Origin of the sequence: Paenibacillus sp. FSL W7-1088, from assembly GCF_037969855.1 — a bacterium.
In the GTDB taxonomy this organism is placed as follows: Bacteria; Bacillota; Bacilli; order Paenibacillales; family Paenibacillaceae; genus Paenibacillus.
The window spans coordinates 4898620-5359992 of the sequence record NZ_CP150216.1; the positions used below are offsets into that span (position 1 = coordinate 4898620).

Annotated in this window: 410 protein-coding genes, 4 tRNA genes, 1 other RNA gene, 6 pseudogenes, 1 riboswitch and 2 other annotated features (2 of these 424 cut by a window edge); of the genes and pseudogenes, 70 read left to right on the forward strand and 351 right to left on the reverse strand. The window is 46.8% G+C overall.

Annotation, left to right across the window (positions count from 1 at the left end; translation table 11 throughout):
* From MKY42_RS22100 to MKY42_RS22120, 5 genes are all read right to left on the reverse strand, one after another.
* Positions 1-1029: the 5' portion of an ABC transporter substrate-binding protein gene (locus tag MKY42_RS22100; protein ID WP_339844695.1), read on the reverse strand. The gene continues 24 nt to the left of window position 1, outside the view; only the first 1029 of its 1053 coding nucleotides appear in the window; it begins with the start codon at positions 1027-1029; its stop codon lies off the left edge, out of view.
* Between the two features lie 98 nt (positions 1030-1127).
* Positions 1128-2102 (reverse strand): galactofuranose ABC transporter, permease protein YjfF, encoded by a 975-nt coding sequence (gene yjfF, locus MKY42_RS22105; RefSeq protein WP_339844697.1) that lies wholly within the window; start codon positions 2100-2102, stop codon positions 1128-1130.
* Positions 2092-3135, reverse strand: coding sequence for an ABC transporter permease (locus MKY42_RS22110; RefSeq protein ID WP_339844700.1), 1044 nt, complete (start codon positions 3133-3135; stop codon positions 2092-2094). Before MKY42_RS22110 ends, yjfF begins: the two co-directional genes overlap by 11 nt.
* A gap of 4 nt (positions 3136-3139) precedes the next feature.
* On the reverse strand, positions 3140-4651 hold the full coding sequence (locus tag MKY42_RS22115) for a sugar ABC transporter ATP-binding protein (RefSeq protein WP_339844702.1): 1512 nt from the start codon (positions 4649-4651) through the stop codon (positions 3140-3142).
* Positions 4652-4736: 85 nt separating this feature from the next.
* Positions 4737-5759: an ABC transporter substrate-binding protein gene (locus MKY42_RS22120; protein ID WP_339844705.1), complete on the reverse strand. Its 1023-nt coding sequence runs from the start codon at positions 5757-5759 to the stop codon at positions 4737-4739.
* A 242-nt stretch (positions 5760-6001) separates the two neighbouring features.
* Here MKY42_RS22120 and MKY42_RS22125 point away from each other — a divergent pair, with 242 nt between their 5' ends.
* The 3 genes from MKY42_RS22125 to MKY42_RS22135 are packed head-to-tail and all read left to right on the forward strand — an operon-like array spanning position 6002 to position 10431.
* Positions 6002-7837 (forward strand): sensor histidine kinase, encoded by a 1836-nt coding sequence (locus MKY42_RS22125; RefSeq protein WP_339844708.1) that lies wholly within the window; start codon positions 6002-6004, stop codon positions 7835-7837.
* The gene (locus MKY42_RS22130; RefSeq protein ID WP_339853030.1) at positions 7821-9410 is read left to right on the forward strand and encodes a response regulator; all 1590 of its coding nucleotides are present in this window, start codon (positions 7821-7823) and stop codon (positions 9408-9410) included. Before MKY42_RS22125 ends, MKY42_RS22130 begins: the two co-directional genes overlap by 17 nt.
* On the forward strand, positions 9403-10431 hold the full coding sequence (locus MKY42_RS22135; protein WP_109998600.1) for a substrate-binding domain-containing protein: 1029 nt from the start codon (positions 9403-9405) through the stop codon (positions 10429-10431). The genes MKY42_RS22130 and MKY42_RS22135 overlap by 8 nt, the downstream gene beginning before the upstream one ends.
* Positions 10432-10585: 154 nt before the next feature.
* Here the strand turns inward: MKY42_RS22135 and MKY42_RS22140 are convergent, their stop codons facing one another.
* The 6 genes from MKY42_RS22140 to MKY42_RS22165 all read right to left on the reverse strand — a co-directional run bounded on the left by MKY42_RS22140 (position 10586) and on the right by MKY42_RS22165 (position 17865).
* Positions 10586-11638: a cell wall hydrolase gene (locus tag MKY42_RS22140; RefSeq protein ID WP_339844712.1), complete on the reverse strand. Its 1053-nt coding sequence runs from the start codon at positions 11636-11638 to the stop codon at positions 10586-10588.
* Positions 11639-11916: 278 nt separating this feature from the next.
* Entirely contained in the window at positions 11917-13134 is a 1218-nt protein-coding gene (locus tag MKY42_RS22145) for an MFS transporter (RefSeq protein ID WP_076288250.1), read from the reverse strand.
* A gap of 114 nt (positions 13135-13248) precedes the next feature.
* A complete protein-coding gene (locus tag MKY42_RS22150; protein ID WP_063565626.1) occupies positions 13249-14064 on the reverse strand; it encodes a carbohydrate ABC transporter permease in 816 nt (271 codons plus the stop codon).
* A gap of 178 nt (positions 14065-14242) precedes the next feature.
* A complete protein-coding gene (locus tag MKY42_RS22155) occupies positions 14243-15115 on the reverse strand; it encodes a sugar ABC transporter permease (RefSeq protein ID WP_175383100.1) in 873 nt (290 codons plus the stop codon).
* Positions 15116-15118: 3 nt separating this feature from the next.
* Complete coding sequence (locus MKY42_RS22160; RefSeq protein WP_090900979.1) at positions 15119-16393, reverse strand: extracellular solute-binding protein; 1275 nt, start codon at positions 16391-16393, stop codon at positions 15119-15121.
* 290 nt (positions 16394-16683) lie between these two features.
* Positions 16684-17865, reverse strand: coding sequence for an LLM class flavin-dependent oxidoreductase (locus MKY42_RS22165; RefSeq protein WP_179265836.1), 1182 nt, complete (start codon positions 17863-17865; stop codon positions 16684-16686).
* A 515-nt stretch (positions 17866-18380) separates the two neighbouring features.
* On the opposite strand from MKY42_RS22165, the gene MKY42_RS22170 reads away from it, so the two are divergent.
* On the forward strand, positions 18381-19253 hold the full coding sequence (locus tag MKY42_RS22170; protein WP_090900982.1) for an AraC family transcriptional regulator: 873 nt from the start codon (positions 18381-18383) through the stop codon (positions 19251-19253).
* Positions 19254-19388: 135 nt separating this feature from the next.
* Here MKY42_RS22170 and MKY42_RS22175 read toward each other — a convergent pair whose 3' ends face one another.
* The 6 genes from MKY42_RS22175 to MKY42_RS22200 form a co-directional block, all read right to left on the reverse strand.
* Complete coding sequence (locus tag MKY42_RS22175) at positions 19389-20288, reverse strand: hypothetical protein (RefSeq protein WP_339844723.1); 900 nt, start codon at positions 20286-20288, stop codon at positions 19389-19391.
* 32 nt (positions 20289-20320) lie between these two features.
* The gene (locus MKY42_RS22180) at positions 20321-21688 is read right to left on the reverse strand and encodes a nucleotide sugar dehydrogenase (RefSeq protein ID WP_090900989.1); all 1368 of its coding nucleotides are present in this window, start codon (positions 21686-21688) and stop codon (positions 20321-20323) included.
* Positions 21689-21826: 138 nt separating this feature from the next.
* Complete coding sequence (locus MKY42_RS22185; protein WP_090900992.1) at positions 21827-22630, reverse strand: response regulator; 804 nt, start codon at positions 22628-22630, stop codon at positions 21827-21829.
* Positions 22631-22916: 286 nt separating this feature from the next.
* Complete coding sequence (locus tag MKY42_RS22190; protein ID WP_177185755.1) at positions 22917-24314, reverse strand: glycosyltransferase; 1398 nt, start codon at positions 24312-24314, stop codon at positions 22917-22919.
* A gap of 22 nt (positions 24315-24336) precedes the next feature.
* The gene (locus MKY42_RS22195) at positions 24337-25548 is read right to left on the reverse strand and encodes a HEAT repeat domain-containing protein (protein ID WP_339844728.1); all 1212 of its coding nucleotides are present in this window, start codon (positions 25546-25548) and stop codon (positions 24337-24339) included.
* Between the two features lie 26 nt (positions 25549-25574).
* Positions 25575-27800, reverse strand: a complete 2226-nt coding sequence (locus MKY42_RS22200) for a hypothetical protein (protein ID WP_339844731.1) — start codon at positions 27798-27800, stop codon at positions 25575-25577.
* Between the two features lie 257 nt (positions 27801-28057).
* Here MKY42_RS22200 and MKY42_RS22205 point away from each other — a divergent pair, with 257 nt between their 5' ends.
* The 3 genes from MKY42_RS22205 (at position 28058) to MKY42_RS22215 (ending at position 30244) form a co-directional block, all read left to right on the forward strand.
* Positions 28058-28186, forward strand: a complete 129-nt coding sequence (locus MKY42_RS22205; protein ID WP_339844734.1) for a hypothetical protein — start codon at positions 28058-28060, stop codon at positions 28184-28186.
* Positions 28187-28661: 475 nt separating this feature from the next.
* Positions 28662-29906, forward strand: a complete 1245-nt coding sequence (locus MKY42_RS22210; protein WP_109998609.1) for a DNA polymerase IV — start codon at positions 28662-28664, stop codon at positions 29904-29906.
* Positions 29903-30244: a YolD-like family protein gene (locus MKY42_RS22215; protein WP_111618793.1), complete on the forward strand. Its 342-nt coding sequence runs from the start codon at positions 29903-29905 to the stop codon at positions 30242-30244. The genes MKY42_RS22210 and MKY42_RS22215 overlap by 4 nt, the downstream gene beginning before the upstream one ends.
* Before the next feature lie 247 nt (positions 30245-30491).
* On the opposite strand, the gene glsA is transcribed toward MKY42_RS22215, so the two are convergent.
* The 9 genes from glsA to MKY42_RS22260 all read right to left on the reverse strand — a co-directional run bounded on the left by glsA (position 30492) and on the right by MKY42_RS22260 (position 42576).
* The gene (glsA, locus tag MKY42_RS22220) at positions 30492-31433 is read right to left on the reverse strand and encodes a glutaminase A (protein ID WP_090901009.1); all 942 of its coding nucleotides are present in this window, start codon (positions 31431-31433) and stop codon (positions 30492-30494) included.
* Positions 31434-31547: 114 nt separating this feature from the next.
* Positions 31548-32030 (reverse strand): GNAT family N-acetyltransferase, encoded by a 483-nt coding sequence (locus tag MKY42_RS22225; protein ID WP_177185756.1) that lies wholly within the window; start codon positions 32028-32030, stop codon positions 31548-31550.
* A 204-nt stretch (positions 32031-32234) separates the two neighbouring features.
* Positions 32235-33527 (reverse strand): OFA family MFS transporter, encoded by a 1293-nt coding sequence (locus MKY42_RS22230; RefSeq protein ID WP_179263923.1) that lies wholly within the window; start codon positions 33525-33527, stop codon positions 32235-32237.
* Between the two features lie 120 nt (positions 33528-33647).
* Positions 33648-34460, reverse strand: coding sequence for a LytTR family DNA-binding domain-containing protein (locus MKY42_RS22235; RefSeq protein WP_339844750.1), 813 nt, complete (start codon positions 34458-34460; stop codon positions 33648-33650).
* Between the two features lie 10 nt (positions 34461-34470).
* Positions 34471-36123, reverse strand: coding sequence for a sensor histidine kinase (locus MKY42_RS22240; RefSeq protein WP_306459246.1), 1653 nt, complete (start codon positions 36121-36123; stop codon positions 34471-34473).
* Positions 36124-37369: 1246 nt separating this feature from the next.
* Positions 37370-37657 carry a stage VI sporulation protein F gene (locus MKY42_RS22245; protein WP_090901017.1) on the reverse strand — a complete coding sequence of 96 codons (288 nt, stop codon included), beginning with the start codon at positions 37655-37657 and terminating at the stop codon, positions 37370-37372.
* Positions 37658-37771: 114 nt separating this feature from the next.
* Positions 37772-39817 carry an ATP-dependent DNA helicase RecG gene (gene recG, locus MKY42_RS22250; RefSeq protein ID WP_090901020.1) on the reverse strand — a complete coding sequence of 682 codons (2046 nt, stop codon included), beginning with the start codon at positions 39815-39817 and terminating at the stop codon, positions 37772-37774.
* 10 nt (positions 39818-39827) lie between these two features.
* The gene (locus MKY42_RS22255) at positions 39828-40691 is read right to left on the reverse strand and encodes a DegV family protein (protein WP_339844758.1); all 864 of its coding nucleotides are present in this window, start codon (positions 40689-40691) and stop codon (positions 39828-39830) included.
* Positions 40692-40767: 76 nt separating this feature from the next.
* Positions 40768-42576 (reverse strand): DAK2 domain-containing protein, encoded by a 1809-nt coding sequence (locus MKY42_RS22260; protein WP_339844761.1) that lies wholly within the window; start codon positions 42574-42576, stop codon positions 40768-40770.
* 643 nt (positions 42577-43219) lie between these two features.
* On the opposite strand from MKY42_RS22260, the gene rpmB reads away from it, so the two are divergent.
* Complete coding sequence (gene rpmB, locus MKY42_RS22265; protein ID WP_024631107.1) at positions 43220-43408, forward strand: 50S ribosomal protein L28; 189 nt, start codon at positions 43220-43222, stop codon at positions 43406-43408.
* Here rpmB and MKY42_RS22270 read toward each other — a convergent pair whose 3' ends face one another.
* The 20 genes from MKY42_RS22270 to MKY42_RS22365 form a co-directional block, all read right to left on the reverse strand.
* Positions 43409-43603: a hypothetical protein gene (locus MKY42_RS22270; RefSeq protein ID WP_064636619.1), complete on the reverse strand. Its 195-nt coding sequence runs from the start codon at positions 43601-43603 to the stop codon at positions 43409-43411.
* 1 nt (position 43604) lies between these two features.
* The gene (gene spoVM / locus MKY42_RS22275) at positions 43605-43685 is read right to left on the reverse strand and encodes a stage V sporulation protein SpoVM (RefSeq protein ID WP_019424875.1); all 81 of its coding nucleotides are present in this window, start codon (positions 43683-43685) and stop codon (positions 43605-43607) included.
* A gap of 167 nt (positions 43686-43852) precedes the next feature.
* Positions 43853-44104 (reverse strand): hypothetical protein, encoded by a 252-nt coding sequence (locus MKY42_RS22280; protein WP_090901029.1) that lies wholly within the window; start codon positions 44102-44104, stop codon positions 43853-43855.
* A gap of 2 nt (positions 44105-44106) precedes the next feature.
* Positions 44107-44766 (reverse strand): ribulose-phosphate 3-epimerase, encoded by a 660-nt coding sequence (rpe, locus tag MKY42_RS22285; protein ID WP_053784310.1) that lies wholly within the window; start codon positions 44764-44766, stop codon positions 44107-44109.
* Between the two features lies 1 nt (position 44767).
* Positions 44768-45685 carry a ribosome small subunit-dependent GTPase A gene (rsgA, locus tag MKY42_RS22290; protein WP_090901032.1) on the reverse strand — a complete coding sequence of 306 codons (918 nt, stop codon included), beginning with the start codon at positions 45683-45685 and terminating at the stop codon, positions 44768-44770.
* Between the two features lie 63 nt (positions 45686-45748).
* Positions 45749-47959, reverse strand: coding sequence for a Stk1 family PASTA domain-containing Ser/Thr kinase (gene pknB, locus MKY42_RS22295; protein ID WP_090901035.1), 2211 nt, complete (start codon positions 47957-47959; stop codon positions 45749-45751).
* Positions 47956-48732 (reverse strand): Stp1/IreP family PP2C-type Ser/Thr phosphatase, encoded by a 777-nt coding sequence (locus MKY42_RS22300; protein ID WP_090901037.1) that lies wholly within the window; start codon positions 48730-48732, stop codon positions 47956-47958. The genes pknB and MKY42_RS22300 overlap by 4 nt, the downstream gene beginning before the upstream one ends.
* 7 nt (positions 48733-48739) lie before the next feature.
* Positions 48740-49780 carry a 23S rRNA (adenine(2503)-C(2))-methyltransferase RlmN gene (gene rlmN / locus MKY42_RS22305; RefSeq protein ID WP_090901040.1) on the reverse strand — a complete coding sequence of 347 codons (1041 nt, stop codon included), beginning with the start codon at positions 49778-49780 and terminating at the stop codon, positions 48740-48742.
* A gap of 252 nt (positions 49781-50032) precedes the next feature.
* A complete protein-coding gene (gene rsmB, locus MKY42_RS22310) occupies positions 50033-51553 on the reverse strand; it encodes a 16S rRNA (cytosine(967)-C(5))-methyltransferase RsmB (protein WP_339844772.1) in 1521 nt (506 codons plus the stop codon).
* Entirely contained in the window at positions 51550-52503 is a 954-nt protein-coding gene (gene fmt / locus MKY42_RS22315) for a methionyl-tRNA formyltransferase (RefSeq protein WP_090901046.1), read from the reverse strand. Before fmt ends, rsmB begins: the two co-directional genes overlap by 4 nt.
* A gap of 12 nt (positions 52504-52515) precedes the next feature.
* Complete coding sequence (gene def / locus MKY42_RS22320; protein ID WP_090901049.1) at positions 52516-53004, reverse strand: peptide deformylase; 489 nt, start codon at positions 53002-53004, stop codon at positions 52516-52518.
* A 180-nt stretch (positions 53005-53184) separates the two neighbouring features.
* On the reverse strand, positions 53185-55734 hold the full coding sequence (priA, locus tag MKY42_RS22325; protein ID WP_339844779.1) for a primosomal protein N': 2550 nt from the start codon (positions 55732-55734) through the stop codon (positions 53185-53187).
* A 1-nt stretch (position 55735) separates the two neighbouring features.
* A complete protein-coding gene (coaBC, locus tag MKY42_RS22330; protein ID WP_339844782.1) occupies positions 55736-56971 on the reverse strand; it encodes a bifunctional phosphopantothenoylcysteine decarboxylase/phosphopantothenate--cysteine ligase CoaBC in 1236 nt (411 codons plus the stop codon).
* Positions 56972-57089: 118 nt separating this feature from the next.
* On the reverse strand, positions 57090-57305 hold the full coding sequence (gene rpoZ, locus MKY42_RS22335; protein ID WP_024631120.1) for a DNA-directed RNA polymerase subunit omega: 216 nt from the start codon (positions 57303-57305) through the stop codon (positions 57090-57092).
* Between the two features lie 154 nt (positions 57306-57459).
* Positions 57460-58032, reverse strand: coding sequence for a guanylate kinase (gene gmk / locus MKY42_RS22340; protein WP_090901057.1), 573 nt, complete (start codon positions 58030-58032; stop codon positions 57460-57462).
* Positions 58033-58045: 13 nt separating this feature from the next.
* Positions 58046-58306: a DUF370 domain-containing protein gene (locus MKY42_RS22345; protein WP_006209218.1), complete on the reverse strand. Its 261-nt coding sequence runs from the start codon at positions 58304-58306 to the stop codon at positions 58046-58048.
* 51 nt (positions 58307-58357) lie between these two features.
* Entirely contained in the window at positions 58358-59257 is a 900-nt protein-coding gene (locus tag MKY42_RS22350; protein ID WP_076288229.1) for a YicC/YloC family endoribonuclease, read from the reverse strand.
* Between the two features lie 19 nt (positions 59258-59276).
* On the reverse strand, positions 59277-61166 hold the full coding sequence (locus tag MKY42_RS22355) for a bifunctional homocysteine S-methyltransferase/methylenetetrahydrofolate reductase (RefSeq protein ID WP_090901060.1): 1890 nt from the start codon (positions 61164-61166) through the stop codon (positions 59277-59279).
* A 176-nt stretch (positions 61167-61342) separates the two neighbouring features.
* Positions 61343-62176 (reverse strand): diaminopimelate epimerase, encoded by an 834-nt coding sequence (gene dapF / locus MKY42_RS22360; protein WP_090901063.1) that lies wholly within the window; start codon positions 62174-62176, stop codon positions 61343-61345.
* 184 nt (positions 62177-62360) lie between these two features.
* Positions 62361-65225, reverse strand: coding sequence for a calcium-translocating P-type ATPase, SERCA-type (locus tag MKY42_RS22365; protein ID WP_090901066.1), 2865 nt, complete (start codon positions 65223-65225; stop codon positions 62361-62363).
* Between the two features lie 314 nt (positions 65226-65539).
* On the opposite strand from MKY42_RS22365, the gene MKY42_RS22370 reads away from it, so the two are divergent.
* Positions 65540-67309 (forward strand): NFACT RNA binding domain-containing protein, encoded by a 1770-nt coding sequence (locus MKY42_RS22370; RefSeq protein ID WP_339853034.1) that lies wholly within the window; start codon positions 65540-65542, stop codon positions 67307-67309.
* Positions 67310-67503: 194 nt separating this feature from the next.
* The gene (locus MKY42_RS22375; protein WP_090901072.1) at positions 67504-67950 is read left to right on the forward strand and encodes a GNAT family N-acetyltransferase; all 447 of its coding nucleotides are present in this window, start codon (positions 67504-67506) and stop codon (positions 67948-67950) included.
* A gap of 158 nt (positions 67951-68108) precedes the next feature.
* Here MKY42_RS22375 and MKY42_RS22380 read toward each other — a convergent pair whose 3' ends face one another.
* The 8 genes from MKY42_RS22380 to MKY42_RS22415 all read right to left on the reverse strand — a co-directional run bounded on the left by MKY42_RS22380 (position 68109) and on the right by MKY42_RS22415 (position 76669).
* Positions 68109-68969 (reverse strand): PHP domain-containing protein, encoded by an 861-nt coding sequence (locus MKY42_RS22380; RefSeq protein ID WP_339844789.1) that lies wholly within the window; start codon positions 68967-68969, stop codon positions 68109-68111.
* An 81-nt stretch (positions 68970-69050) separates the two neighbouring features.
* The gene (locus MKY42_RS22385; protein WP_090901078.1) at positions 69051-69950 is read right to left on the reverse strand and encodes a selenium metabolism-associated LysR family transcriptional regulator; all 900 of its coding nucleotides are present in this window, start codon (positions 69948-69950) and stop codon (positions 69051-69053) included.
* A gap of 131 nt (positions 69951-70081) precedes the next feature.
* A complete protein-coding gene (locus MKY42_RS22390; RefSeq protein ID WP_063565592.1) occupies positions 70082-70519 on the reverse strand; it encodes a hypothetical protein in 438 nt (145 codons plus the stop codon).
* A 216-nt stretch (positions 70520-70735) separates the two neighbouring features.
* Entirely contained in the window at positions 70736-70999 is a 264-nt protein-coding gene (locus tag MKY42_RS22395) for a YlbG family protein (protein WP_063565591.1), read from the reverse strand.
* Between the two features lie 80 nt (positions 71000-71079).
* Positions 71080-71517: a YlbF family regulator gene (locus tag MKY42_RS22400; RefSeq protein WP_090901080.1), complete on the reverse strand. Its 438-nt coding sequence runs from the start codon at positions 71515-71517 to the stop codon at positions 71080-71082.
* Positions 71518-71658: 141 nt separating this feature from the next.
* Entirely contained in the window at positions 71659-73461 is a 1803-nt protein-coding gene (locus MKY42_RS22405) for a helicase-associated domain-containing protein (RefSeq protein ID WP_339844795.1), read from the reverse strand.
* 161 nt (positions 73462-73622) lie between these two features.
* Positions 73623-75299, reverse strand: coding sequence for a DNA repair helicase XPB (locus tag MKY42_RS22410; protein ID WP_339844798.1), 1677 nt, complete (start codon positions 75297-75299; stop codon positions 73623-73625).
* A gap of 200 nt (positions 75300-75499) precedes the next feature.
* Positions 75500-76669: a M20 family metallopeptidase gene (locus MKY42_RS22415; RefSeq protein WP_090901087.1), complete on the reverse strand. Its 1170-nt coding sequence runs from the start codon at positions 76667-76669 to the stop codon at positions 75500-75502.
* Between the two features lie 212 nt (positions 76670-76881).
* On the opposite strand from MKY42_RS22415, the gene MKY42_RS22420 reads away from it, so the two are divergent.
* Positions 76882-77229 (forward strand): YugN family protein, encoded by a 348-nt coding sequence (locus tag MKY42_RS22420; RefSeq protein WP_053784292.1) that lies wholly within the window; start codon positions 76882-76884, stop codon positions 77227-77229.
* Positions 77230-77242: 13 nt separating this feature from the next.
* Complete coding sequence (gene ftsW / locus MKY42_RS22425; RefSeq protein WP_179263899.1) at positions 77243-78532, forward strand: putative lipid II flippase FtsW; 1290 nt, start codon at positions 77243-77245, stop codon at positions 78530-78532.
* A gap of 193 nt (positions 78533-78725) precedes the next feature.
* Here the strand turns inward: ftsW and MKY42_RS22430 are convergent, their stop codons facing one another.
* Positions 78726-79088: an Asp23/Gls24 family envelope stress response protein gene (locus MKY42_RS22430; RefSeq protein ID WP_024631137.1), complete on the reverse strand. Its 363-nt coding sequence runs from the start codon at positions 79086-79088 to the stop codon at positions 78726-78728.
* Between the two features lie 183 nt (positions 79089-79271).
* On the opposite strand from MKY42_RS22430, the gene cax reads away from it, so the two are divergent.
* The gene (gene cax, locus MKY42_RS22435) at positions 79272-80342 is read left to right on the forward strand and encodes a calcium/proton exchanger (protein WP_090901092.1); all 1071 of its coding nucleotides are present in this window, start codon (positions 79272-79274) and stop codon (positions 80340-80342) included.
* Positions 80343-80460: 118 nt separating this feature from the next.
* Positions 80461-81821 (forward strand): IS3 family transposase gene (locus MKY42_RS22440; RefSeq protein ID WP_339843497.1). Its coding sequence is split into 2 segments (ribosomal slippage): positions 80461-80917 and positions 80917-81821, totalling 1362 coding nucleotides; the frame shifts between segments, so codons are not numbered across the junction.
* A 161-nt stretch (positions 81822-81982) separates the two neighbouring features.
* On the opposite strand, the gene MKY42_RS22445 is transcribed toward MKY42_RS22440, so the two are convergent.
* From MKY42_RS22445 to MKY42_RS22465, 5 genes are all read right to left on the reverse strand, one after another.
* Positions 81983-82276, reverse strand: coding sequence for a YlaN family protein (locus MKY42_RS22445; protein WP_024631139.1), 294 nt, complete (start codon positions 82274-82276; stop codon positions 81983-81985).
* Between the two features lie 224 nt (positions 82277-82500).
* On the reverse strand, positions 82501-82746 hold the full coding sequence (locus MKY42_RS22450; protein ID WP_024631140.1) for an HPr family phosphocarrier protein: 246 nt from the start codon (positions 82744-82746) through the stop codon (positions 82501-82503).
* A 96-nt stretch (positions 82747-82842) separates the two neighbouring features.
* Complete coding sequence (locus tag MKY42_RS22455) at positions 82843-83958, reverse strand: aminopeptidase (RefSeq protein WP_179263897.1); 1116 nt, start codon at positions 83956-83958, stop codon at positions 82843-82845.
* Between the two features lie 110 nt (positions 83959-84068).
* A complete protein-coding gene (locus tag MKY42_RS22460) occupies positions 84069-84935 on the reverse strand; it encodes a hypothetical protein (RefSeq protein ID WP_339844811.1) in 867 nt (288 codons plus the stop codon).
* Positions 84936-85067: 132 nt separating this feature from the next.
* Positions 85068-87047 (reverse strand): diguanylate cyclase, encoded by a 1980-nt coding sequence (locus MKY42_RS22465; protein WP_339844814.1) that lies wholly within the window; start codon positions 87045-87047, stop codon positions 85068-85070.
* A 463-nt stretch (positions 87048-87510) separates the two neighbouring features.
* Between MKY42_RS22465 and rpsD the strand changes: the two genes are divergently transcribed.
* The 3 genes from rpsD (at position 87511) to MKY42_RS22480 (ending at position 93834) form a co-directional block, all read left to right on the forward strand.
* The gene (gene rpsD, locus MKY42_RS22470) at positions 87511-88110 is read left to right on the forward strand and encodes a 30S ribosomal protein S4 (protein ID WP_076288214.1); all 600 of its coding nucleotides are present in this window, start codon (positions 87511-87513) and stop codon (positions 88108-88110) included.
* 185 nt (positions 88111-88295) lie between these two features.
* Positions 88296-90401 (forward strand): methyl-accepting chemotaxis protein, encoded by a 2106-nt coding sequence (locus tag MKY42_RS22475; RefSeq protein ID WP_339844818.1) that lies wholly within the window; start codon positions 88296-88298, stop codon positions 90399-90401.
* A gap of 313 nt (positions 90402-90714) precedes the next feature.
* Positions 90715-93834, forward strand: a complete 3120-nt coding sequence (locus tag MKY42_RS22480; protein WP_339844821.1) for a transglycosylase domain-containing protein — start codon at positions 90715-90717, stop codon at positions 93832-93834.
* 162 nt (positions 93835-93996) lie between these two features.
* On the opposite strand, the gene acsA is transcribed toward MKY42_RS22480, so the two are convergent.
* Entirely contained in the window at positions 93997-95721 is a 1725-nt protein-coding gene (acsA, locus tag MKY42_RS22485; protein WP_090901109.1) for an acetate--CoA ligase, read from the reverse strand.
* A 455-nt stretch (positions 95722-96176) separates the two neighbouring features.
* Between acsA and MKY42_RS22490 the strand changes: the two genes are divergently transcribed.
* Positions 96177-96809 carry a GNAT family N-acetyltransferase gene (locus tag MKY42_RS22490; protein WP_090901113.1) on the forward strand — a complete coding sequence of 211 codons (633 nt, stop codon included), beginning with the start codon at positions 96177-96179 and terminating at the stop codon, positions 96807-96809.
* Positions 96810-96960: 151 nt separating this feature from the next.
* Here the strand turns inward: MKY42_RS22490 and MKY42_RS22495 are convergent, their stop codons facing one another.
* From MKY42_RS22495 to MKY42_RS22510, 4 genes are all read right to left on the reverse strand, one after another.
* The gene (locus MKY42_RS22495) at positions 96961-97656 is read right to left on the reverse strand and encodes a 5'-methylthioadenosine/adenosylhomocysteine nucleosidase (RefSeq protein WP_090901116.1); all 696 of its coding nucleotides are present in this window, start codon (positions 97654-97656) and stop codon (positions 96961-96963) included.
* Between the two features lie 159 nt (positions 97657-97815).
* Positions 97816-98829 carry a catabolite control protein A gene (gene ccpA / locus MKY42_RS22500; protein WP_024631149.1) on the reverse strand — a complete coding sequence of 338 codons (1014 nt, stop codon included), beginning with the start codon at positions 98827-98829 and terminating at the stop codon, positions 97816-97818.
* A 92-nt stretch (positions 98830-98921) separates the two neighbouring features.
* Complete coding sequence (gene ytxJ / locus MKY42_RS22505; RefSeq protein WP_024631150.1) at positions 98922-99269, reverse strand: bacillithiol system redox-active protein YtxJ; 348 nt, start codon at positions 99267-99269, stop codon at positions 98922-98924.
* A gap of 122 nt (positions 99270-99391) precedes the next feature.
* A complete protein-coding gene (locus MKY42_RS22510) occupies positions 99392-99805 on the reverse strand; it encodes a hypothetical protein (protein ID WP_111618772.1) in 414 nt (137 codons plus the stop codon).
* Positions 99806-100076: 271 nt separating this feature from the next.
* Between MKY42_RS22510 and MKY42_RS22515 the strand changes: the two genes are divergently transcribed.
* A complete protein-coding gene (locus tag MKY42_RS22515; RefSeq protein WP_064636568.1) occupies positions 100077-100604 on the forward strand; it encodes a type 1 glutamine amidotransferase domain-containing protein in 528 nt (175 codons plus the stop codon).
* A 115-nt stretch (positions 100605-100719) separates the two neighbouring features.
* Here MKY42_RS22515 and ptsP read toward each other — a convergent pair whose 3' ends face one another.
* From ptsP to aroA, 4 genes are all read right to left on the reverse strand, one after another.
* Positions 100720-102480, reverse strand: a complete 1761-nt coding sequence (gene ptsP / locus MKY42_RS22520) for a phosphoenolpyruvate--protein phosphotransferase (RefSeq protein WP_090901128.1) — start codon at positions 102478-102480, stop codon at positions 100720-100722.
* On the reverse strand, positions 102477-104357 hold the full coding sequence (locus MKY42_RS22525; protein WP_063565571.1) for a glucose PTS transporter subunit IIA: 1881 nt from the start codon (positions 104355-104357) through the stop codon (positions 102477-102479). The genes ptsP and MKY42_RS22525 overlap by 4 nt, the downstream gene beginning before the upstream one ends.
* 150 nt (positions 104358-104507) lie before the next feature.
* Positions 104508-104942: a CoA-binding protein gene (locus MKY42_RS22530; protein WP_024631155.1), complete on the reverse strand. Its 435-nt coding sequence runs from the start codon at positions 104940-104942 to the stop codon at positions 104508-104510.
* A gap of 110 nt (positions 104943-105052) precedes the next feature.
* The gene (aroA, locus tag MKY42_RS22535) at positions 105053-106348 is read right to left on the reverse strand and encodes a 3-phosphoshikimate 1-carboxyvinyltransferase (RefSeq protein WP_090901131.1); all 1296 of its coding nucleotides are present in this window, start codon (positions 106346-106348) and stop codon (positions 105053-105055) included.
* A gap of 164 nt (positions 106349-106512) precedes the next feature.
* On the opposite strand from aroA, the gene MKY42_RS22540 reads away from it, so the two are divergent.
* The gene (locus MKY42_RS22540; protein WP_090901134.1) at positions 106513-106818 is read left to right on the forward strand and encodes a rhodanese-like domain-containing protein; all 306 of its coding nucleotides are present in this window, start codon (positions 106513-106515) and stop codon (positions 106816-106818) included.
* 197 nt (positions 106819-107015) lie between these two features.
* On the opposite strand, the gene MKY42_RS22545 is transcribed toward MKY42_RS22540, so the two are convergent.
* The 4 genes from MKY42_RS22545 to MKY42_RS22560 form a co-directional block, all read right to left on the reverse strand.
* Positions 107016-107525 (reverse strand): shikimate kinase, encoded by a 510-nt coding sequence (locus MKY42_RS22545; protein WP_256222175.1) that lies wholly within the window; start codon positions 107523-107525, stop codon positions 107016-107018.
* 327 nt (positions 107526-107852) lie between these two features.
* Complete coding sequence (gene gndA, locus MKY42_RS22550; RefSeq protein WP_090901137.1) at positions 107853-109262, reverse strand: NADP-dependent phosphogluconate dehydrogenase; 1410 nt, start codon at positions 109260-109262, stop codon at positions 107853-107855.
* Between the two features lie 171 nt (positions 109263-109433).
* Positions 109434-110033 carry a hypothetical protein gene (locus MKY42_RS22555; RefSeq protein ID WP_090901140.1) on the reverse strand — a complete coding sequence of 200 codons (600 nt, stop codon included), beginning with the start codon at positions 110031-110033 and terminating at the stop codon, positions 109434-109436.
* A 301-nt stretch (positions 110034-110334) separates the two neighbouring features.
* Positions 110335-111627, reverse strand: a complete 1293-nt coding sequence (locus MKY42_RS22560) for an MFS transporter (protein ID WP_090901144.1) — start codon at positions 111625-111627, stop codon at positions 110335-110337.
* 295 nt (positions 111628-111922) lie between these two features.
* On the opposite strand from MKY42_RS22560, the gene MKY42_RS22565 reads away from it, so the two are divergent.
* Positions 111923-113398 carry an aminotransferase class I/II-fold pyridoxal phosphate-dependent enzyme gene (locus MKY42_RS22565; protein WP_090902557.1) on the forward strand — a complete coding sequence of 492 codons (1476 nt, stop codon included), beginning with the start codon at positions 111923-111925 and terminating at the stop codon, positions 113396-113398.
* 238 nt (positions 113399-113636) lie between these two features.
* Here MKY42_RS22565 and MKY42_RS22570 read toward each other — a convergent pair whose 3' ends face one another.
* From MKY42_RS22570 to MKY42_RS22610, 9 genes are all read right to left on the reverse strand, one after another.
* Positions 113637-113954 carry a DUF1292 domain-containing protein gene (locus MKY42_RS22570; RefSeq protein ID WP_063565566.1) on the reverse strand — a complete coding sequence of 106 codons (318 nt, stop codon included), beginning with the start codon at positions 113952-113954 and terminating at the stop codon, positions 113637-113639.
* Positions 113955-114051: 97 nt separating this feature from the next.
* The gene (locus MKY42_RS22575; protein WP_090901148.1) at positions 114052-114606 is read right to left on the reverse strand and encodes a copper amine oxidase; all 555 of its coding nucleotides are present in this window, start codon (positions 114604-114606) and stop codon (positions 114052-114054) included.
* Between the two features lie 228 nt (positions 114607-114834).
* On the reverse strand, positions 114835-115032 hold the full coding sequence (locus MKY42_RS22580; RefSeq protein ID WP_090901151.1) for a hypothetical protein: 198 nt from the start codon (positions 115030-115032) through the stop codon (positions 114835-114837).
* 100 nt (positions 115033-115132) lie between these two features.
* Positions 115133-115873, reverse strand: coding sequence for an SDR family oxidoreductase (locus MKY42_RS22585; RefSeq protein WP_339844834.1), 741 nt, complete (start codon positions 115871-115873; stop codon positions 115133-115135).
* Positions 115874-116365 carry a TetR/AcrR family transcriptional regulator gene (locus MKY42_RS22590; RefSeq protein ID WP_143067040.1) on the reverse strand — a complete coding sequence of 164 codons (492 nt, stop codon included), beginning with the start codon at positions 116363-116365 and terminating at the stop codon, positions 115874-115876. It lies immediately after the preceding gene.
* 92 nt (positions 116366-116457) lie between these two features.
* Positions 116458-116637 carry a hypothetical protein gene (locus MKY42_RS22595; RefSeq protein ID WP_064636548.1) on the reverse strand — a complete coding sequence of 60 codons (180 nt, stop codon included), beginning with the start codon at positions 116635-116637 and terminating at the stop codon, positions 116458-116460.
* A gap of 86 nt (positions 116638-116723) precedes the next feature.
* Positions 116724-117284 carry a YdhK family protein gene (locus MKY42_RS22600; RefSeq protein ID WP_090901160.1) on the reverse strand — a complete coding sequence of 187 codons (561 nt, stop codon included), beginning with the start codon at positions 117282-117284 and terminating at the stop codon, positions 116724-116726.
* 244 nt (positions 117285-117528) lie between these two features.
* Complete coding sequence (locus tag MKY42_RS22605; protein WP_064636540.1) at positions 117529-117948, reverse strand: organic hydroperoxide resistance protein; 420 nt, start codon at positions 117946-117948, stop codon at positions 117529-117531.
* A 218-nt stretch (positions 117949-118166) separates the two neighbouring features.
* Positions 118167-119363 (reverse strand): NADH-dependent flavin oxidoreductase, encoded by a 1197-nt coding sequence (locus MKY42_RS22610; RefSeq protein WP_339844841.1) that lies wholly within the window; start codon positions 119361-119363, stop codon positions 118167-118169.
* 126 nt (positions 119364-119489) lie between these two features.
* Here MKY42_RS22610 and MKY42_RS22615 point away from each other — a divergent pair, with 126 nt between their 5' ends.
* The gene (locus tag MKY42_RS22615; protein ID WP_179263883.1) at positions 119490-119825 is read left to right on the forward strand and encodes a helix-turn-helix domain-containing protein; all 336 of its coding nucleotides are present in this window, start codon (positions 119490-119492) and stop codon (positions 119823-119825) included.
* A gap of 332 nt (positions 119826-120157) precedes the next feature.
* Here the strand turns inward: MKY42_RS22615 and MKY42_RS22620 are convergent, their stop codons facing one another.
* Together MKY42_RS22620 and MKY42_RS22625 are read right to left on the reverse strand one after the other, a co-directional pair.
* Entirely contained in the window at positions 120158-120568 is a 411-nt protein-coding gene (locus tag MKY42_RS22620) for a hypothetical protein (protein WP_179263881.1), read from the reverse strand.
* A 269-nt stretch (positions 120569-120837) separates the two neighbouring features.
* A tRNA-Val gene (locus MKY42_RS22625) sits at positions 120838-120910 on the reverse strand.
* Between the two features lie 144 nt (positions 120911-121054).
* Here MKY42_RS22625 and MKY42_RS22630 point away from each other — a divergent pair.
* The 3 genes from MKY42_RS22630 (at position 121055) to MKY42_RS22640 (ending at position 122336) form a co-directional block, all read left to right on the forward strand.
* Complete coding sequence (locus tag MKY42_RS22630; protein ID WP_090901166.1) at positions 121055-121309, forward strand: hypothetical protein; 255 nt, start codon at positions 121055-121057, stop codon at positions 121307-121309.
* Positions 121310-121545: 236 nt separating this feature from the next.
* Positions 121546-121989 carry a GNAT family N-acetyltransferase gene (locus MKY42_RS22635; RefSeq protein WP_339844847.1) on the forward strand — a complete coding sequence of 148 codons (444 nt, stop codon included), beginning with the start codon at positions 121546-121548 and terminating at the stop codon, positions 121987-121989.
* 110 nt (positions 121990-122099) lie between these two features.
* Positions 122100-122336 carry a DUF3892 domain-containing protein gene (locus MKY42_RS22640; protein ID WP_076288193.1) on the forward strand — a complete coding sequence of 79 codons (237 nt, stop codon included), beginning with the start codon at positions 122100-122102 and terminating at the stop codon, positions 122334-122336.
* 60 nt (positions 122337-122396) lie between these two features.
* Here MKY42_RS22640 and MKY42_RS22645 read toward each other — a convergent pair whose 3' ends face one another.
* The 4 genes from MKY42_RS22645 to MKY42_RS22660 all read right to left on the reverse strand — a co-directional run bounded on the left by MKY42_RS22645 (position 122397) and on the right by MKY42_RS22660 (position 123723).
* Positions 122397-122678: a hypothetical protein gene (locus MKY42_RS22645; protein WP_179263879.1), complete on the reverse strand. Its 282-nt coding sequence runs from the start codon at positions 122676-122678 to the stop codon at positions 122397-122399.
* On the reverse strand, positions 122672-122884 hold the full coding sequence (locus tag MKY42_RS22650) for a hypothetical protein (protein ID WP_064636528.1): 213 nt from the start codon (positions 122882-122884) through the stop codon (positions 122672-122674). Before MKY42_RS22650 ends, MKY42_RS22645 begins: the two co-directional genes overlap by 7 nt.
* 168 nt (positions 122885-123052) lie before the next feature.
* Positions 123053-123373 carry a DUF3889 domain-containing protein gene (locus MKY42_RS22655; protein ID WP_064636525.1) on the reverse strand — a complete coding sequence of 107 codons (321 nt, stop codon included), beginning with the start codon at positions 123371-123373 and terminating at the stop codon, positions 123053-123055.
* Between the two features lie 53 nt (positions 123374-123426).
* Positions 123427-123723, reverse strand: coding sequence for a hypothetical protein (locus tag MKY42_RS22660; RefSeq protein WP_339844854.1), 297 nt, complete (start codon positions 123721-123723; stop codon positions 123427-123429).
* A gap of 229 nt (positions 123724-123952) precedes the next feature.
* On the opposite strand from MKY42_RS22660, the gene MKY42_RS22665 reads away from it, so the two are divergent.
* Positions 123953-124855: a manganese catalase family protein gene (locus MKY42_RS22665; RefSeq protein ID WP_339844857.1), complete on the forward strand. Its 903-nt coding sequence runs from the start codon at positions 123953-123955 to the stop codon at positions 124853-124855.
* Positions 124856-124968: 113 nt separating this feature from the next.
* Here MKY42_RS22665 and MKY42_RS22670 read toward each other — a convergent pair whose 3' ends face one another.
* The 4 genes from MKY42_RS22670 to MKY42_RS22685 form a co-directional block, all read right to left on the reverse strand.
* The gene (locus MKY42_RS22670; protein WP_339844859.1) at positions 124969-125982 is read right to left on the reverse strand and encodes a VanZ family protein; all 1014 of its coding nucleotides are present in this window, start codon (positions 125980-125982) and stop codon (positions 124969-124971) included.
* A gap of 14 nt (positions 125983-125996) precedes the next feature.
* The gene (locus tag MKY42_RS22675) at positions 125997-126314 is read right to left on the reverse strand and encodes a DUF6809 family protein (protein ID WP_339844862.1); all 318 of its coding nucleotides are present in this window, start codon (positions 126312-126314) and stop codon (positions 125997-125999) included.
* A gap of 145 nt (positions 126315-126459) precedes the next feature.
* Positions 126460-126639 (reverse strand): ribbon-helix-helix protein, CopG family, encoded by a 180-nt coding sequence (locus MKY42_RS22680; RefSeq protein ID WP_179263875.1) that lies wholly within the window; start codon positions 126637-126639, stop codon positions 126460-126462.
* 541 nt (positions 126640-127180) lie between these two features.
* Entirely contained in the window at positions 127181-127672 is a 492-nt protein-coding gene (locus tag MKY42_RS22685) for a DUF3221 domain-containing protein (RefSeq protein ID WP_339844870.1), read from the reverse strand.
* A gap of 668 nt (positions 127673-128340) precedes the next feature.
* Between MKY42_RS22685 and MKY42_RS22690 the strand changes: the two genes are divergently transcribed.
* Entirely contained in the window at positions 128341-128490 is a 150-nt protein-coding gene (locus MKY42_RS22690; protein WP_179263870.1) for a hypothetical protein, read from the forward strand.
* A 129-nt stretch (positions 128491-128619) separates the two neighbouring features.
* Here the strand turns inward: MKY42_RS22690 and MKY42_RS22695 are convergent, their stop codons facing one another.
* From MKY42_RS22695 to MKY42_RS22710, 4 genes are all read right to left on the reverse strand, one after another.
* Positions 128620-130335 carry an ABC transporter ATP-binding protein gene (locus tag MKY42_RS22695; protein ID WP_339844875.1) on the reverse strand — a complete coding sequence of 572 codons (1716 nt, stop codon included), beginning with the start codon at positions 130333-130335 and terminating at the stop codon, positions 128620-128622.
* Between the two features lie 44 nt (positions 130336-130379).
* A complete protein-coding gene (locus MKY42_RS22700; protein ID WP_339844878.1) occupies positions 130380-131411 on the reverse strand; it encodes an iron ABC transporter permease in 1032 nt (343 codons plus the stop codon).
* 2 nt (positions 131412-131413) lie between these two features.
* On the reverse strand, positions 131414-132469 hold the full coding sequence (locus MKY42_RS22705) for an iron ABC transporter permease (protein WP_090901198.1): 1056 nt from the start codon (positions 132467-132469) through the stop codon (positions 131414-131416).
* Between the two features lie 233 nt (positions 132470-132702).
* On the reverse strand, positions 132703-133440 hold the full coding sequence (locus MKY42_RS22710) for a glycerophosphodiester phosphodiesterase (protein ID WP_179263866.1): 738 nt from the start codon (positions 133438-133440) through the stop codon (positions 132703-132705).
* Positions 133441-133660: 220 nt separating this feature from the next.
* Between MKY42_RS22710 and MKY42_RS22715 the strand changes: the two genes are divergently transcribed.
* Positions 133661-133996: a hypothetical protein gene (locus MKY42_RS22715; protein WP_090901204.1), complete on the forward strand. Its 336-nt coding sequence runs from the start codon at positions 133661-133663 to the stop codon at positions 133994-133996.
* A gap of 174 nt (positions 133997-134170) precedes the next feature.
* Here the strand turns inward: MKY42_RS22715 and MKY42_RS22720 are convergent, their stop codons facing one another.
* The 5 genes from MKY42_RS22720 to MKY42_RS22740 all read right to left on the reverse strand — a co-directional run bounded on the left by MKY42_RS22720 (position 134171) and on the right by MKY42_RS22740 (position 137823).
* Positions 134171-134302: a YjcZ family sporulation protein gene (locus tag MKY42_RS22720; protein WP_208642734.1), complete on the reverse strand. Its 132-nt coding sequence runs from the start codon at positions 134300-134302 to the stop codon at positions 134171-134173.
* A gap of 98 nt (positions 134303-134400) precedes the next feature.
* Positions 134401-134985, reverse strand: coding sequence for a TIGR00730 family Rossman fold protein (locus MKY42_RS22725; RefSeq protein ID WP_090901207.1), 585 nt, complete (start codon positions 134983-134985; stop codon positions 134401-134403).
* A gap of 234 nt (positions 134986-135219) precedes the next feature.
* On the reverse strand, positions 135220-135645 hold the full coding sequence (locus tag MKY42_RS22730) for a hypothetical protein (protein WP_143067041.1): 426 nt from the start codon (positions 135643-135645) through the stop codon (positions 135220-135222).
* Positions 135646-135660: 15 nt separating this feature from the next.
* Entirely contained in the window at positions 135661-136329 is a 669-nt protein-coding gene (gene ung / locus MKY42_RS22735) for a uracil-DNA glycosylase (protein ID WP_339844886.1), read from the reverse strand.
* Positions 136330-136602: 273 nt separating this feature from the next.
* On the reverse strand, positions 136603-137823 hold the full coding sequence (locus tag MKY42_RS22740; RefSeq protein ID WP_339853037.1) for a MalY/PatB family protein: 1221 nt from the start codon (positions 137821-137823) through the stop codon (positions 136603-136605).
* A 247-nt stretch (positions 137824-138070) separates the two neighbouring features.
* On the opposite strand from MKY42_RS22740, the gene MKY42_RS22745 reads away from it, so the two are divergent.
* A complete protein-coding gene (locus tag MKY42_RS22745; protein WP_090901216.1) occupies positions 138071-138778 on the forward strand; it encodes a helix-turn-helix transcriptional regulator in 708 nt (235 codons plus the stop codon).
* Between the two features lie 171 nt (positions 138779-138949).
* On the opposite strand, the gene MKY42_RS22750 is transcribed toward MKY42_RS22745, so the two are convergent.
* On the reverse strand, positions 138950-141871 hold the full coding sequence (locus tag MKY42_RS22750) for an insulinase family protein (RefSeq protein ID WP_090901219.1): 2922 nt from the start codon (positions 141869-141871) through the stop codon (positions 138950-138952).
* Between the two features lie 494 nt (positions 141872-142365).
* On the opposite strand from MKY42_RS22750, the gene MKY42_RS22755 reads away from it, so the two are divergent.
* Entirely contained in the window at positions 142366-142710 is a 345-nt protein-coding gene (locus MKY42_RS22755; protein ID WP_090901222.1) for a hypothetical protein, read from the forward strand.
* Between the two features lie 574 nt (positions 142711-143284).
* Here MKY42_RS22755 and MKY42_RS22760 read toward each other — a convergent pair.
* Both MKY42_RS22760 and MKY42_RS22765 read right to left on the reverse strand, forming a co-directional pair.
* Positions 143285-143370: transfer RNA gene (locus tag MKY42_RS22760), tRNA-Leu, on the reverse strand.
* A 238-nt stretch (positions 143371-143608) separates the two neighbouring features.
* Complete coding sequence (locus tag MKY42_RS22765; RefSeq protein WP_090901387.1) at positions 143609-144058, reverse strand: general stress protein; 450 nt, start codon at positions 144056-144058, stop codon at positions 143609-143611.
* 207 nt (positions 144059-144265) lie between these two features.
* Here MKY42_RS22765 and MKY42_RS22770 point away from each other — a divergent pair, with 207 nt between their 5' ends.
* Entirely contained in the window at positions 144266-144502 is a 237-nt protein-coding gene (locus MKY42_RS22770; protein WP_099858489.1) for a hypothetical protein, read from the forward strand.
* Between the two features lie 178 nt (positions 144503-144680).
* Here MKY42_RS22770 and MKY42_RS22775 read toward each other — a convergent pair whose 3' ends face one another.
* Together MKY42_RS22775 and MKY42_RS22780 are read right to left on the reverse strand one after the other, a co-directional pair.
* Positions 144681-145163 carry a NucA/NucB deoxyribonuclease domain-containing protein gene (locus MKY42_RS22775; protein ID WP_244192757.1) on the reverse strand — a complete coding sequence of 161 codons (483 nt, stop codon included), beginning with the start codon at positions 145161-145163 and terminating at the stop codon, positions 144681-144683.
* 107 nt (positions 145164-145270) lie between these two features.
* Complete coding sequence (locus tag MKY42_RS22780; RefSeq protein ID WP_179263777.1) at positions 145271-146419, reverse strand: ATP-binding protein; 1149 nt, start codon at positions 146417-146419, stop codon at positions 145271-145273.
* A 298-nt stretch (positions 146420-146717) separates the two neighbouring features.
* On the opposite strand from MKY42_RS22780, the gene MKY42_RS22785 reads away from it, so the two are divergent.
* Positions 146718-146906, forward strand: coding sequence for a DUF6199 family natural product biosynthesis protein (locus MKY42_RS22785; protein ID WP_090901397.1), 189 nt, complete (start codon positions 146718-146720; stop codon positions 146904-146906).
* Positions 146907-147050: 144 nt separating this feature from the next.
* Entirely contained in the window at positions 147051-148244 is a 1194-nt protein-coding gene (locus MKY42_RS22790) for an MFS transporter (RefSeq protein WP_090901400.1), read from the forward strand.
* Positions 148245-148325: 81 nt separating this feature from the next.
* On the opposite strand, the gene MKY42_RS22795 is transcribed toward MKY42_RS22790, so the two are convergent.
* The 21 genes from MKY42_RS22795 to pyrR form a co-directional block, all read right to left on the reverse strand.
* Positions 148326-148655: a DUF1904 family protein gene (locus tag MKY42_RS22795; RefSeq protein WP_053784203.1), complete on the reverse strand. Its 330-nt coding sequence runs from the start codon at positions 148653-148655 to the stop codon at positions 148326-148328.
* Positions 148656-148826: 171 nt separating this feature from the next.
* On the reverse strand, positions 148827-148949 hold the full coding sequence (locus tag MKY42_RS22800) for a hypothetical protein (protein WP_256222178.1): 123 nt from the start codon (positions 148947-148949) through the stop codon (positions 148827-148829).
* A 117-nt stretch (positions 148950-149066) separates the two neighbouring features.
* Positions 149067-149741 (reverse strand): hypothetical protein, encoded by a 675-nt coding sequence (locus MKY42_RS22805; protein WP_256222179.1) that lies wholly within the window; start codon positions 149739-149741, stop codon positions 149067-149069.
* A gap of 171 nt (positions 149742-149912) precedes the next feature.
* The gene (locus MKY42_RS22810) at positions 149913-150176 is read right to left on the reverse strand and encodes a hypothetical protein (protein WP_339844904.1); all 264 of its coding nucleotides are present in this window, start codon (positions 150174-150176) and stop codon (positions 149913-149915) included.
* Complete coding sequence (locus MKY42_RS22815) at positions 150167-151723, reverse strand: tetratricopeptide repeat protein (RefSeq protein WP_179263771.1); 1557 nt, start codon at positions 151721-151723, stop codon at positions 150167-150169. Before MKY42_RS22815 ends, MKY42_RS22810 begins: the two co-directional genes overlap by 10 nt.
* A 205-nt stretch (positions 151724-151928) precedes the next feature.
* Positions 151929-152351, reverse strand: a complete 423-nt coding sequence (locus MKY42_RS22820; protein WP_090901409.1) for a hypothetical protein — start codon at positions 152349-152351, stop codon at positions 151929-151931.
* Positions 152352-152576: 225 nt separating this feature from the next.
* On the reverse strand, positions 152577-152774 hold the full coding sequence (locus tag MKY42_RS22825) for a hypothetical protein (RefSeq protein WP_090901412.1): 198 nt from the start codon (positions 152772-152774) through the stop codon (positions 152577-152579).
* 86 nt (positions 152775-152860) lie between these two features.
* Positions 152861-152934: transfer RNA gene (locus MKY42_RS22830), tRNA-Ile, on the reverse strand.
* Between the two features lie 56 nt (positions 152935-152990).
* Positions 152991-153064: transfer RNA gene (locus MKY42_RS22835), tRNA-Met, on the reverse strand.
* Positions 153065-153433: 369 nt separating this feature from the next.
* Positions 153434-154888, reverse strand: coding sequence for an extracellular solute-binding protein (locus MKY42_RS22840; protein WP_090901415.1), 1455 nt, complete (start codon positions 154886-154888; stop codon positions 153434-153436).
* Positions 154889-154909: 21 nt separating this feature from the next.
* Positions 154910-155773: an ABC transporter ATP-binding protein gene (locus MKY42_RS22845; protein WP_063567873.1), complete on the reverse strand. Its 864-nt coding sequence runs from the start codon at positions 155771-155773 to the stop codon at positions 154910-154912.
* A gap of 2 nt (positions 155774-155775) precedes the next feature.
* Entirely contained in the window at positions 155776-158685 is a 2910-nt protein-coding gene (locus MKY42_RS22850; protein ID WP_179263769.1) for an FtsX-like permease family protein, read from the reverse strand.
* On the reverse strand, positions 158685-159806 hold the full coding sequence (locus MKY42_RS22855) for an efflux RND transporter periplasmic adaptor subunit (RefSeq protein ID WP_090998248.1): 1122 nt from the start codon (positions 159804-159806) through the stop codon (positions 158685-158687). Before MKY42_RS22855 ends, MKY42_RS22850 begins: the two co-directional genes overlap by 1 nt.
* Complete coding sequence (locus tag MKY42_RS22860; RefSeq protein ID WP_339844915.1) at positions 159769-160725, reverse strand: ABC transporter ATP-binding protein; 957 nt, start codon at positions 160723-160725, stop codon at positions 159769-159771. The genes MKY42_RS22855 and MKY42_RS22860 overlap by 38 nt, the downstream gene beginning before the upstream one ends.
* Before the next feature lie 252 nt (positions 160726-160977).
* Positions 160978-161619 (reverse strand): orotate phosphoribosyltransferase, encoded by a 642-nt coding sequence (pyrE, locus tag MKY42_RS22865; RefSeq protein WP_090901429.1) that lies wholly within the window; start codon positions 161617-161619, stop codon positions 160978-160980.
* Positions 161616-162356, reverse strand: coding sequence for an orotidine-5'-phosphate decarboxylase (pyrF, locus tag MKY42_RS22870; RefSeq protein ID WP_090901433.1), 741 nt, complete (start codon positions 162354-162356; stop codon positions 161616-161618). The genes pyrE and pyrF overlap by 4 nt, the downstream gene beginning before the upstream one ends.
* A 111-nt stretch (positions 162357-162467) precedes the next feature.
* The gene (gene carB / locus MKY42_RS22875; RefSeq protein ID WP_090901436.1) at positions 162468-165686 is read right to left on the reverse strand and encodes a carbamoyl-phosphate synthase large subunit; all 3219 of its coding nucleotides are present in this window, start codon (positions 165684-165686) and stop codon (positions 162468-162470) included.
* Position 165687: 1 nt separating this feature from the next.
* Positions 165688-166830 (reverse strand): glutamine-hydrolyzing carbamoyl-phosphate synthase small subunit, encoded by a 1143-nt coding sequence (carA, locus tag MKY42_RS22880; RefSeq protein WP_090901439.1) that lies wholly within the window; start codon positions 166828-166830, stop codon positions 165688-165690.
* A 401-nt stretch (positions 166831-167231) separates the two neighbouring features.
* Positions 167232-168536 (reverse strand): dihydroorotase, encoded by a 1305-nt coding sequence (locus MKY42_RS22885; RefSeq protein ID WP_090901442.1) that lies wholly within the window; start codon positions 168534-168536, stop codon positions 167232-167234.
* A gap of 126 nt (positions 168537-168662) precedes the next feature.
* Positions 168663-169574 carry an aspartate carbamoyltransferase catalytic subunit gene (locus MKY42_RS22890; RefSeq protein ID WP_090902574.1) on the reverse strand — a complete coding sequence of 304 codons (912 nt, stop codon included), beginning with the start codon at positions 169572-169574 and terminating at the stop codon, positions 168663-168665.
* On the reverse strand, positions 169574-170137 hold the full coding sequence (gene pyrR / locus MKY42_RS22895; protein ID WP_090901445.1) for a bifunctional pyr operon transcriptional regulator/uracil phosphoribosyltransferase PyrR: 564 nt from the start codon (positions 170135-170137) through the stop codon (positions 169574-169576). Before pyrR ends, MKY42_RS22890 begins: the two co-directional genes overlap by 1 nt.
* Before the next feature lie 705 nt (positions 170138-170842).
* Here pyrR and MKY42_RS22900 point away from each other — a divergent pair.
* The gene (locus tag MKY42_RS22900; protein ID WP_179263765.1) at positions 170843-173518 is read left to right on the forward strand and encodes a YhgE/Pip domain-containing protein; all 2676 of its coding nucleotides are present in this window, start codon (positions 170843-170845) and stop codon (positions 173516-173518) included.
* A gap of 154 nt (positions 173519-173672) precedes the next feature.
* On the opposite strand, the gene MKY42_RS22905 is transcribed toward MKY42_RS22900, so the two are convergent.
* From MKY42_RS22905 to lspA, 8 genes are all read right to left on the reverse strand, one after another.
* Complete coding sequence (locus tag MKY42_RS22905; RefSeq protein ID WP_179263763.1) at positions 173673-174974, reverse strand: DUF6080 domain-containing protein; 1302 nt, start codon at positions 174972-174974, stop codon at positions 173673-173675.
* 25 nt (positions 174975-174999) lie between these two features.
* Positions 175000-175320 (reverse strand): permease, encoded by a 321-nt coding sequence (locus MKY42_RS22910; RefSeq protein ID WP_257031937.1) that lies wholly within the window; start codon positions 175318-175320, stop codon positions 175000-175002.
* On the reverse strand, positions 175307-175597 hold the full coding sequence (locus MKY42_RS22915; protein WP_090810048.1) for an EamA family transporter: 291 nt from the start codon (positions 175595-175597) through the stop codon (positions 175307-175309). Before MKY42_RS22915 ends, MKY42_RS22910 begins: the two co-directional genes overlap by 14 nt.
* A gap of 26 nt (positions 175598-175623) precedes the next feature.
* A complete protein-coding gene (locus tag MKY42_RS22920) occupies positions 175624-176256 on the reverse strand; it encodes an HAD family hydrolase (RefSeq protein WP_179263761.1) in 633 nt (210 codons plus the stop codon).
* 33 nt (positions 176257-176289) lie between these two features.
* Positions 176290-177180: a decaprenyl-phosphate phosphoribosyltransferase gene (locus tag MKY42_RS22925; RefSeq protein WP_090902579.1), complete on the reverse strand. Its 891-nt coding sequence runs from the start codon at positions 177178-177180 to the stop codon at positions 176290-176292.
* Positions 177181-177390: 210 nt separating this feature from the next.
* Entirely contained in the window at positions 177391-178644 is a 1254-nt protein-coding gene (locus tag MKY42_RS22930) for an LL-diaminopimelate aminotransferase (RefSeq protein ID WP_090901458.1), read from the reverse strand.
* Positions 178645-178753: 109 nt separating this feature from the next.
* Positions 178754-179737, reverse strand: coding sequence for an RluA family pseudouridine synthase (locus MKY42_RS22935; RefSeq protein ID WP_339844931.1), 984 nt, complete (start codon positions 179735-179737; stop codon positions 178754-178756).
* Positions 179730-180224 carry a signal peptidase II gene (lspA, locus tag MKY42_RS22940; protein ID WP_090901464.1) on the reverse strand — a complete coding sequence of 165 codons (495 nt, stop codon included), beginning with the start codon at positions 180222-180224 and terminating at the stop codon, positions 179730-179732. The genes MKY42_RS22935 and lspA overlap by 8 nt, the downstream gene beginning before the upstream one ends.
* A 220-nt stretch (positions 180225-180444) precedes the next feature.
* Here lspA and MKY42_RS22945 point away from each other — a divergent pair, with 220 nt between their 5' ends.
* Positions 180445-181182 carry a TraR/DksA C4-type zinc finger protein gene (locus MKY42_RS22945; RefSeq protein WP_179265828.1) on the forward strand — a complete coding sequence of 246 codons (738 nt, stop codon included), beginning with the start codon at positions 180445-180447 and terminating at the stop codon, positions 181180-181182.
* A gap of 13 nt (positions 181183-181195) precedes the next feature.
* Here MKY42_RS22945 and MKY42_RS22950 read toward each other — a convergent pair whose 3' ends face one another.
* The 37 genes from MKY42_RS22950 to MKY42_RS23130 all read right to left on the reverse strand — a co-directional run bounded on the left by MKY42_RS22950 (position 181196) and on the right by MKY42_RS23130 (position 224346).
* Positions 181196-181552, reverse strand: coding sequence for a DUF5665 domain-containing protein (locus tag MKY42_RS22950; RefSeq protein WP_063567857.1), 357 nt, complete (start codon positions 181550-181552; stop codon positions 181196-181198).
* 237 nt (positions 181553-181789) lie between these two features.
* Complete coding sequence (gene ileS, locus MKY42_RS22955) at positions 181790-184888, reverse strand: isoleucine--tRNA ligase (RefSeq protein WP_090901471.1); 3099 nt, start codon at positions 184886-184888, stop codon at positions 181790-181792.
* Between the two features lie 513 nt (positions 184889-185401).
* Positions 185402-185693, reverse strand: a binding site (T-box leader).
* A gap of 58 nt (positions 185694-185751) precedes the next feature.
* Positions 185752-186261 carry a DivIVA domain-containing protein gene (locus MKY42_RS22960; protein WP_063566974.1) on the reverse strand — a complete coding sequence of 170 codons (510 nt, stop codon included), beginning with the start codon at positions 186259-186261 and terminating at the stop codon, positions 185752-185754.
* Between the two features lie 241 nt (positions 186262-186502).
* A complete protein-coding gene (locus tag MKY42_RS22965; protein ID WP_090901477.1) occupies positions 186503-187285 on the reverse strand; it encodes a YlmH/Sll1252 family protein in 783 nt (260 codons plus the stop codon).
* A 16-nt stretch (positions 187286-187301) separates the two neighbouring features.
* Positions 187302-187562 (reverse strand): YggT family protein, encoded by a 261-nt coding sequence (locus tag MKY42_RS22970; protein ID WP_090810047.1) that lies wholly within the window; start codon positions 187560-187562, stop codon positions 187302-187304.
* A 16-nt stretch (positions 187563-187578) separates the two neighbouring features.
* Entirely contained in the window at positions 187579-188046 is a 468-nt protein-coding gene (locus tag MKY42_RS22975) for a cell division protein SepF (protein WP_063566976.1), read from the reverse strand.
* Positions 188037-188738 carry a YggS family pyridoxal phosphate-dependent enzyme gene (locus MKY42_RS22980; protein WP_179263759.1) on the reverse strand — a complete coding sequence of 234 codons (702 nt, stop codon included), beginning with the start codon at positions 188736-188738 and terminating at the stop codon, positions 188037-188039. Before MKY42_RS22980 ends, MKY42_RS22975 begins: the two co-directional genes overlap by 10 nt.
* A 6-nt stretch (positions 188739-188744) precedes the next feature.
* Positions 188745-189638 (reverse strand): peptidoglycan editing factor PgeF, encoded by an 894-nt coding sequence (pgeF, locus tag MKY42_RS22985; RefSeq protein ID WP_090901483.1) that lies wholly within the window; start codon positions 189636-189638, stop codon positions 188745-188747.
* A gap of 51 nt (positions 189639-189689) precedes the next feature.
* Positions 189690-190043: a YlmC/YmxH family sporulation protein gene (locus MKY42_RS22990; RefSeq protein ID WP_090902583.1), complete on the reverse strand. Its 354-nt coding sequence runs from the start codon at positions 190041-190043 to the stop codon at positions 189690-189692.
* A 236-nt stretch (positions 190044-190279) separates the two neighbouring features.
* The gene (sigG, locus tag MKY42_RS22995) at positions 190280-191062 is read right to left on the reverse strand and encodes an RNA polymerase sporulation sigma factor SigG (RefSeq protein WP_063566979.1); all 783 of its coding nucleotides are present in this window, start codon (positions 191060-191062) and stop codon (positions 190280-190282) included.
* A gap of 111 nt (positions 191063-191173) precedes the next feature.
* Positions 191174-191896 (reverse strand): RNA polymerase sporulation sigma factor SigE, encoded by a 723-nt coding sequence (gene sigE, locus MKY42_RS23000; RefSeq protein WP_017687308.1) that lies wholly within the window; start codon positions 191894-191896, stop codon positions 191174-191176.
* 11 nt (positions 191897-191907) lie between these two features.
* Positions 191908-192888 (reverse strand): sigma-E processing peptidase SpoIIGA, encoded by a 981-nt coding sequence (gene spoIIGA / locus MKY42_RS23005; RefSeq protein WP_179265826.1) that lies wholly within the window; start codon positions 192886-192888, stop codon positions 191908-191910.
* 253 nt (positions 192889-193141) lie between these two features.
* Complete coding sequence (ftsZ, locus tag MKY42_RS23010; RefSeq protein ID WP_063566980.1) at positions 193142-194254, reverse strand: cell division protein FtsZ; 1113 nt, start codon at positions 194252-194254, stop codon at positions 193142-193144.
* A 149-nt stretch (positions 194255-194403) separates the two neighbouring features.
* On the reverse strand, positions 194404-195687 hold the full coding sequence (ftsA, locus tag MKY42_RS23015; RefSeq protein ID WP_090901486.1) for a cell division protein FtsA: 1284 nt from the start codon (positions 195685-195687) through the stop codon (positions 194404-194406).
* A 293-nt stretch (positions 195688-195980) separates the two neighbouring features.
* Complete coding sequence (locus MKY42_RS23020; RefSeq protein WP_090901489.1) at positions 195981-196748, reverse strand: FtsQ-type POTRA domain-containing protein; 768 nt, start codon at positions 196746-196748, stop codon at positions 195981-195983.
* 58 nt (positions 196749-196806) lie between these two features.
* Positions 196807-198090, reverse strand: coding sequence for a UDP-N-acetylglucosamine 1-carboxyvinyltransferase (gene murA, locus MKY42_RS23025; RefSeq protein WP_090901491.1), 1284 nt, complete (start codon positions 198088-198090; stop codon positions 196807-196809).
* A 17-nt stretch (positions 198091-198107) separates the two neighbouring features.
* Positions 198108-199013 carry a UDP-N-acetylmuramate dehydrogenase gene (murB, locus tag MKY42_RS23030; protein ID WP_090901494.1) on the reverse strand — a complete coding sequence of 302 codons (906 nt, stop codon included), beginning with the start codon at positions 199011-199013 and terminating at the stop codon, positions 198108-198110.
* A 148-nt stretch (positions 199014-199161) separates the two neighbouring features.
* The gene (murG, locus tag MKY42_RS23035) at positions 199162-200271 is read right to left on the reverse strand and encodes an undecaprenyldiphospho-muramoylpentapeptide beta-N-acetylglucosaminyltransferase (RefSeq protein ID WP_090901497.1); all 1110 of its coding nucleotides are present in this window, start codon (positions 200269-200271) and stop codon (positions 199162-199164) included.
* A gap of 7 nt (positions 200272-200278) precedes the next feature.
* The gene (spoVE, locus tag MKY42_RS23040; protein WP_090901499.1) at positions 200279-201376 is read right to left on the reverse strand and encodes a stage V sporulation protein E; all 1098 of its coding nucleotides are present in this window, start codon (positions 201374-201376) and stop codon (positions 200279-200281) included.
* A 48-nt stretch (positions 201377-201424) separates the two neighbouring features.
* On the reverse strand, positions 201425-202846 hold the full coding sequence (gene murD / locus MKY42_RS23045; RefSeq protein WP_090901502.1) for a UDP-N-acetylmuramoyl-L-alanine--D-glutamate ligase: 1422 nt from the start codon (positions 202844-202846) through the stop codon (positions 201425-201427).
* Positions 202847-202849: 3 nt separating this feature from the next.
* Positions 202850-203818, reverse strand: coding sequence for a phospho-N-acetylmuramoyl-pentapeptide-transferase (gene mraY / locus MKY42_RS23050; protein ID WP_063566988.1), 969 nt, complete (start codon positions 203816-203818; stop codon positions 202850-202852).
* Between the two features lie 12 nt (positions 203819-203830).
* Positions 203831-205243, reverse strand: a complete 1413-nt coding sequence (gene murF / locus MKY42_RS23055) for a UDP-N-acetylmuramoyl-tripeptide--D-alanyl-D-alanine ligase (protein ID WP_339853046.1) — start codon at positions 205241-205243, stop codon at positions 203831-203833.
* The gene (locus MKY42_RS23060) at positions 205243-206730 is read right to left on the reverse strand and encodes a UDP-N-acetylmuramoyl-L-alanyl-D-glutamate--2,6-diaminopimelate ligase (RefSeq protein ID WP_090901505.1); all 1488 of its coding nucleotides are present in this window, start codon (positions 206728-206730) and stop codon (positions 205243-205245) included. Before MKY42_RS23060 ends, murF begins: the two co-directional genes overlap by 1 nt.
* 130 nt (positions 206731-206860) lie before the next feature.
* Positions 206861-208825: a stage V sporulation protein D gene (locus tag MKY42_RS23065; protein ID WP_090901508.1), complete on the reverse strand. Its 1965-nt coding sequence runs from the start codon at positions 208823-208825 to the stop codon at positions 206861-206863.
* Positions 208826-208918: 93 nt separating this feature from the next.
* Entirely contained in the window at positions 208919-211249 is a 2331-nt protein-coding gene (locus tag MKY42_RS23070) for a penicillin-binding transpeptidase domain-containing protein (protein ID WP_339844960.1), read from the reverse strand.
* A gap of 50 nt (positions 211250-211299) precedes the next feature.
* On the reverse strand, positions 211300-211728 hold the full coding sequence (locus MKY42_RS23075; protein ID WP_090901513.1) for a hypothetical protein: 429 nt from the start codon (positions 211726-211728) through the stop codon (positions 211300-211302).
* A gap of 27 nt (positions 211729-211755) precedes the next feature.
* Entirely contained in the window at positions 211756-212706 is a 951-nt protein-coding gene (gene rsmH / locus MKY42_RS23080) for a 16S rRNA (cytosine(1402)-N(4))-methyltransferase RsmH (protein ID WP_090901516.1), read from the reverse strand.
* Positions 212707-212724: 18 nt separating this feature from the next.
* Complete coding sequence (gene mraZ / locus MKY42_RS23085) at positions 212725-213162, reverse strand: division/cell wall cluster transcriptional repressor MraZ (protein WP_017687291.1); 438 nt, start codon at positions 213160-213162, stop codon at positions 212725-212727.
* Positions 213163-213438: 276 nt separating this feature from the next.
* Positions 213439-214704 (reverse strand): adenosylhomocysteinase, encoded by a 1266-nt coding sequence (locus MKY42_RS23090; RefSeq protein WP_076288121.1) that lies wholly within the window; start codon positions 214702-214704, stop codon positions 213439-213441.
* 45 nt (positions 214705-214749) lie between these two features.
* Positions 214750-216381, reverse strand: a complete 1632-nt coding sequence (gene bshC, locus MKY42_RS23095; RefSeq protein WP_090901519.1) for a bacillithiol biosynthesis cysteine-adding enzyme BshC — start codon at positions 216379-216381, stop codon at positions 214750-214752.
* 155 nt (positions 216382-216536) lie between these two features.
* Complete coding sequence (locus MKY42_RS23100) at positions 216537-218300, reverse strand: ABC transporter ATP-binding protein (protein ID WP_090901523.1); 1764 nt, start codon at positions 218298-218300, stop codon at positions 216537-216539.
* Positions 218301-218317: 17 nt separating this feature from the next.
* Positions 218318-219244 carry an ABC transporter permease gene (locus tag MKY42_RS23105; protein ID WP_082704287.1) on the reverse strand — a complete coding sequence of 309 codons (927 nt, stop codon included), beginning with the start codon at positions 219242-219244 and terminating at the stop codon, positions 218318-218320.
* Positions 219245-219246: 2 nt separating this feature from the next.
* Entirely contained in the window at positions 219247-220179 is a 933-nt protein-coding gene (locus tag MKY42_RS23110) for an ABC transporter permease (RefSeq protein ID WP_090901526.1), read from the reverse strand.
* A 189-nt stretch (positions 220180-220368) separates the two neighbouring features.
* Positions 220369-222066: a peptide ABC transporter substrate-binding protein gene (locus MKY42_RS23115; protein ID WP_090901528.1), complete on the reverse strand. Its 1698-nt coding sequence runs from the start codon at positions 222064-222066 to the stop codon at positions 220369-220371.
* 151 nt (positions 222067-222217) lie between these two features.
* Positions 222218-222592, reverse strand: coding sequence for a DUF3397 domain-containing protein (locus MKY42_RS23120; protein WP_090901531.1), 375 nt, complete (start codon positions 222590-222592; stop codon positions 222218-222220).
* Positions 222592-223554, reverse strand: coding sequence for a 2-dehydropantoate 2-reductase (locus tag MKY42_RS23125; protein ID WP_090901535.1), 963 nt, complete (start codon positions 223552-223554; stop codon positions 222592-222594). The genes MKY42_RS23120 and MKY42_RS23125 overlap by 1 nt, the downstream gene beginning before the upstream one ends.
* A 141-nt stretch (positions 223555-223695) precedes the next feature.
* Entirely contained in the window at positions 223696-224346 is a 651-nt protein-coding gene (locus MKY42_RS23130) for an RsfA family transcriptional regulator (RefSeq protein ID WP_063567002.1), read from the reverse strand.
* A gap of 317 nt (positions 224347-224663) precedes the next feature.
* On the opposite strand from MKY42_RS23130, the gene MKY42_RS23135 reads away from it, so the two are divergent.
* Both MKY42_RS23135 and MKY42_RS23140 read left to right on the forward strand, forming a co-directional pair.
* Positions 224664-224900, forward strand: coding sequence for a DUF2626 domain-containing protein (locus MKY42_RS23135; RefSeq protein ID WP_053781237.1), 237 nt, complete (start codon positions 224664-224666; stop codon positions 224898-224900).
* Between the two features lie 188 nt (positions 224901-225088).
* Positions 225089-226168 (forward strand): hypothetical protein, encoded by a 1080-nt coding sequence (locus tag MKY42_RS23140; protein WP_090901538.1) that lies wholly within the window; start codon positions 225089-225091, stop codon positions 226166-226168.
* On the opposite strand, the gene MKY42_RS23145 is transcribed toward MKY42_RS23140, so the two are convergent.
* Together MKY42_RS23145 and MKY42_RS23150 are read right to left on the reverse strand one after the other, a co-directional pair.
* A complete protein-coding gene (locus MKY42_RS23145) occupies positions 226160-227440 on the reverse strand; it encodes an ABC transporter substrate-binding protein (protein ID WP_090901541.1) in 1281 nt (426 codons plus the stop codon). The genes MKY42_RS23140 and MKY42_RS23145 overlap by 9 nt on opposite strands.
* A gap of 223 nt (positions 227441-227663) precedes the next feature.
* Entirely contained in the window at positions 227664-228998 is a 1335-nt protein-coding gene (locus tag MKY42_RS23150; RefSeq protein ID WP_024628438.1) for a PhoH family protein, read from the reverse strand.
* A 153-nt stretch (positions 228999-229151) separates the two neighbouring features.
* Between MKY42_RS23150 and MKY42_RS23155 the strand changes: the two genes are divergently transcribed.
* A complete protein-coding gene (locus tag MKY42_RS23155; RefSeq protein WP_090901544.1) occupies positions 229152-229847 on the forward strand; it encodes a YhcN/YlaJ family sporulation lipoprotein in 696 nt (231 codons plus the stop codon).
* Between the two features lie 7 nt (positions 229848-229854).
* On the opposite strand, the gene MKY42_RS23160 is transcribed toward MKY42_RS23155, so the two are convergent.
* The 6 genes from MKY42_RS23160 to MKY42_RS23185 form a co-directional block, all read right to left on the reverse strand.
* Positions 229855-230307 (reverse strand): pyridoxamine 5'-phosphate oxidase family protein, encoded by a 453-nt coding sequence (locus MKY42_RS23160; RefSeq protein ID WP_339844983.1) that lies wholly within the window; start codon positions 230305-230307, stop codon positions 229855-229857.
* Between the two features lie 98 nt (positions 230308-230405).
* Complete coding sequence (locus MKY42_RS23165) at positions 230406-231467, reverse strand: LCP family protein (protein WP_339844985.1); 1062 nt, start codon at positions 231465-231467, stop codon at positions 230406-230408.
* A gap of 90 nt (positions 231468-231557) precedes the next feature.
* Positions 231558-231854, reverse strand: coding sequence for a YlaH-like family protein (locus tag MKY42_RS23170; RefSeq protein WP_053781242.1), 297 nt, complete (start codon positions 231852-231854; stop codon positions 231558-231560).
* 307 nt (positions 231855-232161) lie between these two features.
* The gene (typA, locus tag MKY42_RS23175) at positions 232162-234006 is read right to left on the reverse strand and encodes a translational GTPase TypA (RefSeq protein ID WP_090901554.1); all 1845 of its coding nucleotides are present in this window, start codon (positions 234004-234006) and stop codon (positions 232162-232164) included.
* Positions 234007-234182: 176 nt separating this feature from the next.
* On the reverse strand, positions 234183-234677 hold the full coding sequence (locus tag MKY42_RS23180; RefSeq protein WP_090901557.1) for a hypothetical protein: 495 nt from the start codon (positions 234675-234677) through the stop codon (positions 234183-234185).
* Positions 234678-234968: 291 nt separating this feature from the next.
* Positions 234969-235628: a TerC family protein gene (locus MKY42_RS23185; RefSeq protein WP_090901560.1), complete on the reverse strand. Its 660-nt coding sequence runs from the start codon at positions 235626-235628 to the stop codon at positions 234969-234971.
* Positions 235629-235733: 105 nt separating this feature from the next.
* Between MKY42_RS23185 and MKY42_RS23190 the strand changes: the two genes are divergently transcribed.
* Entirely contained in the window at positions 235734-236435 is a 702-nt protein-coding gene (locus MKY42_RS23190) for a TerC family protein (RefSeq protein WP_339844989.1), read from the forward strand.
* A 132-nt stretch (positions 236436-236567) separates the two neighbouring features.
* Here the strand turns inward: MKY42_RS23190 and thiI are convergent, their stop codons facing one another.
* The 6 genes from thiI to MKY42_RS23220 all read right to left on the reverse strand — a co-directional run bounded on the left by thiI (position 236568) and on the right by MKY42_RS23220 (position 241492).
* A complete protein-coding gene (gene thiI / locus MKY42_RS23195) occupies positions 236568-237812 on the reverse strand; it encodes a tRNA uracil 4-sulfurtransferase ThiI (RefSeq protein WP_090901565.1) in 1245 nt (414 codons plus the stop codon).
* Positions 237813-237818: 6 nt separating this feature from the next.
* On the reverse strand, positions 237819-238967 hold the full coding sequence (locus tag MKY42_RS23200) for a cysteine desulfurase family protein (RefSeq protein WP_090902592.1): 1149 nt from the start codon (positions 238965-238967) through the stop codon (positions 237819-237821).
* 174 nt (positions 238968-239141) lie between these two features.
* A complete protein-coding gene (locus MKY42_RS23205; protein ID WP_090901568.1) occupies positions 239142-239903 on the reverse strand; it encodes a lytic transglycosylase domain-containing protein in 762 nt (253 codons plus the stop codon).
* 248 nt (positions 239904-240151) lie between these two features.
* Positions 240152-240568, reverse strand: coding sequence for a hypothetical protein (locus tag MKY42_RS23210; protein WP_179263746.1), 417 nt, complete (start codon positions 240566-240568; stop codon positions 240152-240154).
* A 34-nt stretch (positions 240569-240602) separates the two neighbouring features.
* Entirely contained in the window at positions 240603-240821 is a 219-nt protein-coding gene (locus MKY42_RS23215; RefSeq protein WP_339853050.1) for a DUF1540 domain-containing protein, read from the reverse strand.
* Positions 240822-240985: 164 nt separating this feature from the next.
* Positions 240986-241492, reverse strand: a complete 507-nt coding sequence (locus MKY42_RS23220; protein WP_063567014.1) for a YpuI family protein — start codon at positions 241490-241492, stop codon at positions 240986-240988.
* Positions 241493-241780: 288 nt separating this feature from the next.
* On the opposite strand from MKY42_RS23220, the gene MKY42_RS23225 reads away from it, so the two are divergent.
* Positions 241781-243658: a S8 family peptidase gene (locus tag MKY42_RS23225; protein WP_179263744.1), complete on the forward strand. Its 1878-nt coding sequence runs from the start codon at positions 241781-241783 to the stop codon at positions 243656-243658.
* Positions 243659-243755: 97 nt separating this feature from the next.
* Here MKY42_RS23225 and MKY42_RS23230 read toward each other — a convergent pair whose 3' ends face one another.
* Positions 243756-244013 (reverse strand): hypothetical protein, encoded by a 258-nt coding sequence (locus tag MKY42_RS23230; RefSeq protein ID WP_090998137.1) that lies wholly within the window; start codon positions 244011-244013, stop codon positions 243756-243758.
* A gap of 85 nt (positions 244014-244098) precedes the next feature.
* The gene (locus tag MKY42_RS23235) at positions 244099-245625 is read right to left on the reverse strand and encodes a PLP-dependent aminotransferase family protein (protein WP_179263742.1); all 1527 of its coding nucleotides are present in this window, start codon (positions 245623-245625) and stop codon (positions 244099-244101) included.
* A gap of 109 nt (positions 245626-245734) precedes the next feature.
* Between MKY42_RS23235 and MKY42_RS23240 the strand changes: the two genes are divergently transcribed.
* Positions 245735-246964 carry a PLP-dependent aminotransferase family protein gene (locus tag MKY42_RS23240; protein WP_179263740.1) on the forward strand — a complete coding sequence of 410 codons (1230 nt, stop codon included), beginning with the start codon at positions 245735-245737 and terminating at the stop codon, positions 246962-246964.
* A gap of 238 nt (positions 246965-247202) precedes the next feature.
* Here the strand turns inward: MKY42_RS23240 and rnpB are convergent.
* The 30 genes and pseudogenes from rnpB to MKY42_RS23390 all read right to left on the reverse strand — a co-directional run bounded on the left by rnpB (position 247203) and on the right by MKY42_RS23390 (position 285288).
* Positions 247203-247612: RNase P RNA component class A (gene rnpB / locus MKY42_RS23245), an RNA gene on the reverse strand.
* 81 nt (positions 247613-247693) lie between these two features.
* Positions 247694-248809: a Nif3-like dinuclear metal center hexameric protein gene (locus tag MKY42_RS23250; protein WP_179263738.1), complete on the reverse strand. Its 1116-nt coding sequence runs from the start codon at positions 248807-248809 to the stop codon at positions 247694-247696.
* Positions 248785-249543 carry a class I SAM-dependent methyltransferase gene (locus MKY42_RS23255; RefSeq protein ID WP_090901590.1) on the reverse strand — a complete coding sequence of 253 codons (759 nt, stop codon included), beginning with the start codon at positions 249541-249543 and terminating at the stop codon, positions 248785-248787. The genes MKY42_RS23250 and MKY42_RS23255 overlap by 25 nt, the downstream gene beginning before the upstream one ends.
* A gap of 183 nt (positions 249544-249726) precedes the next feature.
* Positions 249727-250866, reverse strand: coding sequence for an RNA polymerase sigma factor RpoD (rpoD, locus tag MKY42_RS23260; protein ID WP_024628459.1), 1140 nt, complete (start codon positions 250864-250866; stop codon positions 249727-249729).
* 43 nt (positions 250867-250909) lie between these two features.
* Complete coding sequence (dnaG, locus tag MKY42_RS23265) at positions 250910-252730, reverse strand: DNA primase (protein ID WP_339844998.1); 1821 nt, start codon at positions 252728-252730, stop codon at positions 250910-250912.
* A 47-nt stretch (positions 252731-252777) separates the two neighbouring features.
* The gene (locus MKY42_RS23270) at positions 252778-253266 is read right to left on the reverse strand and encodes a YaiI/YqxD family protein (protein ID WP_339845001.1); all 489 of its coding nucleotides are present in this window, start codon (positions 253264-253266) and stop codon (positions 252778-252780) included.
* 207 nt (positions 253267-253473) lie between these two features.
* Positions 253474-255549: a glycine--tRNA ligase subunit beta gene (gene glyS, locus MKY42_RS23275; protein ID WP_339845004.1), complete on the reverse strand. Its 2076-nt coding sequence runs from the start codon at positions 255547-255549 to the stop codon at positions 253474-253476.
* Entirely contained in the window at positions 255542-256429 is an 888-nt protein-coding gene (gene glyQ, locus MKY42_RS23280; RefSeq protein WP_024628463.1) for a glycine--tRNA ligase subunit alpha, read from the reverse strand. Before glyQ ends, glyS begins: the two co-directional genes overlap by 8 nt.
* A 408-nt stretch (positions 256430-256837) precedes the next feature.
* A complete protein-coding gene (recO, locus tag MKY42_RS23285) occupies positions 256838-257590 on the reverse strand; it encodes a DNA repair protein RecO (RefSeq protein ID WP_339845009.1) in 753 nt (250 codons plus the stop codon).
* A 33-nt stretch (positions 257591-257623) separates the two neighbouring features.
* Complete coding sequence (locus MKY42_RS23290) at positions 257624-257764, reverse strand: YqzL family protein (RefSeq protein ID WP_090901604.1); 141 nt, start codon at positions 257762-257764, stop codon at positions 257624-257626.
* 101 nt (positions 257765-257865) lie between these two features.
* On the reverse strand, positions 257866-258765 hold the full coding sequence (era, locus tag MKY42_RS23295; RefSeq protein ID WP_090901607.1) for a GTPase Era: 900 nt from the start codon (positions 258763-258765) through the stop codon (positions 257866-257868).
* A gap of 41 nt (positions 258766-258806) precedes the next feature.
* Positions 258807-259220, reverse strand: coding sequence for a cytidine deaminase (locus MKY42_RS23300; RefSeq protein ID WP_339845012.1), 414 nt, complete (start codon positions 259218-259220; stop codon positions 258807-258809).
* Positions 259221-259509: 289 nt separating this feature from the next.
* Positions 259510-259881, reverse strand: a complete 372-nt coding sequence (locus MKY42_RS23305; RefSeq protein WP_163755376.1) for a diacylglycerol kinase family protein — start codon at positions 259879-259881, stop codon at positions 259510-259512.
* Positions 259881-260378 (reverse strand): rRNA maturation RNase YbeY, encoded by a 498-nt coding sequence (gene ybeY / locus MKY42_RS23310; RefSeq protein ID WP_063567028.1) that lies wholly within the window; start codon positions 260376-260378, stop codon positions 259881-259883. The genes MKY42_RS23305 and ybeY overlap by 1 nt, the downstream gene beginning before the upstream one ends.
* Positions 260379-260411: 33 nt before the next feature.
* On the reverse strand, positions 260412-262661 hold the full coding sequence (locus MKY42_RS23315; RefSeq protein ID WP_090901618.1) for an HDIG domain-containing metalloprotein: 2250 nt from the start codon (positions 262659-262661) through the stop codon (positions 260412-260414).
* A 15-nt stretch (positions 262662-262676) separates the two neighbouring features.
* A complete protein-coding gene (locus tag MKY42_RS23320) occupies positions 262677-263648 on the reverse strand; it encodes a PhoH family protein (RefSeq protein ID WP_090901621.1) in 972 nt (323 codons plus the stop codon).
* 6 nt (positions 263649-263654) lie between these two features.
* Positions 263655-264848 carry a sporulation protein YqfD gene (gene yqfD / locus MKY42_RS23325; RefSeq protein WP_090901624.1) on the reverse strand — a complete coding sequence of 398 codons (1194 nt, stop codon included), beginning with the start codon at positions 264846-264848 and terminating at the stop codon, positions 263655-263657.
* Positions 264845-265138, reverse strand: coding sequence for a sporulation protein YqfC (gene yqfC, locus MKY42_RS23330; protein ID WP_024628472.1), 294 nt, complete (start codon positions 265136-265138; stop codon positions 264845-264847). Before yqfC ends, yqfD begins: the two co-directional genes overlap by 4 nt.
* Before the next feature lie 172 nt (positions 265139-265310).
* Entirely contained in the window at positions 265311-265943 is a 633-nt protein-coding gene (locus tag MKY42_RS23335; RefSeq protein WP_179263725.1) for a hypothetical protein, read from the reverse strand.
* 13 nt (positions 265944-265956) lie between these two features.
* On the reverse strand, positions 265957-266967 hold the full coding sequence (gene floA / locus MKY42_RS23340) for a flotillin-like protein FloA (RefSeq protein WP_076288088.1): 1011 nt from the start codon (positions 266965-266967) through the stop codon (positions 265957-265959).
* A 162-nt stretch (positions 266968-267129) separates the two neighbouring features.
* The gene (locus tag MKY42_RS23345) at positions 267130-268452 is read right to left on the reverse strand and encodes an NfeD family protein (RefSeq protein ID WP_090902595.1); all 1323 of its coding nucleotides are present in this window, start codon (positions 268450-268452) and stop codon (positions 267130-267132) included.
* A gap of 335 nt (positions 268453-268787) precedes the next feature.
* Positions 268788-269231, reverse strand: a complete 444-nt coding sequence (locus MKY42_RS23350) for a GatB/YqeY domain-containing protein (protein WP_062835503.1) — start codon at positions 269229-269231, stop codon at positions 268788-268790.
* Between the two features lie 15 nt (positions 269232-269246).
* Positions 269247-269420 carry a 30S ribosomal protein S21 gene (gene rpsU / locus MKY42_RS23355; RefSeq protein ID WP_005547957.1) on the reverse strand — a complete coding sequence of 58 codons (174 nt, stop codon included), beginning with the start codon at positions 269418-269420 and terminating at the stop codon, positions 269247-269249.
* Positions 269421-269609: 189 nt separating this feature from the next.
* Complete coding sequence (locus MKY42_RS23360) at positions 269610-269969, reverse strand: histidine triad nucleotide-binding protein (RefSeq protein WP_090901630.1); 360 nt, start codon at positions 269967-269969, stop codon at positions 269610-269612.
* A gap of 213 nt (positions 269970-270182) precedes the next feature.
* Entirely contained in the window at positions 270183-270488 is a 306-nt protein-coding gene (locus MKY42_RS23365) for a hypothetical protein (protein ID WP_257032016.1), read from the reverse strand.
* 469 nt (positions 270489-270957) lie between these two features.
* Positions 270958-274376: pseudogene (locus MKY42_RS23370) on the reverse strand (SbcC/MukB-like Walker B domain-containing protein).
* Positions 274373-275557 carry an exonuclease SbcCD subunit D gene (locus MKY42_RS23375; RefSeq protein ID WP_339845028.1) on the reverse strand — a complete coding sequence of 395 codons (1185 nt, stop codon included), beginning with the start codon at positions 275555-275557 and terminating at the stop codon, positions 274373-274375. The pseudogene MKY42_RS23370 and the gene MKY42_RS23375 overlap by 4 nt, the downstream one beginning before the upstream one ends.
* 71 nt (positions 275558-275628) lie before the next feature.
* Positions 275629-279948: a helicase-exonuclease AddAB subunit AddA gene (addA, locus tag MKY42_RS23380; protein ID WP_339845031.1), complete on the reverse strand. Its 4320-nt coding sequence runs from the start codon at positions 279946-279948 to the stop codon at positions 275629-275631.
* The gene (gene addB / locus MKY42_RS23385; RefSeq protein WP_339845034.1) at positions 279945-283448 is read right to left on the reverse strand and encodes a helicase-exonuclease AddAB subunit AddB; all 3504 of its coding nucleotides are present in this window, start codon (positions 283446-283448) and stop codon (positions 279945-279947) included. The genes addA and addB overlap by 4 nt, the downstream gene beginning before the upstream one ends.
* 463 nt (positions 283449-283911) lie before the next feature.
* The gene (locus MKY42_RS23390; protein ID WP_090901649.1) at positions 283912-285288 is read right to left on the reverse strand and encodes a class I SAM-dependent rRNA methyltransferase; all 1377 of its coding nucleotides are present in this window, start codon (positions 285286-285288) and stop codon (positions 283912-283914) included.
* 1232 nt (positions 285289-286520) lie between these two features.
* Positions 286521-286604, reverse strand: a riboswitch (Fluoride riboswitch).
* Between MKY42_RS23390 and MKY42_RS23395 the strand changes: the two genes are divergently transcribed.
* On the forward strand, positions 286578-286910 hold the full coding sequence (locus MKY42_RS23395) for a Na/Pi symporter (RefSeq protein ID WP_256222181.1): 333 nt from the start codon (positions 286578-286580) through the stop codon (positions 286908-286910). Its footprint overlaps the riboswitch before it by 27 nt.
* Positions 286911-286969: 59 nt before the next feature.
* Here the strand turns inward: MKY42_RS23395 and MKY42_RS23400 are convergent, their stop codons facing one another.
* The 18 genes from MKY42_RS23400 to gpr form a co-directional block, all read right to left on the reverse strand.
* The gene (locus MKY42_RS23400; RefSeq protein WP_090901655.1) at positions 286970-287404 is read right to left on the reverse strand and encodes an NUDIX domain-containing protein; all 435 of its coding nucleotides are present in this window, start codon (positions 287402-287404) and stop codon (positions 286970-286972) included.
* A gap of 110 nt (positions 287405-287514) precedes the next feature.
* The gene (gene mtaB, locus MKY42_RS23405) at positions 287515-288861 is read right to left on the reverse strand and encodes a tRNA (N(6)-L-threonylcarbamoyladenosine(37)-C(2))-methylthiotransferase MtaB (protein WP_090901658.1); all 1347 of its coding nucleotides are present in this window, start codon (positions 288859-288861) and stop codon (positions 287515-287517) included.
* 2 nt (positions 288862-288863) lie between these two features.
* Entirely contained in the window at positions 288864-289628 is a 765-nt protein-coding gene (locus MKY42_RS23410) for a 16S rRNA (uracil(1498)-N(3))-methyltransferase (protein ID WP_063567294.1), read from the reverse strand.
* Positions 289629-289766: 138 nt separating this feature from the next.
* Positions 289767-290444 carry a site-2 protease family protein gene (locus MKY42_RS23415; protein ID WP_090901661.1) on the reverse strand — a complete coding sequence of 226 codons (678 nt, stop codon included), beginning with the start codon at positions 290442-290444 and terminating at the stop codon, positions 289767-289769.
* Positions 290445-290447: 3 nt separating this feature from the next.
* Entirely contained in the window at positions 290448-291413 is a 966-nt protein-coding gene (gene prmA / locus MKY42_RS23420; RefSeq protein ID WP_339845044.1) for a 50S ribosomal protein L11 methyltransferase, read from the reverse strand.
* Between the two features lie 162 nt (positions 291414-291575).
* Positions 291576-291968 (reverse strand): hypothetical protein, encoded by a 393-nt coding sequence (locus tag MKY42_RS23425; RefSeq protein ID WP_090901667.1) that lies wholly within the window; start codon positions 291966-291968, stop codon positions 291576-291578.
* Complete coding sequence (locus MKY42_RS23430) at positions 291961-292140, reverse strand: YfhD family protein (protein WP_024628492.1); 180 nt, start codon at positions 292138-292140, stop codon at positions 291961-291963. Before MKY42_RS23430 ends, MKY42_RS23425 begins: the two co-directional genes overlap by 8 nt.
* 271 nt (positions 292141-292411) lie before the next feature.
* A complete protein-coding gene (locus MKY42_RS23435; RefSeq protein WP_063567301.1) occupies positions 292412-292780 on the reverse strand; it encodes a hypothetical protein in 369 nt (122 codons plus the stop codon).
* A gap of 150 nt (positions 292781-292930) precedes the next feature.
* Positions 292931-294052: a molecular chaperone DnaJ gene (dnaJ, locus tag MKY42_RS23440; protein ID WP_090901669.1), complete on the reverse strand. Its 1122-nt coding sequence runs from the start codon at positions 294050-294052 to the stop codon at positions 292931-292933.
* Between the two features lie 129 nt (positions 294053-294181).
* Positions 294182-296026, reverse strand: coding sequence for a molecular chaperone DnaK (gene dnaK, locus MKY42_RS23445; protein WP_179263715.1), 1845 nt, complete (start codon positions 296024-296026; stop codon positions 294182-294184).
* A 156-nt stretch (positions 296027-296182) separates the two neighbouring features.
* Positions 296183-296758, reverse strand: coding sequence for a nucleotide exchange factor GrpE (gene grpE / locus MKY42_RS23450; RefSeq protein ID WP_090901672.1), 576 nt, complete (start codon positions 296756-296758; stop codon positions 296183-296185).
* Positions 296759-296797: 39 nt separating this feature from the next.
* Positions 296798-297829: a heat-inducible transcriptional repressor HrcA gene (gene hrcA, locus MKY42_RS23455; protein WP_090901675.1), complete on the reverse strand. Its 1032-nt coding sequence runs from the start codon at positions 297827-297829 to the stop codon at positions 296798-296800.
* A gap of 253 nt (positions 297830-298082) precedes the next feature.
* Positions 298083-298553, reverse strand: coding sequence for an N-acetyltransferase (locus MKY42_RS23460; protein WP_063567287.1), 471 nt, complete (start codon positions 298551-298553; stop codon positions 298083-298085).
* A 117-nt stretch (positions 298554-298670) separates the two neighbouring features.
* Entirely contained in the window at positions 298671-299855 is a 1185-nt protein-coding gene (hemW, locus tag MKY42_RS23465; protein WP_024628499.1) for a radical SAM family heme chaperone HemW, read from the reverse strand.
* Between the two features lie 272 nt (positions 299856-300127).
* A complete protein-coding gene (lepA, locus tag MKY42_RS23470) occupies positions 300128-301942 on the reverse strand; it encodes a translation elongation factor 4 (RefSeq protein WP_339845053.1) in 1815 nt (604 codons plus the stop codon).
* A gap of 146 nt (positions 301943-302088) precedes the next feature.
* A complete protein-coding gene (locus MKY42_RS23475) occupies positions 302089-302448 on the reverse strand; it encodes a hypothetical protein (RefSeq protein ID WP_179263710.1) in 360 nt (119 codons plus the stop codon).
* A gap of 63 nt (positions 302449-302511) precedes the next feature.
* Positions 302512-303807, reverse strand: coding sequence for a stage II sporulation protein P (locus tag MKY42_RS23480; RefSeq protein WP_109998774.1), 1296 nt, complete (start codon positions 303805-303807; stop codon positions 302512-302514).
* Between the two features lie 160 nt (positions 303808-303967).
* Positions 303968-304969 carry a GPR endopeptidase gene (gpr, locus tag MKY42_RS23485; protein ID WP_090901691.1) on the reverse strand — a complete coding sequence of 334 codons (1002 nt, stop codon included), beginning with the start codon at positions 304967-304969 and terminating at the stop codon, positions 303968-303970.
* Positions 304970-305144: 175 nt separating this feature from the next.
* On the opposite strand from gpr, the gene rpsT reads away from it, so the two are divergent.
* Complete coding sequence (gene rpsT / locus MKY42_RS23490) at positions 305145-305417, forward strand: 30S ribosomal protein S20 (RefSeq protein WP_024628504.1); 273 nt, start codon at positions 305145-305147, stop codon at positions 305415-305417.
* A 162-nt stretch (positions 305418-305579) separates the two neighbouring features.
* Here rpsT and holA read toward each other — a convergent pair whose 3' ends face one another.
* The 3 genes from holA to MKY42_RS23505 form a co-directional block, all read right to left on the reverse strand.
* Positions 305580-306596 (reverse strand): DNA polymerase III subunit delta, encoded by a 1017-nt coding sequence (holA, locus tag MKY42_RS23495; protein ID WP_090901694.1) that lies wholly within the window; start codon positions 306594-306596, stop codon positions 305580-305582.
* A gap of 257 nt (positions 306597-306853) precedes the next feature.
* On the reverse strand, positions 306854-308125 hold the full coding sequence (locus MKY42_RS23500) for a zf-HC2 domain-containing protein (RefSeq protein ID WP_339845062.1): 1272 nt from the start codon (positions 308123-308125) through the stop codon (positions 306854-306856).
* Positions 308122-308670, reverse strand: coding sequence for a sigma-70 family RNA polymerase sigma factor (locus MKY42_RS23505; protein WP_024628507.1), 549 nt, complete (start codon positions 308668-308670; stop codon positions 308122-308124). The genes MKY42_RS23500 and MKY42_RS23505 overlap by 4 nt, the downstream gene beginning before the upstream one ends.
* Positions 308671-309020: 350 nt before the next feature.
* Between MKY42_RS23505 and MKY42_RS23510 the strand changes: the two genes are divergently transcribed.
* Complete coding sequence (locus MKY42_RS23510) at positions 309021-309323, forward strand: hypothetical protein (protein WP_053781298.1); 303 nt, start codon at positions 309021-309023, stop codon at positions 309321-309323.
* 298 nt (positions 309324-309621) lie between these two features.
* Here the strand turns inward: MKY42_RS23510 and MKY42_RS23515 are convergent, their stop codons facing one another.
* The 6 genes from MKY42_RS23515 to MKY42_RS23540 form a co-directional block, all read right to left on the reverse strand.
* Positions 309622-310530 carry a helix-turn-helix domain-containing protein gene (locus tag MKY42_RS23515; protein ID WP_339845068.1) on the reverse strand — a complete coding sequence of 303 codons (909 nt, stop codon included), beginning with the start codon at positions 310528-310530 and terminating at the stop codon, positions 309622-309624.
* A 699-nt stretch (positions 310531-311229) separates the two neighbouring features.
* Positions 311230-311898, reverse strand: a complete 669-nt coding sequence (locus MKY42_RS23520; RefSeq protein WP_339845071.1) for a Type 1 glutamine amidotransferase-like domain-containing protein — start codon at positions 311896-311898, stop codon at positions 311230-311232.
* 251 nt (positions 311899-312149) lie between these two features.
* A complete protein-coding gene (locus MKY42_RS23525) occupies positions 312150-312344 on the reverse strand; it encodes a hypothetical protein (protein ID WP_339845074.1) in 195 nt (64 codons plus the stop codon).
* Between the two features lie 746 nt (positions 312345-313090).
* The gene (locus MKY42_RS23530) at positions 313091-315952 is read right to left on the reverse strand and encodes a ComEC/Rec2 family competence protein (protein ID WP_339845076.1); all 2862 of its coding nucleotides are present in this window, start codon (positions 315950-315952) and stop codon (positions 313091-313093) included.
* Between the two features lie 104 nt (positions 315953-316056).
* Positions 316057-316578 carry a cytidine/deoxycytidylate deaminase family protein gene (locus MKY42_RS23535; protein WP_076288061.1) on the reverse strand — a complete coding sequence of 174 codons (522 nt, stop codon included), beginning with the start codon at positions 316576-316578 and terminating at the stop codon, positions 316057-316059.
* Between the two features lie 95 nt (positions 316579-316673).
* Positions 316674-317261, reverse strand: coding sequence for a helix-hairpin-helix domain-containing protein (locus tag MKY42_RS23540; RefSeq protein ID WP_339845081.1), 588 nt, complete (start codon positions 317259-317261; stop codon positions 316674-316676).
* Positions 317262-317447: 186 nt separating this feature from the next.
* Here MKY42_RS23540 and comER point away from each other — a divergent pair, with 186 nt between their 5' ends.
* Complete coding sequence (gene comER / locus MKY42_RS23545) at positions 317448-318293, forward strand: late competence protein ComER (RefSeq protein WP_090901707.1); 846 nt, start codon at positions 317448-317450, stop codon at positions 318291-318293.
* Here comER and leuS read toward each other — a convergent pair.
* The 17 genes from leuS to spoVAC form a co-directional block, all read right to left on the reverse strand.
* Positions 318274-320718 carry a leucine--tRNA ligase gene (leuS, locus tag MKY42_RS23550; protein ID WP_339845083.1) on the reverse strand — a complete coding sequence of 815 codons (2445 nt, stop codon included), beginning with the start codon at positions 320716-320718 and terminating at the stop codon, positions 318274-318276. The genes comER and leuS overlap by 20 nt on opposite strands.
* A gap of 71 nt (positions 320719-320789) precedes the next feature.
* Positions 320790-321057: a binding site (T-box leader), on the reverse strand.
* A gap of 98 nt (positions 321058-321155) precedes the next feature.
* Positions 321156-322112: an aminoglycoside phosphotransferase family protein gene (locus tag MKY42_RS23555; RefSeq protein WP_339845086.1), complete on the reverse strand. Its 957-nt coding sequence runs from the start codon at positions 322110-322112 to the stop codon at positions 321156-321158.
* Positions 322113-322289: 177 nt separating this feature from the next.
* Positions 322290-323060, reverse strand: a complete 771-nt coding sequence (locus MKY42_RS23560; RefSeq protein WP_090901717.1) for a class I SAM-dependent methyltransferase — start codon at positions 323058-323060, stop codon at positions 322290-322292.
* 140 nt (positions 323061-323200) lie between these two features.
* Positions 323201-324106: a S1-like domain-containing RNA-binding protein gene (locus MKY42_RS23565; RefSeq protein ID WP_090901720.1), complete on the reverse strand. Its 906-nt coding sequence runs from the start codon at positions 324104-324106 to the stop codon at positions 323201-323203.
* Positions 324103-324450: a ribosome silencing factor gene (gene rsfS, locus MKY42_RS23570; protein WP_072734522.1), complete on the reverse strand. Its 348-nt coding sequence runs from the start codon at positions 324448-324450 to the stop codon at positions 324103-324105. Before rsfS ends, MKY42_RS23565 begins: the two co-directional genes overlap by 4 nt.
* Positions 324451-324472: 22 nt before the next feature.
* Positions 324473-325039: a bis(5'-nucleosyl)-tetraphosphatase (symmetrical) YqeK gene (gene yqeK / locus MKY42_RS23575; RefSeq protein WP_179263702.1), complete on the reverse strand. Its 567-nt coding sequence runs from the start codon at positions 325037-325039 to the stop codon at positions 324473-324475.
* On the reverse strand, positions 325023-325613 hold the full coding sequence (locus MKY42_RS23580; RefSeq protein ID WP_090901726.1) for a nicotinate-nucleotide adenylyltransferase: 591 nt from the start codon (positions 325611-325613) through the stop codon (positions 325023-325025). Before MKY42_RS23580 ends, yqeK begins: the two co-directional genes overlap by 17 nt.
* A 15-nt stretch (positions 325614-325628) precedes the next feature.
* The gene (yhbY, locus tag MKY42_RS23585; protein ID WP_063567269.1) at positions 325629-325922 is read right to left on the reverse strand and encodes a ribosome assembly RNA-binding protein YhbY; all 294 of its coding nucleotides are present in this window, start codon (positions 325920-325922) and stop codon (positions 325629-325631) included.
* A gap of 317 nt (positions 325923-326239) precedes the next feature.
* Positions 326240-327103, reverse strand: a complete 864-nt coding sequence (gene aroE, locus MKY42_RS23590; RefSeq protein WP_179263701.1) for a shikimate dehydrogenase — start codon at positions 327101-327103, stop codon at positions 326240-326242.
* Between the two features lie 40 nt (positions 327104-327143).
* Positions 327144-328271: a ribosome biogenesis GTPase YqeH gene (gene yqeH, locus MKY42_RS23595; RefSeq protein WP_090901729.1), complete on the reverse strand. Its 1128-nt coding sequence runs from the start codon at positions 328269-328271 to the stop codon at positions 327144-327146.
* A complete protein-coding gene (locus MKY42_RS23600; RefSeq protein WP_076288052.1) occupies positions 328268-328795 on the reverse strand; it encodes a YqeG family HAD IIIA-type phosphatase in 528 nt (175 codons plus the stop codon). Before MKY42_RS23600 ends, yqeH begins: the two co-directional genes overlap by 4 nt.
* 109 nt (positions 328796-328904) lie before the next feature.
* On the reverse strand, positions 328905-331118 hold the full coding sequence (locus tag MKY42_RS23605) for a transglutaminase domain-containing protein (RefSeq protein WP_090901732.1): 2214 nt from the start codon (positions 331116-331118) through the stop codon (positions 328905-328907).
* Positions 331115-332362 carry a DUF58 domain-containing protein gene (locus MKY42_RS23610; protein ID WP_090901735.1) on the reverse strand — a complete coding sequence of 416 codons (1248 nt, stop codon included), beginning with the start codon at positions 332360-332362 and terminating at the stop codon, positions 331115-331117. The genes MKY42_RS23605 and MKY42_RS23610 overlap by 4 nt, the downstream gene beginning before the upstream one ends.
* 3 nt (positions 332363-332365) lie before the next feature.
* Positions 332366-333322: a MoxR family ATPase gene (locus tag MKY42_RS23615; protein WP_090901738.1), complete on the reverse strand. Its 957-nt coding sequence runs from the start codon at positions 333320-333322 to the stop codon at positions 332366-332368.
* Positions 333323-333528: 206 nt separating this feature from the next.
* Positions 333529-333879, reverse strand: a complete 351-nt coding sequence (gene spoVAE / locus MKY42_RS23620) for a stage V sporulation protein AE (protein WP_053781314.1) — start codon at positions 333877-333879, stop codon at positions 333529-333531.
* A 3-nt stretch (positions 333880-333882) separates the two neighbouring features.
* On the reverse strand, positions 333883-334899 hold the full coding sequence (gene spoVAD / locus MKY42_RS23625; protein ID WP_090901741.1) for a stage V sporulation protein AD: 1017 nt from the start codon (positions 334897-334899) through the stop codon (positions 333883-333885).
* A complete protein-coding gene (spoVAC, locus tag MKY42_RS23630; RefSeq protein ID WP_244192762.1) occupies positions 334896-335399 on the reverse strand; it encodes a stage V sporulation protein AC in 504 nt (167 codons plus the stop codon). The genes spoVAD and spoVAC overlap by 4 nt, the downstream gene beginning before the upstream one ends.
* A 626-nt stretch (positions 335400-336025) precedes the next feature.
* Between spoVAC and MKY42_RS23635 the strand changes: the two genes are divergently transcribed.
* From MKY42_RS23635 to MKY42_RS23645, 3 genes are all read left to right on the forward strand, one after another.
* Positions 336026-337099: a M42 family metallopeptidase gene (locus MKY42_RS23635; RefSeq protein ID WP_090901744.1), complete on the forward strand. Its 1074-nt coding sequence runs from the start codon at positions 336026-336028 to the stop codon at positions 337097-337099.
* 206 nt (positions 337100-337305) lie between these two features.
* Positions 337306-337623: a hypothetical protein gene (locus MKY42_RS23640; protein ID WP_090901747.1), complete on the forward strand. Its 318-nt coding sequence runs from the start codon at positions 337306-337308 to the stop codon at positions 337621-337623.
* A 21-nt stretch (positions 337624-337644) separates the two neighbouring features.
* On the forward strand, positions 337645-337767 hold the full coding sequence (locus tag MKY42_RS23645; RefSeq protein WP_256222184.1) for a hypothetical protein: 123 nt from the start codon (positions 337645-337647) through the stop codon (positions 337765-337767).
* An 86-nt stretch (positions 337768-337853) separates the two neighbouring features.
* On the opposite strand, the gene MKY42_RS23650 is transcribed toward MKY42_RS23645, so the two are convergent.
* Positions 337854-338561 (reverse strand): metal-dependent hydrolase, encoded by a 708-nt coding sequence (locus MKY42_RS23650; RefSeq protein WP_090902606.1) that lies wholly within the window; start codon positions 338559-338561, stop codon positions 337854-337856.
* A gap of 251 nt (positions 338562-338812) precedes the next feature.
* Here MKY42_RS23650 and MKY42_RS23655 point away from each other — a divergent pair, with 251 nt between their 5' ends.
* Positions 338813-339442 carry a YfbR-like 5'-deoxynucleotidase gene (locus MKY42_RS23655; protein ID WP_090901751.1) on the forward strand — a complete coding sequence of 210 codons (630 nt, stop codon included), beginning with the start codon at positions 338813-338815 and terminating at the stop codon, positions 339440-339442.
* Positions 339443-339494: 52 nt separating this feature from the next.
* Here the strand turns inward: MKY42_RS23655 and MKY42_RS23660 are convergent, their stop codons facing one another.
* Together MKY42_RS23660 and MKY42_RS23665 are read right to left on the reverse strand one after the other, a co-directional pair.
* Positions 339495-340247, reverse strand: a complete 753-nt coding sequence (locus MKY42_RS23660; RefSeq protein ID WP_339845113.1) for a response regulator — start codon at positions 340245-340247, stop codon at positions 339495-339497.
* Positions 340247-342139 (reverse strand): histidine kinase, encoded by a 1893-nt coding sequence (locus MKY42_RS23665; RefSeq protein ID WP_339845116.1) that lies wholly within the window; start codon positions 342137-342139, stop codon positions 340247-340249. The genes MKY42_RS23660 and MKY42_RS23665 overlap by 1 nt, the downstream gene beginning before the upstream one ends.
* 175 nt (positions 342140-342314) lie before the next feature.
* Here MKY42_RS23665 and MKY42_RS23670 point away from each other — a divergent pair, with 175 nt between their 5' ends.
* The 5 genes from MKY42_RS23670 to MKY42_RS23690 all read left to right on the forward strand — a co-directional run bounded on the left by MKY42_RS23670 (position 342315) and on the right by MKY42_RS23690 (position 346941).
* A complete protein-coding gene (locus MKY42_RS23670) occupies positions 342315-343616 on the forward strand; it encodes an ABC transporter substrate-binding protein (RefSeq protein WP_109998794.1) in 1302 nt (433 codons plus the stop codon).
* A 105-nt stretch (positions 343617-343721) separates the two neighbouring features.
* Entirely contained in the window at positions 343722-344594 is an 873-nt protein-coding gene (locus MKY42_RS23675; RefSeq protein WP_072734531.1) for a sugar ABC transporter permease, read from the forward strand.
* Positions 344595-345419, forward strand: coding sequence for a carbohydrate ABC transporter permease (locus MKY42_RS23680; RefSeq protein ID WP_179263691.1), 825 nt, complete (start codon positions 344595-344597; stop codon positions 345417-345419).
* Positions 345420-345521: 102 nt separating this feature from the next.
* Positions 345522-345947, forward strand: coding sequence for an Rrf2 family transcriptional regulator (locus MKY42_RS23685; protein WP_090901761.1), 426 nt, complete (start codon positions 345522-345524; stop codon positions 345945-345947).
* Between the two features lie 136 nt (positions 345948-346083).
* A complete protein-coding gene (locus MKY42_RS23690; protein WP_090901764.1) occupies positions 346084-346941 on the forward strand; it encodes an SDR family oxidoreductase in 858 nt (285 codons plus the stop codon).
* Between the two features lie 166 nt (positions 346942-347107).
* Here MKY42_RS23690 and MKY42_RS23695 read toward each other — a convergent pair whose 3' ends face one another.
* From MKY42_RS23695 to MKY42_RS23900, 42 genes and pseudogenes are all read right to left on the reverse strand, one after another.
* Complete coding sequence (locus MKY42_RS23695; RefSeq protein WP_090901767.1) at positions 347108-347644, reverse strand: RNA 2'-phosphotransferase; 537 nt, start codon at positions 347642-347644, stop codon at positions 347108-347110.
* Positions 347645-347657: 13 nt separating this feature from the next.
* Positions 347658-348101, reverse strand: a complete 444-nt coding sequence (gene imm48 / locus MKY42_RS23700; RefSeq protein WP_179263689.1) for an Imm48 family immunity protein — start codon at positions 348099-348101, stop codon at positions 347658-347660.
* Between the two features lie 132 nt (positions 348102-348233).
* On the reverse strand, positions 348234-349475 hold the full coding sequence (locus MKY42_RS23705) for a transcriptional regulator (protein ID WP_179263687.1): 1242 nt from the start codon (positions 349473-349475) through the stop codon (positions 348234-348236).
* 183 nt (positions 349476-349658) lie between these two features.
* A complete protein-coding gene (locus tag MKY42_RS23710; protein WP_179263684.1) occupies positions 349659-355328 on the reverse strand; it encodes a S8 family serine peptidase in 5670 nt (1889 codons plus the stop codon).
* A gap of 767 nt (positions 355329-356095) precedes the next feature.
* Positions 356096-356698 carry a pentapeptide repeat-containing protein gene (locus MKY42_RS23715; RefSeq protein WP_179263682.1) on the reverse strand — a complete coding sequence of 201 codons (603 nt, stop codon included), beginning with the start codon at positions 356696-356698 and terminating at the stop codon, positions 356096-356098.
* Positions 356699-356710: 12 nt separating this feature from the next.
* A complete protein-coding gene (locus tag MKY42_RS23720; protein WP_179263680.1) occupies positions 356711-357811 on the reverse strand; it encodes a hypothetical protein in 1101 nt (366 codons plus the stop codon).
* Positions 357812-358469: 658 nt separating this feature from the next.
* The gene (locus tag MKY42_RS23725) at positions 358470-358925 is read right to left on the reverse strand and encodes a hypothetical protein (protein ID WP_179263678.1); all 456 of its coding nucleotides are present in this window, start codon (positions 358923-358925) and stop codon (positions 358470-358472) included.
* A 17-nt stretch (positions 358926-358942) separates the two neighbouring features.
* Positions 358943-359898 (reverse strand): annotated as a pseudogene (locus tag MKY42_RS23730) (hypothetical protein).
* A gap of 559 nt (positions 359899-360457) precedes the next feature.
* On the reverse strand, positions 360458-360961 hold the full coding sequence (locus MKY42_RS23735) for a hypothetical protein (protein WP_179263676.1): 504 nt from the start codon (positions 360959-360961) through the stop codon (positions 360458-360460).
* Between the two features lie 18 nt (positions 360962-360979).
* Positions 360980-361786, reverse strand: a complete 807-nt coding sequence (locus MKY42_RS23740) for a hypothetical protein (RefSeq protein WP_179263674.1) — start codon at positions 361784-361786, stop codon at positions 360980-360982.
* Positions 361722-362381, reverse strand: a complete 660-nt coding sequence (locus MKY42_RS23745; protein WP_179263672.1) for a hypothetical protein — start codon at positions 362379-362381, stop codon at positions 361722-361724. The genes MKY42_RS23740 and MKY42_RS23745 overlap by 65 nt, the downstream gene beginning before the upstream one ends.
* Complete coding sequence (locus MKY42_RS23750) at positions 362363-362791, reverse strand: hypothetical protein (protein ID WP_179263670.1); 429 nt, start codon at positions 362789-362791, stop codon at positions 362363-362365. Before MKY42_RS23750 ends, MKY42_RS23745 begins: the two co-directional genes overlap by 19 nt.
* Before the next feature lie 190 nt (positions 362792-362981).
* Positions 362982-363448 (reverse strand): annotated as a pseudogene (locus MKY42_RS23755) (DUF2004 domain-containing protein).
* Between the two features lie 75 nt (positions 363449-363523).
* Positions 363524-363826 (reverse strand): annotated as a pseudogene (locus MKY42_RS23760) (HNH endonuclease); the annotation flags it as partial.
* Between the two features lie 77 nt (positions 363827-363903).
* The gene (locus tag MKY42_RS23765; RefSeq protein WP_179263665.1) at positions 363904-364344 is read right to left on the reverse strand and encodes an SMI1/KNR4 family protein; all 441 of its coding nucleotides are present in this window, start codon (positions 364342-364344) and stop codon (positions 363904-363906) included.
* Positions 364305-364712 (reverse strand): HNH endonuclease, encoded by a 408-nt coding sequence (locus MKY42_RS23770; RefSeq protein ID WP_339853055.1) that lies wholly within the window; start codon positions 364710-364712, stop codon positions 364305-364307. Before MKY42_RS23770 ends, MKY42_RS23765 begins: the two co-directional genes overlap by 40 nt.
* 904 nt (positions 364713-365616) lie before the next feature.
* On the reverse strand, positions 365617-366045 hold the full coding sequence (locus MKY42_RS23775) for an SMI1/KNR4 family protein (RefSeq protein ID WP_179263663.1): 429 nt from the start codon (positions 366043-366045) through the stop codon (positions 365617-365619).
* Between the two features lie 2 nt (positions 366046-366047).
* Positions 366048-366467, reverse strand: a complete 420-nt coding sequence (locus MKY42_RS23780) for an HNH endonuclease (protein ID WP_179263661.1) — start codon at positions 366465-366467, stop codon at positions 366048-366050.
* Between the two features lie 26 nt (positions 366468-366493).
* Entirely contained in the window at positions 366494-366964 is a 471-nt protein-coding gene (locus MKY42_RS23785) for a hypothetical protein (protein ID WP_339845138.1), read from the reverse strand.
* A 354-nt stretch (positions 366965-367318) separates the two neighbouring features.
* Positions 367319-367624 (reverse strand): hypothetical protein, encoded by a 306-nt coding sequence (locus MKY42_RS23790; RefSeq protein ID WP_179263657.1) that lies wholly within the window; start codon positions 367622-367624, stop codon positions 367319-367321.
* 533 nt (positions 367625-368157) lie between these two features.
* Positions 368158-368595 carry an SMI1/KNR4 family protein gene (locus MKY42_RS23795; protein ID WP_179263655.1) on the reverse strand — a complete coding sequence of 146 codons (438 nt, stop codon included), beginning with the start codon at positions 368593-368595 and terminating at the stop codon, positions 368158-368160.
* A 2-nt stretch (positions 368596-368597) separates the two neighbouring features.
* Positions 368598-368870 (reverse strand): HNH endonuclease, encoded by a 273-nt coding sequence (locus MKY42_RS23800; protein ID WP_257031919.1) that lies wholly within the window; start codon positions 368868-368870, stop codon positions 368598-368600.
* A gap of 339 nt (positions 368871-369209) precedes the next feature.
* Positions 369210-369981, reverse strand: a pseudogene (locus MKY42_RS23805) (recombinase family protein).
* Positions 369982-370017: 36 nt separating this feature from the next.
* Positions 370018-370791: a replication initiation factor family protein gene (locus MKY42_RS23810; RefSeq protein WP_179263653.1), complete on the reverse strand. Its 774-nt coding sequence runs from the start codon at positions 370789-370791 to the stop codon at positions 370018-370020.
* A 561-nt stretch (positions 370792-371352) separates the two neighbouring features.
* Positions 371353-371733 carry a hypothetical protein gene (locus MKY42_RS23815; protein ID WP_179263651.1) on the reverse strand — a complete coding sequence of 127 codons (381 nt, stop codon included), beginning with the start codon at positions 371731-371733 and terminating at the stop codon, positions 371353-371355.
* A gap of 35 nt (positions 371734-371768) precedes the next feature.
* The gene (locus MKY42_RS23820) at positions 371769-374921 is read right to left on the reverse strand and encodes a hypothetical protein (protein ID WP_179263648.1); all 3153 of its coding nucleotides are present in this window, start codon (positions 374919-374921) and stop codon (positions 371769-371771) included.
* A gap of 2 nt (positions 374922-374923) precedes the next feature.
* A complete protein-coding gene (locus tag MKY42_RS23825) occupies positions 374924-375358 on the reverse strand; it encodes a DUF4280 domain-containing protein (protein WP_179263646.1) in 435 nt (144 codons plus the stop codon).
* Between the two features lie 15 nt (positions 375359-375373).
* Positions 375374-375889, reverse strand: a complete 516-nt coding sequence (locus MKY42_RS23830) for a hypothetical protein (RefSeq protein WP_179263644.1) — start codon at positions 375887-375889, stop codon at positions 375374-375376.
* Positions 375889-376995 carry a pentapeptide repeat-containing protein gene (locus MKY42_RS23835; protein WP_179263642.1) on the reverse strand — a complete coding sequence of 369 codons (1107 nt, stop codon included), beginning with the start codon at positions 376993-376995 and terminating at the stop codon, positions 375889-375891. Before MKY42_RS23835 ends, MKY42_RS23830 begins: the two co-directional genes overlap by 1 nt.
* Before the next feature lie 36 nt (positions 376996-377031).
* Positions 377032-378447, reverse strand: a complete 1416-nt coding sequence (locus MKY42_RS23840) for a phage baseplate assembly protein V (RefSeq protein WP_179263640.1) — start codon at positions 378445-378447, stop codon at positions 377032-377034.
* 21 nt (positions 378448-378468) lie between these two features.
* A complete protein-coding gene (locus MKY42_RS23845; protein WP_179263638.1) occupies positions 378469-379104 on the reverse strand; it encodes a hypothetical protein in 636 nt (211 codons plus the stop codon).
* A gap of 31 nt (positions 379105-379135) precedes the next feature.
* Entirely contained in the window at positions 379136-379906 is a 771-nt protein-coding gene (locus MKY42_RS23850; protein ID WP_090903656.1) for a DNA and RNA helicase, read from the reverse strand.
* A gap of 31 nt (positions 379907-379937) precedes the next feature.
* A complete protein-coding gene (locus tag MKY42_RS23855; protein WP_339845150.1) occupies positions 379938-382589 on the reverse strand; it encodes a molecular chaperone in 2652 nt (883 codons plus the stop codon).
* Between the two features lie 32 nt (positions 382590-382621).
* Positions 382622-383311 (reverse strand): hypothetical protein, encoded by a 690-nt coding sequence (locus tag MKY42_RS23860; protein ID WP_064636273.1) that lies wholly within the window; start codon positions 383309-383311, stop codon positions 382622-382624.
* Between the two features lie 7 nt (positions 383312-383318).
* Positions 383319-384611 carry a normocyte-binding protein gene (locus MKY42_RS23865; RefSeq protein WP_339845155.1) on the reverse strand — a complete coding sequence of 431 codons (1293 nt, stop codon included), beginning with the start codon at positions 384609-384611 and terminating at the stop codon, positions 383319-383321.
* The gene (locus tag MKY42_RS23870) at positions 384611-386530 is read right to left on the reverse strand and encodes a serine/threonine protein phosphatase (RefSeq protein WP_339845158.1); all 1920 of its coding nucleotides are present in this window, start codon (positions 386528-386530) and stop codon (positions 384611-384613) included. The genes MKY42_RS23865 and MKY42_RS23870 overlap by 1 nt, the downstream gene beginning before the upstream one ends.
* Positions 386496-387377, reverse strand: coding sequence for a protein phosphatase 2C domain-containing protein (locus MKY42_RS23875; RefSeq protein WP_244192764.1), 882 nt, complete (start codon positions 387375-387377; stop codon positions 386496-386498). The genes MKY42_RS23870 and MKY42_RS23875 overlap by 35 nt, the downstream gene beginning before the upstream one ends.
* A complete protein-coding gene (locus tag MKY42_RS23880) occupies positions 387362-387895 on the reverse strand; it encodes an FHA domain-containing protein (protein ID WP_072734549.1) in 534 nt (177 codons plus the stop codon). Before MKY42_RS23880 ends, MKY42_RS23875 begins: the two co-directional genes overlap by 16 nt.
* 42 nt (positions 387896-387937) lie before the next feature.
* Complete coding sequence (locus MKY42_RS23885) at positions 387938-388489, reverse strand: FHA domain-containing protein (RefSeq protein WP_109999025.1); 552 nt, start codon at positions 388487-388489, stop codon at positions 387938-387940.
* Between the two features lie 42 nt (positions 388490-388531).
* On the reverse strand, positions 388532-388993 hold the full coding sequence (locus tag MKY42_RS23890; RefSeq protein WP_339845163.1) for a DnaJ domain-containing protein: 462 nt from the start codon (positions 388991-388993) through the stop codon (positions 388532-388534).
* Between the two features lie 126 nt (positions 388994-389119).
* On the reverse strand, positions 389120-389545 hold the full coding sequence (locus MKY42_RS23895) for a hypothetical protein (protein WP_053781361.1): 426 nt from the start codon (positions 389543-389545) through the stop codon (positions 389120-389122).
* Positions 389546-389727: 182 nt separating this feature from the next.
* On the reverse strand, positions 389728-391896 hold the full coding sequence (locus MKY42_RS23900) for a transcriptional regulator (RefSeq protein ID WP_090903662.1): 2169 nt from the start codon (positions 391894-391896) through the stop codon (positions 389728-389730).
* A 621-nt stretch (positions 391897-392517) separates the two neighbouring features.
* Between MKY42_RS23900 and MKY42_RS23905 the strand changes: the two genes are divergently transcribed.
* On the forward strand, positions 392518-394542 hold the full coding sequence (locus MKY42_RS23905) for a vWA domain-containing protein (RefSeq protein ID WP_339845168.1): 2025 nt from the start codon (positions 392518-392520) through the stop codon (positions 394540-394542).
* Positions 394543-394724: 182 nt separating this feature from the next.
* Here the strand turns inward: MKY42_RS23905 and MKY42_RS23910 are convergent, their stop codons facing one another.
* The 13 genes from MKY42_RS23910 to ssuD all read right to left on the reverse strand — a co-directional run bounded on the left by MKY42_RS23910 (position 394725) and on the right by ssuD (position 408698).
* Positions 394725-396317, reverse strand: coding sequence for an FAD-dependent oxidoreductase (locus MKY42_RS23910; protein WP_339845171.1), 1593 nt, complete (start codon positions 396315-396317; stop codon positions 394725-394727).
* Positions 396307-397263, reverse strand: a complete 957-nt coding sequence (locus tag MKY42_RS23915; protein WP_090903664.1) for an ROK family protein — start codon at positions 397261-397263, stop codon at positions 396307-396309. The genes MKY42_RS23910 and MKY42_RS23915 overlap by 11 nt, the downstream gene beginning before the upstream one ends.
* A 28-nt stretch (positions 397264-397291) precedes the next feature.
* A complete protein-coding gene (locus tag MKY42_RS23920; RefSeq protein ID WP_090903665.1) occupies positions 397292-398119 on the reverse strand; it encodes a MurR/RpiR family transcriptional regulator in 828 nt (275 codons plus the stop codon).
* Positions 398106-398813 (reverse strand): N-acetylmannosamine-6-phosphate 2-epimerase, encoded by a 708-nt coding sequence (locus MKY42_RS23925; protein WP_256222385.1) that lies wholly within the window; start codon positions 398811-398813, stop codon positions 398106-398108. The genes MKY42_RS23920 and MKY42_RS23925 overlap by 14 nt, the downstream gene beginning before the upstream one ends.
* Before the next feature lie 17 nt (positions 398814-398830).
* The gene (locus MKY42_RS23930; protein WP_090903666.1) at positions 398831-400384 is read right to left on the reverse strand and encodes a DUF4127 family protein; all 1554 of its coding nucleotides are present in this window, start codon (positions 400382-400384) and stop codon (positions 398831-398833) included.
* 26 nt (positions 400385-400410) lie between these two features.
* A complete protein-coding gene (locus tag MKY42_RS23935) occupies positions 400411-401229 on the reverse strand; it encodes a carbohydrate ABC transporter permease (RefSeq protein WP_090903988.1) in 819 nt (272 codons plus the stop codon).
* A gap of 26 nt (positions 401230-401255) precedes the next feature.
* Positions 401256-402137 (reverse strand): sugar ABC transporter permease, encoded by an 882-nt coding sequence (locus MKY42_RS23940; RefSeq protein ID WP_090903667.1) that lies wholly within the window; start codon positions 402135-402137, stop codon positions 401256-401258.
* Between the two features lie 68 nt (positions 402138-402205).
* The gene (locus tag MKY42_RS23945; RefSeq protein WP_257031916.1) at positions 402206-403519 is read right to left on the reverse strand and encodes a sugar ABC transporter substrate-binding protein; all 1314 of its coding nucleotides are present in this window, start codon (positions 403517-403519) and stop codon (positions 402206-402208) included.
* 252 nt (positions 403520-403771) lie between these two features.
* Positions 403772-404761: a serine/threonine-protein kinase gene (locus tag MKY42_RS23950; RefSeq protein ID WP_339845175.1), complete on the reverse strand. Its 990-nt coding sequence runs from the start codon at positions 404759-404761 to the stop codon at positions 403772-403774.
* 154 nt (positions 404762-404915) lie between these two features.
* A complete protein-coding gene (locus tag MKY42_RS23955; RefSeq protein ID WP_090903669.1) occupies positions 404916-405785 on the reverse strand; it encodes an alpha/beta hydrolase in 870 nt (289 codons plus the stop codon).
* A gap of 195 nt (positions 405786-405980) precedes the next feature.
* The gene (locus tag MKY42_RS23960; protein WP_090903670.1) at positions 405981-406643 is read right to left on the reverse strand and encodes a ribonuclease H family protein; all 663 of its coding nucleotides are present in this window, start codon (positions 406641-406643) and stop codon (positions 405981-405983) included.
* A gap of 87 nt (positions 406644-406730) precedes the next feature.
* On the reverse strand, positions 406731-407228 hold the full coding sequence (locus MKY42_RS23965; RefSeq protein ID WP_090903671.1) for a HEAT repeat domain-containing protein: 498 nt from the start codon (positions 407226-407228) through the stop codon (positions 406731-406733).
* Between the two features lie 309 nt (positions 407229-407537).
* A complete protein-coding gene (gene ssuD / locus MKY42_RS23970; protein WP_339845179.1) occupies positions 407538-408698 on the reverse strand; it encodes an FMNH2-dependent alkanesulfonate monooxygenase in 1161 nt (386 codons plus the stop codon).
* 279 nt (positions 408699-408977) lie between these two features.
* On the opposite strand from ssuD, the gene MKY42_RS23975 reads away from it, so the two are divergent.
* Positions 408978-409532 (forward strand): TetR/AcrR family transcriptional regulator, encoded by a 555-nt coding sequence (locus tag MKY42_RS23975; protein WP_339853060.1) that lies wholly within the window; start codon positions 408978-408980, stop codon positions 409530-409532.
* 223 nt (positions 409533-409755) lie between these two features.
* On the opposite strand, the gene MKY42_RS23980 is transcribed toward MKY42_RS23975, so the two are convergent.
* Together MKY42_RS23980 and MKY42_RS23985 are read right to left on the reverse strand one after the other, a co-directional pair.
* Positions 409756-410523 carry an ABC transporter ATP-binding protein gene (locus MKY42_RS23980; RefSeq protein ID WP_090903674.1) on the reverse strand — a complete coding sequence of 256 codons (768 nt, stop codon included), beginning with the start codon at positions 410521-410523 and terminating at the stop codon, positions 409756-409758.
* 2 nt (positions 410524-410525) lie between these two features.
* Positions 410526-411602 carry an iron ABC transporter permease gene (locus tag MKY42_RS23985; protein WP_177031237.1) on the reverse strand — a complete coding sequence of 359 codons (1077 nt, stop codon included), beginning with the start codon at positions 411600-411602 and terminating at the stop codon, positions 410526-410528.
* Positions 411603-411768: 166 nt separating this feature from the next.
* Between MKY42_RS23985 and MKY42_RS23990 the strand changes: the two genes are divergently transcribed.
* The 3 genes from MKY42_RS23990 to MKY42_RS24000 all read left to right on the forward strand — a co-directional run bounded on the left by MKY42_RS23990 (position 411769) and on the right by MKY42_RS24000 (position 414289).
* Positions 411769-412833, forward strand: coding sequence for an ABC transporter substrate-binding protein (locus MKY42_RS23990; RefSeq protein ID WP_339845183.1), 1065 nt, complete (start codon positions 411769-411771; stop codon positions 412831-412833).
* A gap of 146 nt (positions 412834-412979) precedes the next feature.
* Positions 412980-413402 (forward strand): MarR family transcriptional regulator, encoded by a 423-nt coding sequence (locus MKY42_RS23995; RefSeq protein ID WP_339845186.1) that lies wholly within the window; start codon positions 412980-412982, stop codon positions 413400-413402.
* 53 nt (positions 413403-413455) lie between these two features.
* Positions 413456-414289, forward strand: coding sequence for an alpha/beta hydrolase family protein (locus MKY42_RS24000; RefSeq protein WP_339845189.1), 834 nt, complete (start codon positions 413456-413458; stop codon positions 414287-414289).
* 25 nt (positions 414290-414314) lie between these two features.
* Here MKY42_RS24000 and MKY42_RS24005 read toward each other — a convergent pair.
* The 10 genes and pseudogenes from MKY42_RS24005 to MKY42_RS24050 all read right to left on the reverse strand — a co-directional run.
* Positions 414315-414498 (reverse strand): annotated as a pseudogene (locus MKY42_RS24005) (RNA polymerase subunit sigma-70); the annotation flags it as partial.
* Positions 414499-414620: 122 nt separating this feature from the next.
* Entirely contained in the window at positions 414621-415322 is a 702-nt protein-coding gene (gene sigK / locus MKY42_RS24010; RefSeq protein WP_064636235.1) for an RNA polymerase sporulation sigma factor SigK, read from the reverse strand.
* Positions 415323-415451: 129 nt separating this feature from the next.
* Positions 415452-415631, reverse strand: a complete 180-nt coding sequence (locus MKY42_RS24015) for a hypothetical protein (RefSeq protein ID WP_090903677.1) — start codon at positions 415629-415631, stop codon at positions 415452-415454.
* 476 nt (positions 415632-416107) lie between these two features.
* Entirely contained in the window at positions 416108-417055 is a 948-nt protein-coding gene (locus MKY42_RS24020; protein WP_339845194.1) for an alpha/beta hydrolase-fold protein, read from the reverse strand.
* A gap of 410 nt (positions 417056-417465) precedes the next feature.
* Positions 417466-418716 (reverse strand): MFS transporter, encoded by a 1251-nt coding sequence (locus tag MKY42_RS24025; protein WP_339845197.1) that lies wholly within the window; start codon positions 418714-418716, stop codon positions 417466-417468.
* 25 nt (positions 418717-418741) lie between these two features.
* Positions 418742-419665, reverse strand: a complete 924-nt coding sequence (locus tag MKY42_RS24030; RefSeq protein ID WP_090903680.1) for an ADP-ribosylglycohydrolase family protein — start codon at positions 419663-419665, stop codon at positions 418742-418744.
* Positions 419666-419858: 193 nt separating this feature from the next.
* Positions 419859-420305: a GNAT family N-acetyltransferase gene (locus MKY42_RS24035; RefSeq protein ID WP_090903681.1), complete on the reverse strand. Its 447-nt coding sequence runs from the start codon at positions 420303-420305 to the stop codon at positions 419859-419861.
* Between the two features lie 89 nt (positions 420306-420394).
* On the reverse strand, positions 420395-421282 hold the full coding sequence (locus MKY42_RS24040) for a hypothetical protein (RefSeq protein WP_339845201.1): 888 nt from the start codon (positions 421280-421282) through the stop codon (positions 420395-420397).
* Between the two features lie 142 nt (positions 421283-421424).
* Complete coding sequence (locus tag MKY42_RS24045; protein ID WP_177185844.1) at positions 421425-422078, reverse strand: YkyA family protein; 654 nt, start codon at positions 422076-422078, stop codon at positions 421425-421427.
* 41 nt (positions 422079-422119) lie between these two features.
* Positions 422120-423022 (reverse strand): polysaccharide deacetylase family protein, encoded by a 903-nt coding sequence (locus MKY42_RS24050; RefSeq protein ID WP_244192768.1) that lies wholly within the window; start codon positions 423020-423022, stop codon positions 422120-422122.
* Positions 423023-423250: 228 nt separating this feature from the next.
* Between MKY42_RS24050 and MKY42_RS24055 the strand changes: the two genes are divergently transcribed.
* Both MKY42_RS24055 and MKY42_RS24060 read left to right on the forward strand, forming a co-directional pair.
* On the forward strand, positions 423251-424195 hold the full coding sequence (locus MKY42_RS24055) for a DMT family transporter (protein WP_339845206.1): 945 nt from the start codon (positions 423251-423253) through the stop codon (positions 424193-424195).
* Between the two features lie 108 nt (positions 424196-424303).
* The gene (locus MKY42_RS24060) at positions 424304-425158 is read left to right on the forward strand and encodes a sulfurtransferase (protein WP_339845208.1); all 855 of its coding nucleotides are present in this window, start codon (positions 424304-424306) and stop codon (positions 425156-425158) included.
* Positions 425159-425367: 209 nt separating this feature from the next.
* Here MKY42_RS24060 and MKY42_RS24065 read toward each other — a convergent pair whose 3' ends face one another.
* Positions 425368-426927 (reverse strand): acetamidase/formamidase family protein, encoded by a 1560-nt coding sequence (locus tag MKY42_RS24065; RefSeq protein ID WP_339845211.1) that lies wholly within the window; start codon positions 426925-426927, stop codon positions 425368-425370.
* Positions 426928-427488: 561 nt separating this feature from the next.
* Positions 427489-428397, reverse strand: coding sequence for a type II CAAX endopeptidase family protein (locus tag MKY42_RS24070; protein WP_339845214.1), 909 nt, complete (start codon positions 428395-428397; stop codon positions 427489-427491).
* A gap of 160 nt (positions 428398-428557) precedes the next feature.
* On the opposite strand from MKY42_RS24070, the gene MKY42_RS24075 reads away from it, so the two are divergent.
* Positions 428558-429109, forward strand: coding sequence for a TetR/AcrR family transcriptional regulator (locus MKY42_RS24075; protein WP_339845217.1), 552 nt, complete (start codon positions 428558-428560; stop codon positions 429107-429109).
* A gap of 188 nt (positions 429110-429297) precedes the next feature.
* Here the strand turns inward: MKY42_RS24075 and MKY42_RS24080 are convergent, their stop codons facing one another.
* Positions 429298-429885 carry a DUF1629 domain-containing protein gene (locus tag MKY42_RS24080; RefSeq protein WP_339845220.1) on the reverse strand — a complete coding sequence of 196 codons (588 nt, stop codon included), beginning with the start codon at positions 429883-429885 and terminating at the stop codon, positions 429298-429300.
* 318 nt (positions 429886-430203) lie between these two features.
* Between MKY42_RS24080 and MKY42_RS24085 the strand changes: the two genes are divergently transcribed.
* Both MKY42_RS24085 and MKY42_RS24090 read left to right on the forward strand, forming a co-directional pair.
* Positions 430204-431178: a phosphotransferase gene (locus MKY42_RS24085; protein WP_179263604.1), complete on the forward strand. Its 975-nt coding sequence runs from the start codon at positions 430204-430206 to the stop codon at positions 431176-431178.
* Between the two features lie 38 nt (positions 431179-431216).
* Positions 431217-432011, forward strand: a complete 795-nt coding sequence (locus tag MKY42_RS24090; protein ID WP_339845226.1) for an ankyrin repeat domain-containing protein — start codon at positions 431217-431219, stop codon at positions 432009-432011.
* A gap of 223 nt (positions 432012-432234) precedes the next feature.
* Here MKY42_RS24090 and MKY42_RS24095 read toward each other — a convergent pair whose 3' ends face one another.
* Positions 432235-432609, reverse strand: a complete 375-nt coding sequence (locus MKY42_RS24095) for a helix-turn-helix domain-containing protein (RefSeq protein ID WP_339845229.1) — start codon at positions 432607-432609, stop codon at positions 432235-432237.
* A gap of 38 nt (positions 432610-432647) precedes the next feature.
* Here MKY42_RS24095 and MKY42_RS24100 point away from each other — a divergent pair, with 38 nt between their 5' ends.
* The gene (locus MKY42_RS24100; RefSeq protein ID WP_256222317.1) at positions 432648-433103 is read left to right on the forward strand and encodes a DoxX family protein; all 456 of its coding nucleotides are present in this window, start codon (positions 432648-432650) and stop codon (positions 433101-433103) included.
* 230 nt (positions 433104-433333) lie between these two features.
* On the opposite strand, the gene MKY42_RS24105 is transcribed toward MKY42_RS24100, so the two are convergent.
* The 3 genes from MKY42_RS24105 to MKY42_RS24115 all read right to left on the reverse strand — a co-directional run bounded on the left by MKY42_RS24105 (position 433334) and on the right by MKY42_RS24115 (position 436340).
* Complete coding sequence (locus MKY42_RS24105; protein WP_339845233.1) at positions 433334-434902, reverse strand: exosporium glycoprotein BclB-related protein; 1569 nt, start codon at positions 434900-434902, stop codon at positions 433334-433336.
* Between the two features lie 40 nt (positions 434903-434942).
* Entirely contained in the window at positions 434943-435302 is a 360-nt protein-coding gene (locus tag MKY42_RS24110) for a hypothetical protein (protein ID WP_339845236.1), read from the reverse strand.
* Positions 435303-435785: 483 nt separating this feature from the next.
* The gene (locus MKY42_RS24115) at positions 435786-436340 is read right to left on the reverse strand and encodes an NAD(P)H-dependent oxidoreductase (protein WP_339845239.1); all 555 of its coding nucleotides are present in this window, start codon (positions 436338-436340) and stop codon (positions 435786-435788) included.
* Between the two features lie 196 nt (positions 436341-436536).
* On the opposite strand from MKY42_RS24115, the gene MKY42_RS24120 reads away from it, so the two are divergent.
* The 3 genes from MKY42_RS24120 to MKY42_RS24130 all read left to right on the forward strand — a co-directional run bounded on the left by MKY42_RS24120 (position 436537) and on the right by MKY42_RS24130 (position 438821).
* Entirely contained in the window at positions 436537-436884 is a 348-nt protein-coding gene (locus MKY42_RS24120; RefSeq protein WP_090903698.1) for a helix-turn-helix domain-containing protein, read from the forward strand.
* Positions 436885-436945: 61 nt separating this feature from the next.
* On the forward strand, positions 436946-437665 hold the full coding sequence (locus tag MKY42_RS24125; protein WP_339845244.1) for an SDR family oxidoreductase: 720 nt from the start codon (positions 436946-436948) through the stop codon (positions 437663-437665).
* A 292-nt stretch (positions 437666-437957) separates the two neighbouring features.
* On the forward strand, positions 437958-438821 hold the full coding sequence (locus tag MKY42_RS24130) for a type II CAAX endopeptidase family protein (RefSeq protein WP_090903700.1): 864 nt from the start codon (positions 437958-437960) through the stop codon (positions 438819-438821).
* A gap of 281 nt (positions 438822-439102) precedes the next feature.
* Here MKY42_RS24130 and MKY42_RS24135 read toward each other — a convergent pair whose 3' ends face one another.
* Genes MKY42_RS24135 through MKY42_RS24165 form a run of 7 tightly spaced genes read right to left on the reverse strand, consistent with a single transcriptional unit; the run spans position 439103 to position 450426 of the window.
* Positions 439103-442645 (reverse strand): DUF4838 domain-containing protein, encoded by a 3543-nt coding sequence (locus MKY42_RS24135; RefSeq protein WP_339845247.1) that lies wholly within the window; start codon positions 442643-442645, stop codon positions 439103-439105.
* A gap of 16 nt (positions 442646-442661) precedes the next feature.
* The gene (locus MKY42_RS24140; RefSeq protein WP_339845250.1) at positions 442662-443819 is read right to left on the reverse strand and encodes an amidohydrolase family protein; all 1158 of its coding nucleotides are present in this window, start codon (positions 443817-443819) and stop codon (positions 442662-442664) included.
* Positions 443816-444598 (reverse strand): glucosamine-6-phosphate deaminase, encoded by a 783-nt coding sequence (locus MKY42_RS24145; RefSeq protein WP_339845253.1) that lies wholly within the window; start codon positions 444596-444598, stop codon positions 443816-443818. The genes MKY42_RS24140 and MKY42_RS24145 overlap by 4 nt, the downstream gene beginning before the upstream one ends.
* Positions 444599-444637: 39 nt before the next feature.
* Positions 444638-446914: an Ig-like domain-containing protein gene (locus MKY42_RS24150; RefSeq protein WP_339845256.1), complete on the reverse strand. Its 2277-nt coding sequence runs from the start codon at positions 446912-446914 to the stop codon at positions 444638-444640.
* A 59-nt stretch (positions 446915-446973) separates the two neighbouring features.
* Positions 446974-448527: an extracellular solute-binding protein gene (locus tag MKY42_RS24155; protein ID WP_090903703.1), complete on the reverse strand. Its 1554-nt coding sequence runs from the start codon at positions 448525-448527 to the stop codon at positions 446974-446976.
* 47 nt (positions 448528-448574) lie between these two features.
* Positions 448575-449444 (reverse strand): carbohydrate ABC transporter permease, encoded by an 870-nt coding sequence (locus tag MKY42_RS24160; RefSeq protein WP_072734581.1) that lies wholly within the window; start codon positions 449442-449444, stop codon positions 448575-448577.
* Between the two features lie 13 nt (positions 449445-449457).
* A complete protein-coding gene (locus MKY42_RS24165; RefSeq protein ID WP_339845260.1) occupies positions 449458-450426 on the reverse strand; it encodes an ABC transporter permease subunit in 969 nt (322 codons plus the stop codon).
* Between the two features lie 265 nt (positions 450427-450691).
* On the opposite strand from MKY42_RS24165, the gene MKY42_RS24170 reads away from it, so the two are divergent.
* Positions 450692-452977 (forward strand): AraC family transcriptional regulator, encoded by a 2286-nt coding sequence (locus tag MKY42_RS24170; protein ID WP_339845262.1) that lies wholly within the window; start codon positions 450692-450694, stop codon positions 452975-452977.
* 79 nt (positions 452978-453056) lie between these two features.
* Here MKY42_RS24170 and MKY42_RS24175 read toward each other — a convergent pair whose 3' ends face one another.
* The 4 genes from MKY42_RS24175 to MKY42_RS24190 form a co-directional block, all read right to left on the reverse strand.
* A complete protein-coding gene (locus MKY42_RS24175; RefSeq protein ID WP_179263584.1) occupies positions 453057-454082 on the reverse strand; it encodes a hypothetical protein in 1026 nt (341 codons plus the stop codon).
* A gap of 18 nt (positions 454083-454100) precedes the next feature.
* A complete protein-coding gene (locus MKY42_RS24180; RefSeq protein WP_090903707.1) occupies positions 454101-454775 on the reverse strand; it encodes a hypothetical protein in 675 nt (224 codons plus the stop codon).
* Between the two features lie 251 nt (positions 454776-455026).
* Positions 455027-457096: a family 43 glycosylhydrolase gene (locus MKY42_RS24185; protein WP_339845265.1), complete on the reverse strand. Its 2070-nt coding sequence runs from the start codon at positions 457094-457096 to the stop codon at positions 455027-455029.
* 78 nt (positions 457097-457174) lie between these two features.
* A complete protein-coding gene (locus tag MKY42_RS24190) occupies positions 457175-459082 on the reverse strand; it encodes a carbohydrate-binding protein (RefSeq protein ID WP_090903709.1) in 1908 nt (635 codons plus the stop codon).
* Positions 459083-459622: 540 nt separating this feature from the next.
* On the opposite strand from MKY42_RS24190, the gene MKY42_RS24195 reads away from it, so the two are divergent.
* The gene (locus MKY42_RS24195) at positions 459623-460810 is read left to right on the forward strand and encodes an aminotransferase class I/II-fold pyridoxal phosphate-dependent enzyme (RefSeq protein ID WP_090903710.1); all 1188 of its coding nucleotides are present in this window, start codon (positions 459623-459625) and stop codon (positions 460808-460810) included.
* Positions 460811-460975: 165 nt separating this feature from the next.
* Here the strand turns inward: MKY42_RS24195 and MKY42_RS24200 are convergent, their stop codons facing one another.
* Positions 460976-461373, reverse strand: partial view of an iron ABC transporter permease gene (locus MKY42_RS24200; RefSeq protein WP_090903711.1) — the 3' end only. It continues 1651 nt past the right edge of the window; the window shows 398 of its 2049 coding nt (coding positions 1652-2049); the start codon falls outside the window, past its right edge; the stop codon is at positions 460976-460978.

Genomic DNA, 461373 nt, shown 5'->3' on the forward strand with positions numbered 1-461373 from the left:
TCGTTCAGCACTCTCCTGTGTAAAGATGTCTTCCCTTGGTACCATTCGCTTCGGAAGTGTACGACCTGCGATAATCTCTTTCGTAGCCTGCATGAGCTGAGGACCAAGCAATGGGTTACACTCCACCACGGCGTTGATTTTCCCACTTGCCAGAATTTCAAGTGCTTTGCGAGAGCCGTCTACCGAGACAATAATGATGTCCTTTCCTGGTTTCAAACCAACCTCTTCTATCGCTTTTATGGCGCCAAAAGCCATTTCATCGTTATGGGCAAAAAGAACCTGCGGCCTTTCATCTTCTGGAACCTGAAGGAAACCTTTCATAACTTCCTTCCCTTTGCTCTCCGTAAAATCGGCAGGAGCACTTTGTGAGAAGATGATATCTGCTCTGGTGTCGAAAATGCTTCTAAATCCCTCGCCACGCTGGATGGAAGGCGTAGAACCACTCGTGCCTTGCAGTTCGGCAATTCGTATCGAACCCGGATGATTTCGCATCCGATCCTGAATGTACTTCCCCGCCTTCACACCTTCCTCATAAAAGTCCGATCCAATCGTTGTCACAAAAAGTGAAGTGTCCTTGACATCGACTGACCGGTCTACGATGATCACAGGTATGCCTGCATCCTTGGCCTCCTGAAGAATACCATCCCATCCCGATTCCACGACAGGTGCAATGGCAATGACATCCACCTTTTGCCTGATGAACGACCGAACAGCCTCGAACTGTTTCGTCTGAGACTGTTCCGCATTTTTGATAATAACTGAAATTCCTGATTCAGCAGCAGCATCCCGAATAGACGTGGAGTTCGCCAGACGCCATGCACTCTCTCTGCCCAGTTGGGAAAACCCCAAGATAACGGGTTTCGCAGAGGTATCCCTGGTTACCGACGATTCCATCCATTCATCAACGGACGGCAGAGATTCCATGTTGTTAGATGAGACAGGAAGAGGAGCAGAATCAGACTCATGCGTTGTGCAACCGACAAGCAACAGCAGGATGAACAAGCACAACCGGTTAACATGTCTCTTCACTAACGCATCCCCCTCCCCATGTTACTTCTACACCCAACGATGCAGATTATATCGTTATTCATAATTATTTTATGTTCATGTTCATATTCAGCTTCAACTTAATGCAGTGATTTCGAGGACACTCGCCGGCCGCTAAGAAGTCGTTGGAACAAAATAAAGACAAACAACATCAAGCCAATCACAATCTTGGTCCACCATGAGCTGAGTGTGCCTTCGAAGCTAATTATAGTTTGGATAGCCCCCTGGATCAATACGCCTATAAAGGTTCCGGCAACATAGCCGACACCACCTGTTAGCAATGTTCCTCCAATCACGACGGCCGCGATGGTATCGAGTTCGAGGCCCATGGCGTGCAATCCATAACCGGATAACATATAGAACGTAAAGACGACACCTGCGAGCGAGGAGCAAAAACCACTGAACGTGTACACCAGGATTTTGGTACGTGCTACCGGCAGTCCCATGAGCATGGCGGATTGCTCGCTTCCGCCAATGGCGTAAACGTTGCGCCCGAAACGGGTGTAGTGTGCAAGATAGATCGCGATCAGTACAATGAACAGAGCAATGATAACATTAATCGAAACGAAGCTGCCTCCTGGCAGCGGAATCTTCGCTTGTGCAACCTTCGTGTAAAATGTGTTTGTAATCGTAATGGTATCGATACTGATGACATAACATAGCCCCCGTGCCAAAAACATGCCTGCCAGCGTCACGATAAAGGGCTGGATTCTAAAATAATGGATAACAGCGCCCATGAATGTTCCAAACAATGCTCCCATGATTAGCACCATCGGTATGACGATTGCAGGCGACCAGCCTTGCTTTTCTACCAGGCTAGCGCTGATTATTGTCGTCAGAGCAATGACAGAACCAACCGACAGGTCAATTCCTCCCGATACAATAACGAAGGTCATCCCAATCGCCGTAATAATTAAGAAGGCGTTGTCAATGAAGAGATTAAGCAACACCTGCAAGGAAAAGAATCCGGTGTAACGAAAAGAGCCTATAGCAAACATAACGGCCAACAAACCGAATGTGACAAAGACCGGGAGATACTTTCGATTAAGAAACATGGCGGTTAACCCCCTGTTCAGCTGGAAATTTCCGCTTTTTCCAACGGATCATAATCGACTTGCGGAAGGAGTCAGATTGAATCAAACACACGGCCAAAACGACAAAGGCTTTGACAACCAGTGTAATTTCTGGCGGTACCCCGATCATATAAATCGTCGTTGTTAAGGTTTGGATAATAAGTGCTCCAACGACGGTACCCATCAAATAGAAACGGCCACCATTGAGAGAAGTTCCACCGATAACTACAGCAAGAATGGCATCAAGTTCATACCACAGACCTGCGTTATTTCCATCCGCACTGGATACATTCGAGCTGAGAATAAGTCCAGCAATGCCAGCACAGAGACCACAGAAGACATAAACCGTGAGAATAACCGTTTTTGAACGAATGCCTGCCAATTGGCTCGCGCTCGCGTTGCTTCCGACCGATTCGATAAACAGTCCCAGTGCCGTTTTTCTCGTCAACAGAGAGGCAACAAGCAGGACAGTCAATACGATGAAGATGGAAAAAGGCAATGCTGCAAGCGAACCGGCACCGATATAGGCGTAGTTCGCATTGGATACCGTAATAATCTGTCCGCTCGTAATCAATTGCGCAATCCCACGTCCGGCTACCATCAGAATCAGCGTCGCAATGATGGGCTGGATTCGGGCAACCGAAACAAGCGCGCCGTTCCATATGCCCAAGATCAGGGAGAGACCCATCGATAATCCGAGTGCACCCAACACAAGCCCGAGCGAACTCTGGTCAATTCCTCTGCTGATGCTCATACAAGCCACGGCACCGGAGATCGCTACAATCGAGCCCACGGACAAATCGATACCTCCGGTCGCAATGACCAGCGTCATGCCGATCGATACCAGAATTAAAGGCGCTCCGAAATTGAGAATATCAATCAAGCTGCCATACAGATTTCCTTCACGCATGACGAGAGAGAAGAAATCCGGAGAGTACAGCAAATTAAAGATTAAAAGTAAACCAAGCATACATAACGGCCAAAACAAATGATGTTTACGCATCTTGCCCGCCATCTCTTTAACCTCCTGCCATTGCTTTCATGATTTGCTGTTGATGGATCTGATCCCCGCTGAGTTCTTTCACTTTTTTGCGGTCCCGGAGTACGGCGATCCGGTTGCTGACCCGAATCACTTCTTCCAACTCGGATGAAATGAACAGCACAGCCGTGCCCTGCTTCGACAGAGACAGCACGAGCTTCTGTATTTCGGCCTTTGCACCAATATCAATTCCACGCGTAGGTTCATCGAGAATCAACAGATCCGGGTTCATCAGCAGCCACCGGGCAAGTAATACCTTTTGCTGATTGCCGCCGCTCAGATTTTTAATTAAATGCTCCGGGTTATTAGGATGGATATTTAACAGGTTGATGTACTTTTCGGCAATCTCATCCTGCTTCTTGCGTGAAATCGGTTTGGACCAGCCTCGTGTCGCCTGTAAAGCCAGAATAATGTTCTCTCTGATGGTCAAATCATCGATGATGCCTTCGGTTTTACGGTTCTCGGAGCAAAAAGCAATATTCTGATCAATTGCATGACGCGGCGACTTGACTGTACTTCCTGTATCCGCAACGATTAGCTTCCCTTCGTCCGAACGATCCGCTCCAAAGAGAAGACGAGCGATCTCGGTGCGACCAGATCCCAATAGTCCAGCCAAGCCGACGACCTCTCCCTTGCGAATGTCCAGATCGAACGGCTCAATGGCTCCTTTGCGTCCAAGTGCTTTAGCGGTAATTAACAGTTCTCCCGACTCCGCCTGGGCAGCTTCCGCTTCCTTCGGAAGCTCCTCAAGCATCTCAAGCTCCTTGCCGATCATCTTGAGCACCAGCTCCATACGTGGAAGTTCTGCGGCTATGTACTCTCCTTCCAACTCACCATTACGGAGCACCGTTAGACGATCCGACATTTCGTATACCTGATCAAGAAAATGAGTAACAAAAAGAATGGCGAGACCTTCACTCTTCAATTTGTGCATAATTCGAAACAGCTGCTGAACCTCGTTTTTGTCGAGACTAGACGTTGGTTCATCCAAAATGAGTACTTTCGCTGAGATACTAAGTGTTCTTGCAATCGCGATTAGTTGCTGTATCGCGACCGAATACGTCTGTAGAGGAACCTTAACGTCGATGGCAAGATTTAATCTTTCTCGCAGAAGGCTCTCCGCATCTTTGTTCATTTGCTTCCAATTGATTTTGCCAAATTTCATCGGCTCCCGTCCGATGAAAATGTTCTCAGCCACCGTTAAGTTAGGGCAAAGGTTAACCTCTTGATACACGGTGCTGATACCGGCCTTCTGTGCTTCCAGCGGACCGGAAATCGAAAGAACACGGTTATCCATGGTCACCGTTCCTTCGTCAATCGAATAAACGCCCGTCAGGACTTTAATCAGTGTTGACTTTCCCGCTCCGTTCTCTCCCATCAAGGCATGAATCTCTCCCGGAAACAAGCGGAAACTAACGTTGGATAGCGCTTTAACCCCGGGAAATTGTTTGGTGATCTCCGTCATTTGCAAAATGGGTGCTTGCTCGGCCATATGACCCTCTCCTTTGTTATAGAAAAAAGTCATTTAGCGACAGTCAGGTCGAAAAATGACTTTTCGGTGTTATACAGATCTGCTTTTAATATTCGCGTGTCGGTAGTGCTTCTTTGGCTTGCTCCGATGTAAAGGTCGTTTCGTCGGTTACGATCCGAGGTTCGATATCTTTTCCGTCCACTACGGATTGAACCGCTTCCATTAATTGAGGTCCTAACAACGGATTACATTCGACAATAAAGTTGATTTTGCCATCAGCGGCAGCTTGCATACCATCCTTCACGGCATCAACAGAGATAATGGTGATATCTACGCCTGGTTTCAGTCCTGCCGCTTCAATCGCCTGAATTGCACCAAGCGCCATATCGTCATTATGTGCATAGAGAACATCTATTTCTTTATGTGCTTTGAGAAAAGCCTGCATGACTTCTTTACCTTTAGCGCGGGTAAAGTCGCCAGATTGCGAAGCAATCACTTTAAGCTTTGCATTAGAACCGATCAATTCCATAAAACCCTCTTGACGATCGTTAGCTGGTGCAGAGCCAGTCGTGCCTTGCAATTCAACGATATTGACTTCCTCTTGCGTATCCTTGTATTTGTCATTAAGCCATTGACCTGCTTTGCGTCCTTCTTCTACGAAGTCGGAGCCAATAAATGTCTTGTAAAGGGTTTTATCCTGGGAATCCACAGCACGGTCCGTCAAAATCACGGGAATGCCAGCATCCTTCGCTTCCTTCAATACGGTATCCCAACCGGATTCCACCACTGGAGAAAATGCGATAACAGTCACCTTCTGCTGAATGAAGGAGCGCAATGCTTTAATTTGGTTCTCCTGTTTCTGCTGCGCATCCGAGAATTTCAAATCATAGCCTGCTTCTTTGGCTGAATCCTGAATCGACTTGGTATTCGCTGAACGCCAGCCACTCTCTGCTCCAACCTGGGAAAAACCGAGCGTGATCGTTTTTGCACTGGCAGGTGCACTGCCATTTCCACTCGTTGAAGTTGCTTCATTGGAGCTTGCCCCTCCATTGGTGCTGTTACATGCCGTGCTGACAAGCATCACCATAGCCAGTATTATGGCAAGTCCCCACTTTTTTTTGATTTGCATGTTGTGATCCTCCCTTTTTATTGTCACCTTGTGGTGTGATCACAGTATAGACCGCTCCCATCCTGCTCTAATATGGAATCTCATTTGTTTTTTATGTAATCATTTAGCAATTTTTAAAAAGGCGTTTTAAAAAGTGTGTTTTCTTTGTTTAATTGTGTAATATTTAGCGATTCTCTTAAATATTTGAAAATCATGTTATACTAATGGTACATTTTTGATCCCTTCAGATGGAGTGGAATACGTTGAAACTTATTCAATGGATTGCTTCAAGCCTCAGACTTAAATTACTCAGCATGTTCATCATCCTCAGTTCTGTGCCACTGATCGTGGTTGGATTGATTTCTTACCACAAATCCTATACGGTCGTTTCCAATCATAACAAGGCCTCTACGCAACTGGTCGCTGACCAGCTCGCCAGAAACATCGACATCATGTTTGAAGATACGGAACGGCTGTTAGAGCTGGGCAAGAATCCGCAAGTGCTTCAGTATTTGTACTCTCAATCGGAGTCCTATCCAGAAGCCAAAGCGATCCTTCAGACGTACAATCTCTATCGGGAAACATACAAATACGACAAGGTACTCAATATCTCGTTCGTTAATTTCTATGGGAAAGGCATAAGTGAACGAAAAGGGGTTTTTAAGCTGGAACGAAATCCGCTTCGTAATCCTTATTTTCAGTATCTGGTGCAGTACCCGGATGCCATTCTGCGAATTCCTCATTCTGCACCATCCGCAGAAAATAACAGACTTGATGGGTTTGCTTACCCTAAACAGAATGCGCTTTCAATTATTGCCACAGTCAAAGAGCGAATTACCCATGAGGTCATCGGGTTTATTGTGATTGATTTGAATGATTCGTTCATTGATGACTTTTTGACGAATACCATCATTAAGAATTCCGGCTTTTTCTATATCAATGATCAACACGGAACCACTCTTTTCAGGCCGGCCGCTAACCCGACATCCAGTACAATTATAGATCAGATCAGATCGGTACCCTTACATTTACAGCACGGCAGCTTCATTCTGTCCGCAAAATCGAAGCCTCAGTTTGTCGTATACAGCACCTCGAACCAGACCGGATGGAAAATTATCGGGGTTGCTCCTTTTCATGAGATCATTGCGGAGGCTAATGGCATTCGGCAATTGATCATCATCAGTGTTTTATTAAGCGCATTCTTTGCGATATCTTTATATTTTTTCCTTAATAATCGACTTATTCTTCCCATCCAGGTTCTTATGAACAAGATGCGTAAAGCTGCAAACGGTTACCTGGAAGCCAAGGTCACACCAACCGGCTCGGACGAAATCGCTGATTTGGGCAAGAGTTTCAATATTATGCTGGAGAAGATCAAGACGCTGATCGAAAAGAGTATTAGAGAAAATGAACAGGTAAAAATAGCCGAATTACGTACGCTACAAGCTCAGATCAACCCGCATTTTCTATACAACACGTTGGAATCCATTATATGGATGGCCGAAGCAGAGAAAAAAGCAAGTGTAATCAAGCTTGTACAGGCACTTTCGAAGTTTTTTCGTTTGAGTCTGAACAAAGGTTTTGACTGGGTATCCATCAAAACCGAGCTTGAACATGCACAGAATTATCTGGTCATTCAACAAATGAGGTACCACGATATTCTGAACTACGAAATTAGGGTAGACGGCGAGCTTCAGGATTATCCCATCTTGAAAATGACACTGCAGCCCCTAGTTGAAAACGCCATTTACCATGGCATCAAGAACAAACGTGGCCAAGGACTAATTTCAATACAGGGATATCTGGAGGGTACAGACATCATTCTAACCGTGCAAGACAACGGAATTGGTATGCCTGCTGGTCGATTGGCACAATTACGTGAAGAGCTGGAAAAGCCGGTAGGCTGCCGTTCAACCAAGGATGGCGAGCAAGAAGGCGGATTTGGTCTGCTCAATGTGCATCACCGGATTCGGCTCTATTTCGGACAATCTTATGGCGTTGAAATGGAAAGTACATATATGGAGGGTAGCAAGTTTATGATTCGTATCCCAAAAAGAAAGGGGGAGCTAACCGTTGAAAAAGGTGATGATCGTAGATGACGAAATCGGGATCAGAGAAAATATACGCAACTGCGTTGATTGGGAAAAGGAAGGTTTTCATTATTGCGGGGATGCACCCGATGGAGAGCTTGCTTTACCCTTAATTGATGAATGGGCTCCGGATATTCTGATTACTGACATCAAAATGCCATTCATGAATGGTTTAGAACTTACCTCCATCGTACGCACACAAAAGCCAGATATCAAAATCATTATCATGAGCGGTCATGATGAATTCAGCTATGCCCAGGAGGCGATCAGGCTCGGTGTTACCGATTACTGTCTGAAGCCAATTAGCGCTGCAGAACTCATTCAGATCCTTCATAAGGTCAGCCAGAAAATAGATGAAGAACAACAACGAATGACAAGCCAAACGATAACCAAAGAAAAACTGCTTGCCGATTTGTGTGGAGGACTCATCTGTACGACCGATGCGATTGAATCAGCCAAACGACTCTCTCTATCTCTCTCTGCCAGGTTCTACACGATTGCCATTCTTGATGTGCAGCCAAGAGAAGCTTCTCAAGATTCGGAATCACGAATGAACAAGATACTTCACATACTGGAGGAAGCGCGTGACCCCCACGTAGAACTTCTCCCCTATATTCGAAGCCGGACAGAATTGGTTCTTCTTCTCAAATGCAGTTCTGACGACAGCATATCCATTTATTTGGAGCAGCTCAGAGGTCAGGTTCGATTGGAACTTGAACATGAGTTCAAATGCAACATCATCCTGGGCATTGGCAGCACTCAGGAGCGTCTGCAGGGTATCCATATCTCGTATTTGGAAGCGGACGAAGACAAATATATTACCCGTCTCACCCATCAGAACAAAGCCTCACTCCGTGAGATAAACCTTGATGAGAAAATGAACCTTTTTCTGGACAGGAATCGCTTTCTTGAATTTCTGAAAATCGGCAGTCCTAGCGAGCGTGACCATTTTGTGCGAGAGTTTGCTGCTCCATTGCAGTCCATCGACTGGAAGTCCTCCTTATATGGCTTTTATTTGTTGAATGATCTTACCTTGGAGTCGTTTCGCATGGCCAGTCAACTATTCCGAATGGGTGCCCATTCAGATGAGAACATTACATGCCTGCAGCAGACGATCCAACAAATTACGTGCTGGGAAGAATGTGTCCAATACCTGTGTTCTCTACTCAACCAATTATGGCAGAGAAGAGCAGAGTCCTCTGGAAAATACAGTGACGTCATTGATCAGGTTAAAGCATATGTATCACACCAATATAATAACGATCAGGTTTCGTTAAAGACGATTTCTGCGCATGTTAGAATCAGCCCAAGTCATCTAAGCAAAATTTTCAGCCAGGAAACCGGTCAAACCATAACAGAGTATCTAACCCAAATCAGAATCGGGAAAGCCAAGGAACTGCTGAAAACAACCAGCAACAAGACCTTTGAGATTGCTTATAAAGTTGGTTACAACGATTCTCACTATTTTTCTAATATATTCAAGAAAACAACAGGTTTTACGCCAAGAGAATACCGGGCTCAAGGATCTGAGGAACTCCAGGTCAGACCATTAAACAAGCAAAAAGAGCCCATATATGAATAAAGTCAAATCTGTACTCTTACTCAAACTCATGCTTCTCCTTCCAATGGTTATTACATCCGATTATTCAGTCCATATGAAGCTGAAGCAGCAGGCTGTAATAATTAATGTAACTACCTCCGTTGAGAAATCTACAAATGATAAAACATTCGGTATTATTTATCCGATGACGTATCCAACGTATGAAATGATTACTATGGATGCAACGAAGTCTGCTGGCAAACACAATATCACGTTAATGGTAAATGCCCCGGATGAAGCAAATACAGAACAACAAATTCGTATCATGGAGAACATGATCAAACAAAATGTGGATGGAATTGCCATTTCGCCTGTAGACGCTACTGCACTAACGCCGGTAATTAATAAAGCACAAGCTGCAGGTATTCCTGTAATCACATTTGAATCGGATGCCCCATCCAGCAATCGAACAGCTTATGTGGGTGCCGATAACTATCGTACTGGCCGTCAGTTCGCGATGACGACAACGAGGCTGCTAAATAATCAAGGCATGATTCTTGTCGAGAATGGCTTAGAGGAGATGCATGGCTTGCAGCAGCGGCTAAACGGGTTTGTTGACTATATCCGTAATGAAACAGCCATTGAAATATTGGAGGTTCATTATAATCAAGGGAACGAAGATCAAGCCATGACTGATATGGAGAACATGATTGATGCTCACCCTCACTTTAACGCGATCATAGGACTAGATTTCGTTTCTGTTTCTGCCTCTACATTGATCTGGAAAGCAAAAGGCCTAAAGCGGCATTTGATCGCTCTCGGTGACAGCCCAACCAGTGAAAATGGGCTGCTTAATGGTCAACTGTCGGCCGTTATTTCGCAGAATGAGGGCGTATGGGGAGCCAAGATGATTGAAACCTTGTTACTTGCAAGCGAAGGCCTGTCTGTGGAGGAATTAATAGATACGGGAATAACTGAATTAAATCAGCAAGTGATATCTCCCAGTAAAAGGGATGAGAATGAATCCGATGGTGATTTTTTGTCCATTTTCAATTTCAAATAATCAAGCATTTCGTTTATGTACATCAAACCCACCCATTGCTAATAATCTTTATTAATGTTATACGAATTAACCCCGGTATTGAGTCAGCGTTCAACGGCCACTCACTACCGGGGTTTTAAAAATTATATTCTATAAAACGACTCCTCTACCTAACTCACCGCGTAAAATCATGCTGCCCAATCGTAAGCAACGTTGGTCTGCTTTTACTCCACAATGACGTCGCTATCTTCGGATTGTAATAATAAAGTGCTCCGTGTGTCGGATCAGTACCATTCAAGGCTTTACGAGCTGCCTGGTAGGAAGTCTGGGTTGGCTTGGTATTAAACTGTCCATCGTCTATGGCTGTGAACTGCCCTTTTTGGAAAATTACTTTCGGGATTGAAGAAGGGAATGCATTGGAATGCACTCGGTTCAAGACAACCGCGCCTACAGCGACCTGTCCTTCAAAGGATTCTCCGCGCGCTTCCCCGTGAATCAGCTTCGCGAGCTGGCGCAGTGTATTACCTTGGGCTGCAACTTTCTTGTTCAGTCTGTTCAGTGTTGCTGGACCTGCAATCCCATCCGCACTCAGCCCCTGAGCCTGTTGGAACTTACGGACGGCGCCTTTGGTAATAGAACCGTAATATCCGGTCAATCCAGCTTTAAAATACCCCAGTTCGCTTAATTGCTCCTGCAATTGAAGCACATGTTCACCGCGAACGCCCTGCTCCAGTTTCTGTGCTCCGGCAGACGGAGCTGCCATCGTAAGTCCGAGAGCCATCGCGAAGGCACCGAGAAGCACGCTGACTCGTCCTGCTCTTTTGCCAGCCTTTCTCCCCCTGCGATGGGTGACTTTCCGGCTGACGGTAATAGGTTCCATGTGGTCAGTGCTTGCATGCAGATCAAGCCTCTCATTCCCGCGATCTAATCTAAACTCTTCATCATGGCTGTAGAGATAGCTCGTCATCTTCATCTCTTTCATCTCTTTCATCTCGTTAACAGGAGTAAGATCAATGACATCAAATCTCCCGTTTATCTCATTCATCCTATCGCTGCCATTATAGCTGTACATCACATTTATTCCGACATTCTCAATCACACGTATCCGTTCACACACGCTATTCTGTCCACTCTTCATTTGCTTTTCATTCATTTTATTCTTCTCATTCATCATATTCTTTGCATTCATTTCACACGTTTGATCCATTTCAAGTTTGTTCTTCATCATTCCATTAACCTCCACTTTTCTGAATCCAGATCCCACTTCTTCCCCCTGAATCCTCACGGCCCTACATCCCGAGTGTCATTATAGGATATAGAAAAAGTGACGTCTATCGGACCGATGGCGCAGGCGAAAATCCACTCTAAACACAGCAAAAAGAGACATGAGCCCATGGTCACGCCATAGTCATGCCTCTTCTTGTATCAACCTTCTGCCGCTTATCCACCCCGTTATAGTCGTAGGCAGGCAGACCCGCACAAAAGTTGCGTTGTATTTATTGACATTTATTCGGCCAGTTCCAGACCCTTGGTTTCCCGGCCCAGGAACAGCACAGCCGCAGCGCCAATGAGGATGGTCACGAAGAATATCGTGAAAATTAGGCTGATTGCGACTTCACGCTGAACCAGCATACCAACCATTAATGGAGCAAGCACGCCCCCAATCCGGCCTACCGATGTAGCAAGACCCACACCTGTTGAACGAACGGAAGTGGGGTACAATTCCGGACTGTATGCGTACAGACCGCCCCAAGCTCCCAGATTGAAGAAGGAAAGACAGATACCTGCGGTCAGGATCGTCGCTTCCGTTGTTGCCAGTCCAAAAGCAATCGCACTTACTGCTGTCAATGTAAGATAAACGACAAGTACAAATTTGCGGCCAAACCGCTCAATGAAGTACGCCGCTGTGAAGTAACCTGGCAGCTGTGCGATCGTCATAATCAGCACGTACTGGAAGCTTTTGACCAGCGTAAAGCCTTTTGCCATAACAACCGACGGCAACCACAGGAACATGCCATAATAAGAGAAAATGACGGTAAACCACAAGATCCAGAGCATCAACGTTGTGCGGCGATGAGGTGCCGACCAGACCGTGGCTACCTTTTCGCGGAACGTGATTTTCTTAATCTTGGTATTGTTCTTGTAACGAGGCGGGTCCTGAATGGCACGGCGCAGATACAGCGCATAGAACGCTGGAACGGCACCAATGGCAAAAGCAATTCTCCAGCCATATTCCGGGATAACAAAGTTGGCAATGAGTGCCGATACAATCCAGCCACCTGCCCAGAAACTCTCCAGCAGTACAACTGCACGTCCACGTTCTGCTGTAGGCATCGACTCCGATACCAATGTAGATGCAACGGGCAGCTCCCCGCCGAGGCCGATACCGGCAATCAGACGCAGTACACACAATACGGCGAATCCGGTCGCCAATGCTGACAGGCCACTAGCAATCGTAAATACCAGTAGGGTCCACATCAAAATGGCCTTTCGGCCGAAACGGTCCGCAAGTGCCCCCGCAAGCAATGCACCGAGCGCCATACCGATGGAGTTGATACTCGTAAGCACCCCGACTTGTCCCGGACTGAGACTCCATTCCTTGGCGAGTGCAGCCACGATGAAGGAAATCATGCCGACTTCCATGGCATCAAACAGCCAGCTCATGCCGGCACTGAACAGCAGCTTGCGCTGCTTGGGATTCCGCAATACTTCCAGTTTGCTCATGTCCTATAGCTCCCTTGATCTCTATGTAGTCATTCTGACACTAAACCATTATTATGCAGAATGATCCAGAAATCAATGTAAAATACGCATATCCGTTGATCTTCTACCTATTCCTTACCCCTTGAGTGAACCCGCTGTCAAACCTGCTACAAAATAACGCTGGAGCAGAATGAACAGCACGATCATCGGAATGGCTGTAACCAGCACACCGGTGAGCATCATCGGATAGTTCGTCACGTATTCCCCACGGAACTGCATGAGTGCGAGTGGTAACGTTAGCTTGGATTTACTGCTGAGCATCAGCATCGGAATAAGCAGATCATTCCACACCATAACGAGCAGGAACGTGGCTGTAGCTGCCAGAGAAGGTGCGGCGAGTGGTAGGGCAATCCGTGTATAGAGCCTCCACTCGCTTGCTCCATCCATACTGCCCGCTTCCAGTATTTCCGCATTCAGCATACGCATGAAGCCCGTAAGCATAAATACGGAGACCGGCATTAGCATCGCTGCTGATACTACTATGAGTCCTGTCAGACTGTCCGACCATCCGAGCGTACGTGTCAGAGAATAGATCGGCAGCATGCTCACTTGGGAAGGAACGATCAGACCTGCAACGAACAAAGCAAACACAATTTTGCCCACACTGCCACCCCAGCGAACAATGGCATAAGCAATCATGCTGCTGAGCAACAACTCAATCGCAACGGTACCCAGCGTTACGACCAGACTGTTCCCGAAATACTGCCACATCGGCTGGTTGCGGAACATGCCAGTGAGATTGTCCCATGTAAACGGGTCCGGCCAGCTAAATGGACTGATGAAGAAGTTGCTGCTCGTTTTGAACGATGACACAAATACAAAGTACAGCGGCACAAGAATTAACAGGGCGTACACCAATAGGATCAGTCGATTGAACCATTTTAAAACCATAGGAACCCCCTCCCTTCTTCTTTAAGTCTTTTAGGTCTGCTCAGGCATCGTTCTCATTCAAGTTTTCTGCCCTAAAGTCATTTCAACGTAATGAAATCCAGAACTCGTTCAATAATTCGTTTAACAATTAGAATACTCACGACTCACCTATTCACGAACATATCAATCCGTCCAATCGTTAATAGCTTACCCGGTCGGCACGCAGCGCCTTGAACTGCAATAACGTCAACAAAGCGAGCAGAACCAGGAAAATCATCGAACCCGCAGAGGCGAGGCCAAATGAGTAGCTGCCAAAGGCGGTATGATAGATATATGTCGTCAAAATTTCAGTAGCGTAGTTCGGGCCTCCGTCCGTCATGGTGAAAATGAGGTCAAACGCCTTAAACGATTGAATCGTCGTATAGGCAACAACAATCGTTGCCGAAGGTGCAAGCAGCGGCCAGGTCACGGTACGGAATACCTGCCATTTGCTGCCGCCATCCATACGTGCTGCTTCATACAGCTCTGCCGGAATGCCTTGCAGACCTGCGATAAACACGATCATCATTTGCCCGGCATGTGCCCAGACCTGTACCGCGGCAATCGAGTAGATGGCGATCTTCGGATCACCAATCCAGTTGTGGGCCATGCTCCCCATACCTGCCTCGTTCAATCCATAGTTAATCAGCCCGATCGAAGGATCATACATAAATGCCCAGATCAGACCCACCGATACGGAGGACAGAATCGCAGGCAGAAAATAGAGCGCCCGGAGTGCAATGCGTGTCTTGGTGTTGCGTACCAGGAGCAGCGCCAGAACAAGTGAAATAAACGTTTGCGCAATGACAACCGTTAACATGAACTCCACGTTGTTGCCAAAGGCTTTGCGGAATACGATGCTGCTGAGACTGTCCTTGTAATTATCCAGCCCTACAAATGCATACGACGGGGATACCCCGTCCCAATCCGTAAAGGAGTAGAACAGCCCCGTCAATGTAGGAAATACGAACAGTGCAACGTACAGCAGCAACCCGGGTAACAGAAACAGGGATAGCTGAATACGGTTCTTCATCGTTTATTTCCCGATATGCTGATCAATGATCGCCTGTGCCTGCTGCGCTGCTTCTTCAGGAGAAGTGCCGCTCAGCACAGCCTGAATGGAGTTCGTCACTGCTTTCTGATTATCTCCATTCAGGATGGTAAACCGTGGCTGGAACACGGTCTTTTTGCTCGCCCAATCTCCCGCAACCTGAAGCTCAGGTGTATCGTACTTCACATCATTTACCGTTACATTCTGTCCCGTCTGGTTGGCATATTCACCAGCCACCTCCGGATTGCTCAGGAATTCAATGAACTTCTTCGCTTCTTCCGGGTGTTTGGACTTACTGTTCACCGCGAGCATAAATGTCGTGGTATGAACACCTTCATACTTCGCCTGATCTGCACTTACGGTAATCGGTGCAAGCAGCTTTTGCTCCAGATTCGGATTTTGCTGTTTGTTCTGAGCGAGTTGATACGATCCACTTGCGAGCATCGCTGCTTTTTCCTGAATAAACAGCGCTCCCGCTGCCGGGTCTTTCGTGCCCAGTGCGTCCTGCTGGAAGTATCCTTTGTCGTTCAGTTCTTTGATCTGAGTTAATGTTTTCACCCAGAACTCATCCGTCAGTTTGGCTTCGCCAGCTTCCACTTTGGTAAAAATGTCGTCACTCGGCGCATTGTTCATCACCATCGTATTCATGAATTGGCCCGGACCAATGTCCGCTCCAGCAAAGGCAATCGGAATAATGCCATTGTCTTTCAGCGTCTGGCAGAGTGCCAGGAAGCCTTCCCAATCCGTCGGTGGTGTCAATCCATATTTTTCGAACAGCTTCACATTATAGATTGGATCGTTGTATACGAGTTGATAAGGGATTGCATATTGCTTCCCATCGTGCTGGCCTGCTTCAATTAACTTAGGATTGTATGCAGACAGAAACGACGATCCAGTCAGATCGGTGAACAATCCGGCTTTGGTGAAGGCTTCGAACTGTGCACCAGGGAAGGAAGCAAATACATCCCCAACTGAACCATCACTGATTTTGGATTGTACAGTGGATTGATATTGGTCCGAAGGAAGAGTCTGCATTTCCACATGGATGTTCGGATTTTCCTTTTCAAACGCATCAATCGTCTTGTTCAGTGCTTCCACATCCTCTCCACGCCAGTGCATGAAGCTGATTGTTACTTTGCCCGAACCGGAGGAATCGCTCCCTCCTGATGCCGCGTTATCCCCGCCGCCGCAGGCAGACAGCAGGATGGACATCACCAGCATACTGACTAGGGGCAGGATATATTTTTGTTTTTTTCTCATGAAAGAAGACCTCCTGAAGGATGTTATATAAGTTAAACAATGATTTTACACTGAACCACTACGCGGTCAGAACCATCTTCCAATCGCTGCTATCCCCAGATTTTTTTTAAATCACTTAATTAAAGTGGAAATCCGGGGATAGCGTGTGCTTCCGATGCAGCTTTCTTCCAGAAAGCTTTCAGGCGAGATGATGCTTACGAAGTAGCTTTCTTTCAGAAAGCTTTTAGCTTCGCTTCTTCACGTTATTTCTGTCCTCTCCGTTTTCGTATAAAAAGATTAGTTGAACTTATTTAGTTGGTAGTAACTGAATGCTTCTTCTGTCTTGTTTTCCACTTCTCACGAATAATGGGCATAACCGTACGGCCGAAAATTTCGGCTTCTTCCAGATGCGGATAACCGGACAGAATGAAAGTCGTCACGCCCAGATCTCCATATTCCATCAATCGTTCTGCGACCTGTTCTGCTGTACCCACAATGAGGATGGCACCGCCAGAACGTACAACGGACAAACCTGTCCACAGGTTTGGACCTACGACGAACTGCTGCTTCTCGGACAGTTCCCGCAGCTCATTCTGCCTGCGTTGGTTGGTTGCATCCGTCTCTGCGAAGGCTGCTTTGGCTTTTTCGATGGCCTCTGGTGGTACTTTGCTAATAATCTCCCAAGCCGCCGCCCATGCTTCTTCTTCCGTATCCCGGATGAGTACCTGTGCCCGCATGCCGTAACGCAACTGGCGATCTTGTCCGGTTTCCTCTTTGATCTGTTCGCGAATGACTTCAATTTCTTCGATCTGCTCCTGAATCCAGTCATGCGGCTCGCCCCACATGAGGAATGTATCTGCGTGTTCAACAGCGACCCGTTTCGCAATCGGTGAACTTCCACCCAGGTAAAACGGCGGATACGGTTTTTGCACCGTTTCAGGCATGCCTACCGGACCTTTAAAATTGTAATACTTACCGTTAAACTCCGAATTATCTTCGGATGCTTCCTCATTCGATTGAGCACCACTTCCGGCAAACTCGGTCAGATTGAGCCCGGCCGATTGTGTCCATGAACGCTTCATCACTTCCATGTACTCGCTCGCCCGTTCATAACGTTCATCGTGAGCATGAGCCAGTGGATCTCCCAGTTCCTCCAAATCCCGAACCGAACTGCCTGTCACCACATTGATCATGGCACGACCACCAGACAGTTGATCCAGTGCAGCTCCCATACGCGCCGCCAATACAGGGGTGACCAGACCTGGACGAATGGCGACAAGCGGACGCAGTGTTTTCGTGTGACTCATAACAGCCGAACCCACAACCCACGCATCCAGACAGGCTCCCCCTGTCGGAATCAATACAAATTCAAAACCTGCCGTCTCCGCTGTCTGCGCCACTTGAATCAAATAATCCAGGCTCGGCTCCCGCTCCGGGGCAACCCCCACATACTTTCCGTCTCCTGCTGTAGGCAAAAACCAACCAAACTTCATCTCTTCCTGTTCGCTCACGCAAGTCAATCCCTTCTATGAATAAATAAAGTCTCATGTTAAAAATAAGATCGGTGTTGTGCAACATGGCCGTTCCGGGTACGAATCGTTCTTTCGATCGCTGTTATCTCCAGATTTTTTTGATTCACTTTTCCAAGGGGAAAATCCGGAGATAAAGGCGAACACTGCGTTTCTTCCAGAATCGATTTCGTCCCCTCCACTACGTTCGCACTCGTTAAACCTTATTTTTAAAGTGCGCCTAATTTCTAATCAATTTATAAGTACGTACACTCCCAAATGCCGATAAAATAACTTGGTTTAATAGGTATGGACATCATAACAATTGATTTGTCTGTGATCAATGTCATTTCGCGGTAATTTCATTTTGTCATTTTGTGGTGAATTCACAGGAATAGGTCTTCTCGATCTTGAATATTTACAAAACCCACCTGTATAATAGGTTATAAGAGAAACTTTCAGAGATTACAAACTATACTTATATTAAAGAGGTGTTCCTGATGATCGAGAGCATGAAGGAGGACCACCACGAGTTTTTGGATATTATTTTTTTTACTCCGTCTGAATTCGAGAAAGCCGGTGGAGCATGGCCGATTCGAATCGGTCGTAATATAGCCAAGAGCAACTATCATATCGGCCCGCGAACGACGCCTTTTCATTATTTAATTTTTGTTCTGGAGGGCGAGGGTACTTTCATACAGAACGGACATCGGTACTCCCTCCGTGCCCGTGATGCTTTCTGCCTGTATCCACAGGTTACCCATGAATATTGGTCCGACCCGAAGGAATCTTTGCACAAAATTTTCATTGCCTTTGATGGAAAACATGCAGCTGAACTTCTGACACGAATCGGGCTTACCCCGGACACGCCGCATCGCTCAGGTGTACTTACCCCAGAGACGGCAAGTGGCATGCGTGCTTTTATGGAAGAGGTTCGCAAACCTCAGGGAGGCGCAAGCGACCTGGGACGACTTACTCGTTTTCTCGGATTGTTTGACCGAATTGCCAAATCTCCCGCTACCCGAGTGCTTCAACCAGACTCTGCCACACCATGGCTGCAAAAGGGGAAGGAGTACATGGATATTCACTTTGCTGGCGGCATTACTGTGGAAGGTGTATCTTCACACGCAGGCGTGGATCGGACCCATTTTACCAAACAATTCCGCAAAGCCTACGGCCTGTCTCCTGTCCAGTACATTCAACGTCTCAAAATGAATCAGGCCAAACGGCTGCTTGTTCAGACCCCGTTAACGTTAACTGAAGTTGCGCACTCGGTGGGTTACCCCGACCTGTTCTCCTTCTCCAAAGCGTTCAAAAAGCAGGTCGGTCTGCCACCCAACCGCTATCGAACGGCCGAGAACAACAAAAGCTGATTTGCCCGCAAACCATGCGTACCCTAAGCAAACCCAAACAAAAAGGCAAGCCTCCTTGACCGGAGACTTGCCTTTTCCTCATGACATATGACAGTGCTCTTTCTGTAAACGGCATACACCTATTATAAACACCCGCTACTTCTTCTCCTCGCTCTTTCGAGCCAGCGGAATTCCGTTTTCCTTTGCATACCATGCTTCATAATGATGCACTGCGACACCTGCAAAGGAGGAATGAGAAGCGCCGAGATCAAACACTTTCTTCATTTCTTCGTCCATATTGGTGATGGATTTGCTGAAAAAAGTTAGATGATCGCCCTCATGCGTGTCTGCCAGTTCGGCTCCAACCCATACTTTCTTGCCAAGCTCATCCGCTTCGTCCAGCTCTTCCTTGGACAGATCATACATCTGCTGACCACGATCCCGATAAGCCATGATGGCTACCGCATCAAAGTGATCAATCACCCAACGGCTGAATGTACCTCCGCCTTCTGCCGACTCGCGTGCATCCAGCCAGAAAGGGATTGCGGCGCTCATGTAAAGTCCGGCATCTTTACCAGCTTGAGTCCATGCCTTCATGTTGTCGCTCCACTCCGCAATAACGCTATTCTGCTCGTTCTCCCAGCGTTTTAGCTGATAAGGCTCCACATCCAGCTGAATTCCCTCAAAGCGTTCATTTTTGGCCGAAGCTGCATTATATGCCCGTACTTTTTCAATAAACGCAAGTCCCTCTTCCCGCTTCTCCGTATAGGCCCAGTCTGCATGACCGTTAAGGGCATGTACGTCAATCTCAGCCTGTCGTGCAGCCGCGATGAATTTGCGGTAAGTCGCATCGGGTACCTCATCCTGAATTTGCAGGAAAATGGTATCCACACCCTGCGCTTTGGAGAAGGATATAATCTCAGGCGTCTGCTCTGCAATAATGGAAGCGTCCCACAGCCAGGTCGCTTTGTGTTCCTCATGTGAAAACCATTTAAGTAGCCAGGGCAGAAGAAGCAGGCAGAACAGCAGGGCCAAGATGGCCCATTTTGCCTTCACCGTCAGTTTGCCCCACTTGTTCGTTAGATTCCTCAGACGAGCAACGCTTCACTTGGCTCCAGCACAGGGTGCTGTACCGAGTGACCAATCTTGTAAATGTGCGGATGTGTATACGTTTTGAACGCATTACGTGTATCCAGAATCGGCACACCCATCTCGGCAATATCAAAGTAAGGCAAATCGCTGTGGTTGGTGATCAGCACGATGCAATCGTACTTCTTGAACTGCTCCAGATTGAACGTTTCGCTATATACTGTCTCGCCATGTTTGTCCCGGAACGATTCAGCATGTGGATCATAATAGCTGACATTGGCTCCACCTTCCTTGAACAGTTCATAGACTTCCAGTCCTGGAGATTCACGCAGATCGGCAATATTCGGTTTGTACGACATACCAAGCAACAGAATGTTGGATTTACGTACCGATTTCGCATACTCATTCAGAATGGTTGATGTTTTGTTCAGTACATAATATGGCATATTGTCATTGGTGGATTGCGCCAGCTCAATAAATTTGCTGTAGAAACGGAATCCTTTGGCCTTCCAGGACAGGTACATCGGATCAAGCGGAATGCAGTGACCGCCGATGCCAGGGCCCGGATAGAAAGGCATGAAGCCAAACGGCTTCGTCGCAGCTGCATCGATAACTTCCCAGATATCAATGCCCATACGGTCACACATCATGGCCATTTCATTAACAAAGGCAATGTTTACGCTGCGGAACGTATTTTCAAGCAGTTTGGACATTTCAGCCACTTTGGGTGAAGATACAGGTACAACTGTTTCAACATATTTGCTGTACAACGCTGTTCCCAGCTTGAGGCAAGCTTCCGTTGTGCCCCCGATGACTTTTGGTGTATTAAAAGTAGTGAATCGCCCGTTGGACGGGTCCACACGTTCAGGCGAGAAGCACAGGAAGTAGTCTTTGCCTGCTTCATGTCCGATTTTGTCCAGCTCATCCTGGATCAGCTCTTCGGTTGTACCCGGATAAGTGGTGCTCTCCAGTGTAATCAGCATGCCTGGTTTCATGTGCAGTTTAATCTGATCCACAACCGTCTCGATATAAGACGTATCCGGGTCCTGATTTTCACTGAGCGGTGTAGGTACGCAGATGCTCAACGCGTCAATCACGCGAAGCATGCTGTAATCCGTTGTAGGCTGAAAGCGGCCGCTTTGCATTACTTTTTTCAATTCATCGGACGAAATATCGTGAATATAGGAATCTCCCTGATAAATGCTCTCCACTTTCGATGCATCCAGATCAATCCCGATTACCGTGAAACCCTGATTGACCATTTCCACCGCAAGTGGTAATCCTACGTAACCGAGCCCGACCACGCCGAGCACCGCTTCTTTATTTTCGATCGCATTCAGTAATGTGTGGAATTGTTGATTCTCCATGATATTCCCTCCGGGCAGTGTATTTTTTTGGTTGATTGACGAATCCATTTGATAGATGTTTGTCTGTAGATGTACTTATTTGGCTGATAAAAATGAATGAAGGCTATCTACTTCTCTTGGCTTTGCTATTGGTTGCGTTTAGTGCAGGCAGCGCCTGATTCGGGCATCCAGCTCCACAGGTGAGAACGGTTTGGTCATATAATCATCGACTCCGCTGCGGAAGCATTGGCTGATCGTTTGTTCCACACGTTGTTCGGTCAATACGACGATTTTGGGCGGCTGCTCCACATCCAGGTTCTGAATATGTTGAATGAACGGCAGGCCATCAATGCCATACAGGTTCAATTCGGTCAGCACCAGGTCAGGCGTGAGTTTCTCAATCAGTTCCAGTGCAGCCAGTCCATCCACCGCTTCATAAGTTTCATACCCCTGCATCTTCAGACGCAATTGCAGAAACTCGCGTACCGTCGGATCGTTATCCACAATCAAAATTCGTTCCGGCTCGTCTGCCGTCTTGTCCAGCGTGTAGATATGAATCTCCGACGGGTCTACCAGCTTGGCGGACTCAGCCATATGTTGAATGGTTGCCTTTGAAGGACGCTCACCTGCCGGGAAACTTGCCAGCGTAATTTGCGGATCGGCACCAGGTACCGTCTCCTGCAATTCATGCTTGATGCGAAGCCCCTCATAATGAACCTCATCCAGTGTCAACCCTGGCAGCAGGACAGCAATCGCCTGTGTGGCTCCATCCTGCCAGACCTGGAAGGCAGACTCACTGGTCTGCTCCAGATATGTCCTGACCTGCTGCTCCGGCTGAGACTGCCCTGCACAATGGATGAACATTAAGCCGCATGTTTCGGCACCCGTTTCTTTCAATCCCTGTTCTACACTGCGGTACACATTAACGGCAGCCTCACGCTGCAATGTCGCCGTATTTGGCATGTTCTTTTCCACCCTTCTCCCTCGGTTATCTATACAAGTCCAACTAATGGGTATTTACACTGACACTTCGATGACAGAACAACCTTCCGATCGCTGTTATCCCCAGATTTTTTTGATTCCTTTTGAAAAGGTTAAATCCGGGGATAGCGTATGCTTCCGATGTAGCTTTCTTGTAGAAAGCATGTAGCTTCGCTTCTTCAGGTTATTTCTGTCCTCTCCGTTCTCGTGTAAATGTTTAGTTGAACATCTATATTGTTTCTGCTGTATTACTTTAATTACGCTGTGCTTAAGCCGCCTCGCTTGTCTTCTCTTCCTCGGACCAGCTTTGGCGTGTCATGGTACCCCATGAGTTGTTGTTTTGCATGAACTGGATATGCCCCTGCAATCTCCACAGTACGCCGAGCTGATGATAGCCGACGAATTTCAGAGCGGAGTAGAACAGCATTTTGACCAGATCCGATAGCTTGTTATACCGCTTGAATGCAATTTCCTCGAGCACAAGTGCTCCCACACTCAGCAGATAACCACTCACCACGTTGAGCAATCCAAACAGAAGAAGTATCGGCCACTGGGTCATATCCATCAGTACATATCCCGTGAGAGCGAGAAGTCCGGTAATGCGGAAATACGGGTTCAACGCTTCAAAAAGGATGTTGTACGGCATGGTCAGCATGCCCATGACTTTATATTTCGGGTTGAACAACATGCCGCGATTCTCGATCATGTTCTTCAGATTTCCACGTCCCCAGCGCTTGCGCTGACTGGACAAGATCCGGTAGGAATCCGGCGCCTGCGTCCAGCACACGGCTTCAGGGCAGAAAGCTACGCGGTATTTCAATTTGTTCTCCAGCATATAACGGTGAAGCTTGATGATAATGTTCATGTCTTCACCCGGATAACCGTCCCGGTATCCCCCAACCGCAATAACCGCATCCTTGCGGAACATGCCGAAGGCACCCGAGACGATGATCAGACCATTCATGTGACTCCAACCGATCCGTCCGCCGAGAAAGGCTTTGAGATACTCGATGGACTGGAACATTGGCCAAATCTTGCGAGGCAGTGAAACGTCCTGCACTGCTCCATTCTCGATTTTGCAGCCGTTGGCTATCCGTACATCCCCGCCAATAGCAACCGTCTCTTCCGGATTCTCCATATACATGCGAGCCATACGAATCAGGGCATCCTTCTCCAGCAAAGAGTCGGCATCGATGGAAGAAATCAACGGATAATGAGACAGGTTGATCCCGGCATTGAGGGAATCGGCCTTCCCGCCGTTTTCCTTGTCAATGACATACAGGTCGGGGAATTCCGGATTGTGGTAGATCCCGCGAATTTTCTGACAGGAAATCTTGCCCCGAATCTTCGTGTTGGGTACCGGCTTCAGACGGTATTCTTCCAACAACACCTTTAAGGTGGTATCGCTGGAACCATCATTCACCACGATGACTTCATACGTTGGATAATTCAGCGTCATCAGGCAGTTCACATTTTCAATAATCGTCAGTTCCTCGTTGTATGCAGGCACCAGCAAGGAAACCGATGGTACCAGCTCCGAGCCTGACAACGTATTGTATTTGGAATAATGCGAACGCCTGAAGATTGTCCAAATGTTACGGAATGATAAGGCCAGAATCGAAAAGTAAAGCGTATTTACGGCAACGACATAATAGATTGCAACCATGCCGTAGATTAATAGTAGATCTCTAAGCAGTGTAATCCCCTCCTACCGCAGCCACACCTGTACGTTTCTTGCTTGTTGTCCGGTTCCCACGTACGGGACCGAAGTACCGATCATACAGCAGCCTTTTTTTGTTATGTGCAATCATCTGGTCAACGGCTTTGTGGTCTGTTCCTGAGTGCTGCATCGTACTCTCAATCTGCTGCATTGCAATTTCCCGTTCAGCACCTGTGCCCTCCACAGCGGCTTGACACAAGGCTTCAAATCCCGGTTCGCCCAGCTTGCCCAGGCTCTCCGCACTGTTATAGCGTACGCCCCAATCTTCATCACGCAGCGCTTTGCGCAGCAGTGGAATGCTGCCTGACGCATGTTTCGAACCGAGCGCCTGCACCACTTCGGCACGCACCTCCGGGTCCGAATCCTGCATGAGCTTCAGAATGGTTTCGTCCTGAAGTGCCGGACTTGCGCTAAGGTACAGCTTCACCGCTTCTGCCCGTACATCCTGATGTTCTGCACCAACGAGTCTGTCGAGTGCAGGCATCACTTCCGGCACAGCTTGTCCCCACATCGCAACCAGTCCCACTTTGACAAAGTCAGGATTGCGATCTTCCAGCAACTCAATCAGAATTCTGCTTGGTTCCAGACTGGTTTCGAGCAAAATATCTGCTGCCAGATGATGAATCGATTTTCCTTTGGTCAGCAGCAGCGCGAGCATGTCTTTCAGTTCACCCTGACGGATCGTACATCTTGCGATCGAACGACCAATCATAATCGCCATCGGACCAGGCTTCTCATCCTTAAGCAATTCCATCAAGCCTGGAACGGCCTCCGGACAACGCATGCCGCCCAATCGATAAGCTGCATCAATCTGGCGTCCATAACGAATACGACTCAGTTCCTTCAGATCATGCTCTACAAATCCGGCTTCACGGCAGAGTACAATCAATTTGTTGCGATACTCGCCCTTGAACTGATCAATCCATTCAATAAGCTTGCTCTGGATGACCCGACGCTCCAGCGGGGCCAGCTTCCCAGGTGGCAATTTCAATGGACTGTCCTCTGTCAACGCCGTTTGCAGATACGTAAAGTAGTCACGCTGCTTTAATTTATAAAACTCAATCTTGCGCCGTTTGCCGTTGTGGGACATTTTCATGGCAAACAGCAGGATTACACCTACAACGACGAGCGCCGTACAGATGTATAGAAATAGATAAGCCAAAGCCAAATTCGGAAACATGTGAAAAGGTCCTCCTTTATACTCATTTATTCGGTCTGAAAACTTGGAATTTGTTCATACCGTTTCTTCATTTCCTCGTAGCTCAGTTTCAGTCGTTCACTGTACTGTACCTGCTCCCAGGGCTGCCAGCTGTATATAGGCAATGTCTTCACATCCAGTGTCTTCTGTTCACCGCCAGGCCAAGAGATATTTCCGGTAGAACGATCCTTTAGCCACGGAACCAGGGTGACGCCCTTAACTGCGACCGTTTCGAATTCCCGTCCACCTTTCAGCGCTCCGTACTTGATCGCTTGCAGTGAACTTGGGTCACCGAATCCAAGCAGCATCCATGGAATACGCATCTCAACCTGATTACCGTTATATTGCCAGGCGGTTAACGAATCGGTATCGGATTGATCTGGAGCTGTCGTTCCGCGTTTCAATGTACCGACCTGCTCATTCATGAACGGTTGGGCGGACCGGGTATCCGGTGGGGTCATCCGCAGGCTGACTGCCAGGTTCCATGGATGGAATGGATCTGCCGCATTCTCTTGCTCCTCGGTCAGCATCCCGTAACCGTCCTTGCCATAGAGGCGCTGGTTAAAGTCATAGTCCTTGGCGATCTCCACTTGTGATTCATCATCCTGCCCCAATGTAATCACCGTTTCGAGTCCATCACTCAGCGTTCGATCCGGAAGTCTCGTACCCGGCTGATTCCCACCATCCAGCGTATCCGTTCCGATGCGCAGCAAGGTCTGGTCCGGGTCAAAAGGTTGATCCAGCGTCATGCCAATGTACAGGTAGGCTTCATCATGGGTGATTTTCATTTCCTTGATGCCGTCTACCTTACCTTGCCAGATGGTGACCTCTTCCTTCTTCAGCGCATTCCAGTCATCCAGTTTCCCGTCGATGGTCAGCTGTTCCTGCTTACCGGGGTCCATGGCGAGCAGACCGAACATCTTCTCATTCGTCAGCACGTTCAGCCAGTAGGCCCGCCGATCAGCTGGAATTTCCAGCGGCATCGTGTTCCAGGTTTTTTTGAACCACTCATCCTGCCACATGAACAAAATCGCTCCCGCATACCCCTCATCATAAATATCCTGAGTCAGCGATGCGTCGATCTCGCCCTGCTCGGCCTCGTTATGTCCGCCCTGATCCCGACCCCCCATACCCAGATGGGAGATCCCAAGCGAAGACGGTACACCATACTCTGTAATCATTACAGGCATATCGGAAAACTCGGCTTTGAGCTTGCGCAGATAACTTTTGTACGTGTTGTACTCGCCGTTCTCATCCTTGATGGTCTGGAGTGTCTGGTCCGTATGGAACAAGTCCGGGTAATAAGGGTACACATGGTATGCGGCAAAATATCCGCCCTGCCACTCTTCCGGTTGAATATGTCGCGCATCCACACTCACCAAATCCTCTTCGAACAGCGGCTCGCCCGGATGATCCAGCACATCGGTGGTTACCCAATTGGTGAAGGTCATCGGATGCTCCCATCCGTATTTCTTCTCCAACACGGCTGTGTAGTCCAGCAGCTCTGCCAGCCAATTTTCGAACGGTGATGCATCCTGCGTCCCGGAAAAATGAACGCCTTTGTACTGCGGCACGTCGGGGTGACTCTCATTCGTGTTGTTCACCATCGAAGGGTCCCATTCGGTCCCCACATGCCAAGCCATTAGATATTTCCCGGCATTCGTCTTGTATTTGCCGCTTGACTCTCCCGGTTTATCGGGAATGTCCGCATCCCCATATACAGCCGATACCGCCTTTTCAATCTCCTGCTTGAACGTCTGCTCAATATGGTCAGCATAGGCATCCTGCTTCTCGATCAACTCTTCTTCCGGCGACCATATGCCCTGTATAAAATATAACGGTTGCTCCCGGCCACGGTTATACTCAACCAATGCGTTGTAAAAAACCGGCTCATGTACCGTGTACACCCGGATGACATTGGCCCCCAGATCCTCAATCTGCTGGAACCACTTCAAGTAATCCTCTTTGGTCAACGGAAACTCGCCCGGGTAATGTCCTGGTGATGTCGCGCCCAGGTTCACACCTTTCACGAACATCTCCCGCCATGCGCCATCGGGTCCATATTCCATGAACCGGTCTCCATCGGTCTTGAACTTCATCTCCGTGCCATTGTCCGCTGTGTACGTAACGAGCTGGGGCTGCATATAGTGCCATCCGGCAAATATTCCGCCTGTCACTATGGCCGCTCCTGCAAACATCGTTAGCAACCAGCGTCTACGTCTTCGTCTGCTCATGGCTCTTAATTGCTCACCTCTCTAGTATGCATCCTGCTTCATCTGCGGATCTTAAATGACATGAAGGTCTGCGGGTAATCCCGCATCGGATGTCCGCTTTGGGTAGAGATGTCAGCGGTGTAGTTCTCACTATAGCTCTAAGACTCTGCATTTGTAACTAGGCTGATGGAAGCAAACGTGAACTGCAACATTCTGCCCATAATTCGTAAAATGCGCCATCAACTAGCATCCAGGAGTCCTTCTTGCTCTTATGTTCCATGGACACGAATATATGCCACTTTAACCGTCCGTTTGAGGTTCTTCCAGGCTTGCACATCTCTACCCGTTATTGTTATATGCAACGCGGATTGCGAGATCTGTTTCCGCTTGAACGCTTACCCCATTAAACGCTAATGATATTTTAAAGTTGCGGACATTTTTACAGTATTAACCATAAAGATTACAAAATTGATACTATAGTCCGATAACGTATCCTTGAAAACCCGCGCCCTATCAAGGTTTTCTGAAAAGTGCAGAAAATGAAAAAAGGACATCAGTCCCCCCCTATAGGACTGTGCCCATCTATATTACTTTTACACAAAGCCCAATGAACACCCGGTCATCACCCGGAAGTCACGGATCTCTTACATGAAATGTAAAAAAATACATCTTATTTCCTAAATTTTGACTCTATTAGGTCCATCCAATATTTGTGTCCAAATTGCAAAATAATTCCGGTTGCCGCATCTGACATTGTCGGATATGCTTATAAAACAAGAACACTTGTTCCATACTGTAAATAAACTGTAAAATAACGTTGGCTGAATGAACCCTATCACTGCACAGAAGCAGCCGAATCATGAATAAAAGGAGAGAAGTACTATGCCCCGCAAAGACGGACGTGTCATTATGCTGGCCGATTGCCAGTCATTTTATGCCAGTGTGGAGAAGTCTGCACATCCTGAATACAGAGACCGTCCGCTTGTTGTTGCGGGAGATCCTGCACGCCGTTCAGGCATTATTCTGGCCGCCTGCCCACTCGCCAAGTCCTATGGAATTACTACTGCAGAACGACTGGGTGAAGCTCTTGCCAAATGTCCTGATGTGGTCGTCATTCGTCCCCGGATGGCCGAATATATTCGTGTTTCCCTACACATTACCCGTATCCTTCAGTCCTATACCGATCTGGTTGAACCATATAGCATTGACGAACAGTTTCTGGATGTCACCGGAAGTTTGGATCTGTTTGGCAGTCCCGAAACAATTGCCCGCAGCATTCAGGACAGGGTCATGGAAGAGACCGGCGTCTATATCCGCGTCGGCATCAGCGACACCAAAGTTGTCAGCAAAATGGCCTGTGACCTGTATGCCAAAAAAGTCCCAGGAGGCATCTATACACTGCCTCGCAAGGACATGCAGACAACGTTGTGGAATAAACCTGTTCGAGACATGTTTATGGTCGGTTCCCGGATGGGGCAGCATCTCTACAAGATGGGGATTCATACGATCGGTGATCTGGCGCAGACTCCCTTGTCCCGGCTGAGAGAGCGTTGGGGTGTCAATGGTGAGGTACTGTGGCGTATTGCCCGCGGAATCGATGATTCTCCGGTAAAACCCGGGACATATGCCCACCAGCAGCAGGGCATTGGACATCAGATGACATTGCCTCGGGACTATGAATCGTGGGAAGACATCAAAGTGGTACTGCTTGAACTGGCGGAGCTGGTCAGCCGGCGTTCCCGGGACAAATCGCTCATGGGCCATGTCGTCTCTGTAGGATGTCGGGGGCAGGATTACGATCGTCCAACCGGCTTCTCCCGCCAGATGAAGGTGAATGAACCTACCAACATCACGGATGAAGTATACGATGCGGCAGCAGCTCTGTTTCTGCGCCATTGGGACGGATTACCCATTCGCCGCATCAGCGTGTCATTGACCGGACTCGTGCCCGATTCCGAAGTACAACTGTCCTGGTTCGATGACCGTGAACGCAAAAGAGAACTGGAACGCGCCACAGATGACATCAAGCGCAAGTTCGGAGAAACCGCGATCATGCGGGCCTCCTCGCTCTGCTCGTCCGCACAGGCACAGGACCGTTCTCATAAAATTGGAGGTCACTATAAATGAGTAAAAAATTGCAGCAAAACGGGATTTTTGAGTCGTCACGCATGATGCTTCCCGAACACCGGGAAGCCTACATCATTCATCAGGAGCAACTCGCTCCCCGTAGCCGTCCATCCCTGGATGCCCAGGCAGCGGAAGAAATGTCCCGTTTACTTAGCAACTCCATGCTGCTTGGGGACGCAGTCACCATCACCCTGTTCCATGAACATGATGATATCCGTTTTACCGGACAGGTGCTTCGACTGGACTCCCCTGCCCGCACTCTCAGACTGTTAACGGAGACCGGGACCCGGGACATTCAGATGAATCTGATTACGGATGTGGTGCTCGCAAATGAATGATGCGAGCCAAAGCCTCAGGCGAATGCACGTGATATAAAGGGAGCATCCCGAATTCACCCCAGCGTGCGGGTATACCGGAATAGAAGCAGCATGGCTGTTGCCATGCAGGACCGTTTTCCTACATGTTTTGAACCAAGACTGAAGCAGCCGACAAGCTGTATTCCTATCAGACCATTTCGTTCCAAAGAAGCAAAAGGACGAAATGGCGATTCATCGGCCACTCAGGAGGGTAAAGGGATTTCTTAGTTTAGAACAAACTCCAGTCAAATTCATTGGAAAGACGCTCAAGCAGATGCACGCCTGCAATGCTGTTTCCTTTCCGATTCAGAGCCGGACCTACAAGCCCGATGCCAAACTGGCCTGGAACCAGAGTCAGAATTCCACCCGACACTCCACTCTTGGCAGGCAACCCGACCTGAATCGCAAATTCGCCTGATGCATTATACATACCGCAGGTAGTCATGAACGTTTTGGCGATCTGCACATAACGACGAGGAATAAGCTCATTCCCGGTGATCGGATCTGTCCCGTCATAAGCAAGCACCAGTGCCATACGGGCCAGGTCCGCACAAGTCACCTCGATGGAGCAATGGCGGAAATAGACGGCAAGCACATCTTCGACATCATCCTTGAGCACACCATTGTGCTTCAGAAAATAACCAAGCGAGCGGTTCAGATGGCCTGTCTCCGATTCGGACCGATACACCGCCTCGTTATAGCCCAGCCGATCATTATTGGCCAGCTTGCGGAAAAATTCCAAAATGCGCCGTGACTTCTCCTCTTTGCAATCCCCGGCAATCAGGGACGATACCGTAATCGCACCCGCATTGATCAATGGATTAAACGGAATACCCGGTTCGACCAGTTCGAGCTTGATCATGGAATCATAATCATCCCCAGTAGGTTCTTTTCCTACATTAAAGAAGACCGCTTCCTCCCCATGATCCATCAGGGCCAGAATAAGTGTAAATACCTTGGAGATACTTTGCATCGTAAACGGGACACCACAATCTCCGGCTGATACATGATTGCCTTCGGCGTTCATGATATGTATACCCAGTTCGTCCTGTGAGGCCTTGAACAATTCGGGAATATAAGAAGCCACTTTCCCCTGTCCAGTGTGCAGACGGCTGGTCTCCAGCCATTCCGGCAGCAACTGGTTCAGACGCTCCATTGCAGCATTGCTCATCTCCATCTCCTCCAAATCTCTGTATGAGCATTTCACACGCCTCCGAATGACAAAATCCCATTGAAGTGATGCAAAATGCCCGGTATGGTATGTATTACCCGCAAGCCTGATCCCTTACCGCTTCACCTGAAGATTCAGCTCCAGAATCTCGCCAGGTAACCCATGATAATCCCCAACCCATGTGGATACAAAGTTCTGTCTGAGCAATATTCGACGTGATGCCGCATTGGATGGATCGATAACCGCATAGAGTACACCAATTCCCGCCGCCTGTGCCTGAATAATCAGCCGAGCTGCGATGGAAGTCCCGTGTCCTTTCCCCCAATACTCCGGCAGAATCATGTAACCCATTTCCGCCCGGGACGGATCGGCTTCATCCGGGATCAGTTTGGCGTAGGCCATGCCTACCCCATCTTCACCAGATATTCGATAATAGCCACAATTGTTGCCGAGATTATAATTCAGCATGGATTCAAATTCCGCCGTAGCTTCATGCTCAGGCAAAGCCCGTTCGGTAATCTGCTGCATGACTTCAATATTGGACACAAGAGCATAATAATCAGCAAAATCAGATGGTGCATATTTCAAGAAATTCATGACGAACATCCCTCCTCCAAATGGCTAACAAGGACTTGCTCTTTTTATTTCACCTAGAGTATACCAGAAGCCAAGTACGCATTGCACACAACCGCTTCATGTACAGAAGTTTCATTCCTATCAGGTTGAGCCGATACCAAAAAGCGGCCTCCGTAAAGACCGCCAGCTTGCTTTTTATAAAATAGAACGTCATCCCCACTACGATCAGCTTGCCCGGGATGAAGGGTTAAGATTCATCTGCTGTTCACGTTGACGTGTACGACGTCCTTGACCTGGAGGAGTAATAATCAACGCCAGCAAAAGCGAGATGGCACACAGTACAGCGATCACAATAAAGGTAAGATGGAATCCGCCCAGCAGGGCGCTGATAAACGATCCAGCCAAGGCACCCAATCCAAATCCCTGATAGATCACGCCGTAGTTTTTGCTCTGATTTTTCAGTCCAAAGTAATCTGCCACAATCGCCGGGAAGACCGTGATATTGCCACCAAAGCAGAATGCGATAGCGGCCACACAGGCGAAGAAGATGCCAAAGCTCAGCGGTACCAGACTCAGCGTCATTACGGCAACAGCCGTAACCAGCAGTGCTCCGGCAATAACTTTCATCCGTCCTACTTTATCCGACAGCGCGCCCAGAATGATACGTCCAGCGGTGTTAAAGATGGCAACCATCGCCACCGCATTGGCAGCTGTAGCCACATTAAGACCTGCCAGCTGCACACCGATGTCTTTCACAATACCGATCAGGTACAGTCCACTCATACAAGCCGTGAAGAAAATAACGAACAGCATATAAGCTTCTTTTGTACGCAGCATTTCTTTGACCGTATAATCATGACGTGTTACTTGTTGCTTCCCACCGTCTGTGCTGCTTGCTGCCGGAGCTTGTTCACGAACAACCGCTTCACGGATCAGGAACGAGCCGCCTACAATCAATACCAATACAATAATGCCCCAGTACATAAAAGCTTGAGCAGGACCAACAGCACCGATTAATGCCGAGTTCACATATTTGAACAACAGACTGCCCGTACCAAAGGCCCCGACCGAAATACCTGAGATCAGACCTTTTCGCTCAGGGAACCATTTGATCAGGTTGGACAAGGAAGTGATGTACGCCGTACCATCCGCGAATCCAACCACAAATCCGGCCAGAATATAGAGCAGTGTCAACGAACTCACTTGAGAACTGAGCACGAGTCCCAGACCAAGCACCACACCCGCTACCCGAATCAGACGACGAAGTCCCCATCGTTCTTGCAGTCGGCCGGCAAACAGTGTGGCAAATGCCAAAGCAAAGCTGGTAATCGAAAAAGTTATCGCGACCGAGCTGACGTCCCATCCGAAACGATCAGACAACGGTTGATTAAATAAACTCCAGGTGTAGATGGTTCCGAGACCCATTTGTACAATAATAGTTCCCAGTACAATAAGCCAGCGGTTCATTTTTATAGTTGTAGATGCTGAATTAGGTGCGGATGAAATAGCTGCTTTCATCGTGATCTCCCCTTTGCCGATGTCATATATATGAATGCGTTCACAAGCTAATCATACATGAAAGGGGATTCATTACACCGATTTGAGCATGAGTTGCATCAGATGCGGAATGAAATGCCTCTAGATGCGCATGAGCTGCCTGAATTCTTTGACTTTGCCCCGGCTAACGGGCACTTCAGCCTCCAGATCACGCAAACGAAGCAGGTACGTATTGTTAAACCAAGGCACAATTTCACGAATTTGAGACAAATTCACCACGTAAGAGCGATGGCAGCGGAAAAAGGTTTCCTGCGGCAATCGGCCGTGAAAATCCGAAATACTGACCGGCATCGTAAACTCACCGTTTTTGGTATACACCTTCGTTACTTTTTCTTGTGCTTCTGCATAATAAATATCGGCGGTATCTGTCACAATAATATTGTCATTGCGCAGCAGGTTAATGCGTCGTTCCGTCTGGGTATTGGATTCCCGCGCCTGCATATGTGATGCAGACCATTCATCGTTGGCTTGAGCCGTATTGTGAGCCTGTCCATCGTCGCTGCCACGTTCACGTTCCTCCTGCTCATGATCCCGTTTGAATGCCGTTTCGAGTTTATGCAGCATCGCGGCAATTCGTTTCTCATCATAGGGCTTCAGAATATAGTCAAACGCCTCCAGCTCAAACGCTTCAGCCGCATGTTCCTTGTACGCCGTTGTAAATACGATATAGGGCTTGCTCGCAAACTTCCCAATATGATGTGCCAGCATCATGCCATCCAGCGAAGGGATATTAATATCGAGAAAAATAACGTCGACTTCCTGCTCCTGCAAAAACTTCAGCACATCCAGTCCATCTTCCAGACAATCTACCACTTCAATCTGGCTATGTTCCTGTATCAAGTAATTCAGTTCCTCACTTGCCGGAATTTCATCTTCAACAATAAGGGCTCTCATCGACCGTTCATCACCTTGTTACTACATCTCCTTTGGGTACATCAAATAAAATATCGGTTCCTTGCTCCAGCCGTGTAATCGTTAATCCTTTTCCATAAATGAGCTTCACCCGTCGATGCACGTTGTACAATCCGATCTGGTTGACAGGCATCCGGTCATGATATACACGCTCAATAATGTCAGCTCCAATGCCTGCTCCTGTATCACTCACCCCAATTCGCACAAAGTCAGGATAATCCTGTACCCGAATCCGTACGGTCCCGGGTCCTTTCACCTTGAGAATACCGTGTATAATGGCATTTTCCACAAGCGGCTGGATGACCAGACTTGGAATATGCACAGCCACCTCATCAATATCATAGATGACGTTAAGCCTGCTGCCGAAGCGCGCCTTCTCGATCTCCACATAATTGCGAACCTGCTCCAACTCCTTATGAATATCAATAAGCTCATCCGACAGCTCCAGATTATAACGCATATATCCAGACAGATTCACAATCAGCTCACGCGCCCGATCCGGCTTGGTGCGAATGGACGAAGCAATGGCGTTCAGGGCATTGAATAAAAAATGAGGATGGATCGTGGTCTGCAATGCACGCAGCTCCGCTTTATTGGCGGCAGCCTTAATCTCCTCCACACGTGATACTTCCATCTGGGTGGAAATAATCTGGGACAGGCCCACTGCCATCGTTTGCAACGGATACGTAATCTTGTACGCTTTACGGTAATAAATTTTCAGAGCACCCGTCACTTCGCCTCGCTCTTTGAGCGGAATAATGAGCAGGGAGTGAATATCCGGCGTTTTTTCGTCAATGACATCATTGCTGATCGTAATCTCTCCGCTGGAGATTGTCTTCTTCGTCATCTCACTAATAATTTCATTACCGATGTGATATCGTTCCTCACCAAATCCCACATAAGCCAGTACATTTCGCGTATCCGTAATGGCAACCGCATCCGCCTGAATATCCTCTTGAATAATCCGGCAGATCGTACGCAGAGAGTCTTCATCAATGGAACGGAAGTACGGCAAGGTCTTGTTCGCAATCTCTAGCGCCAGCTTGGCCTGACGAGCTGCAATCATTTCCTTTTCCCCTTCCACACTCTGCACCAGCAGCACGATCAGTCCAATATTCACCTCACCCAATATCATCGGCAGCGCAATCTTCGAGACAATATCGGCACCCAGAGGATCGGGATAGGAATACAGCAGGATAAGCAGCATCGTAAGCGCCTCACAGATCATTCCCGCCGCAATACCGATCATCCAGCGCTTCGACTTAGGCGTATACTTATGTATATACCCGGAGACCAGACCTGCCAGAATACTCGTGATCAGGCACGGGATCGCCGTAACTCCATCCATATCGATTAAATACCGATGCACCCCGGACACAATCCCGGTAATGATGCCCACAGGCCCCCCGAACAGAATACCGCCAGACATGACAGCAATAATGCGCACATTCACCAGCGAGCCTTCCACATTAATACCGGTATAGGTACCGAAGATGGCAAATCCACAGAATAACAACGTAACAGCAATGTACTCCTGCCATCTCAATTTTCCCTTTTGCAAAATCTGTCTAAACCGCGGTATCCTCGACAGAAAGAATAAAAATATAATCAGCAGTGCCGCCCGTTCAAACAACCCCAGCAGCATCGTAAACATCTCTGTCAATCTGACTTCCTCCACATCCGTCAAAAATAAACGCCCCTTATCGCAGCAGCGTTTTCCTCACTTTGAAATCCATGTATGCTCGTATGCAACAGTTTACCGCTCCAATAGGAGGAAAGCAAAGTCAATCCTGTGAAAATAAGATACATATGTACGTTCATTAGTCCAGCTTACGGATAAATTATTCCAACAAATTTATAGCTTAAAAATATAATGTGGTATAATCAGGAAATTATTGTTGCATTGTCTTATCTCCATATTATTATCTAGATTCCAATTGCTCTGTTCATTTTCCTCACAGAAAGGTGTATTTACATGTTTACCATCCTGATCCTTGGTTCACTTCTACTTTTTAGTCTCATATGGTTCACCCTATCCCAAATTTCCAAACGCTCCAAAGATTTCGAACGCTCATCAGGACGAATGCTCCACATCATTTTATGTATTTCGACTCTGATCCTGATTGTACAGGACTACATATTCAAAGAAATACCGTATAACGGCAGCATTATTGCAACATTCATCGCAGTATTCATAATGACCACAATCCCCGACCCTCCTGCGCACATGAAAAAGAAATAAGAGCATATCCGGCAGTGTCATTCCAAATTCTAACGAACCTCAGAAGCCTTATTAAGGTGATTTTGGGGAGCGAGAAAATGTAACGAACCTCAGTGACCTTATTTCATCCGCAAACAGCAATAAATAACGTATGCATGCCGGAATTGAGAAAATAGCGCCTCTCAGGTTCGTTACAATTTCTATCAGGCAGAAATGCTCCAAATAGCGTCACCTCAGTTCGTTAGCCACAGTTAATACGTCTCCCCATAGGTCACGCTCTTCATCTCACCGTTACAACCTCAGCTTCAACAACGATAAAAAACGCATAGCATAAATCATTTCAGGACCAAGGACACGTCTACATTTAAATCAAAAAGGCGATCCATAAGTCAACTTCCTGACTTATGAACCGCCCATCCACTATAATTACTTCATACACATTCGATGTAATTTGGTTTTTATAAAATGAACTCCCAGTTACACAGTAACGGAGAGTGCAGAACCAATCTGGAGAAGCGAAGCGCTCGCCTTTATCACCGGATTTTACCCTTTCAAAGGGTAATTCAAAAAAATCCGGGGATAACAGCGATCGGAAGATGGTACTGCACTCGGAGTGGCCACGTGTAACACCCTTAGTTCATTTTATACCACCCAACATTCCATCGAATCCCTACCTGAACATGCCCCACAGCTTAATCAAATGAAACGTATTGTTCGGATCGATCTTCTGCGCGAGAACAAAAGCAACAAATTGTTCCTCCTGAGCCGCAGAAAAATTCTCGTTCAAAATGACCGCTGACGACTTGACCAGTCTTCTTACTTTTGCCTTATCCTGCAAATCAGACTTGGTGACCCCATCTATCAACTTTTTGATACGCTCTTTGACAGCGGGATTTTTCATTTTCGTTTTGATCCGCTCCACCAGCTGCGGACTGATTCCATATTGTTGGTAACCCAAAACGTACAGCACCTCCTGAATAATGAACTCACTTCTTATTCATATGACAGGAGGGCTTGTACACTTGACATTTTCCCACGGAAAATGTGGAAAACTACATATCCACAGCCCCGATTAATCGATCAGATCACCCTGGAATACTTGCTGCTGCTGTAAAAAGTCACGTAAAGGAGCGTAGTCAACAGACGTCCAGAAGCTCGCATCCGCAATCAGGCTGGACACATCATCTCGCGCCTGCTCCAATACGGCAAAATCCGCAACCATGTCGGCAAGACGGAACTCCGGTAATCCACTTTGCTTGGTGCCAAAGAAATCGCCCGGTCCCCGCAGATCCAGATCTCGACGGGATACTTCGAATCCATCTTCGGTTTCCGTCATGACCTTCATGCGCTCCTGCCCAACCTCTGTCTTGGGATCAGCAATGAGCACACAATAAGATGCATGAGCACCCCGCCCGACCCGACCACGAAGCTGATGCAGCTGTGACAAACCGAAGCGATCCGCATCCATAATAACCATCAATGTAGCGTTGGGTACATCGACACCGACCTCCACAACCGTTGTGGAGACCAGAAGCTGAATTTCGTTGCTGTAGAATTCACGCATCATCTCTTCCTTCTCGCCAGCCGTCATCCGTCCATGCAGCAGACCTACACGGTACTTCGGAAAGTTCTGCTGCATCTGGATATGCAGGTCAATCGCATTCTGCACATCCAGCTTCTCTGACTCTTCAATGAGCGGGCAGATCAGATAGGCCTGACGTCCCTGGTCCACTTCTCGCGAAATAAAACCAAGAACCCGGTCCATCATGTCATGCTTGACCCAGTACGTCGAGATTGGAATCCGTCCCTTTGGACGTTCCGAGATGGTGGATACCTCAATATCACCAAAAGCCGTAATCGCCAGTGTTCGCGGTATCGGCGTCGCCGTCATCGTTAACACATCCGGGTTATACCCTTTACGCCGCAAAATGCTGCGCTGGTTTACACCGAAGCGATGCTGTTCATCCGTAACGACAAGACCCAGATCGCGGAAAAATACATCCTCCTGGATCAGAGCGTGTGTACCCACAACGATATCGATCATGCCCATCTGCAAGGATGCAATCAGATCTTTGCGCTTGCGTCCATTCACACTGCCCGTTAACAGCCCCACAGTTACGCCAAAAGGTTCAAACAGCTTTTGCAGTGAGCGCATATGCTGTTCTGCCAGAATCTCCGTAGGCACCATCAGTGCCCCCTGAAAACCGGAACGAACGGTTGTATACAGCGCAATCGCTGCAATAACCGTTTTACCTGAGCCTACATCTCCCTGCAGCAATCGATTCATCGAATACGGTGAACGCATATCATGCAGAATTTCAAGCTCTACCTTCTTCTGCGCATCCGTGAGTTCAAATGGCAAACTGCGAACAAACTCGCGAATCGTCGTATTATCCGTTGTGTGCACTACACCATCCATACGATCCCGGTTCAATGCACGATATGCCTGCATCTTGAGTTGAAACAAAAATAACTCCTCATACACCATCCGCTGTCTGGCCTGCTGGCCTTCCCGGTTATCCTGCGGACGGTGAATCCCGGCAATCGCCTGTTTGCGAGGCATGAATCCATATTTCTTCATGAGGGAGTGAGGCAGAATTTCAGGGATCATTTCCCCGAATTGGACTAACCCCTGATTAATCGTTTTACGCATCCAGGACTGCGTAATCTTGCCGGTTACGGAATACACAGGCTGCAGCGTTCCCGATCGTCCTTCCCCTTTATCCGGAAATTCCGAGTCCGTTACGGTCATCTGCATACGTTTTTGTTCCCATTTCCCCGTAATAACAATCTCTCGATTGGGCGTAAGCTGCTCCTTCAGAAAATGCCGATTGAACCAGGTGGCTGAGATCATCCATTCTTCCGTCATCACCTTACAGGTAAGGCGTGACTTTTTGCCATAACGCTGCAACACCGGGATGCCCATCACTTTACCCTGTACCGTAATTTTATCCCCGTCCTTCACTTCACTGAGCGAACGCAGTCGATAATCCTCATAACGGAACGGATAATATTCAAGCAGGTCTTTTACAGTAGAGATGCCAAAGGCGTGAAGCTCTCCCTCTTTGAGAGCACTCACGCCGCTAATTTGTTTTACCGATATTTCTTCCCATTTCATGTCTAATCCCTCATTCCGGAACAGGCCACATAAAGATGGCAATTACGCCTGGCCCAACATGGCTGCCAATGACGGCCCCAATATTGGTATATACCACTTCATTCAGTGTAAAATGCCCGCGTAATTGCTCTGCACAAGCGATCGCTGATCCGGGGTCTGCGGTATGACCTACCGCCAGATTAACACGTTGACCCGCCAGATCCTGCTGAAACAGCTCAATAATGCGTGCCATGGCTTTTTTGTGACCTCTGACTTTCTCCACTGCGTAAATAACGCCTTCCTCATCAATCGACAAGATCGGTTTAATATTCAGCAGTGTTCCCAAGATGGCCGCAGCTTTGCCAATCCGACCGCCTTTCTGTAAATACTCCAATGTATCTACGAGAAAGAACAGCTTGCGGCTCTGCTGCATGGCGGCTACAGCCGCAGCGATCTCCGCAGCGGACTTGCCTTGTTCAGCAAGCTCGGCAGCCTGTACGACCAATAAACCATATCCATAGGATGCAGACTTCGAATCCAGTACCGTTATATCTTCTTCACGTTCCAGCAACGATTTGCCAAGCAGAGCCGATTGATAGGTACCGCTCATGCCGGAAGACAAATGAATCGATACAATGGGCCGCTCCGGGTCCTCATCCAACAATGTGTTATAGATATTCATAAAATCAGTGGGAGAAGGCTGTGAGGTTGTAGGCAGCACAGATACCTTCTCCAATTTTGCATAGAACTGTTCCGAAGTCAGATCAACGCCATCTGCATAAGCTTCTTCCCCGAACAAAACACGCAGCGGAACAACATGAATCCCGTATTTACGGATCAGTTCTTCCGGTATATCTGCCGTGCTATCGGTTACGATCGCAACCTTGTGGCTCATCAGATCCCTCCTCTTTGCTTTAGTGCTATTAGTGCATGTTCAAAAAGTTAACTGGGGACATTTTGAACAACCTCTATTAGGACTCTACAGAGAACAAATAATAATAAACCGGCTGTCCTCCAAGATGCACCTCTACCTCAGCATCAGGATATTGTTCTTCAAGCCATGCGACAAGCGCAGCGGTAATCTCAGGGGTAGCCTCGTCCCCTTCAAGGATCGTCACCACTTCATCTCCGCTTTCCATCATCTGTTGCAGCAGGCCTTCACATGCATGCAGCATGCTCTCGTCCGTTGCCACGATCTTGGAATTGTGGATACCGATGTAGTGTCCCGCTTTGATATCAAGCTCGTCATATTGTGTATCTCTGACCGCATGAGTCACTTGACCGGACTGTACCCGGCTAATTGCCTCAAGCATATGGTCACGATTGGTTTCCGCAGATTCATCCTCCTGGAAAGCAAAAGCCGCTGCCATGCCCTGAGGGATCGTCTTGCTCGGAATCACAATAATTCGACGTTCATCTTCCAGCAGCTCCCGGGCCTGCTCGGCAGCAAGCACAATATTGGAGTTGTTCGGCAAAATAAAAACCTGTTCTGCCGCGATCGAACGCACCGCTTTCACAAAATCCTCGGTGCTCGGATTCATCGTTTGTCCACCAGACAGAACGACATCCACGCCAAGACTTTGGAAAATCTCCGCAATGCCTTCACCGGAAGATACCGCGATGAAACCATATGGTGCCATCTCGTCTGCTGGGAGCACGGCTTTTTCCACACTGCGCGCCGCTTCAGGTGGAATCTCTGCGAACAGCTCAGGCGAAGGCGCAATGTCCATGCCTGCAGTCAGCAGATCACGATGCTGCTCACGCATATTGAGAATGTGAATTTGTGTGATTTCTCCATAACGGAGAGCCAGGTTTAATACATCCCCAGGTGTCTTGGAATGCACGTGAACCTTAATCACTTCATCGTCAGCAATAATAATGATGGAATCCCCGTTAACTGACAACGCTTTCCGGAATGCTTCGTCATCAAATGTAACACCTGCGTTCTCTCCAAGCTCGCGGTTAATAAAGAACTCCATGTCATACAGGAACTCAATATCTTCCGTTTCCAGTCGCGCCTGGGCAGACATTGGCATCTCCGGGACAATTACCTGCTGTGCAGGCTTCGCAGAAACCACTTCTGACGGTGCAGCCGGTTTCAATGCAGATGCCGCTACGGTTGGTTGTACGTCTCTCTGGAAGGATGTACGACTTGCCCCGTCCGTTTGCAACAGAACGTCCATGAAGCCTTCGTAAATATATACAAGCCCCTGACCGCCTGAATCCACAACACCAACCTGTTTCAATACAGGCAGCAATTCCGGAGTCATTGCCAGTGCTTCTTTTGCTTTTAACAATACTTCATTCATTAATTCAGTTATATCATTCGTCCGTCTTGCGTAGTAGTTGGCATGTTTCGCCGCTTCCTTGGCTACGGTAAGAATGGTCCCTTCAACGGGTTTCACTACGGCTTTATAAGCAGCGTCCACACCGTTCTGCAGGGCTGCGGCAAACTGGAGTGTATTCAGTTCCTCGTAAGGAGCAGCTGAACGACTGAATCCACGGAACAATTGTGATAATATTACTCCGGAATTCCCCCGTGCGCCCATAAGCAGGCCTTTTGATAAAATACCGGCAGCTTCTCCGATGGAGGCAGAACTCTTGCGTTTAATCTCTGCGACTCCTGCACTCATTGTCAAATTCATGTTCGTTCCCGTGTCGCCATCCGGCACAGGGAAAACATTCAGGGAATTGACGTGCTCTGCATGCTGTCCAAGTTGTTCCGCTCCGGCAAGTACCATTGCGGTAAAATCTGTTCCATTTAAAGAACGTATACTCAAGTGAGAATTCCCCTTCCTAGCTTGATACACGAACATCTTGCACCAAGATGTTATCTGGTCTGTTCATGCGCAAACGCTTATCGCGTTATTCTTCGTCCATACCTTGTCCGGCAAAGGCATATAATACAACATGTCAGCCGGATTAACGGTCTGGGCGGCCGGGCAACCGATATCCTGCAATTACTCTGTAACCCCTAATTCGGGGCATACGGATATGCACCGGTATCAAGAGCCGGCATGAATGCCGCATGGAGACTGGTGCCAATGATGGAATGCCGCAGCTCACAGCGTTGCCAAAAAAGCAGACCACCGACCCTTTAAGGCCGGTTTTTTCTCCGGCTTCCCCGAGGCAACAGCCTGTTCACCGCTGTATTATGGACTATTCAACATTGTACTATATTAGACAGGAGAAATAAATAAAGTTTTTGGATCAGTTGACGAAGCTTTTTTCAATATGATATTATATTCAAGTATTGTTTTATGCAGGTTTAGTAATGGAAATGATCCGGCTATGCCGGCTTGAACAACGCCATTAGCTACTGGAACCTGACCATTGCGGTCAGGAAGAACAATTTAGCCCGTCTGGAATGGCATTCGTGTCTCCTTAGGGCAACTGGTTATTTTAGGATAGGAGGTGTAATCTATGTCTCGCAAATGTTATGTGACAGGTAAGAAACCGGGCACCGGTAACCACGTATCCCACGCTAACAACCGTAACCGTCGTTCTTGGGGCGTAAACGTTCAGAAGGTCCGCATTCTCGTGAACGGTAAACCAAAACGTGTATACGTAAGCACCCGTGCACTGAAAGCCGGTAAAGTGACTCGCGTATAATCACGCAAAGCTACTATAAATCGGGTAAGCAAAAAGCACCTTGTTCCTTGCAGGTGCTTTTTTGGTATTCAGAAATAAAATCATGAATACACACATCAGCATGTGAATAGCCGCCGCATGGCGCTTCGCAGGTCCGAATTCCAGATGATCCTGAAGCCATAGCGGCGGTATTCGCCAATGGAACCTTTTAATCATGTCAGTTCTTTTGAAACGTATTAAGAATCGCCTTTACAAAGCCTCCCAAAAACTTCGGCAGTTTGAATGTGTAAAATTTCATACTTCACCCTCCCCATCATGCTCATGCATCCGCCGTATCCTATGCTCCAGGCCTTCCTTGCCTTAAACACGACAAAAAAGGCTACATGAGAAACCTGCTCATGTAACCATATTTATGCGGAACCCTTTGTCCCTATTCCACAATGACGAGCCTGGTTATCAGGTCATTTAGGTTTGGGTAGGGATATATTGATAGACAGCGATCATGAATACACTCAATAAGTAATACAGTATGCTGAATATCACAAAAGTAACCCGAAGTCCTGTACGGTCAAATTTGCGGAAGTACATAATGACAACACCAACCCCGATCAATGACGTAATCGCATTGTAAGGGGATTGAATGACCGCAAACATAGCAAGCACCAGTCCCGTAACGAGACTTGCACCCATTGTCCACAGCGTCTCCTTGAGGTTCATGCTCAGCCTCCGTAGCTACTGCGAATTTCGGCAATCGCCGCTGCGCGATCTTCACGTCCAAATACAGCACTTCCTGCAACGAGCACATCCGCTCCAGCTTCAACCACAAGCGGAGCTGTGTCGGCAGCAATACCGCCATCCACTTCAATATGCACGTCATGGCGTCCTTTTTCGTTCAGCCAGCTACGAATTTGCTTGATTTTATTCATGGTGCCTGAGATGAAGGCCTGTCCACCAAAACCGGGATTTACGGTCATGACAAGCACCATATCCACATCGTCCAGCACTTCCTGAATTGCACTTGCCGGAGTTCCCGGATTAAGAGCAACCCCTGCCTTCACTCCCTGTTCCTTGATCAGATGAATAACCCGGTGCAGATGCACACAAGCCTCGGCATGAACCGTAATAACAGCTGCGCCAGCTTTCGCAAATTCCTCCACATAACGCTCTGGGTTCTCAATCATCAAATGCACGTCAAGCGGCAAGCTTGTATGTGGAGCGATCGCTTTTACAATCGCAGGTCCAAGCGTAATATTAGGGACGAAATGACCGTCCATGACATCAACATGAATCCAGTCTCCGCCAGCAGCTTGGGCTTCCGCCACTTCCGCGCCGAGACGGGCAAAATCCGCAGATAAAATAGATGGGGCAATTTTAATCATATTAATACCTCCGCTTTTTGTCTTTCATTTCTGTAAGGAATTGTTCGTAATGCTGATAACGGCTTTCGGAGATCATTCCCTCCGCCTTGGCTGCAAGCACCCGGCAACCTGGTTCGTGCGTATGGGTACAGCCTCGGAACTTACACTGATCCGCATATTGAGCGAACTCCCGGAAACAAGTAGATAACTCCTCCACACCAATCTCCAGGAAGTCCAGTTGGCTGAATCCCGGCGTATCGGCGACAAAGCCACCATTATCCAGCGGTATGAGCTCCACGTGCCTGGTGGTGTGTTTCCCTCGGCCCAGGCGCATGCTGATTGCACTGGTCTCCAGGGTTAGACCTGGCATCAATGCATTCAGCATCGAAGATTTACCTACACCGGATTGCCCGGAGAATACGCTAATCTTGCCGGCAAGACGCTCCTTGAGCAGTTCATTACCTTCACCAGTTCGTGAACTCGTAGAGATAACTTCATATCCAATTTGCTCGTACAAAGCCTTTACTTCAGCCACTGTATCACGGGCATCGTTTTCTGGATCAGCCAGGTCCTGCTTCGTGAGCACAATTAGTGCATCCAGTCCGGCTTGTTCGATATGTACCAGGAATTTATCCAGCAGATTGAGATTCATATCCGGTTCCTTAACGGAAAATAACAGAACAGCCAGACTTACATTGGCTACAGGTGGACGAATTAACTCCGTCTCACGTTTGCGAATTTCATCTACTGTTCCTTCCCCGTTCTCTGTCAGCATATAGCTGACACGGTCACCCACAAGCGGTGAGGTACCCCGTTTTCTGAAGATGCCTCTGGCCCGGCATTGAACGGCGGAGCCTTCAACCGAAGGCACCCCGCTGTCTTCCAGTGGCATGACATAATAGTAACCGCTTAGCGCTTTAACGATGATACCTTCTGGCATAGCTCCGTCGCCCTCCTTTTAATTTACAGTACATTTACCCTAAACGTCGGCAATAAGCCGTCCTTATGGACGGCTTGATGCGTTAACGACTTCCTTTTTCTTGTTATCTTTGCCTTTGGAGGGACCCTTATCCTTATTCATCGCAGAAGTATCTCCCTCTTCGTTGTCCACTTCACCATCCACAGGTGTATCAGGCTCACCTTCCTGTTGTGTATCTACAGTGCCCTCATCACCACCACCGCCTTGATCAGGCTCCTCCGTTGTTGGAGGCGGCTCTGCACCCTTCTCGGGCTCAATGGTAGGCACAACTACCGTTCCATTTTTGGCATCAATATAGGACACCAGGTACGTATCCAGGAATTGGCCATCCCGATAGACAGAGACAACACCATCGACGTTTGGAGCCAGAACAAGCGGAATTGTCAGCGTTTGGGCAGACTTGATGCTCCGGGTTCCCCATTCCTGACTTTTGCCACGAGCATCCTCGAAAGTAATTCGAATTTTGCTGCTCTTTCCTACTTCTTTTGGCGAAACGTTAATGTTATAGGGGTAGTTCAATGCCTCAGGCGGATATCCAGTACTAATGAAAATGGTGATTTTATCACCAGGATTCACCTCTGCACCAGCTTCCACAGGCCATTGCTGTGTCACTTTGCCTTCATCTACGGTGTAGCTCGACTCTTCCTGAACCTGAGCAAGAATTAAGCCGGCGGTTTGGAGCTTTTTCTCAGCCTCGCTTCGCGTGAGATTTTTCAAGTCCGGCATTTTTATCGTTTCGGATCCTTTGCTCACGGTCAGAACAATCTGAACCTCTGCCGGATCGTATTCTACATTCACCCCAGGAGTTTGGGATAGAACCGTCCCCGCAGATTTATCATTTGAATATTCATCCTTACGCTGAATCTGATCCTCTTTGATATCCAGGCTGGTAAGTTGTTTGACCGCTTCATCATATGAAAGGTCTTTGAGATCAATCATCTTCAACAACTCTTTTTCCGCGCCAACACTCAGCTGGACCTCAGAGCCTTCTTTGACCACGTCGCCTTCATTTCGGGTCTGGTCAAATACAATACCTGGTTCCACATCCTCCTTGTACTCCCGGATGACAGTATCACTGACCACAAGCCCTTGATCCTGCAACATTTGACGAGCCTTCTCCTCGGTTTGGCCAATGACATTGGGTACAGTCACATCTGGCACAACAAGCATGCCTTTCACGTACCACACAACTCCAACCATCGCGATAAGAATAAGCACGGTCAACGAGATCAACAACGCTGGCTTTTTCCAGTTCTTTGTTTTGGGTTTGCCCTTGTTGTTATCTTGGTCAGACTCCATCACGGGTATAGCACCTGTGGATGTAACTCCACGCGGCTCCGGCTTGATCGCCGGCATAACACGGGTCTGATCGATATCATCCTCATCCGGAAAATCAATCTTCGTTTCATTACGTCTTTCCGGCATCAGGCAGGTTTCCAGATCCGTCTGCATTTCTTTAGCGGATTGGTAACGCTCCTGCGGATTTTTGCGCATGGATTTCAGAATAACGTTCTCTACGCTTTGCGGGATAAGCGGATTGAATTTGCGAGGTTCATCAAACTCTTCCTGCAAATGCTTCAAAGCAACGCTAATCGGACTCTCTCCCAGGAACGGAAGCTGCCCAGTCAGCATTTGATAGAGTACAATACCAAGGGAATATAAGTCCGACTTCTCGCCAGTCACGATGCCTTTGGCATGCTCAGGTGAGAAGTAATGTACGGAACCAACTACGGAGCCGGTCTGTGTAATCGTTGTGGACGTAACCGCACGGGCAATCCCGAAATCCGTTACTTTCACACGGCCATTACGACCAATCAATATATTATGTGGTTTGATATCCCGATGAATGATCTGATTATGATGTGCATGATCGAGGGCATCTGCAATCTGGGAGGCGATCCGAACCGCTTCGTCCACCTGCAGAGGCGCCCGCTCTTTAATAATTTCATTCAGGTTTTTACCTTCGACATATTCCATGACAATATAATGAACGTCATCTTCCTGCCCCACATCGTAGATACTGACCACGTTAGGATGGGAGAGAGATGCTGCAGACTGTGCTTCCCTGCGGAAACGGCGAATAAACTCTTCGTCATGCACAAATTGCTGCCTTAACACTTTGATGGCAACGTTCCGGTTGAGCAACAGATCCTGGGCCTTGTACACAAGAGCCATGCCGCCACCGCCGACACGCTCGATCACTTCATAGCGTCCGCCTAGCTGGTGCCCAATCATGACTCACACCCCGTTTCCGATGTCACGGAACCTTCCTTTTGCAGTTCGAATAATGCCACCGTGATATTGTCATCTCCTCCAGCAAGCAAAGCCAGCTGAAGCAAGCGATCCGCCCGATCTTCCAATGCCAGTTCCAGATTACCTGCGACCTGAATGATCTGCTCATTGCTGACCAGATTACTAAGCCCGTCACTGCACAGGAGAAGAACTTCGCCTTCTTCCAGCTTGACGGTATCCAGATCCACCTTCACTTCAGCGTCTGTCCCAAGTGCACGTGTCAGCACATTGCGTCGCGGATGATGAGAGACATCTTCTTTGCTGATCTGACCATTTTTGAACAATTCATTGACCAGCGTATGGTCCTCGGTCAACTGGATCACATGTTTGTTTGCAATCTTGTATGCTCTGCTGTCACCGATGTGACCAATAACGCCTTCCGTATCATTCAATAAGGCCGCAACCACGGTGGTTCCCATGTTGTGGTAATTATCATCCGAGGATGCAGTGCGGAAGATCACTTCGTTGGCATGCAAAATAGCATCGCTGAGTGCGGCTGACAAAGACGCATGTGAAAGACCCGGCTCAAGCGTTCCCAGATCCTGCACCAACGTCTCTACCGCCAGGCGGCTCGCTGTATCTCCTGCAAGATGTCCGCCCATACCATCGGCAACAATACCCAGAATATAACCTGTATCAAGATTTCGAATCCAGGCTGAATCTTCATTCACCGAACGCACCCGTCCGATATGGCTCACATGAACTGTTTTGATCAAAACGTTCTCACCTCAACTCCATATGCTTTGCACGAAGCTGACCGCAAGCGGCAGCAATATCATGTCCCTGTTCACGACGAATGGTTACATTAACACCCTGCTCCGAGAGGATCTTCTGAAAATTGAAAATGTCGCTTCTGGATGTTCTTACGTACTTACGCTCAGGTACATGGTTGACCGGAATCAGGTTCACGTGGCACAGCATGTTCTTAAGCACACTTGCCAGTTCTGCCGCATGTTCCGGCTGATCATTCACACCACCGATAAGTGCGTACTCAAACGTAATTCTGCGGCCCGTTTTCGCCAAGTAATAACGCAATGACTCCATTACATCGTCAAAAGGAAAACGGCGGTTTACCGGCATCAATTTGGAACGCAATGCATCATTTGGCGCATGGATGGAGATCGCCAGGTTAATCTGTGTATCTTCATCTGCAAACTTGTAAATGTTCGGTACGATTCCACTTGTGGACACCGTAATATGGCGCTGACCGATATTCAGCCCTTTTTCGTGAATCATTATACGCAGGAACGTCATTGTTGCTTCATAGTTCTCAAAAGGCTCACCTGAACCCATGATTACGATGCTGCTGACCCGCTCACCGCGTTCATCCAGAATTTTCTGGGCCTGCACAACCTGAGCGACAATTTCGCCAGCTGTAAGGTTACGTTTGAGTCCACCCAGCGTGGATGCACAGAACGTGCAGCCAATCCGGCAGCCAACCTGTGTTGTTACACAGATGCTGTTACCATAGTTGTGCTTCATAATAACTGTTTCGATCGCATGATCATCATGCAGACCGAACAGGAATTTAACCGTTCCATCCTTGGATTCAAATTTCGTAATTTCAGTTAGTGTAACGAATTCAAATTGTTCAGTCAGCTTTTCACGCAGCGCTTTCGACAGGTTCGTCATTTCACTGAAATCATTCACACGTTTCACATAAATCCAGTCGAAGATCTGACCACCGCGAAAAGCCGGCTCCCCGTTCTCAACAGCCCACTGTTGCAGCTCCTCCAGGGAATAATCATATATAAAAGGTTTCATTTTGTTGTCAACACCTATTCCTTCTTTTCTTTTGATCGTCTTCCTTCTTTTCTTTCCATTCGTTCTATTCTATCACAAAGACCACGTTACATCCATGTATACCCTTGATGCCTTTACTTCATGCATTATAACACCTCAATGCCTGCATCGCACCCTATCATGACATTTTCTGATGTTAAACCTTGAGGCTAATCACAAAGAAATCCGCCGAAGTTCCCCTCGGCGGCTATCCTTCAGTGCTCTATTAAACTGTTAATCCGCTATCCTTGTCAACCTGGCAATGAAAAACCCGTCACTGTGAGCGTACTGTGGCAGAATCTGCACACCACCGTTAACAACCTTCAAATCCGCTGTTTCCATACCAGACCAGGCAGAGTCTTTAGACGCCTTGTATTCGGGATGCCGAGCCAAAAAGTCAGCGATCCTATGCTCATTCTCCGCTGGCTCGATTGTACACGTACTATACACCAGAACACCACCCGGCTTTAATAGCGGTGCAACCCGATCCAGCAGTTCACGTTGCAGATTGGAGATATCCTGGATGTCTTCCGCAGTTTTGGTCCATTTGACATCTGGCTTGCGGCGAATAACACCCAGACCTGAACATGGCGCATCCAGCAGAATGCGGTCAAAGGATTCCTCTGGATAACGCTTATCCAGATCAAGGGCATCACCTGTCACAGCATCAATGCAGCTAAGTCCCAGACGATCTGCCTGATCCATGATCAACTGACGTTTGTGAGCATGTACATCATTGGCCACAATCCGTCCACGGTCCTGCATTTTCTCCGCCATATGGGCTGTCTTTCCGCCGGGAGCTGCACAGCAGTCCAGTACAGTCTGACCATCTTCAGGCCCAACGGCCTCAGCTACAAGCATGGAACTTTCATCCTGAACGGACAGCAAGCCATCCCGATACCAGGACGTATGTGCCATGTTACCACCACTGCGAACGAGAATACCGTCCGGACTAAGTCGAGAAGGTTCCACGATCGCTCCCGTACTCTCCATCTCTTGCATCAGTTTCTCACGTGTAGTCATTGTCGTGTTCACACGAACACTAACCGCAGGCGGCTCGTTATTCGCACGACAGATCGCTTCCGCTGTCTCTTCGCCATATTGGCTGATCCAGCGTTCGACCATCCACAGCGGATGAGAATGCTCCAGTGAGATACGTTCAGCTGCAGGCAGATGTTCGGGAATACGCAGTTCATCACGATTGCGAATCATGTTCCGCAATACTCCATTCACCATACCGGAGATGCCCTGATGACCCAATTTCTTAGCCAAATTGACAGCTTCACTCACCACCGCGTGTTCCGGAATACGGTCCAGATATAACATCTGGTACACGCTGATGCGCAGCAGGCTGCGAACCCAAGGTTGCAGCTTGGATACACCTTTGGCTACATATCGTTCCAGAAAATAATCAAGGGTATTCCGTCTTGCGATCGTACCATAGACCAACTCTGTAGCCAGCCCAGCATCTGCCGGACTTAGCTCGGCTTCTTTCAGACGCCGGTTCAGCTCAAGGTTGCTGTACGCTCCTTCTTGCTCAACAGCGCTGAGTACCTTTACAGCAAGTGCACGAGCAGATGTTTTAGGCCGCTCCGAGCGTGATGCACCATTGGCAGAAGCTGGGGATGCAGATGAATGTCCTGCACGACCCGATTTTCCTGTGTTCGGACGACGCTGGTTTCCTCCGCCCCGAGAGGCGTTTCCTGCGACTTTATGACCATTTCCTGACGGACGGCCCGGTGTATTTCCGCTCATTGCAGCACCGTTCCTGGTTTCAGGGTACCACCACGGGCAAAGTCAGCAGCTTGCATTACTTTTTTGCCTGCGGGCTGAACCTCAGTAAGCCAGAGAGAACCGTCACCTGTGCGAACTTCAATGCCGTTTTTGCCCAATTGTAACACCGTTCCCGGCTCAGCTTGTCCAGCATCGGAAGACGAGAGTACATCCATCTGCTTCGGATTCGTTGCTGCCCATACCTTGAAGACCTGCTCATCCCACATCGTGAATGCACCCGAGAACGGCACAAGACCGCGAATCTGATTGAACAATTCACGCGACGTCCGATTCCAGTCCATCTTCTCGTCATCCCGAGTCAGATTACGTGCATAGGAAGCCTCGGCTTCATCCTGTGGGACAGCCGTTGTTTCACCTGCAATCAGCCGCGGCATTTCTTCCTGAAGCAGTTTGGAGCCCGCTTCGCTGAGCTTTACAAACATGGACCCTGATGTATCTTCATCCGTAATCGCTACTTCTACACGTGAGATCATATCTCCCGTATCCAAGCCTTCCGCCATAAACATCAGTGTAACACCCGTCACCGGCTCTCCATTAATAATGGAACGTTGAATCGGGGCACCACCGCGATATTTTGGCAAAAGAGAGCCATGCACGTTCACACAACCGCGAACGGGCATATCCAGCACAGCTTTGGGCAGAATCTGCCCAAAAGCCGCAGTCACAATCAGATCCGGTTTCCATTCAGCCAACTGGGCTACAGCTTCCGGCGCACGCAGTTTCACTGGTTGAAATACAGGCAGGTCGTGGCGTTCTGCCGCAGCCTTGACCGGTGTTGGTGTTAGTACCTTTTTGCGGCCCTGTGGTTTATCCGGCTGTGTGACTACCCCAACCACGTTATATCCCTCGGCAATAAGCATATCGAGAGACGGAACTGCAAATTCAGGCGTTCCCATAAAAACAATATTCAAATCGATCACTCCTTAGTTACGACGCGGCCCGGTTTGATCGGCTGCAATTTCGTACACCTTTTCAGCAATATCCGTAAATAGCACGCCATCCAAATGGTCAATCTCATGTTGGAATGCGCGAGACAACAGTCCGCTGCCCGTAATAATCAGTTCCTTGCCTTCGCGGTCCAACCCTTTGACAGTAACTGTCTCAAAACGACGCACATCACCGTTAATACCAGGAATACTCAAGCATCCTTCGGGTCCAAATTGCTCTCCCTCACTCGCAATAATCTCCGGATTGATCATCTTGATCAGGCCCTGCTCATCTCCGCAATCGATCACAATAAGCCGTTTCAAAATACCAACCTGTGGTGCAGCCAGACCTACGCCTTCTGCGTCATACATCGTATCTGCCATATCATCCAGCAGTTTCTGTACATTGGGTGTAACTTTCGTTACTTCTTTAGCTCTTTTGTGTAGTACCTCATCCGGTTCTTTCACGATAATACGAATCGACATGTTGTAAGCACCTTCCTAATCCTCATCATAATTTCAGGACATCAGGCTCATTTCAAAAATAGTACTGATTTTCTGCTATGTAGCAGGTATCAAAAACTGATTTTAAGTTCGAGCCATCATTCATGTTGTTTTAATCTATGTTTATACCGCTTGTTTACATCCGCATTTTACTACAAATGCTCACATTAACATTTGCGGGTCTACATCCAGACTAATTTGCAGCTTCTGCGCCTGAACGTCGTCGTCCATGCGCCGGGCCGTCGCGAGCGCCAGGCCAATGGCGTCGACATCCCCCCGCCATTTTATCATACATTGGAATCTGTATCTATTCTTGATCCGGGGAATCGGTGATGCTACCGGGCCAAGCACGTCAAAGGCATCATTGCTGAAACGATCCAAACTGCCTAACCAGCCAGCAGCATTTGCCTTTTCTTTCAGTATTCGTGTGTAGTTCTCAGCCAGTCGGATCAGTACCGGAAGCTGCTCATGTGAGAAGGTCACCAAAATCAGGCGACAGTAAGGCGGATACTGCAAATTGCGCCGATGCAATAATTCCTCACGGACAAACGAAACATAGTCATGCTGGCTCGCATGCCCAATCGAATAGTGCTCTGGTGTATAGGACTGAACGAATACCTCGCCCGGCAGTTGATGTCGACCTGCACGACCCGCCACCTGGGTGAGCAGTTGAAATGTTTTTTCGGCAGCCCTGAAATCAGGCAAATTGAGTGCGGAGTCTGCGGTAATGACACCAACCAGAGTGACATCAGGAAAATCAAGCCCTTTAGCCACCATCTGGGTACCGAGCAATACGTCTGCCTTTTTCTCGCGAAACTGCTTCAATAACTTCTCATGCGAACCTTTTTCGCTCGTTGTATCCACGTCCATCCGAATGACGCGAATACCCGGGAACAACTTCGCCAATTCTTCCTCTACCCGCTGCGTACCTGTACCGAAATATCGAATATGCTCGCTGCCACAATCCGGGCACACTTCTGGTGCTGCTTCCGCATATCCACAATAGTGACAACGAAGATTGTTGGAACGCTGATGATAGGTTAACGAAATATCACACTCGGGACAGCCTGCGACGTATCCACAACTGCGACACATCACAAAGGTGGAATAGCCACGTCGATTCAGCAGAAGCACAGTCTGTTCCCCACGTTCCAACCGCTCTTCCAATCCTTTGTGCAAGGCGCGGCTGAACATCGAGCGATTACCGTCCTTCAATTCTTCACGCATATCAACAATCCGTACCTCCGGCAGCTTATTACCAAGTGCGCGGGTAGGCATCTCCAACAAAAGTGGTGCAAAATCATCATTGCTCTGCGAACGAGCAGCATAGTAACTTTCCAGTGAAGGTGTCGCTGAACCCAGGACAACGACAGCCTGGTGCTGCTGTGCTCTTTTTACCGCTACATCACGGGCATGATATTTCGGGGTTTCTTCCTGTTTATATGAAGTCTCGTGCTCCTCGTCCATAATGATCAGACCAAGACGACTGAACGGAGCAAAGACTGCTGAACGGGCGCCAATGGCAACTTTCACCTGGCCTTCCCGAATTTTGCGCCACTCATCATAACGCTCTCCACCAGACAAACGACTGTGCATCACGGCAACCTGATCACCAAAACGTCCTTTAAAACGCTCAACCATCTGCGGTGTCAATGCAATCTCGGGTACAAGCACAATCGCCTGCCGATCCTGTTCAATACAGCGCTGAATGGTCTGGAGGTATACTTCCGTCTTGCCGCTGCCTGTTACACCATGAAGCAAAAAGACGCCATGGCGCCTTTCCTGCAATCGACCATTAATATTGTTATAGACAAGCTGCTGCTCATCGGTCAGATTCAGTGGCTCGGTCGCACGAAACTTACGTCCCTGATAAGGATCACGAAAGACTTCGACGTCCTCCGTTACAACCAGCCCTTTCTCCTCCAGACCTTTGACTGTAGCCGCTGATACCTGAAGTGTGGACAGCAATTCTTTCATCGCCATCGGCAACAGTTCTTTCATTTCCAGCAAGAAAGCCAAAACTTCTTTCTGCCGTTGCGCCTTTGCCGGGAATGAAGTCAATGCCTCTTCCGCAGCCGCTGCATCCACAGCTAGATTAATGGATTTCATCGTTTTTTTATTCAGCTTGTCCTTAATCGCCTGACTTTCAAGCAGGACACCACTGAGCAACAACTTCTTGATCAGCGCAGCATGATTGGGGTATTTACGACTTAATTGCTGAAGGGGAACCTGCCCACGACTCTTCACAAAACGAATAATATCTTGCTGCACTTTTTCTGAAGTCGATTCTTCTCCCCACACAAAAAGAACTTCTTCACCTGATGTTGAACCTGCCATTTGTCCATCCAGGGCATCTCCAAGTGAGATGTACCGTTCTGCTTTCCCTTTCAACGCAGTCGGTACCATCACCTGCAAAGACAAAATGCGGTTGCTGGCATAACGTTCACTCATCCATTCGGCTAATTCAACCAAATCTTCTGATAACGGTGGAACGATATCCAGCAATTCCTGAATCGGTTTGAGTTTGAAAGTCTCCGTACCCGTGCGAGGCACCAGATCAATCACGAAACCCTGCACCGTCCGATGACCAAAAGGTACACCTACCCTGCTGCCTATTTCAATCCATTCACGCATGGATTCCGGCACCAGATAATCAAACGGCCGGTCCGTTTCCTTCACCGGAACATCGACAATAACCTTGGCGATCTCCATATTAATTCCTCCCGGCAATGCGCTCCGCCGCAATCGAAAGCAACCGGCGAGCTACCTCTTCCTTGGCAACCACCTGAAGCTCTTCCACCAAACCTTCACGGTCATAGATGTGCACCGCGTTGGTATCTGTTCCAAATCCGGCACCCGCCTGGGTGACATCATTGGCTACGATCAGATCACAGTTTTTCCGTTCCAGTTTCTCACGTGCATACATTTCTAATGAATTGGTCTCCGCAGCAAAACCAATCAAAAATTGATGGCTCTTCTGCTTACCCAGCGTTTCAAGAATATCTATATTTTTAATAAGTTCAAGCGATAATGTATCGCCTTTCTTCTTGATTTTCTCTGTGTACACTTCCTTGGGACGATAATCCGCAACAGCTGCGGCCTTAACCACGATATCTGCATCATCCCACTCACCTGCTACCGCATCATACATATCCTGCGCAGACTGCACCGGGATCACATGTACATTGGCTGGCGGCTGAACCTGGGTATTCCCCATAACCAAAGTTACATCTGCCCCCAGATCACGTGCTGTCGCTGCAATGGAAAAACCCATTTTTCCAGAGGAATCATTGGTAATATATCTCACCGGATCAATTCGTTCTATGGTACCTCCTGCAGTGACCACAACCTTCTTCCCACTCAACAAAGAAAACTGTTCATTACGTTCCCGTTTGGCAGACTCCTGCTGTTCAAAAAAACGTTCCACCACATCGACAATCGTCTCTGGCTCTTCCAAACGACCTTTGCCCACATAGCCGCAGGCCAGTTGACCTTCACCTGGTTCAATCATCATCGTTCCGCGCTCGGTTAACAGGCACATATTATGCTGCACAGCCGGATGATCATACATATGTACATTCATCGCTGGCGCAATCATCACCGGAGCAGTGGTTGCAAGCAAGGTTGTAGAGAGCATATCATCAGCCATCCCATGTGCCATTTTGGCAATTACATTGGCTGTTGCCGGAGCAACCAGAACAAGATCGGCCATATCAGCCAGATGGATATGCGAGACGACCGAAGGCTCCCGCTCATCAAATGTATCACTATATACCACATTTCGGGTCAAGGTTTGCAGCGTTAATTCGGTAATAAACTGTTTCGCGGAATCCGTCATAATGACATGAACGTCCGCTCCTTTTTGCACCAGTCTACTGCATAATGTAGCCGCTTTGTATGCGGCTATGCCGCCAGTCACACCAAGCACGATTTTTTTACCGTTCAACATGGTTATCCCCCCGATATACGACGTTTATAATGATGAATAGAGAAAAAAATAACAACCTCGCGGTTGTCAAATAAATCCGGCTTGCGCCGTATGCAGTTGAAGAGCAGCCGCAGGCGGCTTACTCTTCTTCCTCTTCGTCCTGTCCTTTGATGACAACGAGCAGATCACCATAAATTTCTTCAAGTGCAACGCCAACCTGTTTATGGGATCTGGCATTTCTCAAATCCGTTTTCTCACCTTCACGAAGCTGTCTTGCCCGGCGGGAAGCGGCAACAACAAGGGAATACTTGCTGTCGACTTTGTTCATCATTTCATCAATAGAAGGATACAGCATATTTACAAAACACCTCTTTGCATTAGTATAATCACAATTCGCCGCCTGACGGAATCATGGTGCACCGCTGGATACGTTAACCAGACTGGAGCTACTCTCATATATCCTATGACAGCAACTCCACTGATTATCGCATTTTGCGGCGGCAAATGGATTATTTATTGATCTTACAATGTTCGGCGATAATGATGCTTTCTATTCGTTTACACGCCAAATCAATTTCATCATTAACGACAGCATAATCGTACTGCTCCAGCAGACTGATCTCATCTACCGCGACGGACATCCGGTGATCAATCGTCGCCTGACTTTCCGTACCACGGCCCTGAATGCGATCTTTAAGCTCGTCCAATGAAGGAGGCAACAGAAATACAAAGATCCCTTCCGGGAACTTTTCTTTCACTTTCAACGCGCCTTGAACTTCAATCTCAAGAATGATGTCCCGGCCTTCGTTAATCGTTTTCTCCACAAAATCACGCGGTGTTCCGTAATAATTCCCTACATATTCTGCGTGTTCCAACAATTGATCTTCAGCAATCATGTTCAGGAATTCTTCATGGCTTCTGAAGAAATAATTGACGCCATGTTCCTCACCCAGACGTGGCTGACGAGTCGTTGCCGAGACAGAATAAATCAATTCCGGCACCCGTTTGCGCAAAGCGCTGCATACTGTACCCTTCCCGACCCCAGATGGGCCGGACAACACTATCAGTAATCCCTTAGACATATTACACTCCATTTTATTCGTCGTTGTCATCATCTTTCGAAGAAAGACGATGGGCGACCGTTTCTGGCTGAACCGCAGACAGAATGACATGATCGCTATCCGTAATAATCACGGCACGAGTACGTCTTCCGTACGTTGCGTCTATCAGCATATGACGGTCTCTTGCCTCTTGTATAATCCTCTTGATCGGCGCCGATTCCGGACTCACGATGGATATAATCCGGTTCGCCGATACGATGTTACCGAATCCAATGTTAATGAGTTTGATTGCCATAATCAGGTTCTTCCCCCTATACATGCGACTCTTTTGCCGAAATATGACCGTTCATTCGATATTCGCCGCTTGCTCACGAATTTTCTCCAGTTCCGCCTTCATCTCGACAACACGGTTCACCAGAGCCAAATGGTTGGCTTTTGATCCAATCGTATTGACTTCCCTATTCATCTCCTGAATAAGAAAGTCCAACTTGCGGCCTACTGGCTCATCACTTTTCAGCAGCTCCCTGCTCTGTCCAAAGTGACTGAGTAGACGCGTAAGCTCTTCCTCTATGTTAGAACGATCGGCAAACATAGCAATTTCCATACCCAATTTATGCTCGTCAAAAGGGAAAGAGCCTTCTTCCTGCATTTCCGTAAGCCTTTGTCTTAACTTGTTGCGATGATCACTCACCACAGTCGGCGCAAGAGCAAGCATCTCGGTATGCAGTGATTCCAGACGACTGACACGTCGTTCCAGATCACTGGCCAGATGAAGACCCTCGCGGGCGCGCATCTGCTCCAGACCGGATAAAGCCTCTTCCAACCCCTGCTGCAGGACACGCTCCCATTCGTCCTTCTGCTCTTCCGGAAGCGAACTCGTCCCATCCGAATGAACCATGACATCTGGAAGTGCCAGCATATCCATAATACTCGGTTTGCCCTGCATACCATAGCGGCTCTCCAATTGCTCTGCGGCCTGAAGATAGGCCCTGACCGCCTGCTCATTCAGAACAGCGGGAAGAGCCTGGTCTTCATCTTTTTCTTTCATTACATAAACATCAATCCGCCCACGTTTTAAGCGGCTTTGTACCTTTTTCCTCAATCCGTCTTCATAACACGTCCACTCTCTTGGGAGACGCATCATCACTTCGCAATAACGATGATTGACAGACTTGATTTCCAATTGTACCTTATAGCCTCCAAAATGAAAGGCGGATTGACCGTATCCGGTCATACTGAATGACATCGGCATCACATCCGTTACACTATTGTAATTGATTATTAGGGTTGAAACAAGTAGGACATTGATGCTCCGACTTCTCCCACACATATTGGGTCAATTCGGCCGTCATACTATAGAACATAAATGGAGTCATTAGATAGATTCCTTTGAAATGTTTTGTTGCTACATCCAGAAGCTCCTTGGCGATCTTCACACCCATTGCTCGACCTTCTTCGCCTTCGAGACCAGCCATCCGGGAGCGAACTTCATCCGACAATTGAATACCCGGAACCTCATTATGCAGGTATTCTGCATTTCGGCCGCTGGCTAGCGGCATTACCCCTACGAAGATCGGCACATCCAGATGCTTGGTCGCTTCATGCATGGCTACGATTAGTTCAGGATCGTATACCGGCTGTGTCATAATATAATCGGCTCCGGAAGCAATCTTTTTCTCAAGACGCTGTACAGCCTTATCCAGATGTTTCACATTCGGGTTAAATGCGGCACCGATAACAAAGCCTGCCTTCTGCTTAAGCGGTTTACCGGAGAAGGACACGCCGTCGTTCAACTGTTTGATCATACGTATAATTTCAAATGAAGTCAGATCGTATACCGAGCTTGATCCGGGCAAATCACCAAATCGTGCAGGATCACCTGTTACAGCGAGTACATGATTAATGCCCAGAGCATCAAATCCCATCATGTGCGATTGTGTCCCGATCAGATTCCGGTCACGACATGCAATATGCACCAGTGGGCGCAATCCAGTACGATCCTGAACAAGATGACCTAGAGCCATGTTGCTCATCCGGGTAACCGCCAGGGAATTATCAGCCAATGTTAATGCATCTGCACCAGCCGCTTTCAGTGTCTCGGCACCTTTCATAAACTTCGCAATGTCGAGATCACGCGGTGGGTCAAGTTCGACGATGACGGTATGACGTTGTTTGACCAGATCCACAATCGTAGGCTGCCCACCCCGTCCAGACCGTTCATCTACATTCTCATGCAAGATGATACGCGGTTTCGACTCGGACGGATCAGGTTCCAGTATCGGAGCAGGTGTGTACTCAACAAGAGCCTGGGCAATTGCCGCGATATGATCAGGTGTCGTACCACAGCAGCCTCCGATAATACGTGCGCCCAGATCAGCAAATTGCACTGCGGTCTGTCCGAAGTATTCCGGAGACGCTCCATAACGGAACTGACCATCGACGTAATCCGCGGCACCCGCATTCGGGTAAACAGACATGGGAACACCGATACGGCCTGATACAGTTTCCATCGCCCGCATAATTCCGTTTGGACCGGAACGGCAGTTGAAACCAATGACGTCAGCCCCTTGCTCACGCATGATTCGGAAAGCTTCAGGCATCGTGTATCCATCCAGTGTATGCCCTACATCCTCAACAGCGAACTGTCCAATTACCGGGAGATCACTCAGCTTGCGCGCCTGCAGAAGGGCGATATCCATCTCCTCGATATCATAAAAGGTTTCGAGCAGAATGCCGTCCACTCCTTCTTCGAGCAGTGCAAAAATCTGCTGCTGGTAGAAGCGCTTCAATTCACTTGTTGATACGTTCGTCCGCTTTCCTCCACGAATGGAGCCAACCGCGCCCAGAACATAACCGTTTGGCCCAGCTACTTCTTTGGCAATGCGCACACCGGCACGATTTACATCCTCCACCTTGGATTCCAGACCAAACTTGGACAACTTATCGTAATTGGCAGAGTACGTATTGGTTTCATGAATTTCTGTACCCGCATCGCGATAACGACGATGCACATCTGCCACCACTTCAGGTGAAATCAAGTTCAACTCTTCATAAGAAATCCCTACCGGGAATCCCATCTGATACAGGAAAGTTCCCATCGCCCCATCCCCTATGAGGACCCGTTCCTGCATTACACTGCGTAAATCCGCCTTCATCCCTTTTCCCCCCGCCTGACTGATCATTTCATACTAATGTAACACAAAAAACATCTGAAAACGAAGAAAAACACAGGTTTTTCGTGAAATTCAGTTTCTATAACCATCTGGACTAGTAGGAATTCATATAACTGCAAAAAAAGAGGCCCTAAGGCCTCCTCATTTAAACGTATCCTTTACGAAGTGACTCCCTTGAAAACAACTTCGGCAGGCCCAGTCATGTATACGTGATTGTCTGCTTCGTTCCACTCAATATGAAGATCGCCGCCCTTGAGGCTGATCACCGCTGTGCGATCCGTATGTCCGTTCAGAACGGATGATACCAGTGTTGCGCAAGCTCCAGTTCCACAGGCAAGTGTTGGGCCAGCACCGCGTTCCCACACACGCATGTCCACATATCCGCGATCGCGAACCGTCGCGAACTCTACATTGATTTTTTTCGGGAACATAGGATGAACTTCAAGAAGTGGCCCCCATGTCGAGAGATCGAAATTGACAGCATCATCGACATAGATGACTGCATGAGGATTACCCATAGAGACTGCCGTAAATTTGAACTCCTGTCCGCTCACTTCAATGGAGTGATCTACCACCGGGTTGGCATCGACGGTGGTGGGAACCTGAAGTCCATTCAGGATAGGTTCTCCCATATCCACACGAACCGTTTCCACTTTACCATCACGAATGTTCAAGCTTACGGGTTGTACACCCGCACCGATGGTTTCAATCGTAATCTGTTCTTGGGTCACATGACCATGATCATATACATATTTGGATACACAGCGGATGGCATTGCCGCATTGCTCTGCCTCCGAACCGTCCGAGTTCATGATGCGCATCTGAAAATCCGCCTTCTCTGAAGGTAGTATATAAACCAGGCCATCCGCGCCGATGCCGAAGAAACGGTTGCACCATTTTACAGCTAATTCTGCTGCATCAGCCGGAAGCTGTTGTTCTCCAAACACAACAATAAAATCGTTGCCGAGTCCATGCATTTTTGTAAATTCCATACCTTGCCCACTCCTTTTGGCAGTCTGCTGCCAAAGCGTTATTCTTGCTCCTCTACAGGATAACCCGGAAAATTCATATCCAACATTCCAAATAAAAAAAGCTATCCTGCAAAATGCCGAGGAATCTCGCCTCGAATCATTTTGAGGATAGCATAACGAAAACGATAAGCAATTGCTATTGATTTTATGCCGAAAACTTTGTACTTTTCGGTACGAAGCGCTCAGGGCCCATGCGGCGACGGTTGCGACGACCTCCCCACACGCTGCCCACTCCCATAAGGAAGGTTGGAATACCTGCGGCAACGATGGAAATCGCCCATTCACGCATACCCAGCGGTACGGTTTTGAAGATAGGCTGCAGCGGCTCTACATACATGACCGCCAGCATCAGCACGATGGATGAAATAACTGCAAACACCAGATACTTGTTCTGCAATGGATTCCGATGAAAGATGGAGCGTGAACTACGGCAGTCGAATACATGAATGAGCTGTGCCAAAACGAGCGTAGCAAAGGCTACAGATTGAGCTTTAATGAGCTGACCCGGTTGATCCGGCGCGGCCTGTAGGGTAAGCCAGAATGCCCCGAGTGTGCAAAGTCCGATCAATACACCCCGACTGACAATTTTCCAGCCCAGTCGTCTGGCAAAAATATTTTCCTTGGAGCCACGTGGCTTGTGCTCCATCAGATCTTTTTCCGGCTGATCCACACCGAGTGCCATTGCTGGCAAGCCATCCGTCACCAGGTTGACCCACAGAATCTGGATCGGCACGAGTGGCAACGGCAATCCCATCATCATCGCGAAAAACATCGTTAAAATCTCGCCAACGTTGGATGCCAGCAAATACCGGATAAACTTGCGGATGTTCTCATAAATATTACGTCCTTCTTCAATTGCAGCTACTATAGTAGAAAAATTATCATCACTCAGGATTAACGCCGATGCTTCCTTCGTCACATCCGTGCCGGTAATTCCCATCGCAATACCGATGTCTGCTGCTTTAATGGCTGGTGCGTCATTCACGCCATCTCCAGTCATCGCTACGACATGCCCTTTACGCTGTAATGATTTTACAATCCGCAGTTTGTGCTCAGGCGATACTCGTGAGAATACGTAAATCCCCTCTACCTGTTTATCCAATTGCTCGTCCGTCATGCCCGCCAATTGTTGGCCGCTAAGTGAAGACCCACCCCGCTGAAGAATACCCAACTGCTGGGCGATAGCCTCTGCCGTCGTGCCATGATCGCCCGTAATCATAACGGTGCGTATGCCTGCTCTGCGACAAGTCGCAATTGCATCCCGTGCCTCACGCCGCGGTGGATCAATCATGCCTGCAAGCCCGACAAAGACGAGTTGGCTCTCGGCAGCATGTTCATTCTCTACTTTTTCATTCGGCCGTACATCGCGGTAAGCCATCCCGAGAACCCGCAGTGCAGAACCCGCCATATTCTCGTTCGCCGCCATGACTTTCTGCCGCAGCGTTCCTGTGAAAGGTACAACATTGCCTTCCCACAAAATGTAGCTGCATTGCCCAATCAGCACATCCGGTGCACCCTTGGTGTAGATCATGCGCCCACCCTGATGATGAACCAGGACGGACATCCGCTTCCGATCAGAGTCAAACGGGAATTCCTGCTCACGTGCATATAGCTCTTTGAGGCCAGCGGGGGTAAGCCCCATTTTGGAAGCCAGTGTTATGAGCGCCCCTTCCGTAGGGTCGCCTTTCAGCTCCCATACCACGCTCTCTTCCTTGACCGATTCATTAACTTGATCTTTTTTTGTACCTTTCTTCGCCTCTTTCTTACTATCCTTATTTGTCTCTTTGCCTTTCTTTTTATTCCGCATCTCATCTGCAACACTCTCGATAATACTGGCATTGTTACAAAGTGCGCTGATCTGAAGCATTCTCCGCAATGTCTGGTCACTCTTCAGTTCCAAGGTACGACCATTCTCCAGCATCTGCCCTTCTGGTGCATATCCATCCCCCGTGACCTTGATGCTGCGTCCCTCCAGCCACACGTCCGTAACCGTCATCTTGTTCTGGGTCAACGTACCCGTTTTATCCGAACAGATGACCGAGGCACAACCAAGGGTTTCCACAGAGGGAAGCTTGCGCACAATCGCTTTTCGCTTGATCATACGCTGTACGCCCAGGGCTAGCGCAATCGTTACAATCGCTGGCAACCCTTCTGGTATGGCGGCCACTGCGAGGCTGACCCCTGCCAGAAACATGCCTACTGCCGGCTGTCCATGCAGAATACCTGCAACAACAACCATAACGGTTAATCCAAGCGCCACAAAAATCAAAATTTTACCCAGCTGTTCCAGCCTGTGTTGCAGTGGTGTTTCCTGTTCCTCCGTATTCTGGATCAGATCGGCGATTTTGCCCATCTCGGTATCCATGCCCGTCCGGATCACAACGCCCTTGGCGGTACCGCGAGTAACCATGGTTCCCATGAATCCAATGTTCTTCTGATCTCCGAGCGGCACGTCATCCGCAGCTATGGGATGGAAATGTTTGCTTACAGGAACTGATTCCCCAGTAAGTGCAGATTCCTCCACATCGAGGCTGTTCGTGGACAGCCAGCGCACATCGGCAGGTATGCGATCACCGCTTTCCACAAGCACAATATCCCCTGGCACCAGAAGTTTGGCTGCAAGATGAACTTCCTGACCCGACCTTAGCACTTTGGCCAATGGGGCTGACAATTGTTTCAACGCACGAAGGGAACGCTCCGCCCGGAATTCCTGTACAAAACCAAGAATGGCATTAAGGACGATGATGGCAACAATCGTTACAGCATCCAGGTATTCTCCAAGCAATCCGGACACCAGTGTGGCCCCCATCAAGACCAGAACCATGAAATCCTTAAATTGATTAAGCAATAATGTGATTGGAGATATGCGCTTTCCTTCGCTCAGCTCATTCGAACCGGCAGTCTTCCTCTTTTCTGCTGCAGTCTCTTCCGTTAATCCTTCCTCAAGACTGACGCCAAGAGTGTTACGAAGCTCTTCAACGCTTAGTTGGTGCCACTTGGTATGTTCCATGCTTCAAAATTCCCTCCCAGTCTGTATTTCCTCTGTAAAACGTCACACATACTACACCGGCTATGCTAATCAACAGGTTGTACGCGATGCCGGACAAACTACCTGCTCTATATGTATTCGGACAGGACCCTAATTAGCACCCGATGGCGAATCCTTTCCCTGATGGGCAGAATAAGCTAAAATAAAGGTCTGTGGTTACGTACACAGTGGCAATCCGATTTTTTGCTATACAAACGAATACGAATCTGCAACGGGTTCTTTTTTACATATCCCGGTGTTCATTTCAGTTATAGATAGAGAGGACGTTGAAAAAAATGGCATTGGACGGCATCGTAACACGAGCTATCGTGCATGAACTGCAAGGCTGCAAGGGCGGACGAATCAGCAAAATACATCAACCTAACGGCCATGATGTTGTACTGACCCTCCGTGCTCAGCGCGGAAATAGCAAATTGCTTATTTCGGCCAGCCCGACATATCCGCGTGTGCATTTTACCGAAAAAACGTTTGTTAACCCCACTGAAGCTCCGATGTTCTGCATGCTGCTGCGCAAGCACTGCGAGGGCGCGATCATTGAGGAGATCCGTCAGATTGGCATGGAGCGGATTATTCATATCGACGTGCGGCAGCGCGATGAACTGGGGGATGTGTCGGTCAAGCGGATCATCATTGAACTGATGGGGCGTCACAGTAATATTGTTTTGGTCGATCCGATAACAGGAACGATTCTGGATGGAATTCATCATGTAACCCCGTCCATTAGCAGTTACCGGGTCATTATGCCTGGATTTTCGTACACCGAACCACCAGAGCAGCATAAAAGCAATCCACTGGAAGTTAGCAGCACTGAATTCCGAAATAGCTATACTGCTACTGAAGAAGAAGCCTCTCGCTGGTTGGTGAATTCATTCAGTGGTCTTAGTCCGCTGATTGCAGGAGAGATTACTTCTCGGGTATCTGCCGATCAAGGTGACGATCACGCTCTAAGCGAAGGTGAAGATGCTAGAATCGAAGCCGATGCGCTGTGGACTGCTTTTGAGTCCGTCATGGGGCCAGTAAGAGATAATAGTTATACGCCTGTAACCGGGCTAAATGCCAAAGGCAAAATGATTTTCTCAGCCGTTCAGCTTCAGAGCATTCAGGACGCAGAGAAAACCTATGACACGATGAGCAAGTGTATGGAGGATTATTACGGAGACAAGGCTGAGCGGGATACGGTTAAGCAAAGAGTGAGCGATCTTCTACGTTTTCTGCAAAATGAGCGCAGCAAAAACATCAAAAAGCTGGACAACCTGAACAAGGATCTGTTGGAAGCCGACGATGCGGATAAATTCAGATTATGGGGTGAGCTGCTGTTTGCCTCCCTGCACCAGGTTAGTAAAGGGGACAAAAGTGTGGAGCTTGTGAACTTCTATGATGAAGATCAAGCCAACATTACCATTCAGCTTGACCCATTACTAACACCGTCTGACAACGCTCAACGTTATTTCAAACGATATAACAAATACAAGAACAGTCTGGCAGTTATTCATGAGCAGCTTGGAAAAACGAAAGACGAGATCGACTATCTCGACAATTTGCTCCAGCAACTGTCTATCGCATCCATGAACGACATCGAAGAAATTCGCGAAGAGCTTGTGCAACAGGGTTATCTTCGTGACCGTAACAAAAAAGGCAAAAAGAAAAAGAAAAACGACCGCCCAACCGTGCATCAGTTTACTTCTTCCGAAGGCATTGAACTTCTCGTAGGTAAAAATAACCTGCAAAATGAGTATGTCACCAACCGTCTGGCTTCTGCCAATGATACCTGGTTGCATACCAAAGACATCCCCGGTTCACATGTCGTCATTCGCAGCACAGACTTTGGCGAAGCAACCCTGGAGGAAGCTGCTCAACTCGCGGCTTACTTCAGTCAGGCCAAAGAATCCAGCAGCGTGCCGGTGGATTACACCTTTATCCGACATGTACGCAAACCAAGTGGCTCCAAACCAGGCTTTGTCATTTATGATCACCAGAAGACCCTGTTTGTGACGCCGAACGAAGAACTGGTTAAAAGTTTGCCATCCACGATCAAAAATGGATAAGATGTTTGCTTTCAATCCTGTTAGGCAACATAAAATCCTCCGGAACAAAAGACGGTCCGGAGGATTTTCTTTGTTCTCAAATAAATATGGAAGTCATGCAGTTGATCCATTTTATTTTTTTTGAATATAAATTCATTATAATGTATAATAATTCAATTGTGAAATCTATACATTAACTTCTAAGGATGTGTCCCATGACGCTAAATATCAGACCAACTCAGCCTAATGATATACTGCCGCTGAGTGCATTAATGCAAGAGTATGTCGTCGGCTTTTATAACAACCCCTGGCCTGGTGATCAGGCAATCGAGCTTTTGTTCAAAAACCTGCTTGATCAGCAGATCGGTGTTCAATTCGTTGCAGAGCAGGATGGTGAACTCATCGGGTTCGCTACACTCTATTTTACCTACAGCACGATGAAGGCAAACCGCGTGGCCATTATGAATGACTTGTTTGTGACGGAAGCTTGGAGAGAAGGAGAAGCCGAGGCCAGATTGTTTGAACATTGTCAGCGATATACACGTGAACACGGATGTGCTTACATGTCTTGGATCACAGCAGCAACCAACGAGCGGGCACAGCAGTTATTTGAACGCCTTGGGGCTGCTCGCGGCACATGGGTGAATTATTCCATCACCTAGCCCATTATAGGCGCAATCCAAAAGGACATAGAGACATGGCTAGCGACTAACGCTCACCCATCTCTATGTCCTTTCTTTTTTTCATATTCAATTTTAGCACGATGACATCCGATCCCTTATACCCCAGTCTCATACAACAACTGAAGAGAGTTTCCGAATCAAGACTTTGCGGCGGCAGCCCGGAGTTTATCGAGCACATCAATGGTTACGGTTTTGCTACCCAGATCCCCGTGGAATACTACCCCTTGCCTTACACCATGGTAATCCGAACCGCCTGTTTGAATGAGCCCAAATTCCTGTGCCAACTCCGCATATCTGCGCTCTTCTTCTGGTCCATGATCCGAATGAACCACTTCAATACCGTCAGGGCGGGAGTCCTCCAGAATACGACGAACCAATTCATCGTCTCCGTATAAACCAGGATGAGCAATAACAGCAGCACCACCCGCATCTTTAATCCACTGGCATGCGTCTTCTGGTGCAACTCGGGGAACCGACACAAAGCCCGGTTGACCTTCAGCCAGATAACGATTGAACGCATCCCTCATATCAGCGGCATATCCTTTCCGTACCAACACATCGGCCATATGAGGTCTACCGATGCTTTCATCCGGCTCCAGCGGTCGGCCAAGGCCATCAATGACCTCCTGCCAGCTAATTTCGAGTCCAAGCTCCTGCAGCTTGGCAATGATCAGATGATTGCGTTCCTCTCTCGCTTCACGCAGCCCGCGCAGTCGATCCAGAAATTTCTCATCTTCTGTATTCACATAATACCCCAGCACATGAATATCCTTACCGCCTGCGCGGGTGCTGATCTCTACTCCTGCCACAACGTCAATCCCATATTCACGGCCAGCCTGCTGTGCCTCGGCTACACCCGCTACGGTATCGTGATCCGTCAGCGCAACCGCAGACAGACCCCTTTGTTTGGCAAGCTTCACATTCTCGGCAGGTGGCTGCATTCCGTCCGACGCTTGGCTATGCGTATGAAGATCACAACGTCCGTTAGATTGATGCATGAACAACAGCTCCTTCTTATATCAAGTGATTAGCTGGACGAATTTCTAAATGATATTATCCTCTTATTCCGCTCTTCCTTCTCATAATGTCTGCTCCTGCTGACGTAAATAATTCAGGAAAGCTACTGCTGACAAGGGAAGTAATGAAGATTTCAGATGTATAGCGTAGAATTGTCTTTTGAACTCAAGCCCACGAATATCCACGATATGAACCAGTCCAAGAGCCAGCTCATGCTGAACCGACGACGGGGATAACATGGTGATGCCCACACCCGCTTCTACGGCAGATTTCACAGCACCTGTACTGCCAAGTTCCATCACTACATTCATGTCCTGTGGGTCTATATTTCTCTTCTGCAGCTGATCCTCCATCACCTGACGGGTGCCTGAGCCTTTCTCCCGCAGTACAAATGCGTAGCTCAGCACATCTTCCAGCTCTACTTCACCACGATCTGCCAGTGCATGTCCTGCCGGAACAACCAGCTTCAATTCATCCTGCATGACCGGCTCTACAATCATATCCGGGTGATGAACCGGGGCTTCAATCAGTCCAAAGTTAAGCTGATGTTTCAAGATATCGTCCATAATTTGCGTCGTATTCATCACTTTCATAACGATCGAGATATCCGGGTATTGACGGGCAAAAGGACCCAGCATGCGTGGCAGCACATACTCACCAATCGTCAAACTTGCACCAAGCTGCAATCGGCCTTGCAGCATTTGTGTAAACGCAGACATCGCCTCATCTGTCTGTCTGACCAACTCTACACTGCGTTTGGCATGAGGCAGTAATGTCCGCCCCGCCTCGGATAATTCTATTTTCTTGGTAGAACGATGCAGCAGCTTGGTCCCAAAATAATCCTCAAGCGATTGAATCTGCATCGTCACCGCAGGTTGTGTCATATGTAGTGCTTGCGCAGCCGCTGAAAAACTTCCCTTCTCTGCTACGGTATAAAAAATATGCAATTGATGAAAATTCATATCTTCGCCCCTCTTCTGTACGCTTTCCCCATTGTAGCCGATTTCGTGAATTCCAACAAAAAAAGCATGCAGCTTGTCTGCATGCGATGTAACCTGAATCTATCAATTCGAAAATATGGATTATTCCAAACTTACTTATGCTTGCGACTGTTCTTGACAAGAGTCATTCGTCTTGAATGTCTTAGCCAAGAATAATACGATTTTAAATCCCGCAGTTCAATTGTCTCGGACATTTTCCCCAGAAACGTAACAACAATCATCTTATGAAGCGGATTGCCAGCAATATCATATTCCCCTTCAAGTTCGGAAAATTCAGCAACCACAACCAGATCTTCGTCGATCAGGTAAACATCCTGCTCATTACGGTAGTATGGTGTAATACGGTCCTGCTTCAGACACTCCCATAACCATGCCGCAATATGGTCATCATCATTACGTGCCGGCTCAATACGGTCTGCATACCGCATCTTGGCATGATTGGTAATGACGATGTCGGCCACTTTTTTGTCTCCAAGAGCCACGAAAAAAGGCTCATACGTGCTCCAACGTTGCATCACCTTATCACGCATGGGAATCACTCTCCACCAGATAGGACTTTCTATCTATTTATTTACCCAATATATTACAACATAAGTCCCGCAACCTCAAGGCGTAACTTCAGTTTTTTTCACAAAATCCAGTTTATGCCTAATTCAATAAAAGAGCGGCCCCGAAGGACCCCTCTGGTGAATCGTTTCGGAATGTACTGTGGCAACAAGTTCACTGTACATTCCCAAACCATTTTGTTATATCCCGTAAAAACTCGTTTTGTCCATTGTTTTGCTAGCATACTCTGTTTTGATCTCATTCCGGTAGGAACGTTCAACCTTGCGCACATAGGAAAGTCTGTTCACATTTTTCATCGTATCTTCTGCCCGCTCTGCATTAACATACATGACGACATAATGCATACGGCGGGAGATGTAATGAACGGTACCATACTTTTCGAGATTACGAGCCGCTTTCAAATCACTGACCCAAATAATGAATCCTGTCCTTTCCGCAAACATCATTTTCCCCGCCTTTCTATAATGGAGACCGGAGCCTCGGAAAGGTCCGGTCTGTCATGAATTTATTTTCTGATCACATCTTAGCTACAACCGCACTTGCCTCCGCTACCGCAGCCGCCCTTCGGATTCGGATCATTGCTCGGTACCTTAATGGTCGTTGACACGGCGAATGCAATCGTCTCCGACATCTGGAACAACATATCGTCCAATGCCTTCTCCGCCTGTTTGAAGCGGGCTACCGCCTCGAAACGTTCCAACTCCAGCTCCAAAGCCTGGACCTGATCTTTTGCGGCGTGATAGTCCGGGTGAAAATGCCCAAAACGCTGGGTTTCTTCGAATAGTTCCTTTTTGGCGTCCAGCTTGCGTATTCCCGCCTGAATTTCAGGGTTCGTCTCCACTTGCTGCTTCCAATATAAATAATCCGATACTTCGGCTGATTGGTTAATCATGTCGCCCAGTTCATATGCGCCCGTTAACACTTGGGCCATATCGACCGTGTTCATTTCCGCTACGCTCATGAAATTCATCCTATCTATATATAAAGTTCTACTTAACGTAGACTACTTCATCATATCATATCCCCGAAAAGTTAAGAAGAGTTTTTCCTGCAAATAGAAATATGGGGAACATGGGATCTGCTTTGGCAAAGATAATCAAACTTATGCATGGTCCGGAATAATCAGGCGGATCTGGTTCCATTCGTTAGGTGAAAAAGTACGGCGTTCTACGGGATCTGTATCACCATCCGCTATGGACCATCCGGTTAGTGTCCAATCTTCATGACCGTGAATCTGATCGGGAATCACGTATACGATATTGTTGTCCAGCTTCAGACCCAGTTTTGTCTGCCATTCAATAGCTTTTGCAGCAATCTGACGGGCAGTGGACACATGATATCCCCGCCACTCGTTATGCCACATCTCCGGGATCTCTCCGTATCCGGGAAACAGCCCCGACTGTTCCGTGATGGAATGATCCTGTTCATACGTGTGCAAATTGGTTTCACCTTGAATGAGCCCTACCCTCCCACGAATATAAAAGAGTTCCTTCTGCACCTCAAGTCCGACATTGAACTCATTTGCCCCGACAATGGACTCATCTGCAATGGCGTCCGACTCTGTCCGGGTCAACTCCTCAGGTAGTTCACTTCTTGATTCATATATCCATGTATCCCTTTTCTTGAATGTATCCGTTGCTTCGTCCTCATCAACGTTCTTCCCAGCATCGATGTGAAGTCGTTCTGCCTCCTGTCCCCACTGCTGGATTGCCAGCTCCACATGCTCAGGCAATCCCGAGGCAGCATACCGCCTAAGGAAGTTTATCATTGCATCCGCTGTAAGACCGATCTCTGAGGCTGCGACGATTCGTTCCTTTGTTATCCGGTATATGGACATTCGATCACGACTTATAAGCTCTGCACCAATATCCAAATTCCAGCGAACCGAAGGAATTACGTCTGGGGGAACCATAATTTCAAAGTCAGGCTGAACAAAAATGGTATTCCCCCCCTCATGTTCCGCCTCATCATTTGCCAAGTTCAGTAAGAGTTTAGGATCAATCTGCCAGCGATAAAAAAGCTCTCCCGCAGTTGACTCACCAACCTCACCATATCCCAAACCTGCCAGAACATTGAGCCACCCTCGAATATGTGTTGAGAAAGATGGTCTCAAAGAATCTCCACTCTCACTATTTACAATTGCTTCTTCCGGATTGTTGTCGCCGTATATAGTTCCTGCTGCAATACTCAACCATTCATTTTCCCGTGAAGCAAACATCAGCAATTGCTGACGAAAATGTTGAAGTTTGGGCTGCGCTATACCATATCGGTCCAGACATATGCTATAAATTTCTCGGTGCATTGAAGACCACGGCATTGATAACCAGTGATAAAGACGATCAGATGACACATGCATTCGATTATGCGCCTTTTCAATCAAACCCAGACTAAGCAGTACATCAATCACAAGGGCCACATGGACTGGATATACATCCGCATGATCGTAACGAATACCTAGTTCGGCGAAGTCTTCAGGGTCCAGAACCGTCATTCGACTTAATCGCTGCACCATTTTCTTGTGGATCGTTCCCTTACTTGTTAATGGAAGTCCGCCTTGAGCTTGACCTTCCCTTACCATCCAAGCCAATACATGCAGAAGCTCCGCAGCAATATCCGGCTTCCCCTCTCGAACAATGTTCACTTTCTGGACTTCATTATTGGAGATGGACTTAGCTTGTGTCATATCATTCTGTAATACGTTCACCTTCTGCTGAACGAAATGTCCGACCCGTGCTGCATAGGCAATAGTTAACAACGAAAGTAATGATTCTGGTATGTAATACAGGCGTTCGCCCCAAGACTTGCGCACAGCTTTAATCCACCCTTTATGCCGAAGCGCTATAAACGCGGTTACTGCTTCAGCTCTGCTAAGACCATTCACAGCCCACTCTGCTGATGTCAACATGTTGGAAAAGGGCTGTCCAGCATATTTGCAGAAAAACACACCAAGTACCATTCTTTCAACGCATGAAAGCTCTTTTAATGAATTCACATCCAGATTACCTTGTGTATGCATTGCTTATCATGCCTTTCCCATAATTTTAAGTAGAGATGTACAGCATTTTTTCATTGCAATTCATGAACGATTTTGTACTCATATCCTTGTTCGACCAGAAACATCTGACGACGTAATGCAAACTCCTGTTCCTTACTGTCCTCGGACACAAGGGCATAGAAATAAGCTTTATTTTTTCCGGACTTCGGCCTTAAGATCCGACCCAATCGCTGGGCTTCTTCCTGCCTTGAACCGAAACTTCCGGATATTTCAAGTGCAACAGCAGCATCCGGCAAGTCTACGGCAAAATTGGCAACCTTGGATACTACAATCGTTTTGATCTCACCACGCCGGAACGCTGCAAACCATTTCACTCGCTCTTGCTGCGACATCGTACCCGATATGAGCGGCGCTTCAATTTCCCGGGCAATGCTCTCAAGCTGATCCAAATACTGTCCGATGACAAGCGCTGGCATCCCCTCATGATGGTCCAATATCCGTTTGATCACAGCTAATTTGGCCGGATTTTCCGCTGCAAGGCGAAATTGATGTTTCACCTCTGCTTCCAAATAGTTTGATCGTAGTTCAGGAGTAAACGGGATGCGTATTTCCTGACATTCTACATTAGCAATCCAGCCTTGCTGTTCCAATTCTTTCCATGGCATGTCATATAGTTTCGGACCAATTAGTGAAAACACATCCTGTTCACAGCCATCCTCACGCACCAATGTTGCTGTCAATCCCAGTCTTCTCGTAGCCTGAATATCTGCAGTAGCCCGAAATACAGGTGCTGGCAGCAGATGGACCTCATCATAAATGATAAGTCCCCACTGACGTTCACTAAGCAATTTGATATGAGTAAAATCAGCATCTTTCGATTTTCGATGTGTAAGAATCTGATAAGTAGCCACGGTCACAGGTTTCACCTGTTTTTTCTGACCGGAATACTCACCAATCTGTTCACTCGTTATCGTTGTTTTATCCTGCAATTCCTGAATCCATTGACGCACGGATGTGGTATTCGAGGTCAAGATAAGGCATTCACATTGTAAACGCTCTAATACAGCCATCCCAATAACCGTTTTGCCTGCACCGCAGGGAAGAACAAGCAGACCACTTCCTCCCATGCCTTCGCTACCTTCAAAAGCATCCACAGCATCTCGTTGGTACGGGCGCAACCGGAAGCCATCAGAACTGTCGCCTAGCGTATTAGCTCGCCATTCGAACGGCAGACTTGTTCCTTCTCGATATCCCGCATAATCCAGCACCGGATAACCCAAACGGGTCAATTCCCGCTTCAACAATCCGCGTTGCTCACCGCCAAGCATAAGCTCATGGGGATCGACACGTTCCATTCGAAAAGCCGAGATGGTCTTCATACTGCTTAATTCATCCAGCAATCGTTCGTCTTCACTCACGAGACGCATTCTCCCATGATCTGCCTCTGGCCTCAGTTGAAGCTTCCCATATTGATGGATAATTCTCTGGATATCCTGAATCAGGGCGGCAGGAACATTCCAACGAGACACGGATTCCAGACTTGCTATCACTTGATCAGCACTCCATCCGAGTGCAGCCGCATTCCACAACGATAATGCAGTGATACGATATGTATGAAAAGCCGCAGGTGTCTTCACCAGTTCGGCATACATCCCTAATTGAGCTCGGGCTTGGTCAAATCCAGGATGGCCCACTTCAAGCAATACTGTAAAATCACGCTGGACAATGCAGGCGTCCGTTTTCTCCATTCCGCTTCCTCCCTAATTTGAAATTGATCTATCTATGTTTTTCCGAATAACAGGCATCACAAAAAGTCCAGTTCCGGTGTCTTCCGAAATTGAACCTGTATCGTACAACAGTTCGACCTTACCTTAACCTGTAAAAGACCCTACAAAAAAAGCACCCTGCTCATACCTTCGTATGAATAGGATGCCCAACTATATTCAAATCATTCGGCTGTATATCCTTTAGCCATTGCTATAAATAGTTTTACAGCATTTTGCATGGCATCCTCATCAAAATCAAACTTGGGATGATGATGCGGATAGATGGCATTCTTCTCCGGGTTGCCTGCTCCGACAAACATAAAGCAGCCAGGAATCTGCTGCAGGTAATAAGCGAAATCTTCAGCCGGCATCAGCATCGGTGATTTCTGTACATGGTCTGCGCCAAATACATCTACCGCTTCCTTGAAGAATCGTGCCGTTTCCTGCTCATCATTCACGACAGGAGGATATCCCATAATATAGTTCAACTTCGTCTCGGCACCGTAGATCTCTCCGGTCTGAGCCACGATCGTATGCACACGTTCCTTCATGATACTGCGCGTCTCTTCATCAAAGGTTCTCACTGTACCCGTCATTTTGCATAACTCAGCGATGATATTCTGTGCTGACCCCGCCTGCATTGTGCCAATCGTCAATACTGCGGGACGCAAAGGGTCCACTGAACGACTGACAACCGTCTGCAATTGCATTACAAGGGCGGAGCCAGCCACCAGGCTGTCCACTGTGGATTGCGGCATGCCGCCATGTCCACCTTTTCCTTTAATCTCAATATAAAAGTCATCTGCCGCTGCCATCATCGGCCCCGGAGTACTTGCTGCCACGCCTACAGGAAGCGGGGTCCACAGATGAATACCATAGATGACATCTACCCCTTCCAGTCCGCCGTCTGCAATGACCTTGAGCGCCCCACCTGGAAGTAATTCTTCTGCAGGTTGGAACAAAAAGCGAATCTCACCCTTGATCTCATGTTTATGACGACTGAAGTACAATGCCGTGCCCAGCAAAATGGATATGTGACCATCATGGCCGCAGGCATGCATGGCTCCTGCTTGTTGTGATGCATATTCAACGTCCTTCTCGTCCTGGATCGGAAGTGCATCCATATCTGCACGAAGCATTACGACAGGCCCTGGCTTGTCCCCACGAAGGGTACCTATAACCCCGTGTCCGCCAACGTGCCGTCTCACTTCAACACCAAAGCTCTCCAGCATACCCGCTACAAAAGAGGATGTCTTCTCCTCATGAAAGGAAACCTCAGGATTCCGATGAAGATGACGACGCCATTCTACCATGTGGATTTGCAGGTCATTCCACCATATATTATTTGTCATGTCTCTCCATCCTTTCGCTCTCTATACGGGACTTTCATCAAGCCCGAACCTTCCTCTTGAAACCTATTGCTGTATATTGTAGCAGAATTGGAAGAAAACCGATACGAATGACCGCTTGAAAGCTTGCACGGGAAGGGGAAACATACTATCATAAACTAGAGAAAAGAACGAGATTTATACTCTCGGAAGCTTATGAGGAGGATCAGACGCTTATGATTTTTGAGAATACAGGCTTGGATGGCTTGAAGAGCGACTTGGCATACCTGGATGAGAGCGCCGAGAAAGTCGGATTTGTCCGGTGGCAATGGGAATATTATCGTGCTACATATGACTACAAAATTGAAGATGAACAAACCAAATCTGAATACTTTGTACGTATTAATACCCGTGCGATCGATGGCAAACTCGAAAAACCGGATACGGTTCTCGCAGTTGAAGCTGTTTATCTTGGAAAAGCAACCTTTCCGCATGGTCTGGATTATGACTCTACCGTACCGCAGCCAGTCGTGAAGCTGGCGGCCCAAAAATTACAGCAGCTTAAAGAACTGCTGGAAGCTTAGGCTGGGCCAAACCATGAAACAACAAACGGCCCAAACGAAAACGAAGAGAGGCACGCCGGATTTTCAACTGCTAATCCTCACTTTATTGTTGGTGGGCTTTGGACTGGTGATGGTGTTCAGCTCCAGTTCCAGCATTGCAATTGCAAATAAAAGTTTTAACAATGATGCCCTGTTCTTCACGAAAAAACAACTTATGTGGGCGGTTATCGGTTTAGTGGGCATGTTTTTTGCCATGAATATCCGATTTAACAAATACAAAAAACTTTATGCACCCTTTTTCTTACTTACCACGGTATTGCTACTAATTGTATTAGTTGCAGGCAAGAAGGTAAACGGTGCCCGAAGCTGGATTGAAATTATCGGCTTCAGTGTCCAACCTGCGGAATTTGCCAAAATCGCCATTATTTTGTACCTCGCTGCACTGATTACCAAAAAAGGGGAACGGTTCAGGGATCTTAGGACAGGATATATTCCCGTGCTGGTCATTGTCGGATTCATTGCAGGACTGATTATGCTGCAACCGGATTTCGGTACCTGCTTCATTCTGGTTTCGACGTGCGGTCTGGTCATTTATGCGGGTGGAGCAAGTATGAAACACATTATGGGTTCCATTTTGCTCGTAGTGTTGGGAGCAGCATTAGCACTTGGAGCGAATGCTTTGTTTTCTTCCATGTCTTCTTCAGATACTGCAGATAGCACCACAACTACGGAAGCTACACAGAACTACAAAATTGGGCGCATTCAGGCATTTCTTGATCCTTTATCCGACAAAACAGGCGGAAGTCTTAATCTCTATCGTTCCCTTGTTGCAATCGGGGATGGAGGCATCACTGGCTCCGGGATCGGACAAGGTACGATGAAGCTGCATTATTTGCCCAATGCCTATAACGACTTCATTTTCTCCGTCATTGGGGAAGAGCTTGGCTTTGTTGGAACTGCCTTGTTCCTGTTGGTCTACCTTTACTTCATCTGGCGAGGCATTATCGTCTCCCTTCGCTGTCCCGATCCATTTGGGACGCTGGTTGGTATTGGTATTATGGGATTAATTGCAATCCAGGCCTTTATCAACATTGGGGGCGTCACCCAGACCATTCCGGTGACAGGGGTTACCCTTCCGTTCATCAGTTATGGCGGTACCTCACTCTTTGTGATGATGGTGGCCATGGGTATCTTGCTCAGCATCTCGCGTACCAATAATTTGGACGTTATCAAGGAAGAGAAAACGAAGTCGGTGACAGTTCAGACACAGACTCGTACCTCTCCCGCACTTCGTTCACGTGAATCCATCCGTCGAATTCGGTAAATGGGACTGTTCCTACCGGAACAAATCATGTACCCCTTCAATAGAAAAAAGCAACACCAAAAAGGCTGTGCATCCGGTGGGGTGCGCAGCCTTTTTGTGTGAGCTCGGTTTCGTATACTCGGTACACTCTGTCTATCAAGATGGAAGAACCAAGCCATTATAAAGCTGCTCTTCCATCACGGATTGCTAAAGTTTACAGATCGTCGCCTCTGAAAGATACGCCTTCTACCTTTACATTGACTTCAACAACACGTAACCCGGTCATGGTCTCTACCGCTTCTCTTACGTTCTGCTGGAGCATGCGGGAAACTTCATGAATCGGTGTCTCGTAAAGGACGATGATGCGCAGGTCAATGGCTGCTTCCAGCTGGCCGACCTCCACGCCTACGCCTTTCTGTACGTTTTTACCGCTCAGGCGCTTCGCCCAGCCCTCTGACAATCCTCCAGACATTGCGGCAATTCCGGGTGTCTCCATCGCAGCCATTCCGGCAATTTTCGCCACTACGTCATCGGCAATCCGGATATTTCCGCCCTCTAGTTGAAGTTGTTCTGCCATGCCACATCCTCCTTCACTTCGTTACTCGTATTTTAAATCCTTTCGACCCCAAAAAGCAAATTAAACTCAAAAAGATGCGTTTACAACCTACCACGATTTGGTTATATTGAAATATGAAAATAATCTCATAAGTGTTTAGTACTATCGTTTAAAACAAAATAATACGTTACCGAGGTGTTTGTTGTGAGAAACCGAATTTCATCCATTTTGCTGATTGCCACCTTTGCACTCAGCGCCGTCGCCCACTACTTGAAATGGGATTCGATTCTGCAATTCGTCATTTCAGCCATTTCGGTTATTTTTGTGGCCGGTTTTTTAGGCAAAGCCACTGAAAATGTAGCCCATTATGCCGGACAACGGTTAGGCGGATTTTTGAATGCTACATTCGGCAATGCCGCCGAATTGATCATTGCCATTTTCCTCGTCAAAGAAGGATTGTTCGACATGGTTAAGGCGAGTTTGACAGGCTCCATTATCGGTAACCTGCTGCTGGTGCTTGGTCTAAGTATCTTTGCCGGAGGACTCAAGTTCAAAATTCAGAATTATAACGTATCGCTTGCCGGCCTAAACGGCTCCCTGATGATTGTAGCCATCATTGCCCTGTTTATTCCAGCCGTCTTCCTGAATACCCATTCCATCACACAGAAGGACACGAATACACTCAGTCTTATTGTCGCAGGCTTACTAATCCTTGCCTACATAGCGTGGTTAGTATTTTCCATGGTCACACACAAGAACTATCTTGCAGATGTCACGGTAGATGAAGATGAAGAGCTGCCGCATGAACATGCACCCGAGTGGTCCAAGAAAAAATCGATTCTCTATCTCGTTCTTGCAACCGTCATGGTTGCCTTCGTCAGTGAATGGCTCGTTGGCACCCTTGAGGTGTTTACTGAACAATTCGGACTCAGCGAACTGTTCGTCGGTGCGTTCCTCGTTGCCATTATCGGTAACGCCGCCGAGCATAGTGCAGCCATCATGCTTGCCATGAAAAACAAAATCGGTGCCGCCGTGGAGATCGCAGTCGGCAGCAGTTTGCAAATCGCACTCTTTGTTGCCCCTGTACTCGTTTTTGTCAGCTTCTTCACAGGCAGAACGATGGACATCGTATTTACAACGATTGAGCTGGTTGCCATAGGCGTAGCCGTATTTATTGCCAAGTCCATCACACAGGACGGTTCAACGAACTGGTACGAAGGTCTGCTCCTCATGGTCGTGTATATTATTTTGGGTGTATCGTTCTTCCTGGTATAACAGTACTCCCATCACCCTAAATGATTGACTAAACAATCAGCGCGTAAAAGGCAGCCTGGAAATCGTGAACTGCACCCCAATTGTTAGACACCATCTAACAATTGGAGGTGCAGTTTTTTTGTCAAAATTTAATTTAGACTTGAAAATAGAAGCTATTCATCAATATTTATCAGGAAATGAAGGGATTAAAAGCATTGCGAAATCCTTAGGAATTAATCATGAAATCCTGCGTATGTGGATCAAGCAATACGAATATCACGGTTTAGAAGCTTTTGAAAAAACCTATACAGCTTACTCTCTAACCTATAAACTAGACGTACTCAACTATATGAACGAAAATGGGACGTCTCCAAATGAAGCTGCGGTCATTTTCAATATCTCTTCTCCAGGGGTTATTCGAAGGTGGCGCAGTCAGTTCAATGAAAATGGGATCGACGCCCTAAAACCAAAGATAAAGGGGCGTCATTGTATGACGGATAAGAATAAAAAAGGACTTCAAAAGCAAGAACCTGCTGAGGGATCGACTGAAGCTCTACAAGCTGAATTAGAACGTTTGCGTATGGAAAACGCCTACTTAAAAAAGTTGAATGCCTTAGTTCAAAACAAGGAAAAATCACCAAACAAGACAAAGCGCAAGTCGTCTATGAATTAAGGCTTGAATTCCCGGTGGTTGCATTATTAGCGTTCGCTGAAGTCCCACGTAGTACCTTCTATTACTGGGTGAAGCAGTTTGACAAGCCCGATCTAGACGCAGACCTGAAACTCCTTATTCAATCCATTTATGAGGAACATCACGGGCGTTATGGATATCGTCGTATCTGTGATGAACTAGTTAATCGTGGACATCGAGTTAACCATAAAAAAGTACTGCGTATCATGAAAGAATTAGGCTTGAAATCAGTGGTGCGTATGAAGAAATATCGTTCCTATAAAGGAACTGTAGGTAAAATTGCACCCAACGTACTGGATCGTAATTTTCTAGCAAAAAAACCAAATGAGAAATGGGTTACGGATATTACAGAGTTCAAGTTGTTTGGAGAAAAGATGTATTTATCACCTGTTCTGGACTTGTATAACGGTGAGATTATTACGTACACAGTAGGGTCTCGCCCTACGTATTCCTTAGTCTCCGAGATGCTAAATAAAGCCTTTAAACGCTTGTCCAACGAGGATAAACTCCTCCTGCACTCGGATCAAGGCTGGCACTACCAGATGAAACAGTATCGACAGGCTTTAAAGGGACAAGCGATTACCCAGAGCATGTCACGCAAAGGGAATTGTTATGATAACGCAGTAATGGAGAACTTCTTTGGCATTATGAAGTCAGAGTTTTTTTATCTTCATGAATTTGAAAGTGTAGATCACTTCAAACAAGAGCTAGCACGATACATGGATTACTACAATCACAAACGCATCAAGTCAAAATTAAAAGGCATGAGTCCGGTACAATACCGGGCTCATGCCCAACAAATTGCATAAAAATATTTGTCTAACTTTAAGGGGTCACTTCATCGCATTTCCAGACTGCCTTTTATGATTCCCTTTGCCTGAATCACATCAGAGGAACTGTCCGATCCAGGCGCACAAAAAAAGCATGCAAACACCTGCATGCCTTCTATTCTGACCCGCGCTATTGCAGGCTATTGCTCATTCTTCTTGTTCAAAGCTTCATATAGAATTGCCAGATTCCGCTCAAGCGCGCTTACCAGCTGCTTACCTGCACCTTCTGGAAGAAGCCCTGCACGAACAGCAAAATCGACTTCCTTGGAGAACCCATACATCTGTGTATCCAATACTTCCTCATAGAGAGGGCAGTAGCGGGTAGCCAGATTCTCCATCTGTACTTCAATAAGCTTCTGTATTTTATCTGCATCTTCTTGAAGAAGACTGATCGCTTTCAAGTGCAACTGGTCCTGCAGATCAGATGAAGTCATGCATTTTTCCCCCCTATGTCCCAAAAATCGCGTAAAGACGTTCTACCTCTAATATTAGACGAAATCAGGAGCTAATACAAGAACCTGACCAAAATAACCATAGATCATGAACAGCTTTATTCTTGCCTAATCTCCCTATTTTAGAGAGGTTTTGCCGTACAACTGAATGATCTCATGCAAAAAAACATCTCTGCCATAACAGGCAGAGATGCTTCTTAGTGCCATTACTCGGATGCGATACTCACATTCAGTCCATGTTTGGCAAATACTTCAGACATAGCTGCTTTGGCCTCAGCTGCATCCGGGCCATGAACGTGCAGTTCATAGCTGTGCGTGCTGATCAGCGTTGTAAACAGCCCGAGAATACTTTTTACATCGATATACTTGTTCTCTGAATGAAGTACGATTGAAGAAGTAAATTTGCTCGCTGTTTGAGCAATTTCAACTACCGCTGCGTTATTACTCGACATAGGAATCCCTCCGTCTTTTCACTTTTGATATCATCTATTAATTACCACTACATGATACCGTGAATCCGCTTTCCTAGCAACAGCAAAATACGGTTCCTACTTCAGGTTATCCGGATTGAGGCATTCCAGCTCAGGAATAACGAAAATACCGTCTTTACGGATCAGTACATCATCAAAATAAATTTCGCCACCACCGTAGTCTGGACGCTGGATCAACACCAGATCCCAGTGAATGGAGGAACGGTTTCCGTTATCTGTTTCTTCATATGCCTGGCCTGGCGTAAAGTGCAAGCTGCCTGCAATTTTTTCATCAAACAGAATGTCCTTCATCGGGTGCAGGATATGCGGATTGAATCCGATGGCGAATTCACCGATATAACGAGCGCCATCATCTGAATTCAGAATTTCATTGATGCGGTCTGTATCGTTGCTTGTTGCTTCAACAATTTTACCGTCTTTGAAGGTGAACTTGATATTCTCAAAAGTAATGCCGTTATACAACGTTGGCGCGTTATAACTAATCGTTCCGTTCACGGAATCACGTACAGGGGCACTGTACACTTCGCCATCCGGAATATTTTTTTGCCCGGAACATTTCTCTGCGCCGATATCTTTAATGGAGAAGCTCAGATCTGTCCCTGGTCCAGTAATACGGACTTTATCCGTGCGTTTCATCAGGTTAGCCAGTGAATCCTGTGCTTTGTCCATTTTAGCGTAATCCAGGTTACATACGTCGAAGTAGAAATCTTCAAACGCTTCTGTACTTGTATTCGCCAGCTGTGCCATACTTGCATTCGGGTAACGAAGCACAACCCATTTTGTATGTTTTACCCGCTGCTCGCTATGTACCGGATGGGAATACAGTGAATTGTACATTTTCATTTTCTCTTCCGGTACATCGGACAGATCATTCACATTCTCCCCTGCACGGATACCGATGTAACAATCCATTTGTTTCATCCGGTTCAGATCGATCTCTGCCCAGGTTTTCATCATTTCTTCTGTTGCATTTTTGAGCATGGCACGCTGTACTGTTTTGTCAGTCAGCTGTACAAAGACGTTACCGCCCTTTTTGCCTACTTCTTCAATGATTGCGTTCATCAGATCACGTTCCGTGCCGATCATCTCAACCAGCACATTCTCGCCGGGCTGTACATCTACAGAGTAGCCCACCAAATTAGCTGCGAGCTTCTGAATTCTTGGGTCCTTCATCGTGTAAACTCCTCCTGTCATCCGCCATCCCTTGAATTGAACAACGGTAAATTACGATACTATTGTAGCACGCTACAACGATCCCGTCAGCAGGCAGTCCCGCAACTCATCTACTCATAAGCCCTGAAGTTTACATCTGTGACAAGAGCTTCTTTATTCAATTTCCTGTTCATGTCCTTATAGCTCACCTGGCTTTCGGAGGAAAGTCGCAAGGGCAAGCTGCTTTTCCGATCTATGGTAAGATGATACACCGTCTGTACCTCGGCCTGTTTCATCATCTCTTGCATCGATGCTTCCCCTTGCTCCCACACTTTGTTCAAATCCTTCTCCAGTTTCGCCTGTTTGTCTCCCTTAACCGCAGCTGCCTTATGCATATATTCTGCCCGGATTGCATCCATCTCGTCGTTAAGCTGTGCGAGTGCTAAGGTTTTAGCGTCTTTCGGCGCGAGTTCAATTCGCAGTATTTTCGTTCGACGACCTGAACCGTACTCGGACGTAATCGTTTTGTTCAACCGATCGATACTTTCCATTTGCGCGATGGGATTAAAACGGGACAGCGATCCGCGCAGGGGCTCATGTTGGGCAGTTAGAGCCATCCATTGTCCTCGTTTTCGTTCAAAAGATGCACTGAATCCGCTTGGTTGCCCATTATTGTTAACAGCAGCAGCATTTACTCCCTTTACTCCCGTTCCGGCAGCAGTTACAGCTCCAGGCAACCTCGTTTGCAAGGTCAAGCGATCATGATCCTCCAGTTTGCCCTCAAATTTGAACTGATTTTCGAACAGCCCGCTGCTTTCACGTCGCAATCCCGCTTCCCCATCAAAACTCAGCTTTTCTTTACCTGCAATTCCTGATAAAGCCAGTGAAAATAATTCCTCGGGAGTTCGATCCCGCTCTAACAATCCACAACCAGGAGCACACAACACAACCATGCTCAGAGTTAACAATAGTCCACGCATATACCGACGGTTCAACATATTCTATTCCACCTTTCCATCAAACTTTCTCCATAGCCTGCCCCTCCCTTATTTGCTTATACTTCCTTCCTTTGGCATCGCCTCTTCAAAAAAATAAAGAGAGGACGACTCCGAAATCGGAATAGTCCTCTCTTAACGTGTAACTTCCTGTTTTTCCATGACGATTCGGTTACGACCACCATGCTTCGCATCGTACAGAGCCATATCAGCCCGGTAAAATAACGATTCCACACTAACCTTCTCATCCATCCAGTTCCATTCGGCAATACCGCTGGATACGGTCACGGAAGGCCTTGTCTCTTCAGCAACCCGGGTGCGAATGATTTCAGCATATTCCATTGCCTGACGAGCACCAATCTGAGGCATATAGATGGCCAGCTCTTCCCCGCCCCATCTGGCACAGATGTCCTCGGGCCGGACGGAACTCGTTACAATGTCGCTCACCTGTTTCAATACCTGATCACCGGTTTGGTGTCCAAACGTGTCATTTACCTGCTTAAACTGGTCGATGTCCACAACAACCAGTGAACCACAAAATTCATGAGCCTGACGTTCATGGATCACAGTATCCAGGTAATGCCTCACATATAGTCCTGTCAGCATATCCAGGTTTGCCAAACGTCGTACCTCGGCGTGGAGGGTAGCATTGGAGAGAGCAAGTCCAATATGAATGGACAGCATCTGCAGCAGACGGTAATTATCGTACGAAAAATACTGCTTTTTCGGATGTCCCAGCAAAATGGCACCCTTCACTTCCCCATTTACCCGAACGGGTGAAGCGATCAATGACATGGAGCCGGTAAGATCCATGAAAACCGATGACACTTTATCGTATTTTGCATAATTGGATAGGATGAGCGGTTCTTCGGTTTGATAGAGCAAACCTGCGATTCCATAGTCCATAGGAAACGTTTTGCGACATAACTCATTTATATTCGATGACATCACTTCGAAGTGATTCGTACTGTCATTCAATTGCAGAATACAACAAGATTCAGCCTGGAAGATGTCCTTTAACTCCTGCTCGGAGATTTGGTAGATCTCCATTAGCTGCAGGCTTTTGTTCAAACGTTGTGTCAGATCGTTGATTAGACGAAGTTCCTGGATCAACATATTCGATTGTTCGTGCAGCTTGGCATTTTCAAAAGCAGTTCCTGCTGTATCCGCCATCATCGTAATGAGCTGCAGATCGGTATCTTCCATTAGCTCCTCATTCATCTTAATATGAAATACACCATAGATCCCTTGTTTGCCTTTTAGAGGAAGGCCTACCTCCAGAATGCGATGTTCACCTTCGTCCGATCGAACAACAATGAGCTTGCCTTCCATGAACGATTGTACACAGATGTCTTCTCCACGTTCATGAACCAGCAGCGGTTTGATGCGCGGGTTGAGACTGCTCTGATCCTGAGACATATACAATGTCATGCGGGTCGCTGGATATAAGTAGTCTATGCTGTCAAACACTTCATCCAATATGGCGTCCACATCCATTTTGTCATGCATCCGTTGAACGATTTGGAACAGAATCGACCTTCGATGATCTTCACGAGCTGTTTGTTCATGAGCTTGTAATAGATCCGTCATAAATATGTATTCAAATCTTCGGTAAAAGCAGGTACGATAATGCAATGCCTCCGATCGAACAACGGCTTCAGACGTGTCATCTCGATTTTGCTCGTAGGTTACAGCAGTGAAGACAGCAAACATATCCCTGTTTGTTCTGGAGAACAACGGTTCAGCCATTAGATGGTACTCTCCATTTTCAGTAGTTCCACGTAATGACTGGGCCTGTCCCGATTCAAGGCATTGCATCACAGTCGAATGTACATCAAGCCGTGGAAGCCCTTCATTCCCTTGCCCCATACAGATCCCTTCTGTATTCCATACGTTGTATATTATCGATGATCTGTCTGAGTGCGGCTGCCGCTGGGCATGCCAATCGTTGTATGCTTGCTGCAGCAGGCTCCCCAAATATGAAAAATCAAAAGGTGTGATGTCCATTTTTTGCATCCAAAATACATGCGCTTCGTGAGGAGCGGCAGAAGATGCGGAATCGCCCGAACTTCGCGAATTCAAGCTGGCTGGTTTACTTCTTAGATGTTCTAACATGTCAGGCGCTCCTTTGCACCGTTTTTGCATCCACTCGGATGCATTAATCTGCAGACGTTATCGCAAATCTGCAAATCCTATGCGATAACCTTAATGTACAAGATCATTTAAAGTTAAGATACAATCTATTTTACTCTCTTTAAAGCTTTTTTGCATCCATATTTCAGAAAATTGTCCCATTATTTTGGGCCTAAGGACCTATCGACAAATTTAGACGTTTTTTTGCTTTTATCACAAGCTTGACTTTGGTTCTAGTAAACTGTAAAATAAATTGTTGATGAAGACTACTAATGGGTCTTTAAATTTGGGCATTACCGGTTGTGTCACCCTCATTCTTTTTGTTGCTTTCAGGACAGCGGCTGAACTTTTCTGATCGTCTTATGCGTGGCTTAGCCCGCATCAACAAATTGGAGCGCAAACAGAGCCCTATATGAACTTTAACTAAAAAGGAGCTACTTTAAACATGGCACGTTACACTGGTCCTAAATTTAAATTGAGCCGTCGCCTCGGCATTTCCCTGAGCGGAACAGGCAAAGAATTGAAACGTCCTTTCCCTCCAGGTCAGCACGGAGCAAACCAACGGAGAAAAATGAGCAACTACGGTATGCAATTGCAAGAAAAACAAAAACTGCGTCACATGTACGGTTTGGGCGAGAAGCAATTCCGCACTCTCTTTGCTAAAGCGCAAAAAATGCAAGGTATCGCGGGTGAAAACTTCATGTTCTTGCTTGAGAGCCGCCTTGATAACCTCGTATACCGCCTTGGATTTGCTAACTCCCGCGCTGGTTCGCGTCAGTTGGTATCCCACGGTCACGTAACTGTAAACGGCAAAAAAGTTGACATCGCTTCTTACCAAGTAAGCACTGGCGACGTTATCAGCCTGCGTGAAAGAAGCCGCGGTCTTTCTTCCGTTAAGGAAGCTTTGGAAAACCGTTCGCATCTTCCGGCATACGTAGAATTCAACGATACTGCTCTGGAAGGTAAATTTATTCGTTTGCCTGAGCGTTCGGAATTGTCCCAAGACATCGACGAAAAACAAATCGTCGAGTTCTACAACCGTTAATCGTTGCAATTTCATTAAGCTTCACACCAAACAGCTGTCCGAGATTTTCTCGGCAGCTGTTTTTTTACGTGTTTTTTTACCTGAATATACATTATGCCCCCCCAAGTAACGATATAAAATATACACTCCCTTTCGGAGAACTGAATAACACATCGTACACCTAAAGAGAAACCTGGGGGGATCACATGATAAAGTTTCTGAGCGATCGCAAACTGGCTGTCAAACTCGGACTGTTACTGGGAGTCGTATTATTGTGCTGTATTGGAACACTCATTGCATTTAATACCAAAATGATCTACGACAAGAGCGTTCAGTACGGTGAAACTGTTGCTGCACAAGCATCAGACCGAGCCCAAAATGAATTCATGGTTGAAATGAACCAAGTGAAAAACACCCTTGATACCATAAGTACCACATTAGTGGATTCGGCTCGTACAGGGTCGCTTGACCGCAAAGAGATCGTCCACCTTCTGGAACAATACTTAAAAAAAGATGATAAGGTTTTCGGATTTTATACCGGTTGGGAACCTGATGCTTTCGACGGAAAAGATACAGAGAATAAGAATAAGACCGTTTATGACGATGACACCGGCCGCTTCGTTCCTTACGTGATACGTGATGGGAATACCCTGCACGTGGAACCTCTGACGACCTATGAGGGAGAAGGTAAAACCAGCAGATACTATCAGGAGCCCAAAAAGAGTAAATCCGCCTACTGGTCTGAGCCAACCACCTACACCGTATCTGGAAAGGAAACTTTGCTTGTCTCCATCGTCCTGCCTTTACTGGATGAGAATAATACGTTTCTTGGCATTGTCGGAGCCGACTTCTCCATTGAACGCTTTCAACAGAATATATCTTCACTAAATCCGGATAACGGCTACGCGATGCTGGTTACAAGTGATGGAAAAATAGCTGCGCATGGAACCCATCCGGAATTGGCGAAGGAAGACGCAGTAATCCCGACAGAGATTCAAAACGTCATTAAACGGATTCAAACAGGCGAGCGTCAGTTTTACGTCACGGATGGATCAGAGCAAGAACTGTTTATTGCGGAGCCTGCTCAGTTGCAAGGAACGGATTCGAACTGGTATCTCGTGTCAGCCCTGCCCAAACGTCATATTTTGCAACCCTTCTACGATAGCCTGACCTGGTCCGTTATCATTGCGTTTCTCGCTTTGCTGTTGCTTGGTGGTGTTGTGACTTACACAATCCTGTACATTGTAAGGCAAGTGAATCGGGTCAATACGGTTGCCGGGCAACTCGCAGATGGAGATCTTACACAGAAGCTTCCTGTCTATTCCAAAGATGAGTTCGGCGTGATGTCAGGCCATTTGAATCAGATGATGGATACGCTCCGCCATACCATTTCCGTGATATCGGAACATGCTTTGTCTGTGGGTTCCACTTCCCAACAGCTGACAGCCAGTGCAGAAGAAACAGGTAAGGCCGCTGAGGTCATTGCTTCAACAGGTCAGGACGTTGCCCAAAAGGCCGGCACGCAAATGCATGAACTTCAAGAAACTTCACGTGCCATGAATGAGATTACGACAGGTATTGGCCGCATTGCACAAGCCGCAGCAGATGTAGCTGAATCTTCGCGAAGCGTGGCTGACCAAACTGCGGCAGGATCGGACAAGATTCAGTCTGCTATGCGAATGGTGGACTCCGCGACTTCTTCTGCACAGGGGTCCATGTCTGCACTGGAGAACTTTCGTCAGCGTTCGGCGCAGATTGGGAACATAACAGACATGATCAGTGAAGTAAGTCGCCAAACCAATCTTCTTGCCCTTAACGCATCAATTGAAGCTTCGCGAGCAGGCGAGCACGGACGTGGATTCGGTGTGGTAGCATCTGAAATTCGCAATTTGGCCGAACAGTCACGCACGTCCGCCGAACAGATCGCAGTATTGATTCATACCGTTCAACAAGAAGTACTCTCCCTTGTCGCAAATATGGAAAAAGGAAATTCCGAAGTCCTTCATATTGCCGATGTAATTAACGAAAGTGGAGAACTGTTCCTCTCTATTTCTTCACAGATTTCCGATGTGAATATCCAGATTGAGGATGTCTCCGCCATCGCTGAGCAAATGTCTGCTGGATCACAACAGGTGGACGCCACATTGGAACAGCTCAAAACCATAGGCCACGAGACGGCAGATCACGCCTCAAGTGTGGCAGCTGCCTCCGAGGAGCAGCTTGCAGCGATGGAAGAAGTTACAGCCGCCTCTGCTGCGCTTGCTAAGCTTACACAGGAACTGCTAGAGCTGATTCAGCGTTTCAGGACCTAATTTGCAAAGCTTTTCTATATTCTAAAAAAACGTCATTTTCAAAAGGAAATCATGAGGCCGTACTGTGCGAAATGTACAGTTACGGCCTTTTTCCCTCAACTCATCTTTCCGCCATAGCAACGGTGTAGACATGCTGCCTCCACGTTTTACTGAAATTCTCCACGACTTCTCATGATATGCAACTCAATTCCGCATGATATATATTATAATCCAAGAAAGAATGGCAATTTTCGACCATTGCTTGTATTTCTCAGGCATGCAAACCAGCCTTTTTATGCTATAATAAGTGCTGTTAAAAGGAGGAAGACACTGAATGGTTGATGTTAATAAGAAAAAGCCCGATGAACAGCCTGTCCGCAAGCGCAGCTTTGCCCGCAGACTGGGTAGTTTCGTCAAATGGATGGTTGTCCTGGGATTCATGGGGGTACTATTCGTAGGCGGTGCTCTGATGGGATACGTCAGTTCCATTGTAAAAGACGAACCCGTCCGTTCAAGGGCGCTGATTGAACAAAAAGTCAGCGAAAACTCCATCACAGGCTTTGCTTACTTTGCCGACGGCAGTCCGATCGGTCAATTACGAACAGAAGAAGACAGGCGTCCGGTCACCTCTGACCAGATCCCGCAGAACGTTATTGATGCAGTCATTTCGATTGAAGACAATCATTTTTACGAACATAAAGGTGTAGACATGAGCGGAACGCTCCGTGCCGTGAAACAGAAAGTGCTAAAAGAATCTGTTCAGACCGGCGGCAGCACACTGACTCAGCAATTGGCCCGGCGTGTATTCCTCAATTTGGATCGAACCGAGGACCGGAAAGTGAAAGAAATCTTACTTTCGCTCCGACTCGAACGTTTCCTGACCAAAGATGAAATTATGACAGCCTATTTGAACAAGGTTCCTTTTGGTAACGGCTCCAGTGGATATAACGTATATGGAGTCAAGGCAGCTGCCAAAGGACTGTTCAATATTAATGATTTGAGCACATTAAACACGGCTCAGGCTGCCTATCTGGCAGGATTGCCTCAGCTCCCCTCCTCTTATTCTGCCTTTAATGGAAAAGGCGACTTTGTTGAGGACAATTTTGAGCGTGCAATTAATCGTCAGCATCTGGTCTTGCGCCGTATGCTGGAATTGGGCAAAATTAATCAATCCGAGTATGACGAAGCTCTTGCTTTTGACATCAAGAGTTCACTCGCACCCAAAACCATCAAAGCTTACAATACTTATCCATACCTTATGATGGAAACAGAGCGTCAAGCTGCACAGATTTTGATGCAACTCAATTCGGATAAAGCTGAAGGCACGGATGCCAAATCGGATTCAGCCAAGGATACGGGTACAGATACACCGCAAAAAGAAAGCAGTGCCCTGCTGGAAGAAGCTCAGCAGCAATTGCGTACAGGTGGATATCGTATCTACACGACCATCAACAAGAGTATCTACAAAACGATGCGTACCATTGCCGAAGATGACAGTAATTTCGCTTCTGACGATCCCGTGAAGGGAAAAGAACAGACTGCTGCCATGTTGATCAATCACAAAACAGGCGCCATTCTCGGCATGATTGAAGGCCGTGATTTCCAGGATGAGCAGATGAACTATGCAACCCAGATGGTGCGTCAGCCAGGTTCAACTATGAAACCTATTGCCGCTTATCTGCCTGCACTGGATGAAGGACTTGTTCAACCGGCCTCCATTATTGATGATTCACCGATAATTCTGAAGGACGGCCAGACCGGATTCCATATTCCGAAAAATGCCAACAATCGCTACCAGGGACTTGTGACTGCCCGTAGAGCACTCAACTACTCGCTGAATGTGCCTGCGCTGAAGCTATTCAACGAAGAAGTTGGTATCGACAAATCATGGGCTTTTGCCAAGAAGCTGGGGATTACCACCATCCAGCCGGCAGATTATCAAGCCCAGACTGGTGTTCTCGGAGGACTTCAGTACGGTGTTACCGTTGAAGAGCTCACTAATGCCTATGGAGCTATTGCCAACAAGGGTGTGTACAATGATTCCTATATGATCAGCAAAATTGTAGACTCAAAAGGGAATATCGTATATAAACACGATGCAGAACCTGTTCAAGCTTTCTCAGAACAGACGGCATACCTGATGACAGATATGCTTCGCACCGTTATTACGGAAGGTACAGCCGATAAAGTTCGTGAAAATTACAAGTACTCCAAGAGTGTGCCTATCGTAGGCAAAACGGGTTCAACTCAAAACTACGCCGATGTCTGGTTTGAAGGCTATACGCCGGATGTCACATTGGGTGTATGGGTTGGATACAAACAGCCGGTAAACACACTGGAGACCAAATCACAGAAGAAACGTGCACAACAGCTGTGGACGCAAATCATGAATCAAGTTATCGCTACAGACAAAGAAATGTTCGTAACCGATTCGTTCAAGAAACCATCCGGAATCGAGACACGAACCGTATCGGCTTATAGTGGCAAATTGCCAACCTCTCTGACCGACCGATTTGTCACTGATATTTTCAATAGCAAATTTGTGCCGAAGGACAGCGATGATGGCGTCGCCAAAGCCAAATATATCACTTACAATGGTGTCAACTACATTCCGCGTGATGAAACACCTGGAGATATGACGAAAGAGAAAACCGTTGTCAAACGTAAGAAACCGATCTCTGATCTCATCAAGGAACTGCAAAGTGCATTCTCACGCATGAGTCGTCACGAATCACTTGCATATTACCTGCCGGAAGATGCCGATGCAGACATGCCGACACAGATCGATCCAAGAACGGATAACGGCAAAGCACCGGATGCACCAGGCAATGTGAGAATTTCCGTTGCCAACGGGAACGCCGTGATTACGTTTAATGCAACACCGGAAAGTGACGTGGTTGGTTATCGCCTGTATCGCTCAGTAAATGGCGCCGGATTCCAGAATCAGGGGCAGGTTGTCCTGACAGGTGAGTCCAGATCATTTACCGCATATGCACAAGGTGGAAACTTTGCGTTCTACGTGACAGCAGTGGATGTAGCGGGTCGTGAGTCTGCTCCTAGCGCAGCAGTTAGCAGTGCAGGAATGGTAGAGCCTCCTGCAGATGAAGAAATAAATGAACCGATTAATGTTCCGGGAACAGTTGTTACACCGGAAGACTCTCAGAATGAGAACGCCGCAACTACGGCTCCAGCTACACCAGGCCAAGTGAGCGTGTCGGCGCTCTCCCAAGGACTGCGCATTCAATGGGCCTCCAATCCGGAAGCAGATGGTGTTCAAAGTTATGCTGTATATTTTAGTGAGACAGGGGCAGCCCCTTACACCAAAATTGGCACAACTTCAGGGACCTCCATGGACTACGGAGTGCCTGCATCCACCAGTGGATGGTTCAAGGTATCCGCCAGCAACAGCATAGGCGAATCTGAGCCGTCTGGAGCCGTGCATTTCCAACCGTAATACAGAGTTATCCTAACTCCACTCTTGACCCCATTCTCGCATCATGAGGATGGGGTTTTGTTATTCAATGAAACTCCAAAGCAAAAAGCCTGATCCGATTGAGATACGGATCAGGCTTTGGATTTTGGACAGGCAGACGTGTTAAATCTGCTGGTCTATGCTTTAATCTTCAATGGTCGATAGATCGCCTGTTGGCAGATCCAGCTCCCAAGCTTTCAACACCCGACGCATAATCTTGCCGGAGCGGGTCTTGGGCAGTTTATCCTTGAACTCAATCTCACGCGGAGCGGCGTGAGCAGACAAGCCCTCTTTTACAAATCGATAGATCTCTTCCTTCAGCTCCGGTGTCGGCTCATACCCCTCACGCAGTGCCACAAAGGCCTTGATGATCTCCCCACGAGTTACATCCGGTTTGCCGATAACGCCTGCCTCTGCTACCGCAGGGTGCTCTACGAGCTTGCTCTCCACCTCAAAGGGGCCAATGCGTTCACCTGAAGAGTTAATGACATCATCAATTCTACCCTGGAACCAAAAGTAGCCATCTTCGTCCATATAAGCGGAATCACCGGATACATACCAGCCAGAAAGTCGGAAGTACTCCTCGTATTTGGCCGGATTATTCCAGATCTTTGCCATCATAGAAGGCCAGGAAGTACGAATAGCCAGGTTCCCCATACTGTATGGCGGCAGTTCCTGTCCTCGATCATCGATAATGGCTGCTTCAATCCCCGGTAAAGGACGTCCCATGGAACCTGGTTTGATTGGCATGCCCGGGTAGTTACAGATTAACTGTCCCCCCGTCTCCGTCATCCACCAGGTATCATGAATTCGCTGTCCATAGGCTTTCCAGCCCCAACGGACCACTTCTGGATTAAGCGGCTCACCGACAGACATGACATGACGAAGACTGCTCAGATCATGCTGTGCAATGGTCTCCTCGCCCGCTCCCATCAACATGCGGAAAGCCGTCGGCGCACTGTACCATACGCTGACTTTGTTTTTCTCAATGGTGCTGTACCAATCTTGCGGACTGAAACGTCCCCCGCGAATAACGTTGGTCACACCATTCAACCACGGTGCAAAAATCCCGTAGGAGGTACCTGTTACCCAGCCTGGATCGGCTGTGCACCAGTATACGTCATCCTCACGCAAATCAAGTACAACCTTGCCGGTATAATAATGCTGAATCATCGCATTCTGCACATGATAAACACCTTTCGGTTTGCCAGTAGAACCGGAAGTATAGTGAATGAGCAGACCGTCTTCACGAGTCAGCCACTCCACTTCCATATCATCCGACGCCGCAGACATCTCTGCATCAAAGTCGATAAGACCTTCTTCCGTCTGCGGACCTCCACCTACAACAAAAATATGCTTCAGTTCAGGCAATTCCGAACGTTTGATTCGTCCAAGTAATTGAGGGGTCGTTACCAGTGCCACGGCTCCGCTATCCTCCAGCCGGTCCTTCACCGCAGTTTCCATGAAGGCTTCAAATAGCGGACCTGCAATAGCCCCAACCTTCAATATGCCTAACAGACTAAAATAGAGCTCAGGACTCCGTGGCATAAAAATAAATACCCGATCTCCCTTGGCTATGCCATATTTGCGCAGAACGTTACCGAAGCGACTCGACTGCTCGCTCAAATCAGCAAACGTGTATGCCTCTTCACGCGAAGCATCGCTGTATAATAATGCCGTTCTTCCGCCTCTTCCTTCCAGCACATGACGATCTATCGCTTCATGCGCCATGTTGACTTTCCCGCTGGCGTGCCACGTAAAGTGCCTTTCAACCGATTCCCAATCAAACCGGCTTCGGGCCTCTGTGTAATCGCCCAGATTAGATTCAGACACAACCGTTTGCAGCATCTCACCATGTGCTTGACTCATGCTTGCCAGCCTCCTTCAACTCGACATTTCGATTCCCATTATGGGTCACTTCTGATTGCCTTTGTGTTGACTGAACTTCCAGTTAGCGCTTACATTAGTAGAGAGAACTTCTCATCATGTACTTGCCAGGCCAAACCGATGAACCCAAACTGCAGTTGATTTGTGAACATTTTTTGTCTACGCAATTATAGCAAATCTTTTCAATCATCGTCTATGGCTTTTCAAATTTTTGGTTTTTTGCTATAAATATGTGTTTAAAAAGGTCGGTTTTCAGTACCAAGAAGATGGGATGAAGCTAGAAATGGAGTAGCGGAGCGTAGGGAAAACTACGTGAGCAACGGACATTTCGGCTGAATTCCATATTCGATGCTGATGATGCCACTAGGCATCCTTCGTAATCAAAAGCGGACTTTTTGAACAACCTCTATAAGTAGGGGGAGAGAGGAGCATGAACTATGGAGCATATTAAGGAGCATCATATGCGTTCCATCTTCAAGTCCGGCCACCGAATCATCATTGAGGGGCCCGTTCTGGCTGAGACGATTAAGCAGCTTGAATTTCATACCGATCTGGATGCCTTCAGGCGCCCTTCGGAACAGCAGGAGGCATTGTCCGAAATTGCCGCATTGCCTGAAGGTCGAATCATCATTGCACGGGAGAATGAGACCATTGTTGGTTATGTGACTTTCCATTATGCTGATGAATGCGAGCGTTGGTCGGAAGGCAATATGACTGATTTGATTGAACTTGGCGCCATTGAGGTTGCAGATGCCTATCGATCGCTGGGGATTGGACGGGAAATGCTGCTCACTGCGTTTGAAAATAAACAGATGGAGAAATATATCGTATTTACGACAGAATATTACTGGCATTGGGATCTGAAGGGCAGCGCCCTTTCCGTGTGGGACTACCGCAAGATGATGGAAAAATTGATGCAAACTGTAGACATGACCTGGTACGCCACCGACGATCCCGAGATTTGTTCACATCCGGCAAACTGTCTCATGGTCCGTATTGGCAGCCAAGTGCCCATCGAATCGGAAGAACAGTTCGACCGCGTGCGATTCCGCCATCGTTTTATGTACTAATCACGAATTCACATGGATGATTTCTCAATACGTATACATAGAAAAACCGCTCTTCGTAAACAGGTTCATCATGGATGATCTGCTACGAAATAAGCGGTTTTTTGTTGCTTATAAGCCTTTATGATGTTCAACATGCGTAAACCTTAACGGTTTACATATGTTCCAGCATATGTTCCACAATACGGTGAGAGCGCTGGGAAGACTCCACCGTAAACTCGGCAAAGTTCACATGTGCTGATCCATCCGCCTTGTCAGACATTGCGCGAAGTATAACGAACGGAACACGATTCATGTAGCTCACTTGCGCTACGGCAGCTCCCTCCATCTCCGCACATGCCCCATTCATTTCGGTATACAGCATTTTCACCGTATCCTTGCTTGCAATGAATTGATCTCCTGACAGCACTTTGCCGATCAGATAGTTCGCTCCCTGCGCTTTGCAGGCTTCTTCAGCTAATGCGATAAGGGATGCTTCCGCCGGGAAGGCGGACGTCTCCTGGTAAGGAATAACCCCGCGCTCAAATCCAAGTGGAGTCACATCCATATCATGCTGTACACATTCGGACGAGATGACCATATCTCCAATATTCAACTTTGGATGAACTGCACCTGCAACACCTGTGAAAATAATACGGTTGACCTGAAAACGATCAATCAAAATCTGTGTCGTCACAGCCGCATTTACTTTCCCCACGCCTGATTTGCAGACTACAATCTGTTTACCCAGCCATTCGCCTGCAACATAGGTAATCCCGGTTTGTTTTACAGTCTCTAGTTGTTTCATACCAGCCAAGAGAAGTTCGACTTCCTCATTCATTGCACCAATGATACCGATTGTTTCACGCATGTTCTGACCTCCTATATAGCATTCTACATTCTGCCCATTCAGCACAAAAGCTCCGTTTCCGGAGCTTTCGTCATTCCACTATGTAGAGAGAATGCCTTCTCCCTTTCTTCAATCATCTTCCATTTCAATTAGAAATGACGATGAACCTCAACGCCTGATTTAAACGACGTCTGCGTGGCTTACAGACAGACGAAGAATCGTTTCATGCGGCAAGATAACCCGTGGGTTCTCCACGTTTTCTTTCTTCATGAGCTTGGTCAGCAAACGCATGGCTACAGCGCCCAGGTCATACATCGGTTGAGCTACAGTAGTCAACTGAGGACGAACCATGGAAGCCATACGAATGTTATCCACACTAATGATAGAGAAGTCATCTGGAACTTTCAGACCTTCATCCTGAATGCTGTGAATCGCACCAATTGCCATCTCATCTGTTGCAGCGAAGATTGCCGATGGTTTTTTCTTCAAGCCGAGGAAATACTTCATCGCTTCCACACCGGATTCATAACGATAGTTACCAATGCGTACGAGATCCTCCTGATACTCCATACCTGCTGCTTCAAGCGCTTTCTTGTACCCTTGGAAACGAGCATAACCGTTGGCAGGATCTTGTAGTGTACCACTGATCATTGCGATTTCCTTGTGTCCATGACGGATCAACGTATTCACAGCGTCAAATGCCGCTGCTTCATGATCGATATCTACAGAAGGGTATGTGCCCTTCTCGTCACTTGTTGCACAGAGAACGATAGGCACAGCCGCTGATTGGAACGCCTGAATATGCTCGTCCGTCACAGTTCCACCCATGAAGAGCAGACCGTCTACTTGTTTCTCGAGCAACGTGTTAATTACACGAATTTCTTTTTCTTTCTTCTTATCTGCGTTACACAAAATAATGTTGTAGTGATACATATTCGCAATATCTTCAATTCCGCGAGCAATCTCTGCAAAGGTTGAGTTCGAAATGTCCGGAATAACGACCCCGACCGTGGTTGTCTTCTTGCTCGCCAGACCTCTGGCTACCGCATTCGGACGATATCCCAACCGATCGATGGCTTCATATACTTTTTTGCGTGTCTGTGGCTTAACATTAGGGTTATTATTAACAACCCGTGATACCGTTGCCATAGAGACACCGGCTTCACGTGCCACATCATAAATGGTTACCGTCACAGTACTTCTCTCCATTACCAGTAAATTTTCATACCATTTTCATTAAGATTTATATTACGACAAATTTATGCATTAATCAATTAAAATAGGCTTTAGGACTCACGCAGTGCTTTCGTGATTGTGGTTGAAGTAATATCCGAGTGGGAAGTATGCCATACAGGAATTCCCTTTTTGACTAGAATCGCCTGCGGAGATTCGTGCTTAACACCCAGCTTGTCCGCTGCTTCGTTGGATACAGGGCGGTCTTCCACTACATAGATGATACCGTATTTCACTTGTTCATTTGGACTATTTTGCAAATAATCGTTCATCTCCTGATAGGCGTTCGCACTGATCGGGCAGCGTGTACTGTGCTTAAACAGAAGCAAAGGTTGATCCTCGGTAGCCTCCACTGCGGAGTTTAGCTGTTCAATACTTGTCATTTTAGTCATGTCAGCCATTTGATATACATCCCCCTTTACCAGGATTACCGCTATGTTGAGCGTTTTCACTCTACGATATCTTAACAAAAAGCGGGCGAAAAAGCCAATTTTCATGAAAACAAGCATTTTGCACGTCAAAATTAGACAGCATTCGAGAAGTGCGCCTGCCATACAAAGCCGGATAATTGACCTAATCTGCGCTGTGTTGTCTCAATCCATTCTTCATCATTAGACTTTTGAGCGTAACCCATAATATCCAGCAGCAGGTTAATTCTTTCCTCCACAGCGCGCTGCATCCGATGCTCCATCTCACGATCCGTGGCGTCCGGCCAGGCCAGCAGCTGTTCATGAAAGAGATCCGCAAGTTCATTTCGCTCTCCAAATGATAGATCCTGTTTCGCAGGCTGTTCACCAAGTGTACTGATGCACTCTTTCAAATCCGGCTTGACCGGCTGTAGCACTTCATAGGAAACGCAATCTGTACAAGCAAATACAGGTACGTTACGAATCTCCACCTTTTTGGCATATACCACCGTTCTTAATTCCAGTTCCATTACATGTCCACATCTGCACGTCTTACGCACAGTCATCACCCCATTCGTTCCATACTCTTATACAGATACCATTCGACCTATTTCCGCTCAAATCCTGCTATAAACCATAGGTTGCACAAATTACCACCGTCTCCAGAAGAAGGTTGTCGAATGTAGGCGTTCATTGCGTTGTAATCGCTTCCCCGATCGCTAGATTGCATGACGATGAAGTCATCTTGATAATCTGTTACAATAAAGACGCTATGTGCTAATTACCGCAAAAGGAGAGATGATGATGAGATTAACAGGCAAAAAAGTCATCGCCCTGGTCGATGAGGAATTCGAAGATCTGGAACTGTGGTATCCGGTGCATCGTGTCCGTGAAGAAGGCGCTGAGGTGCATCTCGCCGGAGAGAAGAAAGGCAAAACCTACATTGGTAAATATGGTGTTCCCGCCGAGGCGGAATACAGTTTTGATGAACTCGATAGTTCACAATATGATGGTATTCTTGTACCCGGCGGCTGGGCACCGGACAAGCTTCGTCGCTATCCTAAAGTACTTGAACTCGTCAAGGAAATGCATGCGGATCGTAAGCCGATTGGACAGATCTGTCATGCAGGCTGGGTACTGATATCCGCCAAAATACTGGACGGGGTTACGGTGACTTCTACACCAGGCATCCGGGATGACATGGAAAACGCGGGAGCCATCTGGAAAGATGAAGCCGTTGTTGTGGATGGACACATCATTTCAGCTCGTCGTCCACCTGACCTTCCGCCGTATGGCAAAGCATTTTGCGATGCCCTTGCTGAAAAATAAAACAAAGCCCCTCGCCAATATGGCGTGGGGCTTTATCGTTGAAATAAGACTATTTTCCAAAACTATACAAAAGTTAATATTTTCACTTAAAGGTATTTATTTGAAAATATCCTATTCAAGATGCGTTCGATCCACTCTGTTCATCCGGACTGCCCATCGAATCATTGAAGACCTGCAAACGCTGTTCGATATCTGCACTTGTCCGCAAAGTGAAGCAATCATGAGCTGCCTCTTTGGCAGCAGCAGCCGTCGTATTCAATACCCTGTGCTTCACACGCAGCAAAGATTGTGGAGACATGCTCAGATTGCTGATCCCCAGCTCCAGCCATAGGGGAATCGAGCGCTCGTCTCCTGCCATCTCTCCGCATACACTGACATCAATGCCTGCCGTGTGAGCCGCCTCCACTGTTGCACGAAGCATGCGCAGTACAGCCGGGTGATACGGATGATACATATGTGCAATCTGCTCATTCATTCGGTCCACAGCCAGTACATATTGCACTAGATCATTGGTACCAATACTGAAGAAATCAGCTTCCTCGGCAAGCAGATCGGCTATCATCACCGCTGCGGGAACCTCAATCATGATGCCCACCTGAATATGCGGATCGTACGGCAATTCTCGCTCGTCCAGATCAGACATCGCTTCACGCAGGATTTCATTGGCCTCCTGAAGTTCTTCTACCGAAGAAATCATCGGGTACATAATTTTGACATTGCCCGCAGCACTGGCACGCAGAATGGCTGTGAGCTGCGTTTTGAAAAGATCTTTGCGGTCCAGACTGATCCGAATCGCACGATATCCGAGAAATGGATTATCTTCTTCTGGCAGTTCAAAGTAATCTAGCTGCTTGTCACCACCAATATCTAGCGTACGAATAACGACAGACTGACCTGCAGTTTTCTCAGCGACAAGACGATAGACCTCATACTGTTCCTGCTCACCAGGGAACGTAGCACGGTCCATGTATAGGAACTCTGTCCGGAACAACCCCACGCCCTTCGCCCCATGTTTCAGTGCCATATCCAGTTCCTTGACGGAACTGATGTTAGAAGCCAGATGCAGAACGGAACCGTCTTTAGTTACGGCATCCACTGTTGCAAGTACCTGCAGCTGTTCTTTTTTCTTCAGTTGTTTGCTGCGAATCATCGTGTAACGTTCAATCGTCTTGCGGTCCGGCTCCGTAAAGACGAGGCCGTTATCTCCATCGACAACCAACATATCTCCGGTCTCTACCGGCATGCCAAGACTCGCCTCCAGACCGGAAACGAGAGGAATGCCAAGGGCACGAGCCATAATTGCCGAATGTGACGTTTTGCCTCCGATAAGTGTCACAATGCCCAGCACGTGGCTTGGATTCAAATGCGCCAATTGAGAGGGCGACAGCTCTTTGGCCACGAGTATATAAGGCTGGGTATCCGATGGGAGCGTAATTTCCGGTGCGCCCAGCAGATGTTTTAACAGACGGTTACCCACATCCTTAATGTCGATCGCCCGCTCCTTCATATACTCGTCGTCAAGCAGATCGAACATGGTGACAAAATGATCAATGGCTTCTTTGACGGCTACTTCTGCTGCTTTGTACTGCCGTTCAATAATGCCGCGAATTTCGTTCATGAACACCGGATCTTCCAGAATAGCCAGATGCGCATCAAAGATGCTGGACTCTTCAGGACCGACCACTTCCTTGAACTCGTTCTTGATATATTCAATCTCATCCTTCGATGTCCGTATGCCCTCGTACAGCCGTTCGAACTCTTGGGCGAGATCCACTGAATCCATCTTCTGATCCGGCAGATCCCATTCCCAACTGGGCAGGACAAATGCTTTGCCGATGGCTATGCCTGCAGCGCCGTTGATGCCTTGTATCTTCATTCTACCCCTCCAACGTTCCTGTCATAGAGCACCACGGACATAACGGATGCCTGACCTTTCTTAACTTGCTTAAATGGAGCAAAGCTCCATGATTTGACACGATCGGGATTCGTGATCACCATTGGTGTCGTCAGCGATGCCGCCTCGGCTCGCAGTACAGCTAGGTCAAACTTGATTAACAACTGCCCCGGCTCCACCGTGTCCCCTTCCTGAACAAAGGCTTCAAAGTGGCCTTTCAGTTGGGAAGTGTCGATACCGATATGCAGCAGCACCTCAAGCCCTTCCCGAGTCGAAATGCCCAAGGCATGCATTGTCGGATACATGTGCATAATCGTTCCGTACACAGGCGAGACCAGCTCTCCCTTTTCCGGGACAAAGGCTACACCATCGCCCACAAGCTTGGCTGCAAATATCTGATCCGGCACCTCTTCAATCGGCAGCATTTTACCCTGCACAGGCGCACAGAACAGAACTTGTTGCAGATCCCGTTCAAGCAGCTTCGCAATCTCTTCCCGGATTAATTCCGAATAGGTGCCAAATACCACTTGTACGTTACCGCCACCCAGCTTGATCAGCCCTGCAGACCCCATACTCTTCATTGCACCTGTATCGATTAATCGATCATTATGCACGGTGAGTCGAAGTCGTGTAATGCAGGCCTCTACCTGCACAATGTTTTCTTTCCCGCCCAATGCTTCCAAAATGAGAGGAGCTTGATAAGGAATGTTACCTACCCAATCTTCCAGCATGGACCCCTCTTCGCGTCCTGGAGTTGGAATCTTGAACGTGCGAATCGCCCACCTAAACAGGAAATAATAGACCAACCCATATAGTATGCCAATCGGTATGAGCTTCCAAGCATTCTCCGATAGATGGAAATTGAGTATGTAGTCAATAATGCCAGCCGAGTAGGAGAACCCATGGCGTATATCAAGCCAGTAACTGATCCACATCGCAAGTCCCGACATGACTGCATGCACGATGAACAGATAGGGTGCCGCAAACAAAAAGGCAAACTCAATCTGCTCCGATACCCCTGTCAGAAAACAAACAAGTGCGGAAGTAAGAAATGTTTTTTTGATTTTCGGCTTCAGGTCTTCCCTTGCCTCCTGAATAATCGCAAAGGCAATCGCTGGAATCGCAAACATCATGATCGGGAATAACCCGGCCATAAAATACCCTGCTGTTGGATCACCCGCAAAAAATCGCGGCAAATCCCCTTGCACAATATTGCCGTCTGCTGTTTCATACGTCCCCAGTTGGAACCAGAACACATTGTTCAGCAGATGATGCAGTCCGAAGGCCACCAACACCCTGTACAGGACCCCATATATAAACAGCCCAAAACCGCCGAGACTGTATTCCCAGGTGGCGATGGCGTTCAATGCATGTTGCAAAATGGGTGCGATCCATAACATAAAGAAGGAGAACAGTGCCGAGCACAGCCCTACGATGAGCAAAACAAACCTGGAACCACCGAAAAACTGTAAGATTTCGGGCAGTTTAATACTTTTGAACCGATTATGCGTCACCCCGGCAAGTGCACCGAGAATAATTCCGATTAAGGAAGCAGGTTGAACGGTGCCATCCCCGAAATTGCGAGTCACCTGATCATATATCACAATACCAGCCAGAGCAGCGAGTCCCGCTTGTCCGGCCTGGTTGGAGAGTCCCAGCGCTACACCGACAGCGAACAAATACGGCAAAAAATAAAAAATACCGTGTCCGGCCACGGTAGACACTTCACCAACAACTTTCAATCCCCAGGCGTCCCAGGGCAAACTGCCAACACTCAGCAAAATTGCGGCGGCGGGAAGGACCATTGTAGGCAGCATTACCGCTCGTCCGAGCTGCTGCAAGGATCCGAGCCAATTCATGGCGACCTCTCCTTTCTATCCTAGATGGTAAGCTTTACGCAACGTTTTGTCAAAGCAAAACAGTAACCTGTTGGTCATTTATTCAATATTCCAAGTATACAACAGAAAAATCCCGTCAACTCGAGGTTAACGGGATTAAGTGATCGAGATTTAACCGCGTCCAGCACCGCGCAGAACGATGGAATCCTCTACCTTGATACAACGATTCGTTACCGCTGTCATGCCGTTCTCAGCAGCAATCTGTACGGCTTCATCGCTGTGGATACCAAGCTGAAGCCACAGTACATTTGCTTTGATCGCCGCAGCTTCACGAGCGACATCTGCGCAATATTCATCGCGGCGGAATACGTTCACGATATCTACCGGCTCAGGGATATCCGCGAGGGTTGCATATACTGTCTCACCGAGAATCTCACCTTGTACCTGTGGATTTACCGGGATGATGCGATAACCTCTGCTTTGCATCGCTTCCGCTACCATATAGGAAGTGCGATCTGATTTGTCCGATAAGCCGACGACTGCAATGTTGCCTGCCTTGCGCAAAATTTGTCCAATTTCTTCACGAGTAGGATTGTTAAATTCCATGTTCAAGCACCATCCTTTTCTGCTTAAAGTGCGTGTTCAAAAAGACCGGTTTTCAGTACCGAGAAGATGGGATGAAGCGGTTTTTTGAACAACTTCTTAAACGTGTTATTTTACTCTTTTACCCATTGAACCGAGGCGCCAAGCGCCTGCAAATGATCGAAATATTGGGGATAAGACTTGGCTACATGGTGTGCATCCCGAATACGAAGCGGTTCTTTGGAACGCAGACCAACAACGGTCAGTGCCATAATTACGCGATGATCGTAGTGAGCGTTAATCTCAACGCCGCCTTCGACGCCTTCCGGACGACCGTGTACGATAATCTCGGCCTGACGTTCCTCTACATTGGCTCCTGCCTTCCGCAGTTCGTTCAAATAATCCGTAATTCGGTCACATTCCTTGTAACGTAAGTTCTCTACATTATAGAACCGTGAGGTGCCTTCCGCAAACACAGCAGCCGCTACCATCGCCAAAACCGCGTCTGTGGCGGCATCTCCGTCGAATTCCACGGCTTTCAATCTCCCGTTTCCTTGAACATGTACCACATCGTTCTCATGCGTCAACGGCACTTCCATCATGCGCAGAACGTCAACAATGGCACGCTCACCCTGTTTGCTCTGTTCCATCAATCGCAAAATTTTAACATCCGATTGAGTAACAGCCGCTGCTGCGAGGACTGCAGCTGAACCCGGATAGTCTCCTTGAACGGTATATGTTTGCGGTTTATAGGCTTGACCGCCAGGTACGCGGAAGGACATGTAATCATCACTCGCATGAATGACGATGCCCGCCTGTTCCAATACTTCCAGCGTCTGACCGATGACCACTTTGGATTTCAAGTCGTTTAATACTTCAATCGTGCTGTCTTCGGCCAAAAGAGGAGTTACAAACAGCAACGCGCTCAAATACTGGGAGCTGACCGAACCGGATACACGGATATGTCCACCCTTGGCCTGACCCCCTTTGATTGTAATTGGCAAGCGTCCTTGTTCATGCTGCACCTCAACGCCGAGCTGACCAAGTGCATCGATCAGGTCATCATGTGGGCGTTTGCCAAGAGAATCCGGGTACGTATTTACAAACGTAACCTCTGGACAAAGTGCCGTTATCCCCATCAGGAAACGCAGTACTGCACCCGCATTACCTACATTTAATTCACGCACATCACGCGGATGGCTGCCGAAGCCTTGGATAACGATTTTGCTATCATCTTCTTCAAGAACCGCTCCAAGATCACGAATACATCTGCGCATAGCGTCACTATCTTCACTATGAGCCGGGTAATGGATCGTACTTGTGCCATCTGCCAGCGCAGCAGCAAGCAAGTAGCGTGTGGTGTAGTTTTTGGAAGACAAAGCTCCAATTTCCCCGTTCAGAGATGGGGTTGGTTTAACGATAACGTCCATGGATGAAATTCTCCTTCATTGATCATAATGTGCTTCGTTAGATGATCCTGTTACCTATTTGGTTCAGGATACATGCGGTGATGTTAAACTGCCAAATTGACATTCCATACATCGCTTGGGTATCATTATAGGCGTTAAGTCCATACAGAAAAGAGGACCTGAATATGACACAAATTGCTGAAATTGAACCTTCTGAGCTGCGCCGCCGTTTGCAGGCGGGAGAGAAGCTGCAGATGATAGACGTCCGTGAGGACGATGAAGTCGCACAAGGCATGATCGAGGGCGCCAAGCACATCCCGCTTGGACAGATTCCGGACAGACTGTCCGAAATTCAAAAGTCCGGTGAGATTGTTCTAATCTGCCGCAGTGGATACCGTAGCGAGCGTGCCTGTGAGTACTTGCAGCAGCTCGGATATGATGGCTGCACCAATATGGTTGGCGGCATGCTGCAATGGCAAGAGGAAGAATAAAGAGCATCAGGATCGGGGTTAAAGGTTAGGATAAAATAGCTGTATTCAGCATTTTTCTATAACCACTGTGCATTCTGATCCTTACCGTCAGTCAAACGGGCCAATCGGCCCGTTTTTCACTTCAATCTACTGCGGTAACACGTCCCCATTCACCACTTTAAATCCGTCGGCATATCTTCCTCCACATAATTACAAGCTTAGACGCGGTAATGCGCTAAAATTAAACGAGTCACTTCAGAAGCGGATAACTCAGTTGTATCCACTGTGTAATGTGCAAACCGATATGCGTCCTTCCGTTCCTGCATAATCGTCTGAATACGTTCCTCGGCATTGCCTGCCAAGAGCGGACGGTTATCACAGCCGCTGACGCGTTCTACGATCACTGCCGGATCCGCAGTCAGGGCAACCACCCAGCCGTTCTTCGACATAACATCACAGTTGTCCGAACGCAGAACCACACCGCCTCCGGTTGCAATCACCTGCGCCTTTTTCTCTAACACCGAGCACAACATGCGACTCTCGGCATCGCGAAAATACGTCTCTCCCTTGCCTGTGAACAATTCAGGAATCGTACAGCCTTCCTCTTTTTCCACCGCGGCGTCCACATCAATCAGTCGGTAACCCAGCTCGCGTGCGAGCATGTCAGCAACGGTTGATTTGCCAGTTCCCATCATGCCGATGAGAATAATATTGTTAGACTTGCTCAAGGTGTACACTCCTTTAATTCAAGCAATTCGTGAGCACTTTTGTCCTATCATAACACAGCCCTGCGGACGGGGGAAGGCCATAGTGACCGACTTCCTTATAAGCATCCGCAAGCAATTCCAGAGCATATCGAAGCATGTCCATGTACTCCAAACGATTTCAACGAACTCAGATCAGCTTACACATACGATAAAAAAGAGACCTGGAGCTCATCGGTATGAACCGACTCTCCAAGTCCCCTTTCCAAGCTTCTGTCCATGCCTAGCTTCAAGCCAAGGCCCCTCATTCAGGACACTTTAGCCAGATTTCACGGACTTGCGTATACGCTACTATTCCATCCAGTTGTGGTGGAAGCTGCCTTCTTTGTCCAGACGTTTGAACGTATGAGCGCCAAAGTAGTCACGTTGTGCTTGCAGCAGGTTTGCAGGCAAACGCTCTGTACGGTAGCTATCGTAGTAGGACAATGCGCTGGAGAACCCAGGAACCGGAACGCCTTGAGTTACCGCAGCAGCTACAACTTCACGCCATGCACCTTGGTAGGATTCAACAATGTTTTGGAAGTATGGATCCAGAAGCAGGTTTTTCAGTGCTGCATCTTTGTCATACGCTTCTTTAATGTTTTGCAGGAACTGGGAACGGATGATGCAGCCACCACGGAAGATCATGGCGATGTTGCCGTATTTCAGATCCCAGCCATACTCGTCGGAAGCTGCGCGCATTTGGGCAAAGCCTTGTGCGTAGGATACGATTTTACTTGCAAACAGGGCTTTGCGAACATTCTCGATGAACGCTTTTTTGTCGCCAGAGAACGCTTCAGTTGCTGGTCCATTCAGAATTTTGCTAGCTGCTACACGCTCGTCCTTCATAGCAGACAGGAAACGGGAGAATACGGATTCCGTAATCATGGACAATGGAACGCCGAGATCCAACGCGCTTTGGCTTGTCCATTTACCTGTTCCTTTTTGTCCAGCCGCGTCCAGAATGACGTCAACCATTGGTTTGCCTGTTTCTGGATCATATTTGGAGAAGATATCTGCAGTGATTTCGATCAGGTAGCTGTCCAGCTCCCCTTGATTCCACTCGGTGAAGATCTCATGCAACTCTTCAACGGATACGTTCAATACAGATTTGAGCAAGTGGTAAGCTTCACCAATCAACTGCATATCTCCGTACTCGATACCGTTATGCACCATTTTCACATAGTGTCCGGCACCGTCCGGTCCGATGTATGTACAACAAGGATCGTCCCCGACTTTGGCCGAAATGGCTGTCAGGATCGGTTCAACCAGCTTGTACGCACTCTCTTGTCCACCTGGCATAATTGCCGGGCCTTTCAACGCGCCTTCTTCCCCACCGGATACACCTGTACCGATGAAGCGAATGCCTTTGTCTTCCAGCTCTTTGCTGCGACGTTGGGTGTCAGGGAAGTATGCGTTACCGCCATCAATAATGATGTCGCCCTCATCCAAATGAGGAAGCAGTTGTTCAATGGTAGCGTCGGTTGCATAACCAGCTTGTACCATAATCAGGATTTTGCGCGGGGATTCCAGGGATGCCACAAACTCTTCAATAGAGAATGTGCCTGTCAGGTTTTTACCTTCGGCTTCTTTCAGAAGATCGTTGGTTTTCTCCGGGGAACGGTTAAATACCGATACCGTGAAACCCCTGCTTTCAATGTTAAGGGCCAAATTTTTGCCCATTACTGCAAGTCCAATGACACCGATCTGTTGTTTCGCCATCTGGTCCTCCATCCTTTGCTCCAATTAATTTTATTGAAATGAATTCTCAACAATACCCCCATTTTAACGGTTTTACGCATAGAAGTGAACCCCGGACCATGGTCGCACAGCGATAAAACACCCCAATTACCTGAGGTGTTCATCGTATTTTCATAAATACAGCGTTATATGTCAGCCTTCCAGCATCAACAGGTGCCCTGACAATTGCTTTAAGACTTTCCGACAGGCATTTGCTTTTTCGATATTATCCATCTGAATGGCGGCATACAGACGCTCCAGTTCATCATCCACTTCCATGCGCAGCAGCATGAGTCGCTCCTCACCTTCGCGCGAGAGGAACATTTCTTCCATCTCTTCCGCCGTCGGCGCAGGTTCCTTTTGAAAAATAACACGCTGTTTGAACCCGGATACTTCAACGAGACGAATGACTTCACCGAACAAAATATTCTCCACGGTCATCTGTTGATCCTTAAACCGTTTCACAACGGCATGCCCGCGTGTATCCCCAATCAGCTTCTCTAACCATTCCGCAAGCTTTGCGTCCTTGATAATATAATCTCCCGTCATCTTGTAATTCCCGCTGCGCGTCTGTTGAAAACGGAGCTTTACCAGTTTGCGTCCGGTGCGGACTGACAGAATAAAAAAGGATTCGTCCTCGCTCCAATATAGTGAATACCCCTCACGAATAAGGTCTTTGATCAAATTTTGGATATGCCGACGGTTGAACCGCAGCTCCAGATTGCAATATTCAACTTCATAACTCTTATTCACGGCACTCCCTCCATCTGTACCGGAGATGCTCCGGCCATCTTCTTCAATCGCTTCTACTCAATCGGCTTACCCTATTTTATACTTCATTTTATGTAAGGGTACTTGGTTATTTGACTATTTTTCACCGATTGATCCGAAGGATCGCAGCTTTCCGCAGATGCACAGGGGCAAGCTCCCGTTTTTCATGATATAATGGCCGCGAAATGTATGCATTTTAGCAATCAAAAAGGGAGTTCCACAACCTGTACGGTTGTTGGAACTCCCTTTTTTAATAGATCAACCTTACCAGACTTCAATCGCATCATTTGGCAGGAGCTGTACGATACGGTTTACGGGATAACACATAATGCACAACAGCAAGTCCAGCCATAACGACAGCACTTCCGATAAATGGCGCAGGATGACTAATGTGATCCCACAGCAGACCGGATACAATCGGCCCTACGACCATGCCTGATCCCTGAAGGGTCAAGAAGAAACCCCAGATCGCTCCGCGTTCTCCTTTGGGAATCAATGTGGCTACAAACGCATTCCAGGCTGGGAGAATCATCGCATAGCTAACGCCAACCAGCATGACGATGCCGAACACAACAGGAATGGACGTAATGGAAGAAAAAGCAAACAGACTTGCTGCTGCCATCAAAAAACCGATGTTAAGGAACGGTGCCGTTCCAAACCGATCTACCATTTTCCCTACAGGTAGCAGTGCAATGACCGTGATGCCACCACCGGCTATCAGCAACAAGCTGTACAGGTTGGGCGAGATGTGCAGGTCTGTGCGAGTGTATAGCGTAAGCACGGGACTGAGCAGGCCAATAACAAAAGACTGCATAAACAGTGCAGGATATACGAGCGGATTCACATTAAGGGTGCTGCGTACCCGCTGCAATGTGCCCTGGACACTGTTTTTGAGTCGGATGAAAGGCGTAAGAATATTCGGTTTAGCCGGATATTTCATATCTGCCCGGCTGGTCTCACTTTGCGCATGCTCTCCCTCAACAACGACACGTCCGGGTAGAACTAAGGCGACCAGAATAACCAGGATTGCAACACCCATCAACACCAGGAAAATGGTGCGGTAATCGTGATGCGTCCGCTCCAGCAGCCAGTTCATGCCGATCGGCCCAAGTCCAGTGCCCCCAAGAGCCGCCATCTCCAGCGCGCCCATGGCTGTACCGTTTTTGTTCTGCGGCCCCGACATCGCGGTCACGCCTGTCATGGCGCAAGGCCAAAGGGGTGACGTACCAATTCCAAGAATGAGACAAGCCATGGCAAGTCCAAATGCACTTTTGAAGAATATAATCATGATTACAGCAACTAATGTACAAATTAGGGCCGTCACCATTGTCGCGCGGAACCCAATCCGTTCTGCAGCCCAGCCAGAGGGAGCCCGGAACAGATTATCTCCCAAATATTGAAGGGCAAAGGCCACACCAATCACGCCAGCGGACAAGCCCAGAATATTGTCCATATACACGGGCAAAATAGCGACCAGCAGGGCACCCTTAATGATTTCAACTAGAAAAAGCGTTAGCCACATGGCGATAAAAAAAGGTGATCGCAAGATTTTGGCTGGTTTTGTATTGGTTTGCATTCTTTTTCCCCTTTCGATGCTCGCTTGCCCATCTCCTATCCTTACTGTAACCCTCGGGGATGTGTCCAAATCTCAGCAATTCGAAAAATTGTCAAGCAATACTGCTTGCATTCGGTTCTTAATTTGCTATACTCAAATTTGTTTGAGATTACAATATGATAAGTTTTCAGCGAAGCTGAACTTAAATCCGTGATCGCAAGAATAACATCCGCTATATGCGGTCTGTCTTCATAGAATTTACGTCGAAAGACGTTTTTCTTACAAATTATAATTAGGAAAGGTTGTGACAGCACTGATGGATCACCGCCGTACGCCGCTGTTTACCGCTTTAAAAAATCACGCGGCACTCAATCCGGTGCAATTTCATATTCCGGGACATAAAAAAGGATTGGGAACGGATACCGAATTTCGTGAATTTATCGGCGATAATGCCCTCTCCATAGATTTGATTAACATCGCACCGCTAGATGATTTGCATCAGCCAACCGGTGTCATTGAGGAAGCGCAGATTCTGGCAGCCGATGCCTTCGGAGCCGATTATACCTATTTTAGTGTGCAAGGCACAAGCAGTGCCATCATGACCATGATTTTGTCCGTATGTGAGCCGGGTGACAAGATTATTGTGCCCCGTAATGTGCATAAGTCGGTCATGTCTGCCATCATTTTCTCAGGAGCGAAACCTGTGTTCGTCTCTCCTGCGCAGGATGCCAATCTAGGGATCGATCACGGTGTCACTACGGGCGCGATCCGACGTGCTCTTGAGCGTCATCCTGATGCCAAGGCACTGCTCGTCATTAACCCAACGTACTTCGGCGTATGTACCGATCTGAAAGAAATTGTTGAACTGGCGCATAGCTATCAAGTCCCAGTACTTGTGGATGAAGCGCATGGCGTACTCATTCATTTCCATGAAGATCTGCCACTCTCAGCTATGGCCGCCGGGGCTGATATGGCTGCAACAAGTGTACACAAGCTGGGTGGATCCATGACTCAGAGTTCTGTACTTAACCTGAACACGAAGAATGGATATGTCAATCCGCAACGTGTACAAACCATTTTGAGTATGTTGACTTCGACGTCGACTTCTTACATCCTGCTGGCTTCGCTCGACACGTCGAGACGTAATCTGGCTCTGAATGGCCATCAGATGGCACAGAAAGCTATTGATCTGGCTGAGTTTGCAAGACGCTCCATTAATGATATGGACGGTCTGTATTGCTTCGGCAGAGAGCTCCTGGGCACAGAGGCTACCTTTAATTACGACCCAACCAAAGTAACTGTTCATGTTCGCCACCTTGGAATTACAGGCTACGAAACAGAGAACTGGCTACGTGAGCATTACAAAATCGAGGTGGAGCTCAGTGATATGTATAATATTCTTTGCCTCATCACGCCGGGAGATACGGATGATTCGGTAGAAATCTTGCTGAGCGCCCTGCAAGATCTATCCCGTACGTATTATCAAGTGAATCCAGCTCATGAGTTGGTGGTCAAGGTTCCAGATGTGCCACAGCTGATGCTGACTCCACGTGATGCGTTCTATGGTGATACCGAAGTCATTCCTTTCAAGGAATCCGCGGGCCGGATTATTTCGGAATTCATCTACGTTTATCCGCCAGGAATTCCGATTCTGCTTCCAGGTGAGGTTATCACTCAGGAAAACATCGACTACATCATTGATCATGTTGAAGTTGGTTTGCCTGTAAAAGGACCTGAAGACCGTAGCGTAACTAACGTAAAAGTCATCGTAGAAGCAGATGCAATTTTCTAGAACAGCCACCTCTAAATGAGGTTGATCGATCTCTAAGGCCAAGCGGGATGCTTGGCCTTTTTATTTTTTCTCCACCCATACTTGTCCTGCCTTGGGCTTATGATCGCTGTATCGTTTGCATTTTCCCACCTATTTCACTGTCCCTATGACAAGAAAAAACAGCAGATACACCTAATAAAAAGCAAACAAAAGGCCCCCTGTGATCAAGGAGCCTTCTTGCTTTATTCCAAAAGGATGACTATTCTTGGCTTGCAACGAGTTCGTTGTACGCCGCTTCAACACGGGTCCACTCTTCTTCGTCTTCAATATTGTAGAGCACCATTTCCTCGTCTTCTTCTTCCATACGCAGAATGATGCCGTCAGCTTCAGGATTGTTACGTTCCAGCAGGAGCGCATAAACATGCTTCTCCACGTCAAACGTCTCCACCAAAACCATTTCCACGTCATTTCCGTTCTCGTCTGTCAGTGTCAGAAGAACTTCTTCATGCTCGTGGTCGTGGTCGTGGTCTTGACCGCATCCGCAGGCATCGCCGTGTTCATGTGTGTGATCGCTCATTGATATACCTCGCTTTATAAATAGAAATTGTGTAACCTTGCATATCGTAACATGTTCAATGGTTCAGGTCAATTTAACCGACAAGGTTATTTTTGCTTCAATCGTTCAGCGCGGTAATGATTTTCTCGGCTGCCAGCACATAACCACTGTTTGCATTTTCTTTAATATAAAAACCGATTTGGTACTTACCAGCCCGGCTAAAATCATACGTAAAATCGTACGTTCGGAACCAGAAGTTATCCTTCTGTGTCTTAAGCTCCTGGGATTGAATATCCTTAACCTCACCACTTGGGTTGGTAATCGTCACCTTTACAGCAGCTATATCCGTTGTCAAACTATCGACTTGTGAGAACACATTAAATTTCAACTTACCCACGTTCACGTTGCCAAACACGGTATCTCCCTTGAAGAGAAAAATATGTACATTCGGTTTGATAACCGTTACTCTCTTGTTTGTGCTATCCCATCTGGCGATTCCGCCCGCTTCCCTTACAGGTACATAGGTCGTTCCGTCAATCAGATAACCACCGTCAGCTGCTTCCTTGCCGTTTATGAGAACCCGAATCTTCTCGTTCACTGAATCTGCAAACAATAAAGACCCGCCGAGCAAGGAGAATACCGTGACACACAGCAAAATTCTTTTCCATTTCATTCTGTCAATATTCCCTCCCCTGCTGCTAGCTGTTGTACATTTATACTGCAGACTCATCCACAAAGTTGCGCTGTTTTTCATCATTTTTCATTTTTTATCCAGAATATTTTCCACCCCTTGGAACGATCAAAAAGAGGCGTACCCTGTTAAAGGACGCCCCTATAGTATAGTTATTGGCAATGCGTAATTATGCGAATTTCTTGTGGATCAATTTTATTATGCTGCTGACTACGAGGTATGACGAGTCAATATACAAGGTACGCCCTTGCCTACAGCTCCATCGGTTCGCATCCGTGCTGCATAATCCATTCCTCGTGTACAGGGGGTCTTGCAGCGCTCACATACATCCGAAGTAACCAACTTCATGGATACACGAAGTTTGTCACTCTTTAACACGGGAGCCTTTTTTCCCTTTGCTTTTGCCATCCCGGATTCCCCATTTCCCCAATTACTTGCTGATGTAATGCATCATATGGGGATTCGCCCGGTTGTGTGTCAAAAAGAGTAAACTTCGTGCATGATATAATTAAATGAAGCCACCGTTTGCACGCAGCGTCTGTCCTGTGACCCATTGCGACTCTGCACTGACAAGGAAAGAGATCACATTGGCAATGTCCTCTGGCTCACCCAGACGACCAAATGCATTCATTTTACGCAGCCCTTCGAGCTGTTGCTCCGTCTTTCCGACTGAAAACAATTCGGTATTCACCGGACCTGGTGCAACGGCATTAATGGTGATTTGTTTGGAGCCAAATTCCTTCGCGAGCTGACGAGTAATCTGTTCAACTGCACCTTTGGTACCTGCGTACACGCTGTATCCCGGAAACATCTGTCCGTTTACGGAAGTGGAGAAGTTAACGATTCGGCCCTGATCCTCCATGTGTTTCAATGCTTGCTGACAAGCAAAAAATGTACCTTTAACATTGATGGCAAACTGCTGATCGAATTCTTCCTCAGTCACATCTGCCAGAGGCGTCGTTTTCATGATGCCTGCATTGTTGATCAGAATATCAACTTTTCCAAGCTGGCTAATCGTCTCGGAAAATAAACGCTCCACATCTTCCTTCCGAGCAAGGTCAGCCTGAACGGTAATGGCACGCACTCCTTTTTGACGAGCAATATCTGCCACCTGTTCTGCTTTATCGGGACTGCTCGCATAGTTAATGACGACATCTGCGCCCAATTCAGCGAGTTGCTCTGCAATAGCACGTCCAATCCCCCGGGATGAGCCAGTTACAATGGCCACTTTACCTGTTAGCTTTTTCATTTACGATGACTCCCTCTCTTGTTCCAAATGTAATAATCCCTTTTCGATCAACAACCACACCTGCTCAAATTCCGCATCAATTGCAGGGCTTTGCCATTCGTAGACGTGTGCCGGATGATGAAAACGAGCGGTAGCTTGAAGAATCGCCGCAGCAAGCACATCTGGGTTGTTGAATTGGAATGGGTTTTCCTGCTGGATGATCTCACTCAAATGACGCACCAGATGCTGCACATGTTTATTGATAATATCTGCTGATTCCTGGGTTACCCGTGCGTACATCTCAAACAACTCTGCATCGGATTCGGCATAATGACGTTTACGAGCGATTAATGCTTCTATATATACTTTTAGATGACGTGTGCCCTCTCTGTTATAACTCTGATCCTTAGTTATTGCCGTCCAAGGCGCGATAATCTCATCTTCAAGCCATTGTGCAGTCACGCCTTCAAGTAATTCTTTCTTGCTTTCGTGACAAATATTTATTTTTGTCATTTGTTATTCGGTTGATGATTTATATGTACGAGCGTAAAAAAAAGAGCCCATGTAATATGGCCCTTATCCAAAGTTTTAATGTTTAATCTTTTCTAGAAAACGAACTTAAACAATACGAAGATCACCGCAAGTATCCCAGCGAGAATGAGCCAGTTGCTGATTTCCCACCAAATGCTTTTTCCTCCGGCTAAAAGCTGTTGTTCATTTTCTTCATGGCGCTGTTTGTGTGTATGTGATTCCGAAGCATGGGGCGGCTTGCTAAAGTCCATCATATACATTCCCCTTTCCAGCAACTTTAATCTTATAGTTCCAGTATAACCCATAATTGAGTGAAAATTTGTTTATTCATTAAAATATATTATTGAATAGACAATTCTTCTTCCGTGACCCATTTATGATTCTTCACCGGATCTCCGCCTGTGGTCGGGTTATAATCAACCATGTATACCGTCGTTTGCTCAGCAGAGTCAATCGTTGCCTTGGCACCTTTCATTCCAGACATGTGATCAGCATTCAGCACAACCTCTGCTCCTGCTGCATACGGTTGATCCGTATGGTCCTGAATTTCCTCTTGGATCACCCATTTATGATTTTTCACAATGTCTCCCCCTGTGGTGGGTGTGTACGAGACTGCATACGCTGTCGTCTCATAGGCCCCCACAATGGTCGCTTCTGCACCCTTCATTCCAGCCATATGGTCCGTACTCATCACGGCCTGGCTGCCCACTGGATATGTAGGATTTTTCTTTTCCTGCAGCCCTTCCGGTAATTCTCCCGAATCCGAGTGGTGCATCATTCCTGTACTCATTGCATGACTGTCACTACTGCTATTATCCTGCCCAGCATTCTTGCCACATCCACTTAACATCAGACTGCCCGTGATCACCGTAGTCAGCAATATCATTGCATACTTTTTCATGAGTTGCACTCCTTTGAACTTTCGATTTCTACTCTTATAATATACCCCATATGGGTATATTTCAATCGTAATTGATTTCATTACCTATTTATTGGTTGTCGCTGCAAAGTTAAAGAGCATATCAAAAAAACCTCCGATTTCTCGGAGGCCTTCAGGTAGTTTAGACCGTATTTTAGATACGTGCTTCAGACTTCAACAATGAAGTTCAAACTAACGGTTGAATTGACTTGGCTTGGCTTAATGATTAAGCTAGCCCAACGGTAACATTGACGTTCCCTTTGATGCCTTTGGAATATGGGCAGTAGTCATGAGCAAGTTTGACAAATTTCTGTGCTGTCTCCTCATCCAGACCTTCAATTTTAACTTCAAGTTCCACTTCCAGTTTCACACCATTATCCGTAGGGTCTGTCACAAGCATAACCGTAGCCGATACCGTGCTTCTCTCAATTTCGACTTTGTGTTTCTTCAACTGAAACTCCAGCGCCGAATTAAAGCAAGCACTGTAGCCTGCTGCAAACAATTGCTCTGGATTCGTAGCTGTCGTCACTTTGCCTCCCAGTTCAGGCGGGGCAGCGACATCAAGCATAAATACGTTATCTGGCGATTGCACAATCCCTTGACGTCCACCTGTATTAATAACTGTAGTTTCATATAATGTTTTCATGAGTATTGGCTCCTCTGTATGTTTAGATTTTATTTTGTAAAGGTACATCTCTTTTGTATTGCTAACAATTACATTGTACACAATTAAATTGTGTTTGTAAATCATTATTATAAAAAAACAACCACTTCCTCATGTAATACAAGGAAATGGTTGCTCCGTAATTGATACATATTTATTAATGATCCAAAAGTTGAATCCACCTTAATATATATTAACTTTTACATCTTCTTCTCAAAGCCCTCCATCGGTGCAAGCGAATTCTGGTAATCAGTCCCTTCCTGACTGTCGGTAGTAAAGTGCATAACCTCCCGAAACGAACCTTCTAGATAAGTCTGCATTGCCAATGGAATGCGCAGTTCATCCATATCAGACGGAGATATTTGGTAACGAATGCTGCCAAGGTCGCCTGCTTTTACCTTCTGTACCCATTTCGGCTCGCGAATCAATTCCCGTCCGAGTGCAGCCAAAGTTGCCCCCGCGTTGACAACTTCTTCTGCGTCTTCCGGCCGCTCAATCGATCCAATACCGATCAGAGGTTTTTTTTGATCCAGAACCCGAACGAATTTAGTTAAGATCGGCTCCTTGTCATCGGGTTGGTTTAAAGAGGTTCGTTTGTAACTTCCCATCGACAAATGAATGTAATCAACCCGAGTGTTCGTCAGAGCCTGGGCAAAAGCCAGGGAGTCTTCGAGCTGGATGCCCGGCATATGAATTTCTTCGGGTGAAATCCGATAACCGAGGATGAAGGGTTTATCCACATGGGCATCGATAACCGATGCAACCTCCTGAATGACTGCCAGCGGAAATCGCATACGATTTTCAAAGCTGCCACCCCACTGATCGGACCGTTGATTGGAATTGACGGAGAAAAATTGCTGCAACAGATACGTGTTGGCCCCGTGAAGCTCTACTCCGTCAAAACCAGCTTGTATGGCCCGCAAGGTTGCCCTGCCGAAGTCCTTAATAATGCTTTCGATTTCCTCAGGTGTTAATTCACGCGGCGTCTCCGAGTCGATTGGATGTGCGGCAGCGATTGCACTCGCACTGGTGGGTTGTACACCTCTTAGCGTTTTGGAGTTTGTTTTGCGCCCTGCATGAAAGATTTGTACAACGGCTTTCGTTCCGTCTTTCTGAATGGCTCTTGCAATTTTGGACAGTCCTTTGACTGTAGAATCACTTGCAATGGAAAGCTCACCTTCGAAGCCTTTTCCTCCATCGGTTACATACGCAACACCTGTAATGATCATCCCAGGGCCACCCGCCCGTTCGGCATAATAATCGACTTCATCATTGGTGATGGAACCATCGAAGAAACTGGACATCGTTGTCATTGGCGCCATGACCACTCTATTTTTCAGCGTAAAACCATTCGCAAATGTATAAGGCTGCAAGAAATTACGATTATTATTTTCCATACATATCTCTCCTTTTATTAGGCTTGTTCAGCCTTGTCTCTGTTTCATGAGTTATTGTATAGTAGGGTGAAATGAGAGTATAGTATGCACTTAAAAGGTAGATACTATCTAAAAGGAGAGTGGAATATGGAAACTGCTGAGGAAGTAAACGTTAGACCATTCACACATGCCATGTCGTTGATCGGTGGAAAATGGAAAATGCATATTTTGTTTTGGTTATGGAAAAAAGAAACATTGCGATATGGAGAATTGAAAAGAGCCTTGGATGGAATTACACATAAAATGTTAAGCTCTCAACTGAAGGAATTAGAGGCCGATCAATTAATTATTCGTACAGAGTACCCACAATTACCGCCAAAAGTAGAATACTCTTTGTCTCGTGAAGGATTAACGCTGATGCCTGTGCTGGAGATTCTCTGCGATTGGGGTAGACAGAATCTTGCTGATTTGCAGAAGAATTAGTGAAAGGGTTGACGCGAAGGATGTTTTCCCTCTCTACTTCAGTGGTATGACTACTACGTAAGGCTCTGTCGTTTTAATCCGTAGTGATCGAACGACTGCCCCTACCATTTAAGGTAATCTAGTAGGAGCAATGAGAAGCTATGACTAATATTGGTGACAAAACGCAAATTAAGGTTACTATATTAGTGGAGTAAGGGAAGATTTTGAACCTTACAAGACTCCAAGACTGGTGGATTCAGTCTTACTGTTATCAGTAATATAGTCATTCAGCTATTTTGGCTCGAACATACAAAAAACTACCTTTTCTAGTTCTGGTGGTTAAGTTCACCTTATTATCTTGTAATTACCGCACTACGCTCAGCTATCATTATCCGTATTGCAATATATATCATTGTACAACCAAGAGAAATAATAGGAATTTTAGAATCAATAGAGGCTTGATCAATTCTGCAAAAATCTGCTACATTACCAAAGATGTCATAACACATTCGGAAAATTTCAGATTCCGGGAAGAGTGCTAAAATTCCTATGGCTGCAGAAATAATATAAATAAAGCACCCAACATACTTTAATACTTTAGAAAAGGTATTTGATGAGAGACTTCGAGAAGCATGAATCATATCTCCAATAAAAAATGTTAGTCCAGCTAGTGATAAACATGTGCAAACTTGCCCTGATGCTTTCATTAAAAATCCGAAGGTGCAAACAATACAACCAATTGCTATTAGAGATGCCTTAGACATTTATTATTCCCCACTTTTTATTTCTGATCTTGCCAACTCAATTAATAAATATTCGTTCAAATATATAGATGGAAAAATTAGAGATCTAATCCTTTTTTTCAAATCATTATTCCCCTGAGATTTTGTACCTGTCTGATCAACTTAAAATTAATTAAAACTGATAAGTTGATTTTCTGTGACCTCGAACGTTTGATCATAATTATAATGTAATCAACAAACCACACCCACCACAAAGAAAAAAGCCCTTTCTGTGCAAGGACTTTTACGTATGATCTGTAGTGGGCTCGAACCACTGACCCCTACCCTGTCAAGATAGTGCTCTCCCAGCTGAGCTAACAGATCATGATATTTAATTGTTTGCCAATCAAGTAACAGTATCATACCAAGTAACCGTGTTCATTGTCAATCGTTATATTGGTAATATTTTATTCGAATTGGTGCACAATAAAGGAATGATTACCATTTTGATGACGAGGTGACTTCCATATGAGGAATATGAGAGAACGTAAGCTGCGTTTCATTATCACTGCCAAAAACGTAGCCTGTCTGATTGCGCTTGTTGCATTAATATACGTTTCTGTCGGTTGCAGTTTGGAACGGGATGAACATACCGTACAATTTCAACAGTTAAAAGAGCCCAAAGAGGTGAATGATGACCTGCCCGTTTGGCTGGATGTGTATTCCAAGTCTGTTGTGCATGACGTGTACTCCCCACAAGGCAATGTTGAAGTCTTACCCTGAGGAACAGGATGTCGCATTTCACTCATCTTCGTCCCACTTTTTGGAGTACACCTTCTTGGTCACATAATACAACAAAGCAATCATGCCGGCCGCCATTAAAAGGGTGATTGCCATCACTCCTGCCATACCCATGGTTCATCCCTCCTCTCCCAGTATGTTCCAGTCTTAACTATACAGGAAAAGCATTTTTTTGTATAATTCAGTCTGATAGCGTAGAGCAGAAAGAAGGTATAGAATTGGCAGCTGAGATTAGTTATGTAACGACTGAAGAGCAACTTCAGAAAGCATTGAATATTCGCAATCATGTTTTTGTCATCGAGCAGCAGGTGCCTGCTGACATTGAGATCGATCAATATGATATCATCAGTCCTGATGTGCATCACGCATTGTTAAGTATAGATGGACAGGCTGTAGCTACAGGGCGTCTGATCTATTACACCAAGGATACCGCCAAAATGCAGCGTATCGCTGTTCTCAAATCTCATCGTGCTTTCGGCTACGGGCGTGTGCTGCTGTTAGCCATGGAAGAACGGGCACGCGAATTGGGACTTTCCTACTCTGTTTTGGACGCACAATGCCAGGCGCAGAAGTTCTACGAAAAGCTCGGATATGAAGTAATCTCGGAAGAGCCTTTTTATGATGCAGACATTCTGCATGTTCGGATGCAAAAGAGCCTGTAAATTATCACTGCGAGCGATATGAAGCCATGCTATGCATACTTTTTTTTGATCCGGACAGGCTAAAGAGGTAACCAGATTCCTATTTGGTCAAATAAGGAGAGTGTGACATCATGGATCAAACGACACGCGAAAGCTTCACAGCAGTACAAAAAAATGGTGACGGTGATCTGACAGCGTTCCAAACTTCATCCGGACGTGTGCTGGACTACCAACAAGCACTGGCAGAAGTCAAAGCAGGAGCAATTGCAGGTGTAAACGTCTTTAAAGGCAAAGACGGCGAAATGTACATTCGCGGTGATGCAGACGGCGACCCAACCAATAACCTTGATCAACTTCCTATCTTCTAATAGATGTATGCTGCCTCACATGGCGCCAATCCGGCATTCCGGGTTGGCGTTTTTTACGTTTTAATATTCGGTAAAATATTTCACGGCATCTCCAGCGGGTGGGCTTTTACGAATGGGCTGTTGTTCCTGCTCCCATGCTTGCAGAATTAATATGCCTTCCAGCGTAGACTTGTTTTCCCACACAATATGCTGCCTGCGCTCAAGCTCCAGCAGTGACTCATGAATGAACGCCTTGCTTCTGCCCGTCTTATTCTCCAACTCATCCATTCGTGGCACCCGGCGACGCTGCCCCGCATAATTAACAATAATACGCAAAATTTTGCGTTCAAAATCATTCAGCATATTTCTTCCTTCCCTTCCTTATGGAGTACGGGACGCCATGCCAGAATACCTTGTTCCAGAAATGTTCGGGGTGCCCCCTCTTTCCCTGCGGATGCTCTAATCTTCCCTTCCCGCACACTGTTGATTCGAATCTGCCGCTGTGTAATATGCCCTGCACGATCCATGTAGACGAGCTCCACCATCTGACCAATATATTTCCCTAGCATAATCATCCCTCCAATAAGAACATGTGTTTGTTTTATTATTATATGCGAACATAAGTTCTTTATTCAACAACTAAAAAAAGGATTTTTTTGAAATTAAAAAACCAGACTCACTCCCTTTTACAGAGAAGTCTGGTTCCTATCTTTCTTGCTGTGCAGTTCTTGTTCAGTTCAACGTCGATCCGATTCCGTGAATTGTACTTTTTTCAGCTGCTGGGTAGACGGGTTAAAATCAACATTCACAAATACAGCAAATTGTTTACCGTCTTTATTACGTACCCATAACTTGAACTGTTCACGGGATTGGTCTGCTGTTAACGAGGTGCGGCCAATGTGTTTGTAATCCAAAATGTCCACGTTGTACTTGGTTTGCGTTTCCTTCACTGCAATGATTCCCCACTTCGCATAATCCGGAATCGCCGTTGCTGAACTTGTTGCTAGTCCACTTAAACTTAGTATCACCGTCATCAGGGCTACGATGAGCATTCTCATATCATTCACTCCTTGGGCAATGTTTACGTTAGCCTGCCCTGTAGAAGTTTATTTTACACCAGTAGACGAATGATAAACGTAATTGGTTGCTGGAGCGATTGAATCGTACTAATCGCCATCTTATACCGTTCGATCGGTGATTTGAAGCTCATCCCCCAGTCACCCTCCAATAAAAAATTTCGCGGTAGTGGATCTTCCGGCTTTTCCAAACCGTACTTTTCTATAAGCTCATCTCGTATTTGTTGATCCAACTCACTCGGATAATTTGCATATGCTGCCGTAACATCGCTACATCCAAAAACGACAAGCAGCAGGACACCCCATCCCACCATAATCCAACGTTTGCGCACTCTCAGTTCTCCTTCATTTAAATCAGATAATGACAACCATACTTAACTTCATTCGTCCTGATTGTACATAAATAACATGGGATTGGAAATAACAAATGCAGGCATCATTACATACGCCTTAAGCCTCATTTGCAAAATTATGGGTTTAGCGTATCCGATAAACGTGTAATAGGCCATGACAGCATCACTTCATTATTCTGAGCAATCATTTCGAGGAGGTTATACCCGAATGTTCAAACGTATGGATGAAATCGCAATTGAAATCCCCAATGTCGAGAGACCAGACCCGAATGCAGCGGCAGCGATACAAGAATTGCTGGGTGGTAAATTCGGAGAAATGTCAACGTTGAACAACTACCTCTATCAATCCTTTAACTTTCGCTCCAAGGAAAAATTGAAACCCTTCTACGATCTGGTGATGAGTATCACCGCCGAAGAATTAGGTCATGTGGAGCTTGTGTCTCATGGTATTAACAAATGCCTTAGAGGTTCTACCGATTACAAAGAGCCGGATAATACACCACTCGGTTCTGTGAAGGATGCACGTCTGTCTTATCATTTCCTTGCTGGCGCACAGGGAGCAATGCCTTTCGACTCGATGGGCAATCCGTGGACCGGAGCGAATGTCTTCAACAGTGGCAATCTGGTCGAAGATCTGCTGCATAACTTTTTCCTCGAATGCGGAGCCCGCACACATAAAATGAAGGTTTATGAAATGACCGATCACCCCGCAGCCCGGGCAGTTGTTGGCTATTTGCTGGTACGCGGCGGCGTGCATGTGGTCGCTTATGCTAAAGCGCTTGAGATTGCAACCGGAGTGAATGTAACCAAATTGGTACCGATTCCATCCCTGAGCAACAAATCTTTTAACGAGGCGTGGAAATACGAAGAAAAAGGTCTACACACCAAGCTGTATACCTATAGTGATAAAGACTTTACTGCGATCAGTCAGATCTGGAAAGGGACACACCCCGAAGATGGACAACCGCTGGAAGTCATTCAAGGCGTACCTGAAGGTTATCCGATTCCTGAAGCTCCCCCGGTGGAAGAAGAATTCGCCCCAGGCATTTCGCAGGAAGACTTCCAGGAAATTGCACGTCGTCTCAAAATGGCGGGAAATATTGCGGATTAAGGTAGCGTTATGTAATGGATGTACTAGCTGTTGTTGTTGATATGGCATGAAAATGGATAAAGCCCTCAGATCTTGCTGCTTAAGTGGCAGGATCGAGGGCTTTTATTGATGTATTAAAACATGGATTTAATGCTGTTGATGAACTTTTGCCCTGTGTTTGGCTCTGTAAGTGTAATGTCCCACATCACTATATTGGTCATCAGATTTGAACCATCGGTTATTACTTTTATAGCCAGTTCTTTAACTCCCTTTAACGGAGTTTGAAAAGAGTCAGGATGGTTCTCCGCACTGTTCGCTGATACAATCAAGGAATAGATTTCTGTGCCATCGGCGATAAAGCTTATTGTAATAGGCTCATGGCTTGCTGTTCGGATGACATCGTCCGGTATAGCGAAATAACCTTTCATATTTTTGTATTTTCCATTTAAGAGATATGAAAACTCATTCGTTTTTTGTATTTCTCTACTGTACAGATTGATTTTAGGCTCAACATTTGTCTGGCCTACTGTAAAACTGGAGAGTTCTTCATCCCATACTACAGCCCCGTCACTCAAAGCAAGTTCATTCAGTGCAACACTTTTTCCGTCAACGTTTTCTAAATAATGATTGAGGCCGCCAACAACAGTGATCGTACCTATTGAAAAAACAATCGCTGTCAGGAAGATTCGAATAAGTCCTTTTAATGTGTTCCTATGATGCCTTATTATCCTCTGCGCCCCATATCCCACGGTAGCCCCTAAAGTATTAATCAGGATATCGTCTATATCAAACGCACCTAAACGGGAAATCATTTGCACTGTCTCTAACATCGTAATACAGAGAACGAATATACTGATAAAGCGAATAAACCCACAGCGAAAGAGGAGCGGAATGACCATCCCGAAGGGGATGAATGCTATAAAGTTCCCCATTTCAAAAAACCAAATCTTAAAATCTCTCCCCATTGGAAAATGTAAAGGAATTCCTTGAAGGGATAAGCTGTATCGCAAGCCCTGATCAGGACTGGACGAGCTTCTATCGAAGCCCAGGAATAAGAAATACAATGTTAAACAAGTATACAACGATAACAATACAATGATGAATTTTCTTGATTTTCCTTGATACAAAATCACACCTTCTTTTTTCAATAAATTCTACACCATCATATTATTCCTACACTACAATTTGCAGAGGTCGCCAAAACCGACTCCTCACGTTGACTCATCACTTCAATCAGCATGTTGGCCCCCAGTCGAAATCCCTGAACAAATGCAGCTTCGCTATGCATACCATCACATTGACCACACAAGTCGAACAACTGTTCAAGCTCACGGAATTCGTCCTCGCTCAATCGATTCTTCCATTGTTCCGTCTTAGCCGCAATTTGTCGACCTAACATTTGATATTCAGGATGTGTCGGCATCATCGTCTCGTCGGGGCGAAGTCGCCCGTTATAAAGTGCTTCCAAAATTGAATTCATGTGCATCCTCCCAGAAATGGATTCGCATCGACTTGAATGAGCGTTCTGCACATGGTAGGATATTTATGCAGTCAGCTCATTCTCATAGTGATTGCGGGATAGGAAGCAGCGGTGTTCTTCTCGGGACTCACGCTGCTTCCTTTTTCTATTTTTGGAGCTCGTCGTAAATCCTCTCAATCCCTTTGCGAACGATGTCTGATCGGTTCGTATTCAGCTTCTCAGCCGAAGCATCGAGCTTGTTCATAATTTCTTGATCAACACGGATTTTGATCGTTTCGCTTTTGGGATTGTCAGACAGCGGACGTCCCATCTTCTTGGCGGACATTGCTTCACCTCACTTTTTGTGCCAACAATAATAGCATAGTTGTTGTTGGCACAAAAAGTCAACGGATTCGTAAAACATACGTTCGTTTTTTCGTGGATTGCAGACTAAACATAAGTAGATCGTTAGCCCAACTCCGAAACAAAATATCACTCATGTTATATGTAATAATGCTTGTACTTTAATGAATGATCTGTTTTTGACAAAAAACAACCCCGAAAGGCATTAAGCCGTTCAAGGTTGTTAAGGACTGCTCTTTAGTATGAACTTTTCTGAATCACTGAACTACTTTTTATTGTATTTTATTCAGCAATGGTATTATAACCTCATCCAATTTCTCAAGCAGCTCATCCTCCGTAGGATTTTCTAATATTCTTTCTAAATCGCCCTTTAACATAATCAAATATTCAGAAGGCAATCTACTAATTAGTCCCGTCAGCATAGAATATTCCCATGTAGAGTCTCTTGTACTTGTCGCGGGGAAGCCATTCTCTAATATCCAGACCTATCTCCTCTTTTCATCCAACATTGAAATCCTATATCCTTACTCCTGCTCCCTTACTGGCTCAATGTCTTCTACTTTCACTTCTATTGGATCCTGAGTATCCGTTGGTGACATCGCATCTCTCATGCGAATAGTCCACGTCCCTGCATCCTGATAAAATTGTACACCTTCAATCACAGGAATACTTATCTTTTCTCCATCTGATGAGTACAATCCAGCCCGGATGGCATCCTCCTCACTCATATGAGCACCATCTGGGGTGGCCGGGCAAGATAAAGCAATCGTTCCCGCTCTGGCTTGTCCAGGGTAAGGCTCGTTTTCGGGGCTGCCATCCGTCCAGATCTCAACATAGGAGCCGATCTGCGGATCAGGCGCATTGGAGAACCATTTTGCCGGATAATACCGACTTTCTCCTCCGTTCGCACCGAAGTCTTTATACGCAGGATCAACCACTAGAATGGAATCGTCTTTGCGCTCAACCACATAACCAGTGAATTCATCTTCACTTGGTGTATTCGCTTGAGTTTGCACAGAATTACAATCGATATGTCCTGAACATCCAGTAAGGCATACGATCAGGATTGAGAGCGATATCAGAGCTCGACGAAGATGGAACATAGGTAAATCCCCTTTATTAAAACCTATTTCTAATTTCAACGTTCCATATATGGTTATTGTTGCATGCAAACATATGTTTATCATAAACTTGAGGGCAACAAAATTACTTCTTTCTGTACTGCTTGTACCCATACCTTCCCCAGATCACTAATGTCACGCATAACAAGAGGGCACAGTATGCCCAGGTAAAAAATAAAGCCAATCCCAGCCCGATGTTGGCTCCTATATATCCCCCGCGTAACTCCGTATATAATGCATACCCCAATGGTACGCTACCTAAAATAAAAAGTCCGATTAACCATCCGCGCCAACGTTTAACAGATCCCTCTCTATCCTTGGAATTCTTTTGGATGCCTTGAGCCAGTATAATCAATATTAAAATCAATATTAGCCAGGTTATGAAAATGTACAACATAACGTTTGTCTCCTCTCCTTCAAATTCCCCTTATTTTTGTACAAAGGATTTCCGCCTGTTTGTCCATTGTACTACCCTCCCGCTTTCAATAAACTTATCACATTGACTAAATAGATAAATGATTATCATTATCCAATAAGTAATCTATGCGGGAGGAACTATAACGATGAAAGCAACACGCAAGCTCAGTACCCTTATACTCATGATTACCCTGATTGGTGGGCTGTTATCAGCCTGTAGCAGCAAAGCAGAGCCATCCACTACAACCGCTGAAGCAGAATCAGGTGAATCCACCACCTCAACTCAAGCTCAGTAACGTGATAATAAAAAGTAGAAAAAGACGCCTTCGTCTTACTCAGGATCATGAGTAGACGAAGGCGTCTTTTTGAAAATTCATATTCAGCTTTCTTATGCAGAGTCCGTGTTCACCAACGCTCTGTTACGTTCAGGCACCAAACTGTGCATAGTGCAGACGGCTGTATACACCACCTGCTGCAAGCAGTTCCTCATGACGCCCCTGCTCCGTAATTCCCTGCTCGGCAACCACAATAATGCGATCCGCATTTTTGATCGTAGCCAATCTGTGGGCAATGACCAATGTAGTCCGTCCTTCAGACAATTCCGCAAGGGATTGCTGGATCGCTGCTTCTGTCTCCGTATCCAGTGCAGATGTAGCTTCGTCCAAAATTAGAATCGGAGGATTCTTCAGGAACATACGCGCAATGGACAAACGCTGTTTCTGTCCGCCAGACAGCTTCACACCGCGTTCACCAATTAACGTGTCCATTCCTTCCGGCATGGAAGTGATCAGTGTTTCCATCTGTGCACGACGAGCTGCCATCCAGATTTCTTCTTCTGTTGCATCCAGCTTGCCATACGTGATATTCTCACGAACTGTTCCATCGAACAGGAACACGTCCTGCTGAACAATTCCAATCTGACTGCGCAATGAATCCAGCGTCATATCTTGAATCTCCTGACCATCGATCGTGATGCGACCTTCCAGCACATCATAGAATCGAGGCAGCAGACTGCACAGGGTTGTTTTCCCTGCACCAGATGGTCCAACAAGGGCCACGGTTTCACCAGCGTGAATATTCAGATCAATCCCTTTCAGAACAGGCTCCTGGTCCGAATAGCCAAAGGTCACCTGCTCATAACGGATATCTCCACGCAGATGAGATACGGTAGCGGCACCTGGTCGATCTTCAACGTCGGGCTCCATATCGAGCAATTCTGTATACCGTTTGAAACCTGCAATCCCTTTTGGATACGTCTCAATAACGGAGTTGATCTTCTGAATAGGTGTAAGAAACACATTGGACAGCATAATAAAGGCAATAAATTGACCGTAGCTCATACTGCCATTAATGACAAACCATGTGCCGCATACCAGTACAAAGAGGGACACCAGCTTCATCAGCATGTAACTGATGGATGAGTTCCAGGCCATGATTTTGTACGCGATCAGTTTGGTCTGACGGAAACGGCTGTTATTTACAGCGAATTGTGCTTTTTCATGCTCTTCATTCGCAAAAGCCTGAACCACGCGAATACCACTTACATTGTTTTCTACACGTGCGTTGAAATCCGCTATATCCCCGAACATTCGGCTAAAGGCCTTGGACATCTTGCTGCCAAAATACAAGGATAGATAAATAATGAGCGGTACAATGATAAATGTTAACACGGCCAGATTTCCGTTAATGCTCATCATGATGCTGAATGCACCAATCAGCGTCATGACTGCGATAAATACATCCTCCGGACCATGATGGGCAATCTCGCCGATATCCATCAGGTCATTGGTCATACGAGAGACCAGGTGTCCGGTTTTGGTATTGTCAAAGAAACGGAATGATAACTTCTGTACGTGATTAAAGAGCGCTTTACGCATATCGGTCTCGATATTAATACCAAGCTTATGTCCCCAGTATGTAACAACAAAGTTGAGGAATGAGTTTAATAGATAGATCGCGAGCAGCGCAAGACATGCCCATAAAATCCAGTCCCAGCGTCCCCCTGGCAAAAGGTCATCCACGACTCTATTAACTGCCAGCGGGAAGGCCAGTTCCAGCAGAGCTACGAAAATCGTACAGCTAAAGTCCAGAATGAACAGCTTTTTGTAAGGCCTGTAATAAGCAAAGAAACGGCGAAGCATGGACTGAAGCCCTCCTTATAGCAACCATACCACATGATTGCTTTCTATTTCGTTTTGCTCAAGAGATACAGGAAGTATGGGGCTCCAATGATGGCAACCAGAATACCTGCCGGAATCTCGGAAGGCTGCAAGATTACGCGTCCCAGCGTATCTGCAACAAGCACAAGCAATGATCCGACCAATGCGGATGCAGGCAAAAGGAACTGATGTTTGGGTCCCACGAGACGACGTGCCAGATGCGGACCTATTAGACCCACAAAACCAATGCCGCCACTGACGGATACACATGATCCGGCTAGTCCCACGGCTGCAGCCAGCAGGATCAGTCTTTCGCGCTCCACCGGAGCGCCGAGACCACTCGCTGTTTGATCCCCAAGGTTCAGTACATTAAGCACACGGGCTTTATACAGAACAAGCGGCACAAGGACAATGAGAAACGGCAGCAATGCAGATACGAATTTCCAGTTGGAACCCCAGATGCTACCTGCCATCCAGGTGGCTACAAATTGATACTTCTCCGGACTAAGCCGAAGTGTTAACACGATCATGGCTGAGCTGATCCCTGCCGCTACCCCAATCCCTGTAAGCAGCATGCGCGTAGGCATGAGACCCTCTCCCTTTTTGTAAGAGAGCACATAAATCAGAAATGCAGCAAAAGTTGCCCCGATCAGGGCCAGGATGGGCAGCAAAAATACAGGAGCCGCCGTTGTTGTCGGGAAGAAGGAGACAAACAACATAACAACCAATCCGGCTCCAGCGTTGATACCGAGAATCCCTGGATCAGCCAGAGGATTTCGGGATACCCCCTGCAGAATACAACCGGATAGCGCAAGTCCCGCACCGACCAGAACCGAAATGACGATACGCGGCAAACGGAATTCAAACAGGATCAGTTCCTGCTTTGCCGTCCCACCACCAAACAGGGTACGCATCACCTCAAGTGGAGAAAGCCGAGTGAACCCTGTATTCATACTGATAATAAAAGCGGTAATAATCAACGCACCAAGCACAATCATGACAATGGTGCTTTTTGCTCTCTTTTTGCGTTCTGCTCCAACCAGAGTTGAGGATTCCATCGTTACAGAGTCCTCCTTTCTTTACGCGCCAGATAGAGGAAGAAAGGTACCCCAATTAGGGCAACCAAGGCGCCAATTGGCGTCTCATATGGCGGGTTAATCATACGTGCAGCCAGATCCGCGAATACGAGCAGCAGACTGCCCATGACAGCGGAACATGGAATAATCCAGCGATAATCGACCCCAACCAATTTGCGTGTGAGATGGGGAATGATAAGCCCAACAAAACCAACAGCACCAACCACGGATACAGCTGTACCTGCGAGGATTAGGACAACAATCAGACCAACCAGCTTGATCAAGCCAGTACGTTGACCCAATCCAACGGCGATATCTTCCCCCAAGCTAAGCAGCGTAATGGAACGGGAGATAATAATCCCTGCAATAAGCGCAGCCAAAACCCAAGGGAACATGACTTCCAACTGGGACCATTTCGTGCCGGCTACACCGCCCGCTGTCCAGAAAGCGAGGTCTTGTCCAATTTTGAAATACAGTGCAATCCCTTCACTGAGTGCTGACAGCATCGCTGACACTGCCGCCCCCGCCAGAACGAGCCGGAGAGGTGTAAGTCCGGATTTGGAAGCCGCACCGAAACCATAGACCAACAGAACCCCAAGTCCTGCACCCAAGAAGGAGTACAGAATGATATACATATATGGCATGCCCGGGAAAAAGGCAAAGCAGATAGCAAGCGCAAATCCTGCGCCAGCATTCAGTCCGAGCAGCCCGGAATCAGCCAGCGGGTTACGGGTCATCCCCTGCATAATGGCACCGGCTACTGCGAAGCAGGCACCCACCATCGCTCCGCCAAGAATACGCGGTAATCGAATCTCCCATATAATCTGATGCGGAGTCAGTTCAGGATTAAAGTTAAAAATGGCCTCCCATACCACGCTCAGCTTGATATCTGCCGCCCCAAACGAAATGGACAACGCCATACCCAGCGCGAGCAGCAGAATCCCCCCGGTCAGGATCAATGTGGCAGCCCAGGGACGAGTGTGTATTTGGGCTGTAGGTGATTCCGTAGGTTGACTTGCTGATGAAACTTTCGAACTCATATGTCCCCACCCTTGTTATGAGTGGTGTAGACGCATCCTATGTACATAACATTCACCTCTCTATTAATACATAACTGATATTGATTCTCATTCCCATAGACCATTGTATGTCAACTAGCTGTCTCTGGCAATGGACAAATGGGACATGTTTATTGCATAAATGAATTTTTGTACTAAAAAAAGCTGCATGGAGTATAAGAACTCCAATGCAGCACCTTGGTTTGAGATATGATTTAACGACTATGTACAGCAGTCAATGCTGCCAGCACATCCGGCACATCCGTAATAATTCCCTGAACACCCATGTCGATCAATTCCTGCATTTCAGCAGGATCATTCACCGTGAACGGGTGTGTTGCAATTCCCTGAGCCAAAGCAGCAGCAACTTCTTCTCGTGTTACAGCAACCTTGTAGGGATGCAGAGCAGAAGCTTCCAGTTTAGCCGCATAATCATATGGGCGGTACAGCTTTTCCATATATAAAATTGCTGTGCGAATTTCCGGGGCAAGACGTTTGCACCTCACTAACGAGGCATGATTGAAGCTAGATAGAATCACCTGTTGTTCCATACCCCAATCCCGAATCGCTTGGATCAACTTTTCTTCCATTCCCTTATAGCTAACAATACCATTTTTCAATTCCAGGTTAAGTAGGATGTCTTTCCCACGAACCAAATCAAATAATTCATCCAAAGATGGAATACGTTCTCCAGCAAAATCGGCATGGAACCAAGCTCCTGCGTCCAGAGTACGCAATTCTTCAAACGATTTATCCTTGACCCAGCCTTCTGCTCCGGCAGTGCGGCTTAACGTCTCATCATGTATCAGTACCAGTCTACCATCACTGGACAGCTGGACATCCGTTTCAATGCCTGTCGCTCCAAGCTGAAAACTTCGTTCAAACGCAACCATTGTATTCTCGGGACATACGGCAGATGCTCCCCTATGGGCGATATTTTCTATTTTTTTCATTCCAGCGCCTCCTGAGTTCAACATTAACTCTATGATTCTCACTATAAACGCAGTTTGTCATACCTGTATTAACAGAGCGTTTAATTGCATGCCCCGTCCGTGAATAGGGCAACGTCTTGGAGGGCTGGGGATTCACTCATTTTGTGAACTCAATCTGTAAAGCAGACATAATATAATATCAGTCATAGACAACTGCACTCCGCTGTAAGGAGGTCGCCCATTGAAACCCCTAACGAAGAACAGATCTGTATCTCCCAAATCTCCCTCCAAAAAAGCTCCCTTGCTCAGAGTTTCTGCCAAAAGCAGTTCTGGCAAACCCAACAACAAAACAAGAACGCGCCCTGGACCACGCCAACACATGAAAAAGGCATCTGTTCGGGGGCTCTCTGTTCCAGACAAAACAAGTAATCAATCATCTGCTCTTGAAGAACAACATCAACTGGATAAGTTGGCTTTTATCGCTGCCATCCTTGCTCTTATTGCAGCCGCAATTGGACTATACATTGCCTGGAGAACACTCAGTTTGCCTGGTGGTGGTGCTGAGGTAACGGTCTAACTCCTCTTGCCCCGCTCTGTCTCTCTTTTCCATGGAGACGGAGTTCTTTTTTTGCAGACAGAAAAAAACCGTTCCCCTGAGACGCCAGCCATACCGGCGTCTCTTTGGAAAGGCCATTTCTTCATCGGGCGTTGCCCCGGCGACCATGTCACCGTCCCGGAATGGCTAACCGAATTACAGAATGAATGTACGAGAGATGATAACGAGCAGGATAAACAACACCAGAATTGCGCCTGTTGATGTCCATGCTCCACCGGCAAACCCGCCGTATCCGTAACCGTATCCTGTGCCTTTGATTTCGCTCATGAGTGACACTCCCCTCTTTTAAGAAAGTACACTATAGACTATGTTTGGAGAGGGAACTTGCTTGGGCACATCGAAAAGTTTTCCGCTGGAGCGGGTAGTTACTTATCCTGAAGCTGAGACCACTTCTGGGTCAACTGTGCCGGAATATAGGATGACATCCGGTTCAACAGTTCAGCCGGATCGGATTCCAGACTCCATAGACTAAGATGTGAGGTATTGGAAAAACCTTCATGCACGCTGTGCTCAACCATTTTCATCAATGGCTCGTAATATCCGTTTACATTTAACAAACCGACAGGTTTACGATGAATGCCGATCTGTGCCCAGCATAGAACCTCGAATAATTCTTCAAATGTCCCCATACCACCAGGAAGAGCCACAAATCCGTCGGACAGCTCGGCCATCGTTGCCTTGCGTTCATGCATCGTACCTACTTCAATCAGCTGCGTAAGGCCTCCATGTACAACCTCTCCCCGGAACAAACCAGTCGGCATGACACCAATCACTTCTCCACCCTGCTCCAGAGCAGCATCCGCGACGGCACCCATTAATCCCATACATGAACCGCCATAGACAAGTGCGTACCCGCTATCGGCGATCTGTTTACCCAAGTTGATAGCCTGCTGTGTGTAATCGGGGTGATTTCCCGGGTTGGAGCCTGCAAAAACACATATACGTTTCAATGGGTTTCACTCCTTCTTGATATCTATTTCATTAGTGTACAACATGAATGTAAATACTATGTTACATCACACATCATACACAAGTGAATAAAAAAAACCCGACCGTTTGCAGCCGGCCGGGCTCCCATACTTAGTACACATCATTTAGAAGGGGTTGTTATACTGTTTACTATAAAGGCCGAACATTAAATCCATATGATCATTGCATGAAATGAATATTAAATATCCGTGGACTTATCGTATTCCACGTCGTGAGCGCACCACAAACATATGCTTGTCCTTACGAAGAATCCGGCCGTCTGCAAGCTCAACCTGATCATCATTATGGCGTATAATTGTTGTGGATAATGCTACAATTTTGGCCCGACGCCAAATCATAACCTGTGATTTGAAATAGATGGCATTTTCAAACTGTACGGCCTTTTTCATCACATATCCAACCTTATGCACCTCGGAACGCGCTTTTTTCAAGGGAAGGCTCTCTTCAGGCAGAGGCCGGATCATTGCGATATTGTCGAACGATACCTTGATCCGCTTGGGTCCGATTCGTACACAATCCGCTTCTTCATCCCACTCGACCAGCGTTCCTTTCAGTGGCTCTCGTATGCCGGTTGCACGATATACGGCTACTTTCCGTCCTACCCAATGTCGCAATGCCATCGCCCCCCCGTTTGTCTAGTTTTCCGGTATCGTCCAATCAATCGGTTCAATACCTTTGGAGGTCAGAAATTCATTGGCTTTGGAAAAAGGACGACTGCCCAGGAAGCCACGATGTGCTGCAAGCGGACTTGGATGCGTAGACTCCAACACCTGGTGTTTATCCCGGTTAATGAATGCCCCTTTCTTCTGGGCATGACTGCCCCAAAGCATAAATACCATCGGTTCTGAACGTTCATTCAATGCCCTGATGACAGCGTCAGTAAACGTCTGCCAACCTAGTCCCTGATGGGAGTTCGGCTGTCCTTCCCGTACCGTCAGAACCGCATTAAGCAACAGCACGCCCTGCTCTGCCCAATGAACCAGAGATCCGTGATTCGGAATCGGCAGACCCAGATCCGCGTGAAGCTCCTTATATATATTTTTCAAAGAAGGAGGAACGCGCACCCCCGGTCTGACCGAGAAACTTAATCCTTGAGCCTGACCCGCTCCGTGATAAGGGTCCTGACCGATAATAACGGCCTTGACCTTATGGTACGGGGTCAGTTTAAGAGCCGAGAACAAATCTTCCTTGGGTGGAAAGATGGTCTGTGTTTTATACTCGGCGGCGAGTGCATAACGAATGTTGTTAAAATACTCGGCTTCAGTCTCTTCCTGAAGTACAGAGTTCCAATCATTTCCAAACATATGTAAAGGCTCCTTTCCCTGATGAATACATATCCGTGCAGTCCACATAACGAACTGCCACCTGCGTGAGCCGTATCCTACGACTCATAGACTATCCACCATTTTAACATAACCGGGGACCGCAGACCAGAAGTGTACCTCAGGGGGATAGGTTACCTGTATAACTAACGTTACTTGGGAGTGACCATAGAATAGCTAACACTGCAAACTGATACGCTTTGATTTTGTACTACAGCGTTAAAGCAAACCAGTACCTTGATTATAGAAAACTTATCAAACTTGAACGGGTACGCCTTCATCTTTATTGACCAATAGAGTGCTTATTCTTCTGAGACCCTCTTCAACAACCGAACGCGGACATGCCAGGTTCAAGCGGATACACCCGCCTCCATTAGCTACAAACATATGCCCATCTTCAAGTAATACCCCCGCTTGTTCAGCGAAAAACAAGGGCAGGTTTACATTTGTGGTGACGTATGCCGTAATATCAATCCATGCCAGATACGTAGCCTCCGGAATATGAAAGACTGCCTGTGGCAGATAACGTTTCACATACTGATCCACAAAGGCAAAATTGTCGTCGAGATACGTTTTCAACTGTTTCAGCCATTCGTCGCCATGTTCGTAAGCGGCTTGTGTCGCTGCAATGCTCAGCGGATTTTTGAATCCATAATGCCGTTTCTGCCAGATCGTTCGAAGTCCTTCATTTGCAATAATCACGTTGGAGAACATTAGGCCCGCCATGTTGAACGTTTTGCTTGGCGACATACAGGTAATGATTCGATCCGTATCCGGGAACAGCTTGGCAAGAGGCGTATGCCTCTTACCTGTGCGCAGCAAGTCACAGTGAATTTCATCTGAGATTACCCATACGTTATGGCTCAGACAGATCTCGCCCACACGTTGTAACTCTTCTGTTGTCCATACCCGTCCGGACGGATTATGCGGATTGCAGAAAATACATAAGGTGACTTGTTCATCCATGGCTTTGGCTTCAAAATCTGCAAAGTCAATTGAATAATGTCCCTGATCGTTGATCAAATCTGAGCAAACTAGTTCAAGATGATTGTGCTCCGCAGCCGATTTGAAATAACCATAGGAGGGTGTCACAATCAGTACCTTCTCATTTGGTTTGCAAATATATTCAACTAATTCATATAGAGCGGGAATGATCCCATGTGATGTCTCCAGATGCTCCTTGGGGAAAGACCAGTCATAGTATCTGTTCATCCAGTTGGAGACAGCTTCGTAGTATGCGGGATCGAATACCTGGGAGTACCCCATAATTTTCCGGTCCAAACGCTCCTTAACTGCTTCCCGTATTTCGGGAGGTGTGGCAAACTCCATATCTGCAATCCACATGCGAATAAATTCTTCATCCTTAAAGGGAAATTGCATATCTTCTGTTGCATTAAAAATATATTGACGGAAACCATCCGTATTCATGGCGTTGGTTCCTGTGCGATCGATAATCTCATCAAAATCATACTTCATAGCCTTCTGCGCCTCTTTCTCTCTGTTCTCCATCCTGGGATGAGGTTCTGGTAGTCACATTATTTCATGGCTCAGAAGTTCCATCAAACGCAATACAATCTATTCAGAAGAAACAAATTGATCTTAATGTTTCTTCTGAATAGGTTTTTTCATGAGAAAAGTGTTATATTTTTCGTAAAGATTGATTTTACCGAGGGGTTTCACCTTTTCTCATATTCTTAAGAAACTTAGCAGAAGGAGATCCGATATGAACACCATCAACAAAGAAGTGGGCAAGAAAATCCGTAATTTCCGCAAATGGAAAGGGTTAACGGTTCAGCAGCTGGCGGATCAGATTCACAAAAGTAAAGCTACTCTGTCCAAATACGAGAGCGGAGATATCACCCTTGATATAGTCACGCTGCATCAAATTGCTGATTCATTGAACATTCAGGTGGAGCAGCTGCTGTATATTGAACCGAAGCAAGCCTCTCCCCTTATGAATACGGTACCGTCCAGCTTTTTCAAAAATTCCACACGGTTTTATTCGTATTTTTATGATGGACGCAACAACAGCCTCATCCGTTGTGTCATTGACATGATGGCACAGTCGGACGCGAATCGTTATCGAACCGTGATGTATATGAACGTCAAGAATTTTGAGAATTATCAGGAATGCGAAAATATGTATTGGGGTCACACCGAGCATTACGACACACTCACCACGCTGATTCTGAAAAATCAGGCTACACCGCTGGAGAATCTGTATATTAACATTCTGGCATCTTTTCAGGAATCCGAGAAAAAGTGGGGGTTGATGGCAGGCGTTTCCTTCCGTCCCTTTATGCCCATCGCTTTGAAAATGTTATTCTCTCGAACACCCTTGTCTGAGAATCAGGAGTTATATAACGAACTGAAAATGTCTAAGGAAGATCTACGCACGTTAAAGATCTATAATATGCTCGCCGTTACCTAAACCTCAACAGAAGCTGATTGATTAGATTGTTGTTTGAGAATTAAGTTTGAGAATTAATCCATGTATAACAAGAAAAGGGCGGCAGTTATAAGCTATTACAGCTCATAAAAGCGCCCTGTTTGGATCAGATGTGTTTATTCATTCATACTTTGATTTAGATGCATCATTCGATTAGTTCTTGATCAAATCAAGGGTTTCGTCAAATAATTGCTTCTGTTCCTCAATCTTGTTTTCATTACCGATAACACAACGTTGCTGCTGTTCCAATATGGAAGATACCACTTCGGCAAAACCTATAATGTCACTTTCTGTTGTGTTTAACACTTCATCCCGTTCTTTCTGGAGATCGGCTTCAGTGACATTAGACAGGTAACATTCCAGAGAGAATGATCCTTCGCCATAAGGTGTTCTTGGTGTATCGAGGTCCTGGATGGCGCCAATGATATATCTCGTCATTTCCCGTGTGTCTGCTTTGAAATCCTTCAGGTATTGCGGCATCTCTTCATAAACTTTGTACGTTTTTTCGAGATTCGGGTCGCGGTACGATGCTACATAGCTGTCTCCATTACGTCTGAAGCCTGACATGCACCCGTATGCTCCACCCTTGGCCCTGATATTGTTCCACAAGTAATCCAGAGATAAAATCCCCTGCAAGACACGAAGCGAGCCGGTGTACGAATACCCTTTATCGATAAAATTACCTGTTTGAACGACATATTGGACTTCAGATGGAGATCTGAATCCTTCTTTGTGATGCACAGGTGTAAATGCCTCTTTTTCCTTGGCAACGTCCTGGGTGAACAGCTTCGCTTTCAAATCGGATACCTGTTTCTCCAAACCTTCATACCCCTGATCATCCGCAGTGTAACTTACAAGCAAGTTTTCCGGTCTGAAAATAAAGCTGGTCAACGATTGAAGACTGGTCGACAGTTCTTCTTTTCTAGCCTCAAAGTTCGCTTGAAGCTCCTCAAGCCACTGGTAAAAGGCAATACCGCTAACCGCTTCCCTGAAGTCTGCAACAGCCGAGTGTTTAGAGGTAGATCGACCAATCCCCGCTGAATGCCCTCCGCTGATCAGCTTGCGCTGCAGGTTGCCTTTCAACTGGGCAATAATCTCATATAAACGCTTCGAATCATCAAATTTGGACGTAAACACAATTTCGTTGATCATGTCAAAAGCAAATCCAAGTTTGTCATACAGCACTTTGGCGTTGAATTCATACGTAGCCTTGAAATCACGGTGCTCATGCGCGTTTGCATACGTACCGATGCCACTATGAATGCCCCCGGAATGAATATGGATTTCATTCGACAATTCATTAAATGAGAAATTCTGAGTGTCGACGTAACCGAGCACACTTTTCAGCAATCCAACATACGGCAGCAAACGCCGTGGGACTTCCTTAATATCGAACAACAGTCTCAGATAACCGATCCCGTTGGTATAGATATTATGGTGCAGTACCGTTGTACCTTCGACCTGATTTACCGTCTGATACAGCGTCGATGCTTTCGGTTCAATATCCTCTATCGATAACGTCGGAATCACCTGTTGTTGCTCCTTGGTTGACGGTGCATTCTGGTACTCGGCGAGAGCCTCGGTTCTCTGAATGAGCTGCTGAATCTCTTCCTGACTCAGTCCCGCCTGAACTGATTTCAGATGTGCTTTCAACGCTTCTTCTTTACGCGCGTTCAATCCTTTATCCGGCGTGACAGCAACGAAGGAAGTATGCGTATTTTTCAGTAAATACGTATCAATCAACTTTTCGAAGTAACCCTCAGTCATCTTCGTTCTGAGCTCGGCGAATACGTCATTTGCTTCCAAATGAGTAAATGGAGCATCGACATCATACAGCCAGCTTTGCAATGAGGAGAAACCGTAGATTAATCCTTTGGGCATTCTTCCATAATCGGCTTCGCGGTGGTTGAATTCATAGGAATTAATACCTGCGAGCAGCGCTTTTGGATCAAATCCTTCCTTCACAACACGCTCAAGCACTTCTTTGACAGTCCCCAGAAAATCTTCTTTGCTTGCCAGATTGCTCTTCTTCAATCCAACGGTGAACACTGGCTGATACAGGCTGTCATCATATGTGCCATAGACATCCTTAGCAATGCCCTTATCCAGCAAGGCCTGCTTCAGAACCGCTCCCGGAGCGTTAAGCAGTGCGTACAGCAAAATTTGAAACGAGATATTCAATTCCTTGTCCAGACTTGTTCCGATCACCGCATTGTAGGTCAAAAAGCTGTTATCCACTTCGGATTCGGTACTTCCGGCAGAATATGTCTTCACGGTGTCCACTCTTTCTGCAAAAGCAGGCTGGAGCTTTATTGCAGAATCAATCTCAATTCGATCATATTCATTCAGATAGTTCTCATCTAACCACTGCAATTTCTCTTCCATATCCATATCCCCATATAAATAAATGAAGCTGTTGGATGGATGATAGTATCTGGAGTGGAAATCCAGCAAGCCTTGATAGGTCAGATCAGGAATTGCATCGGGAAATCCGCCTGATTCACAGGAATATGTAGTATCCGGAAAAAGTGAATTCAGGACTTCTCTGCGTACAATCCGTTCCGGTGAAGAAAAAGCACCCTTCATCTCGTTATATACAACGCCGTTATAGGTTAACTCGTCTTCAGCTGAGGTCAGATTGTAATTCCAACCCTCTTGCAGAAATATTTTTTCATTATCATAAATATTCGTGTGGAGTACCGCATCCAGATAAATGTCCATCAGGTTATGGAAGTCATGATCATTCCGACTTGCAATCGGATAGATCGTTTTATCGGGATAGGTCATCGCATTCAGAAATGTATTGAGTGAACCCTTCAGCAATTCAACAAAGGAATCCTTGGCCGGAAATTTCTTGGAGCCGCAAAGAACGGAATGTTCCAGAATGTGAGCTACACCTGTATTGTCTTCCGGAGGAGTACGGAAACCGATACTGAACACTTTATTATCATCTTGATTGGATAAGAGTACAATTTTGGCTCCGGATTTCTGATGTTCCAGGAGATACGCATCTGACTTCAACTCTTCAATTCTGCGTTCCTGCAGCACCTTATAGGGCTTAAGCTGTTTCAACATGGGTCGAGTCCTCCGTCCATTAAATTGTTTAGTTTGATATGCAACCTTGAGTTCTTCAAGTTCAAAGATAAAGGTAATTTATGCCTACGGATAGTATACACCATCGATCCTGGTAATTCATAATGGGCAGCCCGACAGGCATCATCTGATATGTATTATCGTTTTTTAATGTTTATGAACTGAATGGTACAGCGGTAGTCACCTACCGCAGGATTTTAAGACATAATTTTTGATTGATCTGAAATGGAACGATTTCAAGGATTTAAGATGTTTGTGTATTGTTTTGATTAGGATTGTTTTTTATGGGTTGACCTACAATCTGTCTCAAATTCGTCCCCAGCCCCCCGAATGATGCTTCATTCTTATAAAACTATTGCTTAAATTTAAGGGATCTAGAATACTTATAATTATTGTTTTATAAGTAAAAATAATATTTGTTTTCCAAACTTTTACTGTGATATAATAACCTCATACTAATTTTAGGAGGTATGTTTATGAAAAATGTAAGAAGTGTCTTGATTTTATTAACACTTACACTCTCAATTTTTACCATTCCTTCGCTATCTTCACAGGTACTTGCTAAAGAAATACCAACTAATTCTTCTGTTGTAACTCAAGGGGAACTGATTGCAACTGTTAATTACAACATGCTCAGGAATTCATCTGTAAAGTTATTCTCCGCTAATCAAAATATTCAAATCCAGTCTGGTGGACACCTTATTTCAATAAGCAGTGGGGGAGTTGTTTCATCTAATAATTCCCTTGGAACCGCTGTTGTATATTCTTTTAATCCTAATGGTGATTACGTAAAATACCTCATAACTGTAAATGCAAGTTAATGAGCTTAATAGCAACGATCTCGAAGTTTGACTAGCTCAGAAATAGATTTACTTAACCAAAGTCATTTGAAACTGCCTGTTATTTTATTTTCCACCAATTTCGCCATCAGCAATCCAGAAACCGCCATGCTCTTTCATGCGGTTTCTTACTGTTTTTTCGTTACCCCATATTACTCTGAAATAGATTTAAGGGTTACGTTGTCCTCAATTGAACATACTCCAAATGGAAACTTTGTATTCCATACAAGGACGGGTACTCAACCTCCCTATCCATCAGTGGAAAATATGGTCTGCTGCATACAAATGCGACCTATTTGCTTGGTCAGGGTGCATCCATTAAAGAGATTCAACATCGGCTACGACACTCGACATCCCAGGTGACCACAGACACATATGCTCACGTCACCAAGAAATTAAGTCGCAAAACAACAGCACAACTCGATGTCTTCGATCCTAAATCTCGTCCCCAACGGCAAAAAAGACGCTCAATCCCTGTGACTCAGGCAATTCAATCAAAACTATAAAAAAAAAAGGAAACTCCTTATGTATAAAGGAGTTTCCTTTTATTAATGGATGCCGAGGACCGGGATCGAACCGGTACGGTAGTCACCTACCGCAGGATTTTAAGTCCTGTGCGTCTGCCAATTCCGCCACCCCGGCATGGGTATGTATTTCTTGGCGACAAGAAATATCTTACCATGAAATTTATAACTTTGCAATACCTTAAGATAAAATTATCCAAAAAAAAATAAAACAGGCACTGCCAGCGTTAGCGAGCAGTGCCTAGAAAGTTCGAGTTGCGGTCCCGAACTTTCTTTGAACCATCTATATTAAGGGAGGTGTGAAATAAGAATACCTCCCCAACATTAAAAAAACCTAAAATCAGGCTTAAATTAAACTAAAAAAGAAGAATAGGTGCAATTCGGTCTGCCTCTTCCTCGCTGCATTCCACCACCACCAGGATATGCCCTTGCAGCAGCCAATCTTCATAGTAATTCGCATCTTCTTCGGAGACCCCTGCTTCTGTTAAGGTAAGCACCAGATCATCCGTCTCATTTCCAATCTCGTTGCCTGCGAGCTTGCGTACCGCTTTTCCGATGGACATCGTCTGATCCATCCGTTTGCCCAGACCAGCAAGTACCCCTTTAAGTACGCCTAAAGCGCCATCTGTTCCTGCGCCCTTCAGGGGCATCGGCAAACCAGTCTTCTCGCTTACCAATTCGAGATTGACCTGTTCTTTGGCTACCGCGCCCAAATATTTATCTGCTATGCCTTCCTCTTTTAATTTATTCAGCATGATAATGGCTTCATTCTCTGTGCGTACAAGTCCGATCAGCAATTGTGTCATTATACGTCCCCTCCTTTTACCCTTATATAACCCCTGGTTGCTTCTTCAAAAACGGATTACATGTAATAAGTCCTTTCACCTATGTAAAATATAATTTCTGATCTGGAAATCTATACCTAGTTCTGATAGACTAGATAAAGAAGACAAATTAACCATTGAAATTATTGACATATCGAATTACTATTCCATAACCAGGAGCAATGACATATGAAAAAAGAGGTAGAAATTGCCATTCGGCGCAAACAACAAATTATCGTCCGTAATACAAGTGGGCAAACGGTAACTGGATTTCCGGAACGTACAGCCGATGCTTCCATTCTTTCCTTACGGACAGTTCACGGAAGCCTGTGGATTCCATTCGACGAAGTCGAACAAGTCACTCGTTTGTTAACTATCCGCTCTCATCATTTAAGCGGGATGCAGTTGTGCACGGCTGATCTGTAAACAGGGAACAAGTATTTCATGTATTTATACGTGAATTAGACATCTTTATTTCGCCCTTCATAAAATAAAACCAGACGCATCGACGTCTGGTTTTATTTTTGCCCCATACTTTGTACCACACTCTTTCAAAGCCTCAAGACACTTCTGTATCAAGTGCTTTCTCGTTCATAGCCTGTCGTTATTTCACCACAAACTTTACTCGTGTTCCATCCGGATATGTACTTAGTTGGTTTCCCACCCATGAGCCTGCACCACGATTATCTTTGGGGCTAATATATTGGATATCCGCACCCGCTCCGCCTTCCGCACACATCGCCATTGGCCATTCATCCCGATCTTTCCCCTTTTTGACCGGAACACCTTTGAGTGACAAATCCCGATTACCCTCAGCTCCACTGCGATCAATGGTGCATACATCCGAATGCCCTGCCTTGATGGCCGTCTTGATATGATTGGCCGTCTCGGGATAGCGCTCTGCCGGGAATGTGATGGTATGATCTACGTTCCCTTTGCTTCCCCCGAATTGGGACGGTATATCCAGAGACCACTCTCCTCCAACCCATGCATAGAGAGCTACCATTAACATGGCCACCAGCGTCAATATCTGCTTTTTAAATCGTTGCTTGCCCTTGCTCTTTCTGCTTCTGCGTCTTTTACTCATGCTGTTTCTCCCCCATTCAACACTTGAATTATACCAGAACGCCAGTTCGCTAAACAATATAAAAAAACATAAAAAAACAGCCGACATGCTCGGCTGTTCTGTATAGACTACCCCACGTTAGGAATCGCCTGTTGTCGAAGTAAAGGCAAGGTAACCTCAAACTTCGTTCCTTTCCCCTCGATACTCTCCACCGAAATTTGACCATTCATCAATTCGAGCAGCTCTTTACAGATGCTGAGTCCAAGTCCGCTGCCGCCAAATTTGCGTGCGTGGGAGACGTCCGTCTGCGTGAATGCTTCAAACAATTGATTAATTTTATTATCCGGAATGCCGATTCCCGTATCATGAACAGTGAATACAAGGATAACGATATCCCCTCGCTGCTCCTCAACATCTATCTGTAATTGCACTTCACCTTGTTCCGTAAATTTAATGGCGTTACTGAGCAGGTTATCCAGCACTTGTCGGAGACGCAGAGGATCACCCGTGAGTACATCAGGAATAGCCAGATCCGCATGACAGAGCAAGCGAATTCGTTTATTCTGCGCCGCGGGTTCATGCGTTTTAATAATCTGTTGAATCAGCTTCAACGGCTGAAATTCGATTTGCTCCACTTTCATTTTCCCTCTGCCGAGCTTGGCCATATCAAGACTATTGTTGATAATGTTCAGAAGAGCCTCCCCTGACTGGCGCGCAAGCTCCAGATACTCTTTCTGCTCCTCACTGTTATCCCCCATGCCGACAAGTTCGATCATGCCCATAATCCCGTTCAGCGGCGTGCGAAGTTCATGGTTCAGCTTCCCAATGAACTCCAGCTGTCCCCTACTGTTCATTTCCGTCATCGAAGCTGCCATCCGCAACTGCTGCTCGGCATATTTCCGCTCCGAAATATCGTATTGAATCCCTACAAAAAACAGACATTCCCCTGAATCATCGAAAATAGGATCAATATTCAGTTCATTCCAGAACTTCTGTCCACGCTTCGTATAGTTCAGAATCTCCGTCTTGATCGACTGCTTTTTCTTCAACGCTTCGCGAATTTTCTGTACGGTTTCCGGGTCCGTATCGGGCCCTTGCAGGAAACGACAATTCTGTCCAATTGACTCGTCCGCACTGTATCCAGTCAATTGGGTAAAATATTCATTTACATACATTAGCGGGAAATCAGGCAAAGTAGCATCGACTACGGTCACGGAAGATTTAATCTTAGAGATAATAAATTCCCATTGTATAGCGAGTTGATTGTATTTAGTCATGCTTCCTCCTTCATTTCACCAAACTTTATTGTATTCACGCTCCTGATGAAGCTATCGATAAACCAATGGTATGTGATTATATAAAAAACAATATAATTAATTGTAACATAGTTATTCAAGTCATGTGTTCCTTGGGTAATATCTGATAAATACATTCAAAATACTTATCAAGTCATCAGGAGGTCACTCATGAAATTTTTATTAATCGTTATTATTATTATTTTGCTTGTTTTCTTTTTCACAAGACGTAAACGTTAATTTTGAGCCGGTCATGTAAAATGAGGAAGGAAGATCGGGTATGAGAACCCTCTTTTTTATATTCATGACACTTTGTATCATCAATCTGTGCTTCCCGAAATTTGGCTGGTACTTGCGTTATGGCTGGATTTCCCGGGGAGAGGCTGAGCCCAGCAGACCTTATATGGCGATGACCAGAATGACCAGTCTGTTGATGCTGCTTATCGCTTTTTCGCTCGTTGTGGCTTGAATAATAGAAACCAGAAAGACAGCTGTTCCTTGGGACAGCTGCTTTTTTTGCTCTTCAATGACGGGAAAATGACAACTTTGTTTGTGGTGCGTTTGCAACGATACCCGTAATATATAATTATCGTTGTGGAAAGGACACCTTAGCATGAACATCGCATTTTATCCATATTGGGCTGCAAAAACGCTGCTTTCTCTCATTAATGTTATATATATCATGGTTATTACGACGTTTATTTACGGTCAGACCGGGTCTGTCCTTTACGCTGCGCTGTTTCCATTCATTCAAATGTCAGCGCGTATAGTCGCAGGCTTTACTGCACCATTACTTGTGAACCGTTTCGCATTCTCCAGGCTGATTGTTAGTATTCCTTTAGCCAAAACATTGATGATTACCGGAATTGCCATCGCATTTACCGATCTAACTGCTCACATTCCTCTTCTGCTTGTGGGAATAGCGATCCTCTCGTTCCTGGACGGATGGGAATCTCCATTAATAAACACATTAACTCCACGATTGGTTCAAGGAGAAGATCTGGTGAAGGCGAATAGTTTTCTCTCATTCTCTACTCAGACCGTGACGATCATTGGATATGCGATGACAGGATTCATCGTTATGCACTGGGGGGCTTCACAAACATTCTGGGCGGCTACAAGCTTAACCTGGGCTGTCCTGCTTCTAATGATTACGATCAGCTCACTTACCCGCGAAAAGGAGGAACAAGTCGAGAAATCCACTTCCAGATGGGATGTACTAAGGGAAGGTTGGCTTATCCTGTGGAAAAATCGGTCGTTACGCCTGATAACGTTCATGGATCTGGTTGAGGGTCTTGCTGGCTCCATCTGGATCGGCGCTATCACACTTGCTTTTGTAAAAAAAGCTTTGGGCCAAGAAGAAGGTTGGTGGGGACTTATCAACTCCAGCTATTCTGCCGGCACTATTCTTGGGGGAATTCTGGCCATCGCCCTGGCCTCACGTATACAGAAGCACCTGATTTCCAGTATGGCGATAGGCTCTCTGGTTTTCAGCTTGCTGACCATCGCTTACGGTTTAAACAGCCTTCCTTGGCTTGCTCTGGTATTATGTGTGCTTATGGGTCCCGCTTATCAGATCCGCGATGTTGCTCAGCAAACCGCTTTTCAGAGCAGTGTGCCCGTCGAATCCCTGTCCAAGGTATACGCAGCGCATGGGATTGTTCTTTCCACTGCAATGAGCATATCTACGATAATCTTCGGTCTGGTTGCTGATCAAATGGGGGTTCGGCTGGTGTATTTGATTGGCGGTGCCTTATTCATTGTATCCTCCTTGTGCTCTTTCCGGTTAAATCGGATCAAAAAGTAAAATGATTGCATCAAAAAAAGACGAGCACACATCTGCTCGTCTCCGCTGCTTCCGACCAATATCGGAGCAGCCCTTTTATTCTCAATCCAATCGGTAATCTGTCAACGGCTTGCCTTGTTTATAATACAGCGCTGGTGACAGTATATTGAAGAAAATATGCACATCAGGCAAATCCGCTTCTTCCAAAATAGCCTGCATTGAGGAAGCAATCCGATTATGAATCTCCTGATCACGTTGGAACATCAGAATCTCTACTGAAGCCGGAGAAGGAGTAAGGGCTTGTACGTCATGACGCTCTGCCTTCATTCTCTCCCGCGGAATATTGGTAATCAGAGCAAATTGCTCCGTGATACGGGGTACAACTTCCTCCAGTTGGGGCCCTGTGAATCCTTTAAAACGAATAAACGGCATTGCTATCCCTTCAATCTCTATTAATAGTCTCTTATGTGATTTTAAGCACATTGTTTTCGGTTGTCAAATCTCTTTCATCATATCATTTTTTTCATAGAGACGCAGAAAAGCCCCGCTGAAGTCTCAACGGAGCATACACGAAACCAGGGCCTCAACTTGTTCTATTGTGGCTTACACCCAGAAAGATTTAGTGATGATTACGAGCAGGATGAAGAGTACGAGAATTGCGCTTGTGGAAGTCCATCCGCCAAATCCACCAACACTGCCGCCACAACCGTATCCAACTTCACTCATTTGATTGGCCTCCTTTGAATTTCAAGGTATGCCATAATATATGTCGATTCGAACATGAGTGACCGGGCTATACGGCAAGCTAACCGGCCCAATCATTATGTTATTCTGTCAGTTGAATTATGCTGAAGGAATGACTTGAATGTTCACATCATTTCCTGATACTTCACGATAAAAGTCTGCTGTATTTCGCTTATCCAGGACAATCAAACGAGTACGCGTATCGTTTCTGGACACCAAAACTACTTGACCATCCGGGGCAATACAATAGGCGATTGGAATTGAAATTTCACTGTCACGATATGAACCGTCCGCATGGCTGGTCCCCATTACAATGCATTGATGTTGTATCGCTATCTGCCGTGCTTCTTCAACCCATTCTGTATACTGCTCTTCACTGAACATCCCCACACCAATGGAATGCATAACGATATCCACACTGCCAATATTCTCGTTGCGAAAACCTTGCAGCACCAACTCATCACATAACAAGGTGCTTATGACCCAGTCCTGTTCCTTAACGATCTCAGCAGGGGTATACTTCGCTTTCTCCAGCACAATCTTCCCAGCCTTGTTAATGATAATTGAACGATCCTTGGGACGTTCATCCAACCTGCGATGACCTGATACAATCATCGTTCCATATGCAGCAGCCAGACGACTGGCCTCTTCCACGTTCTGATTCAGATAACCTTCAGGAAAGAGCAATATATCCGCTTCAGGATGTTGCTTCAATTCAGCTTCGAGCTGCAGCAATTGTTGTTCCAACCTGGGTTGTCCAATAATAATCTTCAACGTTTATCCCCCATTCATGAATAAAAGCCGGTTCATACCTGTATCAGGTACGAAACCGGCTTAAAGGTTGTAGAGGCAGGCTTCCTGCTCATCACACTTCACTTCAAGAGTAATTCTCTTTGGCATATCGCTCCGTCCAACAATTACTTTTACAGTTTAAATGATATGTAGTTAGGAGTTTCTATGTTCAATTCTATCATAAATCTCCTGCCCATCATAACCTCGATCTGTAGCTATATCTTTCGCAAAAAGTACCAAATTACCAGTCGCAGCTGAATTTGCACCTAACGCCCCCACAACCGCTGCAAGTGGATAAAGCAAAATGGTCAGAACCTTTTTCATGTACTCATCTCCTCTTCCGTATACAGGAAATTTTTGTGTGGTCATCCTAATAATACGATGATAAGGGAAGTAAGTTTCAATCTTTATAGACATTCGAAGCTTTTCAGCAAATCCATTGCCTCTTCATGATCAGGTTCCAAAGCCAGTACTTTCCGCGTGTAAGCCAGTGTTTCTTCTTCCAGTTCAAGTTCATAACAGCACACAGCCAAATCGTACAGCACCGCTGAATTCTGTTTTTTCGAATCAGCACCTAACGACAGCTCCAGAAACCGCTTGGCATCCTCATACATATACATCCCATATAACAACTGACCTGCAAGAAACGCTACATCTCCTAGCCGCTCCATTACATAATATGAAGACCACATGATGTGGATTCCAGACTGAATATCAAGCATTTCCTCATCGCTTGCATCCGGTAGCAGGTTCGAAATTCGGTTGGCACTATGAATCAAAAACTCAGCATCATATCCGCCGAGACGCCAGAACGGTAAAATCTGCTTCAGTTCCATCCGCTCTACCTGATGATCCATCCATTCCTTCATACTGAAGAAGTCATCGGGTCCGAAACGTTCAACAAATCGGTGATACGCCAGCCGTGTGTTCACGTACCCTAACGGTTCGTCCACCATCAACATACATCCCACGTTTAGATCCTTATAATGATGTGTTGTAAAACGAGTGTGGGCTCCTTGCTGTTCCATTACATATTGAATGGCATGATAGTTCGCCGTTAAAGAAAAACTTCCATGGAGTACGAATTCAGGCGGCTCGGCAAACTTCCAATTGTCCAGTCGATGGTCCCCTTTGTCCGCAGTAATCAACACATACCCTGAATCTGATAACCTGTTCAATCGTTCGAGGCAGGACAAACCGATTGCCGGGAACAGAATGTGCGAATCCTCCAACTCTTCCTTGTACAATGCGATAAGTTCCTGATACGGATAGTTCTCCGCACTGTACTCAGGTGCACGGCGGTATTCATAACTCAGTGTCATGTTTTCCAGTAACTCAGCTGGTTCGGAATGAATAGAATGCTCTGGAGATTGGACGAGTACGTCACACTCATATACCTCACCCTCACCGACATAAATTAATTCCTGTGGAATGCTGTCAAAAAAGTAATTGGCAATCAACAGCAAGGGTTGTTTCAGATCGCCTGGTCGAATAACTGTACCCGCCACCACCAGATTCAACTCGGTATCCTGTATCGCGTCAAAACGTGCAAAATCCAGTATTCCTTGCTCAATAAAGGATTGCATGGACGGATGCTCTCTCCAGCCCAACACATTATCTTCGACCAGATCGGTCATTACATATCGAAAAGCAGGCAGCTCCACGCCTGCAAAATCTTTCAACTCTATCAGTTTGAGCAGAATTTGGTGCGCCAAGCGGCCTACACCCGCCCCAAGCTCGAGAATGGTCACCATCTCGGCCGTCTTTCCTTTGCTGGCGAGATCTTGTAGAAAACCAAAAATCATCTCAGCATACGCCATTGCAATCATAGGGTTACTTGTAATATATTGCGGAACCTGATTGTCTGTCCAAGCGTGCAGCCCTTTCTGTTCATAATATGCCCGCTGCCAGTCCCATACCGGAGCTTCACTGAAGCGGAATCGTTGTCCTTCATTTTGCATCATTGGTTGAAAACCTGCTTTCCATTCATAATTTCATCGACCGTTCCCTTAATCTCTAACGCATTATATCATAAACGATGCCTGATCCATTGAAGTGCTAAACCACACTCTTGTGAAATAAAAAAAACCTGCCTTCATCAAGGCAGGCATTGCTCATTAATACATTTACGATCCATCTATAACGAACAGTTGGCAAGGGCGCTCAACGTTAGTCCGAATATACCGCTCCATCAAAGTTCTCAGGACCTACACGGATCGTACCCAGCAAGTTAGAGCTGATAAATGCAGTGTACGTCAACTGAGGTGTTATTGGTGGATTGAAATCATCCGCAGAGAACGTAATGACCTGAGGAGCCAGAACACTCAAGCTGAATGTGGACGTAGCAGAATAGATGACAGGGTCCGTTGCCAAGGTTCCTCTGACAATTGTTATCGTTACACCTACGAGGGCTAATGGAAGCTGCACTGAAACAGTTCCTTTGAATTGTACCCGTGGGTTTGCACCAGCACCGGCTGTTTGCAAACCAATCTGACCAAACAGTTGAGGTGTATTGATTACGAGGATTGGGATCGCAATAGAGTTAGCCAAACTCGCATTCTGCGAGGTTCTAGCATCGAGAAATTGACTCATGGAATCTACCTCCTTCTGTCGGGGATAGGATAGTATATGTGAGATTTGAGATATGGCCTGGACAGACACTGATGTTTAGAAAAAAGGGCATATGAAAAAGACACTGCCCGTATTGTTAAGGCAGCGCCTCTTTCGTTTAGCTTTCAAATTTTGCAAAATTAGCTGTTTCATTCTGATTGAAATATACAATCTTCAACTTTGAATTATTTTTCTTTTTAGAATTTCTTAATCGAAGTTATGATCGTTTTTCTCCATTTTCTCTTTTAATAATCGAACCTCTTGCTTCAAACCTGAGATTTCCCCCCTTAAACCAGATCTTTTTATGGCCATCGAAAACACAGCATATAAAATCAGACCTACCAGACCAATGAAAATAAATATAGTTAAAATCCCTGCAAAACCAACAGCACTAGCACCATTCATAATTTTAAGTTGTCATCCTTCCTTCTCTATCTCCATCCTACATGAAGACAGAAAAAAACCCTTGCTACGCAAGGGTTTTGAGAGAATGGGCCCTACAGGACTCGAACCTGTGACCAATCGGTTATGAGCCGACCGCTCTAACCAACTGAGCTAAGGGCCCTGAACAAAAATGTATAACGTTCAGATGATGGCTGTGAATCATCCAGTAAAACTAAATTGCGGGGGCAGGATTTGAACCTGCGGCCTTCGGGTTATGAGCCCGACGAGCTACCGGGCTGCTCCACCCCGCGTCAGTAAGAAATATTAAAACAGCGACTTAATTAATATACACCATTCCAACTATATAAGTCAAGGGGTAATGTTAGGGAATAAAACGTACGCCATATCGCCCCTTTTTTGAACGATATACTTCCACTTCAGCTGGCTCGTTATGGCCGTAAATCCACCCATCCTGCTCCATCCGTTTTGCAAGACACCCTGCCTGAAATTTAGTTGCATACAATTTGCTGAAATATACCCAGTGCATTCCACTCGTCCTTTCTTGAAGTCATCATTTATCCCTGCTTTTGTAGAATACCCCAATTTCATAAAAATAGCCGCCGAAGATATAAATCTCCAGCGGCTGCTTCTAAATGATTTGATCACAAAATCATCTAACCTTATTGGAACGTGGCTTTAGGATTCTTTTTCAACTTCTCCAACATCTCGTTCCCTTTGGCTGCCCATTCACCAAGCGCTTCTTTTGGTGTTTTTTTGTTCTCAAGAACTTGATTGAAGTATTCCATACCCTTATCACTTACTTGCCACAGGTTCGGCATTTTTTGATACATCTTATCCAAGTTCGTATTGGTTGGAGGTATAGGTTTCAGTGTATAGAACGCCTGGATGTTGTAATCCAAACCATCCTTCGGTTTAATGAAGCTCTTACGGGAAACCATCTCATAACTGCTGCGAGCTTTGATTTTCGCCCAGTCTTCACTGTTCATATACTTGATCAATTCCCATGCATCATCAGGGTTCTGAGCTGAACTATTAATGGCCATGAGGTTACTCAGATAAATATTGCCTCCAATTTCAGGAGCCTCCGGATGAACTGGAGGAGTGACAACATCCCAGTCTACCTTCGTAAAGTCTTTCATTTTATCCGCATTTTTATTGGCATCAATCAATTGATTAATGTAACTGTAATCTCCAATCACCATGGCTGTTTTGCTACTCAGGAACAGATCACCCTGAAGCGGATTATAACGTCCACTCTCATCCTGATTATCCTGCGGTTCGTCTCCTTTAGGGATGACTTTATCTAAGGCGAGTTTGCTTATCGTGCTCCATACTTTCTCCCACTGAGGAGAATCTACAGTCATTTTCTCCGCTTTGTCATCAAAAATTTTCAGCTGCAAAGAGTTATAATACTGCGACATCGTATAGTATGGAGAACCGCCTTGATAGGTACTGAAAGAGAAACCAAATACATGGTCTTTTCCTTCACCTTTGGTAAGGCGTGTACCCAAGTTGAAAATATCATCCCAAGTCATGTTATCCGTTGGAGGCTCCACGCCTGCTTTTTCAAACATACCCTTGTTATAGAACAAAGCTGAAGAGGAGAACGTTGGCGTCAAAGCGTAGATGCTCTGATCTCCCAAATCCTTGATTCCTTCGAGAACACTCGGCACAATATCCGATGTGTCAAACTTGTCTTCCTGCATCAGTGGGTCCAGTTGTTTCACCATGTTTTCCTGAATTAACGACTTGACTGTCGCCGTATCCGCCACGATGACGTCTACCGGATTATCCCCTGTCATTATCTTCTTCAAGCTCTCCATCGTATCCGGAACGTCCTTCTGCTCTTCCTGGTTACCATACCCATACATGCTGCCCTGATCTACCGCAGGTACAACTTCAATCGTTATATTTGGATGTGTCAATTCAAAAGCATCGGTAAACTGCTGACGGAAATAGCTGTCATCCTGGCCCCCCCACAACGTCGCTACACGCAATACACGCTGCTCGTTATCCTTGGACTCACTCGCTGTACAACCCGCAATCAGCGGCAATGCCAGACTGGCTGTAGCCAACACGGCCAACACCCGTTTTCCCCAAAACCTGTTCTTCATCTCCCAATTCCCCCTCTAAAATTATCTTGGCGGTGTAATGACAATACGTTCACCGTCAAATTCCAATGTCGCACGATTATCGATGGACAGCGCCTCCAGATACTCCTTGGGCACCTGAAGCCGTCCCGCCCGGTCAATAATGACAAAAGCTTCATGAATATCCGGGGCTCCTGCCTCCGACAAGCCATGCTCGTCATCCAGATTCGGATTACGCTTCACAAACTCGGTGCTGGTCAAGCCGTCCCGAATCGCAACGATCCGGTCCACTTTGCCAGCAAGGGTTAAGTCATGGGTAACAATTACAATCGTGACCCCGAGCTCCTTGTTCATTTTGCGAAAAATACCCATGATGGTATCACATGTCTCCGAATCCACCGATCCTGTCGGCTCATCGGCAAGCAGCAGCTTGGGGCGATTCGATAGCGAGATGGCAATCGCCACCCGCTGCTGCTCCCCACCGGACAATTGATGCAGCTTGTTGTGCATCCGATCCTTCAGTCCAACCCACTCCAGCAGCTGCATGGCATAGGCACGATCTCGCTTGCCTCCCAAAATCATGGGCGTTTCCACATTTTCCAGTGCTGTGAGATATGGTAGCAAGTTACGGCCGTTATTTTGCCATATGAACCCTACGGTATGACGTTTGTACTCGACCAATTGGGCGTCTGTCATTTTCAGCAAATCCCAATCCCCGACAACGGCTGTACCGGCTGTTGGACGATCAAGTCCACCCAGAATGTTGAGCAATGTGGATTTACCACTCCCACTGTTGCCGATAATGGCCATCATTTCACCTTGATTGACAGTCAGATTGAGACCTTGAAGGGCAACGACTTCCACATCGCTGGATTTAAAAATTTTGACAAGTCCTTCGCATTGGATCACGTTTACCTCTCCTCTCCCATTTTGACTGCCTGGTGAACCCGCAGCCTGCGGATTTGCCACAGCAGCATCGTTGCTCCAATGATCAGCATGACCACGGTCACACCATACAGTTGCAGCATATCTTTCTCTTCAAATACAATTCGGAACGGAGGTACCTGTGCGGACACATTATCTGTCGTTTGCAGGAAGGGCAGGAACAGACGACTGGATACCTGACCAATGCCAATACCCAGAATGATGGATAACCCCGCGGTGAACACCTGCTCCAACAGCAACATACCGCTCAATTGTGCGCGGGATAACCCCATTGCCCGCAGAACACCGAACTGTACTACACGCCCGGATAGATTAAAGAACCAATACAGAATGTATCCGATCAGGGAAATAATCACCGACACAAGGAATCCGAGACTCAGTATGCCGAACACCCCGCCTCTTGACGGATGTTTGCCCTGGGATACCAGCTCTGTACGCACATCGCGTACAGACGATAACTCAATGCCTTCTGCTGCAAGTTTCTCCATCAAAGGAGCGACTTTGGCATCCGGCTCCATCTTCAACCAGACCTCATATGGAATCAGAGGCACCTGATCATAGATGTAATCCAGATTGGCGATGAAAAACGGCATCTGATCCGGGTACTGGGCAGGCCAGTAAGGGATAATGCCAAACACCACAAATTCAATCGCCTGGCCCTGTACACCAATGGAGACGAGGTCTCCGGTTTTGAGCTTGAATTTGTCTGCAAATTTGGAAGAGATCAATACGGCCCCTTCATATTTTCCAAGCAAGTCAAGGTACTTATAAGGATGAGCCGGGAACAGATCGTTGCGGAACCACGCCACTTGGGCAAAATCCACATTGTCGATCCCCACCAGCATTCCCTGTCCGCCTGATTTGCCAGAGACAATAATGTTGCCTTTCGTTTGCAAAACTCTCGCTGCATGTTCGACACCATTCAGGCTGCGGAACACTTCAAAAGGTGGCTCGGAATAGATCATCTTCGTGGGTTGTGAAGTACCACCGCCCCCACCTGAGCCACCTCCACCGCCGTTACCTCCGCCTCCAGCACCACCACTACCGCTTCCTCCACCCTGCTGTCCGCCGCCTGAACCTCCATTTTGTCCGGAACCCGTTGGCTTAACTTCAGGTGTGCCTTCCCATACCGTCTGCATAATAACATCCGAACCATAGCGGTATAACGTGCGCTCGGTCGAGTTCAGATCAATCGTACGAGCCGCTGCCGAGTTATACACACCAAGTCCGAGTGTCAATACAAGCAGGATCATCAAAGGATAATAAGAAGATGATGAACGCGAAAGCTGCGTCAGTGTCAGATACAGTGGAACCGGGAGAAGCTTGCGCCCGATCAGCTGGATGAGCTTCAAAATCCACGGGAACAACCGTAGGAAGAACAGTCCCAGTGCAAAGATGGCGAGTGCCGGTACAAAGAACAGAAACGGCTGTACCTGAAGCTGATCTGTCGTCATTCCGGTCTGGAACGTCAACATTTGCCGTTCATAGAACAGGTAGTATCCATATCCAGCGAGCCCCAGCAGCGCAATATCCAGGAACCAGCGCTGCCATACCGGCGCTCGGTCCGTACGTGCCTGCCTACGCTTGGCCGATACAATCGTCGCACGCGCATAGGTTATTGCCGGAATGAGCGAGGCTATGATGGCCACCAATACGGCGATAAGGCCAAGCAGGATGGCTTCTTTGGATATTCCGATTGGAATGGATTTCCGATCCACGAACGACAGAAATCCGCTCGCTGAACCGATGCTTTTCGCCATAAACCATCCAAGAAACGGTCCGATGACAAGAGCAATCGCTCCCAGGAATATCCCTTCAAGCAGATAAAGAGAGAATATCTGCCTCGCAGAAGCTCCGCGACTGCGCAGAACTGCGATGTCACTTTCCTGCTTTTGTAACGACTGTCTAGCATTCATGGCAATAAAATAAAAGACCATCGCAATCATCGGTGCTGCCAATGTGAACAGCATGGTCTGCAATTGCAGACTCTGACTGCGGAATTGTTTCAGCAGATCCCCGAAGGTGATGTCCACTTTCGTATCCTTCAACCGCTGATACAGATCGATATCCAGCCTTTCCAGCACAGAGGTCAGTCCCGAGAGCTGGCTCGTTTGAATCTCTTTCAGATCAAATGCATAATACCAACGTGAATTCTGAAGAGGGATCCCTTTTTCCTTTAACAAAACATTATTAAATACCGATTCATCCACATATAGTCCGTTCATCATCCCGTCAAATCCCTGTACCCAATACGGGCTGTTAGGGTCATCGGCTTTGAAGGAACCTATAATCTTCACACGCAACGTAATATCGAGACCGCTGTAAATCGGATATTCCAGAACATCTCCGATATGCAGATCGTTACGATACATACCCTCTTCCAGCATGACCGCTTCAATCGTATCGTCCTTGACCTGGTTGCCCGGCTTCACTCCCGCAGAATAATTAACCTGTGCATCCAGGCCTGTCATCGTACCCAGACTCATGCTGCGGACCCGGCTGGCATCCACTTTGGTTGGGTCTTCCGGGTTTACCTCTGTGCTGCGGATGGAACGGGAGTTCACATACGTATGATAAGGAAAACCGATGTCGCGGGGCACATCCTCGCGAATATATCGATCCACCTCTTCCAGACCACGTGTGTCTGTCTTCACACCACCAGGTGCCTGGTAACTCATGAGCAACGAGCCGGCTGGCAGTCCCTCACTGTTATCCTGCAGCGTCTGGGCCACGACCCGCTTCAGCGCACCATCGGCATACATCGGAATACTAACGGTGAACGCTACCGCCACAATCAGTCCGATCAGTGTGCTGAACGTCATCCAGCGAGTGTTCCACATTTTGCGGAACAACAGTCGAAGCAATGGCAGCCCCATTAGCGGCCCACTACTTTCTGTCCAACGGTCAGACCTTTCAGAATCTCCACATCCGTGGATGTTTGCTGCCCGACTTCTACATCCACTTCACGCTTGCTTCCATCACTCTCCACCACTTGCACGTACGTTCTTGAACCGATGGAGCGCAGTGCGGATACAGGAATGACAATCGCGTTCTCTGTACGCTGCGTGACAATCGATACCGTTAGAGGTGTACCGCGTTCAACCCCTTTGGGCATTTTCGCCAGCGAGACGATAACATATTGATCCAGGCTTTCTTTCGCTGGAGGCGTTCCGCCTTCCCCCGAACCTCCGCCGTTACCACTTCCACTTCCACTTCCCGACGCTTGGGCTACAGGCATCACTTTAACTTTGCCAGCCACTTTGCCTGCGCCATTAATATCCACATCTGCCTTCATGCCAGCCGAGAACTTCTCCAGATCTTCCTTGGCAAACGTAGCTGCGACAACCAGATTGGATGTATCTGCTATGGTTGCAATCGGGTCATAAGCTTTGACAGCCGCGCCCTTCTCCACCTGCACAGCAATGATTGTTCCACCGAATGGAGCGGTCAAAGTAGCTTTACCCAATTGATCCTCCAGATCGGCGAGTTCCTGACGAAGCTCTTCAAAGGCAATCGTGGACTCTTCGAACTCCACCGGGTCCATCTCATCCCGTTTACGAAGCGTTTCCTTCATTTGCACTTCCGATTTGCGAATCTGTAGGTTTTTGGCCCGAATTTCCTTCTCAACGCTCTCTACATCCAGAACAGCGAGGAGTTGACCTTTTTTCACTTTATCACCTGGTTTTACATTCAACTCTTTGATATGCATACCGTCCAGCGTAAAATACACCTTTTCTTCCCTCTGGCTCATCATCTTGCCGCTTCCGCTTACTTTCTTCTCCAGCGTCTCCGTCCGAACTTCATATTCCGGCTTCTTGGAGATCGTTGGCGGTGTAATCGGCGGAAGTACTTCTTCCTCTGTCTCAGCCGGCAGCAAAGAGCAGCCGGACATCGTTGCAGCCACTATCGCACTAAGCACAATAAGCGCTGCGCGTTTCCCCCTCTTCGGAGCGGCCCCTTTACTTGATAAATCTGCCGTCCGCCATTTCATAAACATGGTCCGCAACCTCCAAAATCGTAGGATCGTGTGTAGTCATACAGATCGTTACTTGTTCAACTTCAATAATATTGCGAAATACAGCCATAACCTGTGCTCCCATTTTGGAATCGAGTTCAGCTGTCGGCTCATCCGCGAGCAATAATCTCGGTCTGTGGGCTATCGCCTTGGCGATGGCCACCCGCTGCTGCTCTCCCCCGGACATCTCGAATGGACGGTGCTTGACCCGTTTGGTTAGTCCGACCAGATCCAGACAATGACCTACACGGTCCTTCCATTCCGAACGCGGCACGTCCGCCATGCGCAGCGACAGCTCTACATTTTCCCAGGCAGACAACAAGGGCATCAGCGCATACGCCTGAAAAATAAAACCGATTTCTCTGCGCCGCAATGCGGTCCGCCGCCGGTCACCCCAATCCTGAAGAGGCTGACCGGAGAACAGAATGTCTCCACTGGATGGCTGATCCAGCCCGCCCAGCATATTGAGCAGCGTCGTTTTCCCTGAGCCTGACCGCCCTTTTAACATCACCAGCTGCTGCGGGTTCACTTCCATATCGATGCCTTTGAGCACATGAATAATACGGCTACCCGTCTGGAAACTGCGATGAACATTGCGAACCTCCAGCACAGGCCCGTCATATGGAGGCAACAGATCCTTCTTGGAGGGCTTGGACTTCACTTCAGGTTCAGCTGCTGCAACCGCAACTTCCTCCTGGCTTGTTTCACTGGTTATGTCGTGCGGGTCGATGGATGTATTCTGTGGTTCACTTATGTATGCAGATTCCTCCTGCCCGACTGGTTCCTGCTGCTCCGTGTGTCCGACTGCACTGTCCTCGCCTGACTGGCTCTTGGCAGGTCTGATTTTGGAAAATAATTTCTTCATGCCAGCAATCACGATCATCCTTTCTTCATATCCCATTCATTTCATCAAGACACTAAAAATAGAAATCTATTCCATACTACCCTGCATTATAAACGACGGATCACAACTAAAAGTTACAAGCTTTTTACAACGTTCCGTGAAAAAGTTAATATTTTGATGAACAAACGAAAAAAGCACCCCAACGAGTGGGATGCCTCTTGAATATTCGCTGAATTTGCCTCTATGGCGGCAATCATTACAATTTTGATACCGTTCACAAGCAAACCGTCCAATCCGGTTTGAATGATATTATTTACCAAATGAAGAAGGATCTTCACGCCAGGATTTGAGCAGTTCAAAATCACTCTCCTGGATTGTCCCCTCAGCCAAAGCCACATCCATCAGAGCTGTGTAATTGGACAGGGTTTGCAATGGAATTCCCGCTTCTTCAAAAGCTTTAATGCCTTTGTCCAGCTGATAACTGAAAATCGCCAGTACTGCCAGTGGAGTCGCCCCGGCTACGCGTACTGCTTCAGCGGCTTTGATTGAACTGCCACCTGTTGAGATCAGGTCTTCAATGACAACAACCTTCTGCCCCTCGGTAATCAGACCTTCAATCAGGTTCTCTTTGCCATGTCCTTTGGCTTTATCACGAATGTAAGCCATCGGCAAATTCAGCTTTTGCGCCACCCAGGCAGCATGCGGGATACCTGCGGTTGCAGTACCTGCGATGACCTCTGCATCGGGGTATTGATCACGAATGATCGCTGCAAAAGCTTCAGCAATGTCGTTACGAATCTCAGGATAAGACATCGTTAGACGGTTATCACAATAGATTGGTGATTTGATGCCGGATGTCCAGGTGAATGGCTGCTGCGGACGCAGCGCCACCGCTTTTATTTTCAACAGTTGGGAAGCAATATGGTTAGGAATCTCATTAAGTTCGATCATGCGTTCAACATCTCCTTCAAAATGGTTTCTGCCGCTTCACGCGGATGGGGAGCGCCTGTAATTGGTCTACCTACAACGATGTAATGGCTGCCTCTGGCAATAGCTTCACCCGGCGTCAGGACACGAGTCTGGTCGCCGAGGCCACTCCCTGCTGGGCGGATGCCTGGTGTGACCGTGTGAAAATCACTGCCACAGGCTGCGCGGATCGCCGGTACTTCCAGCGGGGAAGCAACGACGCCATCGAGACCTGCCTCACGAGCCAGTCCTGCATAACGGACTACTGCTGCCTCAACGCTGCCCTGGATGCCGATCTCGGTATTCATCGTTTCCTGACTTGTACTGGTCAGCTGGGTAACCGCAATAATCTCAGGTCTGCGAAGAGAAGGATCAGCAGCCAGAGCCGCCTCTGCACCTTCACGGGCGGCACGCATCATGCTTGTACCTCCAGCTGCATGCACATTAAACATGTCCACACCCAATCGGGTGATGCTTTCAGCACCCCCACGGACCGTGTTTGGAATATCATGCATTTTCACATCAAGGAATACCGAGTATCCCTTCGATTTCAGCTCACGAATGAAGTCCGGGCCAGCGGCGTAAAAGAGCTGCATGCCCACCTTCAGATAACATGGAATGCCTTCTAAGGCTTGTACCAATTTCTGTGCTTGCTCTGCTCCGGGATAATCGAGTGCCACCATCAGACGGCCAGCCATTTCGTTGAAATTCGGGTGATTCATATTCCAGCGCTCCTTCCAAAAGCTTGATTTTTCCGTTTTTGCCCGATATAAAGGACATCCCGCCAGCCCGAAGGCTGACTGATGTCCTTGATCAGTGACAAATCGTCTTATTTATTTTACAAGTGCTGGCATAGCCTCAGAGGAGAAGTTGATCGTTTGCAGCATGATCAACAGGGCACGGATCGTATCCAGTGAAGTCATACATACAATACCGTTCTCTACCGCCTCACGACGAATACGGAATCCGTCACGCTGCGGAGTTTTGCCTTTGGTCAGCGTGTTGAACACAAAGTTTGCTTCGCCGCTGCGAATCATATCGAGAATGTTCGGCGAACCTTCACTTAATTTGTTCACCGTCGTCACCGGAATGTTCGCTGCTTCAAGCGCAGCTGCCGTGCCTCCGGTAGCCATGATTTTGTATCCCAGTCTATAGAAACCTTCAAGCAGTGGAACAGCTTCCTCTTTGTCTTTGTCCGCTACCGTTACCACGATTGCTCCGGTGGCCGGGATCTTCATGCCTGCACCGATAAGACCTTTGAACAACGCTTTGGCGTAATTCGGGTCACGACCCATAACCTCACCTGTGGATTTCATCTCAGGTCCAAGCGTTGGTTCCACACGACGCAGCTTCGCGAAGGAGAAGACCGGAACTTTGACGGAAACATGATCCGATTCAGGCCATAGACCGTCGACATATCCGAGGTCTTTCAGCTTCACACCCAGAATGGCTTGTGTTGCCAGGTTCGCCATCGGAATGTTGGTTACTTTGCTCAAGAAAGGAACTGTACGGGATGAACGCGGGTTCACCTCGATGATGTACACTTGACCCTCATGGATAACAAACTGGATGTTAACCAAACCGATCGTTTTCAGTTCTTTTGCAATCTTGATTGTAATCTCTACAATTTTCTCTTTCAGATCCTGGGACAGGTGCTGTGGCGGATAAACCGCGATGGAGTCACCGGAGTGAACACCTGCGCGCTCGATATGCTCCATGATGCCCGGAATCAATACCGTTTCACCATCACAGATCGCGTCAACCTCAACCTCTTTACCCATCATGTAACGATCGATCAGGACCGGATGCTCCGGATTGATTTTAACCGCCTGCTCCATATATGTCAGCAATTCTGCATCGGAGTATACAATCTCCATCGCACGACCGCCGAGTACATAGGAAGGACGAACCAGTACCGGGTAGCCCAGACTTTGAGCCGTTTCAACTGCATCATCTACCGAAATGACTGTTTTGCCTTTTGGTTGTGCAATTTCCAGACGGGAGAGCAAATGCTCGAACTTCTTGCGATCCTCTGCCTCATCAATGTTTTCCAGATCTGTTCCGAGAATCGTTACACCAGCGGCACGCAGTGGTGCTGCCAGGTTGATTGCCGTTTGACCACCAAACTGTACGATAACCCCTACAGGCTGTTCTTGTTCGATAACGTTCATGACATCTTCGAAGAACAGAGGTTCAAAGTACAAACGATCCGATGTATTAAAGTCCGTAGACACGGTCTCCGGGTTGTTATTGATGATAACTGCTTCATAGCCTGCTTTTTGCAGAGCCCATACTGCGTGTACTGTCGAGTAGTCAAACTCAATCCCTTGACCGATCCGGATTGGACCCGAACCAAGTACAACTACTTTTTTCTTATCTGAAGGAATGACTTCATTCTCAGTTTCGTAAGTAGAGTAGTAATATGGCGTTGTTGCTTCAAATTCAGCTGCGCATGTATCTACCATTTTGTAGACTGGGCGAAGGTTTTCCTCTTCACGACGTGCTCTGACTTCAGCTTCTTTCGTTAGCGTACCTCCTGGTTGACCTTCAGCACGCAGCTCAGCAATAGCACGGTCTGTGAAGCCAAGACGCTTCGCTTGATACAGAGTTTCGGAGGACAATTCGGATTCCTCGCGAATGCGATCTTCGAAGCGAATCAGCCCTTCGAGTTTATCCAGGAACCACCAGTCAATCTTCGTCAGATCCTGAAGCTGTTGCAATGTATAACCTCTACGGAAGGCTTCAGCAAGCAGGAAGATACGCTCATCGTCGGCTTTGACCAAACGCTCGTTCAGCGTTTCTTCATCCAGTGTTTCGGCATCTTTCAGATACAGACGGTGTACGCCGATTTCCAGGGAACGTACAGCTTTATGAATCGACTCTTCGAATGTCCGGCCAATCGCCATAACTTCGCCTGTCGCTTTCATCTGTGTACCCAGTTTGCGGTTTGCCGAGATAAACTTGTCGAACGGCCAGCGTGGGATTTTGCTCACGATATAGTCCAGTGTTGGCTCAAAGCATGCATACGTTTGGCCCGTTACCGGGTTCACGATTTCGTCCAGTGTGTAACCCATGGCAATTTTGGCAGCCATCTTGGCAATTGGATAGCCCGTTGCTTTGGAAGCTAGTGCCGAAGAGCGGCTTACCCGTGGGTTAACTTCGATAACATAGTATTGGAAGCTGTGTGGATCAAGCGCAAACTGTACGTTACATCCACCTTCGATGTTGAGGGCACGGATGATTTTCAGGGAAGCTGAGCGCAGCATTTGATATTCACGGTCAGACAACGTCTGGCTTGGTGCCACAACGATACTGTCACCTGTATGAACACCTACCGGGTCAAAGTTTTCCATGTTGCAGACTACGATACAGTTATCGTTTTTGTCACGCATAACCTCATACTCGACTTCCTTCATGCCTGCGATGCTCTTCTCGACCAAACATTGACCGATCGGGCTATAACGAATACCTGCTACAACTGTCTCGCGCAGCTCTTCTTCGTTGGCACAGATCCCGCCGCCTGTTCCGCCGAGCGTGTAGGCTGGACGGACGATGATTGGATAACCAATCTCATTCGCAAAATCAAGTGATTCCTCAAGTGTTGTTACGATGACACTCTCAGGCACAGGCTGCTCCAGTTCGCGCATCAGATCACGGAACAAGTCACGGTCTTCCGCTTTCTCAATGGATGTGAGCTGTGTTCCAAGCAATTTGACATTCTCACGTTCAAGGACGCCGGCACGTGCCAGTTCTACAGCCATGTTCAGACCCGTTTGACCGCCAAGGGTAGGCAGCAAACCGTCTGGACGTTCCTGGCGAATAATTTGCGTTACAAAATCCAGTGTGATTGGCTCGATATATACTTTGTCAGCCATGTTGGTATCCGTCATAATCGTAGCCGGGTTGCTGTTGATGAGTACAACTTCCACGCCTTCTTCTTTCAGTGCCTGGCATGCTTGTGTACCGGCATAGTCGAACTCGGCCGCTTGACCGATGACGATTGGACCTGAACCAATCACCAGGATTTTTTTGAGATCTTTGTTAATCGGCATGTTATTGTGCTCCTTTCACTGCGGCTGCCAGTACGGCTTGACGCGGCTGTTGCGGGTGAGTAATCTTGTGCTCCCGAATCATCTCGATAAAGCGGTCGAACAGATAGCTGTTATCATATGGTCCTGGCGCTGCTTCCGGGTGGTACTGAACCGAAAACGCCGGGAATGTTTTATGTTTCAGACCTTCGATGGTCTTATCATTATTGTTGATATGTGTCACTTCAAGGTCCGTATTTTTCACGGATTCTTCATTAACAGTGTAACCGTGGTTCTGGGATGTGATGAAGCAACGTCCGCTCTCCAGTTCTTTAACCGGGTGGTTTCCGCCGCGGTGTCCAAACTTGAGTTTCTCTGTATCGGCTCCTGCTGCAAGTGCGAACAGTTGGTGACCCAGGCAGATTCCGAAGATCGGAAATTCGCCGAGCAGTTCACTGATCATTTTAACTGCGTGAGGAACGTCTTTCGGGTCCCCAGGGCCGTTGGACAGCTGAATACCATCCGGGTTCATGCGGCGGATTTCGTCCGCTGTTACATCATGCGGAACTACGACAACGTCACAGTTACGTTTGCTGAGTTCACGCAAAATCCCTGTTTTTGCACCGTAGTCAACCAATACAATGCGTTCAGCCGTTCCCGGGCTGTTGTAAACATGTTGAGTAGAAGTCATAGGAACCTGGTTACGCAGCTCAGCGATGCTGGTGTCTCCCATCATCTCCAGCAACTCTTCCACAGGTTTCGATCCTGTTGTGAGAATTCCTTTCATTGTGCCGTGGTGACGAATCCGGCGAGTCAGCATCCGTGTATCAATCTCGCTGATCCCTACGATGCCATACTCTTTAAGCAAATCGTCTACGCTGTATTCCGCACGCCAGTTACTTGGCGTCGGCTCATGACGACGTACCACAAAACCGTGTACGAACGGACGAATCGACTCGAAGTCGTCACGCGTAATGCCGTAGTTACCAATCAGTGGATACGTCATGGTTACGATTTGACCGCAATAAGAAGGATCCGAAAGCACCTCTTGATAGCCTGTAATTCCCGTATTAAAAACGACCTCACCTGTTGTTTCACCTTCAGCACCAAATGCTTTCCCGGTGAACAGTGTGCCGTCTTCCAACAATAATCTTGCCTGTGCCTGCATCCCATTTCACTCCTCTGTGTTTATCAACGTTGAATACTTTGAGTTGAACATGGGGGACGTTACGTTTGGTGCGGCTCCGTGGGCAGAAAACCCTTTGATCGCTGTTATCCCCGGATTACTTTGATCCCATTCTTCAAATGGAGTAATCCGGTGATAAAGGCGAACGCTTTGCTTCTTCGGGTTCTTTCTGCCCACTCCACAGTTACGTTGGTGTCCATGTTCAAAAGCATTATTCAACTTTTCTTTGTTTCGTATGTTTGACTCTCGGCATGGTTTGCCTCGAGTTAGTTTTAAAGATGTTGTTTTGCATAGGTTGTAGATTTAGAGTTATAAAGCCTTGTTGTTTTAAAAGAATTAAAGAGGTAAAGTTTATTGATTTATTGATCTAATAAGTTACTGATTTACTGTTGTACCGTGTTGTTCCACACGCTTTTCCCGTCCACCCATGTCTGTACCGGCCATCCTTTTAACTTCCAGCCTGTGAATGGAGTGTTTCTTCCTTTGGTTGCGAACGTTGCAGGATCAACCGCTTTTTCCTCGTTCAGGTCAATCATCGTGATATCCGCTGGTGCTCCCTCTTCCAGCTTGCCAGTATCCAGCCGGAATACCCGAGCCGGATCAGCTGTCATGCGTTTCACGAGGAAGTCCAGGCTCCAAAGCCCTGTTTCCACAAACTTCGTGTACAGCAGCGGGAAGGCTGTTTCGAATCCAACGATGCCGAATGGTGCCAGCTCCATGCCTTTTGCTTTCTCTTCTTCGCTATGCGGGGCGTGATCGGTAACGATCATGTCCAGCGTTCCGTCCAGCAAACCTTCGATACAAGCTTGCACATCGCGTGGTGAGCGAAGAGGCGGGTTCATCTTCCAGTTGGCATCCATGCCCGGAATATCTTCATCCGACAATACCAGATGGTGCGGACATACCTCAGCAGTTACTTTAATACCGATGGACTTTGCCAGGCGAATCAAGCGAACCGACTGCTCCGTACTTACGTGGCAGACATGGTAGTGAACTCCCGTTGCTTCTGCAAGCAGGATATCCCGGCCTACGTGGATGGCCTCGGATTCATTCGGGATACCTTTGATACCCTGACGCTTCGAAAACTCGCCTTCTGTCACATATCCGCCAACTACCAATGAGTCGTCTTCGCAGTGAGCGATGACTGGCATATCCATGCTTGCTGCGAGGCTCATGGCATCTTTCATCATTTGAGCGTTTTGAACGCCCACACCATCATCCGTGAATCCAATCGCACCCGCTTCTTTCAATGCGGCGAAATCCGTAAGCTCACGTCCAAGCTCGTTCTTCGTAATAGCTGCATAAGGCAGTACTTTTACCAGGTCGGCTTCTTTGGCTTTATCCAAAACCAGCTTAACGACATCCGCGCTGTCGGTTACCGGTCTTGTGTTCGGCATACATGCAATCGTTGTAAAACCGCCTTGTGCTGCCGAACGGGCACCCGTCTCGATCGTCTCTTTATGCTCGAATCCAGGTTCACGCAGATGCACGTGCATATCAATCAAACCGGGAATGACCAGTTTGCCTGAAGCATCCGTTACGCTATGCGCTGATTGCTCTGCTTTCAATACCGCTTCGTCTTCCACTCCAGCGATCTTTTGAATTTTTCCTTCATCTATAATGATCGTTTTCCGTTCAAGTTCCCCTTGTTGATTCAAGATGTTCGCGTTCTTTATAATCTGTAGCATAATTGCCCTCCGCTTCGGTTCTGTCCGGCTTGCCGGGCAAGCCGGATGATTTTCTTTATCGTGTACCCTCACATTGCTCTATAAGAACTTCCGTCCCGTCAGCCTATGACCCACAGCCAGACCCTGTTACAGTTTCATCGCACGTTCCATGACCGCCATGCGGATTGGAACACCGTTTGCCATCTGCGGGAAGATCCGCGATGCTGCGCTCTCCACTACCGCGTCATCCACCTCGACATTTCGGTTCACAGGAGCAGGGTGCATAATGATTGTGCTTGGTTTCAGGCGTGACGCCCGTTCTTCCGTCAATCCGTAGTGTTCGCGATAATCCTCAGCCGAAGTAATCAGGCCGTGTTTATGACGTTCCAGTTGAACTCGGAGCATCATGACTACATCCGCATTGAGTGCTTCTTCCAGACCTACATAAGGTGCGTGTTCTGCCAGCTCCGGTGCCTGCATCGTTTGCGGTGCGCAGAAGCGCACATCTGCACCAAACTTTTGCAGTGCCCACAGATTCGAGCGAGCTACACGGCTGTGCAGGATATCTCCAATGATCGACACTCGCAAACCTTTCAGCTCACCGAAAGCCTTCCGCATCGTGTAGAGATCCAGCAGCGCCTGTGTAGGATGCTCGTTATTCCCGTCTCCGGCGTTCACTAGTGGAACATTCACTTTCTGAGCCAGTTGTTGCAGAACACCGGAAGGTTTCAACCGGATCACCCCTGCGTCAATGCCCATGGACTCCAGTGTGCGTACCGTATCATAGATGGATTCACCTTTCTCCACGCTTGATGCAGCCGCCGTGAAGTTTAGCACTTGTGCACCCAGACGTTTTTCCGCCATCTCAAATGAGAAGCGAGTACGCGTGCTGTTCTCGAAGAACATGTTAGCTACGAAGTGGGATTCCAGTACAGGAACCAGTTTCTCCTTCTGCGCTTCCCAGTGTGCTGCTCTGTTCAGAATGGATTCGATCTCATCTCGACTAAGGTCCTTAAGGCCAAGCAAGCTCCGGTCCTTCAATGCTGGTTGTGTAATCATCATGCTTGTTCCCCCCGGTTCTGGATGATCTTGACTTCGTCCTGTCCGTCCGTTTCCATCAGTGCAACCTCGATCTCCTCTGATTTGGAAGTCGGCACATTTTTGCCGATAAAATCAGGTCGAATCGGAAGTTCCCGGTGTCCGCGATCTGCGAGAACCGCCAGTTGAATGTTCTGTGGTCTTCCACAGTCCATCAGGGCATCCATCGCTGCGCGAATCGTCCGTCCGGTATAGAGCACATCATCGAACAAAATCACTTTTTTGTTATGAATCGAAAGTGATTCAGGTGTCATCGTCAACAGTTCCTTGCGATTCGCTTTGTTCTCATCCAAGCGATCATCGCGATAAGGGGTCACATCGAGCTCTCCCCAAGGGATCGGTGTACCTTCGATTTCTTCAATCTTGGCAGCGATCCGTTCTGCGAGGTATACACCCCGTGTTCGAATGCCGATCAGTACACAGCCCTCAATGCCTTTGTTTTTCTCCAAAATCTCATGGGCAATCCGTGTTAATGCGCGGCGGATCGCGGTTTCATCCATAATGACATGTGTCTCTGTGCTCATGCGTTCAGCCTCCTCAGGATTTACCTTTCAGATCATGGCCCCGTGACGAGGAGAACAAAAAAGACTCCTTGCCGTGTTTATTGGCAAGGAGTCTCCGAACTTCAGACCGCTCTGAAGAAAGTTTACTCTCGGGATGCATCGCTTCATTTGCCGCAGCAAAAAAACGATGTATCGTTCACGTTACCTTGCCAGTCTCACGGGACTGATTTAAAGGTGCTATTCATGTCGTTCATATTGAAGGACCTCACAGGGTTCTATACTCAATATGTCCGTTTGTCTTCATGAATTATGACAGAAAGACAACCCTCTGTCAACACCTCAACATCACAGGCGAAATTCCCCTACTGTATTCCCCTTAGAATCAGCAGTTCGGCTGAAAAACATCCAAACACATCACATTTCATTCGTTATTCATAATTATACAATAATTCTGCATATTTATCCATAGGAAATTGCGGAGAATCTTACAGCCAAAATAATCCTCTGCCTATATTCAACGTTGGAACAGAGTCTAATTATAGAGTTCAACGTCCAGAAACATGAAATACATGAAGGCTCTGCATTAGTACCTAGTGAAATGGGTAAAGTTTATAAACATGAAACAATTCATTGATGCTTCAATAAAGCCGATATACATAAGGATTTACAAATACGCGACATAGAAATAAGATAAGACCTACATTTATTTACATTTAGGAGGAAGTTATGCGTCACATTTGGCAAGTTTACAAAACAGACTGGTTACATATTTTGAAGGTTCCCACAGGTATATTTCTAATTGTAGCTATTATTTTACTGCCCGGAGTATATGACTGGGTCAACGTGAAATCCGTATGGGACCCGTACAGTAATACCCAAGGGATCAAAATTGCGGTGACAACCGAGGACAAGGGTGCTACTGTTGCAGGAACTAACGTTAATATTGGAGACGAACTGGTGTCCAGTCTGAAACACAACGAAAAGCTAGGATGGACTTTTGTGGACCAGGCTGAGGCTGATCGTGGTGTGCAAACAGGAGAGTATTATGCAAGCCTCCTCATTCCCGGGGACTTTTCAACCAAAATTACAGGTATCGTTGACGGGAAGCTGGAGCGCCCAGAGGTAATCTATACCGTTAACGAGAAGGTTAATGCCATCGCTCCAAAAATCACAGGCTCTGGTGTATCTGCGATTACAACACAAATTAATGAAAATTTCACGGAAGCCGTCAGTGAGGCTGTTCTAACCAAATTGAAGGAAGCCGGAGTTGAGATCAATGCCCAGCTTCCTACTTTGCGCAAAATGGAGAATGGCATTTTCACGCTGGAGAAAAATCTTCCGGCGATACAAGCTGCAGGTCAAAAGGTACTGGAAGTAGAAAAAGCCATGCCTGGTATCGTAAAAGATGCTCAAAAGATCGTAGAGATCGAAAAAAAGCTGCCGGAAATCAATGAAGCCGCACAGTATGTGCTCAAGGTGCAGGAGTATTGGCCACAAATTAATGACGCAGCATCCGAGGTGTTGGCTATTCAGGGGCGGATTCCCGATATTCAAAAAGCCGTAGAACGCATTCACGAAGTGGATGCAAACTTTGGTCAGGTATCAGGTGTCATCCAAACGGCCCTGGATAAAACCGACAAGGCTCTCTCTATCGTAACGGACGCAGAGCAAGATCTGGACAAAGTATCCCAAATCGCTGGTAACGGGATTGAGCTGGCCGAAGGCTTGAATCAGTTTGTGGATTCCAGTGAAGAAGCGTTTCAGGCTATAGGCCCGGTGATCCGGCAAAACCTGCTGCTGGTGCAGCAAATCGCAAACGCTGCGTCAGACGTATTTGGGCAATTGCAGAATACGGATCTTACTAAACTGCCGACAGCAGAAGATCTGGACCGGATCGCTGCCCGCTTGGGGATTGCGGTAAAACTCGTCGACAGTATGGCAGAACTACTGGGCAAAATCGACAACTTGCTTCCAAGCCATCCACTTGCTAATAAAATTACGCAGCTGAACACCATTTCAGATAAACTTCAGTTGCAAGTCCGCTTGGCTGGAATTATCAGTAATGCTCTGCGTCGCAATACAACTCCGCCCGCAGACGTCATCGCCCAGTTAAATGCTCTCTCCAAGGACATTAGCAGCGGCATTGGCAATATCATGAACACCTACGAGAGCGAAATATCGCCGGCTCTTGCGGCTGGTGCGGATAAGCTGAGGTCTATCCTTTCCACTTCAGCAGATACACTACAGGGAGCAAGAGATCGAATTCCGGATATCGCGGACATTCTTGCGTCAGCCAAAGAAGGGATTACGTTTGGGCAGACTGAATTGACCAAAATCCAGAGTGAACTGCCCCAAATACAATCTAAGATTCATGAGATATCGGAGACGCTCGCAAATAAAAGTGAAGGCTTTATCCAAGCTTTAAACACAGTGTCTTCATTAATACGAAACGATCTGCCCAAGCTGGGGACCAAGCTGAATGAAGCGGCTGATTTTGTTCGGAACGATCTGCCCAATGCCGAGAAACAGATAAGCAAGGCATCCGATTTTGTACAAAATCAGCTACCGGAGGTCGAACAAGGAGTACATCGTGTTGCCACGCTGGTACGTGATGATCTGCCAGCGCTGGAAAATGCCATCAGCAAGGCAGCAGACAAACTTAGAGAAGTCGAAGGCAATAACCAGTTTGCCGAGCTTGCCAAGCTTTTGCGCGGCGACATTGAAGAAGAGAGTGCTTTCCTAGCAAGTCCGGTGCAAATCAAGGAACAGCAGCTTTACCCGATTCCTAATTATGGATCGGCCATGTCACCATTTTATGGCGTGCTGTCATTGTGGGTCGGCTCAACGCTGCTGATTTCCCTGCTTCGTGCCGAAGCTGAGAATCCAGACGGCAAGTTCAGGGGATACGAGTTGTATCTTGGACGTCTTGCCACTTTTCTAACGATTGGATTGCTTCAAGCGATCTGTGTCAGCTTGGGAGATATTTTGATTCTCGGCACCTATGTCGCAGATAAACTGTGGTTTGTCCTGTTTGCCATGCTGGTGAGTGCCGTATTTGTCACCATAACGTACACCCTGCTGTCCGTTTTTGGGAATATTGGAAAAGGGATCGCGATCATCTTCATGGTGTTCCAGTTCTCCAGCTCGGGCGGTACGTTCCCGATCAGCATGACATCGTCCTTTTTCCAGGCATTGAATCCGTTCATGCCCTTCACGTATGCGATCAGCCTGCTGCGTGAGTCGGTCGGGGGCATCCTGTGGTCCACTGCCATTAAGGATATTCTGTGGTTGTGCATGTTCATCGCGTTGAGTCTCATCGTTGCACTTGCTTTGAAACGTCCACTCAGCAGTCTCACCAAACGTTCAGCCGAGAATGCCAAGAAGACCAAAATTATTGCTTAAAAGCGTCCCTGAGACCCTCTGCGTAATGAACGCAGTGGGTCTTTTGTTTGAAACCAACATGCACATATCGAATGAATCATGCCAAACAAGACAGGGCCATTGGATCTACAGTCCAATGGCCCTGTCTCATTATATAGATAAATAAAACCTCTGATTATTTCACTGTACGTTCCTGTTCTAACTGATCATAGGACTGCTTGATGGTTGTTAATGTTTCTACATGACGATAGATGTTGTTCCCTGCGGTAACGAGAATAGATAGCATAATCAAGCCTATTAGCACTTTTTTACCCATCCCCGGACGCAGACTGATGACGAAGCCCCCACCGAGGAGGAAAAACGCAAACAGATAGTGTCCTGCATACAGGTACATATCGTATTGAAATACCGCCAACCCGAAACCAACAACGATATGAAGTAAAAAGGCAAACAGAATGTATGGCACAAGAGTCCACACTTCCCGTTCACGGATTCCCTTGATAAACCCCGTGAGCGCCAGCAGCAGGATAAAAATACCCGTGAGCTGAACATAGATCGGATTGGAACGGGACAGATCCGTTACAAACGCGACCATGCCCGGGTCCAGCAAATGCACTTTCGGTGACAGCATCGGATTAATCGTTAGCAGGCTTAGGGCCTTCCAATGAGCTGCGAACTGGAATGGAGTGGCATAGCTTGTTCCCCCATTTTGAATACCAAGCAGCCAATTACTTACCCAACTTCGACCGCCAAACGCGATGTATTGGATGCCTGTCAATACTACGATAAAGGCAACGGCGAGTGCCATAATCCCGATATACTTTTTCCAACCAGACTTGTTACGCCACGTACGCATATTGAAAAACATGGCGGCCGCAAACGGCACAATGTTGGTCGACGTCAGTCCGAAGTTGATGGATGCCAGCAGCGCATTCGGGATATAACGGATATCTTTGCGCTCACGGGTGTACTGCATATACAACACAGAGAACAGGATAACAAACTGCACATATGGATACGAATCCGGAATCAACGCGGTAAACATCAGATAGGAGCTGAAACCGAACAGTACAGCGAAAAGTAACGGTGTAGTGATTTGTTTGTCTTTTTGACTCAAAAACAGAAATACCAACACAACCGAACCTGCATTCACGAGTGATTGCAGGACTAGAAAGAACCAATTCCCGCCCAGCAGCTGAGCACCTGCTTCAAGCGTAACCGCAAGGAAGGAAATTAACGGATGAATCACCGAAGAACTGTTGTCTCCATAATACATGGAAGGATCGAAATTAAATAAATTAAGTGGAAACTGCGTCGTACTAAATGGCGTGTATGACCCAAGAAGCTCTGCGTGATTTGCTATGTACGTTACGTAAGGTCCATTCATGAGACCGTAAAAAAGAGCAAAACCCGCAAACAGGCCAAATGCCGTCCAATTGGTTCTGCGATTATAAAATATGTAGTCCAAAAATTTCATGCGCTCACATCCAGTTTCAATTATTCTAGAAAACCAATAAAAACAACCCGCCCATAATACAAGCGACACCGATCCAGCGCAAAGGACCCACTGCTTCCTTAAAGGCAAAGCGCGCTATAATGAGCGTCCACACATACGTTAACGCATTGGCAGGCAGCACAACCGTTAAGGGAAGAAATTTCAACAATACAATGTTCAGCATCGCACCTGTACCATAGAATCCAAGTCCCATTAGAACATGCAGCTTTTTGCGACTGGTGGCGTAGGCTTTCAAACCCGCTCCTCCCATCGCTCCACACAGGGTCATTGCAATTAATACAGCAATCATCCAGCTATCGATCAACACTGGTCAACGTCACCCCGATTCCAAGCAGCACAACAGCGGCCAACTTCTGCACCGTAATTTCTTCTCCTAACAAAAAGTATCCATAGATCAGCGCAAACACATAGCTGGCACACATCAAAGGATAGGCCACAGACAGCTTTTCCAAAGCAAACGCCTTGATCATCAAAATGGCACCCAGTCCATAACACAGAAAGCCGATGCCCAGGTAGATCCACTCGGTCAGCCCCCACTTCCAGAACAGTTGGCCCGTCGCTGTAAGAAAAGCGGAGACCAGCATCAACAACTTGCCTGTATGGCGCCCTTTTATCTCCCCCACGACAATGCCTCCATCTCTGGGACGCGCTTGTTAATAAAGTATCGCTGACTCACCAACTGCATCACTGGAAGATCGGATAAGGAGTCAGAGTAGGAGCAGGATTGATCATAATCAATCACCATCTTTTTCTCATCCAGATAGGCCTGGATTCGGCGAACCTTCTCATCCCCCTTGCAATTGCTGCCTTCAATCCTACAGGTATAGCCATTCGAGTGACGAACCAGATCGGTACCGATGACATGATCCACCCAGGGAAAGTTTTTAAAATATTTCATATAAGCATGTGGAGATGCGGTCACCAGCAATACATGATAGCCTTCTTCCTTACGATGCTGCATCTCTACACTTGCCTCCGCAAAAATGGCAGTACGCAATCGTGTATCAAAAAAATGCTCCAGATCTTTTTCAGACATGCGCTCAATACTCTTGAAGTAGGAACGTTTGACACGCTCAACGGTCATCAGACCTGCCTTGAACAGCGCGGTATGAAATGCAATTACAGGCAATCTCCATACCTGCCATGGATAACGCCGAACGCCGTAATGTACAAACTGAAACATGGAATCTCTGCGTATAATCGTTTTATCAATATCAAAGATGGCGACTTTCGTGCTTTTCACCCTGATCCCCCTCTGCCTTCCAGACTCTAACGTTTATTCAAAAATAGCAAAAATCAAAATAACACTTATGACATACAAAATGACCGTGATCAAGACGGGCTTGTCCTCAAACAAAACTCGATCAGGTGAACCACCTTGGTTCTTCATATGAATCAGATACAGATAACGGAACATGCCGTATATGACCAAAGGAATCGTCCACATTAAATGAATGGTGCGATCGGATGTGAAGGTAAATAGCGAATAGCTGATAATGGTCGCGGTTGTGACAATGGTATTGAACTGATCCAATAACGTAATCGAGTAGTTATCCAATACTTTACGATGTGAACCGGTATTTCCCTCAAGCAGAGTAAGTTCATTCCTACGTTTGCCAATGGCCAGGAACAGGGACAGCAGCATCGTACAGATGAGAAACCACGGCGTAAATGGTACATGGATCAGCACACCGCCCGCAATCGCACGAAGCACAAATCCAGCCGCAATGGTCATCATATCCAAAATAACGAGATGTTTCAGAACAAATGAGTACGACACATTCAAAAGGAAATAAACTATACATAACACTCCGAATAACGAGTTCATCACAAAGGCTGTCCCGACGGAAAGAATCAACAGCAGAATTCCAAACAGCAAGGCGTGAGCCGGATTGACCTGTCCAGAAGCAAGAGGACGGAACATCTTCACAGGATGCTGACGATCTCTGTCGCGATCTACATAATCGTTTAAAATATAAACGCAGCCTGCAACCAGGCTAAATAAAATAAAACCTAGCAAAGTCGATAGAATGGTCTCCGTCCGAATTTCCTCAAAAGAAAAAAGCAGCGCGGCAAATAACAACAAATTTTTGGTCCATTGTTTGGGTCTCAATAATTTAAGCAATCCTGAAACGGTATTGCCTGTCCCTGCAGCAGGTGTGGACACAGTATTGGTACGTGATGATAACAATTTCCATAACTCCCTTCAAAAGCAACTTCTGACTTATATAAATAACGTAAAGATCTAATCATATGTTGCTTGTATTATTTTGTAAAGGGATTACAGGGAAAATTTATATTTTTTTGCATAAAAAAAAGAGACCGTTTCCGGTCTCTTCTTTCTTTTACGTTACATCATAATGATGATGTGAATTAATTAAAATTCGAATTGCACGTCGCTCAGGCGGCGTTTAATTTCAGCAATAACACGTTTCTCTTCCTCTTCTCCTTTAGCTTCAAAGGTAACGGAGAAACGAACAAAGTTACCAGCATCATCCCAAGGCACCGAAGAGATCAGTTTTTCACGGATCAGGAACTGGGAGAAGTCTTCGCCTGATTCAAAGCGGCGGCCTCCGGCAATACCTTTTGGAGCTTCAACATAAAGGAAGAAGGAACCTTTAGGTTTCTCAGCCTGGAAGCCCAGCTCGTTCAGTGCAGCTACCAGCAGGTCGTGACGACGGGAATATTTCTCGGCGATTTTTTCCGTGATTTCCGGGTGGTTCAATCCATAGGCAGCAGCCTTCTGGATCGCGATGAACTGACCGGAGTCATTGTTGTCTTTTACGTCGCTGAATGCTTTAACTACAAGCGGGTTACCTGCAACAAAACCAATTCTCCAGCCTGTCATGTTGTAAGACTTGGACAGGGAGTGCAATTCCACGCCCACATCCTTCGCACCAGGTACAGACAGGAAGCTGAACGGTTTTTTGCCGTCATATGTCAGTGCTGCGTAGGGAGCATCATGCACAACGACTACGCTGTATTTCTTCGCCCATTCAACCACTTCCGTAAAGAACTCCACGGTAGCACTCGCGCCCGTCGGGTTATTCGGGTAGTTCAGATAGAGCAACTTCGCACGTTTCGCAATATCTTCTGGAATAGCCGACAGATCTGGCAGGAAGTTGTTCTCCTTGGTCAACTGGATGTTGAACACTTCGCCACCCAGGTATTTGGTGTGTGTACCCATAACCGGATACCCTGGCACCGTCATAATCGTTACATCACCTGGATTGATGAAGCAAGAAGGCATCATCGCCAAAGCTGGCTTGGAGCCGATGGAATGCACGATTTCAGTTGATGGATCGATACCTTCAACATTAAATACATTTTTCAGGTAAGCAGCTGCCGCTTCCTTGAATTCAGGAATACCGTTATCCGCGTATCCACGGTTTTCTGGTTTGGAGGCTTGCTCCGCCAATGCAGCTACGATGCCTGCATCTGCCATCTCGTCTGGTTCACCTACGCCGAGGTCAATCAATTCTACATTTGGAAAATCTTTTTTAGCCGAAGCTTTAGCACGTTTGATTTTCTCGAATTTATAGATGTTGGTGTCTTTACCATAGTTGGAGCCGCCAATACGGTCGGCAAAATTAGTCTGAATGTACGTTTCCTGATATTTATCGATACTCATGATTTTGTTCATCTCCTCATTTGACGCAAATTTCTACACTTTAATATGAAGCATTTGCGCGTTCAAAACCATGGACAAATTATCCGAACATTTGTACTTTCTCGAGCTGTCAGCGGCTGCGCAAGGAGGCCAGAACATCTTCCATATCCTGCGGAAGCGGTGCTGTAAATTCAAGGTATTCTCCGGTCGTTGGATGTACAAAACCAAGAATCGCTGCATGCAAGGCCTGTCCCTGCATTTTGATCCCTTTGTTACGACCATACGTCGGATCTCCTACAAGCGGATGACCGATAAATTTCATATGAACACGAATCTGGTGGGTTCGCCCGGTCTCCAGTTTCAGTTCCAACAACGTGTAGTCGTTAATACGCTCCTTAACGGTAAAATGCGTGACCGCATGTTTACTGTTACGCTCTGTAACGGTGTACATTTTGCGATCATTGGTATCTCGACCAATCGGTGCATCAATCGTACCTTGATCATGGCTAAGATGCCCATGAACGAGTGCAATATATCTTCTATTCACACTATGCTCTTTGAGCTGAGCGGCCAGCGAGGCGTGAGCACGATCATTTTTGGCTGCCATGATTAGACCTGATGTGTCCTTATCAATCCGATGCACAATACCGGGACGCAGCTCGCCGTTAATGCCTGACAGATCTTTACAATGATACATCAGCGCATTAACAAGTGTTCCCGACGTATGTCCTGGTGCTGGATGAACAACAAGGCCGCGCTGTTTGTTAATAACGATCAAATCGCTATCCTCATATACCACTTCAAGTGGAATATCTTCAGCAATAATCTCGACAGTCGTTGGCTCAGGGATCAGAAGCTCTACCAGATCGCCTTGAGATAATTTGGTGTTAGCTTTGACTTTAGCCCCGTTCACCGTTACGAATCCGTCTCCAATCCACAATTGAACTTGGGAGCGCGATACGTTATCCATGGATTCTGTAATATATTTGTCAATTCGTTCTTTATTATGTTCAGCGGCAACCGTCCATTCCATACGATCATTGCCATTCAAGAGTTCATCATCATACGTTGACGTGTCTCCGTTAGTCTGTTCTTCATTTTGCGATTTACTCATGATGTTCATTCCCTTCGACCTTTGCGGCTGCTTTCTCGCGCCGTCCTTCAAGCAATGTTTCCACAATAATCAGTACCACACCGATACAGATCGCCGAGTCGGCTATGTTGAAAATGGGAAACGTATAGCTACCAAAATTAAGCTGGATAAAATCGACAACTTCTCCGGTCAAAGCCCGATCTAGGAAGTTCCCGATAGCTCCCCCAAGCACCAAACTAAGCGCTACGGGCAGCAATTTGTGCGGAGTATCTTTTACCTTTTGCAAATACCAAACCAAAGCCACCACGACAACCAGTGTAACCACGATAAAGAACCAGCGTTGATCCTGTAAAATACCAAAAGCTGCACCTGAGTTACGATGTGATGTGATGACAAAGAAGTTGCCAATCACCGGAATTTCATCTCTAAGTTCCATCCGGGTTGCAATTAGGAACTTTGTTCCCTGATCGATTAAAAATACGATAAAAGCGAGGATATAATACACCACGTTTGTTTGTCACTCCGTTCTTGTCTTTTCCAAACGATACCAGGCTTTACGCCAGACTTGTTCATTGTAGCACAGCTGTTTGGAAATCGTCCACGACGCGGTTAGCCGCAGCCCGGATGGCAAAAACGATAACATTTCCCTTCTGTAATTCTGCACGAAATGACACATCCTACAACAGAGTCAAAATCCGGAGTCCATACGGAACAGAAAGGGGAAAATGATGACACATTTCACTGCCAAACAACTGCAATCGTTACGTTCCCAACTGATAACCGAAAAGCGTGATATTGAACATAGACTGGAGCAGAACGAACATTATGGTCTTGGTGACTCCATGAAGCTTCAGACAGGCGAATTATCACCGATTGACAACCATCCGGGTGATGTAGCTACTGAGATGTATGATCGCGAAAAGGATATTTCCCTGCTGGAGCATGATGAATTTCAACTGGAGCGCATCGACTCTGCCCTGCATTCCATCGAAGAAGGTCATTATGGAACTTGCGCCGTGTGTCAGCAACCTATCCCCTATGAACGCATGCAAGCTGTTCCTTACACCAAATACTGCAAAAAGCATCAACCGGAAACCGTTGTCTCTGAAAATCGCCCTGTCGAGGAAGAATTCCTCGCCCCTGCCTTTGGCCGCACAAGCCTGGATGAACGTGATGACCAGAACGGCTTCGACGGTGAAGACGCATGGCAGATTGTTGAAAGTTGGGGCACCTCCAATACTCCGGCCATGGCTGAGGGACGGGACATCGACAGTTACGACGTTATGGCGATTGAAGCCTCTGACGAAGTGGAGGGCTGCGTTGAGGCATATGAGAGCTTTGTCGCAACCGATATCTACGGTCATGACGTCTCCATCGTACGCAATCGGCAATATCGACAGTATCTGGAGAACCGTGAAGGCGATGGCCTGTTAGAACCGGATATCGAATCAGACGACTCGTATTAAACCTGCAGGTAACCTAATAAGTGTTTAATTCCAGCTGTCGCTGCACAATCCGTACAATATCTGCGATGTAATCACCCACGATGGGCAGATTAAGCGCACCTAGCACTTGTAACACGTAAATGATCGTTGCTGCAAAAAAAGTAAAACCGATGGCGATCCCCACGCCCCTTGCGGCGCCAGACAACAGATTAAGTCCGATCAGCTTCCATGGCCGGTTCAATAATTCCGTATACTGTGCGATTCGTGAACGTTCGAGTTCATTGGCGAGCCGGTTAGTGAGCTTGTGAAGTTCTTCAATCTTGTCCTCCGCATTTTTGGAATGCGTTGTGGATTCTGAATTTGATGGCGATTGGGTATCCTGTTCGTTCATAATTTACTCAGTTCCTTTGATGTATATAGAATGTCTGCACAATAGAAATCATTGCCCATTTGCTGAAAAACCAAACGAGCCAGGACACAGGATTGTTCTCCTGCATCTGAGGCTCGTTGGCATGTCTGTCTCTATATACTGTCCTATTTGAAATAGAGTTACTCTGTCCCCGTTAAAGTCAGACAAAGCAATCCTTTCTTCAGGAACGCCTTACGTGAGAATTAGAGAATTACTGTATTACCCCTCGATATATACACCGATGGCTTTACCTCCGGCTTCAATACGTTGCATCGAATCATTCGTACCGAAGGTCACTTCGGTAACGAGCACATTCTCACGCAGCACATGATCGAAGGCCTGAATCGCTTCTTGTAAAGCAGCGTCCACATCCAGCGTCAAACGTACTCTTTTCTCAATCGGCAGATCCAGCTTCTTCCGTGTGTCTTGAACTGCACGAATGACTTCGCGGACCCAGCCTTCCTGTTCGAGTTCTGTTGTGATCTCCGTATTGAGGGCTACCGTCAGACCATAGCCGGATGCCGAGGCAAAACCGGATTTGGCTTGTTTCTCAACCAGCAGTTCTTCACCCGTCACTTGCAGCTCTTCACCTTCCGGAGAAACGACGTTCAGAAGATTTTCTGTCACTACTTTACGCGTCTCGTCTGCTGACATTCCCTTGAAGAAGTTCTGCAGGAAGCCTACGTTTTTACCGTATTTTTTACCCGCTACTTTCAGGTTCAGCTTCAAAGTGAAATCAACGAAATCTGCATCATCATGCTCGGTACGAATCGTTTTGACATTGATCTCATCCTTGATGATCTCTTCATAACTTGCCAGATCGAAGCCTTTATCCAGAGAAACGATCAGTTCGGACAACGGTTGACGTGTCTTGATTCCTGTTTCGTTACGGACATTACGGGCAAGTTCCACGATTCGGCGTGCTGTCTCCATATCCTGCTCCAGATTCAAGTCAATCAGCGTTTCATTGGCAGCCGGATAATCATCCATATGCACACTCTCACCAGTAGTCAGGTTCAGATAGATATCTTCTGCAAGCATTGGTGTGAATGGAGCCACGAGCTTGGCAGTAGTCACCAGCACCTCGGTAAGTGTACGGTAAGCGTCCAGTTTGTCTTCTGTCAATCCGCTGCCCCAGAAACGGTCACGGGAACGACGGATGTACCAGTTACTGAGCTCATCTACAAACGCTTCAATGGCTTTGGAAGAGTTCAGATAGTCGTTAACAGCCAGCGCTTTTTCTACAACGAGAATCAGGCTGTTCAGTCTTGACAAAATCCAGCGGTCCAGATTGTGTGAAGACAATTTGAACGGATGCTCCTGTGGATCAAATCCATCAATCGTAGCATACAGCGTCAGGAATGCATGGGTGTTAACCAGCGTATCCACCATTTTGGATTTCGCTTCGCCCACGATGCCTTTGGAGAAACGTTTGCTGTTCCATGGTGCGCTGTCAGACAGCAAAGCCCACCGGAATGCATCTGTACCGTATTCTTCAATAACTTCCCAAGGATCGATAACGTTACCTTTGGATTTCGACATCTTCTGTCCGTTCTCATCGAGAACGTGGCCTGTTGCCATAACCGCTTTGTAAGGTGCTTTGCCTGTCAAAAGTGTAGATACAGCCAGCAAGCTGTAGAACCAGCCGCGCGTCTGGTCAATTCCTTCACAGATCATGTCTGCCGGATATTGCTGTTCAAATATTTCTTTATTTTCAAATGGATAGTGCTGCTGGGCAAACGGCATGGAGCCGCTGTCGAACCAGACATCGATCACTTCCGGAGTACGTTTCATTTCATATTTACCACAAGAGCTCATGACTTTGACGTCATCTACATAGGGCTTATGCAGCTCCAGATTCTCAGGCACGTCGCCAATGGCACGAGCACGCAGTTCAGCGATGCTATGCGGAGCAAATTGTTCACCCGTCTCTTCACATACCCAGATGTTCAGTGGCGTTCCCCAATAACGGTCACGGCTGATATTCCAGTCCACGAGATCTTCAAGGAACTTCCCGAAACGCCCATCACGGACGTGGCCCGGGTACCAGTCTACTTCACTGTTATTGGCGATCAGCTGATCCTTGATTGCTGTTGTTTGGATAAACCAGCTGTCCATTGCATAGTACAGAAGTGGTGTATCACAACGCCAGCAGAATGGGTAGCTGTGCTCATATTTTTCTTTGCTGAACAAACGCCCTTTTTCCGACAGGTATCTTACGATATCAATATCGCAATCCTTAACAAAACGTCCGGCAAAATCAGTTACCTGCGGCACAAACTTGCCTTCCAAGTCCACCATATTCACAAAGCTGATGCCATTCTCACGACATACACGATAGTCATCTTCACCATGTGCAGGTGCCATGTGTACAATCCCTGTACCACTTGCATCAGTTACAAAGCCTGCGCCCAGGATGATGTTTGCTTTCTCAGCCTGCACGTAGTTGAACGGAGGATCATACGTTTTGCCAACCAGGTCAGAACCTTTCAGGGCACCGATGACTTCATATTCACCTTTGGCGTCCTTCATGACTTTCTCAACAAGATTAGTCGCCATGATATATACTTCGTTGTCCTGACGAACGCGGGAGTAGTCCATATCCGGGTTCACGGCAAGCGCAACATGTGAAGGCAATGTCCAAGGCGTTGTTGTCCAGGCAAGCACGAATTCGCCGCTGTCATCCAGCTTGAATTTGGCTGTAGCACTGAGGTCTTTCACGTCTTTGTACCCTTGCGCTACCTCATGGGAGCTAAGTGTAGTCTGACAAGACGGACAGTACGGACTCACACGGTGACCACGATACAGCAGACCCTTTTCATGAATCGTCGCCAGAATGTTCCACACACTTTCGATGTAATTGTTGTCGAGTGTGATATACGGATTATTCATGTCTGTCCAGTAACCAATACCTTCGGTCAGATCGCGCCATTGTTGTTCGTATTCGAACACGCTCGCTTTACATTCGTTAATGAATTTCTCTACGCCATAATCTTCGATTTCCCACTTGTGGGAGATGCCCAGCTTTTTCTGAACACCCAGTTCTACAGGCAGACCATGTGTATCCCAGCCTGCTTTACGAACAACGCGGTAACCCTTCATCGTGTTATAACGTCCCACGAAATCCTTGATTACTCGGCCCAGTACGTGACCGATATGCGGTTTACCGTTGGCTGTAGGCGGTCCCTCGTAAAATACGAAGTTTGGCTTGCCTTCCCGGTTTTCGATGGATCTTTTGAATGTATTCTCGGTTTTCCATTTGTTTAACACGCGTAGTTCTCTGGCGCGTGCTTTCTCTTTGACGTCAACTCGTTGCATGATAATCATCTTCCCTTTCTTTGGTTAAATTGTGGACCGTCCACAAAAAGCGTTTCAATCCCCCTAAATCCCCCTTACCAAGGGGGACCCCATAGGCGCTCCGCCCTCTGGACACCCGGAATGGGTTGTCTTTGGTGGGAACTGCGGCGGCGTTGGCGAGGGTGTGTATGGTGGAGTCAGCCCTCTTGCGGCTGTCCCCTTCGGGAACGCCGCAGGGCCTTACTGCGAGAAAGGAGTTGCTGGACGCTTCGCTCCTCCGGCGGCGGGCTCTCTCCTTGAGGTCCCTTCGGGCCTCATGTACGTTCGCCTTAGCGAAACCCGGTGCCGGGCGCTTCGCTCCTCCGGCGGCGGGCTCTCTCCTTGAGGTCCCTTCGGGCCTCATGTACGTTCGCCTTAGCGAAACCCCGGTGCCGGACGCTTTCGCTCCTCCGGCATCGGGCTCTCTCCTTGAGGCACCTTCGGGCCTCATGTACGTTTGCTGCTTTTTTTGGACACAAAAAAACCTCATCCCTGGAAAGGGACGAGGTTATGCTCGCGTTACCACCCTAATTCTGTTCATCACAAACCACATCCAATGTAAATTGGGTATGCTCTGTCATCAACAGCGCTTATGCCCCGCTTAACTACAGCAGGGTGCCGATATAACGTTCGGCTCACGGTTTCGCTTACACACGGCCAATCCTTCACCGCTTCAGCGTCACTTCTCCGGGGAGATATTCGGCTATAACTCATCCATTGGCTTGCACCAGACGCCAACTCTCTGAGGGATGAGATCATAACGTACTGAACCCGTCATGGAATCACTATTCATTATGAATATAGTTATAGCCTCTTTACAGGCAAAAGTCAACCAGGCGGATAGACTAATAAATTTCCTTCATTTCCCGCTCACGGTCACGGACTTCCTGCTCCCGGCTCTCCAGCGCTTCCCAACCATCCTGAGTCAACAATTCAAGCTGTGCTTCCACAAGTGTACGGAAACGGGCACGATAGATGGACGCCTGCTTTTTCAGCTCTTCGACTTCCAAAGCAATTTTGCGTGATTTAGACAAAGATTCGTTTACGATCCGGTCCGCATTTTTCTCGGCTTCCTTCACGATCAACTGTGCTTCTTTTTTCGCATTGTTCTTCACATCATCCGCAGCTTCCTGCGCAATGATGATCGTTTTGCTCAGCGTCTCTTCAATCGTTGCAAAATGATCAAGCTTCTCCTGAACGGACAGCAACTGATTGCTCAGCTCTTTGTTTTCGCGAATGACGCCTTCGTAATCTTTGATGACTTGATCCAGGAATTCATTGACCTCATCCTCGTCATACCCGCGCAAGCGTCGGGAAAATTCCTTGTTGTGTATGTCCAGCGGCGTTAATGGCATGCTGTCCACCTCCTGTTAAAGTTCCTTCCCGGACTGAGAAGGTTTGCAGCATATGGGTTCCACCCAAGGGGCCGTATTTGTGATGCCCAATCCTGGCAAGAATACGGAATGCAGGATCAGACTTTGATCCTTTGGCGGTCATATCAACCTTTGCACTTTAATGTATATCGGAAACACCGAATGTTTTTTGCACCTTTACCTTAAACATTTCGACAAGAAAGCGGGTTTTCCTGCAACACACTTAGGCAAATTTGCCGATTTTTACGCGGCAGCGTCCCTTTTTGGTCAACCCATCCTGTTCCATCACCTTGAATCGACCAAATCCTTGAATGGATACCACATCTCCCGCCTTCAGCGCTTTGGACGGATCTTCCTCCACCTTCCAATTCACACGACAGCGGCCAGCCTTGATCGGAACGAGAACTTTACTGCGACTAAGCCGATACACATCTGCACAGATGCCATCCAAACGCAGGGAAGCCACAGTAATGTCCATCGTCTCCAGTTTGCTCTCGGACCATTTCAGCTGATCCAGTGCCAACAGCTCCGTAAACACATGTACCCGGTGCACCTGATTCAGTTGAAGCGATAAAAAAGCGCCGGTTTCCGACGCCACCACCGTATGGCACCCGTCCTCCAGCACTTGAATATCACCGATCTTGCCACGCTTCATGCCAAGCCCGAGAAGGGCACCCATATAGTCCCCATGCTCCAGCTCTTTGATTTTCTGATCGTCAGACGTAATGCTCATCACCTGCATACCCATATCTTCATCGTCCAGATATCGATAATCCGGTGCAATCAGCGCACGCTTACGTTCAGCTGCTTCATAACCACCATCCAGACGAATCTGTACATCATCTCGACGGTTCACAAGTGTTTGTAAAATAAAGACCTGTCTGGGATCAAGAAAGTCAGTTAGCTTTATGTCATGATACTTACTTGCCCGTTCAACCCAGTCTGAGGCTTTATCCACAAAATCCCGCTCATCATGACTAAAATGCTCGTAAATTTCACCGCTCATCTATGTTCACCCTACCTTAATAAACAAAGTATCGGAGGATGGAGATCAGCCCATTAAGCGCAAGTTGAAGAACGATCAGCGCCACAATCGGTGAAATATCCAACACACCGAACAAAGGCGGAATAAATCGGCGGAAAGGTCTTAAATATGGTTCCACAAACTTACCTAGCCATTCACCGATGAAGCTCTCCCGTGCGTTGGGAAGCCATGACATCAATATGTAGACAATGACCATGTAAAAGTAAATCTGGTATAACGTGTACAACACGCTTTCAATCTGATACAAAAGTGGCTCACCTCATTCTGTTATAATCTTGCTCGCTGTCAGCCAGTATTTCCGTAATTGAACCCTGAATTTCAACCGTGTCTGGCGTACAGAGAAAAATGTTGCCGCCAATTTTTGAAATACCGCCGCCCAGTGCATACACTGTGCCACTCAAGAAATCAATGACGCGCAGTGCCTGATCCTGACGCACCCTCTGCAGGTTAACGACAACGGTACGATGGGAGCGCAGATGATCAGCAATCTCCTGTGCTTCGTCATAAGAACGCGGTTCATAAAGGACGACTTTAACATTTTTCTGGGAATGAATGCTCACCACATTATTACCCCTTTGGTTTCTACGTTTATCGAGACTTGAGGTTTCAGCTTCCTGTTGATCAGGATCATGTTCCTCTTGTGCCGCCATACGCTCACGTTCCACAATCTCTTCCTCTTCCTGAAGTCCGAGGAAATTCATAAACTTATTCATTACGCCCATTGCGAACCCTCCTCTTTTCCTACGAGAATCGATCCAAGCCGAACCCAGGTTGCCCCTTCTTCAATCGCCACTTCAAAATCATTGGACATGCCCATCGACAACTCGGTCAATGGCTCCGCTGTCAAAGCTTGTCCATTCAAATGGTCTCTAAGCTCACCCAGTCCGCGGAATACGGGACGTGTAAGCTCCGGATCTTCCTCATGGGGTGCCATGGTCATCAGGCCGATGACCTTCAGGTTGTTGAACGAACTGATTTCGCGCAAAAAGGAACTCGCCTGTTCAGGCTGCAAGCCAAACTTGCTCTCTTCACCCGAAATATTCACCTGCAATAGTGTTTCCACCTGGATGCCAAGAGACGCCGCCTTTTTATCCAACTCCTTGGCCAGGGACAAACGATCCAGTGAATGTATGTAACGGAATTTACCGATGACGTCCTTCACCTTATTCGTCTGTAAATGACCGATAAAATGCCAGGTTCCCTGCTGACCGAATGCTTCCCATTTCGCTTGTGCATCCTGCCAGCGGTTTTCGCCAATATGCTCAAGACCGTGGTCCAGCACAGCTCCAGTTGTTTCAAGTGAGACGTATTTCGTGACAGCAATCACATTCACATCTTCACGTTGACGGCCACTGCGCTGACACGCTGCTTCGATCTTCTGATTTACCAGTTGTATACGCTCCTCCAATGACACAGAGGGTCACCTCTCTTCCAGCCCAATCCAGCTCGCCATTCTCCCGGTAATGCCATTTTCTTTACGATAAGAGAAAAATAGCTCGGGATTGCAGCTTGTACACCAAGTTGTACATTCGATATGATCCGGCAATATTCCTGCTTTCATCATAATGTGTCGATTGCATTCTTTCAAGTTTAACATCGTTTTGCCATTTCCGGCAGGTCGATATACTGAATTAGATGCAGAGTTCTTGTATTCATCATTACCCGAGGAGTGGTCCAGCCAAACCCGTACATGCTGCATAACCGCTTCATCCACTTCATAACAGCAATCCCCAATGGAGGGACCTATTGCAGCATGGATATCCTGTCTGCGACTTCCATATTCCTGCTCCATCTTTTCGACCATCGATTCGGCTATACCAGCAACTGTACCTTTCCATCCGGCATGAGCAAGCCCCACCGCTTGTTGTACGGGGTCATAGAAATAAAGGGGTACACAATCTGCATAAAAGGAAGTCAGCAGCACACCAGGTACATTAGTGACTAACCCATCCGTATCCTGTAACGCAGACTGTCGATCCAGCAAACCTTTACCCCGATCTTCAGCCGTGATTACAGCGACATGTTTACCATGTACCTGTTCTCCACATGTCCAGGATTCCAAAGGGAAACCCAGCTTTTCAGCCACAAGTTTGCGATTATTCAGCACGTCAGCCGGATCATCACCCACATGATAGGCACAGTTGAGACTGGCGTAAGGTGTGCTTCCGACACCACCCTGCCTTGTCGTAAAACCGGCTTTCATATGCTTAAACTGCAATTTCCACGGCTCTACATATAGTAACAACGGGTCAGGACCCTCATTTGAGTTCTGGCTTCCCGACCGTATTTCCTTATCCAAAATAAACGGTTCCATCTTCTCACCTCACAACTTCCAGTGTACCAAATGAACCCCGTTCTGTCTCGGTTATATCGTTCGGCGCTGGTTCCGATCCAACCGTTCAATACGTTCCACCCGGTCCATCCGGCCGTTCTGTTCGTCATACAAGCGGGCTTCACGGTCACGCTCATCGTAGTTATTTTCCTTTATTTCATCCATTTTAACCAAAATCACATCCGAACCGATCTTCACAATGTTTCTCCAAGGGATGACTAGATCCGTTCCACCGCCGAACAGCCCCATAAAACGACTGTAACCTGGCACAACAATTGCCTCAATTCGTCCCTGCTTCAGATCCAGCTCCAAATCGCTAATCTGACCCAGACGTTTGCCATCCGTAATGTTAATTACATCTTTGGTTTGAAAATCCGAAATTTTCATCCCGCTACCCACTGGTTCACCTGTACTCACTTTCATTTGCTCCCGCCCCCCGATTCATCCGCTTCTGCCCGTTCTCCGCTTCTATACAATATATGTTTCATACGCGAAAAATGTCCTCTTTTTCGAACGAAAGGCAAGGGAACAATTCATAATGCCTCTGATGTCGAAATCAAAAAAACAAAAAGGCGATCAAAGGAATATCTTTACCCTTTGATCGCCTTCTGGCTAACCCCTTGTTACGACTTCACATGTTTCTGCATTTGTTGTATCGCTGATTTCTCCAGACGGGATACCTGCGCCTGGGAAATGCCAATTTCATCAGCCACTTCCATCTGGGTTTTCCCTTCGAAAAACCGCATCGACAGAATCATTTTCTCCCTTTGACCGAGACGGTGCATCGCTTCACGCAGTGCAATTTCCTCAATCCAGGACACATCCTTGTTTTTGTCATCACTGATCTGATCCATCACATAGATCGGATCTCCACCATCATGATAGATCGGTTCGAAGAGTGAAACCGGGTCTTGAATGGCATCCAATGCAAAAACCACATCTTCCTTCGGCACATTCAGTACCTCAGAAATTTCGAATATCGTCGGTTCACGGGAATTTTTATTCGTCAGGCTGTCACGCACCTGAAGTGCTTTATAAGCAATGTCCCGCAAGGAACGAGATACCCGAATGGGGTTATTATCGCGCAAGTATCGACGGATTTCACCGATAATCATCGGCACCGCGTAGGTTGAAAATTTGACATTCTGGGATAAATCAAAATTATCAATGGCTTTCATCAGGCCGATACATCCAACCTGGAACAGATCATCGACAAACTCTCCCCGATTGTTAAAGCGCTGAATGACACTGAGCACCAGGCGCAGGTTGCCATTCACTAATTTCTCTCTTGCTGAGCGATCATGGTGTTGCTGTAGGGAATGAAACAATTCCCGCATTTCTATGTTGGTGAGGACAGGCAATTTTGCGGTGTCCACGCCACAAATCTCGACTTTGTTTCGGGTCATCGTGACTTACCTCCCAAGGAGAAACATTAATGTACATTATCTCCGGGGCAGGCTATTTTATTCGCACTTGGCATCCTTGCCATTAATACCCATTATAGAAAATGCTCCTGTTCAGACCATCTTGTTGAACTCCTTGCGGAGTCTTTTAATGATTCTTTTTTCGAGACGAGAGATATAGGATTGGGAGATTCCAAGCAGATCGGCGACATCTTTTTGTGTCTTTTCTTCCCCATCCGTTAAGCCAAAGCGAAGCTCCATAATCATTCGCTCCCGCTCGGTTAATTTTTCCAATGCTTTATGCAAAAGCTTCCGGTCTACCTGTTCTTCGATATTCCGATAGATTGTATCGTTCTCCGTACCGAGTACATCCGATAATAATAGTTCATTTCCATCCCAATCAATATTGAGTGGTTCATCAAAAGAAACTTCTGTACGAATTTTACTGTTACGTCTCAGGTACATCAAAATTTCATTTTCGATACAACGGGAAGCATAGGTGGCCAGCTTAATTTTCTTTTCCGGGTCAAACGTATTAACGGCTTTAATTAACCCGATCGCACCGATGGAGACCAGATCCTCGATATTGATACCTGTATTTTCGAATTTGCGTGCAATGTATACCACCAGTCGAAGGTTCCGTTCAATCAGCATGGCACGGATCGCGGAATCCCCTGAAGACAACTTTTGCAACAAAAATTCTTCTTCTTCACGTGTTAAGGGGGGCGGTAGCGCCTCACTGCCTCCGATATAATAAATCTCTTCACTTTTCAAACCAAGCAGAAATAATAAACGATAGTACTGCAGCTGCGCCACCAGTTTCCATTTTACAAGCATGTACGTTCCTCCTATACCACATTCAGCGGCTTTTCTGTTGCTCCCGCAGAGATAGCCGTAGACTGCGCAGAAGCAGCGTCTTGCACAAGCTCAGGGTGAATCACGGCCTGGTATTTTCCATCGGATGACAGTACGCCCCCGTCCAACCCTATTAATACTTTTGTCGTATCAAAACACATCTCATCCATCGTTACCTTCACCCGGTCTGGCTTCATCGCCAGCATAAACGCAGTTCCTTTGTTAATGCCTCGATAAGGTACCAGCCTTAAACGATCCTGCCAGTGAAAATCCTCCTGATCGAGCTCCATGATAAGGTTGTCCGGCGCCTCATCCTTCAACCTGCCCTTCCATGCAGCAGGCAGCATGTCTTGCCATAATGATACCTCCATTACCATGACGGGCATTCGTGAAAGGGGGTCTGTGAGTTGATTTCCTGTATCCAGAAGGCCTGTACAAGAAATAGTCACCTCGTCAATAAAAACCTCCACTTTACCCAAGTACGTTGTCATTCGGTCTGTTTTTCGTTTGGAGCTCTGCACAGCTTTGAATAGAAAAAGCACGGCAAAAAAGACGACAAACGTGAACCAGAAGGCAATTTTCAAATCAAAAGACATTCCACCCGATGCCGTAAACCAAATGCCGTTAAACAATTCCCCAGAGCTCTGCAGCATGTAGTGAACACCCAGAATTCCCCCTGCGGCGACAAAATTGATTACATAGAAGGTGCCCAAGGTCCTCATAAATGCCTGAAGACCCTTAAACCCAAATGCAATACTCAGCATCACCAGAGACAATCCAAACTTGATCAAAAAGGTGAACATAAAATCAAACTCCGGTACAAACATCATGACGACATACAGCGCACCCACGATTGCGGACAGCAACCATCGCCACCAGACCAGCTTCGTTTTGCGCATCCAGGCCGTCAGTCCGATGAGTGCACCGTCAATACACAGGTTCGTCAAAAAAATAAGATCCACATATACAATCACATTCTTCACCTGCCTGCGCGCAGCATATCGAAATAACGTTATCCCGATATTCATGAGCATATTCACAAGTATAAGGAGCTCACTTTTCAAAGTCTGTCTAATCATGGGGGGAGCGTTCCAACTTTTTTTGTCGGAATTGCTCAGACCCGTTGTTCAGAATTTGTTCAATACAATGTGATAGGATAATAAAAAAACAAAAAGACCCGGTACTCCTATCAGGAGTACCGGGTCTTCATTGAAATCTATTGGAGTATTAATCGTTGTTATTATTGCGTGAACGATTGCGTAAAAATGTCGGAATATCCAGCTGATCATTGCTCGGCTGATTTCCGAACGGACGCAGATTCGGCGAACGGTTATCCGCAGGCTCACTTGCTGGAGCCGGTTTACGTCCTGGTGGTGGGGAAGCAGGTTTATCTTCAAAGCCAGTCGCAATGACCGTCACTTTGATTTCCTCCTTCAGATCCTCATCAATGATGGCACCAAAGATCATGTTCACTTCCGGATCGGAAGCTGACGTAACGATCTCAGCTGCTTCATTGACTTCATACAGGGACAGGTTAATGCCGCCCGTAATGTTCATGATGACACCACGTGCACCTTCGATGGAAGTTTCCAGCAAAGGACTCATGATGGCTTTGCGTGCCGCTTCTGCTGCACGGTTCTCGCCAGTCGATTCACCGATACCCATTAGCGCAGATCCACGCTCATGCATGATCGTTTTGACGTCTGCAAAGTCAAGGTTGATCAGACCCGGTACAGCGATCAAGTCAGAGATACCTTGTACGGCTTGACGAAGTACATTATCTGCTTGACGGAATGCTTCAAGCATTGGGGTCTTTTTGTCTACAATCTCAAGCAAACGATCATTTGGAATGACGATTAGCGTGTCCACTTTTTCCTTGAGAGCTTCGATACCTTGCTCTGCATGGCTGGAACGTTTACGTCCTTCAAATGTGAACGGGCGAGTAACTACACCCACGGTAAGTGCGCCGCACTCTTTGGCAATTTCGGCAATAACCGGAGCTGCACCTGTACCTGTACCGCCGCCCATACCTGCTGTAACAAATACCATGTCTGCACCTTTCAAGGTGTTCATGATCAAATCACGGGATTCTTCCGCTGCTTTTTTACCTACATCCGGGTTGGCCCCTGCACCAAGACCACGGGTTAATTTATCACCGATTTGCAACTTGTGCTCGGATTTCGCCAGGTGTAGTGCCTGTGCATCCGTATTCACCGTAATAAATTCAACACCTTGTACACCATTTTCAATCATTCGGTTGACTGCATTGCTTCCGCCGCCGCCTACACCGATGACTTTAATTTGAGCCAAGCTCTCCATCTCGAAATCAAATTCCAACATATTATTCCATCTCCCCCTCAATGTGCATGGATGGCCCGTCCAATTTGTGATTGAACCGAATCAATTTCATATATCGACGAACGAAAGCGTTTATTTTAGAACCAGCGCATTCAAACGGCTTCAGAATTGTATGAAATGGATTCAACCTTTTATATAAATTCGCTGAACATATTTTTCAGCCGTTCGAACAGACCTGGTTTCTGCTCCGATTCCTGAGCCGGATTCGGCTTAGGACGGTTGGTCGGTTTTTTGTTGTTATTATTATTGTTGTTGTTTCCACCGCCGTTGTTGATCGAGGGACGAATACGCAAACTGCGGATTACACTGTGCAAAATGCCGACTCCGCTCGTAAAGCCAGGGTCACGTACACCGATATAATCCGGCACCGCGACTCGTACCGAAGCAGCAAGCTCATGCTGAGCGACCTGCAGGACACCCGGCATAGAGACCGTACCTCCCGTTAGTATATAACCTCCAGGAAGATCATTGTAACCAAGACGCTTCACTTCTTGAGAAATCATCTGGAATATTTCCTGAACCCTCGGTTCGATAATAGCCGCCAGATCCTCTTGAGAGAATTCCTTGTCTACGTTGCTGCCGATCCGTGTTACTTTGAACATGACGTCCGCAGCAGCATCATCCAGCCATGCGCAGCCATATTTCAGTTTAACCTTTTCGGCTTGATCTGTTAATGTGCGCAGACCATAGGCAATGTCATTCGTTACGAACTCCCCGCCGATAGGCAGCGTTGAAGTGGCAACGAGACTGTCTTCTTCGAAGATGGCAATGGTTGTAGCCCCGGCTCCGATATCAACAAGCACGGAACCCATCGTTTTTTCATCCTTGGACAATGCCAGCTGACCTGCTCCAAGTGACATGAGTACCAAATCACTTACTTTCAGACCCGCTTTTTCCACGCAGCGCAAAAGATTATGTATCGCGGTTTTTGCACCCGTAATGATGGTCGCCTCCACTTCCAGACGAACACCAATCATACCACGGGGGTCCTGTATGCCTTCCAAGCCATCAACAACGTACTGCTTGGCTACAACATCAATAATTTCCCGTTCCGGTGGAACCGCAATTACTTCGGCTGCTTTCAACACCCGCTCCATGTCTTCTTCTCCGATTTCACGATCCTCGTTAGATACTGCCACGACGCCGTGACTGCTCATCAGTCCGATATGATTTCCCGAGATTCCAACATATACTTCGGATATTTGAATACCCACCATACGTTCTGCATGATCCACTGCATTGCGGATCGATTGCACCGTCTGATCGATATCTACGATTACACCTTTGCGAATTCCCTCCGAGTCGGCAGATCCAACTCCAATAATATTAAAGGTTCCATTATTCATTTCCCCAATAATAGCGCGAATTTTGGATGTACCGATGTCCAAACTAACAATGATGTCATTGTTGCTCAAGTCTGTGGCACCTCCTGACTCCAAATAGTAAAATACGTTCGGGTTTAAACACTCTTAAAACATATTCAACACACTTAAGGCTTTCCCTCTTTTTTCTACAATTTTTTTGGGTGCCAAGATCTGGTTGCGAGACATAAAACCTTGAAGAAAAAAGAAGGAGGCAACTCAGGTGCCATAAGTTCAAGTGTATCATTTTTTCTTCGTCTCAGAAAGAACAACTTTCTCTGGATATAAGGGGCTAAACCCCGATCCCGCCTGGTTTTGAATAATGCTCAACCGAATAAAGGCGGAAATCAGGGAGTTGCTCCTGGCTCAGCATCTTCTTCAGGGTTATCCGGAATGAAAGGCACGTACGTATCGGCCTCCAGCATCGTGATTTTCCCTGGACGTTCGGTCTCAATGACCTGATTGAGATACTCTACTTTATCGGACAATAGAGAAACGGTTGTAATCACTTCAAACTGTGACTTGGTATACATCCGAATCTGATCCGGGAATGAAGGTGTAGGATTCGGAATAATCTCCGATATATCCGTCGTTAGTTCATTCGGAATCTTGGCCAACACTTCACTCAGCTTTGCCTTGAGCGGATCATCCGCCTTCCATTGGGTCAGAATCGGTTTCTCAACCGCAACTCCAATGGTAGCAGGAACCGTTAAGCTTGTCCCGCTTGCCAGTATGGCTTTTAGCGTACCGTCAGAACCAAGTTCATACGCAACCGTTGGATATTCCTGCACCTTGATAAGAATAGTGCCGGGGAATTGTTTATCCACAGTTACGGTTGATATAGCCTTGATCGTTTTCAGTCGCTCAATCACATCAGCAGAGGTTGTCCCAAAAAACTGTTCGCCCTCCTTCAGACCGCTTTTCTCCAGCAGCTCCGAAGTTGTTGTGTATACATTACCCGTAATCTCAATTGCCGAAATCCGACTCATCGAAGAACGAAAAAAAAGTACAGCAAGTAATACAATAAAAAGAAATAAGAGAATAAAAACAATTTTACGGCTTGTGTTTCGTTTGGGCCGATTCTGCTTCAGAACCGGAATTTGACTTTTAGGCATAGGTCGCGCTCCACAAAGCCTTCGGCCCCCTTCCCTTAAGAAGGGGACTCAAAGGACGTTAATTGGCAAAATCCAGCTGCTTCGAAACGGGGGACTGTCGCTCAACCGAAGCTCCAAGGCTCTGAAAGAGCTTCTCGATACGATCATACCCTCTATCAATATGATGCACTTGCTCCACAACCGTTTTTCCCTGGGCAGCAAGGCCAGCAATGACTAGTGCTGCACCTGCACGCAGATCGGTTGCTTCCACTGTAGCCCCGTACAAACGGGGAACGCCACGGATAAATGCTGCATTCATGTCAACCGAAATATCGGCTCCCATGACATTCAGCTCATCCACATGTTTGAACCGACCCTCGAATACTGTTTCCTTCATCACACTGAAACCGTCTGCCAGACTGAGCAGCACCATAATCTGAGACTGTAGGTCTGTTGGAAATGAAGGATACGGAGAAGTCACAATGCGGTCTACTGATTTGGGACGGCTCATACAACTCACCGTCATTATATCATTGCAGACTGTGATTTGAACACCAGTACGCTTCAACACATGTATAAGGGAAGTAAGATGGGCCGGATTGCAGTGTGTAAGCGTTACATTCCCTCTCGTTGCTGCGGCTGCAATCATCACCGTTCCTGCAACGATCCGATCAGGTATAATTTCATAAGAGCAAGGCTTGAGTTTCTCCACACCATTAATGGTAATCGTGTCCGTTCCAGCACCGATAATTCGTGCACCCATTGCATTCAGAAAATGTTGCAGATCCTGTATCTCTGGTTCTCTGGCTGCATTAAATATTGTAGTTGTACCTTCAGCCGTAACAGCAGCCATCATAATATTTTCTGTGGCTCCTACACTTGGGAAGTCCAGATGAATGTCTGTACCCACCAGCTTGCGCCCGCGGCATATGATCTGCTGATCCAGTTCTTCAATCGAAGCTCCGAGCGCCTCCAGGCCCCGAAGGTGAAGATCAATTTTACGTTCCCCAATGGCACAGCCACCTGGCTGGTACACGGATACTTGCCCAAACTTAGCCAGCAATGGACCCATCAAAAAAATGGAAGAACGCATCTGCTTCATGAGATCCTCAGGCACATCATATGACCGGATGGACGACGTATCAATCGTCACTGTTCCCTGTTCATGCCGACACGTGCATCCAAGTCGTTCCAGGATATACAGCATCACTTCAATGTCCAGCAAGTGTGGAACGTTATGCAGCGTAACTTCTCCGTCTGCCAACAAACTTGCGGCCATGATCGGTAAAGCGGCATTTTTTGCTCCATGGATGCGTATGGATCCTGAGAGGGGTTTCCCGCCTTCAATCACCAATTTGTCCAATGTATCACCTCCGGGGTTTACCGTTCACCCACTACGAAGACTTCCGGTACCAGGTTAATACCGTTTTGAGATGATATAGTGTTCTGAATCTGCTGCATTAGGGTGATAACGTCCTCTGCTGTTGCTTGGCCTGTATTGACAATGAAATTGGCATGCATGGTGGATACCTGTGCACCTCCCTGTGTCATACCCTTTAACCCCGCTGCTTCAATCAGGCGGGCGGCATGATCACCAGGTGGATTCCGGAACACGCTGCCAGCACACGCCATCTGCAGTGGCTGTGTACGGCGTCTACGGTCTTTATAAGCCGCCATCGATTCCGAAATGACTTTGCGTTCTCCTTGCTGGAGTGCAAATGTAGCTTCCAGCACGATGCCTCTCCGGTCATGCAGAACAGAGTGGCGATAGGCAAATTCCATGTCCTCCTTGCTGTAACGTACCAATTCCCCTGTCTCCAGTACAATCTCAGCGGATTGAAATATCCGTGACACATCCGATCCATGGGCACCAGCATTCATATATACGGCTCCGCCGACCGTTCCGGGGATGCCGCTGCCAAATTCCAAACCGGTCCACTCTTTCTTTGCAGCAACAACGCTGAGTTTAACAAAGGAATGTGCTGCTCCGGCGGTTACCCCGCCCTCGTGAAACTCGGCATAATCAAAGCCTTCTCCCGGTTTCACGACAACTCCACGTATTCCCTTGTCAGCGACCAGCATGTTTGAACCCCGTCCAAGCTGCATCCATGGGATCTGATGCTTGTGCAGCAATTGGATGAGATTGACCATCTGCTCCTTGTTTTCCGGTATGATCAGCGCATCTGCAGGACCGCCGATCTTCCATGTGGTGTATTTGGCTAGCGGCTCGTTTTCAAGAACTTTGCCGACATTGTTCTGGGATAGTAACGATATCCACTGCTGCATATTAACATCCTCCTTTACTTCAAAACCGATGAGCACTGCAGTTTTCGTTGCTGCAGGCCGTGTTGCGGCGCCATGGAACGATTGTCACGATTTATAGGGTATCTTATGTCAGTCCCGCCGTGTGTGTGACAATCGCCCAAAACGCACTTTAACGCCCTACAGCAAGACGCCGAATCTCGCTCACAAGCACCTCGGCTGCATCGGGTTTCCCCAGTTTCCGGGAGGCTTCAGCCATCCTTTTACGAGCCGCTTCGTCATTCATAATTCCAGCAATCGCTTGATATAGCGCCTGGCCTGTCAGATCCTTCTCCAGCATCGTAAGGGATGCACCGCCACCCTCAAGTGTACGAGCATTCGCCTCCTGATGATTATTCGTCACGTTAGGTGACGGAATCAGGATAGATGGAATACCGAGAGATGTAATCTCGGCAAGGAATGATGCCCCTGCACGATTTACGATCAGCGACGTGCATGCAAGAACCTCAGGCATGTTGTGTACGTAAGGCAGCACATGCAGATGATTTGGCATCGTTCCAAGGGAACTGCGGATCGCTTCACGCGTTTCATCAAAATAAGAATCACCAGTCACGTAGACCACGTGCACATCTTCAAGCTTGGCCAGCATCGGTGCCATATCCACCATGGCTTTATTAATGGCTTTCGCACCACGGCTGCCACCAACCACAAGAACTACTCGGCTGTCCATGGGCACACCCAATGTCGCAAATCCACGATCGCGGCTGGCTTGAGCTACCGTTGTAGCTCTTGGATTACCGGTATACACGACTTTTTTGGCTCCAGAGAATGCTTTCTCCGAACCCTCAAAACTAACCGCTACCGTATCTACATACCGGGTAAGGAACTTGTTCGTTAACCCGGGAATGGCATTCTGCTCATGAATAACGCTTGGAATACCAAGTTTGGCTGCTGCATATACAACAGGCCCACACACATAGCCCCCCGTACCGATGACAACATCGGGTTTGAATTCCTTGAGCATTTTCTTGGCTTTGCGCACACCTTGCAGAAATCTCATCACAGTCTTCACGTTGTCAAAGGACAATTTCCGGCGAAAACCTGTAATATCAATCGATTGAAACGGAATATTCTCTTGTGGCACCAGTTTGCTTTCCAGTCCACGGGTACCACCAATATATAAAAATGTCGAGTCGGGGTTCTCCGCCTCACATTGTCTTGCTATAGCAACGGCCGGATAAATATGTCCACCGGTACCGCCACCGCTTAGAACGACTCGCATCGTACATTCACCTCGCATAACGGGATAAGTTCAATAATATGCCTAACGCTGTCAACATCAAGGTCAGAGATGAACCACCATAACTGATGAGTGGGAGTGTAATCCCCGTAACCGGCATAAGCCCAATCACGACGCCAATGTTGATAATGACCTGCACAGCCACCATACCCACAATGCCTACGCCCAGAAGGCTGCCAAAAGCATCCGGTACCGTCATCGCTACGCGCATCCCTCTCCACACCAGGACCAGGAACAGCAATAATACAATCATTCCACCAATGAAGCCAAGCTCTTCTGCCAAAATGGAAAAAATAAAATCTGTTTGCGGCTCGGGTACGTAGCTGTATTTTTGTCGACTCATACCCAGCCCCAAGCCTGCAAGTCCTCCCGGGCCGATCGCATATAAAGATTGAATAATTTGATATCCGGCACCAAGCGGATCAGACCACGGGTCCAAAAAAGCCGTTATTCGCTGCAATCTGTAAGGAGCTGCCGCAATCAACGCGGCAAATCCCGCTACACCGCCTAGAGCAAGAAGCAAGAGATGCTTCATCCGTGCTCCTGCTGTGAAAATAATCAGCATTGATGCACCCAGCATTACTGTGCCTGTCCCTAAATCGGGCTGAAGCATAATAATCCCAAAGGCCAAACCAATCAAGCCGAGCGGTGGCAGAAGCCCCGTCGTGAACGTTTTGATTTTGCCGGGTTCCTTGCTTAACCAGTGAGCCAGAAACAGGATCATGCCCAGTTTCATGAATTCTGAAGGTTGTATGCCGAATGAGCCAATACCCAACCAGCTTCGTGCCCCTCCACGAACCACTCCGATGCCAGGAATCAGCACCGCAATCAGCATGATAAAACAGGCGATCAGTATAGGCTTGGCATACTTTCTCCAGACCCGGTAGTCCACATTTGCCGTAACAAACATGGCAGCAAGTCCAAGTCCGGCGAACAGCAGCTGTCTTTTGACAAAGTAAAATGAATCACCGTAGTCATGAAAAGCAAGCACCGAGCCCGCACTGTATACCATAATAATGCCGATGGCAAGCAATGCCAGAATACAAATTAGGAGCCAGAGATCCGGCGCCGGTCGCGTCTGTTTCATCAGGAGGCCACCCCTTGCATGGAAGTAGGGGCTTTTCCACCCCCCTACTTACAAGTTATGCGCCGCCTCTTTAAAAATGCGTCCCCGCTCTTCATAGGAAGCAAACATGTCCCAGCTTGCACACGCCGGTGATAACAAAACCACATCACCTGGAGCTGCAAACTGTGAAGCTTCCTGCACGGCAGCGGTTAACGTTCGGGCAGCGTCCTCCTCATTATCGACGACCTTAATTTGCTTTAATCCCGCCAGTTCCGCGACCTTGGCAATTTTCTCTCGTGTCTCTCCAAGAGCAACCACAGCTTTCACCCGCTCCTGGAACAACGGCAGCAATTCCATCATATCTGAACCACGATCCAGTCCGCCCGCAATGAGCACCACCGGTTCCTTGAAGGAGTTTAATGCCATTACAGTTGCTTTGGAGTTCGTCGCTTTGGAATTGTTGTAATAGCCCGCTCCATTATGTTCAAGTACATACTCAAGCCGGTGTTCAACCCCCTTGAAGTCAGCCAGAGGCGCAGCAAGCACAGAGGGGTCGGCTCCAGCGGACACAGCAATAGCTACTGCTGCCAATGCATTTCCCACATTGAACCGTCCTGGGATTCCGATGTCTTCCACATCAATAATGACGTGACGGTTACCCTGATCGTCTGCATAGATCACCTGGCGCTTCACATCATCCTCTTGCCCATCCACGTATGGAGGATCAGCGTATACTCCTGCTTCAAGCTTCTCTGTCAGTGAGAATGGGAGCAGTCTTGCTTTAATATAAGGAACCAGTCCGCGGCATACCGGATCATCCCAGTTCAGGATAGCGACATCCTCCGGTTGCTGGTTGGAGAATAATTTTGCTTTGGAAGCCACATAATCATCCATGTCCCCATGGTAATCCAAATGAGTCTCCGCCACATTTAGCAAACTGGCAATGCGCGGACGGAAATCGGATGTGCCTTTCAGTTGGAAACTGCTAAGCTCCACCACCATCCAGTTATCCGCAGAAGCCTGCTCTGCCGCCTCACACAAAGGCGTTCCAATATTACCGGCAACGATAGGTTTCAAACCGGCAAGCTCCAACATGTTGCCTACCCACGTTGTTGTGGTCGTTTTTCCGTTAGAGCCAGTAATCCCGATCATAGGTGCAGCGCATAGATGATATGCCACTTCCACCTCAGTCACCACTTCTATGCCTAAGGCGAGTGCCTGCTGCACAGGAGGCGCCTGATAAGGTATGCCCGGATTTTTGACTACAAGCTTCACATCACGATGAATCAGATCGTCCGGATGTCCCCCGCATACAACAGAAATTCCCAAAGCCTCCAATTCGGATGCTTCGGGACACTGTTCTCTCTCTTTTTTATCATTAACTGTAACGATTGCGCCGGCACGATCCAGCACTTTGGCGACCTGCACGCCGCTCTTGGCCAGTCCAAGCACGACCACTTGTTGCCCACGATATGATTCAGGATGATTCATTTTTTACAACCCCTTGTTGAGATAAAGTCCAAGAGCGGCCAAAATGGCACCTACCGCCCAAAAAGTAATGACAACTCGCCATTCCGACCAGCCACTCAATTCAAAGTGATGATGAATCGGGCTCATTTTGAATACGCGTTTGCCACGAGTTTTGAATGATACCACTTGAATAATGACGGACAGGATTTCGATGACGAAAATACCGCCAATGATGACAAAAAGAAGTTCTGTCTTCGTCACAATAGCAACGGCACCAATCGCACCACCAATGCCGAGTGAGCCTGTATCTCCCATAAATACTTTGGCCGGGTGTGCGTTATATACCAGGAATCCCAGTACCGCACCAATCATCGCCGCCGCACATACCGCTGCTGGCATGGATGTTGCCTGCATCGCTACAATGGCAAATGCTCCAAATGCGATGGCGCTCACGCCGGACAGCAAGCCGTCCAGACCGTCGGTAAAGTTAACTGCATTCGTGATGGCAAGCATCATGAAAACTACAAACGGATAGTAGAACCATCCCGTCCAGTCGAAGGAGACTGATGTACCTGGAATCGATATGGCTGTGCTGTGTCCATTCTGGATCAGCAAGTAACACATCACGGCACTGAAGAACAACTGACCAATCATCTTTTGTCTAGCTGTCAGCCCCAGTGAACGTTTGAATACAATCTTGATGTAGTCATCCAGAAAACCGATCAGGCCGAAGCCGAGTGTAGCCACCAGCAGGACGTAGAAGTCCGTATTTTTGACCGCTGAAAATTTCAAAAAGGCCAATGTGAACGCGAGTAAAATAACTACTCCGCCCATTGTAGGTGTTCCGCTTTTTTTCAGATGGCTCTGTGGCCCATCTTCCCGAACCTGCTGTCCGAACTTCATTCGACGCAGCAACGGAATCAAGAGCGGTGCAGCAATCACCGCCAAAATAAATGAAACACCGATTGTTAACAGTAATACCTGAAAATCCATGGGTTCACCCCTCTAGTCTACTCTATTCTGTAATGGAGCTATTTTAAGCTCTTCGACCACATCCTCCAGCTTCATGCCCCGGGAGGCCTTAAACAAGACAACATCTCTGGAATGGAGATGCTCCAGTAGATATCGGGTCAATTCTTCCTTGCTCTCAAAAGTGTGTACGGCTTCTGCTGGCATGTTTTGTCTTGCTCCTTCTGCGATACTCGCAGATAAAGGGCCATAAGCCAGCACCATATTCATTTTGTCGGGTGTGATATATTCACCGATTTCCCGATGGAGCTCATGCTCCTGAGGACCCAGTTCTAGCATATCACCGAGCACGGCTACTTTGATCCGGTACCCTTTGAGGCCCTCCAGTACATCCACAGCGGCTCTCATGGAGGTTGGACTAGCGTTGTAAGCATCATTGAGCATGGTCAAACCACTGACACCGTTAATAATCTCGATGCGCATGCCGGTTAATTTCAGACGTGACAGTCCTGCTGCAATCTGTTCAGCAGCCACTCCAAAATGACGGGCAACCGCTAATGCAGCAAGACAGTTGACCACATTATGTGTACCCAATAATGGCAGTGTAAGAGCGCCCTCTCCAGACTGCTTGGTGGTAAACGCGACCCCGCTCTTTGCATTCATCATTCCAGTAGGATAATCATCGTTATCCGTCTGCAAGCCAAATGTATACCGCTGAAGTCTTTCAGGCAGCTTAGTCTCTGGCTCTGCCAGAACCTGCTCAATCAACGGTTCGTCGCCGTTGTATATCAACAATCCGCCTGGTTTCATGCCAGCAGCAATTTCAACTTTTGCCCTAGCGATCTCCAATCGGGAGCCCAGTTGAAGTAGATGGGATTCACCAATATTCGTGATGATTGCGACATCCGGCTGGGCGATTAGAGATAATTCTTCAATCTCCCGTCGGCCGCTCATGCCCATCTCCAGAATTACGATCTCTGTGTCCGGTTCCATACTAAGTACGGTAAGCGGCAAACCAATATGATTATTGAAGTTGCCTTGGGTCTTATGCACTTTGAACGTAGTAGACAGTATGGCATCCACAATGTCCTTTGTTGTTGTTTTACCATTGCTGCCAGTAATGCCTACAACGGAGGCCTTATTTTCTCTTAAATAGGAGGACGCAAGCTCCTGTAATGCAACCAGGGTATCCTCCACAATAATCACAGCACCTTGAGGTGCAGTTCCATGATCATTTTGCCATAATGCCCCAGCAGCGCCCTTCTCTACACAGGTTTGCACAAATTCATGTCCGTCAAACCTTTCGCCAACAAGCGGGATAAAGAGACTGCCTAGAACGGGCTTACGCGAATCTGTAAATACACCTTCAACACCAACATCACCATAAGCAGCAACGTCAGTTAGTGTTCCTCCACACATCTCGGCCACTTGTGCCAATGTTCTTTTTATCAATTGGATTTGCCCCTTATCGCTTCTTTCGCTATGATCCGATCGTCAAAGTCCGTCTTGGTTGTGCCGATAATTTGATAGGTCTCATGCCCCTTGCCCGCAATCAATACTACATCGGCAGGGCTTGCCATTTCAATAGCTTCATGAATCGCCTGGCGCCGATCCACGATCATCGTATAACGATCAGGTTGAATGGCATCTTCAATCAGGCCTTGTTCAATATCCTTGAGAATCAGATCGGGATCTTCTGTCCGCGGATTGTCGGAAGTAACAAATACGATATCGCTATACTTCGCTGCAATTTTGCCCATTAGAGGCCGCTTCGTGCGATCTCGGTCACCACCACATCCAAATACGCAGATCACACGTCCTTCAGCAAATTCTTTCACGGTCCGCAATACATTCTCCAAGCCATCTGGAGTATGAGCGTAGTCAACAATGACAGCAAACGACTGTCCTTCGTCAACAGCCTCAACACGTCCATCTACGCCGGGTACCGTCTCCAAGCTACGTTTGATCTCCTCCAGCGGAATGTCTTCTACCAGAGCAGCAGCTATGGCAGCCATTGCGTTGTACACATTGAATTTGCCTACCATGCGTAAACGAATATCCGTGCTGCCTCTGAAAGTATCTACATGGAAAGAAGTACCTTGCGAGGTAATTGAAATTTGGGATGCGCGTACATCCGCATTTTCCTCCATGCCATATGTAATGACTTCAGCTGCCGTTACAGATATAAAATAAGCAGCAGCGGGATCATCTGCGTTGATCACTGCAAATTTGCGCTTAGAAGCATCCGTGGTATATCCGTTACCCAACCGTGCAAAGAACAGTCCTTTGGCTCCGCGATATTCCTCCATGGAATGATGATAATCCAGATGATCCTGCGTCAAATTGGTAAATACAGCCGTACGGAATTCCGTTCCCTTCACCCGACCTTGCTCCAAAGCGTGGGAGGAAACTTCCATAACACAACAGTCCGTGCCCGCTTGGACCATGTCGTTCAGACTGCGCTGTAGATCAAGTGCTTCCGGTGTAGTGCCTGACATCGGGTACGTGCGCCCATCGTAGCGCATTTGAATAGTTCCGATTAATCCTGTTTTTTGACCAAAGTCACTCATGATTTTTTCAATTAAATAGGTAGTCGTTGTTTTTCCGTTGGTTCCCGTTACACCAATCATATTCATCTTGCGGCTTGGTGAGTCAAAAAAGGAATCCGCCAGTACAGCCATAGCGAAACGGCTGTCTTTTACGAGCAGCTGCGGAACAGGCAGATCCAGCTCTCGTTCCACAACCAGAGCGACAGCTCCAGCATTTACGGCCTTCTCAGCATAGTCATGTCCGTCAACCGTATGCCCTGGAAGACAGATAAACAGATCTCCCGGTTGTACCTGGCGAGAATCTGTCTGTAGGTTTTGACATTCTGTATTTGGTTCGCCAATGATACGGGCGGTTGTCAGCATTGATGAAAGTTGTTTTAAAAGCACATGAATAACCTCACTTTTTCCAAGTTTACTTCAATTTCAACAGTTCTCTGTAATCACTAATATCGTCAACACAGCCAATTAATGAAACGCAACTCAGTGCATTTTGTTGCGGTGGGGATCAAGAGCCCCATCAGGGCTCTTGTCCTTCCTCCTTGGTGTGATCATGAATATCATTCAGAACATTACCCATATAGATGCGTATGGTAGAACCCTGATCAACCCTAGCTCCTGGTTTTGGAGCCTGGTTAATGACATATTTTCCGCTACCGGATTTGGCAAGCATAAAGTTCATATTCAGATCCTCATACAGGTCTTCGACCGTAGCTCCTGTCAGATCGGGAACCGTCACGATTTTGGTTTCTCCATACTTGTATTCTTTGGCTACCTGATCCTTCCTAACCGGAACATTCATATAATGCAGCGCATCCTCCAGAATGTTCTGTACGATCGGTGCGGCAACCACGCCGCCGAACTGAATTCCCTTCGGGTTATCCACCGCCGTATACACCACAATCTGCGGGTCATCCGCCGGAGCAAAACCGATAAAGGATACAATATGCTCAGTTGAGGAATAACGTCCATTGATTACTTTCTGGGCTGTACCCGTTTTGCCGCCAACCCGGTATCCATCAATAAACGCCGGACGTCCCGTACCCTTGGCAACAACACTCTCAAGTGCTTCACGTACTTGCTTGGACGTATCTTCCGAGATGACTTGTCGAACCAGTTCCGGCTTGGCCTCTTCCATCACTTCACCCGTTTCGGGATGAACCCAAGCCTTTGTAACATATGGCTTGTATAGTTTACCACCATTAATAGCTGCTGACACAGCCGCTACTTGCTGAATCGGCGTAACGGATACCCCTTGACCAAAAGCAGTGGTCGCAAGCTCCACAGGTCCGACCCGTGACAGTTTGAACAGAATTCCGCTTGCCTCACCACTCAGATCGATGCCTGTTTTGGTACCGAATCCGAAGTCTTTAATATAGGAGAATAATGATTCTTTGCCCAGTCTCTGACCCAGTGCAACAAATCCAGGGTTGCAAGAGTTCTCCACAACTTGCAGGAAGGTCTGACTTCCATGGCCGCCCTTTTTCCAGCAGCGCAGGCGAGCGCCACCAACTTCAACAAATCCGGGATCATAGAACTGATCCTGCGTCAGATTTACTTTTTTCTCTTCAAGCGCTGCTGCGAGCGTAATAATTTTAAACGTTGAACCTGGTTCGTACGTCATCCAGATCGGTAAATTCCGGTTGTATACTTCGGCCGGATATTGCTGATAATCGGCTGGTTCATATCCGGGTCTACTGGCCATGCCAAGAATTTCACCCGTCTTAGGGTTCATTGCAATGGCAAGCGCCGAGTTGGCCTGGAACTTGACCATAGCCTGATCCAGCTCCCGCTCCATGATGGACTGAATCGATTTATCAATAGTCAGCTTCAGGTTCAGACCATCCTTTGGTTCCACATACTTCTCAGATGAGCCCGGCATAAGCCTTCCGGCCGCATCGGACAAGTAGGACACACTGCCATTCAAACCGTTCAGTTTATCATCATACTTTTTCTCTACACCCGTTAATCCCTGATTATCAATGCCCGTAAAACCAAGAATATGAGCCGCCAGATCATCATAAGGATAAAAGCGTTTATTATCCTCAGCAACAACGATACCCGGAAGCTTCAAATCACGGATGTGCTGAGCCTTCTCCATCGTAATTTTGCGGCCACCGGGTTGTAGTCGTACAATTAGTTCTCTTTTCTTGATGGTTGCCAGCACTTTCTCTTCGGTCATACCCAGCAAAGGAGCCAGTGCTCTTGCTGTGGTCTCCGCTTCCTTCACCTGGGCAGGAATCGCCATAATGGTTGGTGTAGTTATATTGTAGGCGAGAGAGGTTCCATTTCGATCCAGGATCTCTCCTCGTTTGGCTGAATAAGGAATATTCCGCCGCCAAGACTCTTCCGCTTTCGCAGATAGTTCCGGTCCTTTCCCTAACTGTACATAAGCAAGCCTGATCACCAAGGCTGAGAATAACAGAACTAAAATCACTAAACTCCATAACAACCTGCGGCGCAGATTTACGCTTGACCCCTTCACGAAAAGATCCCCCCACTCGTCCCAAAATCATGATTGTGTTCCATTCATGAATATTCAGGACAACCGGGGGTTAGAACAAGCTGTCTGTGATCTCTATGGAAGCGAAGCCTCGTCTGATGTGTTATCAGACGATTTTGTCTCATTTGAAGGTGGATTTGTAGTATCCGTTTTGCCCGTTTCTTCGGTGTTCCCCGATCCATCAGCTGTCCCCTGACTGTTAGTCTCGTCTCCTGATGCTGGATCAGAAGACTCGGGAGCTTCATCTGCTATACCGGTAACTGCCGCTTTGGCCGTCTGCAGCACAAGCTCAACCGTTCTCTGTTCGCCTGCCACCTGCTCCGTTTGCTTCACCACATATCCTTCACCTTTAACGGTCACGCCCACTTTCATGAGGGAGAGCACTTCAAGTGCATCCCGGAGAGATTCGCCAGACAGATCAGGGATCTTCATCTTGCTGCTCTCTTCGGTCAACAGGTAGATTCGTTGGCCAGGATTCATGGCTGCACCCGCCACAGGATATTGGCGAATGACATTTTCACCCTGACCAAGTGTCTCATAGGCAATTCCTGCGTTCAAAAGCTGGCTTCTGGCCTGTTTCGCTGTCTTACCTGACAGATCAGGAGCTTTGGCTTGAACGACCGGAGTTGTTTTAGACTTTTTGTCAGTGGTTTTCACCGTATCTTTCGGCACTCCCATATATTGAAGAGCTTGACTGGCAATCTTTTTAAATACCGGTGCGGCGGCTGTCCCCCCGCCAATATTGGCACCGTCCGGCTGGTCAATCACAACCAGGATCGCAATTTTAGGATTATTTACGGGTGCAAATCCGATAAACGAAACGACGTCTTTGGATTTACTGTAATCCCCGTTGACAACTTTTCTGGCCGTACCGGTTTTACCAGCCACACGATACCCTTCAATGTAAGCATTACGTCCTGTACCAATCGTCTGATCTGCAACAACCTGCTCGAGGTACCCGCTCACCAGTTTGGAAGATTCTTTGGAAATGACCTGACGAACGACTTTAGGCTTGATCACTTCGGATGAACCGTCATTTGGATTGATAATCTCCTTCACCAAGTGCGGCTCCATGAGTTTCCCACCGTTGGCAATGGCCGAAACGGCTGCTACCTGCTGGATTGGAGTTACCTGTACAAGACCATGGCCATATGCTGCTGTGGCAATTTCCGATTTATAAACCAGCGGCTTGATTGGTGATGCTGATTCACTCGGCAGATCAATACCCGTCTTTTTACCAAAACCGAATTGGTCTATGTAATGACGCAAACGTTCACCGCCAAGCATGTTATAACCCAGATTAACAAACGCAATGTTACTTGAACGTTTAACACCTTCCAAGTAGGAAATCCGGCCATAGGCGTGACCGTTATCACTGATGGGATAGCCACCGATATAGATTCGCTTGGATTCGAACGTAGCATTCGGATCAAACAACTTCTCTTCAACTGCACCCGCCAGAGTAACAATTTTAAAAGTAGACCCTGGTTCATAGATGGATTGTATCGCATGGTTGATAAAATTTTTCTGATCCGGCGTTTCCGCATACGTATTAGGATTAAAGGTCGGCCAATTGGCCATTCCTAAGATTTCCATTGAGTTTGGATCTGCTGCAATAACAGTCATGCTCAGTGGATTGTACTGGGCCACTGCTTCTTTCATTGCATCTTCGATGTAGTACTGAATTGTATCATCAATCGTCAGCTTCAAGTTACTTCCATTCTGCGGTGGAAGATAGTTGTCCTGGGAATCAGGCAGCTTGTACCCTTTGGCGTCCTTCTGATAGTTCAGATAACCATCTGTACCTGTAAGCTGTTCATCATAGGAGACTTCAAGTCCGTTAACCGCTTTGCCATCACGGCTCATGTATCCCAGCAAATGAGAGGCAAGCGTTTCTTCCGGATAATATCGCTTCGACTCCTGTGTCATGACAATCGCGTTTTTAGCCTTGTAGTCATCCTGAAGTTTTTCGCGAAATTCGTCTACCTTAGCAGCGAGTTCTGGACTAATTTTATACCCTTCACTGCGCACTTCACGTTGTTGAAAGAATGTCCCATCTTCCTTTTTAGCTGTTACAAGTGCTCGCATTTCACTCTCACTTTTACCCAATAAACTCGATAATTTGTCAATAATCACATCTTCAATTCCAAGCTTGTTAATCATCTCTGGGTTTACAGACACCGTGTAAGCAGGCGCATCCGTCGCCAAAATGTTACCATTGCGGTCTGTGATTGTCCCACGACTGGCCTTGATGGTTTGTTCGCGTTCAACCAAACCAGCCGCTCGCTCCTGCCAAATACCGCCATTAACAACCTGAATAAAAAAGATGCGGGTTATTAATACAAGAAAAAAGAGGGTAATACATCCCCCTATAAGCAGTGTGCGCATCTTTATTCTTTTTACCATCGGTACACCTCTTTTGCTTCAGCACTTTGTATAGCTTGATACAAAATGTTCTACTTATTTGCTGTATCCGAGGACGATTCAGTCCCTGTCGAGTTCGTTGTACTTGTTGAGCGAGGTACAAAAATGACATCCTTGCCGGAAGCCTCAACGTAACCAAGTTTGCGAGCATTCTCGATGACCAGATTGTTCAGTTTTTCTTTTTCCACTTGCAAATCTGCAATCGTTTTCTCTGCTTCTCTCACGTCAGACAGCGTCGTCTGTGCCTGCTTATTCAGATCATAGATTTGAGCGTAACGCGACATCATTAAACCACCCACAACAATCACTGCAAACAGAGTAATCAGATACAAAAATTTCTCGCGTGCCGGAAGACCGGTACGACGGGTCACCACTTTGGTAGTTTCCTTGTACCGCTGCTGGGTCACACGTTCTTGGGACGCTTTTTCTTTCACTGCCAGATTACCACGTGTATATGCCATACTCCGATTCTCTCCTCTGCTCTTGATTTACAGTTTCTCGGCTACGCGCAGCTTTGCTGAACGAGCACGGGAGTTTTCGGCCAGTTCCGTTTCCGTTGGAATCAGCGGCTTTCTGTTCACTAAACGCAAGACACCCTTACCGCCGCAAACACATAACGGGAAATCGGGAGGGCAAGTACATTTCTCCAGATAACTGCTAAAAATCTGTTTGCAAATTCGGTCCTCAAGTGAGTGAAAAGTAATAACAGATACACGTCCGCCTGGTGCCAAGCACCGAACGGCCTGATGTAACGCTTCTTCGAACGCGCCCAGCTCATCATTAACGGCAATTCGCAATGCCTGAAAGCTGCGTTTTGCAGGATGTCCTCCGGTACGACGCGCCGCCGCCGGAATCCCTTCTTTGATCAATTCCACCAGTTCGCCAGTAGTCTCAATTGTGGACTGCTTTCGTTTTTCAACAATGACACGAGCAATTCTTCTAGAGAATTTCTCTTCACCATAGCGATACAAAATGCGGGCAATCTCCTCTTCCGGCCATTCGTTAACAATCTCTTTGGCGGTAAGAGACGCGTCCTGATCCATACGCATATCCAACGGAGCATCGTGGTTGTAGCTAAATCCACGTTCGCCTTCGTCGAATTGCGGCGATGATACCCCCAAATCGTACAAAATTCCATCTACCTGTGGCACGCCATCTTTCATCGGTACATCCAGTTCTTTCAATACCTGCTCCAGATCACGGAAATTGGTTTTGACCAATGTAATCCGCTCTCCGTATGGAGCCAATTTTTCACGCGCATTATCCAAAGCCCAATCATCCTGATCCAGTGCGATCAGACGTCCCCCTGGACCGAGCTTGGATGCAATCACGGAGCTGTGTCCGCCACCGCCTAAAGTGCAGTCCACGTATATACCGTCCTGCTTGATGTTTAAACCCTCTGTTGCCTCTTCTTTGAGTACGGTTATGTGGTGAAACAACCTGCACCCCTCCTGACTTTATAGATCAAAATTAAAATCGACCAGCTTTTCGGCAATGTCGTTGAATGCTTCTTCGGATTGATTGAAATAACTCTCCCATATGCCTTTGCTCCAAATCTCCACCCGGTTCGACACGCCAAGAACAACGCAATCCTTGTCCAGCTTGGCATACTCTCTAAGATTGCCCGGCAAATTTACCCTGCCCTGTTTGTCCAATTCACATTCGGTGGCACCCGAGAAAAAAAACCGGGTAAACGCACGAGCATCGGATTTCATCAATGGCAGTGCTTTGAGCTTCTGTTCCATGACCCCCCACTCCTCCATGGGGTACACGAAAAGACACTGGTCCAAACCCCGTGTGACAACGAAAGACGGTCCCAGAGATTCGCGGAATTTAGCCGGAATAATAACCCGACCCTTGTCATCAATGCTATGTTGGAACTCCCCCATAAACATTGGCCCACTCACTCCTCACCCGTTTCTCCCACTTTGCCCCACTTTCCACCACCTAAGCATAATAGATTCGCACAAAAAAATCAAAACCCTTCTTACGGGCTTTACTTTTTTTTAATTTAATAACCGCAAAAAAACGTCTTTGATCCTGTCACTCAGGATCAAAGACGTTTCCCGCTTACGGGCAATCGTACGTACACCCGCATATGAGCCATATCATTAATAAACTATTTTAAACCCTTTGTAGCACTTAATCAGCTTGTAATTAATGGATGACTATTAGAATTTCCAGCTGTCCAGATATTTTTCCTGCTCGGCGGACAGGGAGTCAATGGCAATATTCAAGCTTTCCAGTTTGTAGCTGGCAACCTGTTGATCGATGTCATAAGGTACATTAACAACGGTTTTACCCAGTTCCGCATAGTTTTCACTCACATAACGCAGACCCAGCGCTTGCAAAGCAAACGTTGTATCCATAATCTCGGCAGGGTGTCCATCGGCTGCACCCAGGTTTACGAGACGTCCTTCAGCCAGCAAATACATCTTACGGCCATCTTTGAAGCGATATTCTTCAATGTTGCGGCGTACGGTACGAATCGAATCGGAACGTTTAGCAAGTTCAGGTTTGTTTACTTCCACGTCAAAGTGACCCGCATTGCTAAGAATTGCGCCATCTTTCATCACATCGTAATGCTCTCCAGTGATCACGTCTTTATTGCCGGTAACAGCGATGAAGAAATCACCCAATTTGGCAGCTTCCACCATCGTCATGACACGAAATCCGTCCATATGTGCTTCTACGGCTTTAATAGGATCGATTTCAGTTACGATAACATTTGCTCCAAGCCCTTTGGCACGCATCGCTACACCTTTACCACACCATCCATAACCCGCTACAACTACGTTCTTTCCTGCAACGACCAGATTGGTTGTACGGATGATGCCATCGAATGCAGACTGACCTGTACCGTAACGGTTATCAAACAAGTATTTGCAATAAGCGTCATTGACTGCAACCATTGGGAAACGCAATTGTCCTTCTTTCGCCAAAGCTTTCAGACGAATGATGCCCGTTGTCGTTTCCTCTGCTCCGCCACGAATCGTCGCAGCTAGATCAGGACGTTCAGATGCAATAATAGTGGCAAAGTCTCCACCGTCATCAATAATCAGATCAGGTTTCACTTCAAGTGCACGGAGCTGCAGTTCTTTGAACTCTACAGGGTCTGGATTATGTTTGGCATACACCGTAACGCCGTCTTCCACCAGAGCAGCACAAACGTCGTCCTGCGTTGACAATGGATTGCTGTGTGTAATCGTCACTTCTGCACCACCAGCTTGAATGACTTTCGCCAGGTAAGCTGTTTTGGCCTCAAGGTGAAGGCAAATGGCTACTTTCAACCCTTTAAACGGAAGATCCTGTTCAAATTGGCGCCGAATGCGGTTTAACACCGGCATATGCGCTTCTACCCAATCAATTTTCAGATGACCTTCCGAAGCGAGACCCATATCCTTAACGATACTGTTTTGCAATGCAGGGGTAGTCATTCCTCATCCTCCTAGATTATCTATTCCTTCTATTATAAAAGGTCACTACAATGTGATCACTTGGTGTTGTCCACGGAATTCGTTCTGACTTTCAATCAGTTGTCCGATCCACTCGGTTCCATAACGGTTCAGGTAAAAGAGTACGTTATGTACTCGTTCCTGTGGTTTGTTCATGGGAAAGAGTGAGTTTTGCATCCCGTTCCAGTGTCTTAGACTCACATTGTGTTTATCTTTAATGGCTTTGTGGGTCTGCTGTTGCAGATATTGCATCTGTGCGCTGATCTTGCCTACATTGGTATCTCCAATTCGGTCCAGACCAGGGTGGATCTCTGCAATCTGATCAAGCAATGGACGATATAGATCGGCAAATGCTTGCTGAACGCGCTCGAACTGTTCATCGACCTGGAAGGTCTCCTGCTGTGCCAGCCATTGTTCCTTCTTTTCTTCCATATGATATTGAACGTCCTGGAAAGAAAGACCGTACTGCACCATATGTTTGTGATGAACATCTTCCATGATGGTAAAGGACAGACGTGGAAGCAAGATAGGCATCTGCAGCCCGAAACGGCCAAACGCTTCACGCGTCAATCCCCAATACGCGATTTCACCTTGACCCAAAATAACAGCCGCTACAGGTAAAATGGAATCCTGCATTAATGGCCTGGTCAATACATTGTTACTAAACCGCTCGGGATGTTCAGCCAGTTCCTGAAGCAGTCGCTCTTCTGTAAATGAAACCAGACCTTTACGGTCGCTGTACAAGCCGTCTTTCAACATCAGAAGCAATCGTGCCCCTTCATGTATGTAAAACAGATTGGCCCCATCTTCTGCAACTTCAGCAGGCATGGCATATCCGGCTTGTTTCAATGCGGAGGCCCCCTGTGCATAGGCTTGGCGTAATGTCCCATTTTCACGAATCAAGCGTTCAAATACAGGCTGCTCTAGTCTGCGCAAGTCTGGATCCGCAGCATCCAACAGAATAAGTCCACTGCTGCCAAATAACGCTGAGATAAACCGAGCAAACGCATCACTCAGGTTCGAACTCGCCTGATGGATTTCCGTAACCAGCTTCATCAAACCTGGTTTGTGCACCGTATCCGGTAACAGATGTTCCACCTGCTCCAGCACAGTCATCCAATGCTCTGTTTCCACATGGACATTACTCACAGAATCCCTGCCTGCAAACCGCCCTTGTAACTTGATCTTCGTCATATCACCGCTGGCGTCAGGCAAATATGTGTGGTTGACTTCATCCCAGTCATGGTCTTCACCTGCAATCCAAAAAACGGGAACGACCGGCCGTTGTAGCCTGTTCTCCGCTTCCCGCGCAGCTGCAACTACACTTGCTGCTTTGTAAATTACAAACAACGGACCTGTAAGCAGGCCGCTTTGCTGTCCTCCCGTAACAACCAACGCATCCTGTTCCGCGAGACGTGTGATGGATTCATGGACTGCACCATGATCGTTCACACGTTTATTATATATACGTAGATACTCTGCCAGACGTTGACGAGGAATACGTGTGTTCTCCGATTGGTCCAGCCACTCGGCACGCGCATGAAGCCCCGATTCCCAGCGAATGTCATACTCGTAAAGGCCACGCGCAGCATCCCTTGAACAGACATAGTCTTCTGCAAGTCGCGTTCCGCTGCGGAGTGCCTCGGTAATACCTTTCATGAGGTCTGCCTCCTATTCTGCTTCAAAGAGCCTTTCTTGATTGTACCGAATGAGAGCCCTCTTCGTCAAAAGAAAGTGCATCAAAAAATAAAAAACCGCCGAACAAAGTCGGCGGTTTGATATTCATGGATAAGTCCAAATGAAATTTGTACTTTTTATACGTAAGGTTCTGCAACCCAGTGACCTTTGGATACCTCAATCAATTGAGCGTTCTGCAGGTTGTATGGATCATTTACAGGACCACCAGATCCATTCTTAAGTGCTTGTTCTTCTGGAAGCAAAATGCGACGTTTGCTCGCTTCTACTTCCGGATCAGGTACAGGGATCGCAGACAGCAATGTTTTGGTGTAAGGGTGAATCGGATTCGCATAAAGTTCTTCACTTTCTGCCAACTCCACCACTTTACCCATGTACATTACAGCTACACGGTCACTGATATGTTTAACCATGGACAAGTCATGCGCAATGAACAGGTATGTCAGACCGAGGCGTTGCTGAAGTTCTTCAAGCAAATTAACGACCTGAGCCTGAATGGACACGTCCAATGCAGACAACGGCTCATCACAGATGATGAATTTAGGGTCTACGGCCAATGCACGGGCAATCCCGATCCGTTGTCTTTGACCACCTGAGAATTCATGTGGATAACGGAGTGCATGGCTAGGATTCAGGCCTACAAGATCCAGCAGTTCTTCAACGCGTCTCTTCCGCTCTGCCTTACTCGATGCCAGACCGTGAATATCAAGAGATTCACCGATGATATCCATAACGTTGAAACGTGGGTTCAAAGATGCATAAGGATCCTGGAAAATCATCTGCATATCTTTACGCATTTCTTTCATCTTGCGCGGAGACAGCTTGTAGATGTCAGTTCCATTAAAGTTAACATTTCCGCCTGTTGGCTCATAAAGGCGCAGAATTGTACGGCCCGTTGTGGATTTACCACATCCAGACTCCCCTACAACTCCAAGTGTTTCGCCTTCAAAAATATCAAAGCTAACATCATTAACCGCTTTGAGAATATTCCCTTTGCCCAAATTGAAGTATTGTTTGAGGTTCTTCACTTGAACCAGCGGCTTGTTGGCACCTTTGATAATACCAACTGGAGTAGGCTTTTCTTTTTTAGGCTCGTCCAGACGAGGAAGAGCATTCAGCAATTTAATTGTGTATGGATGTTGAGGATTACTGAAGATTTCAGCAGTTGTTCCTGTTTCGACAACTTCGCCTTCCTTCATAACGACAACACGATCACACATTCCTGCGACTACTCCAAGGTCATGTGTGATAAGCATGATCGAAGTTCCAAGTTTTTGTTGCATGTCCTTCATAACATCCAGGATTTGTGCCTGAATCGTTACGTCGAGTGCAGTTGTTGGTTCATCCGCAATCAGAAGGGATGGACGACATGCCAAGGCAATCGCAATCATAGCACGCTGGCGCATACCACCGGAAAATTGGTGCGGATAATGGTTCATACGCACTTCCGCATTTTTGATGCCTACAAGTTCGAGCATTTCCAATGCGCTTTTTTCAGCGTCTTTTTTGGACATATTCTGATGCTTGCGCAGTACCTCGGTAATTTGCTTACCAATTTTGATGGTAGGATTCAAAGAAGTCATTGGATCCTGGAAGATCATGCCGATATCTTTACCACGGATGGCTTCCATCTGTTTATCTGTCTTATTCAGCAGGTCCTGCCCGTGAAAAGTAATTTCTCCGCTTTTGACCTTCGAAGGCGGGGAGGGAATCAATTTCATGATGGTTTGGGCAGTAACACTCTTACCACTACCGGATTCACCTACGATCCCCAGCGTCTCTCCTTTGCCAAGTTCAAAACTCACATTTTTAACGGCATCAAACTCACCAGAACGCGTCGTAAATGACACACTCAGGTCTTTGACTGTTAAAATCGGCTCCATAATCCCACCTCCTATTTCTATTTACGTAATTTCGGATCAAGCGCGTCGCGCAAACCGTCACCAAGCAAGTTAAATGCAAGCATTGTCATAACCATCAAACCTGCAGGGAACCACATCCGCCAAGGATACAGCGTCCAGCCTGTAAGTGCATCATTGATCATAGATCCAAGAGAGGACTTAGGTGCAGATACACCCAATCCGAGGAAGCTCAAAAATGCTTCTGCGAAGATCGCATTTGGGATGGACAACGTCAATGTAACGAGAATTGGTCCGACAGCATTTGGCAACAAATGACGGAACAGTTGACGTCCAGTGCTTGCGCCCATCGAACGAGCAGCAAGGATAAAGTCTCTGTTTTTGAGCTGCATAATCTCACCACGCACAATCCAAGACATACTGATCCAGCCTGTGATGGTAAGTGCAATGATAATCGTTGTCAGACTTGGCTCCAATACAACCAGCAACAAGATAACAACGAGCATGTAAGGCAGGGAGTACAGGATCTCAGAGAACTTGTTCATGATGCCATCAACACGTCCACCGTAGAAGCCCATAATGGCTCCATAAATGACCCCGATAACAAGGTCAATCAAAGCAGCCGCCAAACCTACAGTAAGAGACACACGTGCACCTACCCAGGTTCTTACCCATACATCGCGACCCAGTTCATCTGTTCCAAACCAGTGTTCTGCACTCGGTGCAGCATTGGCATTCAACAAATCATTGGAATAATAATTATAGCTTGAGAACAACGAAGTTGGACCAATCATAGAGAAAATGACAACAAGGACTAGAACAGCCAAACTAATCATAGCGGCCTTGTTGGTTGCAAGTCTGTACATAGCGTCTTTGAATAGCGATACACTCTCTTGCGATTTCAACGCTGCCTGACTATCCAGGCCTGTGTTCGCCGTTTCATTATTGTTGTTATTCGTGCCAGACAACGTTATGCCCCCTTCCGGCTTTCTAGCTTAATTCTAGGATCAATCAACACGTAAGCAATATCTGTCAGGAAACGCGCAAGCATCAAGAGAATACCATAGAAGATTGTAATTCCCATGATCATCGTGTAATCACGATTCGTAATACTCTCTACGAACACTTTACCAATTCCACCAATGTTAAAGATTTGCTCAATAACAACGGAACCTGTGATAATATTTGCTGTCATCGGACCAACATAAGTAACAACTGGCAAAATACCGTTCCGTAAAACGTGTCTAAACATAATAGCAGGCCATTTTAAACCTTTGGCCTTGGCTGTCTTGATGTAATCGGCATGCAATACTTCCAACATGCTTGAACGCGTCAAACGAGCGATAAAGGCAATTGGCGATGCCGACAGTGCTGCAACCGGAAGCACATAGTCGAGTGGGCCATCGAAGCCCATAACGTTAAACCAGCCGAGTTTGAATGCAAAAACATACTGCACCAGGGATGCGAGCAAGAAACTTGGTACAGCAATCCCGATAACAGCGAGGATCATCGTAATATCATCAATCAGCTTGCGATGGTAAACTGCGGCAATAAGCCCTAACAACACACCAACAACAATTGAGATAATAATCGCAAAGATACCTAACTTCAGCGATGCTGTAAACGTTTGAGTGATCATACCGGTTACATCCTGATTCAGGTATTTCATAGAAACCCCGAAATCACCCTGAATGATTCCACCCATATACTTCAGGTATTGTTCATACATCGGTTTGTCCAAACCATACTTCACTTCCAAAAGTGCCCGGATTTCAGGTGATACTTTTTTCTCGGATGTAAAAGGGTCACCCGGAATGGCCTTCATCAGGAAGAAGGTTGCTGATGCGAGTATGAAAAGCGATAGCAGCATAAATAGCAGTTTTTTCAGCACGTACTTAACCAACCCTTGCACACCTCCACAAACAATATTTTGTATACAAATCGATTGTAGAATTAGACAAGAATAATGTCCAATCCATTTATCGGAAATTTCAAGAATTATAAGGAAAATCGGTGCACATACAAAAAAATCGGGATATATATGGAATTCCACATATATATCCCGAAGTAATCATATAGACTTCAGAACAACTTATTTCTCTTCCAGATATGCACGAGTGAAGTCAATCGCTCCACTGAAATCAAGTTGTACGCCTTTCAGGTAAGGCTTAGTCAAAGATACATTAGTGTAGTAATAGATTGGCATTACTGCCATTTCATCTTGAATCAGGACTTTCTCTGCATCAGCAAAAGCAGCCATACGTGTAGCAGGATCAGCCGATTTTACAGTTTCTTTAACATCTTTGTCAAACTGTTCGTTGCTGAATTTAGCATCGTTGTTTGTGTTGCCTGTTGTCCACATTTCCAAGAAGTTGTACGGATCGTTGTAGTCCGCAGACCAACCTGCACGAGCCACTTGGAAGTTTTGGTTTTGACGGTTCTCAAGGAATACGCCCCACTCTTGGTTTTCCGTTTTCACGTCAACACCAAGGTTTTTCTTCCACATATCAGCAACAGCAAGAGCGATTTTCGCGTGACCGTCACTAGTGTTATAGATCAATGTTACTGCAGGCAATGTTGTGTAGCCTTCTTCTTTCATACCTTCAGCAAGCAATTTCTTAGCTTCTTCTACGTTTTCAGTGAAGTAGTCATCTTTGTGCTCATCACGGAATTCGCCGTTTTCACCGCGGATACCTGGAGGTACAAAGCCGAAAGCTGGAATTTGTCCACCTTGTGTTACTTTGTCAACAATCAATTGACGTTCAATAGCCATTGCAAAAGCTTTACGGATTTTAACGTTGTTAAATGGAGCTTCATTAACGTTGAACTGGTAGTAGTACGTACTAGCAATACCAGTAGCTTTAAACTCGTCCGGCAATTCCGCTTTTACAGAAGGAATTTGGTCGGAAGGAATTTCACCGTTAGGTGCGCCTGTGTAGTCCAATTGTCCTGATTTGTAAGCTTGCAGTTCAGAAGCACTGCTGTTTGTCAGGGACATGTTGATTTCAGACAATTTGATATCGGAAGCTGCATGGTAGCCTTCGTTTTTCTTCACGACGATTTTTTGACCTTTAGCGTATTGATCCATTGTGAATGGTCCGTTAACGATCATGTTTTTGTAGTCTGTGAAGAATTTGTCATTCGTGTCAGCAGACTTGTGTACTGGGTAGTACGTGTAGAATGCTGTCAGACCCAAGAAGTAAGGTGTTGGGTTTTCCAACGTTACTTCCAGCGTGTGCTCATCAGTAGCTTTAACACCTACTTGAGAGAAGTCTGTGATTTTAGTACCTTTATATGTTTCGTCTTTGCTCAGGTTGTAACCCTCAGCACCTTTGATGTAATACAATTGGTAAGCATATGGAGAAGCTGTTTCCGGTTTCAACGCACGTTCCCAAGAACGTACAAAGTCTTCGGCAGTGATTGCATCACCGTTGCTCCATTTTGCATCCGGGTTCAGGTTGAAAACATATTTCAAACCATCTTCGGAGATTGTCCAGTCTTTAGCAACGCCTGGAGCTTCTTTACCATCAGCGTCGATACGCACAAGACCTTCATACAAGAATTTCAGAACAGTGTTGGTTTGGCTGTCTTTTGCTTGAGCCGGGTCTAACGTAGGAGGTTCAGCTGACAGGTTAATTTTCAGGACTTGATCTTTAGCAAGACCATTTCCTTCGGTTGCAGAACCAGTATCGGTGTTACCTGTGCCTTCGTTTTTCGATCCGCACGCTGCAAGTACGGTACCGAACGCCAAAATCAGCGTCAAAAGGACTAATAGACTTTTCCTTTTCATCTAACACTTTCCCCCTAAATTGATGTGGTATATGTTTATAGATTATACAACCACCGGTCAAAAAAATCTACATTACTTTTTCAGAAAGTAATGTTTTTTTCAGTTTTCGACAAAATCGACACATTTTTTAGCCTTTTTGCGTTATGTATCCTCACATCTGTTTCATGAAGTATCTAAATAATCCAAATATAGTAAACAAAACATACCCAAAACTCATTATGACAAAAGCCATGCGCCAAACGGCCCGGAACATTCTACCCCCATCGACCTTACCTTTGAGCCTATTTTGTGCTCCTCCGATGAATCCAAGCGCTATTAGTATGAGTATAAGTGTTAAATAAAATCCAAAATTCGAATCAAATGTTAAGTTGAATAACGCCGATACTGAGAAAATAAGAAATAAGGTTGTTACATCCATCGCCGAACTCAACGCCACACGCTTATCTTTCTTCCATCCGTACATGATCCAATACACAAGAATAAACGGAAAGAACGGCAGTATGCTCAGTACAATAAAAAATCCCATTAACTCACTCCTTCCGGTTGCATACCTTCAATCAGATGAAGCAGTACTTCATGCGTCGGAGCAAACAGGCCACACCGACACGCCATACTTACGATTTGCCCGTTAATGGATTGCACCTCCGTTTGTTGTCCATGCAAAACATCCGACAGCATGGAGGATGTATTCGAGGCTGTAGAACGACAGACGGAGAGAATTTGTTCCCATACATCCCCATCAATAAGTATTCCGCTGCCTTCATATACTGCCAATGCCTCATCATACAGCTGACGCATGAACCTAATTCGCTCTTCCCTTGTGATTAACTCACCGTTAGGAATACGCCATATTGCGGTAAGAGGGTTAATAACAGCATTGATTAACAACTTCCTATAAATCAGCTTATCGATTTCATTCGACACTGTACAGCCAAATCCTGCCTGCTGCAAAAGCCCCTGTAAACGAATGGGTTCATTTTGATCCATCGGCGTTAGAGATGAGATACGTACATCTGCACTTTTGCCCAACCAGGTCTCTCCTATACCCGCACGGATGACTCCATCTTGCTGACGTTTCGCCCCTTCTGTCGTTATGACGCTATATACATTGGAATGCGGCATATTGGATTGCACATAATCCAGATGTCCAACCCCATTTTGGAAACATGCGATGTTCATCACTCGCGCCTCCAATGGACCAAGTTCACGTATAACATCCTGTATCGCTGTCTGTTTCACCATTAATAGTAGCCAATCTCCAGGCGAGTGTTCCCACACTCGGGTTAACTCCGTAATCGGTTTTACCTGGATATGCTCAGATGATATCTGGATGGTTTTCTCTCGTTCAATGACCTTAAATCCTTCTAAACTCAGTTTATTTGCCTGCTCAGCTGTTCTGGTCCAAAATCGAACCTCGTTGCCTGCGTCCTGAAGCTTTCCTCCATACAAAAGACCCAGTGACCCTGATCCTACAACGTCAATGATCATGCTGCATCCCTACCTCTACTCCAATAGTTGCTTTTACTTATAATAGAACAAAAACGGCAAACAAAAAACCCGTCATACCCGCCGTTATGTAACGGAGGTGTGACGGGCCCTTATCTAATGCTTAACATCAAACACATTTTGTTATTCAATTCGTTCCAGATTCCCGTTGGCGTCCATTTTGAATCTCGTTTTGAGTTCCTCTTCTTCTTCTGTCAGAAATGCGAGTCTGCGAGCACGATCCATAATCTGAATCAAAGCTTTATAATCGTCGTTTACAACACGATAATCGGTCTGTACTTCATTTACTTCCTTAGACAGACGATCATTCTCGCAACGCAGTTCATGAAGTTCATCCTCTTTTTCACGAAGCTCTTTCTCAAGCATTTTAAGCTGGCGACCATTTTCCTGTACAGTTCCCTTCCATTGCCGCAAGAATCGTATAACTGCATCAATGGATAGAGAGTCTTCCGAAATCCCATCCGCTTTGTACAAATTCTCTTCTGTATCCAGTGTGGACAAAGCTGCTACCTGTGGTCCGAGCAAAGCCGGTTGTTTGCGGAGATAACTTCGTTTTTGTCGTTGAGCCTTAGCATTGCTAATAGCAGACTCATACTTCTTACGTACACAGCTGTTCCAGCGAAAACCGCAAGCGGCAGAAGTTCTGCCTATTTTTTCGCCAACCTCTTCAAAAGCGGCCAGTTGTGTACTTCCTTCCCGAATATGACGCAAAGTAACCTCAGCCAAAATCAAATCGTCCTCTGTACTCCAAGCATCCTGTCTCACTGCAGTCATGCTATAATACCCTCCTAACAACATCCTAAAATAACCGTCCGCATAACCGATTTCCCGGTATGTGAATTAGGTATAAAAGCTGCTTCATTCATTCTTATGCCTCTCATAGAGTTCATAGAATTGATTTCATACTAAAATGTATTTCCACATTTATGAGTACTCATACGTTACATATGCAAAACAAACCATACTTTAACTCTTTTTAGCCAAAAAAAAAGAATTCGCTTTCATATCCAATTTTGTTTACACCTTTTTCCTTTCCCGGTATAATGTTGTGTAGACAATCTATGATCGTACATAGGAGAGGAGGACTTACCGTGGCGCGCATGTTTCGGGTACTCGGGTTCTTCACGCTAGCGATTGGCCTGATGGCTTTTGCAGGAGACCTGGTCGAAATGGCTTTGCTTTTTTTCCTGCAGACTGCGTTTTTTGTCATTTTGGGATATTTGAAATTTACGGAACGTACGTACATATTGCTCTTCTGGGGTTATATGATCGTGACATTCACAGGGTTCAGCTACTGGACCGTATTCCAAATGGATTTGCCGCTCTAATCCGCCAGCAGCATCAAAGCGATCCGGCTAATGTCGGATTGCTTTTTTGTCGTTTTCAGATTAAATGACTATTCTTTGTGTTATGTAACCACTACGGATATTTCACGTATCTATTTCATATATTGTCTGGAAGAGCTAAACCCGTTCGCATTGTATGTACATATTACACATGGAAAGGAGAATGATGGGTGAAACGTCGATACGGCATTCCCGGCTTCATCGTATGCATTATATTTTTGATCCAGCTACCTTGGACTTATGCCTATGGAGAGCCTTCCTCTGAGGAAACACGCGAAATACTGCAACAGAGCCTATCCATCGTCGAAATCGATCATGAAATCGAACGTATTGCAGATAGACAAAAACAGCTGGACGAACAGCGTCAGACGTTATCCATTCAGCTCCAGGAACAGGAAGACCAGATACATACTCAGCAAGACCGTGCGGGTGCAGTTGTAAGATCCTACTATATCGGAGAGCGTGATAGCCTCTTGATGACGGTACTGGGAGCAAGATCCATTAAGGACCTGTTCATTCTATACGATTACTATCAGATCATTATTGGCAGGGATCAGGCTGTGCTGGACAAGTATCAGGATCGATATCGCAACATGCAGCAAACGTCTGCCCAGATTAACCAAACCTCTGCAGAACTGTCTGAACTTAAAAACAATCTTCAAAATCAACGTGAACGAGTACTTGCATTACAGAAAGAAGTTGACGGAAAAGTAGCTGCCAGCGGGGATGCTGCAGCCATGCAGAAACTGATGGATGAGTTGACCATCTATTGGGAGAACATCGGCATATACGAGGTCAAGCGATATTTCAAAGCATTGGCATCAGCCATGCAGAATCTGCCGCAATTTATCCAGGAACAAAACGGCGGCATCTCCACGACCGGAACAACGTATACCATTCAAATTGGACAAGATGAGCTAAATACGTTCCTACGATCGCAGAATCCGATCTTTAAAGACTTCGCCTTTCAGTTCGACAAAGATCGAATTACCGCCTCAGGGCAGCGTGATCAGTTGCAATTAAGCATTGAAGGTCATTATACGGTCGAGAATGAACCTCAGAATTCAATTCGATTTCATGTCGATAAACTTGTGTTTAATCAGTTAGAACTACCTGATACCACACGTCGTATGCTGGAACGAGAATTCGATCTCGGATTTTACCCACAGAAAATTCTGTCGTTTGTCAAAGCCACAGAGGTATCCACAACTGAAGGCATACTTGAAGTAAAGCTCGCCATTTCATTCTGACGAGCTTTGCAAGGCAATAATGCTTTTGACGTACTGATTAGCCGTGATCTCTCCGACGAGAAGTTGTTGGATCTTCTTTTGAAAGGCAGGAGCTAGTATAGGACTTTCAGTCATTACAGTCTGTGAAGATTCTGCTGGGAACCAGGATTTTACATCCGTCGTATCATATTTCGTTATTAGTTTCTGTGACTCAAGATCTAGTTCCTGTTGCTTTGCTGGTAAGTAGTTAGCCTGTTGGTACCATTCCGTTTGCACAGAAGAGGAAGTCATTCCTTCAATCCAGCGGCTGGCCTCTTCCGCCTCAAGTGAGCCAGCTGCGATAACAAGACTTCTTGATCTTAGAGGTTCCAACGCACTGAAAGCTATCTTCTCCGATGAATCCTGTTCACCTTCCACACCTTGATTTACGCTCAACAAACTTGACAGCAACGTTACTGCCATAGGAGCCTCCGTTTGTTCACCAGAAGCAGAAATCGTCGGATTCATTGATTCGGCCGTAATATGCGATTGAATCTGATCCAGCAGCTGTATAATCTGTTGATACGCCTCCGTTTGCGAAGAAGTTTGCGCTTTCTTAATTTTACTCGGGGACATGCCTGGCTCAAACTGATTCAACCACGCACTTACCGCTTGCAGGTCATTTAAGTTTATACTTAATAAATCCGTTCCGTCTTGCTTTGCTTGTTGTACAAGTTTGACCCACTGCTCCTTATTTTCGGGTAAACCTGCCAAACCGGCTTTGTCCAGGAATGGGGAACGAGCTGCGAGTACATAAGCGTCAAAATCAAACGGCATACCCCATTGGTAACCATTCCACTCTGTCAATTCCCGCAAGCCAACCACCGTTCCTCCTAACGACTTGGACAGCGTTGTACCGTTTAACGGATACAGATGTCCTTTTTTGGCATGATATTGAACTTCCGCACTATCCAGAAGAATAATATCGCCGCTCTCCCCTACCGAAAATTTATTATCAAGCACTCGCTTATATGTATCCGGCTCCAAATTCCGAAGACTGATTTCCACATGTTGAGAAGTCGCTACTTCATTGGCCATTTTTTTAAACGATTTAAAGTCTGCCTCTGACATCGAGACTACAATCTCTAAAGGGGCATGTTGGTCCTCGCTGCGTGATGACGTGTTGGGAAATGCATCTTTTTCCTGGTCTCGCTCCTGATTATGCTGTGAACCTCTAAAATCAAAGCTGGGAGACAGAATCGTTAACGAAAGCAGCAGTACTGCGAACAAAATAACCTGGTGTCCACGCTTCATTAACTTCCCCTCCTTGCTCACCTAATTTTTTCCTGCAACACTCATTGTAACAAATAAGTAGTGCTCTTGTCCTATCCTGCCAAAAAACAGTTTTCTGATATTTTGCATACCTCGAGCATATCGAGTTCTGTGCAATAACTGATTTTTATTTTTTCAGCAAAAAAAACCGGCTCGAAGAGCCGGTTCAATAGAAACATTTTCCGGGAAATAACTTCCCGTTTCCTTACAATAAATCCGCCGCAAGCTGCGCCAGCTTGGAACGTTCTCCTTTTTCCAGCATAATGTGTCCGCTGATTCCCTCTTGCTTGAATCGCTCCACAATATACGTCAAACCATTACTTGCTGAATCCAGATAAGGATGGTCTATTTGCTCAGGGTCACCCATCAAAATAATTTTGCTGCCTTCACCAACCCTCGATACAATGGTCTTCACTTCATGACGTGACAGGTTCTGTGCTTCATCGATAATGATAAACTGTCCTGGTATAGACCGACCACGAATATATGTGAGTGCCTCCACCTGAATACTGCCAAGTCCCATCAAAATTTTATCAATGTCGCCTGCTTTTTTGGTATCAAACAAAAATTCCAAGTTATCATAAATCGGTTGCATCCATGGTCTCAGCTTTTCTTCTTTCTCTCCAGGAAGATAACCGATATCTTTCCCCATCGGAACAACCGGACGGGCGATCAATAATTTTTTGTACTTATGATCATCCTCGACTTTCAGCAACCCCGCAGCAAGAGCCAACAAGGTTTTGCCCGTACCTGCCTTTCCTGTAATCGTGACAAGTGGAATGTCATCATTCAGGAGCAGTTCTAGGGCCATCCGCTGTTGCGCGTTACGTGCACTGATGCCCCATACATTATCATTACTCAGAAAAAGTGGCTCCAGCTTTGTTCCCTCTGTGTTTACTTTGAGCAAAGCCGATTTATTGGTTCCCATCTCATCCTTGAGAATTACAAATTCATTCGGGTAAAGCGAATAAGACAACTGTAACGGTTTGATCGGTAAAAAGCGATATGTGTAAAACTCATCAATGACCGAAGGATGAACCTTAAGGGCAGTATAGCCTGGATATAATTCACTGAGACCTGCCGTGCGATCTGACAAGTAATCCTGTGTGAAAAGACCAAGTACATCCGCTTTGATACGAACAAGCACATCCTTGCTGACCAGAACCACCTGGCGCTCAACAACCTCTTTCTCATTTTCCTCAATCTGATAATTCAGGGCGACGGCCAAAATCCGATTATCGTTAGACACTTCTCCAAACATTTCCTGTACTTTCACAAAACTGCGGTGATTCAGTTCCACTTTCAGATTGCCTCCGTTAGCCAAGGGGACGCCACTGTGCAGATGTCCCAGTTCACGCAACCCATCAAGAAGTCTGGATACGTTACGGGCATTACGACCAATTTCATCAGCATTTCTTTTTTTGGAGTCGATCTCCTCCAGTACAACCGCGGGAATGATTACCTCATGTTCCTCAAAGGCAAATATGGCATTGGGGTCATGCAGAAGCACGTTCGTATCCAATACAAAAATCTTTTTCATTCAATCCCCTCCAAAGCGGCGTCGTTAAAGGCATGGATAAGTGTGATCTTTCAGCAGCGGCATGGACAATCATGCTCCCATACATAAATGTATTCGACTAGGACAAAATAATTGTCAACCATTCTGAAAAACTCCAGGAAAGGATGAACATTTATGAAATATTGGGTTTGCACGCTGCTTCTGATCTTTATACTTACAGGCTGCAACAGTTCTACACGTAATGCCTCACAGCAGCAAGGTCAGCATGCCAAGGGTTACGGAGGAAATGTTACAACTCAGCAAGATCAACGGAAAGGATCTCACATGCTCAATACTCAGGAAGATCGGTTGCACCCTTCTGCTGTGGACCATCTGACCGAAAATACGGGTGAGGTTCATGAGAAAAACGTCACGGACAACACCAAGGCGGCTCGGATGCCAAACGAAAAAAGGGTCACCCACCTCAAAACACTTGCCAAGCAAGTGGAAGGTGTCAAAGATGCCAACTGTGTCATTCTTGGCAATACAGCCGTAGTTGGCATTGATGTTGACGGTGAACTGGAACGCGCACGAGTAGGTACAATTAAATACTCTGTGGCCGAAGCCCTCCGCAAAGATCCGGAAGGTGTAGATTCCATTGTTACCGCAGATGCTGATGTCACTGAACGCATTAAGGAAATTGGCGAGCATATTCGTCAAGGTCATCCAATATCCGGTTTCGCTTCAGAACTCGCTGACATGGTGGGCCGAATCATTCCCCAACTCCCGAAAGATGTCAAAGTCCGTCAAAATCCGGATGAACATCTAAAACGTGAACAACAAATGCAGCAACTGCATTCTTCAGACAAAAGACAACAAAAAGCCCAGTGATCTCTCACTAGGCTTTTTTCATTGCAGTAAAAACCTGCTCATCTAATTTCTCAGCAGCACGCTGATCATATATTTTGACAAATTGAGGCATAGAGGACAATTGGGCTCCATAAAAAAGGGCGTTTCTCACCGCTTCAATGGAAATGTCGAAACAGCACATGTTAAACGGAACATCCTGTAACGGATTTTGTCGTACGGAAGCACGTCCGTTTACCGCATACACCATCTCTTCTCCAAAAATGGTGACGGTAATGACCGGATTCTCAATCATATTGTTCACGAGACGCGAACGATGATCAATCGCCACACGAAGAGTAGAAGCATTCTCCGCATAAATCCAGGAGATTGCTGTGGATGTCGGACCTCCAGATTCAATGTCCACGGTGCTTAAGAGCACAAAAGTTTCATTCTTGAATTGCTGTAAAAGAGATTCAGTCAATTGTGTGACGGCTTCGGACATCCAACCAGCCCCCTAATCTTCTTTATGCAATTCTTGATTCGTTGTTGATGTTATTATAGCATACCATCAAACTCGCTTCCAATCCAAAAGAATGAATGTTATTCAGCTGTCGGAGATGCTGTTACTTTACCTGATAGTGTATCCTTCAACGCCTGTTTGGCATTAGCCAATTCCGTTTCGTTGATATATACATATGGACTTCTCCACTCTCCGGTTACAGGTGTGTAGTGCACATCCGATTTGGAAATATTCCAGTAGGTTGAAATGAAGTTCTTCATTTGCTCCGATTCCACGTCTGTTGTCATGTTCTTGTCAACAGCACCAATCACTTTACCAATCTTCGTGACGCCTCCCAGTGATTTCAACTGATCCAACATAGAATTCAACACTTGATTCTGACGTTTATTTCGGTCAAAGTCGTTGGATTCATCTGTCTTCGGCTTACAGTTCGATTTACGGTAACGAACAAAATCAAGTGCTTCTTTGCCATCCAAATGCTGTGCACCAGCCACCAGATTAATATCCGTGCCATCGGCCGTATCTTTGTAACACATGTTTTTATCCACTGTCACATCCACGCCACCTACAGCATTGACCGCATCCCGGAATGCCTGGAAATTCAGGACAGTCGTATAATTGATATCCACATCCAGATACTTGCTCATCATTTCTTTCATTTGATCCTCTGCATTTTTGCCAGAGGTTTTTTCCTGTGCTTTAAATTTAGGATAATAAGAATTCAATTTATTCGCTTTATATCCATCCAGCTGAATACGCGTGTCCCGAGGTAAAGATACAATGGTTGCCGTCTTGGTCTCCGGATTCAGAGAAGCTACCATAACCACATCCGAGAGATACGTACCTGTTTCCGGACGATTATCCGTACCTAACAGCAACATCGTAATGGGTTTGGTTTTGGCAGACATTCCAGGAGGAACCGGTTTATCAATGCCCGTATCCGCTACCTGATTATAGACCCAATAGAGATATCCGCCGCCTACCAAAATTGCAATAACCAATAAACTTAAAACCAGTCTGCCAAAGGTTCGCATCCGTTTCTTCTTCTTTGGTTGCTTGCCTTTGCCGTTCTTCGATCCAGAAGCGCCGGATTGAGTCGGTGCCTGTCTCCGTGGAGGCAGTCCGTTCGAATTCGAGTTCATATCTTCAACACCTTTATCACATCTGTTTTGGCCCATATATAAGACAACCGCTTTCCCTAAGGAAAACGGATGGTCTAAACTATACAGAATTTATGAGTTTCGAGCGGCAGCTTCCGCTTTTTTCTTTTGACGACCTTCGATAAAATAGCGCACTCTCACTAACAGCATCAAACCAACTGCGACCAGCAAACATTGAATAATGGGCAGCTTGTCGATTTGAAAAACAAGAAGCATGAATGTGCCCATCGCCATCAAGATATAGAGAACGATTTCCTTACCAAGCGGCAATTTCTGACGTACCCGAAACACCTTGTTATAAACGTAAGTAATCAATACAAAGATGACGATGTAGGCTACGATCGGGTTTGATGCGAACCATGCTTGCATGCACAGCCAGCTCCTTTCGTGTTCATGCTAGATATAAGTTAACCGGTTGATGGAACCATGCCAACAACATTAATTACAAAACTCTGCATGTGACCGTTTCGGATTCGGATCGTTCTTTCGGTCGCTGTTATCTCCAGATTTTTTTGATCCATTTACTCAATGGTAAAATCCGGGGATAAAGGCGAACGCTTCGCTCCTACAGAATCGATTCCGTATCCTCCACTACTTTAGCGGGTTGTAATCGACGTCGATGGTGTATATGTGTCCCCTCAAACGTTAACTTATATCATTTATTTTGTTGTTATGATTAGGCTTTGGAAGCCATTTTGCGTTGTTTTTCCGCACGTTCACGCTCGGATTTATTCAGGATCTTCTTACGAAGACGAATAGATTTCGGTGTGATCTCACAATATTCATCTTCATTCAGGTATTCAAGCGCCTGTTCCAACGAGAAGATAATCGGAGTTTTAATTTTAACCGTATCATCTTTACCAGAAGAACGAACGTTAGTCAGTTGTTTTTCTTTGCAGATGTTAACAACGATATCATTGTCACGTGTATGTTCACCAACAATCATACCTTCGTAGATTTCAGTACCCGGCTCCAAGAAGAGAGTACCACGATCCTCAACGCCCATCATTCCATAGAACGTAGATGTACCCGTTTCAGTTGAGATCAGTACACCTTGGTGACGTCCACCCACTTGACCGGATACTACTGGAGCGTAGCTGTCAAATGCATGGTTCATCACACCGTAACCACGAGTCAATGTCAGGAAGTTTGTGCTATATCCGATCAAACCACGTGCTGGAATCAGGAACTCCAGACGAACTTGACCACTACCTGTGTTGACCATGTTAACCATCTCTGCTTTACGTGCGCCCAGGCTCTCCATTACGGAACCCATGCTTTCTTCAGGGATATCAATCAACAAGCGCTCAAGAGGTTCCATTTTCTTACCGTCAACTTCTTTAACGATAACTTCCGGTTTGGATACTTGAAGCTCATATCCTTCACGACGCATATTCTCAATCAGGATACCCAAGTGAAGCTCACCACGTCCGGAAACGACAAATGCATCCGGGCTTTCCGTTTCGTCAACACGAAGGGAAACGTCTGTTTCCAATTCTTTTAACAAACGCTCACGAAGTTTACGGGAAGTTACCCATTTACCTTCACGACCTGCGAATGGACTGTTGTTCACGAGGAACGTCATTTGCAGGGTAGGCTCGTCAATTTTCAAAACTGGAAGTGCTTCTGGATTGTTAGGGTCGGCAATGGTTTCACCAATGTTGATGTCCTTGATCCCTGCAATGGCAACGATGTCGCCTGCTCCTGCTTCTTCTGTCTCAATACGTTTGAGCCCCTGGAAACCGAACAGTTTCTCGATACGTGCAGTTTTGCTCTTACCATCACGCATAATAACCGTTACCGATTGTCCTTGACGGATCACACCGCGGTTAACACGACCAATGGCAATACGGCCAAGGTATTCATTGTAGTCCATCAAAGTAACGAGGAATTGAAGTGGCTCTTCAACATTCTCTGTTGGGTGAGGGATATGACTAACGATCGTATCGTAGATCGCCATCATGTTGTCATCCTGTTTAGCAGGATCACTTTCCATGCTGGATGTTCCGTTCAATGCGGAAGCATATACAACAGGGAATTCAAGTTGTTCATCGTTGGCACCCAGTTCAATGAACAGGTCCAGTACTTCATCAATAACCTCAGTCGGACGAGCCGCTGGACGGTCAATTTTGTTTACCACAACGATTGGTGTCAGGTTGTGCTCCAGTGCTTTACGAAGTACGAATTTCGTTTGTGGCATACAGCCTTCATAAGCATCAACAACGAGCAATACGCCGTCAACCATTTTCATGATACGTTCCACTTCACCACCGAAGTCGGCGTGTCCTGGTGTATCCACAATGTTAATCAGGTAATCTTTATAGGTAATAGCTGTGTTTTTAGCCAGAATCGTAATACCGCGTTCACGCTCCAAATCGTTGGAGTCCATTGCGCGCTCCTGTACCGTTTCGTGATCACGGAAAGTACCGGATTGCTGGAGCAACTTGTCGACGAGCGTTGTTTTCCCGTGGTCGACGTGGGCAATAATCGCAATATTGCGAATGTGTTCTCTTGAATGCATGGTTTGTATCCATATCCTTTCCAATTTCAATTCTTATCTACTAAACTTCCCGCAAATTCGCAGGTTACTCACCCAAAATAAGCGTCGGTGATATCCCGACGCATCCTATATCCCTTATATTATAGTTGATCATAGGTAAAAATCAAGATATTTCGCTTGAAAGACCAATGGGAATGTTACCAGCCTCTCCCTTGACGTCCTCGGCCAAACAGCAACCATATCCCGCCTACAATCAAAATTACCGCCAGCACATAGATAATACCGGTGTGAAGCATTGTAAATCCGAACAAAATAATTGAAAGGATTCCCACGCCCAATGCAACCGGAAGTACCACTGCAGGTCTTCGATGATCAGCCAGTGCATATTCAAGCAAACCAACGGCAATTCCAAGCAAAAAAGCAGGCCACAGGTTGCTCATCAATCCGCTGCCCCATGTGTTCGTGATTCCAAACAACAGACCATAGACGGTTAACGTACCTGCTGGAACGAGTGACCATGATGGCGTAAGCCTTGCATAATATAATGCATGAAGAGCAATACCAGGCAACAAGATGAGCAAAGGCCAGAAGTGCCGGCCAATAAAGCCAAACACACCAAGTTTGCCGAGTAAAATTATTAAACCTGCAACAAAAATAAATATTCCGATTGCTTTTTCATTTCTCATCCTCATCTACAATCACCTCTTATAACATTTGGCTATGTACCCGCAAGCTAAAATGATAAACAATTCCATGATGACTGACTGTTCCCAGCCTTTTTCTAGTGTAGCCGATGTGTATGCAAAAAACTACACCTTATGTCGTACTTTGCCTCTCTCCATTATCCTGTATTACCCTAAACTGATCGGTCTATGACTTATTCAAGTTCGCCCATACCTCTAGAACAAATAAACACAGCAAAAAAACTGCCCCAAAAGAGCAGTTCGCCAGAACAATTTATATTTCCGTTTGTTCAAATCAATTTACACGTTTCGACGAACGAACTTATGCGCTCCTCCAATCGCGATTACAAGACAAGCCATAGCTGCAGGCAGCAAGGTATGCGCCTCAGCTGCCAAGCCGCCAAGCCACTGTCCCAGCTTCGGATCATTCATCACCATCTCACCTGCTGTGAAGGCCAAAATACCTGAACCGGCAAATACCAGAATCGGAAACCGCTTCAACAAACCGACAATTAATCCGCTGCCCCACACCACAATCGGAATACTTATGGCAATTCCGATGACCGTGAGCGCCAAGTCCCCATCCGCCAGAGCAGCAATTGCGAGAACATTATCCAGACTCATGACAAAGTCAGCAATCAAAATCGTTTGGATCGCTTTCCAGGTCGTGGACGCTTTACGAATATGTACTTCATCTTCATTCTGAAGCAGCAGCTTAACAGCAATCCATAGCAACAGCAGACCGCCAGCCGCCTGAATAAAAGGAATCCCCAACAGCAGCACAGCTGCAAAGGTTAACAAGCAGCGCAAAACAACAGCGCCGAAAGCCCCCCACCATACTGCCTGCTTGCGCTGTCTCGCAGGCAAATCCTTACTTGCAAGTGCGATAACAACCGCATTATCTCCACTCAGAACCAGATTGATCATTAATATTTCGGTCAACAGCCATAGCGTATCCATGCTTCTCATCCCCCCACTCTAACTTGTATGTCAAAGTTGTCCATGCTATTCTTAAACGTTGAACAAGCTTTCTCAGGTTTGGATATATAGAAGGAGTGACATCGTATGGAGTTGTTTAGCCCCGCTTTTTGGCTAGCGTTGTTGAACGTTGTATTTATTGATCTAATTCTGGCTGGCGATAATGCCATCGTGATTGGTCTTGCAGCTCGAAATTTGCACCCTTCTGTGCAGAAAAGGGCGATTCTTTACGGAACAGGCGGCGCACTTTTGATTCGCATTGTAGCCACCGTGATTGTGCTCTGGCTGCTTAAAGTGCCTTGGCTGCTCCTTGTTGGGGGATTACTCCTAATTTGGATTGCGTACAAGCTATTGGCAGATCAAGGGGAAGAACATTCCGATATCAAGGCTGGCAGTTCTCTCTGGGTAGCTGTGCGTACAATTGTTATCGCAGATGCTGCCATGGGACTGGATAACGTCATCGCCGTTGCCGGTGCATCACAGCAGCACTTGGTACTTGTTATACTCGGACTGCTGATCAGTGTGCCTATTATCGTTTGGGGCAGTACGTTGTTTATCAAGTTAATTAATCATTTCCCTTGGATCATTTATCTGGGAGCTATCGTGCTAGGGTATACGGCTTCCAATATGATTACAGAGGAACACCGTCTCGTGCCTTTCTTCACTGAGCATCCTGCACTGAGAATCTTATTTATCGTTCTCGTTACTGGTGGTGTCGTATTTGCGGGATATCGCAAACGTGCAAGCAGCAATAAACCAGGTGGAGAGCGTCAGCACTCCTATTCCTAAGCTTTAATTAAGTGAAATCCCCATCAGCCACAACTATAAAAAAGGACTGACCGATAACTACATCGGCCAGTCCTTTTTCTTCATGAAGATAACATAGTCCTTATTATGTTATTCAATCCAGAATACGGTTTCTCAGAACCACTCTTCTTTCATTTCATTAGCTTCATCCTGCTGATTGGTTACCATAAAGTTTTCACCTGCATGCAGCGTAATGGTTTCTGTCTTCTCCACCGCCTGCTCCACCCATTCCGGCAGCTGACTCATGGTCGCTTCGATTTTATCCACAATACGAAGATTTGGGTTCGTCGTGGGGGATTTTGGTACAAAAAGAGTACAACAATCCTCATATGGCAGAATCGATATATCGTACGTTCCGATCTGTTTGGATAAAGTTATAATTTCCTGTTTGTCCATCATGACAAGCGGCCGCAGCAGCGGCAGATCCGTCGCACGTCCAATGACATTCATGCTTGGCAAGGTTTGGCTCGCTACCTGTCCCAGACTATCTCCGGTAATCAGTGCAAGCGCACGTTCACGTTCAGCCAGCTTGGTTGCAATACGTAACATGGAGCGGCGCATCAGTGTGATGATCAAGTTATCCTGTCCCAGTTGGGTAAATGCTGTTTGAATTTCCGTAAAAGGAACCAGATGCAGCTTAATTGTGCCTGCATGATCAGCAAGTGCACGCGCCAAATCAATGACCTTTTCTTTGGCACGCTGGCTTGTGAACGGATAACTGTAAAAGTGTACACATTCCACTTCCAGACCTCTACGCATCGAAGACCATGCCGCTACAGGGCTATCTATGCCGCCCGATAATAACAGCATTGCTTTTCCATTTGTGCCCAGGGGGAACCCGCCTACAGCCGGAATCACCTCACTGAAGATATACGTGCCCTGATCCCGAATTTCCACACGCAGTTCAATGTCAGGTTGACGCACGTCTACACTTAACTGCTGGAATTTCCGAAGAATAGGAGAACCTACGAGATGGTTCATTTCATGGGAAGAATTGGGGAACTCTTTCCATACACGCCGTGCATTAACTTTGAATGTGGTACCTTCTTTGAATTCAGACTCCCTCTCATCCATAAAAGCGATGGCAGTCTCCACGATCTGATCAGCTTCAGATGGGGTCACTTTAACGGGACTAATCGACATAACACCGAATACTCGTTTCAGCACAGCAATCAGCTCTGTATGAGATTCACCACCCAGATCGACATACAACCGTCCAAACTCCTTACGCAGACTTGCACCTGGATAAGGTTTGAGCAGGGAACGTACCTGGGTGATGATTGTTTTTTCAAACCGGGCACGGTTTTTTCCTTTTAACATAAACTCTCCGAAACGGAGAAGCAGCATATCATATTTCATCTAAAATCACATCCGCCTTTCCAACGGGCGCAGCTGCGCCACCATCTGATGTAAAGCCTGCTCCAGCAGAGCCACATCTTCTTCTATATGTTCATCTCCAAGACTAATACGCAATCCACCAGCAGCACAAGCATTATCCCTGCCCATGGCGAGCAATACCCTGCTGGGTTCAGCCGATCGCGAAGAGCAGGCAGATTGTGTAGAAACAGTTACTCCAAGTTGCTCCAGGGTATGCAGTGCCACTTCTGCCTTCATTCCAGGATAGGAAAAATGAACAATGTGCGGTGCACCCTCTTTACGACTATTTAGCACAAGTCCGGGAATCGTATCTATGACCTGCATAATACGATCTCGCAAAATCGTTGTACGCTGCGCAAAGTCAGCCTGACGTTCCGCAGCGAGACGCATTGCCTTCGCCATACCCACAAGCAAAGGTACGTTTTCAGTTCCCGCTCTCAACCCCTGCTCTTGGGACCCCCCGGACAGTAGAGGCGTAAGCTCCACTCCACTTCGTACGTAGAGAAGTCCAGCTCCTTTGGGACCACGAATCTTGTGAGCAGACAAGCTGTACAGATCCGCGCCCCATTCCGCAGGTTTAGCATCCAACTTGCCAAAACCCTGCACACCATCCACATGAAAAAGCACCTTTGGCGCTTCCTTTTTCAGTCGTACTCCAATTTCAGCAATTGGATGTATTGCTCCCGTTTCATTGTTCACATGCATCAGACTCACAAGCACCGTATCTGATCTTATGGCATCCATTACCTGCTGGGCGCTAACCAGACCGTCGGAATCGACGGGAAGCCAAGTGACATCCCATCCCCACTGCTGCAACTGCACAAAACTCTCATATACCGAAGCATGCTCCGTTGCAGTTGTAATGATATGTTTGCCCCGGGACTGATACCTCAATGCTGCGCCTTTAATGGCAAGATTGTTGCTCTCGGTTGCGCCTGAGGTAAATACGATTTCCTCCGGTTTCACATCAATAGCGGCAGCACAACCAGCTCGCGCTCGGCGTAACAACTGATGAGCACGCTCACCATATCCATGAATCGAAGACGGATTTCCATATTGCGCCTCCATAATCTCAGCCATAGTTCGAACGACATCCGGATGAGGAGGCGTCGTTGCTGCATAATCAAAATATTTCAAATGAGGTTCCCCTCCTTGTCTCTTCGTTGTGGAATCTACAGTGAGCATTGTAACACGATCCCCGCTCAACACAAAAAGACCAAACAGGAACCAAGCACCTTTAAGGGTGCTGTTCCCGCGTTTGATCTCTTCCAGAACATACTGTTGTGTTGCCATTTCTTCGGTCTATACCATTTATACCATATATTTCGTCTGCGCCTTCTCCACTTTGGAAATATAAGCCTGAGTTTCTGAAGGAAGACGATTAAGTACACTCATCAGTTCAGCATCACTCGATACGCCCAGACTCGAAACCCGTCCCGGTCCGGCATTATAAGCAGCAAGTGCCATCTTCACCTCTCCACCAAAACGCTGGAGCTGGAGAGAAAGGTATTTGGTACCACCATCTATATTTTGAGCGGGATCGTAAGCGTTGCTTACCCCCAACCCTGCTGCCGTCCCATCCATCAACTGCATTAGTCCTTTGGCACCTGCGGAAGAAACTACATTCGGATTGAAGCCAGATTCTGTATCAATAACCGCCTTGATCAAAGATTCAGGCACCCCATATTTGGCACTTGCTGAAGCAATCAATGATTCAAAATCTGTAGGTACAGATGCACCCGAATCCACTGCTCCAGTATTTAACAGGGCAGATAAAGAAATCGCATTACTGTTCGAAGAAGAAACAGAACTTGCATCCGGGTTATACATGCTGCCCAGTTGCAGCCACAACAGACCGTCATTGGACCGTTTGGAGCTCACTGCAGAGTTCACGTCTTCGCCTATGGTACCGCTATTGTTCGAAGAATTTGAATTCGTGCCGAGCAGCCCGTCCATCATACTGGCAAAATCCACGGTTGAACCGGAATTTCCATCCGATGCATTTGTTTCGTTGAGACTATTGGACAATTGCAGTTCCAGCAACTGCCGCGACGCGCGCGGATCAATCTGCATGAGTTATATTCACTCCCGTATAATGTAAACGTAGATTATGACTTTATTCTACATTATTTTACAGGAAGGTTCCATTGTTTTCAAAAAAATAGACCGATTATACAACATCATTGCGCATATGCGAAAAAACCCTCTGCAATCCCCTTTTAGTAAGGTGGAAGCAGAAGGCTGCAAATAACCCAAAGCATATCCAGTTCGGTTATGATCTTGTATATCGCTTGTCAGATCATTATATGCTTTTTGCTTTATTAACGGGCAAATGGAATCATGAAGAAATAGCTGAGAGTTGCCACTGCGCCAAGTCCGATGGACCATGCACCAGCCGTTTTCCGGCCATTGACATAAGCATAGTAACCAAGTACCGCTGCGGCTGGACCAAGGACGATGGACCACATAAATAAGGATGCGATACCAAAGGCCAGACCCATATACCCGGAGATACGACCAGTAGATTTCATAACACCGTCATCTTCACGCTTGACAGGGGTATGATCTGTTCTTTCTGTAGGTTCTGTTCGAATAGAACCTGTTGTGGGGGCTACCTCTGCGCCATACTCTTCCTTGTGGCTACGTCTTGGATAATCTACACGTTGACGCTGCTTTTCATCTAACGGAGTCGTTTTGGGACGCTGTAACGGGTGATCATCTCTACGGTCATTATTCAATGCAAAGCACCTCCATATAAATGGGAATGACTGCTCATTTCGGTTTGAATGTGTGGCAGCATGTCGCTGATGAAGTACGTGCATAGTCTTGATGGTCTGAATCAAAGATCTCTCCGGCAAATTCCTCATGTAAGCGACGGGTGGCATGTTGGTCAATGTCAATCATAATGGCATCAGCCTGGCAGAAATTGTTTTCTCCCCAAAAGTTGCAGTTCGAGACACTGCATTTGACGATCGGCTTCTCTTGGCTCATTTTTTTATCACCTCGACATCTATTGTCTCCGCACCGTAAATCGGCTATTCTCCAACGAAATGCCAGATGATGACATGCTCCCTCATCCGCAATTCCATTAAAAAAACGCAAAAAAACCGCCACAAGGGCGGTTTTGTCCAATTCTCATATCGTTGAAAATGTATTTACGCGTGATTACGTTGGTTTTGCATCCGACGCTGCGTCAGGTAGTCACTTTCATAAAAGGCCAGATCATCACGCAATTCTTCGTACGTTTTTGATATTTCAAGAATAACATCCCGTACTGCACGAATGGGCTTATCACGGAAACGGATTGCATCCTGACCAGTGTAAGCATATCTTCCATCTTCGGAGTAACATTCATTTTTAGGATAAAAAAAGCTGTTGATGCTTTGATGGTATGTGTTATAGAGAGCCTTTTCGGCAAAATCAACATCAAAATTGGCACGACGCAGCACAACGCCAAGTTTTTCGTAAGAAACTTCAGAAAAAACGAGCAAATGACGGAGATCCGAAAGAAATCCTTTGTAGAAGGCTGATGACTCCTCCGTCTGATTCTGATCCAGTTCAGGCAAGGCATTTTCATTCAAAAATTTTTCAATCCGATCGATAGCCGGTTTTAACTTTTCCCTAGTTGACTCACATGTTTTCTGTACATTGGCTGCTGACATAAAGGTAGCTCCCCCTTAAATAAGTCCTTACATATAGATCGGCCAACGGGAGATTCTCCCCTGACCTTGAATTCTCAGGTACTATCCTACCATAAAAAGATGACGAGCGGTATCCCTTAATCAGGCTTTCCCGTTATGTCCCTGAACATGCCCATTACACACAGCTCACCTGATGTTCACCTGCATAAAAATAACCGCTTTTCCTAACGATAGATATATCCAGTGACAACGATGAAATCAGAGCACTGTTAGATGATTATCAAAACAAACGAGGAGGTTCCATCCCCTATGTCCAGACCGAAATGGGTTAACTGGGCCATTGCCGCGGGTGCGGGCGCACTTGCCTTGACGCTTTTGCTTCCGACGTCCAATCGCCCTGTTCCTGCTCCAAGTGCCATGCCCGATTCTCCACACGAGGAGCATGCGAGCAAACAACGTCTCAAAGTTCAGGATGTAAAGTCAACCGATATGCTGACCCGTGCGGATGCCAAACAGCATCTTCGCATCATGCTTGAGAAGACCTCCCAAATGAATGATGTGCAGATAAGTCAATACGTTAAAGAGCTTCAACAAACACATGATCATATTCGCTTTATTGATGTAATAAATACCAAAGAATCACGCAGTCGGCACTTTGACAAAACAGCAGCAAAAGGAAGCAAGTTGGAACAGCAAAAGCTGGAACATTCTCTCGCCTTGGCCAAGAAAGCCGTGAACAAACGTCAAAGCTTCGAATCTTCTTCGTTTCCTCTGGGCAAGGAAAAGTTTTTTGTCATGGGTCAGCCCTCTAAGGATGGAGAACGAGCCGTCATCGCTTTGTTTAGCCAAAATGTACTAAATGCCGTGGAGCAGCATCAGCGTAAAAATTTGCGTATGATTCCTTATCCGCGTGAAGGTAAATTCAAAATCGAGTCTGTACACCCCGACACCCTGAAAGAAATTACTGTAAAAACAGGGCATGATAACGCCAATGCCAGTCATTTTTACGAAAATGAAATCGTCATCCGTTTCCGTCAGGATCCAGGTGAACGGGATATGCGAATCATTAAATCCGATCTGCGGACTCAATCAGCTCGCAAGCTGGGATACACGTATGTTTTTCGGTCAGAACATATGAATTATGAGCAATTACATGCCTATTTCGAACGTAAATGGAATCCGCTGTATATGGAACCTCACTACTTGTATTTAACCAATGAAACCGTACCTGAACAAAAAGATGTAACCGTGCCCAATGATATTTTGTTTTCCGACTACCAATGGAACCTACCCGCCATTGAGACTAACCGTGGCTGGAATATTACGAAGGGAAACAAGGATGTTATCGTTGCCGTGGTGGACACCGGCGTCGATCTGACTCATCCCGATTTGAAGGGCAAGCTGCTGGATGGTTATAACGTTGTTGATCCAGCGAGCAAACCACTTGATGACGTAGGCCATGGTACACATGTAGCAGGCATCATCGGCGCTGTTGTGAATAACAACGAAGGTGTAGCAGGCATGAGCTGGTATAACAAGGTACTTCCTGTTAAAGTGCTCGACAATTCGGGTTCAGGCACAACCTATGCTGTGGCTGAAGGCATCATTTGGGCTGCTGATCATGGTGCCAAGGTCATTAACATGAGTCTGGGCAATTACGCCGATGCCCAATTTCTTCATGATGCCATTAAATACGCTTTTGATCGCGACATCGTATTAATTGCAGCGACGGGTAACGATAATACCGAGCGTCCGGGATACCCTGCCGCCTATCCGGAAGTATTTGCGGTATCCGCCACGGATCCGGACATGAACAAAGCTTCCTATTCCAATTATGGGGATTACGTGGATGTGACGGCCCCCGGGTCCAGCATTGCAAGTACGTATCCGAAAAACCAATATGCAGCCTTGTCCGGAACGTCTATGGCAAGTCCCCATGTCGCGGCACTTGCAGGCTTGATTCGCTCGTTAAATCCCGATCTGACCAACACGGAGGTCATGGATTTGATGCGTCAAAGCGTCATTGATCTCGGTGACCCAGGTCACGACAAGTATTACGGCTATGGTCAAATCGATGTGTTTAAAGCATTGGAGGCGGCCTCTGGGAACAGTGCCCCACTTCAGTTCTGGCCGCAGCATGTAAGACAGCAAATGGACAATGCCATGAAAAAGTACATCAAACACTAACCGTACACTGGATATAAAAAAAAACAAAAGCAGCTGCGCCCCGGGGCGTATGCTGCTCTTTGGTATGTTACCTATTCCCCCGGGGCACCCGCTGCGACTAGCGTTTGCGAGAAGTTGTGCGGGATTTGCCTGATTTTTTCACGGATTTTTTCTTGCCGTTGTGGCTTGAAACATAACACGGATCTTCTTCTTTGACCACGACAGGATACATGTGATGATGGATTGGTACACAGTGGTGTTTTTTGATGACTTCGATCGGATGAATTACGGGTACGATTTGTGGAATGTAGTAATCTTCAACAACCTGGATTGGGTCACATACAATCGGACAAAGCGGTGGACAGAAATGGTTCATTTCAAACCAACTCCCTTTCAAGTGATACTATAACGTATTGCACTGAGTCCGATGTGGATTGGATGTATGTCCGTGTTCCGAAAAATTATATAAGCGGGAGCCTGTCCGCCGTTGCCCCACCCTGTTGCGGTGTAATGTTCTTAATGACACTGCATAATACCCGCAGCCCTTCACATAACAGATCCTGTTTCGTAACCGTAAAGCAAATCCGCAGACTCGCCGTATCCGTTTCCCCCACATAACAGGCAGAACCCGGCAAAAAGGAAACACCTGCGGCAAGCGACTGGCGGTGCAGCTCATGCATATCCAAGCCATCCGGCAATTGCAGCCATAAGTTTAGTCCCCCATCAGGCAAAGTCCAGTACATCCCGGGAGGACCATGTTCCTCCAGTACCGTCGATGCCGCAAGCAGTCGGGAATATAACTCATCCCTCAATCGTGCTGTATACTCACTGTATTGATGCTGTATGAAAGATTGCAATGCTTTTTGTGTAAGCAGCGGACTTCCGAGATCCGCAGTGGATTTGGCTGCAACAAGTCGGGTGAGTACACTTCCATCTGCAACCGCACACGCCACACGACAGCCGGGGGATAATACTTTGCTGAAGCTTTTGATATATATCACATGGCCCGTCCCATCCATGGATTTAATGGAAGCAGGCGGCGGATCACGGAAATACAGATCGGCGAACGGATCATCCTCCAGAATGAGACAATGATAGCTTTGAGCAAGGTTAAGCAGTTGCGCACGCCGTTTGGCACTCATCGTAATACCTGTAGGATTGTGAAACGTAGGAATGGTATATATCAACTTGGGCGGGTATGTATCACATAACCGGGTTAACAAATCAATACGCATACCATCATCATCCATAGGCACCGTAATAATCTTCGCTCCTCTGCTTGTGAACACATCAATGGCTCCCGTATAGCTCGGTGCTTCCATGTAGACGACGTCGCCAGGACCAACAAACGTACGCGCGACAAGATCGATTCCCTGCTGAGTACCGCTCGTAATCAGCATCCGTTCAGGCATTACCCGCAACTCTCTTTCTGCAAAGTGCCCGGAAAACGTCTGACGCAGTTCTCGATCTCCCTGAAAGGAACCATAAGCAGCCATGCGCTCTGGATGATCGGAGGAAAGCCGGTACGCACTATCGATAATCTCTCGTGTTGGCAACAATTCAGGCTGAATTGCCGACATATGCAGCTCATATTTAACTTGAGGAGATGCGTCAAAATGTCTCCAAAGCTGTGCTCGAGGCAAATAATCTACAAGAGCCATCTGCCAGTTCCAGGGTGTGCTGGATTCATTCTTTGCATGGGTACGGTGAGTCTTCTCCATCTCCATATCCTCCGTTATCTCCAGCTCTTGCGCCCCCCGTACATAACAACCCTTCCCCTGGGAGCACGTAACCAACTGTATCGCTTCGAGCTCGGCATAGGCTTTGGACACAGTGACCAGGCTGACGCCCAGATCTGCGGTCATTTTACGAACCGACGGCAGACGGGTTCCAGGCTCGATTAGTCCAGACCTTATTCGGTCAGCAAGTGTAAGAGCAATCTGAACATATAATTTGGTGCTGCTTCCCCGTTTCAATTCAATATGCACACATGCACCCTCCCAACTGTTATGATCAGCATTTTACTGTTATACAGCATTCAGTCTATGATAGTTTATAATATCAGTATAACAGTGAATAACAGGAGATGAGAATAATATGAATACCCCTTGGTCTAAAATGGCACAAAATACCCCGTCCTCTGTCGTTCGCGACATGTTGCAGGCTGCACAGGCGCCTGGAATGATTTCTCTTGCCGGCGGGTTACCTGCCCAGTCATCATTCCCGCTTGAAGCCATACGTGACGCATACGAAAAGGTATTCATGGGTGGTTCAGCGGCTCTTCAATATGCAGAGACGGAAGGTTTCCGACCACTACGTGCCAAAATTGCCGAACGTCTTGAATCCAAGGGCATTCCCGCTTCACCTGATCATATGCTTCTGACTACCGGATCTCAGCAATCCATTGACCTGGTGTGCCGCATTTTACTCGATCCAGGCGACAGCGTATTGGTTGAATCACCAACCTATCTGGCTGCCCTTCAGGTCATTCATTCCTATCAGGCTGAGGCGCGCGGTGTTGCCTGTGATGATGACGGAATGTTGCCTGAATCACTGGAGGAACAGCTGCAATTGCATCGTCCCAAGCTCGTTTACATTAACCCTACCTTCTCCAACCCGTCGGGCAAAGTATGGAGTCGCGCCAGACGCCAGCAAGCCGTAGATCTGTGCCGGAAATACGGGGTACTGATTCTGGAAGACGATCCCTATGGTGAAATCCGCTTTAAACCGGAGCAGCTGGATGCCCCTGCACTGGCGCAGCTGGATGCAGCATCCTATGAGGGTCCATCCAATGTCATCTACACCAGTACATTCTCCAAAACAGTAGCTCCAGGCCTCCGTACTGGCTGGATACTGGCTGCTCCGGATGTAATCAAAATAGCTGCCCGCGCCAAACAGGGGGCAGATTTGCACTCCAGCAGCATCGACCAAAGAGCACTTCATGCGCTTCTGGAGTCTTTCGATCTGGACGGACATATTCGCAATATCTCACTGAATTATGAACAACGGATGAAAAAAATGACCACACTCATGGCTGCAAAATCGTGGGATGGTATCTCTTGGAACTCACCTCAAGGCGGAATGTTCCTATGGCTGCAACTGCCTAAGGGCATGCTGGCCAGCAATCTGTTCACGTATGGAATTCAGGAGAAAGTATGCATTGTACCAGGGGATTCCTTCTATGCGGGTACACCGGAGCTGAACCGTATGCGGATCAACTTTACTCATACTGATCCAGATCTGCTTCCTGAGGCTGTAGAGCGTATGGATCGTGCCATTCAACGCTGGCATGCATCATTACAGTCAGATAGTGTAGTTACACTGTAACGAACTGTCATCCACTGTTTCATTCGGAACAGTTTCTCATTCCAACGAATAACAACAAAAATAAGGCGTCAGACCCGAGAAATCTCGAAGTCTGACGCCTTATTTATATGACCTGCGAGTGCAGGAAATCTTTTTAATATAATCGCGTCCTTCTGATCAGTCAGGCACATCAGATACAATTCCTTCTGTTTGGCCCTTGACTGATAGTGGACTGCACTTGTTACTGTTGTGTTGTAGTTAGGAAAGCTTACCGTAAGCCGGGTTCTGTGCTCTTCGTGGTTCAGACGGGAACTACCCTCCCACCACAAGCGACAATCATCTATCTAGGCCATACATTGCTGCACAGCTCAAGCGACCAACCTAGACACACCTCGGGCTAAGGCTGCCTTCTCCAAAGAGTCGACTGTGTCCCATTAGGTCTTGCTCCAGATGGGGTTTACCAGGAACGAAGTCACCAGCGTTCCTCGGGGTCTCTTACACCTCGGTTCCATCCTTGCCTGTGCCGGAAAATCCGGCCATCGGCGGTCCATTTCTGTGGCACTATCCTTCAACTCGCGCTGACTGGACGTTATCCAGCATCCTGCCCTGTGGAGCCCGGACTTTCCTCTCGTGGCAACGAAGGCCACCAGCGATTGTCTGTCAAGCTTTCCGAACAACATTACATAGTATACAGGCATTTGGGTTTACAAACAAGTCTAATCTTACTGGAAGCCATGAGCCCGAGTACTTTTAGATAAACTGAAATACTTCCGTGTTTACCTCGGATGCACTTACTTGTGTGTCATAACGTTTGTCTTCCAAACGTAAACGCAGCCAGTCCGCAGTTTTCGGTTTCATGATTTTCTCCGCATTATGCCCGACATCGATAATACACATGCCCGCCATCAGCGCATCATGAGCCGTATGATAATCAATGTCTCCAGTTACGATAACATCGGCCCCTTTGAACCGTGCTGGAAGGGTATAACGGCTGCCTGAACCGCCAAGCACGGCTGCTTTTTTGATCTGCCGATGGAGATCCCCTACCACCCTAACGTATGGCACATCCAGTTGGGCCTTAACGACCTCCACCAGCTCACCGAGTGTCTTTGGTTGTTTGAGTGGTCCCAAGCGCCCCAGACCCAGCGTACGGCCTTTTAAATCCATTGCATACAGGTCATAGGCCACTTCCTCATACGGATGAGCCTTCAGCATCGCTTGTATAACCTTGCTGCGCAGACTCTGCGGTACAATGGTCTCAATCCGCATTTCCTCTACACGCTCCATCTGTCCCTCTGTACCGATGAAGGGCTGTGTCCCCTCACCCGGTACAAAAGTACCTGTACCTTCGGTGTTGAAGCTGCACTTATTGTACTGACCAATACTGCCAGCGCCGGCTTCGAGGATCGCTTGGAGCACCTGCTCATGATGGGTGCGGGGTACAAATACAGCCAATTTAAATAAATGATCTGTATGTACATCCTCAAGTGATTCCTTGCTCTCTATTCCAATGGCCTCGGCCATCCAGTCATTCATGCCACCTTCAGCCACATCCAGATTGGTATGACTAATGTACACCGCAATATCATGCTTGATCAGCTTCTCGTACAATTTCCCCATGGGTGTATCTGTATTCAAGGATTTGACTGGACGGAAAATGATGGCATGGTGCGCAATAATCAGATTGGCTCCAATCCGAATGGCCTCGTCTACAACTTCGTTTGTAACATCAAGCGCGATAAGAACGTGCGTAATTTCCTTTTGCAAACTGCCAAGCTGAAGACCAATCCGATCGTCCGGCACGGCCAGATGTTTAGGAGCAAGCTGCTCCATCAATTGAATTACAGTTTGACCTTTGGCAAACATGAGAGTACCTCCTTCAAGTTCACAATAAGACGCTCCACCTCAGCCGCCTTGTCCCGTGAGGACTCCTGATCGGATTTGGAGATGGACTGCACAACACTTTGCAGCTTGACGATTTCGCTCTCCCATTTGGCAAAAAAAACATCCGTAGGACGGTCTGTTAAATAAGGCCCCATGCGCAGCAGCAAATCTGATGTCAATTCCACTCCGCCTTCAAGCGGTCGTGCGCGATACACTTCCTCATTGGCAATCGGACTGAGTTCCTTCGGCATTGCTGTAATAATCTCGTACACTTTGCCATCTTCCTCAAGCAGCTGCTCTGCAACAACCACCCAGTGATGTTCCAACAACCAACGTCTGAGAATATCCTCACCAACATTAGGCTGCAAAATGAGAAGCTTGACCTCATCCAGCTTGGAGAGGCCGCGATCCAGAATGGAGGCAATGAGTGCTCCTCCCATACCGGCAATGGTGATAACGTCCACTTCTCCTGCAGAGATGATATCCAAGCCATCACCACGACGTACTGTAATTTGTTCCTTCAGTCCAGCATCACTGACTTGCTTGCGTGCAGCTTCATAAGGGCCGGGATTAACTTCTCCGGCTATTGCAGTAACTGCTTTCCCGCTGCGTACTGCCGCTACCGGAAGCAAAGCGTGGTCTGAGCCAATGTCAGCCAAGCGGCTGCCTTCGGGAATTTGATCATGTATCCGCTGTAATCGATTCGAAAGTTTCATGAAGCACCTACACCATTCATTTAATTTATTGATTTGCATTGAACAACGAAAAGCGATAAAATGAAATCCAATAAAACATTTCAAGGATGAATTACCAAAACCAAGAAATTTAGATGTTCAATTTAAAAATAAAGGAGACCCCGCCGCCGCTTAAGCGTCTTGCGGAAAGTCTCCCATAGTGATTTATTCGAGGAAATCTTTAAGCCGTTTACTACGGCTAGGGTGACGCAATTTACGAAGAGCCTTGGCTTCAATCTGACGAATACGCTCACGCGTAACACCAAATACCTTGCCCACTTCTTCCAGCGTTCTTGTACGTCCATCGTCCAGACCAAAACGCAGACGAAGCACATTCTCTTCACGCTCAGTCAAAGTATCCAGGACATCTTCGAGCTGTTCTTTCAGCAGCTCATAAGCAGCAGCATCCGCCGGAGCCAGCGCTTCCTGATCCTCGATGAAATCACCCAGATGGGAATCATCTTCCTCACCAATCGGTGTTTCCAAGGAAACCGGTTCCTGAGCAATCTTCGTAATCTCACGAACTTTTTCCACACTCAGATCCATCTCGGCAGCGATTTCTTCTGGTGTCGGTTCACGCCCAAGTTCCTGCAACAGCTGACGGGATACCCGGATCAGCTTATTGATCGTCTCCACCATATGCACAGGGATACGAATGGTACGCGCCTGGTCCGCAATCGCACGGGTGATCGCTTGGCGAATCCACCATGTCGCATACGTACTGAATTTATAGCCCTTTTTGTGGTCGAACTTCTCAACAGCTTTGATCAGACCCATGTTACCTTCCTGAATCAGATCCAGGAACAACATGCCACGTCCAACATAACGCTTGGCGATACTGACCACGAGACGAAGGTTAGCTTCAGCCAAACGACGTTTCGCCTCTTCATCCCCGTTTTCAATCCGTTTAGCCAGTTCTACTTCGTCATCCGCAGACAACAAAGGTACACGACCAATTTCTTTGAGATACATACGAACAGGGTCGTTGATTTTGATTCCTGGTGGAAGGCTCAGATCATCATCAAAGTGGAATTCATCGTCTCCCTCTCTGGTGTTGTTCTCGGAATCCTCACTAGGGCGAAGGGTTACCTCTTCATCATTTTCGTTCACGACATCAATACCCAGGTCGCTCAGTTGTTCATAGAACTCATCCATCTGCTCAGCGTCTTGCTCAAATGGGGAGAGTTTTTCTATAATTTCCTTGTAGTTCAACGAAGCTCTTTTCTTACCTGACTCAATCAATTGATCCTTAACCTGATCCAGCGTCAATTCTGTTTCTAGTTCAGTATGCTGATCATTCGCCATAACTCGACTCCCTCCTCCCTAGAAACATCCAACATTCAGACGTTCACTGTCTCTCTAGGGCAATCATTTCAATTGCAATTTGTGCCGCGCGTACAGAATCACCTGCCCGCTCTGCAGCAATCATTTCTTCTTTTTTCAGGTCGTACTCTTTCTTACGCGGATATTTCAGCACTTCCCTGATGCAATCGTCGAGCACTTGAATACTCCATTCACCTGGACCATCCATCATCGAGATTGAACTGACCGTCTTTTCCAGTCGGTCGTCATGCAGCGAAGACATAAAACGGCTTGTATCCGACGGTTTGCCTTGCGCATAATAGGCATATAGATAAGCAGCAATAGCTGCATGATCATCCAAGTTAAAAGCTTCACCAAGATGCTCATTCACGTACTGGGCAGCCTCATCATCCTGAAGCATCCAGGCGAGCAGCTTGCGTTCAGCAGCGTGGTAAGCCGGCAACAAATTGGGTGTAGGCACCTGCCTATTTTGTTGCCTACCATTATTCCACCTTTTCGGGTTATTATCCCCATACTGGAGGTTATTTTTCATGGCCTCCCGTTCTTCATTACACTCCTGCTTCAGTGTTTCAAATGAGACATCCACTTCCGCAGCCAGTTCCCGAAGATATACTTCCCGTTCTGTCGGAGAAGACAAAGGAGCAATAAGTTTGACCGCTTCCTTGGAATAAGCGATTTGTCCGCCGCCTTCTAGCAGTATATGGTTTTTTTTTAGGTTTATAAGCTTAAATTTTGTAGTCGTTACAGCGCCGTCCACAATCTGGTTTCGGAACCGTTCACCACCATACTTGCGGATAAACTCATCCGGGTCAAGCCCATCCGGTATCAGAGCAATTTTGACCTGCAATCCGGCTTCCTCAAGAATAGGGAAGTTTTTGAGTGCTGCAGCCTGTCCGGCTCGATCGCCGTCATAACATACGATGACTTCATCACACATGCCTTTAAGCATCAATGCCTGATTCTCAGTGAGCGCGGTACCCATTGCCGCTACACCGTTCTGGATATCCTGATCCCAGGCGGAGATAACATCGCCATACCCTTCGAACAATATGGCCTGCCTTTGTTTGCGAATTGCATTTTTGGCATGATGCAGATTGTAGAGAACACGGCTTTTGTTAAATAACCGGGTTTCCGGTGAATTGAGGTACTTCGGTTGCCCGTCTCCCAAAATGCGACCCGCAAATGCAATCGGCTTACCGCTCCTGCCATTAATCGGAAACATGACCCTGTCCCGGAAACGGTCCACATACCCCTGACCTTCGTTTCGAGGTGACAGTAAACCACCCTTTTCCATCTCTTCAAGCGGAAATTCGCGCTTTTCCAGAAATTGTACCAAGGTATCCCAGCGATTAGGCGCATAGCCAATCTGGAATTGGTCAATGAGTTTGTCGCTAAACCCACGTGAGCGTAAATATTCCATAGCCACTTTACCGTGCTCTGTATTTTTCAATAAGAAATGGTACAGCTTCGCGGTAAGCTCATATGCTTCCAATAAACGTTCAGTCTCTGGATTAACATGAGCCGATTCACGCCCTTGCCAGTCCCCCATTGAAATGTGGCTTTCTTCTGCCATCGTCTTGACAGCCTCGGGAAAGGATAACCCTTCGATTTCCATCCTGAATTTGATGGCATTTCCACCCGTGCCGCAACCGTAGCAATAGAAAATTTGTTTCTCTGGTGTAACTGTAAACGAAGGCGTCTTCTCAGAATGAAAAGGACAGAGGCCTTTCATATATTTCCCCTGTTTGGTCAGATGTACAAATCGGCTCACCGTATCGACGATATCATGCTGCTGTAACACCGATTCAATAATGCTTTCGGGTATACCGCCTTGTCCGGTACTCATCTTGGTCCACCTTCATCTCTTTAACACGTAAATATTATTCGATAAACTTACACATTCTCCTGCAAATCTCTCAAAAGTTTTGTCAGTTTATGTTGAAAAATTTCCCGATCCTGCTCTGTGAAGGGCTTTGGGCCTTTTCCATAATGCCCTCTTTTTCGTGCTTTGGCTGCAGTATGACGGGAATCCAGCATGAAATCAATGTCACGATCATTAAACTCACGACCACGAAATGATAAAACATAACAACGTTTGCCAAGTGCGAGCGCCGCCAGTCCATAATCCTGTGTAATGACCACATCGTACGGCTTGATGTGATTGGCAATGTACAGGTCTGCACTCTGATCACTTCGATCTACCTGAACGGTGCGCACGCCTTCTCCGCCCTGAAGTAAATGGTCAAATGAAGAAACCATCAATACAGGAACTTTGAATCGGAGAGCTGTTTCAGCGATCTCAGCCTTGACCGGGCAAGCATCACCATCCACAACAATGTTCCGTACATTCAACTCACTCAAAGCCAGACCACCCGGTTTCATAAAATAGCTGCATATTGTAATATACGACCCCAGCCAGTCAAAATCCTTCTGACCGGTCTATGGAAATCAAAGGCTAAAATACGGAACGGCTGTAAATATAAATTTTTCACAATCCGTTCCGTATATTTATACCCTCATATATCCTTCTTTAATACTGAATTTACGCTTTGCTGCAGATCTGTCCATTCGGAGCAGAAAAAGACCAGACTACCAGACCAATTTGGAGAAATCAGCAAAAGCTTTCAGATCACGGTCAATGGCTGCAAGCAATGCCAGACGATTCGCACGCACAGCCTCATCTTCAGCCATAACCATAACCGAATCAAAGAATACGGTGATCGCTTCCTTCCAAGCTGATGCAATTGCGAGTGCTTCAGCAGCAGCATGCTGAGACAATACCTGACGATATTCCTCATTGGTTTTGCTCCATGCTTCATACAGCTGGCGTTCTCCTTCTTCAGTGAAGAGTTCTGCATGAACCGAAGCATTGGATGCTTTGGCAGCCAGATTACCCACACGGTTGAAGGATTCGACGGTTGTTTTGAAGGCATCTCCCGTTTGAACAGCTGCCATGAGTGCCTCACCTTTTGGAACTACCGCGCTGATATCATCAAATCCGGAAGAAATCACTGCGTCCACAACATCATAACGGACCGTTTCCGACAACAGTTTTTTCACACGAAGACCGAAGAAGTCCTGCAAATCTTTACGCACCTCTTCATCTGCACGTTTCAACAGGTTCATCTGAGCATGCACTTGAAGTGCCACGCCGAATACATCGGATAATGTCAGCGGAAGATTGTGATCCAGCAAAATTTGGACGATACCTGCTGCCTGACGGCGCAGTGCGTACGGATCTTGAGATCCTGTAGGAATGATATTGATCGAGAAACAACCTACAATTGTATCCATTTTATCCGCAGCACTCACTATAGCACCAACAAGCGAAGCAGGAGATTGATCCCCGGCGAAGCGTGGCTGATAGTGCTCAAATACCGCTTTGGCCACTTCTTCTTTTTCACCAGCTTTGCGGGCATAATCTTCACCCATCACACCTTGCAGTTCAGGGAATTCTCCCACCATAAGTGTAACAAGGTCGAATTTGCAGATATCTGCTGAACGACTCACCGCTTCGGCTACATCATCAGATACTTGCAGTTTGCTAGCCAAACCATCCGCAATTTTGCGAATACGGCGAACTTTATCTCCAACCGTTCCCAGCTCTTCCTGGAAGACGATACTTTCCAGTTTCGATAACGCATCCTTGATCTCCAGCTTCTGGTCTTCCTCGTAGAAGAACTTGGCATCAGACAGACGTGCACGAAGTACCTTTTCGTTCCCTTTTGCAATGACATCCAGTGAATCGCTGCCGCCGTTACGAACCGTAACGAAGTATGGAAGTAATTGTCCATCATTATCAAGCACCGGGAAATAACGTTGATGCTCACGCATCGAAGTAATCAGTACCTCTTGTGGAATATTCAAAAATGAAGATTCGAATGTTCCGAACAGCACTGTTGGTGTCTCAACCAGGAACAGAACCTCTTCGAGCAAATCTTCCTTGATTGCAATATCCCATTTTTTCTCGGCAGCCAGTGCCTGGATCTGGGATACAATCATCTGCTCACGTTCTTTGATATCTGCAATGACGTGCTCGGAACGAAGCACTTCCACATACGAAGCGGGATCCGAAATAACCGCCTCTTTACCTAGGAAACGATGTCCACGTGTTACATTGCCAGACTTTACGCCTGCAACTTCCAACTCAATAACATCGTTACCGAGCAGAGCGACAATCCAGCGAATCGGACGTACGAATTTGAAATCATACGAAGCCCAGCGCATGAATTTCGGGAACGTCATGGCATGCAGTATAGCCAGCAAACCCTGACCGATTACAGAGGCCGTTTCCACGCCTTTGCTGCTCTTGGTCGCGTAGATATATTCCACGCCGCTCAGTTCCTTGAATGTGAACTGATCCGGTTCAACACCCTGACTGCGGGCAAAACCGAGCGCAGCTTTACTCCAGTTACCACTGTCGTCCAATGCGATTTTACGGGAAGGTCCTTTTACTTCTTCCTCCACGTCCTCCTGTTTCTCGGCAACATCCTTGATCAAAACAGCCAGACGGCGCGGTGTAGCATAGGCATTCACTTCACCATAAGCAATGCGGGATGCATCCAGCCATTTCACAACACGATCCTGCAGCTGTTCAATTGCTGCTCGCATGAAGCGAGCAGGCACTTCTTCCAGACCAATTTCAAACAACAGATCCTTAGACATGCTCAGCTCCCCCTTTCTTGATCAGCGGGAAGCCGAGCTTCTCACGCTCTTCCACATATGTTGCAGCTACTTGACGAGCCAGATTACGCACACGGGTAATGTACCCGGTACGCTCCGTTACACTGATTGCTCCTCGCGCATCCAGCAGGTTGAACGTATGTGAACATTTCAACACATAGTCGTATGCCGGAAAAACCAGATTCTGTGCCATTGCCTTGTTCGCTTCCTCTTCATGCATGTTGAAGAGCGTAAACAACATTTTGACATCAGATACTTCAAACGTATATTTGGAGTGTTCGAATTCAGGCTGACGGAACACATCACCATATGTAATGCCGTCTACCCATTCCAGTTCAAACACATTTTCTTTTTCCTGAATGTATGAAGCAAGACGCTCCATACCATACGTAATCTCAACCGCTACCGGGTTCGTCTCGATCCCACCGACTTGTTGGAAATACGTAAATTGGGTGATCTCCATACCGTCCAGCCATACTTCCCAGCCAAGACCCGCACAGCCGAGGGAAGGGTTCTCCCAGTTGTCTTCAACAAACCGAATATCATGTTTGAGCGGATCAATGCCCAACTGCTTCAGACTTTCCAGGTAAATCTCCTGAATGTTGTCCGGTGAAGGCTTGATAATAACCTGGAATTGATGATGCTGATAGAGACGGTTTGGATTTTCTCCATAACGACCATCCGAAGGACGGCGGGACGGCTCTACATAAGCTACTTTCCAAGGCTCGGGTCCAAGCGAACGCAAAAAGGTCATCGGATTCATCGTACCTGCCCCTTTTTCCGTATCATATGGTTGAACAATAATACAGTTGTGCTCGGCCCAGAATTGTTGCAGCGTGAGGATCATCTGCTGAAAATTCATAATCATGCTCCTTTTCGATGGTTTGTGGTGAACAAGCCTAGAACGGTACAGACAATAAAAAGCCCCCGTCCTACGCCTGTTATACAGACATAGGGACGAGAGCTATTCCCGCGGTTCCACCCTACTTGGCTTAGAAATAAACAGGAGATCCTGTTCATTCAAGCCCACTTTTCCGTGTCATTCATGCTCCCGAGTGCCATTTCACAGACCGATTCAACCCGGCTCCCACCATCCCCGGCTCGCTCACACAAGATTAGTAAGGTCAACGACCTTTCTGCTCCTGAATGTAATAAATCCAATCTGCTACTTTCTCGTTCAATGCATGTCTCCAAAAGAGAAATTATAGTTCATAATATATAAAAATAAGTACGAAGTCAAGATATATTACTTATTTGTTATCAAGACGACTCAAATCCCGTACTTTTCCATTTGATCAAGAAAAGAACGGGATTTTAGATTCAAGCCTAGCTGATGATCCATAAAGGCCCGCATGATTTTTTTGATCTCATCCCGGGTACCTTCGCTCACCGATATATTACCAAGCCTTTGCAGATCCAATTGTGCAAACAGACGCAAGAGCTTCAACGCCTTCGGACTCACCGACATTGCCGGAGGATCAAAGTGTTTGCAAGCACGGCACAGAACGCCCCCGAGCCTTGGACTAACCAATAATTGCTCATCCGGACGCTCGTGACCACAAGAAATGCAATCATCAAGCTGAGGTCCGTACCCGGCTGCCTGTAATATTTTCATTTCATACAGACTTGTGATGACGACCGGATCCTTCTCTTCCTTCAACGCCTGAAGACAGGCCTTCAACTGTTTGAACCAGAACGTACCTGTCTCTTCATCCTGCAACACACGATCCAGCAGTTCACAAGCATAAGATGCATAGGAGGCCTTAATCAGATCTTCACGCAGCTCGTGATAAGATTCGATAATCTCACCTGCGTTTAGTGTTCCCAGCCCTGTGTTGCGAAAATATACATATTGACCGTACGTAAATGGCTGCACCAGTGCAGCATGTCGGCTTTTGGGCTTTTTGGCACCGCGGACGAGTACCCCTACTTTCCCGCCGCTTTCGGTGCAAAGCGTAATGATTTTGTTCCCCTCGCCGTAGTCCATGCTGCGGATGACAATCCCTTCCACCCTATATAGCATGCCTCGTCACCTAACCATTCCCGAATTAGCCAATTAACCTTCGGCTTCTTCATCTTCAATCACTTCCCTTGCAGGTTCAGACTCCTGTCCCACCGAGCCACACGCCTCGGCATACAACAGATAGGATTCCACATCCCCCGTCATCGCAAAAACCTTCCACGAAAAATCTCGCATCGGAATTTCATCCTCTCTTCGGAAATGACGTCTGCTTCTACCAGATAGGATGGAGTCCTGCAAGGTAAACTATGTGATGCAATTACTGGATACTACATTTATTATTCGCGACCGAATCCCAGATCTCTCAGCACTCGCTCCTGGTTTCTCCAGTCCTTCTTCACTTTAACCCAAAGATCCATGAAGATTTTGGAGCCCAACAGATTCTGAATATCCTGACGGGCACGTTTCCCCACTTCTTTGAGCAAGGCACCCTGTTTTCCGATAATGATCCCTTTTTGTGAATCACGCTCCACAAAGATGACGGCTGAAATATAAACGACGCCGTTGTCCTGTACTTTCATATCCTCAATCGTTACTGCAATGGAGTGAGGAACTTCTTCGCGCGTCATTTGCAAAATTTTCTCCCGAATTAACTCGGCACAAACAAACTGCTCTGGATGGTCTGTGACCTGGTCATCTGGATAGTACTGCGGACCTTCCGGCAAATACTTGCCGAGCTGCTCCAGCAACGTGCTTACATTGCTGCCGAGCATGGCAGAAACAGGTACGATTTCAGCGAAATTGTGCAGCTTGCGATATTCCTCAATCAGCGGAAGCAGTGCTTCCGGCTCAATTTTATCAATTTTGTTCATGACAAGAATGACAGGCGTCCGCACATTTTTCAATTGTTCGGCAATATAACGGTCACCACCGCCCATGCCTTCCGAGGCATCGATCAGGAACAGAGCAGCTTCGACTTCTCCGAGCGTGTTCAAAGCGGTCTGGTTCATGTAATCGCCGAGCTTGGATTGACGTTTGTGAATCCCTGGCGTATCCAGGAAAACGATTTGTTGTTGTTCCGATGTATATACACCATGAATCTTGTTACGCGTCGTCTGTGGCTTGTCCGACATGATTGCAATTTTTTGTCCAATGACTTGGTTCATCAATGTGGATTTACCTACATTGGGACGTCCAATAATGGCTACAAAGCCGGACTTAAATGCTTGTTTTTTCATATGTTCCTCCTCAGGCGCCTAGGCCTGGAATGTATTGGTTTTTACTTTTTAGCAGAGTTCAGATCAGATGGTCCAAAAGCCCATGGCAATAGTTCGGCAACTGTAGTTTCCTGCAGATCACCTTTCAAGTTACCCAGAATAACTTTCATATCCGGTTCACACAGCTCGTACATTACTTGACGACATACGCCGCATGGAGCAATCGGGCCCTCTGTATCTCCTACAATGGCCATGGCTTTGAAACTGCGTGGTTGCTTACCTCCTGCAATCGCGCTGAACATAGCTGTACGCTCAGCACAGTTGCCTGGCGTATAAGCAGCATTCTCAATATTACAACCATGATGCACATGTCCCTCACTGTCAAGCAAAGCTGCACCTACACCAAAATGAGAATAAGGCGTATACGCTTTCGTACGTGCCTTAATTGCTTCTTGCATCAATAAACCATTATCCATAATTAATCTCTCCCTTTGGGGTGTATATAAAGTTGCACTCAATGAGTTAAGTTTAACTTAAAAACATTTGCACTAGCCTCTCCGCTGTCAGAACAACCTTACGATCGCTGTTATCCCCAGATTTTATTGATTCCCTTTTCCAAAGTGAAAATCCGGGGATAAAGGCGAACGCTTCGCTTCTACAGGTTTTTTCTGACCTCTCCGTTATTGTGCAAACCAGAAGTCCAACTTAAAAATGAGTCCAACTTTATAATTTGTGTGTAATATTAAAATCAAAACAAAAACAGAATCAGAGCAAACCCAGCCAGCTCATCACCGGCTTAATGAAAACGACACACCCGATGATGACGGCGAACACCGCAGCCAGCAAAACTGCACCGGCCGCGGTGTCCTTCGCCGCTTTTGCCAGCGGATGTATATGCGGATGCGCCAGATCTACCGCAGCTTCCACTGCTGTATTCATCAGCTCCGTCACAAGAACCAGAAAGACAGCTGTTAATACAAACATCCAGTCCGTTCTGGAAATCCCGAAAAAAAAGCCGGCTGCACACATCAAAATGGCGACTCCTGTATGAACTCTTACATTCCGCTGAGTCCGCAGCCCGTATACGATTCCTTCCGCAGCATTACGGAATACCATCCCCCAGGAGCGCCTTTTCATTATCGTGTCAACCCGGCTTGGGCGAGTACCGCTTCCTGTTTGCCCATCATTTCGGCTTCGCTGGCTTCATCCTGATGATCATATCCAAGCAGATGCAAGAAGCCATGAACAAACAGGAACCCGAGCTCACGTTCAAATGAATGGCCATATTCTTCACTCTGCAGAATGGTCCGTGGAACAGAAATAATAATATCCCCCAGCACATCAGGCATTTCTTCCATTTCCTCATCCTCGTCCAGTTCGTAGATGATATCCAGCTCCTCATCCACAGTCTCATTCATTGCAAAAGACAATACATCTGTTGGACGATCAATGCCGCGATAGTCACGGTTCAGCTCATGAATCTGCTCATCATCTACGAAAGTCAGGGCTACTTCCCCGTCCGCAACACCCTCTGCTTCCCCTGCAAGGTTCAGCAGCTGTTCCAGCATTGCAATCATCGGTTCGGTAATTTCTTTATCCTGTTGTTCATTATTCCAAGCTAGGTTAAGACTCATTCTTTCATACTCCTGTCTTCTCATATTAGCGAATCAACCTGCTTCAGGCGAGGTTGGCTTCGGTTTCTTCATTTCTTCCGGATATTCAATCCTGGAGTGGAATATGCCCATAACGGTTTCCTTAAGGGTCTTGGCGACGATATCCAGCTCCCGCATCGTCAGATCACAATCGTTAAACTGATGATCGTCCAGCCGACCTTTAATAATCTTTTCGATCATGGACTCCACTTGTTCCACAGTAGGTTTCCGTAAGGAACGAACCGCAGCTTCCACGCTGTCAGCAATACCAACAATTGCCGACTCTTTGGACTGAGCCTTGGGACCCGGATAACGGAAATCATCTTCCGTAAAATCAGGTTCTACTCCTGCTTCCTCAGCCTGACGCAGTGCTTTGTGATAGAAATAATGCAGGAAAGTTGTTCCATGATGCTGCTCAGCAATGTCCCGAATAGGCCTAGGCAGCTTGTAGTCCTTCTGCATTTCCACACCATCGCGTGCGTGAGCCACTATAATGGACTTGCTCAGCTTTGGATCAATCGAATCATGCGGATTTTCCATATTGTTTTGATTTTCAATAAAATAAATCGGTCGCTTGGTCTTGCCAATATCATGGTAATACGAGCCGACCCGACATAACAACCCATTGGCACCGATTGCCTCCGCGGCGGCTTCTGAAAGGTTTCCTACCATCACACTGTGGTGATATGTGCCCGGTGTCTCTGTTAGCAGTTTGCGCAATAGTGGGTGATTGGGATTAGACAGTTCCACCAGTTTCAGCGCAGACAAGATGCCAAACGAGGTTTCAAAAAACGGCATCAGCCCAATAACCAATATGGCGGTCAGTACGCCACCGGCAAACGCAAATCCGATGCCGTACAGCGTTGTCGTCCGGTTCCAGTCACTTGAGTCAATCAGAGCCAGCGTGAAAACTGCGATCGATCCGAAAAGACAAACCATAATGGCGCCTTTCAGGATCGTAGACCGCTGACTTGCCCGATGGGTGGCGAAGATCGCAACAAACGATACTAACACGGCGAAGAATCCAAGTTCAAAGTCAAAAATCTGACCCTGATGTGTATTCAAAATAATGCTCGACAGCATGCCGATAATAATCGAGCAGACAAAGGCAAGCGATGTATCCAGCAGCAATGCAATTAGCATGGCTCCTACGGCAACAGGAGCAAGAAAGCCTACGTATGAATTCTCACTGGTCTGGAGTATCGCAGTAACATGCATAACCACAATCGTAATGATAAATATGAGAACAAGCATCAGCAGCTGAGCATTATTATATTTGAAATGCGTTCCGCTGAATTGCTGAATGTACATGAGAATCGCTGCAGACAACAGACAGGACAGCATAAGTAGTCCAAGCTGAGGCCAATAGTTCACTTCGTTTTTCAGCAAATCGTTCTCGCCCAGAAGGGTGTACATCTCCGGGGTAATCATCTCACCCTTGGCAACAAGCGTATCGCCTTGCTTGATAAACACCGTTTGAGTGTTCTCACGAGCCTGTACTTTAGCTTCTTTTGTACCCTCTTCATCGTAGAAGCGGTTGGACGTCACTACAAGACGAGCAAGCTCCTGCACAACCTCACGCTGCGTACGCTTGCTTAAGGAGCTCACACTCACCATCTCGGCCACTTTGGCACGAGCTGTTGTTGCCTCACTAATCTGGTCGGTCATTAATCTGGAGACGATATCCCGAGCGACGGCCTTCATCTCCTGAATATCATCCGAAGTCAGACGTGAAATTTTGATATATGTCTCTTCCGGGATGCGGTAGCTCTGCTCCTGTACCACATTTCTGATCTCTTCCAACAGCGTTTCGGAGTATGTACCCGCTTTCCGGTTGTTGTTGATAAAGTTGGAAACAAAGTCTTTCTGACGCTGTGGTATTTCATCACGATAGATGTCAATCTTGTCCTGACTGGAAATCTGATCATCCTGATTCAGTCGATCAATACGATCAAGCAGAGTCGTTATCAGATTTTCGTTCCGCATCTGCACGATCTGAAACATCGGCTGCACACGTTCAGCAGCTTCTTCTTGCGCTTTCAGTGTAGCCTTGGTATTCGGGATCTGCATGGGCGCAGCAATATTGACTTCACTCCGTGTGCCTTCCTGGATATCATACCGCTCAGGGAGCAGCTTGGAAGCAAGACCCACGTAGAAGAGGATCACCAGAAACAAAAACAGAAGATAGCGTGCCCACACGCTATACTTCCATCCTGTAGCTCTATTTTGAAAAGATTTGCCTTTTGACAGTTCCTTCGAGGTCATCGAGACAATCCCTTTCTATTCTTGATTTTCTGCGGCGTGGTTATAGGCGACGATAATTTTCTGGACGAGGGAGTGCCGTACAACGTCTTGCTCGGCAAAATAGACAAATCCAATCTCTTCCACTTGGCCCAGGATTGTATTTGCCTCCACAAGCCCCGACTTTTTGCCGCGCGGTAAATCGATTTGTGTCACGTCACCAGTAATGACCATTTTGGAGCCAAAACCGAGACGGGTCAGAAACATTTTCATCTGCTCCGGTGTCGTATTCTGGGCTTCATCCAGGATAATAAACGAATCATCCAGTGTACGTCCCCGCATATAGGCTAGAGGTGCAATTTCAATCAAACCGCGCTCCAGTGCTTTCGCAGTCTGCTCTTGTCCCATAACATCGTACAAAGCGTCATACAGCGGCCGTAAATAAGGATCAACTTTTTCCTGAAGATCACCAGGCAAGAAACCAAGACTCTCTCCCGCTTCAACTGCAGGTCTTGTGAGCACGATCCGCTTGACGCTTCCTTCCTTAAGTGCTGCCACAGCCAGCACAACAGCAAGATACGTTTTACCTGTACCGGCAGGACCGATACCAAATACAACATCACGTTTTTTAATTGTAGTTACATAGTGTTTCTGTCCAATCGTTTTAACACGGATCGGCTTCCCACGGTACGTCGTTGTAATCTCGCCTTTGAACAGATCCAGAAGCTGGTCTGCACGCAGTTCTTTTGCCAGCTCAATGGCATACTTAACGTCCCTTTCGGTTAACACGTATCCGTTACGTACCAATTGCAACAACACATCAAATAATTGTTCAAGCGATTCTACATTCTGAATGTTGCCATGGATTACAATCTCCGCTTCACGGGATGCGATCTGGGCAGGAATCTCGGATTCAATTTGTTTCAGAAAAATATCTTGGGGTCCAAAAAGAGATTGACCCTCTCCCGCACTTTGGAGGGAGATTCGTATGCTGCGTGTTTGCTCTGACAAATAGCCTCATTCTCCTTGACTATGGACTAACGGAAGTTCTTCCGCAATGCTTTCTTCCACTTCAAATAATACTTTCATATAAACTTTACCATTCTCTTTCTTCTCATGCAAAATTTTTTCGCTTAAAATTTTCGTTCCTTTGCCGTTTTTAGCGATAATATCGTTTCTTGCTCCTTCCAATCCTTTCGTTCTAGCCCATTCAACCGTGTGCTGCTCCTCTTGTTCCCGCGTTTCCAAATCTTTCTCTGTCAGCCATCCCATGGGAAGTGTGAAGGATCTCCAGGTCAGCGGCTTATGATCACTTTCGGTATCAAATGTGGTAAAAGGCGTATTCCCGTATCCCCAGAGTTGTACCGCCCATTTCCCCAGCACAATGTAAAAACGTTCCTTGCTTTCTCCAGTCATTGTATTATGTTTCTGCACAAGAGGGACTTCGACTTGATATTCACGCCATACCAGTCCGCGCACTTCCCCTTTGGCAACAATGGTCTTTGTATTCTCTTCATCTCCCAAAATACCGGATATCAGGACCTGTCCCTTCTTGACACGCATGTCCTTCTGCACGACAGGGCGCCCCTGCTCGGCATAAATTTGAGTGATTACAGCATCTGTTTTACTGACCAAGTGTCTCGGGTTCAGCAGTGGTTCACGCTTGGGCTGTGCTGACTCCACAACCTGGATGGTGATGGTTGTCCCTTCTTTGCTCACCCCGATCCAGGTTACATCTGGAAGAGCCAGCGCGAGCTGTCTGGAGAGCTTGTCCTGGCTTTGCAGCCGAAATCCCCACTGGAAGGGATAGATACCTTCTTTCTTTGCTGCTGCGAGCACTTCATCCGTGGGAATCGTCACATTGCCTTTCACTTCTACATCCCAAACCATCGATGACAATGCAAACAGAGCTGCTACAAAAAACAACATGCCGCCCAGAAAGAACTTCCTTCTTAGCAAACGGGCTGCAAAAAAAGGAAACCCACTTCGGTGTGTCACCTTTACCCGGCAGCCTGTCCGTTTCAGCAAAGGACGCAGCCTGAAAAAATGCGGTAGCAGAATATTCATTTCTGCCTTGCGTCCGTCATGGGCACGCAGGTCCCATACTTCCAGTCCCTGCTCTGCCAGCGTATTGATTAATGCTTCAATATCCCCCCCAGTAACCGTGATTCGGACTGCTCCGCGCAGTTTGTACAGACTGGGCTGCTTCATCCGTTCCCCTCCGCTCCATTCATATGAATATCCAGAATTGTTCCTTCAACAGCTACTTCATCCGGCAAAATATTTCGAATCATCAGTTCAGTCCCTTTGATCTCCAACTGACCCTGTGAGAGAGCCAGAACGATGCGATCCGGTGTAAAATGAATGACACCACGATGATTCTCTATATACAATTGCTTTGTGCCGATCAGGGTTAACCGTGGCATATCGTAAAGCACGTCCTGCGGCAGATCCAGAACTTCACTGGTCCATCTGCGCAGCTTGCGGCTGATCCGGGTCATTCGAAGGTCTTCCCCCTTCCTCTACAGTTCAACTTATGCGCAGATTCCTGAAATTATGAAAACTACGGAACGTGTTAGATGTGAAAATAAAAAGAGGCCTAAACAGAAAAAAGCCGTCGTCTGGGATTATGCTCACCAGAGACGGCTTTTCACTTATTAAAACCATATGAAGTTATAGTTTGCCTCGTGTCCCAAAGGGTTGTTTAGAGCGCGGAGAACCGAGAACTTCTGCCCACAACACACCAGTACGAATGTCTTCCCGGCGAAGCTGGGACGTTCCAGACTCACTGGATGAAACTTCATCCCAACCCGAGTCAGACACAACCGGTGTATTTGCAGTAGAAATACGATCCAGTCGCTCTCGAATTTCACGTTGTCGTTGCTCCATCACTTTCATTTGTTCTTCAAGCGAGTTTGCCATTCCACCCAAAGAACTCCGTCCTCCTAAATCGTCATCAACGGGACGAGCAGATGTCGTCGCCGGCTCTGAATAGGTTTGATCATAACGATCATCATACTGATCATCTTCATACTGATCATCTTCATACCGCTCATCGTACCGTTCGTCATACTGCTCGTCATAGCGGGGATCAGAAGGAGCCGATGACTGCTGCGGTGCAGTATTCCCCCGCGAGCGATCATCCCGATCTGAATCACCACTCCCTCCAAACGTTGGCATCCCGTTACTTGGACGCTTTTTATTCGGATCAGCCGACTTGGCTGCTTTTCCAATGAAGGAAAAGAGTGCAAAAGCGATGACTGCTACAATATACAGATTGTTAAAAATCCATTCAAATAGGCCCATATGCACTCACCGCCTATCTTCCGTTTTTGGAATCACCCTGATCGTTGGAGTTCGAACCTTCACCAGGTTTTCCCAATGTGTTACGCATTTGAGTATCTGCTTCAATGTTTTTCAGGTTCATGTAGTCCATTACACCAATTTTACCGCTGCGGAGTGCTTCAGACATTGCCAGAGGTACTTGAGATTCGGACTCAACCACACGCGCTCTCATTTCCACTACGCGCGCTTTCATCTCTTGCTCTTGAGCTACGGCCATAGCACGACGTTCTTCCGCTTTCGCCTGTGCAATACGTTTGTCAGCCTCTGCCTGCTCCGTTTGCAGGAAGGCACCAATGTTTTTACCTACATCCACGTCCGCGATATCAATAGACAGGATTTCAAAAGCGGTACCTGCATCCAGACCTTTGGACAATACGGTACGGGAGATGAGATCCGGATTTTCCAGGACGTCTTTATGGGAATTCGAGGAACCGTTCGTACTTACGATACCTTCGCCGACACGGGCGATAATCGTCTCTTCACCCGCACCACCGACGAGGCGGTCAATATTGGCACGAACCGTAACCCGTGCTCTTACTTTAACTTCGATACCATCTTTGGCTACCGCAGAAACAATCGGTGTTTCAATAACACGTGGGTTTACACTCATCTGTACGGCTTGCAATACGTCACGACCTGCAAGGTCGATCGCTGCTGCACGTTCAAATTCGAGAGGAATGTTCGCACGTTGTGCAGCAATCAGGGCGTTGACAACTCGGTCTACGTTACCACCGGCCAGGAAGTGACTCTCCAGTTGGTTCATTGTCAATTGAAGTCCGGCTTTAGTTGCTTTAATCAGTGGATTTACGATCCGGCTAGGCGTTACACGTCTTAGTCTCATCGCTACCAGCGTGATAATCCCCACGCGTACGCCCGATGCAAGGGCTGAGATCCAGAGCATCACCGGGAAAAAGCTGAAGAATACGCTCAATACGATAATCGCAACTACCGCAATGAGCAAAACCGTAATCAAGGTTGGTTCCATAGTCAAAATTCCTCCATTTGCAATTTGATTTTTGTAAGAAACATGATAAAAACGGTGTGGAACTTTGCTGCTGTGCATTGATTCACACCACTCCACTAGCAGCCTCCGTAGAATGGTTATGTACATTGCCGAAGCTTTAATCAACTCCGGCAACAGAGCGGGCTACACCGGTAACGCTTGTTGAACCACAATCCGGGTACCTTCCGCTTTGATCACAATAATTGGTGTATCAATCGGAATGAAATCTCCATCCGACACCACATCGACGCGTTCTCCGTTAAATATCGCTGTTCCCGAAGGACGAAGTGGAGTCAAACTGATACCCTGCAGACCGATCAACTCTTTGCGTTCTGTCGCCGAAGAGTATCCTTGATCAGCAGACAGCCTGTCACTTAATATGAATCGATTCCATATGCCTCGATCCTTAAACAGAATAACAACGATTGCAATGACTACCAGCGCGGCTCCAAAAGCAATACCTAACGATATAAATGCATCACTTGTATCATAGGCGGCTCGCACGACACCAGCGACAAGCGCAATCGATCCCAAAATACCCAGAATACCGAAGCTTGGGATAAACATCTCCAGAATCATCATGACGAGTCCGACAGTGAATAATACCCATGTCTCTGCTCCGGCAAAACCGGCAATGTAATTGCCTGAGAAATAAAGCACAAAGCACACGATACCAACAATACCCGGCACTCCGAACCCAGGTACAATCAACTCAATGATCACACCGGCTATTCCGAGGAATAGCAATACCGTCATGACGACAGGATTGGTGAGAAATGTGGATATGTTCTCTGCGGTTGTTCTCTGAACGGTGAACACATCATCCTGACTGTAACCAAGCCAGGCGGCGGCTTCTTCTGGCGTGTTGCTGATATGGTCCGCATAACCCACTTTCAGCGCTTCTTCGGCCGAGAGAGCAATAATTTCACCTTTTTCTTTGGTTTTATTAATCTCAGGCATCTCCACAACCATGTTAACATCCGTCATTCCGGCTGCAATTTTGCCGTCACGGCCACTTTTCTCAGCCGCGCCCTGCATCTTGCTCTTCCAGAATGCAACCAACTTCGGATCATCGACATGTTTACCCGTGCTGTCCACCATCGCTGCCGCACCAATCATGCTGCCTGGCGACATTACGATCTTATCTGCATTCAAAGCCAGAAAACTTCCGGCCGAGGCAGCATCTCCACGGACAAATGCAACGGTTTCAATTGGGCTTTCCTTAATTAAAGTACCTAGTTCTTCTGCCGTGTCGACACGCCCTCCCGGCGTATTGATATCCAGAACAATCAGGCCAGCATTCATCTCTTCTGCTTCCTTGAACCCACGTTCCATAAACTTGCCAAGTCCCTGCTCGATTGGTTTATCTACCGGAATGATATATACGGCGCCACTTTTCTCAGCTGCATGCGCTGACGGTGATCCAATCCAGACAGGAAGCAGCAGCGTCAGTAGCATCATGAGCATCAATGGCCCCGTAAGCTTCTTCCGGCGCTTTCCCTTCACAAATAGTCCCCCCTTTTCCATTAATGTTATACAGTCCAGCTTATGGTATTTATTACGTACAATGCAACATTTCGTTTCAAAATCTTAAAATTATATTTGAAACCGGAAGTAATTGCAACATTTTAAATCCATAATCATAAATATTATCCATTTAAAAGCAATATTTGTGAATTTCCATGAACAAATGAGCGCTTTCCGATCACATTTCAAATTCCTGTAGAAACGGAGTACCGTATCAGTGATATAAAATGGAAAAAACACCCCCTGACAAGTCAGGAGGTGTTTATTGATTTGCTTTATTGCAGAAATTGTTGAACTGCTTGATTCACCAGTTTGCCGTCCGCTTTGCCTTTAACTTTCGGCATAAGGGCCGCCATAACTTTCCCCATCTCGGCTTTCGAAGAAGCACCGGTTTCCTGGATGGTCTGCTGTACAATAACTTTAATTTCTTCTTCGGAAAGTTGTGCGGGAAGGTACTGGATGAGTACTTCAATTTCCGCTTTTGCATTTGCCGCGAGGTCTTCACGGCCCGCTTTGTCAAATTCTTGGAGGGCATCTTTGCGCTGTTTGATTTCACGACTCAGAATATCAAGCACTTCGTTGTCATCCAAATCTCTTTTCAAATCTATTTCAAGATTCTTGATCGTCGAACGAATCAACCGAATGTTGGAGAGTCTGAACTTGTCCTTACTCTTCATCGCTTGCTTCATATCTTCGTTCAATCGTTCGCTAAGATTCATGTAGTTAAAATCCTCCTAAAACTTTCTCTTACGAGCAGCCTCGGACTTTTTCTTGCGCTTTACGCTTGGCTTCTCATAATGCTTACGTTTCTTCACCTCAGCCAATACGCCATCTTTAGCGATGGAGCGTTTAAAACGACGAAGTGCAGCATCAATAGTCTCGTTTTTGCGAACTTTAGTTTCAGACACCAGTTTTCCCTCCCTCCGACCAGACCGTCCAAGAGCAATAACACGGTTCATCACCTTTCATTATAGGCGAAAGGTAATAAAGGTGTCAACCTTAACGTAATGATCATTTATTTTATGTGAACTTCAGCTCCATATTCATGCCTTTTATGCATAAATGGATCAGTCCTGATTTAGAGTAACTTTAATCGTTTATTTGTGAGAGTCTGACAAACTTGTCAACACCCCAAGTCGGGTCCCACCAAGCAAATGATAGTGCAGATGATGAACGGTCTGTTCTCCATCCTTGCCGCAGTTATTAATCAGTCGGTAACCTGTTTCTTCCACGCCGAGACGCTTGGCCGCTTCCTGCGCAGCCAAATGAATCTCACCGATCAATGGCAAGTCTTCCGCGGTTACTTCATTCATGGAAGCAATATGTTTCTTGGGAATAACGAGTACATGGGTCGGTGCAGCGGGATGGATGTCATGAAAGACGATGACATGGTCATTCTCCAGTACCTTATTGGAGGGAATGCTGCCCTCTACAATTTTGCAAAATAAGCAATCCATTGTTCATACCCTCCTTCGATTTTAAAATTATGTATACCCTTCTATCATACCGGAACTGAAAACTCACGTCCAATTTAACCTGTTCAGCTATGTGACTAAGATCGGAATTTTCAACAAAAAAACCTTTCACATCTTAGTGGACTGCTGAGCGTTCACCACAGATGAAAAAGGTCATTATACGCATCACACGTATTAATCCATCACACAATTCTATTAATAATAAGGTAATAATGTTAAGGCAGTGAGGCCAATCAGAGGCAGTACCAACCTATTGAACCTTCTGCGACCATAACCATAATAAGGGTAGGGGTAGGGGTAACCATAGCCCGGGAAGAATCCCCGTGCATGAGCAGGATAAGTAACCGGCATCATATTCGGTCCCCAGTTTGCGTTTGCATGATTAACCATGGCTTCATGCCCCACGGGAACAGCCAAATAAATCATGTCATCATCTACATTTTCCACGATGCCATCATAATGGGCACCGTCATGCATCTGTATACATACATAGCGATGCATGTGTTCCTTACACAGTTTCTTCGCTTCTACCTTTTCCACGATCAATCGCCTCCAGAATCTGTTCTGCTCTTCATCACCCTTTCATGGTATTCAGATCTGGGCGAAATGACACTGTGAATGACAAGAGTTCCAACATAAGTGCCTATTAAAAAAGAAAAAAGAAGCACCCCGTTGCAGTTTCCATGCGGAAGTCTGCTGTCGCGGACGTCTAACCAGGATTATTCCTGATCAGACGTCCGCCGGGGTGCTTAACATAAAGTTTGTCGGCTTAACTGTAGTATAACAACAGGATGAACCTGTATCTGTGAGCTATCTCACTCAACTGTTACAACGAATATATATAATGAGATTCAAACCAACAACACTCAATCAATCAGAGATCCCCCCTCAGGAACAACCTTGTACGGCCGGTTCCTGAGGGCATCCCAACCGAGGGTCATTCAATCGTATGTGTTCTGTGTTCAAGTTCCTATAATGTTTCCAATACTACGCGAGAGCCAGCTCCGGCTTCGCCCGCTGGAATAACTACAAGTTTGCGTGGCAAGCGTGCTCGCAGCTCCGGAACGTGGCTGATAATACCGACGGCAAGACGGTCATCATGCAGTTTTTCTAACGATGTAATGACGGTATCCAGCAATTCAGGGTCAAGTGTACCAAAGCCTTCATCCAGGAAGAAAAATTGCAGCGGGTACTGGCCGCGCAGCTGAATCTGGGCAGACAGAGCCAGGGCCAGTGACAACGAGGTCAGGAACGTCTCTCCACCAGACAAGGTGGACACCGGACGTTTGACTCCACCGTTTGCATCATCACAGATGACAAAGCCGCCGCCTGAATCCACCTCAAGTGAATAACGTTGTTTGGTCAGGAAGCGCAGACGCTGTGAAGCAGCCTGACTAACCTGCATCAGCTGTTCTTCTGCAATATACTCGACAAACGCATTACCTCTGAAAGCTGCTTGAAGTTTGCTAAGCATCTCACCTTGTCGGCTGACTTCCACCCGTTTGTTCTCCAACTCCGTCCAGCGAACATGTCGCTGCTGCACATCTTCCAGATCCCGTTCTGCACGCGCCTTGGCTCTAAGTGCCGCTTCATCCTCTGCACGAGACTGCTTCAGTCGCTCAGTGCATGCCAACCATTGTTCCTCGGATACAACAGCACCGCCCAGTTTTTGTTCCAGCTCACGCAATTGGGAAACAAGTTCACGATCACGCTCCCGATGCTGCTGAATTTCCGCCGCCAGCCGCTCTGCTTCCTGGGAAGGAAGGGCTGCTTCCACAACGGCACTCTCGGAGTCAAATGGCGATTGATCCAGCAATTGCTTCCAGCGTTCCTGTGCCTGCTGCAAATGCTCTGCTGCCGAGGCTGCTGCTTGATGAGCCATGACATCCCTCTTGGCCGATTCCTGTTTCAACGCATCCGCTTCCTTGAAACGCTGGGCTGAATCGGCAGCAATTTTCCGCAGCTCATCCAATCGAGTCTGAGCCGCAGCAATCAAATCCTCGACCCGCTGCTCGCCAACCCATTGGCGCAAACGTTCTTCCTTCTCGGCGAGCTGTTTGCTGTTCCCTTGCCATTCCGTTTGCCACTGGATCAGCTGTTTGTCCAACTCAACCAGCTTCTGCTGGAGGGACTGTACGAGCTGTTCCTTTTCCTCAAGGAACGTCACACTTTTGTTCAGCCGTTCCTTGATGTCTTCTGCGCGCGCGTCGCGCTCCTGCATCGCCTGGTGGAGGGCCATGGCCTGCTCTTGGGCGATGCCTGGCAGTTCCGCGGCCCAGCGGCCGTGCAATGCGGCTGCGGCGGCCTCGCTCTCGGCCAACCGGCGCTCTGCCTGGGCGAGTCCGGCTTGGCCGGCCTCCTGCGCAGCCGCCGCTTCCATGCGGCGCTGCTGCGCGCCTGAAGCCGCCTGCTGCAACGCGGCGGCTTCCGCTTGCAGCGGCGCTGCGGCTGCGGCCAGCGCCCGCGCGGCTTCGCGCAGTGCGGCGGCACGCTCCGCCCAGTCCGCCGGGGAGCGCCCGTGTACGGGCGAACCGGCGGACTCCGGCTCCGCAGCCGCAGGCGCGGCCTCGGCTGCGGCCGGGGCTTCGCCGGCCGCAGCGCCAAGCTGCGTCAGCAGGCTGCGACGTTCGTGCAGCTGCTGGCGCAGCCCAAAGCGCAGCTCCTGCAGCTCCGCATGCAGGCTGCGCAGCAGTTCCAGTCCGCATCGCCTGCGGGCGGACCTTCTCCCGGCGGCGCCGCCGGGAGCGGGTGGTGTGCGGAGCCGCACACCGGGCATGGCTCGCCGTCGCGCAGCTCGGCGCGCAAGGCGGAGGAGAGCCGATGCAGCTCCTGCTCACGCATGGTTCCGCGCAGCTGCTCCTCCGCCCTGGCCAGCAGGCTCTGTTCGCGGCCAATGTCCTGCTCACAGGCAAGCAAGGTCTCCAGACCCGTTGCCGCCTTTCCGATCAGATGCTGACGCTGTTCATTCAGACGGCTCTCTTCCTGGGCAGCCAGCTTCAGCCTGTCTGCCCCCTGTTCAGCCGACTGCTTATTAGCTTCCATCTCAGCCTTGTTTTGGCGCAATTGCTCCGCCGCAGTATCCAATCGATGCTTCAATTCCAGTGCAGCCTGCAGCTGTCTGCGTTCTTCTGACTTCACTTCATTCGGCTTCAGGCTTTCCTGTAATTCTTCCCGCCGTTTGCGGCCACGCTGCTGTAGTTCTTTTTCCTTCTCAAGCTGTTGTCCAATGACACTCTGCTCAGCCTGTCCTTTGTCCAGAAGCTGTTTAAGACGTGTACGATCCTCACGGAGCCCGTCACGTTCCCGCTGTAACTCCTTGGCCTGTTCCAGCTGTTCCAATCGAAGCAGCAGCTTCGGTTCTTCCTCAGCCATCTGTACACGGGCCTTCTCGGCTTTCTCGGCTTCCAGTACAGACAGCCGTTCATGTTCCACCGCTTGCTGGTGAGCAATGCCGGCTGCAGCCTCACGCAACTTCTGTTGTGCTGCTGCGTCACGCATCGTCTGCAATGAAGGGAGGATCGCGTCTGCCGCCCCGGCCAGTTTCAGCCATTGTTCCCCAGCTTCGATCTGTGGTGCACGTGCTTTCAGCTTTTCGTGTTCCTCCATACGAGCCCGGCGCTCCTGGCTTAACTCACGGACTTTACGGAGCTGCTCGGCTTCCTTCATCGCTTCATCAAGCGTTTTGCGTGACAATTCAGACTGTTTCACAGCAGCTTGAAGAAGAAGCTCCGTTTCCGCCAACGTCTCTTTGCTCGCATTCCCAAGCCCCTGCTGCTCGGCAGCCAATGACTGATGAACCATATCATTGTCCTTCACCCGCCGACTGAGCTTGATGGCAAGCTGATCTCCATACTTCTCCAGATGAAATAAACGTTGCAGCATCTGCCGTCGTTCACTGCCTTTCAGTGACAGAAACTCAGCGAATTTACCTTGTGGAAGCACAACGGCTCGCGTAAAATCATCCATTTTCAATCCGATTACATCTTCAACGCATCGGTTCACGTCTGCCAGTTTATCAGCCAGCACCTGTTCCTCTCCGTTGACGGTCTCAATGAATTTGCTGATGGTGTTGCTTACCGATACCTCATTGTTTCGTTTGAAGCGTCGTTCCACCCGAAATCTTCTTGTCCCTTCTGCCGATACAAGTTCAAATGTAAAAGCAACGGACAACGAATCCTCCGCGTGATTCATGATTCCCTGGGTACCGTTAACCGCACGTTCCACTTTTCCGTACATCGCCAGCGTAATCGCGTCAAGCAAAGAAGACTTCCCACTGCCTGTAGGACCAAAAATGCCGAATAGTCCCGTTTCCGTCAATACGGTAAAATCAATCTCCTGTGTCTCCCGATAACTTTGCAGGCCAGCAACTTTCAATAAAATCGGCTTCAATTTCCCTCGACCTCCTCACGCACACCTGGCTCGTCCTCATCGACGAGTTCCAGGAACAGCTGAACCAGACTGTCTTCAGGTAATGCCCCACCTGTCTGACGCTGATAAAATTTGCGGAAAAGCTCATGTACCGGAAGCTCGGATCGTTGCTCCAAAAGCCCTGCGGCTGCCATCTCGGGATACACCGGACGGATATGGATGATCCCGTCATGCGACTTACGGAGCTGCTGGATTTCTTTCAGAGACATGGCGTCATCCAGCCATACTTCCATATCAATAAAAGCCTGAGGATCACGCCCTTCATCCAGCCATCGATAAACCTCAGCCAGACCGCCACGCGCCTTCCAACGCACAAGTGGACGTCCGGAGGTCAACAGCACTTCTTCCACGCTTGCGGTACCCCCTGGTGCCAGATCAACCATGGTGACGGACTTGCTCTGCCCCGCTTCAGAAAAACTGTAAGCCAGTGGAGAACCACTATACCGAATCACACCGTCCCCTTTAACTGCCTGCGCACGATGGAGATGCCCCAGTGCTGTATATTGCGCACCTGTTGACAATGCAGAAGGGTCAACCGTATAGGCCCCTCCTACCTGAATGGGACGTTCCGAATCACTCTCCACTCCGCCCAGAACATAAATATGACTCATCGCCAAATTTACCGTATCCGGACGAAAAGAAGCAGCCAAACGCTGCATTAACATGCCGACCCGGCGACTGTAAGCCTGACGAAGCACATTCTCGTCCCCATCCGTTGTCAGCAGTTCATTCAGTCGCGCTTCCGAGGGATATGGCAATGCAGCAATCTGCGCAGTCTCTCCAGTTCGCTTGGCATGGATCGTAACTGCTTCTGAAGTAGGCATACCTACAAGTGTAATTCCCTGTCTGTTCACAAGCGGGGTCACCGAAGCCACTCGCTCCGGCTGATCATGGTTTCCCGCAATCACCACAAGAGGTCTCCCTTGTTCCGTCAGACGCGCCGCAGCCTCGTAAAAAAGCTGTTCCGCCGATGCAGGCGGATTTACAGAATCATACACGTCTCCAGCCATCAATATGGCATCTGCCTGCTGCTCATCCGCGAGCCTGACAAGCTCATCCACAAAATCCTCCTGCTCTCGCAGCCGGCTCCGTCCCTCCAGCGTTTTGCCCAGATGCCAGTCCCCTGTGTGCAAAATACGCATCGTCCGTTCAACCCCTCTCTCATGCAAAATCCGATGATACAAATTCCATCCGACCGTTTTAAAATTTCACTTTATAGTTTCACAGCATGTCCACCATCAAAAAAGTACAACCACTTCCGGTCGACTTTCCGACCCAGAATATCCTCAATAGCCCGGGCATACAGCTCCAGCTGAAAACGATAGTTTTCCGTCAGTTTGTCCAGTCCACCCCGATGCTCCAACACCCGATCAGTCTTGTAATCGAGCAAAACAAGCTCGCCATCCACCTCATACAGGCAGTCAATAATCCCCTGTACCAGCACGGTCTCATTTTCAAGTGATGCCTGCATCTTACCGTCTTCCTCCAACGTTTGCATGCCAGCATCTGGTAACAGATTACGGAGCCATTCCGCAGGAGAATGATGTGCCGGGAGTCCATAAATAAACGGGATCTCCCGTTTCACCCACTCCGCACGCAACAGTTCTGTCCCAGGCTCTGTATTGAAAAATCCGGCCAGTTGATCAGACTCAATAACCTCTGCCTGATGAGGGAGCAAAATCTGGAGCTCAACTAACCGCAAAAGTGTCTGCTCAACGATTTGCGAATCAACGGGTGAACCATCTACAGGAAGATGCTGCATCAACGTATGATACACCGTTCCTCGCTCGGCTCCAGTCAATTGTTTCTCCTCCATGAATTTGGGACGACGCAGATGCAATTTAAAGGACGAGCTTCCATCCTTCACTTCATACCCCTCAGAATCCACAGAAGCCTCAGATTGTTCTTCAACTTCCTCCATCATCTGTAACGACTGATGGTCTTGCATGGCTAGCAATGTCTTCAGTTCGGTAACCGATGTGCTGGCAGCTACTTGCGTTGCTGCTTGATGAGGATACGTCCATGAAAGCCGCTTATCTACTTCACGAAGCAGCTGCATATCCTCTTGCTCACCTATTGTAAATACATCTTCCTCACTGATGTCTCGTGGTGTTGCATCTTGTGTATCCTCCATCATCTCTTCTTCAGTGGAGGAAGGAAACAGCTCAACAGGCTCAACTGCTTTTAGGGCAGCAATTCGATGTTTCCGCACTTCTGTCATGCCGTCTTCTTCACCAAGCGTCTGATCCACAACTATTTCCCGGGATACTTGATCAGCAGAAATGACAGAAATACTCCAGCGTGATTCATCATTCACAAGACAGGCAGCATATGAATCAGCGCCTCCCGCAAGTTCACGCAGCAAAGCTGCGTCTGGATGTCTCATCAAGGATGGACCGATCCAGTCCAGATAACTACGTCCTGCTGCAAGCAGATAGTCAGGCAATACCCGTTCCGGACTGTCTTTAATCTGAGACCAAGCCACTGCCTTTTTAACAACATCTTTCACAGTACCGACCAAAATCATTTTCTCTTTTGGGCGGGTCAAAGCCACATAGAGCACCCGCATCTCTTCGGCAAGCAGCTCAAACTGGGCACGACGACGAATCGCCAGATTCGCCAAGGTTGGATAGGCAACCCGATTCTCACGATCAACAAACCTCGGGCCAAACCCCAGCTCCTTATGCATCAGAAACGGCGAATTCAGATCCTGCTGATTGAACATTTTGGATATGCCCCCGACAAAAACAATAGGGAATTCCAAGCCCTTACTCCGGTGAATCGTCATGATGCGTACCGCATTGTCCTGCTCACCAGAACCACTTGATACGGTGCCAAGATCTCCCCCGTTCTCACGTAGTCTGGATACATAGGTCAGGAAGCGGAACAACCCACGATTAGCCGTTGCCTCCTCATATTGCCGAGCGCGATCATACAGAGCCTTCAAATTACTTTGACGCTGTATGCCTCCCGGTAGGCCGCCAACCCAGTCCAGATAACCCGTTTCCCGGTACATTCGCCATATGAGTTCACTCAGGCTCCCTTGTCTGGCTTCAAGCCGCCACTGTTCCAACTGACGCAAAAAGCGAATTAGCTTTTGTTGCAGCTCTGTGCTGGTACCGTTGTCCCTATCCGCATCGTTGCTTATACGTCCACCCATACTTGCATCTATACCAGCATCCAGAAGCTCATCTGTATCTGCATGTACAGAGGATTCATGTATAAGTTCGATAACGTCTGCTTCGGCGGTTACTGCCGACTCCCGCTGCCCCTGTTCCATTTCTGACCAGACTTCGGGCCATTGCAGCTGGATTGCAGATGAATTCGAATTTGAAACTTTCTCACCATGCTGCCCGAAAACATTCAACGAACTAGTGAATGCTCCTGTAGCTGAAACAACAGCATCATAGAAAGACTGTCGCTTGTCCCCAAGGCGAATCTGAGCCAGTTCCTCTTCATCTAGTCCGACAATCGGCGAACGAAGCACGGAAGCAAGCGGGATATCCTGCCTTGGATTATCCACAATCTGCAGCAAGGACAACATCACTTCCACTTCCGTCGCCTGGAAATACCCTTTGCTTTGCTCCCCTCCGGCAGGAATACCCTGCTGTCTGAATTCCTCAATCATGAGTGGAGCCCACATCAGGGCAGAACGAAGCAAAATAACTATGTCTCCGTAACGCGCAGGTCGCATGGATTTGAGAGCTTTATCATAAACGTTAAGGGCTGGTTTATCCGTATCTCCAACCATTTCACGAATACGTCGAGCCATGGCCCGAGCCTCCAGCTGGGCGGTTTCGAGCTCGGCACTTTCCAGCTCAGCAGAAGGCAGCGCATCCCCATTCTCGTCCGTGCTTTCCGTGAGATCAGGTCCTCCGCCTTGACGATCGATCAGCATGAGTTCAGGTGTGTAAGCCTCATCTCCAAGCGTCTCTTCCGGGAAAGTAGCTCCATAAGCGAGCTGCGCTCGTTCATCATAGGCAATCTCGGCTACCCCTTCATTCATGAGCTGCTTGAATAACATATTGACCGAATGGACGACTTCTGCACGGCTGCGGAAGTTACGTGCAAGATCAATACGCCTTCCTGCATGCAATGAATCTCTCTCTACGTCCACTTCCATATCCGAATTCGCTGCGTATTGACGATACTTGTTCAGAAACAGACCGGGTTCAGCCAGACGAAAACGGTAAATACTCTGTTTTACATCACCAACCATGAATCGGTTTCCTGGATTTTCTCTGGAAATCAGTCTGACGATATCTTCCTGCACCGTATTGGTATCCTGATATTCATCCAGCAGCACTTCATCGAAACGTGCCCGATATTCCATTGCTGCATCCGAAGGCATGGACAGCTCGGGGGTTGAATCCTCATGACGCAAAATATGAAGACAGTAATGCTCCAGGTCACTGAAATCGACCTGACCGCGTTCCTGCTTGGCCTGTCGATATCGCTCTCCAAATGCACTGACCAGCTTGGACAGTTCCTGCATTAGTGGTGCCGCCTGCTCCAGCTCCTGCCAGAAAGAAAACGCACTTCTTCCAAACAACGAGCCTTTCAAATCGGTAACGGCTTTTTTCGCAGCCTCACGCAGTTCCTTGACCTGTTCTTGTAACCCCGGGTCTGTCTGGTCCTTTTTGCAAGGCTTCAGCTTGCCAAAAGCTGCTGGCTGAAACACTTCAGGCAATCTCTCCCACGGCATGACCTCAACAGCTGACAGAAGCTCTTCGACCATTGCCAAATCTTCTTTTAATGTATCTGCATAAGGTTTCGGACCTTCCGGCTGCATCGATATGCTGATCCCTTGACGCAGCAGACCAGCAGCACCACTCAGGGCAAGAGCAGCATCACGCAAAATACTCTGAACCCATGCAGAATGCCCAAGTGCCTCGACACTTTCCACCTGAAAAGCAGAGGCCATCTCCGCAAGCCAATGATCCGGCCAGGAATGACTGCGTGAGAAATCATACAAACGCTGCACAAGTCGATGCATGGCATCATCGTTTCGTTCCCCACTGAACCAATCCACCAATTCGCGGAATGTACTGCCTTCGTCTTCTTCCCCATACTTTTCTTCAAACAACTGCTCCAACAATTCCTGCCGCATAATCTCGGCTTCATTTTCATTCAGAATCCGGAAAGCCGGGTTTAGCGGAATTTGCTGATAATAACGACGAATGACCTCCATACAGAATGAATGCAGAGTCGTAATGGATGCCCGCCCAAGTAGTGAAAGTTGTTTGCGCAAATGTTCTTCGGCAGGCTGCTCTTCAAGTGCACGTTCCAGCGCTTCCCGTATCCGCTGCTTCATCTCGGCCGCAGCAGCTTTCGTAAATGTCGCAACCAGCAAACGATCTACGCTGAATCCGCGGGAAGGGTCTGCAATCTTACGAATAATTCGTTCAACCAATACGGCTGTCTTCCCGGAACCCGCTGCAGCAGCAACCAGGATGTCTTCCCCACTCTGTGAGATGGCACTCCATTGGTCATCACTCCAGAAGCTTCCCTCCGGTTTTGGCATATTCGTCATGATGTTTCCCCTCCTTTGTCATGAGACAGCATGTCCCAGATTTGCTGTTTGCCCGGTTTGGATAACAGATTATATTCATTGCCTTCGATGTTTTCATCAAATTGACAGACTGGCTTGTACGGACAGAAGGTGCATGCAACCTCCTGCTGGATACGGTAAGGTTCAATCGCCACATCCCCATCGGTAATCCGTGTGCCAATCTCACGTATATTGCTGCGAACTGAAGCCAGCAAGGTATCCCATTGCTCTGGGGTAGCTACAGCGGCACTGCTATAAAAGCTGCCATCTGCCTTAAGCGCAACCGGAATAATGGCTGAGTAACCTTTGTCCAGGGTATTGTCCATTTGAGCGATCGCATCCCGGTCCGCAAGCAGCAAGCCTTTCATTTTGAACCGTTTCAGCAGTTCTTGACCTGCCTGCTCAGAAGTCATGCCATTCGCGGATTGAAGCAACGGGTTATGCACATGGAAATAGAGTGTTCCTCCAGGCATCGCCGATTCTCCAAGCCACTCCTCGGCAGCACTGAGCAGTACCTCCAGATACGTGAGCATCTGTAATGACAGGCCATAATACACTTCATGCAGTTTTAGATCGGTCTGGCTCGATTTGTAATCAATGACCCGCAGCAGTAAGCCGTTCTCTCCTTCAGCCACATCCACGCGGTCGATACGCCCGACAATCTCCATCACACAGCCATTTTCCAATTCAAAACGAAGCGGTGGCAGCGGTTTGCCTGGTCCAAAATCAAGCTCCAGCCCAATCGGTTCAAAGCTTCCCCGTCTGGACTGTTCACCCAGAATAACCGAAGCCCGGCTAACGATATCCTTCAGCTTCCGGAAGATGTAACCATATCGTTTCGTGCTAAGCAAAATCTCTCCCTGCAGCTGTGGTGCAATCTGCTCCACGGTGTGCTCCGCTTCCTTCCGACATTCATCCGGAGACAGACTGCCCCAACTGCGATTCTGCTCACGCAAACGTATGGCAAGCTGACTCAAGGCAGCATGGAACAATTGTCCAATATCAGGAGCTTGCAAGCGGTACAGCTGGCGCTCTTTCAGCCGCAGCCCATGGGATGCAAAATGGGAGAAAGGACACGCCACAAACCGCTCCATTCGGGAGACACTCGTCCTTACCTCTGTACCATATAATCTACGGCTCGTAGCGGTACGCAGAGGTAACGCCCGATTGCGATAAAAAACAGATCCAAGCAATTGCTCCAGCTGAGGTCTGCTTGTCTCCCGAGAGACATGCCAGTTATAGATCGCCCACCACATTTCAGGGATATCTTCTCCACGGCGCCATCTTCGCAATTGTCCAATGAGATAAGAGAGGCTCTGACCAGGATGGTTAACATAAGACCAGTGTACCTCTTCAGCATCCGTAACCGGCGGTTGGGCAAGCAATGGCTGCTCATGCAAACCGAACATTTTCCGTACATGTCGTACAATTTCCGAGGGCAGTAATGTTTTCCCTTCATCATCTGCAACGGGATGACTCATCCATAACTGCTTGCTCGCCGCGGTCAGGGCTGAATAGATCAGAAAGCGTTCGTCCAGCATTTGTCTTGTTGCTCCGGGACCAAGCCCCAAACCTCTCTCCGTTAACAGCAGCCGTTCCTGCTCGGTTAATACACCATCATCCTGAGGCACGGCAGGCAGTTCACCATCTACTGCACCCAGAATAAATACGTACTTGATATCCTGAAGACGTGTACGATCCATCGATCCAACCAACACCTGATCAAGCGCTGGAGGAACGAGTCCCAGTTTCAGTTCGGTCAATCCGGTCTCCATCAGCCCTGCAAACAGATCGATATCCAACCGTTCGGCTCCCATCATATCAACCATCTGATCTAATAGATCTAGGACGGCACCCCACATTTGACGATGCTCTCTCGACCGCTCCGGATCACCCTGGGCCTTGGCTTCTGCAGACATCTGATCCAGCTTCCAAGGAATCTCGGCATCTTCCAGTAGTCTATATAGCGCCGCACATTGGTCTTTAGCTGTCTTTGCCTTGCTTATTCGTTTCTCAAAAGCACCCAACGGGTCAACAATCACCGTTCGGCATTTTTCCATTAAGGACAGCATCTGCTCCCGGCCCCGGCTGCGAACATCCTGGTCGTTGTCTTCCAGAGACAGGCTGGGTACATACTTCCATGGCTTGCCATCTGTCCAGCGGTATCCGTGAATTCCACAAGCCAATATATAATTTTCAAGCTGGTCCATATCTTCACGCGTGATGGAACCGTCTCGTGGAAGCAGCAGATCCGTTTTTACACAGCGAAATACATCCTCATAACGCCAGCGACGGCGAACGATATCGAGTGCTGAACGAATAAATTCCGATAATGGATGATGTAGTTCATTTCTTCTCCGATCCAGAAAGACAGGCACGCCATAGTCCCTGAATAGGGGCTCAGCAATGTCGGCATATGTATCCAACTGACGAACAAGCACTGCCATATCTCGATAACGCGCACCTTCATCTTGCGCCAGACGACGCATCTCACGAAGTGCTCCTTCCATCTCAGCCCGGCGGTTCTCAGCAGCGTAAAGTCGGACACCTGCATCACGCCCCTCACTCTTCCAGCGAACTCTGCGATCAAAGCCAGCCTCCAAATGGGCCAGTCCAGGACTGCCCTCATATCTCGGCAAAACTTCCGGTTGAAGCACCGTTGTCTCATTAAGGACACCCAGATCCTCGGCCATGCCTTTGAGACGTGCGTATGCACTTGCTGTGGGATGGAACAGTTCCAATTCTCCTGGAAGTGCGCCGTGGTCGTATGCATGATCCAACGTCAATGCAATTGTAACGGAAGAAGCTTGCAGCATCAGTCTTCCAATGACACTCATTTCCTGCGGGGTAAATCCCTGAAATCCATCGATCCAGATCTCTGCATCTTGCAGCAACCTACTCTCCGGCAATCGCTCTGTCAGTTCAGTCAACGTGTCTTCATCATCGATATATAGTTCGGTTAATTCCTTTTCATAGTCACGGTATATAAGAAGCAAGTCATGCAGCTTGTCTCCCAGAATCGGTGCAGAAGAGGAAGTATTCATTGCGGAAAGTCCTTCTTCCAGTGAAGTAGGGTCAAGTTCATAACGTTTAAACTCACTGTATAAATCATTTAAATCTCCTATAAATCCCAGCTGACTGCCCGATGCTCCAAACAGCTTCAATTCTTCCTTACGACGCTGGAGCACTTTGTAGAGCAGCATTTTTTTGCCTTCAGCTCCAATGGGAATACGGGCAGAACCACCTGCCTCCTGCATGACCCGATAGGCCAATCGGCGAAAACCAAGCACTTCAGCACGCATGGTACCTTTAATAGCACCAGAAGAAACCAGCGACTGTTCGGTTCGAAACGAACTCTGTTCCGGGACTAGCAGAATCAGTGGTTTACCTTGTGGTTCCTTTTGAAGCAGGGATGTGATTTCCCGGGTAATCAGCGCACTCTTGCCGCTGCCTGCCCGGCCAATAACAAAGCGTACGGACATGTTTAATCCTCCAAACCATCACGAACAAGATTTTAATTCCCAGTATAACATATCTGACTTGGTTCGGAACATACGTTTGCCACTATCCGGCAATTCCAGAGAGCTTTTGCATGAGCATAGCAAAAAGGGGATATCCCATAAGTCATGAATATGACAGAGGACATCCCTTGTTAGCGTTATTTTGTACTAATGAACCTGAGACACGCTATGCGCTCCCATTAGCCCAGATCTAAGATCTAACGAATCACAGAGACGTTATTTCGGCGATTCGATCCATTTTTTATGTTTTGACACCGTTTGATGACGGAATAGCGTGACTGAGGTTCGTTAAATCTGGCAACCGTTGATAATCCACCTGTTAAGATGTGATAGGTTCGTTAGCGCATGGAGCGAAGTGGAATTCCTTTTGAGACAGCCCCTCTTTGCCAAAATAGATGAACGATCCAATACTGATATCGCTCGATTAATTCTTTTTGCTGCGTACTTCGAAGATGGCAAATTTCAGGTAATGACCTTCGTCTACCCCCAAAATTTGTGGGTGATCCTTACCAGCTGCTTTCCAGTCGATTAGACGAAGCACTTTGCCTGCATCCTCGGCTGCATCCGCAATGGTTTCCAGGAAGAGATCCGGACGCATGTGGTATGAACAGCTTGCCGTTACCAAATACCCGCCCTCATTCACCAGTTTCATTCCTTGCAGATTGATGTCCTTATATCCACGGCATGCGCCTTTGACTGCTGATTTCGTTTTGGCAAAGGCTGGTGGGTCGAGGATGACCACATCAAATGTTTTGCCACCGGCTGCTAGCGCTTTGGACGTATCCACTTTCTGTTCGCCAGCACGTGCACGTACGTTACGCTCATCGAGGCCTTTCACCTGCTCACGCAAGTATTGGAATGCATCCGCAACGACAAATTCAACCCGGTCTGTAAACCCGTTCAGTTCTACGTTGGTACGTGCACTTTCAATCGCATGCTCTGAGATATCCAGGCAGGTTACTTTTTTGGCTCCATATTTGCAGGCGTTCAATGTGAAGCTGCCGGTATGGGAGAAACATTCCAGCACAGTGGCCCCATCCCAATAAGGGAACGTCACAACCTTGCCGCTTTTATTCACAGGAAGCAGCTGCTGCGTACCATCCTGCTCAGTCTGTTGGAGCGTAATACCGCTCTTGTAACCCCAACCCTTCATAAGCGGTTCGATGGCTGCACGATTCTCGCGCTGGTCGAAGAAGTACCCTGTCTTCTGGCCTTCCACGATATCCACCTTAATGAGCAATCCGTTCTCCGTTACCGTGACATGACGCGGGCAATCCCCATACAATGGTCCTTTCGTCTGCTCCAAGCCTTCGAGTTCACGAATGGACACATCACTGCGTTCATAGATGCCTTCCGGCTGCATCACTTCAATTAGAGCTTGTACAATCGCTTCGCGGCAACGGTCCATCCCCAATGTGAGCAATTGAACAACAAGGATGCTGCCAAAACGGTCAACGATCAGTCCAGGCAGAAAATCAGCTTCCCCATAAACAAGACGGTATGCCTCCCCATCCTGGATAAAACGCTCCCGGTGGCGTAAGCAATCGCGGAAACGCGCTGCAAAAAACGCGGTGTCCATCTGTTCAAACTCCAAGGGTTGATAGGCCACGACTCGCACTGTGATTTGAGATGCAGGATTATAGTACCCTGTCGCGAGATAGCGACCTTGGTGATTCATTACGTTGACCAGATCTCCCGGCTCGGGATTTCCTTCAACAGAGGCGATTTCATTGTTATATATCCATGGATGTGCATGTTCAAGCCGCTTTTTGCGGCTGCGTTCCAGTGTAACTGATGGCAAGATAGATCCACTTCTTTCATAGTTAGTTGAAATGATAGGTTTGGTGCAAAGGAGACCGCTTTGATGATGGATTGGACTTTCGATCGCTGTTGTCTCCAAATTTTATTGATTTATTATTCAGAAGGTTAAAATTTGGAGACAAAGGCGAACGCTTCGCTGCTACAGTTCCAATTCCATCCCCTTCGCTACGCTTGCAGAGTCTCCGTATCTTTTGAATAGGGGCGCGGTAATTTGGGTGTCCGCTTCGGGGATGGATCGGACTTTCGATCACTGTTACGTCGTTGTACAGATGAATCTCAAACCACACTTGCCACTGCGATGACAGAACAACCTTCCGATCGCTGTTACCCTCAGATTTTTTTGATTCCATTTCACTATAGGAAAAATCCGAGGATAAGGGCGAATGCTTCGCTTCTACAGTTCCAACTCCATCCCCTTCGCTGCGTTTGCAGAGTCTCCGTATCTTTTGAATAGGGGCGCGGTAATTGGGGTGACCATTAAGATAACTTATCGGTCTTTCAAACGCTGTTAACTTCAGAATTCCGTTAGCCTGTCATGGTTGTCCTTATTTACTCATAGGATGAGAATAAGGATATGCACGGAAGGAATGATGTTAACTCATGTTCAGAGATGTTGTGCTGCCCTTACTATACGGGCTTCTTATCTTTTTTGGCGGGATGAAGCTGATGGAAACAGCCTTACAGCGGATGGCCGGGCCCATGTTGGCTGGATGGCTGGGCCGTGCTACCTCTGCTCCCTGGAAAGGCATGGCTTTCAGTGCGGGCGCTACAGCCCTGCTGCAAAGCAGTACCGCCGTCACCGTGCTCACCATTGGACTCGCGAACGCCAGATTAATTAGCTACGGACGCACACTTGGCATTATTCTCGGCACCAACATCGGGACGTGCCTGACCACCGAGCTGGTCGGACTGCAGATCGGACGGGTTTCCCTGCCTCTGCTTGCCTTGTCACTTACAGGCTGGGCCTTCTTAGTTGTGCTTGGTGAACGAAATCAGCTCGCTCCTGAACGCACACGCCGGACGCTGTCTACCATGCAATACATCTTTCTCGCTTCAGCCGGATTTGCCCTCGTTATGACAGGCATTCAAGTGATGCAATCCATTGCCGTACCCCTGCGAAGGTTGGGCGTATTCCAGTGGTTTCTGGATCGCTCAGCCGACAGCTTGTGGTGGGGCTTTCTGGCAGGTGCCTGCCTGACGGCGCTCATTCATAGCAGCGCAGCCGTCATCAGCATGGCGATTACGCTTGCAGCCACAGGCGTACTGCCTGTGGAGATCGGCATCGCCATTGTGATCGGGTCGAACGTAGGGACCTGTATCACCGCCGTGATTGCTGCCGCTGGCGGAGCATCCGCAGGCAAATTTGTCGCAGCCTCCCATGTCGTACTAAACATTGCGGGAGCGCTGCTATTTATGCCGCTGATCGGCCAGCTGCATGCAGCTTCGGCCTGGCTGTCAGCGGATAACGGGGCGCAGATTGCGCACGCCCAGACCCTTTTTAACGTCACCAGTTCACTGCTTGCCTTGCCGTTCTGTTACTTGCCGATTTGGCACAAAAAACCACCGGTCTCCACCCCAGTGGCGAAGTCACCCATGGCCTGATGTTCGAAACTCTCTCACTCTCGACAAAAAGTAGCGATACGTCACTCAATAGAAAACAGCTATACGTTAATGCCTAATTTGTTCAGTGCCACTCGTAAAATGTCATCGTTATTATCGTATCCGCTATGCTGCTGTCTGGACCAAGCTTCTTCCGGAGCGTACCAATCTACACCTTTGATTTCTTCAATCTGAGGCTGCAGATCGCCGCTTTCCGCTTCAACGAGATAATAATGAACTTCCTTGTCCACCGGACCAAACTCAGCATGCTGATACGTATAAGCAATGATATCGACGGGTTCTACAATTCGGCCGACCATGCCTGTCTCTTCCAGAATCTCACGCAGTGCGGTTTGTTCTACCGTTTCTCCAGCTTCCATTTTGCCCTTGGCGAGAGTCGTTTTGCCGTAGCGATCTACAATCAGTTGAATTTGGAGCTTTCCGTCTTCTCCCGTGCGGTAGACGACTCCGCCTGCCGAAATTTCTTTTTTATTCATGCTGCTCTCCCCCATTACGGAATTGACTTCATCTTTTTTGGAAAAAGAAGGACCTCATCTCCACGGGTACGCTCCCCAAGGAAATGAAATCCTTGTTCCTAACGCCTCGATTACATCGCTGCGGACTTGAGATTTTCCTCCAACACACGAACCAACGTAGCCTGGCTTTCATTCACACCCGCTTCGGTCACTTTGACACGGCATACCTTGCCGACCATATCCAGGGAACCATCAAAGACCAACTGAATGTAGTTGTCACTGTAACCGTGCAGTTTACCACTGCCTTCACGGCCCTTGGCTTCACCTTCAGGAATGACATCCAGTACTTGGCCCACAAATTGCTTGGCGTATGCCAGCTGCATTTGCTCGGATAGCTCAATCAGTTCATGCACGCGCGCATTTTTGACTTCCTCATCCACCTGATCCTCCATACGTGCTGCCGGTGTTCCAGTTCGTTTGGAATAGGGGAAAACGTGCATTTCGGAAAATCCGATTTTCTTCATCAGTTCATAGCCATTACGGAACATCTCATCCGTCTCACCCGGGAACCCTACAATAACGTCGGTTGTAATTGCTACATCCGGCATTGCTTCCCGAATGCGAAGCATTTTATTGTAAAACTCTTCGGTCGTATATTTACGGCGCATACGTTTCAATACGGTATCATCGCCTGCTTGCAGCGGAATGTGGAAGTGGCGCACAAGTTTGTCTGAACGTTTAATCACATCCAGCATCCGATCATCAATCTGACTGGCTTCAATCGAACTGATTCGAATACGTTCCAGGCCCTCTACTTTATCCAAGTCCCATAGCAGATCCGTCAGATCATAATTCTCCATGTCATCTCCGTACCCACCGGTATGTATGCCTGTCAGGACAATTTCCTTGTACCCGGCGTGTACGAGTTGATGAGCCTGTTGGATGATGCTGTTTGCTTCCCGGCTGCGGGAAAGTCCACGCGACCACGGAATAATGCAGAACGTACAGAAGTTGTTGCAGCCATCTTGGATTTTCAGAAATGCACGGGTACGATCGGCAAAATCCGGTACGTCCATCTCTTCAAACACCCGCGTTTTCATGATGTTACGCACAGCATTGACGGGTTGACGTGATTCCTGAATTTCATTGACATATGGCAAAATTTTGTCCCGGTCCTGTGTACCGATAACCAGATCCACACCAGGGATGTCCAGAATTTCTGCCGGTGAAGTTTGCGCATAACAGCCTGTAACGGCTACAATCGCATCCGGGTTGCGCCGAATGGCACGACGGATAATCTGGCGGCTCTTTTTGTCGCCGGTATTGGTTACTGTACAAGTATTAATCAAGTATACATCCGCTGTCTGTTCGTCAAAGTCTACCTGATCGTATCCTTCATTTTTGAACAATTGCCAAATCGCCTCTGTATCATAAAAATTAACTTTGCAGCCTAAGGTGTAAAACGCCACGGATGGCATAATTACATTCCCCCCATTTCTCCGGATTCATATAAGACACAAGTTAGCGCCGCCATTCCGGCTGTCTCGGCCCGCAAGATGCGTTTGCCCAGTCCAACGGATACAGCACCCGCCTGATCGGCTTCAATCGTTTCCCTCTCCGAGAATCCGCCCTCAGGTCCAACAACGATCAACACTTCAGCGCTCGCACCAGGTGCAAGCTGCTCCACAAACGGCTTCAATGCGTCTCTTAACTGCTTGCCGTTTTCCTTTTCATAACAATAACATACCAGACTGTAGCCCTCAAAAGAAGATAGCAGCCCTTTCCAGGAAAGTGGCTGCTCAACGGATGGAATGCGGTTCCGATGGCTTTGCTCAGCAGCTTCCTTGGCGATTTTACGCCACCGCTCCAACCGTTTGCCTTCTTTCTTGGCATCATATTGCACAATCGTACGCTCAGACAGGAAAGGAACAAATGAAACCGCTCCGATCTCTGTACATCTTTGGATGACCGTCTCCATCTTATCGCCTTTTGGCAAGCTTTGAGCCACGGTTACACGTATACGCGCTTCATGGTCCATTTCGAGGGGCTCCACAATATTCGCTGTTACTTGCTGGGCTTCGATGCTTTCAATCTCCACCAAAGCTTCTTTGGAGTTTCCGTCACTGACAATCAGTTTATCTCCAGGTTTACCACGCATCACTTTGCCGATATGGCGCGCATCATCACCCGTGATGACCACGGAATGTTCATTAAACTGTTCTGCAGATACAAAATAACGCTGCATTCGTCTATCCACCCATTCTGTCCTGTTATGACTGGAATTCACCCCGCCTGATGGCAGGCATGAATCCAATCGCCACAGATGATCATACAACTTTTATGTCTATCTGACCAGTATTTCAGTCCCATACACCATACGTTTCTAACGATATAAACCGATGATTATCCTTGCCAGATCCACATACATATTCTGGGCAAATTGATATAGAGGTTGAATCGTCGCATTTTGCAATGGTGGAATAACAAGGATCAACAGGAAAATAAATATGGACCATTGCTCCACCCCTTGCAGTTTGCGGCTGATTGAAGGCGGCAGAATATCCTCCAGAATTCGATATCCGTCCAATGGAGGCAACGGAATAAGATTAAAGAGAAAAAGGAAAAAGTTCGTCAAGTTAAATATGGAGAAAAACATGGAGATTGCCGTAAGCAACCGTTCATTCTCAATGCCACCCAATGCCCCCGAACCAACCAGGGACGCATAGATGATCGTACCGATGATCGCGAGCAGCAGATTGCTTAGTGGCCCTGCTGCAGAGACGATAACACCCATCAATCTTGGTTTGTCAAAGTTCGCCCGATTCACTGGAACAGGTCGTGCCCAACCGAATCCAGCAATAACGAGCAATAGCACCCCAAACAAGTCAAAGTGTACGACTGGATTGAGAGTAACCCGGCCCAGCAGCTTGGCCGTCGGATCACCGAATTTGTTGGCAAAATACGCATGAGAAAATTCATGGACCGTAAAAGCAATCAGGATGGTCAGCAGGAAGAACGGCAGCTGATCCAGCGGATAACGAAAGAACGAGTTTAAGTCCATCGGTTACCTCTTTCTCGCCACAAACGCGATCCAGTCCTCATCGCGATGCACCGAACTGATTTCGAAGCCGGAAGCAACGAGCGCATCATGGACAAGCTGCTCTTTATTTTTCCAAATGCCTGAAGTAATATAAATGCCGCCAGACTCAAGCGCATGATAGACATCATCCACAAACAGCATAATAATTTCGGCCAAAATGTTGGCAACGATAACTTTCACCGGGAGCTTCACACCCAGCGCAGGGTCCTGACTGCCCAGAACAGACAACAGATCACTCTCTTTCACCGTAATTTGTTGTCCCAGCCCGTTCAATTCCACATTTTCTTTAGCACTTGCCACCGCAACCGGATCGAGGTCCAGCGCCAGCACATGTTTTGCACCGAGAAGGACAGCTCCTATGGCCAAGATGCCAGAACCTGTACCTACGTCAATCACTTCCTCGCCACCCTGAATGACTGATTCCAGTGTACGCAGACAAAGCGAGGTGGTTGGATGTGTTCCCGTACCAAACGCCATGCCTGGATCGAGCTCAATAATTTTCTCATTCGGGCTTTCCGGCGTATACTCTTCCCATGTCGGTTTAATGGTTAGACGTTCCGAGACACGTACCGGCTTGAAATATTGTTTCCAGGCGTTCGCCCAGTCATTTTCGTCCACTGTTCGCGTCTCAAAACGAACCTCACCCGTTTGGATATCGAATTCGGAAAGTTGCTCGATGCGTGGACTTACTTCAGCTTGCAATGCATCCATGTCCGTACCTTCAGAGAAGTATCCTTTAATGACTGCAAAGCCTTCAGGAATATCATTCAAAGGAAACTCGTATAACTCCCCATACGTCGTATCCCGTTTTTTATTTAAAGTACCGGACTCTTCAATCGAGACCCCTCCAGCACCCGCTTCATGTAAAAAATTCGAAATCATCTCCACAGCTTCTTCTGTGGTATGTATTGTTAGTTCATGCCATAACATACTTCGTTTTTCCTCCTCATTTTTCAAACATCCCAACCATTGTACTACACAAGCGAGCAGGAGTACAAAACCGCGGCAGTAAAAGAAACAGCAAAAACAGGATACCCGCAGCCTGACTGCTCGAATACCCTGTTTTCATTATGACTACACTCGATTAACTTGTTAGCAAAAGCGTCCACCGTTCTGCGTAATCATCTCTGCAGCTTGCGGGAGAGAGTCACTGGATACGGATACGGTCAGCAAGATTTCTTGCTTGGGCTTGCCTTCAGAGCCAGCATCCGGATCGTCATAGACTTGTCCACCCGACAACACCTCGGTCTCATCGCTAATGAGAGAAAGGACATTCAGCTCACCACTGAATCCCCCAATCAGAGCCGTGGCCGAGTTATCCGTGCCCTCAGGTGCTCCCGATTCCACTGAAGACGATGAGTTATTCAAACTCTCAATACTCAATTGGTTTGGGTGCAGCAATTCCAGCGCTCTGCGTGCAGATTCAGCCTCGGACCAACTCGTAAATACCGCTTCGATAATTACTGCAGAGCGATCATCAGTCATGAATCTCCCGACCCTGACGACGATCGGCGGCTTCGCTTCGGCGCAAAGCCTCTATATCTTCATGATCTGCAGCTTCGGCACTGAATTCCACGTCCTCATTTTTGGCGGACTGCATTCGCTTCATCTTTTCCGTTTTCGTCAAAATCTTGCCTGGACGTTCATGTTCTGCCATCGTTATGCTCCTCCTTCAAAATAGGTATCTATATAAAATGAACTAATAATTGTTACACTATACCACTCCGATTGTAGTACCATCCTCCGATCGCAATTATCCCCAGATTTCTTCATCTCCCTTTCTTAAAGGGAGAAATCCGGTGATAGCGTATGCTTCCGAAGTAGCTTTCTTACGAAAGCTTTCAGGCGAACGCTTCGCTTCTTCAGATTGGTTCTACACTCTCCGTTAAAGTGTAATTCTCTGTCCATCTTATATAGATTTGGTGAAACTAGATCATACCGCCGGCTTGTTCGATAATGGATAGAGCGCGATGATGCACTGCCTCGTCAACAACAACGGTCAGTAATACATCTCTGCCTGTCGGACCCTCTTGTCCGCCATCGCTCATACCGCTCGCAGAAGGATCTGCTGCGGCCATGATGCCCGCGCTGGCATTTGTGCCTAGAGCACCTGGTACCCAGGAAGAAAAACTGCCTGATACGCCTGGTGTATAGGATGCTCCACTTGGCCCGACACCCGCATAACGACTGAATCGATTGATAGACAGGTCTTCCACTCGCAATGCCTCCAGTTTTTTGGCTGCTCCTTCCGCTTGCTCCGGGCTATGGAAATACGCCAAAATATTTTTTTCGGTCATCCGATTCACCTGCTTCCCTAGTTTCGGCACATCAGTAAACCACTGAATGCTCATGTCTGGTATCTTTCCGCAACCGTGCCCATATTATGCAAAAAAGGACACCCTGCGGAAAAACCGCTGTGGTGTCCTTTTTAAATAAATGATTACGACTCAGTCTCCACGGAAGGCCCGTTTCACCCGGTCAAAGAAGGATTGCTCATGCTCATGAGTTTGTTCTCCATCCAGCGCAGCGATTTGGCGAAGCAGATCTTTCTGCTCGTCATTCAGCTTGCTAGGCGTAACGACAACGACTTTCACATGCTGATCCCCTTGCCCCATACCGCGCAGGCGTGGTACGCCTTTGCCTTTGAGACGGAAGTACGTTCCTGTTTGTGTACCGGCAGGTACTTTCAGCTTCACTTTCTCGGACAGCGTTGGAATTTCAATCTCATCTCCCAATGCGGCCTGAGCAAAAGTAAGCGGAATTTCGCAATAGATATCATCGCCTTCACGCTCGAAGAAATCATGTGATTTCACACGGATGACAATATACAGATCTCCTGCTGGTCCTCCGCGGAGACCACCTTCACCTTCACCAGTCATACGCAGTTGAGCGCCGTCATCTACACCCGCTGGAATGCGAACATGAATTTTGCGTTGTTTGCGTACTTTACCGCTGCCGCTGCATGTTGTACATTTTTCCTTGATAATTTGTCCCGAACCGTTACAGTTCGAACAAGCACGACGGTTGACCATACGGCCAAACGGTGTATTTTGAACCACTTCCTGTTGACCGCTACCTTGGCAGACGGAACAGGTCTCCGGTTTGGTTCCGGGTTTCGCACCTGAGCCATGACAAGTATCACAGCCTTCGGTACGCGGAATGGTAATGTCGGTTTCCTTACCAAATACTGCTTCCTTGAACTCAATCGTCATGGTGTATTGCAGATCGTTCCCCCGTTGCGGAGCATTTGGATCACGTCGTCCACCACCACCGCCAAAGAACATATCGAAGATGTCGCCAAAGCCGCCGCCGCCAAAATCGCCACCGCCGCCGAATCCGCCCTGATTTGGATCAATATGACCGTATTGATCATACTGTGCCCGCTTCTGGCTATCACTGACCACATCATAAGCTTCTTTAACTTCCTTAAACTTGGCTTCCGCGTCAGCAGCCTTGTTTACGTCAGGGTGATACTGACGGGCAAGCTTGCGGTATGCCTTTTTGATTTCCTCGTCGCTGGCATTTTTGCCGACGCCAAGTACCTCATAATAATCACGTTTTTCAGCCACTCTTCCACCCCCATATCATTCACCTTATCGCACATCGTGACAAAAGGAAAGCCAAAGCGCGGGAGCCCCGGCTATGACTTTCCCTTCAATCCGAACGTCACCGATGTTTAATTCACTAAGAATCGTGAATTAGTTTTGTTTTTTATCTTCATCCACAACTTCGTAATCAGCGTCTACGACGTTGTCACGTTTTGCAGAACCTTGTTGCTCTTCAGCACCTTGAGCTGCTTGCTCTTGCGCTTGTGCTTGCTCATACAGTTTTACGGACAGTTGTTGAACGATCTCTGTCAGTTCTTCTGTAGCGGCTTTGATGTCTTCCAGATTGTCGGAAGCCAGAACGCCTTGCAGTTTTTCTTTTGCAGCATTCGCTTTTTCAACTTCACCAGCGTCTGCTTTTTCGCCAAGATCTTTGATCGTTTTGTCAACAGAGTAGATCAGTTGATCTGCGCTGTTTTTCGCTTCAACGAGTTCTTTGCGTTTTTTATCTTCTTCCGCATGCAACTCAGCATCTTTCATCATTTGTTCAACTTCAGCATCGCTCAGACCGCTGGAAGAAGTGATGGTGATTTTTTGAGTTTTGTTTGTACCTTTGTCTGTTGCAGATACGTTAACGATACCGTTGGCATCAATATCGAAGCTAACTTCGATTTGTGGCACGCCACGTGGAGCTGGAGGAATATCTCCCAGCATGAAGCGACCGAGGGATTTGTTACCCGCTGCCATCTCGCGCTCCCCTTGCAGAACGTGAATCTCAACGCTCGGTTGGTTGTCTGCATAAGTGGAGAATACTTGGGATTTGCTTGTAGGGATCGTGGTGTTGCGCTCGATCATCTTCGTGAATACGCCACCCGCAGTTTCAATACCCAGGGACAATGGAGTTACGTCAAGCAATACAACGTCTTTCACGTCACCTGTCAGTACGCCCGCTTGTACAGCAGCACCCAAAGCTACAACTTCATCCGGGTTAACACCTTTGTGAGGCTCTTTACCTGTCAGTTTTTTGATGGCTTCCTGTACTGCAGGAATACGTGTGGAACCACCAACCAAGACGATCTTGTCGATATCGTTAGCTGTCATTCCAGCATCGCTCAGTGCACGACGAGTTGGTTCAAGCGTACGCTCAACCAGACCAGCAGAGATTTCTTCGAATTTCGCACGGCTCAGGTTCAACTCCAAATGTTGAGGAACGCCATCAGCCACAGTAATAAACGGCAGAGAAATGGTTGTAGTCAATACGCCGGAAAGTTCTTTTTTCGCTTTTTCCGCTGCATCTTTCAAACGTTGAACCGCTGCTTTATCTTTGCTCAAGTCAATGCCTTGATCTTTTTTGAACTCACTTACAAGATAATCAATGATTACTTGGTCGAAGTCATCGCCACCCAGTTGGTTATCACCACTCGTTGCTTTAACTTCGAAGAAGCCGTCACCCAGTTCAAGGATGGATACGTCGAATGTACCGCCACCCAAGTCATATACGAGAATCGTTTGGTCTTCGGATTTCTCCATACCGTAGGCCAAAGCTGCTGCTGTTGGCTCGTTGACGATACGCAGAACTTCCAGACCTGCGATTTTACCTGCATCCTTAGTTGCTTGGCGCTGGCTGTCATTGAAGTAAGCTGGTACTGTGATAACCGCTTGAGTTACCGTTTGACCCAGATACGCTTCAGCATCGGATTTCAGTTTTTGCAAGATGATTGCAGAGATCTCTTGTGGAGAGTAATCTTTGTTATCGATTGTTTCTTTGTGGGATGTACCCATATGACGTTTGATCGAGATGATTGTACGATCCGGATTTGTGATCGCTTGACGTTTAGCCGTTTCACCGACAACGCGTTCTCCATCTTTTTTGAAACCCACAACGGATGGGGTTGTACGTGCGCCTTCCGGATTTGGAATAACGACAGCCTCGCCGCCTTCCATAACCGCTACGCATGAGTTTGTTGTTCCTAAGTCAATACCGATTACTTTGCTCATCGGAAAATTTCCTCCCTCGACAATTTAAATGGATCAGATTGATCCTTATTTGTATTTGTTGTTCCTAATCGTGCTCTATGTGTGTACTAACCTTTATATTAAACTTCGCTGGCATCGTACAATCAAGAGTGAACTCAATTCATTCTGTAATCGAAATTATGAGCTAACTTTGACCATAGCCGGACGAAGTACTTTATCCTTCAGCATATAACCTTTTTGGACTTCCTCAACAACGGTACCTTCTTCATACTCGTCGCTCTCCACTGACATGATCGCCTGGTGGAATTCAGGGTTAAACGGTTGTCCTACCGTATCCATTGACGTCAGCCCTTCATTGTTCAGCACAGTCTCCAGCTGACGGAAGATCATTTCGATGCCTTTGGAGAAGGACTCGACTTCCGTACCTTCCGGTACAGTAGCCATGGCACGCTCGAAGTTATCAATAACCGGCACCAATTCGGTGACCAGCTTCATCGAAGCATATTTCGCCAGTTCTTCTTTTTCTTTCTGTGTACGACGACGGAAGTTATCAAAATCAGCTTGCGCACGGACAAAACGTTGTTGATGTTCCTCAGCTTCCGCCTTCAAACGTGCGATCTCATCTTGCTCCTGATCTGTCATCTCTTCCGCCTGTGCTTCTGCAGCTCCGGCTTCGTTGACAGGCTCCTGCTCCGCTGCTGTAGTGGATTGCTGTTCCTGTTCTTCTGCTGCGAATGATTGCTCCTCTTTCAAGATGTTCACCTCCTTATAAGAATGAAATGGTTCATTCCCTTATTTGAAGCGATGCGTTAGCATGGCCGTCAAATCACGGGATAATGTATTTAAAATATGAATGACACGTGCGTAATCCATTCGCGTAGGTCCCAAAATCCCGATGGAGCCCAAAGCCTCTCCATCCAATGAATAGGATGCCGTTATCAGGCTGCAATTGGCGAAGGCTTCATGATCATTCTCGGTGCCTATTCGCACCTGAATACCAGATCCACCCTGCACGGGCATCATCAATTTCATGAGTGTTGGTGTCTCATCCAGCAGGTCAAGAATATCTTTTACCTTTTCAATATCTCTAAACTCTGGCTGGGTCAACATATTGGTGGCACCACTAAGGAACAGACGATTGTCATGCTCGTTGTCAAAGGCACTGTTCAGCACCTGCATGACTTCCTCATAACGTGTAATATGCCGTTCCATCTCTTGCCCAAGCTCGGTGTAGAGACGAGATTTTAATTTGTAAATCGGCACGCCGACCAGCTTGCTGTTTAATAAACGAACTACATTCTCCATCTCCGCTACCGAAATTTCGGGTGGAATCTGAACTGTCTTGTTCTCCACCTGACCCGTGTTCGTTACGATGATGGCAACAGCCTCGTTTTCATTAAGCGGAAGCAGTTGAAAATGACGAAGTGACGTGTGAAAAACTTCCGGCCCAAGCAGGATCGAAGTATAATTTGTCATATGAGATAAAATGACTGAGGCATGTTGAATAACTTGTTCCATCACGTTCAGCTTTTCTGCGAAAAATGACTTCAGATCGTCCAGCTCTTGCGGCTCAACCTGATTCCAGGGAACCAAATGATCGACATAATATCGATAGCCTTTGTGTGAAGGAATGCGTCCTGCCGAAGTATGCGGCTGTTCCAGAAAGCCCATATCTTCGAGGTCCGCCATTTCATTACGGATCGTCGCCGGACTGTATCCAACATCTCCCCTTTTGGAAATGCTCCGGGACCCTACGGGCTCAGCTGAACGGATATAGTCATCCACTATAGCGTTCAGAATCATTCGTTGACGCTCTGTTAACATGGTGAGTATTCCCTCCTTCTGACTGTACTGTCCCATGTCGTTAGCACTCCGGTTAGATGAGTGCTAAGCGGTAATACAAAAATACCAAAATGACGTGATCATTGTCAAGTCAGTTTGATGAGTACGTTCATCTATTTATAGTATAGACCAATGTCTCCAAGACATAACAACTTTACTGTACATCTCATGAATTAAAAAGAACCGCAGGTGAGATAGAGTATACTCGGCTCAATCCATACGGTTCATTCATTTATCAGGCTGAAATATTCAACTCTTTCAATACAGCAATCTCATCACAGCAATCCTGCTTGCTGCAATGTACACAGTCGGTCCATACTTTTTCCGGGAAAATCTCCTTGTTCACCACGGCAAAACCGTTTTTGAGAAAAAAGGACACCTCATATGTCAACGCCATGACCTTGGGAATTTGCTGTTTCTCCGCTTCCTCTACCAACCGATCCAGCAGCAGTGAGCCAATCCCCATGCCTTTGTGACCTTCGGAGATACCAAGCGATCTGACTTCCACCAGATCATTCCCCAGACGGCAGAGAGATCCACAGCCTACAACCTGACCATTCACTTCCGCTACAACAAAGTGCTCCAGCTGCCGTTGCAGTACTTCCCTTGAACGCGGAAGCATGATCCCACGCTCTGCATAGCCCTTAATCATTTCAAATAATGGTTCAACATCTTCCGGTACGGCTTTTCTGCATATGGCCGACATCCAGCTCTCCCCCTATAAGAAGCTTTCCAGAGGAAAGCCGACTTCGTAGTTGTATAAATCACACGCTCTGTAAAATCAATATGAATAAATATACAACAGAGCGTATAGAATTTCAAGCTACGAATTCAGCGATATAGACCCGATAAACTCGGCAAAAACGTCATTTCCGAACAGGATGCCCTGTTCACTAAGCCGGAAGCCGTCTGGCGTCTTCTCCAGCAGTCCTGCATTCAGCATTTTGCCCAAAGGCTTCGCAAACACTTCCTCCATAGGCTCCCCGAACTGATCGCTAAACCGTGAGGATGAAGCACCTTCCAACATTCTCAACCCAACCATCAGATAATCTTCCATGGCCTCGGCGCGGCTGATCTCAAAATGATCGAGACGCGGCAGACCTCCTTTGGAAGCTTCAACATACGGGTTTATACCTTTTATATTCATATGGCGTTCGCGGCCTACATATCCATGAGCACCTGCACCCAGACCGTAGTAGTCCTCATTACGCCAGTACGTGATATTGTGACGGCTCTCGAAGCCGGGTTTGGCAAAGTTACTGATCTCGTATTGTCCGTAACCTGCTTCTTTCATTCGCTTCATTAATAGAAGATACATTTGCAACTCGTCGTCTTCATGAGGAAGCGGTAGCTGGTTCTTCTGATACAACGTATGGAAAAGCGTATTCTCTTCCACCTTCAGGCTGTATATGGAGTAATGAGGCAAATCCAGTTCCAGCGCTTTGTCGATACTCTCGTTCAGCATCTCGACAGTCTGGTTTGGCAAACCAAACATCAGGTCTATGGACAAGTTATGCAATCCAGCTGCTCGTGCATTTTCCAAACTGCGGTATACATCATCTGTATTATGAATCCGGCCAATACCTGTTAGCAGATCATTTTGAAAAGCCTGTACACCAAAGCTGACGCGGTTCACTCCGCCTTCTTTCATAACGGCGAGCTTCTCCGCATCTGTTGTGCCCGGGTTAGCTTCCATTGAAAACTCAATATCGTCTGCCCAATTCGGGAAATAGGTCTTAACGGACTTCAGGAATACGGCCATTTCGTCCGGTTTCAGTGCAGTCGGCGTGCCGCCGCCCACAAATATGGTTTTGATTTCTCCCGGCGGATTCGCTTTAACTGTATGTTCCATCTCCCGTTCCAGCGCTTCAAGGTACTGCATAACCGGCTGGTCCTTCAATACGTAGGAGTTAAAATCGCAGTAGAAACATTTATTTGTACAAAAGGGAATGTGAAGATACACCGCTTGGGGTGCACCTGTTTTCCGGCTGTGTGCTGCCAATGTCATGGCAAGGTCCCCCTCTATTTGAAAAAAGGAAAGCCATCCGGCTTCCCTTTCAGCTTGGTTTATTGGTTATTCTGTGTTGTACCTAGTTTGCAAAGCAAACGTCTTTAATCTAGTTTGAATACACACATTCTGTGCTGTACCTCAAAAAATCGTTCATCCTTTCATACACAAATTATTGATGTACCGAAAGGCCTCACTTGACGTTTGCAAGCAAACTCTTTTTAAACGCATTCTCCGATACACAAAATTTGATGTATTAGGAGATTGCGTTCTTAATCATCAATTTTCAGCACCGCCATGAACGCTTCCTGCGGCACCTCTACGTTACCAACCTGCTTCATCCGCTTCTTACCTTCCTTCTGCTTCTCAAGCAGCTTCCGTTTACGCGAGATGTCACCGCCATAACACTTGGCAAGTACGTTTTTACGCATTGCTTTTACCGTTTCACGAGCTACAACTTTGGTACCCACAGATGCCTGGATCGGCACCTCGAACATTTGCCGTGGAATCAGCTCACGCAGCTTCTCACAGATAATGCGGCCGCGGTTATACGCACGATCACGGTGAACGATGAAGGACAAGGCATCGACTTGCTCACCATTAAGCAAGATATCCATTTTCGCCAGATTGGACTGACGATAACCGGACAGCTCGTAGTCAAAGGATGCATATCCTTTGGTGCTTGATTTCAACTGGTCGAAGAAGTCATATACAATCTCGGACAACGGGATCTCATACGTAATGGTAACCCGAGTTGTGTCCAAATATTCCATATTCACATATTCACCGCGTTTATTCTGACAAAGCTCCATAATAGTACCCACATAATCATTCGGTACGATAATTGAAGCTTTAACATACGGTTCCTCAACAAAATCAATTCTGCCCACCTCAGGATAGTTGGATGGGTTATCAATTTGCATAACTTCACCATTGGTCAACGTCACGTGGTAAATTACGCTTGGTGCCGTTGTGATCAATGGAATGTTGAACTCACGCTCAATCCGTTCCTGGATAACATCCATGTGAAGCAACCCAAGGAATCCGCAACGGAATCCAAAACCGAGTGCACTGGAAGTCTCCGGCTCAAAGCTGAGCGATGCATCGTTCAACTGCAATTTCTCCAACGCTTCACGCAGATCAACATAATCCGATGTTTCAATCGGATAGAGACCGCAGTATACCATTGGATTAATTTTGCGGTAGCCAGGCAAAGGTTCAGGTGTTGGATTTTTGGCATCTGTCACGGTATCCCCGACTTGTGTATCACCTACATGCCGGATACCTGCTACGATAAATCCAACATCACCGACGTTCAGCTCGTCCACGATGGTCATGCGAGGTTTGAACGCTCCAACTTCAATGACTTCAAACGTTTTGCCTGTTGCCATCATTTTGATTTTGGAACCTGATTTAATCTTGCCGTCTACAACACGTACGTAAACAATTACGCCTTTGTACGGGTCATAGTGAGAGTCAAAAATCAGCGCTTTCAAAGGCTGGTCAGGATCACCTTGTGGAGCTGGAACACTTAGCACCACTTGCTCGAGAATTTCTTTGATACCAATTCCCGCTTTGGCTGAAGCCAATACCGCATTACTTGTATCCAATCCAATGACATCTTCCACTTCCTGTTTAACCCGATCCGGGTCAGCACTTGGAAGGTCAATCTTGTTAATTACCGGTAAAATTTCAAGATCATTATCTAATGCCAGGTACACGTTAGCCAGCGTCTGGGCTTCAATACCCTGAGCCGCATCCACAACCAGCAAAGCACCTTCGCATGCAGCAAGGCTGCGTGATACTTCATACGTGAAGTCTACGTGTCCAGGCGTATCAATCAGATTCAACAGATACTCTTCGCCGTCATCGGCTTTGTAAGTCAGCGCTACCGCCTGCAGCTTGATCGTAATTCCACGTTCGCGTTCAAGTTCCATTTGGTCCAATACTTGTTCTTGCATTTCACGTGTAGTTAGCGCACCTGTGTACTCCAAGATCCGGTCCGCAAGTGTTGATTTGCCGTGATCTATATGTGCAATAATTGAAAAGTTACGAATTTTACGTTGTCTTGTCCGAATGTCAGTCATTCCTTACCCCCAGAAACAGCCTAGTGTCAATCACTTCATTATAACAGTTGATGCAGGGTGCATCAATCCCGCGTTGCCTCAACTTTATAATTATCGTCACAATTACGAACTCCCAAGGGTATATTTTGCCTATATTTCATAGCCTTTTATTCAGCGACTCCGCTAAATAAGGATACTACCCACTTCATTCCGTTATGGGACAGATTTTGAAGAAGACCTGCCGTTTTGTCAGCCAGCACGTCGACCGGCGCTTTGCTCTGCTCTGCGCCAAGCACCTGACTCGGTGACAGAACAGGTACCGTTGGAGGTTCTTTAACCTCCTGTTGTACAGGCGCGGTCTGAACAGACTCGGCAGCCGGTGACACCGGCTCCGTTTTCACCACTGCAGGGTTGCCGGTCGAATCATCGCCCCTATTAAAGTTGCTGCCTGCCAGCTGCATTCCAAACAGAACACCCAGCAACATTAATACACAGATGGAAAACAATCTTTTGCCGAATCTGGACACATTCCTCGCCTCCTGTTATATATCTTCGATTCTGCTATTCTTCCCTATCAGGAATACTAGCCATTAGCCACCTTGTGACGTCTTTTCCACACTCGCTTTGTCCACCTTCTGATCATCCCAATACACCTCTGCAATCATGTCAGCGAGTACTTTGGATGTCCGCTCCAGTTCAGCAGCTGTATTGTCGATGCCGCCAATCTCAATCAATATGCTGTTGGGAGAAAGCGTTTGGTTGTATTCGCCATTGTTGGCCCCGCCGCCGTCCTTACCCCAGACGCCCCGAGACACCCCTGGATATTTCGCTTCCAGTTTCTTATGAATTTTGGCCGCAAAGGCTTCATTCTGCTGCCAGTTTGGATTTTCATGTCCTATAATAAAATATACTTTGGCATAACCCAGATTATTAATGGTTGTCGTTGTTTTGTTATGACGCTGAGAGTCACGGTGGATATCGATGAGATACGTAAGATCGTCATTTTGAGCAAGTGCAGCTTTCACCGTCTGACGGGAGTATTTATAGGAATAATTCCAGTTATAATCCTTGACCTTGGTTGGATAATCTTCTTGCGCATGTTCCACCCCAATCCCCAGCTTCTCCAAACTGTCGGACAAGTAGGTTCCCACTTGAAAAACATTACCAGTCGATTTCCCAGAGGAAGGATTGTCACTCTTCGTGCCCAAGAGAGGATTGTATCCTTCACGTGGATGGGAATGATAAACAAGAATCGCTTTTTTCCCTGTCGTTGGTTTGCTAGGTTCATCTTTACCGCCACTCTTCGGTGGGGGATCACCCTTTACTTCGCCATCACCCGAATCCTGCGGATCGGATGGATCGGTATCATCCTGACCTGGTGGGATATGCTGCTCACCACCTGATTTCCCTCCGCCTGCCGAGGCCGTATCAATGAGTCCAGGACCCGGCTGATAATCTTCTGGAGCTTCAGCTTTTTCATTTCCCGACCCCGGTCGCAGCAGTACGGGTTGATTGGAACCCATGCCAGGCATTTCTCTAGCGATCAGGCTTTTCGGGTCTTGCGGATTCACATTCGTCAGCAGTTGAAATACAAACGAAGTCAGATTTTCACCAGAAAATGCAGATGCTTGTTCCTTCTGAGTTAGATGCGGCATTTCCATGCCGAGCATGTCCACAAAAAAGCTGCTTGATACGGCTCCCGCAAATCCTTTCATAGAAGAAACGGGGGAGCTATTCAAACGCTTCTCTGCCATGCCCCCTAGACCGAGTACAACAAAAAATAAGGCAGATATGATCATAAGCAACAACAACGTACGGCCCATGGCCAGCACGTGCAAACATCTCTTTTTCCATTTACCAATATTCCAGGCCAATATTTTGTTCATTGCTTCTGTCTCCTTCCCTGCTGGACAACGCTTATACTTCAACTCTATGAGCCTGCCAGATTTGATAGAACAGGAAAAAGAAGATTGCACAAAAAAAGAAAGTCCGATAGATTCGGACCTTCTTCAAAGAAGTCTTAAGCATTTAAATTTCAAAAGTTAATTAATGGGTGTAAGCAGCTACATTCTCAGCATTTACCGCATCATGGAGCGCGGCATTTAGACCTGTTGCAATAATATTGGCAATATCTTCGACAAATTCATCGATTTCTTTGGGGGTAACAATCAGATCATGTCCTAGCGGCTCCAGTACCTCTTTTACCAAACTGAGACGGTCATTTTCGCCGATATCGTCCAGCATGCCCATAATCTGCTTCGTTTGATCAGTCTCTTGCCGAAAATGAGTACGCATCATTTCAATAACGTTATTCACGATGGTCGACGCATAACATACAGTAGGCACACCGATGGCAATGCAGGGAACACCCAATATTTCACGTGTCAGTCCTCGTCGCTTGTTTCCAATGCCTGAGCCAGGATGAATGCCGATGTCTGCCACCTGAATCGTTGTATTAACTCGTTCGAGGGAGCGTGAAGCTAGCGCATCAATCGCAATAATTGCATCCGGCTTCGTCCGATCCACAATCGCTTGTACGATGTCACTGGATTCTATGCCCGTTGTACCCAGCACTCCTGGCGCAATGGCACTGACTTCCCGATAACCGGGTGCAACCTGATCCGGTACCAGCTCAAAATACTGACGGGTAACCATCAGATTCTCCACGACAAGTGGCCCAAGTGAATCAGGCGTGACGTTCAGGTTGCCCAAACCGACGATCAGCACCTTGGATGTCTTGTTAATTCCCGCCTTGGCCAAAAAATCTTCCATCTCCCGCGTGAATTCTGCCGCCACCCGTTCCTGAAGATCGGTATCCCCGTTACGAAGCGATGGAACCTCCAAGGTGACATAGTGCCCCTTCACACGTCCAATCGCTGTAGCGGCTGCATCATTAAGTACATCAATACGTGTGATGGTGATTCCGTCTTTCTCTTCCACATCTTCCCGCAGCCCGGGAATCGTCTGTTTCTGCCCGCCCTGAGCCATCTCCTTGGAGTCAATTGCCAAGTCGGTACGAACTGCATAATTTTGCAAATCCAGTGTCATCTGTCCCTGCCTCCCTTACCGCATTTGAGCATATTGTGTGGGAAAATGGTGAGCTTTATGCAGCGCTATCGAACATCATAGGAAAATCTGTTGCAATTTGCATGCCAGCGTGCTAGAATATTTTAAGTTGTGAAACGTTTGTATTCATGCAAATGCCTTACAGGAGGTGAATGTAATGCCAAACATCAAATCCGCTGTTAAACGCGTAAAAACGAGCGACAAGCGCCGCGCACTCAACGCTTCCCAGAAATCTGCACTCCGTACAGCTGTTAAAGCTGCTGATGCTGCTCTGGTAAGTAACGAAGTTGATACTGCAAAAGCTGCGATTCAAGCTGCTTCCAAAAAGCTGGACAAGGCTGTAACTAAAGGTCTGGTTCATAAAAATGCTGCAGCCCGCAAAAAGTCTCGCTTGGCGAAAAAACTGAACGCTCTTTCCGCACAAGCGTAAGAAGCGTTACTTATACGATCTAATGGAAAAATCCTGAACAGCACGAGCTTTCAGGATTTTTTAGTATCTGATTCTATAAGCACTCATTTAAACGAAGCGGCCTCAATTCCGATGATCTCACCATCAACGGAATTGAGGCCGCTTTTTACAGTTATATCTAAGTTACGCACCAAGCCTTAACAAGAAAAGCTCCAGTCCGAGGACCTTATCCACTGCCCCCGTCTTCATCTGATAATCTAGTTCGCTGAGATGACTCAGAATTAGCCTCAAACGATCTGCCTGAAACTTACGCGCCTGTTCACCAGCAATTTTGACAGCATACGGATGCAGACCAAGCTGGCTAGCAATCTGCTGTTGGGAGTAACTCTGCTGTCCTAACTCTTTTACCTGGATCATAATTCGGAATTGACGGGCGATCAACGCTGCAATTTTGATCGGTTCTTCGCGCTGCTTCAGCAATTCATAAAAAAGACTCAAAGCCTTCTCCAGCCTTAAGTTAGCAAGCTCCTCCACCAACGCGAACACATTCTGCTCGGTACTTCGCGCCACCAGTGATTCGATATCCGCGCGTTTGATTGTGCCTCCGTTACCAGCAAACAAACACAACTTGTCCACTTCCGCAGATAACGTCTGCAACCCTGTTCCAGCATAACTCACAAGCGTGTCAGCCGCTCCGGCCTCAAAAGATACATCCCGCTGCTTCGCCAGCTTGACAATCCAACTCAGCAGTTCCTCACTACTTAGCGGAGCGAACGCAAGGACAACGGCTTGTTTCTTGGCTGCCTTGACTAGTTTTTTACGCTCATCCAGCTTATCGCCTTGGGCCAGAAACACAATCGTACTATAATCTGCCGGATTGTCCATATATGTAAGCAGTCGATCAATCTGGTGATCAATTTTGGAATCCTTGCCTGCTGTAAACAAATTTGCATCACGAACGATAATGAGTTTACGTGGAACAAGAAAAGGAACCGTCTCTGCTTCTTCAATGACCACTTCCACAGGTGTCTCAGAGAGGTCATATGGAATGATCGCAAATTCTCGGTGCTCTTCTTCAATAACCTGTTGTTTTAACATATCCGTAAATTGCTGTATCTGGTACTTCTCCGTTCCGTACAGCACATATACCGGAGCCGTTTCTCCATTACGTATTGCCTTTGTCGCACTCTTTACATCCATCACGGTGCCCCCTTATCCCTCTTATCCTACCAGAAAACGTGACAGACAACAAAGGGGCCTTACATCCGGTTAACGGATGAAGGCCCCTGTCCTACATCTATATAAACGCTGACACCAACAATTCTAGAAAAGGCTGGTGCGCGGTCATACGACGTCAGTTATGCCAACTGAGATAGGACGTTGTTGTTAATTTCAATATATTCTTGATACAACAGAAATGTTCGGCAAGTCTTGAGGCCAAACGTATAATTTACAGCCTATTTAGTAGAATTTCCGCTTGGGGCAGTGGACACATTAAACGATTTCTTCACTGTTGTCCCATCTTGATCTGTTTCGTAATTAAATACGGTGCTATCCTGAGACCAACTCGCAGATTTTAGTGTACCCTCCACATTACGTTGCTCCACCAGATTAAGCACATCCGGGTCAGCGGCAGGCTTAGAGTAGATGCTGATCTGATCGCCGAGCAGCATGACCAGATAGGAGCCATCGGGTGACTTCCATTCTTTTGGAGTTGTGTTGGCAAGGTTACCTGAATCCGTGGCAGCCAATCCCTTATTTCCTCCCGATGCATTCATACCCGTCTCGGAATCAGGACTCGTTACGCCCTCTGTCGGCTCTTCTACCTTAACATCAGGCATATCCTGAGAAGTGAATAATTGCGACTCCTGATTTTCAGAATCCGTTGCTCCGCTCTCAGTAGAACCTGCCGAAGGTCCAGTAGTCGAAGGTCCAGTAGCAGTTTCTGAATCCTGACTTTTTTGCTGATCGGCACTCTTCGTACTATCAGCAGGATTGGAACTGGAAGGAGCGTTTTTCGTTGCATCACTCTTGTTCAATTCTGATCCCGTATCCGGCTGTTTAGGAGTTTGGCCTTCCTTCAGTTCAGGTTCCTGCACCTTCTCTGAACCGTTTTCTTCAGGACCAACCTCTTGAGTCGGTTCATCTTGGGCGGATGGCTGACTTTCCGAATTGTCAACCCACACACTGTTATCGCTCTGTAGAGAGGAGGAAGAATCTTCATTATTGATCTCTCTGCTCAGTGGATTTTGATCCTCATTCCCGCCTTCTTGAGTACTGCCTGTGCTCATTATCATTTCTGCATTTTCAACCTTCTCTGGCTGATATCCGAAAATGGCAACGCCCAATACAACAGCGGCTGCTGCTGCGCCCATGGACATCCGGCCTGCCATAGAATTCAACCATTTTTGCTTCGGTTTCCGCTCAATTGAACGCTGTAAATTCTCAAATGCAGCAGGGACAGGACTCATTTCCTGTATTGTACTGCTTTGTTCTCTTTTCGCTTCGTCGATTGCATCCAGCTGCGGCATAATGGCATCAACCAGACTGAATCTTGGGGTTACCTGCGGCAAATCTTCCAGTTCTCTGGAGAGAGCTCTGAGCAAACTAAAATTTTCGGCGCACTCCGCGCATTGGGCCACATGCTGTAGCATCTGCGCAGTTTCCGCCTCACCCAGATCATGATCCAGATACCGGTGCATCCATTCCACCACCTCTTCGCATTTCATCCTGTCACACCACCTTTCTGATACTCCTGTAGTAGATTCTGTAATTGCTGTCTGGCTCTAAATAAATAAGATTTAACCGTATTCAACGGAAGATCGAGGCAATCCGCAATTTCGTTATAGGATAAGTCCTGCAAATATCTTAGAACAATAACGGTACGATGATGCTCAGGCAGTTTGTTAATGGCATCCTGAATATCCTTTGCCACATATGTGGACATCACTTCGAATTCTACATCTTGATTGTCCTGAAAAACCATATCATGCTCGTCAATGGAGACGGAGGGCTTGGTTCTTCTGAATTTGTCAATACAGATATTCGTGACGATGCGCTGAACCCATGTCTTAAACTGGGCCTTTTCCTCATATGAATTAATCTTGGTGTAAATTCGGATCAACGCTTCCTGAGCAGCATCCAAAGCGTCCTGTTCATTATTTAGAATGTAATATGCGGTCCGATAAACATGCTGTTCAATGTCCCGCAATAGGGTAATTAGAGCGTCGCGATCGCCCGATTGAGCGGCTCTGATGAGTTCCGGCTCTACCACAAAGGATCCCCCTCTCCCTGCAACCTTACAGACGTGACCATCAATAAAATTGTTGCAAAGTTAAGTATTTTTTTTATTGCCATAACAAAATAACGGCTTATGTATTTGGGGCCGCTGAAATCTTCTCTTAGAATAACAGAAATTGCATAACGAGTCATCAAGCCTGCTCAAAAGTCATTCCAGTACTTACACGACTCAATTTAATGACAATGGCATACATTATAGCTAACAACACTTATAGCATTGAAAATGAAAAAGTTCAAATTTTGTACAAATTTAAGCTCATTTTAATGTAATTTTCATGAAAACAGTGTATTGTAAATTTACATTCATAACACGAGGTGATGAGCATGCCAGCTCTTGCAAAAATTCAAGCGTTAAAAGAACAAATGCCCAAAGAATATCAAAGCATATCCCATTTTGTGGAACATGCGTTGCAGTCTATTGATACCCTGGTTGAGGAACACCGGAAATACACCGCTGCACAGGCATTATACGGCGATAAAATCGTCGGATCGGAAGAACGCTTGTACAGAGAAACCGTGCTTGATGTACGAGCACAGCTCTTGCTGACGCTTGAGAAAACTGTAGAAGATCTGTTGCACAAAGGCGACAAACACTGGAGTAAACACTTCAAAGATGGCGTCGAATAATTCGTTGTTATAAGTCATTCCAAAATCAGCCCGCTTTCCGGTATTCTCCCCGAGGAGTATCCGGAAAGCGGGCTTTTGGTTTCATTCTACGAGCAAATGATGTACTTCATACATAAATCAATAAATGACAATCAGTTTTCCACCGACAAAACCTAATGCACGTATACCTGCCAGTCGGTATTTGAAAGGCAGGTAAGTGATTAACCAAAAATCTTCTGTTAGCTTATTGAAGCTTTTTCGCACTTTGCGTAACAGCAAGCTTTAGGTCCATCCTACAAAGGAAGGCTCTTTCGTTTTTTTAACTATCTATCCTTAGTTTATCTTCATTTATTTTCTTTACTGCAAACCATAGCTCAACGAAATTAAGCCCTTCTTTACTTCCTGTAATTTCAAATTCCATCCCATGGACCTGTTCGTATCCAGCTGTAGGAAGCCATTCGGAGAAGAAACGTTTATATAAGGTCTCAATTGTTTGATCAAATTTGTCCCATGTGAACGGATCAGAGGAAAAAATCGCCCATGTGTTAGCTGGTATTGTTATACTGGTGTACCCATCAGTTTTGCTTGAATCGCCTTTAAATGCAGACAGCATGTAAGGAAAACTATCTTCATCTGTTTTTTTGTAGCTACAGACAGCGTGTATTTTATGATAGTCCTGATTTAAAAAGGCTGGTATGTCGCCTGCATTTTCCTCAAGCCTTTCAACCTCGCCATTAGCATGACATTGTTTCCATAATTCTGCTGGAGTGTCTACTCCCTTTAATTGAAACTTTTTTTCGATTCCGAATACTTGAAAGGATTCTATTGTCTCGATACGATAGTTCATAGCCTTTTCCCCTTTAATTGAAATAAGGAAAGAAATCCGAGGATAGGCTTTGAGGGAAGTTCCTTCTTCTCGTGCCATTGCTGGATTAACACCATGCAACAATTGGAAAGCCCTTGCGAATGACACTGGAGATTCATAACCATACTTTATAGCAATATCAACAACTCTCATATCACTATTTTGCAATTCAATTGCAGCGAGAGTAAGTCTTCTTCTCCTTATATATTCCGCTAGAGACACATTGGTAATGAATGAGAACATTCTCTGGAACTGATATGAAGAACAACAAGCATATTGAGCAACTTCCTTCAGTTCGATCTCACCGGCTAGATTCAATTCGATGTAATCCAACGCCTGGTTCATCCTAATAAGCCAATCCATCTGCTCCCTCCTCTTAACAGCAGTATAGCTATACTAAGTTTTCATATCGCAACTATTTGTGCACAAATTAGTTTCCTTGGAGATTATCTTATTTCTAATAATTAATTATATAGCGTAAAAGATGTACTAATTGAAGTATGTTTTTCGGAATGCTGAGATAGTCTTAAACTATCACGCCCGTTAGCCAACCATGCCCCTCTCGGAGCACCACAGAATAATGAAAATTTCACGCTTACGTTCTATATTATTCTTACTGCTGGCGAGAGAGGTCAATAAACTATGGTGTATTGAACCCTTCCGTTAGTCTGACCCCAGCGACCTCGGTGCACCACGGACTGTTGCTCCTTTTTAGGAAGCACGTAGGGTAAATTAGCCCTTTTTTGGTTGTTGCACCAGCCCCCAATTTCTCTTTGCCGTAGAAAGGTGAGTATCATGGACGTTCTTATTGAACGGGCATGCGGTTTGGATGTTCACAAGAAGAACATCCAAACCGCATGCATCATTACAACTGAAGGAAAGGAGCTTTAGAGTTATGCTATGAGTTAATTTTCAGGGTAGTTCAATAAAATGAGCAGCTAGCATCCGCCGAGCATAGAAAGACCGCCATTGAAGGCGGTCTAAAAATTTTATCATTTCTGCCCGACAATAAGTCCTGGGGATATTAAGATTGCCTTTTAGGTAACAGCCACTCACACCTAATTAGAGCGTCTCAACCAATTTCTGAATCTTTGAGTGGGAAATTAAATATACAGGACCCATTATTTCTATTTTGCCGTCCTTTACACGTATAACACTCTCCTGTTCTGCCGCATAAACATCAATCTCTTCAGACAAGGGGAACAGGTAGCCTTGAACAAACGTGGTGTAGTCGCGTTGAGAATGAGATTCATAGGCAAAATGATCAAAGCCCATACCATCATAAATAGTACTTGTTTCGCCTTCAAAACCAGTGTTATTCAAGCTTAACCATTTGGCAGCCATGTTTAACGCACCAGCGCTGGCCCCCATTATAACGGCATTGCTGTTCTTAATCACATCCGATAATTCATATTCCGCCAAAAAATCGTTCTGCAAAACAGGATCCCCACCGCATAAAAAAATGACAGAAGCGTTGTGAATTAATCGCTGGGCATCTGCCTTCTGCATGCGGTAATCAATGAAATGATATTCCTCAAAAATAATGTTTGCCTGATTCAACCATGTCCATTCAGAAATATCATCAAAGTTAATTTGCTCATCTGTATAACCAGACGGGTCAGCGCTAATCATAACAAGCGATTTTCTGTCTGTTATATCCTCATGCAACAATTTGACCAGCTTCTCTGGAAAAAAATCTTTAAACCAACTGAAATAGTAGTGAGTCTTCAATCTTAATTACCTCCATATGTACTATTTGCATCCATCCATTCTTAACGATAAAACATATTATACACGCTAGAAAGATGAGCGGTTCTTCAGCCATTTCGTCTACATACCCTTGTACACTTTTCATAAGTCCAACTCTTTATTACCATAACATGGAATTGTATAATGAGTAATAGATTTTCATTTTTTCCACGGTGTACTGCCCGTTAGTTGAATCACTTAGTTTTTAGTTCTCAATTGTATATCTACAAATGCTACATATTTGTTTGGTAAACTTCTTTATATACGCGTACAAAATTGACACATTGTTGAGCATACTCTCCAGTTTCAATAATGCCTCCCGGCAGTTCCCATTGCTTTCTCCACTTATTATGCATGAAAACAATAAGAGCATGTGTTATTGGAGCATCCAATGCAGCAGTGGTGATGACTTTAGTCATGATTGCCATTTTTACTCCCTCCATTTCTTTTGTAACGACAGATTGTCAAACCAAGTGCGACAGTTCCTCTGTGAAAGATTCGTGAACGGTTCTCCACCCCAAGCATGGCTTTGGAACATTTACCGGTTGAGATTGAAGCTTTACGACGCTCCTCATAAGCCCTCTTAGCCTGCTCAGCATGATAGGATTGCGATGAAGTAGCACGAAAAATCAATAAATGACAATAGTTTTCCACCGACAAAACCTAATGCACGTATACCTGCCGAGCTACTATATACCCACACTCCAATCCAATACCTCTTTAGTATTGCGCACCTTTCAAGAAAGAAGAAAATTTTACATTAGTTTCACATAAACAGTATAATCAATTCCACTTCATACCCTAAAATAGAAAATATAGCTGCGTAAAAGAGCGAAATTAGTTATGTAACAGAAAATCATTACACTATTCTATAGTAATTCAAGCCGCACATACGAATTAGAACTCACAACGGCGCAACGAAATTCCTAAGCAGATATGAGGCAGATTAAATGAATTTAAAAATCTTTTTAAAATACTTTCTAGGATTTTTTCTACTCTGTAGTCTACTATTTATTGTATATAATATGATGATACGCCATAAAACTTGGGACCAAATCGATCACATGCTTAACTTATTTAGTGCGGCTATAATCAGCTTAATAGTTGGTATTTCAAAAGCAAGAGAGTAATCCATTTTAGCCAACTCCCACTGCTCACTCCACTGCACAAAAATTCATGAATCATCCATCGTCAATTTATAGCGCACATCAATCTCCCCATCCTTGATCTTCATCTGAATTTCCCCCATTTGATCTGTTCGATAGATCTCTGTACCCGAATCTGCAAGACGTTCAAGCACCCCAGGATTGGGATGTCCATATGTATTGTTGGCCCCGGCAGAGATCACGGATCCGGATGCATTCCAGTACTGTAACCAAGCTTCCGTTGACGATGTTTTGCTACCGTGGTGTGCAACTTTTAATACATCTATGGTGACAGGAAGCTCATGATTCTCCCCCGATTGACGTGTGAACATCTCCTGAACATAAACATCTGCTAATGCAGTATCCGCATCGTACTGTCCAAACGAGGCTGCAAGCGATCCATCCTGAATCATAAAGAGCAGATCCTGCTCGGCTGCAGCATCCATGTCTCCCGTGAACAATAAGGAGGCACCTGCCATTTCCAGCAAAAAGACAACCGAATCATGATTCTGATGTTCTGAGACGGGCAATCTTTCTCCTGTATCCATCGCTTTCTCCAGATCCGGATATATAAAATGCAGTCTGGTCTCCCCATCCGGAGCGTAGGACATCCCTTGGCGAATGGCATATAACGGAATCTGCTTGTCTATAACGATATCCAGCAATTTCTCGAAATTGGCTGTACCACTGGTTGTCCCATTGAACATGAATCGTTCCACCGGAATCTGTTCGAGCACGGCCTGTAATCCCCCAGCATGATCCTGATCGGCATGGGTTACGATTACCGCGTCCAGCCGATGAATGCCCCGCTTTTTCAATAAAGGAACGACCACCTTAGCCCCTACTTCGTATGGATCCCGTCGTGTCTTCCAGGATTGTTCAGACTTCCCGAATTGAACTGTACCTCCACCATCGACCAAAATATGTTTACCCTCAGGTGTTGTAATTAGAGTACTGTCCCCTTGTCCGATATCCAAAAACTGCACCACTCCGGTCCCCGCAGGCTGCGGTGTCTGGTACGCCCACCATAATCCCACCACAAAGCTGAAAGCCAGCAGCGCGCACATCCATTTGTGGAAGACGTTCATCCGTTCACCAGAGTTAAAACCCGCCCCACGCGCAGCAAATGCACTTGTATATTCAGGCCAGGCAATACTTGCACTTAATGTTGTCATCGAACCAGGACCAGCCTCACGTCCACCTTTATTTAATCCCTGTGAAGATACACTAGACAACCCAGACAATCCCAGAGCTGCTTTATTCATTCCCCCAACATATCGCTGATCCAGCGGAGCTGTGTCCTCTTCTGTGCCCTGAACAACAGGCTGGTCACCTCGGCCTCGATGAAGGAACCGCAAAAGTGCATAGAGAATGGCATAATATGCTGCAATCCACAGTAGCGAAGGGGTAGCCCAGATCAGCACAAAACCAGGCAAACTATTCATCCACTCCACACTTACAAAGGTCAATTTGTTCAGCATAATAGCAATCCACGCCAATGGTTTGGCCAGAGGCATCCAAATAAACGATAAAATCAGGGCAACCGTTCCGAGAGGAAGTACAATGGCACTGATCAAAGATACAAGCAGGAAGTTTGCGACAAATGAAAGCAGTGAAAACTGGTTGAAATACAGAATCGTGACCGGAAAAGAAATGAGCTGTGCTGTTACCGTCACAGAAGCTGTTGCTGCAAGGCCCTTGGGCCAACCGCTAAATATCCGATTAATCAGTGGCATGTAAATCATCAGTCCAGCTGTTACAAGAAAAGATAGCTGAAAGCTCACGCTTAGTAAAAAATATGGGTTCCACCACATCATCAACAACGCTGCTGCACTGATCATCTGCAATCCATCTCTCGCAAGCCCGCGCCGCGCCATATACAAACCAATCATCGACATGATACCCGCACGAATGACCGATGGCGAACCGCCAGACAACAGTACATATGCAGGTATTAGCAGCAACACAATGGTGAGCGAGGTTTCTCGGGTTAACCTAAGCCAGGATAAAAGGAGCAGCAGCGATGCCACATATACCGCGACATGTGTTCCGGAGATCGCCAATATATGAGTTAAACCAAGCTGTGAAAATTGTCCATACGTATCCGGATCGATGTCATTAGCCATCCCGATAATCAAGCCTTTCATGTAGCCCGCATGAGGTTCGGGAAATATCTGTTCTACCGCTGCGCCAAGCTTATGCCTAAAGATGTCATTCCACCGGAGGATATTGAGTTTCCCCAGCCCTTCAGGCGGAATGGTGGTCACCGAGCTGGCCCCCTTCACTTTAAACAACCAATGAATATGAAGAGTCCTTAAGTAATTTCGATAGTCAAACCCACCAAAATTTCTGGCTTCGCCGGGAAGCGCAAGCGCACCCGTTAACGCGATCAAATCTCCTCGCTTCCACCCCGCTGCTACTTGCTGTTCTTCTTCCTCAGCCAGGCGAACTTGGACCATTAGACGTTCTCTCAAGTTAGGCGCAGTTCGCGCTTCCGAAGCCGGTGCCAGTGATGCATCGGATAGTGGATGCATCGACGTGGCCTGCATTTCAAAATCGGCCCGATCCCCATCTATGCGTACATCCGACATAAGGGTTCCTTCAAATGTAGCTGCATAACCGTCCAAATCCTCGGCAGCCATATGTGTGATATCGGGCAGACTGCTCCGATTCCGCGCATCATTCCATTCCCAGTGCACAGCACCGCCAACGAGTGCTCCAATCAGTAACAAAATGGACCAACCACGTAAATCAATCCATCGTAATAAAAGTGGTAGACAAACGAATGCCCCAATCATTCCCACGATCAAGGACCAACCCGATAAGGCACATGCCATCCCGCTACCGCATATCCAGCAGACGGTAAATACCAGTAAAGGTCTGCCTTTCATGTTCTTCCCCTCCTTTGCGTCACCCGTATGAACGCAGAAAAACCTCCGGCAGCTGATCCAGCAACCGGAGGTTCTTCCCCGCAAATTTGAATATTATATTGGTTCTAATCACTTACCGTCATCATCGTCTCACGTGGAGGCTGGTAATTTCCCAGCTGACGAAACGTAATGCCTTTTTGCTTCATCATGTTGGTCACCTTGCCTGTATCCTTGGGATACGGGCGATGAAACACGATTTCTGTAATGCCGCTATTCGCGAGCATATTGGAGCAAGTCCAGCAAGGTTCATCCGTGACATATACAGAAGAGCCTTCGCGATCAATCCGATCGGTGAACAAAAGCAAATTCTGCTCCGCATGAATGGTACGAATACAGCGTTGCTTTTTGACCATTTCCTCCTGACCGTCGGTTACCACCAGCTCGTATTCTTCCGAGATCATGCATCCTGCTTCAGAGCAGTCCGGAACCCCCATGGGCGCACCGTTATAGGCTGTTCCAAGCAGTTTCTTCCCCTGCACAAGTACAGCGCCAACATGACGGCGTGAACAGCGGGAACGGGTAGAGACCATATATGCGATGTCCATGAAATACGTATCCCAGTCTTTGCGTACGTCTGCTGTGCTCATAACCGTTTCCCTCCCATCGGATACAAGTTGAACCCATCCTTCGTTCTTATGTCATTTCCAATTCAACTTATATCCTAATCTTTAATATTGCGTGATTACCTGATCTGCACATAAGGAGCCATTTTCTCCAGCATCTTCATTCCGATTCCTTTCACTTTGGTCAGATCGCTGACTTTGGTAAAAGGACCATGGGAGTTACGATAATCAATAATGGCTTGCGCCTTTTTCTCCCCAATTCCAGGAAGGTCCATCAGCTTCGCTGCCGGAGCTGTATTGACATCAATTTTGCCATTGTCGCCTGCTTCATTGCTCTCCAATGCTTGGTTATTGTCTGGTGAAACAATCGCTGCCTCCGATTTCGTTTGAGTTCCAACAGTAGAAACGTCCGTTTGGTTGCCAGCAACTGTCTGATCAGCCACTTTCCCTCCTGTGTCATCAACCCGATTAGTCTCTACAGGGGCCTCTGCTGTTGACGGTCGCTGGTCTGCATCGGAAGCCTTCGTTTGTTCCTGAACCAAAGTAGCCGACTGTACAGCAGGGGTTTCCTGCTCTATCGTCGGCTTCTCGGTGGCGAGCTGCATAGGTTCCCAGCCAGAAGGCGGCTGTTCACTTTTGCCCGACCATAATATCAGTATACATCCGACCACTGCTGCAACAATGGTCATCCCCTTGTTCCATCTCATTTCTTCCACACCTCTCCCTGAATTCAAAATAAATCTATTCTGAACACGGGCGGTGCTTCCGAACCGTTGGACTTGCCTGGTAAACCAAGCTGTACTATTTTCATGTCATGTGAAGCAGGTCCTGACGCATACACTAGAGGGAAAGAACTGCGCCATTACCGTAAAGCATGAAAGGAGGCCTGAACAATGAAGGTTGGATTTATCGGAACCGGCAGCATGGGCAGCCTGCTGATCTATGCCTTGATTCAATCCGGTGCACTTGAGCCACGGCAGATCGCCGCCAGCAATAGAACCCCTTCCAAAGTACGGCAGTTATCCCTCCGTTACCCCGGTCTGCATGAATCACAGAGCAACCGGGAAACCGTCATCCGCAGCAATATCATCTTTTTGTGCGTGAAGCCACTTGAATTCAAACATGTCATTGACGACATCCTGCCTGTCGTGAATCCCAATCATATAATCGTCTCGATCACCAGTCCCGTGCAGCTGCGCCATCTGGAATCTTCACTTCCTTGCAAAGTCTCCAAAGTTATCCCCAGCGTTACGCACCAGGTCGGCAGCGGAGCGTCCCTGTGTATTCACGGTGAGCGAATGACTAACGAAGACCGCGCTGTGCTGGAAGGGCTGCTCAGTCATATCGGCAGACCCTATCAAGTGGATGAAGCCTGTACCCGGATCACATCCGACTTCTCCAGCTGCGGACCTGCATTCATATCGTTCTTTCTGGAGCAATGGATTGAGAGTGCCGTCAAGCTAACTGATATCAAACGAGCCGACGCCTGCGCTCTTGCCGGCGAGATGCTCCTGGGAACAGGCAAGCTGCTCACCGAAGGAGGATACACCCCGCAAGAACTTCAGGCTCGCGTGGCTGTACCTGGCGGCATCACCGCACAGGCACTTGCCCTGCTAAGGGTGAATCTGAATGGTGTTTTTGACAGTCTGATCCAGACGACTCATGACAAATATGATGAAGATTTGTTGAAGCTGGATGAATTATTCAAAGCCGGTGAGATTAACCGGCAACAATATTAACGAGTTTGCCTGGAACGGCAATGACCTTGCGAATGGTCTTGCCTTCCAGTGCCTGTTTCACAGGTGCCAGTTCCATTGTAAAGTCCTGCATGCCCTGTGCGTCCAGATCCTTCGCGATCGTAGCACGGGTTACAATTTTGCCGTTCACTTGAACAACAATTTCCACTTCGGCGTCCACCGTCATGGACTCATCATACTCCGGCCAAGCTACATAAGAGATTCCACCTTCATGACCGAGACGGCTCCACAGTTCCTCCGCCATATGCGGTGCCAGCGGTGACAACAGCTGTACAAAGTTCTCCATGGCTTCACGCGGCAGCGTATCTGCTTTGTATGCATCGTTGATGAAAATCATCAACTGGCTGATCGCTGTGTTGAAACGCAGATGTTCCAGATCCTCTGTAACTTTTTTGATTGTCTTGTGTGCAGTGCGCTTGAACTCATCGGTTCCACCATCTGATGTGATCTTGTCGTTGATTGCACCTGTATCTTCATTGATGAACAGACGCCATACACGTGACAGGAAGCGGTGCATACCTTCAACCCCGTTAGCGTTCCACGGTTTTGTAGCCTCCAAAGGCCCCATGAACATTTCGTACAGACGCAATGTATCCGCACCGAATTCATTGACGATCTCATCCGGGTTAATAACATTACCACGGGATTTACTCATCTTCTCATTGTTGGTCCCCAGGATCATACCTTGGTTGACCAGTTTGTGGAACGGTTCTTTGGTATGCACCACACCCAGATCATACAGCACTTTATGCCAGAAACGAGCGTACAGCAAGTGAAGCACCGCGTGCTCTGCTCCCCCGATGTACAGATCAACCGGCAGCCATTGCTGCTGTTTCTCCTGAGAGATCAGTTCCTTGTCATTGTGGGGATCGATAAAGCGCAGATAATACCAGCAGCTACCGGCCCATTGTGGCATTGTGTTCGTCTCGCGACGAGCTTTCATTCCCGTTTCCGGATCTACCGTGTTCACCCATTCTGTAACATTCGCCAGTGGTGATTCGCCCGTGCCCGAAGGTTTGATCTGGTCAATATCCGGCAGCAGCAAAGGCAGTTGATCTTCCGGCACCGTCTTCATCGTCCCATCTTCCAGATGCAGAATCGGGATTGGCTCACCCCAGTAACGCTGACGGCTGAACAACCAGTCACGCAGACGGTAGGTCGTTTTGCCTTGTCCCTTTCCGTTCTCTTCCAACCAAGCAATCATCTTCGCAATCGCTTCTTCGTTGTTCAATCCGTTCAGGAAATCAGAGTTCACATGCGGTCCGTCTCCGGAATACGCTTCTTGTGTCACGTCGCCACCCTGTACAACCTCGATGATGTCCAGACCAAACTGTTTCGCAAACTCCCAGTCACGAGCGTCATGTCCGGGAACAGCCATGATCGCCCCTGTGCCGTATCCAGCCAGAACATAATCGGCGATCCAGATAGGCACCTTCGCTCCGTTTACCGGATTGATTGCAAAAGTTCCTGTGAACACACCCGTTTTGTCTTTAGCCAAATCGGTGCGTTCCAGATCGCTTTTACGAGCAGCCTGTTCCTGATATGCCTTGATTGCTTCACGCTGTTCAGCCGTTGTAATGACTTCCACCAGCTCATGCTCAGGTGCCAATACAGCATAACTTGCGCCAAACAAAGTATCTGCACGTGTCGTAAACACTTTAATAACTTCTTCATGACCCTCAATGGCAAAAGTAACTTCCGCCCCGGTTGATTTACCGATCCAGTTGCGCTGCATATCCTTGATACTTTCCGACCAGTCCAGCTCTTCCAGGTCTTCCAGCAAACGCTCTGCATATTCCGTAATTCTCAATACCCATTGGCGCATCGGTTTACGAACGACCGGATGTCCACCACGCTCACTCTTACCGTCGATAACTTCTTCGTTCGCCAGTACCGTACCCAAAGCTTCGCACCAGTTCACAGGTACTTCATCTACGTAAGCCAGGCCTTTATTGTACAATTGGATGAAGATCCATTGCGTCCATTTGTAGTAGTCAGGGTCTGTTGTACTGATCTCCCGATCCCAGTCATAAGAGAAACCGAGTGATTTGATCTGGCGACGGAAATTGTCAATATTGCGGAAGGTAATATGTCGTGGATGCTCACCAGTATCCAATGCATGCTGCTCAGCAGGCAGGCCGAAAGCGTCCCAACCCATTGGATGCAATACATTGAAGCCGCGCATACGTTTGAAACGGGATACGATATCCGTTGCCGTGTATCCTTCCGGGTGACCTACGTGCAGGCCTGAGCCAGATGGATACGGAAACATATCCAGGGCATAAAACTTCGGTTTAGCCGGGTCCTCACCCGTTTTAAACGTTTTATTGTCATCCCAGTATTGCTGCCAGCTTTTCTCCATGACTTGTGGCTTGTAGCCGTGTTTCGGCTGTTGATTCTCACTCATCTATTGTTCCTCCTCTGGTTATTCGCATTTATTGCAACAAAAAAACCTCAGCATCCCGTAGCGTTTGCAGCGCTAGGGACGAGAGGTTGAATTCCCGTGGTACCACCCTAGTTAGCGGACGATCGTGCTTCGTCATCCACTCCCTTTGGACCTGTAACGGCGGTTAACCGATGCGGATTTCCATTCCTGATCCCGAGTGTTACTTCAGTCGGTTGCAAGATGGTGTAATCACCGCATTTCTCCAAGGCGAGTTCGTGAAATACTGTCAACCGACTTGCACCAACCGCCGGCTCTCTGTCATGTACAGGACTCACTACTGATCCTTATCATCGAAATATGTATACGATATGATCGGAAACATTATATAAAAAAGCAGCATTAAAGTCAATATTACACGGTCTGTTGACTATAAGCAATGCTATGCATCAGTATACACATTAAGACGACTGGAATCGCTGGATTCCTTCTTCTAAATTATCAATCGCCCACTGAATGTGTTCCTTGTTATCGTATTGACGATACGGACACTCGATTCTCAGCGCCAGATCAAAGTACAGATCATATAAACTTCTTCTTTTCCGTTCACTGTCTGTTGTAACTGTTCTTCCATAGCCTTTGAGGAATCCCGGCGTATTATTAAAATGACTGAAGTAGTGCTCCATCAGAGGATCTGCCCAAAGGGAACGCTCAAAATCGATAATCGCCGTGATTTGCCCAGCCTCCACGAATACATTCCCATCCCACAAATCCCAATGCACAAGCACTGGCTCTTTGACATCATCCAGCACATCCGATTTCTGTTGAATTAAACGCTCCAGCTCCTCATAACGAATTGACAATTCCACACCCGCTGCTTTGCCATCTGCAAGCATATCATCCATCAGGCTCAGGAAAGCTTCTTTCCACGTCGTATAATGCGGTTTCTTTGAGGAAAAGTAACCAAACTTCTCCCCTTTAATTTCATTGATCCGACGATTGTATGCACCCAGCTGCTGCTCTATGGATTCCTGCTCTGCTGCACTGTACTGATCTTTGACTTTGTTGTATGGCTTTCCTGGCATGTACTCCATAATAAAATATTCTGCCGGTACTAGGGTGAGCGATGGATCATAGGCCAATACCCGGGGAACGGGTACATCCTGAAGTTCTGCCGCGAGTCGCAATGCCTCAACCTCAGCAACCATGACATGCTGTTCACAGCGCATCAACTTAATGCCATTAGAAGGAGCTATTTTAAGTACTACCTTCTGTCCGTCGTTCTTGGTGATAAAATAAGCATGGTTTGCCCAGCCGTCGATCATCTCTTTGTATTCTTGGATACCTGTGTTAAAATGCTGCTGCACAATTCCGTCTAACTGCTCGGAAGTCAGCCTTGTTTTGTAGGTACTTTCCATTGTTGCACCCCACCCAGAATTTTAATTTTCAGGATTGCACTAATTAGAAAACGTTTTCCTTTCAACTATTATGGCTTCCTTTAACCTCACTGGCAATAACTTATTACATATAAAAAAACATTCTTATAGAAAAAGAACTGCCCTTATACATCATAAGGACAGTTCTATATCTTAATCCTATTTCACGGCTACATAGAATAGACGCTGTGCGCCTTCTCCCGCCTCTTTCCACTCAAAATCAGCATATACACATACATCTCTGAAGCCGGCCTTCGTCAGCTCGAGCTTCATCCAGTCCGGATCATACGCACGCTGAACATGAACCTCTTCAAAACGTTGGTACATATCCTTCCCGCTCTCGGCCACACGCGAAAAGATACTTAGATGATGCTCAATCTCACACCGATCATGATCCATATCACAGGTCCAAATATACGATACAGACCGTTCGTCCAATACAAATGGTTGCTCCTCTTCGTATCGAATTAGGGTATTCGGGTGATGTACATCGAACAGAAATGTGCCCTCCGGCTTCAGCATCTCGTAAGTACGCTGAAAGGTACGAACGACATCCTCTTTTTCAAGCAGATAATTCACACAATCACAGAACGATATCACCGAGTCCACAGGCTCCGGTACTCTCCAGTCCCGCATATCCTGCTGCACCCAGCGGACACTGCCTTCCCGATATAAGCGGTGACCTTGAGGCGTGGCCTCCATTTTACTGCGCGCAACAGACAACATGTCCGCCGACAGGTCAATACCTGTAACTTCGAAGCCGGAGTTCACCAGTGGGATCGTAATTGAGCCGGTTCCACAGCCCAGTTCAGCCACACTTTTCGGCATGCCATGTCGTTCCCAAGCCGTTCTCGCAAACCTTATCCAGTCCGGATAAGGCATATCCTCCATTAATTCATCGTACACATAGGCAAATTTCCGGTAAGACATGTCAGGCACCGCACTTTCAATTTCATTTTCAAATCTCTTTTGAACAAAAGAAAAAGCAGGGGCGTCCGGAGTTCACCCAGCCTTGCCCTGCCTTGACTTATGGATTTCAAGCTCATGCTTGATCCATGATACGCGTTTGCTTACTTATCTTCGTTCTGATCCTGAGGTACAGACTCTGTCAGATAGGTCCAGTTTTCCTTCTGCGTTACTAGACCATCCTTCATCAGTTTGCCCAATGCCCGCTTGAACGCGGATTTACTGATACCAAAGCGCTGCTTGATGATGTCCGGCGGGGTTGCATCCGAATACGGCATGCCGCCCGTAGGGCGCTCTTTCATGAAAGCAAGCAGTTTGTCTGCATCTTCATTGCGACCAACCTCTTTGAGAGGAGACATCGCCAGATTGACACGTCCATCTTCACGTACCATGGTTACCCGGCATTTCACCTTTTCACCTAGGCGCAGCATACGATTTCGTTCCGAGGAATGAATCATGCCAATGGCGCCAAAGCCCAGCACTCCACCGTCAACAAGCACAAAAGTACCCATCTGAAGTGGCTTGTACACCGTTGCTTCAACCCATTCGTTAACCCAGGAGGTTGGCGCATGGAAGGACAATGGTGCAAGCTCACGTTCCCCAGCCAATTTCGCCCGCAAACGTCCTTGCTTGTCATGTTCCATAAGAACAAAAACTTCATCGCCTACATGAGGACGTAATTCTTCCAACTCAGGCAATTCACGAATCGGGAGCAGCAATTGCCGCCCAAGCCCCATCTCGAGGAAACAGCCGAGGCGTGGGTGAATATCAGCCACAACCAGACGTGCCATTTCGCCAAGAGTGAGATATGGTTTTTTCATGGTTGCCGCCAGGCGATCTTCCGTATCAAAGAACAGAAAGACCTCCAGCGTTTCTCCAATTTTAACGTCCCTTGTAAGCTCCGTATAGTGAAGCAGTACATCTTCTGATCCTGTCGTCAAAAAGTAGCCAAATGGAGACACTTCACGTGAAACCGGCAAGTTGACGACTGTTCCTGCGATCAAACTCATACCGTTTCCACCACTTTGGCATCAGACCACAGTCGTTCAATGTTGTAATACTCACGCTCGTCGCGGTGGAAGATATGAACAACCACATCACCCATATCCATCAATACCCAACGTGCCGAATCCATACCTTCGATGCCTTTGATATTCACGCCGGCTGCATGCGCCTGTTTGCGAATCTCTGTTGCAATCGCCTGTACCTGAGTATCAGAATTCCCGTGACAGATAACAAAATAGTCCGCTACCAGCGAGATGCCAATCAGATCCAGTGCTACAATGTTGGATGCCTTTTTATCGTCAGCGGCAGCAACCGCCATATTCATAAGTTCTTTCGATGATACTGTCATGAACCAACCTCCATAATCTAATCTATAAATGTGCAATCAAGTCATTCCGCGACAACATGGTCAAAGGGTAAATGACACGGCGCTGCGAGATCAACAAGCTGATCGTCGAGTCGAAACCGGCAATTAAACCTTCTTCCAGACTGTGCTCAGCCTGTTCGCGAATATGATTTACTCCCGGGAAGTCTCTTCCCGGTTCAATATAATCCGCAAGACATACCACTTTATCCAGCAGGCTCATGCCCACTCGACCTGAGGTATGCCAGCGAATAGCATTAATAATTTCTTTATCTTCAATGCCGTAGTCACGCTCCGCAACAAAGGCTCCCACTTCGGAATGCCAGAGCTGCTTGTCATGCTGCAAAAGTTCTTCGTTCAATCCATTGTCACGGATGACCGCTTCCATCTCGGAAACGGGCCAATACTTGGCTACATCATGCAATATTGCTGCCAGGTCCGCTTTTACAGGATCAGCACCATATTTTTGAGCCAACAACACTGCCGACTCCATAACACCCAGCGTGTGCTTCCAACGCTTCTCCGGCATTTGACCGGAGACAGCGTGGATCAGTTCGTCACGGCTTAGTTCCATATAAACCGCTCCTTACAATATATTGATGGACTGCATCAGGAATCATAAAGCGCACGGAATGCCCTTTGGCGAACCGTCTGCGTACTGCTGTCGATGATATGTCCACCAAGGGCATCTCAGCCAACAGTACCCGATCCTGTAACGCATCCGGCAGGTCATCCAGATGTAACTGGAATCCCGGTCGTCCCACACCGATGAAGGTTAAGCGTTCAGCGAGTTCTTCGATCTGTTCCCATTTGGGTAGATAATTCACCATATCCGCTCCAACAATGAAATAAAATTCATGCTGCGGATAGCGACGCCAAAGCTCCTTCATCGTATCGATGGTATAGGACACACCGCCAAGCTCCATCTCAATGCCGAGCACCTCATAATGCTGTACATCTTTCACTGCCGCTTCCGTCATTTCGAGACGTTGCTGTCCCGATGCTCCGGCTCCGCGTTTGTGAGGAGGAACATGGGAAGGCATGAACCAGATCTCATCCAGTGCGTGCGAATCCCTGGCCGCTTCGGCTGCCAGCAGGTGCCCCATATGGATCGGATCAAACGTACCACCCATGATGCCGATCTTCACTCGCGCCACTCTCCCTTACCTAGGTAGTTCGATTTGTTTGTTATCGCGCGATTCTTTGTACAGGATGATTGTGTTACCGATGACTTGTACAAGCTCACTCCCCGTTTCACGGGCAACTTCTTCGGCCATCTCTTTTCTGTCCTCGTCATTGTTGTTGAGCACTTGCACTTTCATCAATTCGCGCTTCTCAATCGCGTCTTCGATGTGACGGAACAGATGCTCATTCGTTCCCCCTTTGCCAATTTGAAATACAGGGGTTAGATGATGTGCCTGTGAACGCAAAAAGCGCTTTTGTTTACCGTTTAACATGAATACTCCATACTCCTTATGGTGAGCAAACCTCAGCAGCAGCACAATGTCTGCCCTGGGCTTGACCGTTCAATTATATTTTCACATTCATAAAACGAACTAACAAAGTTTACACAGTGTGACTACGATTGCAGTACCATCTTACGATCGCTGTTATCCCCAGATTTCTTCTTTTCATTTTATAAAGGGGGAAATCCGGTGATAGCTTATGCTTCCGAAGCAGCTTTCCTACAGAAAGCTTTGAGGCGAGCACTTCGTTTCTTCAGATTGGTTCTGCACTCTTCGTCATCGTGTAATCTTGTTTTCATTTTACAATATTAAAAACTCTCTAACACAGCTCGCCGCATCGTCTCCACGGGAGCCGGGATGCCAAGCCAGTGTTCGAATGCTACCGCGCCTTGGTATATGAACATACCAAGACCACCATGCACAGTACATCCACGCTCTCTTGATTCGCGAAGCAAGCGTGTTTCCAGCGGATTGTAGATAAGGTCGCTGACTGCTGCGCCTGCTCGAATGAGTGCAGGATCAACAGGCACGTCATCTATATGCGGATGCATACCCGCAGCTGTTGTGTTAATCACAATATCGGCCGAAGCCAGTATCGCAGCAGCCTCTTCCATTCCACTACCTGTGATGTCACCCAGTCCATGAACGCGGAGATCGGAAGCAAGGGCAACGGCTCTGTCGGCTGTACGGTTAAGAATACTAATCCGTTCAGGCTTCTCCAAAGCGAGGGCGTATATTACACCTCTTGCTGCTCCGCCAGCACCCAGAACAGCGATGCGTTTACCTGCGAGTTCCGGAACAGCTTCCTCCTTCAAGGAACGCACATAACCGATGCCATCCGTATTATAACCTGTCAGCTTGCCCTCATCATTAACAATGGTGTTCACCGCGCCAATCAGGCGTGCACTTTCATCAATGACATCAAGATACTGCATGACCTGTTCTTTGTGCGGAATGGTTACATTCACACCACGATACCCCAGCGCCACTATACCACGAATGGCTGATTCCAGCTGCTCGGGACGAACATGCAGTGGCATATACATTCCATTCACTCCAGCAGCCTGCAGAGCCGCATTATGCATGGCAGGCGATTTGGAATGTGCAATGGGATCTCCCATAACGCCAAGCAGGACAGGGAGTGAAGGATTTGTTTTTTTCTGTTCCGTCATACTTCCGCCTCCGATCTGATGAACTGCTGCTGTGATTACATTAGATCAAGGATGGGCGGATCAGTACACGCACACCTTTTGGAGCATGAACAGCTACAAGTGCCCCATTCTCACCGTTAACCTTAATCCAGCCCAGTCCAGAAATGAATACATCCGACTGACTGCCACGTTTGATACGGAACTCATGTCTGGTCCATTCAGGCATGTCCGCTGCATCTTCACGCGTTGGTGGAGACAGTAATTCACCCAAATGGTCACGATACAAGTCGTCTGCACGTTCCAGCTTCGTACGGTGAATATCAAGCGCAGTGCTGATAAAGCAAGTGAAGGACTGACGATCTCCCTCTACAAAGTCAAAACGAGCCATGCCGCCAAAGAACAGCGTCTGACCAGAATTCAACTGATAAACCGCCGGTTTAAGCGGTTTTTCTGGCATAATGGCAGCCAAATCTTTACGGGATACAATCTCACTGAAACGCCAAGGGTATACAATTCCCGGCGTATCAATAATAGCTTTTCCATCGTCCAGTGGAATATTAACCATATCCAGCGTCGTGCCCGGATAACGGGATGTCGTGAGTTCCTGCTCGAGATCGCTGTAGTCACGAATCAGACGGTTAATCAGTGTGGATTTGCCCACATTGGTACCACCAACCACATATACGTCACGATCTCCGCGATACGTTCCCACAAGCTCAAGCAGTCGGTCGAAGCCCTGATTTTGCTTCGCACTGCACAGAACGACATCTACAGTACGTAAACCTTGTTCTTTGGCCTGTTTTTGCACCCAGTTGCGAACCTTGTTCCAGTTGGTTACTTTTGGAAGCAGGTCCGTTTTGTTCACGGCAAGCAATACTGGATTGTTGCCTACAAAACGCTGCAAACCAGAGATGATACTGCCATCAAAGTCAAACAGATCAACGATATGGATGACAAGTGCATCCTTATCCCCGATTTTGCTTAGCAGAGCCAGGAACTCGTCCTGATCCACTGTAACGGATGATGACTCATTGTAATTTTTGATACGGAAACAACGCTGGCAAATGACGGGTTCTCGATCCAACGCTTTTTCGGGGATGAATCCAGGTAATTCCGGGTTTTCCGTTTGCAGATGCACTCCGCATCCGCTGCACCTTACGGCAATATTGCCGTTATGCGGTTCTGTCATTTCTTCTTTTCCTCCTCAAGCCATAAGCCTTTCTTGCGCAAACTCGTTAGAGCAATCCGTTCCACGCGCCGATTGAAGCGGGTCATGAAGCCTTCATCTCCGATGGAGATTGGCAACACCAGAACCGTATAGAGTCCTAGTCGATTACCTCCAAAGACATCTGTAAGCATCTGATCGCCTACGACAATCGTTTTTTCAGGAGTTAACTCCATCATCTTCATTGCTCTACGAAACGGAACGTTCGATGGTTTGCGTGCACTATGCACAAACTGGATATCCAGTGGCGTCGCAAACAGGGATACACGATTCAAATTGTTATTGGACACAATCATGAGCTGGAAACCAGCCTCTTTGACACGTGCGAACCATTCAATTAGTTCGGGTGTGGCGTCAGGAGCTTTGGCCCCAACGAGTGTATTGTCCAGATCAGTTATAATTCCACGGTAGCCTTGAGCGTATAGCTCTTCCAGATTAATGTCAAAAACCGTGTCTACACGCAGCTTGGGCATTAACATTTCAAACAAAGAAGTCACCTCAGTTTCATACGACACACTATATCACAAATCCGTCTTTCCTGAAAATGCATACAGCGCCTGATGGTATAGGAAAAAAGGAAAAACGGGACGGGCGACATTACGCCCGTTCCGCTTTGAGTTCCTTACGCAGCTTTGAAGCAGTCTGATAGACGGCCTTCCAGTCGTCTGCAGTTACAGACGCTGGACTATAGCGAGTCTGTTCAAACTTCGCTAGAAGTTCATGCAATGTCGCTGCTGCAGCTGGTTTCGCCTGGCTCCAGCGGGTTACCGATTCACGAAGTGTCTCGTCCCCGCTCCGAGTCAAACCTTTGCGCTTCGCATAACGTATCCAGCGCTCGGTCTCTGCCACTACCTTTTGTTCAGGCGTTAGCGGTCCACCTGTCCGCAGACGAAGCACGAAGAATCGAAGGGAGAGGCGATTTCGCCAGAACATATAAGCCACCCATAATACGATAATGGCTCCCGCAGCCCAGATTACAAAACCAGGGATGCTGGATGAAGCCTGTTCAGGCGCAGGCGTCTGTTCTTCCTCTTTTACCGGTTCCTCTTCAGGTTGTTCTTCAGGCTCATCTACAGGCTGTACATCTGGTTGTTCCGTGAGCAGCGGCATGTCAAAGCCCGGCGTCGCTTCAACCGGAATCCAGCCATACTCGCCAAAATAAACTTCAGCCCAAGAGTGCGCATCTGCATTCGTTACCGTGTACGTCGTCTCGATCTCAGCCCCAGGTTGGCGCGGAGCCTGCATGTCAGAATTCAGTGACAGTTGTCCAGGCGCGTACCCTTTCACCCAACGAGCGGGAATCCCCTCGGAGCGTGCCATCATAACCAGCGCAGTCGAGAAGTAATCACAATACCCCTCACGAATGTCAAATAAAAAACCTTCCACAAAGTCACTGCTTACTTTTCGGGATAAATCCGGATTGTTGGTGTAATCAAAATTTAGTTGTAAATAGTTTTGCAGTAATGCCACTTTTTCATACGGCGTATTTGCCGATGCTGTAATTTCAGCGGCCAGATCCGTCACCCGATCAGGGAATCTGGATGGCAGCTGCAGGTACATATCATCTGCCGGATTGCTCGTATACAGATCATCAAAAGATTTGGTGCGAAGCTCATCTTCCACAATAACCGGAGCCTCGGATACAATCGTATACGTCTTCGGATATTGCGGTTGCTGGCGGTCTGTTACGACATGCAGCTCTGCCTGCGCCGAATTCCATAACATCCGGTCGGAATTCGCCTCACCATTGACAGATGTAACTTCCGAAATGGAATAAGCACCGAAGAGAATCGGATACACGTTGTCATTCAACATCGTCACTTTCTGAGTGACTTGCTTGGTGGTTACATTTCCGGATTCATCATTCTCCAGAGCCTGTCCCGCCTCAACATCCTCTGTCGCACCTCGTCCGCGATCATCCCAGCCTGTTCCCGTATACTCTGCGCGCGTCTCACCACGCCAGTAGCTGCGCTCATTGGTAGTGACAGACATGACAGGTGTATAGTCGAAGTTAAATCCTCCGCCAAGCTGGTTGTCTTCCCTGCTGTATCCCGACTCGGTTGCTGTCGGAATGTCCAGTGTTCCGTTGCCTGTCTGACTCGCCGAACTTCCGGTGTAGTTACGCCACGCGGTATACGGGTCCGTTAAGGTAGGAGGAACTTCCGGCATGTTCACACTGGCTACGATAATCAAAGAAAATATGATTGCAATGTTGGCCAGAATTTTGTAAGGATACCGGATGATTCTCTTCCAGCCTTGTGGATATTGCAGTTGGAAATTACGGAAGTGCTGGCATACCAGCCATCCCATTCCCGCAAACATAACCCAGGCGATTTCAATCCAGAGTGGAATTTGGGTGAAGGAATCAAGAATTCCCATCGAGATAATGTTGATACCCAGAAATACGAGAATTCGGCGCGTTGTGGTCACCAGGCGAAGGGCTGCTTCAAGCATGACCCAGGCGCACAGGGTGAACCAGATGTAAGGTGTCAGGTGCAGTATGAATTGCTCCGTACGCTCCATTAACGTGCCGTAAGGAATATAAACGGTGTAATCAATTAATGTCTTATGCAAAATATATACAAGGACAACTGCCTTGATTATGGTTCGAACCCATATTTTGAAAGGCAGAATCACTTCCAGAATGCTGACCGCTGCGAGCGTCCACAGCACCAATGAAGTGGTCTCGGTATACCAGGATTCCTGTGTGAATGATATCCACTGCATGCCAATCAGGAAAATCCAGAGCAACGAAGCTGCATGATACCAGGATCTTCTCCCCACTGTCAGCTCTTTGGCTTTAGTACTCATACACTACCTCCCCCCATTACCGTTGGAAGCTCCTGCAAATGGGAAACGGTGAAGGATCTAGTGCCTCTTCCGCGCAGCATCGCATTCCACTCGGAACTCCGGCGGGAGTCGCTGGGTTCAATCAGAATATGACAAGGAGTCATCCCTCGTGTGTCAGCCCATCGGAGCAGTTCGAGAACTTTTTCATCTTTCTGGGGAGAAATCACTACAAAATAAGCGCCTTGAGGAAACTGACGCGACATCTTCTCGACACCGGGCAGCAGCCGATTCTCCTGGCCGCTATATTGGATATCCACCAAATGATGGATCATCTTCTGCCGTTCCAGCGTACTTTCGCTGGGAGCAAAAAATGATGTCTTCTCCGACAATGTCAGCAGTCCCATACCCATTCGTTCTCTTGTGCCATATTCCAGCAGGGAAGCAGCCGTAGACACGGCCAGTTCAAAGGACTCACCATGATCATAGCTGCCTGACAGCGCATCCAGCACCAGAATCGTTTTCGGCACCGACTCATGTTCAAACTCCTTGGACTTCCACGTTCCCGTCTTTGCCGTTGCATTCCAATGAATGCGCGAAAGGCGATCCCCATATACGTAGTCACGCACACCGTTAATCTGGGTCGTTTCCCTGCGCGAGCGGGTCAAGGCCGTCTGTGGACCGGATAACCGTGATTTGCGATCATACAGCTGCCAGTACGGTATAAATACCGTGCGCGGCAGCACCCGAAATTCCCCTTTGGCTTTGAACGTTCCCCGATGCTCGATCAGACCAAAGATGTCCTCGCTGGCACATTCCGTTTCTGAAAAGACATACTTTCCCCGCTCCAGTGGCGGGGTTTGAAAAGACAATTCACCATACCCTCGCATGCTCGGAATGAGACTTTCTTTGAAAGACCAGGATTCACCGTTATGCCGATGCAGCATTTCGCGCACAACCACATAAGGAAGTGGTAGAAATCCCGGGATGTTCAGACTTAACTGCACCTGTACCTGGTCACCGGCATGCAGCAGCTCTTCATGATCCTGACCGGAAGAGAGCTTGCGCACGCCGTGAGTACGCCGTACACCGCTAAAGCCAGCAAGCGCAAGGTAAATACAAAGCAAAGTCACCATGGACAGCAGCATCAGGGAGGTCTTCCCGCCCTGGAACAAAACATAAGCCAAACAGCACATCCACACCGCCGCGATGCTCCATACGCGGGGGTGGCGTATTCCCCTTCTGACTGTACTCAAAAGCGGCTTCATCAATTATTGCCCCATGGAGACGGGCACTCGAACCTGCTGAAGTACGGAATTTAATACAGCCTCGGAGCTCATGCTGTCCAGTCTCGATTCGGGACGAAGCACGATCCGATGGGAGATGACATAAGGCGCCATCGTTTTCACGTCATCCGGAAGCACGTAGTCACGTTCCTGCAAAAAGGCAAAAGCCTTCACGGCCATCATAAATGAAATGGCTGCCCTCGGGCTGGCGCCCAGCAATACGGATGGGTGGGAGCGAGTTTTGCGAACCACATCAAGCAGATAATCCATGACCGGATCACCGATGAATACGTCCTTGATTTCCTGCTGAATGGCTGATATCTGATCCATATGGGTTACGGATTCAAGCCGGTCAACAGGCTGACCCGACTGATGCTGCTTCAGCAGCGTTTTCTCGATATCCTTGTCCGGATAACCCAGACTTATTTTCAACATAAACCGGTCCAGCTGCGCTTCCGGCAATGTGTACGTTCCTTCAAAATCGATTGGATTCTGGGTTGCACAGAGCATAAATGGATGCGGCAGATCATACGTATCACCATCTACCGTTACACTGCGCTCCTCCATGACTTCCAGCAACGCGGACTGCGTTTTTGTTGTGGCCCGGTTAATCTCGTCAGCCAGCAAAATGTTGGTCATCACCGGACCCGGACGGAAGTAAAAGCGCTCGTCACGTGGATGGAACACGGATACCCCCGTGATGTCACTTGGCAAAATATCAGGATTACATTGAATGCGGCGGTACTCTCCGCGCATGGATTTCGATAACGCTTTAACCAACTGCGTTTTACCTGTTCCCGGTACGTCTTCAATCAGAACGTGTCCGCCTGCAAGCAAAGCTGTGAGCAAAAGTTGAATTTCAAAGGATTTCCCCATTATGCATGATTCCAGATTAGAACGAACTGCTGATATGATTTGGATCGACTCTTTGCGCACAGGCATGTGGTCTAACCTCCTAAAAAAGCATACAGATTTCCTTTTATTGTACATGATCCAACGGCGCGAGTACACTCGAAGGAACTCATAATTTGTTTCCAGCCGTCAGGTTCGCCGCAGTTATCGCATGATTCCGACAAAAAGAGGCCCGGATAGAAGTTATCCGAAGCCTCCGTTGAAACCATATATATGGCTAGGTCTGCCATGCTCTGTTATCCTTTGGGCCGAACCACCAATGCCGCGAGAAAAGAAAAGATAATCGCTGAGGAAATACCCGCCGCGGTCAAATCGAATATCCCCGTAATGACACCGATCCATCCCTCTTTCTCCAGCTCCGTCAAAGCCCCGTGCACGAGGGAGTTACCAAAGCTGGTAATGGGAATGGATGCTCCCGCCCCGGCGAATTTGACGAGTGGATCATACAGCCCGAACGCATCCGCAACCGCACCGGCCACTACAAGTGTACTCATCGTATGGGCAGGAGTCAGCTTGACACCATCCATCAGAAGCTGTCCCACAACACATATCAACCCGCCAACAATAAATGCCCATAAAAACTGCATCCTTTATCCCTCCTTTTCTATGGCTACGGCATGTGCAATACAAGGAATGCTCTCACCCTGCTGGTATGAAAGTGGAGACAACAATGCACCGGTAGCGACCACCAATACCTTATTGAGCTCACCCTTTTGCATCCGGTTCATAATGTGACCGTAGGTTACGGTCGCTGAACATCCGCAGCCGCTGCCTCCAGCCACAACCTGCGGCTGCTTTTCCAGGTTATAGATCATCAAGCCACAATCATTGAAAACCGTTTGTTCCATCGGAATACCCTCTTTATGCAAAAGCTCCTTAACGATGGGCAACCCAACCGAAGCCAAATCACCTGTAACGATCAGATCATAATAACCGGGTTCCAGGCCTGTATCCCGGAAATGCGAAACAATGGTATCCGCTGCCGCAGGAGCCATTGCAGCCCCCATGTTAAACGGATCTTTGATGCCCATATCCATAATTCGGCCAATGGTCGCTTTGGTGACTACCGGACCCTGACCTGTACGGGATATCACACTACACCCCGAACCCGTAACGGTATACTGGGCATATGGCGGCTTCTGGGAACCATACTCTGTTGGGTAGCGAAATTGCTTTTCCACCGTACAATTGTGACTTACCGTACCCGCGAGTACATAATCCCCTGCGCCCGAATCCACGATGAGCGAGGCCAGAGCCAACGTCTCCATTGAGGTTGAACAGGCACCAAATACCCCCAGATAGGGTACACCCAACTTGCGGGCAGAAAAGGAACTGCTGATAATCTGGTTCATCAGATCCCCGCCAACAAAGAACTGAAGCTCTTCCTTCGTAATATTGGCATTGATCAACGCCATTTGAGAGGCCTGTTCAAGAAGCTTGCGCTCTGCCTTTTCCCAGGTCTTCTCCCCAATCTCCAAATTGTCATATATATAATCGAAATCAGATGCCAGAGGCCCTTGGCCTTCATCGGGCCCTACGACTGCTGACCTGCCGATAATGCGTGGACGGTTCTCAAATAGCCAGGTTTGTTGTCCCAGGCGCTTCATAGATGTCCACCTCCGAAGCCAAGAAAGGCGTATACAATCCCCACGACAAAGGCGGCAACTACACCAAACACGATGACCGAACCAGCCAGTTTGAACATGTTCGCACCTACACCCAGCACCAGTCCCTCTGCACGATGCTCCAGTGCTGCCGAACACATGGAGTTGGCAAACCCGGTAACAGGAACAGCCGTCCCGGCACCAGCCCATTGCGCCATTTTATCGTAGACACCAAGGCAAGTCAGGATGACTGAAATGAGGATCATGACCGCAACGGTTGGACTCGCTGCTTCCTTCGAAGTCATGTCAAACCCGGCCATAAACGCTTCCTGGATAGCCTGTCCAATGACGCAGATGAATCCGCCGACGAAAAATGCCTTTATGCAGTTCGCCCAAATTGGACGGGCAGGCTCATGTTTTTTGGCGACTTTTTTATATTCCTGTTCACTGATGGACAGGGATGACGATGATTTTTTTCCATTACCCTTCGTTTGAGCTGGCAAGATACAGAACCTCCCTTGAAATGAAAATGAGTCAACAGATGTAACTGCATGACTGCATATACTGTGCGTAATCCTGTATTCAGTGTTTGTTAAGGTTGGGAAAGTTATGTACCCGGCGAAAGACAGCATTTGTTTCCAGCACGATGAAGCAGCCGAATCAGATGAGTCGCTCAGCGCCGGATCAGAGGGTCTGATGAAATTTATAAATAAAGCAGAATGATCACGAGCAAAATAAAAAGGACGATACAAAGGATGGTTTCATTGCCTTCATCGGGTGGCGTCATCTATTGTCCCAGCTCCTTCCTGTTGTCAGGCAAATGAAATTAGTGGCTTATTGAATACCTTATGGAACACTGGTTAAGCAAAACGGTTCCTCACTATATGCATATTCAATGCAGCTGCTTTGCGACTGTGTTTGGTGCGGATTTAATGTCCCGATGCATCGTCAAAGGAGCAACCATTCATGCCTGAGATACGTGACATAACCATGGACAATTACTTGCGCAAGGTTCATACTGTAGTGTGACCAGTGGTTAAATAAAAGGTTCTTCTCTTCCGAAGGACAACAGTCCGGCAGCCGTTCTGCTGAGACCTGATCTACATACAAGCAGAGGAGTTGTCGACACATGAATCAAAAAACGTTGGAAATGTTTCGCACGTTAACGGAATTCCCTTCCGTTTCCGGGTTTGAACGCGAGCTTCGCGGATGGATGAAGGAACAAATGTCTCCTTATACGAAAGAATTTGTCCAGGATCGCCTGGGTAGCCTTTTTGGCGTATTACGAGGAGAGGCGTCCGGACCCAAAGTTATGGTTGCAGGTCACTTCGACGAAGTTGGCTTCATGACCACAGGCATTACGGAAACAGGCATGATCAAATTCCGCCCACTCGGTGGATGGTGGAGTCAGGCTGTGCTGTCTCAACGTCTGGAGCTCATCACTCCGGATCGCCGGATTACAGGAGTTGTCGGTTCAACACCTACTCATCTACTCGATGAATCCCAGCGTAATAAACCGGTTGATCTTAACCATATGTACCTGGATATTGGTGCAGATAACCGTGCAGAAGCAGAGTCTTGGGGCATTCATCCGGGCATGCAGATCGTTCCGATCTGTGAATTCACACCGATGGCCAATCCGAAGAAAATTATGGCAAAGGCATGGGATAACCGTTACGGCGTAGGCCTTGCACTGGAGCTGGTCGAAGCATTGCATAAGGAAAAATTGCCAAATACCCTCTACTGCGGTGCAACTGTTCAAGAGGAATTGGGACTTCGCGGTGCACGCACGGCTGCCAATCTGATTGAACCGGATATTTTCTTTGCACTGGACTGCAGTGCTGCGAATGATATGACAGGAGACAAACAGTCCTTCGGACATATTGGACAAGGCGCTTTGCTGCGTATCTTCGACCCGGGCATGTTCACCCATCGCGGTATTGTTGAATATGTTCAGGACACAGCATCAACGAATCAGATCAAAATGCAATATTTTATCTCTCCTGGTGGTACGGATGCCGGAGCGGTTCATTTGAGCGGTATCGGTGTGCCTTCAACGGTAATTGGCATCTGCGCACGCTACATTCATACCTCTTCTTCCATTATTCACACGGATGACTATGATGCGGCTAAAGAGTTGCTCGTGAAGCTGGTGAAGGGTCTGGATCAGACAACACTGAATACGATTATCGAAAACACGTAATTGTGGATTCTAGGGGTAAAGCTTGCTACATGCACTTCATTGCTTAACCTTCATTGAAATGAATATATGAATTTAAGAGATATCCTGATACATCAGGGTATCTCTTTTTTTGTTCAACTAGTTTAATAGCTAGAACATATATAGAAAAGAATCATAAGATATAACAACGGTAGAAGAACTAAACATAAAACAACGGGGGACCTATTATGGCAATGAGAAGGAATGGAAAATCGAATAAAGGTTCCACCAAAACAAATGCTGCCAACACCCTTCTCAATGGCAACCTTAAAGGAAAGAACCTGGAAATTATCGTCGCAGCCTTGCTGGTGAGCGGGAAATTAAGAGTGGATGCCGTTACGTTGTTTAGAGAAGCAACATTGGTGGTCGAGTTGACCGGAAAATATAAAACGCTGCAAAATATAACATCAACTAACACGGATAAGCTGGTCGATTTCATGAACCAGAATGGAGATATGACTTTGGATGACGTGATGCAAGCTTTCCAGAAAAGAATGAATTCCTAGATATTATGAAATGAGGTTGATATGATGTCTGACTTTGACGGAACCGGCTTTGCCGAACTGATCATTGTAGTTATCCTTGTAATGCTGTTTGTATTTGGTTCAACAGATATTGAAGGTTTGTCGAGTACACCCACAACCACATGAACCTCTCCATTTTGATTACAGTCATGCGTATGAACCAAAGAACAAAGAAATACCAGTCCTATTGCAGGACTGGTATTTTTGAGATATCACAGAAATAAAGGGGAGAACGCAATCCAGGCCAAAATGAGAGCCAGCACAATGCACACATTTTCCACAACGGCTCCATGTTTCGTGCCCGTACTCATGAGATTGATCCTTATACGCCACTTGAGTGGTGGCAGTGGACGAATGCCGCGATTCGTCAACGAATCTGCCAATAGATGCATGACATAGGCTGTACCTCCGGCTACCCAAATCTCTGGCCCCTGCAGATGAGTTGTACTGTAGAGCAAACCAGTCCATACGGCAGTTCCATATAATGTGTGTGTTAATCCCCTGTGGGTTAACGTGGTACACAGCATTAACAGACTGCCCGCGATCAGATTCCATGGTGCGAAGGCATGCCCATAAAATACAAGTCCCAATCCGATCGCAAACATCAGCACTTTGCGTAGGGAACGTGACGGCAGGAAAGATACCATCGCAATCAAAATGGCGAGCAGCAGATTCCATGGTTTTGCCTGTACATAGAAGTACACAAATACGGCGACTGGCAGCAGGATTGTCTGTAACAGCCGAATGAGGCTGTTCGGCAACGCCTTGGATACCAATAGCGAATTGGGCTCGTCAATGTCTGGCAGCAGCGAACCGATCAGGGCCACGGTAACCGCCGGTGCAGTCACGGGAATGCCGGCCAATTGCAGAACAGAGAGGGATACAGTGGTCCCGATAATCAGGTGGGATCTTCCCATCATGGTGCCAAAACTTCCTTTCGAAGAAATAGGGAACATAAACTGCCCACTCCAGATTTTACAACGAAAACAATATAAGAACAATAGTTCGCATTTCTTAATTTACTTACTCCATGCCGTGTAATTACGATCGGATCTATGGGCAGACTAATATGCGAACTGATTTTACCTTTGCCTCATACGGCGTTAATCCTGTGTTAACATCACTGGTATATAGTCGGTTCATACCCAACCAACAAAGGATGATTACTTATATGGGAATTCATACGTACTTTAGATCACTCAACGATCTCGAACGCATTATTCGTACCCCGGGAAAATTCAAGTTCGAGGAGCACAGCGTATCTGCCCACTCCTGGAAAGTCGTGCAGTATGCCAAAACACTCGCCGATATTGAGGAACAGCATGGGGTCGCCATCGATTGGAAGAAGCTTTATGAGATCACCAGCAGTCATGATTATGGCGAAATCTTCATCGGTGACATCAAAACGCCGGTTAAACATTATTCACTGGAGCTTCGTTCGATGCTGCAGCAGGTAGAAGAAGGCATGGTTGAGCATTTTATTAACGAAAATATACCTGAAGAATTGCAGCCGATTTTCCGCAGACAGCTGCGTGAAGGCAAAGATAACTCTGTCGAAGGACTTATTCTTGAAGTGGCCGACAAAATGGATCAGGTGTACGAAGCGTTTGCTGAACTGCAGCGTGGCAATACAGAAAAGGAATTTATCGTGATGTACCGATATGCCCTGATCAAAATCAAAAATATTGACCTCCACTGTGTACACTATTTCCTCGAGCAGATTCTCCCCGACATTATTGAGGAAGGCAACCGTTCCCCATTTGATATCCGCCAAATCACGGAAGATGCTTTGTCACAATAATCAGCTCCGGTCATCGTGGTTCTTCAAGAGCCATGGACAGGGCTTTTTTGCGTTATTGTAACCTTTGGCGATACTCGCTGGGATACAGTCCTGTCTTGTTTTTGAAAATACGGCTAAAATAATGAGAATCACTATACCCCACCGCTTTACCCACCGTCTTGATATCCATATCTTCAAAGGCCGCGAGCATGCGTTTTGCTTCGTTGATTCGAAGCCCTGTCATGTATTTGAGCGGGGTTTCACCCGTCACCTTTTTGAAACACTTCCCCAGGTAATCCACACTAAAATGCATCTGTCCTGCCATGTCCTGTAACGTAATTTCATGCATATAGTTCTGTTTCAAATACAACTTGACGGCCTCTGCAATATCCTCCGGCTTCACCTGTTCATCCAGCATTGCACTGACATGTGCCAGCGAGTCCTCTGCACTGCCTAGCTTTAATTCCATCGCATCCAGCAGTGACCGAAGCTGTTCTTCCGTGAGGGGTTTAAGCAGATAATCCTCCACTTTGTAACTGATCGCCTGACGTGCAAACTCAAACTCATGATGGCCGCTCAGGATCACGATCTTGACATGCGGATAAGCAAAATACAGATGTTTCGCCAGTTCCAGCCCATTCATGACGGGCATCTGAATATCGGTAACGACCAGATCCGGCACCGTATGTTCAATCAGTTCCAATGCTTCCTGCCCATTCCTAGCCTCACCGATAACCTCGAACCGTGTGCCCAACTCGCTGAATTTCCGGGATACGTTGCGACGAATTAACGCCTCATCTTCCACAATAATGGTTCTATATGTCATCACCATGAGTTTAAACTGTGCTCCTTTCGAATGGAACCGCCAATCGTAATGCTGACGCCGCCAGAAGGTTTATTTGAAATATGCATATGTGCCGCGGAACCATACCATAATTTGAGCCTGATCCAGATGTTTTTCAATCCCATCCCGTTGATCTCAAGTTCAGGCATACGCTCCCATTCCTGTGATTGTTGTATGTACTGCTGGATGAGCTTGAGCGCCTCGGGTTCCATGCCAGGTCCGTTATCTTCGACGGTCATTAGCCAGGTCTCCTGCAAGGTATCCAGCTCTCCAATGATATGCAGCTTCCAGGGTGGTGTATCACGCAGTCCATATTTCATGACATTTTCCAGCAAAGGCTGAATCAACAGCATGGGCACCTGAAGATTTTTCATCGAGTCCGGGACATGGAAATCATAAAACAGATCATCTTCGAACCGAATTTTCATACACTCCAAATATCGCTCACAGTAGTCGATTTCTTTTTCCAATGGAACACCGCTTTTGTTCGGAGCCGAGATGTAACGCAGCATGGATGCGATGTGACCACAGAACGCAACGATCTGTTCATTCATGCCCTCCTCCGCCATGATGCTGATGTTCGTAATGTTGTTATACAGAAAGTGAGGGTTCATCTGGGACTGCAACGCCAGCAACCTCGCATCCGTTTCCTGAGATTTAATCGCCAGCATGTCTTGAAAGGACTGCACAAGCTGTTGATTCAATTGGATAAACGTATCATTCAACTCATCCATCTCACGGATGGAACCCGGATATTCCAACTTGAATAACTGGCCAGAGTCCTGACCCGTGCTCAGATCGTGGACGCCAGTTTTCTGAATTATGCGCTGCAAACGATGAAGCGGCAAAGTCACTCGTTTGGAGATCAGGTATGAGAGGAGCAGAATAAGAATCAAGGTAGCTAAAGTTGCCCCCATAAACAGAAAAGCCATGCGATTCAGATTCGCAAACAGGGATTGTTTGGACTGCATCACGATAACCGTCCATCCGGTCTCCTGCGAGGTCGTGTAGGTCATCATTTGCTTTGAATTCCCTTTGGGATCTACCACTTCTTGCATCGTTCCTGGTGGATAGCGGTCGTTACGAATCAAGTTAACAACGTCAGAATGGAGTGCGTTTAACGGGTTTTCATTGGACAATAAAGGATATAAAAGCTCATTACGTTCATTCAATACATAGAAGCTCAGATCTTCGTTCCCCGCTTGCACATCATTCAAATGCTGGAACACGGTTCCAGCATCCTGCAAGATTTCGACTACACCTTGCGAGACATAATTTCCATCCTTGTACACCCGGGTAAGAGAAAGATATGGTTTGTCTGATTCCCCCTGCCCTGTTGGCATCGGTAAAGCCCCACCATCCAGTAAACTTATGACACGCCAGCCATTGCGCGCCCACGTTTCCTCGTACCACGGTCTTTGGGTCAGATCTACGGACAGCTGGCCATTGAACGCACCGGCACCCAGCATTTTACCGTTTACATCATAAATATTGGCTTGTTTGGCTGTGTTGGAGCTGCTAATGATCGCCAGAATGACATCAATCAGCGTTGTTGTATCCTTGTAAAACGCCGGGTCACTTGTCAGCGTCTGTTCATTGTCCTCCGCTGGAGATAAATAGTGACTGAAGTGCTCCTTGACCAGATTGGAATATACGATGTTCATGGAGAAATTATTCATTTTGACGATTTCCTGATCCAGATTGCCAACCATCGAATTCCCCAGCTGTTTCTGCTGTTCCGCACTTCGACTACGAATGTCATTGGCAAGAAAAACATACAAGAGGCTGGCCACAATCAATGAAAAAACAATAAATACTGCAGAGTAGTAGGCAAACAGGCTTTGCTGAAGCGTTCTGAATCGGTACTTAACCATCTCACACCTCGTTATCGATGATGTTTTGTAACTTACTCGAAAATGTCCACCCAACAGGACGCTTTTGTCTATTGAGCACATTCTTCGTTCCGCGTAAAGTTATCCACATAAGAATACGCTTACATGAAGCGTTTCGGCAAGAGCCATTATTCTTTATTCCATGGGAGGTTTATTGATGAGAAAACGATTTCTATTATCCTTCATAGGTACGCTGCTGCTGTCCAGCCTGCTTCTTGCCGGGTGCAACTCCGGTGACAGTTCCGAAGGTTCAGGGAAGGTAACGCTAACGTTTGGAACAAGCCAGAGCGGCATTCCACGTACGGGCATCATGCAAACGATGGCTAAAGAATATGAGCAGGAAACGGGTGTGAAAATCGACTTTCAGGTGGTCCCTGATGCCCAGTGGCGTGACCTGATTAAGGTGAAGCTTGCCTCCGGTGAAGCTCCTGATATTTTCAATGTGGATGTGGACCCGCTGAGCATGCCTGCCAATGTAAGACCTGAGGAAAATGCAATTGATCTGACCAATGAGGAATTTACAGGACGCATGTCTGAAGAGATTTTACCAACGGTTAGCTATAAAGATAAGGTGTACGGGGTTTCTTTTGCACCATCGAAAATATGGTATGTGTACTATAACAAACGCATCTTTGAAGAGCTCGGCATCCAGCCACCAACGTCCTACGCCGAGTTCAAGGCCATCAGCCAGAAAATCAAGGACAAGGACATCATTCCGTTCTATCAGGCGCCTGCCAGCGGATGGTATCAGGTACTGCCTTTATTTGAAACCGGTCCAAACTATGAGCAATCTACGCCGGGAACGTACGAGAAGTTGAACAACAATGAGATGAAAGTCGCGGATTTGACGCAGCTCAAAACGGTCATTGAACAGTTAAAGGAATTCGCGGATCTGGGTTACTTCGGCAAGGATTTTCTGTCCAACACGGTCGAGGCTGGCATTGAAGCCTTTGGTCAGGAGAAGGCAGCGATGCTGCTTCGAGTTCCGGGCACCGAAAAGGAAGTGTCTGAGGCGTATCCGGACATGAAGGACAATATGGGATTTTTCGTGATGCCATGGGGCGATAATCAGACGATTGGTGTGAATCCGGGCGGTTCGGCTGCGATGTTTGGCAACAAAAACAGCAAACACCCGGAAGAGGTACTAAAGTTTTTCCGGTGGATTACGGAGCATGATCATCTGCAGCGTGTATTCGATGGGGGTGAAGGCAACCTGACCATATGCTGGCCGGAAATCGAACCGAAGCTGACACAGGACTATATCGACTACGAGAAAAATCATGAGAAAGGTACGGTCATGCAGGCCGCTGTAAAGTATATTGATCCGCAGTGGATGGATATCGGCAAGGATCTTTCTGGCATGTTCGCTGGAGCGATGACCCCGGATCAAATTCTGCAAAATATTGATAAACGCAGGGCTGAACAAGCCAAAGTGCTGAAAGATGATGCGTGGCAATAAGAGCGCGGTAAACACATGAGGCATGTAGCTGACCACCATTACATACAGCGAGGTGAGGCGCCATGCACTCATGCATATTGGCAGGAAGGACAGGTGTTACAGATTATGAATGTGAACAAGATCTATCCCTGGTATTTTTCATCCGGAGCGATTGTGTTGTATCTGCTGTTCATCGTCGCTCCCGCCCTGCTGGGCATCTATTATTCCTTCACCGATTGGAACAGCTACAGTTCGGAGAAAAACTTTATTGGTCTGGAGCATTTCCGAACCATTCTGGCGGGTGATCCAACGTATTTACTTTTTATTAAAAATACAGTCCTTTTCACCCTGATTACTTCGATCGCCAAGACGGTTCTGGGCCTATTCCTAGCTCTGTTGCTTGTCAGCGGTGTGAAGGCCGCCAATCTGCACCGGATGATCATATTTTCACCCCAAGTCCTTTCGTTCCTGATTGTTGGCCTGGTCTTCAAAAGCCTGCTCGACCCCAACAACGGCTTCGTTAACGTGACGCTGCGTTCGCTGGGTCTGGACGTTCTGGCCCAGAACTGGCTGGGCTCCTTGACCTGGGCGATGCCATCCATTATGGCAGTGGATACGTGGAAAGGCATGGGGTACATTATGGTGCTGTTCATTGCCGGACTGCTCGCCATTCCTCGTGACTATTATGAAGCGGCATCGATTGACGGTGCCGGCTTCTGGCAGAAGCTGTTTCGGATCACCATTCCGATGCTGATGCCGACGATCACCATCGCTACGGTGCTCAATATTACGTATGGGCTGCGGGTATTTGATGCGGTATATGTACTGACCAATGGTGGACCGGGCAACGCAACAGATGTGATTAACACAGCGGTGTATTCCTCTTTTGCTAAAGGGTACTGGGGGCTTGGCAGTGCATTATCCACAATTCTGTTTGTCATTATGGCGATCATCTCCTTCTTCATCATCCGCTTGATGAACCGAAAGGTGGAATACTAGATGCGAGTGAAAAAACGGCTGGTTTCCATCGGATTAAATGTACTTGCCTGGCTGCTTAGCCTGGTGGTCCTGATTCCTTTTGCCGTCATTGTGCTGAATTCATTCAAGTCCGATGCCGAAGCCAAAGTGCTCAAATTGACCCTGCCCGAGAAGTTCATCTTTGAAAATTATAAAATCGTCTATGAGCAGGGGCACCTGGGTGGTTCCTTTTTTAACAGTTTGCTGCATTCAACGGCTTCCTCCCTGCTGCTGGTATTTGTTGTCGCGTTCTCTGCCTTCACGTTATCAAGAAATTATTCGAAGTTAAGCAAGTTCCTATATTTCTTTCTCATTCTGGGCATTACACTGCCCTTAAACTACATTCCATTAATGGAGGTCATGAAGTCGCTGGGCATGATTAACTCGCATGTGGGCATGATTCTGCTCTATACCGCGATGGGTATCCCGATTTCGCTATTCATCACATATGCGTTTGTATCCAATATTCCAAAAGAACTGGACGAAGCAGCGATCATGGACGGATGCAACGGGATCAAGCTGTTTCTCCGAATTATTGTGCCTTTGTTAACCTCTGTACTGGTTACGGTATTTGTTCTTAATTTCCTGAGTGTCTGGAATGAGTTTACCGCCCCACTCTACATGCTCAATACCGTCGAGATGTGGCCGATGACGCTTGCTGTCTATAACTTCTTCGGACAATTCAGTGCTCAGTGGAACTTGGTGAGCGCGGATATCGTGCTTACGTCCCTGCCTGTGTTGATTGTGTTCCTGATTGGGCAAAAATATATTGTGGGTGGTTTGACTTCCGGGGCAGTTAAAGGTTGAAAAATATCCGAAATGAGAATTCATTACACCTGCTACTTCGAAATTTATCATTGACATCACGTTTATTTGTAACTATTATAGTTACAACGGTGGTGATCATCCATGAAACAAATCAGCAGTCGCTTTTCCATTGCGGTTCATACGCTGTCTCTGATCGCTGTTGTGCCCAATGAGTGCACGGGAGATTTTATCGCCAAAAGCGTGAATACCAATCCCGTCATTATTCGGCGCATTATGTCCAAACTGAAACAGGCCGGCCTGATTGAGGTCAGACCCGGGGTTGGCGGTGCTTCTTTGTTGAAGGACCCCGCGGACATTACCCTTTTGGATATCTATCGTGCGCTTGAGGTTGTGGAGGATGGCGAGTTGTTTAACTTCCACAAACATCCGAACCCAAATTGTCCGGTTGGCAGCATGATCGAACAAACCTTGCGCGCCGAACTTATTGAGGCTCAGCTAGCTATGGAGCAGCGTTTGAAACGTGTAACGATACAACAGATGATGGATCAGGTTCACGTCTCTGAATAAAAAAGCTCATTACGAGCTTTTTTTAAACCTTTCGTTGTAATCACACCTGTTATAACACATACGATTACATCTTTTCATGTAGTTGACATTTCACTTTTGTGTCGACACAAAATATACCTTATAGGAGGAAAATACAATGAAAATTTTAGTTACTGGCGCAACAGGTCATTTGGGTTCACTGGTCGTAGAGGCACTGTTACAAACGGTATCTGCTGGGGAGCTCGCTGTAAGTGTACGCAACCCGGAGAAAGCGGAAGCATTGCGCACTCAAGGTGTGGACGTTCGTCAAGGTGATTTCGATCAACCGGAAACGCTGGAAAAAGCATTTGCAGGCGTGGATCGGCTTCTGCTGATCTCCACAGACGGTGACAATGAAACGCGTATTCGCCAACATCAAGCTGCCGTGCACGCTGCCAAGAAAGCAGGTGTTGGATTCATCGCTTATACCAGCGTTGTGAATGCGGAGAAAAACACCCTTTCACTGGCTGAAGTACATCGTGCCACAGAACAGGCTATCCGTGATTCCGGCATTCCTTATTCCTTCCTTCGTAACAACTGGTACCTGGAAAATGAAGCAGGCAGCGTTCAAGCAGCTTCCCAGGGCGCACCTTGGGTGCATGCAACTAACGCCAGCCAAGTGGGCTGGGCTACTCGCAGTGATTATGCACATGCTGCCGCTGCAGTACTGACAGGTGAGGGACATGAAAATTCAGTATATGAGTTGTCTGGTAAACTTCGTACTCAAGCTGAGCTTGCAGCCATCGTTGGGGAAGTGCTTGGACAGGATATCAACGTGCAAAACGTGGATGATGCCGCGTATGCAGACATTATGAAAGGTGCAGGTCTGCCTGACTTTGTAGTCTCCATGCTTGTTGATATGCAAAGTGCTATCCGTGAAGGGGCACTGGCTGTAGAGAGCGATACATTGGAGAAATTGCTTGGCCGTCCGGCTCAACCATTGAGTGAGGGTGTAAAAGCCATTTTGGGCAAGTAAGTTTAAATAGAAGAAGGGGACACACCAGCGAATGTTGGATGTGTCCCTTTTGGTGTAACAGCGATCTATAAAAAGATACAGTTGAACGTACTCTTTATACTAAACTAGTTTAATTGTGACTTACATTCGATTTAGATATCGGTAGTCTCCATCAACGTTACATCGATCATTGCTCGATATATCGTGCCGGAATGTGATCGGCCAGCCAAATATTTTCGTTTCCATGATAGAAGAAAATACCTTCTTTGGCCGCTTGAGCCGCGTTAATTTTCAGTATTATTGGCTGGTCATCACGTCTTCGTCCCACCTGATTGGCGGTATCCATATCTGCAGATAGATGAACATACTGCCTCTGACGAGGCTGCAAACCTTGCTCCATAATGGAAGCAACCGACCGCAGTGGCGTGCCATGATAGAGTATCTCCGGTGGATCGGCAGGTGTTTTGGATATCTTTTGCGGAGTCGAATGACCATATAATGCCCGGATGCGGCCAGAATTGATCTCATGTCTCTTTTTCTCAGAAGCTTGAATCATCTGCTCCAGATCCGCTTCCGTGACGTCCTTCCACTGTGGACTCTCATGTAAAGCCACCAGCAATTGCGGAATCTCCACCCAACCCCCTTCGTCCAGCTCCAGCTCATACTCCCAAGGGGCGTGACGCAAGGCGTAGGAAAGTTCCTTGCTTAATTTCATCAGATCCATTATGCTCTGCTCCTTAGTTTCTTTCTGGTTGTACCGCTGCTAAAATCTCCTGAATGTTGCGGGCCAACCCTTCATCGTCTTCCTGATTGAATTGGCGGTGTCCATCAATCCCACGTTGGATAATCGTATTCATCACCGGATGAACCTCACGATCGGAAGCCACCCGGATCAGATCATCGGCAAAATCCACCGCCTGCTGCTCACTATAGTTAAACGGCTTGATCAACATCCGGATGCTCAGTGCATGAGCCTGTGGCTCCGCAAGTTGATCCCGATGGGTTATGCCATATACAGCGCCAAATCCAAAAGCAGCGATCACCTGACGCTCCAGCTCTGTTGTCTGTTCCAAAGGCGTACCGATCAGTTCACAAATTTTGTCCACCATCTGCTCCAGCTCTGAAGCCGCCGCAGCCAAAATTACGTCGTTAATATCGTCAGCGTTGATAAAATCAGTCATATTGTATTTCTCCATTTCTGCTCCGTATTTGATCCATTCTCTTAGACTCTATGAGAACATTGTATCGGAGATAGGGTGTTCCTTTCAAATCACCCATATGTCGTCGACACTTCTCTTACTCTCCTATTACCCTTAAATAAGTAGAGTCGCTTGGGATTTAAAACGATTTTTTGCGAGCCTGAGCGCCTTATCCTTTTCACCATGTTTCATATAGTACTGGAACAATATCTCTTCATAACGTTCGGCGAGATATTGGGAACCAAGTTCACGATAATAAGGAAGAATTCGCTCTTCTATCATTTCATAATACGCTTGCTCCTGCCCTTGTAAAATGACAGACTGGAGTTCCAATTCCATATAACTTGCGTCTGCAACAAGTTTAGAGTTGTGCAAGGCTTTCAGAGACATATCCAATAGCGTGTTTGCAGGAATGAGCTTACCCAGTCTACACGTTTCTATGTAATTATTGAGCACCATCAGGTATAACGGTTGTTTCTCCGGTATAATATCAAGCGCTTGTCTGTACCAGTAAGCAGCATCCTCATATTGCTTCCGCCGGTTATATTCATAACCCAGATTGTTCAGCAGCTTGGCCTTTCGGTCAATAAAACCACAATCCTCACAAATCCGAATGAGATTCTCATATCTGCGTTTCGTCTCAGAAAAATCATGATACTCACGAGAATTGAGCTGAACCAGCATAATGGTTTCGGTATCAATGATCCGCACCATATTGAGAGTTTTCCGAAAATGCTGGATAGCTTTCTCAGCGTAATAGTAAGACGTAATATTCGAATATATCGAGTGATAGGCCAGAGACAAATGATAAAAGTATTCATGATTCGTATATTTGGATTGATTTATTGAAGTCAGGGTCTGGATCGATTTCGTATAATGCCCTGTGAGGAAATAGTAAATCCCCATCACATGGTGATAAAAATAATGCTCATACGAATGCTCCGATTCATCCGGAATTTCCATCTCGGCAATAAGCCTTTCTGCTTCATCCATATCATTCATAAACAAGTAAAATCGGATCTGCAGCAAGTCATAAGATAAACGCAAGTCAGGTATACCTTTTAACGGTTCTTCTTCCAACTTGTCTTTGAGACGAATAGCTTCCGCTGTTCTCTGCATAATAATGGCCTCTTGCCATGAATCCAGAACATTGTTCATCTGATGATATCTTGTTACTTCCCTTGCCATATCAATGTACAATCGCTCACAGAGCATATCCATAATTTCCTGTGAATACTCTGTCATTCCCCGCTCAATTTTGCTCAGATGTGTGACTGAACAGATTCCTTTCACCAGTTCTCCTTGAGTTCGTCTATGTTTCTCCCGGTAAAATTTAATAATCTTCCCTTCAATCATCACTACACCTCTTTTTATCCATCGTATTATCCCTAATTATAGGGATCGAATATGGACTCTACCAGTTATATATTGGAGTCTGGCGTACTTGGGAAGAGAATTTCAGGATAGAAAGACAAGGTCCAATGATAACAAAATAAGAGGCTCCCCCAAAGCTGGAGGAACCCCTTATACTTGTATATCTTATTTGAGCAACGACAATAAATTGTGAACCGTTTGGGCCGTTTCGGCACGAGTAGCACTATTTTTGGGTTTAAATCCCCCTCCAGTTGAACCTTTCATTACACCGAGCTCGGAAGCTTTAACGACAGCTTCTTTTGCCCAAGATGCAATGTTTGCTTCATCCGTATAACCGGCTTTAGCCAACTTGGTATGGTTTGATTGGGTTTGGTATTCGTATGCTCTCATCATGAGCACTGCCATCTCTTCACGAGAAATGGTTTGGGTCGGAGCAAACTTATCATTCGCTATTCCCTGTACCAAACCTGCTTGATATGCAGCAGCCACGCTATCTGCGTACCAGGCATCCTTACTCACATCACCGAATGGCAATTCGTTATCTTTCGCCTCTAAGCCCAGGGTTCTTACGATTAATGCTGAGAATTCGGCACGAGTCGTTTGACCTTGTGGATCAAACGCAGTCTCTGTTTTACCCGTCAGCACATGTTTCGCCGAAAGAGACTTGATTGCTTCACTTGCCCAATGCGTTGAAGCCACGTCCACGAACGATTTATCGTAAACCCATGGTGCATACGTGCCCATATGAGACACGTTGGAAGTGACGGTACCTTGCTGGGTATTTACAACCCCACCGGCATAGTCCCAATTATTATTAGTTGAGTTTTCATTGTACATTCCAATGAGATTACCATTAAGATCACTATTGTAAAAGAGTGTCAGCGTAATATCTTCCGGGAGTGTGGACAAGGATAACTTCTCACTCGAAACCTGAAGGTACAGTTCGAATTCGTAAGCCGTACCTGCAAGTGTCCACGTAAGACCTTGTTTCGTTTCTGGTGCTTGTACATCTTGTTTCTTCACATCCAAAATGATCTTGCCACCAGCAGCACCAGGACCTCCTTTTGTTTGCAGTTCTTTCAATACGCTAGATGGAATGGTGAGTGATAGTACACCTTGCTGAGATAGTGTGAGTGTATTCGTACCTAACAAATCCCCCGCATTGACAGGCAGCTCAATCTTCTTACCCACTGTAATATCCACTTTTGCGGTCCCGTTTGTCACAGCATTCAAATCTTTTTTCGTTATGACCTGATTTTGATTAGTTTCTGGTTGTGGCGTTGGCACAGGTGCAGGAACAGGTGTAGGGGATTGGGATGTCGAAGATCCACCGCCATTTCCCGAACCGCCACCGTTATTACCAGAACCACCACTGTTCATTTCTTGAATTTTATTGAGGAAGTAACCCAGGTCTTTGTCACCAATTTGCAAAACAGGCTCCTTGGTAGAATAGTTAGCGGTCATTCCAAAGTTATTCGTAATATAATTGACTTCCGTGTCTCCTACATAACCATCCTGGTCGATATCAGCGATTTCATCCGAAGTATGATAATGTTTCGTTACAAGCTCCATGTCATAGATATCGATGGCTCCATCCCCATTAATATCTCCTGCATACGTAAAGTCAGACGAATTCAGTTGATTGATGCCATAATATTCGCCATTAATCGTCTTGCTCAGAACCACTGCGAGCCTGGAAGGTAAATGACCGCGAACACGTGTGTAGATGGTCGTCGTTTCACCTGTTGCCGGAATGCCATCGATGAGGAACTCACCCTGTCGTTGTATAGTCCCCTCATATCTCTCCCCGGAAGCCGTTTCTGCATAAACTTCAATGCCCATCTTCGAGTAGTCGTTTGCAAAATCCAAATACTCTCCATTGACCATAAAAGCTTCGGGACGTACATAACCATATGTTCTTGAAGATTTGGAGATCACTTCATAGCTGTCTGTGTTAAACGCGGTTAATGTCAACTTCTCTTCGTTCTCTTTCATGCCAACCGTCGTGTATTTCACTTCAAGCAATGGTACGTCACTTTTCTTAAAATAGAATTCATCCTTGGGTACATCAAAGACAACCTGGAACAAATCAAGATCCCCTGTGATTCCTTCAAAGGACCCACCTGAGATGGATGCCTCAAAGCTGAGTTCTCTTTGGTCCACTACAGGATCACTGAATTTCACCTCAGCACCTGTCTCATCCAGTAATGCCTGCAGCTCAGACGTTGGCTCAATCCGGTTAAATTGTTTATAGTCATACATCGATTCCAGGGTAAACGAAATACCGTTTAACTTCTCCACATTGTTCAATTGAATAGTCTGGGTAATCGTATCTCCTTTACGCACTTCGTCTTTGTCATATGTGCTGGTCACATAAGGTTTGCCTTCGGAAATAAAGCCATAGCGGTGATCCTTGACGGGATTGGCCGCTGTACCCACATCCATTCCAAAGAGTCGAAGTTCGTAACCATTGTCATATTCTTCTTTGGTAATACCAAATGATATGTTTCCTTCTTTGGAAACAGGCAAATCACCGGAATAGAAGGGACTGCCATTCTCGTAGAAAATGACACGGTTGGAAGATTGATCATAATCCGTGATCCCATTATCAACAAAGGTTTGGACTGTTGAATCGATAGCTGTGCCATCATACCAGACGCCCTGTCCACCTTCCCTTTCCGTCAGCATACTATCATTGAGTTCGTATACACCAGGCTCTATACCCAAATCAATCTCGGGGGCTGTATTGTCCACAACTACCAATCTTTCGTATGAATACTGCTTGGAGTCCGAATCGGTCCCGATGAATTCAAGTGTGTAGCTGCCTTCAGGGACAAATCGTGCAACGTTGGAGATCTCCCCGTTTTCAATCGGAAATGCATAACCTCTAAACACATTCAGGATCAGATATTCCACTCCCGGTAGCAGGGACTGCGAATTCAAGGTACCTACAAACCCGATTTCCTCGCCAGTTTCGCGATCCTTCAGCAATACATCTACAGAATCAATGGGACTGCCCAAAAGAATGGCACTCAGTGTCATCCGGTTCAGAAACTGATGGAATGGGGTATCGTTTGTAACGGATGGCGGAATCATCTCCACCGAAGTAATGCCCTTTTCGCTAATGCGGATGGAGAATGGGATCTGAATATGATCCGCCGCATTTTCCGTATCCAGATATACATATCCTTCATAACGGCCGCTCGGCGTGTCCTGTGGTATATCCACTGAAACAGTCATCTCTTCCGTACTTCCGCCACTTACAGTAATGGATTCTGGAAGATGAACATTTAAGTTCATATCGTTTAACAGCTTCATGGAAGTGTTATACGTCTTGGCAAGGTCCCCTTTATTCTCTACCTTAACTGTCCGGCTGTCAGATACGATTCCCTGGCCGTCTTCTTCCAAATATGCACTATCAAATACGATGGAACCTGTAATTTCATCAATCAGGATGGATTCGTCATTGGAGAAGTGAATCGTTTTATCCTGAACTTTGGCAAATATGGATGTGTGGACTGCCCGGTAAGGATCTACTCGGCCTGCCCCTACTTCATACACGGAATAATTCCCGTTCAGATCGACAGCTGTATTCATTAGAGCAGTCTTTACATCAAAAGGTGTATATTCTTCATGTGCCTGGAGCAAAAGTGCAGCAATACCCGCCATATGCGGGGTTGCCATGGAAGTACCCGAAATTCTTGCATAGGCAATGTTATAATTCTCACCCGTATGATCATTCACAAATACAGGATAGGTCGAAAAAACAGCTACGCCCGGAGCTACAATATCGGGTTTAATATCATCATTCACGGAAGCTGGACCTCGGGAACTGAAATCGGCCAGTTTATTTCCTTCCGTAACGGTTTGGCCTGCTGCGCCAAAGGTTACCGTCACGCCGTTCAACTCTTTTAGTTTTTCTCCAAGCTCTCTCATCATTTGGAACGTAGGAATATACCCGTTCATTTCACCCAAATAATTTGGGATTGTTCCTTCAACATTATTATAAATAATTGCTGCTGCCGCCCCTGCTTTTCTTGCGTTGACGATCTTGGCATCGAGTGCAATTTCCCCCCGAGAGATAAGGGCCACTTTGCCTTGTACATCAATACCTTCAAAATCAAAAGCATTACCAAGCCCTGCATAAACAAGTTCGTAGGTTTTGCCTTCAAGGGTGGTCAGATTATCAGTAAAGTCTTTACCAAACAGAGGTAACTCCTCAGTATAAGTTGCAGCAGGTGCTTCTTTCGTTGGCGCTTCTTCTCCTACTGCTGGTACTTCTTCTTCTAATGCAGGTGTATCTTCTGCTGGTGGAGCTTCTTCATCTGCTAAAGAAGGTTCTTCTGCTGTTGGTCGAGCTTCTTCATCCACTACAGGAGTTTCTTCTTCCTCTGCGGATGCCTCATCTTCTACTACAGGTGTTTCTTCTTGCTCCTCTACAGATGTTTCCTCACCCTCAGAAGATGCTTCTTCTTCCATTACAGGTGTTTCCTCTGTCTCTCCCGCACCTGAATTGCTATACACATCCAAAGTCACAGTAGCCGTAGGAATAGTTAACGGAACATCGGAAGCACCAATCGTAATGGCCAGTGCGCTCGCTCCTGGTGTACCTAACGTACCTTCATTGGGTCCATCATTACCTGCGGCAACCATACTCACCACGCCTTGCAGCATCGCATTATTCAGTGCAATCGAAGAAGGATCCAGCGGATCATTCGTAGCAGCCCCTAACGATAGATTGATAACATCAAGTTCATCTTCAATGGCTTTGTCTATTCCGGCAATAATGCCACTCATGTCACCACTTCCACCAGGGCCAAGTACACGATACACATATAAGTCTACATCTGGAGCAACACCTTTTACAGCATACCCCACGTCATTTTTGGCTTGGCCAGCGATGGTTCCCGATACGTGTGTTCCATGGGAAGTATAATAAGCTTCTGCTAATACACCTTGCTCCTTATAGCCCGAATTTTCCCAATCTTCATAGGTCGTCTCCATCGGGTCAGCATCATTATCGATAAAGTCCCAACCTTTAACTGTAGCCGGATCCACTTGTTTTGGATCTTCACCCGCATGAGCACGATACCCTTTATACGCTCCGGTTAGATCCGGATGATTATAATCAATTCCGGTGTCCAGTACACCGACCTTGATTCCTTTCCCTGTAATGCCCTCTTCATGAAGTTTGTCGATGCCAAGATAAGGTACACTATCAGCCATTCGAGGTTGCATTCCACCTCCCGTGGCAAATTGACTTTGTGTGTCTGTCTCTGGTAGATCAAGAGCCACTTCCTGATCAGCCCACACTTTTTTTACTACACCAGATTTCATCAAATCCTCTACGGCTATGCCAGGGATGGTTAGAGCAACACCATTTAGTGCGGTTTCATACTCCTGAGTGATTTGGATCGAAGCAGCATCATAAGATAGATCTCTCTTTTGTTGCAAAGACTTCATGTATTGCTTGAATTGCTGATGATTTTGTTTCACTTTACTTGTCGCCGTAAGCTCGGACATCTTCTCATTGTTCAAAGCAGCCCGTTTCAAGGCGACCGCAGCGGGTTCACTTTTGAATTGGACAATCACATTTACCAAATCTGAACTTTTAGTATTCACCTTGGCGTCAATAACTTCTCCATCCATCACTTGAAGCTGGTTTAGAGCTTGTCTTTCCTCCTTCGTTAGAGATTGCAGAATGGACTTAGCGCTTTCACTCGGCTGGAGAGCGCCATAGGCAGGCGCTGCATAAGCAGGCATGGAAAACATAGAAGACAACAAGACTCCTGTTGCTATAAAACCGGATAACAATCGGGCTGATTTACGTTTCATTTCATACCTCCTGCGGTTTCCTATTAGATTAGGATTATCGTATTCCGCAGCGTATGGAATGTAAATTGGGGTAATTGAGTATGTTAATAGATTGAAATGTTCTGATAATCTTCGAAAAAATTTACATATAAATAGACCGAATTATCTAATTTACATACTTTATTTTACAAATCCAGGATTCCGCTCTTTTATTTAAAGAAAACTTTGCGAAACAAGTATCTTTAGACCTAAAATCACTTTCGAAAATGGATAGTTTTTTCAGAAGGAAATTACTTTTTATGCTAATTTCTTATTACATTCAATACAAAACTTCTGAAAAAAAGCGCAAAAAAGCTCACATCATTCTTCTAAACAGAACGAGATATGTGAGCTTTTATGACCTTCCGAAAATTATTCTTATAATATCCCTTTCCCCTAAGTTACTCAGTTCTTCTTTCGTAATACGTTTAAGGGTGAGGTTAACTAATTCTTTACTTGTTATACTGTCATAACTAGATAGTATATTACCTTTGCATCTTACCTTAATGGCATTATTCAACCGCATTAATGATCAGTAAGAAAGCGAAGAAAACAAAACAGGTCAATCATGGTGGTATCTGACCATAATTAACCTGTTTGATGTAACGGAAAAGTGATATTTAGGTTATAAAATTAAAACATATGAAGTGCATACAAACATATTTAGTAAAACTTTAGATGGGGCTCATAAGTGGTAAGTCAGATTGAGCATTGCTACCCATTCCACTCGGCACTGGCAACCAATCCTCTTAGCCACCTACTTCACATTTTTCTAACATCCATTTCTTTGCTTCATCTGATTTCAACAAAAATGGTTTATCCAACGTACCAATATTAATACTTTTAATATGAGCTTCTTCTATACCTTTAATATTTTTCAAAGTCACTCCGCTTAATAAAGTTTCTTCAAACGTCGCTACACTTATATCTATATTTTCCAGTATTGCCCAACTAAAATCTGTTAAGTAAAACGATACATTATTCAAATTACAATCTACTAAATATGCATTTCTAAATATTGCTTCCCAACAATCACCTTTACTAAATCTACTGTTTTTAACGACGCAACCGGAAAAATTTGTATATCTTAGATCTGATTTATAAAAATCACATTTATCTAAATATGCATTTTTAAATGATGACGAGGCTAATAATGATGTGTGAAAATCGATATTTTCCAGTTTGAGATCATCAAAAGTACACTCTATTAAATATGCTTGTTCAAGCAATATATGGGATAAATCAAAACTTCTTAAGTCCACTTCATCTAACTTTAACATTTCCCCTTCTTTACCAATTGTCTCAACCCATTTTTTATGCAAATCAAACTTCCTATTAAGATTTCCTTCCATTTTCCCACCCCTTCAAGGATACCATATTATTTTATCTGTTACTCCTTCTTCATCAATTGCTTTCTTGAGTTGTTCAACATGCTTAGGCTCCATTTTTCTCGTGTCAATAATTACATTGTTCCCATTATCAAATTCTTTTTGCAGCTTTTTCATACCTTGTTTGATAGTAAAGGCACCCTTTTTGGGATTTGTTATAGGAACTCCATTGTCACCACTTGGGTATGATTCAAAGCTTTTCACGTCCCACTTTAAACCTGAAGAAGTATCATTAAACTCTGCTCCATTTTCTGCTTGAGGATCACGTATTAGCTTTCCTAATTGACCTCTTTCTTCTACTGCTAATCCAACTTCCCTTTCCCTTATATTTTTAGGTTCTATTTTCCCATTACTTGCTGGATCTCGAGCTAAGTCTTCCAACTCCTTCTGAGTTCTACCGCCCGTATAATTTCCATCCTTATCATAAAGGTTAGGTTTGTTACCTTTACCCGTCCCCTCAGTGCCTTCCGAATCATCCTTCGGTTTGGTTGTTTTGGGATTCTCCTGCGGTTTCGTATCGGCTTGCGGTTTACCTTCGTCCTTTTTCTTCGTTGGCGGCTTCCACGTATTCACATCATTCGGTGTTTCTTTTTTTTCTGGATTCGTCTTTGGTGTCGTGCTTGATTTCGACGTTGTCGTTGAATTTCCTTCATTCTTTTTCGAAGAAGGTGAACTACCCGAACTTGTTTTCGACTTCGGCGGGTTCTCTACAGGTTTAGAGGTTGATCCTCCCCCACTGTTTGCTGTCTTTCCATTCCCCGAAGCCGTCTCACCTGTTTTGTTCGTCTTATTATTGCTCCAATGACTTCCTCCACCCGACACGATTCGCATCTTCTGACTTTCTTCCCAATACTTTTTCACAAAGCTCTTCACTTTGGGCACTATGGGCGAAGACGGGCTCGTGCTCACTTTGGGCGGCGTTGTTCTACTTGCCTGCGGGATAGACCGGACCGGGCCTACAAGGCCACCTGCCGAACCTCTCTTGTTCTTAAAATTAACTTGAGTATCCAGGCCTTTTAGCGTCGCATCATATTGATTGTATTCACCCCATAGTTCAGCAAAGGCTTGTTCGCTCATGGGAGCCTTGAGCCTCCAGGACAGATACTTCATTTCATCTAGGCTTAGCTTGAGCCTTCCAATAGTCATAACTGCACTGAAGGCTTGAAGGAGCCCAGCTTAGAAGCGCCCCGATGAGCCCTGTGGCGGCAATGGTGGCTCCGACCAGTCCACCTGGTATCATAACTGTAACGGCACAGTTGTGAATGATTTCAAAAAAACTGTAAGAAAACAAACATTATAATAAAACAGGTTAATCATGGTGGTATCTGTCCATAATCAACCTGTTTGATGCAACGGTATAGCTTTATTTAGGGTATAAAATTAAAACAGTTGATGTGGTACAACCGAAATGGAGAAATCCTAAATCTTAATACGGGTATTACATGGGTCGTATGTGTTATTAGTTGAATGATGGGTTCATTCAGCACTGGTTAGCTCCCAAACTTCAATCCATATAATCTATAACATTTAATATTGTATCTCTCAATGCAATATAGTTCGCAAATCTTTTAGCCATTTTTTCATATTTTACCTCGCTGAAAAAAATCATAAAGACTCTTATGTATCATATGGATGAACAAAGTTTCGAACCTCAAGACACAAGATCCCCTCATAAAAACCTAAAAACAAATGAGCTCCAGTTATATAACTGGAGCCTGTCTTACTTATATTTTAATTAAATGTATAACTGGATGTGACGCTCTCTTTCAGGAATATCTTCATCTTCTAATAAATCCACCTGGGTTAGCGCACCCACATGCTTAAGTTCAGCAATAAACAATACATAGAAGTCTCCTGCCGTCGGATAAGAAAATAAACCATATCCTTTTGGAGATATCAGCTTATTCACCTCCCTAATTTTCTCAGGGAGATATTTGTAGTCAAACTCTCCCAACACCTCTAACTGATCTGCAGTTCCCAATTCGATGTCATAGGCGTACTCATAGTCTAAAACATAATTAACGATTTCCTGATCCACTTCTCCCTTGTAGTCCAGAAATAAAAACCGTTTGGTCGCTAAGCCATGATTCAGCATACTATAATACACCAGTGATTCATCCGGATTGTTCAAAATCATATCGATATCCTCTGCATCATCGAAAATTAAGGGCACCAAATCTTTATCTGCCATGCAGTCTTCCTCCTCTCCTACCCAAACAGAACTCCATGGTGGTTCGGGATATACTCGGGATAGTTTTTGCGATAAAAGTCATCAATCATTCGTAGAACGGGATCCCACTCTGGATACGGTTCAGGATCATGAATGTTCATTTTAGCCTCCGGTGAGTTCATCAGGAAATCATCAAAATGACTTGGATTGGGCAGACCTTGTTTTTTTCTCACATGAAGCAAATACAAAATTTCATAAGGATAAAAAGCGTAATCATAATTTCCAAACTCAAGCGATTTTCCTAACTCTGAAGCGAGCATGGAATGATGTTCAGACATTCTTCCAATCAAACGCGTAATTTCATTCAGATTAGGCGTATGCCATTGTTCCAATACTTCTCTATATATTCCAAGTTCTTCTGGAATCAAATCACACGGCTGCCCCTTATCTGCTAATGCGGACTTCACAGTCAAGTGAACATTTTTATTAGTTCCTTCTATTGTTTGATTGGTGTGTTGTAGATACAACTCTACTAAAAACCAGATATGTTGATTCCAATCATTTGCTTCCATTAAATTATCTCCAAGATATTTGACTATAAAATCAAAAAATATCTTTTCCTCTTTTACCCATCCGTATAAATTGAAACTAATGCAATGATGCTATACTCCAAAGAATAATCAATCAATTTCATATTCGGATAACGATCTTTATAAATATGCCTACCCATGCACTGATAAAATTTTGTTTGTTGAATTTTTTTAGTGCACTCACATCTCGACCGTTTTTTATCAATACGTCATTTTTCCAGACATCTAACCAAAAGGAAGATATATTATCCATATCAATTAATAGGATATGATCACTCTCTGTATCATTAATATCGACGATTTCAACTTTTTTTACCTTCTTCGTATTCATTTACAGCATTACTATCAACAAAATTTTTGACATACCTTTTGTAGGCCAATTGCAATTTTTTTGAATTAACCATTGTTTTCTCCTTCAATTTTATTTGATTTCCTTACTCCAATCTTTTACTTCTCTACGAATTTCTCATCGCTGATCGGATTGTAAATTAACTGTGTCAGATATTCCATCTGTTCCAATGTCAGGTTCTGACCCAACCAGTAGTTATAGTCTCCAAGCTCATCAGCGGTGAGGTCTAATCATCTGATATCTTTCGCAATGCCATTAAAAATGGGCCGAAAAACATCTCATATTCGATATCATTCTGTTTTACCTTCTAGCGCTTCATTCAACTGCCGGCATGTTTGTTGATCAACTCAATTATCCCAAATTAGCTCGGAGCCTGATTATATGTCGCACTAAATTCCATACCCCTGTAAAGAATCATATTCTCTCTATACCTGAGTAACTCGTATTCTATTAAAAGAAGACTCATCCCCCTTTTGTTGATTAAGTTGGATGAGTCTTGAAAGTTTAGACGTTTTTTTATCAAGTATTTACGTGTATGATTATTAATTGTTATTATAAGGTCTTACTTTAAAGATGTATTATACTCTTAAAATAAGTTCAACAAAAACTCTTCTCTATATCTTATCAGTATCTTTAACAATACTTATATCACATTCTTTTTCTATAATTACAAACGCATTATTTATTTTTTGTAAAGTTATATCCTTAAATTGAACATTTAATTTTTCTTTTAATTTTTGTAGAACAGGTAACTCATTAACATATAAATATAAATCTTGAATAATTAAATGTTTTGCATCAATGTGCATTACAACTTTAGTCAAATCATCATCTTTCCGTTCAATTTTTTGTAATTTCCATATTATTCTTTCTTCTTGCTCCCCCTCTTCAATTTCAACAAAACCAAATAAAACTGCTAACTTTTTGTAATTTGGATTTCCTTCTCTAAATATCTCCACTAATTCTATAATCATCTCATCTAAAGGGCTCTCATAAATTTTTTTTCTAAGCAACTCTGGGGTGTTATCATCAAACCAGGAACCTATACTATCAAATTCGTCTCTTGATTCTAACACTCCTATAATACTTGGCTTGGTGTAAAGATAACTCTTATTCATGTCTGTCACCCTTCCTTATTAATAGCGATTATAAATTCCGCCTATTCGTTCTGCTATTCTTTGAAAATATATATCCATTGCCTTATCTATCATTCCTGCTTTGTATAGATTGTTGAATGTGGGGTCCGCTTTCAACTCGGTCTGTACGAATTGATAAACAAATTCCATATGTTTTCCGTCAACTTTCCACCCCTCAGTTCCTCTCTTCATAATATAGATCTTCCCATTCGGAGTTACTGCCCTCATTTCTGCCATATTGAAATCCACAGCAGTTTCCATATCTTGTATACTAAATGACCCATTTTTGGGATGATTATGAGTAAATATTGCAACCTTACCTAAATGCCTATAAGGGTTAAGATTTATAGCACTTTCAGTACCAATAATTATATCTCCTAGTAAATTTCCGTGTTTATCAAAAAATTGACCATGTTCTAACGGTAAATTTTTAATATTGTTCTCTGTTTCAGTAACATTTTTTAGTATATTAGCCGTTCCCGTCCCCGCAGTGCCTTCCGTATTTTCCTTCGGTTTGTTTGTATCCTGTTCTCCCTCTGGTTTTGGTGGCTTGGGTGGTTTAGTGTCCGCTTCAGGATTACCCTCAACCTTATTTGGCAGAGATTTCTTCCATGAATTCACTTCATTTGGAGTCGCATTTTTTTCCGGATTCGTCTTAGTTTCGGTACTTCCTGGTTTCTGTTTTGGTGGCTTCTGATCACTACCCGTTTGGTTAGGTTTAGTTTCAGGTTCACCTTCTATTTTACCACCAGAACTTGCTTGTCCCGTTTTTTTTCGACTTATCCCCGCTCCAATCGCTTCCTCCACCAGAAACAATCCTCATTTTCTGGCCGTCTGTCCATTTCTTCTTCGCAAATGTCGCTGCTTTTTTAAATCCGTTACCAACAACTTGCATGACCTTTCCTTCAATGTCTGGCGTTCTTACCCTTAGATTACCGCCAATCATCGTTCCGTTCTCTATTAAATCGCGATGCATCTCATGATCGTAGATCATCTCTACGAATTTCTCATCGCTAATCGGATTGTAAATCAATTGAGTTACATATTCCATTTGTTCCAATGTCAGGTCCTGACGCAACCAAAAATTATAATCTTTTACCTCCTCGACGGTAATATTATGATATATGCCCGCCCTGTCTAATGCCCATGAAATTTCTTGGTAGTAAGGGGAAAAGAAGGTTTGATGTTGAACATCGTCTTTCTCCACACTCTCGAAAAATTCCAGCGACTTCTGCAGGTCACATTGGACTTTTTCACGCGCCCACTTCTCACGGAAGTAACTCGGAATCTGCTCATAAGCAAGACTAATCTCCTTGTTCTGTTGTTCCAACTTCTTAAAGAAATCGGTCACCGAAGTCGATGTAGTCAGCTCTTTGGCGGCCGTCAGCATTTTACCAAGCATCGCCCATTTCGCTTCGTTCTCCTGCTTTGCATTTCAGCAAAACCATTCATGAGTCGTTCCAGCAAATTCAGCCCTGAAGGCTTGAAAGAGCCTATCTTCGGCACGCTCGCGATGAGACCCGTGGCAACGGCAGCAATGCCTACGCCGATGGCTGTCTGGGCAGCAATACCCCCTAGCGCCCCCAGGATCGGAATCATAGCAGTGATGGCCAATGCAGCTCCAGCCAACGATCCATCTTTCGGGTTCGTCGTTGATGCCTGCGTCACTCCAGCAGCTTCTGCGGCTGCTGCGGCCTGAGCCGCTTCGTACTCCTCAATCGGCATCAGCGGTGGCTCTGGCTCTGGTGGCAGATCCGCCACATGAACAGGCGCTTTGTTGCTGCCCTCCTGTTGCAGCAGGCCAGCTCGCACATTGGCCTCCTCGTCCAGAATGAAGCTGCCACCTCCACCAAGCAGCCATTAGTTATTTCGACACGCAAAAAGCTCTCTCCAACTCATAATTCAAATGGGAAAGAGCTTTTGAATATTAATCAAATGTTTGAATCATTTAATATTGGGTTCGTTGGATATGGTTGTGCTATACGATTTAATTAGCCTGGTATCAAATTGCAACATCTTGGTATCCTACATCAGCTATTTCTTCATTTAATAAACGCACCCCTAAACCATTCTCTGAATCCCATGTACAACTAAAAAGAACTCCAATGTCACGTTCTTCATTAATGTCTCCATACGGAACAACAATCCCCTCTAAAGTAATCATCTTCATCAGTTGAGCTGTTGTTTCAACTAATGGATAATTCCCATTAAACGCAACATCATAACCCAATTCAATCCTTTTTTTCTGTAATAATCTAAAATAGGTTGTAATAAGTTATACTGCACTTGTTTCCAATCTTGTATTAATGATTGATATGCCGTATATTGTTTTTCATCAAATCTTCCATCTTCATCGCCATCAATCATCAATGTAATTTCAAGTTCTTCTCCGAATAATTGAAACATAGTCTTCCTAGTCCAACCATAGTTATATTCGAGCACTCCAAAAACAGGATCATTTTTTATCATTGTGTAATCTCCTCTTTATCGTTTATTAGAAAATCCCCCAGGTTCAAACGCTCCTGCATTTATTTCTCCCACACCTCAAAGATGCCCAAAAGTACTATTTATCTTTGTTGGTACTAGCTGCATTGTTTTAACATCATTTAATTCGTGCCATGTTAGTTTATTTTTATCTCGATAAATCTTTATATCTTTAGCAGCAATTTTGCCAGAATCCATACCAAATTGACGTGCTATTTCAGGAGAATTATTAAGTTGTTCAGCTAACCTTTGATCTGATTGAGCAAAATTAGCTCTTTTCGTTGCTCCTCCGTATGTGCCTTTTCCACCTAACATATACTCAATTTGCACTTCTTCTTTAGCTACTGGTCAAAGATCAGGGATCAGACAAATGAAAAAGCCAATTTCGACTTATAATTCAAGTTGAAATTAGCTTTTCTGCATCCGTCATTTTCTAAAGATTAAACTTCATATAAATTATCTAAAAAGCTATCAAAAGAATCAGATATAAGAAACATATTGCTCATCTTCTCAGTAGGTTCTATATCATGAAGGAAAATATATATTTTCCCCGCATACTCTTCGCTAGTTCCCAGACAAATTTGATTTCCTCCAGAATCATCACCTATAGATATAAATTCGTTTGGGATTTCGCCATATAATGAGTCAAACACACTTGATAACTCATCGTAGGATTCATTGATATCTAACCCATAAAGTGTGTTGAGAGCAGTCTCTCCTTCATCATCTGAAATTTTGAAAACATTTGGCTTTACATTACCACCGTTATACTCAAGCAAAAAATCGCGATATTGAACCGGAAGCAAGACAGCATATTTTGCTTCAAATTCCTCAATATTTTTTAATTTAATTTTTTTATTTGTGTTATAAACCGTTGCCATGGTAATTCTCCTTTATAATCATTTTTTCCGTTAACTGTAGACTGACCACCTATGTGTCTAAAGTCCCTATGGATATCCTTCTGAACAAGAACCATTGTCTTTCCATCTTCATGATGATGCCAAGTGTACCCAGTTGGAGGTTGATTTAGTTCAGTAACTGGTGAATCAGAATCCTTATTTAGTCCTGCTTCTAAGTTCGCCTTCTTGGAGTCCGCCTGAGGGTTTTTAGGAATAGTAATTTCTATTGTTACTGCTGGTTTAATAGTTAGATGGTAAAATGCTGAAAAGTCAGGACAGCCATTAGGATAACTAACCGATATTCCATTTTTGTTAGTATATGTCCATGTTCCATTCCCATCAATTGAAATATGTCCACCTTTATCCTACCATTTTTAGGGACAGGAAATTCATTGGCTTCGTTTCCATTAATTCTTATGTCAAATCCGACAGTTCTAACTTCTTACCTTTACCCGTCTCCTCAGTGCCTTCCGTTTTTTCCTTCGGATTGTTTGTATCCTATTCTACCTTTGGTTTTGGTGGCTTGGGTGGTTTTGTATCGCTTCAGAATTACCCTCCATATTTGGCAGATATTTATTCCATGAGTAGCATTTTTTTTGGATTCGTCTTCGATGTCATGCTTCTTTTCGGTGTTCTCGTTGCATTAGATTCATTCGTTTTCGAAAAAAGTGTTATCTCTTTTTCTTATATTTCCACCCCTATCAGGTGCAAGAGTGGCCTCATATTTGGGTTTAGGTGGTTTAACGAGAAAACAGCATAGTCTTTTGCCTTCTTATCTCCATTCAAACTACTATGTGCATAAAACTCTTTTTTGTCTATTCCTGTTGTGTTTACTACGTAATATGCAAAATCAAGCTCATCTACAGTTGTGATAAATTTGAAACGCAAGAAAACTAAGAAACAAAAAACAGGTCAATTACGGTATACCTGACCATAATCAACCTATTTAATGTAACTAAAAAGTAGCCTCCATAACATAAAATTAGAGAAATTCAACTTGCTTATAATCTGGAATGGAGAATAATTACCACAATGGCATATCGAGATCAACCAGCGATTTATGATCAAGCTATTGTATTTTCGCCATGCGAAAAAGCTCATTCCTACTAAAGGTCCTAGTGGGAAAGAGCTTTTGAAAGTTTATCAAGTGTTTGAATCATTTTGTATTTGGTTTGTTGGTTGTGTTGTACGATTTTGTTGTTGGGCTTGTAAATAAGTTCATACTAAGTGTCTTATTACAGCCAATGCTAGCCTTTAATATAAATTATCAAAAAAATCATTAAAACTGTTATTTAATAAGAACATATTATCCATTTCTTTATTTGACTCCATGTCATGCATCCAAAGGTATACTTTTCCAAAGTATTTCTCACTAGTTCCAATACAAATCTCGTTCCCCCCTGGATCACTAGCAATCGAAATAAACCCCTCAGGCAGCTCACCATCTAAAACCTCAAATACCTTAGACAGATTCCCCTTCATATCACCGATCCCATAAAATTTATTTACAACACTTTCACCCTCTTCATCAGAAATTTTAAATGTAGATACTTGAGGATACCCGCCATTAAATTTAAGCAAAAAATCAACATACTGCTCAGGAAGCTTAAGATCATACTTACCTTCAAATTCATTAATATCATTTATAGTTATTTTCTCGTTTCCTCGATCTATATTCGCCATAACTATTCTCCTTTTTTATTTTTTCCATTGACTGTAGACTGGCCACCGATATGTCTAAACTCCCTATGAATATCTTCATCGACAAGGATCATCGTCTTTCCATCTTCATGATGATGCCATGTATAACCCTCAGGAGGTTTATTACTTGCTGGCACAGGTGGATCAGAATCCTTATTAAGCTTTGCTTCTATATTTGCTTTTTTAAAGTCTTCTTGTGGATTTTTAGGCACAGTTACTTCAATTGTTACTGGTTTAACAGTAGGATGATAATACTCTGAAAAGTCGGGGTAGCCATCTGGATAACTCACAGACTGCCCTTTCTTATTAGTATATGTCCAAGTTCCATTCTTATCTATTGAGATGTAACCACCCTTATTATACCATTTTTGTGGAACAGGTGAATTCATCGGTTTAGGTTCCATTATTTCTTTACTAAAATCCGACAGTTCTAACTTCTTACCTTTCCCCGTTCCCTCAGTACCTTCCAGTTTATCCTTCGGTTTATTTGTATTCTCCTGCGATTCTCCGGTTCGGATGATTTAGGCGGTTTAGTATCGGCTTGCGGTTTACCTTCGTCCTTTTTCTTCGTTGGCGGCTTCCAGGTATTCACTTCATTAGGCGTTTCATTTTTTTCTGGTTTCGTCTTTGGTGTCGTGCTTGGTTTCGACGTTGTCGTTGAATTTCCTTCATTCTTTTTCGAAGAAGATGAACTACCCGAACTTGTTTTCGACTTCGGCGGGTTCTCTACAGGCTTAGAGGTTGATCCTCCCCCACTGTTTGCTGTCTTTCCATTCCCCGAAGCCGTCTCACCTGTTTTGCTCGTCTTATTATTGCTCCAATGACTTCCTCCACCAGATACGATTCGCATCTTCTGACTTTCTTCCCAATACTTTTTCACAAAGCTCTTCACTTTGGGCACTATGGGCGAAGACGGCCTCGTGCTCACTTTGGGCGGCGTTGTTCCACTTGCCTGCGGGATAGACCGGACCGGGCCTACAAGACCACCTGCCGAACCTCTCTTGTTCTTAAAATTAATTTGAGTATTCCGTTACATCAAACGGTTAATTATGGTCAGATACTACCGTAATTGACCTGTTTTTTGTTATCTTTGTTTTCTTGCGTTTTTTAAATTTACTCGGAACTGTAGAATAATCCGCCCCGATAGGAAGGATGGAATGGAAATAAATATCATTGTTTGGATAAATACCGCTGCAATTAAGAGTATCGGCTAAAACCAAGGGTTTACATGCCATCCCTAACTTAACTGAACCTTTCAGTGATTGTTATTATGAAGAAAAAACTCTGCCTTTGGTTGAACTATAGGGTGGATACGATCAACATGATGCGATGCTAAATTACAAAATATTGTTTCTGTAGAAGGAAAAGCTTCATCGTTTTCTCCTAAATGACTCATAATATCAAACAATACACCCCGATCATTCATGCTTAAGCCGTAGCATTTTCGAAGCATATGAGGATATGGAATGTAGTATTGATTTCGTTGGAATTGAACGTTAAAGTTATGCCATTCCATATCTACCGCCCATTCAATCAATCTTTCTTGAATACTCTCTGGCATTGGAACTACGTCCTCTCTGAAAGAATTTTCTTAGGTGACAGAAAACCCGATTTCCCGAAACGTCACTCCTTACTGTTCTATGTCAAACTGGTCGTCACCAGGTTTATTGACTTGCACAGTAACTATCACGGCAAATAGCCAGATTGTTGCATACAATTTACAGATAAGTCCTGACAATATGAATAGTCGATCTATCCATCCAAGAGGGTGCGATGGTTTAGACAATTATCTATCGGTGCGGCGTATGCTAAAGTTGCATAACATTTTGAAAATCCTATGAGAAAACGAACATAACAAAAAAAACAGATCAATTATGGTGGTATCTGACCATAATCGACCTGTTCAATGTAACGGAATAGCGTCATTTAGGTTATAAAATTAAAGCATTTTATGAGCGTACAACAGATATGAAGAATTCTTTATACGGGTATTTCATGAGTTATATGTGTTATCGGTTTAATGATGCGTTCATTCGACACTGGGGTAGCCCCACACAACAAAAATTAACTGTGTTACAACCCTTAATAATCCAACTATTCTTCTATCTCATCGTGTAGCTTTTCTAAAAACCCCCCAAAATCCTTAGCAAGGAAATACATATTGCCTAAATCTTCAGGGTCTTCATCATGAATCCAAAAATAAACATCTCCAAAATGCTTTTCAGTAAGACCTAAGCAAATCTGATTACCACCAGAATCATCTGCAATCGGAATAAATCCTGCGTCTAATATATCATCAAATATATCAACTTTTTTGTCTAAATTATCGTACATTTCACCAATACCATAGAAAATATTTACCATACCAATGCCTTGCTCTTTAGAGATAGTAAAGTAATAGGGTTTAGGATATCCCCCATTGTATTTCAATAAAAATTCTCGATATTGTTGGGGAAGTTGAACTCCGTTTATTCTTTCAAAGTCTTGAAGTCTAGATTCTGTTAAAACCTCATTACTTCCTTTAATTTCCAATTTTAATCTCCTCCTGTTCCATTTACATTGTACTGCCCGCCCATATGCTTAAATTCGTCGTGTACATCTTTTTCATCTAGTACCATTGTTTTTCCATCTTCCATATGGTGCCATGTGTACCCTTGTGGCGGCTTATTTTTTTCAGGTACAGATGGATTAGATGTTTTACTAAGCCCTGCCTCTTTATTTGCCGCCTCATAATCTTTCGGATAATTTTTAGGCTGTGCATACTCTATTTTTACTGGGCCTGCCAATATCGAAGGTGATATTCGCAAAATGGGGACCTACAAAAAGAATATTGTATTCCTCCGGGTTTTTCATCACTTTGTTGAAATAATCCAGCGAACTTTTCAGGTCCTGATCCGCCTCTAATTTTTATACAATTTACTAATTTTTCAATTTGTCTGTTACTACCTGTTCACACTTAGTCATTCGTTTCGTCCTCCTTTAATAGTGGGTAAGTAAAAAAAGCTCATTCCTACTCGTATTTCAAGTCGGAATAAGCCTTTGGAAGTTTATTTGGCATTGTTCCAATGTTTCGAGTTTCTTGTAATAGCTGTCTTCTTGTTCAACGTAGCCATTGTAGATTTCCATCTGCTCCATGCCGCCACCGCCTATATAATGGCTTGATGAAGCCCATTGGCTTCAATGCCACCATAGAAATAAGTACCTTCGTACAACGGTCGGCGATCAAGGATGCGTTTAATCTGTACCTTTGTAAACTTCTTGCCCTGTTGTGTCGTAAAGCCGTCATCCTTCATTTGATACGCTAATTGAGATAATGACCAGTCAGGAAATAACTCCTTGAGTTCAAACAATCGCTGTACAGCGGTAGCTTCATCGAGATTAATTTCGATTGCCTTCTGACCTTTCTTCGCTTTGTAGCCGAACGCCACCCGACCTCCTGCGTAGCCGCCTTGCTGTGCCTTCTTGTTGCGTCCTCGACTTAACTTCATCGAGATTTCAAGCCGTTGGTATGCGTCAAGCAGTTCCATCAATCCGTTAATCAAGAAGTCTGACGGGTCTTTCTTGTAGATAGAGTAGGTTGGCTGTTCGATGCTCTTGACATCAACGTCATGCTTTTTGAACTCTCTATGCACTAAAACCTTCACAATGTCAGACCGCCAGAGACGGCTTGTATTGAGTACGACTACCGCATCTATAGATTGAGTAGACAGAGCGGTTAACATGTCTTGAAAGCCGATTCTATCAACCTCAAGCGTATCCTCATCTACCTTCGCCCCACTGATACCCTCATCCGTGAACATGCAGTAAGTTCCATCCTTGCCCTTCACAATACGAACGGATTTCATCATATTGGTAAGATAAGCTGTAGCCGCCTTTGGCTTGTCCTTGCGTCGATACGACATAACCGATGACATTCATTCCGTTCGGGGTTAGGAAATCATATAATAGAGGTAATCAAGTCTGTTCGGAAGTTGGTGTCAAATTGCCCGTTGTCGTAAAACTCAAAGAGAGTTGCTTACGGTAGTAAGGAGTTGTGTCTTGCGGTAGAAGTTCTCCTTGCTGAATCTCCTTCACAAGCCGCCCCACCTTCGGACTAAACTTGGACAAGTCCGTCAAAACTGCACATAGATACTTGCTGTTAAACTGCGGCGGATACTGAACGAGTGTAGCAAGCGATATCTTCTCCTTCGAGGCATAAACAATTTCCATTCTCGTTCGTTCCCCTCTGATTTTCTCCCGCCCTGTCTCCAACAACTGACGTTTCTTGTCATACACCCGACAATAACCATCCTCCTGACGCTGATGCTTGCCGTTGTAATAGCGAGTGCCTTTGAACAGACGTAGCTTACGACCCTTCGTAGACATCGTGAACAGATCACTTATGCGAACAGGAATGTCAAAAGCTACATCACACCGTACAAACAAGACCTGATCGGCGTACTCTCGGATTTGTTCGAGCCAATGACGGAAGTAAACAAGCGACTTCGAATAGACTTCTATCCTGAGCGTGTTCTTACGAGTTTTCGGAGCAAATACCAACTTATAGGAGATATGTAGAAACTGTTCTCCAGTGTTGATTCTGATACGGTATTGAAATCCTCTTTCCCCCACCGTCATCCTGACCCCGCAATAGTGACAGATTCGTTTATGGAACTCATTGAAGAAGTCCCAGTACACGTCTGTAAAGTCAATAACTATACGGTCTATGGATACCGTTTCCCCATTCATGTTCCGCCCCCTCCCCGAATTTTTTCATGAATTTCGGGCTTAATTAGAGGGCAGGCGGCTAGCCTTATACGTTCCCTGCCTGTTATATGTTAACTGCTCGTCAGCAGAGTTCTTTCTTCGCTGTAACAATCGTTGAAAGGTACAATTAAGTTGCGGACGATATGAAAACAACTTCGTTTTAGCCGTCCTACTCTTAATAGTGGCGGTATCTATCCGAAAAGATGCGATTTACTGTTATTTCATCCTCCCTATCGGGGCGGCATATTCTACAGTTGCAAATAAATTTGAAAAAAAGGTAAGAAAACGAAGATAACAAAAAACAGATCAATTATGATGGTATCTAACCATAATCAACCTGTTCAACGTAACGGAATAGCGTTATTTAGGTTATAAAATTAAAGCATTTGATGTGCGTACAACCGAAATGAAGAAATCTTTATACGGGTATTACATGGGTTAGAAGTGTTATTGGTTGAATGATGGGTTCATTCGGCACTGGGTAGGGGTATAAAGAAAGGCCTTGAGGATTTGCCGCCCCCAAGGCCAAGTTAAACATCACCATTAATTATAAACTTTATATCCTTTAGCGATTACCCACCCATTAAGACCATACGAAGCTGAAATCACGTAATAGTTGTACTTTTCATTTTGTAAATGTTCAAGCAAATCCTCTGCTTTTTCATAATGCATTGGCCACCCGTAGTTCTTCTGTTTCTCCAACAGTTCCTTGTTATTTTTGAGAAATCGGCTTACTTCAAATGTGCTAATATCAAAAATAATACTTCCCTGTAGTTGTGTTTCAAACATATGAGCCAGGACATCACTAAACTCGATATTGGTGGTAACTGAATCTTCGTTACCATCTAATGTTTGAATTGTAATTCTAGATTTACGAAAATCAACTTCATAGGAAACAATTTCATTGTCATGAATATTTAGCATTTTCCCTCAAACCCCCTATCATAAAATGAGATGTATTATTTGCTTCTTTTTGGAGAACCACTAGTCCAATCCCAAGTATGTCTATGAGGGAATTCATGGCTATTGTCTCCATTTGAGTGTTCATAATCAATGTCTTCTATAGCTCGCCCGTTTTCGTCGTAATATCTTCTCTGCGTCAGTGTACCGTTCTCATCATAAAAGTCTACTGAGGAATTCGGTTTACCAGTCGTTGGCAAATTTCTCGCCGTATCAGTCTTCTGTACAGTTGTATGATTTTCATATGGCTCACCTTGTGAACGAGTAGAAGAAGCATTTCCCGTCCCCTCAGTGCCTTCCGGATTATCCTTCGGTTTGTTTGTATTCTCCTCTGGTTTCTCCGGTTCGGATGATTTAGGCGGTTTCGTATCGGCTTGCGGTTTAACGTCGTCCTTTTTCTTAGATGGAGATGGCTTCCACGTATTCACTTCATTCGGTGTTTCTTTTTTTTCTGGATTGGTCTTTGGTGTCGTGCTTGGTTTCGACGTTGTCGTTGAATTTCCTTCATTCGTTTTCGAAGAAGGTGTACTATCCGAATTTTGTTTCGGTTTCGACGGGTTCCCTACAGGTTTGGAGGTCGATCCTGTTTCACTGTTTGCTGACTTGCCATTCCCCGAAGCAGCCTCACCCGTTTTGTTCGTCTTATTATTGCTCCAATGACTTCCTCCGCCAGAAACAGCATGCATCATCTGGCTTTTTTCCCATTGTTTTTTGAAAAAACTCTTCACTTTGGGCATCATAGTCTTAAATGCATTGTTGCTAGTTTTGGGCGACATTGTTCCTTTTGCCTGCGGGATGGGCCGTCCGAGGCCTGCAGAGCCACCTGCTGAACCTCCTCTGCGATTCATACCAAATTGCGTATCCATCCCTTTTTGCATGGCGTCTTGTTGGTTATATCCATCAAGTAGTTCAGCTAATTCTTCATTGCTCATCGTCGTACGTTTGATTCTCCAGGATAAAAACTTCTTTTCTTCGAGACTTAGCTCTTGAGTCTCCCAATAGTCATAACTGCCCAGTTCCTCTACCGTGATATGAGGCCTGCCTATGTCGAAGGTAATATTTGCAAAATAAGGATTTACGAAAAGGACATCATACTGCTCCGGGTTTTTCATCACTTTCTTGAAAAAATCCAGCGAATCTTTCAGTTCCTGATCCGTTTGTTGATATGCATATTCTTTCGCCCATTTCTCCCGAATATGACTTGGTGTCTCATAATACGCCTTGCTGTATTCCGTGCTCTGTTGATGCAACTTCTTCATGAAATCCGTCAGTGAAGTCGCGGTAGACAATTCTTTGGCAGCGGTCAACACTTTACCAAACAGTGTCCGCTTCGCTTCGTTCTCCTGCTGTTGCAGTTCAGCAAACCCATTCGTAAATCGGTCCAGCAAATTCAGAGCCGAAGGCTTGAAGGAGCCTATCTTCGGCACGCTCGCGATGAGACCCGTGGCAACGGCAGCAATGCCTACGCCGATGGCTGTCTGGGCAGCAATACCCCCTAGAGCTCCCAGGATCGGAATCATAGCAGTGATGGCCAACGCTGCTCCAGCCAACGATCCATCTTTCGGGTTCGTCGTTGATGCCTGCGTCACTGCAGCAGCCTCTGCGGCTGCTGCGGCCTGAGCTGCTTCGTACTCCTCAATCGGCATCAGCGGTGGCTCCGGCTCCGGAGGCAGATCCGCCACATGAACAGGCGCTTTGTTGCTGCCCTCCTGTTGCAATAGACCTGCTCGTACGTTGGTCTCCCCATCCAAAATGAAGCTACCACCCCCGCCAAGCAGCCAAATCGCTTCTGGTGCTGTAGCTTCGATCTGTCCGGCCGCAAGCAGGATATTGCTGCCTTGAATGGACAGATTGCCTGGACTACTCAATACGATCCCCTGATCATTCAAGGTAATCGTTAACCCCGATCCGGCTTGCAGTGTAACCTCCTCAGGCGACATCCCGATAGAGCTCCCGGCAGGATGCCCCCAGACTTTATGGTCTGTCCCTCCGTTAGTGGAACGTTTACCCTCAGAGATGGAATGACGAATGTACGCTCTGGATTCCAGACTACTTGGAAAATATAATTCCACCTGATCCCCGATCTCCGGCATCATGTATAATCCGCTATGCCCTTCCGCAGCATAAACTGGCGCGACCGGATAGGGGCAGGCGGAGCCTTGCGTCATCGGGCCCTCGTCCATGGGCAATTTGATCTGAATGTGATCATGAATCACGCGGACCACCTCGCCGTACAGCGATAACCCAATGAGGTCCGATAGATTGCATCTAGGTACATGAATGTGGTCTTCGAGTACCATGCGGTAGGTCGTCATGAGCAGCCCGGATTCCAATCGCGAATGGGCATACACCACGGTCAACTCTCTGCCATCCGGAAGTTCGACCTTGTCTCCCAATGCATAAGTCTCGACACTTTCCACCGTATATTGCAATACGCCTTGCGATCCCTTGGGGCCCTGAATGATATATCGATCTTCCGTTCCGGAGCCGTGCCAGTCGATTCCTGTCAGCTCCTTACGAACCTGATAAGGTTGGTCTTCTGGCCATTTCCACAACTTACCTGCGGGCAAACCGATATACAATTTGGGTGATGCCGCTGTGATTTCGGGGATCAGCACTGTACCGAATCGCGAGGCAAGTCTGCGTAGGAACATCCAATCGGTCTCTTTATATTGTAATACAAGTCCGCTCAATGAGGTATTTCCGGTAACCTGATCCATGACATCCGAATAGCGGTAAGAATTCATAATGAATTGAATGAGTTCTTTGAACGTCCACCCTCTGTTTTGAAAGGCTCGTTCCTCAATTCGCATATCCATTTGATAGGAGTTGGACAAAGCTTCAAGTTCGAATCGATAGACCCCTCCCGACAAATGAACCGAGAGCGAGATCATTACGCCATGGAAGAGTCTTCTCACTGATCTACCATTTTTATCGACTTGTCTGAGTACGATTGATTCACCATCAGCCTGAACCTGAAGAATTTCAGGTCCATCCTCTTCCGGAAGAATGCCGCTGACATAGAGCTTCGCATGCTCGTTCACCTGGCGGGTAATTTGTACGCCCTCCAGCCACTGTGCACGATAAGGCCAATATAAACGAATTTGCTCATAACCGATCTGGTCGAGTTTCTTCTCCGTAATTTCATTCATCGTCAAAAGTCCAATTGCTGTCCGTCATTTTCTATGACGATATCTCCGCCATATAGACACTTGTGCGTACAGTGACTGAGCAGTGCAGCTTTCCCTTCCACCTTGGTATCTCCCTTTCCATGAAGCCAAGGCATGGTCAGCACGGGAACGCAAGGCGCTTTCTTAACCCCATAGATGTCAACCATCGTGCTTGCCGCTACTGCTGGATTAGCTGGATTGGAACAGTTACCGAATGATCCAATATGAATACCTGGAACATAATCCTCGACAGTCATCTTCGCCTTCCCCTTGATATACACGCCATGACTGAATGGTATCTTCAATCGTGTACGCTGCGTCCCGCAATCGCATTTAAGTATTGCTCCTGCAACGACATAGCTTTTAGAGGCTTCTCCAGCCGTATGAATCTGGGCATCCTGATCTTGACTTTGCGCCATCATAACCTCTCCTTTCTAATTCGTTTGTTCCAAGTCCAACGGAATGAATTGTACTCCTGCGACATCTCGCCGCAGAATGCTCTCCGACAACGCCAGATTGACTATGATCACGGTTTCGCGCAGCTCCATCAATTGGAACAGGGGTACCTCCGGGAAATCTCGCTTCAGTACGATCCGCTCCAGACTTCCATCCATGCGCCGACGAGTATGAGGAGATAATACGTTTGCCAGTGCAGGAGGATGAATGGCCCAATACGTCTCTTGGGTCATTCGCTCCTTGTCCGTTAATACGGTAGCCCTTCGCTTGAGCTGAGGACAATACAAAATAAGTGTTTCAAGCAATTGATCTGAAACCAAGGGAACCGGCTGTTCCAAATAATCCGTATAATCGACATGGAATCCGCTTCGCACATAAAAGTTAATGGCTGTATGCTCACTGCCTGAATCATGAAAAGCCTGATTCCAGGTCCTGCGTTGCAGTTCACCAACAGGCTCAGTCTCTACGCGGTGTGTCCATCTGGGATCGGCCATTAGGCGAAAGTATCGGATAACCCTCGCCTCCTCTCGGCATCGTCAAAAATTGCACCCTCCACATCAGCACCCTCCCATAACGTATCGGTCAGATTGGCTCCACGGAACTTGGCTCCACGGAGGCGTGCCCCTCGGAAGTCAGCACCTGAAAGGTTTGCATTTTCGAAGTTAAGCGCATCGTACCCTGGCCCCTGAGCGAGTCCTTCCGGATGTCCCGTCTCCCCGATTACCTCCCTGAAAACAGCTCTTTCCAGAGAACAGCCGCTGAAATCTGCCCCATATAAAATACTTCCAGTGAAATCAGTATCCTCCAGACTACAATTGCGCCAACGTGCCCCTATCAAGATACAGCGTTGAAAATCGGTAGAATGCAGATCGATACGATCAAAACGGCTGTAACGAAAATCCAGATCGCTGCATTCCATTTCGCTCATATCCAGTCCCTGAAAGTGCGCGTACATGACCTCCAAACCATCACTTTCTTCCAATGCTTCACCAATCTCCTCAATGCTCCTATTCCTTCGATCAAGACGAAATACGCACTCACTGGCATCCAAGTATTCTCCTACACGTACTTCGAATATCTGTTCCAGATCCATAAGGGAGTTCCATTCGAAGTCCTCCAGCGCACGACAGCTATGGCGTATAAAATGCACAAGATACCGATTCACCAACGCCGCTTCCTGTAACATGATTCGGTCCAGTTCTACTGCTGTAACGGTTCCTTGATAGTGAGGAAGTTCTTCTCTTAATCCATTGAGCATCCGTTCAAGACACTCATAGGCCCAGTGGGAAGAATAGAATGAACGGATGGGTGTTCGATCCAGCAACCACAAAGCATCATACGCTTCGACCAGGACATTCATCGCCCCTCCAAGAAGTTCTGTTCGCAACATAGAATATTGAATGTAAGCGATCGGCCTTTTCGCCCCACGCTTTTGGGCGTCGCTGACTTCCTGAACCATCAACCTGAAATGACTTAGGAACTCAGCTGTCAATTCCGTATACCTTGTATGCAGCGTATACTGCAAATCATCCATAAGTTTGGCCCGCGCAGGTTTTACCTGATGGGTATAAAAATGTAATATAGATTCCTTGCGATCCATTGGAAATTATCCCTCCTGCCCATACGTCACCCTATACTAGTTGGCTTTCACTTCTGATCCACTCATTTTTGCTTGTCCATCCAATTTGAATGTCCCTCCCCCGCCTTCCAGTAACAATTGCGAATCGGCAGATAACGTTATTTTCTTCCCGGCTTTGAGCGAGATATTGCCCCCAGCAGACATCCGAACCTGCTGGCTTCCTATGATCTGAATGCCCTCGTCCCCGCTGAGACGAATGAACACCTCGCCCTCTTTGCTGCTAATGGAGATGGAATCTGGGGTCAGTCTGATTTCTTTGCCATAAGGCGTACGGAAAATTTTATGATCCGGTTTGTTTAATTGGTTCGTTCCAGTTACCTTGTTATCCAGACGGGGTGCTCCTGTCGCATAGGCCTCTTCTTCGTTTTGCGTAGGAAAATATACGGCCACCGGATCACCCACTTCAGGCATGACATACCAACCTGTCTGCCCCTCTGCGATGTATGGCGACTGATACAACAGCCACAACGCTTCCTCTTCCTCCTGTTTTTCATCACAGTCCAGCTGAACTCTTACATGACCACCATGCACTGAAAGGATGCGACCAAGTAATGAGCTTCCGGCAATTATCGAATTGTAATATGTCTTTTGTCTTAGTCCTCTATGAAGGCTAAGTACATATTGGTGCTTCACTATTCCTCCCACAAGCTCGGTATATGCCTCAGTCACATATAGGCTTCTGCCTCGGAAGGTAATATGATGTCCAAGCTCCATCACCTGATCTGTCTCGATTTCGTATATAATGAAATCTGATTCGTTGACCTTTAACGTATCGTTTTCGTTAAAGTACATGAATGGTGCCATGTTTTTGCGGATTGTATAACGTGTATTGTCCAGATCGATTGAGTTTCCGTGCTCAAAGACGCCAAAATAAAATTTGGGGCTGTCAAACTGAGCGGCCGGCATTAAGCTCGTGTGAAAGCGAGAAGCAAGTCTCCTGAGAAATGCCCAATCCGTTTCTTGATATTGCACAGCAACCTTAGCGATCTTGGCCCCGCCTGTTCCCTCATCAATTACATCAAGTCCCGGATAATGCTGATCCAGTTCCTTTAGCAAATCGGGCAACGTCATTTTGACATTTTGAAACGTTCGCGTCCTTTTTGTAATATCCATCCGGTATGTATGCGAGATAGCCTCCACTTGGAGCGTATATACACCTCTCACAACCTGCACTTCAACAGATAACGGAATGCCTTTGAACAACGGACTTTTGTTTCCATCCTCATCTTTTTGCCATACTTCAATGGAAGTATCACGGTCCGTTACATCGACATAGCGATCTTTCCATTCTTCGGACACCATACCCTTAAACACGAGCCGAGTGTGCTCATTCATCTTTTTGCGGATCGTAAGTTCTTGCAAATGCAGCAGTTCATATGGTTCAATAAGCAGATTCTCATAAGTCAGACTCATGTTGCCCATCTCCTTTCAACTTCAATGGATCGCAAGTGAATTTAGAATCGTCTCGCCAGGCTCCAGCCAATCGCGCTTTTCTTCATCCGTGCAATTAAATCCGTAAACAAGAACGGACTGGTCTAAAATCGAAAAACCGATATGGTTATATATCTGATTATTCAACCCCTGAGCGGAAAACTGACAGTAGCCCGTGAACTGTCCCGTTTCAGTAATTCGAACGCCATGTTTCTCCCATTGTCTGATAGGCTGCGTTCCACGAATGACATTGGCCATCGTTTCGGTAAAGGAAGTAAGTTCCTCTTCCGAAATTCGATGCTCCAGTCTGTTAAACGTAAAATTGACTGTCCCTGAATCATTGGTATATATCCATTCCGGCCGATGAGACGAAGGATACTTCATGCTCGCTTCCTTCTCTGAAATTAAACGCAATGAACGTGGAAGGGATATGGCTACCCTACTATCGTACAGCTCAGTTCGTTTTAGAAATACGCTTTCCTTTCCAATACGGAGCCTCGCTGGCAGCTCTGCTGAATTAATAGCCTGGGATGTATGTGCTAATTTAACCGTCTCTTCTACTTCACTGTTCTGACCATTCTCTTCATTTTCACGATGGTTATATAATATGGGAATTACTTTGCGATCAAGATATTCCATATGAAAAACAACTTCCTTTCCTTGTGCTGAATCAATCCACAATCATTCGATGTGGTCCACCTACCGGGTGTGAGCGCCCCGTCCCCCGGCCTGCATTCGCCAAGATGCGATCCAGATATCGATGAATCTGCGCATTATCGTATTTTCTGTACTCCAGCCCCAATCGACTGGCAATGTGATGCAAAATGACGCTACGCGCAACCGTTCCTTCATTGAGACACATCATGGCGAAGACCAGATCCTGGGGATCAGAGGTCCCCGTTCGAAGCAATCTCTCGGCATAATCCTTCATGACAACAGGGGATAAGGTGCTTGCTTCCTCGGCTGCATAAGGGGTATGAATGACATGCAGCGTGTTGAACTCCGTCGCCAAATCGGCAAAGGTCTGGTAGTCTCGGCGCAGCCGGGCCCCTTCCTTCAGCTTGAATCGAGCTAGTTCCAATTCACCCGATGCACATGTTGTCTCTTCATCCAACACCAGTTCCGAATGACTTGTAGTCATGTCACTCCCCGTTTCATCCGCTGCAAATCGAAGTTTGAGCACATTGACTCGGCCGGTAGCTTGATATACCAGTTCCATAGGCTCTGTCAGCATATAAAGCCTTCCTTTATGCAGCACCATTCCAGGGGAGACGACCAACTTGTCCGGGAACACTTCCACCTCTGCACCTGCAAGGATGCCGTCTGCATAACCACGATAATACAGCTCGATGTAGTCTCTGGGGAAATCACGTAGTCCCTCCAACATGGATGTTTTCAGAATTCTTCCCTTGTTAAAATGCGGATATGAATATGTGAACATGAGCACTGTCCCTCCCTTCTGCTCGTCGTCCTTACTTCATTCCGTCAAAGAAGTCCAGTTCCGACAAGTCCGTTTCAAACGGAAGCAGCTTCTGCGGCCCCAGATACAATCGTTCATTCATGCGGGCAACCGGTAATACATGAAAACCCCAATGGCGGTCATCCGGAAAAACAAAAAACTTCGTCTCTCCATTCACGATGGAATCCGTATCATCCTGTGGAATCTTATCTCCGTACTGATCCCGGATATTTTCGTAGAGCACCTCTTTATAGAAATCCGGACGGTTGGCATATACAAATTTCTGTCTTAATTGACCATCGCTTCCACTCAAATATAACTCCACTTCTGCCGTCTCGAATGGACGAGAAATGCTGCCAGGAATGCCATTACTCCGGTCCAGACTGTTGATCAGCATTTTTTCATGTCCATTATGCGTGTAGGCACTTACGGTATACGGAATTACAGCGGCATCATGCGTGATGTCGGCTTGAACGCTTCCTGTTTTGCGTGCACTCAGATAACGGATTGCCCCTCGAAGGCAGGCAAGTTTGAGATCAGGCACACGCCCTTCCGCAGGTTTTTGCCGGAACTCAATGCTTCTGCCTGGAACAAACTCTTTCAGCGCTTCCCGAAATACATCAATGCGGCAGGACTGACCTGTCAACTTGATAATTGAGTACTGGCTCATCCGCCCCTGCCGATAGAAATCATCCAAAAACTTACGGACCACCTCATAGATATCAGCTTTAATCAGCTGGGTAATTTCCTTGATATTGAACACCACATCGGGAAACTCATACTCATCCTTCAGCTCACCATTCCGTTCTACCGAGAGGAACCAACGCTCCATGGTGGTGATCTGCAAATCACTATCCCCGTCGCCCTCCATCTCCGAGTGGAATCGGTTTCGTAGGATGCCGGTTTTGCGGAAAAATTGCTGCTTCATCTCTTCTGCGATTTCCCACAGAAAGTAGAAGTTGCCTCTTACCCGCAAATACTCATCCCGTGAACGATTCTCTCTACGCGCAAACGCAGTAGGGATGATGTGTTCTGCCTCCTCATATCGCTGCTCCAGCTTCTGATAAACGGACTTCACACCCTCTTCGTCCACCTGACGGAACACATCCGCACCGGGTGCCTCGATCAGGCTATCAATATCCGTCACCTGACGACGTCCGCTGTAGTAGTCGGCAAACACGATTTTCATGAATTGCATGATACGGTAGGTAATATTGTGACCTCCGAAGTTGGTATCCCCATTTTCGTAAGTGGTATGGATGTCCAGTTTATACGCCATATGACCGTCCTCGATCGTAAACGCACAGGATGACAAATCCGTCGTTCCACCGCCACAATCAATCACGAGTGCATGATACGTCTGCCCTTCCATAAAAGCACCGCGTTCCATCCCGTCTGCAAGGGTGTTATAGAGCACAGCCATTCCTTCATCCAGCGCATACGTCTGCTCAATCCGATAATCGGGAAGCATCTCTCCAAACATCTGCAAAAACTGTGTTTTCATCTTCACGGGACTGGTAAAATGCACATGGCGAAATTTGCACTTGAACTGATGTTCTGCCGTTCGGATGATGTAATTCATGTACGCACGCAGCAGATCCATACGAGAAACCATAGCTGCATTCCCATGAACATCGACGATTTCTTCCATTTTGTTGTAATTGTTTACCCAACGCTTCATGCTGCGGAAGACACTCGCCCGGCTGCTGTATCCTCCCCGACGCATGCTTCGCAGCGCTTCATAGCCGAACTCGTAACGAATGTTCGCTGGATCCGAGCACTCAGCCACACCGATGGCCGTAGGCAGGACTTCAATCCAGTCCGTATCTTTGTATGAAGGATCGGGAAAAGAAACGTAGTTGATGGCATCCATACGCACTCGTCCATTCAGCAAATCCTGGCTGCTCGGAGCCTGAATATAACCGTTATGCAAATAGGCGCCTGCCGTCGTATTGGAGGTGCCAAAATCAATCGCAAGCACTGCTTCTGTCGGTTCAAGTTCCCGGATGTCCAGATCGGCCAGTGGGATTTGAGTATATTGAATATGAACCGGTGGAAGCGGTCCGCTGGCATAATAGGTCTGATATAAATATTCCGAGTCGCGTTTACGGAAAAAGAGAAGACTGTACTGTCTGTTTCCCGATCTCTTCCAGGTCGACCCACTTCCTGCTGTCAAATAAAAGGTTCCCGTTACGGATTCGTCCTTAACCAGGTTGAAGATACCACACAGCTCCATGCTCTCATTGACTAAAAGTACGTTGGATTCGGTTAATCCACCCGGTGCGGTGACCACATAACGATCCAGCTTGTCCACGTTCAATCCTTCGTATAGAATCAGTCGCGCAGGCACACTAATGCCTCCATCACTGCTCATGGGAGCCGTCATATGACGAGAAATGGCCTTCTGTATACGCTCGAATCCGCCTTCCACAGACTGATCAATCCACAATACATCGTCCGCTCCCAAAAATTTTAAAATAATCCGAATTAGTTCTTCCCGCTCCGTCCGAGGCCCCAATCCCTCAATCAACCGTTCCTTGTAACAGATGTTCCGTAATTGAAATGTGGTCATGTCCATCAATTCTTCGCGCGTATAACGCATGGTCCCTCTGGAACGTTCCCTGCTGGTGGCGTCAGGATACAATCGGTATGAATAGCCGTTCATCTATACTTCCTCCTTACAACTGCTGGTGCTGCTTAATATAGGGCAATCCCGTCCTGTATCATCGTATAGTCCACATCCAGAATGCCAAAATGATGACCCCAGTATATTTCTGTGTCAAAACGAACCGGCAGGAAGAGTTCAAGAATCAATTCCAACTTTTCCTTTGCTTCCGTCCGTTCTGCCTGACCAATATATAAGAGCAATTCATCCTTTTCCTCACAATTGGCATAAAGGGTTGAACGCGGGAACATCCGGACAAGGGTATCCCTCAGCAGATGAACGGCCTCTCCCGTATCGTACAGACGGAGCATATTGCAGGCGATCACTTCCTGTTCCTCTCGTCCGAACAGCTCCAGTCGCCGCCGTATCCGTTTCCCGTATACACCCGAATGCATATCATTCAAAATGAAGCGAATGTAATACTCCCTTTTATTCATCCCCTGCATCAAATCCATATCCGCCAGAAAATGAATGACCAAATCAAAGAGCGTCTCCCGCAATTCCACCTGCTCTTCGTTATTGATATCGAACAGATCCCGGAAAATATCAAAAAAACGATAATACGGATTGACTTCAATCGTACGTTCCACGTCTGAAGCATTCAGGTTCGTATGACTTAATTCCATGTATGGCGAATATACACGTGCAGGAACAAAAGTTACGTCCCTCAGATCGGTTCCATTCCGTTTGGCGCGAATAATCAAATCCCATATATAATTCATGTTGAGCTCACATCCATTCCCCTTCGCAGCGATATTCAGGGAAAGCCAACTGGATCTCGGATACCAGAAAGCTCAGCAAATCATCCAGAAAAATAGCCTGTTCTGGCTGAATTCCGTGTTTGCTGAACCTTAAAATCATTCGATGTTTATCTGCCTCAACACGGACATGATCGCTAACAAATCCATTAAGCGGGTACGTGATGCCCAAGGCGGGTCCAGGTGCAACCACCTGCACATCTTCAAGTTCCAATCCCTCTGCTGCCTGAAAAGCATGAATCATGCGGGCAATCTCACCTTTGGAACGCACAGAACGTCCTTCCTGACGTGCATATTTACCGGCAAACCCTTCCCGCTTGTTGTTGGAAAAGAGCGGAAAGTCCATCCTCCCAATGCGGGTTGCGACGGGGCCGGCTATTTTCAACACCGTCCATGAATCGGATTTCTCCAGCGGAGATACGATGGTGATATCTTCTTCCGATCTTTTGATATATCGAATATGCGATTCGTCTCCATCCACTAAATATCCGTGCTCAGTCCCTGTTTTGCGGAGCGGTAACACATGTTCATAATTGATGCGGTCCGAAGCCGGGACAGGGAATCCACCTGTTTTCATATCAAGCTTCTGAATATTCCAAAGGGGGATCATGTTCGTTCTTTTATATGACTCAAACTCCTCCAGATGGATTGAAAGTTCTTTGACCACATGCTGTTTGTCCCATGCATCTCCATCGTCCGAACCCACTAGAACACAATCAACGAATTTGAACACATAGGGAGCATTAATCGATTTCCATGGTAGGCTGTTTTTACGAAATACTCGGTACAGTTCTTCAATTTTGGAGATATACGTTGTACTTGATTTCAACCGAACCGTTATGGCATGTCTGCCTTCACTCGTTACAATCTCCCCGCGAAATGTCCGATTACTTTTCAGCAGGGATTGGAGTTCCTGCTGCCCACATTCCATGTAGAACGTGAATAAACTCATCTCTTCCTTACGTGCCAGCGCTTCTGAAGCCTCGCTCAAATAAACAGTCTGTGGTGCAGCATCCTCCGGCAGAATCGGATACAGAAATTCATGAATGGGGTCCAAATCTTCCCGCGGACATAATGTGACATATACATCGTGGCGTTCCTCCAGCGGTACCACCTCGTCAAACACCCGTTGCTCGATCTGCTTGTTTAGCGTCTCCTGATACTCGACCAGATTAAGAAAAACGCCTGTCATGAGATCTTTGAGTATGCGACGTTGTTCCAGATCCTCCATCTTGTTTAGACGGTCACGAATAATATCTTTCATCACGAATCTCCTCCTTCCGTTGCTTCCTGTTCATTCGCTTCAGTCTCGGTGGTGTCGGTGCTTCCATCAGCCTTCGAGGTGGATTTTTTGCTCGTATTGCTTGTCGTTTTCCCTGAAGAAGAACCAGAGCCAGAAGCATCCGCAGTCCCACTTCCGGCCGAAGAGGAAATACCCGTGGAAGAAGTGCTTCCCACTGAATTGCCTACGTTCATTCCTCCCGCATCCCCGGTCCAATCCGAGTTCAAACCAGACGTATCTGTTGTTCCTAACCCTGCCGCATCCTGAGTAAGATCAACTGCCGGTACAGGGGGATTCAATTTCTCATCCAGTTTGTTAATCTTTCGCTCCATGGCCAGCACGCGTTCCAACATATCGATCTCCTGGTAAATTTCCTGCGCTGAAGCGTAGGCATCCATCGCTCCACTGTAGTCTCCGGCTTCATTGAAGCGGTCACCCTTCTGTTCCAGCGTATCCGCCTGAAGCTGACGGGCTTGCCGCTTGATGTCCGCCCGTTTGGTTTCGGCCGTCTCCAGTTTGGTGGCAACTTCCTTCAGTGCTTCCTTATATGCTGTTTCCGTAGCCGCTGTTCTGGCCCTTTTATACAAAATGATCGCTCCACTGTAGTCTCCGTTCTGGAGTTTCAGATCCCCCTCGGTGATCCAGTCTTGTACTTGCTGAAAGGTGGTCATCTGTTCCAAACGTTCCTGAATGACTTCACGGTTGAACATATTGTAGGACTCAGACAATTCCAGTGCTTTGGTGTAACTGGCGGTTGCCTTGGGAATATCCCCTTCTTTCAGATGAGCCTCGCCGTCAACCAATGTCTGAGCAGCAGCCATCTTCGAAGTCAGCAACTTTTTGTGCACAGGGTCCTTTACTTTGATCGAATTGTTGCGAGCAAGACTGTAATCTGAGACGGCCTTGGCGTACTCCTGTTCCTTCACGTACTGGTCAGCGTTCTGTTCGTATTGCAGCATATCTACGACCAGCTCGGCTTTTTTGGCTGCGCTTTTCACCGCGTAGAATATGCCGGCTCCGCCAAAAATCAGGAGCATAATCAACATGATGGCAATCCGTTTAATCCACTTCTTACGGTTCTTGGGTTCTTCATGAAAAATCTTGTTCACATAGATGGCTGCCGCACTATAATTCTCAATTCGCGAACGTTGCTTGCTGAGCATCACTTCTTCCAACGTGTCAGCCAGCGCCTGCGGATCATTGGCACCTTCCACCGCATCAATCATCTCGGCATCCTGCACGCCCTCCCATAATCCAGGGGTGCATAGAACAAGCACATCACCATCGGCAAGCTTGACCTTATCGGATACATACGGTTTGATCATGCCAGGTTTGCCCGCGTATTCATTCAGATTGCCGCGTTCATCATGCTGATCCACACGATCCTCTGCAATCTGGCCTTCCGCTGCCAGTTGGGCAGCTACACTGTGATCTTTGCTTTTTAATGCAAGCCTATTTCCCCGGAAATGATACAAGCGGCTATGTCCGGCAGATGCCCACACCATGCGTGTATAATCCGTTACAACAATAACGAATCCAGCTTTAAGCCTGACTCGGCGGCTTTCATACTGCAACCATTCATGTGCAATCTTGATATATTCCGTCAATCTGCGTTTGGACATGGTTGGCTTTTCCAAAAAGGATTCCAGAATGGTCTGTACTGTGATCTGTGCACTATTCACTTCCGTATCGGTGTCCAGACCATCTGCAATGACATAACAAGCCCAGTCTTCCAGTTCAACGCAGCCGTAGAAATCCCGATTTTTCAGGAAAGACCCCGCCTCTGAGACAAAAGCCGTCTTGAATTCACTGTTCTCCTTCCTCATCTGTCTCCCCATTTCCCGTCCCTGTGCGCTGCCCGATCCGTTACCATCCTTGCTCCAAAATGATAATCGTGGCATTATCCTGATGCACGAGCTGTTTTTCTTCAATCAAATCAATGATGGCCTGGGCTGCATCAAATGGCGGAATATCTTGCGCCAGAATGGTCTCCAGTTCCATCTCCGTGAGGGAGTTGTATACCCCGTCACTGCATAACACAATCTTGTCCGCCGGCTGCAGTGCAAACGGCTCGTCCGCGATTTCCATTTGTTTAAAATGGTCGTACCCCAAATAGTTGACCAGCCTTTTGCGCTGCGGATTGTCAAGTGCCTCCTGCTCCGAGATCTCTCCAGACATATACTGTTCTTCAAGTTGGCTTTCCAGTGTATGCTTGTGATTGATGGCAAGCAGCTCTCCATTGCGAAACACGGCCAATATGCTGTCTCCTACCGCACCCCAATACAGATCCCTGCCCTTGATCATGGCAGACACCAATGTTGTCCCTCCGGGAACGCCCAGCAAATTCCGAAGGATGGCCTGATTTGCCGCATGGGAAGAAGCATCCCAGAACTCTTCCGGATCAGGAAACCGCTCCAACTCTTCAAACTCCCGGATAAATGTTTCCACGGCAGTCGTACTCGCCACTTTTCCACCGGACAATCCACTGATCCCATCGGCAAGTACAGCAAGTACACCATGCGACTGCACGGCACAGGCAAAATAATCGTCCTGTTCATTGCGAGCACCAATGGTCTGTCCATTGCCAATCTGAACTCCAACCGGTCTATCGTCACGCTGCCTTACCGGAATCCGGCTTCGTGCGAATAACAGCAACCAAATCAACAAACAGCCACCCGCAAGAACCCAGTAGGGCGTTAGCTCCTTGTCGTTCCACAAAATCATGAAGGTGTTCACTGTTGCTCCCATTCAAAGTGCACACCGCACAATGGAATGAAAATGAATTTACTGCGTCCCAATTGAATAACATCGTAGGCAGCCAGTTCCACCGGAGAATAGACTGCTTCATTATTGTGATATGCGAGGCCAGAAGCATCGCCGGGCAGCAAATAGAAATTCCGCTTTTTGGGATCGTACACAATCACCGCGTGATTACGTCGAGAAATGGTGTTATCCCCGAGGATGCGAACATGCATCTCTTCTGAACGTCCAATAAAGTTCTTTTCAGCCATTATTCGATAATCCTGGCCCATCTGCGGACCCTCGATGCACACCATCCATCCCGTTACCGGTTCAATTCCTGTCGTTTCGCCCAGGTATGGCATCGTTCTGTCATCCTCTGCCGTACGAGGTGCGCGTGGGACTGCACCCGCTGCCTCACCATTACTGGTAGCTGGCGATTCAACGGCCAGATTGCAATATGGACACGTATTGCCGTGCCGTCTCGTGCTGAACATATGTCCGTTTCCACATCTAGTCAGACTCATTTCGTTTCATTCCCCCGTAAGCTTGTTTGATGTACGCCAACGTTATTTCACCAAAATGCGGGTATTGGCAATATAAATTAAGTCCCCTGCCTCAATCAGGCTGGGTTCTTCGATTTCCAATTTGGATGCTCTGCTTTGATTTCCTTTACGTACACCTACCCCACTGGCGGAGTCGATATCCTCGATAAACCATTGACCCGAGGCTTTGTTTAATACGGCATGTTGCGAGCTAATGAGAGACGCATAGGGCGTATCGGACAGATCAATGTCAGCCTCGCTGTTCTTCGAACTTTTCCCGATCAAAACACTCGTTTCGCCCTGAATATACCATTCCTTCACACTTGTACCGTCGTCGTCCAGAAGGACAAGCTTCACGACACGCGAAGACAATTTCTTCTTTTCCGTCTTGGTGGCTGGCATGTATTTAAAATACAGGTATGCTCCTCCAGAGAGGACCACGATAATTCCAGTTACCCACTGGGCACTCATATCCCGGTTGATGATAAATATGTAATACAGCACGGCTAACGAAATCACGGCGACGCAAGCGTCAAGCCCCATCGTCAATACCGACCTTCCTCGTTTCACTTCCATAACCTCCGCCTGAACCGGCATGATCCATAACGAGCTACCGGTCTACTTTTTTCGAACTCCGAAATATCGGTCAAACATGGCGGACATATCCATTCCTTTATTGGGACCGGCTTTGCCACCGTTTGGACTTTCCTTGCCTTTGGGGTGATAGCCAAAAAATTGTTCGAACTGTTCCTGCATCCGCGACGGATCCGACCATACCTTCTCGGCATTTGCACTCCCAGACTTCGCATTGCCTTTACTGGATCTGGCAGTATTGAATGCTGATCCCTTCGCTTGACCTGTATTACGTCCAGTGAGAAGCTGCTGATCATAAGCTGCTCTAAGCTCGGAATTTCCGAGTGTACTGTATGCCTCATGTACTTGCTTGAAACGTGCTTCTGCCTGTACATCTCCCCCATTAACATCCGGGTGAAATTTCTTCGCCAATTGACGATAAGCCTTCTTGATCTGCTCCGAAGAAGCTTCATGTTCCACACCAAGCACGGCATAATAATCTTTCATGGTATTCTTTCCTGCCTCCCTGCCGTATTCGGGCGTAAATAAAGATTAAGGGGCACCAGGGCCCCTTAACATGACAGCGTTGTTCCGGACCAGAACGAACTGGCCCAAGACAACAGTTGTTCCCTTTTATACAGGGAAGCCGCCCTCAATTTTAGTGAATTCAGTTTTGTCTTTTTTCTGTTTGATGAACAGGCTGAATTCACCTACGCCTTCGGTATCACCGAAACGCTCTGTGTAATCCACAACGAATGCGTTAGGCAAGTAAATTTTGCGTACCACTTGATCCGCTGCAACCACTTCCAGGGTTACTTTGCGGTAGCAATCCGCTTTTTCAGCAGGCACGAGGGACCACAAAGCAAGTTTCATCGTGTCATCTGCATTGTCACCGTCGGTTGCAGTGATAATTTTGCCGCTGATGCGAAGTGTTGCGCCTACATCTGTGGATCTAGCGTTAGAATCATCTGGTGTATCCGTGTCATACACAACTGTACGGATATTATCCATTCCCAATTCGATTGTTTCTGCGCCTTCTACTTTCAATACAAAACCCATTAATAAAAACCTCCTTAAGATTAGGAAAAAATGTGCCCGGTATGCTCCCCATCTCGGGAGAGGTACCGGAATATATGTATAAAGGCAAGACGATGAAGTCTGCCTCTAACACCAAAATAAATGTCTATAATACGTTGTTTGATGAATCATATTTAATAATCAGACTTGTTCAAATGGTATTCTTACACTTTCATCGCACTGGTGCCTTTGGTAATCATGACCTCCAGGTTCTTCACGTTGCCGTTAAATACCAGGTCAATATGGCACATATTGCTCTTTTCATCGATGATAAAGCTCATGTCGTCGCCTTCCTGAATGATCGAATTGATCGACCCTCGAGTTCCCAGCCACCGGCTCTTCTGACTGCTCGGATTGTTGCTGAAGAATTTGACGATATTTTCATGCTTGAAATCACCGGTTTGGAAACGGAGCAAACGCTCAATGTAAGTACTTACAAGTGTTTTGTACAAGGAATCGAAACCATCTTCGGACATCGCCATGCTTCTCGCTTTATAGACCGTGATCCGTTTGATGTCGCTATCCTGGATTTGGGCATTTTCCGATGAGAAAATAAATCCAAAGTTTTTTCGGTTAATCAAATCCTTGATGGTATTTGTAAATCCGGAAATTTCTTTGGTCATCGTTGTTACAACACGCAAGCTGTTGTCCCCTGCCTCAATGTCAAAACGCACACCTGGATAATCACGGTTGACGTTCTTGAAAGCCCCTTTCAGGTATTCCGGACACTGATATGCAGCAACAATCCCTGCAGATACATAGGACGCTCCAACATACACGCCTTCAATCCACAGTTTCAGAATGTCTTCCTTTTCCTTGGAAAGTTCCACACCATTCTCCGTCTGAAGCATGCGACTGTCGATAACAACTCCCGACTTCTCCTTGGGAATAATCGTGAAGTTTGGAGCACTCGGAATGGCAAATTCGCTGTATTCCTTACGGGTCAACACTGAACATTTATCGATATACTTATCAATACCTGCGGTAGCCATGCTGCTGAAGGTGGTTTCTTCCCCGGATTCAAAGCTGAAGAACACCTGCACCTTGTAATCCTTAACGACTTGCAAGAGCATTGCCAGAGATTCCATGCTGTTTCCGTCTTGTTTAACCACTTTCTCGTTACCACGGAAACGGGTACGGCTGACTTTAACTTGGCCTGTATTTTCCAATTCTACGGAAGGAACGATACCAAACCAGATGGTGTCGGTAAAATCATTCTTCGCGTTGACAGTGTTGAGATATGTCTCAAGCCGCGGAATATTACTGCTCTTGACGAGCATATCCAGTTTGGCATTTGAGATCAGCATGGAAGGAAGCATGCCTTTATTCTTAATCGCATATTGGTCAAAGAACATTTTGACACCCAATATTTTCTCAACCAACGGTTTTACCGTTTTCACAAAATCATCCTTGGCGTTTTTGTAAAACTCCAGGTATGTATTGTAGTTCTGCACTTCTACAGCTGTATCCACTTCAGACTGAACCGCAGGAAGCGGGCAGAATGTACGGACCACCAGATCCTGTACATACGGCGAAGGTGTCTCGGAGAGCGAGTCATAATCTTCGGCAAATACTTGCGTCAAATCAGTGCTTGTTGCTTCATCAAGAAGCATCAGCTCGTTGTTATCACTCTTCGGAGCTTCGATAATTTTCAATTCTCCGCTCTCACCAATCGTAAGTTGCCCTACCTGAATCGCTTCTGAAGAAGTTTCTTCTTGTGCACGGCCCAGCAACAAACGGGTCTTAATATCTTCAATGGCGAGTGGAAGCATGGCCATGACATTGTTATAGTTCCGGCTTGCATCTTCAAACATGACGTTCAGCTTATCTCCGATATCCAGCTTCTTCGGATCGCCGTCATCCAGCTTCTCATGCTGACCATACATGTAATGGATTTCCTTCCGTACCTGACGAATGTCATCCATAACTTTTTTCGGTGAGATCATATCGAGCAGATTTTCAAACTTGAAATCAACGTTCGTAATACCTTGACTGCGCTTGGTATCAATCAGGGTGAACAGCATTCTCAGAAAGTCGTTACTATGGTCGATCTTGATCTCCGAAATCGCTTCGTCCGGGATACCTTCCGGCTTTTTAAGCGTATACATGACTTTCTGGTTTACCGCATTGAAAAAGGAGTACACGCTAGGTGAGAACTTGTCCAGGAACTCATCGAAGCTGCGAACAAGCAAATGTTCGTTAATCTCCTTGATCTTATCGTCGCTCAGACTGTCGATGCCCTTCACATCACCAACAATGGTGATCAAGTCCAACTTCTCGGGATTGATTTCTTCAAAAAGCATCGTTCGGTTCGTTTGATTAATAATGTCCATTCAGGCAACATCCGCCAAGATGATGATTCATTCGGGCGAATGCTTCCCCCCCTCCATCAATTTTTGACACTCCGCACGTCTCTATCAGCCTTCGGTCATGATCCAGGAGAATCACTACTCCCAGCAAACACAAGACCAATAGAACGAGCTGTCAACATACGACTGGAACTTATGCACCAGATTATGCCGTTTGCTTTGGAGATTTATGGAATTCATCTTAATCATCAGCGATATGTTTTGTCAATATTACCCACTATAGGTCTAAAAGCTCATTTTGCAACCTTCGATATACCTATAGAACTAATTTTTGGAATTCGCTTCACTTCCTTACGAATCATTCCGATGATATAGAATATCCTATAATTTGGATGATGTTCAATGATTTAAGACTAGTGGGGTTTTCCCCCTAATCAAGAGTAAAAATACTGAAAGTATGCGGTGTTGCATTATTCTTAATTCATGAAAACTACGCATAACGGCGTTATACCGTGAATAATCAAAAGTTTTTCAAAGAAATTTAATATTCCCTAACAAGTGAACCGAAGTTTTTCAAACCAGAAAGGAGATTCGAAGCCTCACATGATATTAATTAAATGCAAAAAAATACTGCTTTCCCTATTGATGATTAGCATTTTAATTCCAGCAGGGAACATTGGCAGCATGTACGCGGAATCATCTGTCAAGACCCACGCGTATGAAGGGCTCGATGCCATGTTTGTCCTGGATGTTAGCTACTCTATGAATGAGACCGACAAAGATCGCATCGCCGAAGAAGTTATACATATGTTTATGGATATGAGTAGTGGACCTAAGACCCGATTGGGATTCGTAGCTTATAATGATCAAATCACTTCATCCGTACCTCTAATGGACATCTCATCCTCTGGGGCACGAAATAACCTTCGTAGTCGTGTTGATGGCTTAAAACGCTCAGGGTATACAGATCTTGGACTTGGCTTGCGCCGAGGTGCGAGTTTGCTTGAACAGTCCCAGACGGACAAACGAAAGCCTTTTATGATTTTGCTCTCTGATGGGGAAACGGATTTGCGTGGATCGTCGAGCAGAACACCAGCTGATTCATCCAAAGATGTAGACAAGGTGATTGAGATGGCTCAAAAAGCTAATTATCCAATCTATACCGTCGGACTAAACCGCGATGGTACGGTTAACCCCGCTGAACTGGAGCGGATAGCTCAGGAGACGGGTGGATCTTCCTTTATCACGGGAAGTGCAGACGACTTGCCTGAAATTTTCAACCGGATTTTTGCAGATCAGATTCAATCTGTTCTTGTGTCTGTGGCGGCAGTAACAGCAACAGGGGCAATGCAGGAGGTAACTGTGGACATTCCCAATTCAAGCATGGCGGATGCCAACATTATCATGCTCTCTGATCATGCTGTCTCTGAAGCTCAGCTCTATTATCAGTCCAGCAATGTCAGCTTCATCCGATCTGATAAATATGCTCTAATGAAGATCATTCGTCCGGTCAAAGGACAGTTCAAGCTGAAATTCAAGGGGCGCAGCGGAGATTTGGTGAAGATCAACCTACTTGGAAACTATAACGTGTCTGCGGTTGCACATATGGCAACGGAACAGCCCGTAAAGGGGAAAAGCATCACATTTGAAGCCTCTCTCTACGATCAGGCTGTGGACCCTAAACCCATTCAGGATTTGAATGTTTACAAGGGACTTGAAGCAGAACTCATTGTGACCCCATCTGATGGAAAAACAGAGCGCATCCCTTTGACCAATACAGGCAGCGGATTTACGGGAAAATACACTTTTCCAAAATCGGATCTATACACATGGGGTCTTCGAATTGATGGTCCTGACTTTTATCGGGAAATCACTCCCGTTGATGTAGATATTACGAATCAGGCCCCCGTAGCAACCGGGGAGTCCATGGTGTTATCCAAAGACGATAGCAATACAGAGGTTGACCTAAGCAACTATTTTAAGGATGCCAATAATGATCCATTAACGTATGCCCTCGCAGAAGGTGGGAGTGAGCGCAAACTCGGAGATGCTGTTATTGAAGGCAATATACTGCGTTGGTCTTCGCTTCACACCGGTAGTTCATCCATCAAGGTGACCGCAACGGATTCCGAAGGCGCGAGTATAACCACAGACATCCAGTTGAAAATTCATTCTTTACGTGAAAAGGTATTGCTATATACGGGGCTCGGTCTCCTCGCAGCCGGGGGAATCTTCGCCCTGTATTGGTTTGTACTGAAACCAAAACCTGTATTTCGCGGAAGACTGGAAGGATACTTCTTGGCCACTGCAAACGGAGAAGATATTCCCGTGACGAATTGGCCACTGACTTCATTGGAGCGACGAAAAGTAAGTCTCAATGAACTATTTGATCGTATGGACATTGGGGTTAAGGTACCAGAGTCGGGACGAATCTGGCTGGAAGCTGGTAAAAAAGAAACGTTATTGGTACGGCATGACACGAACTGCACAGTCGTTCGGGGACGAACACCAGTGAAGCCCAGACATACAGAAGCTCTGGAGTATAATGAAAAGTTGTATATTACGTTTGAGGATGGAGTCACGGAGATTGAAATTCGATATAAAGCCATCAAACCAAGTACTAATATCTATGTAGGACAAAAAAAAGACCCACAGCAGGCCATGGGATAATCATCGCAGAGTTGATGAGAACGATCATCTGCAATGGCACTATTGTAAAAACAGATGCACAAAAAGAGTTATTCGACTTACAGAAAATGATTCCTGTTCAGAACAGGAATCATTTTTTTATCCCCTTGGTATCTCGAGCGCTTATGTGTTGTGAAGATAGCAACGTTCTCTTAAAAGTCTATCTAACACTCCCCTGCCAGTTCCGCTTCTGTCCAATGAAGCTGAACACCCTGCCAAATCAGCTGTGCCTGATAGGCGTGAAGATGCTTCGCCGAAGCCCTCACCTCTGAGGGCTCTACTTGCTGTGCAATGGCATAAGCGGCAAGGGTGCCAGCAGCCTCGCCAATATTCCATTCGGTGGGATGCAGACGGTAACAACCGTTCGCAATCTGGGTCATGGAGATATTTTTGCAAGCTGGCAGCAAGTTCTTGACTCGCACCGGGATGAGTGCACCCAGCGGAATCTCATAGGGATGGTTCGGTATATAAAAAGTCCGCTGGCTCACGGTTGTTGGATGGAGATCCAGATGATAACTGCCGACACCCACACTGTCCTCGTAACGTTTGGCTCCCTCTGCTCCGCGCAATTCCTTGCTCACATCCTGCTCGGTAATGGTATATACCCCTCGGATTCGCCGTGATTCCCGAATATACGGTGCTTTCGCGAGACCGTCTTCCGTGCCGAGCACATCTCCACGCAGCCTTACACCCGGATAACCCTGTCCGCCGTCCAGGCGGGGAGCTGCCGTCTGAAGCCAGTAGACCAAAGAAAGGGTTAGTTGCCTCGCCCCTTCCAGATGCCGCTCACGTTCCTCCGGCGATACGCCAATGATCGGCCCAGCGTAATAATCGTTCAGTGCCCAGTTGAGCAGCGTGACTTCACCATCATTCAGTGACTCTGTCCATATAGCCGGGTCAACGATCCGCCGATAATCCCACAGGGAGGTTATGCCCTGATCATTCGGGAACATCGTGAACTCTTTCAGCTTGGAGGTATCATTGGCATCCGAAGCGTACCAGCTCAGGATCGGATACAGCGAGAACGAGGGAACATACTGTCGCCAGTAATCATAATCCCTCGGGAGGGGGATCGTGAAGTCTCCACCCGGCACATAATCTACTGCCGCCACATGGGTAATCGACTGCATGTCTAGTGGGTCCGCTTCGTCCAGGGCATGTGGTTCACCCGTTTCCCGCCGAGATTCCGCTCCACTTACATGCTCTACTCCGGCGAGGGGAAGCAGATCGCTGCATTCTGTGGCATCTAGATAATAGGCACCCCGGAGTTTAATTAATCCCCCACTTGGCTCTTCACGCACAGTCACGCCAGTAACCCGGTCACCTGCTGTATCTACCTGAACTGGCACGGTATGATAGAGCACCTCGATTCGACCGGTGTTCACGTAAGGCGCAAGCATCTCATGCAAAACGGCAAGCGCGACCTTCGGCTCATGCGCCAAGCGGCTCACCCAGCCATTCCCGGGGTTAAGAACAGGATTCCTCTTGGCGACATCCGTAAGCGGGTAGTTCCGTCTGTAGTAATCTCTGACCCGGCTGCGGAACTCACGGTACGATGCTGTACTGCCAGATTGTTCAATCCAGCGGTGCTCATCTGGCGGTACTGCCTGTGAGGTCAATTGACCGCCAAGCCAGTCCGTCTCTTCCGTCACAAGTACCCGTAGACCTGCCTTGGCTGCAGCCAGCGCAGCTGCAGTCCCGCCAAGACCACCGCCTATAATGACGATATCACTGTGTTTCTCCTGTTCAATCCTCATGCTTTGTCTCCTCCCTGTCACTGCCTTTAGACCAGCCAACGCCGTCGTCCTGGCGCAAACATTCCAAGGCCAGCTGCGCCGCTCCGAAACAGCCTGCCCTGTTACCGAGTTCAGCTACTGCAACCCGGTCTTCTAACCCGACACTGGATAACTTAGCGGTAAGCATCGGCCACCATATAGCCTGATCCTGGGTCACACCGCCACCAAGAATAATCAATTCCGGATCTATCGAGGCAGATATATTCGCAATAACCAAGGCCAAATCAGATATGTAACGCTCTAGAATGTACAACGCTATTGCTTCTCCCTGGCTTGCAGCGGTCATAATCTCTCGGCCGTGAGTATACGTGTTGCCCTTTTGTTCCCGCGCCAGCCGCTTCAGTGCACTACCGGAAATGTATTGCTCCACGCAGCCGCGTTTGCCACAATTGCAAGGCCGACCGTCAGGCACCAGCACACTGTGCCCCCAGTCCCCACCGCGCCAGTCTACTCCCCGTAACATCCTGCCAAATGCCATATTGGCCCCACCGACCCCAGTTCCGAGTGTCAGCATAACCAGGTTCTGCTTACCGCGGCCGGTACCAAGCCCTGCCTCACCAATGAGTGCAGCATTGGCGTCGTTATCGGCAGTCGAAGGCAGTCCAAATTCCGCTGTTGCCCACTCTGTCAGCGGCATTCCCTGCCAGCCAGGTAAATTGTTCGTTGCATGGATCACTTCACCCGTTTCCACATTCACTCTTCCTGCCGAAGCAATGCCCAGTGCCTTCACATCTCCACAGCTAGATAACAGTTCACTTACTAACCTACGCAGTTGTTCAAGTATGCCCTTCCGACCCAACCGGGCCTCTGTTGCACACCTAGCCTCCACCCGAACGACTCCGGCTTCATTGACTACAAGCCCTTTAATGCCTGTGCCACCTACATCCACGCCAATGACCTGCGGCATTCGCTTTCCCCCTATTCACACAAACCCTTCAATAAATACGGTCGATAACCGCCCTGGCCGTTAATTCCTTCATCTTTTTAGTCTCTTCGCCATGCTCGCGCTCCAGTCCCTGGCAGAGCAAGTCGATAATAAACAGCTGAGAGATTTTAGCTCCTACAGAACCGCCTTCAAGGGGAGACTCCTTCCCCGCGGTCAAGAGCAAGATATCTGCAATAGAAGCAATGGGGGATTTGGCATAGTTCGTCATGGCAATCACCTTAGCTCCGTTTTGTTTGGCCTTCATCAGCATATCATTGGTATCCAGCGTACTGCCGGACACGCTGATGCCAAAAGCCACGTCACCTTCTCCCATCGTTACCGCCATCATGGACTGGATATGGCTGTCGGAATTCGCTTCCGCACGCCGCCCGATACGCAGAAAACGGTTCTTGGCATCCATAGCGGTAATGCCTGACGAGCCCACGCCGAAGAATTGCACATGTCGTGCGCTGTCCAGACACTTCACCGCCTGCTCCAACTGGCTGCGATCCAGCATACCCAAGCTGGATTGCAGCACCCCCACCATCGAGGCATATAAATGGTCGGCATAATCGTCCTCTCCCTGATCGCCGTCTGGCTGGTTCTGCCGTTTCGGCAGCCCCTGGGCCAGCATCAGCTTGAAATCCTGATAGCCTTTAAACCCGATTTTACGGCAGAATCTCATCACCGTGGTCTCTCCGGTACCAGCAAAATCAGCCAGCTCAGTCACAGAAAAATAGATTATATTATCCGGATTGTCCCGTACGCACCTGGCCACCTTCTGCTCCGACTTGGTCATGGAAGGATAATACGTATTAATTCGGTCATTCATCTCCATTTCTTTTCATCCTCGCTTTTCTGGTCACTGCTGCGAACTGTCGGGTAATTAGCTGTGGCCGAGTTATCGCGGAGCCCACCACAACAGCGTATGCGCCCAGATCCAGCGCCTCTTCCACCTGTGAGGGCTTACTAATCCGTCCTTCGGCGATGACCGGAATCTTCAACTGCTGTGCGGACATTTCCAGCAGCTCCAAATTCGGCCCTTCCTGCTGCCTGGAATACGTTGTATAACCCGATAGAGTAGTCGAAACACAGCTAACTCCAAGTGACTCAGCATATAAAGCTTCCTCCAGAATGGAGATGTCTGCCATGGAAACCGCCTTATTTGCGTTCAGATAGGCGGTGATTTGCTCCAATGTATAATTTTCCGGCCTGCTCTGGCGGGTCGCATCAAATGCAATGATATCGGCTCCGGCCTCCAGCAGCTCGTCAATTTCTCTGAGGGTTGGGGTGATATATACAGCAGAATCCGGGTAATTGCGCTTCACGATGCCAATAACCGGCAATGAGACGGTCTGCTTGATGGCACGTACATCTGCTGCCCCATTCGCCCGAATACCCGCGGCCCCTCCTTCCTCTGCAGCAGCCGCCATGCGGGCCATCATCGCCGCACCATGCAGCGGTTCGTCAGCCAGCGCCTGGCAGGAAACAATCAGCCCCAAATGCAGTTTCTCCAGCACTACCTTTGTCAGGGTTCTCACCCTCTCTCTTATATTCTGTTTTCCTTACCAGGGTTGGATGGTATGAATCTTACAGATAATCCCACTTCAAACATCCGGTTCCATGGCATATAACAGTCGGTAATTTGGATACTCCCCGCTGCATTATCGATCCGCACAGCAAGCTCTTGACGCAGCCTTTCCTCTACGCGGGCGGCCACTGAACCACGAGACCCATCCAGCAAGTATTTTCCATAGCCCATCTCCTGCACCGGGCCATTGCTAAGTTCTCCCCGAACGACTGAACAATAGCAGACATCCTCAGCATAGCGGAGGGCGAGGAAATCAAGATGCGACGGTGTACGACCATAGAGCAGATAGATCATAGCCTGCGAAATGACGGTACCAAGTGAGTTGGAGCTGGTATTCCAGGCCGCGTATCCAGCCAGATCAAATAACATGTCTTTTTGCCGCAGCATCTTGACCAGCTTCTGATCCCCACCATTGGCATATCCCACATCCGCTACAGCCACCGGCTTCTTCTTGCTCCTGAGCAGAAAGTGTCCATATTCCACCAGTTCCATCAGGTTTCGGTATACATCATAGCTGTAAAAAGAATGCTGCTGCGACACCGCTTCCGCCATCGTCTCTCCGGGTGTGCTAATCAACAGCACCAGATCTGCTTCAGTCTCACTGGATACAATCAACCCACCTGCAGCCAAAATCTGATATTTGAGCGTCTCATAGAAAAATCGATCCTCGAATAGCGGGGTAACGAACGCCCCCTGAACAGATGATAATCGCGGGTACACCAGCGGCATACGGCCGCGAGCCTTGTTTATCATTCTGGAGAGCAGTACGCAACCAACTTCGTCCGCACCAGGGTACATGTAGACTTTAAGTTCCAGATCAAGGGCGGTAATACGGGCTCGCACTTTCTCCTGATCCTTGGCTGTATGTCCATAAGGCGCCGAATCATCCTGCGGCACAATCATGAAGTCGATAATTCCTTCCTGAACCAGAGCTAGTACCTGCTTGTTTGCTTCAATGTTTACCGCCCTGCGTCCCAGGTAATCTTCCAGTACTTCTATTGGTAGACGGTTATCGATATCGGCCAGCTCGCGGATCTCCTCATCCGTCGCAATCCCCAGCTCCAGCCGATGGCTGATGAAACCTTTGCGAAAAATCTCCCGTCCCCAGTCGGCGTAATAATCCGGCTCCTCATCTGACAAGGAATATTGCGGGCATCGCATAATTAGTTGAAACGCATACAGAGTTAGCTGCGGGTACCGCTGCTTGATCCCCCGAAGGCGCTCCAGCCGGGCCGTCAGTTCATCCGGCTCCAACTGATGCAGCCGGGAAGGTATAATCCCGCCGTAGAGCAACGTATCCAAAGCGACGACTGCTCCATCTGCCCCTGCACAGCTCTCCTCAAACCAGGTCCATAACTGTTCCACATCGCCCGGGCGCTTTTTCAGGCCCATGATTTCAAGTGGCGGACGCTCTACTGTGAATTCCGTTCCCTGTGCCAACAAATAAGGAAACTCATAATTGCAAGGACGTTCATCTAACGGAACAAAGCTTAGCTTATACTGCTTCTGCATGAATACCATCACCCTTTCTGTGTTTTTTATCCTTTAATCGCTCCGGCGATGCCTTCCATATAGTATTTTTGGGTGAAAAGGAACACGATGATAATCGGCAGCACCGAGATCATGGTGCCGGCGGCAATCCAGCCAAAATTATACGAGAACTGGCCGTTCAGATACGTCAGGGCCGCAGCCAGCGGATATTTCTGCGGATCATCCAGCACCACAATCGGCCACAGGAAATTGTTCCAGAATGCCATAACCTCAAGCAAACCAATGACAGCAACCCCTGGTTTGACCAATGGCATGACAAGCTGCACGAAGATACGGAATTCGGAGGCTCCATCCATTTTGCCAGAATCCCGAATATCCGTCGGTATGCCCAGAAACGTTTGTCGCATCAGAAAGATGTTAAATACCGACACCGCGGCCGGAAGCACAACACCAAGAAACGTATTGCCCAAGTGAAACGCCTGAATGGTTAAATAATGCACAATCATCGCCGTTGCCGACGGAATAATCATGGTCGAGATTAGCAGCGTGAACACCAGATTACGTCCCCTGAACCGAAAGGTCGCGAGTGGATACGCCGTGAGGCAGGACAAGAAGATGTTAAATACCACCCCAAGAAGCGTAATCACCACCGTATTTATGATGTAGCGTGGAAAATCCATGAACTCCCACACCTGCACGTAGTTATCGAAAGCGATGAAGGTAGGTAGAATTGCTGGTGGATTCGCGAACACATTACGACCAGGCATCAGCGATACGCTGAGCAACCACAGAAAAGGACCCATCATAAACAGGGCAAGCAAAATCAACAGTACATAAATGATCAAATGACGAAGGCCTTTTTTCATTTTTTTAGACAAAAGCGTACGCCGAATCAATAGGTATTCACCCCGCCTCTCCGGTTCAGCCGGAACACCAACACACTGAGCGCTGCTACCATCACACTGACGATCAAGCCAAGTGCCGAGGCATACCCGAAATTGAATTGCTCCAGCCCTTTTTGAAAAATATATACGCTCGAGGTCAACGTGGACGTTCCCGGCCCGCCCTTGGTAAGAATATAGACCTCATCGAATACACGAACGGCACCCATCACCGAAATTACGGTGCAAAAGAGAATATGCGGCCGCAGCAGCGGAAGCGTTACATGAATAATCAGTCTCAGCGGTCCTGCTCCATCCACTCTGGCGGCTTCGTATAGATCTGCCGGAATTCCCTGAAGCCCAGCCAGATAGAGCATCATATAATAGCCGAGACCCTTCCACATGGTGATGAACATCAGCACATACAGCGCCGTACTGCTTGTGGAAAGCCAGGAGACCTGCTCACTGAGAATGCCAACCTTCAGCAGCAGGTAATTGACTACACCGTTATTGCCCAACAGCCAGCTCCAGATCAGCGCCACTGCGACCATGGAAGTTACAACCGGTATGTAGTAGGCAGCTCTGAACATTTTGACACCCGGAATCCGGCTGTTAACCAGAATGGCCATGAGGATCGAGATGATTTGAATCACCGGCACAACCAGCACATACACCAGCGAATTCCACAGCGAAATCAGGAAATTGTGATCTTGAAAGGCCCGGGTAAAGTTATCCAGACCAACGAAATGTGTCTCTGTAATGACAGAATAATCGGTTAATGAGAGGGGTATCCCGTAAATAATCGGCCAAAAGGTGAAAATCGCCAGAAACAACAATCCCGGTGCCATAAACGCCCATGCAGCAAAAGATTCGGATCGAATCGCCTTGTACACAGCTACGCCTCCCTCTCTTCTAGGATCGAGGGGGAGTACTCCCCCTCATCAGACTGTACCGCATAAGTTCAGGAATCCTGGTTAAGAATTTGGTTAACTTCCTTCTCCACTGCGTTCAACGTTTCTTTAATATCTGCTCCGTTCATCAAAATTTCCTGCAAGCCCCGTGCCAATGCGGAGTTGATATCTCCTGCATTCGGTACGCCGACCATGTAATCAGTGGCCTTATCGAGACTTTGGGAGGAAGCTACCTTGGCTTCGGCTTCCAGCGACCCGTCGGATTGCGTAAAGAACGGATCTTCAATGGAGGCTTTGCTCGATGGTAGCGTGTTGGCTACCTTGGAGAAGGCAGTCTGGTTCTCTGCATTGGTAATAAAGGCGGCAAATTCCACCGCTTGCTCAGGGTTTTTGGATTTCTGTGGTACAACGAGATCCATGGAATTGGAGAGCCGCAGGTTCGCTTTGCCTGTTGGGAGGGTTACCGCAATCGTATTCTTGTAAACATCCGGTGCAGACTTCTTGATGAAGTTGATAAAGGTTGGACCCGACAACTGGAAAGCGACCTGCTCCCCGGAAAAATACTGGATCTGCTTGCTGAATTCCGCATCCTCCTTCAGCACCACGCCTTCGGCCATCAGATCACGCATTTGAGCGATCATCGCCTCTGCTTCCGGCGTATTGAAAGCGGCGGCCGTTTTGTCCTCATTTAGAATCGGGATGCCGTCGATTGGAAACAGCTTGGAGACAAGCTGCTGCGCATAACCGGCCACTCCTGTCTTTTCATGGACCTGACGGGCCCACTCCACAAGTTCCTCTCGGGTCTGCGGCGGATTTGCCGGATCAAGGCCTGCCTCTTTCACCAGCTTGGTATTCATGAACAGCACTTCGGTACCTGTGTACCAAGGGAGCGCGTAAGCTTTGCCATCGAAAACAGTAGAATTATAAATGCCTTCAAAGTAACTCTTCGCTTCCTCATCTGTCAGGTATTCATTCAGATTCAGCAGCGCTCCCTTACTTCCCAATTGACTGGCGAATTCGGTATTGAGGTTCACAACATCAGGGCTTTTGCCACTGGCCGTGCTGGTCAATAAACGCTGTGAAATGGCATCATATGGATAGTCCTTCCACTCAACCTTCACGCCAGGATGACTGCTCTCATACTTGGCAATCAATTCATTGAAGTAATCGTTGAACGTTGGCTGTAAAGCAATCGTCCAAAACTCCAGCGTCACCGGCTTTCCAGCTTCCATACCCGTCTCCCCAGTGCTTCCCGGACTCGGTCTACCAGCCGTATTGTCATTTCCTCCGCAGGCGGCAAGTAACATAGACATCATAACGACTAGCAGCAAAGATACTGTGAAGCCCTTTCTGTTGGTGGTCACACAACATTCCCCCTCAGTTTGGTGTAAGACGGGAGCCGGCGCTTACGTCAGATTTCCTGGCTAATTACTCCATCTTTCCAATGGAGTATATGCAGACCCTGGAGTTAGAATGAAGTATTCTTCCAGAAATAAATTAAAAAAAGAAATAATTTTTCTTTTAGGCTAATAAAACACAAAAAAAAGCCAGTTCGATCCGTGTAAGGACCAAACTGACTTGTTTGTTACGACTATATGTATAAGACCAGGCTGCAATCAAGCCGTCTCATGCTGTTTTTTCGGCTCTGCTTCATAGATTTGGGTATGTTCATTCTCAGCCAAAGCCCATTCAACCGTGCCAGGTTTGCGTATTTTCCACATCCAGGCTTGTACTTGAAGTGATCTCTTAACCCAAGCGAGAGAAGCACAGCGTTGCTCGGAACGAACCGATAATCCCCAGTGAATAACGCGTGCGAGCCAACGATTCACATACTCATTATGAGAACGCACAGATGGCAATTCATCGCGAAACAGTCGCTGTTTTACATCCATAGGTGGCTGCCCGCATGTCCAATAATGAAGCAACGCTGCCAGGCTATATATGTCTGACATCGGTCCCTGACTGGATTTCTCGGAGTAGAACTCAAGCGGCGAATACCCTGCCGATGTAAAGATCGCCTGTTTTTCCCCGGATTGTACAGGCCAGCGAGCTGCTGAACCGAAGTCCAGTAGTTTGGGCGTACCGTCTTCCATCACCATAATATTGGATGGCTTCACATCACGATGAAGAATTCCCTGCTTATGAATATAGTCCAGTGTATCTACCAGCGGAAGTAATGTCTCCGTAATAAACGCCGCGTCCAGCGCATGATTTCGCTCAATCAGATATTCGGTCAAGGTTACGCCTGTGCAGTATTCCATAACAAGATACCCTGTATCATTTTCTTCGAAATGATCCACGTACGTAACAATATGAGGATGATTCAACGTGGATAACAGCTCTCCTTCTACCAAAAATGCAGCAAGAAGTTCCTGATACTGACCACTAAACCCTCGTGAAGAACAGAACACTCCCCGTTTGTCAGCCTGACGTGCTGCCAACCTTTGCGGGAAAAATTCCTTGATCGCTACCTTAGCACCTGTATTCCGATCTCTTCCTGCATATACAATAGCCAGCTCACTGCTGGCTATGAGATGTCTTACCTGATATGTATCGTTTAAAATTACATTGCGCTGCAATGCCATTTTGCAATTGTCCTTTTTCATAACAGACCCTCTTTTCAACCTTGTCGATCGGAAGACTTGCCGCATGTTGCATCATTCAGTCCAACCAGACAGGCGTTTCATCGCCAACCATCTATATAAACCAAATGATGCAATTTGAATCACAACCATGCGGAAAAATTAAAATTTTCTAAATTTAATAATTCTTCTGTAAAAATTGCTGAATTTCTTGGTTCATCTGCATCAACACATCTTGAGATGGGAAATGACCTGTGTCGTATTTGATTGCTTTGACATTCGGAATAATCTTCTGAGCTCTTTCAATGACCTTATCTGCCGGGAAAAAGACATCCTTCTCTCCCACCAAGAGCAGTGTTGGCGATGTATAATTTACCAATTCCTCCTGCTCCGTAAGCTTGGGCATATCCTGCTCCAGACTGACGTATTTGAAGATTTTCCCGATTATATTTTTATCTATTTCTTTCATACAACTGCATGACATGATATCCGCGATCTTTTGCAAAGAAGTTGGAGAAGAAGTCATTTTGTACGTTACGAGTGGCAACACGATATCCTGAGCCATTTTAATTTTGGATCCTACGGCCAGTCCAGCGGGTGCTACCAGAACAGAACATGCAATTCGGTCCGGAATGTAAGTTGCCAGTCTTAGGATAATTCCGCCTCCAAAGGAAGGACCGATAAACGCACTTTTTTCGATCTTGTAGTGGTCCAGCAAATCAGAAATCCACAAAGCCAAACTATCAAACCTTGCCGAAATTCGTGTTTCTTCACTGTAGCCTGGATGACCGATCGTATCCGGCGCGATAATCCGGTAATCTTTGAATAGGGAAGAAAACCATGACAACGTCATCGGATTCACACAATTTCCGCCCTGGAGAATAAATAGCGGCTTACCGTCTTCTGGACCTGTTAATAAAACATGCGTTTGTCCAAAACGTGTCTCGACGTACTCTCGTGTAAAACCTTCGCCCAATTGCTCAACATACGCTTCGTATTCCTCAAGTATGCTGTTCTTGCCTTCTTCACTTCTATAAATGGAACTCATGTCTGCCTCCTGCAAAGTATACTCTTTCAACATGTTATGGATTTTAAGGTCCATAAATATAAAAGAGCCCGCTGATGACAGGCTCCTTCATATGTGTAACTTATCATAATGAACTGATTATAGAATGGAAACTGGAAATTGTAAACATCGTTTCTCATAGAAAATTAATAATACAGAAATTGTAGAGAAATAGGGCTATTTTCGGCCATAATCCGCCTTGATTTCGCCCCACTGCTTGGTCTGCCATTTTAGCACTTTATTGCTGTACGTATTCGTCCGGAGCCACTGCTCTGCACGGTCAATCATCAGCCAGATCTCTTCGGTGGAAGCATCCCTAGCGAGTGTGGTGGATACCGCTTTTTGCTTTAACCATTTCATTGCATTGACGGAGTCCGTATAAACCGTCTTGTTACTGCCCTCTTTTTTGAGATACGCCAAGGCATGTACGATTGCCAGAAATTCACCCAGATTATTCGTACCTTTGGAAATTGGCCCAACGGAGAAAATAATCTCACCCGTGCGGGTATCCACACCTTTATATTCCACTGGCCCTGGATTCCCACGCGTACCAACATCAACTGAGATGCTGTCATAGTCAATTTCTGCAGAGGTCTCCATGCCCGCGCTTCTTCCGCTAGTGCCTGACTTCGTCTTCGAAGAAGCGCCTGAACCACTGGCCCCAGTACCCCAGTTTCCTTTCCATCCCGCACGATATGCCTCTTCGGCTGCAGCTTTCGATTCATACGATTTATATTTTGCTCCGGTAAAATGATCCGTCTGTGCTTTGCATTCCGCCCATGTGCTATATATGCCAGGCTGCTTTCCTGCCCAGACGACATAGTATTTCTGCTTTGCCAATATGACCCGCTCCTTCGTTTGCTGCATTCAATTCCTTATTGTAAACGATAGCGAGGTCAGATTGAAAGAAACGTGTTCATCTATTTTCTACACTTGATACCTCCATTTCTTCAACATGTCTAATGCTACTTCCAGAAGCTTGCTTTGGTTATGTGAGATTTGCATTTCAATAAGTTGTTGACACCTAAGGTTTTGTAAATCCGATAACTTATCCATCATTTGCTCCAGCAACATGAATGACTGCGCGCTCACTTCCAGACTGGAATCACCGATAAATGGAATAATGTTCTCTATATGTACTATGTAATTCAGGTTTTCAAGAGCGTATAGCAATGTGCCTCTGCTTCCTGATGTCTTGGGGTCTGTGATGACTTCAATTAACGGTTCAACTGCTCGATCATCTCCAATGTCAGATAAAGCAATAGCAATTTCGTTTCGTAGTATTTTGTTGTCCGTAGATTTCAGGAGTTCAATCAAGAAAGGGAATTGGGTGGTATCCTTTTTTTCGCCAATATATGCAATTTGTTTAACAACGCCTTCCATATCTCCTTGGGATAGATGCTTTTGGATCATGTTTGTATACATTGTACGTTGTATCACTCCTCATTTTGTTAGAAGAAAGCTCTCCATAATAATATCGGTCATTTCCTTATTTTAGGATGTAGTATAATGGTCCTTATAATGTCGGGACTATTTTCCTCATCCACATCTCTTGTCCTAAACAATTGTAAATTTTTAACCAGATCAGGAACAGGCTAAGAAACGGCCACGATGGAACCAAACGGGCAACTCGTTTACGTGAGGCTGGCCGCAGGTGGCCCCTTTCTACAGCATGTAAAAAGACACCCGAAGGATTCATTCAGGTGTCTTTAGTTGTCTTAATCGGTTATGAAATTAGGACTTGGAGGTAACTTCGGTTTTGACCATGTGGTCCGGGATGTTGTTATTGGCAATGATTTCTCCAAATGGACCAACAAAGGAATGATCGCCGTTTCCTCCATGTTGCGAGTACTGAAGCTTTGGAAACAGCAGTTCAGCAGTACGATAACATTCTTCCAGATGCGGATAACCGGATAAGATGAAGGTCTCAATCCCCAGTTCTTCATACTCTCTGATTCTGGCTGCGACCTGATCGGGATCACCAACAAGTGCGGTTCCGGCACCACCTCTAACCAAGCCGATGCCCGCCCACAGATTGGGGCTAATCTCCAGGTTGGAACGATCACCATGATGCAGCTTGGCCATTCTCTGCTGACCCACGGAATCCATGCGGGCATAGATCTTCTGGGCAGCGGCTATCGTCTCCTCATCCAGGTGGGAGATCAGTTCATTAGCGGCCTTCCATGCTTCATCTGCTGTGGGACGCACAATCACATGCATACGTATGCCAAAACGAATGCTTCTTCCTTTTTTCGCAGCCAGCTCCCGCATTTGATGAATTTTGGCTTGCACCTGACTCGGAGGCTCACCCCACGTTAAATACACATCGACATGGTCTGCTGCCACTTCCATTGCTGCTTCCGAGGAACCTCCAAAATAGAGTGGGGGATGTGGCTTTTGGATGGCCGGGTACAGGACGGAGCCACCCTTAACCTTCAGATATTGGCCTTCATAGTCAACCGCCTCTCCCTCCAATTCCTTGCGCCAGATGGTCAGAAATTCATCGGCTAACGCATAGCGCTCATCGTGGTCCAGGAACAGCCCTTCTCCTTCAAGCTCAATTGGATCTCCACCAGCCACCACATTGATCAGCAGTCTTCCTTTGGAGAAACGATCCAGGGTTGCGGCCATGCGTGCAGCAGTGGTTGGCATCATCAGACCTGGACGCGCCGCGACAAGAAACTTGAGCCTGTCCGTGGAAGAAATCAGCGATGAAGCCACAATCCAGGCATCTTCACACGACTTTCCCGTAGGTAACAAAACACCGGCATATCCAAGTTCATCCGCGGCTTGCGCCACCTGCTTGCAGTAATGGTAACTGACTGCCCGGGCTCCTTCTTTTGTTCCAAGATACCTGCCATCCCCGTGTGTGGGAATAAACCAAAACAGTTCCATAGGTATGACCTCATTCCTATTTTTTATATTTTATTTTTCCGATTGATTTGGTATGTTTTATTTATTATGATAGCTATTATCCGTTGCATATCAACGATCAATTACGCAGAATCTGACGGTTAAACAACGCATTTGACCGATGTGTTGCGAGATGTCTTAATAATCTACATTCCCAAACCATTTGAAGGGTCAACAAAGTTGATCAATCCGTTGTTTTCGAGGTGATGAGAAGTGAATGACTCCCGTGGAGTGGATCGAAGAATTTTACGGACCCGTGTGATGATTTCCAAAGCTCTCCTGAAAATTTTGCCACGGAAAGCCTACACCGAAATTAGTGTCGTGGACATCGCCGAACAAGCGAATATCAATCGCTCTACCTTTTACGCCCACTTTCTGGACAAGGATGATTTATTGGATAGCATGGTGAATGAGAAATTTCAACTGCTTGAGCAGTTACTGGCGGAACGGAATGCTCACCTTGGGAGCCTACCTTCATTTAATGAGCCTGATCCCATTTTCATCGTATTGTTCGAGCATATATTGGAGCATGATGAATTCTATCGGGTGATGGTACTCATTAATCCTGCCGGGAATTTCAACAGCCGGTTGAATGAAGTGATTAGAGAGATGTTTTGGGATCGGATATCCCAGTTAGGCCTGGAGCAAAAAGAAGTGCCTCTGGATTTTTTACTGGATCATATCAGCTTTTCCACCCTTGGAATTATTCACAAATGGCTTGCTGATAGTAAGGTAAATTCACCTCATCATATGGCTCTTCAATTAACCCGCATTGCCCTGTTAGGAATATATAAAGCGATGGGAGCATCGATTTAGCGGGAGTGGCAGAGCCTCCAAAAAAGGTGATGTACGGCATCTGAATACACGTGACATGTGACATTTGACTCTAGAACAAAAAGAACTGTCATTTAAGCATATATTCCGCTTAAAGACAGTTCTTCTTTTGCTGCTTACTCCATAATTGTCTGCGCAACCGGAGTTATAGTGGAAGAGATAACGAGAGAACATGTGTGAGTTTCAGTTAAGACAGTTCCCTGTCTCACCGTGTACTCAAATAGGCAATACCCAAGCCACCGGTAACCGGATTTTCATAGATTTCACATTCCACGTCGAATACTTCACCGATCATTTCACGGGTTAGGATATCGGCGGGTTTGCCATGAACCACAATCTGCCCCTGCTTCACAACATAGAGGTAATCGCAATACGCTGCGGCGAGTTCGAGATCATGAAGCGCAGCCAATATGCCGATATCCAGACTCCGCACAATGTTGAGGATCTGAAGCTGATATTTGATATCCAGATGATTGGTAGGCTCGTCCAATATCAGAAATTCGGGCTGCTGCGCCAGCACTCGGGCGAGGACCACACGCTGCTTCTCCCCGCCGGACAGGGACACGTAATTGCGGTCCGCATGTCCGGTCAGATGTACCTTTTCCAACGCCTGTTCCACGATTTCATAATCCCGTTCATTATCTGTCTCCAGCAGCTTCTTGTGCGGGGTGCGACCCATCATGACCATTTCACGCACCGTAAAATCAAAGCTTAATTCGTTAAACTGACCCACAACGCCCATATGCCGGGACACGACCTTGGGACTAGATTTCAGAATGTCCGTATCATCAAGAAATACTTTGCCTTGCTGCGGCTTGATCACTTTATAGATGCTCTTGAGCAGCGTTGATTTGCCACAACCGTTTGGGCCAATCAGGCCGACGAATTGCTTGCCTTTTACCTGTAAAGAAATGTCCCGGATAATATCCGTGTTCAGCACCGATATGGATACATTTTCTACATTCAGTTTCATGTTTATTTTCCTCCAAAACCGTAGCCTTTTTTGACTAACATATACATAAACATCGGCGCACCAATCATCGCTGTAATGATCCCGATCGGCAATTCAACGCTGGAAATCAGTGATCGTGCAATAACATCCGTCCAGATCAGGAAGATGGCACCGAACAGAACGGATACAGGCATGACTTTACGATGATCCGATCCGACCAGCCCTCTCACGATATGTGGAATAATCAATCCGACAAAACCGATCATACCGCAGCTTGCTACCATTACACCGGTGACGAGAGCCGTTAACAGCATATACAATCTACGATATACACTGAGATTAATTCCGAGTGTAACCGCGGCTTCGTCACCCAGCAGCATCGTATTAAGGACCCGGGACTGCAACAGGAAGAACAAAATGGCTACGAGCACAACGATGCTAATCAGCGGAAGCTTGTTCCATCCGGATGAGGCGAGACTGCCCATAGTCCAGAATGTTACCGTCTTGATGCCTTCGGCATTGTTGGCAAAATAAATGATAAAGTTCGAAAAGGCACTGCACAGCGCATTAATGACCATCCCTGCAAGCACCAGCTTGACCGATGTCATTTTCCCCCGAATACCTGCAAGAGCCAGGACCAGCAAGGATGCACCCATCGCTCCGGCAAATGCCCAGAAGGCCACCCCGGTCTGACCAAGCCAGCCAATCGCGCCGAATCCGATCAGAATGGCAAACGTAGCCCCGAGCGAAGCTCCAGAGGAGATCCCCAGTATATAGGGATCTGCAAGTGGATTCTGCACTGCAGCCTGCATAACTGCACCACACAAAGCTAACCCTGCACCGATAAACATGGCCATCAATACACGCGGAAAGCGAATCTGCCAGATAATATCCGTAAAGGACCCCGCCTCAATCGGCGTAGAGCCGAATTGAAATCCGGTTAATTTGTACAACAGAATGCGATAAGACTCGGCGAGCGGAATGCTCACCTGCCCAATGGATACAGCAATCCCAACCGAAATAACCATGACGATGATTAAAGCGGCAATCAATACTGCAAAACCGGATTTGCTGTGAATCAGGGACTCCCTTTTTCCCATAAGCTGCTTCTGAATCTGAGCCGTCTGTGCCATCTCTTCCCCCATCAATTCCACTTGAATTTGAATAATAAAAATTTAGCTATTTACAAAGCATTTTCTCGGATTATAATTGAGAATGATTATCTTTGTCAATTTAAAAACATAAAGAAAAGGGGCTCGTCGCTAGATGAAATTCAAATACAGACCCACTTGGTTCGCTTCTTTAAGTCTCCTGTTGCTCTTGCTTGCAGCATGTTCCGATGCATCCTCTTCCACCACTACCACCCCCGCTGCGGAGGGAAGCCATTCATCCGAAACAACAACTCAAGTAGAAAATACAAGCAAAACATCCTATCCGCTCACGATTGAGAACTTCACCATCTCAGGGGAAGGTGGTGAGTGGAAACCAAAATCACAAACATTCGAGAAAGCCCCCGAACGTGTCGTGGCGAATACCCAATCTGCGGCAGAAATGCTGATCAAGCTTGGGCTGACCGATAAAATAGTTGGAGTCGCCGCATTGTATGGCACGGTTCCTCCGGATGTCGCAGATGATTTTGCGAAAATTCCTGTCTTGTCCAAAGATTATGTGGGCAAAGAGCTCGTTGTAGGCGCAAGTCCAGATCTGGTACTGGGACGTGGCGACCTCTTCGCAGACGCAGACTGGGGTGTAGGTACCGTGGATGGCTTGAATGACATGAACATCCGCACCTTCCTGCAAACGACGAATCATCAAGGGACATTGGACAGCCTCTATAAGGATATTGCACAGTTGGGCCAAATCTTCGATGTACAGGACAACGCCGCAAAATTCACAGAAAGCCTGAATGCTCGGGTTGAAGCCATCAAGACAAGTGTGGCGGATCAATCTGAGCATAGTTTTGCCTATATCGTCCCTGCTACGGAAGACACGATTACTGTGAGCAGCATGCAAAATGATACGTATCAGTTGGATGCACTGAGCCTGTTGAAACTGAAAAATACGTTTGATGGCGTGCAAGGCGAAGTCAGTGTGGAACAGCTAATCACGGCAAACCCAGACTACCTGCTCTTATCCGCCTATGCCGGTTCCCCGGATATCGACAAGCTGATTCAGAATCTGTATGCCAACCCTGCACTGCAAAGCATGAATGCCATCAAAAACAAACAAATTTACGTAACGGATTTCAGTCAGTTCTGGGGTTATGGATATCAAATTCTGGACGGCATTGAGAAGATGGAACAGGAAATGAGAGCAAATCCGATCAAGTAATTGCAGGGAATCTGCTTCCAGGTTTAAATGAAAAAATCGGAAGAGCAGGAGAAAATGTTTCTCGCTGCTCTTTTTGTTCTCCGCTTATGTGTCAGTATTTGAGATCCGAGCTTGACATTAGTTTGATAACAAACTATATTACTCGTATGAAAACGACAGACGCTATATCACTCATATCCAAAATTAAAGAGAAGGTCAACCGCTTCATTTTATCCGAGATGGCTGGGCAGGGAATTCAGGATCTGGCTACGTCGCATGGGGATATTATCTACGCCCTATACAACAACTCCAGAATGACCATGGCTGAAATTTCCAAAAAAATTGGCAAGGATAAATCCACAGTCACAGCACTTGTCGACAAATTGGTTCGCAACGGTTATGTCGTCAAAGAGCGCGATGCAACTGATTCACGGATTGTCCACGTGGCATTGACTGCAAAAGGAGAACAACTTAAACCGGCCTTTGAGGAAATCTCGCAGCGCTTGCTAGACGCGTTTTATACGGATGTTACTGATGCGGAGAAAAAGGAACTGCTTCGAATTTTAATGAAAATTCACAGCAACTTCTAAATTTTTTTTGGATAAATAGTTTGATATAAAACTAATTTTGGAGGTTTGTCCTAATGATCGATTTTACTCAATTGCTACCTAAACATGAAGTCAAAAAGATAGGAAAACATGATTTGCACCTTGAAATATATGAAGGTCATACGGCTCCCCCCATGGTAAATTCAGCAAAAAGGCCTCCCCTCTTGTTTGTTCATGGCGCATATACAGGCAGCTGGATGTGGAGCAAATATATCCCCCACTTCGTTGAACTAGGCTGGACCTGCTTCGTCATGAACCTGAGAAGTCATTACAAAAGCCGGGTAATGGACATGACGAAAATTACGTTTGAGGACTATTTGGAGGATATCCGGGAAGTTCTGGCGGAGTGTGATGAGCCCCCTGTTCTCATCGGTTTCAGCATGGGCGGAATACTCAGTCAGAAGATTGCCGAGGCGACTGCTTTAGCTGGATTGGTCGTGATTGATTCCAGTCTAAGCCAGGAAGTTCATCAATTGATTCCCTATCCTGAGAGTGATCGAATGATACCTGACATTGTCATCCCTCCCCCGGCCCGCGAAGAGCACAGCAGTATTGACGAATCAGCAGAGGATATTGCATTTCAGCGTAAATATTTGCAGATGGAATCATCGAAGGCATTTCTCACGTTCTCGGCGGCATTTGGGTCAAGCGGAGGTGTATCCATCAACGGCGATTTCATTACATGTCCGAGTCTGGTCATCAAAGCCGTAGAATCCGATGATGAGGAGCGAAGAGGTCAATTGACTGCAGAACAGCTTGACGCTGAATATGCAGGGCTATGGGATACAACCCATACCGGATTGCTCGTCGGCCAGCGGTATATGGAAGCTGTGGAGATCATCCTGAAATGGTTAAATCGGGGAAATTAAAATTAAAGCGAGCAAAAACACGCCGCTACTCCATGCGTGATACATGGGAGCGTGAGATCCAAGTTCCCTCGGCACTCTCGCGTTGGGTGGCTCTCTTCCCCGCCTGATTCCAGGCCGAATCGGTCAAGCAAAAATTCCATCTCCCGATCTTCTAAGATGTCTAGATTGCGATCAATTTTGCTTTTTTCAATCTTGAGCTGCATCTCATCTCCAGTAGAAAGCATTACTCGTTGATATGATCAGCAACTAAAAACAAAAAAGCAACTCATCCGCAGACAAGTCGCTTTCTATACAGTCTATTGTTATCCGTACTACCTTATAGCTTCTAATCTCACTGCTTCGCCTTATAAAACTCGTGATACAGCTTCATCAGCGCCCGCTTCTCAATCCGTGAAACATAGGAGCGTGAGATGCCAAGTTCCTTCGCTATCTCGCGCTGGGTGCGCTCTTCCCCGCCTGCCTCCAAGCCAAATCGGCCAATAACAACTTCCTTCTCCCGATCATCCAAGATGTCGAGATTGCGGTAAATCTTGCTTTTTTCAATCTTGAGCTGCACCTTATCTACAACATCGTCGGCTTCTGTTCCGAGAATATCGATTAATGTTATTTCATTGCCCTCTTTGTCCGTTCCGATTGGATCGTGTAGGGATACGTCTTTACGTGTTTTCTTCAGGGAGCGAAGATGCATAAGTATTTCGTTTTCGATACAACGGGCTGCAAACGTAGCGAGTTTAGTCCCTTTGCCTTGTTGAAAACTTTCGATCGCCTTAATCAAACCAATCGTTCCAATCGAAATCAGGTCTTCCTGATCTTCGCCAGTATTGTCAAATTTCTTGACGATATGCGCGACGAGGCGCAGATTGTGTTCGATAAGCAAATTACGCGAATGAGCATTGCCTTCGGCCATCAGGCGTAAATGTTTGGCTTCGTCATCCTCAGCGAGGGGCTGAGGGAAGGCGTTGTTTTTGACATACGAGACAAGTAACGTTAACTCTTTAATGAAAAGAGCAATTGCGGTAAACAATCCGGGCACAGATGACACCTCCTGCAGTTTTACAACGATCTGGCCTGAGCACATGTGGGAACAGGGTCGATTTATTGTATGTAGGCGTGTGCCCAGAAGTGCACGTACACTTGAAAAAGGAAATGTTTCCGCAGGATTTCATACACTCACTGAAACGATAGACCCCACCTTCTGAAGGATGAGGAATTCTTTCTCAACACTTTCGATAAAATACTTCTTCTCGCCAAATATCACGACATCATTCTCGGCTAATTGAACATCGCTTTTGAAATAAATAAAATTGTCCGTTTCTCTGAACGCACCCTTATAGTAGTACATGTCATCGACTCCCTCGTAGCTCCACCCCTTGATGCGAGGCAGTAATATCTAAAGAACCCAGTACATCTTATTTGGAAACCTAGCCTTCCTTTTCAAACGTAAGGAACACCAAACCCGCACCCTCTGTGAAATTACCAGACTCTTAAAAATCTCAAAATGTTGCCTTCCATTTAAACAGAAAACAAAGGAAATTTCCACCTTTTATCTTCTACGTATGTCTGAAAGATATGTACCCTTACCTCTCAACACATAGATGAACAGGGACGATCTACTGAGTCGTAGGCAGAAGCCTAGAAGTTGTACGTATATTCGAAAAAAGAAGGCTCTATTCAACATGCGCTCAGCAACATTAGAACCCGCCATTCAAGACTGGGAGAAACAAGCCGACGGCTTAACGCACATACCAAAAACCTCAGCTCTGTACCATACAGAACTGAGGCTGCTGCTCATTACTACCTTTTATGAAGGCTTACTGATTACTTGAAAATACGTTGAGAGAACTGGTACAGTCCGCTGTTCCAGACAGACGGCTCATGCCCTCCTACATCCTGATACCAGGTATGCGGAATGTTCATGCTGCTCAAGCCGTTTTTAAAATTCTGGCTGACCCATAACAGACCGTCACTCGATCCACAAGATAACCACAGCAATTTAAGTTTACTTGCGACTTGTCCCGGATTCGTGACCAATTCCGACACCGACTTTGTATTCGGTGCTGCGGAGAAAGCGCCGACCCAGGCGAAGGTATCCAGATTCTTCAACCCGAAGTTGAGAGATTGTCCACCACCCATGGACAGACCCGCCAGCGCACGACTATTGCGGTCTTTATATACCGGATAATTCGCTTCAATATGAGGGATCAGATCCTTGAGCAAGTCTTGTTCAAATCGCTCAAATGCAGCCACCTTATCCGGCGCATAAATGTCACCGATCGGACGATCATCCTTCATAGCGCGGCCATTTGGGAAAACTACGATCATGTCTGACAGCTTACCTTCGGAATACAGGTTGTCCAGAATGTTCTTCGGTTTCATAGCGTTAACCCACTCATACTCATCCCCGCCAATGCCATGCAGGAGATACAGGACGTTATACTTTTTATTCGGAGAATATCCTGGCGGTGTATACACCATTGCTTTGCGTGCATTGCCAACCGTTGTGGAATAATAGGAGATCAGATTGGTATTTCCATGCGGAATATTGTTCCGATATGAATCATAGCCAGGTGGTGCAGGCACAACCGCACTTGGAGTCAGCGCATTTTGACTTTCAAAGCTTGAGGCATTCACAGCTCCATGATTTCCAATTTCCTGGAGAGAGGTTGCGGTGACCCCTTCATTGGACTCAGTGGCAAAAGCCATCGTTGGCACAAGTAATGCAGCGGTTATTGAAAGACTCAAAATAGAAGACAAACGTTTTTTCATATGATTACTTCTCCTTTACCCATTTTATTGTGGAGCATGCAAGCATAGTTCGAAGCGGGTCTTACATAGAACATACGAATTGAAAGCACTTACAACAAAACGTGAAGTTCACCCCCTTTCAGCATATATTGCCTGAATCCTTACGATTTCTCGGGCAAAAAAAGAAAAGGAATTTCGCATTTATTTACAATTGATTCCATTATAACGTATAAAATAACTCATAATACTTAAATATCCATTGTTTTTTCTTTAAAAAGTATATCTCTTTATCTGTTACTCTGAACATTTGAATATGTAAACAGGGCTATGTGCAACTTAATGAGATTGGAATCGATTAAAAAAAGTAGAGTACAAAAAAGCCTCAGCTTCCCTGTTTTAGACAGGAGGGCTGAGGCTTTCTTGACGATCTTTTAGTGTAACGATACTGGCTTAACCACGTCTGGATTTTCGGCCGAGGTCTGTTTACGTTCCATCACCTGACTGATACACAGTCCAAGCAACCCAAGTGCTGCAATAACTGCTGCATACAACGGTACCGAGATGAGCCCCGTATGTGTAATTGCAAACCCGCCCAAATAGGCACCACCTGCGTTGCCCAGATTAAAGGCCGAGTGACTCGACGTTGTCGCCAGCAGCGGTGCTTCGCGGGTCATATTCATAATTCGAATTTGCAGGCCTGGCATGATACCAAAAGCCGCGACTCCCCAGCAAAATATGGTGGTTACCGCGAGATATGGATTGTCCAGCGTCAACGTTAAGGCCGCCAACAGAACTGCCAATATACCGAAGTTAACCATTAACGAAGGCATCAGCTTCCAGTCTGCCAGACGACCACCAAGCATATTCCCCAACGTAACGCCGACACCGAACAGCACCAGAATCCAGGTCACGCTCTGCTCGGCAAAACCACTAATATCAACAAGCATTGGTGTTATATAGGTGAACACAGCGAACAGACTTCCACAACCTAACGCTCCAATCAGCAATATTAATAACACTTGGGGGCGAACCAAATTCCGGAATTGCTGTCCCAGGTTTGCTGGCGGTCCCTGCTGAATCACCGGGATGAAACGAATGATACCAAGCAATGAGATGATGCCCAGAATGGTAATGGCTCCAAATGATGACCGCCATCCGAGTTGCTGCCCGATGAAGGTACCAAACGGCACACCGATAATGTTGGCAATCGTTAATCCAGCCAGGACTACGGATACCGCCCCCGCCCTTCTCTCCGGTGCAACCAATCGTGTTGCCATCAGCGAACCTACACCCAGAAACGTACCGTGGGCGAATGCCGTCAGAATACGCGCCGAGATGAGCAGCCCGTAAGTTGGAGCAATAACAGACAATGCATTCCCGATGATAAAAATACACATCAGCAGCACCAGCAGTTTTTTCTGCGGAATCTTGTGCGTGAACACGGTTAGTACAGGCGCACCCACCGCCACACCAAGCGCGTAACCCGTAATTAACTGCCCTGCTTGAGGGATACTCACATTCAAATCCGCAGCCACATTGGGCAGAAGGCCCATAATAATAAACTCTGTCATGCCAATGGCAAAAGCCCCTACCGTCAGGCATAACAGGGATAAGGGAAACGCCCCTCGTTTAGCGGATGTCGGAACTTCGGATTCCGCTTTATTTGATTCTGTCTTACGCATATGATGTTTTATTCTCCTGTCTCTTCTATCTAGCTTCCGCCTTTAACCACAATGCCTCCGACAATTCAACCAGCGTATCCTGCATGGCCAGCTTCTCTCGCCAGTGTGCCGGAATGCCACTCAATCCATAATACGCCCCGGCAATTTGCCCATATACCGCTCCCGTTGTGTCCGCATCATCCCCCAGATTCACTGCCAGCAGCGCACCCTCTTCGAAGGTCGATGATTGATGGAATGCCCATAACGCTGCTTCAAGTGAACGAACAACATAGCCGCTCCCCTGAATATCAGGCGGTACTTTATCTCGGTATGATCCTTGAACAATTTCTTCAATCGCTGGTGAAAAAGATTTCTCTTCCCTCCACTGGCGGCAGGTATCAGGCCGTAACATCACGTCCTTGTCCGCTCCGCGCATCCCTGCAACCAATATTGCCGCCAGCACTTCACATGCTTCCACACTTTCAACAGCGGCATGGGTCGTTCTGGAACTCAACCCAGCATACCGCACTGCTTGATCCGGCTGGTTGGCATATGCCATGGCTACAGGTGCGAGCCGCATGATTGAACCATTCCCCGCAGTCATCGGATTGGTTGAACCACTATACGCTTCACCGGTTGCTGCAAACCGTTCAAGAGCACTCCGAGTAGCGCCGCCAATATCAAAGCAGGTTCCCGTACTGCTCATGTAACCCACCTGATACCAATTCGTATATCTGCGCATCTGGTCCCCGGGATCAAAGTTCTCTTTTCTCACCAAGCTTTCTGCCAGACACAGGGCCATCGACGTATCATCCGTCCACTGTCCAGGCGCCAGATTGAACACCCCGCCGCCCACAATATCGGTAACAGGCTCAAATGTGCCAGGACTGCTGAATTCCACTGTGGTTCCCAATGCATCTCCCGCGGCAAGCCCAATGAAACAACCTTGGAAACGATCCTTATGCAGCATCGTCCATCCCTCCTCCGCGATTTAATTCTCAAATAACTTCTTCCATTCTCCCACATGGCTTGATATGCCGTAAAGAATTTTATTAACAATAGGTCAACGGGTTGAATTCAGCAAACTGAATAGACATACGGCCAAAAAGCCGGGAGGAACCTATGCTTATCGCATCGTTCCTTCCGGCTCTTTTCAAATGATTTTATTCAAATGTTTTAATGAAATTTTTCTGATCCTTTGTAAATACATATCCACGTCGTTCATAAAAGTGGTGAGCATGGGTACGACTCGGATGAGACAGCAGCTTAATTCCGGAGTAGCCATTATTCTTTCCCCATTGCTCCAGAGACTCTATCAACAGGCTGCCTGTACCCTGATTTCTAGCCTTTTCCTTCACAACAAATCCTAAAATGTTGAGTAGAGAGTCGGCAAAAAGCAACTCATATCGACTTCCATGAATATAACCAATGACTTCGTTATCCTGCTCACATACCAAAATCATATCATTCGTTTTCGTTAGAATGACCTCAATCTTTGCCTTAACCTGCTGCTCGGAAAATCCACGCAGACTCGGGTTAAATTCCTGATTCAGCAGATAAATATCATGAGCATCCGACACCCTGATATGTCTTATCTTTTTTCCTGGCATTTGATAAACCTCTCAATTCGCTACAGGATCATGTTACAACTGAACTAAATGGTAACTCATTTATTTTTGCATCCCTTATCAAAGCACGCTTACTCGTTCATGATGGAATTGATGGAGGCATAAACCATAGGCAGGAAGCCCTCTGAAGGTTCGCCAACCGGTACATGGATATGGAAAGCGAATCCATTGCCATCCAGCTCTTTTACGATGAAATACTCCGTTTTCTTATTGTTTTGAGACATCATGAACAATTTTGCCTCTTTCATCGGTCCATTGCTAAGCTTTTCCTCGCTCAATTGTTTGACAATTCCAGTTTCTGACAGTTCTTTCTTCGCATCTGACTTCAGTTCATTCAGGTTATAATCCGAAGGCAGTTTTTCAATCTCGACCTCGTAATCCGGATCAATCTTCATGGTCAATTCTTGATCATCCGCATCGTAAACCATCGGTTCAAACACATATAATGAGTATCCTTTGCCTTGAGCCAGTGTAACTGCGCGCTTTTCGGTCATGCCTTCCACGGTCACTTCCAGCTCGGATGTTTTGGCACGATTAGATGTAACATTACCGCCTGCATTCGTACCGTTACCGTCATTGGACTCGACCTTGGCGATTTCCGTAAGCACCAGCTGTTTGGTCGTTGTGTCGCCTTCAATGGCTTTCTCTACATATTTGAATTGAACGGAATCTTCGTCGTCAATGTCATCCAAAGATTTCTGCAGATTTTCACCCACCTGGAAAGACATCGGTTCCTCTTTCACACGAATTTCAACCGTGTGCGGATCTGCCCATCCGGTCAAAATGCCTTCCGCTTCAATCACAGCACTTTCCTCAGGCTGCTTCCCTGGTGCCGGTGTCTGTTCTTCTGTATTATTCGCGGGTGGTTGAGCAGTAGGGCTACTATTGCCGCAGGCCACAAGCGAGAATCCCATAACCAAAACAAGTAATGATGCACTAATATTCATCGTATTCCGCATATGAACACCTCCGTTAGCTTATACGCAATGATGCTTGTCCATGTTGCCTGACTTGTTAACTTGACAGCTTAGTATTACTTACACGGCTGACCCGTCGCTCAATCATAGAAAGTGTTCAATGCTTCTTTGACACCATGAATACTCAGCTGGCTTGCTCCATTTGCACAAGCTTCGCGTTGGCTCCGTTAAAAGCTTTTGTCTGCTTGTTAAACTGCTGTCTTAACTCGGCAACTTTGGCATATTGGCTGTTCCGTTCCCGAATCGCACGTTTGATTTTAACCAAATTGGGCTCCACACTGCCTCTCATCAATGCATATAACTGCTCGTCCGCATCAAGGCTCTGCCTGTAGGAGGCAACAAACGCTTCAAATGACGCAGCTCTTTGCTCATACTGATCCAATACCGTGTGGGCTTGAGCCAGGTTCTCTTCCTTTTCAAAAGATAACTGATCCAACGAAGTTCGCAGCTCTTCCATCTGTTCTTTAGTCCGGCTCATCACCGCTTCAGCTTGTTCCAGCAGTGTTCTTCGCTCGGCAATATGTCCGTCTGCCTGATCGAGCAAGGCCTCCAGATTACTGTTTTTGTTCTTTCCTTTACTCAGTATCGATCCGTATAATTCCATGTCTTCCCGTTCATGGCGTACAAGCTCCTTCAGGCTTTGATTCATCTCCTGATCGGTAAGAATTAATTGATTGACTTGATTTGCCGCAGGTTCCTGTGGCTGACCGCAAGCACTGACAAGCAGAGCCAGCAATATGCTGACCCCGGCCAGAGCTATCTTTTTTCTTCTAAGCACCTCGGGGTGCCTCCTCTCTTGCAACTGCTATGTTGTTATTCTTACAGGCGGGTGTCTGCGCTAAAATTGGATACCCAATGTGCATTGGGATCGTAGACCTCAAACTCATAACCCCGATCTTCAAGCAGTTTCAAAATGCGTGGCAGCGCCTGTACCGTTTGCTCGCGCTCATGCATCAGAATCACTTCCTTATCCCGATGCACACTTCTGCTAATCCGTTCTACGATTTTGTCCGGCTGACCTGGAAGATTCCAGTCGAGGGAATCGGTAGTCCAATCCCACATTTTGAACCCGGCCGCGGCAATATCCCCCCTGAATTCTTCTCCGATCTGGGGACTGCTGCCGTACGGAGCACGAATCAGATGCGGTGTAAAACCGATCAGATCCTGGACCATCTTCTGCTCCTTTTTGAACTCCTTCACAAAGTTAGAGGAGCTTCCGCTCTTATACAATTTGTTATAGTTATGTGTCATGCTGTGAAGCCCCGGATAGCTGCCCTCTTTGACAAGCCGCTCCACCGCTTCCTTGTGTTGATTCAACTGACGTCCAATCATGAAAAAGGTTGCCTTTGCCTCATGCTGTTTCAAAATATCCAGCAGTTGATCGGTATATACACTTGGTCCATCATCAAACGTTATGTATGCCAGCTTGCGCACCTGACCCTGGAACCGTGCAGGCTCCTCTTTGGACTCCGGTGTCATTTCAATCATGCCAAGCTTGGTTGGCTGTTCAATTGCAGCGACTGGCGGAGGTGCTACATAACCCTTGATCCAGTGCGTCATGCCAATGAATGCATATGTTAAACCGATAATGAGCAGTGCCAGAAGCACCAGCGCAGCACTCAGTCTCCCATACCGGATTTTTCTTCTTCCATGCGTCTTGGTTCGGCTTGTTCTATGCGGAATGCCGCCACTCTCTCCCGCTCTCTGTTGTTGAACTCTCACTTCCAGGCCACTTCCTTACTTTCATTTTTTCCCGATTATTGGTACATTATATCGTTTCATGTCTCTATATAGAAGACTAATAGAAAAATGGCCTTGGAGAATGACAGAATAGTTACAAGCCCGGTTACAATCTACTTATCTATTTTCTTGCAACGCTTTTCCTGCGGATGCATTCTCCTGTATAATAAATTGATTTACGCCATTTGACTTCAAGAAGGAGCTACACCCATGACTAGCTTGAACCGTGCCGGCAGATCGGTCTTTCTGCTATTCTTTGTCGGCATTATTGCCATTTCGTTTTCTTCCATCTTTGTACGTTGGTCCACAGCCGATGTCGCCGTCATCGCGATGTACCGACTGTTCCTCACCAATCTGTTAATGCTGCCTTTTGTGTGGAAATACCGGCACGAGATGATGCGTTTAAACTTCAGACAGTGGGCTTTACTGCTCGCATCCGGCGTCATGCTGGCACTGCACTTCCTGCTCTGGATGGGATCGCTTCGGCTCACGAGTGTAGCCAGTTCAACGGTGATTCTCGCGTTGGAGCCGATATTGATTCTTGCCGGTTCCGTCTGGCTGTTCAAAGCCAAAATTAACCGCATGATGATCATCGGTATGGGCGTTGCCCTGCTTGGATCGATCGCTATTGGAGCTGGAGATTTCCAGTTGGCAGGCACAGCGCTGCGGGGGGATATTCTTTCTTTGCTCGGGACGATCGCTGTGGCGGTACACATGCTGCTTGGACAGTTTTTACGTACCGGACTAAGTGCCTTCTCCTATAACTTCTGGGTATTTTTCGTAGCTGCCTGTACGCTTGCGGTATATAATCTGGTTAATGGTCTCCCGTTTGGCGGTTATGCGGCTTCCGAGTGGGGAATTTTCCTGTTGCTCGCAATCGTGCCAACCATCTTTGGGCATTATCTCTTCAACTGGCTGCTTCAATATATGAATGCTACGACCGTATCGATGGGGGTTCTGGGGGAGCCTGTATTTTCCTCTCTATTGGCCTGGATGCTACTCGGGGAATCTCTCAACGGGCTTCAGATGTCTGCCGGGGTTGTCATTATTTTCGGGGTATGGATCTTCATTCGGTATGGCAAAACCAAACCACAGCCCATTCCCTCAGATGCTCCTGCAGCTGGAAAAGGGCCAATCGAACCTACAGTGGTGTAACTTGTGTTTGTATTCGAATATTTGTAAAAAAACAACCGGAACCTGCGCACCTGCATTACGCAGATTCCGGTTGAATCCATCCCACTACATATAAGGCGGTGTGTTTTCATGAAAAATATTATATCCATGCGCTGGCTGCTCGCCAGAATGTATGAACCGGATGTGGTCATTGCCGATTGCCGATTCTTACTCGGTCAACCGGATGCCGGACGACAAGCTTACGAGGCTGGACATATTCCAGGTGCTGTCTATCTCGATCTCGAAAAAGATTTATCCGCTCCCGTATCTGCGCACGGAGGACGTCATCCGCTTCCAGATCCGGCTGCACTGGCAAGTCGCCTCTCCAAAGCCGGCATCGGCTCAAATGCACGTATTATTGCCTACGATGACCAAGGCGGCATGAACGCATCGAGATTGTGGTGGTTACTTCGTTATCTGGGACATGAACAGGTGTATGTCATGGACGAAGGGTTCTCTGCTTGGCAGAATGCCAAGTTTCCAGTGACTACGGATGTGCCGGTTCAGATTCCGGCTTCGTTTGAGGTGAACATCCAGCCGCTGATGCTGGCTAGTGTGCAGGATGTGCAGCAAGCCTCTGCCAATGGCAGTGCCGTGCTCATCGACTCCCGCGATGCCCGCCGTTATGCGGGGCTGGAGGAACCGATCGATGCCAAGGCCGGACATATTCCGGGTGCGGTGAATTATTTTTGGAAAAACGTGCTTGGTGCAGATGGTCGCTGGTCTGGTGTTGAGGCATTGGAGGAGCGGTTCGCGAAGCTGGGGAAAGACGATGCCATTATTGTATACTGCGGCTCAGGTGTCTCCGCCTGTCCGAACGTCATTGCGCTGGAGGAAGCAGGATTCTCGAATGCGAAGCTATATTCCGGAAGCTGGAGCGACTGGATCAGTTATGAGGGGAATCCGGTGGCAACAGGTAATGCTGAAGCGGACAGAGACGTATAGTAGTGTATCGATGTTGAATACATCGCCAGGTGGCTTATCTGCCCCGGCGATGTATTTTTCTATGTTTGGCGTTAACATCGAGTCAACTACAACACCCTGTAAGCATTAAAAGCACACAGAAGTAGACATCAAGTGCAGCTTTTTCTGATTCATGATAATAAAAAAACCGTGATGGACATCCGTCCACCACGGTTGAATAATCAATTCTATTATTGCTTTTTACTTAACGATACATTTGCTGTCAACGTCTTGTCGATCGTCGTCCAGTTTACATAAGCACCTAGTATTTCATTAATAACAGACACCGGAACTACGGTTTCCCCATTTAACAGCTTAGGTACTTTACTATTAAACACCAGTTTATCGTTAATTGAATACACATCTGAACCAATTTGAGCACTTATATTTTTCGTGCCTAATTTGATTTGCGTGGTACGCGTCTTATGATTCCATCCTACTGTACCGCCCAATAGCTCCGAAATGGTTCGAATCGGTACGTAGAACTCATCATTATGAACAACCGGTTTGATCGTCGTACCACCTACATTCATGGCAACGTCAACATATTCAAGGAAATCAGTCTTTCGAATGAGTCCATGAACCCCTTTGGTTCGATCCACGACCTGAGATACTTCGTAATCCGTTGCGGCCGACAGGTACGCATAGGCTACACTTCTATCCATATCAAGCTTATCGGATAAGAATTGAATCGATTCACGCACTGATTCTTTCATCCCTTCATCCAAATCAGGGTCCAGTCCAATTGGAATCCAATAATCCTCTGTTTCAGCAAAGGGTTGCGTGAATTCTCCATCATGTGGGAGTGATGAATCACCTTTCTTTAACACCGTTAACCGAACTGTCCCCCTTAAGGAAGCTTCCAATGCAGTTAACGCTACTTCTCCATCTCCTTGAGCAAAGTGCGGATCTCCAGTATAGAATAGCCCGCCTTTAACTTGGATCGGATAATAAATAGTTGCACCAACACCCAACTCATTAATATCCATATTCCCTCCTGTTTCAATAGGTGGGATAGAACTCACAACTTCGCTGGTATTTGGTGCAACCCCCATAACACCTAGAAACGGGTTAATTGGGAAACGTACCTTCTTGCCAGCTTTTGTTGGTAACAAGCCATACCAGTTGCCGTTGATTTCTTCAATGGGCGTAAATATAGAGACATTATTATATAATTCCGGTTTTGTTGCGCTGGCTTCCTCTTGCGGGCCTGTATTTTCTGGAAATTCGTTTGGAAGGGCACCTTTACCATGGCGGTTAGAAATGACACCATATGGAACTCGAGTTTGCAACGAAAGCACTTCTACTTTAAGAACATCTCCTGGCTCCGCTCCCTCAACCGCTACTGGCCCAGTGATAATATGAGGTCCGTCTTTTACAAAATCATGCTTCATCTCAGAAGCTGTAATTGCCTTCGCATCATCCAACACTCCATCGGATGAGATACCGAACTTGCCGAAGTATTCCACTGGATTTCTCCCTTGATCCTCCATCAGTCCCTCATGCGATACCGTGTCAAATGTTACAGCACTTCCTGATGGTACAGTAAGAATTGGGGAGCTATCTCGATTAGGTAGTGATCCCCATCGAATGTTCTCAATCGCAGACGTTACATAATAATCACCTTCCACCTTATCGATGGTTGTTGGTTGCAGTGGCATACTAAAGCCCACTGAAGGTAGAGCACATGTAAACATACCTATAATCCCTAGTGAAACCCCAAATTTTCTAATGGTTCGGTTAATAAACATAACGTTCCCCCTCTATACTATGTAATATTACCTAACATAAATACACAATAACATATAAATACATTTACAACAATATTTTTTCGTTAGAAAAATTAACATTCTATAGCTGTATATCAAGAGTGATATTATAAACGCAAATAATATGTCAGTATACTTATCATACGAAAACCGTTTGAACATACGAAATTAAGTTGCAGAAAAATGATGTATTTCTTTCATGTGCCTGATCCCGCCACAGGCATACTCCTGCACTTCGGTTAAGGCTTAAGCACTTGTACGCACGTGAATGCGCTGGAAGAGCGGGATATATGAATGTGAAGTTGTATTCCGGAAGTTGAAGCCGACTGGAGTAGTTATGAGGAAAATCCGGTGGCTACGGGGGAAGAGTAAGTTCGTAGCACAAGTCTACAATTTCTTCTACAATATCTCAAAGACAATACACCGCCATGCAAGCTGATGCTTGGGGGCAGTGTATTTGCAGTGCCTGAGCGTCACCCGGGAATACGGGAGAGATATAGGCATCGTTGCACGGGAAGACAGATCCAACCAGATCCTTTCCCCTCAATGAAACAAGACCTGCAACAGAAAATAAGGGGATGCATTTAGGATTCCATGAATCAGGATAATTACCCATACTCTACGATAGCGGGCCCATAGATAACCAAGAAACAGACCCGTAACCCCATGATTTGCAATCACTGTTGCCACATCAACATCCCACTGACCCTTTCCTTGAATGGCGACATGCCAAATGGACCATAATATTGAAACTAGTAGTATGGCAGGCCATCTTCCAAGCAATGCCTCCAACCGGGTTTGCAGCCACACCCGATAAAAGACTTCCTCCAATACGCTATTGATCATAAAACCTATCAACACCAAGAGAAGTAATTCTGTCATATTGGTTGCTTCGATTGCTCCTTCTGGTTGTGCAATTGGGGAATAGAACTTTAGATAACACCAGACCACAATAACGATCAGTGGTGCAATGACGTGTCCGCGAGAGCGAGGCTTTTTCGAGATCATGTCTTGTTGCCCGCCAGTCATTTTGCGATAAACCAGCAATAAAATCAACGGGATGAACAATAGTGTCGTCAACTTGAACGTCAAATAATATAGCTCGAAATGTAACCCATGCTGGTCCAACATGATAAGAGCAGCCGTAAATAAAACGCCTGACAGCAATAATACAATCGATTGAACGACCAAGTGCTTTTTCTCCATTTGTTGATAAGACGAGGGATCTTGACTTTGACTTTCATAAGGAATCATACGGATTAGGAAAATGCCAAAGAATGCCGGCAATATACTATGCCATATTGGAATCACTACCTCACGATCGGCTGTGTACCTTATATTCAAGTTTCCGGTACATACCAACCATAATACAGCAGCAAATATAATGATCACGCATAATAAGCCGATTGCCTTTCCCCATCCTGGAAACATTACTTTGAATTGCTGATTCATTCCAATCCCTCTCCTTTGAGTGGTATGTCGCCTTTGCTTTTTTTAATTCAATTGAGTTAAATAAACTCTAGCACATCCCATCTTCAACGTCTATTTATTTCAGTTGAGTTAAATAATATGATATTCTGTGTGTATGCCAAAAATCGTGGACCATGAGAAAATGAAGAATATTATTGCTGAAGCTACTTGGAAAATCATTAGTGAGCAAGGCATTCATCATGCAACGTCAAGAACGATTGCGAAGGAGGCCGGACTATCACAAGGCGCTTTAAGACATTATTTTTCCAAACAAGAGAGCCTGCTAGCATTTGCAATGGAGTTAGTTAAAGAAAAGGTACTTACTCGGCTGAGCAATCTGAATGCAAGAGAACTGGCGCCTCAAGAAAGAATTGTTGAATACTTGCTCGAGCTAGTGCCGACTGATGAACAAACATTATTGGAAATGGAGGTTTGGTTTGCATTTGTAAGCTATGGAAAAACGCAAAAAGGGTTCGATGCCAATTATGTGGACCTGCAAAACGCAATCAGGAACTGCATTATGTACTTAAAAAATGAAGGTCTTCTGCGCACTACCGATGAAGAGAAGGAACAAGAAAAATTGTATGCCTTTATGAATGGGATGGCTCTCAATTTGTATCTCGAGCCGCATAAGATAAATCGAACACGAAGCAAAGAAATGATACAAGACTATATTCATTGGATTATACGTTGAAGGAAAGCATGACACACAGATCGGGGAGTTAAGTTAGCTTGCCAAAGCGTAGCAGAATCCAATCTGCAGCAGGAGCGACTGAATAAGTTATGAGGAGAATCCGGTGGCTACCGGGGAAAAATAAAGATTAAGAACCCGCGTCTGATGCGGGCTTCTTTGTGCTTTCTTTGTATCCATATCCATGCATTTTAGGGGCTTACCTCTCCGACTTCTGTAACGTACAGATTCAGCTTATGTTTACGGCATACTTCGTAAAAATCTTTTGAAACAATGGGTTTGAAGATATTGATATAATCCAGCATAAAAAATTCATGCTCGCCAATTCGCTCTTCATGAAGGCAGATGCGAGATACAACTTTGACGATCTTACGTGGAGGCTGTTGTACAGATGCAGCAATGACCGCTTTGCGCCCATATTCCGAACGTTCATAATCAAAAACATCCAAACGGTCAAACTGATGTGCAGTCCAATAGGTTTTTTCAACCGAACGACCGTCGTGGTAACACACCGTTGTCGGAATAAACTGGGTGTTTGTTTTCGTTTCCTCCAACAGCGTTTTAAAACGATCTGATACGTGTCTTGTTCCTGTGATCGTCTCGAAATAATCTACATTCAGGTTGCGCACCGAAGACAGTAGCTTAACCTCTGCGGTTGTCCCCTCTGGCAACGGATTCTCTATCGCCACATAATTCATATCTAATTGGGGAGTGAAGGTCGTTCCACCACTAATAAACCCTCTACGTGGATATTGAGATTCCAGAAAATAATAGTTCAAAGAATGATGTGTCCTTTCAAAATGAAGTGCTTTTCATCCATTTTACATCTTAAGAGGTTTAAGTTTCGATTAGTAGGGAATACAACATAATTGAAGTGTCTTAATTGATGTCGATAGAGAGTCAACTTGCATGCAAAATAGGGGCCGGGTCACTCACTAACATGAGTACCCGGCCCCTTGCTTTGATGTACATATGAATATACAGACCTTAATCAACACTTTAACAGATCGAAAAGAAACAGTCTATATTTTTGGAAAAATGTTCTATATATTTAGGTTGCTGGCCGGCAAACTACAGATGAAACGGAGTATATATCAATGATGTCCAACAACCATCTTACTCGTGAAGAATTACAGGGTTATGTGTACAATGTATTTGGCTCCGGTTACCACATAACGCAGAGCGCAAGAATTCATGGCGGCGCGCAAAAAGTAATTTACAAACTTGACTGCAAGAATGGTTTTACTTGTATGCTGTACGTTTGGGATATTTCCAGCAACTATTTTCAGGAAGAGATCTTGAATGAGCCCACGTTCCACAGTGCCTATGGCAGCGAAATTTTCTCTTTAAATACTCGCTTTCTCGCTCAACATGGAATTCGAACACCAACCTTATATGATCTGAATAACGATAGAGGCCGGCACGCTTATGATTTTGCTCTTGTTGAGTACGTAGATGGACAGAAAGCCGAAGCCTATTTCCAGCATAAAAATCACAAAGATCGAGATGCGTTGTTTCAACGGATCAGGGATATGTTGTCCAACATGCATAACATCCAAAGAAACGTTTATGGAAACGCCAACGATAACAGAAAAAAGGCTGAGCCTTGCTACAAAGTCAAGCGGTTGGATGCCGAAACAGCCTTATCCTATGCATCCAGGCACATGTCAGATATAAGGAAAAATGACGAAAGGCTGCTTGAGAAACTTTACGAATTGGAAGCAGCCATTCAACCGAGAGATCTCTATAGTTTCATCCATGGGGAGCTAGGTCCGGATCATATATGGATAGATTCTGCGATGCAACCATGCCTTATCGATATTGATGGCGCAGGATTTTTCGATCTCGAACATGAGCATAGCTTTCTGGAGTTTCGATTTGGAAAATTTTATCATCACTTGAAAAGTAACGATCTCGACCCTGAGCGGATGACATTTTATCGATTTTGCCATCATTTGTCCCTGATATCAGGAGGATTGAAACTGCTTCACAGACAATTCCCCGATCAGCAATTTGCTAGAGGTCTCGCGGAGTATCATACCAGATGCGCAGTTCAGATGCTTGACCAATAAACATGAATATGGATATAAGCCTGGAAGGAGATTGGAGCATGGAATTTATTTACGAAGACGAAAGACTTGCAATGAGCGTTATTCAAGCCATTCACACTGGAGATATTCCATCATTAAAGCAACTGTTGACACAGAATCCAGGATTGGCAAAAGTAAAAATATTGGAGAGAAAGCCTGACAACGTAGATTCAGATTCCAGAATCTCTCGAACGCTGCTGCACGTGGTAACGGATTGGCCGGGGCACTTCCCTAATGGAGCGGATACCGTGCGAGTACTGACCAGGTTCGGTGCGGAAGTGAACGCTCCTTTTGTCGGTCCAAACATCGAGACACCTTTGCACTGGGCTGCAAGCTCCAATGACGTCCAAGTACTCGATGCCCTTCTTGATGCTGGCGCAGACATTGAAGCCCCTGGCGCAGTCATCGCCGGAGGCACACCGCTGGACGATGCTATTGCTTTCGCACAATGGGATGCAGCTCGGCGCTTGGTTAAGCGCGGTGCGACCTTTGCCCTTTGGCATGCAGCCGCCCTTGGAAATATTCACGCCCTGCAAGAACATTTTAAAGGCGTCCAACTCCCAGAACGTTATCCTTGGGGAACAAGCACCTCCCCTTCTCCTCCCGATGCAGTAAACGTTGCCTTCTGGTGTGCTTGCCATGGTGGTCATAGAGAAACAGCCGAATACCTGCTTGACCGAGGCGCCGAACTGAACTGGATAGCCACCTGGGATGGAATGACTCCACTGGACACAGCCAAACGACATAGATGGGTTGAACTGATCCCGTGGCTTGAGAATCAAGGTGCCAAATCTGCTAGCGAGATTCACAGGTAGATGAATGATTAATGGTTAGTCTGGAAGTGCCAACTGCTGATGACTGCAAACATGCAGAGGTGCAAAAAAGCTGAAATAACTGGATCAGCAAGTCAACAATCCGGTAGCTAACAGAAGGGACGAGAAGATTAAGCGTTTGTTTTTGTTTATTTGCATATGTATAAAAGGAAAAGCCCGTGATCTTTACGGGCTTTTTTTTGCCATGCGCTTCATACCCGAATGTTTACCCCAAGGAATCGATTTTCCGAAGTTCGGAAGGGTTTGGCCCTGCTTCGCCGTGCAGCTTCTCCATATGCTGCACATGCCCTGCTCCCCAGTCGCTCATTGTCTGAAGCACAGGTTTCATAAGCTGTCCGTACTCCGTAATCGAGTATTCAACCTTTGGAGGAACCTGCGCATACACTTCGCGATGCACAATATCATGATACTCCAGTTCTTTCAACTGCTGGGCTAACATCTTTTTCGAAATATCGGGAATGGCTTTTTGTAATTCGCTGAACCGCATTGTGCTATTGCTTAGCAGGCGAAGAAGAACTAAAGATTTCCATTTGCCCGTAAGGATATCCAGCGCCGTTCCAAATTTGCAATACACCGTCATTTGCATTCCTCACTTTCTAGTCATACGAGGGTTTACTTTTGGTTACCTGGTTAGGTTTAAGTGCCTACTTCCTGATTGGACTTTCTCACTTTAGTATAGAGGCAGACATCAAAATTGAACAAGTGAGGGGAAAAGAAACGATGGATATAACGTTATGGATCATACAAATCATATTGGCGGCAGGCTTTGTATATTCGGGATGGATGAAAACCATTCGTATCGAGTCATCAAAAAAGATGTGGGCCTGGGTCGATGATGTGCCAAAAAGTCTGGTTGTTCTGATCGGAATTGCGGAGCTGCTCGGAGCGTTGGGCCTCGTTTTGCCGTGGGCGCTGAACATAGCTCCGCTGCTTACGCCGATCGCCGCAATGGCTCTGGCAGCGGTCACGTTTCTTGGGATGCTGTTTCATATTCGGCGCAGTGAGTATCGGGAGCTTGGCGTGAATCTCTTTTTTATGGTTCTGGCATTGATCGTAACCTTTGGAAGACTATGAACACGGCGCTCATCAGACTTATTCGTTCTCCCACCCAACCCAATTTTATATACGTCTCCTTTTGGATAGGTTAAGAGTGCCAGACTGTTACCAACATGTCCTAAAAGCGGTCATACTAATCTATGGTAACATGTGTAGCTATCCTTTTACCGGTGTAATCACATATAAACAGGGACCTCTCATCAACATGATAAAGGTCCCTGTTTAACAACTTGATATATAATTTTCCGTTAAGTGATGGTCAGACCGCCGCTTGCATATCCGGCTATGGTTGTAGCCACATCAACTCCGGCTGTTACAGATGCCGAGAAGACCATAAGCAGGCGGTCACCTGCGGCTACCGGAATGCTCAGTCCTGTAGTCAATCCGCTGGATATTGTGCCCAGTGCCAGAATTCCGGTGAGTGGGGGAGCCAAAGTGACCAATGCACCAGGTACAGCTGTAAAGGAGTTATTCGGTGTAGTGGAGCGGAATAATTGTGCAGTTATGGTTACTGTAGATCCAACCAAGCTCAGTCCGGCTGTCGTGCTGAAATATGCAGCCAGTGAAGTAATCGTTCCTGTACGCGATGCGGAGAAAGCAAAGTTAAGCAACGTTCCAGCAGCGCCTGTGAGATCAATAATTCCTCCATTAACACTTACCCCTGTAGCACTGTTGCCAAAACCAACTAAACTGGAGGTATTCAGAAGGCCGCCCAATACCGTAGTCAACGCAACCGGAAGTCCTGATGCATAAGGAATAATTGCTCCAGAACCTGTCGCACCAGTAGCCCCGGTTACCCCTGCTGTGCCTGTCGCTCCCGTTACTCCGGTTACACCTGCTGTACCTGTCGCTCCCGTTACTCCGGTTACCCCTGCTGGGCCCGTTGCTCCCGTTACCCCGGTTACACCTGCTGTACCTGTCGCTCCCGTTACTCCGGTCGTACCTGCTGTACCTGTCGCTCCCGTTACTCCGGTCGTACCTGCTGTACCTGTCGCTCCCGTTACTCCGGTTACACCTGCTGTACCTGTTGCTCCCGTAGCTCCGGTTTCACCTGCTGTACCTGTTGCTCCTGTTGCTCCGGTCGTACCTGCTGTACCTGTTGCTCCCGTTACTCCGGTTGTACCTGCTGTACCTGTCGCTCCTGTAGCTCCGGTTACACCTGCTGTACCTGTTGCTCCGGTCGTACCTGCTGTGCCTGCTGTGCCTGTTGCTCCTGTTACCCCGGTCGTACCTGCGGTGCCTGTTGCTCCCGTTACCCCGGTTACACCTGCTGTACCTGTCGCTCCCGTTACCCCGGTCGTACCTGCGGTGCCTGTTGCTCCCGTTACCCCGGTTACACCTGCTGTACCTGTCGCTCCCGTTGCTCCGGTCGTACCTGCGGTGCCTGTTGCTCCCGTTACTCCGGTTGTACCTGCGGTGCCTGTTGCTCCCGTTGCTCCTGTGGCCCCAGTAATGCTTGGGATTTCGCCTAGCAATTCGGAAGAAACCAAACGATGGGCTGTTACCAAAGAGCCTGTGCTGCTCTTACCCCAAACTGATACTTGAATAGGATCATTAATCGTCGCTGTTGTTGTAAAAGTAAACTCGAAGGCATCCAGATTGGCAAAGTAGTTGTTGGTTATTACCTGATTGGGTGCAAGGTCAAAAGTCTCACTGATATACAGAACTCTCACTCCACCACTCATATAATACCCTTGTATTTGTATGGTTGAGGTAGCCACATCACTGCGGTTATCGATCTTGATTGTAACTGACTGAGTCGGTCTTACACCACTAACAGCATTATTTTCTATCGGCCCTGTCGATAAAAAGCTCATCGCTACATCTCCTCTTCATGGGATTGGGATATCTTATTTCCTAAGTGTTTTGAACTGTTTTTTCGTGCTCCACCACCCGGTGTGCATCTACCAATTGTCCCGACGCTTGTTTGCCCCATACTGAGATCCCTACTTCTTCCGAACCTTCTGTACTGGTTTCAAAAACAAATTCAAAAGCATCTAAGTCTGCAAAATAATTTCTGGTCAGTGCTTCGTTAGGTGCAATACTGATCATTTCACTCACATACAGCGTTCTTGTTGTGCTTAGCACATACCCCTGAACGGATACTGTTACAGAGTCTACAGCAGTTCGACTTACCAATCTAATCGTTACCTGTTGTGTCGGTCTAACACCAGAAAACGGATTGTTTTCGATCGGCCCAGTTGATAAAATAGCCATCTTCCCCATCCCACCTTTTCATGAACCTCTTAGTCTCTTAAGCTCACATGAATAGTAATATTCATACATGAAAGCAACGGTGTGGACAAAAGACAGGCGTCAATTCACCAATATTCATAAGACATATAAGATTAAGGCAAGAACAATATATGAATTTCGTAATCTTGCGTTTAAACAAAGGGGTAATATGAATATGATGAGGGATGAGTGGCAGACCATTTCATTTATTTATTACAAGAACTCAAAAGAACCTTTTCCAACAATCGGGAACAAAAAGATGATTTAACATAGCTTTATACAACAAACCAGCCTTGTGTAGTCTGGTGTTTTCGTGTCAAAAGGGCTGTCCCAAAAGTCATGCTCATGACTTTTGAGACAGCCCTTTTCATAGTTATTTAGGTTTAATCCATCTGACACACGTTTTTTTGCTCCCGTTTGCACCGTTCTGAATTATAACCTATTTTAACGACTGCATCGCTCTGTTTAAATCGATAGATTCCTAACCTCATTCTGATACTTATGGATATAACGGATATAATCTTGTGCACTTTGGTTAATTTCTTCATTGGTAGCTTGAAATGAGGCACCAAAGACTGCAAAATACGGTAATGCTACGGCACCAACATGATTTATGCTCGCTTTGAAAGGCGTAACAACCTCATCTACAGTAAAGGACACTGAGCCACCCCGCGTGTAATTTTCCTTCTTATCGCCAATCGACATGGCCAAACCCATCTTTTTCCCATGCAGTTTGTCCCCTGTTGATCCATACGCCCATCCGTAAGTAAACACATCATCTAACCACTTTTTCAACAAAGGTGGATAGCTGTACCAATATAACGGAAACTGCAAAATAATATGATCATATGCTTCGAGTAACTTCTGTTCTCTGGACACATCGATGTTCCAATCAGGATAGGCTTTATAAATCTCATGAATTGTAATATCGTTCGAGTGTTGCAGCAGCTCCTTTTTCCAGCGTTGATTTACTCTTGAAACCTCTATATTGGGATGCGCCAGAATGACGAGTGTTTTCATGATTAACATTCCTTTCTCAGTTCAGCTATAGGTTTTTTTGAATATGGCCATTATCATATAAGCTTGAAATAAAGAAAATACACACTCGAAAGTAAGATGGTTACTTCAAAGTCTGTATGGACTCATCAACTCTATTGTGAGAAAATAACTAGTTATACCACATCCGCAAGATGTAACATAAACGAGGTGATATGTCATGAAGCAATATAACCTGGGAATCGAAGCGACACTCGAAATTATTGGCGGCAAATGGAAAGCGCTAATCATATGTTTATTAATGTCCGGTGTGAAAAGGACAGGCGAGTTGCAGCGCAGTATAGACGGTATCTCGCAAAAGGTCCTGATCCAGCAATTACGCGAGCTTGAGAGCGATGGCCTTGTCAGAAGACATGTTTATCAACAAATGCCGCCCAAAGTCGAATACAGCCTTACGGAGTATGGAGTTACCGCCAACAAGATCGTGGATGTGATGTGCACATGGGGGCGGGAAAATATAGCATTAAGGCAACAACAAGGACAAGACATTATATTATTGGAAAAATAAAGAGCCTACTTTTTGAGCTCGTACCTATAGGCTGACACTTTGAGAAGAAGGAGCAATTAAATTGAAAAACTATCTTGTATTTGGTGCCAGCAAAGGGTTAGGAGATGCATTTGTCAGGGGTGTACCTGAGCAAGGTGATAAAGTCTGGGTTGTATCTCGCACAAAACCTGATAACTTGAAGCTGGAGGATGGCGTGGAACGCATATGGATACAGGCAGATCTGTCTGATCTCCATGCATCCGAACAGATCTGCGATGCGCTTCAGAACGAGACTTTAGATGTTCTCATTTACAATGTGGGCATTTGGGAAAAAGAGGGGTTCGAGGACCACTATACGTTCGATAAGGACACCCCCGCCGAGATCAGTAATCTGATTCATGTGAATGTAACATCCGCTATTGTTTGTATTCAGGCATTATTACCCCACCTCAGGCAATCAACAGCTGGAAAAATCATTCTTATTGGCTCGACTGCAGGTCTGAACAATGCGAACAGTACTCAAGTTTCTTTTGTCGCCTCCAAATTTGCCATTCGTGGAGTTACAGAAGCCTTGAGAGAACATACAAGAAAAGACCGGATTGCGGTTACGTGTATCAACCCGGGAGAACTCGCAGCCGAAGTTCCATATAAAGATGGCATTGACCGCGCTCTTTCCGAATATAATGGTACACGCATCCCTCTTCAGGATATGGTTTCTATCGTAAAATGCATCGTCAGCCTGTCCAATGCAGCCTGTGTAAAAGAAATTAATATGCCGGCAATTACGGATATAAACGCTTAATCGAAATTCCAACAGAATTAAAAAGAATTTCCGTGACAACCAGAGAAGAACAAACATAAAGAGCGCGTTTGAAACGTGCTCTTTGTGCTGCTAAGGAAGTTAACATTTTATAAAAAGGGCTTTAAAATGGCTTAAATTCACTTCATTTTAAAAAAACGTCACTATACTTTAGTCCTATCCTCCCTGGGCTAGGGTCTTGGACAAAGACTGGGCTTGAGTTTGTTCTGATCAGGATAGATCCACTGTTATACTGCAAAGCGACATACATATTTTGATTAAAGGAGCTATCACAATGAGCACAAATTTTAGCACCATGCCCAGCTTGAATTCAGAGGAGGAAAAGGTTCTTATTCAAAAAGCCAGGCGAGGACTGCTCGTTTTCTTTGCCATGCTCATCCCGCTCTCCATCCTCAGTTATGTACTGATTACGAAAGCACCTATTTTCGGCCTGCTTCTCATGTGGACACCTGGCTTGTCCTCCATCTTCGCCCGTATCGTGCTGCGTGAAGGCATCTCGGATATTTCCCTGCGGATTGGTGGGAAGCAGACACTGAAGTCGTTGCCTTTCATCTTGCTTTTTCCAGTCGTCATTGGTTTATTTGCTTATGGAATCGCATGGGTTACGGGACTTGTTCAGTATGTTACACCAGACTCATTCATTGAGGGTCCATCTGGTGTTATCCTTGCAGGAACGATACTTTTTCAAATGATTGCGGGTACTGCAATCGGTATAATCAGCAGTTCAGGAGAGGAGCTCGGCTGGAGAGGCTATATGCTCACTCGACTAATCGACGCCCGTATACCCAGACCCGTGCTAACGAGCGGAATTATTTGGGGGGTCTGGCACCTTCCCGTAATGCTTTTTGCAAATTATTATTCCGGTCCGTATCCGGCCTTATCGGTTATCCTGTTTATGATTTCAGTGACCTCTTTCAGTTATCTGATCAGCCGCTTGCGCTTAACAACGGGCAGCATATGGCCTGCGATTCTCCTCCATGCCTGTTGGAATGCCGTGATCCAGGATGCCTTCGATATCTCTTCCAGTGGCAAGAACGTTCTGCTATGGACTGGAGAATCCGGAATATTGGTGGCGCTCGCCTTGCTGATTGCAGCATGGATGATGTCGAGAAAGCCTCTTGTCATAAGACAGCTATAAACGATTGCTATAGGTGAGGATGTATAAAACTTTTTTTGAAAAGAAGACGCTAGAATTCGGAGAAATGATGAAAATCTATTCATAGGGAAGAGCATCAAACTTAAGATTGACAAAAGCCCGCAAAGTAGCAGGCTTTTCGGTTTTTCATGCTCTATCTTTTATCTTTGACTTTCAAGCTAGATCACTTGTAAGAATGAAGGTTGGCAAATGCATACGAGCTTTTGAGCTTTTGAGCTTTTGGATAATTTCATTGCCCTGTTGAACAGCTCATCACTGACAAATCACTTCGAGTCTGTCATGCACTCCACCAGTGCCCTCAGTGAGTAATCGGAGGTTGAACACAGCAGAATGCATCCGGCTGTCTGCGGCAGTGCGGCATCATCATAGGGATTGCGCAGCACCAGATTTAGCAGTGGCTTAACCGCAGCCAAGGCCATCGCCAGTTCCAGTTGACCTGTGAATAGATGGGCATTAAAGGTGCCCTGGATAACGACATCCGCATCAGAAGCTTGCAATACCAGAGATTTTATCTGCTCGGCATCCGGCTTCATTGCACAGTAGCATGTTTCCACAGCCAAGCCTTCATCCTTCAATAGGAAGGCTAACCGGATCTCCGCAGAACCACTATTATCTGCCTGAGTCAACTGCTCCTGCAACGGCAGTATCAGCAAATATTTCATGGAAGCCTTGAGCGGCATCAGGCCCTGCGGGTCTCGGCTAACTTTCACGGTCATACGAGCCAGCATCAGGGCCGCCTCTCCCCACTGCTCTCTGGGAATCGGCTCTGCAGCCGCTTGGTACTGCCGGAATTGGTCATACAGCTGCCGAATACGAAGAACCGATTCGTCGATTTGCTCCTCATTGATTCGCCCATCCCTTACAGCGGCCAGAATACCCGCGATGACCCGGCTCTGAAACTCCGGCGTATGGCACATCAGGATCATATCGTTCCCCGCCTGAACAGCCAGCACACCCACGTCTTCCGGGCTGAAGTTTTTGCGAATGGCCCCCATTTCAATATCATCGGTGCAGATCACCCCCGTATAGCCCAACCGTTTCCGCAGCAGTTCCGTGGCAAAAAAAGGACTGAGTGAGGCTGGAAGTCCGCCGGATTCCGGAATGTTGGGAAACACCAGATGCCCCATCATGATTGAATCCGCACCAGCTTGAATTGCCTCAACAAAGGGAAGCAACGGCCCCCCCATCAACTGTTCAATCGTCAGCTCACATTCAGGCAGAACAATATGCGAATCTCCGCTCACTTGCCCATGCCCGGGAAAATGCTTTGCTGTCACGGCCACACCCGCTTCATGCATCCCCTGGATATAGGCTACGCCGAATTGGGCCACCAGCTGCGAGTCCTCTCCAAAGGAGCGAACACCCACAACCGGATTGTCTATATTCGTGTTCACATCCAGCACAGGTGCCCAGTTCATGGGAAGGCCAAGGGAGTGCAGCTCACTGCCAATGATTTTACCGAGCAAACGAGCGGCTTCCGGATCTTCACTTAACCCCGCTGCCCGGTTGCCAGGAATATAGGGAAAAAAGGACTTAAACTTGGACAAGGTGCCGCCCTCTTCATCTACCGAAACATAATAAGGCATAAGGCTTCCGTTGCCTTCGGCTATGTTCTTCACTTCTGCAAGCAGCGCATGTGTCTGCTGCTCGCTCTCAATATTATGGGGAAAGATGCCGATGCCCCCGAATCGGTGCTGTGCCATTCTGCCGCGAAACTCCGGCTCGGCTCGAGTCGATGGTGTGCCTACTACGCACATCAGGGCAATTTTGTCTTCCAGGCTCATTGCCGTCAGATCAACTGGTGGATGGATTGCGTTCAGACCCAGCTCTTGATAAAGCGTACGCTCGAGATAATCATGCAGATAGAACCTGGATTTCACAAAATGCTCCGCCATATCAGAGGGCTGGTAACGCTCCAGCGCAGCCTTCATCCGAGGCAGGACACCCTCACGCCCGCGGCGGTTTCTCGTATAGTTGTTTTGGAGTGAGCGCCACTCCGCATCGTCTCCGGGATACAGCTCCCAGCGGTAAGCGTACTTATGGATCGCCCTCGAACGATCTGTCGCCACCTCAAAATCATGCATAATCGCGATCAGTTCCGCTTCTTCCTTATGCTCGCGCACTTCGTCCATCAGCTTCCAGATCACATCATAATAATCCTCTACCCTGTAATTGCCGAGAAGGTTGTGTCCGGTAACAGGATTGATGCCATGAAACCGTTCCAGAAACCGGTCGATGAAGGTGGAGGTATTCGCTTTGCGGTTCCAGGCCAAATCCGCGTGCAGCAGCATGGGATACCAAGTGGTTTCAAAAATACCATACGGAACACCGAGGCTGAAAGGCCCCGTCCAGTTGGTAGCAACCACGCAGCCAAGCTTCAACTTGTCGGCTGTCTCTGCCCACTGGAGCAAGTTGTCCGTCCGGTTCGGCAGTACTGGATAATTCTGATGCTCAGCCCAATCAAAGCTGCGGACTGCTGGCGCTCCCATCACTTCAATGCCGAGCGCCCTGAATTTATTGGCATGCGAAGTAACCTCCGCTTCGATATTGCGCCCGTTGTAGATCCAGATCATGGCGACACTTCGCTGATCCAGCTTAGCCAGTTCCTCTGGCGGGCATTTATCCAGCATGTCATGCCAGAAAATCGGCTGTTTCCCCCGGTCTGCCGTAAATGCAATCAGACGGTTCAAAAAGGCGATAAAAGCTCGTTCCCGCACGCCTCCAAACTCAGTTTTGCAGCGTTCGCACTCGCATAGGCTGTAGACCTCGTCACACCCAAGGTGAATATAACGCGAATCCGGGTGGGCGTCGATCATCTCCTCGAGTAAAGTGGTTATCAGCCCAAAGGTTTCCGGATGCGAAGGGCAGATCTCTCCGGTGGACTGCTCTGTCTCGCGTAGATGCCGCCAACCTTCGTGGCGTAATACATATTCCAGATGTCCGAAGCTCTGCTGGAGGGGAATGATCTCTATAAAGTTCTCGTGGGCGCTCCGCTTCAGTTCTTCCAGCTGTGAACGACTTAACGCATGCTGTGGATGTGCGAACTCGGGATGTGACTGAAACGGGAACTTATCCTCGTATTCAATCAAAATCGCGTTCGTCTTATAACGGGCAAATTCAGCCAAATACGCTGTCAACAGTTGCGGCTTCGAGAACGTCTGACGCAAGTCAAAGTTCATTGCCCGCAAAGATGTATCCGGCCAGTCGGTGATGGACACCGCCGGGATGACATCATCCGGTCCAAGCAGCTGTACCAAAGTCTGCAATCCATAAAATAGACCCGCCGCATCCAGTGCGTAGACTTCAGCCCTTCCGGCGGACACCTCCAGCTTATACCCTTGTGGACGTCCGGCAAGCCCCACGGGTTCTGTCTCATCTTCTCCGGGGATGGAGCTAACATCAGAGATGACCAGGCCCTTCTGTTGTACGCCCATAACTTCAAGAGCTCCATAAACTATCTGTACTTCTTGGATTTCTTCGGTTTCTTGCGCTTCTTGCGTTTCTTGCGTTTCTTTCGCTTCTTGGGTTTCATGGATTTCTTTCGCGTCATAAACCGCAAGGGCTGGTTGCACCCCATCGACTACCTGCTTCGTTTCCTGCTCTGAGGGACGTTCGATTACTAATAAATAACCTTTTTCTATTCTGGAGCAAGTATATTCCATCCCAGGAAATGCACGGCGGCAATGAATTTCCAATCTGGGATCATCCTGTTCCATCAAAAGACTCCATCTTTCCTCACCATTCAGCCGCAAGGGTTCTCCTTCGCTCGCTGCAATCTGCTTCGGTAGTGGTATCAAGCTCTGCATCGCTCTCCTCCTATTCTCAGCTCTGTGGACAGATCCGGCCATTCTTCCAGCACTGCAAGACACTTAACTTTCCACCATCCATGTTGAAGCTAACGATATCGGCAGGCGCGCCGACCTCAAATCCTGCGGCCTGTTCAAGCCCAAGCAGCCGGGCCGGATGCACCGATGCACAGTCCCAGGCATCGGGAAGCCCGGACAACCCCGCTTCCACAAGATACCCCACCTGATCCGGCAGCATCATCGCCGAGCCAGCCAACAGGTCAGGCTGGCGGGCGAGGTGCAGCCGACCGTCCGTCGTCAATACCACATCTCCGCCGATATGCAGGTGGTAGGAACCTGGTGGCATACCGCTCAGCGAGACGGCATCACTGACCAGAATGGCGCGGTTCCGTTTCATCCGGAGAATTACGGCCAGCACGGACCGTGGAAGATGATGACCATCCGCGATCATGCACCCATACACCTCATCGGCCGCCAGCTGTTCCCACAGGTAGTTCGGATGACGCGGAAGCATCAGGTGTGCGCCGTTGCCAAGATGTGTAGACATTACCGCTCCTGCGGAGACCGCTTCCCTGATCTGCTCTGGCGTAGCTGCCGTATGTCCAATCGAGACAAGAATGCCGGATTCGCAGCACCGGGCAATAAATGAAGCTGAACCAGGCCACTCCGGGGAAAGAGTAATGATGCGAATCAACCCATCGGCGGTATCCTGCCAACGGCTGAAGGCCTCCCAATCAGGCGGAACAATGTGCTGCCTTGGGTGGGCGCCGCGTGGGCCATCCTCCGGCGAAATGAATGGGCCTTCCAGATGAATGCCCACAATTCCCTCGGCAGCATCCCGGTTCAGCCGAACGGCTTTTGCAATGGCGGAAGCCGCCTCAGTCATCCGTTCCGAGCTGTTCGTAATCAACGTCGGGCAATAACTTGTAACACCTTGGCTTTGCAGCTTCCGGGTCAGCTGTATTACCGTATCTGGATACAGTGGTGCTGTGTTTAGATCCAGCCCCCATCCGCCGTTCACTTGTAAATCTACCAGTCCGGGCCCAAGCCAGGGCAGGCGATCTATGGGAGGCGACATTTCAAGTTCAGTAACAGCAGTGATACGTCCCTTTCTGACCTCCACCTCAATGGGCAACTCTGTTCTGTAGTGCTTCCCGATCATTGGCACGTTCACAGGCCGTAGGCTTCCCGGTCTGTGAACATCGTGATTCGAGGATGTGTACGCAGGATGGTGGCAGGACATGCTGTGCTGATCGGATCATGTAAAGCTGCCGCAAGCGCACGTCGCTTGGATGCTCCCGGTACAATTGCGAACAGCTCCCTTCCAGCCATCAACGTTGGCACAGTCAGGGTCAACGCCTCCGCAGGCACATCATCCAGATGGGCAAAGCACCCATCGTTCACCTGCTGACGGCGACAAGCTTCGTCCAGTTTTACCGCTTTGACGATCCTCGAATCTTCAAAATCGGCAACAGGCGGATCATTGAAGGCGATGTGCCCATTTTCTCCGATCCCAAGGCAAACGATATCAATAGGAGCCGTACGCAGCAGGTCTCCATATCTCTGACACTCCTGCTCCGCATCTTGTAGCCCACCCAACAGCTCCACCCGCCCAGGCTGCACCCGACTGAACAGCCGATCCGTTAAATATTGACCAAAGCGCTGGGGAGCCGTATCCGCCAGATCCATATATTCATCCATATGAAAGGCGCAGACCCTTGACCAATCGATACCTTGCTCCCGTACCAGACCTTCATACAATTCGTTTTGCGAAGGAGCCGCAGCGAACACCATGCGTACCTGACGCTCCGGATCCTGAAGCAGCTGTCTTAATCTGGCCCCAACCGCAGCCGCTGCGGCTGCCCCCATCTGATTCCGATCGGCATAGACCTGTACAGACATATGCTCAACGATATGATTCCTTAGCGGTTCCACCAAGTCATTCACATTCATGTGCTTCCTCCTCCTTCAAGCCATTGCTCGCCTGCTTGTTCAATTGCTGGCATTCAACATCAGCAGCGTTGTATGCGGCGAATCATGGCCTGCTGCGTAGTAATAGCCGTTGTAACGGATTCTGCGAGGTTCAAAACCAACCTGTCTGCCCGGTCCCACCGCTTCCGAGACAAGTGTCACGCTCCCATCCATTCCGGTTGTCCCGCTGGTGTAACGCCCCGCCGAATAAGTAAATCTCCCTTCGACTTTCGCCCCCGAAATTATTACGCCTGTATCATAATCTCTGACCTTCAGAGTGACAGATACCCCTGATCCCCCATAGACCAGATTCATGTCTGTTACAATCAGTGGCTTCAATGGGGTACTACCAGTGGTCGCCGATACTTCATCGGTGAGAGGCCCGATATTGCCACGCAAATCGCGGGCCGCAATACGATAGTAATATGTCGTATCCGGCAGCAGTCCCTTGTCCTGGTAATTCAGGGCGCGGGCGAATCCGACGATATCCGCAGGAGCAGGCGTGAAGCCCTGCACGGTGCTCCGATAGATCACATAGCGTTCCACTTCCATGTTATCCGAAGCCATTCCATAATTCAGATGTACAGTCTGATCATCAGTGGTCTTGATGGAAGGAACCCCTGAAAGGGCTGAAGGGGCTTCATAGTCATCGGGCGCTGTCCAAATTACGCCACCTGGCCCCCAATACGAAGGAAGTGCCCGGTAGGAATCATAGTGATGGACGGCAATGCCGCCAAAGGCGCTGCTCTGCCCGTAAGCTGCATATACCTTATCCAGCTCGGCTTCCATGTGGATGCGCCCCTCCTCCCAGAAGGTAATGGTCTCCGGGTCTCCGCTATTGGCGATATCCAGGGTTTCCACACCAATCACAACGGAATTCGGCTTGCCGATCTGATCTGCATAAGCCAGCTCTCCAGCAGCTCCGGCAATAATGCCAGCGGAGCCATCCGCCGTATCCCGGTAATCCATAATGGAGATATAGTCGGAGAGATCCTGAACATGCTCGGACAGCCATTTGTTGGAGCCATTCCATGAAATATTTGCTGCTTGATCCGATGTGTCATACCACTTGGGCACAGCAGGGCCGAACGGAAGCCGAATACCTGCGGTATCCCGGCGACTAATCATCTTTTGCAGGCCATCCAGATATTCCTTCTGCAAGAAATGACTTGGGTCTTTAAAGTCGGGAGAGATATAAGGCTCAATATCCACATTGATGCCGTCAAACTTCTCCGTATCCCCCGCTGCAAGATTGTAATTGATTACCTGCTCCATTTCCTGCACGGCATGATGGTGATATTTCTCGTAAGCGCCCATATAGGCCGGCGTAGTGCCGCCTGCAATCAACGCATGAACCTGCAGATTTTTGCTGTGCGCCCAGCTCACGAAAGAACGCAACTCCACTTCCTGCGCCTCCAGTGCATCGTATCCGGCATAACCGCCCACTGCAAAATAAAGCGTCTGGACCGGTGTTTGGCCGAATGTCTGCGTATCGGCAATGAATGATTCCAGCACCTGGCGCGATCCAGGGTTCAGCAGCAGCTTATAGCTCTCCGGTTCCCAGATCCACATGGCCCGCTCCTGTACAGGAAGAGGAACGGCAGTCTCATGCGTCCCGGTCCCCACCTGAGCATACACCGTCGGGCTATAACCATAACGCTCCGGTGCACTGGTCGCCCTGGCCTCCAGACTGACCGTGCGATCGCCAAGTCCCGCCGTGTCCCAGGTGTATACATACGCAGAGCCTTGCTGAACAGCCTCTTCCCATGGCCCGCGATTCACCCGAACCTCTACCTGTAAGATCGGCAGAGGCGAGCTGGTTTCGACAGAGATCTCCACCTGACCGCTAAGAGACACGCCCTCAGATGGCCCCGTGATCGTTACTTCGGGAACAGCAGCTGCCGGGTTATTAACGGTAAGGGTAGCAGGCGCTCCCCATACCCCGTAACGGGTGGACGTATCCAGTCCACGAACCACCAGTTCCACAGTCCCGTTATAGGCTGAGGTATCCAGCATATAAGACCAGGTGCCGCTGTCATCCCCATCCGGATCATGTAATACCACTTCGAATTGAGCCGTTCCGTCCACAAACAATCGAATGTCATACAAGTCGGTATAACTGCCCCCAATTTCCACCAGCCCTCCATCCGACACATACCCGCCCGCCGGCGCGTCCAGTGAAATTGAACCCGCCGCTTCTGCCTTGCCAGGGACAGCTATTCCAATCGTCACCATACAGAACAACAGAAACAATCCCAGTCTGAATCCGGAGTACACACGCAGATGCTGCTTTTTCATAAGCGAAGCCTCCTTTTGCCATTCTGTAATGGTCTAGGATTCCTGTGCCGTACAGTCGCTCATTTCGCGCTCAGCTGAACATTCTGAACACGATCATACGCTTCCTTATAGGTGCTCAGCAGCTTATCTACTCCGAGATTGTTAATCTCCTCCACATACTTCTCCCAATCTGCCAGACTCCGGGAACCCGTAACAAATTTGGCAAAGCTCTCGTCACGGTGCTTCTTGATCGCCTGACCGGTAATGGATATGACCTCATTTTCCACTTCTGTAAAAGCAGGTCTTGGCTGCATTGCGGGGGGATCATATTTGACCGCTTCTTCATAGGCATGCTTCAGATCGTCCGAGAACAGCGATAAGTGCGCATTGAAATCAATCCAGGTATAGGTCCCGCTGGTCTGAAGCCCTGTCTGCTTGCGCATTTCAATGACATCGTTATACTCCGGCTTGAACTTGATCGTATCGCCTTCCTTTATAAAGGTCTCGCCCTCTACACCCCAGCTGCTCAGCGTACGTCCTTCCTCCGAATAGAAAAAGTCCATGTACTTCATCACATCATCAATGTTCTTGGAGGTCGAGGCCACCGTCAATCCGCCTTCCATATAATGAAAATACGGATTTAATTGTTTGCCACCTGAAACGCCTGCCGGAGGGGCCATAAACTGCATGTTGAACTCCGGATTCTCCTGCTGCATGGCATTATTGAAAAAATCAATCCGGCTGATATAATCAATGGTCACAAATGATTTTCCAGTCGAGACCATATCCTGCCACTGCTTGGTTTGCAATGATAAGAAATCGGGTGGGACCAATCCTTCATCGTAAAAACTTTTCCACATCCCTACCATAGCCTTATAGTTGTCTTCAGTGGGTCCATACCGCCATTGCTTCTGGTCAAAATCATAGTAGGCCCCTTCACCCGTTCCGTAGTTTACCGTCATATTGGCATTCATCTCATCCGGGATCTGACCGTAGCGAATCGAGAGCGGGTAACTGTCCGGGTATTTCTCCTTCAGCTTCTTCAGCGCCGCATGCAACTCTTCATAGGTTGTTGGAACCTGAATGCCTTCCTTGTCAAAAACATCCTTGCGGTACATCCAGATCATGCGATTCGTCTCGCCGAAGCCCTGATTCGGGAACATATACATTTTACCGTCGGCGGACAAGGCAGCCTTTGCCTCCTCAGGATACTGCTTCATCCACGCCTTCAGATTTGGCATACTGTCCATGTACTCCATCAGATCCACCAGTGCGCCCTGCTGACCAAACTTGTTCGAATCCTTGCGATTGGGCATATACATCAGATCAGGCAGCGCTTTGGAGGCAATCGCCAGGTTCAGGCTCTCATCCAGCTTGCCCGAAGGTGTCTGCACTTCCAGCGTGACACCCGTCTTTTCCTTCAGCCAGCTCCAGATGGGCCAGCTCTTGGAATAAGGGAACGTGGCATTGTTGTCCAGCAGGGCCGTGAAGGTCTTTGCTGCCCCGGTGGAGTTATTTCCAGTGCTGTTCCCCTTGGTATCTGTTTGCGGGTCGGCACCGTTGCCGCCGCTGCACCCTGCTACCATCGTTACTGCAATCAGCAGGGGAAGTATTACCGATTTCCATTTGCCCATAAGCTTCTCTCCCTTAATCTGAATTCGTGGTGCATTTCTAGCCTCACTTAGCCTTTGACCGCACCAACCATGGCTCCCTTGACGAAATACTTCTGTACAAACGGATAGATGACCAGAATCGGCAGGGTTGAGACCATAATGGTCGCATACTTGAGCGATTCCTCCACCACCAGATTATCACCCCCAATGGATGTTACGTCGCCTGAGCTTGCGCTGCCGGCCAGCACGAGATTACGCAGCAGCACCTGAAGCGGAAATAAATCGGGAGACCGTAGATAGAGCAGCGGAAAGATAAAGTTGTTCCACATGCCCACGGCATAGAACAGGGCAATCGTGGCAAAGGATGCCTTGGACAGCGGCACAATAATACGTATGAAGATACCAATATCGTTCAAACCGTCCATCCGGCCCGATTCCTCCAGCTCTTTGGGGATGCCTGAGAAAAACGTGCGCATCAGAATGAGGTTCCAGGTGCTGACTGCCCCCGGAAGAACCATGCCCCATACGGTATCCACCAGATTCAGAGAACGGACCACGAGGAAGGTCGGAATCATCCCGCCGCTGAAAAACATCGTAATGACAATCAAGACCGTAAAGCTATTACGTAGTGCCATGTCTTTTCTGGACAAAGCGTAGGCTCCGGTGGAGGTGACCACCAGTGAGATCAGTGTGCCAAGCACGGTATAAATGATCGTATTTCGATAAGCAGTCCAGATTTGCGGATCGCCCAGCACCAATTTGTACATGCTCAGATTAAAGCCCTTGGGCCAGAAGGAAATATTGTTTTGGATGACGTTTACGTTGCTGCTGAGGGAAACCGCGAGCATATGAAGGAACGGATAAAGTGTGACCACCACAACGAACAGCAGAATCAGGGATGCCACAACGTTGAACCAGGAAAATCGGAGTGAGTTCACGCCACACCTCTTTCTACCATAGACTGGTCTCACTTAATCGACGGCTGAGCCAGTTGGCCGTATAGATGAAAATCAGGCTGATGACTCCCATGAACAAATCAATGGACGCACCATAGCTGAAATTCCCCTGTACCATGCCTACCCTGTAGACATACGTGCTGATGATATCCGCTGTATCGTAGATCGCCGGATTCTGCATCAGGAAAACTTTCTCGAAGCCGATCTCCAGCACTTTGCCGATATTCAGTATCAACGTAATGACGATCGCAGGAGATATACCGGGCAGTGTAACATGCCAGATTTTGCGCAATCGACTTGCTCCGTCCATATCCGCGGCTTCATACAACTGCGGGTCGATGGCCGTCAGCGCGGCCAGATAAATAATGGTCTCCCAGCCGATATGCTGCCAGATTTCCGACAGGACGTAGATGCCCCGGAACAGCCCGGGTTCATTCATGAAATTAATCGGTCCAATGCCGATACCTGCGAGCAAATTGTTAATCAGCCCTCCGGTTGGGGACAGGAACATAATCACCATACTCGCCACGATTACATTCGAGATGAAATGTGGCAGATAGCTGACCGTCTGTACAAAACGCTTGAATGCTGCCTTCCGTACCTCATTCAGCAGAATGGCCAGCAGGATTGGGGCCGGGAAGCCAAACACCAGCTTATACAATCCGAGCAGAAACGTATTCTTCATCAGCGGCCAAAAATCGGGATTTTCCAGAAACATCCGGTAATATTTGAATCCCACCCAATCGCTGGCCCAGATTCCTTTAAACAGATTGTAATCCTTGAACGTGATGACCAGACCAAACATCGGCGCATAGCGGAAGATCAAATAATACAGGAGGCATGGCAGGAATAGCAGCCATAGCGCCTTGTTCCTGTTCCAGATTCTGATCAAACGCGAATTCCGCCGAGGCGGCCGGTGCGCTTCCTTATGCAGTGTGCGCTGCGTTACGCTAGCATCAGCCATCGGCATGCCCCCTCTTGCTTAGATGAGTTAAATTGTCTGATATGTCAGCTAACTTACCCTGAAATTCCGGGGTTCGTATTCGAATTATAGCTATAAACCTTTAGAAAGCGCTATCTACATGTTATATAACTTTTCGCCTTTACTCCTTTTTTCCAGATATCCGCGTATAATTCAGTAAAAGTGTATATTGTTTGTGTCAGCTTTATGCCGCTATGATAGGATTAAACCACTCGATCCGGGGCTGTACTCAAGGGGGAATGTCATAATGAAGGGACTGCTTACAAGCAAATTTGCGCTGAATGGACTGTTTGTCAAGCTAATGCTGAGCTTCCTCAGTGTCATCCTGATTTTGGCTTCATTTAATCTGTTCTCCCATCTGTACTTAAGCAACAAGGTCTATCAGGAGATGGTCAGACAAAATGAACTGGGCCTTGCCCAGACCGTTGAAGGGTACGAAAATCACTTCCGACTAACCCAGAACATGATTCTGGCTCTCACTCAATCGGATACCTGGACCGCCAATCTGGGCATTTTGAGCCACATCAAGGAGAACCGCCGTTACGATATTCCCGCAGAGGTGAAGTCTGACCTCTCCACGCTGTATTCCAATCCTTTTCTGCATATCGACAATTTCATTCTTTATTTCAAGCAAGAAGACTATGTGCTGGAGAAGGAAGGTCTTAGCAGTGCCAGCGATATGTTCGGTAAATATTATTATAGTAAAGAATACCCTCCGGCTTACTGGAAAACGCAAACGATGAACAACCAGTTCCTGAAAGTCATGCCTGCCGCAGCTTTTACGGAAAATACCGTTCACTCATCCCGCTCTCTCGGTCAACTGATGCCGGTCATGATGAAAGCCATTCCTTACGAAGATGTGTACGGCATTGTTATGCTGGATCCACAGCGTATGCAGGACACATATGGCGATGCCGCTAATAATCCGTTCTACATTCTGGACAACGAGGGACGCCTGCTTTTTACCACGATGGAGGGGGAACTGCAGAATCCGCAGCTCCCTGCGGACGGAAGCAAACATGAACGCATTGGGGATCAGTATTACTTCTATGAAAAAGGCAAACAAACCGGGTTTACTTATGTCCGGGTCACCCAGGCCGCGGTAATCGCTGCGGAAATGCGAGGCATGCAGCTGCTGCTGGCTTTCCTGCTTGGCGCTGCTGTACTGATTAGCGTGCTCTCCTCCCTGTTTTTCAGCTTACGATTAAACCAGCCGCTCCAGCGCCTTATTGCCGCTCTGGACCGAAATCCGGACAGCAGACCTAACAAATGGAGCAGTGTAAAAGAATTCGCCATGATTGGCGACCGCCTAAGCTCCATTCTGGAGAATAGCCGTTACATTCAAAGCGACCTTGCGCAGAAGAACTCTCTCGTACGCCAGTACGCTTATATTCATAAAGTGAAGAATATCCCGCTCAGCTCCTATCTGGCGGAGCTTGAGGATACCCAGCAATCCGAACAACCCTATGTCTCCATTCTGTTCAAGGTGGGCTTCAAATCCCAGCCGGATGAATTCGGGCAGCATACCCTGTTATTATGGAAGCTGATTCAGAGCCTGTTCACCAGCCACAAAACTAATAGCGTTGCCATTCAGCCTGAGCAGGACCAACTGCTCCTGCTGCTGTTCGATCCGGGTCCGCAGAGCGGTATTTTGCAGGCGCTCGATACACTGAAGGAGCTGCTGGCTGTCGAAGAAACCTTCTATCTCACCATCGCGGTAAGTCCCGTATATTCCGGTGAAATTCCGTTTACCGATGCGTACAGCAACCTGTCCATGCTGTTGAAAGAGCGCAGGCTGAATGGGGAGACGCAGGTTATTGTGGAGCCGCGGGCTTCTTCGTCAAATGCTTTTCATGTGAAGGTCACCTATGGGGAGGAACTGCACAACCTGCTGCAATCTGGCAATGAAGAGGCCGTATTCGCTTGGCTGGACCGCCAGCTGGAACAACTGCAGCATAAGGATGCAGCCGCAGAAGACTTCCGCACATTTGCAATCGGCGCAGTCGAACAAATGGGCAAGACAGTGATGAAGCTGAATTTGACGCATATCGAATCCGAGCTTCGCTCTTCTCCTCCGGGAGAGGCATTTGCTGGTTTCCATTCCATGCAGCAGTACAGGGAATGGCTTCAGGCTCTGGCTCAACCGGTACTTGAGGCAGTACGAAGCCAGCTGGAAACGCGTGATCCGGTCATCACCTTTGTGCTGGACTACCTGGATCATCATTATGGAGAAGATATTAATTTGAATATTGTCGCCGACAAGTTGAATTTAACATCGGGGTACCTCTCCAGTATTTTCAAGGAAAAGACGAATATCAACTTCAGCGAATATCTGAACAATCTGCGGGTTGAGCGGGCCAAGGAACTGCTTGTGAATGTAGATCTGCGAATTCAGGACATTGCGACACAGGTCGGCTATCAAAATGTGAATTCATTCATCCGCATGTTCAAACGTCGGTATGGGCTGACCCCCGGAGAATACCGCAAGCGTCATGCGGGTAATGAGCCATTCATCTCCTCCAGCCATGGCTAACCAGATGTGAGCGGGCAAGAACCGAAGATTGTAAATACACCAGCGTCCGCTCGAAAGCAGGCGCTGGTGTACTGTCTGTCTACATTAGAATTTTGGACAGGTGCACATGAGCCATCGAAGGGATTCGCTGTTCTTCAGGAATATTCTCATAGAGAAGATGTCCTTTCCCTGCTTTAACCATTCGTTCACGCATGGCAGCAATACGGCCTTTACTGTGATCAATAAAACGAAAATCCACCTGTCTCAAATTTTGCATTTCGGTCATACGCTCAAAAGTTTCTGCCTTTATCCCCTTATGTATTTCTTTAAGTTCCAGCACCTCCAACCCGTCCGCAGTCCACAGGTTCTCAATCTCTTGCAGGGACTTCATGAAATCCAGTTCAAGCTGCCGCAGATTCTTCATGTGTGAGAAGTCACACAACTGCTCAATTTTGGGCAATGACAGATGCAGAAAGACTAGATGATGTAGTGCCCCCAATGCATCAATCTCGGTCAGATTCTTCACGGACGACAACCTTAGCATGCGGATATTCGATTCAGCCAGTACTTTGAGTGAACCATTCAATGTACAATGATCCATTGCCAAGTAATCGATCAACGGCAGGTCCATAACAAAATCAAGCTGATCAATAGCACAGTTCAAGACGAGGGTACTCAGTCGAATACAGTCTTCGATGGGAGACAGATCGGAAAATTTCCCGCTAAGTGCAAGGTAATTTAAGTATTTATAATTCTGGATAAAGTCCAAATTTTGCTTTTTAGGTGAGCGAATGTTCAGAAACTCCATCTTTTGCAGCGCACTCAGTACATTCAAATCCTGTGGCTGTTTGATATCCAGCTGCAAAGCGGTGACATGTTTTAAACCAGCAAGTGTCTCCAGAAACTCTTCTGAATACCGCTCCTTCACATCTATGTTGGATACATTTAAAATCAAATCGGGTCGTGTGGCAAACACATGTTCATCCAGTTTCCTCAGATCACGCACCTCGTCCAGCCCGACAACAAAACTAATCGTTGCCCGATTCCGCAGTTGAATGATAGCCTTGTTCATTTTGTCCTCGTTCCAGGGAACTCCCCTCATCGAAGCGGCCCAGGGTTCGTTCATTATTGGTCACCCTCCATTTCAATAAATTGATTTACCTATTCCCAATTCGTCCCATATATCGGGATTATCAATAATCTGATTTTCTCCTCTCACAGTGGAATCATAGCTATCCTTTGCACCAGTATACCAATCGACAATAACTAACTTTCCATTCAAATTTTGTACAAGAAATTCAGTAGGTTCAGCAAAGTTACCCAGGTCTTTTTTGACATGTGCATTCAATTTAAAATAGAAAAAACGTTGATCCCTTTCATAAAAGTCTGCTTTTTCAGCATCAATATCAACGTCTGTCACTTGGTTATAAGTAAGCTTGTTTTTGCGAAACAAACCATATTGAGATGTAATTTTATTTTGCGTATATTGCTTAAGGTTCTCATTGTCGATGTAGGTATCCAAATCAATGTCCGTGCCGTTCCAAATCGCCTTATAATACTCAGATAGAGCTTGCGCACACATTTGATAAGCCGTTTCAAAGTCCTCAGCAGATAGCACACTTTTGTCTTCAGCTACAAAATCGGAGGCATTTTTTGTTGAACCACCTTTTGTACTCTTCGGAATTTGTATGTTTTTAGCATCCTTCACATCGATATCTCTCACAGCAACAGCAGTGTCATCTTGGTCGGTACTAGTATTAGTCTGCTCGCATGCGCTAAGGGTTAATAGTATTAACAGTAACAGGTAAACACGTTTCATTCCTTCTCCTCCAGTAAACATAGATAATTACCACTAATCGTTGAAGCAGAATTTGACGAATATAACGAACAAGCTCACGCCATAAGTTTCATACTCTTCTATTTTAAGGGTAATTGCACGAAAAATCATATCATTTATACCAAATAAGTTGAGGCGAGCCTTGGCCCAGCTCCATAGAAAATGAATTAAACCCCCGCATAGCTTCATGCGAGGGTTCAACATTTTAAAAAGAATGGTGCCTCATGCTTCAATTACTCTACACGGAAGTAGTCGAAATCAACAAACCCTCCCGTGGACTTGGTTGCATAATTGAACAAAGCAAAACGGTAGCCCATAAAGTGCGGCAGCGTATAAGACATCTGCAGCGTGTTTCCGATGGTTGTCCAGTTAGTACCTTCCAGACTATACGCAAAGTAGGCTTTGTCCGTTTGATTGGTGAAATCGCACATCACCCGGAAGTACACCCTGTTCTGGTTCAACGGCACACTGGCCACCTCGGTCGTCGTTCCCGAGCCAGCATTGACCATGACGATGGATTTGGCATTCCCCGACACCTTCACGCCGACGAAGCCGTACCTCGCTTGAAAAGCGGCAAGCCCGGCATAATCGCCGTCCTTCATGCCTGCTGTTTCCATCGCCACCATACCTGTGCTTTTCGGTCCGAACGTTCTTTGGGTCAATGTATTTCTGGCCTCCAGAATGCTGGAACTTACTTTACCCGTTGTCAGTCTCATGAAGCCGGAGCGCTGTGTCAGCGACCAGTTGACCGGATCAGGATTGTGATTCCACTGCCAGAATTTCGCAAGACCTGTGCTTGTTCCTCCAGTCGCAGCAGTTGTATTGAATGAAACATCGTCTACATAGAAATCCATCAGATCATTGGCAGGGTCTGGATTCGAGCTGTACGGCGTCTCAAGAAATACGAAGGTCTGTGACAGGTCCGCATTAGCCGGAACCGTGTACGTTCCCTGAATCGTACCCCATTGCCCCCGGGTCAGCGTCGCACTGCCCATAATGGAAATGCCCATATAGCTTGGCCCATTCTGAATGCTCAAGTTGAACGTTTTGGTTGCGGGACCGGTCGTGTATTTTACTTTTGCCGAAAAGGTATACATGCCGCCCTGCGTCACCTTGCCCGTAATCACCTGTTTCACCCCGCCAGCCGTCTGTTGTCGGCCACTGACCAGCAAGCTTTTGGAGCCGCCAAAAAACTCTGAGGAGGTAGCCGCAATGGATGCCGTATTGTTGCTGGTCCACGGACTCAGGCTGGCCTCTTCGAAACCACCGTTGACTAATAACGGCTGCACCGAACCCGTATCTGTGCCCGATCCGGCGTTAAATTCGTCAGAGCCATAAATCTTTTTCGCCGGATACCCCTCCACTGGAACATTCATCGTCAGCGGAACCTTGCCATTCACGCCAAAGACAGGCCAGTTGTCAGACCATGTTACCGGAACAAGGTAAGGAATACGTCCGACTGCGCCGCTATCTCTGAAGAGCAGACCATACCAGGAACCTGCGGCTGTATCGACAATTCCTCCCTGGGCAATGCCTGAATCCCTTAGTACAACACGGCCTGTATACGGCCCGGTCAAGCTGTCCGCACGATAGACAATTTGAACGCGACCATCCCCTGTAGGCCAAGCGATCAGAAACACATAATACTTCCCGTTAATCTTCTGAATGTGGGCACCCTCAGCCTTCACAATGAAATTCGAGCCAGCCACATTGCTGGCATTAGCAATAAGAACTTGATTCAGGCCGCCCGCTTTGACTGCCGTTGCCTCCGCATTAAGCTCAACGATGCTGATATTGTCAGTACCATGGACCAGAAATACCCGCCCGTTGTCAAAAAGCAGGGAAGCATCGTGATAATAGCTGCCCAAAGTAGCTATTGTCCATGGGCCTGTCTCAATATTGCTGGTCTTATAGATATAGGTTTTGCCCGTAGAGAGCGAGCTAAAGGCTACATAATAGACACCGTTGTTATATCTCAGACTGCTCGCCCAGGAGCCTCTTCCATATTCATTCAGACTATTGTTCAAATTATGGGAGTCGGTGTTTGCATACGTATCATAGACATAATTCACAATTTCCCAATTCACGAGATCGTATGATTTCATGATTGGTACTCCCGGGTTCATATGCATCGTGGTACTGGTCATATAATACGCATTGCCTACCCGAATCACGTCGCTATCCGGCACATCGGCATGAATTACGGGATTGCTAAACGTCGTAGCCGCCGAAGTGGGAGCCACGGGGAACGACATGACAAACAGCGGTAGAACCAGTAATAAAAGGCCTATCCTCTTCCACATTCGCATGCCTCCTGATCGTTCTCAGAATCATTGAACCAATGCCACAATCAAAGGAATTTCAGATCTTATAATAAGTGATCACAAGGAATATTCGATATAATCCACATACGCATCCCATGTCCCGTTGTCCGTGGTCACGATCAGCTTGACCTCCTGGTTACCCGTTGCATGTGTAATGTTGGACAGGGTTTGAACGGTTGGCGCCGTTCCAGTGAAATAAAAGGAACCATGTGTTACACCGCCAATGACCAGATCCACTCTTGCTGTACTGCTGTTATTGGAAGCCCCACGAACCGAGAATTGATGAGTTGGATTGCCAAAGTATTGGTTATACGCCACAGCATCCTGATTAGCATATAAAGCTACCCCGTTGAAGGGGGAACTGATCGTTCCCGCATATGGACCACTAATGGTCATACTCTCGGCTTCAACCTTGGTGACCGGATTGCTGGATGTGTTGTTGCCAAACTGCCAGTAATCCAGATTGAACAGATTAGCACCGCCTGTACCCGTGAACACCAGATACAATCGGTGTACACCTGTGGCATTATTTACGGTGGTTTGAACTTCCTTCCAGGTCTGTGCACCACCCGTTGAAGCTACATTAAGCGTGCCTACAAGTGGGCCTGTCGCGCTGTCGAGACGAACTTCGATTTTGCCGCCTACGGTTGAAGCGACATTGGCTTTGAAGGTATTAGCGCCAGCAGAACCAAAGTCCACGTTACCCACGGCAATCCAGTCGCCATTATGAATATTCGTGACATTCTGGTTGCTGAACGGTCCACCACTAGCCTGAGATGCCTCGGTTGTGATTCCCGCTTGCCATCCAATCGTCTCAGCCTCCACCCGGTTATATGGGTTCAGATTGGCGATCTGCGAAATGCCCGCTAGGTTGCCCTGCACCTCCTGGATCGTGCCATCCGCATTATGCACCACCCTGTTGATATTCGGCGAACGGTATCCCTTGCCATCACCATGCTGAGCTTTACTCACCGTTTGGGCATGGTACACGGTGTACCACTGGTTATTGAAATTAAATACAGCATGGTGATTGTTCCCGCCAACACCGAAGAAGGCATACGGATTTTTCAAAAAATGACCTTTGTACGTAAACGGACCCATAGGACTGTCACTTACCATGTAACCAATCTCTCCTGCCGGATAGGCAGCCGGGTGTGTGCCCGAAAAGTTAATGCAGTACGAGTAATAATATTTACCGTTGTACTTATGAATGCCCGAATCCTCGAACAAATAAGGCGCATCAATGGTGACCGCACTGCCAACGACACTGGTCATATTGTCTCCCAGCCTGAGCACACGGGCCGTTTTGGGATTCGCAATCGAGGCTGGATCGGAAGTATTCGGTATGCCCCCACCGACATACAGGTATCCTGTACCATCATCATCAACCAGCACTGCCGGGTCAAAAAGCCATGTCACACCTGACATGCCTGGCGTACCGTGTGTTACCAGCGCCTTGCCAAGCGGGTCGCTCCACGGTCCAATGGGTGAATCCGCCGTAAGCACACCAATGCCTGATGCACTGTTCGCAAAGTAAAGAAAGAACTTGTCCTTTCCTGCTATGCTTTTTTTGGCAACGGCCGGAGCCCAGGAGCCCCAGGCCCACTTGGCAATACCTTGCCCGTTATTGGCATTATTGCTGCCTGCCACCGGAATGGCCCCGTGGTCTGTCCAGTTCACCATGTCGGCAGAGGATATGACATGAACTTTATTCAGCATGCTGAAGTCATTTTCTTTTACCGTACCATTACTGTTGTACACATAAGAATCACTTGACATATAGACGTAGACTCGGCCGTTGTGTACCAGCACATAAGGATCGGCTCCCAATTTATGATCCATGAGCGGGTTCGCGTTTCCAGGAAGCTTTGCTAGAGGCTGATTGGCAGCATGGGTGATTCCCATAGGCAAACCACTAAATATCAGAACAAATGCCATTAAAAATATCAACCGTTTTCGAATCATTCATTTCCCCTCCAATTTGAATTGAATTTGTTTTAAAGACGTGAATCCTTGATCGCTCACCTCCCTTCTCGCAGAGTGCCTCCTGGAAAAACGTTAGCATATATGGTTTAAGTCGAGCCTCTCTCAACCGGTTCTGCAAGGTTCATCATGGCTCAGACAATAACCCTTGAATAAATCTGAAGACCGGAGAATGAAATCACAGCAAGTTATATAATTGCTCCGGTTGTTCAATGCAAACGCTTTCAATATGATGGAATAAAAAAACGCTTTTAGCGGATTTGATACAGAGTGTTGTTTTAGAGTGTTGTTTTAGAGTGTTGTTTTAATGTAATTATTTTCTATATATAGAAAATAATTCTTTAATTAGAGATATCATAACATACTATATTCAAAATACAACTATTTTCTAAGCTTTATCTTCAACGTTTGGAAGTGCGGTGCATGAAGATCATCTGCCTCTCTTCTCATTTGACCTTTCTCCATTTATGATAGAAATAGTGAGAATAGAAAGACAGAATCAGTTATGGGAGCTGTGTAATCATGAAGTTTGCTAAACGTATGGAACATTTCAGTGAAGGGATATTCACCCGTTTGCTGGAGATCAAGAGGCAACGACTGGAGAATGGAGAACCTGTCATTGATCTAAGTGTAGGTACACCCAATATTCCCCCGGCCCAACATATCATGACGGCTTTATGCGAGGCAGCAGCAGATGCTTCAAACTATACATATGCTGTAAATGATCAGAGCGAATTGCTGCAGGCAGTCAGTGAATGGTACAAGCGGCGTTACCATGTTGAACTGAACCCGAAAACCCAAATTTGCTCCTTGCTTGGATCACAGGAAGGCCTTGCCCACATTTCGTTGGCGATTGTTGATGAAGGAGATCTGGTCCTTGTACCCGATCCTTGTTATCCGGTCTTTGCTGATGGACCTCTACTGGCAGGAGCCGAGCTGTATTATATGCCCCAAAAAGAAGAACACGGGTATGTTATTCAACTCCAGGACATTCCTGAAGCGGTTGCGCGCAAAGCAAAATTCATGCTTGTATCCTATCCGAACAATCCGACGACAGCGATGGCACCCGATCAGTTCTATCTGGATCTGATTGAGTTTGCCAAGAAATATGACATTATCGTTCTCCATGACAATGCCTACAGCGAGCTGGTGTTCGATGGGAAAACGTGCGGAAGTTTCCTAGCTTATCCCGGCGCGATGGATGTTGGTATTGAATTCAACTCGTTATCCAAAACCTATGGATTGGCCGGGGCACGGATCGGCTTTTGTGTGGGGAACCCGGATGTGGTATCTGTGCTTAAAAAGCTGAAATCCAACATGGATTACGGCATGTTTCTTCCGATTCAAAAGGCAGCCATTGCTGCAATCACAGGGGATCAGAGTGAAGTTGAGCGGGTTAGAGATATCTACGAGGAGCGCAGAGATGTCCTGTGCGAAGGATTCACCAACCTCGGTTGGCATATCGCCAAATCCGAAGCCACCATGTTCATCTGGAGTCGGATTCCAGACCACTACGATACCTCAGAACAGTTTGCCATGGATTTGGTTACACAAGCGGGTGTAATCGTAACGCCAGGAAGTGCCTTCGGCCCTTCCGGTGAAGGATATGTGAGATTCGCTTTGGTTCAGGATAAAGAAACGTTGCAGCAAGCGATCCTATCGGTAGATAACAGTGGAATGCTGAAAAACAACTCCGTTATACCACAATAAGAGTTCTGCGTTACTTGTCAGAGATATCCCCCACTGTAGATCAGGGGGATTTTTATTATTTTTAGGCCGGGTAACAAAAGGGGATACCTGACTTGATCAGACATGCGGAACAAACAGGTAAACAATGAAAAGCCTGCTCAATGGCAGGCTTCCTGAATTTAAAAATTATATTGACTTGCGCAAGTTGGAACGATACATCAGATACAGGAAATACGGTGTGCCAATGATCGCAATGAGTATTCCGGATGGAATCTCTGTTGGCGCCATGACAGTTCTCCCGATCGTATCGGCCAGCACCAGCATGACAGCCCCCGCCAATGCGGATAAAAACATCGATCGTCTTAATTTGTGTCCCGTGAGCAAGCGAACCATATGGGGTGCAATAAGACCGATAAAGCCGACAGTCCCTACACAGGCAACAGCCCCTGCTGCTAGTAACACCCCTGTCGTCATTGCTAGTAATCGTGTTCGCCGCACGCTCAGTCCAAGTCCTGATGCGCTATTGTCGTCGAATACCAACAATTCAAATCTGCGAGCCAACCACCAGGCTACCGGAACCAGAA

Coding starts and splice junctions, on each gene's coding strand:
- glyS (WP_339845004.1), bottom strand. CDS start 255,549: ATGTCTAAGGATCTGTTGTTTGAAATTGGTCTGGAAGAAGTGCCTGCT.
- MKY42_RS23150 (WP_024628438.1), bottom strand. CDS start 228,998: ATGAAAAAGATTTTTGTATTGGATACGAACGTGCTTCTGCATGACCCC.
- MKY42_RS23745 (WP_179263672.1), bottom strand. CDS start 362,381: ATGCTTGGTAAAATGCTGACGGCCGCCAAAGAGCTGACTACATCGACT.
- MKY42_RS22705 (WP_090901198.1), bottom strand. CDS start 132,469: ATGAGTTCGAAAGTTTCATCAGCAAGTCAACCTACGGAATCACCTACA.
- carA (WP_090901439.1), bottom strand. CDS start 166,830: ATGCAGGCACAGGCAAGATTATTGTTGGAAGACGGCACACTGTTCACC.
- MKY42_RS23825 (WP_179263646.1), bottom strand. CDS start 375,358: ATGGCGCAAAGTCAAGATCAGGATGCCCAGATTCATACGGCTGGAGAA.
- MKY42_RS23965 (WP_090903671.1), bottom strand. CDS start 407,228: ATGTATACAAACATGATCCAAAAGCATCTATCCCAAGGAGATATGGAA.
- MKY42_RS23090 (WP_076288121.1), bottom strand. CDS start 214,704: ATGACTACCCCTGCATTGCAAAACAGTATCGTTAAGGATATGGGTCTC.
- MKY42_RS24095 (WP_339845229.1), bottom strand. CDS start 432,609: ATGACGGTGTATTGCAAATTTGGAACGGCGCTGGATATCCTTACGGGC.
- MKY42_RS22745 (WP_090901216.1), top strand. CDS start 138,071: ATGAACACCATCAACAAAGAAGTGGGCAAGAAAATCCGTAATTTCCGC.
- MKY42_RS23665 (WP_339845116.1), bottom strand. CDS start 342,139: ATGGTTAAGTACCGATTCAGAACGCTTCAGCAAAGCCTGTTTGCCTAC.
- MKY42_RS22610 (WP_339844841.1), bottom strand. CDS start 119,363: ATGGAAAATAATAATCGTAATTTCTTGCAGCCTTATACATTTGCGAAT.
- MKY42_RS23920 (WP_090903665.1), bottom strand. CDS start 398,119: ATGGAGATGAATGACCGAATTAATACGTATTATCCTTCCATGACCAAG.
- MKY42_RS23860 (WP_064636273.1), bottom strand. CDS start 383,311: ATGAATTATATATGGGATTTGATTATTCGCGCCAAACGGAATGGAACC.
- MKY42_RS23335 (WP_179263725.1), bottom strand. CDS start 265,943: ATGGGCCTATTTGAATGGATTTTTAACAATCTGTATATTGTAGCAGTC.
- MKY42_RS22280 (WP_090901029.1), bottom strand. CDS start 44,104: ATGAACCTCAAGGAGACGCTGTGGACAATGGGTGCAAGTCTCGTTACG.
- MKY42_RS23415 (WP_090901661.1), bottom strand. CDS start 290,444: ATGGACTTAAACTCGTTCTTTCGTTATCCGCTGGATCAGCTGCCGTTC.
- hemW (WP_024628499.1), bottom strand. CDS start 299,855: ATGACATTGGCAGCACACAGCCGGAAAACAGGTGCACCCCAAGCGGTG.
- MKY42_RS23705 (WP_179263687.1), bottom strand. CDS start 349,475: ATGATTGAAGGGAAGATTATTAAATTTTACCGGGAGAAACATAGACGA.
- MKY42_RS23180 (WP_090901557.1), bottom strand. CDS start 234,677: ATGAGGATGAGAAATGAAAAAGCAATCGGAATATTTATTTTTGTTGCA.
- rsgA (WP_090901032.1), bottom strand. CDS start 45,685: ATGCCAGAAGGTATCATCGTTAAAGCGCTAAGCGGTTACTATTATGTC.
- MKY42_RS22860 (WP_339844915.1), bottom strand. CDS start 160,725: ATGGGATATGAAGAAAGGATGATCGTGATTGCTGGCATGAAGAAATTA.
- MKY42_RS23670 (WP_109998794.1), top strand. CDS start 342,315: ATGAGAAAACGATTTCTATTATCCTTCATAGGTACGCTGCTGCTGTCC.
- MKY42_RS22565 (WP_090902557.1), top strand. CDS start 111,923: ATGGATCACCGCCGTACGCCGCTGTTTACCGCTTTAAAAAATCACGCG.
- MKY42_RS23185 (WP_090901560.1), bottom strand. CDS start 235,628: ATGGATACGCTATGGCTGTTGACCGAAATATTAATGATCAATCTGGTT.
- MKY42_RS23775 (WP_179263663.1), bottom strand. CDS start 366,045: ATGGCGAATATAGATCGAGGAAACGAGAAAATAACTATAAATGATATT.
- MKY42_RS22135 (WP_109998600.1), top strand. CDS start 9,403: ATGAATAAAGTCAAATCTGTACTCTTACTCAAACTCATGCTTCTCCTT.
- MKY42_RS23480 (WP_109998774.1), bottom strand. CDS start 303,807: ATGAACAAAATATTGGCCTGGAATATTGGTAAATGGAAAAAGAGATGT.
- MKY42_RS23660 (WP_339845113.1), bottom strand. CDS start 340,247: ATGACATATAGAACCATTATTGTGGAAGATGAGGCGTTAATTCGTCGC.
- rlmN (WP_090901040.1), bottom strand. CDS start 49,780: ATGAAACCTTTTATATATGATTATTCCCTGGAGGAGCTGCAACAGTGG.
- MKY42_RS23165 (WP_339844985.1), bottom strand. CDS start 231,467: ATGAACTCGAATTCGAACGGACTGCCTCCACGGAGACAGGCACCGACT.
- rsmB (WP_339844772.1), bottom strand. CDS start 51,553: ATGAGCGGAAATACACCGGGCCGTCCGTCAGGAAATGGTCATAAAGTC.
- MKY42_RS23995 (WP_339845186.1), top strand. CDS start 412,980: ATGAAAACGACAGACGCTATATCACTCATATCCAAAATTAAAGAGAAG.
- MKY42_RS22975 (WP_063566976.1), bottom strand. CDS start 188,046: ATGGGCGTAATGAATAAGTTTATGAATTTCCTCGGACTTCAGGAAGAG.
- MKY42_RS23875 (WP_244192764.1), bottom strand. CDS start 387,377: ATGGGAGCAACAGTGAACACCTTCATGATTTTGTGGAACGACAAGGAG.
- MKY42_RS22740 (WP_339853037.1), bottom strand. CDS start 137,823: ATGAAGTATGATTTTGATGAGATTATCGATCGCACAGGAACCAACGCC.
- MKY42_RS22600 (WP_090901160.1), bottom strand. CDS start 117,284: ATGAAAAAGTATGCAATGATATTGCTGACTACGGTGATCACGGGCAGT.
- MKY42_RS22525 (WP_063565571.1), bottom strand. CDS start 104,357: ATGAATTGGCTCGGATCCTTGCAGCAGCTCGGACGAGCGGTAATGCTG.
- MKY42_RS23230 (WP_090998137.1), bottom strand. CDS start 244,013: ATGAACCATTTCTGTCCACCGCTTTGTCCGATTGTATGTGACCCAATC.
- MKY42_RS23115 (WP_090901528.1), bottom strand. CDS start 222,066: ATGAAAAGGAAAAGTCTATTAGTCCTTTTGACGCTGATTTTGGCGTTC.
- MKY42_RS22235 (WP_339844750.1), bottom strand. CDS start 34,460: ATGAGAGCCCTTATTGTTGAAGATGAAATTCCGGCAAGTGAGGAACTG.
- MKY42_RS22120 (WP_339844705.1), bottom strand. CDS start 5,759: ATGCAAATCAAAAAAAAGTGGGGACTTGCCATAATACTGGCTATGGTG.
- MKY42_RS22700 (WP_339844878.1), bottom strand. CDS start 131,411: ATGGAATCCTCAACTCTGGTTGGAGCAGAACGCAAAAAGAGAGCAAAA.
- pyrF (WP_090901433.1), bottom strand. CDS start 162,356: ATGAATCACCCGAATTTCAACGAAATGGCTGGCCGTCTGATGGTGGCA.
- MKY42_RS23955 (WP_090903669.1), bottom strand. CDS start 405,785: ATGAGTTCCATTTATAGAAGTGAAGAAGGCAAGAACAGCATACTTGAG.
- MKY42_RS22850 (WP_179263769.1), bottom strand. CDS start 158,685: ATGGGGCTGCCATTGCTTCGACTGTTGTTCCGCAAAATGTGGAACACT.
- MKY42_RS23950 (WP_339845175.1), bottom strand. CDS start 404,761: ATGAAAAAGGACAATTGCAAAATGGCATTGCAGCGCAATGTAATTTTA.
- MKY42_RS23675 (WP_072734531.1), top strand. CDS start 343,722: ATGAATGTGAACAAGATCTATCCCTGGTATTTTTCATCCGGAGCGATT.
- addB (WP_339845034.1), bottom strand. CDS start 283,448: ATGTCCGTACGCTTTGTTATTGGCCGGGCAGGCAGCGGCAAGAGTGCG.
- MKY42_RS23360 (WP_090901630.1), bottom strand. CDS start 269,969: ATGGATTGCTTATTTTGCAAAATTGTAGAGGGCAGCATTCCCTCCAAT.
- MKY42_RS23850 (WP_090903656.1), bottom strand. CDS start 379,906: ATGTTCACATATTCATATCCGCATTTTAACAAGGGAAGAATTCTGAAA.
- MKY42_RS23655 (WP_090901751.1), top strand. CDS start 338,813: ATGGGAATTCATACGTACTTTAGATCACTCAACGATCTCGAACGCATT.
- MKY42_RS22515 (WP_064636568.1), top strand. CDS start 100,077: ATGATGAGATTAACAGGCAAAAAAGTCATCGCCCTGGTCGATGAGGAA.
- MKY42_RS22935 (WP_339844931.1), bottom strand. CDS start 179,737: ATGAGTAAATCGCAAAATGAAGAACAGACTAACGGAGACACGTCAACG.
- MKY42_RS23170 (WP_053781242.1), bottom strand. CDS start 231,854: ATGCAAGCATGGTTCGCATCAAACCCGATCGTAGCCTACATCGTCATC.
- MKY42_RS22815 (WP_179263771.1), bottom strand. CDS start 151,723: ATGATGCAAAATGAAGGACAACGATTCCGCTTCAGTGAAGCTCCGGTA.
- MKY42_RS22215 (WP_111618793.1), top strand. CDS start 29,903: ATGAGTAAAAAATTGCAGCAAAACGGGATTTTTGAGTCGTCACGCATG.
- ybeY (WP_063567028.1), bottom strand. CDS start 260,378: ATGAGTCTTAACCTAGCTTGGAATAATGAACAACAGGATAAAGAAATT.
- MKY42_RS24145 (WP_339845253.1), bottom strand. CDS start 444,598: ATGAATGTGAATGACTTGGTGGAACCGCTAAGGAATCATATCGTTGAG.
- MKY42_RS23840 (WP_179263640.1), bottom strand. CDS start 378,447: ATGAGTCTGACTTATGAGAATCTGCTTATTGAACCATATGAACTGCTG.
- spoVE (WP_090901499.1), bottom strand. CDS start 201,376: ATGAAACAGACGCGACCGGCGCCGGATCTCTGGCTCCTAATTTGTATT.
- MKY42_RS23830 (WP_179263644.1), bottom strand. CDS start 375,889: ATGGCCGATCCCAGATGGACACACCGCGTAGAGACTGAGCCTGTTGGT.
- comER (WP_090901707.1), top strand. CDS start 317,448: ATGAAGGTTGGATTTATCGGAACCGGCAGCATGGGCAGCCTGCTGATC.
- ftsZ (WP_063566980.1), bottom strand. CDS start 194,254: ATGTTGGAATTTGATTTCGAGATGGAGAGCTTGGCTCAAATTAAAGTC.
- MKY42_RS23255 (WP_090901590.1), bottom strand. CDS start 249,543: ATGAAACTTTCGAATCGATTACAGCGGATACATGATCAAATTCCCGAA.
- MKY42_RS24110 (WP_339845236.1), bottom strand. CDS start 435,302: ATGGCTATTTTATCAACTGGGCCGATCGAAAACAATCCGTTTTCTGGT.
- MKY42_RS22390 (WP_063565592.1), bottom strand. CDS start 70,519: ATGCGTGATAAGGTGATGCAACGTTGGAGCACGTATGAGCCTTTTTTC.
- MKY42_RS23900 (WP_090903662.1), bottom strand. CDS start 391,896: ATGGACATTATTAATCAAACGAACCGAACGATGCTTTTTGAAGAAATC.
- murD (WP_090901502.1), bottom strand. CDS start 202,846: ATGAATCATCCTGAATCATATCGTGGGCAACAAGTGGTCGTGCTTGGA.
- rpoD (WP_024628459.1), bottom strand. CDS start 250,866: ATGGCGAATGATCAGCATACTGAACTAGAAACAGAATTGACGCTGGAT.
- MKY42_RS22510 (WP_111618772.1), bottom strand. CDS start 99,805: ATGGAACTGGAATTAAGAACGGTGGTATATGCCAAAAAGGTGGAGATT.
- MKY42_RS23070 (WP_339844960.1), bottom strand. CDS start 211,249: ATGGTAAAAAGAATAAAGATGCGCACACTGCTTATAGGGGGATGTATT.
- MKY42_RS22765 (WP_090901387.1), bottom strand. CDS start 144,058: ATGACACAATTGCTGATCGGACTTGTACGCACAGAGAATGAAGCCATT.
- MKY42_RS23190 (WP_339844989.1), top strand. CDS start 235,734: ATGGAGTTGTTTAGCCCCGCTTTTTGGCTAGCGTTGTTGAACGTTGTA.
- MKY42_RS22950 (WP_063567857.1), bottom strand. CDS start 181,552: ATGAACGAACAGGATACCCAATCGCCATCAAATTCAGAATCCACAACG.
- MKY42_RS23650 (WP_090902606.1), bottom strand. CDS start 338,561: ATGATGGGAAGATCCCACCTGATTATCGGGACCACTGTATCCCTCTCT.
- MKY42_RS22145 (WP_076288250.1), bottom strand. CDS start 13,134: ATGAGCAAACTGGAAGTATTGCGGAATCCCAAGCAGCGCAAGCTGCTG.
- MKY42_RS24060 (WP_339845208.1), top strand. CDS start 424,304: ATGAAAAATATTATATCCATGCGCTGGCTGCTCGCCAGAATGTATGAA.
- MKY42_RS23315 (WP_090901618.1), bottom strand. CDS start 262,661: ATGACCTCGAAGGAACTGTCAAAAGGCAAATCTTTTCAAAATAGAGCT.
- MKY42_RS22590 (WP_143067040.1), bottom strand. CDS start 116,365: ATGACAAAAATAAATATTTGTCACGAAAGCAAGAAAGAATTACTTGAA.
- MKY42_RS23615 (WP_090901738.1), bottom strand. CDS start 333,322: ATGCCTGTGCGCAAAGAGTCGATCCAAATCATATCAGCAGTTCGTTCT.
- MKY42_RS23460 (WP_063567287.1), bottom strand. CDS start 298,553: ATGTCGGCCATATGCAGAAAAGCCGTACCGGAAGATGTTGAACCATTA.
- MKY42_RS24120 (WP_090903698.1), top strand. CDS start 436,537: ATGAAGCAATATAACCTGGGAATCGAAGCGACACTCGAAATTATTGGC.
- MKY42_RS22170 (WP_090900982.1), top strand. CDS start 18,381: ATGATCGAGAGCATGAAGGAGGACCACCACGAGTTTTTGGATATTATT.
- MKY42_RS23735 (WP_179263676.1), bottom strand. CDS start 360,961: ATGAATAAGAGTTATCTTTACACCAAGCCAAGTATTATAGGAGTGTTA.
- MKY42_RS23225 (WP_179263744.1), top strand. CDS start 241,781: ATGTCCAGACCGAAATGGGTTAACTGGGCCATTGCCGCGGGTGCGGGC.
- rsfS (WP_072734522.1), bottom strand. CDS start 324,450: ATGACAGTATCATCGAAAGAACTTATGAATATGGCGGTTGCTGCCGCT.
- ftsW (WP_179263899.1), top strand. CDS start 77,243: ATGAAACAACAAACGGCCCAAACGAAAACGAAGAGAGGCACGCCGGAT.
- MKY42_RS23610 (WP_090901735.1), bottom strand. CDS start 332,362: ATGAAGCCGCTTTTGAGTACAGTCAGAAGGGGAATACGCCACCCCCGC.
- MKY42_RS23870 (WP_339845158.1), bottom strand. CDS start 386,530: ATGCCACGATTATCATTTTGGAGCAAGGATGGTAACGGATCGGGCAGC.
- MKY42_RS22915 (WP_090810048.1), bottom strand. CDS start 175,597: ATGCTGGTCTCCGCTTTTCTTACAGCGACGGGCCAACTGTTCTGGAAG.
- MKY42_RS22990 (WP_090902583.1), bottom strand. CDS start 190,043: ATGAAAATTTCGGATTTTCAAACCAAAGATGTAATTAACATTACGGAT.
- spoVAE (WP_053781314.1), bottom strand. CDS start 333,879: ATGCAGTTTTTATGGGCATTTATTGTTGGCGGGTTGATATGTGTTGTG.
- MKY42_RS22475 (WP_339844818.1), top strand. CDS start 88,296: ATGATAAAGTTTCTGAGCGATCGCAAACTGGCTGTCAAACTCGGACTG.
- recO (WP_339845009.1), bottom strand. CDS start 257,590: ATGCTATATAGGGTGGAAGGGATTGTCATCCGCAGCATGGACTACGGC.
- MKY42_RS23790 (WP_179263657.1), bottom strand. CDS start 367,624: ATGCCAGAGAGTATTCAAGAAAGATTGATTGAATGGGCGGTAGATATG.
- MKY42_RS22755 (WP_090901222.1), top strand. CDS start 142,366: ATGAAAAATGTAAGAAGTGTCTTGATTTTATTAACACTTACACTCTCA.
- sigE (WP_017687308.1), bottom strand. CDS start 191,896: ATGCTTGTAAAATGGAAACTGGTGGCGCAGCTGCAGTACTATCGTTTA.
- MKY42_RS24035 (WP_090903681.1), bottom strand. CDS start 420,305: ATGCCAGGAAAAAAGATAAGACATATCAGGGTGTCGGATGCTCATGAT.
- MKY42_RS23855 (WP_339845150.1), bottom strand. CDS start 382,589: ATGAACGGCTATTCATACCGATTGTATCCTGACGCCACCAGCAGGGAA.
- MKY42_RS22210 (WP_109998609.1), top strand. CDS start 28,662: ATGCCCCGCAAAGACGGACGTGTCATTATGCTGGCCGATTGCCAGTCA.
- dnaG (WP_339844998.1), bottom strand. CDS start 252,730: ATGAGTACCGGACAAGGCGGTATACCCGAAAGCATTATTGAATCGGTG.
- acsA (WP_090901109.1), bottom strand. CDS start 95,721: ATGAGTCAAGCACATGGTGAGATGCTGCAAACGGTTGTGTCTGAATCT.
- rpsT (WP_024628504.1), top strand. CDS start 305,145: ATGCCAAACATCAAATCCGCTGTTAAACGCGTAAAAACGAGCGACAAG.
- MKY42_RS23125 (WP_090901535.1), bottom strand. CDS start 223,554: ATGATCATTGACGTTGTAGGATCAGGGTCACTGGGTCTTTTGTATGGA.
- rpe (WP_053784310.1), bottom strand. CDS start 44,766: ATGATTAAAATTGCCCCATCTATTTTATCTGCGGATTTTGCCCGTCTC.
- MKY42_RS24015 (WP_090903677.1), bottom strand. CDS start 415,631: ATGTACTACTATAAGGGTGCGTTCAGAGAAACGGACAATTTTATTTAT.
- MKY42_RS24190 (WP_090903709.1), bottom strand. CDS start 459,082: ATGATTCGAAAACGGTTGATATTTTTAATGGCATTTGTTCTGATATTT.
- addA (WP_339845031.1), bottom strand. CDS start 279,948: ATGACGAATATGCCAAAACCGGAGGGAAGCTTCTGGAGTGATGACCAA.
- MKY42_RS23905 (WP_339845168.1), top strand. CDS start 392,518: ATGATTAGCATTTTAATTCCAGCAGGGAACATTGGCAGCATGTACGCG.
- MKY42_RS23075 (WP_090901513.1), bottom strand. CDS start 211,728: ATGGCATATACACGTGGTAATCTGGCAGTGAAAGAAAAAGCGTCCCAA.
- carB (WP_090901436.1), bottom strand. CDS start 165,686: ATGCCGATTAACAAAGATCTCAAAAAAATCCTGGTGATTGGTTCAGGT.
- MKY42_RS22780 (WP_179263777.1), bottom strand. CDS start 146,419: ATGACTAAATACAATCAACTCGCTATACAATGGGAATTTATTATCTCT.
- MKY42_RS22885 (WP_090901442.1), bottom strand. CDS start 168,536: ATGCTACAGATTATAAAGAACGCGAACATCTTGAATCAACAAGGGGAA.
- MKY42_RS23865 (WP_339845155.1), bottom strand. CDS start 384,611: ATGAAAGATATTATTCGTGACCGTCTAAACAAGATGGAGGATCTGGAA.
- MKY42_RS22580 (WP_090901151.1), bottom strand. CDS start 115,032: ATGGCAAAAGCAAAGGGAAAAAAGGCTCCCGTGTTAAAGAGTGACAAA.
- MKY42_RS22365 (WP_090901066.1), bottom strand. CDS start 65,225: ATGGAACATACCAAGTGGCACCAACTAAGCGTTGAAGAGCTTCGTAAC.
- MKY42_RS23130 (WP_063567002.1), bottom strand. CDS start 224,346: ATGACTGCAGTGAGACAGGATGCTTGGAGTACAGAGGACGATTTGATT.
- MKY42_RS23820 (WP_179263648.1), bottom strand. CDS start 374,921: ATGAATGAAATTACGGAGAAGAAACTCGACCAGATCGGTTATGAGCAA.
- MKY42_RS23250 (WP_179263738.1), bottom strand. CDS start 248,809: ATGTTTGCCAAAGGTCAAACTGTAATTCAATTGATGGAGCAGCTTGCT.
- MKY42_RS23930 (WP_090903666.1), bottom strand. CDS start 400,384: ATGCAGAAGCAGTATAAGCTAAGCTTTGTTCCGTTAGATGAACGTCCT.
- rpmB (WP_024631107.1), top strand. CDS start 43,220: ATGTCTCGCAAATGTTATGTGACAGGTAAGAAACCGGGCACCGGTAAC.
- thiI (WP_090901565.1), bottom strand. CDS start 237,812: ATGAAATATGATATGCTGCTTCTCCGTTTCGGAGAGTTTATGTTAAAA.
- MKY42_RS23935 (WP_090903988.1), bottom strand. CDS start 401,229: ATGAAAAAAGGCCTTCGTCATTTGATCATTTATGTACTGTTGATTTTG.
- MKY42_RS22890 (WP_090902574.1), bottom strand. CDS start 169,574: ATGATTACACAACCAGCATTGAAGGACCGGAGCTTGCTTGGCCTTAAG.
- MKY42_RS23300 (WP_339845012.1), bottom strand. CDS start 259,220: ATGGATAATGGTTTATTGATGCAAGAAGCAATTAAGGCACGTACGAAA.
- MKY42_RS24170 (WP_339845262.1), top strand. CDS start 450,692: ATGAAGGGACTGCTTACAAGCAAATTTGCGCTGAATGGACTGTTTGTC.
- MKY42_RS22465 (WP_339844814.1), bottom strand. CDS start 87,047: ATGTTAGAACATCTAAGAAGTAAACCAGCCAGCTTGAATTCGCGAAGT.
- MKY42_RS23400 (WP_090901655.1), bottom strand. CDS start 287,404: ATGAATAAAAAAGAAATTTCGGCAGGCGGAGTCGTCTACCGCACGGGA.
- MKY42_RS23810 (WP_179263653.1), bottom strand. CDS start 370,791: ATGAATGGGGAAACGGTATCCATAGACCGTATAGTTATTGACTTTACA.
- sigG (WP_063566979.1), bottom strand. CDS start 191,062: ATGACCCGAAACAAAGTCGAGATTTGTGGCGTGGACACCGCAAAATTG.
- aroE (WP_179263701.1), bottom strand. CDS start 327,103: ATGACGGAACAGAAAAAAACAAATCCTTCACTCCCTGTCCTGCTTGGC.
- MKY42_RS22445 (WP_024631139.1), bottom strand. CDS start 82,276: ATGACTTCATCTGATCTGCAGGACCAGTTGCACTTGAAAGCGATCAGT.
- MKY42_RS22385 (WP_090901078.1), bottom strand. CDS start 69,950: ATGAATTTTCATCAATTGCATATTTTTTATACCGTAGCAGAGAAGGGA.
- MKY42_RS22190 (WP_177185755.1), bottom strand. CDS start 24,314: ATGGTTGCAATCTATTATGTCGTTGCCGTAAATACGCTTTACTTTTCG.
- pyrE (WP_090901429.1), bottom strand. CDS start 161,619: ATGATCGAACTTAATGAGATTCCTAACCATATTGCTTCCCAACTGTTG.
- MKY42_RS24150 (WP_339845256.1), bottom strand. CDS start 446,914: ATGAAAAAGCAGCATCTGCGTGTGTACTCCGGATTCAGACTGGGATTG.
- MKY42_RS23020 (WP_090901489.1), bottom strand. CDS start 196,748: ATGCCTAAAAGTCAAATTCCGGTTCTGAAGCAGAATCGGCCCAAACGA.
- recG (WP_090901020.1), bottom strand. CDS start 39,817: ATGAAATGGGAAGAAATATCGGTAAAACAAATTAGCGGCGTGAGTGCT.
- MKY42_RS23605 (WP_090901732.1), bottom strand. CDS start 331,118: ATGAGTACTAAAGCCAAAGAGCTGACAGTGGGGAGAAGATCCTGGTAT.
- rpoZ (WP_024631120.1), bottom strand. CDS start 57,305: ATGCTGTATCCTTCTATTGATGAAATGATGAACAAAGTCGACAGCAAG.
- MKY42_RS22410 (WP_339844798.1), bottom strand. CDS start 75,299: ATGGAGAAAACGGACGCCTGCATTGTCCAGCGTGATTTTACAGTATTG.
- MKY42_RS22450 (WP_024631140.1), bottom strand. CDS start 82,746: ATGTCGAGTAATAACGCAGCGGTAGTTGAAATTGCTCAAACAGCGAGC.
- MKY42_RS23725 (WP_179263678.1), bottom strand. CDS start 358,925: ATGGCAGATAAAGATTTGGTGCCCTTAATTTTCGATGATGCAGAGGAT.
- MKY42_RS22225 (WP_177185756.1), bottom strand. CDS start 32,030: ATGAATTTCTTGAAATATGCACCATCTGATTTTGCTGATTATTATGCT.
- MKY42_RS23205 (WP_090901568.1), bottom strand. CDS start 239,903: ATGCAGATTGATCCGCGCGCGTCGCGGCAGTTGCTGGAACTGCAATTG.
- leuS (WP_339845083.1), bottom strand. CDS start 320,718: ATGAGTGAGAATCAACAGCCGAAACACGGCTACAAGCCACAAGTCATG.
- imm48 (WP_179263689.1), bottom strand. CDS start 348,101: ATGACTGATTTTATCAACGCTGACGATATTAACGACGTAATTTTGGCT.
- MKY42_RS22150 (WP_063565626.1), bottom strand. CDS start 14,064: ATGGTTTTAAAATGGTTCAATCGACTGATCCTATTGGTGTACGCCCTG.
- MKY42_RS23160 (WP_339844983.1), bottom strand. CDS start 230,307: ATGTCCGAAGCCGTCACACAATTGACTGAATCTCTTTTACAGCAATTC.
- MKY42_RS22480 (WP_339844821.1), top strand. CDS start 90,715: ATGGTTGATGTTAATAAGAAAAAGCCCGATGAACAGCCTGTCCGCAAG.
- MKY42_RS23410 (WP_063567294.1), bottom strand. CDS start 289,628: ATGCAGCGTTATTTTGTATCTGCAGAACAGTTTAATGAACATTCCGTG.
- MKY42_RS22825 (WP_090901412.1), bottom strand. CDS start 152,774: ATGAATGGTGCTAGTGCTGTTGGTTTTGCAGGGATTTTAACTATATTT.
- MKY42_RS23515 (WP_339845068.1), bottom strand. CDS start 310,530: ATGGATTGGCTTATTAGGATGAACCAGGCGTTGGATTACATCGAATTG.
- pknB (WP_090901035.1), bottom strand. CDS start 47,959: ATGATTGGGCACCAGCTAGGCGGACGCTATGAAGTGATCGAGCGTGTC.
- MKY42_RS24175 (WP_179263584.1), bottom strand. CDS start 454,082: ATGAACGAACCCTGGGCCGCTTCGATGAGGGGAGTTCCCTGGAACGAG.
- MKY42_RS22490 (WP_090901113.1), top strand. CDS start 96,177: ATGGAGCATATTAAGGAGCATCATATGCGTTCCATCTTCAAGTCCGGC.
- MKY42_RS22620 (WP_179263881.1), bottom strand. CDS start 120,568: ATGTCTAAGGCATCTCTAATAGCAATTGGTTGTATTGTTTGCACCTTC.
- pgeF (WP_090901483.1), bottom strand. CDS start 189,638: ATGGAACCGTTTATTTTGGATAAGGAAATACGGTCGGGAAGCCAGAAC.
- dapF (WP_090901063.1), bottom strand. CDS start 62,176: ATGGAATTTACAAAAATGCATGGACTCGGCAACGATTTTATTGTTGTG.
- MKY42_RS22840 (WP_090901415.1), bottom strand. CDS start 154,888: ATGAAGAACAGGTTTTGGGGAAAACGGGTGTTGGCCGTGTTGGCTACA.
- MKY42_RS22640 (WP_076288193.1), top strand. CDS start 122,100: ATGGATCAAACGACACGCGAAAGCTTCACAGCAGTACAAAAAAATGGT.
- MKY42_RS24075 (WP_339845217.1), top strand. CDS start 428,558: ATGAAGAATATTATTGCTGAAGCTACTTGGAAAATCATTAGTGAGCAA.
- MKY42_RS22900 (WP_179263765.1), top strand. CDS start 170,843: ATGCGTCACATTTGGCAAGTTTACAAAACAGACTGGTTACATATTTTG.
- yqeH (WP_090901729.1), bottom strand. CDS start 328,271: ATGACAGAACCGCATAACGGCAATATTGCCGTAAGGTGCAGCGGATGC.
- yqfD (WP_090901624.1), bottom strand. CDS start 264,848: ATGAAGCAGCCCAGTCTGTACAAACTGCGCGGAGCAGTCCGAATCACG.
- yqfC (WP_024628472.1), bottom strand. CDS start 265,138: ATGACCCGGATCAGCCGCAAGCTGCGCAGATGGACCAGTGAAGTTCTG.
- MKY42_RS22585 (WP_339844834.1), bottom strand. CDS start 115,873: ATGAAAAAGCTAACAGGTAAAGTGGCCATTGTAACTGGCTCATCCCGG.
- MKY42_RS23895 (WP_053781361.1), bottom strand. CDS start 389,545: ATGGGTTTTGTATTGAAAGTAGAAGGCGCAGAAACAATCGAATTGGGA.
- MKY42_RS23215 (WP_339853050.1), bottom strand. CDS start 240,821: ATGAGCCAAGAGAAGCCGATCGTCAAATGCAGTGTCTCGAACTGCAAC.
- MKY42_RS23990 (WP_339845183.1), top strand. CDS start 411,769: ATGAAATTCAAATACAGACCCACTTGGTTCGCTTCTTTAAGTCTCCTG.
- MKY42_RS22770 (WP_099858489.1), top strand. CDS start 144,266: ATGAAAAAAGAGGTAGAAATTGCCATTCGGCGCAAACAACAAATTATC.
- MKY42_RS23835 (WP_179263642.1), bottom strand. CDS start 376,995: ATGGATCGCAAGGAATCTATATTACATTTTTATACCCATCAGGTAAAA.
- gndA (WP_090901137.1), bottom strand. CDS start 109,262: ATGGCGAAACAACAGATCGGTGTCATTGGACTTGCAGTAATGGGCAAA.
- lepA (WP_339845053.1), bottom strand. CDS start 301,942: ATGACTGACATTCGGACAAGACAACGTAAAATTCGTAACTTTTCAATT.
- MKY42_RS22730 (WP_143067041.1), bottom strand. CDS start 135,645: ATGGCATTGCGACATTGGGTAGGACGGAAAGTAGCCGTATATCGTGCA.
- MKY42_RS22665 (WP_339844857.1), top strand. CDS start 123,953: ATGTTCAAACGTATGGATGAAATCGCAATTGAAATCCCCAATGTCGAG.
- MKY42_RS23645 (WP_256222184.1), top strand. CDS start 337,645: ATGATGTCTGACTTTGACGGAACCGGCTTTGCCGAACTGATCATTGTA.
- gmk (WP_090901057.1), bottom strand. CDS start 58,032: ATGTCTAAGGGATTACTGATAGTGTTGTCCGGCCCATCTGGGGTCGGG.
- MKY42_RS22930 (WP_090901458.1), bottom strand. CDS start 178,644: ATGAGTATCGATAAATATCAGGAAACGTACATTCAGACTAATTTTGCC.
- MKY42_RS23350 (WP_062835503.1), bottom strand. CDS start 269,231: ATGAATCTTAGCGAACGATTGAACGAAGATATGAAGCAAGCGATGAAG.
- MKY42_RS23560 (WP_090901717.1), bottom strand. CDS start 323,060: ATGTCTTACCGGAAATTTGCCTATGTGTACGATGAATTAATGGAGGAT.
- prmA (WP_339845044.1), bottom strand. CDS start 291,413: ATGTTATGGCATGAACTAACAATACATACCACAGAAGAAGCTGTGGAG.
- MKY42_RS24030 (WP_090903680.1), bottom strand. CDS start 419,665: ATGCTGCATAAGGATCGTTTCCAAGGTTGTTTCATTGGGCTTGCCGCG.
- yhbY (WP_063567269.1), bottom strand. CDS start 325,922: ATGTTAAACGGTAAACAAAAGCGCTTTTTGCGTTCACAGGCACATCAT.
- MKY42_RS22370 (WP_339853034.1), top strand. CDS start 65,540: ATGGCATTGGACGGCATCGTAACACGAGCTATCGTGCATGAACTGCAA.
- MKY42_RS22230 (WP_179263923.1), bottom strand. CDS start 33,527: ATGAAAGCAGCTATTTCATCCGCACCTAATTCAGCATCTACAACTATA.
- MKY42_RS24085 (WP_179263604.1), top strand. CDS start 430,204: ATGATGTCCAACAACCATCTTACTCGTGAAGAATTACAGGGTTATGTG.
- MKY42_RS23145 (WP_090901541.1), bottom strand. CDS start 227,440: ATGAAGCGTGGACACCAGGTTATTTTGTTCGCAGTACTGCTGCTTTCG.
- MKY42_RS24020 (WP_339845194.1), bottom strand. CDS start 417,055: ATGAAAAAACGTTTGTCTTCTATTTTGAGTCTTTCAATAACCGCTGCA.
- rpsD (WP_076288214.1), top strand. CDS start 87,511: ATGGCACGTTACACTGGTCCTAAATTTAAATTGAGCCGTCGCCTCGGC.
- MKY42_RS23100 (WP_090901523.1), bottom strand. CDS start 218,300: ATGGAGCCGATTTTAACAGTCAAAGACCTGAGTGTGTCATTTACGACG.
- MKY42_RS23375 (WP_339845028.1), bottom strand. CDS start 275,557: ATGCGTATTTTGCACACAGGGGACTGGCATCTGGGCAAAACGCTGGAG.
- ytxJ (WP_024631150.1), bottom strand. CDS start 99,269: ATGGCTGACATGACTAAAATGACAAGTATTGAACAGCTAAACTCCGCA.
- MKY42_RS22115 (WP_339844702.1), bottom strand. CDS start 4,651: ATGGCCGAGCAAGCACCCATTTTGCAAATGACGGAGATCACCAAACAA.
- holA (WP_090901694.1), bottom strand. CDS start 306,596: ATGGATGTAAAGAGTGCGACAAAGGCAATACGTAATGGAGAAACGGCT.
- spoVAD (WP_090901741.1), bottom strand. CDS start 334,899: ATGAAGCGCCTGGGACAACAAACCTGGCTATTTGAGAACCGTCCACGC.
- MKY42_RS23305 (WP_163755376.1), bottom strand. CDS start 259,881: ATGAAAAGGCGCTCCTGGGGGATGGTATTCCGTAATGCTGCGGAAGGA.
- MKY42_RS23685 (WP_090901761.1), top strand. CDS start 345,522: ATGAAACAAATCAGCAGTCGCTTTTCCATTGCGGTTCATACGCTGTCT.
- spoVM (WP_019424875.1), bottom strand. CDS start 43,685: ATGAAATTTTACACATTCAAACTGCCGAAGTTTTTGGGAGGCTTTGTA.
- MKY42_RS23525 (WP_339845074.1), bottom strand. CDS start 312,344: ATGGCAATCATGACTAAAGTCATCACCACTGCTGCATTGGATGCTCCA.
- MKY42_RS23435 (WP_063567301.1), bottom strand. CDS start 292,780: ATGACCGAAAAAAATATTTTGGCGTATTTCCATAGCCCGGAGCAAGCG.
- MKY42_RS22455 (WP_179263897.1), bottom strand. CDS start 83,958: ATGAAGGACCCAAGAATTCAGAAGCTCGCAGCTAATTTGGTGGGCTAC.
- MKY42_RS23765 (WP_179263665.1), bottom strand. CDS start 364,344: ATGGCAACGGTTTATAACACAAATAAAAAAATTAAATTAAAAAATATT.
- MKY42_RS23530 (WP_339845076.1), bottom strand. CDS start 315,952: ATGAAAGGCAGACCTTTACTGGTATTTACCGTCTGCTGGATATGCGGT.
- MKY42_RS22945 (WP_179265828.1), top strand. CDS start 180,445: ATGACACATTTCACTGCCAAACAACTGCAATCGTTACGTTCCCAACTG.
- MKY42_RS22720 (WP_208642734.1), bottom strand. CDS start 134,302: ATGAGCGAAATCAAAGGCACAGGATACGGTTACGGATACGGCGGGTTT.
- floA (WP_076288088.1), bottom strand. CDS start 266,967: ATGGAACCAACCTTGATTACGGTTTTGCTCATTGCGGTAGTTGCGATT.
- MKY42_RS23555 (WP_339845086.1), bottom strand. CDS start 322,112: ATGGAAAGTACCTACAAAACAAGGCTGACTTCCGAGCAGTTAGACGGA.
- MKY42_RS23640 (WP_090901747.1), top strand. CDS start 337,306: ATGGCAATGAGAAGGAATGGAAAATCGAATAAAGGTTCCACCAAAACA.
- MKY42_RS22420 (WP_053784292.1), top strand. CDS start 76,882: ATGATTTTTGAGAATACAGGCTTGGATGGCTTGAAGAGCGACTTGGCA.
- MKY42_RS22185 (WP_090900992.1), bottom strand. CDS start 22,630: ATGCCAAATACGGCGACATTGCAGCGTGAGGCTGCCGTTAATGTGTAC.
- MKY42_RS24070 (WP_339845214.1), bottom strand. CDS start 428,397: ATGAATCAGCAATTCAAAGTAATGTTTCCAGGATGGGGAAAGGCAATC.
- MKY42_RS23780 (WP_179263661.1), bottom strand. CDS start 366,467: ATGGAACCTAAACCGATGAATTCACCTGTTCCACAAAAATGGTATAAT.
- yjfF (WP_339844697.1), bottom strand. CDS start 2,102: ATGTTTCTTAATCGAAAGTATCTCCCGGTCTTTGTCACATTCGGTTTG.
- MKY42_RS22380 (WP_339844789.1), bottom strand. CDS start 68,969: ATGCATCAATCTAACGGACGTTGTGATCTTCATACGCATAGCCAAGCG.
- MKY42_RS23680 (WP_179263691.1), top strand. CDS start 344,595: ATGCGAGTGAAAAAACGGCTGGTTTCCATCGGATTAAATGTACTTGCC.
- MKY42_RS22355 (WP_090901060.1), bottom strand. CDS start 61,166: ATGAAGGCGGATTTACGCAGTGTAATGCAGGAACGGGTCCTCATAGGG.
- MKY42_RS22695 (WP_339844875.1), bottom strand. CDS start 130,335: ATGCTTCGCCGTTTCTTTGCTTATTACAGGCCTTACAAAAAGCTGTTC.
- MKY42_RS22350 (WP_076288229.1), bottom strand. CDS start 59,257: ATGTCATTCAGTATGACCGGATACGGTCAATCCGCCTTTCATTTTGGA.
- MKY42_RS22140 (WP_339844712.1), bottom strand. CDS start 11,638: ATGATGAAGAACAAACTTGAAATGGATCAAACGTGTGAAATGAATGCA.
- MKY42_RS22395 (WP_063565591.1), bottom strand. CDS start 70,999: ATGTTTGCGGAAAGGACAGGATTCATTATTTGGGTCAGTGATTTGAAA.
- MKY42_RS22270 (WP_064636619.1), bottom strand. CDS start 43,603: ATGATTAAAAGGTTCCATTGGCGAATACCGCCGCTATGGCTTCAGGAT.
- MKY42_RS23720 (WP_179263680.1), bottom strand. CDS start 357,811: ATGAGCGAACAAGCCTTTGCTGAACTATGGGGTGAATACAATCAATAT.
- ileS (WP_090901471.1), bottom strand. CDS start 184,888: ATGCAACGAGTTGACGTCAAAGAGAAAGCACGCGCCAGAGAACTACGC.
- MKY42_RS23430 (WP_024628492.1), bottom strand. CDS start 292,140: ATGGCAGAACATGAACGTCCAGGCAAGATTTTGACGAAAACGGAAAAG.
- murB (WP_090901494.1), bottom strand. CDS start 199,013: ATGCAGCAGTGGATATCGTTACTATCCCAGAACAATGTCGGCAAAGTT.
- MKY42_RS22180 (WP_090900989.1), bottom strand. CDS start 21,688: ATGGAGAATCAACAATTCCACACATTACTGAATGCGATCGAAAATAAA.
- MKY42_RS22630 (WP_090901166.1), top strand. CDS start 121,055: ATGAGGAATATGAGAGAACGTAAGCTGCGTTTCATTATCACTGCCAAA.
- MKY42_RS23120 (WP_090901531.1), bottom strand. CDS start 222,592: ATGGGATTTTTTATTGTACTGAGCATACTGCCGTTCTTTCCGTTTATT.
- MKY42_RS22255 (WP_339844758.1), bottom strand. CDS start 40,691: ATGAGCCACAAGGTTGCGATCGTAACCGATAGCACGGCAGATATACCG.
- MKY42_RS23985 (WP_177031237.1), bottom strand. CDS start 411,602: ATGGGAAAAAGGGAGTCCCTGATTCACAGCAAATCCGGTTTTGCAGTA.
- glsA (WP_090901009.1), bottom strand. CDS start 31,433: ATGAGCAATGCTGCAATGGAGCGTCTGAACCAGTTGCTGCCGGAATGG.
- MKY42_RS24115 (WP_339845239.1), bottom strand. CDS start 436,340: ATGAAAACACTCGTCATTCTGGCGCATCCCAATATAGAGGTTTCAAGA.
- aroA (WP_090901131.1), bottom strand. CDS start 106,348: ATGGACGTTATCGTTAAACCAACCCCATCTCTGAACGGGGAAATTGGA.
- MKY42_RS22570 (WP_063565566.1), bottom strand. CDS start 113,954: ATGAGCGATCACACACATGAACACGGCGATGCCTGCGGATGCGGTCAA.
- MKY42_RS22160 (WP_090900979.1), bottom strand. CDS start 16,393: ATGAGAAAAAAACAAAAATATATCCTGCCCCTAGTCAGTATGCTGGTG.
- MKY42_RS24135 (WP_339845247.1), bottom strand. CDS start 442,645: ATGCAGAGCTTGATACCACTACCGAAGCAGATTGCAGCGAGCGAAGGA.
- MKY42_RS22400 (WP_090901080.1), bottom strand. CDS start 71,517: ATGAGCGTAGCGGAAATGAACACGGTCGATATGGCCCAAGTGTTAACG.
- MKY42_RS23710 (WP_179263684.1), bottom strand. CDS start 355,328: ATGAAACGTAAATCAGCCCGATTGTTATCCGGTTTTATAGCAACAGGA.
- MKY42_RS22750 (WP_090901219.1), bottom strand. CDS start 141,871: ATGTTGAAACAGCTTAAGCCCTATAAGGTGCTGCAGGAACGCAGAATT.
- bshC (WP_090901519.1), bottom strand. CDS start 216,381: ATGAAAGGTATTACCGAGGCACTCCGCAGCGGAACGCGACTTGCAGAA.
- MKY42_RS24185 (WP_339845265.1), bottom strand. CDS start 457,096: ATGTGGAAGAGGATAGGCCTTTTATTACTGGTTCTACCGCTGTTTGTC.
- MKY42_RS23915 (WP_090903664.1), bottom strand. CDS start 397,263: ATGCCGCAGGTCATTGGCGTGGATGTAGGTGGCACAGGCATTAAAGGG.
- yqeK (WP_179263702.1), bottom strand. CDS start 325,039: ATGGAACTAAGCCGTGACGAACTGATCCACGCTGTCTCCGGTCAAATG.
- MKY42_RS23290 (WP_090901604.1), bottom strand. CDS start 257,764: ATGCGAGATTTTTCGTGGAAGGTTTTTGCGATGACGGGGGATGTGGAA.
- glyQ (WP_024628463.1), bottom strand. CDS start 256,429: ATGAATTTTCAGCAGATGATCCTCACGCTGCAACAATTCTGGGCCGAG.
- MKY42_RS22195 (WP_339844728.1), bottom strand. CDS start 25,548: ATGTTTCCGAATTTGGCTTTGGCTTATCTATTTCTATACATCTGTACG.
- MKY42_RS24105 (WP_339845233.1), bottom strand. CDS start 434,902: ATGAGCTTTTTATCGACAGGGCCGATAGAAAATAATGCTGTTAGTGGT.
- MKY42_RS23365 (WP_257032016.1), bottom strand. CDS start 270,488: ATGCATCGCTATGTATGTATACAGATGCATGACGGTGCCCATTATGAT.
- MKY42_RS23885 (WP_109999025.1), bottom strand. CDS start 388,489: ATGGAAGTGAAACGAGGAAGGTCGGTATTGACGATGGGGCTTGACGCT.
- MKY42_RS24065 (WP_339845211.1), bottom strand. CDS start 426,927: ATGTTTATTAACCGAACCATTAGAAAATTTGGGGTTTCACTAGGGATT.
- MKY42_RS22110 (WP_339844700.1), bottom strand. CDS start 3,135: ATGGCGGGCAAGATGCGTAAACATCATTTGTTTTGGCCGTTATGTATG.
- pyrR (WP_090901445.1), bottom strand. CDS start 170,137: ATGAGCACAGAGACACATGTCATTATGGATGAAACCGCGATCCGCCGC.
- MKY42_RS22495 (WP_090901116.1), bottom strand. CDS start 97,656: ATGCGTGAAACAATCGGTATCATTGGTGCAATGAATGAGGAAGTCGAA.
- MKY42_RS24130 (WP_090903700.1), top strand. CDS start 437,958: ATGAGCACAAATTTTAGCACCATGCCCAGCTTGAATTCAGAGGAGGAA.
- MKY42_RS22960 (WP_063566974.1), bottom strand. CDS start 186,261: ATGCCATTAACGCCGCTGGACATACACAACAAGGAATTTTCCCGACGC.
- MKY42_RS22655 (WP_064636525.1), bottom strand. CDS start 123,373: ATGAGAATGCTCATCGTAGCCCTGATGACGGTGATACTAAGTTTAAGT.
- MKY42_RS24180 (WP_090903707.1), bottom strand. CDS start 454,775: ATGAAACGTGTTTACCTGTTACTGTTAATACTATTAACCCTTAGCGCA.
- MKY42_RS24025 (WP_339845197.1), bottom strand. CDS start 418,716: ATGCGTAAGACAGAATCAAATAAAGCGGAATCCGAAGTTCCGACATCC.
- MKY42_RS22785 (WP_090901397.1), top strand. CDS start 146,718: ATGAGAACCCTCTTTTTTATATTCATGACACTTTGTATCATCAATCTG.
- ptsP (WP_090901128.1), bottom strand. CDS start 102,480: ATGAAGATACAAGGCATCAACGGCGCTGCAGGCATAGCCATCGGCAAA.
- MKY42_RS22460 (WP_339844811.1), bottom strand. CDS start 84,935: ATGTTGAACCGTCGGTATATGCGTGGACTATTGTTAACTCTGAGCATG.
- MKY42_RS22165 (WP_179265836.1), bottom strand. CDS start 17,865: ATGAAGTTTGGTTGGTTTTTGCCTACAGCAGGAGACGGAAAGTATGTG.
- MKY42_RS23695 (WP_090901767.1), bottom strand. CDS start 347,644: ATGGATCTGATGAAATTAAGCAAGGAACTTTCCTACGCCTTGCGTCAC.
- MKY42_RS23880 (WP_072734549.1), bottom strand. CDS start 387,895: ATGAGTCTGACTAGATGTGGAAACGGACATATGTTCAGCACGAGACGG.
- MKY42_RS24090 (WP_339845226.1), top strand. CDS start 431,217: ATGGAATTTATTTACGAAGACGAAAGACTTGCAATGAGCGTTATTCAA.
- MKY42_RS22405 (WP_339844795.1), bottom strand. CDS start 73,461: ATGTTGACATCAGCAGAGTGGGCTGTGAATGGTCTTAGCAGAGCTGAA.
- MKY42_RS22810 (WP_339844904.1), bottom strand. CDS start 150,176: ATGTCTATAAAGATTGAAACTTACTTCCCTTATCATCGTATTATTAGG.
- MKY42_RS23240 (WP_179263740.1), top strand. CDS start 245,735: ATGAATACCCCTTGGTCTAAAATGGCACAAAATACCCCGTCCTCTGTC.
- MKY42_RS24055 (WP_339845206.1), top strand. CDS start 423,251: ATGACTAGCTTGAACCGTGCCGGCAGATCGGTCTTTCTGCTATTCTTT.
- MKY42_RS22345 (WP_006209218.1), bottom strand. CDS start 58,306: ATGGCAATCAAACTCATTAACATTGGATTCGGTAACATCGTATCGGCG.
- MKY42_RS23910 (WP_339845171.1), bottom strand. CDS start 396,317: ATGAGGATTGAACAGGAGAAACACAGTGATATCGTCATTATAGGCGGT.
- MKY42_RS22530 (WP_024631155.1), bottom strand. CDS start 104,942: ATGGAATTTAACAATCCTACTCGTGAAGAAATTGGACAAATTTTGCGC.
- MKY42_RS22595 (WP_064636548.1), bottom strand. CDS start 116,637: ATGATGGACTTTAGCAAGCCGCCCCATGCTTCGGAATCACATACACAC.
- MKY42_RS24195 (WP_090903710.1), top strand. CDS start 459,623: ATGAAGTTTGCTAAACGTATGGAACATTTCAGTGAAGGGATATTCACC.
- murG (WP_090901497.1), bottom strand. CDS start 200,271: ATGCGAGTCGTTCTAAGCGGTGGCGGTACCGGTGGACATATTTATCCG.
- MKY42_RS22200 (WP_339844731.1), bottom strand. CDS start 27,800: ATGAGCAGACGAAGACGTAGACGCTGGTTGCTAACGATGTTTGCAGGA.
- MKY42_RS23980 (WP_090903674.1), bottom strand. CDS start 410,523: ATGAAACTGAATGTAGAAAATGTATCCATATCGGTGCTGAACACGGAT.
- ung (WP_339844886.1), bottom strand. CDS start 136,329: ATGTTTGGAAATGATTGGAACTCTGTACTTCAGGAAGAGACTGAAGCC.
- MKY42_RS22650 (WP_064636528.1), bottom strand. CDS start 122,884: ATGCTAGGGAAATATATTGGTCAGATGGTGGAGCTCGTCTACATGGAT.
- MKY42_RS22645 (WP_179263879.1), bottom strand. CDS start 122,678: ATGCTGAATGATTTTGAACGCAAAATTTTGCGTATTATTGTTAATTAT.
- mraZ (WP_017687291.1), bottom strand. CDS start 213,162: ATGTTTATGGGGGAGTTCCAACATAGCATTGATGACAAGGGTCGGGTT.
- MKY42_RS22690 (WP_179263870.1), top strand. CDS start 128,341: ATGAAAGCAACACGCAAGCTCAGTACCCTTATACTCATGATTACCCTG.
- MKY42_RS23715 (WP_179263682.1), bottom strand. CDS start 356,698: ATGGAAGGAAATCTTAATAGGAAGTTTGATTTGCATAAAAAATGGGTT.
- MKY42_RS22675 (WP_339844862.1), bottom strand. CDS start 126,314: ATGAATTCAATTTTGGAAGCACTTTATAACGGGCGACTTCGCCCCGAC.
- MKY42_RS22965 (WP_090901477.1), bottom strand. CDS start 187,285: ATGAGCGGTGAAATTTACGAGCATTTTAGTCATGATGAGCGGGATTTT.
- MKY42_RS22240 (WP_306459246.1), bottom strand. CDS start 36,123: ATGCTGCTGGGGTTGTTTGAACGGGCGGCACTGCTGATTATATTTTTA.
- MKY42_RS24000 (WP_339845189.1), top strand. CDS start 413,456: ATGATCGATTTTACTCAATTGCTACCTAAACATGAAGTCAAAAAGATA.
- MKY42_RS22575 (WP_090901148.1), bottom strand. CDS start 114,606: ATGAAATGGAAAAGAATTTTGCTGTGTGTCACGGTATTCTCCTTGCTC.
- hrcA (WP_090901675.1), bottom strand. CDS start 297,829: ATGTTAACAGAGCGTCAACGAATGATTCTGAACGCTATAGTGGATGAC.
- MKY42_RS22605 (WP_064636540.1), bottom strand. CDS start 117,948: ATGAAAACATTATATGAAACTACAGTTATTAATACAGGTGGACGTCAA.
- typA (WP_090901554.1), bottom strand. CDS start 234,006: ATGCATTCAAGAGAACACATTCGCAATATTGCGATTATTGCCCACGTC.
- MKY42_RS22820 (WP_090901409.1), bottom strand. CDS start 152,351: ATGAGTCAATTTCTCGATGCTAGAACCTCGCAGAATGCGAGTTTGGCT.
- MKY42_RS24165 (WP_339845260.1), bottom strand. CDS start 450,426: ATGGCTGATGCTAGCGTAACGCAGCGCACACTGCATAAGGAAGCGCAC.
- MKY42_RS22415 (WP_090901087.1), bottom strand. CDS start 76,669: ATGACAAATAATATATGGTGGAATGACCTGCAAATCCACATGGTAGAA.
- MKY42_RS22375 (WP_090901072.1), top strand. CDS start 67,504: ATGACGCTAAATATCAGACCAACTCAGCCTAATGATATACTGCCGCTG.
- MKY42_RS24040 (WP_339845201.1), bottom strand. CDS start 421,282: ATGCGGAATACGATGAATATTAGTGCATCATTACTTGTTTTGGTTATG.
- MKY42_RS23565 (WP_090901720.1), bottom strand. CDS start 324,106: ATGAGTTTGATCGCAGGAACAGTCGTCAACTTGCCGGTTTCACGTGAA.
- MKY42_RS22905 (WP_179263763.1), bottom strand. CDS start 174,974: ATGAAATTTTTGGACTACATATTTTATAATCGCAGAACCAATTGGACG.
- def (WP_090901049.1), bottom strand. CDS start 53,004: ATGTCGATTCGTATTATCGTGAAAGAACCGGATGAGGTACTACACAAA.
- coaBC (WP_339844782.1), bottom strand. CDS start 56,971: ATGTTGAACGGTAAAAAAATCGTGCTTGGTGTGACTGGCGGCATAGCC.
- MKY42_RS22775 (WP_244192757.1), bottom strand. CDS start 145,163: ATGAGTAAAAGACGCAGAAGCAGAAAGAGCAAGGGCAAGCAACGATTT.
- MKY42_RS22680 (WP_179263875.1), bottom strand. CDS start 126,639: ATGTCCGCCAAGAAGATGGGACGTCCGCTGTCTGACAATCCCAAAAGC.
- MKY42_RS23890 (WP_339845163.1), bottom strand. CDS start 388,993: ATGAAAGATTATTATGCCGTGCTTGGTGTGGAACATGAAGCTTCTTCG.
- dnaK (WP_179263715.1), bottom strand. CDS start 296,026: ATGAGCAAAGTAATCGGTATTGACTTAGGAACAACAAACTCATGCGTA.
- MKY42_RS22205 (WP_339844734.1), top strand. CDS start 28,058: ATGGACACGAATATATGCCACTTTAACCGTCCGTTTGAGGTTCTTCCA.
- MKY42_RS23155 (WP_090901544.1), top strand. CDS start 229,152: ATGAAATATTGGGTTTGCACGCTGCTTCTGATCTTTATACTTACAGGC.
- MKY42_RS22540 (WP_090901134.1), top strand. CDS start 106,513: ATGACACAAATTGCTGAAATTGAACCTTCTGAGCTGCGCCGCCGTTTG.
- mraY (WP_063566988.1), bottom strand. CDS start 203,818: ATGGATTTTCAGGTATTACTGTTAACAATCGGTGTTTCATTTATTTTG.
- MKY42_RS23220 (WP_063567014.1), bottom strand. CDS start 241,492: ATGTCAGCAGCCAATGTACAGAAAACATGTGAGTCAACTAGGGAAAAG.
- era (WP_090901607.1), bottom strand. CDS start 258,765: ATGAAAAAACAAGCATTTAAGTCCGGCTTTGTAGCCATTATTGGACGT.
- MKY42_RS23975 (WP_339853060.1), top strand. CDS start 408,978: ATGATTTCCAAAGCTCTCCTGAAAATTTTGCCACGGAAAGCCTACACC.
- MKY42_RS22615 (WP_179263883.1), top strand. CDS start 119,490: ATGGAAACTGCTGAGGAAGTAAACGTTAGACCATTCACACATGCCATG.
- gpr (WP_090901691.1), bottom strand. CDS start 304,969: ATGACACTGGATTTGCAAAATTATGCAGTTCGTACCGACTTGGCAATT.
- MKY42_RS22155 (WP_175383100.1), bottom strand. CDS start 15,115: ATGAAGAACCGTATTCAGCTATCCCTGTTTCTGTTACCCGGGTTGCTG.
- priA (WP_339844779.1), bottom strand. CDS start 55,734: ATGGAGATCGCCAAGGTTATTGTCGATGTTCCGGTGAAGGAAACGGAC.
- MKY42_RS22560 (WP_090901144.1), bottom strand. CDS start 111,627: ATGCAAACCAATACAAAACCAGCCAAAATCTTGCGATCACCTTTTTTT.
- MKY42_RS23345 (WP_090902595.1), bottom strand. CDS start 268,452: ATGCTCATGATGCTACTGACGCTGCTGCTTCCTGTCTGGATTGGATCA.
- MKY42_RS22790 (WP_090901400.1), top strand. CDS start 147,051: ATGAACATCGCATTTTATCCATATTGGGCTGCAAAAACGCTGCTTTCT.
- MKY42_RS23425 (WP_090901667.1), bottom strand. CDS start 291,968: ATGACTGATGATCGCTCTGCAGTAATTATCGAAGCGGTATTTACGAGT.
- MKY42_RS22430 (WP_024631137.1), bottom strand. CDS start 79,088: ATGGCAGAACAACTTCAACTAGAGGGCGGAAATATCCGGATTGCCGAT.
- MKY42_RS23510 (WP_053781298.1), top strand. CDS start 309,021: ATGCCAGCTCTTGCAAAAATTCAAGCGTTAAAAGAACAAATGCCCAAA.
- MKY42_RS24155 (WP_090903703.1), bottom strand. CDS start 448,527: ATGGGCAAATGGAAATCGGTAATACTTCCCCTGCTGATTGCAGTAACG.
- MKY42_RS22795 (WP_053784203.1), bottom strand. CDS start 148,655: ATGCCGTTTATTCGTTTTAAAGGATTCACAGGGCCCCAACTGGAGGAA.
- MKY42_RS23500 (WP_339845062.1), bottom strand. CDS start 308,125: ATGAAATGCGAAGAGGTGGTGGAATGGATGCACCGGTATCTGGATCAT.
- MKY42_RS22855 (WP_090998248.1), bottom strand. CDS start 159,806: ATGTTTATGAAATGGCGGACGGCAGATTTATCAAGTAAAGGGGCCGCT.
- ssuD (WP_339845179.1), bottom strand. CDS start 408,698: ATGGAACTGTTTTGGTTTATTCCCACACACGGGGATGGCAGGTATCTT.
- mtaB (WP_090901658.1), bottom strand. CDS start 288,861: ATGCCATCCGTGGCGTTTTACACCTTAGGCTGCAAAGTTAATTTTTAT.
- MKY42_RS23690 (WP_090901764.1), top strand. CDS start 346,084: ATGAAAATTTTAGTTACTGGCGCAACAGGTCATTTGGGTTCACTGGTC.
- MKY42_RS23540 (WP_339845081.1), bottom strand. CDS start 317,261: ATGAGATGGAACAAGGGGATGACCATTGTTGCAGCAGTGGTCGGATGT.
- MKY42_RS23535 (WP_076288061.1), bottom strand. CDS start 316,578: ATGAGCACAGCAGACGTACGCAAAGACTGGGATACGTATTTCATGGAC.
- MKY42_RS23270 (WP_339845001.1), bottom strand. CDS start 253,266: ATGAAACCGGGTGGTCTGGCTTTGAGTGAGTTGAATGTACGGAACATT.
- MKY42_RS23635 (WP_090901744.1), top strand. CDS start 336,026: ATGAATCAAAAAACGTTGGAAATGTTTCGCACGTTAACGGAATTCCCT.
- MKY42_RS22710 (WP_179263866.1), bottom strand. CDS start 133,440: ATGAAAAAAATAGAAAATATCGCCCATAGGGGAGCATCTGCCGTATGT.
- MKY42_RS22800 (WP_256222178.1), bottom strand. CDS start 148,949: ATGAGTGAAGTTGGATACGGTTGTGGCGGCAGTGTTGGTGGATTTGGC.
- MKY42_RS23815 (WP_179263651.1), bottom strand. CDS start 371,733: ATGCTAAATATTCATGACAATGAAATTGTTTCCTATGAAGTTGATTTT.
- MKY42_RS23845 (WP_179263638.1), bottom strand. CDS start 379,104: ATGGAATATCTTGATCGCAAAGTAATTCCCATATTATATAACCATCGT.